This is a genomic window from Mesorhizobium sp. M7D.F.Ca.US.005.01.1.1, assembly GCF_003952545.1.
Taxonomy (GTDB): domain Bacteria; phylum Pseudomonadota; class Alphaproteobacteria; order Rhizobiales; family Rhizobiaceae; genus Mesorhizobium; species Mesorhizobium loti.
Window position 1 is genome coordinate 4,861,073 of the sequence record NZ_CP034453.1, and the last position, 454,142, is coordinate 5,315,214.

At 63.3% G+C, this 454,142-nt stretch carries 426 protein-coding genes, 3 tRNA genes, 2 other RNA genes, 10 pseudogenes and 2 riboswitches (2 of these 443 running past the window's edge); of the genes and pseudogenes, 171 read left to right on the forward strand and 270 right to left on the reverse strand.

Annotation, left to right across the window (positions count from 1 at the left end; translation table 11 throughout):
- A protein-coding gene (locus tag EJ076_RS23585; protein ID WP_126069437.1) for an MFS transporter crosses the window boundary here: on the reverse strand, window positions 1-759 show its 5' portion. It extends 441 nt beyond the left edge of the window; only the first 759 of its 1,200 coding nucleotides appear in the window; it begins with the start codon at window positions 757-759; the stop codon falls past the left edge of the window.
- A gap of 223 nt (window positions 760-982) precedes the next feature.
- On the opposite strand from EJ076_RS23585, the gene EJ076_RS23590 reads away from it, so the two are divergent.
- Window positions 983-1,981 (forward strand): DUF1624 domain-containing protein, encoded by a 999-nt coding sequence (locus tag EJ076_RS23590; RefSeq protein ID WP_126069438.1) that lies wholly within the window; start codon window positions 983-985, stop codon window positions 1,979-1,981.
- Window positions 1,978-2,454, forward strand: coding sequence for an isoprenylcysteine carboxylmethyltransferase family protein (locus EJ076_RS23595; RefSeq protein WP_109667921.1), 477 nt, complete (start codon window positions 1,978-1,980; stop codon window positions 2,452-2,454). Before EJ076_RS23590 ends, EJ076_RS23595 begins: the two co-directional genes overlap by 4 nt.
- Before the next feature lie 193 nt (window positions 2,455-2,647).
- On the opposite strand, the gene EJ076_RS23600 is transcribed toward EJ076_RS23595, so the two are convergent.
- The gene (locus EJ076_RS23600; protein WP_126069439.1) at window positions 2,648-3,034 is read right to left on the reverse strand and encodes a MerR family DNA-binding transcriptional regulator; all 387 of its coding nucleotides are present in this window, start codon (window positions 3,032-3,034) and stop codon (window positions 2,648-2,650) included.
- A gap of 152 nt (window positions 3,035-3,186) precedes the next feature.
- Window positions 3,187-4,605 carry a magnesium transporter gene (gene mgtE, locus EJ076_RS23605; protein ID WP_126069440.1) on the reverse strand — a complete coding sequence of 473 codons (1,419 nt, stop codon included), beginning with the start codon at window positions 4,603-4,605 and terminating at the stop codon, window positions 3,187-3,189.
- A 395-nt stretch (window positions 4,606-5,000) separates the two neighbouring features.
- On the opposite strand from mgtE, the gene EJ076_RS23610 reads away from it, so the two are divergent.
- From EJ076_RS23610 to EJ076_RS23640, 7 genes and pseudogenes are all read left to right on the forward strand, one after another.
- Window positions 5,001-5,675 carry a response regulator transcription factor gene (locus tag EJ076_RS23610; protein ID WP_245462868.1) on the forward strand — a complete coding sequence of 225 codons (675 nt, stop codon included), beginning with the start codon at window positions 5,001-5,003 and terminating at the stop codon, window positions 5,673-5,675.
- Window positions 5,676-5,835: 160 nt separating this feature from the next.
- The gene (locus EJ076_RS23615) at window positions 5,836-7,026 is read left to right on the forward strand and encodes an aminotransferase class V-fold PLP-dependent enzyme (protein ID WP_126069442.1); all 1,191 of its coding nucleotides are present in this window, start codon (window positions 5,836-5,838) and stop codon (window positions 7,024-7,026) included.
- Window positions 7,027-7,040: 14 nt separating this feature from the next.
- Window positions 7,041-7,997: a CoA ester lyase gene (locus EJ076_RS23620; protein WP_126069443.1), complete on the forward strand. Its 957-nt coding sequence runs from the start codon at window positions 7,041-7,043 to the stop codon at window positions 7,995-7,997.
- Between the two features lie 19 nt (window positions 7,998-8,016).
- Window positions 8,017-9,201: a malate--CoA ligase subunit beta gene (locus tag EJ076_RS23625; RefSeq protein WP_126069444.1), complete on the forward strand. Its 1,185-nt coding sequence runs from the start codon at window positions 8,017-8,019 to the stop codon at window positions 9,199-9,201.
- A gap of 14 nt (window positions 9,202-9,215) precedes the next feature.
- Window positions 9,216-10,115, forward strand: a complete 900-nt coding sequence (sucD, locus tag EJ076_RS23630; RefSeq protein ID WP_109667934.1) for a succinate--CoA ligase subunit alpha — start codon at window positions 9,216-9,218, stop codon at window positions 10,113-10,115.
- Between the two features lie 91 nt (window positions 10,116-10,206).
- Window positions 10,207-11,151, forward strand: a pseudogene (locus EJ076_RS23635) (D-glycerate dehydrogenase); the annotation flags it as partial.
- Window positions 11,152-11,242: 91 nt separating this feature from the next.
- On the forward strand, window positions 11,243-13,927 hold the full coding sequence (locus EJ076_RS23640; RefSeq protein ID WP_126069445.1) for a phosphoenolpyruvate carboxylase: 2,685 nt from the start codon (window positions 11,243-11,245) through the stop codon (window positions 13,925-13,927).
- Between the two features lie 151 nt (window positions 13,928-14,078).
- Here EJ076_RS23640 and EJ076_RS23645 read toward each other — a convergent pair.
- Window positions 14,079-14,163 (reverse strand) — tRNA-Leu (locus EJ076_RS23645).
- A 236-nt stretch (window positions 14,164-14,399) separates the two neighbouring features.
- Between EJ076_RS23645 and lipB the strand changes: the two genes are divergently transcribed.
- Window positions 14,400-15,143: a lipoyl(octanoyl) transferase LipB gene (lipB, locus tag EJ076_RS23650; protein ID WP_126069446.1), complete on the forward strand. Its 744-nt coding sequence runs from the start codon at window positions 14,400-14,402 to the stop codon at window positions 15,141-15,143.
- A gap of 190 nt (window positions 15,144-15,333) precedes the next feature.
- Here the strand turns inward: lipB and EJ076_RS23655 are convergent, their stop codons facing one another.
- The 24 genes and pseudogenes from EJ076_RS23655 to EJ076_RS23770 all read right to left on the reverse strand — a co-directional run bounded on the left by EJ076_RS23655 (window position 15,334) and on the right by EJ076_RS23770 (window position 40,330).
- The gene (locus tag EJ076_RS23655; RefSeq protein WP_126069447.1) at window positions 15,334-16,584 is read right to left on the reverse strand and encodes a site-2 protease family protein; all 1,251 of its coding nucleotides are present in this window, start codon (window positions 16,582-16,584) and stop codon (window positions 15,334-15,336) included.
- A 407-nt stretch (window positions 16,585-16,991) separates the two neighbouring features.
- Window positions 16,992-17,681, reverse strand: coding sequence for an ABC transporter ATP-binding protein (locus EJ076_RS23660; RefSeq protein ID WP_126069448.1), 690 nt, complete (start codon window positions 17,679-17,681; stop codon window positions 16,992-16,994).
- Window positions 17,681-18,904: a lipoprotein-releasing ABC transporter permease subunit gene (locus tag EJ076_RS23665; protein ID WP_126071125.1), complete on the reverse strand. Its 1,224-nt coding sequence runs from the start codon at window positions 18,902-18,904 to the stop codon at window positions 17,681-17,683. The genes EJ076_RS23660 and EJ076_RS23665 overlap by 1 nt, the downstream gene beginning before the upstream one ends.
- 55 nt (window positions 18,905-18,959) lie before the next feature.
- Window positions 18,960-19,423, reverse strand: a pseudogene (locus EJ076_RS23670) (His/Gly/Thr/Pro-type tRNA ligase C-terminal domain-containing protein); the annotation flags it as partial.
- Window positions 19,424-19,664: 241 nt separating this feature from the next.
- Window positions 19,665-20,501, reverse strand: a pseudogene (gene proS / locus EJ076_RS23675) (proline--tRNA ligase); the annotation flags it as partial.
- A 568-nt stretch (window positions 20,502-21,069) separates the two neighbouring features.
- Window positions 21,070-21,354: a DUF1467 family protein gene (locus EJ076_RS23680; protein ID WP_056596715.1), complete on the reverse strand. Its 285-nt coding sequence runs from the start codon at window positions 21,352-21,354 to the stop codon at window positions 21,070-21,072.
- Window positions 21,351-21,755, reverse strand: a complete 405-nt coding sequence (mce, locus tag EJ076_RS23685; protein WP_126069449.1) for a methylmalonyl-CoA epimerase — start codon at window positions 21,753-21,755, stop codon at window positions 21,351-21,353. The genes EJ076_RS23680 and mce overlap by 4 nt, the downstream gene beginning before the upstream one ends.
- Window positions 21,756-21,856: 101 nt before the next feature.
- On the reverse strand, window positions 21,857-23,527 hold the full coding sequence (locus EJ076_RS23690; RefSeq protein WP_126069450.1) for a ribonuclease J: 1,671 nt from the start codon (window positions 23,525-23,527) through the stop codon (window positions 21,857-21,859).
- A 118-nt stretch (window positions 23,528-23,645) separates the two neighbouring features.
- Window positions 23,646-24,467 carry a biotin--[acetyl-CoA-carboxylase] ligase gene (locus EJ076_RS23695; RefSeq protein WP_126069451.1) on the reverse strand — a complete coding sequence of 274 codons (822 nt, stop codon included), beginning with the start codon at window positions 24,465-24,467 and terminating at the stop codon, window positions 23,646-23,648.
- 5 nt (window positions 24,468-24,472) lie between these two features.
- Complete coding sequence (nuoN, locus tag EJ076_RS23700) at window positions 24,473-25,909, reverse strand: NADH-quinone oxidoreductase subunit NuoN (protein WP_109667963.1); 1,437 nt, start codon at window positions 25,907-25,909, stop codon at window positions 24,473-24,475.
- 19 nt (window positions 25,910-25,928) lie between these two features.
- Window positions 25,929-27,434: an NADH-quinone oxidoreductase subunit M gene (locus EJ076_RS23705; protein ID WP_126069452.1), complete on the reverse strand. Its 1,506-nt coding sequence runs from the start codon at window positions 27,432-27,434 to the stop codon at window positions 25,929-25,931.
- A complete protein-coding gene (gene nuoL / locus EJ076_RS23710) occupies window positions 27,434-29,407 on the reverse strand; it encodes an NADH-quinone oxidoreductase subunit L (RefSeq protein ID WP_126069453.1) in 1,974 nt (657 codons plus the stop codon). Before nuoL ends, EJ076_RS23705 begins: the two co-directional genes overlap by 1 nt.
- Before the next feature lie 10 nt (window positions 29,408-29,417).
- A complete protein-coding gene (gene nuoK, locus EJ076_RS23715; RefSeq protein ID WP_019858930.1) occupies window positions 29,418-29,726 on the reverse strand; it encodes an NADH-quinone oxidoreductase subunit NuoK in 309 nt (102 codons plus the stop codon).
- 1 nt (window position 29,727) lies between these two features.
- On the reverse strand, window positions 29,728-30,348 hold the full coding sequence (locus EJ076_RS23720; protein ID WP_109667971.1) for an NADH-quinone oxidoreductase subunit J: 621 nt from the start codon (window positions 30,346-30,348) through the stop codon (window positions 29,728-29,730).
- 124 nt (window positions 30,349-30,472) lie between these two features.
- A complete protein-coding gene (nuoI, locus tag EJ076_RS23725) occupies window positions 30,473-30,964 on the reverse strand; it encodes an NADH-quinone oxidoreductase subunit NuoI (protein WP_023812382.1) in 492 nt (163 codons plus the stop codon).
- Window positions 30,964-32,007: an NADH-quinone oxidoreductase subunit NuoH gene (gene nuoH, locus EJ076_RS23730; protein ID WP_126069454.1), complete on the reverse strand. Its 1,044-nt coding sequence runs from the start codon at window positions 32,005-32,007 to the stop codon at window positions 30,964-30,966. The genes nuoI and nuoH overlap by 1 nt, the downstream gene beginning before the upstream one ends.
- 2 nt (window positions 32,008-32,009) lie before the next feature.
- Window positions 32,010-34,091, reverse strand: a complete 2,082-nt coding sequence (gene nuoG / locus EJ076_RS23735) for an NADH-quinone oxidoreductase subunit NuoG (RefSeq protein ID WP_126069455.1) — start codon at window positions 34,089-34,091, stop codon at window positions 32,010-32,012.
- A 73-nt stretch (window positions 34,092-34,164) separates the two neighbouring features.
- Window positions 34,165-34,860, reverse strand: coding sequence for an NADH-ubiquinone dehydrogenase (locus tag EJ076_RS23740; RefSeq protein ID WP_126069456.1), 696 nt, complete (start codon window positions 34,858-34,860; stop codon window positions 34,165-34,167).
- Window positions 34,861-34,986: 126 nt separating this feature from the next.
- Entirely contained in the window at window positions 34,987-36,291 is a 1,305-nt protein-coding gene (nuoF, locus tag EJ076_RS23745) for an NADH-quinone oxidoreductase subunit NuoF (RefSeq protein WP_109667979.1), read from the reverse strand.
- Window positions 36,292-36,301: 10 nt separating this feature from the next.
- Window positions 36,302-37,582, reverse strand: coding sequence for an NADH-quinone oxidoreductase subunit E (locus EJ076_RS23750; protein WP_126069457.1), 1,281 nt, complete (start codon window positions 37,580-37,582; stop codon window positions 36,302-36,304).
- Entirely contained in the window at window positions 37,583-38,773 is a 1,191-nt protein-coding gene (locus EJ076_RS23755; protein WP_126069458.1) for an NADH-quinone oxidoreductase subunit D, read from the reverse strand. It lies immediately after the preceding gene.
- A gap of 9 nt (window positions 38,774-38,782) precedes the next feature.
- Window positions 38,783-39,388: an NADH-quinone oxidoreductase subunit C gene (locus tag EJ076_RS23760; protein WP_126069459.1), complete on the reverse strand. Its 606-nt coding sequence runs from the start codon at window positions 39,386-39,388 to the stop codon at window positions 38,783-38,785.
- A gap of 4 nt (window positions 39,389-39,392) precedes the next feature.
- Window positions 39,393-39,974, reverse strand: coding sequence for an NADH-quinone oxidoreductase subunit B (locus tag EJ076_RS23765; protein ID WP_013531090.1), 582 nt, complete (start codon window positions 39,972-39,974; stop codon window positions 39,393-39,395).
- Window positions 39,965-40,330, reverse strand: coding sequence for an NADH-quinone oxidoreductase subunit A (locus tag EJ076_RS23770; protein WP_010910112.1), 366 nt, complete (start codon window positions 40,328-40,330; stop codon window positions 39,965-39,967). The genes EJ076_RS23765 and EJ076_RS23770 overlap by 10 nt, the downstream gene beginning before the upstream one ends.
- 331 nt (window positions 40,331-40,661) lie before the next feature.
- Between EJ076_RS23770 and EJ076_RS23775 the strand changes: the two genes are divergently transcribed.
- From EJ076_RS23775 to EJ076_RS23810, 8 genes and pseudogenes are all read left to right on the forward strand, one after another.
- On the forward strand, window positions 40,662-41,861 hold the full coding sequence (locus EJ076_RS23775; protein WP_126069460.1) for a winged helix-turn-helix domain-containing protein: 1,200 nt from the start codon (window positions 40,662-40,664) through the stop codon (window positions 41,859-41,861).
- 30 nt (window positions 41,862-41,891) lie between these two features.
- A riboswitch (cobalamin riboswitch) is annotated at window positions 41,892-42,097 on the forward strand.
- Window positions 42,098-42,135: 38 nt separating this feature from the next.
- Window positions 42,136-42,564 carry a DUF1636 family protein gene (locus EJ076_RS23780; RefSeq protein ID WP_126069461.1) on the forward strand — a complete coding sequence of 143 codons (429 nt, stop codon included), beginning with the start codon at window positions 42,136-42,138 and terminating at the stop codon, window positions 42,562-42,564.
- Between the two features lie 2 nt (window positions 42,565-42,566).
- On the forward strand, window positions 42,567-43,619 hold the full coding sequence (gene cobW, locus EJ076_RS23785) for a cobalamin biosynthesis protein CobW (protein ID WP_126069462.1): 1,053 nt from the start codon (window positions 42,567-42,569) through the stop codon (window positions 43,617-43,619).
- An 18-nt stretch (window positions 43,620-43,637) separates the two neighbouring features.
- Window positions 43,638-47,126, forward strand: coding sequence for a cobaltochelatase subunit CobN (cobN, locus tag EJ076_RS23790; RefSeq protein WP_126069463.1), 3,489 nt, complete (start codon window positions 43,638-43,640; stop codon window positions 47,124-47,126).
- A pseudogene (gene cobG / locus EJ076_RS23795) lies at window positions 47,123-48,647 on the forward strand (precorrin-3B synthase). Before cobN ends, cobG begins: the two are co-directional and overlap by 4 nt.
- A complete protein-coding gene (locus tag EJ076_RS23800) occupies window positions 48,622-49,254 on the forward strand; it encodes a precorrin-8X methylmutase (RefSeq protein WP_126069465.1) in 633 nt (210 codons plus the stop codon). Before cobG ends, EJ076_RS23800 begins: the two are co-directional and overlap by 26 nt.
- A complete protein-coding gene (locus tag EJ076_RS23805) occupies window positions 49,251-50,009 on the forward strand; it encodes a precorrin-2 C(20)-methyltransferase (RefSeq protein WP_126069466.1) in 759 nt (252 codons plus the stop codon). The genes EJ076_RS23800 and EJ076_RS23805 overlap by 4 nt, the downstream gene beginning before the upstream one ends.
- Window positions 50,006-50,770: a precorrin-3B C(17)-methyltransferase gene (locus EJ076_RS23810; RefSeq protein ID WP_126069467.1), complete on the forward strand. Its 765-nt coding sequence runs from the start codon at window positions 50,006-50,008 to the stop codon at window positions 50,768-50,770. The genes EJ076_RS23805 and EJ076_RS23810 overlap by 4 nt, the downstream gene beginning before the upstream one ends.
- On the opposite strand, the gene EJ076_RS23815 is transcribed toward EJ076_RS23810, so the two are convergent.
- Window positions 50,734-51,516, reverse strand: coding sequence for a cobalt-precorrin-6A reductase (locus EJ076_RS23815; protein ID WP_126069468.1), 783 nt, complete (start codon window positions 51,514-51,516; stop codon window positions 50,734-50,736). The two genes, EJ076_RS23810 and EJ076_RS23815, sit on opposite strands and share 37 nt — an antisense overlap.
- Window position 51,517: 1 nt before the next feature.
- Here EJ076_RS23815 and cbiE point away from each other — a divergent pair, with 1 nt between their 5' ends.
- The 8 genes and pseudogenes from cbiE to EJ076_RS23860 all read left to right on the forward strand — a co-directional run bounded on the left by cbiE (window position 51,518) and on the right by EJ076_RS23860 (window position 58,436).
- Window positions 51,518-52,759, forward strand: coding sequence for a precorrin-6y C5,15-methyltransferase (decarboxylating) subunit CbiE (gene cbiE / locus EJ076_RS23820; RefSeq protein ID WP_126069469.1), 1,242 nt, complete (start codon window positions 51,518-51,520; stop codon window positions 52,757-52,759).
- A complete protein-coding gene (locus EJ076_RS35860; protein ID WP_245462869.1) occupies window positions 52,738-53,256 on the forward strand; it encodes a cobalamin biosynthesis protein in 519 nt (172 codons plus the stop codon). Before cbiE ends, EJ076_RS35860 begins: the two co-directional genes overlap by 22 nt.
- Entirely contained in the window at window positions 53,253-54,017 is a 765-nt protein-coding gene (cobM, locus tag EJ076_RS23835; protein WP_126069470.1) for a precorrin-4 C(11)-methyltransferase, read from the forward strand. The genes EJ076_RS35860 and cobM overlap by 4 nt, the downstream gene beginning before the upstream one ends.
- A complete protein-coding gene (gene cobA, locus EJ076_RS23840; protein ID WP_126069471.1) occupies window positions 54,014-54,832 on the forward strand; it encodes a uroporphyrinogen-III C-methyltransferase in 819 nt (272 codons plus the stop codon). The genes cobM and cobA overlap by 4 nt, the downstream gene beginning before the upstream one ends.
- A complete protein-coding gene (locus EJ076_RS23845; protein WP_126069472.1) occupies window positions 54,829-56,142 on the forward strand; it encodes a cobyrinate a,c-diamide synthase in 1,314 nt (437 codons plus the stop codon). Before cobA ends, EJ076_RS23845 begins: the two co-directional genes overlap by 4 nt.
- Before the next feature lie 3 nt (window positions 56,143-56,145).
- Window positions 56,146-56,935, forward strand: a pseudogene (locus EJ076_RS23850) (adenosylcobinamide-GDP ribazoletransferase).
- A 39-nt stretch (window positions 56,936-56,974) separates the two neighbouring features.
- Window positions 56,975-57,987, forward strand: a pseudogene (gene cobT, locus EJ076_RS23855) (nicotinate-nucleotide--dimethylbenzimidazole phosphoribosyltransferase).
- 92 nt (window positions 57,988-58,079) lie between these two features.
- Entirely contained in the window at window positions 58,080-58,436 is a 357-nt protein-coding gene (locus EJ076_RS23860) for a hypothetical protein (protein WP_126069473.1), read from the forward strand.
- A gap of 6 nt (window positions 58,437-58,442) precedes the next feature.
- Here the strand turns inward: EJ076_RS23860 and EJ076_RS23865 are convergent.
- Window positions 58,443-58,518 (reverse strand) — tRNA-Lys (locus tag EJ076_RS23865).
- A 107-nt stretch (window positions 58,519-58,625) separates the two neighbouring features.
- Window positions 58,626-59,534: a PhzF family phenazine biosynthesis protein gene (locus EJ076_RS23870; RefSeq protein ID WP_109668023.1), complete on the reverse strand. Its 909-nt coding sequence runs from the start codon at window positions 59,532-59,534 to the stop codon at window positions 58,626-58,628.
- 102 nt (window positions 59,535-59,636) lie between these two features.
- Between EJ076_RS23870 and EJ076_RS23875 the strand changes: the two genes are divergently transcribed.
- The 4 genes from EJ076_RS23875 (at window position 59,637) to EJ076_RS23890 (ending at window position 63,233) form a co-directional block, all read left to right on the forward strand.
- Window positions 59,637-60,929, forward strand: a complete 1,293-nt coding sequence (locus EJ076_RS23875; RefSeq protein WP_126069474.1) for an efflux RND transporter periplasmic adaptor subunit — start codon at window positions 59,637-59,639, stop codon at window positions 60,927-60,929.
- A 4-nt stretch (window positions 60,930-60,933) separates the two neighbouring features.
- A complete protein-coding gene (locus tag EJ076_RS23880; RefSeq protein WP_109668027.1) occupies window positions 60,934-61,644 on the forward strand; it encodes an ABC transporter ATP-binding protein in 711 nt (236 codons plus the stop codon).
- On the forward strand, window positions 61,641-62,858 hold the full coding sequence (locus EJ076_RS23885) for an ABC transporter permease (RefSeq protein ID WP_109668030.1): 1,218 nt from the start codon (window positions 61,641-61,643) through the stop codon (window positions 62,856-62,858). Before EJ076_RS23880 ends, EJ076_RS23885 begins: the two co-directional genes overlap by 4 nt.
- Window positions 62,859-62,990: 132 nt before the next feature.
- On the forward strand, window positions 62,991-63,233 hold the full coding sequence (locus EJ076_RS23890; protein ID WP_126069475.1) for a hypothetical protein: 243 nt from the start codon (window positions 62,991-62,993) through the stop codon (window positions 63,231-63,233).
- On the opposite strand, the gene EJ076_RS23895 is transcribed toward EJ076_RS23890, so the two are convergent.
- Both EJ076_RS23895 and EJ076_RS23900 read right to left on the reverse strand, forming a co-directional pair.
- A complete protein-coding gene (locus EJ076_RS23895) occupies window positions 63,230-63,946 on the reverse strand; it encodes a hypothetical protein (RefSeq protein WP_126069476.1) in 717 nt (238 codons plus the stop codon). The genes EJ076_RS23890 and EJ076_RS23895 overlap by 4 nt on opposite strands.
- Window positions 63,947-63,951: 5 nt before the next feature.
- Complete coding sequence (locus EJ076_RS23900) at window positions 63,952-65,064, reverse strand: endonuclease/exonuclease/phosphatase family protein (RefSeq protein WP_126069477.1); 1,113 nt, start codon at window positions 65,062-65,064, stop codon at window positions 63,952-63,954.
- Between the two features lie 189 nt (window positions 65,065-65,253).
- Here EJ076_RS23900 and EJ076_RS23905 point away from each other — a divergent pair, with 189 nt between their 5' ends.
- The gene (locus tag EJ076_RS23905; RefSeq protein WP_126069478.1) at window positions 65,254-65,820 is read left to right on the forward strand and encodes a BA14K family protein; all 567 of its coding nucleotides are present in this window, start codon (window positions 65,254-65,256) and stop codon (window positions 65,818-65,820) included.
- Between the two features lie 92 nt (window positions 65,821-65,912).
- On the opposite strand, the gene ilvC is transcribed toward EJ076_RS23905, so the two are convergent.
- Window positions 65,913-66,932 (reverse strand): ketol-acid reductoisomerase, encoded by a 1,020-nt coding sequence (ilvC, locus tag EJ076_RS23910; RefSeq protein ID WP_013531065.1) that lies wholly within the window; start codon window positions 66,930-66,932, stop codon window positions 65,913-65,915.
- Between the two features lie 25 nt (window positions 66,933-66,957).
- Entirely contained in the window at window positions 66,958-67,611 is a 654-nt protein-coding gene (locus tag EJ076_RS23915; protein ID WP_164548717.1) for a TetR/AcrR family transcriptional regulator, read from the reverse strand.
- A 156-nt stretch (window positions 67,612-67,767) separates the two neighbouring features.
- Here EJ076_RS23915 and EJ076_RS23920 point away from each other — a divergent pair, with 156 nt between their 5' ends.
- Window positions 67,768-68,199, forward strand: coding sequence for a DUF1772 domain-containing protein (locus EJ076_RS23920; RefSeq protein WP_164548880.1), 432 nt, complete (start codon window positions 67,768-67,770; stop codon window positions 68,197-68,199).
- Window positions 68,200-68,228: 29 nt separating this feature from the next.
- On the opposite strand, the gene EJ076_RS23925 is transcribed toward EJ076_RS23920, so the two are convergent.
- Complete coding sequence (locus tag EJ076_RS23925) at window positions 68,229-68,687, reverse strand: MarR family winged helix-turn-helix transcriptional regulator (protein WP_126069481.1); 459 nt, start codon at window positions 68,685-68,687, stop codon at window positions 68,229-68,231.
- Window positions 68,688-68,782: 95 nt separating this feature from the next.
- Between EJ076_RS23925 and EJ076_RS23930 the strand changes: the two genes are divergently transcribed.
- Complete coding sequence (locus tag EJ076_RS23930) at window positions 68,783-69,508, forward strand: glutathione S-transferase family protein (RefSeq protein ID WP_126069482.1); 726 nt, start codon at window positions 68,783-68,785, stop codon at window positions 69,506-69,508.
- Window positions 69,509-69,545: 37 nt separating this feature from the next.
- Here EJ076_RS23930 and EJ076_RS23935 read toward each other — a convergent pair whose 3' ends face one another.
- The 3 genes from EJ076_RS23935 to EJ076_RS23945 are packed head-to-tail and all read right to left on the reverse strand — an operon-like array spanning window position 69,546 to window position 74,141.
- Window positions 69,546-72,356 carry a CHAT domain-containing tetratricopeptide repeat protein gene (locus EJ076_RS23935; protein WP_164548718.1) on the reverse strand — a complete coding sequence of 937 codons (2,811 nt, stop codon included), beginning with the start codon at window positions 72,354-72,356 and terminating at the stop codon, window positions 69,546-69,548.
- 37 nt (window positions 72,357-72,393) lie between these two features.
- A complete protein-coding gene (locus EJ076_RS23940) occupies window positions 72,394-73,680 on the reverse strand; it encodes an NAD(P)/FAD-dependent oxidoreductase (RefSeq protein ID WP_126069484.1) in 1,287 nt (428 codons plus the stop codon).
- A gap of 50 nt (window positions 73,681-73,730) precedes the next feature.
- Window positions 73,731-74,141: a helix-turn-helix domain-containing protein gene (locus tag EJ076_RS23945; protein ID WP_109668055.1), complete on the reverse strand. Its 411-nt coding sequence runs from the start codon at window positions 74,139-74,141 to the stop codon at window positions 73,731-73,733.
- A 136-nt stretch (window positions 74,142-74,277) separates the two neighbouring features.
- Here EJ076_RS23945 and EJ076_RS23950 point away from each other — a divergent pair, with 136 nt between their 5' ends.
- Complete coding sequence (locus EJ076_RS23950) at window positions 74,278-75,171, forward strand: SDR family oxidoreductase (RefSeq protein WP_126069485.1); 894 nt, start codon at window positions 74,278-74,280, stop codon at window positions 75,169-75,171.
- Between the two features lie 44 nt (window positions 75,172-75,215).
- Here the strand turns inward: EJ076_RS23950 and EJ076_RS23955 are convergent, their stop codons facing one another.
- The 3 genes from EJ076_RS23955 to EJ076_RS23965 form a co-directional block, all read right to left on the reverse strand.
- Window positions 75,216-76,256 carry an aldehyde reductase gene (locus tag EJ076_RS23955; protein ID WP_126069486.1) on the reverse strand — a complete coding sequence of 347 codons (1,041 nt, stop codon included), beginning with the start codon at window positions 76,254-76,256 and terminating at the stop codon, window positions 75,216-75,218.
- A gap of 41 nt (window positions 76,257-76,297) precedes the next feature.
- Complete coding sequence (locus tag EJ076_RS23960; RefSeq protein ID WP_109668062.1) at window positions 76,298-78,217, reverse strand: potassium transporter Kup; 1,920 nt, start codon at window positions 78,215-78,217, stop codon at window positions 76,298-76,300.
- A 103-nt stretch (window positions 78,218-78,320) separates the two neighbouring features.
- Window positions 78,321-79,061: a pyridoxine 5'-phosphate synthase gene (locus tag EJ076_RS23965; RefSeq protein WP_126071127.1), complete on the reverse strand. Its 741-nt coding sequence runs from the start codon at window positions 79,059-79,061 to the stop codon at window positions 78,321-78,323.
- Window positions 79,062-79,195: 134 nt separating this feature from the next.
- Here EJ076_RS23965 and EJ076_RS23970 point away from each other — a divergent pair, with 134 nt between their 5' ends.
- Complete coding sequence (locus EJ076_RS23970; protein ID WP_126069487.1) at window positions 79,196-79,618, forward strand: STAS/SEC14 domain-containing protein; 423 nt, start codon at window positions 79,196-79,198, stop codon at window positions 79,616-79,618.
- Here EJ076_RS23970 and EJ076_RS23975 read toward each other — a convergent pair.
- The 10 genes and pseudogenes from EJ076_RS23975 to EJ076_RS24020 form a co-directional block, all read right to left on the reverse strand.
- Window positions 79,611-80,738 (reverse strand): ATP-dependent RecD-like DNA helicase, encoded by a 1,128-nt coding sequence (locus EJ076_RS23975; protein ID WP_109668468.1) that lies wholly within the window; start codon window positions 80,736-80,738, stop codon window positions 79,611-79,613. The genes EJ076_RS23970 and EJ076_RS23975 overlap by 8 nt on opposite strands.
- Window positions 80,739-80,911: 173 nt before the next feature.
- Window positions 80,912-81,790 (reverse strand): annotated as a pseudogene (gene fusA, locus EJ076_RS23980) (elongation factor G); the annotation flags it as partial.
- A gap of 136 nt (window positions 81,791-81,926) precedes the next feature.
- Window positions 81,927-82,259 carry a nitrile hydratase accessory protein gene (locus EJ076_RS23985; protein ID WP_164548719.1) on the reverse strand — a complete coding sequence of 111 codons (333 nt, stop codon included), beginning with the start codon at window positions 82,257-82,259 and terminating at the stop codon, window positions 81,927-81,929.
- 7 nt (window positions 82,260-82,266) lie between these two features.
- Window positions 82,267-82,926: a nitrile hydratase subunit beta gene (gene nthB, locus EJ076_RS23990; RefSeq protein WP_126069490.1), complete on the reverse strand. Its 660-nt coding sequence runs from the start codon at window positions 82,924-82,926 to the stop codon at window positions 82,267-82,269.
- On the reverse strand, window positions 82,923-83,528 hold the full coding sequence (gene nthA / locus EJ076_RS23995; protein ID WP_109668073.1) for a nitrile hydratase subunit alpha: 606 nt from the start codon (window positions 83,526-83,528) through the stop codon (window positions 82,923-82,925). The genes nthB and nthA overlap by 4 nt, the downstream gene beginning before the upstream one ends.
- 77 nt (window positions 83,529-83,605) lie before the next feature.
- Window positions 83,606-86,767, reverse strand: coding sequence for an efflux RND transporter permease subunit (locus EJ076_RS24000; protein ID WP_126069491.1), 3,162 nt, complete (start codon window positions 86,765-86,767; stop codon window positions 83,606-83,608).
- Window positions 86,764-88,023 carry an efflux RND transporter periplasmic adaptor subunit gene (locus tag EJ076_RS24005; RefSeq protein ID WP_126071128.1) on the reverse strand — a complete coding sequence of 420 codons (1,260 nt, stop codon included), beginning with the start codon at window positions 88,021-88,023 and terminating at the stop codon, window positions 86,764-86,766. The genes EJ076_RS24000 and EJ076_RS24005 overlap by 4 nt, the downstream gene beginning before the upstream one ends.
- 248 nt (window positions 88,024-88,271) lie before the next feature.
- The gene (locus EJ076_RS24010; RefSeq protein ID WP_126069492.1) at window positions 88,272-88,868 is read right to left on the reverse strand and encodes a LysE family translocator; all 597 of its coding nucleotides are present in this window, start codon (window positions 88,866-88,868) and stop codon (window positions 88,272-88,274) included.
- A 141-nt stretch (window positions 88,869-89,009) separates the two neighbouring features.
- Window positions 89,010-89,582, reverse strand: a complete 573-nt coding sequence (gene ilvN, locus EJ076_RS24015; protein WP_023757090.1) for an acetolactate synthase small subunit — start codon at window positions 89,580-89,582, stop codon at window positions 89,010-89,012.
- A gap of 84 nt (window positions 89,583-89,666) precedes the next feature.
- Window positions 89,667-91,448 (reverse strand): acetolactate synthase 3 large subunit, encoded by a 1,782-nt coding sequence (locus EJ076_RS24020; protein WP_126069493.1) that lies wholly within the window; start codon window positions 91,446-91,448, stop codon window positions 89,667-89,669.
- Window positions 91,449-91,948: 500 nt separating this feature from the next.
- Here EJ076_RS24020 and EJ076_RS24025 point away from each other — a divergent pair, with 500 nt between their 5' ends.
- Window positions 91,949-93,751, forward strand: coding sequence for an NAD(P)/FAD-dependent oxidoreductase (locus EJ076_RS24025; RefSeq protein WP_126069494.1), 1,803 nt, complete (start codon window positions 91,949-91,951; stop codon window positions 93,749-93,751).
- 85 nt (window positions 93,752-93,836) lie between these two features.
- Here EJ076_RS24025 and EJ076_RS24030 read toward each other — a convergent pair whose 3' ends face one another.
- Window positions 93,837-94,421, reverse strand: coding sequence for an HD domain-containing protein (locus EJ076_RS24030; RefSeq protein ID WP_126069495.1), 585 nt, complete (start codon window positions 94,419-94,421; stop codon window positions 93,837-93,839).
- The gene (locus EJ076_RS24035) at window positions 94,418-95,569 is read right to left on the reverse strand and encodes a gamma-butyrobetaine dioxygenase (RefSeq protein WP_126069496.1); all 1,152 of its coding nucleotides are present in this window, start codon (window positions 95,567-95,569) and stop codon (window positions 94,418-94,420) included. Before EJ076_RS24035 ends, EJ076_RS24030 begins: the two co-directional genes overlap by 4 nt.
- 121 nt (window positions 95,570-95,690) lie before the next feature.
- Between EJ076_RS24035 and EJ076_RS24040 the strand changes: the two genes are divergently transcribed.
- Complete coding sequence (locus tag EJ076_RS24040) at window positions 95,691-96,569, forward strand: LysR family transcriptional regulator (protein ID WP_126069497.1); 879 nt, start codon at window positions 95,691-95,693, stop codon at window positions 96,567-96,569.
- Window positions 96,570-96,573: 4 nt separating this feature from the next.
- Here the strand turns inward: EJ076_RS24040 and EJ076_RS24045 are convergent, their stop codons facing one another.
- Genes EJ076_RS24045 through EJ076_RS24055 form a run of 3 tightly spaced genes read right to left on the reverse strand, consistent with a single transcriptional unit; the run spans window position 96,574 to window position 98,022 of the window.
- Complete coding sequence (locus tag EJ076_RS24045; RefSeq protein WP_126069498.1) at window positions 96,574-97,101, reverse strand: N-acetyltransferase; 528 nt, start codon at window positions 97,099-97,101, stop codon at window positions 96,574-96,576.
- A 44-nt stretch (window positions 97,102-97,145) separates the two neighbouring features.
- Entirely contained in the window at window positions 97,146-97,454 is a 309-nt protein-coding gene (locus EJ076_RS24050; protein ID WP_057142921.1) for a hypothetical protein, read from the reverse strand.
- Between the two features lie 4 nt (window positions 97,455-97,458).
- Window positions 97,459-98,022, reverse strand: a complete 564-nt coding sequence (locus tag EJ076_RS24055; RefSeq protein WP_126069499.1) for an XRE family transcriptional regulator — start codon at window positions 98,020-98,022, stop codon at window positions 97,459-97,461.
- A 155-nt stretch (window positions 98,023-98,177) separates the two neighbouring features.
- On the opposite strand from EJ076_RS24055, the gene EJ076_RS24060 reads away from it, so the two are divergent.
- Window positions 98,178-100,010 (forward strand): ATP-binding protein, encoded by a 1,833-nt coding sequence (locus EJ076_RS24060; protein WP_126069500.1) that lies wholly within the window; start codon window positions 98,178-98,180, stop codon window positions 100,008-100,010.
- Between the two features lie 224 nt (window positions 100,011-100,234).
- Here the strand turns inward: EJ076_RS24060 and EJ076_RS24065 are convergent, their stop codons facing one another.
- A complete protein-coding gene (locus EJ076_RS24065; protein ID WP_056583040.1) occupies window positions 100,235-101,026 on the reverse strand; it encodes a GGDEF domain-containing protein in 792 nt (263 codons plus the stop codon).
- A 129-nt stretch (window positions 101,027-101,155) separates the two neighbouring features.
- Window positions 101,156-102,091, reverse strand: a complete 936-nt coding sequence (miaA, locus tag EJ076_RS24070) for a tRNA (adenosine(37)-N6)-dimethylallyltransferase MiaA (protein ID WP_126069501.1) — start codon at window positions 102,089-102,091, stop codon at window positions 101,156-101,158.
- Here miaA and serB point away from each other — a divergent pair.
- Both serB and EJ076_RS24080 read left to right on the forward strand, forming a co-directional pair.
- Window positions 102,090-102,977: a phosphoserine phosphatase SerB gene (serB, locus tag EJ076_RS24075; RefSeq protein ID WP_109668102.1), complete on the forward strand. Its 888-nt coding sequence runs from the start codon at window positions 102,090-102,092 to the stop codon at window positions 102,975-102,977. The genes miaA and serB overlap by 2 nt on opposite strands.
- On the forward strand, window positions 102,974-103,546 hold the full coding sequence (locus tag EJ076_RS24080; RefSeq protein ID WP_126069502.1) for a GNAT family N-acetyltransferase: 573 nt from the start codon (window positions 102,974-102,976) through the stop codon (window positions 103,544-103,546). Before serB ends, EJ076_RS24080 begins: the two co-directional genes overlap by 4 nt.
- A 38-nt stretch (window positions 103,547-103,584) precedes the next feature.
- On the opposite strand, the gene EJ076_RS24085 is transcribed toward EJ076_RS24080, so the two are convergent.
- The 6 genes from EJ076_RS24085 to EJ076_RS24110 all read right to left on the reverse strand — a co-directional run bounded on the left by EJ076_RS24085 (window position 103,585) and on the right by EJ076_RS24110 (window position 109,269).
- The gene (locus EJ076_RS24085; protein ID WP_126069503.1) at window positions 103,585-105,099 is read right to left on the reverse strand and encodes a DegQ family serine endoprotease; all 1,515 of its coding nucleotides are present in this window, start codon (window positions 105,097-105,099) and stop codon (window positions 103,585-103,587) included.
- Window positions 105,100-105,290: 191 nt separating this feature from the next.
- Window positions 105,291-105,479 carry a DUF2065 domain-containing protein gene (locus EJ076_RS24090; protein ID WP_126069504.1) on the reverse strand — a complete coding sequence of 63 codons (189 nt, stop codon included), beginning with the start codon at window positions 105,477-105,479 and terminating at the stop codon, window positions 105,291-105,293.
- Between the two features lie 6 nt (window positions 105,480-105,485).
- Complete coding sequence (locus tag EJ076_RS24095) at window positions 105,486-106,454, reverse strand: protease modulator HflC (protein ID WP_109668109.1); 969 nt, start codon at window positions 106,452-106,454, stop codon at window positions 105,486-105,488.
- A complete protein-coding gene (gene hflK / locus EJ076_RS24100) occupies window positions 106,454-107,581 on the reverse strand; it encodes an FtsH protease activity modulator HflK (protein ID WP_109668111.1) in 1,128 nt (375 codons plus the stop codon). The genes EJ076_RS24095 and hflK overlap by 1 nt, the downstream gene beginning before the upstream one ends.
- Window positions 107,582-107,749: 168 nt before the next feature.
- On the reverse strand, window positions 107,750-108,268 hold the full coding sequence (locus EJ076_RS24105) for a dihydrofolate reductase (RefSeq protein WP_109668113.1): 519 nt from the start codon (window positions 108,266-108,268) through the stop codon (window positions 107,750-107,752).
- On the reverse strand, window positions 108,268-109,269 hold the full coding sequence (locus tag EJ076_RS24110; RefSeq protein WP_126069505.1) for a DUF4424 domain-containing protein: 1,002 nt from the start codon (window positions 109,267-109,269) through the stop codon (window positions 108,268-108,270). The genes EJ076_RS24105 and EJ076_RS24110 overlap by 1 nt, the downstream gene beginning before the upstream one ends.
- Window positions 109,270-109,430: 161 nt before the next feature.
- Between EJ076_RS24110 and cobF the strand changes: the two genes are divergently transcribed.
- Window positions 109,431-110,207 carry a precorrin-6A synthase (deacetylating) gene (gene cobF, locus EJ076_RS24115; protein ID WP_126069506.1) on the forward strand — a complete coding sequence of 259 codons (777 nt, stop codon included), beginning with the start codon at window positions 109,431-109,433 and terminating at the stop codon, window positions 110,205-110,207.
- Between the two features lie 146 nt (window positions 110,208-110,353).
- Here cobF and EJ076_RS24120 read toward each other — a convergent pair whose 3' ends face one another.
- From EJ076_RS24120 to modA, 4 genes are all read right to left on the reverse strand, one after another.
- Entirely contained in the window at window positions 110,354-110,695 is a 342-nt protein-coding gene (locus EJ076_RS24120; protein WP_109668119.1) for a winged helix-turn-helix domain-containing protein, read from the reverse strand.
- Window positions 110,696-110,776: 81 nt separating this feature from the next.
- Complete coding sequence (gene modC, locus EJ076_RS24125) at window positions 110,777-111,889, reverse strand: molybdenum ABC transporter ATP-binding protein (protein WP_126069507.1); 1,113 nt, start codon at window positions 111,887-111,889, stop codon at window positions 110,777-110,779.
- Window positions 111,886-112,590 (reverse strand): molybdate ABC transporter permease subunit, encoded by a 705-nt coding sequence (gene modB / locus EJ076_RS24130; RefSeq protein ID WP_126069508.1) that lies wholly within the window; start codon window positions 112,588-112,590, stop codon window positions 111,886-111,888. The genes modC and modB overlap by 4 nt, the downstream gene beginning before the upstream one ends.
- Window positions 112,591-112,615: 25 nt before the next feature.
- Window positions 112,616-113,410, reverse strand: a complete 795-nt coding sequence (gene modA, locus EJ076_RS24135) for a molybdate ABC transporter substrate-binding protein (RefSeq protein WP_126069509.1) — start codon at window positions 113,408-113,410, stop codon at window positions 112,616-112,618.
- Between the two features lie 159 nt (window positions 113,411-113,569).
- Here modA and EJ076_RS24140 point away from each other — a divergent pair, with 159 nt between their 5' ends.
- Entirely contained in the window at window positions 113,570-113,779 is a 210-nt protein-coding gene (locus tag EJ076_RS24140) for a molybdopterin-binding protein (protein WP_095202217.1), read from the forward strand.
- Window positions 113,780-113,991: 212 nt separating this feature from the next.
- On the opposite strand, the gene EJ076_RS24145 is transcribed toward EJ076_RS24140, so the two are convergent.
- Together EJ076_RS24145 and EJ076_RS24150 are read right to left on the reverse strand one after the other, a co-directional pair.
- Window positions 113,992-114,786, reverse strand: a complete 795-nt coding sequence (locus tag EJ076_RS24145; protein WP_109668127.1) for a thymidylate synthase — start codon at window positions 114,784-114,786, stop codon at window positions 113,992-113,994.
- Window positions 114,787-114,960: 174 nt separating this feature from the next.
- Window positions 114,961-115,272, reverse strand: a complete 312-nt coding sequence (locus tag EJ076_RS24150; protein WP_109668129.1) for a DUF2853 family protein — start codon at window positions 115,270-115,272, stop codon at window positions 114,961-114,963.
- A 170-nt stretch (window positions 115,273-115,442) separates the two neighbouring features.
- Between EJ076_RS24150 and ssrA the strand changes: the two genes are divergently transcribed.
- Together ssrA and EJ076_RS24160 are read left to right on the forward strand one after the other, a co-directional pair.
- Window positions 115,443-115,802: a transfer-messenger RNA gene (ssrA, locus tag EJ076_RS24155) on the forward strand.
- A gap of 111 nt (window positions 115,803-115,913) precedes the next feature.
- Window positions 115,914-116,468, forward strand: a complete 555-nt coding sequence (locus EJ076_RS24160; protein ID WP_126069510.1) for an AAA family ATPase — start codon at window positions 115,914-115,916, stop codon at window positions 116,466-116,468.
- 45 nt (window positions 116,469-116,513) lie between these two features.
- On the opposite strand, the gene EJ076_RS24165 is transcribed toward EJ076_RS24160, so the two are convergent.
- Window positions 116,514-117,719 carry a multidrug effflux MFS transporter gene (locus tag EJ076_RS24165; protein ID WP_109668133.1) on the reverse strand — a complete coding sequence of 402 codons (1,206 nt, stop codon included), beginning with the start codon at window positions 117,717-117,719 and terminating at the stop codon, window positions 116,514-116,516.
- Between the two features lie 185 nt (window positions 117,720-117,904).
- On the opposite strand from EJ076_RS24165, the gene EJ076_RS24170 reads away from it, so the two are divergent.
- The 4 genes from EJ076_RS24170 to EJ076_RS24185 all read left to right on the forward strand — a co-directional run bounded on the left by EJ076_RS24170 (window position 117,905) and on the right by EJ076_RS24185 (window position 119,687).
- Complete coding sequence (locus EJ076_RS24170; RefSeq protein ID WP_126069511.1) at window positions 117,905-118,594, forward strand: TetR/AcrR family transcriptional regulator; 690 nt, start codon at window positions 117,905-117,907, stop codon at window positions 118,592-118,594.
- A gap of 118 nt (window positions 118,595-118,712) precedes the next feature.
- Entirely contained in the window at window positions 118,713-119,252 is a 540-nt protein-coding gene (locus tag EJ076_RS24175; RefSeq protein WP_126069512.1) for an SspB family protein, read from the forward strand.
- 16 nt (window positions 119,253-119,268) lie between these two features.
- Entirely contained in the window at window positions 119,269-119,466 is a 198-nt protein-coding gene (locus tag EJ076_RS24180; protein WP_126069513.1) for a DUF4169 family protein, read from the forward strand.
- Complete coding sequence (locus EJ076_RS24185; RefSeq protein WP_109668143.1) at window positions 119,463-119,687, forward strand: ribbon-helix-helix domain-containing protein; 225 nt, start codon at window positions 119,463-119,465, stop codon at window positions 119,685-119,687. Before EJ076_RS24180 ends, EJ076_RS24185 begins: the two co-directional genes overlap by 4 nt.
- 55 nt (window positions 119,688-119,742) lie before the next feature.
- Here EJ076_RS24185 and EJ076_RS24190 read toward each other — a convergent pair whose 3' ends face one another.
- The 4 genes and pseudogenes from EJ076_RS24190 to EJ076_RS24205 form a co-directional block, all read right to left on the reverse strand.
- Complete coding sequence (locus tag EJ076_RS24190) at window positions 119,743-120,624, reverse strand: AraC family transcriptional regulator (protein WP_126069514.1); 882 nt, start codon at window positions 120,622-120,624, stop codon at window positions 119,743-119,745.
- Window positions 120,621-121,457 carry an alpha/beta hydrolase gene (locus tag EJ076_RS24195; RefSeq protein ID WP_126069515.1) on the reverse strand — a complete coding sequence of 279 codons (837 nt, stop codon included), beginning with the start codon at window positions 121,455-121,457 and terminating at the stop codon, window positions 120,621-120,623. Before EJ076_RS24195 ends, EJ076_RS24190 begins: the two co-directional genes overlap by 4 nt.
- A 47-nt stretch (window positions 121,458-121,504) precedes the next feature.
- Window positions 121,505-121,603: pseudogene (locus tag EJ076_RS35870) on the reverse strand (AraC family transcriptional regulator); the annotation flags it as partial.
- A gap of 195 nt (window positions 121,604-121,798) precedes the next feature.
- Entirely contained in the window at window positions 121,799-123,601 is a 1,803-nt protein-coding gene (locus EJ076_RS24205) for a chloride channel protein (RefSeq protein ID WP_126069516.1), read from the reverse strand.
- A gap of 156 nt (window positions 123,602-123,757) precedes the next feature.
- Between EJ076_RS24205 and EJ076_RS24210 the strand changes: the two genes are divergently transcribed.
- On the forward strand, window positions 123,758-124,195 hold the full coding sequence (locus EJ076_RS24210) for a helix-turn-helix domain-containing protein (RefSeq protein WP_126069517.1): 438 nt from the start codon (window positions 123,758-123,760) through the stop codon (window positions 124,193-124,195).
- Between the two features lie 129 nt (window positions 124,196-124,324).
- Here the strand turns inward: EJ076_RS24210 and EJ076_RS24215 are convergent, their stop codons facing one another.
- On the reverse strand, window positions 124,325-128,308 hold the full coding sequence (locus tag EJ076_RS24215) for an AsmA family protein (RefSeq protein WP_126069518.1): 3,984 nt from the start codon (window positions 128,306-128,308) through the stop codon (window positions 124,325-124,327).
- 131 nt (window positions 128,309-128,439) lie between these two features.
- Here EJ076_RS24215 and EJ076_RS24220 point away from each other — a divergent pair, with 131 nt between their 5' ends.
- Window positions 128,440-129,426, forward strand: coding sequence for a Dyp-type peroxidase (locus tag EJ076_RS24220; RefSeq protein ID WP_126069519.1), 987 nt, complete (start codon window positions 128,440-128,442; stop codon window positions 129,424-129,426).
- 31 nt (window positions 129,427-129,457) lie between these two features.
- Here EJ076_RS24220 and EJ076_RS24225 read toward each other — a convergent pair whose 3' ends face one another.
- From EJ076_RS24225 to EJ076_RS24235, 3 genes are all read right to left on the reverse strand, one after another.
- The gene (locus tag EJ076_RS24225; protein ID WP_126069520.1) at window positions 129,458-129,979 is read right to left on the reverse strand and encodes a hypothetical protein; all 522 of its coding nucleotides are present in this window, start codon (window positions 129,977-129,979) and stop codon (window positions 129,458-129,460) included.
- Window positions 129,980-130,085: 106 nt separating this feature from the next.
- Entirely contained in the window at window positions 130,086-130,643 is a 558-nt protein-coding gene (locus EJ076_RS24230) for a hypothetical protein (protein ID WP_126069521.1), read from the reverse strand.
- Window positions 130,644-132,062 carry an FAD-linked oxidase C-terminal domain-containing protein gene (locus EJ076_RS24235; RefSeq protein ID WP_126069522.1) on the reverse strand — a complete coding sequence of 473 codons (1,419 nt, stop codon included), beginning with the start codon at window positions 132,060-132,062 and terminating at the stop codon, window positions 130,644-130,646.
- Between the two features lie 102 nt (window positions 132,063-132,164).
- On the opposite strand from EJ076_RS24235, the gene EJ076_RS24240 reads away from it, so the two are divergent.
- Together EJ076_RS24240 and EJ076_RS24245 are read left to right on the forward strand one after the other, a co-directional pair.
- Window positions 132,165-132,644: a thioesterase family protein gene (locus EJ076_RS24240; RefSeq protein ID WP_126069523.1), complete on the forward strand. Its 480-nt coding sequence runs from the start codon at window positions 132,165-132,167 to the stop codon at window positions 132,642-132,644.
- A 225-nt stretch (window positions 132,645-132,869) separates the two neighbouring features.
- Window positions 132,870-133,067 carry a hypothetical protein gene (locus tag EJ076_RS24245; RefSeq protein ID WP_056582983.1) on the forward strand — a complete coding sequence of 66 codons (198 nt, stop codon included), beginning with the start codon at window positions 132,870-132,872 and terminating at the stop codon, window positions 133,065-133,067.
- A gap of 46 nt (window positions 133,068-133,113) precedes the next feature.
- On the opposite strand, the gene EJ076_RS24250 is transcribed toward EJ076_RS24245, so the two are convergent.
- On the reverse strand, window positions 133,114-133,593 hold the full coding sequence (locus EJ076_RS24250; RefSeq protein ID WP_126069524.1) for an Lrp/AsnC family transcriptional regulator: 480 nt from the start codon (window positions 133,591-133,593) through the stop codon (window positions 133,114-133,116).
- Between the two features lie 113 nt (window positions 133,594-133,706).
- Here EJ076_RS24250 and EJ076_RS24255 point away from each other — a divergent pair, with 113 nt between their 5' ends.
- Entirely contained in the window at window positions 133,707-134,591 is an 885-nt protein-coding gene (locus tag EJ076_RS24255) for a DMT family transporter (RefSeq protein ID WP_164548720.1), read from the forward strand.
- 8 nt (window positions 134,592-134,599) lie between these two features.
- Here the strand turns inward: EJ076_RS24255 and EJ076_RS24260 are convergent, their stop codons facing one another.
- Window positions 134,600-135,490, reverse strand: coding sequence for a dienelactone hydrolase family protein (locus tag EJ076_RS24260; protein WP_126069526.1), 891 nt, complete (start codon window positions 135,488-135,490; stop codon window positions 134,600-134,602).
- Between the two features lie 445 nt (window positions 135,491-135,935).
- Between EJ076_RS24260 and EJ076_RS24270 the strand changes: the two genes are divergently transcribed.
- On the forward strand, window positions 135,936-136,373 hold the full coding sequence (locus EJ076_RS24270; RefSeq protein ID WP_109668176.1) for a hypothetical protein: 438 nt from the start codon (window positions 135,936-135,938) through the stop codon (window positions 136,371-136,373).
- Window positions 136,374-136,394: 21 nt separating this feature from the next.
- On the opposite strand, the gene EJ076_RS24275 is transcribed toward EJ076_RS24270, so the two are convergent.
- Window positions 136,395-138,713 carry a glucose/quinate/shikimate family membrane-bound PQQ-dependent dehydrogenase gene (locus tag EJ076_RS24275; RefSeq protein WP_126069528.1) on the reverse strand — a complete coding sequence of 773 codons (2,319 nt, stop codon included), beginning with the start codon at window positions 138,711-138,713 and terminating at the stop codon, window positions 136,395-136,397.
- Window positions 138,714-138,910: 197 nt separating this feature from the next.
- Between EJ076_RS24275 and EJ076_RS24280 the strand changes: the two genes are divergently transcribed.
- Window positions 138,911-139,738, forward strand: a complete 828-nt coding sequence (locus tag EJ076_RS24280) for a DUF2059 domain-containing protein (RefSeq protein WP_126069529.1) — start codon at window positions 138,911-138,913, stop codon at window positions 139,736-139,738.
- 79 nt (window positions 139,739-139,817) lie between these two features.
- Entirely contained in the window at window positions 139,818-142,487 is a 2,670-nt protein-coding gene (locus EJ076_RS24285) for a UvrD-helicase domain-containing protein (RefSeq protein ID WP_109668180.1), read from the forward strand.
- Between the two features lie 180 nt (window positions 142,488-142,667).
- Here EJ076_RS24285 and EJ076_RS24290 read toward each other — a convergent pair whose 3' ends face one another.
- The 5 genes from EJ076_RS24290 to EJ076_RS24310 all read right to left on the reverse strand — a co-directional run bounded on the left by EJ076_RS24290 (window position 142,668) and on the right by EJ076_RS24310 (window position 147,624).
- Window positions 142,668-143,717 (reverse strand): ABC transporter permease, encoded by a 1,050-nt coding sequence (locus EJ076_RS24290; RefSeq protein WP_126069530.1) that lies wholly within the window; start codon window positions 143,715-143,717, stop codon window positions 142,668-142,670.
- Window positions 143,714-144,511: an ATP-binding cassette domain-containing protein gene (locus EJ076_RS24295; protein WP_109668185.1), complete on the reverse strand. Its 798-nt coding sequence runs from the start codon at window positions 144,509-144,511 to the stop codon at window positions 143,714-143,716. The genes EJ076_RS24290 and EJ076_RS24295 overlap by 4 nt, the downstream gene beginning before the upstream one ends.
- 70 nt (window positions 144,512-144,581) lie before the next feature.
- A complete protein-coding gene (locus EJ076_RS24300) occupies window positions 144,582-145,589 on the reverse strand; it encodes a substrate-binding domain-containing protein (RefSeq protein ID WP_126069531.1) in 1,008 nt (335 codons plus the stop codon).
- 98 nt (window positions 145,590-145,687) lie between these two features.
- Window positions 145,688-146,596, reverse strand: coding sequence for a sugar phosphate isomerase/epimerase (locus EJ076_RS24305; RefSeq protein WP_126069532.1), 909 nt, complete (start codon window positions 146,594-146,596; stop codon window positions 145,688-145,690).
- On the reverse strand, window positions 146,593-147,624 hold the full coding sequence (locus tag EJ076_RS24310) for a Gfo/Idh/MocA family oxidoreductase (protein ID WP_126069533.1): 1,032 nt from the start codon (window positions 147,622-147,624) through the stop codon (window positions 146,593-146,595). The genes EJ076_RS24305 and EJ076_RS24310 overlap by 4 nt, the downstream gene beginning before the upstream one ends.
- A 197-nt stretch (window positions 147,625-147,821) precedes the next feature.
- Between EJ076_RS24310 and EJ076_RS24315 the strand changes: the two genes are divergently transcribed.
- Entirely contained in the window at window positions 147,822-148,847 is a 1,026-nt protein-coding gene (locus EJ076_RS24315; protein ID WP_126069534.1) for a LacI family DNA-binding transcriptional regulator, read from the forward strand.
- A gap of 182 nt (window positions 148,848-149,029) precedes the next feature.
- On the opposite strand, the gene EJ076_RS24320 is transcribed toward EJ076_RS24315, so the two are convergent.
- The 3 genes from EJ076_RS24320 to EJ076_RS24330 all read right to left on the reverse strand — a co-directional run bounded on the left by EJ076_RS24320 (window position 149,030) and on the right by EJ076_RS24330 (window position 153,401).
- Entirely contained in the window at window positions 149,030-149,344 is a 315-nt protein-coding gene (locus EJ076_RS24320) for a hypothetical protein (protein ID WP_126069535.1), read from the reverse strand.
- 79 nt (window positions 149,345-149,423) lie between these two features.
- Entirely contained in the window at window positions 149,424-150,977 is a 1,554-nt protein-coding gene (locus EJ076_RS24325; protein WP_126069536.1) for a trimethylamine methyltransferase family protein, read from the reverse strand.
- A 12-nt stretch (window positions 150,978-150,989) separates the two neighbouring features.
- The gene (locus EJ076_RS24330) at window positions 150,990-153,401 is read right to left on the reverse strand and encodes an FAD-dependent oxidoreductase (protein WP_126069537.1); all 2,412 of its coding nucleotides are present in this window, start codon (window positions 153,399-153,401) and stop codon (window positions 150,990-150,992) included.
- A 310-nt stretch (window positions 153,402-153,711) separates the two neighbouring features.
- On the opposite strand from EJ076_RS24330, the gene EJ076_RS24335 reads away from it, so the two are divergent.
- Window positions 153,712-155,190 carry an esterase-like activity of phytase family protein gene (locus EJ076_RS24335; protein WP_126069538.1) on the forward strand — a complete coding sequence of 493 codons (1,479 nt, stop codon included), beginning with the start codon at window positions 153,712-153,714 and terminating at the stop codon, window positions 155,188-155,190.
- A gap of 60 nt (window positions 155,191-155,250) precedes the next feature.
- Here EJ076_RS24335 and EJ076_RS24340 read toward each other — a convergent pair whose 3' ends face one another.
- Window positions 155,251-156,042 carry a L,D-transpeptidase gene (locus EJ076_RS24340; RefSeq protein WP_126069539.1) on the reverse strand — a complete coding sequence of 264 codons (792 nt, stop codon included), beginning with the start codon at window positions 156,040-156,042 and terminating at the stop codon, window positions 155,251-155,253.
- 194 nt (window positions 156,043-156,236) lie between these two features.
- Here EJ076_RS24340 and EJ076_RS24345 point away from each other — a divergent pair, with 194 nt between their 5' ends.
- Window positions 156,237-157,697, forward strand: a complete 1,461-nt coding sequence (locus EJ076_RS24345) for an MATE family efflux transporter (protein ID WP_245462871.1) — start codon at window positions 156,237-156,239, stop codon at window positions 157,695-157,697.
- Between the two features lie 102 nt (window positions 157,698-157,799).
- On the opposite strand, the gene EJ076_RS24350 is transcribed toward EJ076_RS24345, so the two are convergent.
- Window positions 157,800-158,201 carry an SH3 domain-containing protein gene (locus EJ076_RS24350; protein ID WP_126069541.1) on the reverse strand — a complete coding sequence of 134 codons (402 nt, stop codon included), beginning with the start codon at window positions 158,199-158,201 and terminating at the stop codon, window positions 157,800-157,802.
- 240 nt (window positions 158,202-158,441) lie between these two features.
- Between EJ076_RS24350 and EJ076_RS24355 the strand changes: the two genes are divergently transcribed.
- A complete protein-coding gene (locus EJ076_RS24355; RefSeq protein ID WP_126069542.1) occupies window positions 158,442-159,017 on the forward strand; it encodes a TMEM175 family protein in 576 nt (191 codons plus the stop codon).
- A gap of 3 nt (window positions 159,018-159,020) precedes the next feature.
- Here EJ076_RS24355 and EJ076_RS24360 read toward each other — a convergent pair whose 3' ends face one another.
- Entirely contained in the window at window positions 159,021-159,302 is a 282-nt protein-coding gene (locus tag EJ076_RS24360) for a hypothetical protein (protein ID WP_023668298.1), read from the reverse strand.
- A 157-nt stretch (window positions 159,303-159,459) separates the two neighbouring features.
- Here EJ076_RS24360 and EJ076_RS24365 point away from each other — a divergent pair, with 157 nt between their 5' ends.
- On the forward strand, window positions 159,460-160,326 hold the full coding sequence (locus EJ076_RS24365; RefSeq protein WP_109668214.1) for an SDR family NAD(P)-dependent oxidoreductase: 867 nt from the start codon (window positions 159,460-159,462) through the stop codon (window positions 160,324-160,326).
- A 3-nt stretch (window positions 160,327-160,329) separates the two neighbouring features.
- Here EJ076_RS24365 and EJ076_RS24370 read toward each other — a convergent pair whose 3' ends face one another.
- From EJ076_RS24370 to EJ076_RS24380, 3 genes are all read right to left on the reverse strand, one after another.
- Window positions 160,330-160,755 (reverse strand): low affinity iron permease family protein, encoded by a 426-nt coding sequence (locus EJ076_RS24370; RefSeq protein ID WP_126069543.1) that lies wholly within the window; start codon window positions 160,753-160,755, stop codon window positions 160,330-160,332.
- 313 nt (window positions 160,756-161,068) lie between these two features.
- On the reverse strand, window positions 161,069-161,710 hold the full coding sequence (locus tag EJ076_RS24375; RefSeq protein WP_126069544.1) for a DapH/DapD/GlmU-related protein: 642 nt from the start codon (window positions 161,708-161,710) through the stop codon (window positions 161,069-161,071).
- Between the two features lie 86 nt (window positions 161,711-161,796).
- Window positions 161,797-162,300, reverse strand: a complete 504-nt coding sequence (locus EJ076_RS24380; RefSeq protein WP_126069545.1) for a CreA family protein — start codon at window positions 162,298-162,300, stop codon at window positions 161,797-161,799.
- A 188-nt stretch (window positions 162,301-162,488) separates the two neighbouring features.
- Here EJ076_RS24380 and EJ076_RS24385 point away from each other — a divergent pair, with 188 nt between their 5' ends.
- The 3 genes from EJ076_RS24385 (at window position 162,489) to EJ076_RS24395 (ending at window position 165,941) form a co-directional block, all read left to right on the forward strand.
- On the forward strand, window positions 162,489-163,067 hold the full coding sequence (locus EJ076_RS24385) for an SCO family protein (RefSeq protein WP_126069546.1): 579 nt from the start codon (window positions 162,489-162,491) through the stop codon (window positions 163,065-163,067).
- An 11-nt stretch (window positions 163,068-163,078) separates the two neighbouring features.
- A complete protein-coding gene (locus EJ076_RS24390) occupies window positions 163,079-163,951 on the forward strand; it encodes a 50S ribosomal protein L11 methyltransferase (protein WP_126069547.1) in 873 nt (290 codons plus the stop codon).
- Between the two features lie 145 nt (window positions 163,952-164,096).
- Window positions 164,097-165,941: an aminopeptidase P family protein gene (locus tag EJ076_RS24395; RefSeq protein ID WP_126069548.1), complete on the forward strand. Its 1,845-nt coding sequence runs from the start codon at window positions 164,097-164,099 to the stop codon at window positions 165,939-165,941.
- 92 nt (window positions 165,942-166,033) lie between these two features.
- On the opposite strand, the gene EJ076_RS24400 is transcribed toward EJ076_RS24395, so the two are convergent.
- The 23 genes from EJ076_RS24400 to mraZ all read right to left on the reverse strand — a co-directional run bounded on the left by EJ076_RS24400 (window position 166,034) and on the right by mraZ (window position 193,300).
- Entirely contained in the window at window positions 166,034-166,330 is a 297-nt protein-coding gene (locus EJ076_RS24400) for an AzlD family protein (RefSeq protein WP_013530970.1), read from the reverse strand.
- Complete coding sequence (locus tag EJ076_RS24405) at window positions 166,327-167,055, reverse strand: AzlC family ABC transporter permease (protein ID WP_126069549.1); 729 nt, start codon at window positions 167,053-167,055, stop codon at window positions 166,327-166,329. The genes EJ076_RS24400 and EJ076_RS24405 overlap by 4 nt, the downstream gene beginning before the upstream one ends.
- A gap of 169 nt (window positions 167,056-167,224) precedes the next feature.
- A complete protein-coding gene (locus EJ076_RS24410; RefSeq protein ID WP_126069550.1) occupies window positions 167,225-167,917 on the reverse strand; it encodes a TIGR02453 family protein in 693 nt (230 codons plus the stop codon).
- Complete coding sequence (gene ligA, locus EJ076_RS24415; RefSeq protein ID WP_126069551.1) at window positions 167,917-170,121, reverse strand: NAD-dependent DNA ligase LigA; 2,205 nt, start codon at window positions 170,119-170,121, stop codon at window positions 167,917-167,919. The genes EJ076_RS24410 and ligA overlap by 1 nt, the downstream gene beginning before the upstream one ends.
- 112 nt (window positions 170,122-170,233) lie before the next feature.
- Window positions 170,234-171,907, reverse strand: coding sequence for a DNA repair protein RecN (recN, locus tag EJ076_RS24420; RefSeq protein ID WP_126069552.1), 1,674 nt, complete (start codon window positions 171,905-171,907; stop codon window positions 170,234-170,236).
- 120 nt (window positions 171,908-172,027) lie between these two features.
- Window positions 172,028-172,897, reverse strand: a complete 870-nt coding sequence (locus EJ076_RS24425) for an outer membrane protein assembly factor BamD (RefSeq protein ID WP_126069553.1) — start codon at window positions 172,895-172,897, stop codon at window positions 172,028-172,030.
- A gap of 263 nt (window positions 172,898-173,160) precedes the next feature.
- Window positions 173,161-174,111, reverse strand: a complete 951-nt coding sequence (lpxC, locus tag EJ076_RS24430; protein WP_126069554.1) for a UDP-3-O-acyl-N-acetylglucosamine deacetylase — start codon at window positions 174,109-174,111, stop codon at window positions 173,161-173,163.
- A gap of 281 nt (window positions 174,112-174,392) precedes the next feature.
- Window positions 174,393-176,075, reverse strand: a complete 1,683-nt coding sequence (ftsZ, locus tag EJ076_RS24435; protein ID WP_109668241.1) for a cell division protein FtsZ — start codon at window positions 176,073-176,075, stop codon at window positions 174,393-174,395.
- 67 nt (window positions 176,076-176,142) lie between these two features.
- Window positions 176,143-177,450: a cell division protein FtsA gene (ftsA, locus tag EJ076_RS24440; RefSeq protein ID WP_109668243.1), complete on the reverse strand. Its 1,308-nt coding sequence runs from the start codon at window positions 177,448-177,450 to the stop codon at window positions 176,143-176,145.
- Window positions 177,447-178,388, reverse strand: coding sequence for a cell division protein FtsQ/DivIB (locus EJ076_RS24445; protein ID WP_109668245.1), 942 nt, complete (start codon window positions 178,386-178,388; stop codon window positions 177,447-177,449). Before EJ076_RS24445 ends, ftsA begins: the two co-directional genes overlap by 4 nt.
- The gene (locus EJ076_RS24450) at window positions 178,376-179,302 is read right to left on the reverse strand and encodes a D-alanine--D-alanine ligase (protein ID WP_126069555.1); all 927 of its coding nucleotides are present in this window, start codon (window positions 179,300-179,302) and stop codon (window positions 178,376-178,378) included. The genes EJ076_RS24445 and EJ076_RS24450 overlap by 13 nt, the downstream gene beginning before the upstream one ends.
- Window positions 179,303-179,603: 301 nt before the next feature.
- Entirely contained in the window at window positions 179,604-180,569 is a 966-nt protein-coding gene (gene murB, locus EJ076_RS24455) for a UDP-N-acetylmuramate dehydrogenase (protein WP_126069556.1), read from the reverse strand.
- Window positions 180,566-181,972 carry a UDP-N-acetylmuramate--L-alanine ligase gene (gene murC / locus EJ076_RS24460; protein ID WP_126069557.1) on the reverse strand — a complete coding sequence of 469 codons (1,407 nt, stop codon included), beginning with the start codon at window positions 181,970-181,972 and terminating at the stop codon, window positions 180,566-180,568. Before murC ends, murB begins: the two co-directional genes overlap by 4 nt.
- Complete coding sequence (gene murG / locus EJ076_RS24465; protein ID WP_126069558.1) at window positions 181,969-183,096, reverse strand: undecaprenyldiphospho-muramoylpentapeptide beta-N-acetylglucosaminyltransferase; 1,128 nt, start codon at window positions 183,094-183,096, stop codon at window positions 181,969-181,971. The genes murC and murG overlap by 4 nt, the downstream gene beginning before the upstream one ends.
- Window position 183,097: 1 nt before the next feature.
- A complete protein-coding gene (gene ftsW / locus EJ076_RS24470; protein ID WP_027034940.1) occupies window positions 183,098-184,249 on the reverse strand; it encodes a putative lipid II flippase FtsW in 1,152 nt (383 codons plus the stop codon).
- Complete coding sequence (gene murD / locus EJ076_RS24475) at window positions 184,249-185,649, reverse strand: UDP-N-acetylmuramoyl-L-alanine--D-glutamate ligase (protein ID WP_126069559.1); 1,401 nt, start codon at window positions 185,647-185,649, stop codon at window positions 184,249-184,251. Before murD ends, ftsW begins: the two co-directional genes overlap by 1 nt.
- Window positions 185,650-185,657: 8 nt before the next feature.
- Window positions 185,658-186,740 carry a phospho-N-acetylmuramoyl-pentapeptide-transferase gene (mraY, locus tag EJ076_RS24480; RefSeq protein ID WP_126069560.1) on the reverse strand — a complete coding sequence of 361 codons (1,083 nt, stop codon included), beginning with the start codon at window positions 186,738-186,740 and terminating at the stop codon, window positions 185,658-185,660.
- 19 nt (window positions 186,741-186,759) lie between these two features.
- Window positions 186,760-188,217: a UDP-N-acetylmuramoylalanyl-D-glutamyl-2,6-diaminopimelate--D-alanyl-D-alanine ligase gene (locus EJ076_RS24485; RefSeq protein ID WP_126069561.1), complete on the reverse strand. Its 1,458-nt coding sequence runs from the start codon at window positions 188,215-188,217 to the stop codon at window positions 186,760-186,762.
- Window positions 188,214-189,668 (reverse strand): UDP-N-acetylmuramoyl-L-alanyl-D-glutamate--2,6-diaminopimelate ligase, encoded by a 1,455-nt coding sequence (locus tag EJ076_RS24490; RefSeq protein ID WP_126069562.1) that lies wholly within the window; start codon window positions 189,666-189,668, stop codon window positions 188,214-188,216. The genes EJ076_RS24485 and EJ076_RS24490 overlap by 4 nt, the downstream gene beginning before the upstream one ends.
- Window positions 189,669-189,722: 54 nt before the next feature.
- On the reverse strand, window positions 189,723-191,432 hold the full coding sequence (locus EJ076_RS24495; protein WP_126069563.1) for a penicillin-binding protein 2: 1,710 nt from the start codon (window positions 191,430-191,432) through the stop codon (window positions 189,723-189,725).
- Window positions 191,429-191,824, reverse strand: a complete 396-nt coding sequence (locus tag EJ076_RS24500) for a hypothetical protein (RefSeq protein ID WP_109668266.1) — start codon at window positions 191,822-191,824, stop codon at window positions 191,429-191,431. The genes EJ076_RS24495 and EJ076_RS24500 overlap by 4 nt, the downstream gene beginning before the upstream one ends.
- A gap of 4 nt (window positions 191,825-191,828) precedes the next feature.
- Complete coding sequence (gene rsmH / locus EJ076_RS24505) at window positions 191,829-192,845, reverse strand: 16S rRNA (cytosine(1402)-N(4))-methyltransferase RsmH (RefSeq protein ID WP_126069564.1); 1,017 nt, start codon at window positions 192,843-192,845, stop codon at window positions 191,829-191,831.
- The gene (mraZ, locus tag EJ076_RS24510; RefSeq protein WP_056582893.1) at window positions 192,842-193,300 is read right to left on the reverse strand and encodes a division/cell wall cluster transcriptional repressor MraZ; all 459 of its coding nucleotides are present in this window, start codon (window positions 193,298-193,300) and stop codon (window positions 192,842-192,844) included. Before mraZ ends, rsmH begins: the two co-directional genes overlap by 4 nt.
- Window positions 193,301-193,711: 411 nt before the next feature.
- Between mraZ and EJ076_RS24515 the strand changes: the two genes are divergently transcribed.
- The gene (locus EJ076_RS24515) at window positions 193,712-194,827 is read left to right on the forward strand and encodes a cystathionine gamma-lyase (protein WP_126069565.1); all 1,116 of its coding nucleotides are present in this window, start codon (window positions 193,712-193,714) and stop codon (window positions 194,825-194,827) included.
- Window positions 194,828-194,869: 42 nt separating this feature from the next.
- Window positions 194,870-195,013: a hypothetical protein gene (locus EJ076_RS35300; protein ID WP_164548721.1), complete on the forward strand. Its 144-nt coding sequence runs from the start codon at window positions 194,870-194,872 to the stop codon at window positions 195,011-195,013.
- A gap of 31 nt (window positions 195,014-195,044) precedes the next feature.
- Here the strand turns inward: EJ076_RS35300 and rnpB are convergent.
- The 5 genes from rnpB to EJ076_RS24545 all read right to left on the reverse strand — a co-directional run bounded on the left by rnpB (window position 195,045) and on the right by EJ076_RS24545 (window position 198,294).
- An RNA gene (gene rnpB / locus EJ076_RS24525) (RNase P RNA component class A) lies at window positions 195,045-195,454 on the reverse strand.
- Window positions 195,455-195,504: 50 nt separating this feature from the next.
- Complete coding sequence (locus EJ076_RS24530; RefSeq protein ID WP_109668276.1) at window positions 195,505-196,209, reverse strand: transglycosylase SLT domain-containing protein; 705 nt, start codon at window positions 196,207-196,209, stop codon at window positions 195,505-195,507.
- A gap of 210 nt (window positions 196,210-196,419) precedes the next feature.
- Window positions 196,420-197,175: an N-acetylmuramoyl-L-alanine amidase gene (locus EJ076_RS24535; RefSeq protein ID WP_126069566.1), complete on the reverse strand. Its 756-nt coding sequence runs from the start codon at window positions 197,173-197,175 to the stop codon at window positions 196,420-196,422.
- Window positions 197,172-197,891 carry a DnaJ family molecular chaperone gene (locus EJ076_RS24540; protein ID WP_109668281.1) on the reverse strand — a complete coding sequence of 240 codons (720 nt, stop codon included), beginning with the start codon at window positions 197,889-197,891 and terminating at the stop codon, window positions 197,172-197,174. The genes EJ076_RS24535 and EJ076_RS24540 overlap by 4 nt, the downstream gene beginning before the upstream one ends.
- Before the next feature lie 142 nt (window positions 197,892-198,033).
- A complete protein-coding gene (locus tag EJ076_RS24545; protein WP_109668284.1) occupies window positions 198,034-198,294 on the reverse strand; it encodes a hypothetical protein in 261 nt (86 codons plus the stop codon).
- Between the two features lie 178 nt (window positions 198,295-198,472).
- On the opposite strand from EJ076_RS24545, the gene EJ076_RS24550 reads away from it, so the two are divergent.
- Genes EJ076_RS24550 through EJ076_RS24560 form a run of 3 tightly spaced genes read left to right on the forward strand, consistent with a single transcriptional unit; the run spans window position 198,473 to window position 204,115 of the window.
- Entirely contained in the window at window positions 198,473-202,123 is a 3,651-nt protein-coding gene (locus EJ076_RS24550) for a hydantoinase B/oxoprolinase family protein (RefSeq protein WP_126069567.1), read from the forward strand.
- Between the two features lie 31 nt (window positions 202,124-202,154).
- A complete protein-coding gene (locus EJ076_RS24555; RefSeq protein ID WP_126069568.1) occupies window positions 202,155-203,453 on the forward strand; it encodes a DUF3419 family protein in 1,299 nt (432 codons plus the stop codon).
- Window positions 203,450-204,115: a class I SAM-dependent methyltransferase gene (locus tag EJ076_RS24560; protein WP_126069569.1), complete on the forward strand. Its 666-nt coding sequence runs from the start codon at window positions 203,450-203,452 to the stop codon at window positions 204,113-204,115. Before EJ076_RS24555 ends, EJ076_RS24560 begins: the two co-directional genes overlap by 4 nt.
- A 4-nt stretch (window positions 204,116-204,119) precedes the next feature.
- Here the strand turns inward: EJ076_RS24560 and EJ076_RS24565 are convergent, their stop codons facing one another.
- A complete protein-coding gene (locus EJ076_RS24565; RefSeq protein WP_126069570.1) occupies window positions 204,120-205,064 on the reverse strand; it encodes an NAD(P)-dependent oxidoreductase in 945 nt (314 codons plus the stop codon).
- An 80-nt stretch (window positions 205,065-205,144) separates the two neighbouring features.
- The gene (locus EJ076_RS24570; RefSeq protein WP_126069571.1) at window positions 205,145-206,524 is read right to left on the reverse strand and encodes a serine hydrolase; all 1,380 of its coding nucleotides are present in this window, start codon (window positions 206,522-206,524) and stop codon (window positions 205,145-205,147) included.
- 230 nt (window positions 206,525-206,754) lie between these two features.
- Between EJ076_RS24570 and EJ076_RS24575 the strand changes: the two genes are divergently transcribed.
- Both EJ076_RS24575 and EJ076_RS24580 read left to right on the forward strand, forming a co-directional pair.
- Window positions 206,755-207,555, forward strand: coding sequence for a GH25 family lysozyme (locus EJ076_RS24575; RefSeq protein ID WP_109668294.1), 801 nt, complete (start codon window positions 206,755-206,757; stop codon window positions 207,553-207,555).
- 247 nt (window positions 207,556-207,802) lie between these two features.
- Window positions 207,803-208,981, forward strand: a complete 1,179-nt coding sequence (locus EJ076_RS24580; protein WP_126069572.1) for a lytic murein transglycosylase — start codon at window positions 207,803-207,805, stop codon at window positions 208,979-208,981.
- Between the two features lie 84 nt (window positions 208,982-209,065).
- Here EJ076_RS24580 and EJ076_RS24585 read toward each other — a convergent pair whose 3' ends face one another.
- Window positions 209,066-210,286, reverse strand: a complete 1,221-nt coding sequence (locus tag EJ076_RS24585) for an alanine racemase (RefSeq protein ID WP_109668297.1) — start codon at window positions 210,284-210,286, stop codon at window positions 209,066-209,068.
- A 209-nt stretch (window positions 210,287-210,495) separates the two neighbouring features.
- Between EJ076_RS24585 and EJ076_RS24590 the strand changes: the two genes are divergently transcribed.
- The gene (locus EJ076_RS24590) at window positions 210,496-211,413 is read left to right on the forward strand and encodes a DMT family transporter (protein WP_109668299.1); all 918 of its coding nucleotides are present in this window, start codon (window positions 210,496-210,498) and stop codon (window positions 211,411-211,413) included.
- A gap of 542 nt (window positions 211,414-211,955) precedes the next feature.
- On the opposite strand, the gene metF is transcribed toward EJ076_RS24590, so the two are convergent.
- Both metF and EJ076_RS24600 read right to left on the reverse strand, forming a co-directional pair.
- Window positions 211,956-212,873, reverse strand: coding sequence for a methylenetetrahydrofolate reductase [NAD(P)H] (metF, locus tag EJ076_RS24595; protein WP_126069573.1), 918 nt, complete (start codon window positions 212,871-212,873; stop codon window positions 211,956-211,958).
- Entirely contained in the window at window positions 212,870-213,892 is a 1,023-nt protein-coding gene (locus tag EJ076_RS24600; protein ID WP_126069574.1) for a metalloregulator ArsR/SmtB family transcription factor, read from the reverse strand. Before EJ076_RS24600 ends, metF begins: the two co-directional genes overlap by 4 nt.
- Window positions 213,893-214,078: 186 nt before the next feature.
- Here EJ076_RS24600 and tsaA point away from each other — a divergent pair, with 186 nt between their 5' ends.
- Together tsaA and EJ076_RS24610 are read left to right on the forward strand one after the other, a co-directional pair.
- Window positions 214,079-214,618, forward strand: coding sequence for a tRNA (N6-threonylcarbamoyladenosine(37)-N6)-methyltransferase TrmO (gene tsaA / locus EJ076_RS24605; protein WP_126069575.1), 540 nt, complete (start codon window positions 214,079-214,081; stop codon window positions 214,616-214,618).
- Window positions 214,615-214,929, forward strand: a complete 315-nt coding sequence (locus EJ076_RS24610; RefSeq protein ID WP_126069576.1) for a DUF2293 domain-containing protein — start codon at window positions 214,615-214,617, stop codon at window positions 214,927-214,929. Before tsaA ends, EJ076_RS24610 begins: the two co-directional genes overlap by 4 nt.
- Window positions 214,930-214,935: 6 nt before the next feature.
- On the opposite strand, the gene EJ076_RS24615 is transcribed toward EJ076_RS24610, so the two are convergent.
- Entirely contained in the window at window positions 214,936-215,439 is a 504-nt protein-coding gene (locus tag EJ076_RS24615; RefSeq protein WP_126069577.1) for a hypothetical protein, read from the reverse strand.
- Between the two features lie 154 nt (window positions 215,440-215,593).
- On the opposite strand from EJ076_RS24615, the gene EJ076_RS24620 reads away from it, so the two are divergent.
- Complete coding sequence (locus EJ076_RS24620) at window positions 215,594-216,556, forward strand: D-amino acid aminotransferase (protein WP_126069578.1); 963 nt, start codon at window positions 215,594-215,596, stop codon at window positions 216,554-216,556.
- A 131-nt stretch (window positions 216,557-216,687) separates the two neighbouring features.
- Window positions 216,688-217,527: an SDR family oxidoreductase gene (locus EJ076_RS24625; RefSeq protein WP_126069579.1), complete on the forward strand. Its 840-nt coding sequence runs from the start codon at window positions 216,688-216,690 to the stop codon at window positions 217,525-217,527.
- A gap of 63 nt (window positions 217,528-217,590) precedes the next feature.
- On the opposite strand, the pseudogene EJ076_RS24630 reads toward EJ076_RS24625, so the two are convergent.
- Both EJ076_RS24630 and EJ076_RS24635 read right to left on the reverse strand, forming a co-directional pair.
- Window positions 217,591-218,209, reverse strand: a pseudogene (locus tag EJ076_RS24630) (MOSC domain-containing protein).
- A gap of 4 nt (window positions 218,210-218,213) precedes the next feature.
- Window positions 218,214-218,855 (reverse strand): TetR/AcrR family transcriptional regulator, encoded by a 642-nt coding sequence (locus EJ076_RS24635; RefSeq protein WP_126069580.1) that lies wholly within the window; start codon window positions 218,853-218,855, stop codon window positions 218,214-218,216.
- Window positions 218,856-218,979: 124 nt separating this feature from the next.
- Between EJ076_RS24635 and EJ076_RS24640 the strand changes: the two genes are divergently transcribed.
- From EJ076_RS24640 to EJ076_RS24650, 3 genes are all read left to right on the forward strand, one after another.
- The gene (locus EJ076_RS24640) at window positions 218,980-219,402 is read left to right on the forward strand and encodes a hypothetical protein (protein ID WP_126069581.1); all 423 of its coding nucleotides are present in this window, start codon (window positions 218,980-218,982) and stop codon (window positions 219,400-219,402) included.
- Window positions 219,403-219,433: 31 nt separating this feature from the next.
- Window positions 219,434-219,826: a glyoxalase/bleomycin resistance/extradiol dioxygenase family protein gene (locus tag EJ076_RS24645; protein WP_126071129.1), complete on the forward strand. Its 393-nt coding sequence runs from the start codon at window positions 219,434-219,436 to the stop codon at window positions 219,824-219,826.
- Between the two features lie 121 nt (window positions 219,827-219,947).
- A complete protein-coding gene (locus EJ076_RS24650; protein WP_126069582.1) occupies window positions 219,948-220,514 on the forward strand; it encodes an isoprenylcysteine carboxylmethyltransferase family protein in 567 nt (188 codons plus the stop codon).
- 10 nt (window positions 220,515-220,524) lie between these two features.
- Here EJ076_RS24650 and EJ076_RS24655 read toward each other — a convergent pair whose 3' ends face one another.
- From EJ076_RS24655 to ettA, 4 genes are all read right to left on the reverse strand, one after another.
- On the reverse strand, window positions 220,525-221,646 hold the full coding sequence (locus EJ076_RS24655; RefSeq protein ID WP_109668319.1) for a beta-ketoacyl-ACP synthase III: 1,122 nt from the start codon (window positions 221,644-221,646) through the stop codon (window positions 220,525-220,527).
- 131 nt (window positions 221,647-221,777) lie between these two features.
- Complete coding sequence (locus EJ076_RS24660; RefSeq protein WP_126071130.1) at window positions 221,778-222,113, reverse strand: hypothetical protein; 336 nt, start codon at window positions 222,111-222,113, stop codon at window positions 221,778-221,780.
- A gap of 104 nt (window positions 222,114-222,217) precedes the next feature.
- Window positions 222,218-222,985: a trans-aconitate 2-methyltransferase gene (tam, locus tag EJ076_RS24665; protein WP_126069583.1), complete on the reverse strand. Its 768-nt coding sequence runs from the start codon at window positions 222,983-222,985 to the stop codon at window positions 222,218-222,220.
- A gap of 46 nt (window positions 222,986-223,031) precedes the next feature.
- On the reverse strand, window positions 223,032-224,681 hold the full coding sequence (gene ettA, locus EJ076_RS24670) for an energy-dependent translational throttle protein EttA (RefSeq protein ID WP_013530923.1): 1,650 nt from the start codon (window positions 224,679-224,681) through the stop codon (window positions 223,032-223,034).
- 256 nt (window positions 224,682-224,937) lie between these two features.
- On the opposite strand from ettA, the gene EJ076_RS24675 reads away from it, so the two are divergent.
- Window positions 224,938-226,224, forward strand: a complete 1,287-nt coding sequence (locus tag EJ076_RS24675) for a GGDEF domain-containing protein (protein ID WP_109668494.1) — start codon at window positions 224,938-224,940, stop codon at window positions 226,222-226,224.
- An 8-nt stretch (window positions 226,225-226,232) separates the two neighbouring features.
- On the opposite strand, the gene EJ076_RS24680 is transcribed toward EJ076_RS24675, so the two are convergent.
- Together EJ076_RS24680 and EJ076_RS24685 are read right to left on the reverse strand one after the other, a co-directional pair.
- The gene (locus EJ076_RS24680; RefSeq protein ID WP_126069584.1) at window positions 226,233-226,844 is read right to left on the reverse strand and encodes a hypothetical protein; all 612 of its coding nucleotides are present in this window, start codon (window positions 226,842-226,844) and stop codon (window positions 226,233-226,235) included.
- A gap of 124 nt (window positions 226,845-226,968) precedes the next feature.
- The gene (locus EJ076_RS24685; RefSeq protein WP_109668325.1) at window positions 226,969-227,976 is read right to left on the reverse strand and encodes a ribonuclease; all 1,008 of its coding nucleotides are present in this window, start codon (window positions 227,974-227,976) and stop codon (window positions 226,969-226,971) included.
- A 189-nt stretch (window positions 227,977-228,165) separates the two neighbouring features.
- Here EJ076_RS24685 and EJ076_RS24690 point away from each other — a divergent pair, with 189 nt between their 5' ends.
- From EJ076_RS24690 to EJ076_RS24700, 3 genes are all read left to right on the forward strand, one after another.
- A complete protein-coding gene (locus EJ076_RS24690; RefSeq protein WP_126069585.1) occupies window positions 228,166-229,098 on the forward strand; it encodes an alpha/beta hydrolase in 933 nt (310 codons plus the stop codon).
- A 99-nt stretch (window positions 229,099-229,197) separates the two neighbouring features.
- Complete coding sequence (locus tag EJ076_RS24695; RefSeq protein WP_126069586.1) at window positions 229,198-230,373, forward strand: CaiB/BaiF CoA-transferase family protein; 1,176 nt, start codon at window positions 229,198-229,200, stop codon at window positions 230,371-230,373.
- Window positions 230,370-232,019, forward strand: coding sequence for a thiamine pyrophosphate-binding protein (locus EJ076_RS24700; protein ID WP_126069587.1), 1,650 nt, complete (start codon window positions 230,370-230,372; stop codon window positions 232,017-232,019). Before EJ076_RS24695 ends, EJ076_RS24700 begins: the two co-directional genes overlap by 4 nt.
- Before the next feature lie 96 nt (window positions 232,020-232,115).
- Here EJ076_RS24700 and EJ076_RS24705 read toward each other — a convergent pair whose 3' ends face one another.
- The gene (locus tag EJ076_RS24705) at window positions 232,116-232,556 is read right to left on the reverse strand and encodes a CHRD domain-containing protein (RefSeq protein WP_109668333.1); all 441 of its coding nucleotides are present in this window, start codon (window positions 232,554-232,556) and stop codon (window positions 232,116-232,118) included.
- 165 nt (window positions 232,557-232,721) lie between these two features.
- Complete coding sequence (locus EJ076_RS24710; RefSeq protein ID WP_126069588.1) at window positions 232,722-234,005, reverse strand: cystathionine gamma-synthase family protein; 1,284 nt, start codon at window positions 234,003-234,005, stop codon at window positions 232,722-232,724.
- A 121-nt stretch (window positions 234,006-234,126) separates the two neighbouring features.
- Between EJ076_RS24710 and EJ076_RS24715 the strand changes: the two genes are divergently transcribed.
- A complete protein-coding gene (locus EJ076_RS24715; RefSeq protein ID WP_126069589.1) occupies window positions 234,127-234,585 on the forward strand; it encodes an Lrp/AsnC family transcriptional regulator in 459 nt (152 codons plus the stop codon).
- A 42-nt stretch (window positions 234,586-234,627) separates the two neighbouring features.
- Here EJ076_RS24715 and EJ076_RS24720 read toward each other — a convergent pair whose 3' ends face one another.
- From EJ076_RS24720 to EJ076_RS24740, 5 genes are read right to left on the reverse strand one after another with little or no spacing between them, the layout of a single operon-like run.
- Entirely contained in the window at window positions 234,628-235,599 is a 972-nt protein-coding gene (locus tag EJ076_RS24720) for an ABC transporter substrate-binding protein (RefSeq protein WP_013530916.1), read from the reverse strand.
- Window positions 235,600-235,639: 40 nt separating this feature from the next.
- Entirely contained in the window at window positions 235,640-236,794 is a 1,155-nt protein-coding gene (locus EJ076_RS24725) for an ABC transporter permease (RefSeq protein ID WP_126069590.1), read from the reverse strand.
- Window positions 236,791-237,669: an ABC transporter permease gene (locus tag EJ076_RS24730; protein WP_126069591.1), complete on the reverse strand. Its 879-nt coding sequence runs from the start codon at window positions 237,667-237,669 to the stop codon at window positions 236,791-236,793. The genes EJ076_RS24725 and EJ076_RS24730 overlap by 4 nt, the downstream gene beginning before the upstream one ends.
- Window positions 237,670-238,152 carry a DUF559 domain-containing protein gene (locus EJ076_RS24735; protein WP_245462872.1) on the reverse strand — a complete coding sequence of 161 codons (483 nt, stop codon included), beginning with the start codon at window positions 238,150-238,152 and terminating at the stop codon, window positions 237,670-237,672. It abuts the gene before it with no gap.
- A gap of 43 nt (window positions 238,153-238,195) precedes the next feature.
- On the reverse strand, window positions 238,196-238,987 hold the full coding sequence (locus EJ076_RS24740) for an ABC transporter ATP-binding protein (protein WP_126069593.1): 792 nt from the start codon (window positions 238,985-238,987) through the stop codon (window positions 238,196-238,198).
- Window positions 238,988-239,117: 130 nt separating this feature from the next.
- Here EJ076_RS24740 and EJ076_RS24745 point away from each other — a divergent pair, with 130 nt between their 5' ends.
- Window positions 239,118-239,522, forward strand: coding sequence for a cupin domain-containing protein (locus tag EJ076_RS24745; RefSeq protein ID WP_109668350.1), 405 nt, complete (start codon window positions 239,118-239,120; stop codon window positions 239,520-239,522).
- A 17-nt stretch (window positions 239,523-239,539) separates the two neighbouring features.
- Here the strand turns inward: EJ076_RS24745 and EJ076_RS24750 are convergent, their stop codons facing one another.
- From EJ076_RS24750 to EJ076_RS24770, 5 genes are all read right to left on the reverse strand, one after another.
- Window positions 239,540-239,917: a hypothetical protein gene (locus EJ076_RS24750; RefSeq protein ID WP_126069594.1), complete on the reverse strand. Its 378-nt coding sequence runs from the start codon at window positions 239,915-239,917 to the stop codon at window positions 239,540-239,542.
- Window positions 239,918-239,939: 22 nt separating this feature from the next.
- Complete coding sequence (locus EJ076_RS24755; protein WP_126069595.1) at window positions 239,940-240,311, reverse strand: hypothetical protein; 372 nt, start codon at window positions 240,309-240,311, stop codon at window positions 239,940-239,942.
- Window positions 240,312-240,313: 2 nt separating this feature from the next.
- The gene (gene hydA, locus EJ076_RS24760) at window positions 240,314-241,765 is read right to left on the reverse strand and encodes a dihydropyrimidinase (protein ID WP_126069596.1); all 1,452 of its coding nucleotides are present in this window, start codon (window positions 241,763-241,765) and stop codon (window positions 240,314-240,316) included.
- Window positions 241,766-241,831: 66 nt separating this feature from the next.
- Window positions 241,832-243,082, reverse strand: a complete 1,251-nt coding sequence (locus EJ076_RS24765; RefSeq protein WP_126069597.1) for a Zn-dependent hydrolase — start codon at window positions 243,080-243,082, stop codon at window positions 241,832-241,834.
- A gap of 70 nt (window positions 243,083-243,152) precedes the next feature.
- Window positions 243,153-244,481 carry an aspartate aminotransferase family protein gene (locus tag EJ076_RS24770; protein ID WP_056582806.1) on the reverse strand — a complete coding sequence of 443 codons (1,329 nt, stop codon included), beginning with the start codon at window positions 244,479-244,481 and terminating at the stop codon, window positions 243,153-243,155.
- Between the two features lie 227 nt (window positions 244,482-244,708).
- On the opposite strand from EJ076_RS24770, the gene EJ076_RS24775 reads away from it, so the two are divergent.
- On the forward strand, window positions 244,709-245,344 hold the full coding sequence (locus EJ076_RS24775) for a TetR family transcriptional regulator C-terminal domain-containing protein (RefSeq protein WP_109668368.1): 636 nt from the start codon (window positions 244,709-244,711) through the stop codon (window positions 245,342-245,344).
- 4 nt (window positions 245,345-245,348) lie between these two features.
- On the opposite strand, the gene EJ076_RS24780 is transcribed toward EJ076_RS24775, so the two are convergent.
- Window positions 245,349-246,236, reverse strand: a complete 888-nt coding sequence (locus EJ076_RS24780) for a helix-turn-helix transcriptional regulator (RefSeq protein ID WP_126069598.1) — start codon at window positions 246,234-246,236, stop codon at window positions 245,349-245,351.
- A 103-nt stretch (window positions 246,237-246,339) separates the two neighbouring features.
- Between EJ076_RS24780 and EJ076_RS24785 the strand changes: the two genes are divergently transcribed.
- Window positions 246,340-247,185 carry an SDR family oxidoreductase gene (locus EJ076_RS24785; RefSeq protein ID WP_126069599.1) on the forward strand — a complete coding sequence of 282 codons (846 nt, stop codon included), beginning with the start codon at window positions 246,340-246,342 and terminating at the stop codon, window positions 247,183-247,185.
- Window positions 247,182-247,904: an SDR family oxidoreductase gene (locus EJ076_RS24790; protein WP_126069600.1), complete on the forward strand. Its 723-nt coding sequence runs from the start codon at window positions 247,182-247,184 to the stop codon at window positions 247,902-247,904. The genes EJ076_RS24785 and EJ076_RS24790 overlap by 4 nt, the downstream gene beginning before the upstream one ends.
- 240 nt (window positions 247,905-248,144) lie before the next feature.
- Here EJ076_RS24790 and otsB read toward each other — a convergent pair whose 3' ends face one another.
- The 11 genes from otsB to EJ076_RS24850 form a co-directional block, all read right to left on the reverse strand.
- Window positions 248,145-248,924 (reverse strand): trehalose-phosphatase, encoded by a 780-nt coding sequence (gene otsB / locus EJ076_RS24800; protein ID WP_245462873.1) that lies wholly within the window; start codon window positions 248,922-248,924, stop codon window positions 248,145-248,147.
- Entirely contained in the window at window positions 248,921-250,699 is a 1,779-nt protein-coding gene (locus EJ076_RS24805) for a trehalose-6-phosphate synthase (protein ID WP_126069601.1), read from the reverse strand. The genes otsB and EJ076_RS24805 overlap by 4 nt, the downstream gene beginning before the upstream one ends.
- Before the next feature lie 145 nt (window positions 250,700-250,844).
- Complete coding sequence (locus tag EJ076_RS24810; RefSeq protein WP_109668383.1) at window positions 250,845-253,007, reverse strand: amylo-alpha-1,6-glucosidase; 2,163 nt, start codon at window positions 253,005-253,007, stop codon at window positions 250,845-250,847.
- Between the two features lie 50 nt (window positions 253,008-253,057).
- Entirely contained in the window at window positions 253,058-254,119 is a 1,062-nt protein-coding gene (locus EJ076_RS24815) for a glycosyltransferase family 4 protein (RefSeq protein ID WP_126069602.1), read from the reverse strand.
- 114 nt (window positions 254,120-254,233) lie between these two features.
- The gene (locus EJ076_RS24820; RefSeq protein ID WP_126069603.1) at window positions 254,234-254,611 is read right to left on the reverse strand and encodes a DoxX family protein; all 378 of its coding nucleotides are present in this window, start codon (window positions 254,609-254,611) and stop codon (window positions 254,234-254,236) included.
- Between the two features lie 69 nt (window positions 254,612-254,680).
- Entirely contained in the window at window positions 254,681-255,139 is a 459-nt protein-coding gene (locus EJ076_RS24825; RefSeq protein ID WP_126069604.1) for a carboxymuconolactone decarboxylase family protein, read from the reverse strand.
- Between the two features lie 11 nt (window positions 255,140-255,150).
- Window positions 255,151-255,669 (reverse strand): Rrf2 family transcriptional regulator, encoded by a 519-nt coding sequence (locus EJ076_RS24830; RefSeq protein ID WP_126069605.1) that lies wholly within the window; start codon window positions 255,667-255,669, stop codon window positions 255,151-255,153.
- 108 nt (window positions 255,670-255,777) lie between these two features.
- Window positions 255,778-257,091, reverse strand: a complete 1,314-nt coding sequence (preA, locus tag EJ076_RS24835) for an NAD-dependent dihydropyrimidine dehydrogenase subunit PreA (RefSeq protein ID WP_126069606.1) — start codon at window positions 257,089-257,091, stop codon at window positions 255,778-255,780.
- A gap of 12 nt (window positions 257,092-257,103) precedes the next feature.
- The gene (locus EJ076_RS24840; RefSeq protein ID WP_126069607.1) at window positions 257,104-257,946 is read right to left on the reverse strand and encodes a methyltransferase domain-containing protein; all 843 of its coding nucleotides are present in this window, start codon (window positions 257,944-257,946) and stop codon (window positions 257,104-257,106) included.
- A 5-nt stretch (window positions 257,947-257,951) separates the two neighbouring features.
- Window positions 257,952-259,307, reverse strand: coding sequence for an NAD(P)-dependent oxidoreductase (locus EJ076_RS24845; protein ID WP_126069608.1), 1,356 nt, complete (start codon window positions 259,305-259,307; stop codon window positions 257,952-257,954).
- Window positions 259,308-259,427: 120 nt separating this feature from the next.
- The gene (locus EJ076_RS24850) at window positions 259,428-260,165 is read right to left on the reverse strand and encodes a gamma-glutamylcyclotransferase (protein WP_126069609.1); all 738 of its coding nucleotides are present in this window, start codon (window positions 260,163-260,165) and stop codon (window positions 259,428-259,430) included.
- Between the two features lie 171 nt (window positions 260,166-260,336).
- Between EJ076_RS24850 and EJ076_RS24855 the strand changes: the two genes are divergently transcribed.
- Window positions 260,337-261,113 (forward strand): VOC family protein, encoded by a 777-nt coding sequence (locus EJ076_RS24855; RefSeq protein ID WP_126069610.1) that lies wholly within the window; start codon window positions 260,337-260,339, stop codon window positions 261,111-261,113.
- A gap of 84 nt (window positions 261,114-261,197) precedes the next feature.
- Here EJ076_RS24855 and EJ076_RS24860 read toward each other — a convergent pair whose 3' ends face one another.
- The gene (locus tag EJ076_RS24860; protein ID WP_206438827.1) at window positions 261,198-261,686 is read right to left on the reverse strand and encodes a hypothetical protein; all 489 of its coding nucleotides are present in this window, start codon (window positions 261,684-261,686) and stop codon (window positions 261,198-261,200) included.
- Between the two features lie 202 nt (window positions 261,687-261,888).
- Between EJ076_RS24860 and EJ076_RS24865 the strand changes: the two genes are divergently transcribed.
- Window positions 261,889-262,281, forward strand: coding sequence for a DoxX family protein (locus EJ076_RS24865; protein ID WP_126069611.1), 393 nt, complete (start codon window positions 261,889-261,891; stop codon window positions 262,279-262,281).
- A 34-nt stretch (window positions 262,282-262,315) separates the two neighbouring features.
- Here EJ076_RS24865 and EJ076_RS24870 read toward each other — a convergent pair whose 3' ends face one another.
- Both EJ076_RS24870 and EJ076_RS24875 read right to left on the reverse strand, forming a co-directional pair.
- A complete protein-coding gene (locus EJ076_RS24870; RefSeq protein ID WP_109668409.1) occupies window positions 262,316-264,757 on the reverse strand; it encodes an FAD-dependent oxidoreductase in 2,442 nt (813 codons plus the stop codon).
- Between the two features lie 57 nt (window positions 264,758-264,814).
- Entirely contained in the window at window positions 264,815-266,353 is a 1,539-nt protein-coding gene (locus tag EJ076_RS24875) for a trimethylamine methyltransferase family protein (protein ID WP_164548722.1), read from the reverse strand.
- A 217-nt stretch (window positions 266,354-266,570) separates the two neighbouring features.
- Between EJ076_RS24875 and EJ076_RS24880 the strand changes: the two genes are divergently transcribed.
- Window positions 266,571-267,161 (forward strand): transglycosylase SLT domain-containing protein, encoded by a 591-nt coding sequence (locus tag EJ076_RS24880; RefSeq protein WP_126069613.1) that lies wholly within the window; start codon window positions 266,571-266,573, stop codon window positions 267,159-267,161.
- A gap of 34 nt (window positions 267,162-267,195) precedes the next feature.
- Here the strand turns inward: EJ076_RS24880 and EJ076_RS24885 are convergent, their stop codons facing one another.
- From EJ076_RS24885 to EJ076_RS24910, 6 genes are all read right to left on the reverse strand, one after another.
- Window positions 267,196-269,400: an ABC transporter ATP-binding protein gene (locus EJ076_RS24885; protein WP_109668415.1), complete on the reverse strand. Its 2,205-nt coding sequence runs from the start codon at window positions 269,398-269,400 to the stop codon at window positions 267,196-267,198.
- Window positions 269,401-269,447: 47 nt separating this feature from the next.
- Window positions 269,448-270,605, reverse strand: coding sequence for an ABC transporter permease (locus EJ076_RS24890; RefSeq protein WP_109668417.1), 1,158 nt, complete (start codon window positions 270,603-270,605; stop codon window positions 269,448-269,450).
- Window positions 270,606-270,617: 12 nt separating this feature from the next.
- A complete protein-coding gene (locus EJ076_RS24895; protein ID WP_109668419.1) occupies window positions 270,618-271,652 on the reverse strand; it encodes an ABC transporter permease in 1,035 nt (344 codons plus the stop codon).
- Window positions 271,653-271,879: 227 nt separating this feature from the next.
- Window positions 271,880-273,532, reverse strand: a complete 1,653-nt coding sequence (locus EJ076_RS24900) for an ABC transporter substrate-binding protein (RefSeq protein ID WP_109668422.1) — start codon at window positions 273,530-273,532, stop codon at window positions 271,880-271,882.
- A gap of 266 nt (window positions 273,533-273,798) precedes the next feature.
- Window positions 273,799-279,852, reverse strand: coding sequence for a translocation/assembly module TamB domain-containing protein (locus EJ076_RS24905; RefSeq protein WP_126069614.1), 6,054 nt, complete (start codon window positions 279,850-279,852; stop codon window positions 273,799-273,801).
- A gap of 3 nt (window positions 279,853-279,855) precedes the next feature.
- Window positions 279,856-281,784, reverse strand: coding sequence for an autotransporter assembly complex family protein (locus tag EJ076_RS24910; RefSeq protein ID WP_109668427.1), 1,929 nt, complete (start codon window positions 281,782-281,784; stop codon window positions 279,856-279,858).
- A gap of 271 nt (window positions 281,785-282,055) precedes the next feature.
- Here EJ076_RS24910 and EJ076_RS24915 point away from each other — a divergent pair, with 271 nt between their 5' ends.
- From EJ076_RS24915 to EJ076_RS24945, 7 genes are all read left to right on the forward strand, one after another.
- Window positions 282,056-287,554, forward strand: a complete 5,499-nt coding sequence (locus EJ076_RS24915) for an alpha-2-macroglobulin family protein (RefSeq protein WP_126069615.1) — start codon at window positions 282,056-282,058, stop codon at window positions 287,552-287,554.
- Window positions 287,555-287,662: 108 nt separating this feature from the next.
- Window positions 287,663-289,753: a penicillin-binding protein 1C gene (gene pbpC / locus EJ076_RS24920; RefSeq protein WP_245462874.1), complete on the forward strand. Its 2,091-nt coding sequence runs from the start codon at window positions 287,663-287,665 to the stop codon at window positions 289,751-289,753.
- Window positions 289,754-289,810: 57 nt separating this feature from the next.
- The gene (locus tag EJ076_RS24925; RefSeq protein ID WP_348630450.1) at window positions 289,811-290,494 is read left to right on the forward strand and encodes a M15 family metallopeptidase; all 684 of its coding nucleotides are present in this window, start codon (window positions 289,811-289,813) and stop codon (window positions 290,492-290,494) included.
- Between the two features lie 221 nt (window positions 290,495-290,715).
- Window positions 290,716-291,744 (forward strand): sulfate ABC transporter substrate-binding protein, encoded by a 1,029-nt coding sequence (locus EJ076_RS24930; protein WP_126069616.1) that lies wholly within the window; start codon window positions 290,716-290,718, stop codon window positions 291,742-291,744.
- A gap of 22 nt (window positions 291,745-291,766) precedes the next feature.
- Window positions 291,767-292,618, forward strand: a complete 852-nt coding sequence (gene cysT, locus EJ076_RS24935; protein WP_126069617.1) for a sulfate ABC transporter permease subunit CysT — start codon at window positions 291,767-291,769, stop codon at window positions 292,616-292,618.
- Window positions 292,611-293,495, forward strand: coding sequence for a sulfate ABC transporter permease subunit CysW (gene cysW / locus EJ076_RS24940; protein WP_109672947.1), 885 nt, complete (start codon window positions 292,611-292,613; stop codon window positions 293,493-293,495). Before cysT ends, cysW begins: the two co-directional genes overlap by 8 nt.
- 12 nt (window positions 293,496-293,507) lie before the next feature.
- Window positions 293,508-294,548 carry a sulfate/molybdate ABC transporter ATP-binding protein gene (locus EJ076_RS24945; RefSeq protein ID WP_126069618.1) on the forward strand — a complete coding sequence of 347 codons (1,041 nt, stop codon included), beginning with the start codon at window positions 293,508-293,510 and terminating at the stop codon, window positions 294,546-294,548.
- Window positions 294,549-294,563: 15 nt separating this feature from the next.
- Here the strand turns inward: EJ076_RS24945 and EJ076_RS24950 are convergent, their stop codons facing one another.
- Together EJ076_RS24950 and EJ076_RS24955 are read right to left on the reverse strand one after the other, a co-directional pair.
- Window positions 294,564-294,962, reverse strand: coding sequence for a type II toxin-antitoxin system VapC family toxin (locus EJ076_RS24950; RefSeq protein ID WP_126069619.1), 399 nt, complete (start codon window positions 294,960-294,962; stop codon window positions 294,564-294,566).
- Window positions 294,963-295,235: an antitoxin gene (locus EJ076_RS24955; protein ID WP_126069620.1), complete on the reverse strand. Its 273-nt coding sequence runs from the start codon at window positions 295,233-295,235 to the stop codon at window positions 294,963-294,965.
- Between the two features lie 230 nt (window positions 295,236-295,465).
- On the opposite strand from EJ076_RS24955, the gene EJ076_RS24960 reads away from it, so the two are divergent.
- Both EJ076_RS24960 and EJ076_RS24965 read left to right on the forward strand, forming a co-directional pair.
- The gene (locus EJ076_RS24960; RefSeq protein WP_126069621.1) at window positions 295,466-296,452 is read left to right on the forward strand and encodes a sulfate ABC transporter substrate-binding protein; all 987 of its coding nucleotides are present in this window, start codon (window positions 295,466-295,468) and stop codon (window positions 296,450-296,452) included.
- A 256-nt stretch (window positions 296,453-296,708) separates the two neighbouring features.
- The gene (locus tag EJ076_RS24965) at window positions 296,709-297,158 is read left to right on the forward strand and encodes an Rrf2 family transcriptional regulator (protein WP_006202816.1); all 450 of its coding nucleotides are present in this window, start codon (window positions 296,709-296,711) and stop codon (window positions 297,156-297,158) included.
- 132 nt (window positions 297,159-297,290) lie between these two features.
- Here EJ076_RS24965 and EJ076_RS24970 read toward each other — a convergent pair whose 3' ends face one another.
- Window positions 297,291-298,160 (reverse strand): NmrA family NAD(P)-binding protein, encoded by an 870-nt coding sequence (locus tag EJ076_RS24970; RefSeq protein ID WP_126069622.1) that lies wholly within the window; start codon window positions 298,158-298,160, stop codon window positions 297,291-297,293.
- A gap of 44 nt (window positions 298,161-298,204) precedes the next feature.
- Window positions 298,205-298,627: a DoxX family protein gene (locus tag EJ076_RS24975; RefSeq protein WP_126069623.1), complete on the reverse strand. Its 423-nt coding sequence runs from the start codon at window positions 298,625-298,627 to the stop codon at window positions 298,205-298,207.
- Window positions 298,628-298,746: 119 nt separating this feature from the next.
- On the opposite strand from EJ076_RS24975, the gene EJ076_RS24980 reads away from it, so the two are divergent.
- Both EJ076_RS24980 and EJ076_RS24985 read left to right on the forward strand, forming a co-directional pair.
- The gene (locus EJ076_RS24980; RefSeq protein ID WP_126069624.1) at window positions 298,747-299,652 is read left to right on the forward strand and encodes a LysR family transcriptional regulator; all 906 of its coding nucleotides are present in this window, start codon (window positions 298,747-298,749) and stop codon (window positions 299,650-299,652) included.
- A gap of 259 nt (window positions 299,653-299,911) precedes the next feature.
- Window positions 299,912-301,063, forward strand: a complete 1,152-nt coding sequence (locus EJ076_RS24985) for a hypothetical protein (RefSeq protein ID WP_126069625.1) — start codon at window positions 299,912-299,914, stop codon at window positions 301,061-301,063.
- Here the strand turns inward: EJ076_RS24985 and EJ076_RS24990 are convergent.
- From EJ076_RS24990 to EJ076_RS25020, 7 genes are all read right to left on the reverse strand, one after another.
- Entirely contained in the window at window positions 301,058-301,606 is a 549-nt protein-coding gene (locus tag EJ076_RS24990) for a gluconokinase (protein WP_126069626.1), read from the reverse strand. The two genes, EJ076_RS24985 and EJ076_RS24990, sit on opposite strands and share 6 nt — an antisense overlap.
- A 2-nt stretch (window positions 301,607-301,608) precedes the next feature.
- Complete coding sequence (locus EJ076_RS24995; RefSeq protein ID WP_109661069.1) at window positions 301,609-302,595, reverse strand: ABC transporter permease; 987 nt, start codon at window positions 302,593-302,595, stop codon at window positions 301,609-301,611.
- Entirely contained in the window at window positions 302,592-303,572 is a 981-nt protein-coding gene (locus EJ076_RS25000) for an ABC transporter permease (RefSeq protein WP_109661067.1), read from the reverse strand. The genes EJ076_RS24995 and EJ076_RS25000 overlap by 4 nt, the downstream gene beginning before the upstream one ends.
- 11 nt (window positions 303,573-303,583) lie before the next feature.
- Window positions 303,584-305,131 carry a sugar ABC transporter ATP-binding protein gene (locus EJ076_RS25005; RefSeq protein ID WP_126069627.1) on the reverse strand — a complete coding sequence of 516 codons (1,548 nt, stop codon included), beginning with the start codon at window positions 305,129-305,131 and terminating at the stop codon, window positions 303,584-303,586.
- Between the two features lie 82 nt (window positions 305,132-305,213).
- Window positions 305,214-306,341: a sugar ABC transporter substrate-binding protein gene (locus EJ076_RS25010; RefSeq protein ID WP_109661063.1), complete on the reverse strand. Its 1,128-nt coding sequence runs from the start codon at window positions 306,339-306,341 to the stop codon at window positions 305,214-305,216.
- Window positions 306,342-306,647: 306 nt separating this feature from the next.
- Window positions 306,648-307,700 carry a LacI family DNA-binding transcriptional regulator gene (locus EJ076_RS25015; RefSeq protein WP_206438734.1) on the reverse strand — a complete coding sequence of 351 codons (1,053 nt, stop codon included), beginning with the start codon at window positions 307,698-307,700 and terminating at the stop codon, window positions 306,648-306,650.
- Window positions 307,701-307,852: 152 nt separating this feature from the next.
- A complete protein-coding gene (locus EJ076_RS25020; protein ID WP_109661059.1) occupies window positions 307,853-309,082 on the reverse strand; it encodes an MFS transporter in 1,230 nt (409 codons plus the stop codon).
- A gap of 177 nt (window positions 309,083-309,259) precedes the next feature.
- On the opposite strand from EJ076_RS25020, the gene EJ076_RS25025 reads away from it, so the two are divergent.
- Window positions 309,260-309,550 (forward strand): DUF3175 domain-containing protein, encoded by a 291-nt coding sequence (locus tag EJ076_RS25025; RefSeq protein ID WP_164548724.1) that lies wholly within the window; start codon window positions 309,260-309,262, stop codon window positions 309,548-309,550.
- Window positions 309,551-309,562: 12 nt separating this feature from the next.
- On the opposite strand, the gene EJ076_RS25030 is transcribed toward EJ076_RS25025, so the two are convergent.
- The gene (locus tag EJ076_RS25030; protein WP_109661461.1) at window positions 309,563-310,339 is read right to left on the reverse strand and encodes a FadR/GntR family transcriptional regulator; all 777 of its coding nucleotides are present in this window, start codon (window positions 310,337-310,339) and stop codon (window positions 309,563-309,565) included.
- Between the two features lie 103 nt (window positions 310,340-310,442).
- The gene (locus EJ076_RS25035; RefSeq protein WP_126069630.1) at window positions 310,443-311,339 is read right to left on the reverse strand and encodes an NAD(P)-dependent oxidoreductase; all 897 of its coding nucleotides are present in this window, start codon (window positions 311,337-311,339) and stop codon (window positions 310,443-310,445) included.
- Window positions 311,340-311,458: 119 nt separating this feature from the next.
- Between EJ076_RS25035 and EJ076_RS25040 the strand changes: the two genes are divergently transcribed.
- Window positions 311,459-312,397, forward strand: a complete 939-nt coding sequence (locus EJ076_RS25040) for an NAD(P)-dependent oxidoreductase (RefSeq protein ID WP_126069631.1) — start codon at window positions 311,459-311,461, stop codon at window positions 312,395-312,397.
- A gap of 18 nt (window positions 312,398-312,415) precedes the next feature.
- Here EJ076_RS25040 and EJ076_RS25045 read toward each other — a convergent pair whose 3' ends face one another.
- Together EJ076_RS25045 and EJ076_RS25050 are read right to left on the reverse strand one after the other, a co-directional pair.
- Complete coding sequence (locus tag EJ076_RS25045; protein ID WP_126069632.1) at window positions 312,416-313,198, reverse strand: FadR/GntR family transcriptional regulator; 783 nt, start codon at window positions 313,196-313,198, stop codon at window positions 312,416-312,418.
- A gap of 181 nt (window positions 313,199-313,379) precedes the next feature.
- Window positions 313,380-314,369 carry a sugar-binding protein gene (locus EJ076_RS25050; protein ID WP_109661051.1) on the reverse strand — a complete coding sequence of 330 codons (990 nt, stop codon included), beginning with the start codon at window positions 314,367-314,369 and terminating at the stop codon, window positions 313,380-313,382.
- A 468-nt stretch (window positions 314,370-314,837) separates the two neighbouring features.
- Here EJ076_RS25050 and EJ076_RS25055 point away from each other — a divergent pair, with 468 nt between their 5' ends.
- From EJ076_RS25055 to EJ076_RS25070, 4 genes are all read left to right on the forward strand, one after another.
- The gene (locus EJ076_RS25055) at window positions 314,838-315,578 is read left to right on the forward strand and encodes an ATP-binding cassette domain-containing protein (protein ID WP_109661049.1); all 741 of its coding nucleotides are present in this window, start codon (window positions 314,838-314,840) and stop codon (window positions 315,576-315,578) included.
- A gap of 41 nt (window positions 315,579-315,619) precedes the next feature.
- Window positions 315,620-316,618, forward strand: coding sequence for an ABC transporter permease (locus EJ076_RS25060; RefSeq protein WP_126069633.1), 999 nt, complete (start codon window positions 315,620-315,622; stop codon window positions 316,616-316,618).
- 87 nt (window positions 316,619-316,705) lie between these two features.
- Window positions 316,706-317,473, forward strand: coding sequence for an SDR family oxidoreductase (locus EJ076_RS25065; RefSeq protein ID WP_126069634.1), 768 nt, complete (start codon window positions 316,706-316,708; stop codon window positions 317,471-317,473).
- Window positions 317,474-317,652: 179 nt separating this feature from the next.
- Window positions 317,653-318,480: an AraC family transcriptional regulator gene (locus EJ076_RS25070; RefSeq protein ID WP_126069635.1), complete on the forward strand. Its 828-nt coding sequence runs from the start codon at window positions 317,653-317,655 to the stop codon at window positions 318,478-318,480.
- Window positions 318,481-318,770: 290 nt separating this feature from the next.
- On the opposite strand, the gene EJ076_RS25075 is transcribed toward EJ076_RS25070, so the two are convergent.
- A complete protein-coding gene (locus EJ076_RS25075) occupies window positions 318,771-319,946 on the reverse strand; it encodes a YcaO-like family protein (protein WP_126069636.1) in 1,176 nt (391 codons plus the stop codon).
- A 116-nt stretch (window positions 319,947-320,062) separates the two neighbouring features.
- Here EJ076_RS25075 and EJ076_RS25080 point away from each other — a divergent pair, with 116 nt between their 5' ends.
- On the forward strand, window positions 320,063-320,386 hold the full coding sequence (locus tag EJ076_RS25080) for a hypothetical protein (RefSeq protein WP_126069637.1): 324 nt from the start codon (window positions 320,063-320,065) through the stop codon (window positions 320,384-320,386).
- Here the strand turns inward: EJ076_RS25080 and EJ076_RS25085 are convergent.
- Window positions 320,370-322,040, reverse strand: a complete 1,671-nt coding sequence (locus EJ076_RS25085) for a BTAD domain-containing putative transcriptional regulator (RefSeq protein ID WP_164548725.1) — start codon at window positions 322,038-322,040, stop codon at window positions 320,370-320,372. The genes EJ076_RS25080 and EJ076_RS25085 overlap by 17 nt on opposite strands.
- Window positions 322,041-323,182: 1,142 nt before the next feature.
- Here EJ076_RS25085 and EJ076_RS25090 point away from each other — a divergent pair.
- From EJ076_RS25090 to EJ076_RS25125, 8 genes are read left to right on the forward strand one after another with little or no spacing between them, the layout of a single operon-like run.
- Window positions 323,183-323,626 carry an SRPBCC family protein gene (locus EJ076_RS25090; protein WP_109661032.1) on the forward strand — a complete coding sequence of 148 codons (444 nt, stop codon included), beginning with the start codon at window positions 323,183-323,185 and terminating at the stop codon, window positions 323,624-323,626.
- Window positions 323,627-323,639: 13 nt separating this feature from the next.
- Window positions 323,640-324,434 carry an FAD binding domain-containing protein gene (locus tag EJ076_RS25095; RefSeq protein ID WP_126069638.1) on the forward strand — a complete coding sequence of 265 codons (795 nt, stop codon included), beginning with the start codon at window positions 323,640-323,642 and terminating at the stop codon, window positions 324,432-324,434.
- Between the two features lie 60 nt (window positions 324,435-324,494).
- Window positions 324,495-324,977: a (2Fe-2S)-binding protein gene (locus EJ076_RS25100; protein WP_126069639.1), complete on the forward strand. Its 483-nt coding sequence runs from the start codon at window positions 324,495-324,497 to the stop codon at window positions 324,975-324,977.
- 13 nt (window positions 324,978-324,990) lie between these two features.
- Window positions 324,991-326,358, forward strand: coding sequence for a xanthine dehydrogenase family protein molybdopterin-binding subunit (locus EJ076_RS36065; protein ID WP_126069640.1), 1,368 nt, complete (start codon window positions 324,991-324,993; stop codon window positions 326,356-326,358).
- Between the two features lies 1 nt (window position 326,359).
- On the forward strand, window positions 326,360-327,364 hold the full coding sequence (locus tag EJ076_RS36070) for a molybdopterin cofactor-binding domain-containing protein (protein WP_109661024.1): 1,005 nt from the start codon (window positions 326,360-326,362) through the stop codon (window positions 327,362-327,364).
- An 8-nt stretch (window positions 327,365-327,372) separates the two neighbouring features.
- Window positions 327,373-328,254: a MoxR family ATPase gene (locus tag EJ076_RS25115; protein ID WP_126069641.1), complete on the forward strand. Its 882-nt coding sequence runs from the start codon at window positions 327,373-327,375 to the stop codon at window positions 328,252-328,254.
- A gap of 5 nt (window positions 328,255-328,259) precedes the next feature.
- Window positions 328,260-329,378 (forward strand): VWA domain-containing protein, encoded by a 1,119-nt coding sequence (locus EJ076_RS25120; RefSeq protein WP_348639829.1) that lies wholly within the window; start codon window positions 328,260-328,262, stop codon window positions 329,376-329,378.
- Entirely contained in the window at window positions 329,378-330,265 is an 888-nt protein-coding gene (locus tag EJ076_RS25125) for an amidohydrolase (protein WP_164548726.1), read from the forward strand. Before EJ076_RS25120 ends, EJ076_RS25125 begins: the two co-directional genes overlap by 1 nt.
- A gap of 13 nt (window positions 330,266-330,278) precedes the next feature.
- Here the strand turns inward: EJ076_RS25125 and EJ076_RS25130 are convergent, their stop codons facing one another.
- The 7 genes from EJ076_RS25130 to EJ076_RS25160 form a co-directional block, all read right to left on the reverse strand.
- A complete protein-coding gene (locus tag EJ076_RS25130) occupies window positions 330,279-330,686 on the reverse strand; it encodes a carboxymuconolactone decarboxylase family protein (RefSeq protein WP_126069644.1) in 408 nt (135 codons plus the stop codon).
- Window positions 330,687-330,929: 243 nt separating this feature from the next.
- Window positions 330,930-332,426: a sugar ABC transporter ATP-binding protein gene (locus EJ076_RS25135; protein WP_126069645.1), complete on the reverse strand. Its 1,497-nt coding sequence runs from the start codon at window positions 332,424-332,426 to the stop codon at window positions 330,930-330,932.
- Window positions 332,426-333,481: a hypothetical protein gene (locus EJ076_RS25140; RefSeq protein WP_126069646.1), complete on the reverse strand. Its 1,056-nt coding sequence runs from the start codon at window positions 333,479-333,481 to the stop codon at window positions 332,426-332,428. Before EJ076_RS25140 ends, EJ076_RS25135 begins: the two co-directional genes overlap by 1 nt.
- Window positions 333,478-335,601 carry an SMP-30/gluconolactonase/LRE family protein gene (locus EJ076_RS25145; RefSeq protein WP_126069647.1) on the reverse strand — a complete coding sequence of 708 codons (2,124 nt, stop codon included), beginning with the start codon at window positions 335,599-335,601 and terminating at the stop codon, window positions 333,478-333,480. Before EJ076_RS25145 ends, EJ076_RS25140 begins: the two co-directional genes overlap by 4 nt.
- A gap of 82 nt (window positions 335,602-335,683) precedes the next feature.
- On the reverse strand, window positions 335,684-336,712 hold the full coding sequence (locus EJ076_RS25150; RefSeq protein WP_109661007.1) for a sugar ABC transporter substrate-binding protein: 1,029 nt from the start codon (window positions 336,710-336,712) through the stop codon (window positions 335,684-335,686).
- Window positions 336,713-336,774: 62 nt separating this feature from the next.
- The gene (locus EJ076_RS25155) at window positions 336,775-337,761 is read right to left on the reverse strand and encodes an ABC transporter permease (protein WP_126069648.1); all 987 of its coding nucleotides are present in this window, start codon (window positions 337,759-337,761) and stop codon (window positions 336,775-336,777) included.
- A gap of 271 nt (window positions 337,762-338,032) precedes the next feature.
- Window positions 338,033-339,466: a DHA2 family efflux MFS transporter permease subunit gene (locus EJ076_RS25160; protein WP_126069649.1), complete on the reverse strand. Its 1,434-nt coding sequence runs from the start codon at window positions 339,464-339,466 to the stop codon at window positions 338,033-338,035.
- A gap of 137 nt (window positions 339,467-339,603) precedes the next feature.
- Here EJ076_RS25160 and EJ076_RS25165 point away from each other — a divergent pair, with 137 nt between their 5' ends.
- Together EJ076_RS25165 and hutH are read left to right on the forward strand one after the other, a co-directional pair.
- Complete coding sequence (locus EJ076_RS25165) at window positions 339,604-340,605, forward strand: ornithine cyclodeaminase family protein (RefSeq protein WP_126069650.1); 1,002 nt, start codon at window positions 339,604-339,606, stop codon at window positions 340,603-340,605.
- Window positions 340,602-342,083 carry a histidine ammonia-lyase gene (hutH, locus tag EJ076_RS25170; RefSeq protein WP_126069651.1) on the forward strand — a complete coding sequence of 494 codons (1,482 nt, stop codon included), beginning with the start codon at window positions 340,602-340,604 and terminating at the stop codon, window positions 342,081-342,083. The genes EJ076_RS25165 and hutH overlap by 4 nt, the downstream gene beginning before the upstream one ends.
- A 9-nt stretch (window positions 342,084-342,092) precedes the next feature.
- Here hutH and purU read toward each other — a convergent pair whose 3' ends face one another.
- The 15 genes from purU to EJ076_RS25245 form a co-directional block, all read right to left on the reverse strand.
- Window positions 342,093-342,974 carry a formyltetrahydrofolate deformylase gene (gene purU, locus EJ076_RS25175; RefSeq protein ID WP_126069652.1) on the reverse strand — a complete coding sequence of 294 codons (882 nt, stop codon included), beginning with the start codon at window positions 342,972-342,974 and terminating at the stop codon, window positions 342,093-342,095.
- Complete coding sequence (locus EJ076_RS25180; RefSeq protein ID WP_126069653.1) at window positions 342,971-343,771, reverse strand: 3-methyl-2-oxobutanoate hydroxymethyltransferase; 801 nt, start codon at window positions 343,769-343,771, stop codon at window positions 342,971-342,973. The genes purU and EJ076_RS25180 overlap by 4 nt, the downstream gene beginning before the upstream one ends.
- 36 nt (window positions 343,772-343,807) lie before the next feature.
- Window positions 343,808-344,122 carry a MocE family 2Fe-2S type ferredoxin gene (locus tag EJ076_RS25185; RefSeq protein ID WP_126069654.1) on the reverse strand — a complete coding sequence of 105 codons (315 nt, stop codon included), beginning with the start codon at window positions 344,120-344,122 and terminating at the stop codon, window positions 343,808-343,810.
- 17 nt (window positions 344,123-344,139) lie between these two features.
- Window positions 344,140-345,222, reverse strand: coding sequence for a fatty acid desaturase family protein (locus tag EJ076_RS25190; RefSeq protein WP_245463109.1), 1,083 nt, complete (start codon window positions 345,220-345,222; stop codon window positions 344,140-344,142).
- A 49-nt stretch (window positions 345,223-345,271) separates the two neighbouring features.
- On the reverse strand, window positions 345,272-346,453 hold the full coding sequence (locus EJ076_RS25195) for an aldose 1-epimerase family protein (protein ID WP_126069656.1): 1,182 nt from the start codon (window positions 346,451-346,453) through the stop codon (window positions 345,272-345,274).
- A 16-nt stretch (window positions 346,454-346,469) separates the two neighbouring features.
- Entirely contained in the window at window positions 346,470-347,252 is a 783-nt protein-coding gene (locus tag EJ076_RS25200) for an ATP-binding cassette domain-containing protein (protein WP_164548883.1), read from the reverse strand.
- Window positions 347,249-348,229 carry an ABC transporter permease gene (locus EJ076_RS25205; RefSeq protein WP_245463110.1) on the reverse strand — a complete coding sequence of 327 codons (981 nt, stop codon included), beginning with the start codon at window positions 348,227-348,229 and terminating at the stop codon, window positions 347,249-347,251. The genes EJ076_RS25200 and EJ076_RS25205 overlap by 4 nt, the downstream gene beginning before the upstream one ends.
- Before the next feature lie 82 nt (window positions 348,230-348,311).
- The gene (locus EJ076_RS25210) at window positions 348,312-349,256 is read right to left on the reverse strand and encodes a substrate-binding domain-containing protein (protein WP_109660982.1); all 945 of its coding nucleotides are present in this window, start codon (window positions 349,254-349,256) and stop codon (window positions 348,312-348,314) included.
- Window positions 349,257-349,314: 58 nt separating this feature from the next.
- A complete protein-coding gene (locus tag EJ076_RS25215; RefSeq protein ID WP_109660980.1) occupies window positions 349,315-350,229 on the reverse strand; it encodes a sugar phosphate isomerase/epimerase in 915 nt (304 codons plus the stop codon).
- A 55-nt stretch (window positions 350,230-350,284) separates the two neighbouring features.
- On the reverse strand, window positions 350,285-351,370 hold the full coding sequence (locus EJ076_RS25220; protein WP_126069658.1) for a Gfo/Idh/MocA family oxidoreductase: 1,086 nt from the start codon (window positions 351,368-351,370) through the stop codon (window positions 350,285-350,287).
- A gap of 35 nt (window positions 351,371-351,405) precedes the next feature.
- Window positions 351,406-352,452 carry an ABC transporter ATP-binding protein gene (locus tag EJ076_RS25225; RefSeq protein WP_126069659.1) on the reverse strand — a complete coding sequence of 349 codons (1,047 nt, stop codon included), beginning with the start codon at window positions 352,450-352,452 and terminating at the stop codon, window positions 351,406-351,408.
- Window position 352,453: 1 nt separating this feature from the next.
- A complete protein-coding gene (locus EJ076_RS25230) occupies window positions 352,454-353,545 on the reverse strand; it encodes an ABC transporter ATP-binding protein (RefSeq protein ID WP_126069660.1) in 1,092 nt (363 codons plus the stop codon).
- Window positions 353,542-354,501 carry a sugar ABC transporter permease gene (locus tag EJ076_RS25235; protein WP_109660972.1) on the reverse strand — a complete coding sequence of 320 codons (960 nt, stop codon included), beginning with the start codon at window positions 354,499-354,501 and terminating at the stop codon, window positions 353,542-353,544. The genes EJ076_RS25230 and EJ076_RS25235 overlap by 4 nt, the downstream gene beginning before the upstream one ends.
- Entirely contained in the window at window positions 354,498-355,358 is an 861-nt protein-coding gene (locus EJ076_RS25240) for a carbohydrate ABC transporter permease (protein ID WP_109660970.1), read from the reverse strand. Before EJ076_RS25240 ends, EJ076_RS25235 begins: the two co-directional genes overlap by 4 nt.
- 81 nt (window positions 355,359-355,439) lie before the next feature.
- On the reverse strand, window positions 355,440-357,053 hold the full coding sequence (locus EJ076_RS25245; RefSeq protein WP_109660968.1) for an extracellular solute-binding protein: 1,614 nt from the start codon (window positions 357,051-357,053) through the stop codon (window positions 355,440-355,442).
- A gap of 357 nt (window positions 357,054-357,410) precedes the next feature.
- On the opposite strand from EJ076_RS25245, the gene EJ076_RS25250 reads away from it, so the two are divergent.
- Complete coding sequence (locus EJ076_RS25250; protein ID WP_126069661.1) at window positions 357,411-358,439, forward strand: LacI family DNA-binding transcriptional regulator; 1,029 nt, start codon at window positions 357,411-357,413, stop codon at window positions 358,437-358,439.
- Window positions 358,440-358,572: 133 nt separating this feature from the next.
- On the opposite strand, the gene EJ076_RS25255 is transcribed toward EJ076_RS25250, so the two are convergent.
- From EJ076_RS25255 to EJ076_RS25300, 10 genes are all read right to left on the reverse strand, one after another.
- The gene (locus EJ076_RS25255) at window positions 358,573-359,031 is read right to left on the reverse strand and encodes a DUF126 domain-containing protein (protein ID WP_126069662.1); all 459 of its coding nucleotides are present in this window, start codon (window positions 359,029-359,031) and stop codon (window positions 358,573-358,575) included.
- A complete protein-coding gene (locus EJ076_RS25260; protein ID WP_126069663.1) occupies window positions 359,028-360,278 on the reverse strand; it encodes an aconitase X in 1,251 nt (416 codons plus the stop codon). Before EJ076_RS25260 ends, EJ076_RS25255 begins: the two co-directional genes overlap by 4 nt.
- Window positions 360,279-360,347: 69 nt before the next feature.
- Window positions 360,348-361,412: an ABC transporter ATP-binding protein gene (locus EJ076_RS25265; RefSeq protein ID WP_109660964.1), complete on the reverse strand. Its 1,065-nt coding sequence runs from the start codon at window positions 361,410-361,412 to the stop codon at window positions 360,348-360,350.
- Entirely contained in the window at window positions 361,412-362,200 is a 789-nt protein-coding gene (locus EJ076_RS25270; protein WP_126069664.1) for an ABC transporter permease, read from the reverse strand. Before EJ076_RS25270 ends, EJ076_RS25265 begins: the two co-directional genes overlap by 1 nt.
- Window positions 362,200-363,063 (reverse strand): ABC transporter permease, encoded by an 864-nt coding sequence (locus EJ076_RS25275; protein ID WP_126069665.1) that lies wholly within the window; start codon window positions 363,061-363,063, stop codon window positions 362,200-362,202. Before EJ076_RS25275 ends, EJ076_RS25270 begins: the two co-directional genes overlap by 1 nt.
- A 66-nt stretch (window positions 363,064-363,129) precedes the next feature.
- Entirely contained in the window at window positions 363,130-364,191 is a 1,062-nt protein-coding gene (locus tag EJ076_RS25280; protein WP_013530805.1) for an ABC transporter substrate-binding protein, read from the reverse strand.
- A gap of 57 nt (window positions 364,192-364,248) precedes the next feature.
- Complete coding sequence (locus EJ076_RS25285) at window positions 364,249-365,220, reverse strand: PfkB family carbohydrate kinase (RefSeq protein WP_126069666.1); 972 nt, start codon at window positions 365,218-365,220, stop codon at window positions 364,249-364,251.
- Window positions 365,217-366,257 (reverse strand): ADP-ribosylglycohydrolase family protein, encoded by a 1,041-nt coding sequence (locus tag EJ076_RS25290; RefSeq protein ID WP_126069667.1) that lies wholly within the window; start codon window positions 366,255-366,257, stop codon window positions 365,217-365,219. Before EJ076_RS25290 ends, EJ076_RS25285 begins: the two co-directional genes overlap by 4 nt.
- A 3-nt stretch (window positions 366,258-366,260) precedes the next feature.
- Window positions 366,261-366,986, reverse strand: a complete 726-nt coding sequence (locus EJ076_RS25295; protein ID WP_109660954.1) for a GntR family transcriptional regulator — start codon at window positions 366,984-366,986, stop codon at window positions 366,261-366,263.
- Window positions 366,987-367,217: 231 nt separating this feature from the next.
- The gene (locus tag EJ076_RS25300; RefSeq protein WP_109661454.1) at window positions 367,218-367,487 is read right to left on the reverse strand and encodes a DUF982 domain-containing protein; all 270 of its coding nucleotides are present in this window, start codon (window positions 367,485-367,487) and stop codon (window positions 367,218-367,220) included.
- 73 nt (window positions 367,488-367,560) lie between these two features.
- On the opposite strand from EJ076_RS25300, the gene EJ076_RS25305 reads away from it, so the two are divergent.
- The 3 genes from EJ076_RS25305 (at window position 367,561) to EJ076_RS25315 (ending at window position 369,499) form a co-directional block, all read left to right on the forward strand.
- On the forward strand, window positions 367,561-367,818 hold the full coding sequence (locus EJ076_RS25305; protein ID WP_126069668.1) for a hypothetical protein: 258 nt from the start codon (window positions 367,561-367,563) through the stop codon (window positions 367,816-367,818).
- A 131-nt stretch (window positions 367,819-367,949) separates the two neighbouring features.
- Window positions 367,950-368,243: a hypothetical protein gene (locus EJ076_RS25310; RefSeq protein WP_126069669.1), complete on the forward strand. Its 294-nt coding sequence runs from the start codon at window positions 367,950-367,952 to the stop codon at window positions 368,241-368,243.
- Between the two features lie 185 nt (window positions 368,244-368,428).
- Entirely contained in the window at window positions 368,429-369,499 is a 1,071-nt protein-coding gene (locus tag EJ076_RS25315) for a PAS domain-containing sensor histidine kinase (protein ID WP_126069670.1), read from the forward strand.
- A 486-nt stretch (window positions 369,500-369,985) separates the two neighbouring features.
- On the opposite strand, the gene EJ076_RS25320 is transcribed toward EJ076_RS25315, so the two are convergent.
- The 3 genes from EJ076_RS25320 to EJ076_RS25330 form a co-directional block, all read right to left on the reverse strand.
- The gene (locus EJ076_RS25320) at window positions 369,986-370,150 is read right to left on the reverse strand and encodes a DUF3309 family protein (RefSeq protein WP_082525567.1); all 165 of its coding nucleotides are present in this window, start codon (window positions 370,148-370,150) and stop codon (window positions 369,986-369,988) included.
- A 248-nt stretch (window positions 370,151-370,398) separates the two neighbouring features.
- Window positions 370,399-370,911 (reverse strand): hypothetical protein, encoded by a 513-nt coding sequence (locus EJ076_RS25325; protein WP_126069671.1) that lies wholly within the window; start codon window positions 370,909-370,911, stop codon window positions 370,399-370,401.
- 483 nt (window positions 370,912-371,394) lie between these two features.
- Window positions 371,395-372,030, reverse strand: a complete 636-nt coding sequence (locus EJ076_RS25330) for an isoprenylcysteine carboxylmethyltransferase family protein (protein ID WP_245462875.1) — start codon at window positions 372,028-372,030, stop codon at window positions 371,395-371,397.
- A 538-nt stretch (window positions 372,031-372,568) separates the two neighbouring features.
- On the opposite strand from EJ076_RS25330, the pseudogene EJ076_RS35880 reads away from it, so the two are divergent.
- From EJ076_RS35880 to EJ076_RS25340, 3 genes and pseudogenes are all read left to right on the forward strand, one after another.
- Window positions 372,569-373,447, forward strand: a pseudogene (locus EJ076_RS35880) (tetratricopeptide repeat protein); the annotation flags it as partial.
- Between the two features lie 103 nt (window positions 373,448-373,550).
- Window positions 373,551-376,367 carry a tetratricopeptide repeat protein gene (locus EJ076_RS25335; RefSeq protein WP_245462876.1) on the forward strand — a complete coding sequence of 939 codons (2,817 nt, stop codon included), beginning with the start codon at window positions 373,551-373,553 and terminating at the stop codon, window positions 376,365-376,367.
- Between the two features lie 24 nt (window positions 376,368-376,391).
- Window positions 376,392-377,171, forward strand: a complete 780-nt coding sequence (locus EJ076_RS25340; RefSeq protein WP_126069672.1) for a hypothetical protein — start codon at window positions 376,392-376,394, stop codon at window positions 377,169-377,171.
- 103 nt (window positions 377,172-377,274) lie between these two features.
- On the opposite strand, the gene EJ076_RS25345 is transcribed toward EJ076_RS25340, so the two are convergent.
- From EJ076_RS25345 to EJ076_RS25365, 5 genes are all read right to left on the reverse strand, one after another.
- Complete coding sequence (locus tag EJ076_RS25345; RefSeq protein ID WP_126069673.1) at window positions 377,275-378,297, reverse strand: ABC transporter substrate-binding protein; 1,023 nt, start codon at window positions 378,295-378,297, stop codon at window positions 377,275-377,277.
- A complete protein-coding gene (locus EJ076_RS25350) occupies window positions 378,290-379,054 on the reverse strand; it encodes an ABC transporter ATP-binding protein (RefSeq protein ID WP_126069674.1) in 765 nt (254 codons plus the stop codon). Before EJ076_RS25350 ends, EJ076_RS25345 begins: the two co-directional genes overlap by 8 nt.
- Window positions 379,054-379,821, reverse strand: coding sequence for an ABC transporter permease (locus EJ076_RS25355; RefSeq protein ID WP_164548728.1), 768 nt, complete (start codon window positions 379,819-379,821; stop codon window positions 379,054-379,056). The genes EJ076_RS25350 and EJ076_RS25355 overlap by 1 nt, the downstream gene beginning before the upstream one ends.
- A gap of 86 nt (window positions 379,822-379,907) precedes the next feature.
- On the reverse strand, window positions 379,908-380,516 hold the full coding sequence (locus EJ076_RS25360; protein ID WP_126069675.1) for a YkoF family thiamine/hydroxymethylpyrimidine-binding protein: 609 nt from the start codon (window positions 380,514-380,516) through the stop codon (window positions 379,908-379,910).
- Window positions 380,507-380,620: riboswitch (TPP riboswitch) on the reverse strand. It overlaps the preceding gene by 10 nt.
- Window positions 380,621-380,783: 163 nt before the next feature.
- Window positions 380,784-381,701 carry a LysR family transcriptional regulator gene (locus tag EJ076_RS25365; RefSeq protein WP_126069676.1) on the reverse strand — a complete coding sequence of 306 codons (918 nt, stop codon included), beginning with the start codon at window positions 381,699-381,701 and terminating at the stop codon, window positions 380,784-380,786.
- 145 nt (window positions 381,702-381,846) lie between these two features.
- Between EJ076_RS25365 and EJ076_RS25370 the strand changes: the two genes are divergently transcribed.
- The gene (locus EJ076_RS25370) at window positions 381,847-382,584 is read left to right on the forward strand and encodes an SDR family NAD(P)-dependent oxidoreductase (protein WP_126069677.1); all 738 of its coding nucleotides are present in this window, start codon (window positions 381,847-381,849) and stop codon (window positions 382,582-382,584) included.
- Between the two features lie 253 nt (window positions 382,585-382,837).
- Here EJ076_RS25370 and msrA read toward each other — a convergent pair whose 3' ends face one another.
- Together msrA and EJ076_RS25380 are read right to left on the reverse strand one after the other, a co-directional pair.
- Entirely contained in the window at window positions 382,838-383,356 is a 519-nt protein-coding gene (gene msrA / locus EJ076_RS25375; RefSeq protein WP_126069678.1) for a peptide-methionine (S)-S-oxide reductase MsrA, read from the reverse strand.
- A gap of 82 nt (window positions 383,357-383,438) precedes the next feature.
- Window positions 383,439-385,007 (reverse strand): glycosyltransferase family 39 protein, encoded by a 1,569-nt coding sequence (locus tag EJ076_RS25380; protein ID WP_164548729.1) that lies wholly within the window; start codon window positions 385,005-385,007, stop codon window positions 383,439-383,441.
- 282 nt (window positions 385,008-385,289) lie between these two features.
- Here EJ076_RS25380 and EJ076_RS25385 point away from each other — a divergent pair, with 282 nt between their 5' ends.
- Window positions 385,290-385,997, forward strand: coding sequence for a hypothetical protein (locus EJ076_RS25385; RefSeq protein WP_109660931.1), 708 nt, complete (start codon window positions 385,290-385,292; stop codon window positions 385,995-385,997).
- Between the two features lie 134 nt (window positions 385,998-386,131).
- Here EJ076_RS25385 and EJ076_RS25390 read toward each other — a convergent pair whose 3' ends face one another.
- The 5 genes from EJ076_RS25390 to EJ076_RS25410 all read right to left on the reverse strand — a co-directional run bounded on the left by EJ076_RS25390 (window position 386,132) and on the right by EJ076_RS25410 (window position 387,913).
- Window positions 386,132-386,455, reverse strand: a complete 324-nt coding sequence (locus EJ076_RS25390) for a hypothetical protein (RefSeq protein WP_126069679.1) — start codon at window positions 386,453-386,455, stop codon at window positions 386,132-386,134.
- Window positions 386,455-386,640 (reverse strand): hypothetical protein, encoded by a 186-nt coding sequence (locus EJ076_RS25395; protein ID WP_126069680.1) that lies wholly within the window; start codon window positions 386,638-386,640, stop codon window positions 386,455-386,457. Before EJ076_RS25395 ends, EJ076_RS25390 begins: the two co-directional genes overlap by 1 nt.
- Window positions 386,625-386,864, reverse strand: a complete 240-nt coding sequence (locus EJ076_RS25400; RefSeq protein ID WP_126069681.1) for a hypothetical protein — start codon at window positions 386,862-386,864, stop codon at window positions 386,625-386,627. Before EJ076_RS25400 ends, EJ076_RS25395 begins: the two co-directional genes overlap by 16 nt.
- A gap of 105 nt (window positions 386,865-386,969) precedes the next feature.
- On the reverse strand, window positions 386,970-387,194 hold the full coding sequence (locus tag EJ076_RS25405) for a hypothetical protein (protein WP_109660925.1): 225 nt from the start codon (window positions 387,192-387,194) through the stop codon (window positions 386,970-386,972).
- A complete protein-coding gene (locus EJ076_RS25410; RefSeq protein WP_126069682.1) occupies window positions 387,194-387,913 on the reverse strand; it encodes a glycosyl hydrolase 108 family protein in 720 nt (239 codons plus the stop codon). Before EJ076_RS25410 ends, EJ076_RS25405 begins: the two co-directional genes overlap by 1 nt.
- A 246-nt stretch (window positions 387,914-388,159) precedes the next feature.
- Here EJ076_RS25410 and EJ076_RS25415 point away from each other — a divergent pair, with 246 nt between their 5' ends.
- The 3 genes from EJ076_RS25415 (at window position 388,160) to EJ076_RS25425 (ending at window position 390,533) form a co-directional block, all read left to right on the forward strand.
- Window positions 388,160-388,867, forward strand: coding sequence for an FkbM family methyltransferase (locus EJ076_RS25415; RefSeq protein ID WP_126069683.1), 708 nt, complete (start codon window positions 388,160-388,162; stop codon window positions 388,865-388,867).
- Between the two features lie 75 nt (window positions 388,868-388,942).
- Entirely contained in the window at window positions 388,943-389,332 is a 390-nt protein-coding gene (locus EJ076_RS25420) for a hypothetical protein (RefSeq protein WP_126069684.1), read from the forward strand.
- 4 nt (window positions 389,333-389,336) lie between these two features.
- On the forward strand, window positions 389,337-390,533 hold the full coding sequence (locus EJ076_RS25425; protein WP_126069685.1) for a hypothetical protein: 1,197 nt from the start codon (window positions 389,337-389,339) through the stop codon (window positions 390,531-390,533).
- Here the strand turns inward: EJ076_RS25425 and EJ076_RS25430 are convergent.
- Window positions 390,493-392,697, reverse strand: a complete 2,205-nt coding sequence (locus EJ076_RS25430; protein WP_164548730.1) for a hypothetical protein — start codon at window positions 392,695-392,697, stop codon at window positions 390,493-390,495. The two genes, EJ076_RS25425 and EJ076_RS25430, sit on opposite strands and share 41 nt — an antisense overlap.
- Window positions 392,698-393,055: 358 nt before the next feature.
- Here EJ076_RS25430 and EJ076_RS25435 point away from each other — a divergent pair, with 358 nt between their 5' ends.
- On the forward strand, window positions 393,056-393,361 hold the full coding sequence (locus EJ076_RS25435) for a hypothetical protein (RefSeq protein WP_126069687.1): 306 nt from the start codon (window positions 393,056-393,058) through the stop codon (window positions 393,359-393,361).
- Between the two features lie 143 nt (window positions 393,362-393,504).
- A complete protein-coding gene (locus tag EJ076_RS25440) occupies window positions 393,505-393,774 on the forward strand; it encodes a hypothetical protein (protein ID WP_109660915.1) in 270 nt (89 codons plus the stop codon).
- A gap of 35 nt (window positions 393,775-393,809) precedes the next feature.
- Here the strand turns inward: EJ076_RS25440 and EJ076_RS25445 are convergent, their stop codons facing one another.
- Complete coding sequence (locus EJ076_RS25445; RefSeq protein ID WP_126069688.1) at window positions 393,810-394,238, reverse strand: DoxX family protein; 429 nt, start codon at window positions 394,236-394,238, stop codon at window positions 393,810-393,812.
- Between the two features lie 744 nt (window positions 394,239-394,982).
- On the opposite strand from EJ076_RS25445, the gene EJ076_RS25450 reads away from it, so the two are divergent.
- The 4 genes from EJ076_RS25450 to EJ076_RS25465 all read left to right on the forward strand — a co-directional run bounded on the left by EJ076_RS25450 (window position 394,983) and on the right by EJ076_RS25465 (window position 396,366).
- Complete coding sequence (locus EJ076_RS25450; RefSeq protein ID WP_024501602.1) at window positions 394,983-395,162, forward strand: DUF3606 domain-containing protein; 180 nt, start codon at window positions 394,983-394,985, stop codon at window positions 395,160-395,162.
- 133 nt (window positions 395,163-395,295) lie between these two features.
- Window positions 395,296-395,739 (forward strand): GFA family protein, encoded by a 444-nt coding sequence (locus EJ076_RS25455; protein WP_126069689.1) that lies wholly within the window; start codon window positions 395,296-395,298, stop codon window positions 395,737-395,739.
- A 131-nt stretch (window positions 395,740-395,870) separates the two neighbouring features.
- Window positions 395,871-396,107 carry a DUF982 domain-containing protein gene (locus tag EJ076_RS25460; protein ID WP_126069690.1) on the forward strand — a complete coding sequence of 79 codons (237 nt, stop codon included), beginning with the start codon at window positions 395,871-395,873 and terminating at the stop codon, window positions 396,105-396,107.
- 13 nt (window positions 396,108-396,120) lie between these two features.
- Window positions 396,121-396,366: a DUF982 domain-containing protein gene (locus EJ076_RS25465; RefSeq protein WP_126069691.1), complete on the forward strand. Its 246-nt coding sequence runs from the start codon at window positions 396,121-396,123 to the stop codon at window positions 396,364-396,366.
- Between the two features lie 61 nt (window positions 396,367-396,427).
- Here EJ076_RS25465 and EJ076_RS36075 read toward each other — a convergent pair whose 3' ends face one another.
- Together EJ076_RS36075 and EJ076_RS25470 are read right to left on the reverse strand one after the other, a co-directional pair.
- A complete protein-coding gene (locus tag EJ076_RS36075) occupies window positions 396,428-396,562 on the reverse strand; it encodes a hypothetical protein (RefSeq protein ID WP_274533679.1) in 135 nt (44 codons plus the stop codon).
- Between the two features lie 90 nt (window positions 396,563-396,652).
- Window positions 396,653-396,952 (reverse strand): hypothetical protein, encoded by a 300-nt coding sequence (locus EJ076_RS25470; protein ID WP_126069692.1) that lies wholly within the window; start codon window positions 396,950-396,952, stop codon window positions 396,653-396,655.
- Between the two features lie 149 nt (window positions 396,953-397,101).
- Between EJ076_RS25470 and EJ076_RS25475 the strand changes: the two genes are divergently transcribed.
- Window positions 397,102-398,028: an alpha/beta hydrolase gene (locus EJ076_RS25475; protein WP_126069693.1), complete on the forward strand. Its 927-nt coding sequence runs from the start codon at window positions 397,102-397,104 to the stop codon at window positions 398,026-398,028.
- Between the two features lie 4 nt (window positions 398,029-398,032).
- Here EJ076_RS25475 and EJ076_RS25480 read toward each other — a convergent pair whose 3' ends face one another.
- The gene (locus EJ076_RS25480) at window positions 398,033-399,100 is read right to left on the reverse strand and encodes a PAS domain S-box protein (RefSeq protein ID WP_109660905.1); all 1,068 of its coding nucleotides are present in this window, start codon (window positions 399,098-399,100) and stop codon (window positions 398,033-398,035) included.
- Between the two features lie 456 nt (window positions 399,101-399,556).
- Here EJ076_RS25480 and EJ076_RS25485 point away from each other — a divergent pair, with 456 nt between their 5' ends.
- From EJ076_RS25485 to EJ076_RS25505, 5 genes are all read left to right on the forward strand, one after another.
- On the forward strand, window positions 399,557-399,850 hold the full coding sequence (locus EJ076_RS25485) for a hypothetical protein (RefSeq protein WP_126069694.1): 294 nt from the start codon (window positions 399,557-399,559) through the stop codon (window positions 399,848-399,850).
- Window positions 399,851-399,933: 83 nt separating this feature from the next.
- Window positions 399,934-400,007 (forward strand) — tRNA-Gln (locus tag EJ076_RS25490).
- A gap of 379 nt (window positions 400,008-400,386) precedes the next feature.
- Window positions 400,387-400,542 carry a hypothetical protein gene (locus tag EJ076_RS35305; protein ID WP_164548731.1) on the forward strand — a complete coding sequence of 52 codons (156 nt, stop codon included), beginning with the start codon at window positions 400,387-400,389 and terminating at the stop codon, window positions 400,540-400,542.
- A gap of 47 nt (window positions 400,543-400,589) precedes the next feature.
- Entirely contained in the window at window positions 400,590-400,763 is a 174-nt protein-coding gene (locus EJ076_RS25495; RefSeq protein ID WP_164548732.1) for a hypothetical protein, read from the forward strand.
- Window positions 400,764-401,428: 665 nt separating this feature from the next.
- Complete coding sequence (locus EJ076_RS25505; protein ID WP_126069696.1) at window positions 401,429-401,635, forward strand: hypothetical protein; 207 nt, start codon at window positions 401,429-401,431, stop codon at window positions 401,633-401,635.
- A gap of 76 nt (window positions 401,636-401,711) precedes the next feature.
- Here EJ076_RS25505 and EJ076_RS25510 read toward each other — a convergent pair whose 3' ends face one another.
- Window positions 401,712-401,951, reverse strand: a complete 240-nt coding sequence (locus EJ076_RS25510) for a hypothetical protein (protein WP_126069697.1) — start codon at window positions 401,949-401,951, stop codon at window positions 401,712-401,714.
- 326 nt (window positions 401,952-402,277) lie between these two features.
- Here EJ076_RS25510 and EJ076_RS25515 point away from each other — a divergent pair, with 326 nt between their 5' ends.
- Window positions 402,278-402,523 (forward strand): hypothetical protein, encoded by a 246-nt coding sequence (locus EJ076_RS25515; protein ID WP_245462877.1) that lies wholly within the window; start codon window positions 402,278-402,280, stop codon window positions 402,521-402,523.
- A gap of 123 nt (window positions 402,524-402,646) precedes the next feature.
- Here EJ076_RS25515 and EJ076_RS25520 read toward each other — a convergent pair whose 3' ends face one another.
- Complete coding sequence (locus EJ076_RS25520) at window positions 402,647-403,516, reverse strand: NmrA/HSCARG family protein (protein WP_126071137.1); 870 nt, start codon at window positions 403,514-403,516, stop codon at window positions 402,647-402,649.
- Between the two features lie 104 nt (window positions 403,517-403,620).
- Between EJ076_RS25520 and EJ076_RS25525 the strand changes: the two genes are divergently transcribed.
- From EJ076_RS25525 to EJ076_RS25545, 5 genes are all read left to right on the forward strand, one after another.
- Window positions 403,621-404,511, forward strand: coding sequence for a LysR family transcriptional regulator (locus EJ076_RS25525; protein WP_126069699.1), 891 nt, complete (start codon window positions 403,621-403,623; stop codon window positions 404,509-404,511).
- 112 nt (window positions 404,512-404,623) lie between these two features.
- Entirely contained in the window at window positions 404,624-404,809 is a 186-nt protein-coding gene (locus EJ076_RS35310; protein WP_164548733.1) for a hypothetical protein, read from the forward strand.
- A 139-nt stretch (window positions 404,810-404,948) separates the two neighbouring features.
- Window positions 404,949-405,194, forward strand: a complete 246-nt coding sequence (locus EJ076_RS25535) for a DUF982 domain-containing protein (RefSeq protein ID WP_109660886.1) — start codon at window positions 404,949-404,951, stop codon at window positions 405,192-405,194.
- 60 nt (window positions 405,195-405,254) lie between these two features.
- Entirely contained in the window at window positions 405,255-406,256 is a 1,002-nt protein-coding gene (locus tag EJ076_RS25540; RefSeq protein ID WP_126069700.1) for an aldo/keto reductase, read from the forward strand.
- Between the two features lie 158 nt (window positions 406,257-406,414).
- The gene (locus EJ076_RS25545; protein ID WP_109660882.1) at window positions 406,415-406,849 is read left to right on the forward strand and encodes a peptidylprolyl isomerase; all 435 of its coding nucleotides are present in this window, start codon (window positions 406,415-406,417) and stop codon (window positions 406,847-406,849) included.
- A 154-nt stretch (window positions 406,850-407,003) separates the two neighbouring features.
- Here EJ076_RS25545 and EJ076_RS25550 read toward each other — a convergent pair whose 3' ends face one another.
- Window positions 407,004-409,046 (reverse strand): ABC transporter ATP-binding protein/permease, encoded by a 2,043-nt coding sequence (locus tag EJ076_RS25550; RefSeq protein WP_126069701.1) that lies wholly within the window; start codon window positions 409,044-409,046, stop codon window positions 407,004-407,006.
- Window positions 409,047-409,282: 236 nt separating this feature from the next.
- Between EJ076_RS25550 and EJ076_RS25555 the strand changes: the two genes are divergently transcribed.
- Both EJ076_RS25555 and EJ076_RS25560 read left to right on the forward strand, forming a co-directional pair.
- Window positions 409,283-409,870 carry a DUF308 domain-containing protein gene (locus EJ076_RS25555; protein WP_126069702.1) on the forward strand — a complete coding sequence of 196 codons (588 nt, stop codon included), beginning with the start codon at window positions 409,283-409,285 and terminating at the stop codon, window positions 409,868-409,870.
- 175 nt (window positions 409,871-410,045) lie between these two features.
- Window positions 410,046-410,624, forward strand: coding sequence for a TetR/AcrR family transcriptional regulator (locus tag EJ076_RS25560; protein WP_126069703.1), 579 nt, complete (start codon window positions 410,046-410,048; stop codon window positions 410,622-410,624).
- 99 nt (window positions 410,625-410,723) lie between these two features.
- On the opposite strand, the gene EJ076_RS25565 is transcribed toward EJ076_RS25560, so the two are convergent.
- From EJ076_RS25565 to EJ076_RS25605, 9 genes are all read right to left on the reverse strand, one after another.
- Window positions 410,724-412,658: an AI-2E family transporter gene (locus tag EJ076_RS25565; protein WP_164548885.1), complete on the reverse strand. Its 1,935-nt coding sequence runs from the start codon at window positions 412,656-412,658 to the stop codon at window positions 410,724-410,726.
- A 319-nt stretch (window positions 412,659-412,977) separates the two neighbouring features.
- Window positions 412,978-413,412 carry a hypothetical protein gene (locus EJ076_RS25570; protein WP_109660872.1) on the reverse strand — a complete coding sequence of 145 codons (435 nt, stop codon included), beginning with the start codon at window positions 413,410-413,412 and terminating at the stop codon, window positions 412,978-412,980.
- Window positions 413,413-413,549: 137 nt separating this feature from the next.
- Window positions 413,550-414,314, reverse strand: a complete 765-nt coding sequence (locus tag EJ076_RS25575) for a slipin family protein (protein ID WP_126069705.1) — start codon at window positions 414,312-414,314, stop codon at window positions 413,550-413,552.
- On the reverse strand, window positions 414,311-415,681 hold the full coding sequence (locus EJ076_RS25580; RefSeq protein WP_126069706.1) for a nodulation protein NfeD: 1,371 nt from the start codon (window positions 415,679-415,681) through the stop codon (window positions 414,311-414,313). Before EJ076_RS25580 ends, EJ076_RS25575 begins: the two co-directional genes overlap by 4 nt.
- 188 nt (window positions 415,682-415,869) lie before the next feature.
- Window positions 415,870-416,229: an SPW repeat protein gene (locus EJ076_RS25585; protein WP_109661433.1), complete on the reverse strand. Its 360-nt coding sequence runs from the start codon at window positions 416,227-416,229 to the stop codon at window positions 415,870-415,872.
- 130 nt (window positions 416,230-416,359) lie between these two features.
- The gene (locus tag EJ076_RS25590) at window positions 416,360-417,427 is read right to left on the reverse strand and encodes a D-alanine--D-alanine ligase family protein (protein ID WP_126069707.1); all 1,068 of its coding nucleotides are present in this window, start codon (window positions 417,425-417,427) and stop codon (window positions 416,360-416,362) included.
- Window positions 417,428-417,450: 23 nt separating this feature from the next.
- A complete protein-coding gene (locus EJ076_RS25595) occupies window positions 417,451-418,068 on the reverse strand; it encodes a C39 family peptidase (RefSeq protein ID WP_126069708.1) in 618 nt (205 codons plus the stop codon).
- Window positions 418,069-418,155: 87 nt separating this feature from the next.
- Window positions 418,156-418,671 (reverse strand): hypothetical protein, encoded by a 516-nt coding sequence (locus EJ076_RS25600; protein ID WP_126069709.1) that lies wholly within the window; start codon window positions 418,669-418,671, stop codon window positions 418,156-418,158.
- Between the two features lie 238 nt (window positions 418,672-418,909).
- On the reverse strand, window positions 418,910-419,338 hold the full coding sequence (locus EJ076_RS25605) for a VOC family protein (RefSeq protein WP_126069710.1): 429 nt from the start codon (window positions 419,336-419,338) through the stop codon (window positions 418,910-418,912).
- A gap of 416 nt (window positions 419,339-419,754) precedes the next feature.
- On the opposite strand from EJ076_RS25605, the gene EJ076_RS25610 reads away from it, so the two are divergent.
- A complete protein-coding gene (locus tag EJ076_RS25610) occupies window positions 419,755-420,009 on the forward strand; it encodes a hypothetical protein (protein WP_126069711.1) in 255 nt (84 codons plus the stop codon).
- A 24-nt stretch (window positions 420,010-420,033) separates the two neighbouring features.
- Here EJ076_RS25610 and EJ076_RS25615 read toward each other — a convergent pair whose 3' ends face one another.
- From EJ076_RS25615 to EJ076_RS25625, 3 genes are all read right to left on the reverse strand, one after another.
- Window positions 420,034-421,233, reverse strand: a complete 1,200-nt coding sequence (locus tag EJ076_RS25615; RefSeq protein ID WP_206438829.1) for a PLP-dependent aminotransferase family protein — start codon at window positions 421,231-421,233, stop codon at window positions 420,034-420,036.
- A gap of 171 nt (window positions 421,234-421,404) precedes the next feature.
- Window positions 421,405-421,857, reverse strand: coding sequence for a GNAT family N-acetyltransferase (locus EJ076_RS25620; protein ID WP_126071138.1), 453 nt, complete (start codon window positions 421,855-421,857; stop codon window positions 421,405-421,407).
- Window positions 421,858-421,938: 81 nt separating this feature from the next.
- Window positions 421,939-422,436, reverse strand: coding sequence for a hypothetical protein (locus EJ076_RS25625; protein WP_245462878.1), 498 nt, complete (start codon window positions 422,434-422,436; stop codon window positions 421,939-421,941).
- A 152-nt stretch (window positions 422,437-422,588) separates the two neighbouring features.
- On the opposite strand from EJ076_RS25625, the gene EJ076_RS25630 reads away from it, so the two are divergent.
- Window positions 422,589-423,167, forward strand: a complete 579-nt coding sequence (locus EJ076_RS25630; protein ID WP_164548886.1) for a DUF922 domain-containing protein — start codon at window positions 422,589-422,591, stop codon at window positions 423,165-423,167.
- 48 nt (window positions 423,168-423,215) lie between these two features.
- Here EJ076_RS25630 and EJ076_RS25635 read toward each other — a convergent pair whose 3' ends face one another.
- Window positions 423,216-424,748 (reverse strand): acid phosphatase, encoded by a 1,533-nt coding sequence (locus EJ076_RS25635; RefSeq protein ID WP_126069714.1) that lies wholly within the window; start codon window positions 424,746-424,748, stop codon window positions 423,216-423,218.
- 200 nt (window positions 424,749-424,948) lie between these two features.
- On the opposite strand from EJ076_RS25635, the gene EJ076_RS25640 reads away from it, so the two are divergent.
- Together EJ076_RS25640 and EJ076_RS25645 are read left to right on the forward strand one after the other, a co-directional pair.
- A complete protein-coding gene (locus tag EJ076_RS25640) occupies window positions 424,949-426,226 on the forward strand; it encodes a cytochrome c peroxidase (RefSeq protein ID WP_126069715.1) in 1,278 nt (425 codons plus the stop codon).
- A gap of 161 nt (window positions 426,227-426,387) precedes the next feature.
- Complete coding sequence (locus EJ076_RS25645; RefSeq protein WP_245462879.1) at window positions 426,388-428,823, forward strand: EAL domain-containing protein; 2,436 nt, start codon at window positions 426,388-426,390, stop codon at window positions 428,821-428,823.
- Window positions 428,824-428,876: 53 nt separating this feature from the next.
- Here EJ076_RS25645 and add read toward each other — a convergent pair whose 3' ends face one another.
- From add to EJ076_RS25660, 3 genes are all read right to left on the reverse strand, one after another.
- Complete coding sequence (gene add, locus EJ076_RS25650) at window positions 428,877-429,869, reverse strand: adenosine deaminase (RefSeq protein ID WP_126069716.1); 993 nt, start codon at window positions 429,867-429,869, stop codon at window positions 428,877-428,879.
- Window positions 429,870-429,989: 120 nt separating this feature from the next.
- Complete coding sequence (locus EJ076_RS25655) at window positions 429,990-431,048, reverse strand: Gfo/Idh/MocA family oxidoreductase (RefSeq protein ID WP_126069717.1); 1,059 nt, start codon at window positions 431,046-431,048, stop codon at window positions 429,990-429,992.
- A 50-nt stretch (window positions 431,049-431,098) separates the two neighbouring features.
- Window positions 431,099-431,803 (reverse strand): SDR family oxidoreductase, encoded by a 705-nt coding sequence (locus EJ076_RS25660; RefSeq protein WP_126069718.1) that lies wholly within the window; start codon window positions 431,801-431,803, stop codon window positions 431,099-431,101.
- 127 nt (window positions 431,804-431,930) lie between these two features.
- Between EJ076_RS25660 and EJ076_RS25665 the strand changes: the two genes are divergently transcribed.
- On the forward strand, window positions 431,931-432,830 hold the full coding sequence (locus EJ076_RS25665) for a LysR substrate-binding domain-containing protein (RefSeq protein ID WP_109660841.1): 900 nt from the start codon (window positions 431,931-431,933) through the stop codon (window positions 432,828-432,830).
- Here the strand turns inward: EJ076_RS25665 and EJ076_RS25670 are convergent.
- Window positions 432,827-433,288: an Lrp/AsnC ligand binding domain-containing protein gene (locus EJ076_RS25670; protein WP_126069719.1), complete on the reverse strand. Its 462-nt coding sequence runs from the start codon at window positions 433,286-433,288 to the stop codon at window positions 432,827-432,829. The two genes, EJ076_RS25665 and EJ076_RS25670, sit on opposite strands and share 4 nt — an antisense overlap.
- Before the next feature lie 127 nt (window positions 433,289-433,415).
- On the opposite strand from EJ076_RS25670, the gene EJ076_RS25675 reads away from it, so the two are divergent.
- The gene (locus tag EJ076_RS25675) at window positions 433,416-434,411 is read left to right on the forward strand and encodes an ornithine cyclodeaminase family protein (protein WP_126069720.1); all 996 of its coding nucleotides are present in this window, start codon (window positions 433,416-433,418) and stop codon (window positions 434,409-434,411) included.
- 129 nt (window positions 434,412-434,540) lie between these two features.
- Here the strand turns inward: EJ076_RS25675 and EJ076_RS25680 are convergent, their stop codons facing one another.
- On the reverse strand, window positions 434,541-435,158 hold the full coding sequence (locus tag EJ076_RS25680; protein ID WP_109661424.1) for an XRE family transcriptional regulator: 618 nt from the start codon (window positions 435,156-435,158) through the stop codon (window positions 434,541-434,543).
- Window positions 435,159-435,295: 137 nt separating this feature from the next.
- Here EJ076_RS25680 and EJ076_RS25685 point away from each other — a divergent pair, with 137 nt between their 5' ends.
- From EJ076_RS25685 to EJ076_RS25700, 4 genes are all read left to right on the forward strand, one after another.
- Window positions 435,296-436,429 (forward strand): FAD-binding oxidoreductase, encoded by a 1,134-nt coding sequence (locus EJ076_RS25685; protein WP_126069721.1) that lies wholly within the window; start codon window positions 435,296-435,298, stop codon window positions 436,427-436,429.
- 54 nt (window positions 436,430-436,483) lie between these two features.
- Window positions 436,484-438,088, forward strand: coding sequence for an ABC transporter substrate-binding protein (locus EJ076_RS25690; RefSeq protein ID WP_126069722.1), 1,605 nt, complete (start codon window positions 436,484-436,486; stop codon window positions 438,086-438,088).
- Window positions 438,089-438,172: 84 nt separating this feature from the next.
- A complete protein-coding gene (locus EJ076_RS25695; protein ID WP_126069723.1) occupies window positions 438,173-439,273 on the forward strand; it encodes a serine hydrolase domain-containing protein in 1,101 nt (366 codons plus the stop codon).
- A 130-nt stretch (window positions 439,274-439,403) separates the two neighbouring features.
- Window positions 439,404-440,087, forward strand: coding sequence for a YoaK family protein (locus EJ076_RS25700; protein WP_109660831.1), 684 nt, complete (start codon window positions 439,404-439,406; stop codon window positions 440,085-440,087).
- A gap of 9 nt (window positions 440,088-440,096) precedes the next feature.
- Here the strand turns inward: EJ076_RS25700 and EJ076_RS25705 are convergent, their stop codons facing one another.
- Window positions 440,097-440,549 (reverse strand): MarR family transcriptional regulator, encoded by a 453-nt coding sequence (locus tag EJ076_RS25705; protein ID WP_126069724.1) that lies wholly within the window; start codon window positions 440,547-440,549, stop codon window positions 440,097-440,099.
- A gap of 117 nt (window positions 440,550-440,666) precedes the next feature.
- Between EJ076_RS25705 and EJ076_RS25710 the strand changes: the two genes are divergently transcribed.
- Together EJ076_RS25710 and EJ076_RS25715 are read left to right on the forward strand one after the other, a co-directional pair.
- Window positions 440,667-441,482: a p-hydroxycinnamoyl CoA hydratase/lyase gene (locus tag EJ076_RS25710; protein WP_126069725.1), complete on the forward strand. Its 816-nt coding sequence runs from the start codon at window positions 440,667-440,669 to the stop codon at window positions 441,480-441,482.
- A gap of 32 nt (window positions 441,483-441,514) precedes the next feature.
- Complete coding sequence (locus tag EJ076_RS25715) at window positions 441,515-443,035, forward strand: AMP-binding protein (RefSeq protein ID WP_126071140.1); 1,521 nt, start codon at window positions 441,515-441,517, stop codon at window positions 443,033-443,035.
- Window positions 443,036-443,043: 8 nt separating this feature from the next.
- Here EJ076_RS25715 and EJ076_RS25720 read toward each other — a convergent pair whose 3' ends face one another.
- The gene (locus tag EJ076_RS25720; RefSeq protein WP_126069726.1) at window positions 443,044-443,769 is read right to left on the reverse strand and encodes a 3-keto-5-aminohexanoate cleavage protein; all 726 of its coding nucleotides are present in this window, start codon (window positions 443,767-443,769) and stop codon (window positions 443,044-443,046) included.
- A gap of 197 nt (window positions 443,770-443,966) precedes the next feature.
- On the opposite strand from EJ076_RS25720, the gene EJ076_RS25725 reads away from it, so the two are divergent.
- Complete coding sequence (locus EJ076_RS25725) at window positions 443,967-444,161, forward strand: hypothetical protein (RefSeq protein ID WP_164548734.1); 195 nt, start codon at window positions 443,967-443,969, stop codon at window positions 444,159-444,161.
- A 59-nt stretch (window positions 444,162-444,220) separates the two neighbouring features.
- On the opposite strand, the gene EJ076_RS25730 is transcribed toward EJ076_RS25725, so the two are convergent.
- Both EJ076_RS25730 and EJ076_RS25735 read right to left on the reverse strand, forming a co-directional pair.
- On the reverse strand, window positions 444,221-446,317 hold the full coding sequence (locus EJ076_RS25730) for an EAL domain-containing protein (protein WP_126069727.1): 2,097 nt from the start codon (window positions 446,315-446,317) through the stop codon (window positions 444,221-444,223).
- Window positions 446,318-446,423: 106 nt separating this feature from the next.
- A complete protein-coding gene (locus EJ076_RS25735; protein WP_126069728.1) occupies window positions 446,424-446,660 on the reverse strand; it encodes a hypothetical protein in 237 nt (78 codons plus the stop codon).
- 224 nt (window positions 446,661-446,884) lie between these two features.
- Between EJ076_RS25735 and EJ076_RS25740 the strand changes: the two genes are divergently transcribed.
- Both EJ076_RS25740 and EJ076_RS25745 read left to right on the forward strand, forming a co-directional pair.
- Window positions 446,885-447,334, forward strand: coding sequence for an ester cyclase (locus EJ076_RS25740; protein WP_109660814.1), 450 nt, complete (start codon window positions 446,885-446,887; stop codon window positions 447,332-447,334).
- A 295-nt stretch (window positions 447,335-447,629) separates the two neighbouring features.
- Entirely contained in the window at window positions 447,630-448,700 is a 1,071-nt protein-coding gene (locus EJ076_RS25745; RefSeq protein WP_126069729.1) for a phosphatase PAP2 family protein, read from the forward strand.
- 155 nt (window positions 448,701-448,855) lie between these two features.
- On the opposite strand, the gene EJ076_RS25750 is transcribed toward EJ076_RS25745, so the two are convergent.
- Together EJ076_RS25750 and EJ076_RS25755 are read right to left on the reverse strand one after the other, a co-directional pair.
- The gene (locus EJ076_RS25750; protein WP_206438736.1) at window positions 448,856-449,410 is read right to left on the reverse strand and encodes a hypothetical protein; all 555 of its coding nucleotides are present in this window, start codon (window positions 449,408-449,410) and stop codon (window positions 448,856-448,858) included.
- A 115-nt stretch (window positions 449,411-449,525) separates the two neighbouring features.
- A complete protein-coding gene (locus EJ076_RS25755; RefSeq protein ID WP_109660810.1) occupies window positions 449,526-449,852 on the reverse strand; it encodes a DUF1330 domain-containing protein in 327 nt (108 codons plus the stop codon).
- A 176-nt stretch (window positions 449,853-450,028) separates the two neighbouring features.
- On the opposite strand from EJ076_RS25755, the gene EJ076_RS25760 reads away from it, so the two are divergent.
- Window positions 450,029-450,721: a helix-turn-helix domain-containing protein gene (locus tag EJ076_RS25760; protein ID WP_109660808.1), complete on the forward strand. Its 693-nt coding sequence runs from the start codon at window positions 450,029-450,031 to the stop codon at window positions 450,719-450,721.
- A 32-nt stretch (window positions 450,722-450,753) separates the two neighbouring features.
- Here the strand turns inward: EJ076_RS25760 and EJ076_RS25765 are convergent, their stop codons facing one another.
- Both EJ076_RS25765 and EJ076_RS25770 read right to left on the reverse strand, forming a co-directional pair.
- The gene (locus EJ076_RS25765; RefSeq protein ID WP_109660806.1) at window positions 450,754-451,152 is read right to left on the reverse strand and encodes a type II toxin-antitoxin system HigA family antitoxin; all 399 of its coding nucleotides are present in this window, start codon (window positions 451,150-451,152) and stop codon (window positions 450,754-450,756) included.
- On the reverse strand, window positions 451,152-451,448 hold the full coding sequence (locus tag EJ076_RS25770; RefSeq protein ID WP_109660804.1) for a type II toxin-antitoxin system HigB family toxin: 297 nt from the start codon (window positions 451,446-451,448) through the stop codon (window positions 451,152-451,154). Before EJ076_RS25770 ends, EJ076_RS25765 begins: the two co-directional genes overlap by 1 nt.
- A 130-nt stretch (window positions 451,449-451,578) precedes the next feature.
- On the opposite strand from EJ076_RS25770, the gene ada reads away from it, so the two are divergent.
- From ada to EJ076_RS25790, 4 genes are all read left to right on the forward strand, one after another.
- A complete protein-coding gene (gene ada, locus EJ076_RS25775) occupies window positions 451,579-452,691 on the forward strand; it encodes a bifunctional DNA-binding transcriptional regulator/O6-methylguanine-DNA methyltransferase Ada (RefSeq protein ID WP_126069730.1) in 1,113 nt (370 codons plus the stop codon).
- A 12-nt stretch (window positions 452,692-452,703) separates the two neighbouring features.
- The gene (locus EJ076_RS25780; RefSeq protein ID WP_126069731.1) at window positions 452,704-452,931 is read left to right on the forward strand and encodes a hypothetical protein; all 228 of its coding nucleotides are present in this window, start codon (window positions 452,704-452,706) and stop codon (window positions 452,929-452,931) included.
- Between the two features lie 116 nt (window positions 452,932-453,047).
- Complete coding sequence (locus EJ076_RS25785; protein WP_126069732.1) at window positions 453,048-453,602, forward strand: methylated-DNA--[protein]-cysteine S-methyltransferase; 555 nt, start codon at window positions 453,048-453,050, stop codon at window positions 453,600-453,602.
- On the forward strand, window positions 453,599-454,142 hold the 5' portion of the coding sequence (locus EJ076_RS25790) for a 2OG-Fe(II) oxygenase (protein ID WP_126069733.1). 200 nt of this gene lie beyond the right edge of the window; 544 of the gene's 744 nt are visible here — the first part of the coding sequence; the start codon lies at window positions 453,599-453,601; its stop codon lies beyond the right edge, outside the window. Before EJ076_RS25785 ends, EJ076_RS25790 begins: the two co-directional genes overlap by 4 nt.

The window sequence follows — 454,142 nt, forward strand, 5'->3', positions numbered from 1 at the left end:
CTTGCCCTCGCCGGTGATCACCATGAACAGCGGCCCATAGACGAAGAACGTCGTCCAGAAACAGGAGCGGCCGAAAGCGATCAGCCACGCGAGCCGCAGCCTGGGCTGGGCGATGAAGCGGCCGATATTGGCCAGCGGATTGGCCGGGCGCGTCTTGCCCGGGCGGATCGACGGGTTGTCGCCGAGCCGGTAGGTCCAGAACAGCGCCAGCAACGCCATCGCGAACACCGCAACCGCACCATGCGCGGCATAGATGCCGAAGCGCGTGTAGAGGAAGATGCCGAGCGTCGGCCCGCCGGTCCAAGCCAACATCGACCACGCCATGCGCAGCGATTCGGCCTGCATGAAATCGGTCTTGCGGATGTGGTCCATGATGTAGAGGTTGAGCGTGATCGACAGCGCGCTTGCGCCCATCACGCGGCACAGCATGCCGGCCAGTTGCCCGGCAAGCGTGTCGGTGACGAAGAACAGCGAGCCGATGGCGAGCAGGCAGGCGCCGGCCGTGTAGACCCAGCGGCGGGCAAAGCGGCGGATTAGCATCGGCATGAACAATGTCACCGACAGGCCGAGCATCGCTACCACTGTGTAGAGGATCGAGACGATCTGCTCGTTGTGCAGGATCTCATAGGCCTGGATCGGGATGACGCTCGACACGGTGGCGCGAGCAAAGGATTCGACCGCGTAGAGCGAGGCGAAGGTGCGCGCGTCCGCGGCCTTGAGGGCCGGTAGCCAGATCGGATGGCGCACATGGGTGGACATTGCTTCCCCAAAGCAGAATCACCGGGCCAAATCTGCCGTGGCGATCCCTGCGCCAATAAGAGGAAACCGACGCGTATCCGGCGAAAAGCGAAGTCGGCCAAAGGCTTCCCGGCGCTGGCCTAATGCGGCGCCTGGTCCGGCGTCCTCGGCAAAGCTCCCGGTCTTCTTTTGTCCGGTGCAACCGTGATAGTCGTCTTGCAGGGCTGAATCAGAATGCGAGACCATGAGCATCCAAACGCCGACCGCACCCGTTCAGGATCGACCAAAGCGCATCGTCGCCATCGACATCGTGCGCGGCATCGCGCTGATCGCCATGGCGAGCTACCATTTCACCTGGGATCTGGAATTCTTCGGCTACACCGATCCCGGCCTGACCGCCTTCGGCTGGTGGAAGATCTACGCGCGCTGCATCGCCTCGACCTTCCTGTTCCTGGTTGGCGTCAGCCTGTACCTCGCCCATGGCCGACAAATCCGCTGGAACGGCTTCTGGAAGCGGTTCGCCATGGTCGCCGGAGCCGCGATCGCGATTTCGGTCGTCACCCGCATCGCCACGCCGGACGGCTTCATCTTCTTCGGCATATTGCACGAGATAGCGCTGGCAAGCCTGCTTGGCCTCGCCTTCTTGCGGCTGCCGGCTTTATTGACGCTGGTCGTTGCCGCGCTCGTCATCGCGGCGCCTGTCTATCTGCGCTTGGAGGCCTTTGATCACCCGTGGCTGTGGTGGGTCGGCCTGTCGGCGAACAATCCACGTTCCAACGACTACGTGCCCCTGTTGCCATGGTTCGGCGCTGTGCTTCTCGGCATCGGCGTCGCCAAGCTTGCCACGGGCGCGGGTGTCCTGACGGGGCTGGCGAACCTCAAGCCCGGCCGCTGGGCCAACCCGCTGCTTTTCATCGGCCGCCACAGCCTGGCCTTCTACCTGATCCACCAGCCGCTGCTGATCTGCTGCGTGTGGCTGTTCTCACAGATCATGCCGGCACAGGTCGAAACCCCGCAGGTGAACTTCCTCAAAACCTGCCAGCTGTCTTGCGAACAGTCGCGCGACACCGAGTTCTGTTCGAGCTACTGTGTCTGCATGCTCGATACGCTCGAGGGCGAGGCCACGCTTGATCGGCTCTACAACAACGACCAGACTGCGGAATGGAAGGCACATTTGTCCGATCTTGCCGGCATGTGCACAGCCAAAACCGATAGCAAGTTGATGGAGGAAGGGGTCCAATGACCGAGAACCAGCCGAAGCCGGGGATCATACCGTGGCCGCCGCTGATCTATACCGCCGCCATCGCCATCAGCATCGCGCTTGGCCTGCTCTATCCCCTGCCTTGGATCGGCGACATCCTGGGCGATATCCTTTTCGCCGCCGGTTGGGTGGCGCTGTTTGCCGTCGCCGCACTCTGGTTCACCGCGATCCGCACCATGATCCGGGCCAAAACCACACTCAACCCCAACGCGGTGCCCGATCACCTCGTCACCACAGGTCCCTTCGGCGTCACCCGCAATCCGATGTATCTGGCCAACACGCTGCTTTTGATCGGCGTCGCCTTTGTCTCAGGCATCGTGTGGTTCCTGCCGCTCGCGTTCATCGCCGCCTATGCCACGCAGAAGGCCGCGATCGAAGGCGAGGAAAAGGTGTTGGCCGCAAAGTTCGGCAAGAAATACCGCGATTACGCGAAAAGAGTACGGCGCTGGATCTGAGCTGGCGCCCCCTGGTTTCCATCGCGCAGATGGTTTTGACAGGTCGCTTTTGCTGCCAGGTGCACACTTCGGCGACTAGCCGAAACATCCATTCCGTCGTCATCCACGGGCGGAGCAAGGAGCGTAGCGACGCAGCGCAGGCCCGAGGATCCATGCCGCGACTTCTGCACGACACGCGATAGAATCCATCCGCTCAGGTATTCACACCAAGCTCAACCAGCCGCTCCACACAAGACTCCTCGGCCTGGTCGAGTTCGGCCAGCGTTTCTTCGAGGTCGCGGCGCTTCTGTCTGAGATCCTCGCGCTTTTCCTCGATGCGCTTGATCATCAGCTTGAGTTGACCGACTTCGCCGGGCGGCGTCTTGTACATCTGGATGATTTCGCGGATCTCGTTGATCGAGAAGCCAAGCCTTTTGCCGCGCATGATCTGGCGGATGAGGTGGCGATCGGACGGGCGAAACAGCCGCGTGCGACCGCGCCGCACCGGCTGCACCAGCCCTTCGTCCTCGTAGAAGCGCAGCGTCCGCGTCGACACGTCGAACTCGCGCGTCAACTCGGTGATCGAATAATATTCTCGCATTGCCACTCCCGCACGCCGGAATCCCAAACGATCGCCATGCGGCGCCCTTCCGTCCCGAACCAAAACCCATGCCATGCCGGAATCGATATGGCGCCCCGCGCAAGCCTCGCATGGCATTTACGTAAAAGTCAATTGAGACACGACAGGTGCCTTCACGGCACACCGAACCACCATGTAGCAATGCCGAGAAAGGCAAAGAAGCCGACGACATCGGTGACCGTGGTGACGAAAACCGCCGAAGCGACCGCCGGATCGACCTTGAAACGGTCGAGCAGCAGCGGGATCAGGATGCCGGCCAAGGCTGCCGCGAACATGTTGATGATCATCGCCGCCGCAATGATGCCGCCCAAATTGGGGTCGCGGAACCAGGCAGCGGCAACGATGCCGATCAGGATGGCGAAGACGATGCCGTTGATGAAGCCGACGCCCATCTCGCGGCGGATAATGCGGCCGGCATTGTAGATGTCGAGATCCCTGGTCGCCAGCGCTCGCACCGTCACGGTCATGGTCTGCGAGCCGGCATTGCCGCCCATGCCGGCGACGATCGGCATCAGCACCGCCAGCGCCACGATATGCTCGATCGTGCGGTCGAACAGACTGATCACCGATGCGGCCAGAAATGCCGTCAACAGATTGATCAACAGCCATGGAACGCGCGAGCGCGATGTGGAGAGAACACTGTCGGACAGTTCTTCATCGCCGACGCCGCCCATGCGCATCAGATCTTCCTCGGCCTCCTGCTGGATGACGTCGACCACGTCATCGATGGTCAGCACGCCGACCAGCCGCTCGTTCTCGTCGACGACGGCGGCCGACAATAGGTCATACTGTTCGAATTCCCGCGCCGCCTCTTCCTGATCCATGGTGGCGGGAATGGCGTGCCGTGTCTCATGCATGACCTCCTCGACCTTGACCGCGCGCCTGGTGCGCAGGATCTGGTCGAGGTCGATGGCGCCGAGCAGTTTGAAGGTCGGGTCGATGACGAAGATCTGGCTGAAGCGCTCAGGCAGGTTCTTGTCCTCGCGCATGTAGTCGATGGTCTGGCCGATCGTCCAGAACGGCGGCACCGCGACGAACTCGGTCTGCATGCGCCGGCCGGCCGTCTCTTCGGGATAGTCAAGCGAGCGGCGCAGCCTGATCCGCTCGGTGAACGGCAGCTGCGACAGGATCTCGTCCTGGTCTTCCTTCTCGAGGTCTTCGAGAATGTAGACGGCGTCGTCGGAATCGAGCTCCTGTACCGCCTGGGCGATCTGCGCATTGGGCAGATTGTCGACGATCTCCATACGGATCGCCTCGTCGACCTCGGTCAGCGACGAGAAGTCGAAGTCGGCGCCCAGGAGCTCGACCAGCGCGCGGCGCTGTTCGGGATGCAGCGCCTCGAGCAGGTCGCCGAGTTCCGACTGATGCAGGTCGTCGACTTCATGCTTGAGGGTCAGCGTATCGCGGTCGGCGATCGCCGCACCAATCCGCGCAAGGAAGGACGAAAGGACGGCCCCGTCCTCGCCATAGATGTCGGCGTGATGCTCCTCGGCGGCCCTGGCGCCGGTCGTCCGTTCGTGCTCGCCTTCCACCAGCGCCTCCCGCCATCGCAATCCCGGAAAAGGTGCAAATCAGGTCTAGAGCATCGCACCCAAAAGTGGAAACCGGTTTTGGGAAAATCCGACGCTCATTCCAGAGATAGCGCGGCAACATGAATCGATTTGGGAATTTGTCGCTCTAACGCTCGGAATATCAAACGAAATGCACACTCTCCTACCTGCTTCCCTTCACCGAGAGACGGTATTGCCGATGCCCGACCTGGAATGCCGATCCTGTCACAAACCAACGGGATACCGGTTCAGGGGACGCGACAGCACATGTCGCTGGGGAAAGAGCACCCTTGTGCGGTTGCGGCGATTGTCGTGGCACAGGGTCCGGATATCAGCCGGATCCGCCCATGTCCGCAACCGGTCCAGAACGGAAGCCCTTGAGCGCAAGGTCGGCGACAACGAACGAGGTCACATCAGGACAGCAACGCGTTCGCGTCGTTGTCGCCGAGCGCAATCCGCTTGTCATATCGGCGCTGCGCGAAATGCTGGAATGCGACGGACGTTTCGAATTGCTGAGCGCCGTGCAGAGCGGCAAGCAACTCCTGGAACTGGCGACGAAGACCAAATTCGATGTCGCCGTCATCGGCTGGAGGCTCGCCGACATGGACGGCGCGGATGTTCTGGCCGAGGTCCAGAGCCGCAAGCTCGATATGCGCATCACGGTGTTTTCCAACGACCATGACATCGGCATCCTGAAGCAGTGCGTACGGCTCGGGGCTCAGGGCTACTGCTTCCAGTTCGATGATCCGCATATTATCTTCGAGACGATCCTGGCCGTCGCGCATGGCCGCATCTGCATCCCCTACATCGACATCAACAAGGTCAACGACACGCCTTTGGCGCAGCTCACGGTGCGCGAGCGCGAGCTGCTGGCGGTGCTGTCCGACGGCTGGACCAACCTTCAGATCGCGACGCGCACGGGAATTTCCGAGAATACGGTCAAGTACCACCTCAAGAATCTCTACGACAAGCTTGACGTCCGCAACCGGGCGATGGCAGTCGCCCTCTATTCGAGCGAGAAGCGCCGCACTCCCAGGCTGCCTGTCGGGTAGGACGACCGGGTAAGCCAATGGGTAGGCCCAATGGGTAGGCCAAGTGGGTAGGCTCGCCCCACCCGCGCGCGGCGAGAACTTACCCGCCAAGGTGTTGTTGCTCCTCGCCGCCGAGACGACACTCCCCTCCATAAATCTCTAACATCGGAGGAGTTCGCGCATGGCTGGGTTCACCCACCTTTTTATTCCAGGACCCACCAACATTCCGGAGCAGGTCCGGCAAGCGATGAACCTGCCTATGGAGGACATGCGCGCCGCCTCGTTCCCTGAACTCACCCTGCCGCTGTTCGAGGACATCAAGAAGGTTTTCAAGAACGAAACCGGCCGCGTCTTCATCTACCCGTCGTCGGGCACCGGCGCTTGGGAGGCAGCCATGACCAATGTGCTTAGCCCCGGCGATCGCGTGCTGATGTCGCGCTTCGGCCAGTTCTCGCATCTATGGGTCGACATGGCCGAGCGCCTTGGCTTTGAGGTCGACGTTATCGACTGCGAGTGGGGAACCGGTGTGCCGCTCGACCTCTACGCGGAAAGGCTGAAGGCGGACAAGGCACACCGCATCAAGGCAGTCTTCTGCACGCAGAACGAGACCGCGACCGGCGTCACCAGCGATGTCGCCGGCTGCCGGGCCGTGCTCGACACGGCGAACCACCCTGCCCTTCTCTTTGTCGACGGCGTCTCGTCGATCGGCTCGATCGACTTCCGTCAGGAAGAATGGGGTGTCGACTGCGCCGTCAGCGGCTCGCAGAAAGGTTTCATGCTGCCAGCCGGCCTCGGCTTCCTCTCAGTCAGCAAGAAGGCGCTCGTCGCTTCCAGGGTCGCCTCTCACCGTCGCTGCTTCTTCTCGTTCGAGGACATGATCCGCGCCAACGACGCCGGGTATTTCCCCTATACGCCGGCGACGCAACTGCTGCGCGGCCTGCGCGCTTCGCTCGATCTGATCGCTGAAGAAGGGCTCGACAACATCTTCGCCCGTCACCATCGCCTCGCCGAAAGCGTGCGCAAGGCGGTCGACGCCTGGGGCCTGAAGCTCTGCGCGAAGGCGCCGAAATGGCACTCCGACACCGTCAGCGCCATCCTGGTGCCGGAAGGCATCGACAGCGGCGACGTCGTCAAGCGAGCCTACGGCACCTACCAGACGTCGCTCGGCGGCGGCCTCAACAAGGTGATGGGCAAGGTCTTCCGCATCGGCCATCTCGGCTGGCTGAACGAGGTGATGGTGCTGGCGTCACTGTCCGCCGCCGAACTGGCGCTGCTCGACTGCGGCGTCAAGCTGGCGCCGGGTTCCGGTGTCGGTGCCGCGATCGCGCATCTCCGCCGCTCGCCGCAGTCCGCCATCGCCGAAGCCGCCTGATCCGGGAGCACGCCATGAGCCACACGATCAACCATCTGAAGAAACTCCGGCTGCAGCGCAGCGAACTCGCCGTTCCCGGCTCCAGTCCCGAGATGATCGATAAGGCGGCGAACAGCGCCGCCGACTTCGTCTTCCTCGACATCGAGGACGCGGTGGCGCCGCCGGACAAGGAACGCGCCCGCAAGAACATCATCCAGGCGCTCAACGACATCGACTGGAACGCCAAGGGCAAGACCGTTTCGGTGCGCATCAACGGCCTCGACACGCACTACATGTACCGCGACGTGGTCGACGTGATGGAACAGGCCGGCGACCGGCTGGACACCATACTGGTGCCGAAGGTCGGCGTTCCGGCCGACCTCTACATGGTCGAGGCCATGGTCAATCAGATCGAGATGGCCAAGGGCTACAAGACCCGCGTCGGCCTCGAAGCCCTCATCGAGACGGCGCTCGGCATGGCAAATGTCGAAGCGATCGCCGCTACATCAGGCCGCCTGGAGGCGATGCATTTCGGCGTCGCCGACTATGCCGCGAGTTGCAAGGCGCGCACCGTCAACATCGGCGGCCTCAACCCCGACTATCCCGGCGACCAGTGGCATTTCGCTCTGTCGCGGATGACGGTTGCCTGCAGGGCCTACGGCCTGCGTGCCATCGACGGCCCGTTCGGCGATTTCTCCGACCCTGAGGGCTACATCGCCGGCGCAAGGCGCGCTGCGGCATTGGGCATCGAAGGCAAATGGGCGATCCATCCCTCGCAGATTGCGCTCGCCAATGACGTCTTCTCGCCGCCGGAAAAGGAGGTGACCCGCGCCAGGCGCATCCTCGAAGTGCTGAAGGAGGCCGAGGCGCAGGGCAAGGGCGCGGCAGCGCTCGACGGCAAGATGATCGACGCCGCTTCGGAACGCATGGCGCGCAATGTGCTGGTGGTCAACGAGGCGATCGAGCGCGCCGGCCAGACTGCGACGCACTGACAATTACCGGGAGGACAAAATGGACATTCACGAATACCAGGCCAAGGAACTGCTTGCCCGTCACGGCGTGCATGTGCCGCGCGGTGGACTGGCCTACAGCCCCGAACAGGCGACCTACCGGGCGCGCGAGATCGGCGGCAGCAAATGGGTGCTAAAGGCGCAGGTTCATTCCGGCGCGCGCGGCAAGGCCGGCGGCATCAAGCTCTGCGCCAACGACGAGGAGATCGCCAACGCGGCCGAAGCCATGCTCGGACGCAAGCTGGTGACCAACCAGACCGGTCCGCGCGGCAAGCTGATCTCGCGGCTCTATCTCGAGGAGGCCGTCGACATCGCGCAGGAACTCTATCTCGGCTTTGTGCTCGACCGCAAGGAAGAGCGCGTCATGATCGTGGCCTCCGCCGCCGGCGGCATGGAGATCGAGGAGATCTCTGAAAGAAAACCTGATTCCATCATCCGCGCCGTGGTCGATCCCGGTGTCGGCATGCAGGGCTTCCAGGCGCGCGAGATCGCTTTCGGCCTCGGACTTGAAAGCAACCTCATCGGCAAGGCGACCGAGACCATCCTCGGCTGCTACCAGGTGTTCCGCGACTATGACGCTTCGATGCTGGAGATCAATCCGCTGGTGGTGACCCGCGACGGCAATCTCGTCGCGCTCGACGCCAAGATGTCGTTCGACGAGAACGCGCTGTTCCGTCGCCCGGAAATCTCCGAACTGCGCGACAAGAGCCAGGAAGACCCGCGCGAGACTTTCGCCAGCGACCGCGGCCTCTCCTATGTCGGCCTCGACGGCAATATCGGCTGCATCATCAACGGCGCTGGCCTCGCCATGGCGACGATGGACATGATCAAGATCGCCGGCGGCGAACCGGCCAACTTCCTCGACATCGGCGGCGGCGCCTCGCCCGAGCGGGTGGCGAAATCCTTCCGCGCCGTGCTCGGCGACAAGAATGTCGAGACCATCCTGGTCAACATCTTCGCCGGCATCAACCGCTGCGACTGGGTCGCCGAGGGCGTCATCAAGGCGATCCGCGAAGTCGGCGTCGACGTGCCGCTGGTGGTCCGGCTCTCCGGCACCAAGGTCGAGGAAGGACGCCGCATCCTGGCCGATTCCGGCGAGAAAATTATCGTCGCCGACACATTGGCGGAAGCCGCCGAAAAAGCCGTCGCTGCCTGGCGCGCGGCCACCAAGAAAAAAGCAGCCTGAGGGAGGTCGAAAAAATGGCAATCCTGCTCAACCGCAACACACGCGTCATCGTCCAGGGCTTCACCGGCAAGATCGGCAGCTTCCATGCCGAGGACATGAAGCGATACGGCACCAAGCTGGTTGGCGGCGTCACCCCCGGCAAGGGCGGCCAAAAGCATCTCGGCCTGCCGGTGTTCAACACCGTCAAGGGCGCTGTGCGTGAGACCCGCGCCGAGGCGAGCATCGTCTTCGTGCCGCCGCCCTTCGCCGCCGATTCGATCATGGAAGCGGCGGATGCCGGCATCAAGCTCTGCGTCTGCATCACCGACGGCATCCCATCGCAGGACATGATGCAGGTCAAGCGCTACATGCGCCGCTACCGCTTCGAGGACCGCATGCGGCTGGTCGGCCCGAATTGCGCCGGGGTCATCACGCCCGGACAGGCGCTTATGGGCATCATGCCCGGCAGCATCTACCTCCCCGGGCGCGTCGGCATCGTCGGCCGCTCCGGCACGCTCGGCTACGAGGCCGCCTCGCAGATGAAGGCGCTGGGCATCGGCGTGTCGACCAGCGTCGGCATCGGCGGCGATCCGATCAACGGCTCGTCTTTCAAGGATATCCTGCAACTCTTCGAGCGTGACGAAGACACCGACGCTGTGGTGATGATTGGCGAGATCGGCGGACCGCAGGAAGCGGAAGCCGCGATCTGGGCGCGCGACAACATGCGCAAGCCGCTGATTGCCTATATCGCCGGGCTTTCCGCGCCAAAAGGCAGGCGCATGGGCCATGCCGGCGCCATCATCTCCGCCTTCGGCGAATCGGCGCAGGAAAAAGTCGAAATCCTCAAGGAGGCCGGTGTCGTCATCGTGCCGACGCCGGCCTCATTCGGCGAGGTCGTGGCCGATACGCTGGCGCGGACCAAGAAGGCGGCGTGACGGCCGACCGGGCGAAGCCCACATTGCGCAGTTTGAAGTCTGTTCGGGGTTGGTGGAAGCATCGCGCCCCGTCGATCGGCAGGGAAATTCGATGAAACCGCGATTGATTGTCACACGCAGATGGCCGGCCGCCGTCGAAGCGCTCCTCGCCGAGCGCTTCGACACCACGCTCAACGCAGACGACACGCCGCTGAGCGCTGCCGCGATGACTTCCGCCTTCACGGATTTTGACGCCATCCTGGCAACCGTCAGCGACCGCTTGCCTGGTGCGGTCTTTCCCGAAAGCGCAGCCCGCACCAGGATCATCGCCAATTTCGGCGTCGGCTTCAGCCATATCGATGTCGCGGCGGCCCGCGACCGCGACATCGTGGTGACCAACACCCCGGGCGTGCTGACCGATTGCACCGCCGATCTCGCCCTCAGCCTGATCTTGGCCGTCGCGCGCCGGACCGGTGAGGGCGAGCGGCAGCTGCGGGCCGGAGAGTGGCGTGGCTGGTCGCCGACGCACATGGCCGGCGCGAAGGTGTCGGGCAAGACCCTGGGTATTGTCGGCATGGGGCGCATCGGCAAGGCAACGGCCAGGCGAGCGCATTTCGGCTTCGGAATGAAGATCGTCTTCTTCAATCGGTCGCAGGTCGACGATGACGAGACGCGCGCCATGGGCGCGGTGCAGATGCCAACCTTGGAAGATGCGCTCGCGGCATCCGATTTCGTGTCGCTGCACTGTCCGGGCGGCGCGGAAAACCGCCATCTCATCGATGCTCGCAGCCTGCGGTTGATGAAACGCGGCGCATTCCTGATCAACACGGCACGCGGCGACGTCGTCGACCAGGATGCTCTGATCGGTGCACTGTAAAGACGCGAGATCGCGGGGGCGGGTCTCGACGTCTTTGCCGACGAGCCGGCCGTTCCGGAGGCGCTGAAGCAGTTGGAGAACGTCGTGCTGTTGCCGCATCTCGGCAGTGCGACCGAGGAGACGCGGGTGGCGATGGGCATGAAGGTGGTGGAGAACCTGACCGCCTTCTTCGAAGGTCGCCCGGTCCCCGGATCGGGTCGCCTGACAGCAGGCGCCGGTCTCGCTTCAGGGCGCTGCTGCAATTGCAATCGATGCGGACGAGGAAGCGGCTTTGGAACAAAGCAGACGTATCAAGTTTCGGGAGGACGAGCGCAGCCTTTTGTTGCGCCTGCTGCTTCAGGTCGCAAGCGCGCGTGAGCCCGAGATCGCCGCCGTTCTGAGCGGGCGCAGGTCGCTGGTCTCCCTCGCCGCGGAGCAGCGCATCCCAGCGCTTCAGGCGAGCGGCGTATGGTTCCAATTGCTGGCGATAGCAGACGAATTGCTTGCCATGCGGGTGCGCCGCGAGCTCGAGCAAGGCGCCGGTGTCGACGAAGTGCCCGGGTCCTTCGCCAGTGTGATCGCGCAGATGGCAGCGAACGGCCACTCAGCGGAGGAAGTCCAGGCGACACTCGATGAGCTTTGCGTCGGCCCGACCATGACTGCGCACCCGACGGAGGCCAAACGCGTCACGGTGCTGGAGATCCACCGCCGTATCTATCGCAAGCTGACCGAGCTCGACCAGCCGCGCTGGGCGCCGCGCGAACGCTCCCTGTTGGTCGCCGATCTGGAAAGCGAGATCGAGCTTCTGTGGATGACGGGCGAACTGCGACTGGAACGCCCGACTGTCGAACGCGAAATCGCCTGGGGCCTGCATTTCTTTCGCGAGGTCATCTTCGAGGCAACGCCACAGCTCTATGACAAGCTTCAAGGGGCCTTTGAGCGTCACTATCCGGGAAAGCCGATCAGAATTCCCTCCTTCATGCGCTATGCCTCGTGGATCGGCGGCGACCGCGATGGCAATCCAAATGTGACGGCCGCGGTCACAGCCCATGCCATGGTCGAATACCGCAATACCGCCATAGGCTGGTATCTGAGGCAGGTGCAGCGGCTGGCAACGGTGCTCAGCGCCAGCTCGAATATCATCGACCTGCCGGCCAGCTTCAAGCCGGCGCTGCAAACGGCGCTTGATAGAAGCGGACAGGCGCAAGAGATCGCCGCCCGCAATCCCGACGAACCGCTTCGCCAATTCGCTTCGGCCTTGCTTGCCCGGCTGGTGGCCACGCGAGATGGCGCTACGACGGCGTACCTCACGGCTGAGGCGTTTCGTGCCGATCTGAACGGGCTGACTTGCGTTCTCGAAGCGATTGGCGGACGCGCAGTGGCAAAGCGGTTCGTCCAGCCTCTCCTTTGGCAAGTCGGGAGCTTCGGCTTCCGAACGGTCTCGCTCGACATCCGGCAGAACTCCACGGTCGTCAACCGGGTGCTGGGCGAGTTGTTCGCGCTGACAAATCCCGCCGATCCGGTCGCAGCCGGCACGCCGCAATGGTCGGCGCGCATTCGCTTAAGCCTCAGCCAGGGCGAGCAGCTGGAGATCGACGCAGGCCGGCTCTCGCCTGAAGCAGGTGAACTGCTTTCGACATTCTCCGTCATCGCCAAGCACATCTCCAGCTCGGATGCCGACGCTGTCGGCTCCTTCATTCTCAGCATGACCCGCTCGGCTGACGATCTGCTCGCCGTCTATCTACTGGCGCAATATTGCGGACTTTCAACCGCGCCCGTTGGCGGCGGCACAATCAAGCTGCGGATCGTGCCATTGTTCGAGACCATCACCGACCTGCAGGCCGCCCCCGGCATCCTGAACGAATTGCTCGGCATTTCGCTGGTGAGGCGAACGGTGCGAGACTTCCGCGCGCGCCAGGAAATCATGCTTGGTTATTCGGATTCCAACAAAGACGGTGGTTTCCTGGCTTCCAACTGGGAATTGGCAAAAGTGCAAAAGCGCGTCGCTGCCGTCGGGCGCAGGCACAAGGTCAGGATCAGTTTCTTTCACGGCCGCGGCGGCTCCGTCAGCCGTGGCGGCGCGCCGACCGGCCGGGCGATCGCGGCGCAGCCGGCGGGTACAGTCGCCGGAGCCATGCGGGTGACGGAACAGGGCGAGGTCGTCTCGTCGAAATTCGCCAATCGCGGCACCGGCCTCAACCAGCTCGAGGTTCTCGCCGCCGGCGTGCTGGCCCATAGTGTCGGATCGCCCGGTGATGTCGAGCCCAAGGAAACGCCGGAGTTCGACGAAGCGCTGGAAGCGCTGGCAGGCATGTCGCAGGCGTCCTATGCCAGGTTGATGGCTGAGCCCGGCTTCCTCGATTATTTCAATCAGGCGAGCCCGGTCGCGGAACTGGCGCTGCTGAAAATGGGCTCACGGCCGGATCGCCGTTTCGGCGCCAGCGGCATTGCCGACCTGCGCGCCATCCCATGGGTGTTCGCCTGGAGCCAGAACCGTCACCTGTTGACCGGCTGGTATGGCATCGGCAGCGCGCTCAGCTCGTTCGTCACGGTGCGCGGCGAAGCCGGACGCGAACTTCTGGCCCGCATGTTCGAGCACTCGCGCTTCTTCCGCCTGATCATCGACGAGGCCGAGAAGACGCTCTACCAGTCCGACATGGAGATCGCGCGGCTCTACGCAGGCCTGGTGTCCGACAGCGATGCGGCCGAACGAATCTACGCTCGCATCGCCGCCGAATACGAGCTGACGCGACACCTGATCGGTGACCTCACGGGAGGTGATCTTTCCGCGCGCTTTCCGATGTTCAAACGGCGTTTCGACAATCTGCGACGACAGATGGATGACATTCACCGGCTGCAGGTCGATCTGCTGCGTGATGTCAGGGCAAATACCGGCACGGCGGATCAAAAGCGGGCTACCGACGCTCTGCTTGTATCGATCAATTGCATCTCGGCTGGCCTTGGGTGGACGGGATAGGCCGGGTTTGCCGAGCGGCCTGCGTCATCTCGAGACACCGTCCAAGGCCAGTCGCCCACATCGCCGGGCTTTCGGCGCCAAGGCCGCCGCATGGGCCATGCTGGCGTCGCTTGCCGCCCCGCTCGCCAGAAGCAATCTGTCAAGAGAATTTTGGTGCGGTCGAGAAGACTCGAACTTCCACGGGTTGCCCCACAGCGACCTCAACGCTGCGCGTCTACCAATTCCGCCACGACCGCACGTGGTAGAGCCGGAACCGACCGGCTCGCGGCGTGTAGCAAATCGTTTCCGGCGAAACAAGTGCACGGCAAGCAATAATGTCAGGCGATTGGCATAATGCTCCACAGGGCTCGAATGCAGTGCCGGAACTGGACGTTTCGGCCTGTTATTGCCATATGGATGGCAAATGCATGTCGCCCAAAAGTGCAAGGCGGTTTTGGGGCCACGACAGGCATAAGCAAAAAGCGACACCGTCATGCCAGAACGCAGCCAGATCGCCACGTCGTTCCTGCCGCTCCCCGGTTCGGCACCGGTCGAATGGCTGATCGAGCCTGGCCTCACCGCCTATCCCGATGCGATCGCCTTCATGGAGGCGCGCGCCGAGGCGATCCGAAGCGGCGCTGCCGGTGAAATAGTCTGGCTGGTCGAACATCCGCCGCTCTACACCGCCGGCACCAGCGCCCGCAGCGAGGATCTGATCGACGCCAGCCGCTTCCCGGTCTTCGCAGCCGGCCGCGGCGGCGAATACACCTATCATGGGCCGGGCCAGCGGGTCGCCTATGTGATGCTCGATCTCAAGCGGCGGCGCGAGGATGTCCGCGCCTTCGTTGCGGCGCTCGAACAGTGGATCATCGGCACGCTGGCCGCCTTCAACGTGCAGGGCGAACGCCGCGAGGACCGGGTCGGCGTCTGGGTGGTGCGGCCGGATCGGCCTGCCTTGCCCGACGGCTCGCCGGCCGAAGAGAAGATCGCGGCAATCGGCATCCGGCTGCGGCGCTGGGTCAGCTTTCATGGCATCGCCATCAATGTCGAGCCGGATCTCGACCATTTCAGCGGCATCGTGCCCTGCGGCGTGCAGGACCACGGCGTCACCAGCCTCGTCGACCTCGGCCTTCCCCTGACAATGGCCGACCTTGATCTGGCCCTGAAATCCGCCTTCGAGAATGTGTTCGGTCCCGCCACGGCTCTGCCTGTCGAAGCCCCGCGCAAGGCCGGTTGAGACTTACTGATCCGGCACGGCTCAAGGTGTGTTGAGATTCAGGTCAGGCCGAGTCGAAAATGGCTGATAGCGAGAACCGGAGCGGAGCGTACTTTTCGTACGTGAGCTCAGTTCTACCGCGACGCGGTAGAACGGGGAAGCGCAGGTATCAGCCATTTGCAGGCCGGCATCACCTGAATATCAACACACCTTAGATGAGCTGGGCGGAGGCCCACAGAACGCCGTAGCCATGGACGGCGAACACCGCCAGCAGCGCTGCCGCCATGGCCAAGCGGTCGACGGTGCGAATCGGCTTCAACTCGTGACGCGGCTTTACCCCGCTGCTCATCGTCAGCAGGCTGAGGATCGAAAACACCGCGCCCGTCCCGAGCAGAAAATTGGCGGAAAAACCGGCCTGCCACCCCACAGCCAGGAAAGCCGAGAGCAGGAAGAACGAGGCCAGCGCCAGCGCGATCGGCCCGGGGCAGATCTGACGCAGCACCTGGCCGCCGTCGAATTTCCACACCGGCACCAGATTGGCGATGTTGAACAGGGCGGCAAAACCAGCCAGAGCCGCCAGCAGCATTGCCGCCAGCCGATGCCCTTCCGCGCTGGCAAAGCTACTTGCGGCGATTGCGATCGGCACCAGGAAGGCGGAGAAGCCGGCGCCCATCAAGGCCACGAAGGCGACCTCGAAACGGCTGTCATAGGGCCGGCCGCCAATGGCGATGCCGCCGAGCAGCGGGATGAAGATCATCCGCGCCCTGTTGTGGCCCATCAGCCGAAATGCCGCCATGTGGCCGAGCTCGTGCAGGGCGACCACCGATGTGAGGATCGCGGCCAGCGCCAGCCCGCCGAAATGAAGCCCGAAGAACGGCCACAGGATCAATGCCGACAGCGCGGCGAAGCCGACCTGGCTCAGCGGATGCTCGAACCAGCCGCCCTTGCGATACTGCCCGGTCCGCGCCCAGCGCTGCAGCTTGGAGAGTTCGCGGCGCATGGCGAAATAGCGGAACACCAGGAAGGCAACGCCGCGATAGCGATCGGTCTGACTGAGCGTCACCCGCGTACCATTGCCCTCGGAAACGAGTTCGGTGGCTTCGCGAAAATCCTTCCAGAACGAGGCGTCGAGCGCGGTGTCCTCGATGACTCGCATCGAGAAGTGGCTGCCCTCGACCACGTCTTCAAACCGCGACTTGCGCTCGATCGGCTTGCCGTCGCGGCCCTCCCAGGACAGCATGATTCGAGCCACGCCCTCACCGTCCGGCGCTTCGGCCGAGAGTATCTCACCGGACCAGCCGGCATCGCTGCCGAGCGGCCACAGCGCCTGCCAGAGGCGCTGCCGGTCCGCTGCTATCACGCGGCTGAGCCGGACCGTGCGCAGACCAAGCGGCACGGTCATCAAGAGAAAGATTAGCCCGAGATTGCTGGCCACGAGAATGGCCGTGACGATGGGCGACACGCGACGTTGCTCCCTGTCTTTCAGGGCACCCTAACGTCGCGGCGGCAAGAAAAGCTTAACGGCAGAGCGGGTCATAACCCACTCAGGATCACGGCGGCGAATGCCGTCAAATCACATGGCTCCGATCCAGATCGCCATGGAAACGAGAAAGGTGCTCATGCAAACCAGTGAGATGACATCCTGAACCAGATCGGTCATAACTCTCTCCTGTTGTTGATATGTTCGCAGTTTGTTCTAATTTTGTTTCAAAGTCAACGACCACAATCCGGCTACATCAGGAATTTTCGGGCGATCAAATCGGCAGGGTTAAGAAAAGGTTGAGGACCGAGCGGCAGCTACCGATGGGCCAGATACAGGCATCAGTGGCGGACTGTCGGTGAGCCCGCCAAGGTTTGTCGAGACCGAGGTCAGCCCGAGCCCAGCGGCACCACTTTGCCGTCGGCCAACGTCACCCGCCGGTCCATGCGTGATGCCAGCTCGTGATTGTGGGTGGCGATCAGGGCCGCAAGGCCCGATTGCTTGACCAGCGCCGCCAGCGCCTCGAACACATAGGAGGCGGTGACCGGGTCGAGATTGCCGGTCGGCTCGTCCGCCAGCAGCACCAGCGGCGCATTGGCGACCGCACGCGCAATGGCGACGCGCTGCTGCTCGCCGCCGGAGAGTTCGGACGGCCGGTGCGACGCGCGCTTGCCGATCTGCATGTAGTCGAGCAGTTGTGCCGCGCGCTCGGTCGCGTCCTTGCGGCTCAGCCCTTTGATGAGCTGCGGCATCATGATGTTTTCCAGTGCCGAGAATTCCGGCAGCAAATGATGGAACTGGTAGACGAAGCCGACATCGTTGCGGCGGATCGACGTGCGTTCGTCGTCGGAGAGCCGCCCGCAGGCACGGCCGGCCAGGATGACGTCGCCGGCGTCGGGACGCTCCAGCAGGCCGGCAGTGTGCAGCAGCGTCGACTTGCCGGTGCCGGACGGCGCCACCAGCGCCACCATCTCACCGCGCTTCAGCGAGAAGTCCGCACCGTTGAGAATGGTGAGCTTGCGCGGTCCCTGGACATAGTGCCGCTCGACGCTCTTCAGCTCGATAATGACCTCGGCCATTACTCGTACCTCAAGGCTTCGACCGGATCGAGACGCGCGGCCCGCCATGCCGGAAACACCGTTGCCAGGAAGGACAGACCGAGCGCCATCAGGATGACATAGGTCGTCTCGCGCGGATCCATCTTCGCCGGCAGCTGGCTGAGGAAATAGAGTTCCGGGTTGAACAACACCTTGCCGGTCATCCACGAGAAGAACTGGCGGATGGATTCGATGTTGGTGCAGATCAGCACGCCGAGCAGCACGCCCGCGAGCGTGCCGGTCACGCCGATCGCCGCACCCGTCATCAGGAAGATGCGCAGGATGGCGCCACGCGACGCCCCCATGGTGCGCAGGATGGCGATGTCGTGCCCCTTGTCCTTCACCAGCATGATCAGGCCGGAGATGATGTTGAGCGCCGCCACCAGCACGATCAGCGTCAAGATCATGAACATGACATTGCGCTCGACCTGCAGGGCGGAGAAGAAGGTCTCGTTGCGCTGGCGCCAGTCGACCATGTCGATCGGCCGCTGCGCCGCCGCCTCCACCTTCGGTTTCAGCGCATCGACATCATCGGGATTGTCGACATAGATCTCGATCGTCTGCGCCCGGCCGTCCATGTTGAAATAAAGCTGCGCTTCGGAGAACGGCATGTAGACGATGGAGGTGTCGTATTCGGACATGCCGACTTCGAAGATCGCCGCGATCTTGTAGCCCTTCATGCGCGGCGTCGTGCCAATCGGGGTCACGTCGCCGTCCGGCGAGATCAAGGTGATGGTGTCACCAAGCGTCAGGCCGAGATTCTCGGCCATGCGCTTGCCGATGGCAACGCCCTCGCCGGTGTCGAAATCAGCGATCGAGCCCTGCTTGATGTTGCTGGCCACGATGGCGATCTTGCTGAGATCCTCGCCTCGGATGCCGCGCACCAGCGCTCCGGTTCCACCGCCGACATTGCCTTGCGCCAGCACCTGGCCGTCGATCAGCGGGATGGCGTATTTGACGCCTGATACACCGTTGATGCGGCCGGCGACCTGCGCATAGTCCTCAAGCGGCGAATCGAGCGGCTGCACGATCAGATGGCCATTGACGCCGAGGATGCGCGTCAACAGCTCCGCCCTAAAGCCGTTCATCACCGCCATCACCACGATCAGCGTGGCGACGCCCAGCATGATGCCGAGGAAGGAGATCGAGGCGATCACCGAGATCACCGTCTCCTGCCGCGAGCGCAGATAGCGCCACGCGACCATGCGCTCGAAGATGGAAAAGGGTCCGGCGCCCGCCGATCTTGCGCCACCGCCTCGCTCATGCAGCGACACCGAAGCGCTTCTTCGCGTCCGCGATCGGCAGCGTCTCGCGCTCGCCGGTCTTGCGATTCTTGATCTCGATCTCGCCGGCGGCCACGCCGCGCGGTCCGACGATCACCTGCCATGGCAGGCCGATCAGATCGGCGGTGGCGAACTTGCCGCCGGGCCGCTGGTCGGTGTCGTCATAGAGCACGTCCTTGCCGGCGGCGACGAAAGCGGCATGCAGCTCGTCGCAGACGCGGTCGCACTCGGCGTCGCCCGCCTTCATGTTGATCAGACCGATGTCGAACGGCGCCACAGCTTCGGGCCAGATGATGCCGTTGTCGTCATGGCTGGCTTCGATGATCGCCGCGACCAGGCGCGACGGACCGATGCCGTAGGAGCCGCCGGAGACGAAATGATCCTTGCCATCGGGCCCGGTCACTTGGCGCCCATGGGCTTGGAATACTTATCGCCGAAATGGACAGATGTGGCCGACCGATGCCGGATCGGTCGGGCGAACGGTGCCGCCCGACGAGACCGATGGCCGGCCGCGGCGAGGTGGACTGCGCGCGGCCGTGGCGGTGTCGTCACATCGGGCGGACTGGCCTTCGCTGATCGCGAGGAAGGCCCATCGGCGTCGCCGCCGTGACGCCGAGCGCGGCGCACGTCGGGCCAGATGATCGAGATGGCGCTTCGATGAGCCGCGACGCATGGGCCATCGCGCCGAGACCTTGTCACTCTCGCCGATCTTTTCCCACGCCGCCTCGTCATGCATCTCGTCGGTGGCGGCGTAGGGCGTCGTCCACGTCTTGACGATGTCGGCGATCTCGGCGTCGTTGGCAAAGTCGGTATTGGCGCCGGGCACATCGAGCGAAAGATAGTCGCGATGACAGAAGACCTGGCTCTCGCCGGTGTCGGCGAGGATGATGAATTCATGGCTGAGATCGCCGCCGATCGGCCCGGTGTCGGCCCGCATCGGTATAGCCTGCAGCCCCATGCGCGTGAAGGTCCGGAGATAGGACACGAACATCCTGTTGTAGGCCGCCCTTGCGCCCTCGAAGTCGAGGTCGAAGGAATAGGCGTCCTTCATCAGGAATTCGCGCGACCGCATGACGCCGAAGCGCGGCCGCACTTCGTCGCGGAACTTCCACTGGATGTGGTAGAGATTGAGCGGCAGGTCCTTGTAGGACTTCACGTAGGCGCGGACGATCTCGGTGACCACTTCCTCATTGGTCGGGCCGTAGAGCATGTCGCGGTCTTGCCGGTCCTTGATGCGCAGCATCTCCTTGCCGTAGTCGTCATAGCGGCCGCTTTCGCGCCACAGATCGGCCGACTGGATGGTCGGCATCAGGATTTCCAGCGCGCCGGCGCGATTCTGCTCCTCGCGGATGATGCGGCAGACCTTATCCAGCACCCGCTTGCCGAGCGGCAGCCACGAGAAGCTGCCCTGCCCCTGCTGGCGGATCATGCCGGCGCGCAGCATCAGCCGGTGCGAGACGATTTCAGCCTCGCGCGGATTTTCTTTGAGGATAGGCAGGAAATAGCGCGACAAACGCATGGACTGGTCCGTGAGTGAGGATGGCCGCGTCAGAATCGGCGCGACATTGGCTTGCTTGACCCGGCTTCATAGCCATTTCATGGCCGAATGGGAACCCAAACCCGGCGGCGCAGTGCCGCACGCGTCTTACTGGACGTTTCGAAAGCAAAGCCTGCCATACTATTGTGCAGTGCAGCACGAGAATGCCTGTTTCGAGGCAAAATTCTTCGTGACATTTTCATTCGCGTTAGGCTAATGTGCCCCGATAACCGAGAGGGTAGAAAAAAATCTGCTCTCCTACGCGGTCAAAGTCTTGGGAGGATGCGATCTAGGCGCGGTTACTCGCTGCCGCCGGAAACCGGAAACAGATCGGACGCGTTTAAATTGCAAGGCCTTGTGCCTTGCATTTTTTTTGTGCAATCATCTGCTTAGCGCAACGCGTTGCCAAACCGCCTTACCTTGCGTCAGCACTCCCCAGCCACAAAACGGCACGGCATTGCCGTCCGAAACCGCCCATGGTTCCGATGGATGAAAACGTCTTTTGCCGGACAGTCTATTTGGGCCGGACAGTCTATTTGGGCCGGACAGTCTATTTGGCTGGCGTCTGACCGAAATCCGGCACGATGTGGGGGATGTCGTTGAGGCTGTATCCCAGGCCATGCGTCAGGCCATAGAAAATGCCCATCAGGATCGCGGTGGCGACGGTGGTGCGGATCACGGCGCGCAGCATATGGGGGCCGCGCGGTGCACTCGGAACCGTGCCCAGCGTCACATCATGATCGTCGTCCTGCGTCTTCACGCTGAACGGCAGCACGGCAAACAGCACCACCCACCAGGTCGCGAAAAACAGGGCGGTGAACGAAACCCAGCTCATGATTGCTCCAGTTCGATCAGCGTGCCGAAGAAATCCTTCGGATGCAGGAACAGCACCGGCTTGCCATGGGCGCCGATCTTCGGGTTGCCGTCGCCCAGCACGCGGGCGCCGGCAGCCTTGAGCTGGTCGCGCGCGGCCAGGATGTCGTCGACCTCGTAGCAAAGATGATGCATGCCGCCGGAAGGGTTCTTCGCCAGGAAGGCGCCGATCGGCGATCCCTCGCCCAAAGGCTCGAGAAGTTCGATCTTGGTGTTGCCGACATTGACGAACACCACCGTGACGCCATGCTCCGGCAGCGCCTGCGGCTCCGTCACTTCGGCACCGAGCGTATTGCGGTAGGCGGCGACGGCAACAGCCAGCTCCGGTACGGCAAGCGCGACATGGTTCAAACGTCCAAGCATCGGTTTTTCCTCAGGGCAGTAAGGCAGTAGGGGAAAGCTGACCGTGCGCCTCGTGTCGAAATCCCTACTGCCCTATTCCCTTACTGCCCTATTCCCTTTCGTCACCTTGTGACGAACACCGTCACCAGCGGCTTCTTGCCCCAGGCTTCGTTGGCGGCACCGCGTACGGCGCGCCGTACGGCTTCTTGCACCAGGTCGAGGTCTTTTCGGCGCTGGCGGGGGATCGAGTCCACCGCGCCGATTGCCGCATCGATCATCAAATCTTCCAGCGTCTCGCCACGGCCATCGGCCTCGGCGACGCCGATGGCGACCAGATCGGGGTCTCCGGCAAGTTCATATTTGTCGTCGAGCACGACATTGACCGCGACATGGCCGGCAAAGGACAGTTTGCGCCGGTCGCGAATGCCCATCGCCTGATCGGTGCCGATCAGTCTGCCATCCTTGTAGACGCGGCCGAACGGCACTTGGTCGATGATGGTGGCAGGGCCGGGAGCGAGCCGCAGCATGTCGCCGTCGCGCACCTGCGCCACCTGGCCGATGCCGGACGTCGACATCAGCGACCCCTGCGCCACCAGATGCGCCGCCTCGCCATGCACGGGGACGCCGATCTGCGGGCGCACCCATTCATACATCTTGCGCAATTCGCTGCGCCGCGGATGGCCGGAGACATGCACCAGCGCGTCGCCGTCCTCGATGATCTTGACGCCGAGATCGATGAGGCGGTTCTTGATCTCGAGGATCGCCTTCTCATTGCCCGGAATCGTGCGCGAGGAAAACACCACCGTGTCGCCGGCCGTCAGCGACACCGACTTCATCTCTTCGCGCGACAGCTTGGCCAGTGCGGCAAGCGGTTCGCCCTGGCTGCCGGTGCAGATGATGACCAGGTTTTCGCGCGGGATGAAGCCAAAATCCTCCTCGGCGATGAACTCGGGCAGACCGTCCATGTAACCGAGCTCGCCAGCCACATCGATGACCCGCTTCAGCGAGCGGCCGAGCACCAGGCACTGGCGACCGGCATCGCGTGCCGCCCTGGCGATGGAGACGATGCGTCCGACATTGGAGGAAAACGTGGTGACGGCGACGCGGCCCTTGGCAGCCTGAATGACGCCCTTGAGGCCCTCGCCCACGGCCACTTCCGAAGGCGACTCGCCTTCGCGCAGCGCATTGGTCGAATCGCAGATCAGCGCCAGGACGCCCTTGTCACCATAGGCGCGGAAACGCGCCTCGTCGGTCTTCGGCCCGATCGTCGGCTCCGGGTCGATCTTCCAATCACCGGTGTGGATGACGGTGCCGGCCGGCGAGGTGATCGCCAGCGACATCGGCTCGGGGATCGAGTGCGCCACCGGAATGGCTTCGATCTCAAAGGGGCCGACGGTGAATTTCTCCCCCGCTTTGTAGATCGTGACCGGTATTTTCGGCGCACCTTGCTCGCCTTGTCGCTTGGCTTCGAGCAAGCCGGCGCTGAACGGCGTCATCCAGACCGGCGCCTTCAGCTTCGGCCAGGTGTCGAGCAGCGCGCCGTAGTGGTCTTCATGCGCATGGGTGATGATGATGCCGCGCAGATTGGCGAGGTTCTCCTCGATGAAGCGCGTGTCGGGCAGCACCAGGTCGACGCCGGGCAGGCTGGCATCGGGGAAGGTCACACCGACATCGATGACGATCCATTCGCGCGCACTGGGCGGGCCGTAGCCGTAAAGAGCGAAGTTCATGCCGATCTCGCCGACGCCGCCGAGCGGCACGAAGACGAGTTCGGCGTTTTCCGCTTTCGCCATGATTTTTCCCTTCCTGGCCCTCAGGCCAAGTCCATAAAGCAATTCCAGGAAAAGCGTCTAACGGTCTTCCCACAGGAATTGCGCAAAAACAAACACTTAGAGCCGTTCACGAACGGCTCTAGGCCCTGGCCGAAGCGACCGCGCCGAAATGCACGTCGCCGGCGGCGATCGTCAGAACCGAACCTTCATCGTCGCGGATCACGAAACGGCAGTCCTCGTCAATGGTTTCAAACACCCCACGCACCACATTACCGTCAATCCTGACAGCAACCTCGCCGCCGAGCCCCGCCGCGCGAGCCAACCACCGCCGCCTGACGGCGGCAAGTCCGCGCCCCTCATCCCAAACCCTTGCATTCTCGCTCCAGGCATCCGATAGCGCGAGGAACAGTGTCTCCGCATCGCATGCCGCACCCAGCGCGCGCAAGGATGTTGCGGGATAAGGCAAATCCTCAGGGTATGCCACCACATTGACGCCGATGCCGACCGCCACCGCGAAACGGCCGCCTTCCAGGATCGCCGATTCCAGCAGGATACCGGCCAGCTTGGCGCCCGACGCAAGCACGTCATTCGGCCATTTCAACTCGAAACGGTTTTTGCCTTCACTGGCGCCGTCGAGGCCGATGGCGATCCGGCCCTTTGGCACCACGGCGTCGAGTGCATCGGCCAGCGCCAGCCCGGCGACGAAGCCCAGCGTTGCGGCAAGGCGAAGCTCTGCCTTGGTGATGACGAGCAGCGTCGCCGCGAGGTTGCCCTCGGGCGTCGCCCAGACACGGCCGCGCCGGCCACGCCCGCTTTCCTGCTTCTTGGAAACGACCCACAATTTGCCCGGGTCACCTGCCCTGGCGTGATCCAGCGCCAGCGCATTGGTGGAGCCGACGCTGTCATGCGCCTCGAGCCGGAACCCTTCCGACGCCGAGGTTGGAGCCAGCCGAAATGCCATGCCGTCTAGAAAAACGTCTTGGCGGCGGCTTCGGCATAGGTGCCGATCGGTCCGCCGATCAGCACATAGAACAGCACGAAGGCGCCGGAGACGCCGAGCACGACACGCAATTCCGTCGCCATCGGCACAAAGCCACCGACCGGTTCGTCGAACCACATGATCTTGATGATGCGCAGGTAATAATAGGCGCCCACCACCGAGGCCAGCACGCCGATGATCGCCAGCGCGTAGAGATTGGCGTTGATGGCGGCGAGGAAGACGTACCATTTCCCCCAGAAGCCGGCGAGCGGCGGGATGCCTGCCAGCGAGAACATCAGGATGGTCAGGATCGTCGCCATGATCGGATTGGTCGACGACAGGCCGGCCAGATCGCTGATCTGCTCGACATTGCCGTCCTTGCGCCGCATGGCGAGGATGAAGGCGAAGGTGCCGAGCGTCATCACCAGATAGATCAGCATGTAGATGGCAACGCCGCGCACGCCGGCCTGGCTGTTGGCGGCAAGGCCGACCAGCGCGTAGCCCATATGGCCGATCGAGGAATAGGCCATCAGTCGCTTGATGTTGGTCTGGCCGATGGCCGCGAAGGCGCCCAGCGCCATCGAGGCGATCGAGATGAAGACGATGATCTGCTGCCAGTCGGAGGCGATCGGCTTGAACGCGCCCATGGTGACACGCACCATCAGCGCCATCGCCGCCATCTTGGGTGCCGCCGCCAGGAAGGCCGTCACTGGCGTCGGCGCGCCCTCGTAGACGTCGGGCGTCCACATGTGGAACGGCACCGCCGAGATCTTGAAGGCAAGGCCGGCCAACACGAAGACGAGACCGAAGACGAGGCCAAGCTGGCGCTCGCCGCTGCCGAGCGCCGTAGCGATCTCCTGGAAGCCGGTGTTGCCAGTGTAGCCGTAGACCAGGCTGATGCCATAGAGCAGCATGCCCGACGACAGCGCACCGAGAACGAAATATTTGAGGCCAGCCTCGGTCGAACGCAGATTGTCGCGATTAATCGCGCACAGCACGTAGATCGCCAGCGACTGCAGTTCGAGGCCGAGATAGAGCCCGATCATGCTGTTGGCCGAGATCATCAGCATCATGCCGAGCGTGCTGAGCAGCACCAATACGGGATATTCGAACTTGTCGAAATGCTCCGCCTTGGCGAAGCGCATCGACATCGCCAGCGTCACCGCCGAGCCGACCAGCGCCAGCACCTTCATGAAGCGGGCAAAGGAATCCTGGATGAAGGCGTTGCCATAGGCGCTGCCCTGCCCGGTTTGGAAGATCAGCCAGGCGCCCGCGACGACCAGCACGGCGACGGCAAGGCCGGTCACCGTGTTGGCGGTGTTGGCGCGCGAATAGGCGCCGACCATCAGCAGCGCCAGCGCGCCGACGGCAAGGATCAGCTCTGGCGTCGAGAGCGACAGGCTGGAGAGAAGGTCCGGCGTCATGGTTCGCAAAACCCTTGGGTTAATTCGCCGCCGCGGTCTGCGCGGCGCCGATGGATGCAGTGACATTGGTGACGAGCGACTTGACCGATTCGGCCGTCGCGTCGAAGACGGGTGCGGGATAGACGCCGAAGAAGATGACCAGCACGACCAGCGGGTAGATGATCAGCTTCTCGCGCGGCGACAGGTCGAGCAGGCCCTTCAGGCTGTCCTTGGTCAGCGCGCCGAAGATCACCCGGCGATAGAGCCAGAGCGCGTAGGCAGCCGACAGGATGACGCCGGTGGCGGCGAAGAACGCCACCCAGGTGTTGACCCGGAACACGCCGAGCATGGTCAGGAACTCGCCGACGAAGCCGCTGGTGCCGGGCAGGCCGACATTAGCCATGGTGAAGATCATGAACACGGTGGCGTATTTCGGCATGTTGTTGACCAAGCCGCCATAGGCCGCGATTTCGCGTGTGTGCATGCGGTCGTAGATGACGCCGACGCACAGGAACAGCGCGCCGGAGACGAGGCCGTGGCTGAGCATCTGGAAGATCGCGCCCTGCACGCCTTCCTGGTTCATGGCGAAGATGCCCATGGTGACGAAGCCCATATGGGCCACCGACGAATAGGCGATCAGCTTCTTCATGTCCTCCTGCATCAGCGCCACCAGCGAGGTGTAGATGATGGCGACGACCGAGAGCGCGAAGATCAGCGGCGCGAACATTTCGGACGCCAGCGGGAACATCGGCAAGGAGAAACGCAGGAAGCCGTACCCGCCCATCTTTAGCAGGATGGCGGCCAGGATCACCGAACCTGCCGTCGGCGCTTCAACGTGCGCGTCGGGCAACCAGGTGTGCACCGGCCACATCGGCATCTTCACCGCGAAGGACGCGAAGAAGGCAAGCCATAGCCAGGTCTGCATGTTGGCCGGGAAGTTGTGCGTCAGAAGCGTCGGGATGTCGGTCGTGCCGGACTGGTAGAACATCGCCATGATGGCGAGCAGCATCAGCACCGAGCCGGCCAGCGTGTAGAGGAAGAACTTGAACGAGGCGTAGACGCGCCGCTTGCCGCCCCAGACGCCGATGATGATGAACATCGGGATCAGGCCGGCTTCGAAGAAGACGTAGAACAGCACGATATCGAGTGCGCAGAACACGCCGATCATCAGCGTTTCGAGCAGCAGGAAGGCGATCATGTAGGCCTTGACGCGCTTCTCGATCGATTCCCACGACGCCAGGATGCAGAGCGGCATCAGGAAGGTCGTCAGGATGACGAACAGCATGGAGATGCCGTCGACGCCCATATGGTAGGAGATGCCGGAGTCGAGCCAGGCCACCTTCTCGACGAACTGGAAGCCGGCCTGCGAATTGTCGAAGCCAGTCCAGATGAACAGCGAGATGATGAACGTGAACGTCGTCGTCAACAGCGCAATGGCGCGGATGTTGCGGCGTGCATTTTCGCTGTCATCATTGATGAACAGGATAAGCAGCACACCAACCAGCGGCAGGAAGGTGACCAGCGAGAGGATTGGCCAAGCGGTCATCAGAGCATCATCCAGGTGACGAGTGCGGCAACGCCGATCAGCATGGCGAAGGCATAATGGTAGAGGTAGCCGGTCTGCAGCTTGACGACGCGGTTGGTGACATCGACGACGCGCGCCGAAATGCCATCCGGGCCGAGGCCGTCAATGATTGTGCCGTCGCCGGTCTTCCACAGGAAATGGCCGAGGCGCTTGGCGGGCCGCACGAACAGGAAATCGTAGAGCTCGTCGAAATACCACTTGTTGAGCAGAAAGGCGTAGAGCCCACGATGATGCGCTGCCAGATTGACCGGCATTTCCGGCGAGCGGATGTAGAACTTCCAGGCCAGCGCGAAGCCGATCAGCATGGCGATGAAGGGCGACAGCTCGACCCACAGCGGCAGTTCGTGGATCTCGTGCAGGATGTGGTTGTCCGGCAGCGCGAACAGCGATGCCTTCCAGAACTCGGCATAGCCCTCGCCGATGAAGGCGCCGTGGAAGATAATGCCGGCAAACAGTGCGCCGGCGGCCAGGATGAACAGCGGCACCAGCATCACCGGAGGCGATTCATGGACGTGGTGCATGACCTCGTGGCTCGCCCGCGGCTTGCCGTGGAAGGTCATGAAGATCAGCCGCCATGAGTAGAAGGAGGTGAAGCAGGCCGCGATGACGAGCAATATGAAGGCGAGGCCGGCAACCGAATTGTGGCCGGCAAAGGCGCTTTCGATGATGGCGTCCTTGGAGAAGAAGCCGGCGGTGCCGATGACCGTCACCGGGATGCCGACGCCGGTCAACGCCAGCGTGCCGATGACCATCATCCAGTAGGTGGTCGGGATCAGCTTGCGCAGTCCGCCCATCTTGCGCATGTCCTGCTCGTCGGAGACGGCATGGATGACCGAGCCAGAGCCGAGGAACAGCAGGGCCTTGAAGAAGGCATGCGTGAACAGGTGGAAGATCGCCGCGCCATAGGCGCCGACGCCGAGCGCCACGAACATGTAGCCGAGCTGCGAGCAGGTCGAATAAGCGATGACGCGCTTGATGTCGTTCTGCACGAGACCGACCGTGGCCGCGAAGAAGGCGGTGAAGGCGCCGATGAAGGTCACGACCGTCAGCGCCGAATGCGACAGCTCGAACAGCGGCGACAGCCGCGCCAGCATGAACACACCGGCCGTTACCATGGTGGCGGCATGGATCAGTGCGGAAACCGGCGTCGGGCCTTCCATGGCGTCCGGCAGCCAGGTGTGCAGCGGCACCTGCGCCGACTTGCCCATGGCGCCCATGAACAGCAGCAGGCAGACGATCGTCATGGCCGACTGCTTGTCCAGCGCATGCCCAAGGAAGGTCAGCACGGCGGCGCCCTGTGGCGCACCTTCGGCCGGAATGAACGTTGCCGCATTGGCGAAGATGGTGCCGAGATTGACCGAGCCGAACAGCACGAACAGGCCGAAGATGCCGAGCGCGAAACCGAAGTCGCCAACGCGGTTGACAACGAAGGCCTTTATTGCCGCGGCATTGGCCGACGGCTTCTTGTACCAGAAGCCGATCAGCAGGTAGGAGGCGAGGCCGACCCCTTCCCAGCCGAAGAACATCTGCACAAGATTGTCGGCCGTCACCAGCATCAGCATGGCGAAGGTGAACAGCGACAGATAGGCGAAGAAGCGCGGCCGGTTCGGATCGTGGTGCATGTAGCCGATCGAATAGATGTGAACCAGCGCCGACACGGTGTTGACCACCACCAGCATCACCACCGTCAACGTGTCGATCCGCAGCGCCCAGGATGCTTCCAGTCCGCCTGACTGGATCCAGCGCATCACCGGCACGGTGAACACCTCACCATGGCCGAAGCCGACGGTGAAGAAAGCGACCCACGACAACACCGCCGCGATCACCAGGAAACCGGAGGTGATGTATTCGGACGCCTTGGCGCCGAGCGACGTGCCGAACAGGCCGACGATCAGGAAGCCGAGCAGGGGAAGGAAGACGATGGCCTGATACATGGTGGTTCCGTCAACCCTTCATCATGTTCACGTCTTCGACCGCGATCGAGCCGCGGTTGCGGAAGAAGACGACGAGAATGGCAAGTCCGATGGCGGCTTCAGCCGCCGCGACCGTCAGCACGAACAGCGCGAACACCTGGCCGACCAGATCGCCGAGTGCTGCCGAAAAGGCGACGAAGTTGATGTTGACCGCCAGCAGGATCAGCTCGACCGACATCAGGATGACGATGACGTTCTTGCGGTTGAGGAAGATGCCGAACACGCCGAGCGTGAACAGGATCGCCGATACGGTCAGATAATGCGCGATGCCGACAACCATCTCAGAGCCCCTCGCCTGTCTTGACCTTGCGGATTTCCATTCCGGTCGCCGATGTGCGGCCGACCTGGGCTGCGATCGACTGCCGCTTGACGCCTGGTTTATGGCGCAGCGTCAGCACGATGGCGCCGATCATGGCGACCAGCAGCACGAGGCCCGAAATCTGGAAGTAGTAGAGGTAGTCCGTATAGAGGATGTCGCCGAGTGCGGCCGTATTGGTCCGCGTCGCGAGATCCGGGATGGGTTTCGAAACCGTCGAGGCGAGTTGCGGCGCGAATGTGTAGCCGCCGAGCACGACGATCAGCTCCGCCGCCAGGATCAGACCGACCAGCGCGCCGATCGGTGCATATTGCAGGGCGCCTTCCTTCATCTCGGCGAAATCGACATCGAGCATCATGACGACGAACAGGAAAAGCACCATCACCGCGCCGACATAGACGACGAGCAGGATCATCGCCAGGAACTCGGCCCCGGTCAGCATGAACAGGCCGGCGGCGTTGAAGAAGGTCAGGATCAGGAACAGCACCGAATGCACAGGGTTGCGCGACGAAATGACCATGAACGCCGACGCCACCGCGACAAAGGCGAAGAGGTAGAAAAAGGCCGCCTCTAGTCCACTCAACATGGGGTTCCCCCGGGTTCCTGTCCGAAACAGGACGTTCGTCCTGTTCGATTTTTGCGACCGCCTCCGGTCGGCAAGTTGCGTGTTTCCTTAGACGAGGCCCCTCGCCCCGTCCATGCGTCAAATATCAGCGGTACGGCGAGTCCAGCGAGATGTTGCGCGCCAGTTCGCGCTCCCACCGGTCGCCATTCGCCAACAGCTTGTCCTTGTCGTAGTAGAGTTCCTCGCGCGTCTCCGTCGCGAATTCGAAATTCGGCCCCTCGACGATGGCGTCGACCGGGCAGGCCTCCTGGCAGAAGCCGCAATAGATGCACTTCACCATGTCGATGTCGTAACGCACCGTACGGCGCGTGCCGTCATTGCGGCGCGGGCCGGCCTCGATGGTGATGGCCTGCGCCGGGCAGATCGCCTCGCACAATTTGCAGGCGATGCAGCGTTCCTCGCCATTGGGATAGCGGCGCAAAGCGTGCTCGCCCCGGAAGCGCGGGCTGGTCGGCCCCTTCTCGTGCGGATAGTTGATCGTCTCCTTCGGCGCGAAGAACTGGCGCATCGACAGGAAGAAGGCGCTGACGAAATCCTGCAGCAGCAGCGATTTTGCGGCTTGGGAAAGAGCGGACATCACGCAAACCCCGTGATCTTGAGGAAGGCAGCGGTGGCGACCACCATGAACAGCGAGATCGGCAGGAACACCTTCCAGCCGAGCCGCATCAGCTGGTCGTAACGGTAGCGCGGCACGAAAGCCTTCACCATGGAGATGCCGAAGAACACGAAGCAGACCTTCAGCACGAACCAGATGACGCCCGGCACCCAGGTGAACGGCGCGAAGTCGAAGGGCGGCAGCCAACCACCGAGGAACAGGATGGTGGCCAGCGCGCACATCAGCACGATGGCGACATACTCGCCGAGGAAGAACAGCAGGAACGGCGTCGACGAGTATTCGACCATGTGGCCGGCGACCAGTTCCGATTCGGCTTCCACCAGATCGAAGGGCGGCCGGTTCGTCTCGGCCAAGGCCGAGATGAAGAAGATGATGAACATCGGAAACAGCGCCAGCCAGTTCCAGTCGAGGAACGTATTGGGCAAGCCAAGCCGCGTACCAATTCCGTCATGCTGCGACAGCACGATATCGCTGAGGTTGAGCGAGCCGGCGGTTAGCAGCACGGTGACGATGACGAAGCCGATCGAGACTTCGTAGGACACCATCTGAGCCGCTGAACGCAGCGCACCGAGGAACGGATATTTCGAGTTCGACGCCCAGCCGCCCATGATCACGCCATAGACCTCGAGCGAGGAGATGGCGAAGACATAGAGGATGCCGACATTGACGTTGGCGATCGCCCAGCCCTGGCTCACCGGGATGACCGCCCAGGCGGAGATCGCCAGCACCGCCGACACCAGCGGCGCCAGCAGGAAGACGCCCTTGTTGGCGCCCGACGGAATGATCGGTTCCTTGAAGACGAATTTCAACAGATCGGCGAAAGCCTGCAACGTGCCCCAGGGGCCAACGACGTTCGGACCACGGCGCAGCTGCACCGCCGCCCAGATCTTGCGGTCGGCGTAGAGGATGTAAGCGACGAAGATCAGCAGAACGACGATCAGCACGACTGACTTCAAGAGGATCAGCAGCGCCGGCAGCACGTAGAAGGAGAAGAAAGTGTCCATGCTTATTCCGCCGCCTGCTTGAAGCCGCTCTTGGCCAGTGCCGAGCATTCCGCCATCACGGCCGATGCCCGCGCGATCGGGTTGGTCAGGTAGAAATCCGTGACGGGCGAGGTGAACGTTCCCTTGTTCAGCCGTCCGCCGAGCTTCGCCACCTTGGCGATGTCCTCGGCATTGCCGGCCGCGACCTGATCGATGCGGGCCAGATGCGGGTATTCGCCGTAAAGCTTGGCGCGCAGCTGCGGCAGCGAATCGAACGGCAGTTTCTTGTCCATCACATCCGACAGGGCCCGCAAAATCGCCCAGTCCTCGCGCGCATCGCCCGGCGCGAAGCCGGCGCGGTTGGTCTGCTGCACACGGCCTTCCGTGTTGACATAGGTGGCCGATTTTTCGGTGTAGGCAGCCGCCGGCAGGATGACGTTGGCGCGGTGCGCGCCCTGGTCGCCATGCGTGCCGATATAGACCACGAAGGCGCCGCCGGTCTTGGCCATGTCGATCTCGTCGGCACCGAGCAGGAACAGCAGCTCCATTTCGCCCAGCATGCCGGCAACGCTCTTGCCACCCTCGCCCGGCACGAAGCCGAGATCGAGACCGCCGACACGTCCGGCCGCATTGTGCAGCACGGCAAAGCCGTTCCAGTCCGCGCGAGCAGCGTTGACAGCGGTGGCGAGCTTGGCCGCCTGGCCGAGCACGGCCGCGCCATCGGCGCGCGCCAAAGCGCCCTGGCCGACGATGATCAGCGGATGCGTCGCCTTCTTCAGCACTTGGAAGAACGTGCCATTGCCGTCGGCCAGATCCTTCAGCGAATCCGGTCCGGCGCCCAGCTGTTCGTAGTCGTAGCGCGTGTCACCGACATCGCCGATAACGCCGACCGGCAGATTGCCGATCCGCCAGCGCTTGCGGATGCGGGCGTTGAGCACCGAGGCTTCATAGCGCGGGTTGGCGCCGATGATCAGCACCGCGTCGGCCTGCTCGATGCCTTCGATGGTCGGATTGAAGATGTAGCTCGCCCGGCCGAGCGCCGGATCGAGTGCGGCGCCATCCTGGCGGCAGTCGGTATTCTTCGAGCCGAGCGAGGCCATCAGCAGCTTGAGCGCATAGATTTCTTCAACGGCGGCCAAGTCACCGGCAATGGCGCCGATCTTTTCGGGTGCCGCCTTCGAAACCGCGTCCTTGATCGCGGCAAAGGCTTCGGCCCAGCTGGCGGGAACCAGCTTGCCGTCCTTGCGCACATAGGGGCGGTCGAGGCGCTGCGTGCGCAGGCCGTCCCAGATGAAGCGGGTCTTGTCGGAAATCCACTCCTCGTTCACCGCTTCGTTGACGCGCGGCAGGATGCGCATCACTTCGCGCCCTCGGCTGTCGACGCGGATCGCCGAGCCGACCGCATCCATCACGTCGATGGATTCGGTCTTGGTCAGCTCCCACGGCCGCGCCTGGAAGGCGAAGGGTTTTGAGGTCAGCGCGCCGACCGGGCAAAGGTCGATGACATTGCCCTGCAGCTCCGAGGTCATCGCCTGTTCGAGATAGGTGGTGATCTCGGCATCCTCGCCACGGCCGATCAGGCCAAGCTCGGAAATGCCGGCGACTTCCGTGGTGAAGCGGACGCAGCGCGTGCAATGGATGCAGCGGTTCATCACCGTCTTGACCAGCGGTCCGATATATTTGTCTTCGACCGCGCGCTTGTTCTCATGATAGCGCGAGGAATCGACGCCGAAGGCCATCGCCTGGTCCTGCAGGTCACATTCACCGCCCTGGTCGCAGATAGGGCAATCCAGCGGATGGTTGATCAGCAGGAACTCCATCACGCCTTCCCTGGCCTTCTTGACCATCGGCGTGTTGGTGAAGATTTCCGGCGCCTCGCCATTCGGCCCCGGACGCAGGTCGCGCACGTTCATGGCGCAGGAAGCCTGCGGCTTGGGCGGCCCGCCCTTCACCTCGATCAGGCACATGCGGCAATTGCCGGCGATCGACAGCCGCTCATGGAAGCAGAAGCGCGGCACTTCCGCGCCAGCGTCTTCCGCCGCCTGCAGCAGCGTGTAGTGGTCGGGTACAGTGATCTCTTTCCCGTCGACCTTGAGCTTTGCCATTCGCCTCAAACCCCTGCGGAGTTCCCGCAATCTCTTGTTCCAGGCACGGTCGAAACCGGACCCGGCATTTCATTCACTTCTTGACGGCGAGCGCCGCCGCTTGGGCTGTCCAATCGTCGCGACCGATGCGGCCGGTGAGCGACAGATAATCCTCGACCCAGGCAACCTCTTGCGGCGTCCATGCCGCGATCTGGCCATACGTCCAGATGCCCAGGCCGTTGAGAACTTTTTCAAGCTTGGGCCCGATGCCCGATATCGCCTTGAGATCCGCCGGCTCGGCGGGCTTTTCCATAGCCTCTGGCTGCCTGAAATCCTCGGGCATCAGCACATGGCCGGAGTCGCCGGTTGCCGGAACGGCATTTGCGGCCGGCACGGCAGTAGCGGCTTCCTTGGCGGCAATATCGGTGACTTCCTGGGCGAAGGACTGCGCCTCGGCAATCATGGTTTTCGCCGTCGCCCGCGCCTTGGTGGAGGAAGAATTCGGGTCGTCGAACTGCGCGACGCGCGCCTCGAAATCATCGACGATCGGCTGCAACAGCCGTTGCGAAGCTTCGGCCGCTCCCGAAAGCGCGCCCAGCCAGACGCCGAAAGCGTGGTTGGCGAGCCCAAGGCCAAGCGCCGACATCGCCGCCGCACCCGCCACAGGATGCACGAGAAGGTTGACGGCGCTGGCCATCTCCTTCGGCATCATCCTGGTCAAGTCCTGGTTCATCTTCTCGATCTGGTCCAAATTGGGCATCAGCGGGTTGGGTGTCGAATACGGCGCCATAGAGTTCTCCTGGTCGTTTTTTCGTTCGCCCGCCCCGGTTGTCTCAAATCGGGCCCTTGCCCGTATTTCAAATCGGGCACTTGCCCGTATTTCGCTTCGGGTTTTCGCCCGCATTCAGAAATTCTTCTATTCCGCCGCCACCATCACCGGCTCGGCTCGGTGCGCATTGCGCGAAAACTCGTCGATGCGCCGCTCCACCTCGCCGCGGAAATGCCGCATCAGGCCCTGGATCGGCCAAGCCGCCGCGTCGCCCAGCGCGCAGATCGTGTGGCCTTCGACCTGTTTGGTGACGTCGAGCAGCATGTCGATCTCGCGCTTCTGCGCCTCGCCGCGCACCAGCCGCTCCATCACCCGCCACATCCAGCCGGTGCCTTCGCGGCACGGCGTGCACTGGCCGCAGCTCTCATGCTTGTAGAAATAGGAAAGCCGCGCGATCGCCTTCACGATATCGGTCGACTTGTCCATGACGATGACAGCCGCCGTGCCAAGGCCGGATTTGAGGTCGCGCAGCGCGTCGAAATCCATCGGTGCGTCGATGATCTGCTCGGCCGGCACAAGCGGCACCGAAGCGCCGCCCGGAATGACCGCCAACAGATTGTCCCAGCCGCCGCGAATGCCGCCGCAATGCGTCTCGATCAGCTCGCGGAACGGGATCGACATCGCCTCTTCGACCGTGCACGGATTGTTGACGTGGCCGGAGATGCAAAACAGCTTGGTGCCGACATTGTTGGGCCGGCCGAAGGACGAGAACCAGGCTGCACCGCGGCGCAGGATGGTCGGCGCAACCGCGATCGATTCGACGTTGTTGACGGTGGTCGGGCAGCCATAGAGGCCGACATTGGCCGGGAATGGCGGCTTCAGCCTGGGCTGGCCCTTCTTGCCTTCGAGGCTTTCGAGGAGTGCTGTCTCCTCGCCGCAGATATAGGCGCCGGCGCCGTGGTGCATGTAGATGTCGAAATCATAGCCGGAGGTGTTGTTCTTGCCGATCAGCTTGGCCTCATAGGCCTCGTCGATGGCGCGCTGCAGCGCCTCGCGCTCACGGACGAACTCGCCGCGCACATAGATGTAGGCGGCAATCGCGCCCATAGCGAAACCGGCAAGCAGCGCACCCTCGACCAAAGTGTGCGGGTCATTGCGCAGAATGTCGCGGTCCTTGCAGGTGCCGGGCTCGGATTCGTCGGCATTGATGACGAGATAGCTCGGCCGGCCGTCGCTCTGCTTGGGCATGAACGACCATTTGAGCCCCGTCGGGAAGCCGGCGCCGCCACGGCCGCGCAGGCCCGACGCCTTCATCTCGTTGACGATCCACTCACGCCCCTTGGCGACGATGCCGGGCGTGTTGTCCCAGGCGCCGCGCGCCATCGCACCGGCCAACGACTTATCGAAGAGGCCGTAGATGTTGGTGAAGATGCGGTCTTTGTCCTGAAGCATTTTTCGTCCCTCAGACCGGCTTCTTGCCGAAGACGCGGATGTATTCGGCGACGCCACCCTTGGCGAGCGCCTTGGCCTGCTTGACCCAGTCGTCGCGATCGATGCGGCCATGGAAGGAGAGATAGCCGTCCACCCACTCGCGCTCGGCCTTCTTCCACGACGCAACCTGCGCGAAGGTGTAGATGCCGAGCGTATGCAGGATGCCCTCGATCTTCGGCCCGACGCCGGAGATCAGCTTGAGGTCGTCGACCAGTGCCGGTTTGTCGATGCCGGCCGGACGGTTCTTGTCTTCCAGCGATGGCTTGGCGGCTTTCGCGGCTGGCGCCTTGGTTTCCGGCGCCTTGAAAGCGGCTGCCGGCTCGGCCTTGGTCTTCGGACCATTGCGCTGCTTGGAAACCTGCTCGACCTCAGGCGCTGCCTTGTTGGCATTGGCGGCCGAATGCAGCGGCGCCGAAACGCTCGCCGCCTTTTCCGCAGCCGGCGCAACCTTGGCCTTTGACGGTGTCTTCAGGGCCGGGCTGGTTTCGGGAGCATCGGTCTTCGGCTTGCTGGCATTGGACGGTGCGACAGGGGCAGCGGCCGGTGCCGGAACGGGCGCAGCGATGATCGCGTCGGGCGCCGCTTTGGCGGCCTTGGCCGCCTCCCTGGCTTCCCTGTCGCGGGTCGACTTGAGGATCGCCTTTTCGCTCTTCAGGCTCGTGAGGCCGGAGGCCGGCTCCGAGCCGGTGCGACCGTCCTGCGGTCCGGGCTTGACCTCAGCACCCTTGCCGGCGCCGTAGAGATCGATGATTTCGGCCAGCCGTTCCGGGGTGAGGTCTTCGAAAGTATCTTTAAAGATCATGACCATCGGCGCGTTGACGCAAGCGCCAAGGCATTCGACCTCTTCCCACGACAGCGTGCCCTTGTCGTTGGTGTGGAACTGGTCGTGATGGATCTTTGACCGGCACACATCCATCAGCGCTTCCGAGCCGCGCAGCATGCAGGGCGTGGTGCCGCAGACCTGGATATGCGCACGCGTGCCGACCGGGTTCAACTGGTACTGCGTATAGAAGGTCGCGACCTCTAGGCCGCGGATACGGGGCATGCCGAGCATGTCGGAGATCGTCTCGATCGCCGCCTTCGTCACCCAGCCTTCCTGCTCCTGTGCGATCATTAGAAGCGGGATGATCGCCGACTGCTCCCGACCCTTCGGGTATTTCTTGATCCATTGCTTCGCAGCCGCGGCATTCGCCCGGTTGAAGGCGAAGGATGCTGGCTGGACGCTGGCTTCTGCGAGACGGCGGACTGACATTTAGCGATCGACCTCACCAAACACGATGTCGAGGGAGCCGAGAACGGCGGTGACGTCGGCCAGCATGTGGCCGCGGCAGAGGAAATCCATCGCTTGCAGATGCGCGAAGCCGGGCGCGCGCAGCTTGCAGCGATAGGGCTTGTTAGAGCCGTCGGAGACCAGATAGACGCCGAACTCACCCTTCGGCGCTTCGACCGCCGCATAGACCTCGCCGGCCGGCACGCGATAACCCTCGGTGTAGAGCTTGAAGTGATGGATCAGCGCTTCCATCGAGCGCTTCATCGCCTGGCGCTTCGGCGGCACCACCTTGCCGTCGAGGTTCGACACCGGGCCGGTGAGCTCCTTGCCGAGCAGAAGGTCGACGCACTGGCGCATGATCTTCGCCGACTGGCGCATCTCTTCCATGCGCACCAGATAACGGTCGAAGCAGTCGCCGTTCTTGCCGATCGGAATGTCGAAATCCATTTCCGAATAGCATTCATAGGGTTGCGATTTGCGCAAATCCCAGGCTGCACCCGAGCCGCGCACCATGACGCCTGAAAAACCCCAGGCCCACGCGTCGGCCAGCGAAACGGTGCCGATGTCGACATTGCGTTGCTTGAAGATGCGATTGCCGGTCAGCAGTTGATCGAGGTCGTCGATCGACTTCAGGAACGGGTCGATCCACTTGCCGATATCCTCGACAAGCTTCTGCGGCAGGTCCTGATGGACACCACCGGGGCGGAAATAGGCGGCATGCATGCGCGAACCGGAGGCGCGCTCATAGAACACCATCAGCTTTTCGCGCTCGACGAAGCCCCACAGCGGCGGCGTCAGCGCGCCGACATCCATCGCCTGCGTCGTCACATTGAGGATGTGCGACATGATGCGGCCGATTTCGCAGTAAAGCACGCGGATCAGCTGGCCGCGCTTCGGCACTTCGATGCCCAGCAGGCGCTCGGCGGCGAGCGCGAAAGCGTGCTCCTGATTCATCGGCGCGCAATAGTCGAGCCGGTCGAGGTAAGGGATCGCCTGCAAATAGGTTTTGGCTTCGATCAGCTTTTCGGTGCCGCGATGCAAGAGCCCGATATGCGGATCGACGCGATCGACGACTTCGCCGTCCAGCTCCAGAACGAGGCGCAAAACGCCGTGCGCCGCAGGGTGTTGCGGGCCGAAATTGATGTTGAAGTTGCGGACGGAGGTTTCAGCCATTCTGGCGCCTCAATTCGTCTTGGCTTTTTCGTCGCCGGGCAGGACGTAGTCCGTCCCTTCCCATGGCGAGAGAAAATCGAAATTGCGGAATTCCTGCTTGAGCTCGACCGGCTCATAGATGACGCGCTTGGCTTCGTCGTCGTAACGCACCTCGACAAAGCCGGTCAGCGGGAAATCCTTGCGCAGAGGATGGCCTTCGAAACCGTAGTCGGTCAGCAGGCGGCGAAGATCGGGATGGCCCGAGAACAGCACGCCATAGAGATCGTAGGTCTCACGCTCGAACCAGTCGGCGCCTGGGAACACACCAGTGATCGACGGCACCATGGTTTCCTCGTCGGCCTGCACCTTGACGCGAATGCGCACGTTCTGCTTCGGCGACAGGAGGTGATAGACGACGTCGAAACGCTTGGCCCGCGACGGATAGTCGGCGCCGCAGACGTCGATGATCGAGATGAATTGGCAGCGCGCATCGTCGCGCAGGAAGGTCATCACCTCGACCAGGTCGCGCGGCTCGACATGAACGGTAAGCTCGCCATAGGCGACATCAGCTTCGTTCACGCGGCCGATCAGCTTCTCGCCGAGATAGGTCGACAGTTCGCTCAGGGATGCGGTCATGGATTTACCGTTCGATCGTGCCGGTGCGGCGGATCTTCTTCTGCAGGAGAAGAATGCCGTAAAGCAGCGCTTCGGCGCTCGGCGGACAGCCGGGCACATAGATGTCGACCGGCACGATGCGGTCGCAGCCGCGCACCACCGAATAGGAATAGTGATAGTAGCCGCCGCCATTGGCGCAGGAACCCATCGAGATGACGTAGCGCGGCTCCGGCATCTGGTCGTAGACCTTGCGCAGCGCTGGCGCCATCTTGTTGGTCAGCGTGCCGGCGACGATCATGATGTCGGACTGGCGTGGAGACGCGCGCGGCGCGACGCCAAACCGCTCCGAGTCATAGCGCGGCATCGAGGTGTGGATCATCTCGACCGCGCAGCAGGCGAGACCGAAAGTCATGAACATCAGCGAGCCGCTGCGCGCCCAGGTGATAAGCGCCTCGGTCGAGGTGACGAGAAAGCCCTTGTCGGCCAGCTCATTGTTGATCTCGAGGAAGAACGGATCGTCCTCCCCCACCGGCCTGCCGGTGTTGGGATCGATGATACCTTTGGGCTTCGGCGCGACGAGGGTGCCTGAACTGTCGTTCAATCCCATTCCAGCGCTCCTTTTTTCCATTCATAGGCAAAGCCGATGGTCAGCACCGCCAGAAACACCATCATCGACCAGAAACCGAGCATGCCGATCTTCGAGAACGACACCGCCCACGGAAACAGGAAGGCCACTTCCAGGTCGAAGATGATGAACAGGATCGACACCAGGTAGAAACGGATGTCGAACTTCATGCGGGCGTCGTCGAACGAGTTGAAACCGCACTCGTAGGCGGAAAGCTTTTCAGGATCGGGATTGCGGTAAGCCACCAGGAAGGGCGCGGCCAGCAGCGCCAGGCCGACAACCAGCGCCACGCCTATGAACAGGACGATGGGCAGGTATGAGCTTAGAAGTGCGTTCATGCTCGGCTTTCCGTTGGCGCCAATCCACTTTGATTACAGCACCGGACCCTAATGCGGAAGCGTGACAGTTTAACCGCTGAACCGTTTTAAGGGCCTATGCTGCAACGCGGCGAGGGTTAGCGCAGCACTTCCAGCGAAGCAAGTCAAACCTTGTTCAAAACACTGACCTGGACGGCATATCCGGGGAAACTGGTCCGATCCGCTCCTGTTTGATTTCCTTCGTTTTTTACTCCACTTTTCTCTCCTGACATGGTTCCCGCCAAAACCCTGCTAGCATGGGCTGGAATCACCCATCCGACCCTCGGCCAAAACACTTCAAAGTGATGCCTGCATGAAGGAAAAGATCTCGCTCCCCATGGCCCGGCGCATCGCGCTTGCCGCCCAGGGGTTCCTCGATCCCCGTCCGGCCGGTACGCCCGACCGCCGGCATCTTGCCCGCACGCTCTCCCGCACCGGCCTGTTGCAGATCGATTCCGTCAGCGCGGTGGTGCGCGCTCATTATATGCCGCTCTATTCACGCCTTGGCCCCTACCCGCTCTCGCTGCTCGACAACGCGGCCGTGACGCGCAAGCGCACGGTGTTCGAATACTGGGCGCACGAGGCCTCCTTCCTGCCGGTCGAGACATATCCGCTGATGCGCTGGCGCATGCAGCGCGCCGAGCGCGGCGATGAAATGTATCTGGGGCTTGCCAAATGGGGCCGCGAGCACGCCGCCTATATCGAAGAGATCTACCGCCAGGTCGCCGATCGCGGCCCGATTGCCGCTTCCGCGCTCGAAGGCCAGAAAGGCTCGGGCGGCTGGTGGGGCTGGAGCCATGCCAAGCATGCCTTCGAATGGCTGTTCTGGGCCGGCCGCATCACCACGGCGCACCGCCGCGGTTTCGAGCGGTTCTATGATCTGCCCGAACGCGTGCTGCCGCAGGCGATCCTCGACCTACCGGTGCCGGCGGCCGAGGACGCGCACCGCGAATTGCTGCGCATTTCCGCCCGCGCCCATGGCATAGCGACGTCAGGCGACCTGCGCGACTACTTCCGCCTGTCGCCGGCCGACATGAAGGGCCGGCTGGAGGAACTGGTCGAAACAGGCGAGCTGCTGCCGGTGCGTGTCGAAGGTTGGGACAAGCCAGCCTATCTTCATAAAGACGCCCGTCTGCCCCGAAAGATCGAGGCCCGCGCCCTGCTGGCGCCGTTCGATCCCGTCGTCTTCGAGCGTTCGCGCACGGAGCGGCTGTTCGACTTCCACTACCGCATCGAGATCTACACGCCGGCCGACAAGCGGCAATACGGCTATTATGTCCTGCCGTTCCTGCTCGGCGACAGGATCGTCGCGCGCGTCGACCTCAAGGCCGATCGTCCGGCAAGTGTGCTGCGGGTCCACGCAGCCTATGCCGAGCCCGGCGCGCCGCCTGAAACCGCTGCTCAGCTCTTCGAGGAATTGAAGCAGATGCAGGGTTGGCTGGGCCTCGAGCGCATCGAAGTGACGCCCGCCGGCGATTTGGGCCCGGCGCTGGCCGACATCGCCGTGTCGTAAGCTCGCGTTGACACCGCCGCCCGCAAAAGCCTAAATCCGGTTCCAGATGGTCCCTTGCCCGCAACGGCAAGGGCTAAGAGGGAATGCGGTGCGGGGCAAAATCCCAAATCCGCGGCTGTCCCCGCAACTGTAAGCGAAGAGCCAAGGCCGAAAGCCACTGGGAATGGTCCCGGGAAGGCGGCTACCAAGGCGATGACCCGCGAGCCAGGAGACCTGCCGTCTGCGACTGTAGAATCCGATCGCCCGGCGGGTTTCCGGGCAAGGAGCCCGATTTTTGGACCACGACAGCAGTTTTTCGGCTGGCACAGCGGATGTTTCGTCCGGCCATGACGATGCCTTGGCCGGCGTCACCGTCATCGTCTGCGCCTCCTGCCGCGACGAAACCGGCTCCGACGCTCATCCCCGCGCCGGCGAATCGCTGGCGGACGACACGCGCCGCGCCGCCTCTGGCGACAACATTCGCATCCGCAGCGTCGAATGCCTTGGCAATTGCAAGCGGCGCCTGAGTGCCGCCATCCTGCGCGACGGTTGCTGGAGCTATGTCTTCGGCGACCTGACCGCGACCAGCGGCGCCGACCTCGTCACCGGAGCCAAACTCTTCGCCACCTCGAAGGACGGCCTGATTCCGTGGCGCGGCCGTCCCGATAGCCTGAAGCGTGGCCTCGTTGCCCGCATCCCTCCCCTCGACCTGCTGAAGGACTGACCATGACCGCTCCAGATTCGTCTGCGAACCTCTCCCGTGTTCCCTGCACCGTCGTCACCGGCTTCCTCGGCGCCGGCAAGACGACGCTGGTCCGCCATCTCCTGGAAAACGCCGGCGGCAAGCGTATTGCCATCATCGTCAACGAATTCGGCGACATCGGCATCGATGGCGAGATACTGAAGGGCTGCGGCATCGACACATGCCCGGAGGAAAACATTGTCGAACTGGCCAATGGCTGCATCTGCTGCACCGTGGCCGACGATTTCGTCCCGGCGCTCGACCAGATCCTCGCGCTGACGCCGAGGGTCGACCACATTCTGATCGAGACCTCGGGCCTGGCGCTGCCCAAGCCGCTGGTCCAGGCTTTCCAGTGGCCGAGCGTGAAAAGCCGGGTCACCGTCGATGGCGTCATTGCCGTGGTCGACGGGCCGGCATTGGCCGAAGGCCGCGTCGCCAACGACATGGACGCCCTGCAGGCGCAGCGCGCTGAGGACGAAACGCTCGATCACGACGATCCGGTCGAAGAGGTGTTCGAGGACCAGATCGCCTGCGCCGACCTGATCATCCTGTCGAAAAGCGACCTGATGGACGCCGCCGGCACCGCCCGCGCCAACGCCATCATCAACGAACACTCCGCCCGCGCGGTGAAGATCGTGCCGACGTCGCATGGCAAGGTCGATCCCTCCGTGCTGCTCGGGCTCGGTCTGGCCGTCGAGGACGACATCGAGAACCGCAAGTCCCATCATGACGGCGCCTTCGACCATGAGCATGACGACTTCGACACCTTCATCGTCGACATTGCCTCGATCGCCAATCCGGACGAACTGGCAAAACGCGTCGCCACCGTCGCCGAGGAAGAGAACGTGCTGCGCGTGAAGGGATTCGTCGAGGTCGGCGGCAAGCCGATGCGGCTCTTGCTGCAGGCGGTCGGGCCGCGCGTCAACCACTACTATGACCGCGCCTGGACCGCCACGGACGACCGCCGTTCGCGCCTCGTCGTCATCGGCCTGAAGGGGCTGAACCGCCCGGCGATCGAGCGTATACTCGCCGGCTGATTTCGGACACGGGTTGCGATGCACATCCTAACCACAACATCCGCCTCGCTCGACGACCTCGCCGAGCCGGTCGATCTGCGGCAGACGCCGGCGGATGTCGTGGCCCTGTCCTTCACCGACAGCGATCTTGCCGGACTGGCGGCGGCCTGGAAAGCCGATGCTCACCGCCTGCCCTCGATGCGGCTGGCGGCGCTTCGTGACCTGCGCCACCCCATGTCCGTCGACCTCTGGGTCGACAGCGTCGCCCGTCACGCCAAAATCATCCTCGTGCGCATCCTCGGCGGCTACGACTGGTGGCGCTACGGCTGCGATCAGCTTGCCTCGACCGCCCGCGAGCGCGGCATAAAACTGGCGCTGCTGCCCGGCGAATGCCGCGACGAAGACCTAAGGCTGATTGAAGCCTCGACGCTGCCGCGCGAGGAGTTGGACGGCCTACTCGACTATTTCCGCGAGGGCGGCCCGGCGAATATGAGCGCGCTGGTGCATCGGTTGGCGCGGCTGGCGGGGGCGCAGGCAGAAACTGTCGAGCCGGTCGCGGTCCCAAAAGTTGGCTACTACGAACCCAACCGCGGCGTCGTCCCCCTCCCCCTCGAGGGGAGGGTCCGGCCGCAGGCCGGGGGTGGGGTCCTCTCCGAAGCACGCCGAGCTAAAGAAACACCGCGCCCGGTCCTACCGACCCCACCCGGCCCTGCGTGCCACCCTCCCCTCGAGGGGGAGGGAAAGGTCGTGCCGATCCTGTTCTACCGCTCGATGCTGCTGGCCGCCGATGTCGCGCCCATCGACGCCCTCTTTGAAGCGCTCAGCCAGCGCGGCATCGCCCCGGTCCCCATCTTCGTCTCCAGCCTCAAGGACCCGGCATCGCTGGCGTTCGTGGAAACCGCACTCGCCGCGCTCAAACCCGCCGCCATCATCACCGCGACCGCTTTCGCGTCCGGCGCCGAACCCGGCGTCGAAACCTTGTTCGACCGCGCCGGCGTGCCCGTCTTCCAGGTCATCGTCGCCACAACCCGCCGCGACATCTGGGAGAACAACCAGCGCGGCCTGGCGCCCGCCGACCTCGCCATGCATGTCGTGCTGCCCGAGCTCGATGGCCGCATCCTCGCCGGCGCCATTTCCTTCAAGGGCGAGAGTGAGACCGATCCAGCGCTTGGCCACCGCGCCTTCGCCAACCGGCCGGAGCCGGATCGCGTGGCGCAGGTCGCGGACCGTGTCGCGGCCTTCATCCGTCTGCAGGAGACGCCCCGCGCCGAGCGCAAGCTGGCCATCCTGATTCCGGATTATCCGAGCGCTCCTGGCCGCACCGGCTATGCGGTCGGCCTCGACGTGCCGTCCAGCGTGCTGGCCATGCTGCACGACCTGAGGGAACAGGGCTATGGCGTTGAAGGGATTCCGGAGACGCCGCGTGGGTTGCTGGATTTGATGGAAGCCAGCGATACTGGATTGACCTTGGATAACTACATTGCCTTCTCGACAGAGTTGCCGACTGCAGCAATCGCTGCGGTCGAAGCCGCTTGGGGCAAAGCGGAAGATGAGACGGGTCTGTGCGCCTCGCGCCAACCTTCGCGACCGACCGCCGCCCACTTCCCCTTCCGCGCCACGACCTTCGGCAACGTCACCGTAGCACTCGCCCCAGACCGTGGCCGCTCCGCCGACCGCCGCGCCGACTACCACGACCCAACGCTTCCCCCACGTCATGCGCTGATGGCCTTCGGCCTATGGCTGCGCAAATCGCTCGGCGTCCACGCGCTTGTCCATGTCGGCGCGCATGGCACGCTGGAATGGCTGCCCGGCAAAACCGTCGCGCTCTCGGAAAACTGCTTTCCCGAGATCGTCACCGGTCCCCTGCCCGTCATCTATCCCTTCATCGTCTCCAACCCAGGCGAGGCAGCGCAGGCCAAGCGCCGCATTGCCGCCGTTACCCTCGGTCATTTGCCGCCGCCCCTGACCGGCGCCGGATTGGATGAGGATCAGCACAAGCTCGAGCGGCTGGTCGACGAATATGCCCAGGCCGACGGGCTCGACCGTCGCCGCCGCGACCGCCTGGCCAAGCTGATCGTCGACACCGCGCAAAAGACCGGCCTCGCCTCCGAGGCTGGCGTTGCCAGGACCGACGCGCCCGATGAAGCGCTGCGCCGCATCGACGCCTGGCTCTGTGACCTCAAGGACTTCGCCATCAAGGACGGGCTGCATATCTATGGCCGCGCTCCGGAGGACGAGCCCGACGCCATGCGCCGCCAAAGTGCGGCGTCCGAGAAGGCGGCGCTGCTCGCCGGGCTCGATGGCCGCCACGTCAAGGCCGGTCCGGCCGGCGCGCCCGCGCGCGGCCGTTCCGACGTCTTGCCCACCGGCCGCAATCTGTTCACCTCGGACCCGCGCACCATGCCGACGCCGACCGCCTATGATCTGGGCAAGGCAGCGGCAGAGGAAGTCGTGCGCGGCTACATGCAGTCGCATGGCGACTGGCCGCGCTCGCTGGTCATCGATCTCTGGGGCTCGGCCTCGCTGCGCACCGGCGGCGAGGAGATCGCGCAAGGCCTGGCGCTGATGGGTTGCCGCCCGCAATGGGATTCGGCGACCGGCCGCATCACCGGCATCGAAGTGCTGCCTCCCGCCGCACTCGGCCGGCCGCGCGTCGACGTCACCTGGCGCATTTCAGGCCTGTTCCGCGACATGTTCCCAACCCAGATCGCACTGATCGATGCCGCCGCCAACGCGGTTGCCGCCCGCGACGAGGAGGATTCTGAAAACCCCCTCGCGGCCAAAACCCGCGCTGACGGCAAGATCAGCCCGCGCATCTTCGGCACCTCGCCCGGCACGTACGGCGCCGGCGTCGAGCATCTCATGTCCTCGGGCAACTGGGGCGCGCGCGAAGAGATCGGCCGCGCCTATCTCGACGCCACATCGCATGCCTATGGCGGCGCCGAGGGCGAAGGCATCTCCGCGCCCGGCGCCTTCGAGGGCCGCATCGCCGAGGCCGATCTTCTCGTCCACACCGGCGACGACCCCGGCCGCGACATCCTCGAAGGCTCCGCCGATGTCGCCTTCATCGGTGGCTTTTCCGCAGCACTTGCGGCGCTCGGCAGGAATGCCGACGTCATCGTGCTCGACACCACGGACCCGCAAAAGCCGAAGCCGCGCTCGGTCGGCGAGGCCGTATCGCGCGTCGTGCGTGCTCGAGCCGTCAATCCACGCTTCATATCTGGCCAGATGCGCCACGGCCCACGTGGTGCATCTGAATTCGCCGAAACCGTCGACCGGCTGGTCGGCTTTGCCGAAACCACTCACGCCATATCGGGAAGGCTGATCGAGGCGGTGCATGACGCCTATCTCGGCGATCCCATGGTCCGCGCTTTCATCCTGCGCGAGAACCCTGCCGCTGCCAAAGTCATCGCCGAGCGCTTCCTGTCGGCGCGCCGGCGTGGCCTCTGGCATCCCTTGCGCAATTCCATCGACGACGATCTCGCCGCCCTGATCGCCGAGGCGGAAGCGCTTGGGGTGGCGGCATGAACGTCTTCTCGCGTCGCGGCGCTTGTCCTGCACTCTCCGCCCCGATGCAAACCGGCGACGGTCTGCTGGTGCGGCTCAACCCGGTCGCGGGAGGCCCATCTTCTGGAGGCCCATCTTCTGGAGGATTATCGCCGAAGCTCTTGATCGCGATAGCCGAATCCGCTTTGCGGCACGGCAACGGCATCATGGAAGTCACCGCGCGCGGCAGCCTGCAGATACGCGGCTTGACGGCGCAAAGTGCGCCTCTGTTGGCGGCGGAGGTCGACGCGCTGGGCATCGCGGTGCGCACCGGCGTGCCGGTGGAAACCGGACCGCTGGCCGGTCTAGACCCGCAAGAGATTGCCGATCCCCGACCACTGGCGGAGCGGATCAGAGGGGCGATCGACGAGGCTGGGCTCTCGCAATGGCTGGGGCCGAAGGTTTCGGTCGTTGTCGATGGCGGCGGGCAGTTGGTCATGGACACGGTCACGGCCGATGTCAGGCTGAAGGCGGTGCGCGCAAGCGCTGGCATCCTGTGGGCTGTATCAGTTGCCGGTGACAGCCAAAGTGCGAACCTATTCGCAACGGTCGATGAAGACGCAGCGCGCGATGTCGCCGTTGCCGTGCTGAGGATGGTTGCCGAGAAAGGCCGCGAATCCCATGCAAGGGATTTGTCGGAGAGGCAGTTAAGATCGCTCGCCGGTTGGCACTCTGTGGCGCCCCCCTCTGTCCTGCCGGACATCTCCCCCACTTGGGGGGAGATTGCTCATTCACGCTCGCCTTCGCCAATTTCCGCGGCTGAAGGGGGAAAGCCAACGCCGAAACTGCCAATCTCCCCCCAAGTGGGGGAGATGTCCGGCAGGACAGAGGGGGGCGCCGTAGAGCACTCTCGCCGGCCAATTGGCGTCTTCAACGTAAGCCACGCCACCGCCCTCGGCATCGCTCTCCCCTATGGCAGCATGCCAGCGGACAAGATCATCGCCCTTGCCCAAAGCGCCCTCACGCACGGCACGTCAGAAATCCGCCTCGCCCCAGGCCGGGCCTTCCTTTTCGTTGGTCAACCAGCCGCCGCCAACTCATCGCTTCAGCGCACCGCCGCCACCCTCGGCTTCGTCACCTCCTCCGCCGACCCGCGCACGCGCATTGCCGCCTGCCCTGGCACTCCGGCCTGCGCCTCCGGCCGGATCGCCACGCGCGACATTGCCGAGACGATCGCCGCTGAAAACGCCGACATCCTCGACTTCACGCTGCACGTTTCCGGATGCGCCAAGGGCTGCGCCCACCCCGGCCCGGCTGCGCTAACGATAGTCGGCGGCGAAAACGGAGCCGGACTTGTCGTGAACGCGACGGCAAAGGCCCTTCCTGCCGGCTACAGGCCGGACTATGACGCCGCGCGCGGCATCGGCCGCGTCGCGGCAATGATCCGCAGCACACGATATCAAGGCGAAACCGCCGCCGCTTGCCTGACAAGGCTCGGGCCGGCCGGTATCGCCGAGGCTTACCGACAGGAATGAGCATGGGCGCCTACGACTACATCCATGACGGCACGGCGATCTATGAGCGCTCTTTCGCCATTATCCGCGCCGAGGCCGATCTTTCGCGCTTTTCCGAAGCCGAGGCCGATGTCGCCATCCGCATGATCCATGCCTGCGGCCAGGTCGAAGCATCAAGTCATTTTGTCTTCTCCAGCGATTTCGTTACCGCCGCCCGCGCCGCTTTGGCGGCTGGTGCGCCGATCTTCTGCGACGCGGAAATGGTCTCGCACGGCGTCACCCGCGCCCGGCTGCCCGCCGGCAACGAGGTGATCTGCACCTTGCGCGACCCGCGCACGCACGACATCGCCAGGGAGATCGGCAACACCCGTTCGGCTGCCGCGATCGACCTTTGGGGCGAACGCATGGCCGGTTCGGTGGTTGCCATCGGCAATGCGCCGACCGCGCTCTTCTACCTCCTGGAAAAACTGCGCGATGGCGCGCCCAAGCCGGCGGCCATCATCGGCATGCCGGTCGGCTTCGTCGGTGCTGCCGAATCAAAGGATGCGCTGGCCGAGAATTCCTACGGCGTTCCCTACGCCATCGTGCGTGGCCGGCTTGGTGGCAGCGCCGTGACCGCCGCCGCGCTCAATTCATTGGCGAGGCCGGGCCTGTGAATGCCCTTCTCAAAGGTCGTCTCGTTGGCGTCGGCACCGGTCCCGGCGACCCCGAACTGCTGACGCTGAAGGCCGCGCGAGCCTTGTCGGAAGCCGATGTCGTGGCCTATTTCGCCAAGCGCGGCAACAACAGCAACGCGCGCGCCATCGTCGAAACACGCTTCCGGCCGGATATGCTGGAGCTGCCGCTGCTCTATCCCGTCACCACCGAAATCGACAAGGATCACGACGACTACCGCTCGCAGATCACGGCTTTCTATGAGGAGTCGGCCGAAAAGGTCGCCGAACATCTCCAGGCTGGCAGAATGGTTGCCGTACTCTCCGAGGGCGACCCGCTTTTCTACGGATCTTACATGCATCTGCATGTGCGGCTCGCCCATCGCTTCCCGACAGAGGTCATTCCCGGCGTAACTGCCATGTCCGGCTGCTGGTCGCAGACTGGTGTCCCTATCGTCCAGGGCGACGACGTGTTGACCGTGCTGCCCGGCACGATGAGCGAGTTCGAGCTGATGCGCCGGTTGGCGGATACCGATGCCGCCGTCATCATGAAGGTCGGCCGCAACCTACCCAAGATCCGGCGGGCGCTGGAAGCCACCGGCAAGCTGACACGCGCCGTGTATGTCGAACGCGGCACCATGGCCGGCAGCGTCTCGATGAAGCTTGCCGACAAAAAGGACGACAAGGCGCCCTATTTCGCCATCGTGCTGGTCGCCGGCTGGTCCGGCCGCCCCGGGGCTTTGGGAGCGCAAGCATGAGCGGCCGTCTCACTGTGATCGGCCTCGGCCCCGGCAACGCCGATCAGGTCACCCCGGAAGCCACCCGCGCCGTCACCGAAGCCAAATTCTTTTACGGCTACAAACCCTATCTTGACCGGCTGGAGTTGCGCCCGGACCAGACCCGCGTCGCTTCCGACAACCGCGAGGAACTCGCCCGCTCCAAGGATGCCTTGACCAAGGCTGCCGAGGGCCATGACGTCGCTGTCGTCTCCGGCGGCGATCCCGGTGTCTTCGCCATGGCGGCCGCCGTCTGCGAGGCGATCGAAGCCGGCCCGGCCGAATGGCGTGCCGTCGATGTCGCCGTCGTGCCCGGCATCACCGCCATGCTTGCGGTTGCCGCTCGCATCGGCGCGCCGCTCGGCCATGATTTCTGCGCCATCTCGCTGTCCGACAATCTGAAGCCCTGGGAACTGATCGAGCTGCGCCTGCTGGCGGCGGCCGGCGCCGGCTTCGTCATCGCGCTCTACAATCCGATCAGCAAGGCGCGCCCCTGGCAGCTTGGCCGCGCCTTCGAGTGCCTGGCCGCAATCCTGCCAGGCACCACGCCGGTGATTTTCGGCCGCGCCGCCGGCCGTCCCGACGAGCGCATAGAGGTCTATCTGCTGGCCGATGTCGAGGCTGAGAAGGCCGACATGGCGACCTGCATCATCATCGGCTCGCCGGAAACCCGGATCATCAAGCGCGCCGAAAAGCCGGCGCTGGTCTACACGCCGCGCTCGTCGACGGGACGGACAAAATGATCGACCCCAAGTTGATCAACAATGGCGGCCAGCGCTTCGACGGTTTCAGCCGAGTTAACATCCGGCAACGCCGGCCTGCGCACCATCACCACCTCGATGCCAAGCGCCCGCGCCGCGGCAATCTTGCCGTAGGTTGCCTCGCCTCCGCTGTTCTTGGATACGACGACATCGATGCGATGCTTTTCGAGCAGCGCGCGTTCCTCCGCCTCGCGAAACGGGCCACGGGCCAACAGATATTCAGCATCGGGCACGGCCAGCTTCGGCTCGACGGGATCGACGCTGCGGATGAGATAATGATGCTGCGGTGCTGCCTCGAAGGCAGCGACCTCTTGCCGGCCCAATGCCAGGAAGACATGGCGCGGCGCCGGTCCAAGCGCCTGCGCGGCATAGCCAAACGTATCGACCTGCGTCCAGCGGTCGCCTTCGACAGGCTCCCAGCCGGGGCGTCGCAGGGCAAGGATCGGTACACCGGCGACGCGCGCGCCTTGCGCGGCATTGGCGGAGATTCGCGCCGCATAGGGATGCGTGGCGTCGATCAGCAGATCGGTGCCCGTCTCCCTGAGATAGACGGCCAACCCATCGGCACCGCCAAAGCCTCCGGTTCGCACCGGCACGCCTTGCGCGACCGGACTTTCGGTGCGGCCAGCCAGCGAAAGCATGACCGAGCAATCGGCACGCGCCGCCAGTTTTCCGGCCAGTTGCCGGGCTTCCGTGGTGCCGCCGAGGATCAGAATGCGGTGGGTCATCATGCCTGCTAAGGGTCCGCGCAGCGCCAAGCTCAACCCAAAATGGCTTACGGTGGTCGGCATCGGCGAGGACGGTTTAGCGGGTCTCGGCGACGAGGCCAAGCAGCTGATTGCCCAAGCGGAAGTCATCTTGGGCGGCAAGCGGCACCTCGCCCTTGTCGCTTCCTTCGCCAAGGGCGAGCCGCACCCATGGCCGGTTCCTTTCGATGCCGAGATGCGCGACGTGCTGGCGCTCGCCGGCAGGCGCGTCTGCGTGCTCGCTTCCGGCGATCCGTTCTTCCACGGCGTCGGCGCTACCCTCGCCCGCAAGGTCAAGCCACAGGAGATGCATGTCATTCCCGCGCCGTCAGCCGTCTCGCTGGCGGCCGCCCGGCTCGGCTGGGCACTGCAGGACACCGAAACCGTTTCGCTGCATGGCCGGCCGCTCGACCTGATACGGCCGCTGCTGCAGCCAGGCGCGCGCATTTTGGCACTGACGTCGGATAGCGATGCGCCGGCGGCGATCGCTCGCCTGCTCACCGAACTCGACTTCGGCGCCTCGCGGCTGACGATCCTGGAGGCGTTGGGCGGGCCAAACGAGAACCTGCGCTCGGCGCGCGCGGACGCCTTCGATCTCGAAAACATCAATCCGCTCAACGTTCTGGCGATCGAAGTTGAATCCGGTCCGGATGCGCGCGTCCTGCCGCTCACGGTTGGCCTTGCCGATCATCTGTTCGACCATGACGGCCAGATCACCAAACGCGAAATCCGCGCGATCACCCTGTCGGCGCTGGCGCCGAGACGCGGCGAATTGCTGTGGGATATCGGCGCCGGCTCCGGTTCCATCGGCATAGAATGGATGCTGGCCCACCCTTCCATGCGCACTATTGCCATCGAGGCCGATCCGATCCGCGCCGCCCGCATTGGCCGCAACGCCGCCGCCTGCGGCGTTCCCGGCCTTGTCGTGGTGGAGGGCAGCGCCCCCAAGGGGCTGGCCAGGCTGGACACGCCTGACGCGATCTTCATTGGCGGCGGTGGCAGCGATGCCGGCGTCTTGAACGCTGCCGTCAAGGCCCTGCGCCCGGGCGGCCGTCTGGTCGCCAACGCGGTGACGCTGGAGATGGAAACCTTGCTTCTTGCCCGCCATGTCTCGCTTGGCGGCGATCTCACCCGGATAAACATCTCCCGCGCGTCGCCGGTCGGCGCGATGCAGGCCTGGCGGCCGGCCATGCCGGTCACCCAATGGAGCTGGGTGAAGCCATGATGGTCGCGGGTATCGGCAGCCGAAAAGGCGTGAGTGTCGAGGATGTGCTTGCGGCGATCGAAACCGCGCTCGAAGCCCATGGGCTGGCGATGTCGGCGCTTTCGGCACTGGCGACGACTGAATTTAAACGCAATGAAGGCGCCATTTTCGCCGCTGGTCGTCAACTCAACCTCCCTGTCATAGTGGTGGACGTGGCCGAATCCGAACTGGCGCTCCCCCTCACCCAGCCTCCGCTTCGCTCGGCTGACCTCTCCCCGAGGGGAGAGGAGGTTACCAGCGTCGCCGCCAGTCTCTTCTCCCCAGCGGGGAGAAGGTGGCCCGAAGGGCCGGATGAGGGGGCCGCTTCGCTCAGCCTCTCGCAAGATGTCGCCGGCACACCATCGGTTTCCGAAGCATCCGCCCTTGCCGTCGCCGGCAAAGGCGCCAGATTGCTCGGCCCCCGCACGGTGCTCGGCCCGGTCACTTGCGCCATCGCCATCAGCGGAGACGCGCCATGACCGTCCATTTCATCGGCGCCGGTCCAGGTGCCGCCGACCTCATCACGCTGCGCGGCGCAAGGCTGCTGGCAAGCTGCCCGGTCTGCCTGCACGCCGGTTCGATCGTCGCGCCCGAACTCTTGGAGCACTGCGCGCCGGGGACAAAGCTGATCGACACCGCACCGATGTCGCTCGACGAGATCGAGGCCGAGTATGTCGCGACGCACAAGGCCGGCCATGATGTCGCCCGCCTGCATTCCGGAGACCTGTCGGTGTGGAGCGCTGTTGCCGAGCAGATCCGCCGGCTGGAAAAGCACGGCATTCCCTACACGCTGACGCCGGGCGTCCCCTCCTTCGCCGCTGCCGCCGCCGCACTTCGCCGCGAGCTGACCATTCCCGAAGTCGCGCAAAGCCTGGTGCTGACCCGGATCTCCGGACGTGCGTCAAAGATGCCGCCGGGCGAAACGCTGGCCGGCTTCGGCCGCACCGGCGCCACGCTGGCCATTCATCTGGCCATCCACGCCATCGACCGTGTCGTCGCCGAGCTGACGCCGCATTATGGCGGCGATTGCCCGGTGGCGATCGTCTTCCGCGCCTCCTGGCCGGACGAGCGTGTGCTGACCGGTACGCTGGCGACCATCGAAGCGCTGCTGGCCGCCGATCCGATGGAGCGCACGGCGATCATCTTCGTCGGCCGCTCGCTGGCGGCGGAAGATTTTGGCGAGAGTTCATTGTACGACGCCCACTACCAGCGGCGTTTTCGCGGACGGGACGGATTGTGAGCGGCAGCACCAAAAATACCGGCGAAAACGCCACGCTCGAACAGGCTTTGTCCCGGCTGAACTTCAAGCCGCGCCAACTGGAACCGGGCCATGTCTGGCTGGCCGGCGCCGGCCCCGGCGATCCCGGCTGCCTGACGCTCGAAGTGCTGGCGGCTTTGGCCGAAGCGGATGCTTTGGTCTATGACGCGCTGGTCTCTTCAGATGTCGTCGCCGTTGCCGAAAATGCCGAGCTATTCTTTGCCGGCAAGCGCGGCGGAAAACCATCGATGAAACAGGACGACATCACCGCCCTTTTGGTGCGGCTGGCGCGCGACGGCCGCCGCGTCGTCAGGCTGAAGGGCGGCGATCCCTATATTTTCGGCCGTGGCGGCGAAGAAGCTCTGGCGCTCGCGCGGCAAGGTATCCCCTTCCGCGTCCTGCCCGGCCTGACCTCCGGCCTCAGCGCGCTGGCCGCGACCGGCATCCCGGCCACCATGCGCGGCATCAACAAGGCGGTGATCCTGGCGACAGGCCACGCAGCCGGCACCGATGACGATCTCGACTGGGCAACAATCGCCCGTACCGGCCAGCCTGTCGTCGTCTATATGGGCATGGCGAACCTGCCCTTGATCGCCGCGGCACTGCTCGACGGCGGGTTGGCGCCGTCAACACCGGCGGCAGTGATCGTCGCTGCGACGACGCCGCAGGAACGAACCGTCGTCGCCACGCTCGCCACCATTGCCGAGGAAGCGGCCACCGCCGGTCTTGCCTCGCCGGCGCTGATCGTCGTCGGCGGCATCGTTGCCATGCGCGCGGCGCTGGTGGGGGAAGCATGACGGCCCGGGCCATCATCATCGGCGCGCCGCGCTCCGGCTCCGGCAAGACCAGCGTCACCATCGGCATCCTGCGCGCGCTGACCCGGCGCGGGCTGAAAGTACGCGGCGCCAAATCCGGCCCCGACTATATCGACCCCGGCTTCCACACCGCCGCCACGGGCCTGTCCGGCGTCAACCTCGACAGCTGGGCGATGCCGCCATCCCTCCTCAACGCGCTGGCAGCGCAAGCCGCCGGTGACACCGATTTCGTCATCCTCGAAAGCGCCATGGGCCTGTTCGACGGCATTCCGGCCTCGCCAGGCCGCACCGGTTCGGCGGCCGACCTGGCGCGGCTCTATGGCTTGCCGGTGCTGCTGGTTCTCGACGTCTCCGGCCAGTCGACCACCGCAGCCGCCGTCGCCAAGGGTTTTGCCACCTACGATCCTGATGTGCGCATGGCGGGTGTCGTGCTCAACCGGTTGGGCAGCGAACGCCACCGCAAGCTGTGCAGCGAGGCCATCGAGGCGATCGGACTGCCGGTCGTCGGCGCCATTCTGCGCGACCCGACCCTGAACCTGCCCGAGCGCCATCTCGGCCTCGTCCAGGCCGGCGAATATGATGACCTGATGGCGCATCTCGACCGGCTCGCCGACATGGCGGAAAGGTCGCTCGACCTCGATGCGATCATGGCGCTGGCGACACCCCTCACCCCGGCGTCTGGCGGCTTTGCTGACGCGCTAGCGCCGCCCGGTCAGCGCATCGCGCTGGCCGAGGATGCCGCCTTCACCTTCCTCTACCCGCATGTCGCCGCCTACTGGCGCAAGGCCGGTGCCGAAATCATTCCGTTCTCGCCGCTCGCCGACGAGGCACCCGACGCGGATTGCGATGCCTGCTGGGTGCCCGGCGGTTATCCCGAGCTTCACGCCGGCCGGCTCGCTGCAGCGGAGACTTTCAAAGCCGGAATGGCAAGATTTGCGGCGAAGAAGCCCATCCATGGCGAGTGCGGTGGTTTCATGGTGCTGGGCGAAGCTCTGGAGGATGCGTCAGGCGAAACGCATGCGATGCTCGGCCTGCTCGGCCATTCCACCAGCTTCGCCAAGCGCAAGATGAACCTCGGCTATCGCGAGGCGCGACTGCGTGCCGATTGCCCGCTGGGCTCAGCTGGCGCACTGATCCGTGGCCACGAATTCCACTATGCGCAGATGACCTCTACCGGCAATGACGAGCCGCTGGCCGAACTTGCCGATGGTCAGGGCAATCCGATCGGCGCCTCGGGCTACCGGCGCGGCCATGTCAGCGGCACCTTCTTCCATGCGATTGCGAGGGGCTAGAGCATGAAGTTCAAGAACCTGGCCCTTTCACCACGGCAGGTCGTCGACGACATCGCGCTCTGCCTGGTCTTCTTCACCCGTCTGCCGCTGCCTGGGTTCGACTTTCGCGGCCGCAGCCTTGCCGCCGCGATCTGGGCCGCCCCTGTCGCCGGCCTCGTCGTCGGTCTGATCGGCGCCATCGTCTTTGCCACGGCGGAACGGTTTGGCCTTGCCATGGGGCCGGCGGCCGCCCTTGCGCTTGTGGCAACCCTGCTCACCACCGGCTGTCTGCATGAGGACGGGCTATCCGACGTCGCCGACGGCTTTGGCGGCGGCAAATCGCGCGGCCGCAAACTTGAGATCATGCGCGACAGCCGCATCGGCGCTTATGGCGCCGCGGCGCTGGCTCTGTCGCTGCTGATCCGCTGGAGCGCGCTGTCGGAGTTCGTCGAGCCTACACAGGCGCTGTTCGCCCTCCTGGCCGCACACGCGGCCTCGCGCGGCCTGCTTGGCGCCTTCATGCATCTCTTACCCCCAGCGCGGATCGACGGCCTCTCGGCCGATGCCGGCACTGTCTCGGTCGAAACGGCAACAGCTAGCGCCGTGCTCGGCGCGATTCCACTCCTCTTGCTCGGGCTCGGCGGCGCCGTTTTCGCGCTCATCCTGCTTGGCCTGCTGTTTGCCGTATTCCGCGCCCTTTGCCTCAACCAGATCGGCGGCCAGACCGGCGACACGATCGGCGCACTGCAGCAGGCCGACTGCCGCGGCAAGCGAAATCGCGGTGCTGCTCGTCGCTTCCGTAGCCCTTTCCTGATTCCCTTTGGCCTGATTCCCTTTCGGAGACTTTACCCCCATGCCCTTCAAATCACTCGAAGAAAGAACTGCGCGCGCCTGCCTCGAACTGCCGCCGGCAGCGATACCGCTGCAAACGCGGTCGCACGCCGCCAGGACACGCTGACCAAGCCGCAAGGCAGCCTTGGCCGGCTGGAGACCATCGCCGCCTGGCTGGCGCGCTGGCAGGGCCGCGACTTGCCGAAACTCGACCGCGTCAAGGTTTTCGTCTTCGCCGGCAACCACGGCGTCACCGCGCAAGGCGTCTCGGCCTATCCCTCGGAAGTGACTGTGCAGATGGTGGCAAATTTCGCCGGCGGCGGTGCCGCCATCAACCAGCTTGCCCGCATGGCGGGTGCCGAACTCGACGTTATCCCGCTTGATCTCGACCATCCGACCGGCGATTTCACGCAAGTACCGGCAATGGACGAAGAGGCGTTTCTCGCGGCTGTCTCAGCCGGCTACGACGCGGTGACAAAAGATCTCGACCTGATCTGCTTCGGTGAAATGGGCATCGGCAACACGACGCCGGCGGCTGCCATCTCAGCAGCCCTGTTCGGCGGCGGTGCGGAAAAATGGACCGGGCGCGGCACCGGCGTCGATGACGCCGGCTTGAAGCGTAAGGTCGTCGCCATCGAAGCCGGCCTGAAGCGTCACGCGGCCACGCTCGCCGACCCGCTTGCTATCGCTGCCGCGCTCGGCGGCCGCGAACTCGCCGCCATCTTCGGCGCCACGCTGGCTGCCCGCCATCTCGGCATACCCGTGCTGCTCGACGGCTTTGTCTGCACCGCCGCCGCGGCACCGCTGGCAAAGCTGCACCCGACCGGCCTCGCCCACACAATCGCCGCTCACGTTTCGGCCGAATCAGGCCATCGCGGGCTGCTCGAAGCGCTCGGCCTGCCGCCGCTGCTCGATCTCGGCATGCGGCTCGGCGAAGGCTCCGGCGCCTGCCTCGCCGTCAACATCGTCCGCTCGGCGCTGGAGTGCCATGCCCGCATGGCAAGCTTTGCGGAAGCGGGGGTGTCGGAGAAGTAGTTATCCATTCCCCGTATCGGCCGACAAAGACGCCGTTGTCACGACAAAGGAAGCATCTTCCGGCAGCGGCGATTCTCAGATAGATTTTGCGGATGAAAAAACTTCATCCCGTCGCAGCTGCAGTGTCTATCGCCGTGGCGGTTGCTGTTGTGCTCCGTCACAGCAGCTATTCAAGTCATGCCCAATCGATACGGCATTTCGTTGTCTTCCTGGTCTTCTTGCATCGCGTCCGGAAAAGACGATGCGCTAGCGATGCTCACGGGGAAAAGAGCATTCGCCGGCATCTGGCCGGCATTCTTTCCGATTCGGCCGGCTTCTTAGCCGCATTTTTCAACGTGGCTGAATCGCCAAGAGATCCAGATAGCGCGGTCAATGAATCACGGTCAGACAGCCTGCCCGAGGCGCGTCAAACGCGTCTCGCTTTCAGGGTCTTTCCACCAAGTCTTTGAAGAATTTGGTGGGTGCGCACAGGATTGAACTGTGGACCCGCTGATTAAGAGTCAGCTGCTCTACCAACTGAGCTACGCACCCACTCGGCCGGCAAAAACCGGCGTTGGCGGGCATATAGCCGCCACCATCGGTCCTGTCCAGCCCTGCCGGAATCATTTCCCGACAAATCGCTTAAGTGCCGCAGATGGTCAGACGAACAGCTTGCCCTCCGCCACCTTGATCGCATTGCCGCCAATGCGCGCCGAGGCCAGTTTTCCGCCTTGCACGGTCAGTTCGAGGCGGATGCGCGAAGGCCGGCCCATCTCCAGCCCCTGCTCAATCCACAGCTGCGAAATGCCGTCGGTCGGCGCGTCGAAATGCATGATGGCGCCGGCAAAGGCAGCAGCGGCCGAGCCGGTCGCCGGATCCTCATAGGAAGGCGTGCCAGGCACGATCATGCGGACATGGAAGGCGCTTTCGTGGTTCACCGTCTCGCGGCAATAGACATAGGGACTGGCGAAGGCCCACTCGCTCTTGCGCGGCGCCAGTTCCGACCACGCCTGGTTGTCCAGCCGGACCCGGCCCGCCGCCTCGAGATTGGCAACCGGGATGGTCACATAAGGAACGCCGGCCGACCAGAACGCGACGCGGTGATTCTCGAAGCCGATCTCGTGCGGCGTCAACCCAAGGGCCGCACCGATCGCCTCCGGATCGGCCTCGAGCTTTAGCGGCTCCGGCAGCTTCGCCAGGTCGAACTCGGCAAAGGTGTTGCCGTCGTGCTTGCTGACGGCGCAACGCACCGGGCCGATATTCTCCTCCAGCACGAAGATGCCGGCGCCGCCCTCTTCCGCCAGTTCGGCCAGCGCAATCGCGGCGCCAACCGTCGGATGGCCGGCGAACGGCATTTCATAGTCGGGCGTGAAGATGCGGATGCGGTTTCGATGCTTTGGATTGTCCGGCGGCAACACGAAAACCGATTCGGACAGGTTGAATTCGCGCGCGATGGCCTGCATCGCGGCCGCGTCCAATCCCTTGCTGTCCAGCACGATGGCCAAGGGGTTGCCGGCCAGTCGCTCGGTCGTAAACACATCGTAGAGCAAGTAATTCCGGGTTTTCATTCCCTGCCTCAATCCCAACATGGGCGAAATTTAATTTGATATTTGAACCAGTAAGCCTGATCTGTGCACAGATAGGGACATTGCGCATCATAGGGGTCCAGCGTGGACCAGATTGTCAATCTGCCAAAGACGGAATCGGATTCCGCCATCGAGACGGCGCTTGGGCTCGACAGGCAAGGTCGGCGCAAGTCGCGCCGGCGCGGCTGGCTCTACGCGCTGCTGGCGCTGATCGTGCTCGCCGCCGGGCTTGGCGCCTATCAGTGGTATGCCGGCTCGCCGGCCAGGATTGATTATACCACCGTGCCTGCCGCCAAGGCCGACCTCACCGTCGCGGTCTCGGCAACCGGCACGCTGCAGCCCCTCACCCAGGTCGATATTTCCAGCCAGCTCTCAGGCATCGTCCGTTCGGTTTCGGTCGAGGAGAACCAGCAGGTCAAGAAGGGCGACGTGCTGGCGGCGCTCGACACCACCAAGCTGCAGGTCCAGATCGAACGAGCGGAGGCCTCCGCCAAGGGCGCGGCCGCCAATGTCGAGGACGCCACGGTAACGCTGACCGAAAACGAAAAGGCGCTTGTCCGCGCGGCGGCACTGACCAAGCGCGGCATGGCGACCGACCAGTCGCTCGAGGCCGCGACCGCGACGCGCGACCGTTCCAAGGCGGCGCTCGACAGCGCTCAGGCCAATCTCGCCATCGCCAATGCCGATCTGAAATCGCAGCAGACCGACCTTGCCAACAGCACCATCTATGCGCCGATCGACGGCATCGTGCTGACGCGCTCTGTCGATCCCGGCCAGACGGTCGCCTCTTCCCTGCAGGCACCGGTGCTGTTCATCATCGCCGCCGATCTCAGAAACATGGAACTGGTGGCAGCGGTCGACGAGGCCGACATCGGCGCGGTCAAATCCGGCCAGCATGCCCGCTTCACGGTGGATGCCTTCCCCGAGCGGCCGTTCGATGCCGAGATCCGCGACATCTCCTATGCCTCGGTCACCACCGACGGCGTCGTCACCTACAATGCGCGGCTTGAGGTCGACAACAACGAGCTGTTGCTGCGGCCCGGCATGACCGCCACCGTTTCGGTCGTCACCAAACAGGCCAAGGGCGTGCTCACCGTGCCGGCCACCGCCTTCCGCTATCGCCCGGCGCAGCAGGCCGCACGCGGCTGGAGCCTGAGCGACCTGTTCACCGGCCGCATGGGCCGCCCCGGCGGCAACCGCCAGCGCCAGGCCGCGACGGTGCCCACCGATGGCTCGCGCACCCTCTATGTGCTGGAGAACGGCCGTCCGCACCCGGTCAGCGTCAAGATCGGCTCAACCGACGGCGAACTGACCGAGATCCTTTCGGGCGTGGAAGAAGGCGCACAAATCATCACCGCGTCGCAGCAGCGGAGCTGATACCGTGGCTGCGGGCGCGACCCTCATCACCTTCGACAAGGTCTGGAAGAGCTATGGCCAGGGCGAGGCCAAGGTGCATGCGCTGGCCGGCGTCGACCTTGCCATCCGGCGTGGTGAATTCGTCGCCATCATGGGTCCGTCCGGCTCCGGCAAGTCGACGGCGATGAACATCATCGGCTGCCTCGACACGCCGACGGCCGGAACCTATTCCTTCATGGGCATCGACGCCGGCCGTCTCGACCGCAACCGCCGCGCCATGCTGCGCAACCTCTATGTCGGCTTCGTGTTCCAAGGCTACAATCTGCTGGCCCGCACCACGGCGGCCGAAAACGTCGAACTGCCGCTGATCTATCGCGGCGTGGCCAGCCGCGAGCGCCGCGACCTTGCCATGCAGGCATTGGCGGAGGTCGGCCTTGTCGGCCGCGAGCACCACACGCCGGCCGAACTGTCCGGCGGCCAGCAGCAGCGCGTGGCCATCGCACGCGCCATCGTCACCCGCCCGACGCTGCTCGTTGCCGACGAGCCGACCGGCAATCTCGACACCGCACGCACGCACGAGATCATGGAATTGCTGACCCGGCTGAACACCGAGCTTGGCCTGACCATCGCCATGGTCACGCATGAGGCCGACGTCGCCGACTATGCCGAACGCACCATCCGCTTCCTCGACGGCCACGTCGCCTCGGACACCATGAAGCTGGAGATGGCACAATGATCTGGGAAACCGTTCGCCTCTCACTCCGCTCGATCCGCCGCAACGTGCTGCGCTCGTTCCTGACCTTGCTCGGCATCGTCATCGGTGTTGCCGCCGTCATCGCCATGCTCACCATCGGCTCCGGCACCACTGAAAAGGTCAAGGCCGACATCTCCAAGCTTGGCAGCAATCTGCTGGTCGTCCGCTCCGGCCGTCCGGCCGGCCCCGGCGCTCCGGGCGGGCTCGACCAGGTGGTGCGTCCGCTGGCCGAAAAGGACCTGGCAGCACTCGTTGCGCACCTGACCGGCGCGCGCGCCATTTCGCCGGCCTCGCAAAAGCAGGTCCGCGTCATCTTCGGCACCGAGAGCCTGACCTCGGGCGTCACCGGCACCGACAGCGCCTATCTCGATGCGCGCGACTGGAAGCTGGTGTCGGGCCGCCCGTTCAGCGATTCCGAGACCCGCTCAGGCACCGGCGTGTGCCTGATCGGCGAGACGGTGCGCCAGCAGTTCTTCGGCGCCGGCGACCCTGAGGGCGAGATCATCCGCGTCAACCGAACCTCCTGCAAGATCATCGGCCTGCTCGAGCCCAAGGGCTATACCGGCTTCGGCCAGGACCAGGACAATGTCGTCCTGATGCCTCTGCACGCCTATCAGCGCCGCATCGCCGGCAACCGCGACATCGACAACATCTACATCGCCGCCGACGACCGCACGCCGACCAGCGAACTGCAGCCGCGCGTCGAGGACATTTTGCGTGACGCGCGCCGCATCACGCCCGAGCGCGAGAGCGATTTCGCCATCCGCGACATGACCCAGATCGCCGACGCCATGGCCAGCGCCACCACCACCATGACCGGCATGCTGGGCGCGGTCGCCGGCGTCAGCCTGCTGGTCGGCGGCATCGGCATCATGAACATCATGCTGGTGTCGGTCACCGAGCGCACCCGCGAGATCGGCATCAGGCTCGCCATCGGCGCGCATGAAAAGCACATCCTCATCCAGTTCCTGGTCGAGGCGACGGTGCTGTCGCTGCTCGGCGGCATCATCGGCATCCTGATCGGCCTGGCGCTGGCCGGCCTCGCCTCGGTGACGCTGACCATCCCGTTTGCGCCAAGCCCGGCGGTCATCCTGCTCGCCGTCGGCTTTTCGGCGCTGATCGGCATGGTGTTCGGCTTCTTCCCGGCGCTGCGCGGCGCCAGGCTCGACCCGATCGACGCGCTCAGGCACGAATAGGGCAAGCCGGCCGGAACGCGGCCAGCGCTCCGAACGATTTCGCACAGTCTTCGACGTTTCCACCTTGTCTCGCCACTGTCGGCGCACCGTTGGCGATGCTAGGGGAGTTCACCTTGGGTGGAGGAATAGCCAATGAGCAAGAAGGCGCGACTGATCCTGGCGATGGTCATCATCGAGGCCTTCCTTGCAGGCATCTGGTGGTATCTCGCCCGCTACGGCCTCGCCAATCCCGATCGCGTCACATCGGATTTTCAGGCAGTCGTCGGCCAGACGATGGGAATGGCGATGGGCGGCTTGCTGGGCATCGGCTTTATCCTGTTCCTCGTCGCCGCTCGCAATGATCGCAAGGCAGCACAGGACAACACGCGCAGTTAATCGACGCCCGAAAAATGCCACTCGATCAGCGGCTTCATGTGCGGTGACAGCCCGACCGGCAGGTCGGCGGCATGGCGGATGATCACCGGCCCTTCGATCTCCGGCTCTGTCTCGGTGGCGACGAAGGCTGAGATGCGTCGTGCGACCTCGTCGGCGGGCGCTGTTTCGTGATAGCGGCGGAAGATCACCGTGCCGCTGTTGGTCGACAGGGCGTGCCAGCGCTTGCCGCGTTCAGCACCTGACAGGTCGAGGCCGGTTTCCTCGCGCACCTCACGGATCATGTTGAAATCGACATCGACCTGCCCATCGCGAAAATCAACCGGCTCGAACGAGCCGGCGGCGAAATAGACGCGGCCGGCATTGACTGTCTGCAGGCCCATACGGATCGCCACCAGTGCATTGTCGCCAGCCACCAGCACTGCATGCGCATAGGCGTGCTCGGCGCCCGAATTCTCGCGCCGTTTTCGCCATAGCATGAAAGTCGAATAGGTGACCGCATGACAGCGGCCAACGAGACGGTTGTCGCGGTAGGCGAGTTGCGACAGCAGCACCACTGTGCCGTCGAATAGCGCCGGATTGGCCGCGATCTCGCGCTGCCAGTTCTCGGCGATCGCCTCTGCATTATCCAAGGCGAAGGGGTGCGGGTCGGGATCGAGCCGGACGTCGACGGCGTCGACCGGCAGGATGACATTGCGCGGCAGGTCGAAACTCATGTCGCTCAGGTCATATCCAGGGTGATGGCCACCGGGCAATGGTCCGACGCCTTCGGGCGGTCCCAGCCGGCTCGCGGAAAGCGCTCCACTTCCTGCCCCGGCGGAAAAATGGTGCGCCAGGGCTGGCCGTTGCGGATGATGTCGGGAACGGCCGTCGCGTTGCTGGCGGCAAGCCCCTTCGACAGCAAAATGTAGTCGAGCTGGCACAGATGCCGCTCTTCCGGTCCGCGCGTGTGGTACAAACTCCAGCGGTTCATCTCGGGGCGCCGCTCGACGACATTTTCGCAGAAGCCGCCTTCTGTCAGCACATTGATACAGGACACGGCCTCGTCGACCACCTCGAAGCGATAGCCGTCGATTGCGTCGCCGGCGATCTTCACGCGCTGGCGGTAATCATTCATGTCGCCGCAGATCGCCCACCGCTTGTCGGCGGCATGGTCCTTGCCAAAACGCTCCTCGATGATCCGTCGCACGGCTTGCGCCTCCGCGATGCGCACCGGCATCGTCGCCTCGCGCCCGTCGAGCCCGTTGCGCGGCGAGCCCATCGACTTGAAATGCACGAGGTAAAGCGTCAGCGGCACGCCGCCCACGGTGACGTCGACTTCCAGGCAATCGCGCCGAAAGATGCGTTCATTGGCCTGGTTGCCGAGTGCCGCAAGCTCCGGCGTGTGCAGTCCAAACTGTTCATAGGTGACATAGGCGTGGCTGGTCATGCGCACGAATTCGATCGGCTGGCCCTGCGCGGTTTCGTTGCGCATCATCACGGCAACGTCGATGCCGCGCGAATCATTGCCCGATGTGGTGTATTTCTGCCGGTAGCCCTGCCCCACCATCTTGAACAAATAGCCATATTCGAAGGCCTTCAGCGCCTCGATATTGTCGACCTCCTGCATACAGATGATGTCGGCGCGTGTGGCCGCGATCGCCAGCGCCGTCAGCTGGCGCGTGTCGTCGGACTGGGCAATGGCGCGGGCCTGCTCCAGCATCTTGTATTCGGCTTCGCTCTGGATATCGAACAGCGCCAGCGTGCGATCCTCGTTGAGCTGGTTGCGATAGCCGGAATAATCGAACCTGTTCATCAGGTTCTCGACATTGAAGGTGGCAAGGCGCAGCGACATGCCATGACATTTGCCCGCAAGTGCTGGAGAAAACAAGCTCGCAGGACCACCAGCGGAGATCGATTGGCCCTCGGGGCTTTCGCGCCATGGTTGACGGAACCTTTCCGTTCATCCGCCGTTCAGATGCAAACATCCATTGTTGCCCCATTCCTCGGGTGGGCGTGGGGCCTGTAACTCTTGGAGAGTGCAATGAATTCGCTCTTTTCTTCCACGGTCAAATCTGGGTTGATAGCCTTGGGTATCCTCTCTGGCGTCACGGCACCATCCGCCGCCGGACCGATCCTGCAGCCTAACATGTCGATCCCCACCAGTACGGCGGCGCCGACGGTCACGCCAGTGCGCGATAGCTGGGCGGGCGGCAATGACCGGCAGTTCAACAACGATTGGAGATGGCGCCGGTCGGGCAACTGGAACGGAGGCCGCAGACACTGGAACGGTGGAGGCAACTGGAACGGCGGCGGCAACTGGGATCGCGGAGACAATTGGCGTTGGCGCCGTCATCACTATCGCGGCGGCCGTTACCACGATGATGGAGCGGCCGCACTCCTGGGCCTTGGGCTAGGGCTTGGCATCGGCAGCATGTACAACAACTACAACTACTACGATGCACCGCCGCCGCGCCGCTACTACCGTGCCGGCCGGCTTTCGAGCGCCCATGTCCAATGGTGCTACAGCCGCTACCGGTCCTACCGGGCCTACGACAACACGTTCCAGCCCTACAACGGCCCGCGCCAGCAGTGCTACTCGCCCTATTGATGAGCTAGCCTGTAGCCAGAAATGAAAAACGGCGCCATATGGCGCCGTTTTTTGTTCTTCGAAGCTGCCGTTTTCGACGTATGGACTTTCGCTCAGTTTTTGGCCTTGTCGACCAGCTTGTTCTTGGAAATCCACGGCATCATCGCGCGCAGCTTGGCGCCGACTTCCTCGATCTGGTGGCTGTCATTGTTGCGGCGGATGCCCTTGAAGCGGGACATGCCGGCGCGGTACTCCTGCATCCATTCCGAGGTGAACTTGCCGGTCTGGATGTCCTTCAGCACGCGCTTCATCTCGGCCTTGGTCTCGGCGGTGATGATGCGTGGGCCCGAGACATATTCGCCCCATTCGGCGGTGTTCGAGATCGAGTAGTTCATGTTGGCGATGCCGCCTTCATAGATCAGGTCAACGATCAGCTTGACCTCGTGCAGGCACTCGAAATAGGCCATCTCAGGCGCATAGCCGGCTTCCACCAGCGTCTCGAAGCCGGCACGGATCAGTTCGACCAGACCGCCGCACAGCACGACCTGCTCGCCGAACAGATCGGTCTCGCACTCCTCGCGGAAATTGGTCTCGATGATGCCCGAACGGCCGCCGCCGACGCCGCAGGCGTAGGACAGTGCCAGGTCGAGCGCATTGCCCGAAGCGTCCTGGTTGACGGCGACCAGGCACGGCACGCCGCCGCCCTTCTGGTATTCGCCGCGCACCGTGTGGCCAGGGCCCTTCGGCGCGATCATGACGACATCGACCGTCGACTTCGGCTCGATCAGGCCGAAATGCACGTTGAGGCCGTGCGCGAAGGCGATCGCCGCACCGTCGCGGATGTTCGGGGCGATCTCGTTTTTGTAGATGTCGGCCTGCAATTCGTCGGGCGTTGCCATCATCATCAGGTCGGCCCATTTGGCGGCGTCCGCCACGCTCATCACCTTGAGCCCATCGGCTTCGACCTTCTTGGCGGTCGCGGAACCAGCCTTGAGGCCGATGGCGATCTCCTTGGCACCGGAATCCTTGAGGTTGAGCGCATGCGCCCTGCCCTGGCTGCCGTAGCCGATGATGGCGACCTTCTTGCCCTTGATCAGATTGAGATCAGCATCACGATCGTAGTAGACACGCATTTTTTCTTCCTTCCCGTTTTGAAGATCAGAGGCCTTGCGGCCCGGTTTTTGCTCCATGAAGAGCGAGAAACTGTTGCGTCGCCCGGGCGGCATCGCCGCCGATTGTCGCTTCAGTCAATTCCAGCCGGTCGCCGAGCAGCAGACGGATCTGCACGTCGCGGGCGACCAGCCCGAAAAAGGTGCGGAACGCCGTCTCGGCATCCGCAAAGTCGAGCAGCCCGGCCTGACGGCCTGCCTCAAGCACCGGCTTCAGCCGTTTGGCCAGCGCAAAGCGGCCGTTCTCCAGCACCACGGCGCCGAGATTGTCCTTGCCGGAACCGGCATGGCCGACCGCGACCCGGTTGAGCGCGATCGAGGTGTCACTGGAGATCACCTTCAGCCAATCGGAAGCGAAGCGTTCGAGGCTTGCGGTCAGCGAGGCCAGATCGAGCCCCTTGCCGTCGACCTGTGCCACCCGCACTTTCGAAGCTTGCCACTGCACCGTCGCCGTCAGCAGCCCGTCACGATCGCCGAACCATTTGTAGAGCGTTTCCTTGGAGCAGCTGGCGCGGCGCGCCACGGCGGTCATTGTGAGCTGATCGCCCTCCTCGACCAACAGCCGCAACGCTGCGTCGAGCACGGCCTTCTGCCGCTCCGTCAGCGCTTCGCTGGTGTCGATCTCGGGCACGCTGTGCAACACGCTCTTCTCTCGAAAGGCAGGGCTATCGGTTATTCCGGCGAGCCGTACCGTACGTTACGGTTCGCCTGATCTATGGCGTATTGTTCCGAGCCTTGCAAGCCCTATTTCTGTCTGGACGGCATCAGTGCCGGATGGCTTGCGCGGGGAAAGAAGATGCTGATCGGGTTGCTTGCCTTGACGGTTGCCGCCGCATTCTCCGGCGCTGCGATCTACGTCAGTGTTGCCGAACAGCCGGCGCGGCTTGCTCTCGACGACAGGGCACTGCTGCAGGAATGGCAGCCCTCCTACAAGCGCGGCGCCGCCATGCAGGCGTCGATTGCCATTGTCGCCTGCGTTCTCGGCCTAGCTGCTTGGTGGCAGACCAGCGGTTTTGCCTTCCTGGTTGGCGCGGTGTTGATCATCCTGCCCTGGCCATGGACGCTGATTACCATGATGCCGACCAACAGGGTGCTGGAGGCGATGGACGCGGGCGCCGGCAATCCTCAAGCCAGGTCCCTGATCGTCAAATGGGGCAACCTGCACCTGGTTCGCACGGCACTTGGCGTGCTGGCGACGCTGGCGTTTCTCTGGGGCAGCCATCTGGCCTGACCTAGCCAGGTCGGCTCGGCGCCATGGCATCAGTCCGCGACAGGCGGATGCCGTAACCGTCCAAGCAGAGCCGAGATCATGGTCAACTCATCCGCCGACAGTTTGGCGCCAACCAGTTCCGCGATCGACCGTCCGTAGACAGCCCACATCTGACGACGCGTCTCGCGACCGTTGGTCGTGATGCGGATGGTCTGGCCACGGCCGTCATCGGCCACCGGCAGTTTCTCGACGAGCCCATCGGCCTCGAGCCGGGCCAGCAGCCGCGAAATGTTGTATTGCGCAAACAGGGTGCGCTCGATCAGCTGGAACGGCCGCAGCCCGCCCTCGCCCGCCTCGGCAAGCTCGTGCAGCACGTCGTACCAGGCAAGCGGCGGCAGGCCAGCGGCCTTCAACGCCTCTTCAGCGCTTTCCATCAGCTGGCGCGAAACCCGCATCAGGCGGGCCCAGGCCTTGATGGCTCCGGGCGAAGGCGTGGCTTTCTTGGTCATGGTCCAACATAGGCGATAGATGCAGATGCATCAAGCTTGACGATCGATGCGCATGCATCTACATAGATGCAATTGCATTAACTTTGGAAAACCCGATGAACCACAAGCTCATTCTCGTCAGCCATGATCTGTGCCCCTATGTGCAGCGCGCCGCGATTTCACTGGCCGAAAAGGGCGTGCCGTTCGAGCGCGTCGACATCGACCTCGCCAACAAGCCGGACTGGTTCAAGGCGATCTCGCCGCTCGGCAAGGTGCCGCTGCTGCGCGTGCAGCGAAATGGCGAGGAAACGGTGATCTTCGAATCGGCCGTCATCCTCGAATTCCTCGAAGAGACGCAGGCCAACCCCCTCCACCCTGCCGACCCCTATGCCCGCGCCCGGCATCGTGCCTGGATCGAGTTCGGCTCGGCTACCCTCAACGCCATCGGCCGGTTCTATTCAGCGTCGGCCGAGGCCGGCTTCCTGGCCGAATCCAGCGCTCTGTCTGCCATGTTCGATCGTCTCGAAGCCGAACTGGCTGACGAGACTGGCGGACCCTGGTTCGCCGGCGAGCACTTTTCGCTGGTCGACGCCGTTTACGGTCCGGTCTTCCGCTATCTGGACGCCTTCGACCGGATGGGTGATTTCGGCATCCTGGACGGCAAACCGCTCGTTCGGGCCTGGCGCAAGGCGTTGAGTGAACGCCCGTCGATCAAGCACGCCGTGGCGCCTGACTATCCGCAAGGCCTGCATGCCTTCCTGCGAGCGAAGGGATCATACCTTTCGAGCCTCATTGGCCGAAGCGATCCCGTCAAACCGCTTGTACAAGCCCTATCCGCCTGAACGGATCGACCACGAGCAAGTTGTTTGCTCGCAGCCGTCAGTTCTCGAACATGACGAAGGCGGCCCAGACCCGCGGGTCCTGCGCGCCAGATATCTTGCCGTCGCGGGCATCGCGACGGGCCTGGCGCAGTGCTTCCGGATAGGTCTGCCCGGCGGCGAGATGATCGTAGAAGCTCACCATAAAGGCGGCGGTTCCCGCATCATCCACCGGCCATAGCGTCAGCAGCGAGCGCTTCGCACCGGCAATGTTGATCGCTGTCGGCAGGCCGCGCAAGCCGCCGACGAATGTCTCCTGGCCCCGGGCCGTCTCGCAAGCGGACAGGACAATGAGATCGAGGCCTGACAGATCCCAGGTCATCAATTCCATGCCGTACAGGCGGCCGTCATCATCGTCGCGCTTCATCGATTGCCGGTCTCCGGACCGCGACAGCACCACCTCGCTCTGCCACAGCGCGTTGACGGCGCCAACGCCGCCCTCTTTCTCGTCGCGATAGGCACCGTGCGTGGCCAGATGCGCAACCGTCGCCTGCTCCATGTCCTTGCGCAGCGCCTGCTCGCTGGCCGCCGTTCCGGTAAGCATCTCGACCGAGTATCGATTGCCGCTCAGGATCGAGGCAATCGCGTCGACCTCCTTGCGGGTACCCGGCAGCGGCTCGGCGCCCTTTTCCGATCCGCGCGTATAATCCAGACCACCGGCGAGCAAGGCTTTGCCGGTCTTGGGAAAACTCTGATCGACGCCGGCGTTCAACAAGGATTCCGGCCGCGTCAGCATACGCACGAGAAAGCGGTCATCAAGCGACGCGCCCTTGCTGTGCTGCAGCAAGGGAAACGGCACCGAAAACAATTTGCCGTCCGGCACCACGAAAAGCGTGTCGGCGCCACGAAGCGACGTCTCCAGAGGTGCGATGAGACCGGCATAGAGCCCGGTGAACGTAGCGTTCAGATCGACCAAAGTCACAGCGCCACGCTCCTGCGCGGAACGGGTCGATCTGAGGTTCGCCATGCGCGTTTCATGAGCAGCCGGGATCAGTCGGCGCGGATCGCCAAGATCATACAGGTGCGGCTGCTGATCCTTGCGCGTAACGATCGCATAGAGGCGCTCATCCTCCATCGGATCGGCGCTCTCGCGGTCCGCCCGCCACTTGCGGGTGATGAAGTAATCGACGAGCGCCTCATTGGGCTTCAGCAGCGTGTTGGCGGATGGCAGTGGCTTGTCCACAGCGCTCTGTCCGAAACTGTATCTGGTCGTGACTCTCGTGATCGCCTTTTCGTACGCCGCCTGAGCCTGATCGGGCTGCACGGCACCTGGATCGTCGGCACTGTCGCCACTGGAAGCAGCCTCCTGGTAGGCCAGGGACAGCCGTATCCCGGCCTGGATCAAATGCCGTGTCTCCATGTCGTTCGGATCGATCAAGCGCGACAGCCTGCGCAACTGATCCCGTTTGTCGTTTTCGAGCGTCGGCCAGCGGCGCGCCGCTTCAGCAAATGCCGGCACCGCCGATGCGTTGTTTTTTGCCAGCCGCGCATAGTCGTAGAGCATGTCATCGGCCAAGGCCCGGCTGGCTTCAGCGACGACCGGGTTGGCGGCCGTGCTCACCTGGAACCAATTCCAACGCAACATGTCGTCGTTGAGGGCCGCAAAATCGGCGGCTGCGGCCTCGGGATTCGACTTCGCCTTGAGGTTGGCCATAGCCTGCCGCGCGGCAAAGGTCAGCGGGTGCACCGAGCCGTATGTCGATCCGGCGATGCTATGGGCCCGATCGAGTTGGTTCATGCTGTTTTCGGTATCGCCCATGGCGGCGAAATGCGCGGCGAGCAGGTTGGCGATCTTGATTGCCAATATCTCGGGATAACTCGCGTCGTTGGTCAGCGGCAGCAAGCGTGCGAGCGTCGGCGCGTCGAGCGGCTGTGCACCCGAGAGCGCCCTGGTGTAGAGCAGCCACGCATCGGCCTGCTCGACCAGATTGCCTTCCTGCTTGAGAACGACGGCAATGTCCCGGTCCTGCTGGAAATAGCGCAAGGCCTCGTCGTACTTGGCGAGGTCGAGATAGTCCTGAGCCGTGTTGTTGGCGCTGACCAGAACATTGAAATGATTTGGCCCGTAGTAGCCGATGCGCTTCTCAATCACGTTCAGATCATACTGCAAGGCGCGGGTTGGCGCGCCCATCTGGCGCAGCATATCGGCCAGATTGTTCTGCAGTTTCCAGGTGAAGCGATCATCCTGACCAAGCACCCGCTCCGCAATCTCCAGATTGCGCTGGTCAACATTGATCGCCGCAGCGATTTGACCGAATGCGGCGATCCCTGTCGCCAGCACATCGTTGGCATACATGAGTTCCTGGGATTCCGTGCCATGGTAGTGGGCGTAGAGATTGGTTGCCGTAGCGCACATCGAAACGAAGCCCTGGTAGTCTTTCTCGGCCTGCTTCAGCATCGCGTAGTTGAGATAGAAATCGGCGCGCTTGGCGACATCCTGCTGCATCGCCCTGGTTTTCAGGCCTTCGGCAAAAATCTCCTCGGCGTTGTCGAGAATCTGGTTGTTGAGGAACGTCGCACCGGCGTTCGAGTAGCTCTCGACCGTAAATTCGTAGAGGTCGCTTCTGGCCGCATCGAGCAATGCTGCCCGCAACTGCGCATAACCTTCATCAAAGCGCCCCGCCTCCATCATCAGCTTGTAGGCCGCATCGATCCGGGCCTTCAGCGCCGCTTCGCTATCTGCTGGAGCCTGCTGACCGGCCTGGCCTGGCGTCTGGGCTTGCGCCGACGGCAAGGGCAGCACCACGACCGACGTGGCCAGGACAGACGCAACGACCTGCATCAGGCCTCGCGATTTTCGGACTATGGACATGACAGCGTTCATGCGGATCGGTCTGAGGCGAAAAGCTCTATGATGCGGTCGTATCATGACCCGGATTTTGTCCGAAATCCCACCGCGCCTCCGTCAGCCCGATGCGCTTGAACGGATCGATCACCGTGCCGGCCACCATCGAGGCAAGGAACTGCGGCGCCGGCGGGATTTTTGCCACCGTCGCCACCAGCCTGTCGCGGATGAAGGGCAGCGCCACCGAATCCGACTGGTAGAATGGCGTGAATGCCAGCGACAGTGCCTGGAAGACGCGGACATGCCAGCGCCGCGCCTTCGCATAGGCTTCAAGTGCTGCCTCGACATTGTCAGTCCGCGCCAGCGCATGGCTGAGCGCCGCGGCGTCGAGCAGCGCCATGTTGGCCCCTTGCCCGAGCTGCGGGCTGGTCGAGTGCGCCGCGTCACCGATGATGGCCAGCCGCCGCCCAACCGGTCGCTTCATCGTGTGGTGGCCATAGCGTGCCAGCGAGAGCTGGTCGAAACTGTCGATCTGGCTGGTGTACGCTTCGCTCTCGGGCCACAGCCGGACCACTCTCTCCTTCCAGGCGTCCAGGCCCCGGGCGCGCACCTCATCTGCATCCGACGGCTTCAGGCTCCAGAAGAATGCCGCCATCTTTTCAGCCCCCGGCTCCGGCCGACCGATCGGCAGCACGCCGATCATCACGCTCGCTTTGTCGTAGCGCTGCAGCAGCGCATGCTCGTCAAAACCTTCGCCGCGCCAACCGAGCGAGGCCCAGAACGCACCATAGGTCAATGGCCTCGGCTCGCATGGAGCGCTTACACTGCGTCGCAGTTTCGAGCGCGAACCGCTGGCGTCGACGACTAGGTCGAACGGCCCCGCCCTTCGTCCGTTGCCACAGATCAGCGTCGTCCGTTCGCCGGTCTCCAGCGCCTCGACTTCAACCCCGGTCTCGATGGCGATCGCCTCGCGCTGCGCATCGCGAAAGAGCACGCCGAACAAGGCTGCCCGATGCACCGCGAGCCCGAAGCGGCCACCGCGTTGCGCATCATAGCGGACGTCGAGCACGGTGCGGCCGCTGCGGGCGTCGGCGCCGTGCAGACGGTCGATGCGGCTGCCCAGTGCCAGTATGTCGTCGAGCAGACCAAGATCGGCCAGCACCGTCAGCCCGGTCGGCTGCAGGATCAGCCCGGAGCCGACCGGCTTCGGCTCGTCGAAGCGCTCGAAGACAGTGACCCGATGCCCGGCACGCTTGAGATAGAGCGCCATGGCCAGTCCCGCCGGCCCGGCGCCGGCAATTGCGATGTCGTAGGAAATGCCGATGCCCCCAAAGCCGAATGGCCGGGACAATCCTTCAGCGGCCGGACGAAATCAAGTTGCGGCTCCGGGCTTTTTCCGGCTCACGCCTGAGCGGCGTCAAAATCGGCGCGCGCTGCGCGCACCGCATCATGGTTGAGTTCGGCCCACAGAATCAATTGATGAAAGGCGCCGAACATGGAGCGCCCGAGATCGGTCAGGCTGTATTCGACGCTCGGTGGTTTGGTCGGGAACACTTCGCGATGCACATAGCCGTCGCGCTGAAGATCGTACAGCGTCTGGGTCAGCATGCGCTGCGAAATGTCGGGCACAAGGCGCCTCAACTCGCCGAAGCGATAGGGTTTTTCAGCCAAGGCCATCATCAGCAGCGATCTCCATTTGCCGCTAACGCCCTGGATGACATCACGAACCGGACAATTGGCAATATTGCCGCCGCCTGAGATCGCCTTGTAGATCTCCATCTTCGATTTCAGATTGATGATCTTGCCGTCCATGGCTGGTTCCCTGCCTGTGCCTACCTCCCGAAAAACTGCCTTCTTTACGGCACCGGGTCAATTCCTATTTTAGTGCTGGTCTCTTTTTGAGACCGACACTCGAACCGCCCTAGCGGCGCAATGTCAGGACCCTTCCATGACCGAAACCCTTCTCGTCACCGGCGCCTCCGGCCAGCTCGGCCGCGGCGTCATCCGCTATCTCCTGGACACGCACAAAGTTCCACCTGCAAGCATCATCGCCACAACCCGCAATCCGGAAAGCGTAGCCGATTTGGCCGCACGCGGCGTCGTTGTCAGGGCCGCCGATTTCAACGACGTGGCCTCGCTGGAAACCGCATTCAAGGGCGCCGACAAGGTGCTGATCATTTCGACCGGCGATCTCGATCTAAAAAGCGGCAGGCGCCTGAAGCAGCACGAGAATGCAGTCGCCGCAGCCAAAAACGCCGGCGTTTCGCACCTGTTCTACACCTCGATGCCCAATCCAGAACCGGTATCGCCGGTGCTGTTTGCCAATGATCACTTCAGCACCGAGCAGGCGATCAAGGCGAGCGGCATCCCCTACACGATCTTCCGCAACGGCTGGTACCAGGAGAACCTGTTCATGGCCCTGCCGCACGCGATCGCCTCGGGACACTGGTACACGTCCGCCGGCGACGGCCGCATTGCGCATGGCGCACGCGATGACATGGCAGCAGCGATCGCCGCCGGCCTTGCTTCCGGCTCGACCGAGAGCAGGACCTACACCTTGACCGGTCCGAATGCCTACACCACGGCAGAGATCGCGGCCCTGGTAAGCGAGGTTACCGGCAAGCCGCTGGAAGTTATTCAGGTTCCGGATGAGGCGCTTACCGAAGGTGTAAAGGCGGCAGGCGTGCCAGAGGATTTCGCTGATGTCGTCGTCTCCTTCGACGTCAACACGCGCTCCGGCCGCATCGCCATGGTGACCGACGCGATCGAGACGCTTTCAGGCAGGACGCCAAAGACGTTGAAGCAGTTCCTCGAGGCGAACAAGGCCGCCCTGGTTGGTTGACGGCCCGCGGTGCCGGAAGCCGAAATACCTGGCTTTCGGCACCGTTATTGCGATGTCTTGAGCAGCCCGAGCCGGATCAGGCTTTCGCCGGTCGCAGCCAGAGCGTCTTCGCGCGATCGCGGCGACCAGCCGAGCATGCGCACCGCCTTGGCGTTGGTGGCATTCTTGACTTTACCCAGTTCCGGCGCGAGCTGTGCGGCTTCCCCGTTGAACAGGCCCACGATCCGTACCAGCCAATCGGGAAGCTGCCTGGTCGAGATGCGCGCCGCCGCATCGCCCAATCGCGTTTTCAAAGTCTGGGCGATCTCCCGCACCGTCATGAAATCGCCGGCGATGGCCAGGAACCGCTCGCCCTTGGCGGCGGGATTGGTCATGGCACGCACATGCAGATCCGCCACGTCGCGTGCGTCGACGACGCCGAAGGACAGGCGTGGCAGCCCGGGCATGGCGCCGTTCATCATACGTTGGACAAATTCGGTGGAGGTGGAATGGTCGGACCCGAGAACCGGCCCGAAGATACCGACCGGATTGACGACGGCCAGCTCCAGCTTGCCACCCTCGGTGGCCACGAAATCCCAGGCAGCGCGTTCGGCCAAGGTCTTCGACTTCACATAGGCACTGACCTTGGCCGTAGGATCGGTCCAGCTCTCCTCGGTGAACGGCTGGCCTCCGGGCGGCATCTTGCCGTAACCGATCGCCGCGAAGGATGAGGTCAGCACGACGCGTCTGACATGGGCGTCTCGTGCGGCCCGCAGCACCCGTAACGCGCCCTCACGAGCCGGAATGATCAGCTCGTCTTCATGCTTCGGCACCCCGGGCGGGAATGGCGAGGCCACATGCAGGACGTAGTCGCAGCCAGCAACGGCTTGTGGCCAGCCCGCGTCGCTCATGAGATCGGCGATTGCAAAGGAGAGCCTGTCGCCCGGTTCAGTGCCACCAGCCTTGAGCATGGCCAGAACATCGGCTTCACGCTTGGCGGAGCGCACTGTCGTGCGCACGCGATACCCGGCGTTCAGCAGTTCGGCAATGCAGTGAGCACCGAGGAAGCCCGATCCGCCGGTGACAAGCACCAATTCGCCGCTCATGCCCGCCTCCGCAACTGTTGAAGTCTACGCGTTCGAGCCCGTCAGATCGCCACCTGCGTTCCGATCTCCACCACGCGTCCGGTCGGGATCTGGAAATACTCCGTCGCATCGGCCGCCGTACGCGCCAGGCCGATAAACAACCGATCCTGCCACAGCGGCATGCCGGAATTGGGCGAGGCCTTAAGCGAACGACGCGACAGGAAGAACGAAGTCGTCATGATGTCGAACTTCCAACCCTGCTTGCGGCAGATCGCCAGCGCGCGCGGGATGTTGGGCTGCTCCATGTAGCCGAAGGTCAGCGTCACCCGCATGAACAGCTCGTTGACCGTCTCCATCTTGACCCGGTCGCTGTCGGGCACCACCGGCTGCGGCGCCGTCACCACCGAAAGGATGACGTTCTGCTCATGCAGCACCTTGTAGTGCTTCAGGCTGTGCATCAGCGCGGTTGGCGCGCTGAGCGGATCGCTGGTCAGGAACACGGCGGTGCCGGACACCAGCTGCGGCTTTTTCTTCAACAGATTGCCGGCGAGGAAATCGAGCGGGATCTCGTTGCGGCGGGTCTTGTCGAACAGATAGCGGCTGCCGCGCACCCAGGTCCACATGGCCATGATGACCGCGAAGGCCACCGCCAGCGAGGCCCAACCGCCCTCGAACACCTTGACGATGTTGGAGGCAAAGAAGCCGATATCGATGAAGGCAAACAACGACGTCAGGGCGACTGCCGGCCAGAGGTTCCATTTCCAGATACGCATCATGATGACGAAGAGCAGGGTCGTCGTCACCAGCATGTTGCCGGTCACCGAGATGCCATAGGCGGAGGCCAGCCTGCTGGATTCGCCGAAGCCGACGACCAGCATCATCACCACCAGCGCCAGCAGGAGATTGACGCGCGGCATGTAGATTTGGCCGGACTGTTTCTCCGACGTGTGGAGTATTTCCAGGCGCGGCAGCATGTTGAGCTGCACCGCCTGCCTGGTCAGCGAAAAGGCGCCTGATATCACCGCCTGGCTGGCGATGACCGTCGCGGCGGTCGCCAGCACGACCATCGGGATCAGCGTCCAACCCCCATTCATCTCGAAGAATGGATGGCCGACGACCCCGCCATTGGCCAGCACGAAGGCGCCCTGCCCGGCATAGTTGAGCAGCAGGCAGGGAAACACGATCGCCAGCCAGGCGAGCACGATCGGCTTGCGGCCGAAATGGCCGAGATCGGCATAGAGCGCCTCGGCGCCGGTGACGGCGAGGAAGACGGCGCCGACGGTGACGAAGGCAACGTCGGGCGAATTGATCAGGAAGGCGACGATATAGTGGGGACTGATTGCCCACAGGATTTCCGGATCGGCGATGATGTGATTGAGGCCTGAAAGGCCAATGGCGAGGAACCACACGGCGGTAACCGGGCCGAACACCAAGCCGACACCACCCGTGCCGAACCGCTGCACCGCGAACACCATGGCAAGAATAACCAATGTCAGCGGCACCACATAGGGCTGGAAAGCAGGCGTGACGACATTCATGCCCTCGACCGCCGAAAGGACCGAGATAGCCGGCGTGATGACGGCATCGCCGAAAAACAGCGAGGCACCGACGATGCCGATAGCGAGAATGATCGCCGAGCGCGTCGGGAAGCTGCCGCGCGCCAGGGCCATCAGCGACAGCACGCCGCCCTCGCCGCGATTGTCGGCGCGCAGCACGAACATGATATATTTTACTGTGACCGTAATCGTGAGCGACCAGATAATCAGCGACAGCACGCCAAGGATGTCGCCACGGTCGGCGACATTGCCGCCGGACGAGGCGTGCAATGCCTCACGGAAGGCGTAGATCGGGCTGGTACCGATATCGCCGTAGACCACACCGAGCGCGCCCAGCATCAGAACCTTGGTGCTGTGCTGTTCGACTTCTGGATGGCTCGATTGTTCGACGGGTTCTGCCTCACTACCAGCATTGGTAAGGGCCATGGGCGACACTCCGATAAGCGCGCGGTGCTCTACGCTTGCTGCAATGCAATATCAAGTGCCGTCGCGTAATGGCTGCCATGCCTGCCACGCGAGGCTGCCATCGCTACCATCCGCAGGCCTTGAGGAACCGACCCACCGTGCCGGCCATGCCATACTCCAACGCGTCGGCTGTCAACCCGTGTCCGATCGACACTTCGGCCAATGCCGGAATGCGCCTGGCAAGTGCCGGCAGGTTGCTGACCACCAGATCGTGCCCGGCATTGACCTGAAGCCCGGCAGCAAAGGCGGCGTCGGCGGTTTTTCCCAGTCTTTCCAGCTCCTTGGCCGCCTTGGCGGAATCGGAATGATAGCTGCCGTAGGGACCCGTATAGAGCTCGATGCGGTCGGCGCCGGTGTCGTGTGCGGCCGCCACGCAATCGGGGTCCGGATCGGAAAACAGCGACACGCGAAAGCCCCCCTTCTTCAGACGCTTGACGATCGGAGTGAGGAACGCGGCCTGGGTCGCGAAGTTCCAGCCATGGTCCGATGTCGCCTGGGCCGGATCGTCCGGCACCAGCGTCACCTGTTCGGGCTGATGCTTTTCCACAAGCAGCAGGAAATCCTCGGTCGGATAGCCCTCGATGTTGAATTCCGCGCGCGGAAACTCGTCGTCGATCAGCGACCGTATCGCGGGCAGATCGGAGCGTCTTGTGTGCCGCTCGTCGGGGCGCGGATGCACCGTCAGCCCATGCGCCCCGGCCGCGAGCGCAATGCGGCCTAGGCCGGTGACGCTGGGCCACGGCAAGTCGCGCCGGTTGCGCAGCATGGCGATGGCATTGAGGTTGACGGAGAGCTTTGCGGGCATGCGGGCGGCCTCAAAAATCATTCGATGCGCCACCTATAATGCCTTTAACGGGAACAGTAATGCCTTTGGTGGGAACAGACTGGGGGTTTCGGGTGTTCCAAGGCTGACGAACGAGCCCGGGAAAGGAACCGCCCATGAATTTTCTCGATACCGTACCGGCGATCCGCCGTCTCGAGACCAGCCGTGACGACCTTTTCGCCATCGACGTCGTCGGGCACGTCTCTGCTGCCGATGGCGAAAACCTTTTCGGGCTGATGGAGGCTGCCTACGCCCTTCACCCGCGCATCGATGTGCTGGTGCGCCTCGTCGACCATGATGGCGTCGACTGGACCCATATCGCGGACGAAACCCTGAAGCAGGGCGCCATCCATGCATTGGAACATGTCGGCCGTTGCGCGACGATCGGCAAACCGGACTGGATAGCGGACGCTCAACGCTTTCTGCCGTCCTCACCGCCCATCGAAATCAGGCATTTCAAGGCGGAGGACGAGGCTGCCGCCTGGCAGTGGCTTGCCGCACAGCCTATCGGGGCAACAGCATCCGGCGCCCCTACCTGACGATCGTCAGCCGCTCGGCCGCCCGCGTTATGGCGGTGTAGAGCCAGCGCTGGCGGGTTTCCTTGAAGGCCCAGCTTTCATCGAACAGCACAATCTCGTTCCACTGCGAGCCCTGTGCCTTGTGCACGGTCAGCGCGTAGCCATAGTCGAAATCGTCGAAGCGCTTCTTCTGCTGCCAGGGGATGTCGGCATCCGGGTCCTCGAAGGCCGCCTTGAGCAGCTTGATCTTGGCGACGCCGCGGTCCGGATCGTCCTCTTCGGGAGAAACCAGCAGATTGATGCCGGGCTTCACCGTCTCGCGCGACGAGGTCATCACCTTCCACAGCGAGCCGTTGAGCAGCCCTTTGGCCGGATCGTTGCGCAGGCAGACCAGCTTGTCGCCGGCCTGCGGATAATCGGCATTGAAGCCTTTGAGTTCGCGCAGCCGCTGATTGTAGCGCCGCCGCGTGCGGTTGGTGCCGACCAGCACCTGGTCCGCCCTGAGCACCAGGTCCTGGGTAACATCTTCCTTGCCGATCACCTGCGCCGTGCCGTAGTCGCCACGCATGAACTCGCGGCCCTCGCGCACATCGAGCGCCAGCCGCAGGATCGGGTTGTCGCGCGCCTGCCGGTGGATTTCGGTGAGCAGGAAATCCGGCTCGTGGTCGGTGAAGAAGCCGCCACCCGAGATCGGCGGCAACTGGCCGGGGTCGCCGAGCACCAGGATCGGCGTGCCGAAACTCATCAGGTCGCGGCCAAGCTGTTCGTCGACCATCGAGCATTCGTCGATGACGACCAGTTTGGCCCGCGAGATCGGGCTCTGCCGGTTGAGCGAAAAGGTCGGCGACATCGAGGTCTTGCCGGTGACTTCGTCGGACACCGATTCCTCGCCTTTCGGCCTGTAGATCAGCGAATGGATGGTGCGCGCATTGACCGCGCCTTTCGAGCGCAGCACCTGTGCCGCCTTGCCGGTGAAGGCGGCGAACTGCACCTGGCCGTCGACATGTTCGGCGAAATAACGCGCCAGCGTCGTCTTGCCGGTGCCAGCATAGCCGAACAGCCGAAAAATCTGGGGCCGGCCCTCCTTGAGCCAGCGCGCCACCGCTTTCAGAGCCTCGTCCTGTTGGGGGGAGAATTCCATCGGTTCGACAGACCGGATTCGCGAGAGAAAGACAAGCTTGGCCGCCGGCATATCTGCCGCAGTCGGCGGCGAACGCAGCGCCTACAACGGAATGAAGCTATCAGTCAAAAACAAGAACGTAAAGGGAACAGATCCCTTCTTTCGGTCCGAAATCTGGCCTCGGTGAAAAACTGTCAGCCGTAGGCAGCCACTGCGGGCGGCGGTTCGTCGTCTGGAAACGGCCCCGGAACGGGGGCGTATCCGAAATAGCGGACACTCAAACGCGCCTGCCCTTTCGAAAGCAACCGCAGCGTATCCTCCAGCTTGAACATGTTGGTAAGCGGCACCAACGCGTCGATCTTGATGTCGGTCCCCAGGCCTTCCTGACCCTGAATTCTGCCGCGACGGCCCTTCAAATCGCTGACTATGCCGCGGACAGAATATTCCGGCGTGACCACCTCGACCTCCGTGATCGGCTCGAGCAGTTGCACGCCAAGCCTGGGCGCGGCTTCCCTGAAACAGGCACGACCGGCGATCTCGAAGGCCAAAGCCGAGGAGTCGGTTTGATGAAAGGCGCCATCGACCAACGTCGCCTTCACCCCGATCATCGGAGAACCGGCAAAGGGGCCGGAGACCAGGGCACTGCGCACTCCTTTTTCGACGCCGACGGCATGCTCATCGCGAACCGCGCCATTGGGAATCCGCGACACAAACACGAACTCCGGATCGTGCCCATTCGGCTCGAACAGCAGCTTCACGCGGGCAAACTGACCCATCCCATGTGACTGCTTCTTGTGCGTGTAATCCTGTTCGTGCTTGCGGGTGATCGTCTCGCGATAGGCCACATCCGGAGCACTGATATTCAGGGCGACCTCGAACTCGTTGACCAAGCGATGGATGATAAGATCAAGCTGAAGCTCGGCGTTGCCGGAGACAATTGTTTGCCCAGCTTCCTCGTCCCATGTGAAGCGGAAGCCGAGATCCTCATCCGCAAGGCTCGACAAGGCGATGCGCAGCTTTTCTTCATCGGCCTCCGACTTCGGCTCGATCGCAATTTCCAGTAAAGGCCAGGGCGCTGAAGCGATTTCCATCATGGCAATAATGTCGCCTGAAGCGTCAATATTTACAACCGGACGGGCAGCGAAATCCAGAGCAGCATAAAGGAAGTCTAGATTGGCCGAATGATGCCGTTTAGGCCGTACCTTATTGTCAGGGCCCCGGATCGTTCTCTAGCAAGATCGGCTTGCCGTGCGGGGTCGCATGCGCGGCGCGTTCCCAGGCGGCGGCGATCGTGTCGACATCGCTTTTGCCCGCGACACCCTTGGCGGCCAGCAGGCTTTCCAGCGCCGCCAACCAATGTTCGTAATAGTCGTGGCCGTCGGCAGCAGCACCGGGCTTCTTCACTTCGCTCGACAGCGCCTGCGCCCACTCAGTCCACGAGAACAGACCCTTGTCGTGCAGCGCCACCGTCATGGCGAAGGCTTCGGCCTGCCATGGCTCGGCAAACACCGGGGCATCGATGCCCGGTGGCAGCTCGGCCATATCCGTGTCACGCCGGCTCAAGATAGCTCTCCCAGGCGTCGATCGACACAACAAGCGTCGGATCGGCCCCCTCGCCCCAGATTTCCGATCCTTCGAAAACCACCGTGTAAACCCATTGCGGGTTTTCGCCGTCCCCATGCGCATTGCTGTCCGGGAAGACAAAGCCATCGCGCACAGCTTCGATCGTTCCATGCTTGCCGCGTGCGTAGCGCGGCAGCCGCGTGTGGCCGGTTGGGTTGAAGTTCTTGGTCCGCACGGGATCTCCGGCTTTGAACCGCGCCGGCGTCGCAACCGGCCGGTCGCAAGGCCCGCCCTTGGCCAGCACGGCCGGCACGTTTTCGGCCTTCAGCACCCTTTTCGGCGCCGCTGCCGGATCGACGGGCTTGCCGGCAGCGAGATCCCGCTCGCTGACGAAGCCGTGGCGCTTCAGCAATACCTCCAGCGCCTTGATCCAGATCTCGTAGTAGCTGGAGGTATAATAATCGGCGGGATGCAGCGATTCCCGCGCGTGCCGGCTCTCGTCGATGTTCCACGCGCCCATGGCGCCGGCAGTCAGCGTCACACCGAGCGCCCGCCTTTCCCATGCGGTGTGGAAATAGGGTTCGTCCTTTTCGGGCGCGACCGGGCCGAATCCCATCTGCCCGCCAAGATCCTGCGGCCCATTCATGCCGGCTGTCTCGCCAGGCCGGTGCCGATCATCGCGTCGCGGCTCACCAGCTCCGCCAGCTGTTCCTCGCTCCAGCCCTCGGTACCCTCGGGCCGCATCGGCACGACGAGATAGCGCAGTTCGGCAGTGGAATCCCAGACGCGGATCTTCTTGTCCGCCGGCAGCGTCAGCCCGAACTCTTCCAGCACTCCACGCGGATCGATCACGGCGCGCGAACGATAGGGCGGCGCCTTGTACCAGACCGGCGGCAGGCCGAGCACCGACCACGGATAGCAGGAGCACAGCGTGCAGACGACGAGATTGTGCGTGTCCTCGGTGTTGAAGACAGCCTGCATGTGCTCGCCTTGCCGGCCAGTGTAGCTTAGCGATGCGATCGCCGCCGTCGCGTCGCGCTTCAGCCAGTCGGCATAGGCTGGATCGCTCCAGGCTTTCGCCACCACCCTGGCGCCGTTGCGCGGGCCGATTTTCGTCTCGTAGGTATCGACGATGACGTCGATCGCGGCCGGATCGATCAGCCCCTTCTGGGTGAGGATGGTTTCCAGTGCACGCACGCGGGCGGCAAACGGATCGAGTTCGTTGTCGTGGTCATGATCGTGTGACATGGCCGCAAAATACGGTCCCGATCATGCCGCTGCAAGCACGACGGCTTGGTCCAACGCCCGCCTTCAGGCGGCCTGCATTATTCGGCGGCCGCCCGCTGCGGTTCGGACAGCGCTTCTTCCCTGGCCTTGAACAACGAGAGCTGGTCGACATTTTCGACCGGGTCCGGCTCGCCCTTGCGCTTCGACCAAAGCCCGACCAGCCAGCCCGAGAAATTCTCCATGTAGACGTAGATCACCGGTGTCACGAACAAGGTCAACGCCTGCGAAGCCAGCAGGCCGCCGACAACGGCAACGCCCAACGGCTGGCGCAGCTCGGCGCTAGCGCCGGTGCCGAGCGCAATCGGAAACGTGCCCATCAGTGCCGCCAGCGTCGTCATCATGATCGGCCTGAAACGCATCAGGCACGCCTTGTGGATGGACTCCTTGGCGGACATGCCTTCTCGTCGCAGTTCGAGCGCGACGTCGACCATCATGATGCCGTTCTTCTTGACGATGCCGATCAGCATCAGGATGCCGATCACCGCGATGACAGACAGGTCCATACCGGCGAAGCGCAAGGCAACGACCGCCCCGAGCACGGCCGACGGCAGGCCGGTGAGGATTGTGAGCGGGTGGATGAAGCTCTCATACAGGATGCCGAGCACGATATAGATGGTCAGGATCGCGCCGCCGACCAGAAGACCCTGGTTGGCCAGCGAATCCTGGAAGGTCTTGGCCGTGCCGGCAAAGGTCGTCGAGATCGCCGTCGGCATGCCGATCTGCTCTTTGAGCGCGTTGATGCGCGTTACGCTGTCACCCAGCGCCACGCCCTGCGGCAGGTTGTAGGAGATCGTCACCGCCGGAAGCTGGCCGAGTTGGTTGACGGTCAGGGCGCCGGCCGTGCGATCGACGCGGGCGAAGGCGCCGAGCGGAACCAGGCTGCCGCTCGCCGTCTTCATCTGGATGGCGAGCATCCGCTCGGGCGACCATTCGATCTTGGGATCGAGCTCGGTAATGACTTCGTAGCTGTCGGCCGAGCCGAAGATTGTCGAAACCTGGTCGGTGCCGAACCCGCCATAGAGGGCGGAGCGCAGCGTGTCGGTATCGATGCCGAGCTGGGCGGCCTTGTCGCGATCCACCACCAGCGTCGCCTGCAGCGCATTGTTCTGCAGGTCGCTGGTGACATCGGTGAAGGTCGCATGGTCGGCCGCCATCGCGTCATTCATCTTCTGCGCCCAGATATCGGTCTGGCCGGTATCGAGGCCCTGAACCACGAGCTGGTAGGCGCTGGCCGACGAGCGCGAACCCAGCCTCAGGTTCTGCACCGGCTGCATGTAGGTCTCGATACCCGGCACATTGGCCAGTTGCTTGCGCAGATCCGACTGCACCTTCTCGATATTCGGGCGTTGGCTCTTGTCCTTCAACTGAACGTAGAGCTGGCCCTGGTTCAGCGCATTGTTGCCGCTGCCTGCCGACCATGCCACATGCGAAACATAGGGCGAATGGGAAAAGACGTTGGCCACCTGCCCTTGCAGCTTCACCATGGCGTCAAACGAAATGTCCTGTCGCGCGATGGTGGTCACCGATATCTGGCCGATATCCTCCTGCGGGAAGAAGCCCTTCGGCGAGATCTGGATCAGCCACACCGACGCTGCCGCGGTTCCGACGAAGACGAGGAACACCAGGAAGGTGTGCCGCAGGCAGAAGCTCAAGACCCGGTCGTAGCTGCGTGTGACGAGGTCCTGCTTATGGCCGGCACCATGCTTGTCGCGGTCGGCCTTGGTCACCGACAGCAGCCGCGAGCACAGCATCGGCGTCAGTGTCAGCGACACGAACATCGACGCCAGGATGGCGACCGTCACCACGACGGCGAACTCGTTGAAGATGCGCCCGATGACGCCGCCCATCAGCAGCACCGGGATGAACACCGCCACCAGCGAGATCGAGATCGAGATGATGGTGAAGCCGATTTCGCGCGCCCCCTTCAGCGACGCATCGAAGGCCGACAGCCCATCCTCCTCCATATGACGGAAGATGTTCTCCAGCATCACGATGGCGTCGTCGACGACGAGGCCCACCGCAAGCGTCAGGCCCATCAGCGAGATGTTGTCGATGGAAAAGCCGAACAGGAACATCGCGCCGAGCGTGGCGATCAGCGAGATCGGCACCGCCACGGCCGGGATGATAGTCGCCGTCACCCGGCGCAGGAACACGAAGATCACCATGATCACCAGGGCAATGGTGAGCAGCAGCGTGAACTGCACGTCGCTGACGGCCTGGCGGATCGAACTCGAGCGGTCGTTGAGCAGCTTGATGTCGGCGGCGGCCGGCATCTGGTCCTTGAAGGACGGCAGCATCGCCTTGACCTTGTCGACGACGTCGACGGTGTTGGCATCGGGCTGACGCTGCACCGCCATGATGATCGCGCGGGTACCATCGTACCAACTTGCGGTCGTGGTCGTCTGCACCGAATCGACGACGCGGGTCACCTCGCCCAGCCGTACCGGGTGACCGTTCTTGGTGGCGATGATGATGTTGGAGAAGCCAGCGGCGTCGTTGAGCTGCGTGTTGGCGGTGATGGTGAGCTGCTGCTTGTCGTTCTGGAGCACGCCGAGCGGCGTGTTGCTGTTGGCCGAGGCGACCGCCGTCTGCAGCTGGTCGATCGAGATGCCGCGCGCGGCAAGCGCGGTCGGATCGATCTGGATGCGCACCGCGTATTTCTGTTGGCCGAAGATCGAGACCTGCGCCACCCCGTCGATGGTCGACAGCGACGGCGAGATGACGTTTTCAGCGAAAGCATCGAGATCGGTCAGCGGAATCGTGTCGCTGACCAGCGACATCAAAAGGATCGGCGCGTCGGCCGGATTGACCTTGCGATAGCTCGGTGGCGCCGTCATCTGCGGCGGCAATGATTTCTGCGTGCGCGCGATCGCCGCCTGCACATCGGCGGCGGCTGCGTCGATGTCGCGGTTGAGCACGAACTGGATGGCGATCGAGGTTTGGCCAAGCGAGTTCGTAGTCGAGATCGAATCGATGCCGGCGATGGTGGCGAACTGCTTGATCAGCGGCGTCGCCACCGATGTCGCCATGGTTTCCGGCGAGGCGCCGGGCAGCGAAGCCGAGACGTTGACCACCGGGAATTCGGCGCTGGGCAGTGCCGCCACCGGCAGGAACTTGTACGCAAACAGTCCGCCCAGCACGAGGGCGAACGACATCAGAAGGGTGGCGACGGGCCTGCGAATGCAGAATTCGGAAATCATTGGGCAGCCTCGCCGGCATTGGTCGCCTCGGCCACCTTGGGCGCGGCAGCACTCGCCGTGGCCTTGCCTTCATGCACGGCGGCGCCGTCCTTCAGCCTTGTCTGGCCTTCGGTGACAACCTTCTCACCGCTTTTCAGCCCCTGGCTGATGGCGCTGTTCTCGCCTTCGGTCAGCGCCACTTGCACCGGCCGCATCTCGACGGTGTTGTCCGGCTTGACCACATAGACGAACGGCCCCTTCTGGCTGGGCTGCACCGCGACCGTCGGAACCGATGTCATCTGCGGCATGATGCCTGCGTCGAGCACGACATTCACATACTGGCCCGGCCACAGCGAAAGATCGGTGTTCGGCACACTCGCCCGCGTGGCAATCGTGCCCGACGCGGTGTCGACGCTGGAATCGACGAAATCGAGCGTGCCCTTGCCGATCGGCGTTGGATCACCGTCCTTGGTAAGGGTGACCGCCCCTTGCTGCGGATTGGCAAGCGCCTTGTGCAACAGCGCCAGGTTGCTTTCAGGCAGATTGAAGTTCACCTGCAGCGGATCCATCTGGGTGATGGTGACAAGCGGCGTCGCCGTGCTGCTGTTGCCGTTGCTGACGGTGACGAGGTCACCAACGGCGACGCTGACAGCGCCCAGCCTGCCGGAAATCGGCGCCGTGATGGTGGCAAAGCCAAGCTGGACATTGTCGGCGTCGATTGTCGCCTTGTCGGCATCGACAGTCGCCGCGGCAGCCTTCGCCGCAGCGACGGCCTGGTCGTAGGTCTGTTGTGTGCCAGCCTGCTTGGCGACCAGATCCTTGGCGCGCTGGAGATCGGACTGCGAGCTGGCGAGCATCGCCTGGTCCTTGGCGAGCGTCGCCTGGTCCTTGGCAAGCTGCGCCTTCAGCGCGCGATCATCGAGCGAGAACAGAACAGAACCGGTCTTCACCATCTGCCCGTCCTTGACGTCGATCGATACGATCTGGCTGGACACACGCGCATTGATATTGACGACGGCGGGAGAGGAGACGAAGCCGATCGCGTAACGCCGGATCGGGAAATCGGCGGTCGAGGCGACGGCCGAGAGGATGGAGGCCGAGCGCGCCGCGCTGGCGCCTTTCTTGTCCGAACCCGCAGCCGATTTGTCCGACGCGGCCACCTGCTTTGCGCCGAACAGCTGTTGAACCTTGCCCAGCGCATCAGGCGAAAGATAAAGCCACCCCGCCGCGCCCAGGCAAGCGACGGCAAGCAACGAAAGAACGACTTTTCCACGCATGGTCAAAGGCTCTCTCCACCCGACACGTCGTGGTCCGATGGTTCTATTCTAGCGCAAATCACGGCCCGTTGCCGCGATTTCGCCGAATAGATAGGACACGCCTTTGTCGGAAAAGGGCCAAAAGACGGCATTACGAAGATTTAATGTGCACTGCACAATGGATGTGCAATGCGGCATGGCTCCCGATCCGGACGGTACGCCGAGACTCCGGATCCTGTCTCTCGACGATCAGATGGTGCGCCCCAGGCCTATCTAAGCATCGGCCAAAGCGTCACCGCCAGCAGCACGCCCATTGCGATGTTGAACCATTTCAGCCGCACCGGGTCCGACAGGAAACCGCGCAGCGCAGTGCCGAAACCCGCCCACACCGAGACACTCGGCAAATTGACGATGGTGAAGGCCACGGCGATCAACACCACCGACAGGAACGGATGCTCCGGATTGGTGTAGACGGCCATGGCGGTGATCGCCATCACCCATGCCTTGGGATTGACCCACTGGAACGCCGCCGCATCGATGAAGCGCATCGGCTGCGCCTTCACCTCGCCCTTGCCGCTAAGCGAGCGCGACATGGCGATCTTCCAGGCAAGATAGAGCAGATAGGCGCCGCCGGCGATCTTCAATCCGGTGTGCAGCGCCGGGAACGCCGTCAGCACAGCGCCGAGGCCGAGGCCCACGGCGACCAGCAGCACCAGGAAACCGATGCTGATGCCCAGCATGTGCGGAACCGATCTGACGATGCCAAAATTCACGCCCGATGCCAGAAGCATGAGATTGTTCGGCCCGGGCGTGATCGACGTCACGAAGGCGTAGACAAGCAGGGCAAGGAATGCATCAAGCGACATGATATCCTCCCTGATAGGTCAGCATTATTGTCTCTTCCCGGCGACCGCGCAAAGGCCACGGGCGGGCCCACAGCGAGGCCAGGAGCCTCCCCCTTTTTCGAAGGCGTTAGGCCCCGGTTCGGGACGCTAACCGCCGAAGCCCTACATCGCCTGCGGGCCGCGGTTCAACGCCGCCACGCCGGTGCGGCAGATTTCGACCAGGCCGAGCGGCTTCATGATGGCAATGAACTGGTCGATCTTGGAGCCCTTGCCGGTGATCTCGAAGATGAAATGCTCGGTGTTGGCATCGATGACGCTGGCGCGGAACGCGTCGGCCAGTCGCAGGGCCTCGACGCGGGCCTCGCCTGTGCCGGCCACCTTGACGAGTGCCAGTTCGCGCTCCAGCGGCCGCTCCTGGCCGGATTCATGCGAACGCACGGTCAGGTCGACGACGCGGTGCACCGGCACGATGCGCTCGAGCTGATGCTTGATCTGCTCCAGCACATGCGGCGTGCCGCGCGTCACGATGGTGATGCGCGACAGGTGCTTCTCGTGTTCGGTCTCGGAGACGGTCAGGCTCTCGATGTTGTAGCCGCGCCCGGAAAACAGGCCGATGACCCGGGCAAGCACGCCCGGCTCGTTGTCGACCAGCACGGAAAGCGTGTGGTTTTCCGGCTTTTCCGTTTCCTTGGCGATGAAATAGGCGGAACCGGTCGGCTGTAGCTGTGCGTTCATGACATGAATCTCGATTTCAAGCTCTTGAGCTAATTCTCTGTTTGCGCACGGCTTCTCGCGACAGCCCTGCCTTGTATCTGCTGGCTACACCAGTTCCCTGCCCTTGGCGTCGATTGCGTTGGCCACCGCCTCGTCGGTCGCCTCGTCGGGCAACAGCATCTCGTTGTGCGCCTTGCCGGACGGGATCATCGGGAAGCAGTTGGCGAGCGTCGCCACGCGGCAATCGAACAGCACCGGCTTCTTCACCGATATCATCTCCTTGATCGCGTCGTCCAGTTCGTCCGGCTTCTCGCAGCGAATGCCGTGGCCGCCATAGGCCTCGGCCAGCTTGACGAAGTCCGGCATCGCTTCAGTGTAGGAATGCGACAGCCGGTTGCCGTGCAGCAGCTGCTGCCACTGCCGCACCATGCCCATATACTGGTTGTTCAAGATGAAGATCTTGATCGGCGCATTGTGCTGAACGGCAGCGCTCATCTCCTGCATCGTCATCTGCACTGAAGCGTCGCCGGCAATGTCGATGACCAGCGCGTGGGGATGCGCGATCTGCACGCCGAGCGCCGCCGGCAGGCCATAGCCCATCGTGCCCAGCCCGCCCGACGTCATCCAGCGGTTCGGCTTCTCGAAATGATAGTGCTGCGCCGCCCACATCTGGTGCTGGCCGACCTCGGTGGTGATGTAGGTGTCCATATCCTTGGTCAGCGCGTAGAGCCGCTCGATGGCGTATTGCGGCATGATCACGTCGTTGTTCATCTTGTAGGCGAGCGAGTCGCGCGCGCGCCATTTGGCGATCTGCTCCCACCAGGGGTAGAGCGCCTTCTTGTCGGCCTTGGCGCTCGCCCGCCACAGCCGCACCATATCCTCCAGCACCCGGCCGACATCGCCGATGATCGGCACCTCGGTGTGGACATTCTTGTTGATCGACGACGGATCGATGTCGATGTGGATCTTCTTCGAGTTCGGCGAGAAGGCGGTCAGCCGCCCGGTGATACGATCGTCGAAACGCGCGCCGATGCAGATCATCACGTCGCAGTCATGCATGGCCATGTTGGCTTCATAGGTGCCGTGCATGCCGAGCATGCCCATCCAGTTCTTGCCCGATGCCGGATAGGCACCGAGGCCCATCAGCGTCGAGGTGATCGGGAAACCGGTGAGATCGACCAGTTCGCGCAGCAGATGGCTCGCTTCCGGGCCGGAATTGATGACACCGCCGCCACTATAGATGATCGGCTTCCGGGCGCCCGCCATCAGCTCGACCGCCGCCTTGATCTTGTCCAGGTCACCCTGGACCTTGGGCTGGTAGCTGGTGCGCGGCGCGATCTGCGGCGGGACGTAGAATCCCTTGGCGAACTGCACGTCCTTCGGGATGTCGACGACGACCGGACCGGGGCGGCCGGTGGTCGCGACATGGAAAGCCTCGTGGATGGTCGCGGCGAGTTCGTTGACGTCCTTCACCAGCCAGTTGTGCTTGGTGCAGGGGCGCGTGATACCGACCGTATCGCATTCCTGAAACGCGTCCGAGCCGATCAGCGAGGTCGGCACCTGCCCGGTCAGGCAGACCAGCGGAATCGAATCCATCAGCGCGTCCTGCAGCGGCGTCACCGCATTGGTGGCTCCGGGGCCGGAGGTCACCAGCATCACGCCGGCCTTGCCGGTCGAGCGCGCATAGCCTTCCGCCGCATGGCCCGCGCCCTGCTCGTGGCGCACCAGGATGTGCTCGACCTCGTCCTGCTGAAAGATCTCGTCATAGATCGGAAGGACAGCGCCGCCCGGATAGCCGAAGACATGCTTGACGCCATTGTCCTTCAGCGCCTGCACCACCATTTCGGCACCTGTCATTTCGCGCCGCTCGTTCTGTCCGTTGCTCATCGGTCTGGTCCCGTACTGTCGCCATTTGGGCGTTGCTGGTCGTTTAGTCGTGTTTCAGGCAATAAAAAAGGCCCCGAGGGAGCCTGTGTCTTGCGCATGGGGGGTTTTCGCCCGGCGGTTACACCGCCTTGCCCACGCGCTTTCCTACGAGAATGAGTGCCGTTTTCATGGTGGCGGACACTAAGGGCGGGAAAGGCGGCCTGTCAACGGGAAAAATCGCGCCGGCGATGAAGACACTTCATGGCTCGGCAAATGACCATCACGATCGCGCGACGGACGCATCCTTCCCGACATCACGGCGCCGGAGCATCACTTCCATCGCCACCGCAAGGGCGCCCCCAAACCGGGTCCCGAATCGTGCTCTTCAGATAAGCCGTTGAAACCGCTTGAAACTATGGTGGGGCGTGACGAGGGCCGCTATCTCTGCCGATACTTGGCTTTCCGGCCGGCAAGTCCGGCGGAGCCACCATGACGATCTGGATTTCACGGGAGGAAACCTGATGCTCGACAAGGCCCCTAGCAAGAAACTGTCCGACCTGCTCGACCAATTCGGCGGCGCCGTCGCCGCCAATGATATCGAGAAAGCGGTCGATTGCTTTCAGGAGGATTGCTACTGGCGCGACCTCGTCACCTTCACCTGGAACATCAAGACCATGGAAGGCCGCGACCAGGTCCGCGACATGCTGAAAAGTCAGTTGTCGAAAACGAGGCCGTCACACTTTGCCATCGCCAAGGGCGAGGACGCGACCGAGAGCGGCGGGTTGATCGAGGGCTGGATCAGCTTCGAGACGGAGGTGGCGCGCGGCTTCGGTCATATCAGGCTGAAGGACGGCAAGATCTGGACGCTGCTGACCACCATGACCGAGTTGAAAGGTCACGAAGAGCCGGCGGGCTTCGCGCGGCCGATGGGCGCCAAACATGGTTCTGGTAAGAACCGTCCGACATGGAAGGAAGAACGCGAGAAGGAAGCCGCCGAGCTCGGCTTCAAGACACAGCCCTATACGGTCATCATCGGCGGCGGCCAGGGCGGCATCGCGCTTGGCGCGCGGCTGCGGCAGCTTGGCGTCCCGACCATCATCATCGAGAAGAACGAGCGAGCTGGCGACAGCTGGCGCAAACGCTACAAGTCGCTCTGCCTGCATGACCCGGTCTGGTACGACCATCTGCCCTATATCGATTTCCCGAGGAACTGGCCGGTCTTCTCGCCCAAGGACAAGATCGGCGACTGGCTGGAAATGTACACCAAGGTGATGGAGCTGAATTACTGGTCCTCGACCGAGGCCAAGAGCGCTTCCTATGACGACAAGAAGAAGGAATGGACTGTCGTCGTGCACCGCGACGGCAAGGACATCACGCTGAGGCCCAAGCAGCTGGTGCTGGCAACCGGACAGTCCGGCAAGGCCAATCTGCCGAAGTTCAAGGGCATGGAGAGTTTCAAGGGCGACCAGCATCACTCCTCGAAGCACCCCGGCCCCGACGCCTATGCCGGCAAAAAGGCCGTCGTCATCGGTTCCAACAATTCCGCCCACGACATCGCAGCCGCACTTTGGGAAGCCGGTGCAGACGTCACCATGGTGCAGCGCTCGAGTACCCACATCTCCAGATCCGACACGTTGATGGAAATCGGCCTGGGTTCGCTCTATTCGGAGCAGGCGCTGCAGAATGGCATCACCACGGCCAAGGCCGACCTGATCTTTGCTTCGCTGCCCTACAAGATCCTGCACGAGTTCCAGATTCCGGCCTATGCCGAGATGAAGAAGCGCGACGCGGCATTCTACAAGGGACTGGAAAAGGCCGGTTTCATGCTCGACTGGGGCGACGACGAGTCCGGCCTGTTCATGAAGTACCTCAGGCGCGGCTCTGGCTATTACATCGATGTCGGCGCCTCGCAACTGGTCATCGATGGTTCGATCAAGCTGAAGAGCGGCGTCGACGTCAAAGAGATCAAGGAGCATTCGGTCCTGCTCTCCGATAGATCGGAACTGCCTGCGGACCTCATCGTCTACGCCACCGGCTACGGCTCGATGAATGGCTGGGCCGCCGATCTGATATCGCGCGAAACCGCCGACAAGGTTGGCAAATGCTGGGGCCTCGGCTCGAACACCACCAAGGATCCCGGCCCTTGGGAAGGCGAGTTGCGCAACATGTGGAAGCCGACGCAACAGGAAGCGCTGTGGTTCCACGGCGGCAATTTGCACCAGTCACGCCACTATTCGCAATTCCTGTCGCTGCAATTGAAGGCGCGGCACGAAGGCATCGCGACGCCGGTCTACGGGCTGCAGCAGGTCCACCACAAGGGATAGTCAACCGGACAAGGCACCAAGGGAGGTGCGGCGAATGCCGCGCCTCCAGCATGCATATGAACAGGTGTCGAGCTTATGCCCGCCGTCAGGCGCGATCGCGAAAGTCGCTGACAACCCGCTGCAGCAGCGGCACGTAATCGCGAAACGTCCGCGTCTTCATGTTGGCGATCTTGCCGCTCTCATCCCAGATGCGGACTCGGACCGCTTCCTCGTGGAACGGGTTCTTGCGGAACTCGGCCACCTCCTCGGCGCTCATCGGTCCGCCTTGCAGCGACAGCGTATGCACCGAGGCCTGCGAGAGCTTGCCGAAATAGGTCGGGTCGGTGGCGCAGAGATAGCGCTTGGCCGCGACATGCAGCCTGACGCATTCGACGATGACAGGCGGAAAGAACGGCGCCAGCACCTCGCCACCAGCCTCGTCATGATGCTTGTCTTCGACATCCTCTGGCGAATAGGTGCCGAACTCGCTGGTGTAGTGGCCGATGTCGTGCAGCAGGGCCGCCGCGACCAGTTCGTCGGGCGCGCCGTCCTGTTCGGCGAACCAGGCGCCCTGCAGCATGTGCTCGGACATGGTGACGGGTTCACCGAGATAGGATTCCGCACCCCGGCGCTCGAAGATGTCGGCGATGAACTCGACGATGGTGTCCGCGTTCAGGTCCTGGCCGCTCATTCCGCCGCCTCCTTGAACCCGTGCTCGATCGCCGCGAGCGTCGACAGCAGGCCGTCCTTGTCGGCATAGCAACCCTGCAGCCAGCGTTTGCCGGTGCCGGAAAACGCCTTGCGGGCATGCATGACGCGCGTGTTGTCGACGATGAAAGCCTGCCCCACTTCGAGCTTGAAGGTCACCTCGAAGGATGGATCCTCGATCAGTTCTGCGAACCGGCGATAGGCGGCGTAGTAAGCCTCCATGTCGGCGAACGGCACATCGACCGTCGGCGCCAGCGAACGGTTGTTGAAGCGGATGCAGATCAGCTCGCCATCGGGCCCGAGCTCGATCATCGGCCGCTTTGCCTGCAACCGAACGCCGGAAGAGCCGGCATATTCGAAGCGCGCCGGGCATGAACTCAACAGCCGGAAGCCTTCGGGGTTCTCAGCCTGCAGCGCGGCCGCAACGGCAAACCCGTCAACGACACTGGACTCGCCACCCTCAACCGTATTTTCGATACAGGACAGGATCTGCAGTGTCGGCACCGGGTCGCGATAGGGATTGTCGGTGTGCGCCTGGAGGCCGAGATTCGTGTAGGCGAGATTGCTGGGATTGACCTCGGCGCGCACTTCGAACCAGCGCCCGTAATTGGTCTCCCTGATATAGCCGAACAGATCGGACACTTTGCAAAGCGCTCCGGATTCGGTGGGCAGATCGTCCATCACCGCGAAGCCATAGGCTTTCACCGCCGACAGCCATTGCCGCAAGACGGCTTGGTCGCCGCTGGCGGCAGAATAACCGGCGCGCGGGACCGAATTCTGCATGGTGGCCTTGGTCCATCGCACGGTGTCCTCGCCTGTCCAGCCGGGCTGGCGCGCTGCGTCGCGATCATAGGCGTTGGCGCTCAGCCATGCCGCCGGGAAACTCACCGTTTTTTGCTCGGGCACGAAGCTGATTTCCAGGGCGCCGCCCTTGATCGACGCGGCGCCGATCTTGGTGTCGGCGGGAATGTCGAGGATGGTGATGAGCCGTTGGCCGTTGCCGGCGCTGCGCGTCTTGTCGTCCAGCGCATTGTCGCGCAGCCACATGGCGTGGAAGCGCGTGCGCGACCCGTCCTTCCAGCCAAGGTCGATTGTTCTGCCTTCGTCGCCGATCCGCGCGTGGGTGAGCATGGAGATCCGTTCCTGTCCATTGCGTCCCCGCAGCCCGATCCGCAGGGTTTCGATTGCATGTTGGCCGCGCGACAGGCATAATTCAAATTATCATTTTTTGGCCAATGACCATAGTACACTAATGGCTCGAACAAACTCACCCCTGCCTCCCCTCGACTGGCTGCGCAGTTTCGAGGCCGCGGCGCGGCTGTCGAATTTCACCGCGGCGGCAGCCGAGCTTGGCCTTACTCAGGCGGCCGTCAGCCAGCACATCCGGTTTCTCGAGGAGCGGCTGAAGACGCGCCTGTTTTCGCGGCTGGCGCGCGGCGTCGCGCTGTCACCAGAGGGTGCAGCCTACCTGCCCCATATCCAGTCGGCCTTCGCCACCATCGGCAACAGCACCGCGGAATTGTTCGAGCCGCGCGCCGTCCAGACCGTTTCGATCCGCGCGCCGATCTCCTTTGCCTTGTTGATGCTCGCCCCGGCGCTGCCCGATCTGGCGAAGGCGCTGCCGCGCATCCAGCTCGACCTGGTGACGATCCATCGCCCTGCTGACTACGACTTGCCGGGCTCCGTGCTCGACATCCGCTTCGGCAACGGATCCTTTCCCGGCCGCGAAGCCGACAGGCTGACCGCCGAGCAGCTCGTGCCGGTGGCGGCGCCGGGCTTGGCCAGCGACGCAGACTGGACCTCCCTGCCGCTGCTTCTGGTTGCCGGCGCACGCGAGATGTGGGCGGAATGGTTCGCCGCCGCCGGGATGGCTGGCCACCCCAGGCGATCGCACCGCTTCGACAGTTTCGTCGCCGCCATGGAAGCGGCCAGCGCCGGCGCCGGAGTGTTACTGGGCTCGCGGCCACTGGTTGATGCGGCGCTCGACAGCAAGACGCTGGTCAGGCTTTCCGACTTCGAACTCTCCAGCACATCGGGGCATTTTCTGACCAAGGCGTCGACTGCCCGCCTGACCGGTGCCGAGCAGGATTTTCGCAACTGGCTGCTGTCGCGCCTCTCCGCGCCGGCATGACTGGCTACGAGATTGGCCCGATCCGCTTCCAGTAGATCAGTGTGCCGGTCAACCCGCCATGCGGCTTCAGGGCATAGTCCGGTATTTCGCCGGCCAGCGTGAAGCCCAACCGCTCATAGAGGCCTGAAGCGCCCTCCTCGGTTGCCGTGTCCAGAACCAGCAGCGTGCGCCCCTTCTCGATGGCGAGGCTCTCAGCGGCCCGCATCAGGCGCGTTCCCACACCCCGGCCCCGGCAACCGACTGATGTCATCAGCTTGGCGATCTCGGCCCGGTGCGGCTGGTTGGGCGGGCAGTCGAGCAGCAAGGTCACGGTGCCGACCAGGACCTCGCCGTCCCAAGCGCCAAGCACCGTCCTTTCCCCTCTCGCCGCGGCTGCCAGCGATTTCTCCCAGAACGCCCTTGCTGCCTGCGGCGCCAGCGGATGCATGAAGCTCACCGATCCGCCGGCCGCCACCGTCGCGACCAGCAATTCGGTCAGCATGTCCTGCATCCCAGCAGCCGGGGTCAGGGTTCCGATCTCGATCGAGTTCATGTGCAGGATGTCCTGTGATTGCGATAGATGCGAGCACATTGCCGTCAGTCCAGATGACGCACGCGGCGTCGCTTTCGCGCCGCCTTGATGGCGCTGATGCGTTCGGTGTCTTCTTCCCTGAGATGCCGCCCGCGCTCCAGAATCTCGAGCGTGTACTCCTCATAGGTCAGGCCAAGCCGCTCGGCTCTGTCCATGCGCAGCAGCATGACCTCGCGGCTCGGAGCCTTCCACGCCTTGGCATGGGCGGCCTGCCAGGCAAGGAATATGTAGGGATCGCCCTTGCCCCATGGCGGCCCCTTGTACTCATCGAGAGGCGGCCCCCCATTGTGGGAGCGCTTTGGTCTTCTCGCCATGATGTCAGCCCCTGACCAGCGCGACGAGATAGTCGGCACCGGTCTCCAGGGCATGGAAGGTGCAGTCCGACGGCGCTCCAAGCGCCAGGCAATCGCCTGGTTCGAGCCCGTGCACTACATCGCCCTCGACGAATTCGAGCCGCCCGGAAATGAGCCATATCTGCTGCTTGATGAAGGCGTAGGAGGCGGCCGGGAAGCTGACCTTGGCGCCCGCCGGCAGCTGCACCCTGATCAGCTCAAGCGGCATGTCGGAAGCCGGCGAAAGGTGCCGTCTGACATAGCCGGTATCGGGATCGCGCCACACCGGCTGGTCGGCCTCGCGCAGCAGCCCGCCACCCTGCAACTCCGCGCGCACGATCAAGGTTGACAGCGTCATGCCGAAGGCCGACGCGATGCGCACCAGAAGAGCCGCCGTCGGGCTGGTCTTGCCGCGCTCGATCGTGCTCAGCATCGCCTTCGAGACGCCAGAACGCTCGGCAAGTTCGGCCAGAGACCAGTCCCGCATGATCCTTTCGGCGTGTATCCTTCGGCCGATCGTCGAGGAAATATCGTTCGCTATATCATCCATACGTCTATTATAGCGAAATATGGATGTGGGAAAAGAGCCGCCTCGCGACGATTTTCTCGGGCTCCTTAATCCTCTCTACACCATCCAACCTCATCGGGCCTTAACCCCATTCCTGTAGGGTCGATACTCCAGGGGAAATGGGGATTGGCCTGTCCATGTATGTCGAACGCGAAGCCTCCGTTGGGGAACCGACATCGCAGGAGCGCCGCAACGCCGAGCAGAACGACAGACGCATCCTTGGCAATGTCGTGCAATGCGACGGCGCGCGTGCCACCATCAGCGCCTATGCGGACGATGTCGACGGCGCGGTGACCGGCCTGTGGACGGTCGGCAAGATGATTTCCATCAATCTTGGATCCACGCGAACCGTCGGCCTGGTCTACGAGATCGGCAAGTCGGATCGAGCCTGGAGCAATGAGGGCCAGAACGCGATCGAGGTCAGCATCGAACTGATCGGCGAAGTGCGTGACGGAGCCGAGCCCGGCGCCAGACCGGTCTTCGATCGCGGCATCACAACCTATCCGCATATCGGCGCCGTTGCGCACCGCATCCGCACCCGCGACCTGCAGGCGGTCTATGATCTCGCCGGGCGTCATTCGATCACCATCGGCACGCTCGCGCAGGACGAGACGATCGCCGCCAACATCGCCATCGACGACACGCTGGCGCGTCACTTCGCCATTGTCGGCACCACCGGTGTCGGCAAATCCACCGCCGTCTCGCTGCTGCTGCGCAAGTCGATCGCGGCACGGCCCGACCTGCGCATCCTGATCCTCGATCCGCACAATGAGTTCGCGGCGTCGCTGCCCGAATACTGCGTCAGGGTCGATTCCAAGACCTTGGATCTTCCGTTCTGGATGTTCACGCTGGAGGAATTCGCCGAGGTGCTGTTTCGGGGCCGTGAGACCGAGCCCGAAGAAATCGATGCCTTGCGCGACCTCATTCCGGCCGCCAAGAACCTTTACCGCAATCCGAATTCCGGCGCCTATCTGCGGCGCGGCAGCGATGCGCTGACCGCCGATACACCGGTGCCTTACCGTATCGCCGACCTCCTCAAGCAGATCGATGAGCGCATGGGCATGCTCGAAAGCAAAACCGATCGCCCGACGCTCCGATCGCTGAAGACGCGCATCGAATCGGCAGCTGCCGACCCACGCTACCGCTTCATGTTCAACTCGCGCCTGATCGAGGACACTATCCACGAGACGATCGGCAACATCTTCCGCGTGCCGCATCATGGCCGCCCGGTAACCTGCTTCGAGATGGCCGGCATGCCGTCCGAAGTGGTCAATTCCGTCTGTTCGGTGCTAGCGCGCCTGGCATTCGACCTCGCTCTGTGGAGCGAAGGCAAGCTGCAGCTTCTGTTTTTGTGCGAAGAAGCGCACCGCTATATGCCCGCCGATCCGCGTCTCGGCTTCGCGCCGACCAGGCATGCGCTTTCGCGCATCGCCAAGGAAGGTCGCAAGTATGGCTGTTATCTCGGCGTGGTCACCCAGCGCCCTGGAGAACTCGACCCGACCATCCTGTCGCAATGTTCGACCTTCTTCGCCATGCGGCTCGCCAATGAGCAGGACCAGGCGATCATCCGCTCGGCGATTGCCGACTCTTCCGCCTCGTCGCTTGCCTTCCTGTCCTCCATGGGCCAGCGCGAAGCCATCGCCTTTGGCGAAGGCGTAGCGACGACCATGCGGCTGAAGTTCGAAAAACTGCCGAGCCACCTGCTTCCCGGCACGGCCAAGCGCGAAGAGGCCGCCTCTTCGAAAGCCGGCGACGATGTCGATCTGGTGGCGATCGTCGAACGCCTGCGCAACGTGCCGAAACCAACGCAACAGGCGATGGCCTTCGCGGAAGTCGTCGATTCAGGCCGCCAGGCGGGCGATCCCGACTACCGCAAGCCACCCGCCACGCGCGCACCATCGGACGACGATTTCGACATGCGCTACGGTCTCAAGCCCGCAACCTTCGGCCTGCGCCCGCAAAACGATTAGGTCAGCAGCATCAAGTCCTCTGCCGACTGACCGAGAAGCCGCGCCAGGCTTCCGAGGCTCAGCTTCGTTAGCTTGCTTGGGTAAATCCCGAAAGGGAATTCATCAGGCCGAGTGCATGACGTGGCTTTCGAGAAGCCGGAGCGGAGCGGACATCTAGTCCGTGAGCACCGGAAGTCGAGAAAGCCGCGCCAGGCGACCGGCCTCATGAATTCTTCTTCGGGATTTTAGGCGCAGACGCGGTTGCGGCCTTGCCTCTTCGCCTCGTAGAGTTGGCGATCGGCACGGCGATAGAACTCTTCCGCCGTCTCCTTGCGGTCCCAGACGGCAAGCCCGACGCTGGTGGTGATCTTGAGGCGGACATTGCCTGAGAGCACCGACATGTTGGCGATCGCCTTGCGGATGCGCTCGGCAAACTTGCCCAGAAGCTCGGCATCCATGTTGGGCGTGACCACGGCGAACTCCTCGCCGCCCAATCGCGCCACCACGTCGTGGTAGCGCGTCATGTCCTTGAGACAGTTTGCGACGGCCTTGAGCACCTCGTCGCCAACGTCATGGCCGTGGGTGTCGTTGACCTGCTTGAAATGGTCGAGATCGAGGATCATCAGCCCGACGGGCTTTTCGATACGCCTGAACTCCTCGAGATACTCCTTCAGCGCATCGTCGAAATAGCGCCGGTTCTGCATGCCGGTCAGGCCGTCGGTCAGGGCCGCATGCTCGAGCGTTTCCGAGCGGGCGCTGAGCGAGACCGTCATGGCGCGCAGCTTGCCTTCTTCCGTCGCCTGTTTTCGGATCAGCGGATAGATGAAGAAAATGCCGAAGAACAGCGCAGTGGCCAGGAGCACGCCGGTCGCGAACAAAAGCTTGTTGAGATAGATGACCTTGTCCAGGCCCGAAGCCGTATGCAGCTCGTTGGCGAAGGATTGCAGAAGTCCATAGGCATGCAGCGTCACCAGGCCAGCGGCCAGGATCACGAAAATAAAGACGAAAAATGCTGATTCCGCCTTGTGGAAACGCATCTGCTCCCCAATGGAAAAGTGCCCACTGACCTTATGGCATGGGCGGGCTTACGGAGGGTTAACTTGGACAACCGCAACGAGAACCTTTCCTTGCAGGTAAACTTTTCTGGTTGCAATAGAAACAAGCGATCAGATCGTGGTTTCCAGATCGTCACCAGGGCGCAATCTCAGCCATTCCGGCTCCAGCTGATGCCTGAACCAGGTTGTCTGCCGCTTGGAATATTGCCTGGTCGCAATCTTGGCGCGTTCGATCGCCTCGGGAAAGCCAATCTCTCCGGCCATCGCGGCCTGCAGTTCGCGAACGCCGATCGCTTTCATCGCCGGCAAATCGCGACCGAGGCCAAGCGCCGATAGCCGCCGAACCTCGTCCAGCGCGCCTTTGTCCAGCATCTGGTCGAAGCGTTTTTCGATGCGGCCGACCAGCACCGCCCGGTCCGGCTCGATCACGAAGAAACGCGCGCTGCCCCTGTCGATGAGTGGCTGGCCGCGTTCTGCCTGCCATTCCCGGATCGAACGGCCCGACGCGTCGAGCACCTCCAATGCCCGCACGACACGCTGGCTGTCGGTCGGCTTCAGCGTCATGGCGGTCGCCGAATCCTCGCGCAGCAGCAGGCCGTGCAGCTTGACGGCGCCCTGCTCCTTCAACTCGTAACGCCAGCGGTCGCGGATCCGCTGCGGAATGTCGGGCATTTCCGAAATGCCCTCGGCCAGCGCGCGAAAATAGAGCCCGGTGCCGCCGACAAAGATTACGGGCCGGCCGGAGAGCGTGCCGTCGTCGATCAGCTTCATCACGTCGCGCAGCCAGGCGCCGGTGGAATAGGCTGTGGCCGGATGGACATGGCCGTAGAGGAAATGCGGTGCGCGCGCGAGGTCGGCCGCCTCCGGCCGGGCGGTCAGCACGTCTAGAACCGAATAGCCCTGCATGGAATCGGTGTTGACGATCACGCCACCCTTGCGTTCGGCCAGATCGAGCGCCAGCGCCGACTTGCCGCTGGCGGTCGGCCCGGCTATCAGGATCGCGTTCTTCACGCGGCCCTCGCCCGCCTGTCCGCCGGAATGTTCCATGCCGCTTGTCGCCACGCTTGTTTCCCGTCCCACTGAGCGCGCTTTGTCGCTGTCGCTTGCGAATATGGCGTCACGGTCGGTCGGCGCAAGCGCTGTTGTCTGGCTGGCTGAAGGGATTGCCTGCGATCTCGTCCTGCCCGAGGTGGCTGATGCCGCTGATACGAATGCCGCCTTGCGCACGGCACTCGCCACCGAGGCGGTCGACGTGATCGTCCAGCAGGCCGAAACCCGCCGCAAGAAAATCCTGATCGCCGACATGGATTCGACCATGATCGACCAGGAATGCATCGACGAACTGGCCGATGAGATCGGCGTCAAGGATCGGGTTGCCACGATTACCGCGCGATCGATGAATGGCGAGATCGCTTTCGAACCGGCCCTGCGCGAGCGGGTGGCGTTGCTCAAGGGTCTCGACGCCGCCGTGGTCGATCGCATCGTCGCCAATCGCCTGACGCTGGCCTCGGGCGGCCGCGCGCTGGTCCGGACCATGCGCGCCAATGGCGCCTGGACGGCACTCGTGTCCGGCGGATTCGAGGTCTTCACGACGCGCATCGCGGCCATGCTCGGCTTCCAGGAGAACCGCGCCAATCGCCTGCTCGAACAGGACGGCCGCTTCACCGGGCTGGTCGGCGAGCCGATCCTCGGCCGCGCCGCAAAGGCCGACGCGCTGCTCGAAATTTCAGCGCGGCTCGGCCTGACCCCCGCCGACGCCATCGCGGTCGGCGACGGCGCCAATGATCTCGACATGATCCGCCTGGCCGGTACCGGTGTCGCGCTTCACGCCAAGCCAACGGTCGCGGCACAGGCAAAGGTCCGCATCGACCATGGCGACCTGACTGCGCTGCTCTATGTGCAGGGCTACAAACAGGAAGAGTTTGTGCAATGAAACCAATGCGTACCGAGCGCCTGATCCTGCGCAACTGGGAGGATCGCGACCGCGCACTTTTCCATCGCATCAACTCCGACGAACAGGTGATGGAGTTCTTTCCGTTCCGCCGCGATCGCGCCGCCGCGGATGCCAAGATGGACGAGTTCCGGGCCTGGATCGCGGAGGACGGATACGGTTTTGCCGCCGCCGAGATCACCGCCACCGGTGAATCCATCGGCTTCATCGGTCTCCTCGACACCGATCATGTGCCATCCCTGCCCGCCGGCACCGTCGAGATCGGCTGGCGGCTGGCACCTGAGTTCTGGGGCAAGGGCTATGTCACCGAGGCAGCCGAAGCATGGCTGGCCTACGGCTTCGAGACGCTTGGCCTCGATGAAATCGTGTCATTCGCCGTCGCGGCCAACCGCCGCTCCACCGCCGTCATGCAACGCCTCGGCATGACCGCAGATCCGTCCGGCGATTTCGACCACCCCAGCATTCCCGACAGCCATCCCGCGCTCAAACGACACGTGCTCTACAGGCTGTCGCGCCAGGACTGGCAGGCAAGAAAAAGGGCGGCTCGCTAGCCGCCCTTTTCTTTCAGTGCTGTCGGATCTTCCGGAGCTCAGTCCATCCGTATCGTGACGAACCTGAGCTCGCCGGTCTTCGACGCCAGCATCAAGAGCGCATTCTTACGCCCCTGTTCCTTCAAGGCGCCGATCCGGTCCATGACGTCCTTGGGCGTGGCAACCGATTCCTGTGCGATCTCGGTGATCACCTCGCCCGGCTGGATGCCTCGCTCAGCGGCAGCCGAATCCTTGCTGACATCGGTGATGACGACACCGGAGACGTCGGCGGCAATGCTGAACTTCTTGCGCGTCTCGTCGTTCAGTTCGCCGACCGTCATGCCGAGCACCGAAGCCGTCGAAACGGCTGGAGCCTTGTCGCCCTTGTCCTGGTCGGTGTTGCTGCCGTCCTCGCCGCTGGCGAGCTTTTCGCCATCCTCGAGCCGGCCGAGCGTCACTTTCACGGTCTGCTCGACACCCTTGCGCACGATGAGCACGTCGACAGCCTTGCCGACCGGGCTTTCGGCGACGACGCGCGGCAGGTCGCGCATTTCATGGATGTCCTTGCCGTCGAACTTGATGATGACGTCGCCGGCCTGGATGGTCCCATTGTCGACCGGACCGCCCTTGATGACGCCGGCAACCAGCGCGCCCTTGGCAGTCGCCATGCCGAGGCTCTCGGCGATGTCGTCGGTCACCGGCTGGATGCGCACGCCGAGCCAGCCGCGCCGTGTCTCGCCGAACTGGCGCAACTGGTCGACGACGCCCGAGGCGAGCTGGGAGGGAATGGAGAAGCCGATGCCGATCGAGCCGCCGGAAGGCGAAATGATCGCGGTGTTGATGCCGATGACCTCGCCCGCACTGTTGAACAGCGGTCCGCCGGAATTGCCACGGTTGATCGCGGCATCGGTCTGGATGAAGTCGTCATAGGGGCCGGAATTGATGTCGCGGTTGCGGGCGGAGACGATGCCGACCGTCACCGTGCCGCCGAGGCCGAACGGATTGCCGATCGCCATCACCCAGTCGCCGACGCGCATCTTGGTGGAATCGCCGAACTTCACGGCTGTCAGCTTGTGGCCCTTCGGATCGACCTTCAGCACCGCGACATCCGTCTTGGTATCGGTGCCGACCAGCGTCGCCTTCAAGGTGATGCCGTCGGAGAAATTGACCTCGATGTCGTCGGCGTCGGCGATGACATGGTTGTTGGTGACGACGATGCCTTGCTCGGCATCAATGACGAAGCCGGAGCCCAGAGACTGCACCTTCTGCGCGCCGTTATCCTTGTCGCCGCCACGGTTCTTGAAGAAATCGTCGAAGAAATCCTGGAAGGGTGAGCCCTCGGGCAACTGAGGCATCGGCACCGCACCCGGACCTTCGGTGCCCTTCACCGTCTGCGAGGTCGAGATATTGACCACGGCGCCGAGCAGGCCTTGCGCCAGGTCGGCGACCGAAGCAGGTCCATCCGCGGCAAATGTCGGTGTCACGGACGGGACAGCGACGGCGCTGACAAGAAGTGCCGCCGCGCCGGCGATGAACGTCCGCCGTGCCGCGCGCAAAATAGTATTGGATGTCATCGAGAAGCCTCCCGGTATTCTTGAAAAGAAAAGCGCTTCGACGAAAACGCCGCGTCGCGCCATGTTGGCAAAAAATACGGCACGTTTGCGGCTATGACTATCGGCAGAGGATAAATCATCCGTTATCTCGGATCGAAGCTCGTATCCCCGGGATCGAAGCTCGTATCCGAAAACCGAAGCTCTTGCCGCCGTCATCCGCCTCGCACCAGCCAGACGATGCCGACACCGATGGCGATCGCCGCCAGCCCGGCAGTCCGGAGCGCGTTCTCGGGCAGCGACAGCACTTCGGTGGCAAGCTTCCTGGCAAGGCCGGGAAAGCCGCCATAGACCAGACCTTCTATGACAAGGACGAGGCCCATGGCGGCGAGAAAATCCTGCACCGGCCGCTACTGGCCGGTGCTTGGCTGTGCCGCCGGCGCGGCAGGTGCCGTCGCCGGAGCGGTTGGGGCCGGCGAAACCGGCTTCGCCGGCGCCTCGCTGCCGTCGGGATTGCGGAAGAAGCGGAAGAACTCCGAGTTCGGCGACAGCACCATCGTCGTTCCGGTGTTGTCCAGCGCCGTGCCATAGGCATTCATCGACCGGTAGAAGTCGAAGAAAGCCGGATCGCGCTGATACGCTCCCGCGAAGGTGGCGCTACGCTGGGCTTCGCCCTCGCCTCGCAGGATTTCCGACTCTTTCTGCGCTTCGGCGACGATCTCGACCACTTCGCGATCGGCGCGGGCCGTGATGCGCTGCGCCGCTTCGTTACCGCGTGCCCTCAGCCGCGCGGCTTCCGCCAGGCGTTCCGCCTTCATGCGGTCGAAGGTCTGCTGTGAGACCTCGGCCGTGAGATCCGTGCGGCGGATACGGACATCCTCGATCTGCAGGCCGAGCGACGTTGCGTCGGGCCTGAGCTGATCGCGAACTTCGCGCATCATCACGGCGCGCTGTTCGGAGAGTGCGGCCTCGAAATCGCGCAGACCGTAGACACGGCGCAAGGCGGCGTCGAGACGCGTCCTGAGCCGGGCTTCGGCCAATTCGATCTGACCGGACACGGCGGAGCGGAAGACCCGCGGATCCGAGATGCGATAGGCGATGAAGGCGTCAACCTCATAGAACTTGCCGCCCGACACCTGGACGCGAATGTTGTCGAGGTCGAAGCGCAGCACCCGGTTCTCGATCAGTTGCACCGTGTCGGCGTCGAAGAACGAGAACGGCGCCTTGAAGTAGATGCCGGGCTTGCTCTTGACGTCGACGATCTCGCCGAACCTGAGCACCAGTGCCTGCTGGCGCGCATTGACCACAAAGACCGACGAATAGAGCAGGAACAGGATGACGGCCGCTGCGACGACGATGATGGGAAGACGGTTGGCCATCACTGGTTACCTCCCGTAACGCCACCAGCGGCGGCTGGTGCCGGCGCTTTCGGCTGCAATGCCGGCAGCGGCAGATAGGGCACAACACCCTGCCCGTTGCCTTGCTCGACGATAACCTTGTTGGAATCCTTCAGAACCTTCTCCATGGTTTCGAGGTAGAGCCGCTTGCGTGTCACATCGGGCGCCTTGGCATACTCGTCATAGACCGAGATGAAGCGCTGCGCCTCACCCTCGGCTTCCTGCACGACCCGGTTCTTGTAGGCGGCCGCGTCTTCGCGGATCTGTGCGGCCTCGCCGCGTGCCTGGCCGAGCTTCTGGTTGGAGTACTGGTTGGCCTGCTCGACGAACTTGTCTTCGTCCTGCTCGGCGCGCTGCACCTCATCGAACGCATCGGCCACTTCGCGTGGCGGTGCCGCATCCTCGATCGAGACGGCGTTGACGTTGAGACCGGACTTGTAGCCGTCCAGCGTCGTCTGGATGATTTCACGCACCGAGGCGGCAATGCCCTGGCGGTCGTCGCGGAAGATGTCCTGCGCCGGCCGGCGGCCGACGGCTTCACGCATGGCGCTTTCGGCAACCTGCCGCAGCATGCCGTCGGGATCGGACACGTCGAACAGGTACGCGCTCGGGTCGGAGACCTGATAGGCCACCGAGAACTGGACGTTGACGATGTTCTGGTCGCCGGTAAGCATCAGCCCGGAGGTGTTGCCACTCGTCGCGCCGCCGCCGCCGATATCGACGAGCTGCTCGGAAATCTTGGCGGTTTCGACGGTTTCGAGCGGCCACCAATGGAAATGCAGGCCGGGCTGCGACAGTTCGGCCTTCGGCTTGCCGAAGCGCAGTTCGACCGCGACCTCGTCGGGCTGCACGGTGTAAACCGCCTTGAACGCCCACAGCACCACAAGTGCCGCCGCGATCAGCGCGAAAATAGCCGGGCTTGCGCCACCGCCACCCGGCAGGACGCGCCGCAGCCGGTCCTGGCCGCGGCGGATGATGTCTTCGAGATCGGGGGGCGAGCCCTGTGGGCCGCTCGGTCCCTTTGGTCCCTGCCCCCAGGGTCCCTGATTGTTGCCGCCGCCGCCGCCCCATGGGCCGCCGCCACCGCCGCTTTTATCGTTCCAGGGCATGAATGTCCTTTCGCTTGGAATTCCCTCAAGCGCCGGTATTACGGCGCAAAATCCAGTATTGTTCTTCTATAGGGACGCCACGAGGCGCTTTCAACGCGATGCGTTGCCGACTTGTCCGATTTGGTCCGGTCGCGACCCTTTGTCTTCTCTCAATGCCCTTTTTATCGTTCAATGTCTCTCGCGGCGGCGCTCGTAAACCGAATAGCGCGTCGCGTGGCTGTCCTTTTCCCCGGCTGGAACGTCCTGCGAGCTGACAACACGCCAGGAATCCGGATCGATCGGCGGGAAATGCGCATCGCCATCGACTGCTGCCAGCACATGGGTGACGTGCAGCCGGTCGGCCAACAGCAGCGCCTGGGCATAGATTTCGCCGCCGCCGATGACGCAGACCTCGTCCACACCGACCATGCAGCGCCCGCGCACCGTTGCCAGTTGGATCGCGGCTTCGAGCGAATGCGCCACCTCGACCCCTTCGGCGCGCCAGGCCTTGTCGCGGGTGACGACGATGTTCAGCCTGCCCGGCAGCGGCCGGCCGATGCCCTCATAGGTCTTGCGGCCCATGATGATGGGCTTGCCCATCGTGTCGGCCTTGAAGCGCTTGAGGTCGGTGGAGAGCCGCCAGGGCAACCCGCCGTCTCGCCCGATCACGCCGTTCTCGGCAATAGCGACGTAGATTGCGACGTGCATCAGTTGTCGTCCGTTGGATCGAGGATCAGGATGTCGATGTCGTGCTCGGGATAGAAATCATCCGCCGTCATCTCGAATGTCGTCGGCCCGACCTTTTTGACATTGTCGCCGCAGAACGAGACCAGGGCTTTCGGATTGCCCTTGTCGACCGTCAGCTTGAATTTGCCGATCGTCCCTGCCGCCCAATTGCCGCCTGTGGTCAGGATATAGGCGATGCGGCTTTCGTTATACTGCGGATAGCCGTCTGGACCATCCTTGGCCGCCTTGCGCACCGCGTTCTCGAATGTGTCGTCCATGCAGTAGCGCGTCTTGTAGGTGGCGTACTGCCCCTGGAACTTGCCGTCATAGAAAAAGCTGACCGAAGACGTGCCGCCGACGCTCGGCTTGTAGCGGTGGGAAACGCGGACGTCCTTGTTGGCCGGAAAGGTCGAACGCCACCAATAGGTCGAACGCAATTGCCAGAACGGCGTGTAGACCTTGTTCGTCTCGGTGCCGTCGCTGCCAGTGTCCTCGATGATGATGCCGCGGTTGACCCAGTCATCGGTAACCGCCTGCGGCAGCTTCGCCAGTGCCGCCTTCGCCGCATCGCCGAATGGATAGAACGGCACGTTCTGCGCTTTCAGCTCGGCGCTGACGTCGATGCCGAGCGCCAACACCTTCTGCTCGAGCTGCGGCTTTGCCGGCGCGCCATCGATCGTCACCTCGAAGCCGAGGAAATTATCGCTCTGATTTTCAGGGATCGCCGGGATTTCTTCGGGATTGCCTGAGATGTCGGGCATCGGGAAGGCGACAATGGCGTCGACATCCTTGTCTGTATTGTTGTGGAAGACGTAGTCGACCGTCACCTTTTCCGGTGAGATGAAGAGGTTCTCGCTTTGCATCGCCACGGCGTCGCTGCGCGACAGGATCAGGCCGCCGGTGCCAAGTTCGGCAACCGAATCATTGGCAAGCGCGGGCGCGGCCGACAGGGCCATCACGGCGGTCAGAACATATCGCAACATGGAAGCCCCCTCGGCTAGAATGCCCTGACGACCCTAGCCGTTTCAATGTGGCGTTTCAAAGCCCTTCCGCATCCGCGCGCACCAAAGGATCTGGACCACGCAGTCTGGACACGCAGCAGCGGTCTGGACTAACAGGTTCCGATCGGGCAGGAGTTCGCTCCATGCGCAAGCTTCTCGTCATCGGCATCGGCGCCGGCAATCCCGACCACATGACCGTTCAGGCCATATCAGGCCTGAACCAGGCGGATGTGCTGTTTATCCCCGACAAGGGGCAGAAAAAGAACGACCTTGCCGAACTGCGCCGTCATATCTGCGACCGCTTCGTCACCAACCCGAAGTCCCGCCGCGTTGAATTCGACGTGCCGGTGCGCGACCTGCCAGTAGAAGATGGGCTGGCGCCCTCCTACCGCTCGACCGTCGATGACTGGCATGAGGCCATCGCCGCGATCTACGAGGGTCTGATCCGCGACGAGATTGCGGGGGATGGCTGCGGCGCCTTCCTGATCTGGGGCGATCCTTCGCTCTACGACAGCGCCTTGCGCATCCTCGAGCGCGTGCGCCTGCGAGGCAATGTCGCGTTCGAGCTCGAGGTGATACCCGGCATCACCGCCGTCCAGGCGCTTGCCGCCAGCCACAAGATGGCGCTGAACCGCATCGGCGATTCCGTCCTCATCACCACCGGCCGCCGCCTGACCGAGGAAGGCATGCCGGACAATGCCGGCAGCGCGGTCGTCCTGCTCGACGGCAAATGCGCCTTCAACACGCTGGACGACAAGGATGTCGTCATCCACTGGGGCGCCTATCTCGGCACCCCGGACGAGATTCTCATCTCGGGCCGTCTCGGTGATATCGGCGCCGAGATTGAGAGAACCCGTGAAGAAGCCCGCCGGAAGAAGGGCTGGATCATGGACACCTATCTGCTTCGCAAACCTGAATAGGAAGGCAATAGGGGAGTAAGGCAGTAGGGCAATAGGTGAAGGATGTTTGTGCTGGAAGACAGCACACGAATGCCTGCTTACTTCCCTGCCTACTGCCCTACTGCCCTACTGCCCTACTGCCCTACTGCCCTACTGCCCCACTGCCCTCACCCCGCATCAATCTCCGCCTGCAGGGCCTCCATATGCGTCGCCGCCGCGGCAGCCGCCGCGCGCTCGATGGCGCGGAAGCGGCTGACCACTGCCAGCCCCACGGCCGTCAGTTGCGCGCCGCCGCCCTTGCGGCCACCGGTCTGCGCCGCCACCAGCGGTTTGCCGAACACCCGGTTCATGTCCTCGACCAGGTCCCAGGCATGCTTGTAGGACATCTCCATGCCGCGCGCCGCGGCCGAGATCGAGCCGAAAGTAGCTATGTGCTCCAAAAGCTCGATCTTGCCCGGTCCGATGCGCCCGTCCGGATCGAGATTTATCCGCAAGCTCAGCGACGGCATTTTTGCTCCTCCGCGGTCACGTCCGATCCCATACTAGAATCTCCTCGGCCACACCGCTATTCCAAAAAAACATAGCGCCCCTCATCCATCCGCCTCAACGGGCAGTCCGGCTCCGGTGTTGGCCCGGTCGAAGCTCACTGTCTTGACCACCGCGAAAACCTTGCCGCCGAGATGGAGCTTCAGTGTATGCCGAGACTGTTCGGTGATGCGGGCAAGCACGGTTGCGCCGTTGCAGTCGATACCGACCTCGACCGCCGGGCCCTCGCCGGGGCTTATCGCGGTAATGGTTCCCGGCAGGATGTTGAGTGCGCTGAGGCCTGTCGGTTTCTCGGTGGCGATCATCACATCGCGGGCACGGATGCGAATGCGCACCCTCGCACCTGTCGTCATCGCCAGCCGCGGCACCCGGATCTCGCCTGCGGCCGAGCCGAGCACGGTCATGCCGAACGTCTCGTCATGACGCAGCACCCTGGTGTCCAGCACGGCGCCGCCCTCGCCGCGCTCTTCCGCCGGCAACAGGTCTAGCCTTTGCATCACCGCCTCGGTCGGTCCGCCGGCGATGACATTGCCTTGCGCCAGCATCACCACGTCGCTGGCCAGCCGCGCCACCTCGGCGACGGAATGGCTGACATACACGATCGGGATTTTCGTCTCGTCGCGAAGCCGTTCGATATAGGGCAGGATTTCGGCCTTGCGCGCTTCGTCGAGCGAGGCCAGCGGTTCGTCCATGAGAAGGAGGCTGGGGCTGGCCAGCAGCGCCCGGCCGATCGCCACGCGCTGCTTCTCGCCGCCCGAGAGCTTTGCCGGTCGCCTGTTCATCAGCGGGCCGATGCCGAGCAGATCGACAACGGCATCCAGGTCAGCATAGCGCTCCGCTGGTGGCGTGAACCAACGGCCGTAACGCAGATTGCTGGCCACGCTCATATGCGGGAACAGGCGCGCATCCTGGAACACCATGCCGATGCGGCGCTTGTGCTTCGGCACGAAAATGCCGGCAGCCGTATCGACCAGCACCCGGCCGTCGACCTCGATGCGCCCCTTGTCGGGCCGGATCAGCCCGGCGATCATGTTGATCAGCGTCGTCTTGCCCGACCCCGACGGTCCGAAAAGCGCCGTCAGCCGCCCGGCGCTTTCGAACCGGGCTTCGATGGCGAAACCGCCCAGCCGATGGCTGATGTCGACGAGAACGCTCATTCGATGTCCATCCGCCGGCCGACCCGCCGCGCCAGCACTTCCGAAGCCACCAGTGCGGCCATGGAAATGACGATGGAAATCAGCGTCAGACGGAGTGCTCCTTCATCGCCACCCGGCACCTGTGTGAAGGTGTAGATCGCCGACGGCAATGTCTGCGTCTCATTGGGTATGTTGGAGACGAAGGTGATGGTCGCGCCGAACTCGCCCATCGCCTTGGCGAAGGCCAGGATGGCGCCGGCGATCAGCCCAGGCAGGATCAGCGGCAGCGTGATGGTGGCGAACACCCAGAGCGGATTGGCGCCGAGCGTTCCCGCCGCCGCCTCCATCCTGCGGTCCACCGCCTCGATCGACAGCCGGATCGCCCGCACCATCAGGGGAAAGCCCATGACGCCGCAAGCCAGCGCCGCACCCGTCCAGCGGAAGGAGAAAACAATGCCGAAATGCTCGGCCAGGAAGGCGCCGGCCGGGCCACGCCGGCCGAAGGTGAGCAGCAGCAGATAGCCGGTCACCACGGGCGGCAGGATCAGCGGCAGATGCACCAGCCCATTGAGCAGCGTCTTGCCCCAGAACTGTCCCCGGGCAAGCACCAGCGCGATCAATATGCCCGGCGGCAGGCTGGCGAGCATCGCCACCGTCGCCACCTTGATGGACAGCCGGACCGCATTCCATTCGTCGGGAGTGAGGTCCAGCAGCCAATTCATAATGCGAGATGAAGCTCCTTGGAACTCAGTTGCTCGGCGCGAGCACGGTAAAACCCTGATCCTTGAACAGCGCGGTTGCCTTGGCCGACTGCAGGCACTTCAGGAAAGCCGGCGTATCCTTGTCCTTCGAATCGGCGGTCTGGGCAACCGGATAGATGATCGGCGGATGCGAATCCTCCGGGAAGGTGCCGACCACCTTGACGCCCTTTTCGGCATGCGCGTCGGTGGCGTAGACGATGCCAAGGGCTGCTTCGCCCGTCGAAACCAGCTTCAGCGCCGCGCGCACATTCTCGGCCTGCGCCACCTTGCCCTCGACCGAGGACCAGACGCCGAGCGATTCAAGTGCAGCTTTGCCATATTTGCCGGCCGGCACTGCCTTGAAATCGCCCATGGCGAGCTTGCCGTCGCCGATCAGCTTGGCGAGGTCGAAGCCCTTCTCGATCTTGGTTTCAACCGCCGAGTCCTTCGGCGCCACCAGCACGATCTCGTTGCCGAGCAGCTTCACTTCGGTATCCGGCTTGGTCAGCTTCTTGTCGGACAGATATTTCATCCAATCGAGGTCGGCCGAGATGAAGATGTCGGCCGGTGCCCCGCCCTCGATCTGCTTGGCCAGCGCCGAGCTTGCGGCATAGGAAACGGTCGCGGCTTCGCCGACATCGGCCTCGCAGGCCTTGTTCACCGCATCCAGCGCGTCCTTGAGGCTGGCCGCGGCAAACACCACCACCTTGTCTTCCGCGTGCGCTGCCGGCACTGCCGCCATCAACGTCGCCGCAAAACCGCCAATGGCGATCGCCCTCAACCCGAAACCATTGCGCGTCATGGAAAACTCTCCCTGGTTTGAAATCCGATCGGCTCGAAGCCCGCCAACCGATATATCCGCATGAATATAACAAGGGAAGGCCCAGAGCGCCCTGAAAGCGTCTGTACGACACCGATTGTTCTGGTAAGACCGGCAAAGAAACCTTGGAAAGGAACTCCGATGAAGATCAGCGCCCGCAACATTCTCAAGGGAACGATCACCGAAATCGTCAAGGGAGCCACCACCTCGCATGTCAGGATCGACATTGGTGGCGGCGCCATCGTCACCGCCTCGATCACCAACGAGGCCGTCGCCGATCTCAAACTCGAAAAGGGCAAGCAGGCCTATGCCGTGGTCAAGGCCTCAGACGTGATGGTCGGCATAGACTGAATTGATCGCGCTCAGGGGCGCCGTGCAAACCCGCTATCGGGACCTAAGGTGTGTTGAGATTCAGGTCAGGCCGAGTCGAAAACGGTGGGTTCCGAGAACCGGAGCGGAGCGTACTTTTCGTACGTGAGCTCAGTTCTACGGCGACGCAGTAGAACGGGGAAGCGCAGGAAGCTGCCGTTTGCAGGCCGGCATCACCTGAATATCAACATACCTTAGACGGCGATCGGCGCCTTGATCGACGCGTCGGCGACGTAGTTTTCCAGCCGAAAGTCCTCGAAGCGGAAGGCGAACAGGTCCTTCACCTCCGGATTGATCCACATCGTCGGCAGCGCCCTCGGCGTGCGCCGCAGCTGTTCGCGCGCCTGCTCGAAATGGTTCGAGTAGAGATGCGCGTCACCAAGCGTGTGGACGAAATCGCCGGGCTTCAGCCCGGTCACCTGCGCCACCATCAGCGTCAGCAAGGCGTAGGAAGCGATGTTGAACGGCACGCCGAGGAAGATATCGGCCGAACGCTGGTAGAGCTGGCAGGAAAGCCGCCCTTCCGAGACATAGAACTGGAACAGGCAGTGGCAGGGCGGCAGCGCCATCGCTTCCACCTCGGCCGGATTCCACGCCGAAACGATCAGCCGCCGAGATTGAGGATTTTTGCGTATCTCCTTGAGAAGATTCGCGATCTGGTCGATCGACCCGCCATGGCCGTCCGGCCAGGAGCGCCACTGCTTGCCATAGACCGGGCCGAGATCGCCATTCTCGTCGGCCCATTCGTCCCAGATCGAAACGCCATGGTCGGTGAGATATTTGATGTTGGTGTCGCCGGCCAGGAACCACAGAAGTTCATGGATGATCGACTTGAGATGCAATTTCTTGGTGGTGGTGACTGGAAAGCCGCGCGCCAGGTCGAAACGCATCTGGTAGCCGAAGACGGAGCGCGTTCCGGTGCCGGTGCGGTCGCCGCGATCGGCGCCGTTGTCCAGCACGTGCTGCAGGAGGTCGAGATACTGGCGCATCGGTTCCGGCTCGATTCGGTTGTCCAGCCATCATAACTGACGGACAGGCAATCGAACACCACAAAGCAGCGGCAAGCCCTGCCTGAAGGCAGCCAGTCCCCAATAACGTCACCGGCTGGCGCATTGGCTGCGCCAGCCTCCGCAAATTGACGCGCGATCGTCAGCGCGCGATCGTTAGAGGGAGCCGAGCTTGCCCAGGTCCTTCGCAACCAGATAGTAGAAGGTAACCCGGCTCTTGGTGTTATCGGCCGCCATCGCCTTGCAGGTCTTTTCGATCACCGCATCGGCTTTCGCTGCGTCGCTGATGCCGAGTTTCTTGGCGACCCAGTTGTCCCTGACACGACCGAGTTCCTTTGGGTCGGTGCAGGATACCAGTGAGGAATCACGGTTCCTGAGCGCGATGCCCAGGTGCTTTACGATCTTTTCGACCGCATCCGCACTGGCGCCAGCGTCGTATTTCTTCACGTCTGCAAGATAGTCGGCCATCAAAATTCCCCTCGTCGGCGCCACGGATCCGATCGATGAGGGCTGTGGCGCGCTGCTGCAACTTGTGCGCTAGGTCGATAACTCCTCACCGTGGCAAAGCTTCGGTTGAGACCGCGCCCAAGTCAACCCTTCGGAGATGCGGTTTTGACACGGGGACAAAGTGCCAATGCGGCCTTTCATTTCTCGCGATGGCCCCCTATATTCGGTTTGTCGGCTTGACCGACTATGGCGATAAATGGGCGATGAAATAAGCCGTTCGGACCCGGGGGCGGTACCCGGCGCCTCCACCAAAAGCTGCTGTCGGCGACAGAGCGGTTTTTGATGGGGGCGAAATAGGATCGACGAAGGTGTAAAGATCGTACTTTTGCCCGGCATGGTACCACCGTCATCGGGCTAAACCTGTAGTTGCAAATGACAACTATGCGGAAGCACGTCTCGCCGCGTAAGCGGTGCGATAGCTTCAATTCAAGCCCTAGGGGTTCGCACTTCTAGGCGGGGTTCGGAGGTACCTGGCAACAGAAACCTCCACTTCTCCCCTCCTCAACATGCGCTACGCACAACGGCAGCTCCCGCTGGCCGGTCCTTCCAACGGCTATGGGCCGCGAAGGCGCACCGCCGCGTGCCCCTCTCATGGACAAAACATGCAAAACGATTCCGATCGATTCTTCGTGCTGACCGGCGGTCCCGGCTCCGGCAAGACCACCCTGATCGAAGCCCTGCGCCGGGCAGGCTTAGCCACCTCTGTCGAAGCCGGCCGCGGCATCATCCGCGACCAGTCCGACATAGGCGGACCCGCTTTGCCCTGGCGCGATCGCACGCTGTTCGCCGAACTGATGCTGTCATGGGAGATGCGCTCGTATCAGGTTGCGCGCGAACAGACCGGGCGCCCTGTCTTTTTCGACCGCGGCGTGCCGGACACGCTTGGCTATCTCAGACTGAGCGGCCTGCCGGTGCCCCAGCATGTCAGTTCTGCCGCCGAGCGCTTCCGCTACAATCCGCGCGTCTTCGTCGCCCCGCCCTGGCCGGAGATCTTCGCGCAGGATGAAGAGCGCAAGCAAACGCTTGAGGAGGCCGAGCGCACCTATCATATGCTGGTCGGCGTCTACACGGAACTGGGCTATGAACTGATCCCGCTGCCTTTGGCCCCGGTCGAGGAGCGGCTGCGCTTCGTGTTGGCCGAGACGGGATTGGCATGAAAAAAGGCCGGGTGAACCCGGCCTCTTTCATTTGTTTGTGGTTGCTTATTCCGCCGGCGCCTCGGCAGCTTCGCGCGAGCGGCCGAGCGTGACCTTGGCCAGCGTGAAGGAAATCACCGCGCACAGCGTGATGCCGGCCACCATCGGCAGCGGCGTGCCGTCGAAGAACACGCCGGCGACACCCATTGCGAGCGCGCCGATGGCGAAATGCAGCGTGCCCATCAGCGCCGAAGCCGTACCGGCGATCTCGCCATGCTCTTCCATGGCCAGCACCGAGGTGGTCGGGATGACCAGGCCGAGGAAGCCGTAGCCGACGAACAGCAGTGCCGCCATCACGTCGAGCCGGTCGATGCCGGTCGCCATCACCGCAAACAGCACCACCATCGTCGTGGCATAGCCGGTCACCGCGACGCGCACCACGCGCCGCAGCCCGAACCGCTCGGCCAGCAGTCCCGTCATCTGCGACATGCCGATGAAGGCGACCGCATTGATCGAGAAGAACACGCTGTAGACCGAAGGCGACAGGCCGTAGTGGTCGATCAGGATGAACGACGAGCTCGACAGATAGACGAAGAAGCTCGCAATGCCGAAGCCGGCGATAGCCGTCAGGCCGAGGAAGTTACGGTCGCCCATCAGGAAGCGGTAGGCCGACAGCGCGGTGCCGAAGGAGGAGCCGGCGCGGTCTTCCACCGGCCGCGTCTCCTTGAGCGAGGTCGCCAGAAGGATGGTGGCCAGCAGAGCAGCGCCAGTCACCGTCCAGAACACGGCGCGCCAGCCGAAATTCTCGATGATCACGCTGCCGGTCAGCGGCGCCAGGATCGGCGACACCGAAAACACCAGCATCAGAAGGGACATAAGCTTGGCGGCCTCGTTGCCGGTGTGCAGGTCGCGCACGATGGCGCGTGGAACGGCCATGCCGGCGCTGGCGCCAAGCCCCTGCAGGAAGCGGAAAGCGATCAGCCATTCGATGGTCGGCGCCATTGCCGAACCGATACCGCCGACCATGAACAGCGCAAGGCCGCCATAGAGCGGCAGCTTGCGGCCGACCATGTCGGAGATCGGCCCGACGACGATCTGGCCAAAACCCATCGACAGGAAGAAGATCAACAGGCTCATCTGCACTGCGGCGGTGCCGGCGTGCAGATCGGCGCCGATCGACGGCAGTGCGGGCAGATACATGTCGATGGCGAACGGGCCGATGGCGGACAACAGGCCGAGCACGACCGCAATGCGGAGGAATTTGGGACTCATGATAAAGGCTTCTTTCAAATCTGGTTGCCGCCGCCAGGCGACGTCTAACCTAGGACGTTCCATCCCATGAGATCCCGACACCCCAAAAGCGAATTTCCATTCGTCTCGTCGTGAAATCTCTTTATCTTCTGTCCACAAATTTAGACACCCTTGTCTAATTCGTCAATCACCTCTATATATATTTTATGAAGCTGCACGTTTCTCCTGACACCTTCCCGCCACGCGGCCATGAGGCCAAGCGCCTGTCGATCGTCGATTCCGCCGCCACCGTGTTTTGCCGCGAAGGTTTCGCCGGCGCCAACATCGATCTGATCGCCGCCGAAGCCGGCGTCTCGCGCCAGACCATCTACAACCATCACGGCGACAAGGAGAAATTGTTCGTTGCTGTGGTCCGCGACCTCACCGAACGCTGCAATGCCGGCATCTTCGCCACCATTGCCACCTTCCCCGATCTGCCGGGGGATCTCGAAGCCGATCTGATCGGCTTTGCCGTGCGCTTGAACCGGAATTGCATCTGCAACCGCGATGGAAAATTCCTGCGCAAGCTGATCCAGACCGAAGGCGAGCGCTATCCCGAACTGTTTGCCGAATGGCGCGAACAGGGGCCGGGCAGGACATGGCCGGCAATCGCTGCCCGCTTTGCCCGCCTCGCTTATGGCGGTTACCTCGCGATCGACGACCCCGACGTGGCGGCACGCCAGTTCCTTGGTCTCGTCAATGCCGAACTGCAGACGACCTTCATGCTTGGCGGCTCGCCGCGCGAGGACGAGGTGCTGCAATCAGCTACCAATGGCGTGCGCACCTTCCTGCGCGCCTTCGGCAAGCGCCGCTCCGCGACATCGGTTGAAAAGCAAAGCGCGCTCGCCAGCGCCTGAGCGATCAAATCGTCGGCAATAGTCCTCATCTCGGTGCGGCGGCGGTCTATATCAGGTTTACGCCGCCCTCAAGCTTGATTACAGCTATGCGGACGATTCAACGGAACCCGACCGCCACATGGCCGACGACCACATCCGCTACGACATTCTGGCCCAGGAGGCGTTGCGCGGCGTCATGCGCAAGGTCCTGGCCGAGGTCGCGCGCACCGGCCTCCCCGGCAACCATCACTTCTTCATCACCTTCCTGACCGGTGCGCCGGGCGTGCGCGTGTCGTCGCGGCTGCGCGAGCGCTATCCCGAGCAGATGACCATCGTCATCCAGTTCCAGTATTGGGACCTGAAGGTGACCGACACCGGCTTCGAGGTCGGCCTGTCCTTCTCCGACGTACCGGAGAAACTCGAAATCCCGTTCTCCGCCGTACGCGGCTTCTATGATCCCTCGGTCAATTTCGAGCTCGAATTCGACGTCAAGACGGACGGAGCAGCCGAGGAACCAGCCGCTCAAGCTACGCCCGAGCCGTTGACCCTCGTCTCCGAGAAAAAGCCGAAGGCCGAGAAGAAGGCCGCCGCCGAGGCGGAGAAGAAGCAGCCTGCAGCGGCGGACGCCGCCACCAAGGGCGCCGAAGTGGTCTCGCTCGACGCCTTCCGCAAGAAATAGGCCTGCGGTTCACACCATGGCCGACATCGTCAACCTCCGCCAGGCCCGTAAGCAGAAGGCGCGGGACGAAAAGGTGCGCGACGCCGAACAGAATCGCGCGCTGCACGGCCGCTCCAAGGCAGAGAAGCAACGCGACCGCCTGGTCGCCGACAACAGCGAAAAATTCGTTGCCGGGCATCGTCGTGAAAAGCCCGGCGACCCTGACCGTCAATGAGCGCGGTCGAAAAGCGCTCGGTGACCATTCGCGGTCACCGCACCAGCTACTCGCTCGAAAAACCCTTCTATGACGACCTCGTCGCGATCGCGGCCGCGCGGCAATTGACGCTCGCCGCTCTTGTCGCCGAAGTCGACGAGACACGACCTCGCGACACCAACCTGTCCTCGGCGTTGAGGCTCCATGTCCTCGATTGGGCGAAGCGCGGAACGCATCTTTAGATAGCGACCTGTCCGTTTCTCGCGATCGGATGGGACAGGCCGCCGTCGGAGGGCGCTATTTCAGCGGCAAATACAGTTCCGCGACCGCCTCATGCTCCGGCACTTCCGCGAAGAAGCCCAGCCGCTGGCAATAGATCGGAAAGTCGCGTGCTTCCTCGCCGCTGGCCGGAAGCCAGTCGCGATAAAGGTAGAGCGCGGCGGGCTCCAGATTGTCGGTGTTGCCGACGACGCGCAGCACCGCGCAGCGTCCGCCAGGGATCTCGCCGGCTTTGATCTGCTCGCCGTTCGCCTCGATCGGTTGGTCGGTCCCGACACAAAGGTCCACGCTATAATCGGCAGGCGACGCAGGACGCCGCTCGGAACGCCAGACATTGAAGGTCGGACTTGTCTTGGGCGACAGGCCAGCGGCCTTGCGCCACGCGATGAACCGCTGGATGGTGGCGCCGAGCGTCGCCGGGTCGCCCCGATGCTCCATGATCGCCACCGGCGTCGGGGCCACATCGCGAATCGTCACGTCGTTAGTGGCAAAAGTCTTCTGCATGAGCTTGCTCCTGGCGTTGTCGAGAGGCCCGAAGGCCGCAAGCCACGGCTCCCAGTCGGGAGACTTCCGGAACGACGAAGGCGATTGTCCGAACCGTTGCCGAAAGGCGCGGGCGAAGGCATCCGGCGCCTCGTAACCCACATCCATCGCTATGTCCGTGACGCTTTGGGCATCTCTGTAGGCCAGCCGGTGCGAAGCGCGCTTCATACGGGCAAGCTGGACATAGCGATGCACGGATAACCCGAAGGTCGCCTTAAACTGCCGGTGGAAATGAAACTTCGAGAAGGCCGCAACACCGCTCAGCGTTTCCAGGTCGAGATCACTGCCAGGATGCCGGTCGATGTAGTCCAGCACCCGCTGCATCCGGGCATGGTGGTTTTGAAGCGCAGCCTTCATCGTCCCTCCTCTGTGGCGGCTCCTGCTGATTGTTCGGCCGCTGACTGCAACTTGCTGACCGGCTCATCAAGGAATCGCAGGGCTGTTGAGGTGAAGGGAACGCTGGGATCATAAATGGGAGCGTGCTCGCCACCAGGAATAATCCATAACGCGGCATCGGGAATAGAACGGTAGAGGCTCACAGGAATTTCAACGGGGAAAAAGCGGTCGCGATCACCGTGCACAACAAGCGTTCGAGCTGCAATGGTTGAGAGATCTTGTTCGGTGAAATTCATGTCATCATGGTTTTCGCCCAGCGCGTTGAACTGTGCGATGAGTTGACTGATCTGTTCGTCACCGCGCTTTGCGCACTCCCGATACATTTCCTGAACCTGTTGCGGCATGACGCCGAACGAAGCTCTGCGCATGATAACCCTTGCCTGATCTGGGAAATGGGTCGTCGCACTAATCAATACCATTGAGTCGATGCTGTTGGGTTGGCGCGTTGCCATATGCAGCAGCGTCATCCCGCCAGAACTGATGCCCATAGCTGAGAAGTGGCCAACCCCCAGCTTTTCAAGCAAGAGGAACACGTCACTGGCCGCTTCCCGATGTGTGAACTTGTTCTCGGGATTGGTGGAGTGACCATGGCCTCGCAGATCCACGACGATCAGTCGATGGCGCTCAGAAAGCTTGGCGGTAAAGGGAAGCCAGTTCTGTCCACAACCGCCAAATCCATGCAAAAGCACCAGAGGCTTTCCGACTCCGTACTGCTCGTAGTACATCTCAATGTCGTTGATCTGAACGGTATGCCCGCGAGTGGTTGTCTGTTTGGGAGCGTACGTCGTTGTCATGGGTGTCTCTTAAATACGCGATAAGATGAACAGCGGCCTACAGGCCCATGGAAATGAAACTTCGAAAAGGCCGCAACACCGATCACCGGTTCCAGGTCCAGATTTCTGTCAAGATGCCGGTCGATGTGGCCGAGCATCCGCCGCATCAGGGCATGGTGGTTTGAAGCGCCGCCTTCATCGTCCCTCCTCGGTGGCGGCTCCAACTAGTCGCTCATGGCCACAACGTGCTCGACCGATCTTGCGGTTTTGTCTCGGGCCGCGGAACATCGCCAAGGATCAGGCACGCCCAGTTTATGGATGAGCGGCGAAAAGAGGGCGTTTGCGGCTGGTGAGTCTACAGCCTAAAGGCCCTCGACCATTTCTGCCTTTTTCCTGCGTCTGGTGCCGAAGCCAAGCAAGGTCGAACGCTCGCGCTCCTCGGCCTGCTTCCTCGACCGCACGCGCATCAGATCCTTCCAGCCGACATAGCCGACCAGTTGCGAGCCTTCACGGGTGACGACGGGCAGATGGGAGACGTTGGCCATCAGCAGTTTGTCGGAAAGGCCTTCGAGATACTCATCCGGATAGGCGAGCGTCACCTTGCTCCCGGCCAGCAACGCGCCAAGCGTCGTGGTGCGGTGGGTGCCGGCACGGCGCCAGCGCAGGATCGCCGGCGGATCGATGAGGCCGAGCACGTGCCTGTTTTCATCGACCACCGGAAAGCTCGGATGCCGTGTCTCCGGTGCGGTCAGGAAGGCTGCTGCGCCATGCAGCGTCATCGTCGCTGGCACGCTTTCGACCTTAGAAGTCATCACCTCGCGCACCCTGGTCAGGGCGAAAGGGTCGACACGGTATTCGCGCACGAGGTGGTGCCCTCGCCTGGCGATCTTCTCGGTCAGGATCGAACGCTTCATCATGAGCACAGTGACGGCGTGCGCCGCCGCGCAGGCCGCGATCAGCGGCACCAGCACATGGGTGTTGCCGGTCAACTCGACCGCGAAGAAAGTGGCCGTCAGTGGCGCCCGCATCGTGCCGCCCATGGTGGCGGCCATGGCCAGCAACGCCCAGAAACCCGGATCCGCGGCAGGCAGAACGCCGGCGAGCACCGCCCCCATCGCCCCGCCCATCATCAACAGCGGCGCCAGCACGCCTCCGGATGTCCCCGAACCGAGCGCAACCGACCAGATGATGGCTTTGACCACAAGCAGGATGAGTGCGGCGGTGGCAAGCGTGCGGCCATCCAGCATGTTGGCGATGTTGTCATAGCCGACGCCGAGCGCCTGCGGTTCGATCAGCCCGCCAATGCCGACCACCAGGCCGCCAAGCATCGGCCACCACATCCAGTGGATGGGCAGCTTCTGAAAGCCGTCCTCGCAGGCATAGACCATTTGCGTCAAAAGCCCCGACAGCAGGCCGGCGCAGATACCAACCAGAACCCAGCCGCCAAGCCCAGTGAACGAAACCGCCATGCCGCCCTGGAACGGGAAGATCGGTCCGGGCAGATGGAGCATGGTGCGCTCGACCTCGGCGATAACAGCCGCGACCGCCACCGGAATGAAAGAGCGCGGCGTCCATTCGAAAAGCAGCAGTTCGACCGCCAGCATGATGGCCGCGATCGGTGTTCCGAAGACCGTCGTCATGCCCGCCGCCGCACCCGCCACCAGCAGCGTCTTGCGTTCGGTGTCGCTGACCGGCAGCATCTGCGCGATCAGCGAGCCGATGGCGCCGCCTGTCATGATGATCGGGCCTTCCGCGCCGAAGGGTCCGCCGGAGCCGATCGAGATTGCCGACGACAGCGGCTTCAGGATCGCCACCTTGGCGTCGAGTTTTGAGCGTCCCAGCAGGATCGCCTCGATGGCCTCGGGAATGCCGTGGCCGCGGATCTTCTCGCTGCCGAAGCGCGCCATCAGGCCGATGATCAGCGCACCGATCACCGGCACGATGACGGCGGCAAGCCCTAGCGGCGTGTCCTCGAGTTTCAGATCGGCGAGCGAGAACTGGCCGAAATAGGCGATGTTGGTGGCAAGCCGGATCAGCTTCAACAGCGCGATGCCGGCAAACAGCCCGGCAGTCGCCACCACCACCGCAATGGCGGCAACGAGCAGCACTCTGGCATCCGTGGTGAAATCACGCAGATGCTCCGGGTTCGAGTGATGGGTCTTCATGGCAGTTCGCTTCCTGGCGGCGGGCCGTCTGTCGGATATGCGGCAAGGTCGAAGCGGCCAGCCGGGCTTGTCGATGGCTATGTATCGTAACACGATATAAATATTCAAGCCGGTTTTGCTCGAAATCCGTTTGAGCTTTCGTCGGAAAACGAACAAATGTCCGGTATGTCGCAGCCACAAAAACCACGTCCCGCCATCAGCCAGGCTGACTACCAACGGCTGTCGGAGTTTCGCTACCTGATCCGCCGCTTCCTAGAATTCAGCCAGGTCCAGGCGGAAGACGCCGGCCTGACCCCGCGCCAGCATCAGGCGCTGCTGGCAATCAAGGGATTCCCGGGCGGCGGCCCGGTGACGGTTGGCGACCTCGCGGAACGCCTGCGCATCCGCCACCACAGCGCCGTCGAACTGGTCAACCGCCTCAGCGAGGCAGGACTGGTCGCAAGGGACCAGGACAAGGACGACCATCGCCGCGTGCTGCTGCAGTTGACCGAGCGCGCCGACGATTGTCTGGCCGAGCTGTCGGCGGCGCATCTCGACGAACTGTCACGCATCGAACCGATGCTGCGGCGGCTGCTCGATCGGGATGGCGGATAGCATCAACGCTCCAGGTGTCGTTCCCGACAGCGGGGCGGCATTCTGACTATCGGTATTTTGCGCCCGGCAGCGCGGAACTGTTCATTCTCTGGACCGGCTGTCCTTTCGAATCGCGCAGAAAGCTCCGGCCTACTGCAGCGACTTCAGCAGATTGTCGAGCGTGAACGGATTGGACTTCGGCTTGGCCGGCGGCGGGTTGTCGTTGGCCTCCGGCAGCGGCGCACGCTCCATCTTCGGAGCCTGCTGCGCGGCCTTGCGCTCAGCCTCGAGCTTTGCCTTATCCTGCGAGGCAATGCGCATCGCCTCTTCCGCCTTCTGCCGCTCCTGCTCGTCGGCCTGTGCCTTGGCCGCTTCGTCGGCGGCCTGCTGTTCGGCAGCGGCCTTGGCGTCCGCATCCGCCTTGGCTTTGGCATCCGCGTCAGCCTTGGCTTTCGCCTCCGCTTCGGCCTGAGCTTTGGCGTCGGCTTCAGCTTTCGCCTGGGCGTCCGCTTCGGCCTTGGCCTTGGCGTCAGCCTCGGCTTTCAGCCGGGCTGCTTCCTCCTGTTTGCGCAATTCCTCGGCGGCGTTGTCCCGTTCGGTCTGCAGCGCCGCGTAATAGCGCACCTCGCGCCGCAGCCGCTGCTTCTCGAGCAGAGCTGCCTGCATCGCCTCGACGCGCTGCTGCTCCTTCTCCAGCGCGCGCTGCGTCAGGAACTGTGCCAGCGGCTCGCTGTCGAACTGCCGCTTCACGGCGCCGAACGGCCCCTCGGCGGTGAAGTTCACGACCGGTTCGGAGCCGACCTGGGCCTCGTCGCCTGGCCGATAGGTGATCGCCCCTTTGGCCGACACCATGGCTGTGTTGAGATCAGCTGTAATGTCAGCGGACAAGGTCGCAGCCGGATTGTCGAGGCTGATGGGCGGCGCCCTCAGCATGCCGCCGGCAACCGTGAAGGCGATGTCGGTGTCCTTGGCGGCGAGACTGCCATCGGCGGCGATGTCAGGCGCGAAGCCGGCGGTCTTGGCCGCATCGATGTCACGCCCGATCGCATCCGCCTTGGCAAGGAACGCGGGGAACGCATCGGGATTGACGCCGGCGACCTGCAAGCTCTTCAGCGTCGCCGTACCGGACCCGGACAAGGCGGCCACCATACCTCCAACCGATTTGCCGCTGCTTGACAGCGCGGTCGAGAAATCGCCGATGCCGCTGATGCCTGCATCCGGCAGCACGGTCGCCAGATCGGCGCCAGCCAGTTTCATCTGGCCGGTGAAAAGTCCTGTGCCGTCATTGTTCTTCAGCTCGAACAGGCCTGTCAGCGCCCCGCCCAGCAATTTCGCCTTCAGATCCGAAACGCGGATGCCTTCCTGGTCGAGCTTGAGCGAAAAGGCGGCATCATAGGCGGTGGCGAACCGGCCGGCGGCGAGCGCTGCCGTCGTCAGGTCGAGGTCGGCGGTGAACGGCAGGCTGGATTTCTGGCTGAACGGTGTGGCCGGCCACACCCCGCTCTTATCGGCCACTTGCTTGTCGGCCCCCTCCTGGTCGACAAGAAAGGCGGAATCGCCGAACAGTGCCACTGCCATCGGATCGAGGTCGAGTTCGTCGAGCACCAGAGCACCGGCCAGATGTGGCACGCCGGCCTTGCCGTCGACCCCCTCCTTCACATCGACATTGACGTCGCCGGACACCGCCGCTTCGTTGATGGCGCCGTTGAGTTCGTCCAGCACCAGCAGACCGTTGCCATAGTCGCCCTGTGCGGCGAGCGACGTCGACATGCCGGCTCCCATGCCCGGCAGGCCGATGCCTGATGTCATCAGCCATGGCTCGATGTCGGCGGCGTCGAGGCTGAGCTTGCCCTTGGCGGTGAGGCCCTGCGACGTATCGGCGATCGTGCCTTCGAAAGCGGCCTTGAAGTCGTCGCCGGCAAGGCTGAAACTCGTCGCCATGCCGCCGCCAAGCGTGCCCTTGGCCTGAATGTCCGTGCTTGCCTCGCCCAGCATGCCGAGCGGCAGCGCCGGCAGGCCGTAAAGAGCCAGCAGCGCGGTGGCATCAGGGTTTTTGGCGTTGAAGGTCAGCGCCACCGGCGCTTCGAGAAGCTTGTCCACCGCCCCCTTTCCCGACAGTGATGCGGAAAAGGCCGAGCCGCCGGCCTTGCCTTGCCCGCTCACCGCCAGGCCCGTGGTGCCGTCGCCATTGTCGGCCGCACTCGCCACCAGGTCGACGCGCGCATCCTGGAACAGCTCGGGATAGGCGGCGGCGCGGCTCGCCAGTCCCTTGAGCACGGCACTGTCGGGATAATGCTGGGCGGCGACGTCGATCAGCGGCTTCAGGTCGACGGCAACCACCGATGCATCGAGCTTGCCGGTCGGGCTTGCCGGGAAATCCTTGATCCTGCCGGTGGCGCTGATCGAGGCACCGGCCAACCCGCCCACCGACAGCCGGTCGATTTCGAGCAGTCCGTCGCGCAGCCTCAGTGCGGTATCGACCGTGTCGGCGGTCAGCCCGCCGGCGTTGACCGGCCCTGCCTTGATCTGGAAATCGAGGTCGCGGTCGGCAAAGCGGTTGGCGCCCTTGTCACTGACGAAGATCGAGGCAAAGGCCGCCAGTCCGTCCACATCGAGTTCGCCGCCTTCGAGCCGCATCAGCACCGAAGGCTTGGCGTCGTCGGGCTGGCTGGAATCGATGCGGCCGGAAAACTTCGCCTTGCCCAGGATCAGTTCGAGATCGCTGAAGGCCTGACGCTTCTCCGAGAGCTCGACCTTGGCCTTGAAGCCGGCGGCGGGCAAACGGCGGATCGCCTCGTCGACATCCTTCGACAGCCAGGCGGCAAAGCCTGAGGGTTGCGCCACGGCCAGCAGCAACGAGCCGTTGAAGCCGAAATGGCCCTCCACGTTGAGCAGGAGCATGCCATCGGCTTCCAGCGTGGTGCGGCCGGGCAAGGTCGCGGCAAGCGATTTCACCGACCAGCCGCCATCGACCGGCTCGGCGGAAAGATGAACGTCGCGCACCGTGGTGTCGCCGGCCACCACCGCTGGCAGCTTGACCTCGACGGTGCCGGGGATGGTCGGCTTCGGCAGGTCGAGAAGCGCCTGCTCAAATGCCGCGATGCGCTGATCCAGTGTCAGGCCGGCGCCGGCCTCGGCGCCCACCGCCTCGTCGAACTGCACCTGCGCGCCAGTGGCCTCGATGGCGAAGCTCGGCTTCAGCCCGAGATCGACCGAGGCCTTGCCGTCGGCGGTGTAGGGGTTGTCGAGCGGCCCGGTCTCGAAGCGGAATTCGTCGACGCCCAACTTCTGGTGGTCGAGGGAAAACTTGCCGTTCAGCCGAAAGCCCGGATCGGGCTTGCCGGCCGAGACCTTCACCGTCTCGCCATCGGTGCCGCGCAGCTCGGCGCTGTTCTTGTCGGCACCGGAGATCTTGAACTGGCCGGAGTAGACGGCGGCCCCATTGACGATGCCCGCATTGCCGTCGGTCTCGATGACCAGCGGATAGGCGTCCGGATCGGCTTTCAGCCGCAGCCGCATCTGCCCGGTGCCTTCGGCCTTGCCCGTGGACGCCGCGATCGTGGCGCGCAACCCGTCCAGCCGCAGCGTGCCGTCCATGCGCCACGGGCCGGCCAGGGACTTGGCCGAGATGGTCGAATTGATCTCGGAAAACAGGTGGCTGCGGCCGCCGGCGGCATGGCGCAGTTCGATCTGCCCTTCCGTCACCGTCAGCTTCTCGATCGAGATCTGGTTGAGGTCGAAGGGCGAGGACGGCCGCATCGCCCAGTCGACCGTGCCGTCATTGGCAATATCGATGGTCGCTTTCGGCCGCACCAGTCGCATGTCGAAGATCAGCACTTCGCCACGCAGGAAGGGCGCCAGTTCCGCATCCATCGAAAACGTTTCGACGGTCATGGCTGGCTGGCCATTGGGGCCGCCGGCAACGGCAACATTCGAGAAGGTCACCGAGGGGAACGGCAGCAGCCTTGCCGTGGCGTCACCCCGCACGGTCACCTTGCGGCCGAGAATGGCGCTCGCCTCGCGCTCGAATTCGGCGCGGTAGCCGGTCCAGTCGACAAAATACGGCACCACCAGCGCCGCACACAGCACCAGCACAAAAAGACCACCGAAGATCACGAACAGGCGTGCGAGCATCAGCTCCGAACGGGTTGATTGAAATTCAGCCGCACTCTACCCGCATCCGCGTGTCGATAAAGAGGCAATTCATCCAGTGTTGCGCGATCCCTGATGATCTGAAACAAATCCTCGCAAAGCGGAGAATTCGGATGTCTGGGAAGAACTGGGATCGCGTGCCGATCGATGCGCAAAGTATCGACGCTCCGCTGTCGCTTTCGGCGGTCTTTCTTGTCGTCACCGTCGCCAGCGAGCAGAGTGCGCTCGCAAAGGTCGCGTCGGTGCTCGGCGAACTCGACGACCTGGTCAAAAATGTCGGGTTCCGCGACCTTGGCGGCCGCCTGTCGTGCATCGCCAGCATCGGCCACGATCTCTGGGACCGTCTCAGTCTCGGCCGGCGGCCGCTGGAGCTAAAACCGTTCGCGCCGATCAAAGGCGCGGTCCATTCGGCGCCGTCGACGCCGGGCGACCTTCTCTTCCACATCCGCTCAGAACGCCCCGACATGTGCTTCGAGTTCGAGCGCATCCTGCTCGACAGGCTCGGTTCCGGCGTCACTGTTGTCGACGAAGTGACGGGCTTTCGCTATTTCGATGCCCGTGACCTACTCGGTTTTGTCGACGGCACCGCCAACCCGACCGGCCTCGATTTGCCCGCCTCGGCGCTCATCGGCGATGAAGATGCCGACTTCGCCGGCGGCAGCTATGTCGTCGTCCAGAAATATCTGCACGACATGCAGGCCTGGGCGCGCATTCCGACGCCCGAGCAGGAAGCGATCATCGGCCGCACCAAGATCGACAACATCGAAATCGACGATGACGACGCGCCACGCAAATCGCACAAGTCGCTGGCCACCATCGAGGATGCCGACGGCAACGAGTACGACATATTGCGCGACAACATGCCGTTCGGCAGGCCCGGACAGAACGAGTTCGGCACCTACTTCATCGGCTATTCCAGATATCTTTGGGTCACCGAAAAAATGCTGCAGCGCATGTATATCGGCGACCCGCCGGGCGCCTACGACCGGCTGCTCGATGTGTCGGTGCCGCAGACCGGCACAACATTCTTCGCGCCAACCCGCCCCATGCTGCAGGCCCTTGTCGAGGACGCGCAGAAGCAACTTCCCGCCGCGCGGTAAAGCGACGGCTGACGGCCTCTATCCGCGAGGATCAGCGCGCGTCACGCTTTGCTTGCGCCACCTTGCCCGCCTTGCGCTGCCGACCGAGTTCCGCCGGCCGGACCAGCTTCGGCGCTCGCTCGTTGGCCACGGCCCGCATGCCCTTGTGAGCCGTCCGCGAATTGTGCGCGGGACCATCCGCCGGCGCACTTTGCTTCATGGCCAGCGCCTTGCGTGCATTCCCGACCAGCGAAACCCGAGCCGCCAATTGGCGCCGCCGTTCGGCCTCGCCATTCAGCCGCCGCATCGCCATGGCCAGTGTCGCGAGCTTGACCTGCGAACCGCCATCGGCCTTTGATGGCGCGGCCCCCTTCGGCGCGCCCTTGCCGCGTATCTCGCGCCGGCGCCGGTGCGCTTCGCTCTGCGCCTTGTCGCGCCGCTCGCGCAGCAGCTTGACCAGACCGGCAAGGTCGGCGTCGGAAAGCTCCTGCACCGCGGGATGGTGCGATTTCTCCACCAATTCCGTCTCATCGGCGCTCAGCGCGCGCGCTTCTTCCTTGCGTGAAATGGCCATGACGGTCCTCCTCAGCTGGCGCGCCTGTCGGCTCCAGGCTTGCCGTCGGAGGAGCCTCGACCCTAATGGTGGCGCGGTCAAGACAAGCAGGGAATCCCCTGACGGATCAATTGCGTCGCCAAAGCCTGTCGAGAAAGTGGCCCGGTCTGACGTGCTGCGCTGGGCGACTGTGTCCAACAGTTTCCATGAGCACGGTCAAAACCGCTCCGTTGTGAAGGCTGGTCGAGAAACTCTCGGCAATGAACTCCAGCGTTGAATCATGGAACGCCACTATGAAATGCCGGTAGTCTAAAAACAGTTCAGGCGTATGGGATGAATGAACCCGATTGGCCTTTTCCAGGGAAGCGATCCACGACGAATTGCGGACTTCAAATGCCTCGTAGGCCCGCAAGCCCAACGGATAGAGACGATGGCCGCTGATGGCTTCATCGTTCGGCGGGCCGAACTGAAATGCCAGATAAGGATCTGCGGTCAAGACGGCGACGGATTGGTTGCCTGTTACCGATGAAACCGAGCGCGGATTCGTGCCATCGAAGGACGGATCCGGAGCATTGGCGATGTAGGCAACGACCAGCCTGCCTTCATCCGCAAACACATGGGGTAATGGCGCCCCGGCCGACGAGGGCGGCACCTCGATCGGCAGCAGGGTTTCGGCAGCCGACATCTAATGGCCCTCGCCCGGCAAGATCTTGCCCGGGTTCATGATGTTTTGCGGATCGAGCGCCTGCTTGATCGTGCGCATGATGTCGACGCCGTGGCCGAGTTCGTGGCGCAGGAAGCCGATCTTGCCTTGCCCGATGCCGTGCTCGCCGGTGCAGGTGCCGTCCATGGCGATCGCCCGCATGTTGAGCCGTGCGACGAACTTTTCCGACAGCGCGATTTCCTTGGGATCGTTGACATCCATCAGCACCAGCACGTGGAAATTGCCATCGCCGGCATGACCGACGATCGGCGCGATCAAGCCCATTTCGGCGATATCGGCCTCGGTTTCGGTGACGCATTCGGCAAAGCGCGAGATCGGCACGCAGACATCGGTCGACAGGCCCTTGGCGCCGGGCCGCAGCGTGAGCGACGACCAGTAGGCATCATGCCTGGCCTTCCATAGTTTCGTCCGTTCCTCGGCAACGCTGGTCCACAGGAACGGCCCGCCGCCATTTTCCTCGGCGATCATGCCGAAGGTCTCGGCCTGCTCTGCCACGCCGGCATCACTGCCGTGGAACTCGACGAACAGGCACGGGCTCTCGGGATAGTCGAGCTTCGAATAATTCTTCATCGCCCGCATCTGCAAAGCGTTGACCAGTTCGATGCGCGCCACCGGAATGCCCATCTGGATCGTCGCGATAACAGCGTTGCACGCCGCCTCGACGCTCGGAAACGGGCAGACGCCGCCGGAGATCGCCTGCGGGATGCCTTGCAGCTTCAAGGTCAGCGAGGTGATGATGCCGAGCGTGCCTTCCGAGCCGACCAGCAGCCGCGTCAAATCATAACCGGCCGAGCTTTTTTTCGCGCGCTTGCCGGTCGTCACCGTCTCGCCGTCGGCCATGACGGCCGTCAGCGACAGCACATTCTCGCGCATCGTGCCGTAACGCACCGCGTTGGTGCCGGACGCCCGTGTCGCCGCCATGCCGCCGAGCGACGCATTGGCGCCCGGATCGATCGGAAAGAACAGGCCGGTGTCGCGCAGATGCCGGTTCAAATCCTCGCGCGTCACACCGGGTTCGACCGTGCAGTCGAGATCCTGCGGATTGACCGCCAGAATGCGGTTCATGCGCGAGGTGTCGACCGATATGCCGCCGCCCGGTGCGTTGGTGTGGCCCTCCAGCGAGGAACCGACGCCGAAGGCGATCACCGGCACGTGATGCGCGGCGCAGGCCCGCACGATCTCCTGCACCTCGGCGGTCGTCTCGGGAAAGGCGACGCCGTCGGGCGCCTGCGTCGGAATATAGGTGGTGGTGTGCGCGTGCTGGGATCGGATAGCCTGGCCGGTCTGGAAGCGCTCGCCAAGCTGTTGCTTGAGGATGCCGAGCACCGCCGCGATGCCTTCCTCGTTACGTTCGACCGGGTTGAGGTCGCTCAGAGCCATGAATTCCTCCGCGAATGGACCAGCGTCCACGCTTGTTATGCGATTATGGATGCGTAGTCTCCGCAGCCACGCTCTGTCCAGCGCCACAACAAGGAAGTTTCGATGTCCATCCCCGCCCCCTTCGTCTCCCAACCCATGGACATCGAGAAAGACTGGATCGACTACAATGGCCATCTCAACATGGCCTACTACAACGTGCTGTTCGACCGCTGCTCGGACGAAGCCTTCGAGGCGATGGGCATGGGGCTGGATTACGTGAAGGAGCGGCGGCTCACGGTTTACACCGCCGAAGTCCATGTCTGCTACGTTCAGGAACTGCATCTGGATCACAAGGTCCGCATCTCCCTCCAGCTCATCGACCATGACGACAAGCGGCTGCGGACCTACCAGGAAATCCGCCATGTCGACGGCTGGCTCGCCGCCACCTCCGAGATCCTGTCCCTGCATGTCGACATGTCCGGACCGAAGGTCGCGCCCTTCCCCGCCGACGTGCTTGCCAAAGTCGAGGCCATGCGTGCCGCCCATTCGGCACTGCCGATGCCGGAGCGCGCCGGCCGTTCGATCGGGATCAAGCGCAAATAGGGCGACGATCGGACCTCAAAGCCACACCGGCAATCCAAAATCGCAAAACCCCTGAAATCGGCTGGCAGCAGTGCTTGAAGCGACTCGGCGCCCGCGTTAACCTTACCGAGGTTTTAACGGGAACAAGCCAATTGAGCCGTTGCGCGACTCAGCGGGTCGGTCGAAAACGATCCGCATCGAGGTAGCGACACGGGCGGCGGGGCGAAGCCGGTTCGAGGAACGTGCATGAAAACCGACATCAAGGTCGAGGTGGACAGGCTGGCCGCCGATCCGCGTATAACCGACTATGATTTCTGGCGTTCCCTCAAGAACGTCAACAACGAGATCTTCCACATCGCCAACAGCAACGAGCCGATCCCGTTCGACATGATCCGCTGGCGCGCCATCCTGAAGCAGGCGCGCATGAAGCGCGGCCACGCTTAAAACCCTGGAACCGACAATTCCCTTACATTAAGCTTGGCCCCTTACATCAAGCTTGGCGCTTGATGGCCCCCAGGGCCGAGCGCGCCACCACCGGCGACGATTGGATAATGGCCGTGTTGGTCATCGCGTAGGGAATGATCCGGTCGATCACCCGCTCGAGTTCGGCCACCGAGCCGACATGCGCCAGCGCGATGAAACAGTCCTCGCCAGTCACCCGGTCGCATTGCGCAATCTCTGGCAGCTCGCGGATGATTTCGGCCACGACCGCCAATTGCCCCGGTACCGGACGGATGCGCAGCCATGCCGACAGCGGCAGACCAAGTGCCGCCGGGCTGATCCTGACCGAATAGGCCTCGATGACGCCGCTTTCCTGCAGCCGCTTGATGCGTTCGGCCACGCTCGGCGCCGACAGGCCGACCGAGCGCGCAAGCTCCGCCGTGCTGATGCGCGCCTCCTTTTCCAGCAGGCGCAGGATCTTCATGTCCGCGGCATCGAGGTCGGCACTTTCAGTTCGAAGGCGTTTCATGGAAAATTCCTCGCTTCCGGGAGAAAGTCAGCCGAAAGAGCCAATCATCACCCATATAAACAGGCAGATCTGCCTGCGATACTGATCCGGTGGATGATCAAACGCAAGCTCTCGTGGCGACCCCTGCCCTCGGCAACTCCACCCTCGGCAGGCTGACGGAAAAACTGCCGCCACATGTCTGGTTCGGCGTCAGCGCCGTCTTCCACTATCTCGGGCCGGCCTTCGCCGTGCTGCTTTTCCCGCATGTCGGCGTGCTCGGCATGGCATGGCTGCGCATCGCCACCGCCGCGCTGATCTTCGCACCGCTGACCCGTCCATGGCGAGCCTTCGCCCGCGCCGATCGCTCGATGCGGCTGCTGTTGCTGGCCTTCGGCGCCTGCCTGGCGGTGATGAACTGTTCGTTCTACCTGGCGCTCGACCGGCTCCCGATCTCACTGGTGGCGGCGATCGAATTCGTCGGCACCATCGGCGTCGCGGTGATCGGTCTCAGGAGCCCGCGCAATCTCGCCGCCCTTGCCGTTGCCGTCACCGGCACCTTGCTGCTCATCGACGTCAGATGGTCCGATGATCCCATCGGGCTGTTCTGGGCCTTCCTCAACGGCGCACTGTTTGTCGGTTACATCGTGCTCGGCCACCGCGTCGCCGCTTCAGGCGCAGGCAGCGGCATCGCCAGCCTGGGTGCTGCCATGGCGATCGCCTTCATCGTCGTACTGCCGATCGGCTTCAGCGATGCGCTGCCCGCCTTTTTCTCGCCGCCGCTGCTGCTCGCCGCCATCGGCGTCGGCATCTGCTCCTCTGTCATTCCTTACATCTGCGACCAACTCGCCATGTCGCGGCTGCCGCGCGCGAGCTTCGCGCTGATGCTGTCGCTGCTGCCCGTCACCGCGACGCTGATCGGCGTCGTCGTGCTGCACCAGATTCCAAGTTTTACCGATTGCCTCGGCATTGCGCTGGTGGTCGCCGGCGTCGCCTTCCACAAGCCGGCGAACACGGACTAAACGAACGCCTATGCCAATTTCTGCTTGAGGAAGGCGATCGTGCGTCTCCAGGCGAGATCCGCCGCCTTCTTGTCGTAGCGCGCTGCCGAGGTGTCATTGTTGAAGGCGTGGTTGGCGCCTTCATAGACATAGACCGTGTATTCGACATGCGCCGCGTCGAGCTCCTTCTTGAAGGCGTCGATGCCGGCATTGGTGCGCTCATCCAGCCCGGCATAGTGCAGCAGCAATGCGGCCTTGATCTTCGACACATCGGCGGCCTTCGGCTGCATGCCGTAGTAGGCGACGGAGGCGCTGAGATCGGGCGCGTTGACGGCCAACATGTTTGCCGTACCACCGCCCCAGCAGAAGCCGATGGCTCCGACCTTGCCGTTGCCGTCCTTGTCGGCCTTGAGGTACGCGACGGTCGCTATACCGTCGGCGATGGTCTGCGCCGTATCGAGCTTGGCGAACATGTCGCGCGCCTTGTCTTCATCGGCTGGCGTACCGCCGAGCGGCGACAGGAAATCGGGGGCCAGCGCCACGAACCCTTCCAGCGCAACGCGACGCGTCACATCGCGGATATGCGGGTTGAGCCCCCTGTTCTCGTGGATGACGATGACCGTGCCGAGCTTGCCCGCCTGGTCCGCCGGCTTGACCAGATAGCCCTTCATCTCGCCGCCGCTGCCGGGATAGCTGATATCCTCGCCCTTCACCCGCGGATCGTTGTCGGCGACAACAGCCGCTTGCGCGGAATTCGCCGCCAGCAGCGGCGCGATCGCGGCTGCCGCCGCACCCGACCCGGCAAGCCGGGTCAGTTGCTCCATGAAGCGGCGGCGATCGAGCGTCAGATGCGTATATTCGTCATAGGCATCGATCATCGCCTGGGTAATGGCAGGCGTCTGGCCAGCTGATTTCGTCATTGCGCACTCCTCGGCTTCGAGCTTCGATACCTGAGCTACATAGAGACCCAGCCGCCATGATCCAGTCGAGCATTGTCACGGCCGTGGATCGCCTCGTGGCGTTTCCACAGGCGGCCACGCCGGCCCGGCAAAGCCGGCGCCACAGGCGCCCGTGTCATCACTTTTTAGTCATCCGCGACAAATCCTGCTGGCGCTGCCACAATAGTGAGGGAAGCTGCCGGCTATCGATGGCGCCTTGGACCAGGTGCCTTCACGTCTCGACCCAGAAGGAGCGATGCCGATGACCATGCCTTCCCCGATCCTCGCCAGCGCGGTCGTCCTTGCCGTGGCCGCCGCTTTGGCCCTACGCTCGATGGTTGTGAATGCAGGCAGACGATCGTTGATCAGTGTCCGCAGTGAGCAGAACCGCCGTGCAAACACGAAGACCCAGGGTTGAGGTGAGACCATGAACGTCCAGGACATCGTCAACACCGTCTCGCAGAAAGCGGGCCTCGACCAGGCGACGACGGAGAAAGTCGTCGGCACCATTTTCTCGGTGCTTGAGCATGAAGCTGAAGGCACCAGCGCCTCGGCTTTCTTCGCCAAGATCCCCGGCGCCGACGATCTCGCCCACCAATATGATGTCATGGCCGCCGCTCCGGCCGGCGGCGGTGGCGGCTTCCTGTCATCGCTGCAGGGCGCGCTCGGCGGCGTTCTCGGCGAGAAGGCCGGCGCACTGATCAACGGCCTCGCCGCACTCAAGGCATCCGGCCTCGACATGGCTCAGATCCAGAAGGCCGGCGAAACGCTGGTCCAGCAGGCCGAAGCCGCCGCCGGCCCCGAGCTGACCAACGAAGTGCTCGGCTCGGTGCCCAGCCTGAAGAGCCATCTGGGGCTTGGCTAGGACGGCACGGCCAGTCCGCCCCTACTTCGGCAGCGCGTAGGCCATCACATAATCCCCCGGCTTGGTGCCGACCGAACCATGGCCACCGGCGACGATGACCACGAACTGGCGTCCGTCGGCGACCGTATAGGTCATCGGCGTCGATTGCCCGCCGGCCGGCAGCCGCGCCTGCCACAGCTGCTTGCCTGATGTCAGCTCATAGGCGCGCAGATAGTCGTCGACCGCCGCACCCAGGAAGGCGACACCGCCGGCGGTGATCATCGGCCCACCGATGCCCGGCACCCCGACCTTCAGCGGCAGCGGCAATGGCGTCATGTCGTAGACGGTGCCGTTGCGGTGCTTGTAGGCGATCTTGCCGGTTCTGAGATCAGCACCGGCGACATAGCCCCAGGGCGGCGCCTGGCAAGGCACACCGAGCGGCGACAGGAACGGTCCCATCACCACGGCATAGGGAGCGCCTTCGTTGCGGTTGAGCCCCTGCTCGCTGCCCTTGGTGTCGTCGCCGGGCGGCGGCACGTCCGCGCGCGGCACAAGTCTCGACGTGAAGGCCAGATAGGTCGGCATGCCGAACAGCGCCTGCCGTACCGGATCGACCGCCACGCCACCCCAGTTGAAGACACCGAAATTGCCGGGATAGATCAGCGACCCCTGCACCGAGGGCGGCGTGTAGCGGCCTTCATAGCGCAGCTTGTGGAAAGCGATCCGGCACGCCAGCTGATCGAACATGGTGATGCCCCACATGTCGGCATCGGTCAGCGGCTTCGGATTGAAGGAGAGGTCGGACGAAGGCTGCGTCGGCGATGTATGGTCGCCCTCGATGGCGCCACCAGGCGCCGGCACTTCGTTGACCGCAATGACCGGCTCGCCGGTGCGCCGGTCGAGCACATAGAGGTCGCCCTGCTTGGTCGGCCCGACCAGCGCCGGCACCACGGTGCCGTCGGGTTTGGTGATGTCGATCAGGCTCGGCTGCGCCGGCACGTCCATGTCCCAGAGGTCATGGTGCACGGTCTGCCGCACCCAGCGCAATTGCCCGGTGTTGAGGTCGAGCGCGGTGATCGACGACGAGAACTTCTCGACATTGGCGCTGCGCCCCGCGCCGAGTTGATCCGGCGTCTGGTTGCCGAGCGGCACATAGAGCAGGCCGAGCTTCTCGTCGGCGCTCGGCGTCGACCACATGTTGGGTGAGTTGGCGGTATAGGTCTGGCCGGCCGCCAACGGCGTCGTCTGGTCCGGATTGCCGGAATCCCAGTTCCATAGCAGCTTGCCGGTGCCGACATCGTAGGCGCGGATGACGCCCGACGGCTCCTGCGTCGAATAATTGTCGTTGACCGCGCCGCCGACGATGATCTTGCCGCCTGATATCAGCGGCGCAGAAGTCGAGTAATAATAGCCAGACTTCGGATAGGGCATGTTGGTCAGAAGGTTCAGCGTGCCGCCTTCTGCGAAAGCCGGACAGACCTGCCCGTTGGCGGCGTCGAGCGCGATCAGCCGCGCATCCGAGGTCGGCAGGTAGACGCGGGCAGCACAGGGCTGGCCGGCGGCGATGGCCGCATCGGCATAATAGGACACGCCGCGACAGGTCTGGTGCTGGCGGTCCTTGTCGAGCTTGATCTTGGGATCGTAGCGCCATTTCTCCTTGCCGCTCGCCGCGTCGATGGCGATGGCGAAATTGTGCGGCGTGCAGATGTAGAGCGTGTCGCCGATCTTCAGCGGCGTCACCTGATAGGTGGTCTCGCCGATGTCGTCCGGTCCCTTCACGTCGCCGGTGCGGTAGGTCCACGCCGGCTGCAGCTTGGCGACATTGTCCGGCGTGATCTGGTCGAGCGGCGAATAGCGCTGGCCGAACTGCGTGCGGCCATAATAGTGCCACTCGCCGGCCGGCACGTCGTTACCGAGGTTGGCGTTGGGGATCACCTTGTCGGTGTCGAGTTCTCCAGCGATGTCCTTCGGATCTGCTGTCATCGAATAACCGGCAACGGCAAGCGATGCCAGCACGGCAAGGATGAGCGGCGCGCGCGCATCAGGGCCGGCAAGGCCCCGCCTCGCCCACGGTGTCAGCAGCCACAGCGCCACCAGCACGATGATGCCGCCGCGCGGCCCGAGTTCCCACCAGTCGAAGCCGGTTTCCCAGACCGCCCAGGCCAGCGTGCCAAGCACGATCGCCGCGTAGAGCCACAGGGCGGTCGATCTGCGCCGGTAGAGCAGCCAGGCGGCAATCAGGAAGGCGAAACCGACGATGATGTAATACCAGCTGCCGCCCAGCATCGCGAGACGGATACCACCGCCGCCGAGCGCCAGACCGATGAGCAAGAGAATGAGGGAGGTGATGGTGACAGCCAAGATGATACTCCTTCGACTGTTGCGCGCTCGCACGCGCGGCCATGGGCAACCGGCGTTACCTTCCTGCCCTGGACACAACTTTCTCCTGCCCGCCGCGCCTGTCAAGTTGGCCGCACGCCAAGGTGGCAATCGATCTTGCCTGCATCAGGGTTTTCCAGCAGTCTGCGTCGGATCATCTCGCCTCTGGAGCAAGCAAAATGACGTCATTCGTTCCGCCGCTGACGCGATTGGTGCTTGCGCTCTGCTGCCTTGTCTCTCTCTCCGTGGCCGCGCCGGCACAGACGCTTCATGAGATCAACAAGGCGAACGGCTTTCACCAGATGCTGATGGCTATCGGCCCGGGTTTCAGCGCAGCCGTGAAATCGGCGCCGGAAACGCCGCCGCAAAAGGTCCAGGACGCGTTGGCAGCGGCCATGGAAGGTGCGTTTGACGCAACCAAGATGGAGGCGGCCATCGAATCGCGAATGGCCGACAAGCTGACCGCCAAGGATCTGTCCGAGCTGAGCTCTTTCTACGCTTCGCCGCTGGGCAAACAGGTGACGACGCTGGAAATCCAGGCTTCCACCCCGGAAGAAAGGCAACGCAAGATGATCGAAGGCCCCAGAATCCTCGGTGAACTTCCGGCCAGGGATCCGGCCCGGCTCGACCTCTACAAGAAGATCGTGGACGATCTCAGCGCCGTCGACACTGGCGAAGCCGTCGCCTTGAACATGGGCTATGCGATGCTGTCCGAAATGCTGGGAGCGGCCGGAAAAGCCCTGCCCGACGACCAGATCATGGCCTTGCTGCGTCAGCGGTCCGAAGGGCTTCGCCGAGACATCGAAAAGGATGTCATGGACTCCGTAGCCTACATTTACCGGGATCTGCCGCTTGACGATCTCAGACGTTACGAGGCTTTCCTGGCGTCACCCGCCGGCAGCCGCTATTACGACCACATGCAGGTCGCCCTCGGCGCGGTGATGACCGACGAGGCGCGCTCGTTTGGACATCGGTTTTTCGTCGCCCTCGGCTACCGCAAGGCCTGAACGGCGATATCAGGCACTTTACCGGAACAAAACGTAGACACTTCTGGTCTTTCGCTCCCGAATCACTACATTCGGGGCAATGTCCGGCTTTTCCGAAGACATGCCCTTTTTCGACGAACCCAATGCGCGGCCCACGGCCCCGTCGGGCATTGCCGCGCGCGCCATGGCTGCCCGCAGCGGCCACAACAGCGCGCCCGACTATCTCAAGGGGCTGAACCCGGAGCAGCGGCTAGCTGTTGAAACAACGGAAGGTCCGGTCCTGGTGCTGGCCGGCGCCGGCACCGGCAAGACCCGCGTCTTGACCACCCGCATCGCCCACATCCTCGCCACCGGCAAGGCGTTCCCGTCGCAGATCCTTGCGGTGACCTTCACCAACAAGGCCGCGCGCGAGATGAAGATCCGCATCGGCGTCCTGATCGGCGAAGGCAATGTCGAGGGCATGCCCTGGCTCGGCACCTTCCACTCGATTGGCGTCAAGCTGCTGCGCCGCCACGCAGAACTTGCCGGCTTGAGATCCGACTTCACCATCCTCGACACCGACGACGTCGTGCGGCTGATCAAGCAGTTGATCCAGGCCGAAGGTCTCGACGACAAGCGCTGGCCGGCCAAGCAGTTCGCCCAGATGATCGACGGCTGGAAGAACAAGGGGCAAGGTCCCGCCGACATCGCCGAGGGCGACGCGCGCGCCTTCGCCAACGGCAAGGGCCGCGAACTCTACAAGGCCTATCAGGAGCGGCTGAAGACGCTGAACGCCTGCGACTTCGGCGACCTTCTGTGCCACCCGATCCGCATCTTCCGCGCCAATCCGGACGTGCTGAAGGAATACCACAAGCGCTTCAAATACATCCTCGTCGACGAGTACCAGGACACCAACACCGCCCAGTACATGTGGCTGCGGTTGCTGGCGCAGCGGCCGGATGCAGGGCGCGCGTCAACGTCGACGGATCTGCGATCGGCCGAAGGCCGCAAGCCCGACCGGGCGTCGGCCGGCCAAGCCGCCCCCGCGGAGGCCAGCGAGCGAAGCGAGCGCGCGGCCGTGAGCGACAACAAAGTAAACATATGCTGCGTCGGCGACGACGATCAGTCCATCTATGGCTGGCGCGGTGCCGAGATCGACAACATCCTGCGCTTCGACAAGGATTTTCCGGGCGCCACCATCATAAGGCTGGAGCGCAACTACCGCTCGACCGCGCACATCCTTGGCGCTGCCTCCCACCTCATCGCCCACAATGAGGGCCGTTTCGGCAAAACGCTGTTCACCGACCGCGACGAGCCGGAGGACGGCAAGGTGCATGTCCATGCCGCCTGGGATTCCGAGGAAGAAGCCCGCGCCGTCGGCGAAACCATCGAGACCTACCAGCGGCAAAAGCACAATCTCAACGACATGGCGATCCTTGTCCGCGCCTCCTTCCAGATGCGCGAATTCGAAGACCGCTTCGTCACGCTCGGCCTCAATTACCGCGTCATCGGCGGCCCGCGCTTCTACGAGCGCATGGAGATCCGCGATGCGCTCGCTTTCTTCCGCGTCGTCGCGCAAGGCGCCGACGACCTCGCTTTTGAGCGCATCGTCAACGTGCCCAAGCGCGGCCTGGGTGAAGCCACCATCCGCCAGATCCACGACACGGCCCGTGCGCTCCGCATCCCGATGCTGGAAGCCGCCGCCAAGCTGGCCGAAAGCGACGAGTTGAAGCCGAAGCCGCGCGCGGCATTGCGCGAGGTGGCGGCCAATTTCGAGCGTTGGCAAAAGGCCCTGGAAACCACCCCGCACACCGAACTCGCCGAGACCATTCTCGAGGAGAGCGGCTACACCGACATGTGGAAGAACGACCGCTCGGTCGAAGCCCCAGGCCGGCTTGAGAACCTGAAAGAGCTGATCCGCTCGATGGAGGAGTACGAATCGCTGCGCTCCTTCCTCGAGCATGTAGCACTCGTCATGGACGCCGAGCAGAATGCCGGGCTCGACGCCGTCAGCATCATGACGTTGCATTCGGCAAAAGGCCTCGAATTCGAGACCGTCTTCCTGCCCGGCTGGGAGGAAGGTCTGTTTCCGCATCAGCGCGCGCTCGATGAAGGCGGCCGCTCAGGGCTGGAGGAAGAGCGGCGGCTCGCCTATGTCGGCCTGACCCGCGCCAAGAAGAACCTGCATCTGTGGTTCGTCTCCAACCGCCGCATCCACGGCCTGTGGCAGTCGACCATCCCATCGCGCTTTCTCGACGAACTGCCGGAAGCCCATGTCGAGGTCGCCGAAAGCGGCAACTCCTATGGCGGCTACGGCAATTCCTATGGCGGCGGTTCTTTTGCCTCCGGCCGCGGCGGCCAGGGCGCAGGACGGCAGAATCCCTACGGCGCCTCGCGCTTCGACAATGTCGGCGCCGACACCGAAAAATCCGGCGCCTTCTCCAACACCTACGCGACACCAGGCTGGCAGCGCGCGCAGGCCAACCGCACCGAGGCCACCGACCGCAACTGGGGCTCGCGCTCCGGCCATCAGGTCGAGCGCATCGGCTATGGCGAGACGGATAGCGGCTACGGCGCCGGCCGCACCTCGGTCAAGGGCCGCACCATCGACGGCGAACTGGTTGCCAAATCCGTCGCCGACAAGCCGTCAGCCTTCAACGTCGGCGACCGCGTCTTCCACCAGAAATTCGGCAACGGCAACATATCAGCCATCGAAGGCAACAAGCTGACCATCGACTTCGACAAGGCCGGCCAGAAACGCGTGCTGGACGGGTTCGTCGCGGCGGTGTGAAGCCCACTTGCCTCGTAGTCCCACAAGCGAACCGCCTTGTGTATGCGTCTCTGGCGGAAGCCTCCCCGCCTTCGTCATCCACGGGCGGAGCAGGAGCGAAGCGACGTCGCGGAGACCCGTGGATGGCGAAGCGATGGACGTTTGCGTCAAGGCATGCGGTCCGCCAACGAAACAGCCCCCTCACCGATACCTTGCCTGGTTCCACTTATGGCCGAGCAGCGACAGGATGATGATCAGCCCGTTGAAGAACTGGACGTAGAAGCCGCTCAGGCCGGCCGCGACGACGCCGGTCTGGATGAAGGACACGGTGACCGCGCCGATGGCGCCGCCGACCACGGTGCCGATGCCGCCCCAGGTGGGCGTGCCGCCGACGAACACCGAGGCCAGCACCGGCAGGAGATAGCCGTCGCCGGCGGTCGGCCACCAGGTGAAGTTGATCATCACCGAGAAGGTGCCGGCGATCGCCGCCCCGATGCCGACGAAGACGAACACTTTCACCCGCACGCGCTTGACGTCGATGCCCATCTGCTGGGCGCTGTCGGGGTTGTCGCCTACCACCCTGACCTGCGCACCGAAGCGGTGGCGGTTGTAGAGCATCGCCGACAGCACGACGAAGCCGATGGCCCAGAAGATCTGCACCGGGATGCCCCACACCTGGCTGGAGAAGATCTTGTAGGCCCAGCTGTCGGCAAGGCCGGTCAGCGCCATCGACTTGCCTTCATTGATGATCTGGATCAGACCGCGCAGCAGGAAATTCATGCCGAGCGTCGCGATCAGCGACGACAGCCCGCCATAGACGACCAGCGAGCCAACGAGGAAGCCGAGCAGCATGCCGGTGATCAGCGCCGCGACGATGCCGAGGAATGGATCGTAGCCGGCCTGCACGACCAGCGCGAAGACCCATGAGGCAAAACCCATCGTTGCCGGAAACGACAGGTCGATCTCGCCGCAGGTGACGACGAAGACCAGCGGCACCACCACGAACAGCGCCACCGGCAACGTCGTCAGCACCGAGCGGTAGAGATACCAGGTGGTGAAGACGGTCGGGTTGGCGACCATGAACACCGCCATCATGACGATGAACACGCCGAGCGTGCCGAGTGAAGCGCGGTTGTCGAGAATGAAGCCGCGCATCCAGTGATCGGATGGGTGCTTCCACTCCTTCGGGGAACTGGGGCGGGGGATGCCGGCGGACGGCTCGCGCAGATCGGGCTCCATGGTCTTGCTCATCGTGCTCTCTGCTCCGCGTCGCCTGCATCGTGCAGTCCGGCCAACCCGCCCGGATGCGCGACCTCTTCCATGAAATTGATGAGTTCTTCCGCCGTTTTGACCTGGCTGCGGTCGGTCGTCAGCGCCACCTTGCCACGGTCCAGCACCACGAAGCGGTCGGCGATATCGAAGACATGATGGATGTTGTGGCCGATGAACAGGATCGAGCGGCCGCTCGCCCGCACCTGGCGCACGAAGTGGAAGACCTTGGCGGTTTCGGTCAGCGACAGCGCCGTCGTCGGCTCGTCGAGGACGATCAGCTCCGCCTGCTTGTAGATGGCGCGGGCGATCGCCACACCCTGGCGTTCGCCGCCCGACAGCTGGCCGACGATCGACTGCGGCGTGAACACTTTCGAGGTGAAGCCGATCTCGCGCATCAGCCGGCTCGCCTCCTCGATCTCCTTGTTGACCTTGATCCAGCCCAGAAAGCCGGTGAGCTCGCGGCCCATGAAGATGTTGCGCACGATCGTCTGCTGCACGGCCAACGCCCGGTCCTGGAACACCGTCTCGATGCCGGCCTCGCGCGAGCGCGCCGCGCTCCACCCGGTCACCGCCTTGCCGCGCACGAGGATCTCGCCGCTGGTCGGCTTGACCACGCCAGACAGGATCTTGATCAGGGTCGACTTGCCGGCGCCATTGTCGCCGATCAGGCCGACCACCTCGCCGCGGTCGACGCTGAGATTGACCCCGCCCAGTGCATAAACCTGGCCATAGGATTTGCTGATGTCGCGCAGTTCGATAAGGCGTTCGGCCATCGGGTCCTCGCTTGATTGTCGCCAGCGGTCCCGCCGGCCGGGGCCTGATCCCGGCCGACGGCTTGGGAGGTCAGCGCAGCGCCTGCTTGGCAAGCTCGGCGACGATCTCGTAATTCTCAGGCGTGACGAAACCGGCACCGGTGTCGACATTCATCGGCGCCAGCCCGAGCACCACCTGCTGGCAGAGGCTGAGGATCGGCAGATAGCCCTGCAGGAACGGCTGCTGGTCGGCCGTCAGCTGCACCCAGCCACCCTTGAAACCCTCGACGATCTGCGGGCTGGTGTCGAAGCCGAAATTGAAGATGTCACCGGGTTTCCGCCCTGCCGCCTGCATGTAGGTCGGGACGTTGCCGAGCATCTGCCCACCGGGATAGCCGACCGCCTTGACGTCGGGGTTGTTGAGCAGTGCCGCGGTGATCACCGGAATCGCGAGGTTCGGATCGGCTGCCCACTCGGTTGCGGAGTTGATTTGAACGACATCAATGCCGGCTTCTTTCAGTGCGGCCACTGTCCCGCGCTCGCGCGCACCCCTGCTCTCATTGTCGAACGGGCCGATCATGATCGCCTTGTCGCCGGACTTCAGCTTGGCCAGCTTGAACGCCTCGGCGCCGAGTGCGCGGCCCTGCGGCTCCTGCTGGGCGCCGACATAGCCGCCGCCGAACGCTGCCGTTACTGTTGGCACCGGCACGTTCTGGTACATCATCTTGATGCCGTCCTTATGCGCCTGTTCGGCCAGCGGCATGATCGACGCGTCGCCCGGATGACCCATCATGGCGATGCCGTTAGGCTTGACCGCGACCGCCTCACGCAATTGCTGCACCATCTTTTCGATGTCCCAGCCCGAGAAGATGTAGTCGACCTTCGGCCCGAGATCGGCCGCCGCCTGCTTGGCGCCATTATAGACGATGGTGCCGAAGGCGTCGCCCTCGGCGCCGCCGACGAAGAAGCGGATGTGGACGTCCTTGCACCATTGGGCGTCGAGCGCCTGTGCGGGCAAGGTGGAGATTGCAGCGGCAAGCGCCGTGGCAGCGGCCACGACGGTCGAGCGCAGAAGTGTCGTTCTGATCGCGATGCTCATGCACGTTCCTCCCATTGTTTCCCTCGTCAGCCGAGGGGCTTTCTGACGATTACTTCGGCAGTACCACTTGACGGCCGGCTCCTCCCGCCGGCCGATCCTCACACCGGGTTGGGCAGGTAGCTGGCGCCTCCCCGGCATTGCTTCAGATACTCCAGCGCTCGCACCTGTCCGGTGATTTCGAGATCGCCGCGATAGACCGGGTCGTGCCAGCCTTCGATGTCGATGGCGCCCTTGTATCCGGCCAGCCGCAATTCGCTGATCACGCGCGTCCAGTCGCTGTCGCCGAAGCCGGGCGTGCGCATCTGCACGAAGGGCAAACTGCCGAACACGCCATGTTCGCGGATGACGTCCCAGCGCACCGTCGCGTCCTTGCCGTGGACGTGGAAGATGCGCGGCGCCCATTTGCGGATCTGCGGCATCGGATCGATCAGATAGACGAGTTGGTGGCAGGGCTCCCATTCCAGCCCCAGATTGTCGTCGGGCACTTCGTTGAACATCAGCTCCCAGGCGTGGGGATTGTGGGCGATGTTCCAGTCGCCGCTGGCCCAGTTGCCGTCCATCGCGCAGTTCTCGAAGGCGATCCGCACGCCCTTGTCGGCGGCGCGTCTAGCCAGCGGTCCCCACACCTCGCGAAAACGCGGCAGGCTGTCGGTCAACTTCTTGCCGCGCAGGCGGCCGGTGAAGCCGCTGACCATCGAAGCGCCGAACAGATGCGCATTGTCGATCACCGTTTCCCAGGCCTTGAGCACGCCGCGATCAACCTCGCCGTCTTCCAGCGGATTGCCGAACACGCCGATCGAGGACACGGTGACGTCGGTATCACCGATCGCGTCGCGGATCTGGCCGGCGAGCCGCGGCAGGTCCTTGCCGCCCAGCGTCTGCCAGAAGAACGGCTGGATGCTCTCGAAGCCGAGTGGCAGGATCTGTTTGATGTAGGCGGCTGGATCATCGAGGTTTGCCCGCACCATGGTGCCGATCCGAATGTCGAGAAGCGGGTTTGGCGTCATTGTGCTTCCTTTGCGATTGCAACGCGGCGTCCGGTTTCGGCGCTTTCGATCGCGCCGAAAACCATGGCCAGGCTCTTGATGTTGTCGGCGCCACGCGTCTCCGGATCGGTGCCGGTCTCGATGGCGTGGATGAAATCCTGCATGATGCCGAGATGGCCACCGATGCGGTCTGCGGGATCGAGCGGCGGCACGTCGATCGGCTGGGTCTTGTCGATCAGGCCATCGCGGCCCGACGCCACCACCTCTGCCTTCAGCGCATCGTTGCCGTCCCAGATGAGGCTGCCGCGCTCGGCGACTATACGCCAGCTGCTTTCCCAACTGGTGCGGAAGCCGGCGGCGCACCAGGAACCGGCATAGGTAAAAACCTTGCCGCCGCCGAGGTCGAAGACGGCGCTGGCCGACGATCCCTGCCGGTACCAGGAATTGGCCGGCTCCCACTCCTGGCAATAGACGCCGGACGGCTCGCCGGCGACCATGTAGCGGGCGGCGTCGAAGGTGTGGATCGCCATGTCGAGCAGCAGGACATGGGCCATCTCCTCGCGAAAGCCACCGAAATGCGGCGCGACGAAGAAGTCGGCATGGATACTGGTCGGCGCACCAATGGCGCCGGAAGAGAGGAAGCGCCTGATGCGCCTGACATTGGCGACGTAGCGCCGGTTTTGCACGACGGCATGGACGCGGTTTGCCCGGCGCGCGGCCTCGACGATGGCGCGCGCATTCTCCGGACTGTCGGCGAGCGGTTTTTCCGTCAAGAGATGGCAATCGTGCGCAAAGGCGGAAAGCGCGACCGCCCGCCGGGCCGCGGGAACCACCACATCGAACACCGCTTGCGGTTTGGTCTGGTCGAGCACGGCGTCGAGGCTGCTGCCGATGACGGCATTGGTGAGGCCGTATTCTTGCGCCCTCGCCCGCGCCCTGTCGGCATCGAGGTCGACAAGGCCGACAATGGCGAGCCCGTCGATTTGCCTTGCGGCATCGAGCCAGGCTTTGCTCATCGCTCCGCAGCCGACCAGGACGGCATTGATCATCCGGCGCTCCTCCTCCGCTCGGTCCCTCCAGACCGATCGTCACGGCATCCACGGCAGGACCGTAAACGTTTTTCCGTAAACGTTTACGAGAACACACCCGAAGGCGTAGAATGTCAATTGGCCGCTTGCGAAAATCGTCTTGTCACCTTGGCCTGAGCGGCCGCCGGTGCTAGCCAAGCAAGGGGGAGAACAGTCACTTGGCATCCAGCATTCACGATCTTGCCCGTCACCTGAACATTTCGATCGGCACCGTGTCGCGGGCGCTGAACGGTCGCGCCGACGTCAACGCCGACACACGAAAGCGCGTGCTCGAGGCAGCCAGGACGCTCAACTATTCGCCGAACCAGTCCGGCCGCAGCCTGCGGCAAGGCGCCACCCATTCGATCGCCTTCATGCTGCAGCCGCATCCGGGCGACCAGCAATACGGCGAGCCGTTCTTCATTCCGTTCCTGATCGGGCTGCAGGCCAGGCTCGCCGAAAGCGGGCTCGACCTGATCGTGGTGATGGGCGCGCCGGGCGACTATCAGCAGGAGCGCCTGCGCCGTGTCGTCGAAACGCGCCGCGCCGATGCGGTGCTGCTGGCCTGGACGCGGCGCGAGGACGAGCGCATCGACTATCTCACCCAGACCGGCTTTCCGTTCGCCACGCTTGGACGCAGCCGTTCCGGGGCCAAATCCTACCCTTCCCTCGACCTTGATTTCGAGAAGGCCGGGGCCGACGCGGTCGACCGCCTCGTGGCGCGCGGCCACCGCCGCATCGCCGCCATCCGCCCGTCGCTCGACCTCAACTTCGGCTATCTGTTCCTGGCCGGCTACCGCAAGGCCTTGCGGCGGCACGGCATCGAGGTCGACCCCGAGCTGATCGCCTCCGGCTTCATCAACGAGGCCGGCGGCTATGAGGTAATCCCCCAGGTCATGCGCGCCAAGGACCCGCCGACCGCCATCATCTTCAACAATGACGCGATGGCGCTTGGCGGCTGCAAGGCGCTGGCCGAGATGGGCATCAAGCCGGGTCACGACATGGCGGTGACCGTCATCGTCGACACGCCGCTCTGCCGCTATTTCTCACCGGCGCTGACCGCCTTCCGCCCGGCGCTGGAGCCGATGGGACAGCGGCTCGCCGAAATGCTGCTGGCCTCGATCCCGGCCTTCGCCGGCCCGGAAGGTCCGCGGATCATACGCGAAGTCTGGCCGCTGGAGTTGGTCGCACGCGACAGCGATTGATGGTGGCGGATCGGCCGTGAAATTTGCCTGGCCAGGCCTCAAGGTGTGTTGAGATTCAGGTCAGGCCGAGTCGAAAACGATGGTTTTCGAGAACCGGAGCGGAGCGTACTTTTCGTACTTGAGCACCGGAAGCGCAGAAAACCTTCGTTTGCAGGCCGGCATCACCTGAATACCGACACACCTTAGTCCACCTTCTTCTCGCCCCGTTCGCCGGCCTTGACGATATCACCCGTGGTGAACAGGATTTCCTTCAGTTCCGCCCGCCAGTCCTTCTTCTGGCGCAGCAGGAATTCGAGGTCCATGCCGAAATGCTTGAACTCCTCGCTCTGCGCATTTTTCATGATGGCGCGGGCCTGCGGGTCCTTCTCCACCGACATGCGCTGTTCATACCAGCTGATCGCTTCCGCCTCCTCGATCAGCGAGGTGATCATGCGGGCAAAGGTCCGTACCTTCTGCGTCAGCTCTTCAGGCGGTTCGTGATACTGGTCGAATCCCATGTCGTCCTCCGTTGGCCATTCCCATGAATGCCCGGGAGTGACACGGGTTCCGCGTTATCACTGCAATTCCGCCAGTGCCTCACGACACCGGTGCGGCTCCGCCCTCTGCGGTGCGCCGGGCGATGAATTCGTCGAGAACGCCTGATGTGGCGACGGCGGAAGCCGGCGGCACGAAATCGGCCAGCGCGCGCCTCCAGACGCCGGTGGCGCGCTCGCTCGCCGTCTTCGACCCGCTTTGCGTCCAGTTGCCGAAATTCGACCAGTCGGCCACCAGCGGCTCGTAGAAAGCGGTGCGGTAGCGCGCCATGGTGTGGCCGGCCGAGAAGAAGTGGCCGCCCGGCTGCACCTCGGCGATCGCTTCGAAACCGATCGTATCGGTGTCGCCGGGCGTCGTGGCGCAGAGCTCGGCCACCGTCTGCAGCGCCTCGATGTCGGTGATGAGTTTCTCGAAGGAGACGCTGAGGCCACCCTCCAGCCAGCCGGCGGCATGGATGCACATCGTCGCCCCGGCCAGCACCGAGCCCCACAGCGCGAACTGCGTTTCGTGCGCGGCCTGCGCATCCGAGATGTTGGCCGCACTGCCGCCGCCGGATCGCCACGGCAGCCCGGTGAAGCGCGCCAGCTGGCCGGCGCCCAGCGTCGCCTTGACGTGCTCGGGCGTGCCGAAGGCTGGCGCCCCGGATTTCATGTCGACATTGGAGGAGAAGGAACCGTAGACGACCGGCGCACCCGGCCGCACGATCTGCGCCAGCGTCAGTCCGGCCAGCGCTTCGGCATGCTGCAGCGTCAGCGCGCCGGCGACAGTGATCGGCGCCATGGCGCCTGCCAGGCAGAACGGCGTGATGACGGAGACCTGGCCGGCGCGGGCGAAATCGATGATGCCTTGCGCCATCGGAATGTCGAGTTGGCGCGGCGAGTTGGTGTTGATGACGGTGTAGCAATGCGCTCTTGCCAGAAACTCCTCTTCCGACAGGCCGCGCGCCAGCCGCAGCATTTCGAAGCCGTCCTCGACCTGCGGCATGCCGCGCGCGAAGATGAACGGAAACTTGTCCGACAGCGTCAGCTGCGCACGGTTGACGGCATAGTGGCGAAAGCGGTTGTCGACATCCTGCGGCTCGATGCAGGGTCCCAGCATATGCAGCACGTCGAAATGCTGCACCAGCCGCATCAGATCCTCGAAATCGGCCAGCGTTCCCGGCCGCCTGCCGCGCTCGAGATCGGTGACGTTCGGCGCCCCGCATCCAGCCAGGAAGGTCATCGAGCCGAGTTCGAGCGTCAGATCGCGGGCGCGGGAACCGGCATGGGCGTGGATCGACTTCGGCGCCGAGGCGAGTGCAGCCGTCACCATGTCACGGCCGATGCGCACCATGTCGGTGTCAGGGTCGACCAAGGCGCCTGCATTGGCGAAATGCTCACGCGCCTGCGGCAGCAGCACCTTGATGCCAAGCTCTTCCAGCACCCGCAGCGCCGTGTCGTGGATCGAAGCCACCTGATCATCCGAAAAGATCGGCTGCGGCAGGAACGGGTTCTTCAGCGAATGGTAATTGGGCCGGCGGCTGCTTTCGCTGCCGGCCTCGCCCGTGCGTCCGCGCCGCCGTTCGCGCCTGCTGTCCCGTGCCGCGTCATCGACCATCAGAAATCCTCCTCATTGCCGCATCGCCTTGCCCAAGGGATCGTAGGGTGAAGCCGCGATGACACGCGCTGGCCGCTCCTCACCCACAACATGCACCGAGAGCGCGGTGCCCTCGCCTGCGAAATCGCGGTCGACAAGCGCCAGTGCCAGGCTCTTGCCGACCGTATAGCCATAGCCACCCGACGTGACGAAGCCGACGCGCCGGCCCTGGTGCCAGACCGGTTCGAAGCCGCTGGCGTCGGCGTCGAGCGCATCGACTTCAAGCGTCACCAGGCATTGCCCGCTGCCCGCCTCCCGCTCCTTCAGCGCCGCTTCGCGGCCGATGAAATCCCCCTTGCCGAAAGCGATGAAGCGGTCGAGGCCGGTCAGGCCGGGCGTATAGCCTTGAGTGAATTCGCGCGACCAGATGCCGAAGCTTTTTTCCAGCCGCAGCGCATTGAGCGCATAATAGCCAATCTCGGCAAGGCCGAGGTCCTCGCCTGCGGCCAGCAGCGTTTCGCGCAAAGTGGCATGCGTGGTCGCGGGGCAACTGATTTCGAAGCCGAGTTCGCCTGATATCGACAGCCGCGCCACACGTGCCTGCACCATGCCGATGTCGAATGCGCCGCAGGCCATGAACGGCAATGCCGCGCCGGACACATCCTGATGCGTCGTGCGCTCCAGGATCTTGCGCGCATTCGGGCCCGTCAGGAGGAAACCGCACATCGTGTCGGAGAGGTCGGTGACAGTGACGCCCACAGCCGCACGGCTCTCGAACCAGCGCATGTGGAATTCCCGGAGATAGTAGGAGCCCATCAGCCAATAGCCGTCGCCGCCCCAGTTGAAGACGGTGAGGTCGCCCTTCAGCCGTCCGTCATGGCCGAGCATCGGCGCCAACCTCGCCTGCCCCGCTTTCGGCAGCTTGCAGGCGAGCAGCCGGTCGAGCCAGGCCTCCGCACCGGGCCCCGACACCGCATAGCGCGAATAGGCCGAGATATCGACGAGACCGGCGGCGCGCCGCACCTGCAGCGCCTCGTCACCAACGATATCGAAGGCGTTGGAGCGGCGCAGCGTCGTGTTCTCGGCAAACCCCATCGGCGCGAAATAGGCCGGGATCTCCAATCCCCATGACGCCGTCCATTCGCATCCTGCCGCGCTCATGCCGTCATAGGCGCCGGGGCGTTTCAGCGGCCGGCCGGCCGGCAGCCGCTCATTGGGAAAGGTCATGACGAAGCGGCGCGAATAGAACTGGCGCGTCGTCTGCTTGAGATATTCGCGGTTGGCGGCGAAGGCGCCGTAACGAGCAATGTCCATGCCGAAGATGTCGGCCTGCGGTTCGCCATAGATCATCCATTCGGCCAGCGATTTACCGACACCGCCGCCCTGGCTGAAGCCGGCCATGACGCCGCAGGCGACCCAATAGTTCTTCAACCCGCGCACCGGCCCGACGATCGGATTGCCGTCCGGCGTGAAGGTGAAGGCGCCGTTGACCCATTTGCGGATGCCGGCCGTCGCCAGGCAAGGGAAGCGCTCATGCGCCTTGGCGAGTTCCGGGCTGATGCGGTCGATGTCTTCCGGGATCAGCTCGATGCCGTAGTCCCACGGCGCGCCATCCATGTTCCAGTGCTTTGGGTTCTGCTCATAGACGCCAAGCAGCACGCCCTTGCGCTCTTGCCTGAGATACGAAAACCCGTCGAGATCGACGGCGATGCCGATCTCCCGGTCAAGTGCTGCGATCTCCGGAATGTCCTCGGTGATGAAATAATGGTGCTCCATCGGCGTCACCGGCAGGTCGACGCCGGCCATGCGGCCGAGCTGCTTTGCCCACAGCCCGCCAGCATTGACGACATGTTCGGCGATGATGGTGCCCTGCTCCGTGACGACGTCCCAGCGCCCGTCGGCGCGCGCCTTCAGCTCGACGACCCGGTTGCGCAGGATGATGTCGGCGCCGCGCTTCTTCGCGGCACCGGCATAGGCGTGCGTCGTGCCGTACGGGTCGAGATGGCCTTCGTTGGAATCATGCAGGCCGCCAAGGACGCCGGTGACGTCCACGATCGGGCAGATCGCCTTGATCTCGTCGGGCGTCACCAGCCGCGCGGTCTCGATGCCGACCGACTGGAACACCGCCCAGGCCGATTTCAGCCACTCCCAGCGCGCGGGATCGCTGGCGATGTTGACGCCGCCGGTCATGTGCAGGCCGATGTTTTGACCGGATTCGGCTTCGATCTCCCGGTAGAGATTGATGGTGTAGTCCTGCAGCGCCGCTACGTTCGGGTCGGCGTTGAGCGCGTGGAAACCGGCTGCCGCGTGCCAGGTCGAACCGGCCGTCAATTCGGCACGCTCGATCAGCGCCACATCGCTCCAGCCGAACCGCGTCAGATGGTAGAGCACCGAGGCTCCAACCACGCCACCTCCGATGACGACTGCGCGGTAGTGCGACTTCAAGGCTTCCCCTCCACGGCTGGTCCGAAGGCTGGATCATATACGCACTAGACATAAGTGTCTAGTGCCGGCGCACGCGCGCGCCTTTTCGTCGACCGGAGTCCGACGGAGTGATCAATTCTTTCCGCCAGGCGCACGTTTTGTCGGCGCGTGAAGAAGACGGCGGGCATGCACCGCGCGCTGTCACGCAAGCATCATGTTCGCGCCGTAGACCGCGTTTCGGGGAGGCGCGCGCGGCATCATCGATGTCGCACCTCTTTCAGCTTTTCGTCCCGCGGCCGCTCCGGCACATCTGTCACAAAGAGGATTGTCCATGAAACACCTGTACCGAACCGCGTCGCTCGGCGTCGCGCTGGCCTTGTTCACCGCCTTGACGCCGGCGCTCGCCGACAGCACCGCGACCGTCGGCGGCCTCGTCAACAAGGGGCTGGTCGGCGTCGGCCGCATCCCGGCCGCTCAGCGCGACAAGTTCGGCGAGACGTTCGGCTCCGGTTCCGGCATGGCGATCGACACATCAGGCTGGACGCATGACGCCGCCGGCTACAAGGGTTCGCTCTGGCTGCTGCCGGACCGTGGCTACAATGTCGTCGGCACCACCGACTACCGGCCGCGCCTCAACACGATCGGCATCGAATTTGCCCCGGTCGCACCGGGCGCGGCACCCGCTGCCGGCCAGGAGCAGACGGGCGTCAAGGCGACGCTTGCCGACACCATGCTGCTCACCGATGACAAGGGCGCTGACGCCACCGGCCTCGATCCGCTCAACGGCGTGCGCGCGGCAAGCGGCGATATGCCGATCCTGCCGCAGGCCGACAACGGCAAGCTGGCGCTCGACAACGAGGCGATCGTGCGGCTGCCCGACGGCTCGATGTTCATCTCCGACGAATACGGCCCGAACATCTACCGGTTCTCCGCCGACGGCCATCTGTTGTCGGCGACCCAGCCACCGGCCGCGCTGGTGCCGATGCGCCACGGCGCGCCGAACTTCGCCTCGGACAATCCGGGCCCTGGTGCTGCCGAACCCGATCCGAAGGATCCCGATACCGGCCGCCAGAACAACCAGGGTCTCGAAGGCATGGCGATGACGCCGGACGGCAAGTTCCTGATCGCCGTGCTGCAGTCGGCGACCAGGCAGGATGGCGGCGATTCCGGCTCGACCCGCCAGAACACCAGGGCGCTGGTCTATGACGCATCCGACCTCGGCCATCTCAAGCTGGCGCATGAGTATGTCGTGCCGCTGCCGGTGTTCAAGGATGCCAAGGGCAAGACCAAGATCGCCGCGCAAAGCGAGATCGTAGCGCTCTCCGATAAAACCTTCCTGATGCTGACGCGCGACAGCGGCAACGGCCAGGGGCTGAAGGGCGACACCTCGCTGGTGCGCCAGATCTTCGTCGTCGACGTCTCGGCCGCAACCGACATCGCCGGCGGCGCCTTCGATGCCGCCGACAAGCCGCTGGCGCCCAAGGGCGTGCTCGACCCGTCGGTGACGCCGGCCAAGCTGACGCCGTTCATCGACATCAACGACAAGGGCGAGCTCGGCCGCTTCGGCCTGCACAATGGCGCGCCGAACGACAAGAACAACCTTTCGGAGAAGTGGGAGGCGATGTCGGTGGTAAGCGTTCTCGATCCGAAGCTGCCCGACGACTACTTCCTGTTCGTCGCCAACGACAACGACTTCCTCGCACAGGACGGCTTCCAGGTCGGCGCACCCTACAAGGCCGAGGACGGCGCCGATGTCGACACCATGTTCCTGGTCTACCAGGTCACGCTGCCGGGTCTGACCAAGAAGTAACAACACCTGTTCAGGCGGGTGCACCGAGCGCGTCCGCCTGAGCAGATCGTGAAAAGGCTCTTACTTCAACATCTCCGCGTCCCTTGGCACGCCGGCATCGATCGGCTCGGCCGTCCTGTTCGACACCGCGCTGATCTTGCCGGCGGCCGACAAATTGGGGCGCACGAAGACCTGTGCTGGGCCGTTGATCCGGCTGTAGAGGTCGATGATGTCCTGGTTCATGAAGCGCACGCAGCCCGACGATGCATTCTTGCCGATGGAATCCCACTCCGGCGTGCCGTGCAGCCGGTACATCGTGTCCTTGCCGTCGCGGAACAGATACAGCGCGCGGGCGCCGAGCGGGCTCTGCGGGCCGGGCGGCATGCCGTCCTTGTATTTCGCCAGTTCCGGCCGGCGCTGGATCATTTCCGGCGGCGGCGTCCAGACTGGCCACTTCTTCCTCGCCTGGACCACGGCGCTGCCGGTCCATCCGAAACCGGCCTTGCCGAGGCTGACGCCATAGCGGATAGCTTTTCCGCCGTCGCGCACCAGATAGAGGAAGTGCTCGGAGACATCGACGACGATCGTGCCGGGCTTTTCTCCGGTCGGGTCGTCCACGATCTGGCGCACGAACTTCGGAGCGAGCTTGGCGACCGGGATTGCAGGCAGCTGATAGCCCTCGTCGGTGCGCGCCGCATACATGCTTGCGGTATCGCCGAAAGCCGGATCGCTTGGCGGTGCAGCCACCGGCGGCGGCGGCGCCACATCCGTCGTGGTGCACGCCGAAAGAGCCAAGGAAGCCGCGCCCAAGGCGGATGCACCGAGGAACGCGCGCCGGCTCAGGCGTTCAGAAAACAGCGGAATATCGGACATGAACCCCCCGGTCTATCCAGATCTGTAGGGCAGATCTGTAGGAATGCGGCCCCACGCATCGAGGATCAATATCCCATTCCGGAAGCTTTGAGAACATGATTAGATCCAGGCATGACCTGTTCCGTTGAATCGGCAATCATCGCGGACCGGACTTGAGTTAAACCTTCGCCGAGTTGCCAGCCATGGACGAGAAAATGCTCACGCGCCGGCGTACCGGCGACCTGACCAGCGGCCCGATCCCGCGCACGCTTCTGCTATTCGCCCTGCCGGTGCTCGGCTCCAACGTGCTGCAGTCGCTCAACGGTTCGATCAACGCCGTCTGGGTCGGCCGCTTCCTCGGCGAATCGGCGCTGACCGCCACCTCCAACGCCAACCTCGTCCTGTTCCTGATCCTCGGCACGGTGTTCGGCATCGGCATGGCGGCGACCATCCTGGTGGCGCAGTCGGTCGGCGCCCGCGATCTGCCCGAGGCGCGCCGCATCGTCGGCACCAGCGCCACCTTCTTCTTCCTCGTCTCGGTGGTGTTCGCGGTCTGCGGCTGGATCTGGGTCGACGCCATCCTGGGCGCGCTCGGCACACCGGCCGACGCCTTGCCGCTGGCGCGCTCCTATCTGCGCATCATCTTCGTCGCCGTGCCGATGATGAACCTTCTCTCCTTCATCATGACCGTGCTGCGCGGTGCCGGCGATTCACGCACGCCCTTCTTCTTCATGGCGCTGGCCGTCGTTCTCGACATCGTGCTCAACCCGCTGCTCATCCGCGGCATCGGGCCGTTTCCCGAGCTCGGTATCGCGGGCTCCGCCACGTCCACGCTGATCGGCCAGACGGTGAGCGTGATCGCCATCCTCATCGTGCTCTATGTGCGCAAGCATCCGCTGCGTCTGGCCGGCGCCAACCTCGCTCTGCTGCGGCCGGACCCCACCTTGCTGCGCATCGTCGTCTTCAAGGGCGTGCCGATGGGTCTGCAGATGATCGTCATCTCGGCGGCAGCGCTGACGGTGATGGGCATGGTCAACTCCTACGGTTCGCAGGTTGCCGCCGCCTACGGCATCGCCGCCCAGCTATGGACCTACATCCAGATGCCGGCGCTCGCCATCGGTGCCGCCGTTTCCTCGATGGCGGCGCAGAATGTCGGCGCCGGGCGCTGGGACCGGATCGGCCGCATCGCCGCCTCAGGCGTCGGCTTCAACCTGGTCCTGACCGGCGCACTGGTTGCCGTGCTGTCGGTTTTCGACCGCTCGGTGCTGAGCCTATTCCTGAGCAGCGACAGTGCAGCGATCGACATCGCCGTCCACATCAACAATGTCGCGTCGTGGTCGTTCATCCTGTTCGGCATCACCATCGTGCTGTTCGCCACGGTGCGCGCCACCGGTGCGGTGATGCCGCCGCTGATCATCCTGGTGATCTCGGTGCTGGTCGTGCGAACCGGCTTTGCCTATTTCATGCGCGGCGTGATCGGCGAAGAAGCGCTGTGGTGGAGCTTTCCCACCGGTTCGATCACGTCGCTGGTGTTGGCCGCCGCCTACTACCGCTTCGGTCATTGGCGCACCCTGCACATGATCGAGGACAGGCCGGCCGCCGGCGAGCCGCCGGACACCGGACTTGGCGTGCCGCGTGGACGCGCGCATCTTTCGCCTGAGACGCCGAACGGCTGAAGGTCCGGATCCTTCTGGCCACGGACATGGCGACAGGGCCACAAGCTGATTGCGGCCCTGCCCGTCATGCGATCCGGAACGCCCGGACCGGCGCAATCAACCCTATTTGCAGGGGAAGCCGGGCGCGATCTTGCACTTGCCGGGACGCGGCTTGTGCGGCGGGCGATGGTGCGGAGGACGGTGCGGCCTGTGCTGCCAGTGCGGCCGATGCGGCGGGCGCACGATGATGATTGGCGGGCGGACGATCTGGGAGCGCTCGAGATAGCCGGCGCTGGCCCAGCCACTCACGCCGCCGCCATGGATTCTGCACCAGCCCGGCTCGCAGCCGGTAACACTCACCCTGAAACCGGCGGGCAGCGTTCCAACCTTGGCGTATCCCGCTCCCGGCCCGCTACGGACATTGAGGTTGGTCGTGGTGCGGGCGCTGTAGGCGAAGGCCGCGGCGGACGTCCCGAAGACCGCGGCCAGGATGGTCGCGACCACAAGCAGAAAACGAAATCTCATCAGTCCCTCCGTTCGAACCCCGGCCGTTCGTCTGCTTCGGCCGAGACTGCCCTGCGAGGGGAGAGGCCAAGCCAGGAAAAGTCAACATGCGGCCGCCGCAACCATCCTGATCAGCGGGACTGATGCCGGAGTTTCCCTGGATATGGTTGAGGAATTTCCCGAGCACCGTTTATCGGCCCTTCAACATCCGCTAACAGTTTACTGTCTTTCGACAATCCGTTGCGGGCAAAGGTGGGATCCATGGGCAAAGGCAGGGTCGAGGCATTCACCGACGGCGTCGTGGCCATCATCATCACCATCATGGTGCTTGAACTGAAAGTGCCGCATGGCGAGGATCTTTCGGCCCTGGTACCGCTGTGGCCTGTCTTCCTCTGCTACGTATTGTCCTTCATCAATGTCGGCATCTACTGGAACAATCTGCACAACATGTTCCACACCGTGCAACGCGTCGATGGTGGCGTGCTGTGGGCAAACCTCAATCTGCTGTTCTGGTTGTCGCTGATGCCGGTAACGACGGCCTTCATGGGCGAGAACCATTTCGCGCCGGTGCCGGTCGCGGTCTACGGCGCCGACCTCGCGCTAAGTGCTGTTGCCTTCAACATCCTGACCATCACTCTGCACCGGCTTCACGGCAGCGACAGCGCCTTTGCCAGGGCCCTGGGCGGCGACCGCAAAGGCAAGATCTCGCTCGCCTTCTACCTCGCGGCTATACCGCTCACCTTTGTCAGCCAATGGATTGGCGTCGCGATCTATGTGCTGGTCGCGACCGTATGGCTCGTGCCGGATACGCGTTTCGCGCGGGTAATCGAAAAGTAGCAGCTACTTGCGCATCGCTTTCAGTTTTTCCGCCACCGATGCGGCAAGGTCGGCATAGCGTTCCTCCAGCCGTTCCGCGGCTTTGATGATCGAGAAATCATGGCCGAACTTTTCCAGCGCCATGCGCAGTTTCTCGACGAACTCGGCTTGTTTCTCCAGGGCAGAAAAGAGTGTCTTCACCTGCGCTTCGCTGATGTCGGGATTGGCCAGCATCTGCGGCACCTCACGGCCCATCTGGTCGCCGGTGGCGGTCTGTTCCTTCAGGATTGCAACCCAGTCCGTCAATCAGGAAATCTCCATTTGCCTCGGCAAAAGTCTTCTTTTGTCTCGGCAACATGCGCAGCCTCGACCGGACTGGTCAACCCGACTAGGCGAGCAGAGGCTTGCGCAAGCCCGTTCCAGCGCTAAGTTCGGCGCCATCGAGAGAAGGAACCCATCGCGCATGATCACCGACACCGAAATCCAGACCGCCCTGCCCGCGCTTGGCCGAGGCAACGCCGCCGTCATCACCGGCGCCGCCAGCGGCATCGGTCTTGCGGCCGCCAAGCGGTTTGCGATGATGGGCATGAAGATCGTGCTGGCCGACATTGGCGGCGCGCGCCTTGACGACGCCGCGCGCGCCGTCTCTGCGATTGCTGGCGACGATGCCGTGCTTGCCGTCGCCGCCGACGTTTCGAAGGCGGATGAGGTGGACCGTCTCGCCGAACGGGCGTTCGGCGCCTTCGGCGACGTGTCGCTGCTGATGAACAATGCCGGCGTCGGCGACAATCCCGGAAAGCCCTGGGAAAACCGCGATGCCTGGAAACGGCTGCTGGACATCAATTTCTGGGGCGTCGTGCATGGCGTCGAGGCCTTCGCGCCGCACATGCTGGCCTCGGCCAGGCCTGGCCTGATCATCAACACCGGCTCCAAGCAAGGCATCACCACGCCGCCCGGCAACCTTGCCTACAATGTCTCCAAGGCCGGGGTGAAGACCTTCACCGAAGGTCTGGCGCATGCGCTGCGCAACGAGGCCGGCGGCCATGTCTCGGCCCATCTGCTGATCCCTGGCTTCACCTTCACCGGGCTGACCGAGGGCGCGACGGAAAAGCCGGCCGGCGCCTGGACCGGCGAACAGGTCGTTGATTTCATGTTGGAAGCCCTGACCAGGGGCGATTTCTACATCCTGTGCCCGGACAATGAGGCGGCGCGGCCGCTGGATGAAAAGCGCATGGCCTGGGCAATCGGCGACATTATCGAGAACCGCCCCGCTTTGTCGCGCTGGCATCCCGACTACAAGGAGCCTTTCGCCGCGTTCATGAAAGGCTGACCTTCAGGCCGCGTGCTTCTTCGGGGTGCGCTTCTGCGCCACGGCCTTCTTCGCCGCCGTGGCGGCGATATGCTCGTCGTGCCGCTTGGCGGCACGCTCGCATTTGTCGCGGATCTCCTCGACTTCTGATTCAGTCAGGTGCTCGATGCCGATGAAGTGGTTGTGGCCGGCGCTGACCCGGATCAGTTCGTCGAGCTTGGCCTGGATCGCCGCACCGTCGCGATTCTGGGTGTTCTGGATCAGGAACACCATCAGGAAGGTGATGACGGTCGTGCCCGTGTTGATGACGAGCTGCCATGTGTCCGAAAAGCCGAAGAACGGGCCGCTTACCGCCCAGACGACGACGATCAGGCAGCAGACGGCAAATGTCGGCGGCAGGCCGGCTATATGGGCGACCCAGTTGGCGATCTTGGTGAAAAGCTTTTCCATCTGTCGAAATCCCTCAACGCAGCGGCGCGATGAGAAACAACCGGCGACCGTTTCAGGTTCCCGACGCGGACAAATACCTCAGGCACAATTGAATACACGCATAAAGAGAATGCGGACGAAAATACACTTTACGGGTTCAATGTCACAGTAACCGTGCAGGCAAGAGAGCCTGTTCCTTCCGCTTCACAGCGGTTTACCTCCAGCCCCTTCCGCCGCGCCACCCCCGCATGGCGGAAGGGGTTTCAGTCCGCAGAGCGCGGAGCATGGTCTCCCGAAAGCGCCGCCCGGCTAGCGTCGACCTGTTTTTGGCAACTCAAACGGCGTCGTTTTCCCAGCGATCGAGGAAGGCTTCGATCGGCATCGCCTGCATATCGGGAACCGCTCTGGCGAGCTTTTCGACCGGCCAGTCCCACCAGGCGAGAGCTTCGATCCGCGCCGCAATATCCGGAGCGAAGCGTGGCCGGAGTGCCTTCGCCGGCACACCTGCGACGATTGCATAGGGCGGCACGTCCTGCGTCACCACTGCGTTAGCGCCGACCACCGCGCCATTGCCGATGGTGATCCCGGGCATGATCACCGCGCCGTGGCCGATCCAGACATCATGGCCGATGGTCACGGCTTTCGCTTGCCGCCGCGCGCGGAATGCGGCGTCGACGCCCAGCCAGCGAAAATACTCGTTCGGCCGGTAGCTGAGCTTGTGCTGGGTCAGCCGCTCGATGGGATGTTCTAGCGCATTGATACGGCTGTTGGCGGCGATCGAACAGAATTTGCCGATCGTCGTGTAGATCGCTTCCGAGTGGCGTTCGAAATAGGAGAAGTCGCCGACCGTTACCTCGCGCAGCACCACCCGCTCACCGATCGAGGCATAGCGGCCGAGCTTGCACGCTTTCAGCTCCGCGGTCGGATGGATGCGCGGCTCGGGGTCTTTCGGGACAAGGTTTTCGGAACGGTCCATGCTGGCGGCTTTACGTCAGAGCAATTGCTCCCGCAAGTCGCGAGCAATTGTCCGTCAGACCAATTGCGCGAAGGAGTTCGCTCCGCTCATTGCGGCTTGCCTTTGCTCCACACCACGTTCTGGCCGTAGAGCGGTACGGTGGTAACCGACATCTTGGCCGAGCCGTTCTGCACCTGGCGCGAATGCGAGAGATAGATCAGCGTCTCATTGGCCTTGTCGTAGATGCGGTTCACCACCTGCTTCTTCCAGATCAGGCTGATGCCTTGCTTGAACACTTCCTCGCCGCTCTCGCCCATGTCGATGTCGCCGATGGTAATCGGACCAGTCTGGCGGCAGGAGATCGAGGAATCGGACGGATCCTCGAACCAGTTTCCCTTGTGCAGGCGATCGATGATGCCGCGATCGAAATAGGAGACGTGGCAGGTCACGCCCTCCACCTTCGGATCCTTGATCGCCTCGACGATGATGTCGTTGCCGAGCCAATCGACGCCGACCTTGCCGACTTCCTCGGCGACGGCGGCGCCGGCGCCAAGGACAACGCACGCGGCCAACGCGCCGCCGATCAGTTTTCGCCCAATCAGTCCGTGCAAGGGTGCCTCCTGCGGTTCGAGTTGCCGGTCACAGGTGGGGCGAACAGCCCGGCTTTGCAAGCAGATACATCAACACCACCGCGGTTGCGGCAACGCGGCACTTTGCCTGCGCGGGGCCGAGCCGCTAAGACTGTCACACAGGCGTGGCATTGAGCCGGCGCGACGATTTCTGCAGACGGACTTTTCTGATGATGCGTTCTATCCTGGTCGGCATTCTCGTCCTGATGGCGGCCGGCATCGGCTGGCTGACCTTCGACTGGTACCGCGGTCACTATGGCGGCGAGCCCTTCGGCGCCGCCTTTACGCTGGTCGACCAGAAAGGCGCGCCGATCACCGAGGCCGCCTTCAGGGGCCAGCCCAGCGTCGTCTTCTTCGGCTTCACCCATTGTCCCGAGGTCTGCCCGACCACGCTGTTCGAACTGGCCGGCTGGCTGAAGACGCTCGGCGACGACGGCAAGAACCTGCACGCCTATTTCGTCTCGGTCGATCCGGAGCGCGACACGCCCGATGTCATGAACGCCTATGTCAGCAATTTCTCCGACCGCATCACCGGCATTACAGGCGATCCGGACAAGGTCCATGCGATGGCCAAGTCGTTCGGCATCTACTGGAAGAAGGTCGACACCGGCGACGGCGACTACACGATGGATCACACCGCCTCGGTGCTGCTGCTCAACGCCAAGGGCGACTTTGCGGGCACCATCGCGTATGGCGAAAGTTCGGACACGGCCGTCGCCAAACTGAAGCGGCTGGCGGCGAAGGGCTGACACAGAAACCCATGACCCAGACGCGGCTGCATTTCATCGCCGGAAAGATCGAGTCCATCAGTATTTTCGCGGCGCTCGAGGCGGCCTTCGAGGAAGAGGGCCTGCCGATCGCCGTCCTGGAGGTCGACGAGGACAAAGACATCCACGAGGTGTCGCTCTATGCCGATGGCGACATCGAAATGGTCGAAACTCGCTTGAAGGACATCCTTGCCGGGCTTTCCCTGTCGAAGCCGGTCGAGCGCGAGGTCCTGCCCGACATCGACTGGGTGGCGCATTCGCTGGAAGAGCTGAAGCCGGTGCGCGCCGGCCGTTTCTTCGTCCACGGCGCGCATGACCGCAGAAAGCGCCACAGCGGCGAGCTCGCCATCGAAATCGAGGCCGGCCTCGCCTTCGGCACCGGTCACCACGGCACTACAGCCGGCTGCCTGGAAATGCTGGAAAAGGTGGTGCGGCGCGAGCGTCCGCGCAATGCGCTCGACCTCGGCACCGGCAGCGCTGTGCTGGCGATTGCCGTCGCCAAGCTGGCGCATATTCCGGTGCTGGCGACCGACATCGATCCGGTGGCGGTGAGAGTCGCTGCCGCCAATGCACGACTCAACCACGTCAAGGCGCTGGTGGAGACCGTGACCGCGCCGGGCTTCCACCATCCGATCTTCGGCAAACGTGCGCCTTTCGATCTCATCGTCGCCAACATATTGGCGCGGCCGCTGATGCGGCTGGCGCCGCAAATGGCAGGTCACATCGCGCTTGGCGGCTCGATCGTGCTGTCAGGCATTCTCGACCGCCAGCGCGACGCCGTCGTCTCGGCCTATGTCGGCCAGAATTTTCGCCACGTGCGCACCTTGCACCGCGAGGGCTGGGTGACGATTCACCTCAAGCATTGAGGCAGATAGGCCGGCAACGACCGAGCTGGACCAAGTTCCGCCGGTTGTCAGTCAAGCGATGCTGTAGCAGGTTGCGCCCAGCCGGAAATCGATTCCGATTTCCGCGACCGTACGCTACGGTTGTGCTGACTGCAGGAGGCCCACCATGTTCCAGACCTTCGATTCCGCGGGCGACCCGGCCGTCGGCAAGCCGCGCGTGGCGTTGCTGCGCCAATGGCTTGAAGCCAACGGGCTGGATGGCTTTATCGTGCCTCGCGCCGACGAGCACCAGGGTGAATATGTCGCCGACCGTTCGGCGCGGCTGAAATGGCTGACCGGCTTCAGCGGCTCGGCCGGTGTCGCCATCGTCCTGCGCGACCGCGCCTTCGTCTTTGTCGACGGGCGCTACACGCTGCAGGTACGCAGCGAGGTCGATCTCGATGTCTTTTCAATCGAAAGCTTGGTCGACAACCCGCCGGCCGTCTGGCTCAAGGATAACATCGGCAAGGGCGCGCGGCTTGGCTTCGATCCATGGCTGCACACGATCAGCGAGATCAAGGCGCTGCAGGCCTCGGCCGACAAATCAGGTGCGGTGCTGGTGCCGCTCGACAAGAACCCGATCGACATCATCTGGAAGGATCAGCCCGAGGCGCCGGTGACGCCCGTCGAGCTTCATCCGATCGGCTTCGCCGGCGAACTCGCCAAGGACAAGCTGGGGCGGCTGGCAATTGCGATCGCCAAGGACGGTGCCACCCATGCCGCGCTGACCGACCCCTCCTCCATCGCCTGGGCCTTCAACATCCGTGGCGGTGACGTTCCCCACACACCGCTGGCGCTCGGCTTCGCCATCCTCGCCGCCGACGGATCGCACCAGCTGTTTATGGATAAGCGCAAATTCTCGCGTCAGGTTGCGGCCTACCTGACCCAACTCGCCGAGCCACATGAGCCCGGCGAATTCGAAGCGGCGATCGTGGCGCTTGCCAAGAGTGGCGCGAAAATCGCGCTCGACCCGGTGCTGGCCGCCGACAGGCTGCGCATGCTTGTCGAGGCCAATGGCGGCACCGTGATTGCAGCAGTCGACCCTGCCCGCATCCCACGCGCCACCAAGAACCAGGCCGAGATCAACGGTTCGCGCGCCGCGCATCGGCGTGATGGCGCGGCTGTGGCAAAGCTGCTGTGCTGGCTGGAGCGGCAAAAACCCGGCTCGCTCGACGAGATATCAGTCGTCACCAAGCTGGAGGAGTCGCGGCGGCAGACCGGCGAGGAAACCCAGATGCCGCTGCGCGACGTCTCCTTCGACACCATTTCCGGCGCCGGCCCGAACGGCGCCATCATGCACTACCGCGTATCGCGCGCCACCAGCCGCAAGCTGCAGGTCGGCGAACTGTTCCTGCTTGATTCCGGCGCGCAGTACCAGGATGGCACCACCGACATCACCCGCACCGTGCCCATCGGCCAGCCGACCGAGGAAATGCGCGAACGCTTCACGCTGGTGCTGAAAGGCATGATCGGTATTTCCACGCTGCGCTTCCCCGCCGGCACGCGCGGCTCGGAAATCGATGCCGTCGCCCGCATGGCGCTGTGGAAGCACGGCTGCGATTTCGCCCACGGCACCGGCCATGGCGTCGGCTCGTATCTGGCCGTGCATGAAGGCCCGCAGCGCATTGCCCGCACCGGCACCGAAAAGCTGCTCGAAGGCATGATGCTGTCCAACGAACCCGGCTACTACAAGGAAGGCTCCTACGGCATCCGCATCGAGAACCTCATCCTGGTGACGCCGGCTGAAGAGGTCGAGGGCGGCGACATCGCCATGCACGGCTTCGAGACGCTAACGCTGGCGCCGATCGACACCAGACTGGTGCGGTCGGATCTGTTGACGCGCGAGGAGCTCCACTGGCTCGACACATACCACGCGCGCGTGCTGGCCGAGATCGGGCCGATGCTCGACGGCGAGACACTGGCCTGGTTGGAAAAGGCGACAGCGCCGCTGCCGCATGACGCGAAGATTTGAGGTGAGCTTCTTTCTCCCCGTTTACGGGGAGAAATGCCCGGCAGGGCAATGAGGGGCGGCACCAGCGTTCGAAAACAATCGCGCTCGCAGGATCAGCCGACGAACTGCCGCGCCACGATCAGTACCGCCGCACCCGCCAAGAACATCGCCATCAACCCACCGCGCAGTGACACGACGGCGGTGACGACCAGCGCCGCCCATTCCGCCGGCCCGGCGTTCAACAGCTCCGGCGCCACCAGCGTCGTCAGCACCGCAGCCGGCACGGCGTTGAGACCGGCTTCCACACGCGGATGGATGGTGTCGAAGCGAGAGATGACCAGATGTCCGCCGATGCGTGTCAGATAAGTGGCGATCGCGCCGGCGATGATGATCCAGAATGTCGTGCTCATGGCCGTGCCTTCACGCCGCTATGGTGGGGTGGCAGGATGACCGCCAGCAACACGCCGGCAATCGCGCCGATCGAGACATGCCAGGGCGAGCCCACCGTCTTGTAGGCGACGATGGAGGCGGCCGCACTGGCAATCACCACCGGCAGCCACAGCGGCCGCTTGCGAAAGCCCATCACCAGGCCGAGGAAATAGATCGGCAGCAGGAAATCGATACCCAGCGCATGCGTGTCGGGGATCAGTTTGCCGAACACCGCGCCGAGCGCGCTTTCGATCACCCAGAACACATAGACCGGCAGGCCAAGTCCCAGATACCAGGCAAAGCCGACCGTCTGGCCGGATTGCGCCCGCGCCTCGGCCACAGCGAACTGCGGGTCGGTGAGGATGAAATAGCCGAGCGCTTGGCTGATGACGGGCCAATGCGCGATGCGCCGGCCGATGCCGGCGGAATAGAGCACATGGCGGAAGTTGACGGCAAAGATCGACAGCACGATCAGCCACGGCGCCACGTGCTGGCCGAACAGCTGGATGCCGACCATCTGGCTGGCGCCGCCATAGACCAGCGCGCTCATCAGGAAGGCTTCCAGAACCGAGAAGCCATTGTCGACGGCAAGCGCGCCGAACAGCACCGCAAACGGCGCCGACGCCACGACGACAGGCATGGAGAGCCGCACGCCTTGCCAGAAATCGCTTTTCGCGCCGCTCTCGGAAATTACGTCCGTCGCCATCGACCACTCCTGATGCATGTCGCCCAAAAATGCGTAGCGGTTTTGGGACAACGACAGGCACAACAACAAGGGAATGGCGGTATGTAGGTGGCGCAGCCTGCGCTGTCACACGAATTCGCTTGAGCCAAATGATCAGCGAAAATGATCGCCATGGCGCCTTGTCGAAGGGCTAGCCTGCGAGAACCTTGCCCTCGATCGCCCTGCCCCAGTCGAGCAGCGGCTTGGCGCGCAAGGTGAAATCGACGAGTTCGTCGACCAGATCAGCCGTATGGATTCCCGCCGGATCGATAACATGCTGGACGACAAAATGCCGGTGGCGGATGGCGGCGACCAGGTCAGCATCGCTGATATGCTCGAAGCCACGTGGCGTACGCTTCATGCGGCCTTCCGTCTCGAGTTCAAGACGGTTCTTCTTCAACGCCGCCACCAGGGCGCGAAACCTATCCGGCTTTGCCGCGATGGCTTTGCGCATCGCCAGCAGCAGCGCCGGCTCCGGCTGCCACCAGGCGATGTCGGCGAAGCAGCGCTCGAGCCCGATATGCACGTAGAACACGCCCTGCTCCATCTTGGTGCCGTCGGGCGACAGGATAGCCGACAGATGCCGGTTGTAGGGCCGCTTGTCCTTGGCGAAGCGCACGTCGCGGTTGATCCGGAACAGCGACTTCTTGCGGTCGCCGCGCAGGCCGAGGCCCGCCTTTGCGAAGCGCTCGGTCAGCGTGTCGACCAGATCGCCAAAGGGATCGCGCAACTCCTGTTCGAACAGGTCGCGGTTTTCCAGGAACCATTCGCGGCTCTGGTGGAAATCCAGCGCCTTCAGGAACGGAATGGCTTTTGGGCCGAACCCTTTGAATGCGCCTTCCATCACGCCTTGCCGATCCGCACCAGCCAGGCATCCTCGTCGATCACCTCGATACCGAGTTCGCTGGCAAGCTTGAGCTTGGAGCCGGCACCAGGCCCGGCGACCACCAGATCCGTCTTGGCCGAGACCGAGCCCGCGACCTTGGCGCCGAGGCGCTCGGCCATCGCCTTGGCTTCGGAGCGTGTCATCTTCTCCAGCGAGCCTGTGAACACGACCGTCTTGCCGGCGACCTCGCTGTCGGCTGAGACGTTGACGACATACGGCTTCGGCTTGACCTGCATGAGCAGCGCATCAAGCACGTCGTCATTGCGCTCATTGCCGAAGAAATCGCGCAGCGCGTCGATCACCGTGTCGCCAATGCCGTTGACCGATGGGAAGACGCTGTGTGGATCGGCTGCGGCCGCTGTCTCCTTGCCGACGCGGATCAGCTCCTCGATGGTCGAGAACGTCCGGGCAAGCACCGCCGCCGTCGTTTCGCCGATATGGCGGATGCCGAGCGCGAAGATGAAGCGGTCGAGTTCCGGCTCGCGGCGCGAATCGATGGCCGTGAACAGCTTGTCGAGACCCTCATAGTTGCGGTCCTCGACGCTGCGCACATTCTTGCGCGTCTTGCCCGATGCAGCCTCGCGCTGCCTGGCCTGCTCCTCACGCCGCTCCGCCAGCGCCCTGGTGACGGCCGGGCGGCGGTCCCTGAGCGTGAAGATATCGGCGGCGGTCTTGATCAATCCCGCATTGAAGAAGGTATCTATGTTTTCGGCACCAAGGCCTTCGATGTCCAGGGCACCGCGTGACACGAAGTGGCGCAATCCTTCCACCGCCTGCGCCGGACAGATCAGTTCGCCGGTGCAGCGGCGGCGCGAATCTTCCTTGCCGGTCTTCTCATTGATCTCGCGCGTCGCCGGCGAGCCGCAGATCGGACAAGTGTGGGGGAACTCGTATGGCACGGCATCGGGCGGCCGCTTGTCGATGACGACGCTGACGATCTGGGGAATGACGTCGCCTGCCCGCTGGATCACGACCGTATCGCCGATGCGAACGTCGATGCCGTCGCGGATCGGCTGACCCGTGCTGTCCAGGCCTTTGATGTAGTCCTCATTGTGCAGCGTGACATTCTCGACCACGACGCCGCCGACCGTGACCGGCGCCAGCCGCGCAACCGGCGCCAGCGTGCCGGTGCGGCCGACCTGGATGTCGATCTTCTGCACGGTCGTCATCGCCTGTTCGGCCGGAAATTTGTGCGCAACGGCCCAGCGCGGTTCGCCGGTGACGAACCCCCATCTGCGCTGCAGCTCCAGCTGGTCGACCTTGTAGACGACGCCGTCGATATCGTAGCCAAGCGATGAACGCTGCTCCTCGATGAGGCGATACTGCGCAACCAGTTCGTCGACCGATTTGGCCCGCACCATCAGCGGACTGATCTTGAACCCCCACTCGGCGAATTTCTGCACCGAATCATATTGGGTCGGAGCCGGGTCCGCTGTCGTGTAGCCCCAGGCATAGGCGAAGAATTTGAGGTTGCGGCTGGCGGTGACGGACGGATCCTTCTGGCGCAGCGACCCGGCCGCCGTGTTGCGCGGATTGACGTAGTCCTGGCCGCCGACCGCCGCGGAGCGCTGCTTCAGCGCCTCGAATTCCGCATAGGTCATGTAGACCTCGCCGCGGATCTCGATGATTTCGGGCCAGCCCGATCCCTTCAGTTTCGCGGGAATGTCGGCGATTGTCCGCAGATTGGCGGTGATGTCTTCGCCAACGGTCCCGTCGCCGCGCGTTGCGCCCTGTACGAACACGCCGTTCTCGTAGCGCAGCGAAGCCGATAGCCCGTCGATCTTCGGTTCGGCCGTGAAGGCGATGTCGAGATCCTTGTCGCGATCGAAGAATCGCCGGCCGCGTTCGAGGAAATCGGTGACGTCCTCGTCGGTATAGGCCTTGGCGAGGCTGAGCATCGGCACCGCATGGCGCACCTTGGCGAAGCCTTCCGCTGGCGCCGAGCCAACCCTGCGCGACGGCGAATCCTCGCGCACCAACGCCGGAAAGCGCTCCTCGATGGCAAGGTTGCGCCGTGCCAGCGCATCATACTCGGCATCGCTTATTACAGGCGCATCTTCGGTATGATAGCGCCGGTCGTGCTCGGCGATCTCTTCCGCAAGGCGCTTCAGCTCGGCTTCGGCCTCGCTCTCACTGAGCGAATCGACAGGTTTTTCAGCCATGCTTTCCTTCCCCGAACTTTGGCCAGCCACAATAGATCAGGATTTTGGGAAAAGCATTCCTGAACAGCGGGATGGAGCCATATCCTGACTCGATCCCCGACACCCGTCGTTCTTATGCCGCCGTGGTATTTTCACGCAGCAGCCGCTCGGCGGCCGCGCGCGCCTCGTCGGTGATGGTGGCGCCGGCCAGCATGCGCGCGATCTCTTCCTGCCGCGCCGGCCGGTCCATCTCGGCAATGCCGGTGGCGACACGGTCGGTGGTACCGGATTTGGAGATCAGGAAATGCGTCGCCGCGCGCGCCGCCACCTGTGGCGCGTGCGTAACCGAGAGCACCTGGACGCGCTTCGACAGCCGCGCCAGCCGCTGGCCGATGGCGTCGGCGACAGCGCCGCCTACACCGGTGTCGATTTCATCGAACACCAGCGTCGGCGCCGAGCCACGATCGGCCAGCGCCACCTTCAGCGCCAGAAGGAAGCGCGAAAGCTCGCCGCCGGAGGCGACCTTCATCATCGGCCCGGGCCGCGTACCGGGATTGGTGCGCACCCAGAATTCGATCTGGTCGATGCCCTCTTCCATGCGGCTTTCGGCCTCGCTCTTCATTTCCACAATGAAGGCAGCGCGTTCGAGCTTCAGCGCCGGCAATTCCGCCATGACCGCCTTGGTCAGGCCGACCGAAGCCGCATGACGAAGCGAGGACAGCTGCGCGGCGGCGACATCGTAGGTCTCTCGCGCTGCCGCAGCCTGCTTTTCCAGCCCGTGCAGGCGTTCCTCGCCGGCATCGAGATCGGCGAGATCGGCCGACATCGTGTCGCGCAGTTGCGCTAGGTCATCGACGGCGACGCTGTGCTTGCGCGAGGCCGCGCGCAGCGAAAACAGCCGCTCCTCCGCTTTCTCCAGCCGCTGCGGATCATATTCGGTGGCGCGCAATGCGGCCTCGACGCCCGATTGCGCCGCGTCGAGCGACAGCATCGCCTCGTCGAGTGACTTGACCACGTCGTCGAGCAGGCCCGGCGCCTCCGTCACCTTGCGCTGCAGCCGTCTCAGCAGGCTGGCCAGTTGCGGCAGGGGCGAAGATGGGCCGGACAGCACATCCTGCGCATCATGGATTTCGGAGGCGATCTTCTCCACGCGCATCATCGACGCGCGCAGTTCGGCAAGGTCGGTCTCTTCGCCGGGCTGAGGATCGAGCTTCGTCAGCTCCGCCACCGCCGCACGCAGATAGTCGGCTTCGCGCGCTGCCGCCGCCACCTTGGCACGGTGGCGCGACAGCTCCTGCTCGCAGGCGCGCCAGTGCCGCCAGGCCTCACCCGTCGAGCGGACGGCGCCGAGATGACCACCGAAAGCGTCGAGCACCTCGCGGTGCGCGCCGGGATCGACCAGAGCGCGTTCGTCATGCTGGCCATGGATTTCGACCAGCGCGCGACCGACATCGCGCATCAGGGTGACGCTCGAAGGCTGATCATTGACGAAGACGCGGGTGCGGCCATCCGCCGTCTGCAGGCGGCGCAGGATGATGTCGCCGTCATCCTCGATGGCGTTTTCGGCAAGCAGCGCGCGCACCGGATGGTTGCGCGGCACGTCGAAGACCGCGATGACCTGGCCCTGCGCCGCGCCATGGCGCACCAGCGACGCGTCGCCGCGCGCACCGAGCGCCAGCGACAGGGCATCGAGCAAGATAGATTTGCCGGCGCCAGTTTCGCCGGTCAGCACCGAAAGACCCGGCTGGAAGTCGATATCCAGCTTCTCGATCAGGACGATATCGCGGATCGACAGTCTGGAAAGCATCAGAACCCGAATCTAGAACGGCACGCGACCATTTGCAGTCGCAGCGCCGCACTATCTTTTTGTTTGAGCATCGGATCAATCCGAAAAAGCGCTGCGCACGCTTCGGTCGATGCTCAGACGTCAGGCGCCGGTGATCAGCTTTCCGGCCTTGGATATCCACGACCCGGCATTTTCGCGCGGTGCAAGCCCATTGCTCTGCAGCAGCTTGTAGGAATCCTTGTACCACGAGCTGTCGGGGTAGTTGGTGCCGAGCACGGCGGCGGCGGTCTGTGCCTCCGAGGTCAGGCCCATCGCGTAATAGCTTTCGGTCAGGCGAGCGAGCGCCTCCTCGACATGGCGCGTGTTGGAATAGTTCTCGACCACGGTGCGGAAGCGCTTGACGGCAGCGATGTATTCGCGGCGCTCGAGATAATAGCGGCCGATCTGCATTTCCTTGCCGGCCAGCTGATCGTTGGCGAAGCGCATCTTTTCCTTGGCGTCGTCGACATATTCCGATGTCGGCCAGCGCGTCACCAGGTCCTGCATCGTCTGAAGGGTCTGGCGCGCTTCCTTCTGGTCCTGCGTCACGTCCTTGATCTGGCGGTAGTAGCTCAAGCCGATGATATACTGCGCGTAAGCGGCGTCATCGGTCGACGGATAGAGCGTGAGATAGCGCTTGGCCGAGCCGATCGCCTCGTCATAATTGCCCTGGCGGTAGTCGGCGAAAGCGCCCATCACCATGGATTTGCGGGCCCACTCCGAATAGGGGTGCTGGCGGTCGACGGCGTCGAACTTGCGGCTTGCCTCCTGCAGGCGGCCGGCATTGAGGTTGGCGAGGCCCTGATTGTAGAGAACATCGGCCGGTTCGGTCTGGTCGACATAGGTCGACAGGTCGATATCTTTCTCCGACGACATGCAGGCCGACAGAAAGAGCGATGGAACAACCACCGAAAGCGCCAGGAAAACAGCCCTCTGCGGCGCTTTCAATTGACCAACTCGCTTGAAAAACATGATTGGATTCCGCCCTTTCGGCGTTATTTTAATGCCCGTCGCATGCCGTTGTCCCAAAACTGGTCCCCACTTCTAGGCGACATGCACTAATCGACGGCAGCAGCCATAAACCATAACCGCCTTGCCGGGCAACGCTATCGCCGGCCAATCGCGCATTTTTGTGGCGACAAGCGGGCGGCCCGACACCCATGTGATTTCGCCAGCAGGTGGTGCATTCATGCAACACCTCTGCCTGCCATGAAATCCGAAAAAAGTTAAGAGAATCAGATCATCCAGGGCGCGTAGAGCGGCGCGTTGACGGCGTTCATCTCGGCGCTGCGACCGCGCTCGCGGCGCGTCGTCTCGACGATCTCGAACGCAGTCCGATCCGACAGCAGGCGGCGCAGGGCCGCAGCGTTCATCCTGTGGCCCCCGCGATAGGAGCGGAAGCAGCCGATGAAGCGGGCGCCGGCCAGCGCCAGGTCGCCCATGGCGTCCAGCGTCTTATGGCGCACGAATTCGTTGGGATAGCGCAGGCCGCCCATATTGATGACGCGGTTGTCGTCACCGATGACCAGCGAGTTCTCCAGCGAAGAGCCGAGCGCGTAGCCGGCGGCCCACAGCCGCTCGACATCCTTCATGAAGCCGAAGGTGCGGGCGCGCGCGATGTCGCGGCGGAAGATATCGGCATTGAGGTCGGATGCGAACAGCTGACGGCCGATTGCCGGGCTTTCGAAGTCGATCTCGATCTCGAAACGGGTGCCGTCATAGGGCCTGAACTCCGCCCAGGAGGCGCCGTTCTCGATGCGGACCGGCTTGATGACCCTGATATAGCGGCGCTTGACCGAGAGCGTCTCGATGCCCGCCTGATCGATGGCTTCGACGAACGCCATGGCGCTGCCGTCGAAGATCGGAACCTCGGAACCATCGATCTCGATGGCGACATTGTCGATGCCGAGCCCGAACAGCGCCGCCATGATGTGCTCGACCGTGGCGATGTGTTCGCCCGCGGGATCACCAAGCATAGTGCACAGGTCGGTAGCGCCGACTTCCGAGACCAGGGCGCGGAACTCGCGGCCCTGCTCTGCACCGTTGAAAAGCTGGAAAACGATACCGGTGTCGGCATCCGCCGGCAAAAAGCTGATGGAAACTTCCTTGCCGCTGTGGACGCCGGTGCCAGTAAGCGACGCGCGCGTCTTCAATGTCGTCTGATAGTCGTGCAAGACAATCCCCATAAGCCCGTAATGCCTAGGTCCGCTTCTCCAGCCCGAGGGCGCGGCTCTTGTGTGAATCGGCAAGCAGGGCGACTTCCCCCGAAATCCCGGCAAACCGACGATGGTAGGCAGCGAAGATAATGTCCCGTCAGGGAGACTCCAAATCACGGTTTCTTACTCTGTGTAACCGCAAACTGGAATGGGCACGATTTGGTAAGTGATTGAAATCACATCATTTAAAACGTTAACAGGCAAGCGATTCCTCGCTTGCCTGTTAACAAATGTTACAGTCCGTTTACCAATCAGTTGGCCTGGCGGCGCAAGAACGCCGGAATCTCCAGCTGATCGTCTTCCTGAGTCGACCTGACCTGTGGTGTCAGGCGGCCCTGGTCGTCGAGCTGACCACGGCGCGGCGCGTAGAGCTGCGCGTCCTGGCTGGCGAGACGGCGCACTTCGGGCGCTGCCTGGCGCAGCTTGGGCTCGCGCGGCTGCGCCGGCTGCAGCCGTGCAGGCTCTTCTTCGCGGCGGGTCAGGCCGTTGGTCAGGCGCTTCAGCAGGCCCATCGGTCCGCTGTTGTTCTCGTGGTCGACCGGGCGGCTCTTGGCATCCACCTCGGCCTTGACGACGGGCGGAAAGTCCTCGACGCGCGGCATACGCTGCGGCGCCATAGCAACCGGCTGCGGGGCTTCGCGCAGCATCTCGCGCGGCTGCGGAGCAGGCTGCATCATCTGCTGGACCACGGGCTGCGGCATCGGCTGTGCTGGCGGCGCCTGGAAGATCTTGCTCTGCGGGCGGAAATCTTCAGCGTGAGCGACAGGAGCCGGGCGCGCCTGTGCCATGGCCGCGGCATTGGCTTCGGCCAATTGGATGGCTTCGGCGACCGGGTCGGCCGCGCGTGGCTCGTATGCCGCCTGCTGGACCGGCGCCGGGCGGCTTTCCACCGCGGCAACGGCTGGGCGGCTGACCGGCTTCGGCGGCGCCGTGCGGATCGAGATCGGCGCAGCGGCGATTTCAGCCGCCGACTTGTCGATGCCGGTGGCAACCACCGAGACGCGGATGACGCCTTCGAGTTCCTCGTCGAAGGTGGCGCCCAGGATGATGTTGGCGTCCTGGTCGACTTCCTCGCGGATACGCGTTGCCGCTTCGTCGACTTCGAACAGCGTCAGGTCGCGGCCGCCGGTGATCGAGATCAGCAGGCCCTTGGCGCCCTTCATCGAGGTCTCGTCGAGCAACGGGTTGGCGATTGCCGCTTCGGCGGCGGCCATCGCGCGACCCTCGCCCGAAGCCTCGCCGGTGCCCATCATTGCCTTGCCCATCTCGCGCATGACGGAACGGACGTCGGCGAAGTCGAGATTGATCAGGCCTTCCTTGACCATCAGGTCGGTGATGCAGGCAACACCGGAATAGAGCACCTGGTCGGCCATGGCGAAGGCGTCGGCGAAGGTGGTCTTGTCATTGGCCAGCCGGAACAGGTTCTGGTTGGGGATGACGATCAGCGTATCGACGCATTTCTGCAATTCCTCGATGCCGAAGTCCGCCGTCTTCATGCGGCGCTGGCCTTCGAAATGGAACGGCTTGGTGACGACGCCGACGGTGAGGATGCCCTTTTCGCGGGCAGCGCGGGCAACGACGGGAGCAGCACCCGTACCGGTGCCGCCGCCCATGCCGGCGGTGACGAAGCACATATGGGTGTTGGTCAGGTGATCGAGAATTTCGTCGATGCACTCTTCCGCCGCCGCACGGCCGACTTCCGGTTGCGATCCGGCGCCAAGGCCTTCGGTGACATGCGCGCCAAGCTGGATCAGCCGTGAGGCCTTCGACATGGTCAGCGCCTGCGCGTCGGTGTTGGCCACCACGAACTCGACACCGCGCAAACCGGCGGTGATCATGTTGTTGACGGCATTGCCGCCGCCGCCGCCGACACCGAACACGGTGATGCGCGGCTTAAGCTCGGTGATGTCCGGCTTTTGCAGATTGATGGTCATTGTCTCCGTCCTTTGCCTTTCACGCCGCTTCGCCGCCGCGGCCGCCTATGGGGCTGTCCCCGTCAATTTAGAAACTGTCTCTCAACCACTGACTCATGCGATGCAGTTTTCCGCCCGTTCCGGTCATTCTGAGACCGGAAATTCCTTTCGCCGGATGGCTCTCGAAGCTCGCCATCTGCGGATAGATCAGAAGCCCTACCGCGGCCGAGAAAGCCGGCCCCTTCGCCGCTTCCGGCAGGCCGGCCACGCCGAGCGGACGGCCGATGCGCACATTGCGTCCCAGGATGCGGCGCGCCGCCTCCGGTAGGCCGGCAAGCTGGCTGGCGCCGCCGGTGAGCACGACACGCTTGCCCACCGCATTGCCGTAGCCGGACTTGTTGAGCCGGTCGCGCAGCAGTTCGAGCGTCTCGTCGATGCGAGCGCGCACGATGCGCGTCATCACCGAGCGCGGGATCTGCAAAGGCACATCGCCATCGTCGCCGATCGGCTGGATCGAAACCAGGTCGCGATCGTCAGCGCTGCCGGGCAGCGCCGAGCCATGCATCACCTTCAGCCGTTCGGCGGCATCGAGCGAGGTCGACAGTCCCTTGGCCATGTCCAGCGTGACATGATTGCCGCCGATGGCGATGGCGTCGCCATGGACGAACTTGCCTTCCGAAAACACCGAGATCGTCGTCGTGCCGCCGCCCATGTCGATGCAGGCCGCGCCCATTTCCAGTTCGTCGTCGACCAGGGCCGCCAACCCGCTGGCATAGGGCGTCGCCACCATGCGCTCGACCGACAGATGCGAACGGTTGATGGAAAGCTCCAGATTGCGCATCGGCGCGGCGTCGCCGGTCAGCACATGCATGTCGACGCCGAGTGCGTCGCCGACCATGCCGCGCGGATCACGCACGCCGCGTTCCGCATCCAGCGAGAAGCCGACTGGAAGCGAATGGATCACCTCGCGCTCGACCTTCAGCGCCTGCTTGGCGCCGGCGCCGAGAACGCGCTTGATGTCGGTCTCGTCGGCCTCATGGCCGCCAAGATTGATGGTGGCGGAGAAGGCTTCGCTCTTCAGCCGACCGGCCGTCATGTTGACGATCAGCGAATCGACCGTCAGCCCGGCCATGCGCTCCGCCGCATCAACGGCGAGACGGATGGCATGCTCGGCGCGGTCGAGATCGACGACAACCCCCGACTTCACGCCTTGCGACTTCTGATGGCCGATGCCGATAACCTGGATCCGGTGCGAGCGGCCACGCAACAGCTTGCCGTCATCGCACGGCTTCAGCTTGGCCACCATGCAGCAGACCTTGCTCGAACCGACATCCAGCACCGTCAGGGTGCCGGACCGGCGCGACGAGGCATCGCCATGACCGCCAAGCCAGCTCATATCTTCGTCTCCGGCTTGCGCTTCAGGCTCTTGGGTTTTTCGTTGAGTGCGGCTTCGCGCTGCGTTGCCGCCTCGGGCGTCAACTGCACGACCAGCCGGTCGGTCAGGCGCATGTCGACGGCGGCGATGTCGCGTGACAACAGCCCCTTGTCCTGGTCCATCTTGACGAGTTCGGCCAGCGCCTGATCCTCGTCATCCTCGGGAAGCTTGACGGTGATGCCATTGTCCAGCTTCAGGTCCCAGCGCCGTTCGCCGACGCGGATATAGCCTTTGATCCGGGTCGCAAGATCAGGATATTTTTCGATCTTGGCGATGAAGTCGGGCGCGCTCGCCGGCGCGCCGGTGCCGATCAGCAGCGGCAGCAACACCTGCTTGCCGCCCGAGAACGGCGCGATCACAGCGCCATCCTTCTCGATGACGGACAGCTCATCGCCCTGCTGCCAGAGCGCGAAGGCCTGGCGCTCTTCGACGCGCACTTCCAGCGTGTGCGGGTAGACCTTGCGAACCGCCGCAACCTCGATCCACGGCAGGCCGGAGATGCGCTCGCGCGCCGCCTCGGCGTCAAAGCCGATCAGCGACGTCCAGCCATCGAGTTCGAGCCTGTCGAGAATATCGATCTCCGAGGTCTGGCGATTGCCGACCACCTTGACCTGATCGACGGCAAAGCCGGTGCGGGCAGTGATGCTCTGCACGATGCCGTCGACATGGCCGCCGAGATAGGCGCCATAGGCACTGCTCGAGGCAATCAACACGGCCGACATCATGGCCGCGGAAAAGCGCGGCGCCTGGAATTCCCCGACACCGAGGCGCGCCAGAATGCGCACCGGGCGGCGCAGCATCCGCGGCAGCACGAAATGGTCCAACGACAACGGCAAGCCGAACAGCGCCGGCCCGGCCGCGCCCCTCTCCTTACCCTGTCCCCATTTCAACGCAGACACGAAGCGTCCTCCACCATCCAACTCAACAAATCGCCAAACGAGTGCCCGGCCTGGGCGGCGATTTCAGGCACCAAGGACGTCGGCGTCATACCCGGCTGGGTGTTGACCTCGAGCCACACAATCTCGCCGTTTTCGGAATGCCGATCGTCATAACGGAAGTCCGACCGGGAAACGCCCCGACAGCCGATCGCTTGGTGAGCCTTGAGCGCCAGTGTTTGTATTTTTTGGTAAATATTCGGTGAAACTTTTGCGGGGCATTCGTGCTTTGATCCCCCAGCGACATATTTTGAATCATAGTCGTAGAAGGAATGGCCGGTCGGGATGATCTCGCAGACCCCCAGCGCCACATCGCCCATCACCGCGCAGGTCAGCTCGCGGCCATGGATGTAACGCTCAACCATGACGGTATCGCCATATTTCCACTCGGACGAGCCGATCACCTGCGGCGGATGTGACTGGCCTTCATGCACGATGACGACGCCGAAGCTCGAGCCCTCATTGACCGGCTTGACCACATAGGGCGGTTTCATCGGATGTTTGTTCTGGATGGCGAAGCGGCTGGCGACCTTCGATTCGGCGACCGGCACGCCGACCGCCTTGGCAACCCGCTTGGCCTGCTCCTTGTTCATGGCCAGAGCCGAGGCGAGCACGCCGGAATGGGTGTAGGGAATGCCGAGATATTCGAGGATGCCCTGGACAGTGCCGTCCTCGCCAAAAGGGCCATGCAGCGCGTTGAAGACAACATCGGGCTTGAGCTCAGCAAGCACGGAGCCGACATCGCGCCCGACATCGACGCGCGTGACCTGGTAGCCTTCCTTCTCGAGCTCATCGGCACAAGCCTTTCCCGAAGACAGGGACACGGGCCGCTCGGACGAAAAACCACCCAGCAGGACGGCCACATGCTTGCTTTTCATTCCCCGGCATCCCCTCTCACGGCGGACCAAAAACCAAGATTTTCCGCAACATTGAGTCCGAGTCTCCCAGCAGGTTGCCCCCCAGACGGAAAACGCGGGTAACGCGTCGAACGACTCAAATCAGGAAACGCTTTTGAGCAGAGAATCAGAGAGTTGATTCACTGGCAAGTGCTTACGATTCCGAGAGATTCACTTTCTGAGAAAATGGATGCGAAAAGCGTGTCGTTGAGTCTTTACAGCAACGGTCGCGGGTCGTTTTGGTCCCGTCGAAGTTCATGTATCACATGAAGTTCGACGCGGGCTAAAGCAGCTGTCCGAGAAACTCCTGGACGGCATGCCCCGGCCGGAAATTGCCGATGCGCTTGATTTCCCATTGCAACCGGATGCCGGAATTCTCCAGCACCCGCGTGCGCACCGTCTCGCCGAGATATTCAAGATCGTAGCCGGTCGCGGTTCCCGTGTTGATCATGAAGTTGCAATGCATCGGCGACATCTGCGCGCCGCCGATCATCAGGCCGCGGCAACCCGCCTTGTCGATCTCCTTCCAGGCCGACGTGCCTTCGGGATTCTTGAAGGTCGAGCCGCCGGTCTTCTCGCGGATCGGCTGCACGGTCTCGCGATGGTTCTGCACGGCCTCCATCGCCGCCTTGATGACAGTCTTGTCCTCTGGATACCCCTCGAAAACCGCTGATGTGAAGATCACGCCAGCCGGCACCGCCGAATGGCGATAAGAATAGTCCATGTCCTCGACCAGGAATGTCGTGATTTCTCCCTTGCGAGTAAGCCCTCGCAACTCGACAACCCGTTCGCGGGTCTCCACGCCGTTGGCGCCGGCATTCATGACAAGCGCGCCGCCTACGGCGCCGGGAATGCCGTGGTAGAAATGGAACCCGCCAATGCCTTCCTCCAAGGCAAATGCGGCGAGGCGCTTGTCAGGGGCGGCAGCACCGGCGTTGATCCCGCCAGTTGCTGTTCTCTCGATCTGACCGAAACCTTTCGCCGAAAGCCTGATGACGAAGCCTGGAATGCCGCCGTCGCGAACCAGAAGGTTCGAGCCAACGCCAACCACGGTCAGCGGTATCTCTTCGGGAACCGCGCGCAGGAACGCCGCAAGATCTTCCTCGTCGGCCGGCTGGAACAGCACCTCGGCCAGCCCACCGGCGCGGAACCAGGTAATCTTGTCCATCTCGGCATTCGGCGTGAGGCGGCCGCGCAGGCCGGCAAGCCGTTCGCCAAGTCTGTCGATCAGGGCCTGGCCGTGCATCATGAGACGGTCCCGCCAAGCTCCTTGGGCAACGCATAGGCCCATTGGGTGATGTTGCCGGCGCCGAGGAAGACGACGAAATCGCCCGGCTTGGCCAGATCGCGGATGATGGGCGCAATCGCCGCCGGACCCTCGATGTAGCGAGCGTCGCGATGGCCGCCGGCGCGGATGCGCGACACCAGCGCGTCCGAGCTGACACCGTCGATCGGCTCCTCGCCGGCTGCGTAGACCGGCGCCACCATCACCGTGTCGGCGTCGTTGAAGCAGGTCGAAAACTCGTTGAATAGGTCATGCAGCCGGGTGAAGCGATGCGGCTGGGCAATGGCGATGACGCGGCCCTGGGTGGCGCTGCGTGCCGCCTTCAGCACCGCCGAGATTTCGACCGGATGGTGGCCGTAATCGTCGAATATTTCGACGCCGTCCCACGAACCGGTGTGGGTGAAGCGGCGCTTGACGCCGGCGAAGGACGACAGGCCCTTCTTGATCGCCTCGGCCGACAGGCCGAGCTCATGCGCGACGGCGATCGCAGCCGTCGCGTTGGAGACGTTGTGACGGCCGGGCATCGGCAGGCGCAGGCCTGCAATCGTCGTTTGGCCGCCGGTCTTGCGGTCGCGGATCACCACGTCGAATTCCGAAATGGCACCGGCCATGCGGTGGTTGGTGAAGCGCACATCGGCCTGCGCGTTCTCGCCATAGGTGATGACGCGGCGATCTTCGATGCGGCTGACCAGCGCCTGCACCTCAGGATGATCGGTGCACATCACGCCAAAACCGTAGAACGGCACGTTCTCGACGAACTGGCGGAAGGCCTCGCGCACCTTGTCGAAACTGCCATAGTGATCGAGATGCTCGGGATCGATGTTGGTGACGACGGCGATCTCGGCCGGCAGCTTGAGGAAGGTGCCGTCGCTCTCGTCGGCCTCGACCACCATCCATTCGCCGTCGCCCATGCGCGCGTTGGTGCCATAGGCATTGATGATGCCCCCATTGATGACAGTCGGATCGAGCCCGCCGGCGTCGAGCAAGGTCGCCACCATCGAGGTCGTCGTCGTCTTGCCATGCGTGCCGCCGATCGCCACCGCCTGGCGAAAGCGCATCAGCTCGGCCAGCATCTCGGCCCGGCGCACGATCGGCAACAGCTTTTCGCGCGCGGCCTTGAGCTCCGGGTTGGATTTCTTGATCGCCGTCGAGACGACGACCACCTCGGCATCGCCGAGGTTCTCGGCCTTGTGGCCGACGAAGCATTCGATGCCCTTGTCGCGCAGCCGCTGCACATTGGCGCTTTCGGCCTGGTCGGACCCTTGCACCTTGTAGCCGAGATTGTGCAGCACTTCGGCAATGCCGCTCATGCCGATGCCGCCAATACCGATGAAATGCACAAGGCCGATGGTCTGCGGCATCTTCATGCGTGCGTCCCCTTCCTGAAATCCGAAACGGTTTTTTTCGACGCAATAGCCTCTGTGAGATCAGCGAGCAACCGTGCCGCGTCCGGCCTGCCTGCCGATTTCGCGCCCGCCGCCATCGCCGCCAGCCGCTCGGGAGCATCCATCAGCCCGCCGACGAGCGCTGCGATGCGTTCGGGCGAAAGCGAGGATTGTGGGTGCACTTCGCCGCCGCCGGCAGCGGCAAGGGCCGCCGCGTTCGCCGCCTGGTCGTGATCGAGCGCATAGGGGTAAGGCACCAGCAGCGCCGGCCGGCCAATGACGGCGATCTCCGAGACAGTCGAGGCACCGGAGCGCGAGATCACCAGGTGAGCGGTCGCTATGCGCTGCGCCATGTCGGTGAAGAAGGGTGAGACCTCGACGGCGACGCCAAGGGCGGCATAGGCCGCCTTGACCCGCGCCACGTCGTCCGCGCGCGCCTGCTGCGTGATCACCAGCCGCTTGCGCTGGGCATCGGAAAGCAGCGCGATGGCTGCCGGCACGGCATCGGAAAAGAACTGGGCGCCCTGGCTGCCGCCGAACACCAGCAGGCGGAACGGCTGTTCCCCGGTCGACGCCGCATAAGCCGTCCTGGCCGCTTCCAGCACGGCAGGCCTGACCGGATTGCCCGTCGTCACCGTCTTGACGCCGGCAGAACTGGTGTCCTGCGGCAGGAAGCCGCCGGCGATGGCATCGACGCGGCCGGCCAGCGCACGGTTGGCGCGTCCCATCACCGCGTTCTGCTCATGGATCAGCGTCGGCACCTTGCGCCGTGTCGCCGCGTAGAGCGGCGGCAAGGTCGGATAGCCGCCGAAGCCGACGACGGCATCCGGCTTGATCCTGCCAATGATGGCGGAAGCCTGACGCACGCCGCGCCAGATTTTCCAGAAGGCGCCAAGCAGGGCAAAAGGATTTTTCGAGCCCATCGTCGCCGACTGGATCGGATGGATGGCGGCGGCCGGGAAATGGCTGGCGAAACGCTCGGCACGGTCGTCGGTCGCCAGATGTACCGACCAGCCGCGCTCGTTCAGCTCATGCGCCAGCGCCTCGGCCGGGAAAAGGTGCCCACCGGTTCCGCCCGCCGCGAGAAGGATGACGCCTCTGGCCATATCACTCCGCCGGCACGGCGCGTTGCGACAGGCCAAAGCCCATCTGCTTGCGCTTTTCCGGCCGCTTGCGTGTCAGCGCCAGCACCATGCCCATCGAGATGGCGATGGCGATCTGCGAGGAGCCTCCATAGGAGATGAACGGCAGCGTCATGCCCTTGGCCGGCACCAGCTGCAGGTTGACGCACATGTTGATGACAGCCTGCAGGCCGAAGACGGTGACGAGACCGCCGACCGCATAGCGGGTGAAATCGTCATGTTCCTTCAGCGCCGTGTTGAGGCCGCGCAGCACAATGAAGGCGAAGATCGACATGATGAAGAAGCACATGATCAGCCCGAACTCTTCGCCGGCGACCGAGAAGACGAAGTCGGCATGGCTGTCGGGGATGACCCGCTTGACCGTGCCCTCGCCCGGCCCGACGCCAAACCAGCCGCCATTGATCAGCGCCTCGCGCCCCATGTCGACCTGGAACGTGTCGCCTTCGCCGGTGAGGAACTTGTCGATGCGCAAGGCAACGTGCGGAAACACCGTATAGGCGGCAAAGACGCCGCCGACGCCGGCAGCCCCCAGTGCGACGATCCACAGCCAGGGCAGCCCCGCCATGAAGAACATGATGCCCCAGGTGCCGGTCGTCAGCATGGTCTGGCCGAGGTCCGGTTGCGCCACCAGCAGCGACACGACCAGCACCAGCAGCAGCATGGCGAACAGATTGCCCGGAATGTCGGGCTGGCGCTTGTGTTCGGCAAACAGCCAGGCGCACATGATGACGAAGGCGGGCTTGAGGAATTCAGAGGGCTGGATCGACAGGCCGGCAAGCGACACCCAGCGGCGCGCACCCTTCACCTCGACGCCGATGTAGAGCACCGCCACCATCAGCACCAGCATCAGGCACAGCATGATCAGCGCCATGCGCCGGATCTGCCGGGAATCGAGGAACGACACGGCCAGCATCACGCCAAGCGCCGGCACGGTGAAGATGATCTGTCTTGTGGCGAAGTGGAAACTGTCGAGACCGATGCGTTCGGCCACCGCCGGGCTGGCCGCGAAGGACAAGACGATGCCAAGCCCCATCAGCGACAGGAACGCCGCCAGGAACCAGCGATCGATCGTCCACCACCAGGTCGCAACCGGGCTTTTGTCGAGACGGCTCTGCATTATCGTGCCCCTCCGATGGGTTTCACACCCTCGATAGCATTCGCAGCTTGCCTGAAGGCTTCGCCACGGACTTCGAAATTCTTGAACTGGTCGAAACTGGCGCAGGCCGGCGACAACAGCACCACCGCCTCGCCGCTGTCATCCTTAGCCGCATCATGCGCGGCGTGCTCGACCGCCGCGGCCAGCGTGCCTGAAATCTCGTAAGGCACGGCCTCGCCCAGCGTGGCCGAAAAAGCGGGGGCTGCCTCGCCAATCAGATAGGCCTTGGCGATGCGCGGGAAGAAGCCGCGCAACGGCTCTATGCCGCCTTCCTTGGGCAAGCCGCCGGCGATCCAGTAGATGCGCGGAAAGCTCGACAGTGCCGGCGCCGCCGCATCGGCATTGGTCGCCTTGGAATCGTTGATGAACAGCACATGGTCCTTGCGGCCGACCTGCTCCATGCGGTGCGCGAGGCCGGGAAAGCTTTCCAGCCCTGACTGGATCTCACCAAGTTCCAGCCCGACCTTGAGGCAAGCGGCGACCGCTGCCAGCGCGTTCTGGGCATTGTGCTGGCCGCGCAGCGAGCCGATGCCCTCGAGGAACGCGACACGGCTGTATCGGCCGTGCACCGCCTCCATCAGATCGCCACCGTCGGCGAAATAGCCGTCGGTCAACGGCAGCCGCTTGGAAATGCGGATGACATGACGCCCCGCCCGCTCCAGCCGCTCGGCAATCTGCGCGCACCAGGAATCGTCGATGCCGATGATCGCCGTCTCGCTGCCGGCCACCAGCCGTTCCTTGATCGCGGCGTAGTGCTGCATGGTGCCGTGACGGTCGAGATGGTCGGGCGTCAGATTGAGCAGGATGCCGGCCGTCGGGTTGATCGAGGGCGCGAGGTCGATCTGGTAGGACGAGCATTCGACGACATAATGCCGGTCGGGCTCGGGCGGATCGAGCGTCATCACCGCGCGGCCGATATTGCCGCCCATCTGGGTGTCGCGGCCGGACGCCTTCAGGATATGCGCGGTCAGCGCGGTCGTCGTCGACTTGCCGTTGGTGCCGGTGATGGCGATGAAGGGCGCCGTTGGCGCACTAAGCATTCGCTCGCGGCAGAAAAGCTCGATGTCGCCGATGATCTCGACGCCTGAACCGCGCGCCAGCTCCACCGTCCAATGCGGCTTGGGATGCGTCAGCGGCACGCCTGGCGACAGCACGAAAGCCGAGAACTTCGCCCAGTCGGCACCGCGCAGATCGGCGGTTGCGATTCCGGTAGCCGAGGCCTTGGCGACGCTGTCGGGATTGTCGTCCCAGGCCAGCACGTCCGCCCCACCCTCGATCAGCGCGCGCGCCGTCGCGATCCCCGAGCCACCGAGCCCGAAGAGCGAAACGTGCTTGCCTGAAAAGGATGCGGCGGGGATCAAAGGGCTTCCTATCTCAGCTTGAGGGTCGACAGGCCAACCAGCGCCAGGATGACGGCGATGATCCAGAAGCGGATCACCACCTGGCTTTCGGTCCAGCCGAGCTTTTCGAAATGATGGTGGATCGGCGCCATCAGGAACACCCGCTTGCCGGTCATCTTGAAGTAGCCGACCTGGATGATGACGGACAGGATTTCCACGACAAACAACCCGCCGACGATGACGAGCACGATCTCGTGCTTGGTGGCGACCGCGACCGTGCCGATCAGGCCGCCCATGGCCAGCGAGCCGGTGTCGCCCATGAAGATCGCCGCCGGCGGCGCGTTGAACCAGAGGAAGCCGAGGCCGGCGCCGATGACCGAGCCAAGCACGACCGCCAGTTCGCCGGTGCCGGGCACGAAATGGATCTGCAGATATTCGGCGAAGACGGCGTTGCCGGAGAGATAGGCGATGACGCCGAAGGAGGCCGCCGCGATCATGATCGGCACGATCGCCAGCCCGTCGAGGCCGTCGGTCAGGTTCACCGCATTGCCGGCGCCGACGATGACGAAGCAGGAGAACGGAATGAAGAACCAGCCGAGATTGATGATGAACTCCTTGGCGAAGGGGAATGTCAGCGACGACGAGAACGGCGCCTGGCCATTGTGCATGATCGCCCAGGCGGCGATGCCGGCAATGACGAATTCGAGCGCCAGCCGCGCCTTGCCGGAAAAGCCGAGATGCGACTGCTTGGTCACCTTCAGATAGTCGTCGTAGAAGCCGATCGAGCCGAAGCCCAGCGTCACCAGCAGCACCACCCAGACATAGATGCTCGACAGGTTCGCCCACAAAAGCGACGACCCGATGATGCCCGACAGGATCATCAGACCGCCCATGGTCGGCGTACCGGCCTTCTTGAAATGCGTCTGCGGTCCATCGGCGCGGATCGGCTGACCCTTGCCTTGCCTCAGCCGCAGCGAATTGATGATGGTCGGCCCGAAAATGAAGACGATCAGCGCCGACGTGATCAGCGCCCCGCCGGTGCGGAAGGTGATGTAGCGGAAGACATTGAAGACCGAGACCTTGTCCGCAAAATCGACGAGCAGTGTAAACATGCGCTTTTCGTCCCCCGACCTAGGTCTGTTTTCTGGCTGTCGATTCAGCCGGGTATTTGCCCAGCAGCGCATCGACCAGTTTTGCAAAACCGATGCCCTTCGACGATTTGATCATCACCACATCGCCCGGCTTCAGCGCGGCAAGCAGCACCGGCTTCAGCTCCTCGACACCGGCGCGGTATTCCGTCTTGATCTCGGCCGGCAGTATCTCGGCCAGCGCCCGCATCTCCGGGCCGCCGAGAAAGACGGTCTGTGTCCCGGTGCCGACGATGAGCTCGGCAAGGGCAGCATGCAGCTTGGCCGAGTGGTCGCCGAGCTCGAGCATGTCGCCGAGCACCGCGATGCGACGGCCCTCGCCTGTCACCGGCGTCGCGTTGAGCAATGCCATCGCAGCGGCCATCGATGCCGGATTGGCGTTGTAGCTCTCGTCGATCAGCGTGATCGGCCCGCCGGGGTGGCTCGAAGTCGGGCCACCGGGGTGGCGCAGGACATGGCGCTTGCCGCGCCCGCGTTCGGCCGAAAGATCGGCCAGCGCGAGTGCCACCTTGTCGAGATCTGCGCCGACCAGATGCGCCGCACCCAGCACCGCCAGCACGTTCTGCACCATATGGCGGCCGGGTGCGCCGATCCGCGCCGTCACCTCGTGGCCGCTGATCCTGGCGGTGATGTCGGAATGATCCGCATGCAATTCGCATTTGACGAGCTTGAAGGTCGAGCGCGCATTCTCGCCGAAGCCGTAGACGTGCTCGACACCGGCGGCCTGCGCCATCTTGTCGAGAATCTTGAAGCGCGCGTCGTCGCGGTTGAGGACGACAGCGCCCTCAGGCTCCAATCCTTCGAAAATCTCGGCTTTGGCCTTGGCGATCTCGTCCAGATTGCGGAAGAAGCCAAGGTGGGCGGCCGCGATCATAGTGACGATGGCGACATGCGGCCTCACCATCTTGACCAGCGGACGGATCTCGTCGGGATGGTTCATGCCAATCTCGAACACGGCATAGTCGCAATCATCGGGCATGCGCGCCAAAGTCAGCGGCACGCCCCAGTGATTGTTGAAGGACTGCGCGGAGGCATGCACCTTGCCGACGGCTTGCAGCACATGGCGCAGCGCTTCCTTGGTGGTGGTCTTGCCGGCCGAACCGGTCACCGCGATGATTTTCGCGCTAGAGCGGGCGCGCGACGCAACCCCAAGCTTTTCCAGCGCGGCCAGCACATCCTCGACGACGATGATCGGCGCCGTCAGCCGGCCGAGCGACGGCAGCTTGCCTTCGGCCACCACCAGCACGCCGGCACCGGCCTTGATGGCGGCGGTTGCGAAGTCATGGCCGTCCATCGCCTCGCCCTTGATGGCGAAGAAGGCGTCGCCCGGCTGCAGGCTGCGGCTGTCGATCGAAATACCTGAAATGCCTTCCGGCATCGGCCCGAGAGGCCGCCCGTCCATGGCGGCAACCAGCGCCTCGGAGGTCCACAGCAAGCTCATGCGGCACGCTCCACGAGTGCTGCGCGGGCTTCCTCATGATCGGAGAAATGCAAGGTTTCGGAGCCGATCGTCTGGCCTTCCTCGTGCCCCTTGCCGGCCACGATCAGCGTATCACCGGCATGCAGCATGGCGACCGCCTCGTGGATCGCCTGGCGCCGGTCGCCGATCTCGATGGCACCGGGGGCAGCCGCGAGGATGGCGGCGCGGATCGTTTCCGGCACTTCGGAGCGCGGATTGTCGTCGGTGACGATGACGACATCGGCAAGCCGCGTCGCAATCTCGCCCATGATCGGCCTTTTTCCCCGGTCGCGGTCGCCGCCGCAGCCGAACACGACGATGACGCGGCCGGTGGTGAACGGCCGCACCGAGGCCAGCACGTTTTCCAGCGCGTCGGGCTTGTGGGCATAATCGACATAGACCGGCGCGCCATTGACGGTGGTGCCGACGAGATCGAGCCGGCCCGGCGCGCCCTTCAGTTTCTCCAACGCCATCAAAGCCTTGGCGACGGGTGTTCCCGTGGAAATGGCAAGCCCCGCCGAAACCAGGGCGTTCGAAATCTGGAAATCACCGGCCAGCGGCAGGTCGATCTCGTAGAGCACGCCGTCGGCCTCGACCTCGGCGCGCTGGCGGTGGCGCTCGTGCTCGACCCGCTTCAGCCGGAGGAAATCGCCATGGCGGCCGACAGTCAGCACATTGAGTCCAGCAGCCTGTGCGGCCTTGATCGTCGGCGCCGACCACGGATCGTCGGCGAAGATCACGGCCGGCGCGCCCTTCGGCAGCAGCGTGTCGAACAGGCGCAATTTGGCGCGGTGATAGTCCTCGATGGTCGGATGATAGTCCATATGGTCGCGGCCGAGATTGGTGAAGCCGCCGGCCGCCAGCTTCACGCCGTCGAGGCGGCGCTGATCGAGCCCATGACTGGAAGCTTCCATCGAGGCGTGGGTGACGCCGGCATCGGCCAATTCCCGTAGCAATTGATGCAGAGCGACCGGATCTGGCGTCGTCAGCGAGCCATAATCGTTGCGGCCCGGCGCCACCACGCCGGTGGTGCCGATCGAAGCGGAGGCATAGCCGGCCTGCTCCCAGATCTGTCTGGTGAAGGCGGCGACCGACGTCTTACCGCTGGTGCCGGTCACCGCGACCATGGTCTGCGGCTGCTTGCCGAAATAGCGGGCCGCACTCAGCGCCAGCGCCAGGCGCGGATCATCGACCGCCAATACCGGAGCCGACAGCCCTGCAATGGTGCTGCCCTTGCCCGCCACGATCGCGGTCGCACCGCGCGCGGCGGCGTCGGCGGCATAAACGGCACCATCGGCCTTGGTTCCGGCGAGCGCAAAAAAGACAACGCCCGGTTTTACCTGGCGGGAATCCGAAGAAATCCCCGTAACCTCCAGATCGACGGAAGCTATTCCCTCGACGGGCAGGATACCGGCTAGATCTCTGAGCTTCATCGAGTCCCGTTCACCGCAACAAAATAGCGCGCAGTTGCCGGCGCGCCCTAAGAATCACTGATAGGAAACCAGCGTTGCACCATTTTCATGGCTGAAATCTGGCTTCACGCCAAGCATGGCAGCCGCACGTCTGATGATGTTTCCCGCCATAACGCCCGCATTCGAGGCCGCGACGTCTGTCATGCCAGGCTTTTCCGGGTGCGGGGCATCGGCAATCGTAAACACAAGGTACTGCGGATCGTCCATCGGGAAGGCGGCGACGAAGGTGTTGAAATTCAACTCCTTCGAGTAGCGGCCGTTGATGACCTTCTCGGCTGTTCCGGTCTTGCCGCCAACCCGGTAGCCGGGGACTCTGGCGTTTCTGGCCGAGCCCTTCTCGGCGTTGAGCGTATAGAGGTAGCGCATGCCTTCGACGGTCTTTTCGCTGACCACTTTCTTGGCTGTGGCCATCGCTTCCGCCTGCGTACGTATCAGGAAGGTAGGGTTCATCAGGAAGCCACCATTCATCAGCGCCGCGCAGCCTACAGCCGCTTGCAGCGGTGTCGTCGATACGCCGTGGCCGAAGGCGATCGTGAACGAATTGACCTGTTTCCAGACCTTCGGTTCAGTCGGGCGGGCGACTTCCGGCAGTTCAGTCTGCATCTTGTCCAGAATGCCAAGGCGATGCAGGAATTCGCGGTGCCCCTCGATGCCGACCATCTCGGCCTCCCTGGCCGACCCGATGTTGGACGAATAGAGGAACACCTCCGGCAACGACAGCACACGGTTCTTGCCGTGGAAATCGTGAATGGCCTGATGGCCGACCCGGATTGGATGCGAAGCATCGAAGCGGCTCGCCATCGTCGCCTTGCCGGAATCGAGCGCCATGGCTGAGGTGAAGCTCTTGAAGGTCGAGCCCATCTCATAGAGACCCGCCGACATGCGGTTCAGCCGGTCCTTGTCCTGTGCATTGTAAGGATTGTTCGGATCAAAATCCGGCACCGAGGCCATCGCCACCACTTCGCCGGTCTTTACGTTAAGCACAACGGCGCCAGCGCCCATGGCGCGATAGCGCTCCAGGCCGGCGGCGATCTCGTCGCGCACCACATGCTGGACGCGCAGATCGATCGAAAGCTTCACCGGCTTGAGATCCTTGGCCACCGCGAGGCCCGATGCCTGCAGGTCGCTCAGGCCCTGCTCGTCGACATACTTCTCCATTCCGGAGATGCCCTGGTTGTCGATGTTGGTAAGCCCGACAATGTAGGACGAGGTCTCGCCGCTCGGATAGAAACGGCGCTTCTCGGTGCGGAAGCCGAAGCCGGGAATGCCGAGCTGCATGATGTCGGACTGTTGCTTGGGCGTCAGCTGCCGCTGCAGCCAGACAAAGCCGGCGCCGCTCTTCAGCTTGTGGTAGGTCTGCTCATAGTCGATGTCCGGAAGCACCGTCGACAGCTTCTCGATTGCCTCGTCGGCGTCGACAATCCGGCGCGGTTCTGCAAACAGCGACGCCGTTTTGATGTCCGTCGCCAGCACTTCGCCGTTGCGGTCGACAATGTCGGGCCGCGATGCCGTCACCCGGCTCTGCGGACCGCCCGACATGTCGGGGGTCTGGAAGCCGAGATACACCAGCCGTCCGGAAATGGTCGAGAAGATGCCGAAGAACACCGCCATCGTCATCACGATACGCGTCCTGCCCTTGCCGCCGGTCGCCTTGCGGGCGCCATCGACCACGATCGATCCGTCTTCATTCGCCCTGGCGCGACGCTTCAGCAGTTTGCCGATCATTGGGCGATGCCTCCGGTCACCACGGGGTCCCTGCCGCCCGGAGGCGCTTGGTCGGAATTGTCGGCCATACCGCCCTGGCGTCCGTTCAGGATGTCCTGAATGTCCAGGGCTTTGGCCGGCAGATCACCGATGCCGACGATCTGACGAGCGCTGACCGGTTCCAATGCGAGCTGTGATTTGTAGAGTTCGGTCAGCTTCTGCAGCCGCGACGGCTGGGTGAGCAGGCTCCAGTCCGCCTTGAGCAGGTCGATCGTGTCCTCTTCATAGCGTATCTGCGCATGGATCTTCTGCACCGACGCCAATTGTTCCTCGGCCTCGCGCTTGGCCTTGTAGGTAAGGGCCGCCGCCGCAACCATGACGGCGATCAGGACGATGTCGCTGGTACGAAACACTTAGCTACCTCTCCCCCGGCCGGTCGATACCGGGAAGCTTTGGAAGGCCGAAAATCGAAAAGTCGCCACTGCGGGCCGGCGCCTCGGTGCGGATCGCCGCGCGCAGCCTGGCCGAACGGGCGCGCGGATTGGCCGCCACCTCGGCGTCGCCGGCCGTCACGCCGCCACCCGCCTTGCGGAAGGTCGCGGTGCGCGCATGAGCCTCGGGCAGGTGACGCGAGCCGGTCGCGACGTCGGCTCGGTCGGCGATGAAACGCTTGACGATGCGGTCTTCCAGCGAATGGAACGTCACCACGGCGAGCCGTCCGCCCGGCTTCAGCGCGCGTTCGGCGGCAAACAAGGCCTTGGCCAGTTCGCCAAGCTCATCATTGACGAAGATGCGCAGCGCCTGGAAGACGCGCGTGGCCGGATGAATCTTGTCCTTCGGCGCGCGGCCGACATGCGTCTCGATGGCGTCGGCGAGTTCCAGCGTGCGTTCGAACGGGCGCTTTTCGCGACGAGCCTCGATCATGCGGGCGATGCGCCCGGCATGGCGCTCCTCGCCGAGGAAGCCGAAGATGCGGGCAAGGTCGCCCGGTTTGAAGCTGTTGACGACGTCGGCGGCGCTCAAACCAGCCTGCGCCATGCGCATGTCGAGCGGCCCGTCGGCGCGGAACGAAAACCCGCGCTCGGGCTGGTCGAGCTGCATCGAGGATACGCCAATGTCGAGCACGACGCCGTCGGCGCGCTCGACATGTTCGTCCAGCGTCGAGAACGGCGCCTGCACCAGCCGCAGCCGGCCACCCGACTGCGCCTCGAGATCCCGCCCGGCAGCGATTGCATCCGGATCGCGGTCGATCGCCACCACGGAGGCGCCCGTCGCCAGAATGGCCCTGGTGTAGCCGCCGGCGCCGAACGTGCCGTCGATGATGATGTCGCCCTGCGCCGGCGCCAGCGCTTCGAGCACTTCGCCAAGGAGGACCGGAATGTGGCGGGCCGATCCGCCAACGGCGTGAAGGTCATCGCCGTGGCTCGCCGTCATTCCGGTCGCTCCCCAGGCTTCGTCCCCTGCCGAAGCTGCAAAAGCCGGGCCCGCGCTTGCGCCCCATAGGCGGCAAGCCGTCCCGGCTCCCAGATCTGAAAGAAATTGCCGCGCCCGACAAAGGCCACTTCCGCCGAAATGCCGGTGTGTTCGCGAATGAAATCGCTCATCGTGATGCGGCCGTCCTGGTCGAGTTTCAAGAAGGTTCCGTCGCCATGGCAGAAGAACGACATATCGTCCGCCGTCTGCAGGAAGGGATCTTCGAGCGCGATGCGCTGCTCGTAGCGGTCGAGCAGGTCGAGCCCGCCGACATCCATCGCCGGCAGATCCAGGCAGCGCAGCGCATAGAGTTCCGAATAGCCGCGCTTCTGCACGACAGCACGGAAATGCGCCGGAACAGACACCCGTCCTTTCGCATCGATCCTGCTTACCGTGTTTGACAGAAACCGGTCCATTAAACGCTACAGCCGCTTGCGCCGCCGCCCCCCTCTCCATCTTGTCGCACGCGCCGCCGCAGCGCGTTCCCTGCCCCGTATCAACCTCGTCCGCACGGGCAAAAACCGGCAAACGCGCAGCCGCCGCGGCTGCCCGATTGGCGTACGCTTTACCCTGACGCGGAACGAAGGCTTTGATGTTGAAATGGGATATCATGGGGCACTATGGGCGTCAACGGGAATAGGCTTCACAAACACGCGCGCCGCGATCAATGAGAGCAGCCGTGACGGCACGTCTCGTCTTTATGGATCATTAAGCCTAACGAAGCGTTTAGAGCCGCCTGGCCCAACCGGACGCGCCTTGCCGCGAGCCGCTGCCGGGCATAGCGTCTGGCCACATCTCGTCGATCACCAACAGGGTTAGAAATATCGATGTCTGAAACAGTGAGCAGTCGCGCCGCAGCACTTCCCCATCTGCGCAATAGCGGGCTTGCCATGGGCGATTCCATCCCCCTGCCCCTGACCATGGCCGCTATTTTTCACGCGCCCGGCGACGCCACCGGCTTCAACCAGTACGGCCGCTTCAGCAACCCGACCTGGGATGCGGTTGAACATATGCTGGCTCATCTGGAAGATGCGCCCTGCGTCGCCTTCCCTTCCGGAATGGCGGCAATCTCGGCGGCGTTTTTTGCCGTGCTCAAAGCCGGCGACCGTATCCTGCTGCCTTCGGACGGATACCACACGACAAGGGCGCTGGCCGATCGCTTCCTCAAGCCGCTCGGCATCACCTACGATGTCAGGCCGACTTCGACCTTCCTCGATGGCGGCTTCGATGGCTATCGCGTGGCGTTTGTCGAAACCCCTGCCAATCCGGGGCTGGATATCTGCGACATCGCGGCCGTCGCCGACGCTGTTCACAAAGCCGGCGCGATCCTTGTGGTCGACAACACGACCATGACGCCCTTCGGCCAGCGGCCGCTCGACCATGGCGCCGATATCGTCGTTGCCGCCGACACCAAGGCACCCAATGGCCATTCCGATGTGCTGTTCGGCCATGTCGCCAGCCGCAATGCCGATATCATCGCCGCCGTGACCGGCTGGCGCGAGGTTTCCGGCAGCATTCCCGGGCCGTTCGAAGCCTGGCTAGTGCATCGTGGCCTTGAAACGCTGGATGTGCGCTTCGACCGCATGTGTTCCTCGGCGGAGGTGATCGCGCGGCGGCTGCAGGGTCACCGGGCAATCAGCGGCCTGCGTTATCCCGGGCTGGAAGGCGACCCGTCGCACAACCTAGCCCGCGCCCAGATGGAGCGCTTCGGCTTTCTCATCTCTTTCGAGCTTGCCTCGGAGGACAAGGCCGAGGATTTCATCAACAACTGCGAACTGATGCAGGCCGCGACATCCTTCGGCGGCGTCCACACCTCCGCCGAGCGGCGCTTGAAGCGAGGTGATGCGGTTCCCGCCGGTTTCGTTCGCCTCTCGGTCGGCTGCGAGCCGGTGGAAGAGCTTTGGAAGGCGATCGAGGCGTCGTTGGACAAGATCAGCGGCTGACTGGGCCGATCACGGGCCGAGATCATCGGCTTCGATGTTGCGATGGCCGTGCAGCACGCGGATGGTTTCGATCGTGTCGTCACCGACACGATACGAGGTGAGATAGTCGCCGACGACGAGCTGATGACGGATGCCGGGCTGAACAAGCTTGAATCAACAGGCGCACCCGAGGGCGCAACCTGCTGATCTCAAAGACTTCTCTTCGATCATGGAGAGAATTGCCAGCTGGCCTGTAAGCCGGGTTCTGTATGGCCCTCGCCCCTTGCGAAGCGAGAACGTGGCGGCCATTCATCTTGGGCGCATGTTGCCATGCGCCTCACGCAACCTACCCGGACGGTGAGCCGGAAACAGCCCTCGAGGGTTTCCCCTCGCACCGCCCCTATTCGGTCTTGCTCCCGGTGGGGTTTACCGTGCCGCTCCTGTTGCCAGTCGCGCGGTGGGCTCTTACCCCACCCTTTCACCCTTGCCCCGAATCCGGCAAGCCGGATCGTGGCGGTTTGCTTTCTGTGGCACTTTCCCTGGGGTCGCCCCCGCCGGCCATTAACCGGCACCGTGTTTCCATGGAGCCCGGACTTTCCTCACCCGCGACCTTTCGGCGTTTGCGGGTGCGGCCGCCCAGCCAGCTGGCAAGGCGTATAAAGGGGTTCACGCCCAAAAACGCAAACGAAAAAGCAGACTTATGCGGGCGATCCAAGCGCAGCCATCTGCACCTTGACCTTGCCGCAATAGGCGGCTGACACCGGGTTCATCCGCGTTGCAGCGTGTCCGGCATTGTATTTCAGAATCGTGCCGCAGGTGGTGCCGCCGCCGAGACTCCGCGCCATGGCAAGGTATTTCATGCCGTATTTGATGTTGGTGTCGGGATCGAACAGGCCCTTGGCGGAACCGTTATAGCCCATCATCCGCGCCGTTGCCGGCTTGATCTGCATCAGGCCGATCTCGCCGGCGCTGCCGACGATGTTGGGCCGGTAGTTGCTCTCGATCTTGATGACCGCCGTGGCGAGCGACACCGGCACGCCTTCGATCGCCGCATAGCGGGCAACGATTGCGGAATACTGACCGCTGCTGGCAACTGCGGCCGTCGACGCCGCAGCGTTCCTGAGGCCAATCGACGCCGTTGCCGTCATGTCGACGGTCTTGCGGCCGCGCTTCGTCTGCCTTTTGGCGGTGGACTTCTTCGCTTTGGACCAGCTTGCCTTTTCCGCTTTGGCGGAAGCCCGCTTCGTCGCCTTGGCGTCGTGGCCTGCCTTGCCGCTTTTGGCGGATACTGCGACAAACCCCTGATCGGCCCGCGGATTGAATGACGCGGCGTTCGCGGAATTGAAGGCAAAAGTCATTACGCCGGCAGCAAGAGCTGCCGTTAAAACGGTCAATTTCTGCATGTGATCCTGTTCTGTCTGGGCTGCGCGAAGATGTTCACGCAGCAACGCCTAATCAATATCGGAACAACCCGGGGGCTGGGGGGTTCGACATCTGCACGTCAGCCGTTTGACGTTCGAATTGGTGCCAAACAAGGCCAGGCAAGTCACTTTGAGTGACAGCTTGTAATTTAAGGACTGGCAGGGGTTGCTTGGGAGAGGCCTCCCCGTGGGTCAGGACCTTATGGAGGCAAGCAGCCTTTGCAGCGTCCGCAGCGTCGAGCCATCGGCAACTCCATCCACCTTGCGCGGCCGGAAATGTCGCTGGAAGGCCTCGACGACGATCTCCGTCTGCCGGTCGAAAATGCCCGATATCTCGACGCCATAGCCGTAGAGCGCCAGCATCGACTGCAACGCCTCGACATCGCCACCGGTGTCGCCGGTTGTCAGCGTGGCTCCTCGCCTGACAGGTGCAGTCGCCACGAGATGGCCGACACCGGCATCGAACAGCGTCCGCCACGGGAACTTCTCGCCCGGATCGACCTTGCGCCCCGGCGCCACGTCGGAATGCGCCAGCACCCGCTCGGCGGCAATCGAATGCCGACCAGCGATCCCCCTGCACAGCCCGATCACCGCATCGATCTGCCGCCTGGGGAATCCGGGATAGCCCAGCGAATGTCCCGGATTGACGATCTCGATGCCGACCGAACAGGAATTGATGTCGGCGCGTCCGAACCACGAACTCTTGCCGGCGTGCCAGGCGCGGTCGCTTTCCCTGACCATCTGCACGATGTGGCCGTTCTCATGGACGAGATAATGCGACGAGACCTCGCTCGCCGGATCGCACAGCCACGCTTCGGCTCCGGCGCCGGTCGCCATGCCGGTGTAGTGCAGCACGATCATATCAGGCTTGAGTGTGTCGCGCCGCGGACCAAAATTCGGCGATACCCTGACCTCGGCACGTGGCTCGTCGGGCAGGAAGCCGCTCATGCGTGGCGCAGGCCCCGCTCGATCATCTCATAGGCGGCATTGATCGCCGCCACCCTGGTCGTCGCGATCTTGATGAATTCCTGCGGCAGGCCGCGCGCGATCAGCCGATCCGGATGATTGTCGGAAACCAGCTTGCGATAGCGCTTCTTGACCTCTTCGAACGGCTTGCCGCGCTCGATGCCCAGCACGACATAGGGATCCCCGGCGCCGAGATTGACGTGCCGTGCCATGATGCTCTCGTAATGGGCCTCGTCGATGCGGAAAATCTCGGCGATGCGGTGCAGGAAGAGCCCTTCGTGCTCATGCACCAACCCGTCGGCCTTGGCGATGTGGAACAGGCCGTCGAGTATGTCTTCCAGCATCACGCAGTTGGAATGCCCGGAACCGCACATCTGCGCCATCCGCTCGGCATAGGTCTCGAAACCGGCCACGTCGCGCTGGGCGAGATCGAACAGCCGCGCCACATTGCGTGTCTCCTTGGGCGGCACGTCGAAGATTTCCTGGAAGGCGCGCACCTCATCCTGGGTGACGATGCCATCGGCCTTGGCCATCTTGGCCGACAGCGCGATCATCGCCACCGAGAAGGCGACACGCCGGCGCAAATCCGCATCGCCGGAGAAAACCGTGCGCACGGCCTCGACGACATCGGCGACACCCGATGAGGCTGAAGATGAAACGCGGGTGATGAATTCGCCGAGGCGATCCCAAATCGACATGGCCTGCTTCTTAGAGCCACCGCCCCTTGCTATCAAGCCGGGACAGTGCCGCAGGCCTGCTGCGGCCAATGCGCGGACAGCATGAAAAAGGCCGACGTGAGCCGGCCTTTCTCATTCATCACACGAAGTACTGCGTTACTGACTACTGCGCGGGCGCAGGAGCTGGTGTTGCCGGAGCCGGCTCGGCAGGCTTCTCGGGTGTGATGCTCTTCGTGGTCGAGTTATCCGTTGCCGGAGGCGTCGCGGCCGGCGGCGTGGCCTCCGGGGTAGCCGGCTTCATCGGCTGTTCGGCGGCCGGCGGGTTGGTACTCTGGGTGGTGGTGTTGTCCGTGCCGCTGTCACTGCAGGCGGCAACGCCAAGCAAGGCCAGCGCGGAAACGGACGCAAGAATGAGCTTTTTCATATCATCTCTCCTTCAACAGACGCTCACGTTCCAGTGAACGCTCGAAGAGGAAATGCATTAGATAGCCATGAGTTTCGTAACGTTGCGTGTCCGCATGTAACATCATGCGCATGGCCGTTGCCGGCCAAGCCATTGCGAACTAACAGATTGCATCGACAAAATGCCGGGAGCATGCCGCATGACCACGAAGTGGGATTTCTGGATCGACCGCGGCGGCACGTTCACCGATGTCATCGGCCGCGACCCGCAGGGCGGGCTGCATCCCCGCAAGCTTCTCTCCGAAAATCCCGAAGCCTATACCGATGCCGCCATCCAGGGCATTCGCGACCTGCTCGGCCTGTCCGCTGGCGACGCGATCCCACCCGGCCTGATCGGCGACATCAAGATGGGCACCACGGTCGCCACCAATGCGCTGCTGGAGCGCAAGGGTGACCGCGTGCTTTTGCTCATCACCAAGGGCTTTCGCGATGCGCTGAAGATCGCCTACCAGGCGCGCCCGGACATCTTCGCCAAGGAGATCATCCTTCCCGAGCAGCTCTACGAGCGCGTCATCGAAATCAACGAGCGCGTGCGCGCAGACGGCTGCGTCGAACAATTGCTCGACATCGCCGCCTGCCGGCCGGCGATCGAACAGGCCAGGGCCGATGGCATCGACGCCGTGGCCATCGTCTTCATGCATGCCTGGAAATACCCCGACCACGAGAAGGCGGTGGCAAAGGTCTGCCGCAAACTTGGTTTCGGCCAGGTCTCGGTCAGCCATGAGGTCTCGCCGCTGATCAAACTGGTCGGCCGCGGTGACACCACGGTGGTCGACGCCTATCTGTCGCCGATCCTGTCGCGATATGTGCAAAGGGTGGCGGGAGAGTTGGGGATTGTTGGAAGCGGCGCCAGCACTGCCGCCGAGGGACCGCACCAACCTCATCTCATGTTCATGATGTCGTCGGGCGGCCTCACCGCCGCCGACATGTTCCAGGGCAAGGACGCGCTGCTGTCCGGGCCGGCCGGCGGTGTTGTCGGCATGGTCGAGACGGCGAAGCTCGCCGGCTTCGACAAGGTCATCGGCTTCGACATGGGCGGCACCTCCACCGACGTCGCCCACTATGACGGCGAATACGAACGTGCCTTCGACACCGAAGTCGCCGGCGTGCGTATCCGCGCGCCGATGATGCGAATTCATACTGTCGCAGCCGGCGGTGGCTCGATCCTGCACTACGAGGCCGGCCGCTTCCGTGCCGGGCCGGATTCCGCAGGCGCCAATCCCGGCCCTGCCGCCTACCGGCGCGGCGGCCCGCTCGCCGTCACCGATGCCAATGTCATGCTGGGCAAGCTGCAGCCCGATTTCTTCCCGGCCATTTTCGGACCCGGCCAGGACCAGCCGCTCGATGTCGAGACGGTGCGGTCAAAATTCGCCGTGCTGGCCGCCGAAATCGGCGACAGCCGTACGCCCGAGGCTGTCGCCGAAGGGTTCGTCACCATTGCCGTTGAGAATATGGCCAACGCCATCAAGAAGATTTCCGTCCAGCGCGGCTATGATGTCACCGAATATCTCCTGAACTGTTTCGGTGGCGCTGGCGGCCAGCACGCCTGCCTGGTCGCCGACGCGCTCGGCATGGAGGCGGTGCTGATCCATCCCTTCTCCGGCCTGCTGTCGGCCTATGGCATCGGCCTGTCCTCGGTCTTTGCCTCGCGCCAGCAGGCGCTGCTCAAGCCGCTTGCCGAAGAGTCCAGAACGGAGATCGGCAACCTCATTGCCATCTTGAGAAAAGCCGTTGTCGCAGAACTCGCGGCGCAAGGCATCGCCGAGAATACGGTCGCCGCGAAGCCGGTGCTGCATATTCGCTATGATGGCACCGACACGACGCTGCCGGTGAATTTCGAGGCAGACTCGATTTTCCAGGCCAAGCGCGATTTCGAAATCGCCCACAAGGCGCAGTTCGGCTTCGTCTACGACGACAAGCCGATGATCGTCGAGACCGTCGGCGTGGAAGGCACCGACACCGGCGGCGCAGGCCGCGACGAAACCGAATCGCAAACCGAAGACCTTGCCGTAAGTCCTTCGCAGACCCGCGAAATCTTCACTGAGGGAGAGTGGCGCGCTTCAGGCATCTTCCGCCGCGAGGCGCTAAAGCAGGGAAACAGGGTTGCGGGGCCTGCCTTGATTATCGAGCCGAACCAGACAATTGCCATCGAGCCGGGCTGGCTGGCCGAAATCACCGCCAGGAACCATGTGCTCCTGCGCCGCGTCGAGAAAAAGCGCCGGCAGGCAGCGCTCGGCACCGAGGCCGACCCGGTCATGCTGGAGGTTTTCAACAATTTGTTCATGTCGATCGCCGAACAGATGGGCGTGACGCTGCAGAACACCGCCTATTCGGTCAACATCAAGGAAAGGCTGGATTTTTCCTGTGCCGTCTTCGACCGCACCGGCGCACTGGTCGCCAATGCGCCGCACATGCCGGTGCATCTGGGCTCAATGGATCGTTCGGTCGAGACCATCATCCGGCTGAATTCCGGCGACATCCATCCCGGCGACGTCTTTGCTCTCAACGCGCCCTACAATGGCGGCACGCATCTGCCCGACATCACAGTGGTGACGCCGGTTTTCGACGATATCAAGCAGCACATCCTCTTCTGGGCCGCCTCGCGCGGCCATCATGCCGATATCGGTGGGACGGCACCCGGCTCGATGACGCCGCTTGCCACCACGGTCGACGAGGAAGGTGTTCTGTTCGACAATTTCCGCATCGTCGATCGTGGAAAATTCCGCGAGAAGGAGCTGGAAACGCTGCTCACTGACCACCGCTACCCGGCCCGCAATCCGCACCAGAACATCGCCGACCTCAAGGCGCAGATCGCCGCCAACGAGAAGGGCGTCGCGGAATTGCGTAAGATGGTCACGCATTTCGGCCTTGATGTCGTCGAGGCCTATATGGGCCATGTCCAGGACAATGCCGCCGAAAGCGTGCGCCGCGTGCTGGAGCGGCTGCCCGATAGTTCGCAGTACGAATACCCGACCGACACCGGCCAGGTCATCAAGGTGAAGATCACGGTCGACCGGCAAAAGCGCGAGGCGACCGTCGACTTCACCGGCACATCACCGGTCATGAAGAACAATTTCAACGCGCCCGAGCCGGTCGCCCGCGCCGCCGTGCTCTATGCCTTCCGCGTCATGGTCGAGGATATGATCCCGATGAATGCCGGGTGCCTCAGGCCCATCAACATCATCATTCCCGACGGCTGCATGCTGAAACCCGCCTACCCCGCCGCCGTCGTTGCCGGCAATGTCGAGACCTCGCAGCATGTCACCAACGCGCTGTTCGGCGCCATGGGCGCCATGGCCAACGCGCAAGGCACGATGAACAACCTGACCTTCGGCAACAAGACATACCAATATTACGAGACGATCTGCTCCGGCTCGCCGGCCGGCCAGATGAACTCCGGCCGCGGCTTTGCCGGCACCTCAGGCGTCCACACCCACATGACCAATTCGCGCCTCACCGATCCCGAAGTGCTGGAGCTGCGCTTTCCCGTAATGCTCGAGGATTTCCACATTCGGGAAGGTTCCGGCGGCAAGGGCAAATGGAGCGCCGGCGACGGCACCAAACGCACCATCCGCTTCCTCGAAAAGATGGAATGCGCGATCCTGTCCTCGCACCGCAACCGGCCGCCGCAAGGGCTGGACGGCGGCAGCGATGGCGAGGTCGGCTCGACCAAGGTCCGCCGCAAGGACGGCACGATCGACATGCTGAAAGCCTGCGACCAGACCGTGTTGCAGGCCGGAGACGCCGTCATCCTGACGACACCGACGCCGGGCGGATTTGGCAAGCTGTAAGGAGGCGTCAACAGGCTGTCACCGGCCTGTCATGACCCTGCGCTACCCGCTTGCGGCAAAGCAAATGGGGAATCATCTTGCCATGACGGACGTCTCCGCAGATCTGGTTTTTCGCCGCGGCAAGGAAGTTGGAAAGGCCGTCTACCAGAACCGCCCGCTGTCGAAGGCCGGCATTTCCGAGCGGCTGTTCGCCTTCCTGTTTTCCGGCCTCGTCTATCCACAGATCTGGGAAGACCCCGACGTCGACATGGAGGCGATGCAGCTTGGCCAGGGCCACCGCGTCGTCACCATCGCCTCGGGCGGCTGCAACATCCTGGCTTACCTCACCCGTTCGCCGGCACGGGTCGACGCCGTCGACCTCAACGCCGCGCACATCGCGCTGAACCGCATGAAGCTGGAGGCCGTGCGCCACCTGCCTTCGCAGGGCGATCTGTTCCGCTTCTTCGGCGCCGCCGACACCAGCCACAATTCGGCAGCCTACGACCGTTTCATCGCGCCGCATCTCGATCCGGTCAGCCGCCACTATTGGGAGCGGCGCAACTGGCGGGGTCGCCGGCGCATCGCCGTCTTCGACAGCAATTTCTACCAAACCGGCCTGCTTGGCCTGTTCATCGCCATGGGCCATCGCACGGCAAAGTTCTTCGGCGTCGACCCTGCCGGCATCATGCAGGCTCGCAACGTCGGCGAGCAGCGCCGCTTCTTCTATGAGGAGCTGGCGCCGGTCTTCGACAAGAAGCTGCTGAAATGGGCGACATCGCGCAAGGCTTCGCTGTTCGGTCTCGGCATTCCGCCGGCGCAATACGATTCGCTGATCACCTCCGGTGACGGCACCATGGCCAGTGTGCTGAAAGCCCGGCTGGAAAAGCTTGCTTGCGATTTTCCGTTGGAGAACAACTATTTCGCCTGGCAGGCCTTCGCCCGGCGCTATCCGAACCCCGGCGAGGCCGCCCTGCCCGCCTATCTCGAAAAACAGCATTACGAGACCATCCGCGGCAATGTCGACCGCGTCGCCATCCACCACGCCAATCTGATCGAATTCCTCGCCAGCAAGGACGCCGGCGCGGTCGACCGTTTCGTCCTGCTCGATGCGCAGGACTGGATGACCGACGACCAGCTCAACGCGCTGTGGGCGGAAATCACCCGCACCGCTTCCGCCGGCGCCCGCGTCATCTTCCGCACCGCAGCCGAGCCTAGCCTCTTGCCGGGCCGCGTCTCCAGCTCGCTGCTCGACCAGTGGGACTATCAGGACGAGGCATCGCGCGAATTTTCGGCCCGCGACCGCTCGGCCATCTATGGCGGCTTCCATCTCTATGTGAAGCGCGCGGCATGAGCACCAGCGAGCTGCCGGCCAGCCATGCCGAACTGATGGACGGCGTCTACCGCTGGCAGCGTCATATCTACGACCTGACCCGCAAATACTACCTGCTCGGCCGCGACCGGCTGATATCAGGGCTCGACGTCCCGGCCGGCGGCACCGTGCTGGAACTCGGCTGCGGCACCGGCCGCAACGTGATCCTGGCCGCGCGTCGCTATCCTGACGCGCGTTATTTCGGCCTCGACATCTCGGCTGAAATGCTGGAGACGGCCGGCGCCGCGATTGCACGCGAAGGCCTGTCCGGCCGCGTCCTGTTGGCTAGGGGTGACGCCACCGACTTTGATGCTAAGGCACTCTTTGGTGTCGAACGCTTCGATCGTGTCTTCGTGTCCTACTCGCTGTCTATGATCCCCGGCTGGGAAAAGACCGTGGCGGCGGCCCTTGCCGCCCTGTCGCCGAGCGGTTCGCTGCACATCGTCGATTTCGGCCAGCAGGAAGGCTTGCCAGGCTGGTTCCGGACCTTGCTGCGCGGCTGGCTGAAAAAGTTCCACGTCGCGCCGCGTGAATCGCTGCGCGAGGTCCTGGAATCGGAATCTCGGCGAACCGGCGCAAGCTTCCGTTTCCGCACGCTTTATCGCGGTTATGCCTGGCTGGCAGTGATCGGCAGGCAAAGGTAAACGGTCATCGAACACCGGTTTTGCTGTCCGCCGCGTGCACGACATCCCACGGCGCCAGCCAGTCTCCCGCCACACGTAACGCGACGTTGGCGTCATCCTCAATGACTTTGCAGACGGTCATTTCCCCGGCGCTGAGACCGTAGCGCTCGCCGGCCAGTTTGAACCGGTCATGGGTCGCACGGGTGAGTTCATTGCGCGTGCCGGTCTCGGTCATCAACTCCTCGATCAGGCCAAGGTCTTTGAGGCAGAGCGCGATCGGAAACGATGGATCGTAGTGGCCGGCGAAGATCGACGGCACATCATGCTGGAGCACAAAACTGTCGGCCGCACCGCCTTTCATGACCCGCCACCAGACCTCCGGTTCCAGTCCTGCCAGCTTGGCGGTCACCATTGCCTCCCCGATGGCAGCGGCATGGATTTTCCAAAGCTGGTTGTTGACCAGCTTTGCCACGTAGCCGTTACCATACGGCCCGACACGCCGCAGTTCGCCCATGGCTTCGATAACCGGCCGCACCGCCTCGACATCGGCATCGGTACCGCCGACGAACATCGGCATGTCGCCGCGGATTGCGGCATCCACCGATCCGGTAACCGGTGCGTCGACCGGACCGCCTCCCTTGGCCTGAAATTCGGCGGCCAAGGCACGCATCAGCTTCGGGCTGCTGGTGGTCATGTCCACCCAGTATTTGCCTGCACACGAAATGGTCAGGAACCCATTTTCGCCACGCACCACCTGCTCGATCTCTCGAGGCCCAAACACCATCGTTACCACGACGTCGCTGCGCTCCAGCACGTCGGCGGGGCTAGTGGCGGGTAGTGCGCCAACCGCCGTCAGCGCATCCATCGACTGCGGACGGATATCGTAAACGACCATCTCAAAACCGGCGCGCCTGATATTGAGCGCAGCATTGCGCCCCATTGTCCCAAGCCCGATAAAACCCACGATCATGATGCATTGCCTCCTGTACCGACACCGAGACTGCACCCTTCGAATGGGCGAGAGATAGCCTGTATGCGAATTGAAAGGTTCTATTTCAGCGCCGTCACCAGCGCTCCCACCATCGTCTGCGGCCGGTAGCCGAGCTTGGCCGGCGTTAGCCCCAGCCGCACCACCACCAGTTGCTCCGAGGGAATGATGGCGACCGTCTGCCCGTCATGTCCCTCCATCCAGTAGGTGTCCTTGGGCAGGCCCGCGGCGACGCCGGCGCCGGGGGTTTCCTCATCGCCCGGGGCCTCGATCCACAACTGGCCCTTGCCGTAGACTTTTGAGGCCGGTGCCGGCTCCCGCATCCAGTCGACGAAGCCGGCCGGTAGGATCTGGTTGCCGTTCCACACCCCGCCTTGCAACAGGAACTGACCGAAGCGCGCCCAGTCATGCGCGGTTGCGTAAAGATAGGACGAGCCGACGAAGGTGCCCTGCTCGTCGGTCTCAAGCACCGCGCTGTGCATGCCCAGCGGCTCGAACAGGGCGGCGCGCGGCCACGTCAGTGCCTTGGCCTTGTCGCCGATCGCGTCCTGCCAGAGGCGCGACAGCATCACCGCCGTGCCGCTCGAATAGGAAAACACCTTGCCCACCTCGGCCGCTAGCGGCTTGGATTCGGCAAAGCCCGCCATGTCGGGTTTGAGGTAGAGCATGCGCGTGACGTCGGCGACGTCGCCATAATCCTCGTTGAACTCCAACCCGCTCGACATCGCCATCATGTCGGCAAGGCTGATCGCGGCGCGGCCATCCGCCTTCCACGGCGCGAACAGCCCCTTGTTGGTGATGGCCATCTTGCCGTCCTTGACCAGCGTACCGACGATGGCGGCGTTCACCGTCTTGGTCATCGACCAGCCGAGCAGCGGCGTCTTGGCGGAAAAGCCGTCGCCATAGCGCTCGGCGACGACGCGGCCATTCTTGACCACCACCACCGCGCGCATGCCGGTGCCGTTCAGCGCCGCATCGTCCAGCAACTTGGCAATCACCGGATCCTGTGATGCCTCGACCCGTTCGCCCTCAGGCCACAGCGCATCCGGGCCGACCGCCGATGGCTCGGCATGGATCGCCGTCCGCCGTACCTTGCCGACATCGCCGTCCGGAACCGATGCACAGCCGAGCCCGTCGCGGGCAACGGCGACGCTCTTGCCGAGGAAGCCAAGCAGGCCCGCCGAGACCGTTCCCCTGTTCTTGTCAACCGAGATCCGCATCAACCGCAGTAGCGGGTGCCCGGGCGCCTGCACGTCGACGGCGAGCACCTCATTGGCGTCGCGACCGGCGATGAAGACGTTCGAACAGACGATCTTGGCCGAATAGCCGGAGCCGACCCGGATCAATTCCGGCGGCGCGATGTAAAGCCAGGCAAAAAGCGCGGCGATCGCCAACACGATCAGGCCAAGCAGCCATTTGACGATCTTGACCACAAACCGCATCTGTTTCCTCCCAGGCTCTCGCCTGAGCCTTATGTCATCGATTTGCCGCCATTGCTTCCGCAAATCATGGTGCTTGTCGAGCGCCGTCAACTGATTATCAACCATGATCGGCGATCACAGGATATGCTGAGCGATGCTGTGGGGCGATCGCTTGGAGGGGGCTCGACCAGGCGGCGGCCATCAGTGCACGGACCCATCAGTGACCGGCTGAATCCGGCTCGGGATTTGCGATGCGTCGTTTTGCGGGCCTTATCATGCTGACGCTGCTTGGCGCCTGCTCGACCGTGGACGATCTCTCGCCGCTGTCGCCATCCGCGTCAAGCAGCCCGACGGTTGCCGTGCGCGCGCCGCGCTTCGCTGATTCCAAACCGCATGAGTGGGAAAGCGGAGCGCCCTGGAACTATGCCGTTCACGGCACCGATGTCTCCAAATACCAGACCTCGGTCGATTGGCCGGCGGCCAGGGCCAGCGGCATCTCCTTCGCCTTCATCAAGGCGACCGAGGGCGGCGATCGTTTCGACGAGTATTTCAACGAGCATTGGGCGCGCACGAAGGCGAACGGGATTCCGCGAGCCGCCTATCATTTCTACTATTTCTGCACCCCGGCTGCGGTGCAGGCGCGCTGGTTCATCCGCAACGTTCCTGTCGATCGCTCGGCAATGCCGCCGGTTCTCGACATGGAATGGAACCCGCAATCGCCGACCTGCAGGCTGCGTCCCGACGCCGCCACGGTGCGCGCGGAGATGACAACCTTCCTTGAAATCGTCGAACGGCACTACGGCAAGAAGCCGATCATCTACACCTCGGTCGACTTCTTCGACGACAACGAACTGTCGAGTTTCCGCGGCTACCCCTACTGGCTGCGCTCCGTCGCCGGCCATCCGCGCGAGAAATATGGCAGCCACCCTTTCACCTTCTGGCAGTACACCGGAACCGGCATCGTTCCGGGCATGACCGGCAAGTCCGACATCAACGTCTTCAATGGTAGCGAAGCCGCCTGGAACAAATGGCTGCGGCAGAACACCCGCTGACACCGGGTTCAACGGCACCGAAGTCGGCTGCAACAAGAGGCTAGGACAGAAGAACCGTTGACACCGGGTCAACGGCAGCGAACCGCCTTCAACAAGAGGCTGCGGCAGAACACCCGTTGACACCAGGCTTGCCGCCTGCTTTTCGACACAGCCAGCGGTAAAGTCTGCAACCGCCGGTACTCCAGAGCTCTGCGCCCCGATGGACGCGCAAGGACGCCCTGGAATTCTGAATGTCGAAAGGAAGCTGATGCGACTGCGTTCTCAAGCCCTCGCGGCGCTGTTCCTGTGCGCCACGGCCTTGCCGGCGATGGCGCAGGAATGTGGCGGCGACTTCGAAGCCTGGAAGCAAAGCGTGGCAGTGGAAGCCAAGGCGGCTGGCGTCGGTCCCGTCGGTCTCGACGCGCTGGAGGATGCCACCATAGACGACAAGGTTCTGGCACGTGACCGCGCCCAGGGCGTCTTCACCCAGACCTTCATCGAATTCTCCAACCGCATGATCTCGGCCTACCGGCTGAAGCAAGGTGCGGCAAACCTGAAGAAATACGCCGACGTCTTCGCCCGTGCCGACCAGCAGTTCGGCGTCCAGGCGCCGATCATCGCCGCCTTCTGGGCGCTGGAGACCGATTTCGGCGCCGTGCAGGGCGATTTCCACACGCTGAGCGCCCTGGTGACGCTATCGCATGATTGCCGCCGCCCGCAGCTGTTCCGGCCTCAGTTGATACCGCTTCTGCAACTGATCGATCGCGGCGTGGTGCCGGCCGATGTCAGGGGTGCCTGGGCCGGCGAGATCGGCCAGACGCAGATCCTGCCGTCCGACTACCTGGCGCGCGGCGTCGACGGCGACGGCGACGGCAAGGTCGATCTGCGCGGCAGCGTGCCGGATGTGATCATGACCACTGCCAACAAGGTGCTGTCGCGTGGCTGGAAACGTGACGAACCCTGGATCCAGGAAGTTCGCGTGCCCGAAGACATACCGTGGGACCAGACCGGCCGCACCAACAAGCTGCCGCTGTCGCAATGGGCGCAATGGGGTGTCACCAACCCCGACGGCACGCCGCTGATCGACAACGGTCTCAAGGCCGGCCTTGCGTTGCCGATGGGCCGCAAGGGCCCCGCCTTCCTCGCCTATGACAATTTCGACGTCTATCTCGAGTGGAACCAGTCGTTCACTTATGCGCTGACCGCGGCCAACCTCGCCGCCCGGTTGGCGGGCGCAAAACAGTTCGACCCGCGCACTCCCGAGACCGGTCTCAACAACGAACAGATGAAGGCGCTGCAGACCAAGCTGGAAGCCAGGGGCTACGATGTCGGCACCGTCGATGGCATCCTCGGCACCAACACCCGCGAGGCTATCCGCAAGGAACAGATGCGGCTAGGTTTGGCGGTGGACGGCTGGCCGACACCGGAGCTGTTGGGGAAATTGTAGGGCAGTAGGGCAGTAGGGCAGTAGGAAAAACTAGCCCGAAGCAGTGACTGCCGCCACTCCTATTGCCTTACTGCCCTATTCCCCTCAATCCGCCATCGTCTCCAAGCTCGCAAAGCCCTGCGGCGCGTCGCCCTCGTCGAAGGGTGTCGTCACCTCGACGAAGGTGTCGGGGTAGAAGCCGTTGAAGCGGGTCCTCAGCGACAGCGAGTAGGCGCCGATATGGCCGATCTCGATCCAGTCGCCGGTGTCGACGGTTTCCGGCAGCCAGAACGGCCGCGACAGGATGTCGACGGAATCGCAGGTCGCACCGCAGACCTTGAACGGCACGATGTTCTTCTCCTCGCCATTGCGCGAGCGGATCGCCGGATCGGGAATGAAACGCGCCGGCAACGTGATCTTGCCGGTCCATGAATCCGACAGCGACGCCCAGATGCCGTCATTGATGTAGAGCCGCTTGCCCTTGCGCAGCAGCACCCGCACGATCAGCGACAGGCAGCGCGCCACGATCACCCGGCCGGGCTCGGCCACCAGCGGCATCTGGTCGAACTGATATTCTTTCAGATCGCCCGACAGCCGCGACATGATCTGGCCGAGCGACGGCATCTCGATCTGCTTGCGATTGGGGTCGTGGCCGTATTCGGCGGGGAAACCGCCGCCGACATCGAGCCCGGCAATATCGAAGGTCAGCCGGTTGCGCACCCAGTCGGCGGAGGCCAGCGCCCGCTCATAGGTGTCGGGATCCTCGATCTGGCTGCCGACATGGAAACACAGGCCAACCTTGTAGCCGGTGCGGTTCAGCCGCTCGGCCAGTTCGACGGCATAGGCCGGCCCTGCGCCGAACTTCTTCGACAGTTCGTAGGCGGCCGATCCTTTCGTCTGGATGCGCACGAACACGCTGATCGAGCCCGGATCGATGTCGAGCGCCCGCACCACCCGTGTCAGCTTGGTGATCTCGTCCTCATGGTCGAGCGAAATGACGCGGATGGCGTATTTCTCCAGCGCCAGCTTGATGTCCGACTGCGCCTTGACCGGGTGCATGTAGAGCATCTCGGCATCGGTAGAGACCGCGCGTACGGCGGCGAACTCGCCCGGCGAAGCGACGTCGAAAGCGTTGACGCCGGCCTCGACCAGGGTCTTCAGCACGATCTGCTCGCCATTGGTCTTGACCGCATAAGCGGTCTTGCCGGGGAACATGCCCATGAACTGTCTGGCATCCGCCATCAGCACCTGCGGGCGGAAGCAATAGACCGGATCGTCCGGGCGAAGCGCCAGTGCCGCCTCGCGGGCATTCTCGAATCGCTGCATGGACGAATCCTTGACCTGAGCTGCGCACAATTAATCCATGCTAGCGGCTAATGAAAACAATTCTGTGTCTCGTGGCACTGACGCAGCGGCGCTAGGTCTTTGCCAGCAACGTTTGCCAGCGATCAGGTTTCGGGTGGCCCTTGTCGCCGAACCCGATATGGCTTCTGCCTGACTGACTGGCATTCAGGCCGTCTGGGAGGGCGACTCACATGGCAATAGCCGCGACATCAGCACCACGCGGGCCGATGGTGCTCAAGGACTGGGGACAACTCCTGCTACTCGGTGCGATCTGGGGCGGCTCGTTCTTCTTTGCCCGCATCGCGGTGGCGGAACTTCACCCGCTGGTTCTGGTGCTGTTTCGCGTCGCCATCGCGGCGATTGCACTGCAGATCTATCTCGGCCTGCGTGGCCCGTCCTTCCGCCTCGCTCTTCCGCATGCCGGCCTTTTCTTCCTGCTGGCGCTCACCAACAACGTCGTGCCCTTCTCGCTGATCTTCGCCGGCCAGACAGAGCTTGGCGCCGGCGTCGCCTCGGTGCTCAACGCAACGACGCCGTTCTGGACGCTGATTCTCGCCAACGCGCTGACATCGGACGAAAAACTCTCCTGGAACAAGCTGGCCGGCATTGCGCTCGGCATCGCCGGCACGGCTGTCATGATCGGCCCCGGCCTGCTCGCCGGGCTCGGCGGCCCGGTCTGGGCCAAATTCGCGCTGATCGGCGCCTCGCTGTCCTACGGCATTGCGCTGATGGTCGCCCGCCGTTTCAAGGGTGTGCCCTCGCCGGTCATCGCCACCGGACAGTTGACGGCGTCGACCATCATCATGATCCCGATCGTGCTCTTCACCTACGGTCCATCGGGCCTGTTCTCGGCCTCGCCACCGGTCTGGGCGGCGGTGCTGGCGCTGGCGCTTCTGTCCACCGCCTTCGCCTACATCCTCTATTTCAACCTCGTCGCCTCGGCCGGCGCCACCAACGCCTCGCTGGTCACGCTCATCGTGCCGGCCAGCGCCATGCTGCTCGGTTTTCTCTTCCTTGGCGAACGTCTAGAGTTGTTCGAAATCGGCGGCGTGTTGCTGATCGCGCTCGGTCTCATCACGATCGACGGACGGCTGCTTGGTCGACGTTAGAGCGCCGCGCGTCCACTGGACGCGCAAAGGACGCTCTAACCACTTAATTGCCCCCGCATCGCGAAAGTCGAATTCGACTTTCGCAGCGGTAGCGCTGCCATGACATGGTAACGACACACCGCCGCCATAATTTATTCACAGGTCTGAAGCCGGATTTTGCCTAGGAGTTTCAACGCTTAACGGCAAAAGGCAGGTCGCAAATCTAGCAATTACGTCGCAATGCAGCACATTTTCCGCTTGCCTGTGGCACAAATGAACCTAGACTCTCAGGCATAGCTCTTTAAGAGGAGGCTATGTCATGGGACTTACGAGGCCTATCAACGCATTGATGATCTGTGCTGCGTTCGCTTTCATCGGAGCCCTTATTATGGGCTTTCTTCCCTGACCCGCCAAGACGGGGAAGACCAGCACCACATAGTCTAAACCATTGAAAAGGCCGGGTTTTTACCCGGCCTTTTTGCATTTCGGGCGCTTCTTCGAGGCTCTCATGGTTCGAGCATGATCTTTTCCGAGAATCGGATTCCACTTTTCGGGATCATGCTCTAAGCCGCAGCCGATCCCGCCGCCTCTGCTTCATGCGAGCGAATGCCTATCATGTGGCAAATGGCGAAGACCAGATCTGCCCGGTTCATGGTGTAGAAGTGGAAATCGCCGACACCACGCTCGACCAGATCCATGACCTGTTCGGCCGCCACCGCCGAGGCCACCAGCGCATGCGTCTGCGGGTCCCGGTCAAGGCCCTCGAACCGCTCCACCAGCCAGCCGGGCACATGCGCGCCCGCCCTCGCGGAAAAGTTCGCGACCTGCCTGAAACTGTGAACCGGCTGGATACCCGGCACGATGGGGATGTAGATGCCGGCGCGGCGGACGCGCTCGACATAGCGCTCGTAGAGATCATTGTCGAAGAAGAACTGGGTGATGGCGCGCGTCGCACCATTGTCGACCTTGCGTTTCAGCATCTCGATGTCGGTGGCGAAATCGGGGCTTTGCGGATGCTTTTCCGGATAAGCCGCGACGGAGATGTCGAAATCCGCGATTGCCTTAAGCCCGGCGACCAGTTCCGCGCCATTCTCGTAGCCACCGGGATGCGGTCGATAGGGTTCGCCGACGCCGGAAGCCGGGTCGCCGCGCAGCGCCACGAACCGGTTGATGCCGATCGACTTGTAATCCTGGATGACCGCATCGACCTCGTCGCGCGTTGCACCGACACAGGTCAGATGCGCCGCGGCGGGAATAGCGGTTTCCGTCAGGATGCGCTTTACAGTACGGGCGGTGCGCTCGCGCGTCGAGCCGCCGGCGCCGTAGGTCACCGAGACGAATTTCGGCTTCAGCGGCTCCAGCCTTGTGACCGTCTCCCACAGCCTTCCTTCCATCTCGTCCGTCTTCGGTGGGAAGAATTCGAAGGAAACCCGGACCTTGTCGCCAATGTCGGGGCGGCGGGAAAAGCGGAACTGGTTCATGCGATTTCCCCTATCGAGTTCGCTTTGGCCTGCCTTGTGTCGTTGGAAGGATCGGCGATCAGGAGGCGCCGGTCGCGGCCAAGCCAGAGTTTCACGGTGAGCCTCGCCTCGTTGCCGCCGCGCGGCTCGAACTCTTGGGCATCCTCGAGATCGAGTCCGGCTTCCGCAAACCAGTCGGCGATCTGCCGGTCGGAAAAACCGAGCCGCATATGCGCGTGCTCCTCGCGCAGGAATTCCAGCGCATGCGGCGCGAAATCGACGATGACCAGCCGCCCGGCTGGACGCAAAAGCCGCGCCGCCTCGTGGATGGCGCGGGCGGGATCGTCGAGATAGTGCAGCACCTGATGGATGGTGACGAGATCGAAGGCATCGCGCTCGACCGGCGGCGCGAAGATGTCGCCCTGCCGCACCTGCGCATTCGAAACGCCGGCCTTGTCGAGATTGGCGCGCGCCACGGTCAGCATCTCGCGCGACATGTCGATGCCGACACCGCGCCGATAGAGCGGCGAGAAGATTTCGAGCAACCGCCCGGTGCCGGTGCCGAGATCGAGCATCGACTGGAACGGCCGCTTGCCCACCAGCTTCAACATTGCGGCTTCGACGGCGCGGTCCGGCACATGCAACGAGCGGATATGATCCCAGCCCGCAGCATTCACGGAAAAATACTCGACCGCCCGGTCCTGCCGCTTGCGCTTGACCGAAGCTAGGCGCTCAAGATCGCGCTCGACCTGCGGATCGGCACCGCGAATGCCGGAAACCAGCCCCATGACGAAGTCCCGCGCGGAATCCGCGTCCGACAGGCGGAAGAAGGCCCACGACCCTTCCTGGTAGCGGCCGATCAAACCGGCCTCCAGCAAGAGCTTCAGGTGCCGCGAAACGCGCGGCTGCGACTGGCCGAGAATTTCGGTAAGGTCGGAAACGGTGAGGTCGCCGCGCGACAACAGTGCCAATATGCGCAGCCGGCTGGATTCGGCCGCCGCCTTCAATGTATCCACCATGGTGTCGAGCGAGACATGCATCAGCGTATTCTCTTTGAAAAGATATAAACATATGTTTATGTCGATTTTCAAAACCTTGCAAGCGCTATGTCGCTTCCGGACAAGAAAATGGCGCATGCGTCGACTCGCGATGCATGTGGCCCAAAAGTGGGTCGCGGTTTTGGGGCAACGACATGCACGAACAAAAAGATGCGAGATGAGAGCAGGATGACCGAAACGCGTGAGATGTTCGAGACGCGCGAAGGCGAGCAGAGGCTGGAAAACGATCCGGCATTGATGCCGCCGGATGGCGGGATCGTCTTCATCGGCCGCATCGCCTCGCCATGGACGACGCGCGAAACCTGCCCGAAGAACATGCGCACAGCGCGCGAGACCGGGCAGAAGGCGGTGCTGACCATCGACGCGCCCTATCGCGATGGCCTGCAGGGGCTGGAGCGCGCCAGCCACGTCATCATCCTGTCCTGGCTGCATCACGCGCCGCGGACTCTGATTGTGCGGAAACCGCGCCATGCGGCTGAAGCGAAAGGCGTATTTTCGCTGCGCTCTCCTGCTCGCCCGAACCCTATCGGGCTGCATATCGCCAGGCTGATTGCCGTCGACATCGGTACCGGCCGCATCGATCTCGACGCCATCGATGTGCTCGACGGCACGCCGGTCATCGACATCAAGCCTTATTTCGCCTCGACCGACGCCATACCGGAGGCGACCATCGAAGGACGCGACGAGCCCAATGGGGTTCGGCGATGACAGCGCCGACCGGCCGCCGTCGCGCCATCGCCAAGGCGCTGACCGTACTTCTGCCGCTGGCGCCCTATGCCGATATGGAGAAGATCCGAACCGACGCCGGCGCGGTTCACATGAAGACCTTGCCGCCGGGCATCGCCGTATGGCTGGCGACCATTGCCCATATCCGCCACATGCACACGGATTACGAAAAACTGCTCGCCGAAGGCTACGATCGCGACTCGGCGCGTTTCTTCGTCATCGAGCAGACCAACATCGTGCTCACCCGCTGGCGCGCGACACGCCTGCTCGACGCCGACGACGAGGAGGAATGAACCTCGTCATTTGCGCCTCAGAACGGCGACCGCATTGTAGGGCTGGCCGTCGGCCTGGCCGACCCAGGTCCAGGACAGGTTTCCCTTGAAAAACCTGACGGTGATGTTGCCGCCGTCGATGCACTTGTCCTGACCGTAAGTGATGCTCTCGTGGTATTCCGCCGAAATATCGTCCCTGGACGTCTGCGACAGGGATCCGCCGCAGCCGAGCGACGGATAGTCGATCGACGCATTGCCATCGTTGATCGTCATGGCGATCGGCCAGTCGGCCCCAGCATCGCCGGCCGGGCTCTGGTGCCCGCTGCCGACCCAGGTGCCGCTCAGCGACGGCAGATTCACCGCACAAGGCACGTTCTGGAAGATCGGTGTCAATTCGCTGCCGGTTTTCTCGCAGCGATAGGTCTGGCCGCTCTGGCACAATTCCTCGCCTTCGCGCGCGCACTGGGCGCTGGCTTCGCCCGCAGCGCCGAACATCGTCATGGCTGCTATGACGGCCCCAAGTCTGCCCATCTTCCCCCTCCGTTCAGAGCGCGCAATGTAAGGCAATTCCGATCCAATGTATCGGCGAGATCGTCATCGAGGCCGAACAGCGCCGGGCGGGTGGCTCTATGCCTTCTGCGCACCGCCGGTAGCCTACTGATCCGCCCTGGTTGGAGGAGGCCCGATGAGCCAGACGATAGCAACGCCCGATGCGAAGCCACTGCCTGCACTTGGCGCTCTCCATATCGACCCGCATTCCTATCCCGAGGGCGTCGCTTTCCTCGACGGCCAGTACCTGCCGATGTCGCAAGCCAAGATCTCGGTGCTGGACTGGGGTTTTCTGCATTCCGACGCCACTTACGACACCGTGCATGTCTGGAATGGCCGTTTCTTCCGCCTCGATTTGCATCTCGACCGCTTCTTCGGCGGGCTGGAAAAGCTGCGCATGACCATTCCCTTCGATCGCGAAGGCGTGACCGAAATCCTGCACAATTGCGTGGCGCTGTCGGGTCATCGCGCCGCCTATGTCGAGATGCTGTGCACGCGCGGCGCCTCGCCGACCTTCAGCCGCGACCCGCGCCAGGCAGTCAACCGCTTCATGGCGTTCGCCGTGCCGTTCGGCTCGGTCGCCAATGCCGAGCAGTTGCAGCGCGGCCTGCGTGTCGCCATCAGCGACAAGGTGCGTATTCCGCCGGCCTCGATCGACCCGGCGATCAAGAACTACCACTGGCTCGATCTGGTGCGCGGCCTCTACGATGCCTATGACCGCGGCGCCGAGACAGCAGTGATTCTCGACTTCAATGGCAACGTCGCCGAAGGCCCGGGCTTCAACGTCTTCTGCGTCAGGGATGGAAAACTGTCGACGCCTTCCATTGGCGTGCTGCCCGGCATCACCCGCCGCACGGTCTTCGACCTGTGCGCCGAAGAAGGTCTTGCCGCCACCGCCACCGATGTTAGCGTCGCCGCATTGCGCGAGGCAGACGAGGTTTTCATCACCTCGACCGCGGGCGGCATCATGCCGGTGACGGAGATCGACGGCGTCCGGATTGCGCACGGCAAGGTCGGCGCGATCACTAGCCGGCTGATGGCACTCTACTGGCAAAAGCACGACGACCCGGCATGGTCGTCTCAGGTGAATTACCCCTGATCAAGGGGCCTCTTGTTCAAAAAGAATCCCCCCGCCTCTGGAAAATCACGGGATAGGCCGTATATGCCGAAAGCGGAGAAGCCTCCGCTTTCACCAGAAAATTGCGCCCGCAGGGGCAAGGATTCCACATCATGACAAACAAGGTTTGGTTCATCACCGGATCGTCAAAGGGCTTTGGCCGCGTCTGGGCCGAGGCGGCGCTCGCGCGTGGCGACAGCGTTGCGGCGACCGCCCGCGATGCCGGCACGCTCGCCGATCTCGTCGAGACGTACGGCGACAAGATTGCCGCGATAAAGCTCGACGTCACCGACAAGAAAGCCGTCGATGCCGCTGTCGCCGAGGCGCACAAGCGCTTTGGCCGGCTCGACGTCGTCATCAACAATGCCGGCTACGGCCATTTCGGCGCCATCGAGGAGGTCAGCGAACAGGAAGCCCGCGACCAGATCGAAACCAATGTCTTCGGCGCGCTGTGGGTGACCCAGGCCGCGCTTCCGATCATGCGGGCGCAGCGGTCCGGCCACATCATCCAGATCTCGTCGATCGGCGGCGTCAATGCCTTTGCCTCGCTCGGCCTCTACCACGCCTCGAAATGGGCGCTGGAGGCTTTCAGCCAGTCGCTCAGCATCGAAGTCGCGGAATTCGGCATCCATGTGACGCTGGTCGAACCCGGCGGCTTCTCCACCGACTGGGCCGGCCCGTCTGCAAAGGTGTCCCAACCGATCGAGGCCTATGCGCCCGCCCGTGCCAAGATGGCCGAGCGCCGCGCCAATTCGGTCGCCGGGGATCCCGAGGCCACCGGGCCGGCCATGCTGGCCATTGTCGATGCGGTCGAGCCACCGCTCCGGGTGTTCTTCGGCGACGGCGGCCTGCCGATGATACGCCAGGAATACGCCAACCGGCTTGCCACCTGGGACAAGTGGGACCACGTGTCCGTCATGGCGCAAGGCGCGAAGAAAAACCGCAAGGGCTAACGCCCAGTGAATTTGGCTACGCCGCCACGGCGGCGTAGCCCCTGCCCTCTGCTTGCCGCACAGCTATGCCGAATAGATCCATTGCTCCGGCACCCGCACCGATATTTCCTCGCCGGCCTTGATGGTTCCCGGCTTCTCGACCCAGGCGACGACACCACGCAACCGCTTCGCCATTTTTGGGAACAACAGCGCGCCGGCTTCGACGTCGGCCATTCCGGCATTCTCGGCGATCGATCGGCCGGCAATGCGGCAAGGTCCGTTCTGCGCGTCGACCTTGATGGTCACGCCGTCCTTGAAGAACAGCAACGTGCCGGCCGGCAGCATGGAGAGGTTCGGCACTCCCTCGATCACCAGATTGGCGCCGATCCACTCCGGCTTGATCTCGGCCAGGCCCATCCGTTCGGCGACAACCGCCAGCTCGTCCGCTGCCACTATGGACAATTGCCGTTCGTTACGCATTTCGGTGCCGCGCGGATACCAGGGCTCGCGCCCGCCCGAACGGCGCGTCGGACCAGCATGGAAATCGCCTGATATGCCGTCGAAGCCCAGCCGCAATTCGTCCACCGGGCGCGTCTGAAAATGATCCGCTGGCGCCACGTAAAGCGCTGCCGCTTTGGCGGCAAGCTTTCGCGCGGGGGGTGATTTCAACAGGCTTTTCAGCCTCGGGGAAGAGATCCAGCATGGCTTCATTCCTTGGATGATGCCGCCTGGTTTTGCCCTTCGGCCGGCAAGGCCGCAAGAGCGGTTTGGGCCAAAACGCGCAACTCTTCGACCGAAGCACCGTCCCGCGCCTGGATCGACATGCCGTTCATGACGCCAGCCAGGTATTTGGCGAACCCCTCGGCCGACGGGTCCGCCGGCAGGTCACCCACCGCCCTGCCCCTGGCCAGCCGCTCTGCGATCGACGCCTCGCTCGCCTTGCGGTAGTGCTTGAGTTCATCGGCAATGGCTTGCGCCTGTGGCGAGGCTGCCAGCGCGCCGCTGACGAACAGACAGCCACCAGGCTTGCCGGGCCTAGAATATGCTTCGGCCGCACCGAGCAGCAACCGCCGGATCGCCTCCCGCGTCGAAACCGGCGCGCTCAGCGCGTCCAGCGCAAAGCCAATCTCGGTCTCGTGGTAGCGCTTCAGCGCCTTGCGGAACAAAGTCTCCTTGTCGGTGAAGGCGTTGTAGATCTGCGGCGGCGTCAGCCCCATCGCTTCGCGCAGCATGGCCAGCGACGTCGCCTCATAACCATGCTCCCAGAACAGATGCATCGCCGCATCCAGCGCCCGGTCGGGGTCGAACGCGCGCGGCCGGCCGCCGCGGGGCTTTTCCGAATTATCCATATCGATCGATACGAAACCTGTTGACTCGTCTTCTCCATATATCGTACCAATCGATACGAAACATGGCAAGCCGGAAGACATGTCCGCCGGAAAGTCCGTGGAAACCAGCAAAATGGGGAGCCAAATGCCAATAACCGTGACCGCGCCGGAAGGAATACTGACCCCAACGGGAGAGCGAGACATCCTGCCGCGTCTCAGCGCCGCCCTCATCGAAGCCTCCGGCGCCACCGGCAATTCGTTCTTCACCGCCATCGTCGGCGGCACGGTCCACATCTTGCCGCCTCACCACATCTATGCGGGCGGCGCCAATCGGCCTGTCGTCATGGTGGAATTGAAATTGCCCAACATCGGACTTGGCTCGGTCGAAGCCCGCAAGGCCTTCATCACCGCAGCCGCAGGGATTGTCGCCGAACTCTGCGTGCCGGGGCACCGGCCTGAAAACACCTGGATCAACATCGTCAATGCGCCCGACGGCGGCTGGGGCATCGGTGACAGACAATATACGGGCGACGTGCTCATCGCTGCCGCCACCGCAGCCGCGCACTGACTTGGCCAGCTCAATGACCGGAAGCGAACCGATGCGGCTCTCCCCTTCGCTGTTCTTCACCACCAATTGCGAGCCGGCATTGGCCTTCTACGAGCGGTGTGGCCTCGGCCGAGCAACGGTCCTGCTGCGCTGGGGAGACAACGACATGCCGGTGCGGACCGAAGCTATGCGCGGAAAGATATTGCATGCCCGGTTCGAAGGCCCCGGCGTCCTGTTTCATGCCTCCGACAATGACGACGCAGAACCGATGAAGGGCTCCGCCCTTTGCCTGGAGTTCAACGACCTAGCCGCCATGCAGGAGCTTTTCGGTTGCATGAGCGCAGGCGGCCGGATCACCGTGCCCCTGGCGCGGCAAGTTTGGGGAACCAGCTTCGGCATGCTGGTCGACGCCTTCGGCGTGCAGTGGATGTTTTCAGGCGAATGAGATCGCGGCGCGGATCACGATCTTCTTACCTGAAATGGAAACCAGTCCCGTATTGGGGCCGCATTGCCGCCGCGCTGTACCGTCTACATGGTGACGCGGACAAGTCTGCGGAGGTTTCATTATGCATCCCGCTCCTGCAATCGCGGCGCTTTGGCTGATCTGGCTTGTGTCCTGGCTCGTGGCTGCCTTCTGGGCTGACCCGGCACAAAAGCGCGCCGGCTTGCAGGCCGAGTTACGCTACCGAGTCGTGACGGTGCTCGGGGCGATGCTGCTGTTCATCCCTGCACACGGCTATGCCGGCAGGCTTCGGCTTTGGATTCCGAACCTCCTTGAGGCGTGGACCTGCGTTGCGCTGATCGCGGTCGGCCTGGCATTCGCCTGGTGGGCCCGCCTGCATCTCGGCCGCCTCTGGTCGGGCACGGTGACAGCCAAGGCCGAGCATCATGTCGTCGACACCGGCCCCTACAGGCTGGTCCGTCACCCGATCTACACCGGACTGCTTTTGGCAATCCTGGCCACCGTGGCGGCCAAAGGCACCGTCTGGGGCATCGCCGGCGCCGCGCTGGTGATCATCGGCACCGTCATCAAGGCAAAGCTCGAGGAACGCTTTCTGCGCGGCGAACTCGGCAGCGCCTATGACGATTACGCCAGGCGCGTGCCGATGCTGGTGCCGTTCGCGCCAACCTGACACGGCAAGCTCAAAGCATCCGCAGTAGCGCGCCGCCTATCGAATACCCCGCGCCAAAGGCGCAGATCAGGCCGAAATCGCCGGGCTTCATGTCGGCGTGGTTTTCCGACAGCGCGACGATGGCGCCGGCGCCCGCCGTGTTGCCCAGCCGCTCCAGCACCATCGGCGCACGGTCGTGGTCGACCTCGTGGCCGAACGACAGTTTCAGGATCATCGCATTCATGCGCGCATTGGCCTGATGCAGCCAGAAGCGCCTGATCGCCTGCGGCGTCAGCCCGTGCTCGGCGAGGAATTCGACGATGAATTTTTGCCCGGCGACGGTGACTTCCTTGAACACCTTGTTGCCGACCTGCTTGATCAGGTTGCCTTCAAGATTGATCATGTAGGGATCATCCTGGGCGGTGCGGGTGTGATAGCCCAGATTGGTGCGGATGTTGTTCGACATCTGTGTCCAGACGCGCGTGTCGAGCACCTCGAAACGCCCCGGCCGCTTGTCGCCCTTGGCCAGACCTTCGACCACCATCGACACCGAAGCGTCGCCGAAGATGAAATGCGTCTGCCGGTCGCGGAAATTGAGATGACCGGTGATGATCTCGGGCGTCGTCACCAGAATGCGCTTGTGTGCGCCCGACCGCACGAGGTTGACGGCGATGTGCAAGGCGGCAGCCGCCGACGAACAGCCGAGCCCCATGTCGAAGCCGGCGCCCTTTGTCCCCAACGCCTCCTGCATTTCGATGGCGATCGCCGGATAGGGTCGCTGGTGATGCGAGGCCGAGCAGATCACCAGGTCGATATCGGACGGCTTCAGCCCGGCATGGTCGAGAGCCTTTTGGGCCGAGGCGATGCCGAACTCGGCTTCGAGCGACAGCGCATCGTCAGGCCGTGCCGGAATGCGCGGCGCCATGCGGGTCGGATCGAGGATGCCCTCGCGCTCGATGACATGGCGGGTGCGCACGCCCGAGGCGTGGACGATGAAGTCGCTGTCCGATTTCGACAGCGGCGGCTCGTCGGTGCCCAGGCGGCGCGCATTCTCCGTGTCGACCCAGGCATTGAAGCTGGCGACCAGTTCTTCGTTGGTGATCTTGGCTTCAGGGATTTCAACGCCGATGCCACTGATGATGACGCGATGCATATATCCAGTCCGTCCATCCGCAGGCGTTGCGGGCTTCATGTGGGCGCCGGAACGCTCCGGCGCAACACTTTTCTCACCGCGACGGTTTACGCCGGCTTAAACCAAAGGTTTGGGCCGACTTAAGCCTGACTTCACCAGGCGCAGAGCTTGGTGTTGGTCTGCGGGTTGTTCCAGCAGGCGCCGTCGTCGCGGCTGCGCACAAACTGCCCCGGCAGCGGCACATTGCGGCGGCCGAGATTGACATAGCCATAGGCAAAACCCGGCCCGTCGATTTCCAGGACATAGGTCGGATAGCCCGGCGCCGAGATGCGGAAGCTGCCCGCATCATCGATCGCCCTGTAGCTGCATGAGAAATAACCGTCATCGCTGGTGAAGCAGCGTGCTCGCTTGGCTTCCGCCGAGATCGAGAACGCCAGAAGTGCCGCCGCGCACACGCTGCCGCCGAAAAGCATCTTTTTCAATGTCATCATCCACCCCCCTACCATGGGCCATCGTGACCCAACGCGGTGAAATGCGCATGGCGGCGAAACCCGGTCAAGCGGCCGCAACGGGCGCCGCGCAACGTGGATAATCAAGCCCGCTTGGCGACGATGAAGATGCGCGGAAAGCGCAAAAGCACCTTGCCATCAGCCGTCTTCGGATAGGCCTTGGCGATCTTGGCCGTGTAGCTGTCGAGGAACAGTGTCTTCTCGTTCGCATCGAGCGGGTCGACAAAAGGCTTCAGGCCCGTCGACTTCACCCATTCAACGATCGCCTGCGCGTCGGCAAGCGGGTGGTTGTAGATGGTGTGCCAGATATCCAGCCGATCGCTGAGCGGCGACAACAGGTCATAGTAGAACGACACCGGCTGCAGCGGCCCGCGCGCCGCGCCCTTGAGCTTTTCGGCAAACGGCATTTCGGCTGCGGCCTCCCGCATCAGGCGATGGGAGTCCTCGTCCATATTATCGGGCATCTGGATGGCCAGCGCGCCACCTGGCGCGAGAAAACCCATCAGCCGCTGGAAGACCGCGGGATGCTCGGGCAGCCACTGGAACACCGCATTGGCAAAAATCACGTCGACCGGCTCCGCCGGCTGCCATTTGGAAGCATCGGCGAGATCAAAGGTGACCTCGGGCAGGCGCGCCCTCGCCTTCTCGATCATGTCGGGCGAAGTGTCGAAGCCGCTCACCCGCGCATCCGGCCAGCGCTCCACCAGCAGTCCGGTCGAGTTGCCCGGCCCGCAGCCGATGTCGACGACCCGGCTCGGAAAGTCGACGGGGACCTGCGCCACCAGATCCCGCGCGGGCCGCGTGCGCTCGTCTTCGAATTTCAGATATTGGGCGGCGGACCAATCAGCCATGTGAACTCCTCATGTCTTCTTGAGAATTCGCCGCCCGGAAAACCCCTTACCGCGTCAGCCTCTTGTAGGTCATGCGGTGCGGGTTGACGGCATCGGGGCCGAGGCGGCGGATCTTGTCCTGCTCGTAATCCTCGAAATTGCCCTCGAACCATTCGACATGGCTGTCGCCCTCGAAGGCGAGGATATGCGTCGCCAGCCGATCGAGGAACATGCGATCGTGCGAGATGATGACCGCGCAGCCGCCGAAGTTTTCCAGAGCGTCTTCAAGTGCGGCCAGCGTTTCCGTGTCGAGATCGTTGGTCGGTTCGTCGAGCAGCAGCACATTGCCGCCGGTCTTCAGCATCTTGGCCAGATGCACGCGGTTGCGCTGGCCGCCGGAGAGATTGCCGACCTTCTGCTGCTGGTCGCCGCCACGGAAGTTGAACGAGGCGCAATAGGCACGCGTGTTGGCCTCGAACTTGCCGAGCTTGACCACTTCGGCGCCGCCGGAAATCTCTTCCCACACCGTCTTTGACGGATCGAGCGCGTCGCGGCTCTGGTCGACATAGCCGAGCTTGACCGTTTCGCCGACACGGACCGAGCCCGCATCCGGCTTTTCCTGACCGGTGATCATGCGGAACAGCGTCGTCTTGCCGGCGCCGTTCGGGCCGATGACGCCGACGATGCCGCCGGGCGGCAGCTTGAATTCCAGCCCGTCGATCAAAAGCGTGTCGCCAAAGCCCTTCGACAGGCCTTCCGCCTCGATCACCACATTGCCGAGCCGCTCGCCATGCGGAATGACGATCTGCGTGTCGCTCGGACGCCGCTTGTCGGCTGCATCCAAAAGGTCCTGGAACGCCTGGATACGCGCCTTGGACTTGGTCTGGCGGGCCTTGGGGCTCGACTGGATCCACTCGCGCTCGCGGCCGATGGCGCGCTGGCGGGCGTCGTCCTCGCGGCCTTCCTGCTTGAGCCGCTTGGCCTTGGCTTCGAGGTATTTGGTGTAGTTGCCCTCATAGGGAATGCCGCGGCCGCGGTCGAGTTCAAGGATCCAGCCGGTGACGTTGTCGAGGAAGTAGCGATCGTGGGTGATGATCATCACAGCGCCCGGATAGGCACGCAGATGCTTTTCCAGCCACGCCGTGGTCTCGGCGTCGAGATGGTTGGTCGGTTCGTCGAGCAGCAAAAGGTCGGGCTGGCGCAGCAAGAGCTGGCAGAGCGCGACGCGGCGGCGCTCGCCGCCCGAAAGCTTGGTGACTTCCGAATCCTTGGGCGGGCAGCCCAGCGCTTCCATCGCCATCTCGACCTGCTGCTCGAGATCCCACAGGTTGAGCCGGTCCATCTCGTCCTGGAGCTTGGCCGACTCGTCGGCCGTCTCGTCGGAATAATTCATCATCAATTCGTTGTAGCGCTCGATGATGGCGGTCTTGGCGGCGACGCCTTCCATGATGTTTTCGAACACGGTCTTGTCCGGATCAAGCGCCGGCTCCTGCGCCAGGTAGCCGACGGTGGCGCCTTCGGCGAGCCAGGCTTCGCCGTTCCACTCCTTGTCGAGCCCGGCCATGATCTTGAGGATCGTCGACTTGCCCGAACCGTTGGGGCCGAGAATGCCGATCTTGGCGTCGGGATAGAAGGAGAGATGGACATTCTCGAGCACCTTCTTGGTGCCATAGGCCTTGTTGAGGCCGGCCATGTGATAGATGAACTGGCGTGCCACGCGCGCTTTCCCTAAAAAAACTGACTGGATTGTCGAATTGAGTGGAGGTTGGCCGCTATGTAGGCGATGCGACGGCGAACGGCAATCGCTTTTGCCGCATCTGGCCGGTCACACGCGGAAGTGTCCGCCAACCGCTGAAGTTTTCCACGCTCATCGGACGCGATGAAAGCTCCGGTTAACCCTTCCGGGTCAAAACAGGATCGGGGTGGAATCGCTGATTTGCAGCGATTTCGGGAGAAAGATCGGATCGACGGCATTGCTGAACAGTTTCCTGCTCCTTGCCGAAGCGGTCGTCTACTTCAGCGTCATGGTGACGCTTTTCCGCTTCAGACAGCGTATCGGCCTCGGCGTCTTCGTCTGCGCGCTCGGCGTCATGCACTTCCTCGAGACCTATCTCGCCAGCGTTTTTTACGTCGCCTTGCCGTTCGGCATGGTCTCGCCGGGCTCGGCTGTGCTGTTTTCCGGCAAGCTGGTCATGCTGTTGCTGCTCTATATGAAAGAGGATGCCGCCACCGTGCGTCAGCCGATCTACGGCCTGCTGTTCGGCAATGCGCTGATGATCGGGCTGGTGCTGCTGCTGCGCCTGCACGTCATCGCGGCACTTCCCGACGGCAGGCTCCCCGACATCGGCTTCATCGACGAGATGGGCTGGCTGATGGTCTGGGGCACGACGCTGCTGTTCGTCGACGCCATCCTGATCATCCTGCTCTATGAAAAGCTCGGGCGTTACCTGCGCAAGGCACAGTTCGCGCGCATCCTGATTTCGGTCGCTTGCGTGCTCACCTTCGACCAGGCCGGGTTCTTCACCGCGCTGCATTTCGTCGCCGGCGCGCCGATCGCGGTCTTTTTCGGCGGCTGGTTTGCCAAGATGGCGGCGGCGCTGATCTTCAGCACCATGCTCGTGGCCTATCTCAAATGGTTCGAGGAGCGTCAGGTCGCGGCGCCGCGCGGGCTGACCGACATTTTCGAAACACTCACCTATCGCGAACGCTATGAAGCGCTGGTCGAACATGTCGGCCGTGACGGCCTGACCGGCCTGCTGCATCGCGGGCGCTTCGACGCCGACGGTGAAGCCGCCGTCCAGGACAGCCTGCGCACCGCCAGGCCGCTCAGCCTGCTGATCATCGATGTCGACCATTTCAAGTCGATCAACGACCGTTTCGGCCATGCCGAAGGCGACAAGGTGCTGAAAGCGGTTGCGATCCTGCTTACCGAGGCGGCAAGCGCCGAAGACCAGGTGTTCCGCATCGGCGGCGAGGAATTCGCCATCCTCAGTTCTCGCCCGCACTCGGTCGCCAGGCTGTTCGGCGAAAGCATCCGCTACGCGGTCAAGGCCTCGGCCGCCACCAGCCGGTTCGAGCTGACCGTCAGCGCCGGCGTTTCCAGCGTCAGCGAAACGACGCGCTGCCTTGCCGACCTGTTCGCGCTTGCCGACCAGCGCCTCTACAAGGCGAAGTCGACCGGGCGCGATCGCGTCGTCGGCGAGCCGGGCGGCCACGAAGCCGACGCAGCCGTTGCGTGGACCAAGTCCGCGCAGATCTAGGTCTGTCGTTACGACTTCTTCTGCCGCCGAAAGCCTGTCACGGTGGAAACCGCCATCAGCGCGATCGCCAGCCATTTCAGCGCGGTGATGATCGGCCCGGCTTCGATGTCATAGGCAATGAACAGCAGGATGCCCGGCACCAGCAGGCCGCATAGAATCAGCATGATGCGGTTGATCTGCCACGACACTTTTGACGCCAACGCCTCGTCGCCGGGCGCGGAAACAAGTGCCGCCCGCACCGCCCTGCCGCCCACCAGCATGGCCGAAAGGCGCATCGAGATCGGCAGGCCGAGCCCGATGATCAGGAAAGCACAAGCCGCCAGCAGCAGCGAAAACTTCAGCGCGCTGGTTTCCGCCGGTATGGGAAACAGCAGCGTCGCCAGCGGCAGGAAGACACCGAAAATGCCGATCGCCGCGATAGTGATGAAAATCACCGCATTGACGATCGTGAACAGCTGGTAGGTGCCGACGCCGATCGGTTCGGATAGCGTTCGCATGCGCGCCCATTCGGCGTCGGTGTAGGAAAAGCCCGGCCATTCCATGCGGGCATCGTTTATCGAGACCATGCCCCTGGCCCAGAAAGCCAGCCGCGCCAGCGCGCTGCTCGTCATGCCATCCATTGCGAGCCCCGCCGAAATGATGCGCGGGCAGCATAGCATCGGGACGCGGCAAGGCGACAGTCCGGTGTCTGCGTCCTGCCAGCGCCTGCTGGAACCGCCCGTACTTACTGGAAGCCGCCCGTACTTACTGGAACCCAATCGCGTCGACAGTGCCTGTCGGGCAACCGGCTTTGTTGGTCGGCACCGAAGCCAGCAGCAGGTCCTTGAGCGAGCTGTTGGAGCCGATCGGACCGGCGAGGCCGAGCGTCAGTTCGCCGATCAGCCGCCTGCCGCTCGACGGATCGATGACGCAGGAAACACGCACGCGGTCCCCTGCTCCCGCCCCGAAGGCAGTGTCGAAGGCGCCGCGAATCTGGTCCGCCGTCAGCTTGCCGCCGATGTTCTTGGCAAAGAGATCGCGCACCGGCGAGCTGTTCACCGCGCGCATCAAGTTGAGCGCGTCGGAGAAATAGTCCTGCTGGCTCTTGCCGTAGCAGGTGCCGTGCTTGATCCATTCATGCCGTTCGAGCTTGGAAGCTGTCCCCGGCATCACCTGATCGAGCTCTGTGCGGGTGTTGGCGTCCAGATTGACCGGCGGCAGGTCCTTCCAGTGGGCCGGATTGTCGTTGGCCTTGTCGCTCGCCGTCGCCTGGCAATAGAAATTGCCGTTCGGCTGCGGCCACAGGCCGTGCAAGGTGAAATGCGTAGCGTCGAAATCACCTGCACTCTGCACCTTGCATTCCGTCTTGCTCGACTTGGTCTCGCAGAAGGCCGGCTGCCAGCTCAGCGCGAAGACATATTCGGGTTTTCCCGATGCCGCCGGCTTGCCTTGCCCGCCCGGTGCGGCCGGCACGGTCGCGGCGCTGCTACCCGAAACATGGCCGCAGGTGACTTTCACCCAGCGGCGCTCCGGATCGGCGCCCGGCACCAGGATGAGGTAATGCGTCGGCGTATCCTTGTTGCCGGCAAGCAGCTGGTAGCTCTGCCCGGCATCGGTCGAGACGTTGCCGGGGTTCTTGCCGTTCTTGATGGCCTGCGTCGCCGGACAGGCAGCGTCGGCAACGAAAGAGCCGCTCATCTTGACGTCGGCACGCGCCGCCCCGGCCAGTGACGCCGCCAGCATGGCCAATCCGAAAACGACACCAATGCGCATGGAAGATCCCCGGCTGAAGAAGTGGGCGACAGACTGAAGCTGTCTCCGTGTCAGAATTGCGATATTTTGCTGTCCAAACGCAAGAAACATCGTCGCGAAAAAGCAGGCTTTGCCAATTGACGCAAAACCGGCGCCGGCGCAAACAAAGCCGGCGCCACGGTGGCGGCCAGAGCCTGGAGACCGAGCGGCATGTCATTCAGCCAGCAGCGTGTGATTGCCTCGCCGACCGGTGCCGATCTCAATCTTTTCGTCAGGCAAGCCGATGGCCGGGCACGTGCCGTCGTCCAGATCAATCATGGTCTGGCCGAGCACGCCGCGCGCTATGCCCGCTTTGCCGATTTTCTTGGCTCCCGCGGCTTCCACGTCTATGTCCACGATCATCGCGGCCATGGCGCGACCAAGGCCCCCGACGCACCGCTCGGCAGGTTCGCCGACAGCAACGGCCCCGCCAAGGTGATCGCCGACGTCGACGCCATCCATGATCTGATCGCCAGCGAACAGCCGAACCTGCCCGTCATCCTTTTCGGCCACTCGATGGGTGCGTCGGTGGCGCTGAACTACCTGTTGCGCCACTCGCCGCGCGTTCATGCCGCCGCGATCTGGAACGGCAATTTCTCCCAAGGCCTGCTTGGCCAGGTGGCGCTCGGCATCCTTGCCTGGGAACGGATGCGGCTCGGCTCTGATGTCCCGTCGCGCCTGTTGCCAAAGCTCACCTTTCAGGCTTGGGGCAAGGCGGTGCCCAATCACCGTACATTGTTCGACTGGCTGTCGCGCGACGAGGCGGAAGTGGCGAAATACATTGCCGATCCGTTGTGCGGCTGGGATGCTTCGGTATCAATGTGGCGCGACGTCGTCGGCATGGCATTGAACGGCGGCAAGGATGCCGGCTTTGCCGGCGTCCGGCGCGACCTCCCCGTCAGCATCGTCGGCGGCGAAAAGGATCCCGCCTCGGATTACGGCAAGGGGATCACCCATCTTGCCAATCGCATGCGCAAGATGGGCTTTTCGAATCTGGTTTCAAAGGTTTACGCTGACACCCGCCACGAAAGCCTGAACGAGGTGAATCGCGACATCATCATGGGCGATTTCGCGGCCTGGGCGGACGACATCCTGAAAGCGTGACGGATTGGCCCATCGCAAGAGCCGTGACAGCCGTTGCAGGGCTTGATAGAGGCTCTGCCTTCGCAGCAATCAAGGTGATTGCAGCAACCACGGTGATTTATGGCTGAGCCCCCGCTGAAAGGCGTCCGCGTCGTCGAACTCGCCCGCATCCTTGCCGGGCCATGGGCCGGGCAGTTGCTTGCCGATCTCGGCGCCGATGTCATCAAGGTCGAGAGCCCCGATGGCGGCGACGACACCCGCAAATGGGGCCCGCCCTTCGTCATGGGCAAGGACGGCGAGAACCTGTCGGCCGCCTATTACCACTCCTGCAACCGCGGCAAGCGCTCCATCGCCATCGATTTCTCGACACCGGAAGGCGCCGAAACCGTGCGCCGGCTTGTCGCGACTTCGGAGGTGCTGATCGAGAACTTCAAGCTCGGCGGCCTGAAGAAATACGGCCTCGACTACGACAGCCTGCGCAAGATCAACCCCCGCCTCGTCTATTGCTCGATCACCGGCTTCGGCCAGGATGGTCCCTATGCGCCACGCGCCGGCTATGACTTCATCATCCAGGCCATGGCCGGCATGATGTCGATCACCGGCGAGGTTGGCCGTGAGCCGCAAAAGGCCGGCGTCGCCATTTCTGACATCTTCACCGGCCTCTATTCGGTCATCGCCATCCAGGCGGCCCTGCGCCACGCCGAACAAACCGGCGAAGGCCAGCACGTCGACATGGCGCTCTTCGACACCCAGATCTCCGCGCTTGGCAACCAGAACCTCAACTATCTCGTCTCCGGCAAATCGCCGGTGCAGATGGGCAATGCGCATATGAACATTGCGCCCTACGAAGTGGTGCCAGTCAGGGACGGCCACATCATCCTGGCGGTCGGCAATGACGGCCAGTTCGCCAAATTCTGCGCCGCTGTCGGACTGGACGATTTGCCTGCAAATCCCGACTTCGCCACCAATCCTGCCCGGGTCGCCAACCGGGTCAGGCTGCGTGAGCGCATGATCGAGGCGCTGAAGATTTTTGACCGCGATCCGCTGCTGGCGAAGCTGGAAGCGGCAAGCGTTCCGGCGAGCCCGATCAACACGATCGGCCAGATGTTTGCCGACCCGCAGACAATCGCGCGCGGCATGCGGCTCGACCTCGACGACGGCCATGGCAATCTTCTGCCTTCGGTGCGTGCGCCGATGGTCATGTCCGGCACGCCGCTGGTCTATGAGCGCCCCTCGCCGCGCCTGGGCGAACACACGCAAGAAATCCTTGCCGAACTGGAGAAGTCTGGACAATGAAGACCGGCGGACAACTGATCGTCGACGCGCTCGAAGCCAATGGCACCGACCGCATCTATTGCGTGCCCGGTGAATCCTATCTGGCGGTGCTCGACGCGCTGCATGATTCAGCGATCCGCACCATCGTCTGCCGCCAGGAAGGGGGTGCCGCCATGATGGCCGATTGCCATGGCCGCCTGACCGGCAAGCCCGGCATCTGCTTCGTCACCCGCGGCCCCGGCGCCACCAACGCGTCGGCTGGCATCCACATCGCCATGCAGGATTCGATACCCGTCATCCTGTTCATCGGCCAGGTCGCCAGCCACGCCAAGGAGCGCGAGGCCTTCCAGGAAGTCGACTACAAGAGGTTCTTCGGCGACATCGCCAAATGGGTGGTCGAGATCGACGACGCCTCGCGCATCCCGGAATTCGTCACCCACGCCTTCGCGGTAGCGACATCGGGTCGCCCCGGCCCGGTGGTCATCTCGCTGCCGGAAGACATGCTGACCAGTGTCGTCGAGGCACCCATCCCCTTGCCGCACACACCGGTCGAAACCCGGCCGGGCGAAGCCGAGCTCGATGCGCTGGAAAGGCTGCTGGCCGAGTCCATCAGGCCGTTCGTCATCCTCGGCGGTACGCGCTGGGACGCCGAGGCCGTGGCACAGATACGCACGATCGCCGAGACGTGGTCGCTGCCGGTCGGCTGTTCCTTCCGCCGCCAGATGCTGTTCGATCATCTGCATCCGAACTATGCCGGCGATGTCGGCATCGGCATCAACCCGAAGCTGGCGACAGCGATCAAGCAGGCCGATCTCGTGCTGCTGATCGGCGGCCGTATGGGCGAGATGCCGTCCTCCGACTACACTCTGCTGAAAAGCCCCTACCCCGACCAGACGCTGGTCCATATCCATGCCGACGCCGGCGAACTCGGCCGCGTCTACCGGCCGACATTGGCAATCAATGCCTCGCCTTCCGCCTTCGTCGACGCCTTCGCCAAGCGCAAGCCGGCCGCCGCACCCGCTTGGGCAGCCGAGACGCCAAAGCTGCATGCCGCCTATCTCGACTGGTCGACACCGCCGGAAAGCGGCCCCGGCTCGGTCCAGATGGGGCCGATCATGAATTACCTCGAAAAGATGCTGCCCAACGACGCCATCCTCACCAACGGCGCCGGCAATTACGCCACCTGGGTGCATCGTTTCCACCGCTTCCGCCGCTTCGCCACGCAGGCAGCGCCGACCTCAGGCTCGATGGGCTATGGCACGCCTGCGGCGGTCGCCGCCAAAGAACTGTTTCCAGAGCGCACCGTGGTCGCTTTTGCCGGCGACGGCTGCTTCCTGATGAACGGGCAGGAATTCGCCACCGCCGTGCAATACGACCTGCCGATCGTCGTCGTCGTCGTCAACAACGGCATCTACGGCACCATCCGCATGCATCAGGAGCGCGAATATCCCGGCCGCGTCGTCGCCACTGATTTGAAGAATCCTGATTTCGCGGCGTTGGCTCGCGCCTATGGCGGCCACGGTGAAACGGTCGAGAAGACCGCCGATTTCGCCCCGGCCTTCGAACGAGCCCGCGCCAGCGGCAAGCCGGCGATCGTCGAAATCAGGCTTGACCCCGAGGCGATCACGCCGACCCGGACGATGACCCAGATCCGCGATAAGGCATAAAGCGCCAACGGCAGAGGCCGAGTTCCTTCGCGCCCCTCTCCGTCCTGCCGGACATCTCCCCCTCAAAAGGGGGAGAGTCGCGGCACCGGCTACGTCCTATTTTGCTTTTTCGATCTGGCCGCGGATCTCGCCATCCTTGTTGGCTGCCGTATGGATGTTGACGTAATATTTGCCGGCCTCAAGGTCAGCCGCCTGAGCATCGGTCAACGTCTCCGATCCCTTGATCGGGCTCTTGAGTTTCTTGAATGGGATAACGGGTCCAGCGTTTTCACCCATCGCCGCCGGGCCGTGAATGTGCCCCGCCGTCGCCGGCCCGCTGAGACCGGAATACTTGACGTTCCAGCTGAGTTTCTTCTTGGCCGTGTCGAACGTTAAAGTAGCCGTGCCCTTGCCCTTCGTGGTGACGGGCGGGCTCTGCTGGCCGCCGTCGAGCGTCGCCTTGAACTTTTCCATGTCGGCCAGGGCGGGCGAGACAAGAAAGATAGAAACAGAGACGGCGAGTGCCGAAACGATCGGCGAAAAGGAATGCATGCGCATTTTTAAAAACCTCCGTTGGATGTGACACCCTTGCGGCTCTCCGACGCATGGATGCATCTGTACAACGGTCGGACGGCCAAAAGTATCCTTCGGCGCACGCATATGTGATGGCAGGCAAAAAGCCCGATTGCCTACCCGCCCCCGACTTCAGGGGAAAAGCGGCGGTCAGACCGCCGCCAGCGCCTGCGTCAGGTCGGCGATCAGATCATCTGGGTGCTCGACGCCGATGGACAGCCTGACCGTGGTCTCCAACACACCGATGCGCTGGCGAACCTCGAAGGGAATGCCCGAATGGGTCATGGCCGCGGGGTGGCTGGCCAGCGATTCCGTTCCGCCGAGGCTTACCGCCAGCTTGAAGATCTGCAGGTTGTTGAGAAAGGCGAAAGCCGCCTTCTCCCCGCCCTTGATATCAAAGGAGAAGGTCGAGCCGGCACCGGTGCATTGCGCCCTGTAGGCGCGGCCCGCCGGCGTGTCCTCGCCCAGGAACGGCAGGTAATGCACCTTCCCGACCTTGGCATGATCACGCAGGAATTCGGCGACCAGACGCGCATTGTCGTTGGCCCGCTCCATGCGGATCGACAACGTCTCCAGCGAGCGGCCGAGCATCCAGCAGGAATGCGGGTCGAGTTGCGTGCCGATCGCGCCGCGCAGCGCCTTGATCGGCTTGGTGACCGCCTTGCTGCCCATAGCGGCGCCCGCGATCAGGTCGGAGTGGCCACCGACATATTTGGTCAGCGAATAGACGGAGACATCGGCGCCGTGTTCGATCGGCCGCTGGAACACCGGGCCGAGCAGCGTGTTGTCGCAGACGATGATCGGCGTCGACCCTTGCATCCCACCGATCTCGTCGGCGATCTTCCGCATCAGCGCGATATCGACCAGGCTGTTGGTCGGGTTTGACGGGGTCTCGATCAGGATGACCGACACGCGGCCCTTCGCGACAGCCGCGTCGGCGGCGGTACGCACCGCTGTCTCATCGACGCCGTCCGCGAAGCCGACAGCACCGATGCCGAAACCGGAAAGCGTGCGCGTCAAGAGCGTCTCCGTGCCGCCGTAAAGCGGCTGCGAATGCAGGATGACGTCGCCCGGACGGGCGTAGGCGAGCAGTGTCGTGGCGATTGCCGACATGCCTGATGAAAACAGGATGCAGGCATCCGTCCCCTCATAGACCGCCAGCCGGTCCTCGACGATCTCGCTGTTGGGATGGTTGAAGCGCGAATAGACCAGGCCCGACGCCGTGCCGCTCGGCGGCTCCTTGCGGCCGGAGGTGTAATCGAAGAAGTCGCGTCCCTCTTCCGCCGACTTGAACACGAAGGTCGAGGTCAGGAACACCGGTGGCTTGACCGCACCCTCCGAAAGCTGCGGATCGAAGCCATAGCTCAGCATCAGCGTCTCCGGGTGGAGCTTGTGGTTGCCGATATGGGTTTTCGACGGGCGTGGCGCGGTCATGGCTTTTCCTGCTTTTGAAAGAGTGTCGCACGGCAATTTATGCGATCCCGACCCGCCAGTCCTTGCTATTCTTGGGCTCGCATGGCTGCATTCCCGCAACAAATTCCCGGAGAGACCAAAAATGCAGCAGAAGATAGCCGACGATTTCGACCGCAAGATTCTGCGCGAACTGCAGGCTGACGCCCGCATCACCAACAACGAGCTTGCCGAGCGGATCGGCCTGTCGCCGTCGCCCTGCCTGCGGCGGGTGCGGCGGCTGGAGGAGACCGGTGTCATCAGAGGCTACACCACGCTGGTCGATCCGGCCGCCTTCGGCTGGAGCATGGTCGCCATCGCCACCATCCGGCTCAGCCGCCAGAACGAGGACGAGATCGTGATGTTCGAGGACGCGATCCGCGGCTGGGAAGAGGTGCTGGAATGCCACCTCGTCACCGGTTCGCGCGACTATGTGCTGAAGGTGGTGACGGGAAACCTCGAGCAGTACGAGCGCTTCATCAAGGAAAAGATCGCGCGGCTGAAATGCGTGGCCTCGATCGAAACCAGCTTCGTCATGAACACCATAAAGGAACGGCGCCTCTAGCAAGAGGCGCCGTTCTCTAGATCGATATGTTGCCGACTAGGCTTACTTCACAGCCTTGTCGGTGATGGCGGTGGTGTAGGCGCCGGTCGGCTCCTTGGTGATGATCTTCTGGTCGAGCAGCGCCTTGGCGGTGCGCTCGTAGGTCGCCGGGTCGAGCTTGCCGTCGGCATTGTCGATCAGTTTGGCGACTTCGCTCATCATGCGCTTCTGGTGGTTCTCGTCCTGGCCGCCGCCGTCCATGACGATGCCTGCGGCTTCGTCATTGTTGTCGATGGCGTATTTCCAGCCCTTCATCGAGGCACGCACGAAACGCACCATCTTGTCTTCGAAGGCCGGATCCTTGAGCTTGTCTTCGGACGCATAGAGCCCGTCCTCGAGCAGGTCGTTGCCCATTGCCGAGTAGTTGAACACGGTCAGCTGTTCCGGCTTGTAACCAGCGTCGATGAGCTGCCAGTACTCGTTGTAGGTCATCACCGAAATGCAATCCGCCTGCTTCTGGATCAGCGGCTGCACGTCGAAGCTCTGCTTGAGCACAGTAACGCCATCCGGGCCGCCTTCGGTCTTCAGGCCGAGCTTGTTCATCCAGGCGTAGAACGGATACTCGTTGCCGAAGAACCAGACGCCGAGCGTGTGGCCCTTGAAGTCAGCTTCGGTCTTGATCGGGCCGTCCTTCGGGCATACCAGCTCCATGCCGGCCTTCTTGAACGGCTGGGCGATGTTGACCAGTGGCACGCCCTTTTCGCGGGCGGCCAGCGCACCGCCCATCCAGTCGACGATGACGTCGGCGCCGCCGCCGGCGATCACCTGCTCGGGCGCGATATCGGGACCGCCCGGCTTGATGTCGACGTCGAGACCCTCGGCCTCATAGAAACCCTTGGCCTTGGCGACATAATAGCCGGCAAACTGGGCCTGCGTGACCCATTTCAGCTGCAACGTCACCTTGTCAGCGGCCATTGCCTGGAAAGCGGCAAGCGACATCGCGCCGGCCAGAACGGGAATAATCAGTCTTTTCATTTTATTACCCTCTGAAGTTAGTGCCCTAAACCCACCGCCCCTATCCACCACGGACAGAGGGATGCCAAAACGTGACGGCTCTTTCGACAAGAGCGACCACGCCATAAAAGACCGAACCCGCAAGTGCTGCAACTGCGATTTCGGCCCAGACCATGTCGATGTTCATCCGCCCGACCTCGGTCGAGATACGGAAGCCCATGCCGACGACAGGCGTGCCGAAGAACTCGGCGACGATGGCGCCGATCAGCGCCAGCGTCGAGTTGATCTTCAGCGCGTTGAAGATGAAGGGGGCGGCTGCCGGCAACCTGAGCTTCAGCAGAGTCTGCCAGTAACCGGACGCATAGGTGCGCATCAGGTCGCGCTCCATGTGACCGGAGGCGGCAAGGCCCGCAACCGTGTTCACCAGCATCGGGAAGAAGGTCATGATGATGACCACCGCTGCCTTGGACTGCCAGTCGAAACCGAACCACATCACCATGATCGGCGCGACGCCGATGATCGGCAGCGCCGAGACCATGTTGCCGATCGGCAGCAGCCCGCGCCGCAGGAACGGCACGCGATCGGCGAGGATCGCTGTGATGAAGCCGGCGCCGCTGCCCACGACATAGCCGAAGATCACCGCCTTGAAGATGGTCTGCCGGACATCCGCGCCGAGCACCGGCAGCGAGCTGGCGATGCGCGCGCCGATAGCGCTTGGCGGCGGCAACAGGATGAAGGGGATGCCGGCGCCGCGCGTCACTGCTTCCCAGATGATCAGGATCCAGGCGCCGAAGATGGCGGGAATGATCAGGCGCAGCGCGGTCCGCGCCCAGCTTGCCATCGGGCGAAGGCCCGACAGCACAGCCACGCAGCGCCAGCTAAGCAGCCAGGCACCCGTGAGCAGCAGGAAATACGGTGCTCGTGCCTGACCTTCGAAGCCGGCGATACCACCGATCAGCAGCCAGGCGACGAGATGCGCGCCGATGAAAAGCACGACAGCTTCGACGATGGACGGTATTTTGGCCATCGAGATCAAAGCAGTGAGAAGCAGCGCGCCGAAGATCAGCCAGCTTGTCGCCACATAGGGATATATCAACGTCCCTGCAGGCTGCGCCAGCGGATCCACTTTCGGCGCGGCGATCGCGCCGAGCGCCACTGCGATCAGGCACAGCACGATCGCCAGTACTGCTTGCCAGGAGGGTTTCAGCCAGTTCATGCCGGCCTCCCGCCCATCGCGCGGTCAACGATACGCCCGGCAATGCCGACCACCATGACCAGAAGTGCGGCCACCACCGAACCGGCGACCAGCGCCGACCAGATGTCGATGGACTGGCTGTAATAGGCACCGGCCAACAGCTTGGCGCCGATGCCGGCGACAGCGCCGGTCGGCAGTTCGCCGACGATTGCACCGACCAGGCTTGCCGCCACCGCAACCTTCATCGAGGTGAACAGGAACGGCACCGAGGCTGGCACGCGCAATTTCCAGAAGGTCTGCGCACGACTGGCATTGTAGGTGTGCATCAGGTCGAGATGCATGATCTCGGGCGAACGCAGGCCCTTCACCATGCCCACCGTCACCGGGAAGAACGACAGATAGGTCGAGATCATCGCCTTCGGGACCAGGCCAGTGACGCCGACCGCCGCCAGCACAACGATGATCATCGGCGCCACCGCCAGGATGGGAATGGTCTGCGAGGCGATGATCCACGGCATCAGGCTGCGGTCGAGCGTCGCCACATGCACGATGCCGACAGCAATGATGATGCCGAGCGCCGTGCCGAAAGCAAAGCCGAGCAGCGTCGACGACAGCGTCACCCAGGCATTGTAGACGAGGCTGCGGTTCGAGGTGACGGGCCGCAGGAAGGTGTTTTCGAAGAAGTTCACCGCCACCTGATGCGGCGCCGGCAGCGTCGGCTTCGGCTGCGCCAGCGTCTTGCCGATGAATTCGCTCAAAGTATGTGTTTCGCCGGCGCGGCGATCGAGATCGCGCTGGAACGGCGTGTTGAGGATGACAGCGAAGACATACCAGAGCACGACCACCCCAGCGAGGATCGAGGTCACGGGAACGAGCTTGTCGCGAAAGGTGTCCATCTAGCAGGCCTCGCCGGACGAGCGCCCTCCTCTCCCCAACGGGGAGAGGGTGGCCGGAGCGAAGCGGAGGTCGGGTGAGGGGGTAGAAATCTTTCCGTCCAGGCACGCCAAGATCGTATCCAGGACCGTTCGGCGTTCGGCCAAAACTTCATGGTTCCAGAACCGCAGAACCGAATAACCTTGTCCGTTCAGCCAAGCTGTCCTGGCAGGGTCAGTAGGAGAATCTGCGTGCTGACTACCGTCAAGTTCGACAATCAGGCCTACCTCGCGACAAATAAAATCCGCGATGAAAGGTCCGAGCGGCACCTGCCGCACAAATTTGTAACCGTTGAGATGACGTCCTCTCAGTTCGCCCAAAAGCCTGTATTCAGCCTCGGTCTCGTCAACCCGCAGCCTTCGGGCGCGAGCGGTTGCCCCGACCTTTCTTTTGGTCGAATCCGTCGGCGCCGCCCCCTCACCCGACCTCCGCTTCGCTCCGGCCACCCTCTCCCCGTTGGGGAGAGGAGGAGCCTCATCCTGCCCTCGCTCAATCATCATAGCTGTGCCCTGCCCGCAGCCCATCGCGCACGCGCGCCGCGATCGCCAGAAACTCCGGCGTCTCGCGGATGTCGAGCGGTCGCTGCTTCGGCAGCGTCGATTCGATGATGTCGCTGACACGGCCCGGACGTGGCGACATGACGACGATGCGCGTCGACAGATACACCGCTTCGGGGATGGAGTGGGTGACGAAGCAGATGGTCTTGTTGGTGCGCCCCCACAGCTCCAGCAATTGCTCATTGAGGTGGTCGCGCACGATCTCGTCCAGCGCGCCGAACGGCTCGTCCATCAGCAGGAGATCGGCGTCGAAGGCCAGCGCGCGGGCGATCGAGGCGCGCTGCTGCATGCCGCCCGAGAGCTGCCAGGGATATTTCTTCTCGAATCCCGAGAGGTTGACGAGGTCGAGCGTACGCTTGATCCGCTCGCCTTGCTCCGCCTTGGAGAGGCCCATGATCTCCAGCGGCAGCCCGACATTGCGCTCGATGGTGCGCCACGGAAACAGCGCCGCCGCCTGGAAGACATAGCCGTAGGCGCGTTTCTCGCGCGCCTGTTCTGCTGTCATGCCGTTGACCGAAATCGTCCCCGAGGTCGGCTTCTCCAGATCGGCGATGACGCGCAGCAGGGTGGTCTTGCCGCAGCCCGAAGGCCCGATGAAGGAGACGAACTCACCCTTGCCGATGGTGAGATCGACATTGGACAGCGCCTGCACCGGCCCGTCATTGGTCTGGAAGGTCAGTCCGAGTTTGCTTGCCGCGACGACGGCTGGCGAAGTCCCTGTCATCGGCTGCCGCCTGCCTGTTCCCGCCCCTGCGGCGCCGGCTGGAATCCGATTGCTTTTATCGCGATGTTGTTTTCCACTCGCCCTGTCCCATTGGTCTTGTCCCACGCAATCGACGCCCGGAGTTTCCCCGATGTCGCCCAAACCCACTTGTCATCTTATCCGCCCTGAAAGCACTTATGAAGGCAAGCAGGGATTGACCTATTTCGCCGGCATTGCCACGGAAACCGTCGGCTCCTCCGGCATCTGCATGCACTTGCTCACCTTGCCGCCCGGCGCCCGCGCCAAGGCGCATATGCACGAAAGCCATGAGACGGCGATCTATGTCCTCTCCGGCGAAGTCCACACCTGGTATGGCGACCGGCTCGAGCATCATATCGTCGTCAAGGCCGGTGACCTCTTCTACATTCCCGCCGGCGTCCCGCATCTGCCGGCCAATCTGAGTGGCGCCCCGTCCTCGGCCGTCATTGCCCGCACCGATCCCAACGAACAGGAAAGCGTCGTCCTGCTGCCGGAACTGGATGCGCTGGTTGCCTGACGCCGACGGGATCGCTGTCATTTGCACCGCGAAACTTCCCCCATGACGTTGCCGTCCTCATCGGCGATCGTCAGCTTCTTGGCGTTCTTGGCGCTGTGCTTGATGGTAAACTTGGTCGGCTCCTGTCCCTCTTCGCCTTCCGCCTCACATGTCGCCGTCACCACGAGCGATCCGTCAGCCTGCGCTTGCGTCTTCGTGAACGTGCAGGCGCTGGCGGCGGTGATCAATTCCTTGTCGGTCAAAAGCAGCATCTGATCGGCGGCGACTTCCTGGCCGTTGCGGTTGATGCAGCCATATTTGTCGCCATAGGGTTTCGACAGATCGATACCGGCCGCCGAAGCCTGGCCGGCCGCCAACACAAAAACCATCGCAACAGAAAAACAAAAACCACGCATGCTCACCCCCCAATGCCCAACGTTACAAACATGATTGCAGCGGCCCCATTTCCTCAAGGCCTGGAATGGTGACGAAGAAACCATCCTCTCCCTTGTTGGTGACCACGACGGTTTCGATTGTCGTTCCCGCCTCGCCCTCGGCGGAACAGGTCGAAGTCAGCGATTGTGCGCCCAGCACCAGCGTCAATTGCTGCGCGAACCGGCAGCCGCTGCCATAGGTCTCGATGCCTTCAGCCGTCAGCACGATATAGGCATCGCTGTCCTGATAACCGGCCTTGACGCCGGCACAGCCGACATCATTGCCCCAGGAGCCGGCCAGCACGCCGCCTGCTGCTACCGGGCTGGCGACACTTGCCGCCAAGACCAACGAAATGAGCGCGGCCGAACGCGCCAAGCTCAAACCCCGGTCGCCGGGATACCGGTGCGTTCCACCTTGCGCGGCGCGGAAATCTCTTTCCAGGTCGACAGCGCCCGGTTGACCGCCGCATTCGGCTCGCGGCCAACGAACTCGCCATGGCCGGGCTTGGCCTTGACCTCGGCCTCCTGGATCGACAGTTCGCCGCGTGAGAAGACGAAGCGCGGCAGGCCGGTCACCTCGAACCCTTCGAAGACGTTGTAGTCGATCACTGACTGCTGCTTCTTCGAAGAGATCTTCTTCTTGCGCTTAGGATCCCAGACAACGATATCGGCGTCGGCACCCTCAACGATGGCGCCCTTCTTCGGATACATGTTGAGGATCTTGGCGATGTTGGTCGAGGTCACCGCGACGAACTCGTTCATCGTCAGGCGGCCGGTGTTGACGCCCGTCGTCCACAGCACCGGCATGCGGTCTTCAAGCCCGCCGGTGCCGTTCGGGATCTTGGTGAAATCGCCGACGCCGTTGCGCTTCTGCTTGGTGGTGAAAGCGCAATGGTCGGTCGCCACCACCTGCAGCGAGCCCGCCTGCAGGCCGGCCCACAGCGAATCCTGGTGCCATTTGTTGCGGAAGGGCGGGCTCATCACGCGGCGCGCCGCATGATCCCAGTCCTTGTCGAAATACTCGCTCTCGTCCAGCGTCAGGTGCTGGATCAGCGGTTCGCCGAACACCCGCATGCCCTTCTGGCGCGCCCGGCGGATCGCCTCATGGCTCTGCTCGCAGGAGACATGCACGACATAGAGCGGCACGCCTGCCATGTCGGCGATCATGATGGCGCGGTTGGTCGCCTCGCCTTCCACCTCAGGCGGTCGCGAATAGGCGTGGCCCTCGGGACCGTTGTTGCCGGCGGCCAGCAGCTTCTGCGACAGGGCAGCAACGACGTCGCCATTCTCGGCATGCACCAGCGGCAGCGCGCCAAGGTCGGCGCAGCGCTGGAACGACGCGTACATCTCGTCGTCATCGACCATCAGCGCGCCCTTGTAGGCCATGAAATGCTTGAACGAGGTGATGCCCTTGTCGACGACAGTGGCCATCTCGTCGAACACCTGCTTGCCCCACCAGGTGATCGCCATGTGGAAGGAATAGTCGCACGACGCCTTCGAGGTCTTGTTGTCCCACATCTGCAAGGCTTCGAGCAGCGACTGCTGCGGCGCCGGCAGGCAGAAATCGACCACCATGGTGGTGCCGCCGGCAAGCGCTGCACGCGTGCCGGATTCGAAATCATCGGCCGAATAGGTGCCCATGAATGGCATTTCGAGATGCGTGTGCGGGTCGATGCCGCCCGGCATGATGTAGCAGCCAGTGGCATCGAACTCATGGTCGCCATGCAGGTCCGAACCGATGGCGACGATCTTGCCGTGGCTGAACAGCACATCGGCCTTCCACGTGCGGTCGGCGGTGACGATGGTGCCGTTCTTGATGACTTTGGTCATTTTTCTTGTTCCCTTGTTCTCTTCGCGCTTCTTTGCGAGCAGCGTTTGGAATCTAGATTTCTAGGCTCACTCCACGATGACAGCCGTCTCCACCACAGCGTGGAACAGCACGTCGGCGCCAGCCGAGGCCCATTCCTTGGTGATTTCCTCGGCCTCGTTGTGGCTGAGTCCGTCGACGCAGGGGCACATCACCATCGCGGTGGGCGCGACGCGGTTGATCCAGCAGGCGTCGTGGCCGGCGCCGGAGACGATGTTGCGATGGGAATAGCCGAGGCGTTCGGCAGCGTCGCGGATGGCCTTGACGCAGCCGGCATCGAAGGTGACCGGATCGAAGGCGCCGACCTGATCGATCTTGTACTGGATGTCGAGCGCTTCGCAGATCGTGTCGATGCCTTCACGGATGCGGCCGTCCATGGCGTCCAGCACTTCCTTTTCCGGCGAGCGGATGTCGATGGTGAAGACGGTGCGGCCGGCGATGATGTTGCGCGAATTGGGATAGACCTCCATGTGGCCAACCGCGCCGACGGCGTCGGGCTGGTAGTCCATGGCGATCTCGTGCACCAGTTCGATCACCCGCGCCATGCCGAGCCCGGCATTGCGGCGCTTCGGCATCGGCGTCGAGCCGGTATGGGCCTCCTTGCCGGTCAGCGTCACCTGCAGCCACTTCAAACCCTGGCCGTGGGTGACGACACCGATGTCGATGCCCTCGTCCTCGAGGATCGGACCCTGTTCGATATGCAGTTCGAAGAAGGCGTGGATCTTGCGATCGCCGACCTTCTCGCTGCCTTTCCAGCCGATGCGCTCGAGCTCTTCGCCGAATTTCTTGCCTTGCTTGTCGACATGCCCGTAGACATCGGCCTGCTCGAGCACGCCGGCGAACACACCGGACGCCATCATCGCCGGCGCGAAGCGCGCGCCTTCCTCGTTCGTCCAGTTGGTGACGACGATCGGATGTTTGGTCTTGATGCCGAGATCATTGAGCGAGCGCACCACTTCAAGCCCGCCCAGCACGCCAAGCACGCCGTCATATTTGCCGCCGGTCGGCTGCGTATCGAGATGGCTGCCGACATAGACCGGCGGCAGGCTGGGGTCAGTGCCTTCGCGGCGGGCAAACATCGTGCCCATTTCGTCGACGCCCATTTCGAGCCCGGCCGCATCGCACCAGCGCTTGAACAGGTGCCGGCCCTCGCCGTCCTCGTCGGTCACGGTCTGGCGATTGTTGCCGCCGGCAATGCCGGGGCCGATCTTCGCCATTTCCATGATGGAATCCCACAAACGGTCTGAATTGATTCGCAGATTCTCGCCGGGTGCGGCCATTCAAAGTCCTCTCATTTCATATACTGGTCGGGCGGCGGTTCCCACCGCCACCCGTCCAGGCAAAGCAGATTTAGTCTATCGACCTCAGCACATCGCGCACATGGTCGATCAATTCATTGATCTGGCCCTTGGTGATGATCAGCGGCGGCGACAGCGCGATGATGTCACCGGTGGTGCGGATAAGCGCGCCGCGCTCGAACGCCTTGACGAAAGCCGAGAAGGCCCGCTTGGTCGGCTGGCCGGCAATCGGCGCCAGCTCGATCGCACCGATCAGGCCGATGTTCCTGATGTCGATGACGTTCGGCTCGCCTTTCAGCGAATGCAGTGCGTCTTCCCAGTAGGGCGCCAACTCCTCGCCACGGGTCAGCAGGCCCTCTTCCTTGTAGGTGTCGAGCGTGCCGAGTGCGGCTGCGCAGGCGATCGGATTGCCCGAATAGGTATAGCCGTGGAAGAACTCTATCATGTGCTCGGGGCCGGTCATGAAGGCGTCGTGGATTTCCTTCTTCACGAACACCGCGCCCATCGGGATGACGCCGTTGGAGACGCCCTTGGCGGTGGTCATGATGTCGGGCGTGACGCCGAAATAATCGGCTGCGAACGGCGTGCCGAGGCGGCCGAAACCGGTGATGACCTCGTCGAAGATCAACAGGATGCCGTGCTTGGTGCAGATCTCACGCAGCTTCTGCAGATAGCCCTTCGGCGGCAGGATGACCCCGGTGGAGCCGGCGACCGGCTCGACGATGACGGCGGCGATGGTCGAGGCGTCATGCAGGGCGACGATGCGCTCCAGTTCGTTGGCGAGTTCCGCGCCATGTTCCGGCACGCCCTTGGTGAAGGCGTTCTTTTCCGGCAGATGCGTGTGCGGCATATGGTCGACGCCGCCGAGCAGCGTGCCGAACATCTTGCGGTTGGTGACGATGCCGCCGACCGAGATGCCGCCGAAATTGACGCCGTGATAGCCGCGCTCGCGGCCGATCAGGCGAGTGCGGGAGCCCTCGCCCTTCACGCGGTGATAGGCGATCGCCATCTTGAGCGCGGTTTCGACCGATTCCGAGCCGGAATTGGTGAAGAAGACATGGTCCATGCCCTTGGGCGCGAGGTCGACCAGGCGGTTGGCCAGTTCGAACACGATCGGATGGCCCATCTGGAAGGCCGGCGCATAGTCGAGCTCGGCGGCCTGGTGCTGGATCGCCTCGGTGATCTTCGGACGGCAGTGGCCGGCATTGACGCACCAGAGTCCGGCGGTGCCGTCGAGAACCTTGCGGCCGTCGCTGGTCGTGTAATGCATGTCCTTGGCGGACACCATCATGCGCGGCGCCTGCTTGAACTGCCGGTTTGCCGTGAACGGCATCCAGAATGCACTGAGATCGTTCGGCGTGACTTTCAGCCGGTTGGACATGACCAAGACTTCCCCTTGTAAACTGTTTCGGTGCGCCCAACGCTTGGTCTTTGCTGCGTTTTCATGCTACGCAAATTTTTGACCGATTGGACAAACGTTAGCACCGCCCTGTCGGCGGTCAAGGGATTACTAGCGGAAATGCGGCACCTGAAGTGCGTTCCACAGGCTAGGGAAAAACTGGTCCAGAGAATTGGTCCAGATGCCCCTCAACGCGAGGGCTGGTAACGGTGACCACCGGCACGGACCACCCTCGCCGCACCCGCATCCAACAGGAAAAGCGCGAACTGATCCTGGAGGCGGCGCTCGAGGTCTTCTCCACCAACGGCTTTCGCGGTTCGACCATCGACCAGATCGCCGAAGCCGCCGGCATGTCGAAGCCCAACCTGCTCTATTATTTCCGCCGCAAGGAAGACATCCACGAGACGCTGATGCAGCGCCTGCTCGACACCTGGCTGGCGCCGCTGCGTGAACTCGACGACATCGGCGATCCCCTCACCGAACTGCGCAGCTACATCAGGCGCAAGCTGGAGATGGCGCGCGATTTCCCGCGCGAGAGCCGGCTGTTCGCCAACGAGATCCTGCAAGGCGCGCCGCGTATCATGCCGCTGCTGGCCGGTGAGCTGAAGACGCTGGTCGACGAGAAGGCCGCCGTCATCAAGGGCTGGATGCGCGCCGGCAAGATCGCCCGCACCGACCCCTGGCACCTGATCTTCTCGATCTGGGCAACGACACAGCATTATGCCGATTTCGACGTCCAGGTCCGCGCCGTGCTCGGGCCCAACCGCGGCGGCGACGGTCGCTTCGAGGATGCCGCCCGCTTCCTGGAACAACTGTTCCTCGACGGGCTGAAGCCAAAGACCTGACGCTTCAGGCGCTGCGCCGCTCGGCCGGCAGCGCGTCCAGCAATGTCTGAAGCTTGGCGACCGAGTTCTGCTCGGCAAGCGGCGTGTAGACGATCAGCTTCATGTCGGAGCCGTCGCCGATCGACAGGCTCATATGCTCGAAGGTCATGGCGCCCGCGCTCGGGTGCCGGACATGCTTCACCCCCGACAATCGGTGCGCGACGTCGCGCTGCGGCCACCAGTTGCGAAACTCCGGGCTCGAGCGCGTCATCAACTCGATCAGCCGCTCGAAATCCGGATCGCCGACATAGCGGGCGCTCGCGGCCCGGAACGAAGCCAGCACTGTGCACGCCAATTCCTCCCAGTCGACCAGCAGGCGCCGATGGTGCGGGTTGGTGAACACCATGTGGACGATGTTGCGGGCATCACCCTCCAGCAGGCCGTAGTCGCCGAACACCGCGACGGCCGCCGGGTTCCAGGCCAGCACGTCCCAGCGCCGCCCGACGACATAGGCCGGCTGCAGCACCAGGCTCTGCAGCATGTGCAGCAAGGGGCCATCGACCTTTTCCGGCGCCACGGCACGGCGCTCCGGCTGCTGGCGGTCGGCGAGGATGAACAGATGCTGTTTTTCGGCCGCGTCGAGGCGCAATGCTTCGGCAAGCGCCGTCAGCACCTCCACCGAGGGCCTGACCTCCCGCCCTTGCTCCAGCCATGTGTACCAGGTCGTGCCGACACCGGCGATCATCGCCACCTCCTCGCGCCGCAAGCCGGGCGTGCGCCGCCTGAGACCGGTGGCGATGCCTGTGGCCGAGGGCGTCAGCCTTTCACGGCGCGAGCGCAGGAAGGCGCCGAGTTCGCGCCGGCGGCTGTCTTCAGCGGAGTGCGTGGGGGCCGAGTGGGGTTGGGACTCCATGCGCTTATTATAGCAGTATTGATACCAGGATAAAGTTTGAACTGTTTGGCTCGCGCTAACTGCCCCATCTTCCGTTCAGAGCAACAGAACGGAGGCTCTGGACATGGAACTCAAAGACAAGACAATCCTCATCACCGGCTCAACCGACGGCGTTGGCCGCGTCGTCGCGCAACGGCTCGGCGCCGCTGGCGCCCGTGTGCTGGTGCATGGCCGCGACGCGACGCGCGGCAAGGCTGTTGTCACCGAGATCGAAGCAGCCGGCGGCAAGGCCGAGCTTCTGGTCGCCGACCTCTCTTCGCTGGCCGAAGTGCGCCGGCTTGCCGAGGCGGTGCGCGCCCGGACGAAGCGGCTTGACATCCTTATCAACAATGCCGGCATCGGCACGGCAGGCCAAGGTGCCAAAAGGCAGGTCAGCGCCGACGGCTACGAACTGCGCTTCGCTGTCAATTATCTCGCCGGTTTCCTGCTGACATCGGAGCTTCTCCCACTGCTGAAGGCGAGCGCTCCAGCGCGCATCGTCAACGTCGCCTCGGCGGGACAGCAGGCGATCGACTTCAGCGATGTCATGCTGGCCCGCTCCTATGACGGTATGCGCGCCTACTGCCAGAGCAAACTGGCGCAGATCCTGTTCACCATCGACCTTGCGGAGCAGCTGAAAGGCACCGGCGTCACCGTCAACGCGCTGCATCCGGCGAGCTACATGAACACCACCATGGTCCGGCAGGCAGGCGTGACGCCATGGAGCTCGGTCGAGACCGGCGCCGACGCTATCCTCAATCTCGCCACGTCACCCGCGCTCGACGGGAAAAGCGGCCTGTATTTCGACGGCCTGCGGGAATCCCGTGCCGACGCCCAGGCCTATGACGCAAGGGCAAGGCAACAGTTGCGAGCCTTGAGCCTCGATCTTATCGGCCCGGCCTCCCCCACATCGAAGGAACAGCATTCATGACCAAGACAATCGAACATGCCGTCATCATCGGCGGCTCGTCCGGCATCGGCCTGGCGACGGCGCGCAAGCTGCTCGGCCCGGGCATGAAGGTGACCATTACCGGGCGCAACGAAGAGAAACTGAAGAGCGCTTGGAAAAGCCTTGGCGGCGCTGCCGAGAAGGCTGCTTTCGACGCCTCGAAGCCGGATGAGGTCCGCCAGTTCTTCGAGCGCCTCGGTCCTTTCGACCATCTGGTGCTTGCGGCCAGCGGCGGCAAGGGCCTTGGCCCCTTCCCGACACTTGACCTGAGCGACATCGGCAGTGGCGTCGACGAGAAAGTCCGCCCGCAGCTGTCCTGCCTGCAGGCGGCCTTGCCGACGCTGAACAAGGCCGGATCGGTTACCTTCATCTCGGCGGTCTCGGCGCAGCTCGCAACGCCCGGCGTCGCCGGCATCGCCGCCATCAACGGCATGCTTTTGACCGTGGTGCCGATCCTGGCACTGGAGCTGAAGCCGCTGCGCGTCAATGTCGTGGCGCCAGGCGTCATCGACACGCCCTGGTGGAATTTTCTGGCCGAGGAGCAGAGGCAGGCTATCTTTGCCGACTATGCCGGCAAGACGCCGGTTGGCCGCATCGGCCGTGCCGAAGACGTCGCCTCGGCAATCGCCTTTCTCGTCTCCAACGGTTTCATGACCGGTCAGGTCCTGACCTGTGACGGCGGCCTGCGGTTTGCGGCGTAACAGGCTGCTCCGGAACATAGGAATAGTCAGGCGTATCAGCCCCATACATCTTGTTGTCGATCGCTTCCTGCCAGCTGGAGTCGGCATCGGACGGTGAAATGTCGGCGGCCCCGTGGCGGGAGGAGCGGGAATGAAGCCAACTCGGCGTGATCTCTCGAACCAATTGTGCAAAGCGTCCCATCGAACCGTTCCTTTCCTTGCCGTTTCCAGATGCGCGATCGGGGTGCGCTTCGGCCGGACCTAGAGCTGACTTTTCAGCCAGGCGAGCGTTTCGGCAACACCGGCCAGCCCGTACTGCGCGGTGGTATGCGCAGGTGGCTTGACCCGTATCGACAGGCCGCCGGCATCATTGACGGCCTCGAAGCCGTTTTCGTCCGAGGTGTCGTCGCCCAAGAAGACCGGGCGGCGGCCCACAAATGGCGCGATGTCCATGAAACGCCGGATCGCGGCGCCCTTGGCGGCCTCGAGCGGCAGCAGTTCCACACCGGCATTGCCGGGAACCACGCGGTAGCCCTTTGGCAGCGTGGCCAGCGCCTGCTCGACAAGCTGCGTCGCGCGGGGAAGCAGGTGCGGGGCAGCGCGCGTGTGGATGGCCAGCACCCGTCCTTTGCGCTCGATATAGGCCCCACGACCGAGCTCAGCCTGGATCTCGTCGGCAAGCGCCGCGATATCCGCCGGCTCGCCGGCGACTTCGACGTCGTCGTCCGGCAACAGCCTGTGTTCCAGGCCATAAAGCCCGGCTGCGCGCAGCTTCAAAGGCTGAAACAGCTGATCCGCTGCCGCAACGGAGCGGCCTGTGATGAAGGCCAATGCCCCGTTCAGCTTGCGATCCAGCCCCTGCAGCAAGGAGCGAAGCTCGTCGCTGACCAAGACGGCGTCGGGGTGTTCCGCATGTTCCAGCAGCGTGCCGTCAATGTCGAGGAACAACGCCCATTCGCCAGTCAGCAAGGCCGGCGGCTTTTGCAGGCTCTCGCTGGCAATTTTTTTCAGGCTCTCGCTCATAACCAGGGTCTCGCTCATAACATTGCCACCCGTTTGCGTTCGAACATGGATACGACATTGTCGATGCCGGGCGGCCGGTCGCCAGCACCGGTTACCCGATCGAGGTCACCGCGCTTGCGCAAGCGCGCCGCGTCCAGAAGCATGCTGCCGGCCCAGCGATAGACATTGTTGTCGCGGACCATCTGCCGCATCGGCCGCATGCGCTCGCGCTGTTCGTCCGGCGTCATGGTCAGTGCCTGCAGCAGCGCTTCGCTCATCATGGCCGCGTCGTAGGGGTTGACGATCAGCGCCTCCAGCAATTCGCGCGAGGCGCCGGCGAAGGTGCTGAGCATCAAGACGCCCTGTTCGTCGTCGCGCGCCGCGACGAATTCCTTGGCGACCAGGTTCATACCGTCATGCAGGCTGGTGACCATGCATATATCGGCGGCGCGATAGATCTCGTAGACCTGTTCTTGCGAATGATGTTCGGCCACCATGATGACCGGTCTGTAGCCCTCGCCGCCATAGCGTTGGTTGAGTTCCTCGGCATAGCGGTGGCATTCGTCGTGGAGCAGCTTGTAGGCCGGGAGCGTGCCGCGGCTGGGAGCCGCGATCTGCAGGAAAACCAGCTTTCCAATCCATTCAGGGTATCGCTTGAACAATTCGTCCAGCGCCTGAAACCGATCCAGAATGCCCTTGGTGTAATCGAGGCGCTCGACGCCCACGGCCAGCTTCACATCCGCTTTCAGTCCGAACCTGTTCCGCAAGCGGGCGCGGCAGTCATCGACATCAGGCAATTTTGCCAGCAGGTCCGCCGGCCATTCGATCGAAATGGGATAGGCGTGCACCAGCGTCGTCTGCCCGCCATAGGAGATCGCCGCATCCGCCCGCTCGATGCGGCTTTCCAGGAAGCGATCGACGCTTTCAGTGAAATTGTTGGCGTGGAACTGGGTGTGGAAACCGATGATCGAGCTGCCGAGCAGCCCCTCAAGGATGCGCTCACGCCACGGACAGATGCTGTACACTTCCGAATTCGGCCATGGGATGTGCCAGAAGGTGATGACGATCGCCTCCGGCAGGCGCTCGCGGATCATGCGCGGCAGCAGCGCGAAGTGGTAGTCCTGGACCAGCACGATCGGCCGCTCGTTGCGCGCTTCGGCCACCACCGTGTCGGCGAACTTCCGGTTGACGGCCTCATAGGCCTCCCAGTCCGAGGCGCGAAAAATCGGTCGGGTGAAGGCGATATGGCAAAGCGGCCAGAGGCCCTCATTGGCGAAGCCGAGATAGTAACCCTGATGCTCTTCCTCCGTCAGCCAGACCCGGCGCAGCGTGTAGGACGGATGGCCGGGCGGAACCTGTACCCGGTCGTCCTGGTCGACCGTCAGACGGTCCGCGGTTCCACCACCATAGGCGATCCAGGTGCCGCCACAGGCGCGGGTGATCGGCTCGAGCGCCGACACCAGCCCGCTGGCCGGCACCAGCAATTCGACGCCATCATCCCTGATGTTGTGGATATAGGGTTCGCGGTTGGACACCACGATGACCTGCGCCTCCGGCAGGTCGTCGGCCAGTATCTTGCGTAGTGTTTCGGGCGACCACGTCACCAGCGCAGCATCGGCCGATTGACCATTCTTTTCGAATTCCCGGATCACCTTGCGCGCCGCTTCCGCGGCCACGTCTTCGCCCGCTGTATGCGCAACCGCCGGAGGGTGACTGCGGCGCTGCCGCGATAGAGAGAAGAAAACGGCAAAAGCGGAAAAACCGAGGCTCGCGAGGATTAGAACCCAGAGCAGGTTCGCACCGTAATTTGTCATGGGAATGCCAACTCACCTCCGGCCGTTCGGCGGCCGTTTTGTTCGTGTTTCCGATTTGAAACTGTCCGCGGCGACAGGGGTCGCCGTCCGGACCTGTATTTTGCAACGCACAAAGCCCGGATCGGTTCCGCCAATTTTGTTCGAATCATGTTCTGACGATGAGCGGCACCAGCCCTTCATGGCGGTCGGCGAGGAAAGCGACGACCCGGTCGCCGACGCGCTGGAAGGTGAGATCGACCACTTGTTCGCCAACGCCCAGGTGGCGAAGCGTGAGCGTGTCGATGCCGATCGGCAGCCTCGGGCGGGTAACCCGGATTTCGCCATCCCAGCCGTCGATCTCCAGGCCAAGGCACGCCTGCATCAGCATGAAGGCGGAGCCTGCCGACCACGCTTGCGGCAGGCAGGCGACGGGATAGGCGATGGGTGCTTCGCCCGGCGCGCGGGTAAAACCGCAGAACAGTTCGGGCAGCCGCATGTTGAAATGGACCGCGGATTCGAACGTGCCGCTCATCAGGCGGACCACGCTTTCACGCTCGCCATAACGCGCCAGGCCGGCACCGCACATGGCGGTGTCATGCGGCCAGATCGAGCCATTGTGGTACGACATCGGGTTGAAGAACACGGCATCGTCGGCAAGCGTCCTCAGCCCCCAGCCGGAATGGAAGGAGGCGGAAAGAAGCTGGTCTGCGACCATCTGCGCCCGCGCCGGCTCAGGCAATCCGACAAGGAGGAGATGGCCCGCATTCGAAGTCCGCACCTTGCAGGGTTCGCCTTCGCCATCGATCGCCAGGGCGTAGAAGCCGAGATCGTCGAGCCAGAAGTCGCGTTCCACGGCCACCCGCATGGCCTCGGCGCGGTCCTCCCAGTGATCGGCCTTGTCGTCCTCGCCACGGCGGCGGGCAAGCTTGGCCAGCCCCCGAAAGGCGGCAAAGACATAGCCCTGCACTTCGACCAGCGCGATCGGGCCCTTGGGAATGCGGCCATCGGCATGAAAGACGGAATCGAAACTGTCCTTCCATCCCTGGTTGGCGAGACCGGACTCGGCGGCCCGCTGATAGGTCACGAAGCCGGTCTCTCGGCCCGCCTCCTCCGTCCATTCGGCCGCGGCGCACAGCGACGGCCACAGGCTGTCGATGAACGCCATGTCACCGGTACGATCGGCATAGGCACAGGCGAGATGGATGTAGAGCGGCGTCGTATCGACGCCGCCATAATAGCGGCCGAAGGGAAGCTCCCGCAGCGCCGCCATCTCGCCCTTGCGCGTCTCGTGCATGATCTTGCCCGGCTGCGAATCGCTGAACGGCGACGTCTCCGTCGCCTGGTGCTGGGCAAGGAAGGCCAGCACGCCCCGTGCCAGGCCCGGATTGAGCCACAGCATCTGCAGCGCCGAGATGACGCCGTCACGGCCGAACGCCGTCGAGAACCAGGGAATTCCGGCATAGGGATAGGGTCCGGTCGCAAGCTCGGTGGTCAGCAGCGCGACATCGGCACGGGCACGCTCGACCCAATCGTTGAAGACGCGACCAGAACTGTGCACCGTCGCGCCATGGCGACGCTTGGCCCGCATGCCAAAGCGCGCCCGGGCGGCAGCGGCGCGGAAACGGTCGCGATCGGGCGGCTCGGCCAACTCGGGACCAACCTCGACATACAGCACCATGCTGCTGCGCTTGGTCACGGCGAGCAGGAAATCGGCGCGGTCGGCCGTCAGCTGGTCCGGTGCTTGCGAGAACGATATCGCCGATGCGCGCGCCAGCCCGTCCAACCCGTCATAGCGCAGCAGAACGGATGTCGCGTCCATTTCGGCCACATGCGCCATCCCACGGCGCAGCCGTGTCGAGCCGCGCACTTCGAACATGTCGCGGAAATCGGCGGCAAAGTGCAGGGAAACGCCGATTGTCGAGGTTTCCCGGCTGTAGTTGGAAAGTGTGATGCGTTCGAACAGCCTGTCTTGCCACAGCAGCCTGACGCGTTCGACATGAATGGCGCCCTGCGGAATGTCGCGACCGGCGGCACTTTGCATCGGCAGATTGGTCAGGTTGGTGGTGAACAGCACATTGTCCTGGCTGAGCGAAGCGCCTAGCAGCGATGTCTGCCGGCCACCGACGGTCAGCCGAAATTCAGAGAGTACCCGTGTGTCGTCGCGGAAGAAACCGTCGCCGGCGCCGCGTATGTCGCCATAGGCATCGGCAACCGCAAAGCAGTCGCCCTGCTTGAGCGCAAACAGTCGGTGCGGCTCGCGAGGTGCGGTTGCGTCGAGCGAGGCAAGGGCTACGGCGGGATCGAGCTGGCGCTCATCGAGTAGGGCCATTGGTCACAAATCCCTGTTGTTCCGGTCTTGTCGCTGGCGCACGTCGCTACTCACGACGCTTTCGCTTCGCTCGGGACGCCGATCAGGCGCGCATAGGCCGCCAGATAGTCGCCGGCCATTCTTCTGGCGGAAAACCGCTTTTCGAAAACGGCTCTCACCTTTCGCCTGTCGAGTTGCAGCAAGTCAGGCACCGCGGCAACCGCGCCGTCCATTGTGTCAGCGATAAAACCGGTCACGCCCTGGTCGATGATCTCGGGCAGTGCACCGCAATTCCAGGCGATCACCGGCGTGCCGCAGGCCATCGCCTCGATGGCCGCAAGGCCGAACGGTTCCGGCCAGTCGATCGGAAACAGCAGGCCGGCCGCCTTGCCGAGAAATTCCGCTTTCTGGTGCTCCTCTATCTCGCCGACATACTCGACACGATCGCCGTCAATCAACGGCTCGACCATCTCATGGAAATAGGCGCGATCGTCGTCGCCGATCTTTGCCGCAAGCTTCAGCTTGAGCCCCGAGCGCATGGCGATCTCGATGGCACGGTCGGGGCGCTTGTCGCGTGAAAACCGCCCGAGGAAGGCAAGATAGGGTTCTTCCGCCTTCGTCTCGAAAGTCGGCTTGTAGATATCGGTCGGCAGTCCGTGGTGGATCGTCGCCAGCCAGTTGGCCCTGGCAAGACCCGCCTTCTGGCTGTTCGAAATGGAAATCAGGGGAAAACGCGGGAAACGCTCATAGGCGGGCGCCAGGTCGACATAATCCAGCCTGCCATGCGGCGTCGTCACCGTCCGCTCCGCCATGTCCTCGAAGAAGGAAAAATGCAGGAAATGGCTGAGGTGGAAGTGGATGACGTCAAACTCCGACGCCCGTTCCCGCACCTGCGCAAGCATCGAAAGATGCGCCGCGATCTCGGATTTGAGCGGGCGCGGATCGAGGCGAAGGGCGCACTCCCGGCCAGCCACCAGCTTCGCGGAGGTCTGGCTGTCGCCACTGGCAAACAGTGTCACCTCATGGCCCAAATCGACCAGCGCTTCGGTCAGATACGAGACGATGCGCTCGGTGCCGCCATAGAGTCTGGGCGGCACCGATTCATAAAGCGGCGCGACATGGGCTATTTTCATATTTCATCCTGGATGCTCGGCATACAGGTGCGAAATGCGTCAACGGCTGGATTGGTTCCGATTTAATGATGGATGCCGTCGGCACCACACTGCCGAACTCGGCATGGAGCCGCATCAAGCAGACTGCGCGATCAGCGTCAGAAAACTACCACTCAGCGCGACATTGCCGACGAAGCCGTTGATGCGCGACGCACGGTCCGCGCCCTGATGGTCCCAGAAATTGTGGAACATCGGCGTAGCGACGATCAGGAACAGCAGCAGCACCGATGCAGCAATTGCCGTCCACAGGCCGGCGATCACCAGCCCACCGGCAGCGACCTGAAGCACGATGCCGAGCCACAGCGCCAACCGCGCCTGCGGCACGCCGCGCGCGGCCATCAGTTGGGTCAGGAAGGCCGCGTTCTGGATGTTGCGCAAGCCGGCGAAGACGAAGGCGCCGCCGAGCAAAAGGCGGCCGAGAAACAACAGTGTCGAAGGCAAATCGGCAGGCATCAAACTCTCCCTTTGAAAACGATTGGAGCGCCGCCTTCTCGACGGCGCTCCAAAACACAATCCGGACAATCAGGCGGCCTTGGCCGCCGGCATCGGATGAATGGCCTGGAACGGGATGCACAGCCGGTTCCAGGTGTTGATCATGCCGAGCGCAACGGACAGCTTGACCAGCTCCTCTTCCGAGAAATGCTCGAGCGTCCTTGCATAGAGTTCGTCCGGCACGCCATTGTCAGCGATCAGGGTGACGGCTTCGGTCCAGGCCAAGGCGGCGCGTTCGCGCTCGGAAAACAGCGGCGATTCCTTCCAGGCCGAAACCAGATAGAGCCGCTGCTCGGTCTCGCCGTCACGCCTCGCCTCACGGCTATGCATCTCGACGCAGTACGAGCAGCCATTGATCTGCGACGCCCTGAGCTTGATCAGGTGCAGCAGGCTTTCCTCGAGCCCGCATTCGTCGACTGCCTTGTTGAGCGCCGACACCGCCTTCATGATCTCCGGCGCCTTGGCGAAAAATTGCAGCCTCTGTTTCATCTTGATGTCCTTTACGCTTGCTTGGTTGAACTGGATTTCTGCGGCCGCTGATGGCGCTCGACGAAGGCGCAGCTCGCGACAAGCGATCTGGGGTCGCCTTCTGCCGCGTAAGTGGCCACGATATCCGACAGCTTTGCCTCGGCGAGTGCGGCGCGGTAGGCGCGCTCGGCCTTTAGCATCGCGGCATTGATGCCGCAGGGTTTGACATAGGCGGAAGCGTCGAGCTTGACTGGACCGTTGCGGCGGATTTCGCCACAGCGGAAAGCCGGCTCACGCCCTTCCACCGCCAGCACGATATCGAGCAGCGAAATCCGCTCGGCCGGCCGCGCCAGCCGGTAACCGCCGGCCGGTCCCGAGATCGATTCCAGGATGCGCGCCGCGCTCAGCATGTTGAGATGCTTCAGCAGATAGCTCGGCGACAGGCCAAAGGCCTCCGCCATGGCAGCGCCCGCCATGGTGCTGTTGCCCTCGACGCCGGCCAGCATGGCGGCGCAGTGGATGGCTGCTTCAACGCCCTCGCCCAGCTTCATTGTGTCGATCTCCAATTCATGGATATCTCTTATCGTGGATAATTTTTATCTGCAATATGAAAATGAAAACCGGCGCCCGAAGGCGCCGCTTTTTTCGTCGAGGTTCCCCTACTCCGCCGCTACCTTGGCCATCGGATTGTTCGGGTGCGTCGTCCAGTTGGCGTAGATCGACGACACCGGCTTGCCGGTGCGCTGGTCCATCACGCCGGCCGCCAGCGGTTCCATGGTGATGCAGTTCTCGACCGGGCAGACATTGACGCACAGATTGCAGCCGACGCATTCAGCCTCGATCACTTCGAAGTGCCTGACGCCGTCGACCATGCTGGTGATCGCCTGGTGCGAGGTGTCCTCGCAGGCGATGTGGCAGCGGCCGCATTTGATGCAGGCGTCCTGGTCGATACGCGCCTTTGCGACGTAGTTGAGGTTGAGATACTGCCAGTCGGTGACATTGGGCGTGGCGCGGCCGACGATGTCGTCCAGCGAGGCATGGCCCTTCTCGTCCATCCAGTTTTCCAGGCCGGCGATCATCTCCTGCACGATCTTGAAGCCATAGGTCATCGCCGCCGTGCAGACCTGCACATTGCCGGCGCCGAGCGCCATGAACTCGGCCGCGTCGCGCCAGGTGGTGATGCCGCCGATGCCGGAGATCGGCAGGCCGTGCGTTTCAGGATCGCGTGCGATCTCTGCCACCATGTTCATGGCGATCGGCTTCACAGCCGGGCCGCAATAGCCGCCATGCGAACCCTTGCCGTCGATGGTCGGTTGCGGTGCGAAACTATCGAGATCGACGCCGGTGATCGAGTTGATGGTGTTGATCAGCGACACGGCGTCGGTGCCGCCAGCGTGTGCCGCACGCGCGGGCTTGCGCACATCGGTGATGTTGGGCGTCAGCTTGGTGATGACCGGCATGCGGGTGTTCTGCTTGCACCAGCGCACCACCATTTCGATGTATTCCGGCACCTGGCCGACGGCGGCACCCATGCCGCGTTCCGACATGCCGTGCGGGCAGCCGAAATTGAGCTCGATGCCGTCGGCCTCCGTCTCCTCGACCACCGGCAGGATCGCCTTCCAGGCCTCCTCGACGCAGGGTACCATCAGCGAAACGACGATGGCGCGGTCGGGCCAGTCCTTCTTGACCTGCTTGATCTCGCGCAGATTGACCTGCAGGTCGCGGTCGGTGATCAGCTCGATGTTGTTGAGGCCGAGCAGGCGCCGGTCCGCGCCCCAGATCGCGCCATAGCGCGGGCCGTTGACGTTGACCACCGGCGGACCCTCCTCGCCCAGCGTCTTCCACACCACGCCGCCCCAGCCGGCCTTGAAGGCGCGGATGACGTTGTAGGCCTTGTCGGTCGGCGGCGCCGAGGCCAGCCAGAACGGATTTGGCGATTTGATGCCGACGAAATTGTTGCGGATGTCTGCCATGACAGGTCCCTTTCAGCCGAGACGAAGGAGCAGTTCGACGGGTGCGAGAATGCCGCCTTCAAGCGCGGCGGTGATATTGGCGACCTTGGTGCGGGCGTCCTCGCCCATGATCAGGCCGACGCCGGGCGGCGGCTTCCTGCCTTCCGCTTGCGCGGCGGCCATTCGAGCACGTATTGTCGCGAAGAACTCGACGGCAAAAGCGCCGCGTGGCCGTTCAGCGGTCACCGAGAACCCCGCGGCGACTGCCGCCGAGCGATAGTCGTCCGGCGTAGCGACGAAGGACATGGTTTCATCGGACGCCCATGGCAACGGATAGGTCAGCGCTCCGTCCTTCAGCCGCATGACATCGTAGACGGCGAAGACACCGCCCGACCGCAACACGCGGGCAGCCTCGCTCATCAGCTTCGGCTTGTCGGGAAGGTTCATGCCGACATGCAGGATCATTGCCGCATCGAAGCTGGCATCGGCGAATGGCATGTCCAGCGCGCTGCCTTGCACGAAGCGCGTCTTGTCGGCCAATCCGGTTCGCTTCGACAGGCTGGTGGCGATATCGACATAGCTTTGCGTCAGGTCGATGCCGGTAACATCGGCGCCGATGCTGTTCGCGACAAAGCGGGCCGGACCGCCGACACCGGATCCGATATCGAGAAGCTCGGCCCCTGGCTTCAACCCCATCTGATCGATGAGTTCCCTGGTGGCGGCGACACCGCCAATATGGAATTCGTCGACCGCTTCGAGATCGCCGGCACGCAGATGGGCAATTTCCACGCCGGTATCGGCGAGCGCGGCAAGGATCCGCTGCTCCAGACCCGATATGTCGTAGTGACGGGCGATGCCCGGTTCCACCGTGGCCATGATCCTTATCCCTGCGTCAGACTCCTGTTGATGCTCTCCGCCGCGTCGCGGCCTTGCGCCACGGCCGAGACGGTCAGGTCGTCGCCGCCGAAGATGCAGTCGCCGCCGGCCCAGACCTTCGCCAGCGAGGTGCGTCCTTCCGCATCGACCTTGATGCGGCCGGCTTCGAGGTCGATGGAGGCGCCGCTGCCGTTGAGTGCGGCCGGCACAAAACTCTGGCCAATCGCCTTGAACACCTGGTCGGCAACGAGCGTAAGCCGCTCACCGGTGCCGGCAAGCTTGTCGCCGTTCAGGGCGGTGTATTCGAGCTCGATGGCCGACACCTTGCCGCCCTCGGCGATCACCCGCTTCGGCTGCAGCCAGTGGCGGATGGTGACGCCATTGGCGGCGGCCAGATCCTGTTCGAACCCGGAAGCGTTCATGTGCTCCTGGCCGCGCCGATAGCAGATCGTCACCTCCTCGGCGCCAAGCAGTTTCGACTGCACGGCGGCGTCGATGGCGGTCATGCCGCCGCCGATGACGACGACGCGGCGGCCAACCGGCAGGCCGGAAAGGTCACTGGCCTGGCGCAGTTCGGCAATGAACTCGACCGCATTGATGACGCCGTCGGCGTCCTCGCCATCGGCGCGCAGCGCATTGACGCCGCCAAGCCCCATGCCGAGAAACACCGCGTCGTAATTGCGGATCAGGTCGGACAGCTGGTAGTCGCTGCCGAGCGCCTTGCCGTTCTGGATGTCGATGCCGCCGATCGCGGTCACGTAATCGACTTCGGCCTGGGCGAAATTGTCGACGCTCTTGTAGGCGGCGATGCCGTATTCGTTGAGGCCGCCGGCCTTCGGCCGCGCTTCGAGGATGGTCACGTCATGGCCATGGCGGGCGAGCCGATGCGCGGCGGCAAGCCCGGCCGGGCCGGCGCCGACCACGGCGACCGTCTTCCCGGTCGGCTCGGCGCGCGGATAAAACTGCTTGTTCTCGCCCATGGCGACATCGGTGGCATAGCGCTGCAAGCGGCCGATCTGCACCGGCTTGCCTTCCGCCACCTCGCGCACGCAGACTTCTTCGCACAGCGTCTCGGTCGGGCAGACGCGCGCGCACATGCCGCCCAGGATGTTCTGGTCGAAGATGGTCTTGGCCGAACCGATCGGATTGCCGGTCGAGATCTGGCGGATGAACAGCGGAATGTCGATCGAGGTCGGGCATGCATTCATGCACGGCGCGTCGTAGCAGAAATAGCAGCGGTCGGATTCGACCAGCGCCTCGTGATGATCGAGCGGCGGGTGCAGGTCGGAAAAATTGTCCGCATACTGGTCGGCCGAGAGCCTGCCGCCTGCAATGCCTTCCCTGAATTGGCCTTCTGGCATCGTCAGTTCCCCATGTTTTGTTTTGGGGAAGGCTAGCACGTTTTATTTTTTTATCAATTGGTCAATTTTCGACGCAAGCCCCTGAAAAGGCTGGACAATAACATGATTTTTTCACTCATGTTATTGCGACTGCGGTTGCGTTTGCAGCGGGAGCGAATGGGCGGGCTCAAGTCCGTGGCCATGGATAGCCCGGACCTCCTCCGCGACCAGTTGCTGCAATCGCCACAGGTTGCGGTCGTGGATGCCGAACGCTTCGAGGTGGCTGACTGTGTTGTAGAGATATTCGGCGCCGGAGCCGATATGCCCGCAGGCTCTGGCCAGCACGCTCGCCACCTTGTCCAGCGGCTGGTTCAGCGACGTTCCCCTGCCCTTCACGCCGACCCAGAAGCCAAGCGCGCGCAGTGCTCCTTGCGGCGTATGCACCGGCAGCCACCTGACCGTATCGACACTTTCATGGTCGCTGATCTCGCGCCGCAGCAGCCTTTCGATCTGGGCCGGCTTTTCGCCCTCCGGCAAGCGATAGATCACCCCCTTGCAGCGTCCGCCGCGTTCGAGCGCCATCATCAAACCCGGCTGTTCGGCGCTGCCGCGCCAACGCACCATGTCGAGGCAGAAAGAACGGTGCCAGCCAAAGGCGGTGGCGAGCTGTTGCTCGACCGATTCGAATTCCGGCTTCCAGATCAGCGATCCGTAAGCGAACACCCATAGCGGGCCCTCGTCGGCTTCATCGGACAGCCGCAAGGCAAGGGCCCGGAAATCCTCGTCGTTCAACTCCGTCCAGCTCGGGTCCGGACCGGGATCGGCCTCTTCCCGATGGCACAGTGCGACAAGCTCGGGCGTGAGCGACATCAAGCGCATGAACGACAACCCCTCATCACCGCAGAGAAATCGAAAACCGCGGGGCGCGCAACCGGGGAACGCTTGTTGCGTTCGACCATTATTGTCCGGGCGGCTGTCGGATTTCTGTCGTGAAGATCGTCCTAGGATGGATTGGACGACGATCGATGCATGAAAGGTGAGGAGACCGAAATGCCAAAATCCCCCATGCCCTTCTTCTGGTACGAGTTGATGACATCAGATCTCGACGCCGCCGAGGCGTTCTACCCCAAGGTGGTTGGCTGGACGGCGCAGCCTTTCGACGTGGCGCCCGGCATGCCGCGCTATGTCGTCATGAATGTCGGCGAACGTGGCGTCGGCGGCCTGATGACGATGCCCGAGGATGCCGCCAAGATGGGCATGCCGCCCGCCTGGCTCGGCTATATCCACACCAAGGATGTCGATGCCGCAACGGCATCACTGGAGGAAGCCGGCGGCACCGTTCATCGCCAGCCCGACGACATTCCCGGCGTCGGCCGCTTTGCCGTCGTCGCCGATCCGCAGGGCGCGACCTTCATGTTCCTGCAGCCGAACGGTCCGGACCAGCCTGTCGTGCCGGCCAGCACGCCGGGCCATATCGGCTGGCACGAGCTTTACACAAGTGACTGGAAGGCCGCGTTCGATTTCTATTCCAAGCAGTTCGGCTGGGTCGATGCCGGCGATTTCGACATGGGCCCGATGGGCACCTACCAGACCTTCACGGCCGGCCCCGAATCCGGCGGCGGCATCATGAACAAGCCGCAGCAGATCCCCGTGCCGGTCTGGCAGTTCTACTTCAATGTTCCGGCCATCGATGCGGCGGCCAAACGGGTGACCGACAATGGCGGCAAGATCCTGATGGGGCCGATGGAGGTCCCCGGCGGCAGTTGGGTCGTGCAGTGCCAGGACCCGCAAGGCGCACACTTCGCCTTGATGGCGCCGGTCCGCTGACGGCGATAAACACCGCTGGTACAAAGCGCCGGCCCTTCATCGCACCACCGATGAAGGGCTGTATTCCTCTGCTTGGCGACCGATTTATTCCGGCGCCAGCACCGCGACCTTCAGGTCCGCCTTTTTCGCACCGCTGAACTGGACGGTGGCCGGGCCGGGCGCAAGCTTGAAGCGCACGCTCTTGCGGATGCCGGGGCAGGTTTTCACGCCGCTATAGCCCGCCGACTTGATGGCGTGGCCATCCTGAATAACATCGACCCAGGCCTCGCCTGACAGACTTATCTGGATGGCTCCCTCAGGCGGCACTTCCACGCTGGCGACGGCGCCAAACGTGTCCGAGGCCGGGGCACGTTCGGGTGCCAGTGCGAAGCCGGCCTTCTCCACCGGCACAAGTGCCAGATCCGCGGCAGCGCCCACCGCCAGCGTTGCTCCCGACGGTGTTGCCGGGGCGGCGGCAAACAGCGCCTGTTCCCGCGTCACCGGCCATTTGAAGGCCTCACAGCCGGCCTCCTCGGCTATGGCGAAGCTGGTACTTGCAAGGATAGCGAACAGGCTGATGAAGAGTTTTTTCATGGCAAAGGGAACCCACATGTTCGGAATAGCCATCCATCGATACAACCATTGCGATACAAATGCAACCTTGACGAGAAAAATATGAAGGGTCAGGGCGGGAACATTTCCGGTCACCGATTGTTGATGGCGGACCATGGGAAGTGAATGGTCCATTTCCGGGCGATAATCTATGGCCGGTCCGCGAGGCTAAACGGAGTTTTAGATGAAGCTTTTCGAAAGCCTCGCCAAATACCAGCCGCAAGCCCTGGGCGTGCTGCGCATCGTGACCGCGCTGCAATTCATCGAACACGGCACCCAGAAATTGTTCAATTTTCCTGTCAGCGACCAACCCCATGCGCTCACTGGGTTGACGATCGCCGCTGGAATTCTCGAATTCGCCGGCGGCATTCTGCTGGCGCTGGGCCTGTTCACCCGGCCTGTCGCGTTCCTTCTGGCCGGCGAAATGGCGATCGCGTATTTCATGGCGCACATGCCGCGCGACTTCTTCCCGGTCAACAACGGCGGCGATTTGGCAATCTCGTTCTGCTTCATCTTCCTTTATCTGTTCTTTGCCGGCGCCGGCGCCTTCGCGCTGGACAACCGCCGCAGCACGTAGCACCTTGATAATTTGAATAATGCGCGCCTAGGCTTCAGGCGCGCATCCTTTCGAAATTGGCGTCGAACAGCGGCGCCGGCTGCATGCGCGCCGCATGGCGTTTGCCCAGCAACTCGATCTCGAAGCCGTCGCTCTCATCGGCGATCTCCTTCGGCACGTAGCCGACGGCGACGGATTTCTTCGAGTGATGCGCATAGCCGCCCGAGGTCACCCAGCCGCGCACCGCACCATCGAACCAGATCGGCTCGTCGCCGATGACATCGGCGTCGTCGGCCTCGACGATGAAGGCACGCAGGCGCAATTTGCCGCCCTGCTTGCGCTCGGCGAGAGCCGCGGCCTTGCCGATGAAGTCGGCGTCCTTGCCATAGGCGACGAAGCGGTCGAGCCCGGCTTCCAGCGGCCCGTAGATCGGCCGGTATTCGCGCGCCCATGAGCCGTAGTTCTTCTCCAGCCGCAGCGCGTTGAGCGCACGCGAGCCGAACAGGCCGATGCCGAATTCCTCGCCCGCAGCCATCAGGGCCTGGAAGGCGGCGCGCTGATACTCCGGCGCTACCCACATCTCGTAGCCGAGATCGCCGGTGTAGCTGACGCGGCCGACCAGGCACGGCGCCATGCCGATATCCATCCTGCCAATGGCCATGAATGGAAATGCCGTATTGGAGACATCCGAGCGTGTGGCCTTTGCCAGCACATCGCGCGCCTTCGGCCCGGCGATCGACAGGCCGGTGAGCTTCGCGCCCAGTGCCTCGATGCGCACCGAACCATCATCAGGCAGGTGCTTTTCGAACCAGCGCATATGGTATTGCTCAGCGATGCCCGAACCGGCGAGGAACCAGCCTTCCCCATCTCGATCAAGAGGGGCAAGATTGGCCAGCGTGAAGTCGCCGATCAGCCTGCCATCTTCCTTCAGCATAGGCGCCAGCGTCATGCGGCCGGGCTTCGGCAGCTTGCAGGCAAGCATCCGGTCGAGCCAGGCGGCCGCCCCCTCGCCCGTCACCTTGTATTTGGCGAAGCTCGAAATCTCGGACAGGCCGACGCCGTCACGAACGGTCGCAACCTCCTTGGCGACCTGGGTGAAGTCGCTCGAGCGACGCCAGGAGAACTCGTCCTTGACGCCCTCCGGCGCGTACCAGAGCGGCACCTCCAGCCCGTAAGCAACGCCCCATTGCGCACCCTTGGCCGACAGCAGGTCGTAGATCGGCGTCGTCTTCAGCGGCCGCCCGGCGGGCAGCTCCTCATTGGGGAAGCGGATCGAAAAGCGTCTGGAATAATTCTCGCGCACCTTGGCGTTGGTGTAGGCCATCGTCGCCCAGTCGCCGTAGCGCGCGACATCCATCGCCCAGATGTCGGCGCCGGGATCGCCCTCGATCATCCAGTTGGACAGCGCCAGGCCGACGCCGCCGCCCTGCGAAAAACCGGCCATGACGCCGCAGGCGACCCAGAATCCAGGCAGCCCGCGCACCGGCCCGACCAGCGGGTTGCCGTCCGGCGCGAAGGTGAAAGGGCCGTTGATGATCTGCTTGATGCCGGTGTTCTGGAAGGCCGGGAAATGCCGGAACCCAACCTCCAGCGACGGCGCGATGCGGTCGATGTCGGGCGCCAGCAATTCATGGCCGAAATTCCACGGCGTCTGGTATTCGGACCACGGCTTGTTGGCCTTCTCATAGGTGCCCATCAGCATGCCGCCGCGCTCCTGGCGCAGATAGAGCTCGCCGTCGAAATCGACCGCGTGGATGATCTCCGTGCCGGTCTTGGCGTTCCAGGCGGCTACCTCCGGCATATCCTCGGTGATCAGGTACATGTGCTCCATCGCCAGCACTGGCAGTTCGAGGCCAACCATGCGGCCGACCTCGCGTGCCCACAGGCCGCCGGCATTGACGACATGCTCGGCCACCACCTCGCCCTTGTTGGTGATGACCCGCCACAGCCCGTCGGCGCGCCGCACGATGTCCTCGACCTTGGTGAAGCGCTCGACCTCGGCGCCCAACTTCCGTGCGGCCTTGGCATAGGCATGGGTGACGCCCGACGGATCGAGATGGCCGTCCTCCTTGTTCCTGACGGCGCCAACGAACTGCTTGGGATCGAGCAGCGGCATGAGTTCGGCCGCTTCGTTGGGTGAGATCTCCTCGAGCTCGATGCCGAGATAGCGGCCCTTGGCAACAACACCGCGCAGCCAGTCGAGCCGCGCCTCGGTCGCCGCCAGCAGCACACCTCCGGTCAGATGCACGCCGGTCGCCTGGCCGGAAAGCTCCTCGATCTCCTTGTAGAGGCTAATCGTGTATTTCTGCAGCTTGGCGACGTTGGGGTCACCGTTGATGGTGTGCATGCCGCCGGCCGCGTGCCAGGTCGAGCCGGATGTCAGTTCGTCGCGCTCCAGCAGGACAACATCGGTCCAACCATGGCGGGCAAGATGGAACAGCACGGAGCACCCGACGACGCCACCGCCAATGACCACGACCTTCGCATGCGATTTCATGGATTCTTCTCTGATATCAGTGAGTTGGATGGGTGAATGGATTCAAGCTGCGAGGCATCACGGCTCGCCCTGCCCGATCGCTTCCTTGCGCTTGGCCATGTAAGCCTCCAGCGCCTCGCGCACGGCGATATCCATCACCGGCTCGACATAGTCCTCCAGCGCCTTCTTCCACAGTCGCGTCGCGCGCGCCGTGGCGTCGAGCCCGCCGGCCTCCTGCCAGGCCTCGTAATTCTGCCAGTTGGACAGCATCGGCTGGTAGAAGGCGGTGGCGTAGCGCTCCAGCGTGTGCGGTTCGCCGAAGAAATGCCCGCCGGTCGGCACGGCGCCCAGCGCCTCGACGGCAAGTTCCGCCTCGTTGACCTCGATCGGGCGCAGAAACTCCATCATGTGCTGGATCATCTCGACGTCGATGATGAGTTTTTCGAACGACGCCGTCAGCCCGCCCTCCTGCCAGCCGGCGGCGTGGTAGACGAGATTGCCATGGCCGAGCACCGCGCCCCACAGCGCCATCAGCGTCTCATAGGCGCCTTGCGCATCGGCGGCGTTGGAAGCCGAGCCCGGCGTCGTGCGGTACGGAAGCCCGTAGCGCCGCGCCAGTTGCCCCGACGCTATGTTGGCCTTGGTATTCTCGGGCGTGCCGAAGGCCGGCGCGCCCGACTTCATGTCGACATTGGAGGTGAAGGCGCCATACATCACCGGCGCGCCGGGCCGCACCAGCTGCGTCAGCACGACGCCGAACAGCGCCTCGGCATTCTGCTGCGCCAGCGCCCCGGCCAGCGTCACCGGGCTCATCGCTCCCATCAGCGTGAACGGCGTCACCGCCACCGACTGGCCGAACTCGGCCATCGTCATCAGCCCTTCGGCCATCATCTCGTCGAAGCGGCGCGGTGAGTTGACCGAGATGATGGTGGTGATGCCGGGATCGTCGCGCATCTGGTCGAGCGTCAGCCCACGTGCGATGGCCATCATCTCGATGCCGTCCAGTGCCCTGCCCCGGCCGATCGCCGAGACATGGAAACTCTTGTCGGTGAGCGTCAGGTTGGTGAAATAGGTGTCGAGATGGCGGGAGTTGGCCGGCAGTTCCACCGGCGCGCAGACCTGGTTGCCGAGCATGTGGATGCAGTTGAAATGCTGCGCCAGCCGGGTGAGATCCGAATAATCGCGCAAATTGCCGGCGCGGCGGCCGCGCTCCATGTCGTGCACATTGGGCGGCCCGGCAACGAGCGTGAAATTGATGGTGTTGCCGCCGAGATGAACCGCGTTGGCCGGGTTGCGCGGCGTCAATACATAGCTGGACTGGGTGGTCTTCAGCGCGTCTTCGACCAGGCCGCGATCAATACGGACATTCGCCGAGGCATGATCGACGCTGGCGCCTGCCTTCTCGAACAGCCACAGCGCCCGCGGGCTCATCACCTCGATGCCGAAATTCTCCAAGATGTGCATCGAAGCCTGGTGGATCTGCTCGATCTGGTCGGGCGAGAGCATGGCCATCGGCGGATAGGGATTTGTCACCCGCCTGAGCGGCAGTTGCGGGATGGCCGACGGGCCCCTGTTGCTGGTGCGCTCGGCGCCGCGTTTGCGTCTTGGTTCGTTCATGCCTGGCATCAAAGCCCCGGCAAACCAGGCAAGCTGTCAGAAATACGCCGTTTGCGGGCGTGATTTTAGCCACGGCGGCATTTCTGCAATATCTGTTTAGAAAAAGCGACAAAATATGTCGGATTGCGGGCGCGGGATTTCCTGAAGGGACTGCTCCGGCCAAGCGTTAACGGACGCTGCAAGATTCCCTTTATGATTTCGGCCTATTGCTCTGCCAATGCGTAGTTCGAGTTTTAGTAAAATTGGTGCGGTTTGCGTGCTCCTGGCGCTTTCAGCCTGCGCCACGCCGCCCAATCACATCAACAATGTCTGCGCCGTCTTCGACCAGAATGACGGCTGGTTCGACAACTGGCAGTCGGCCGCCGAGCGCACCCAGCAGAAATACAGCATCCCCGTTCCCGTGCTGATGGCAACGGTGCGCAAGGAATCCGGCTTCAAGAGCAATGCCCGGCCGCCACGCACCAAGCTGCTCGGCTTCATTCCGTGGAAGCATGTCTCGACGGCCACCGGCTTCTCGCAGGCACTGGACGGCACCTGGTCGCAATATCAGCGCGAGACCGGCAACTGGGCAGCGCGGCGGACGAAATTCGCCGATGCGGTCGATTTCGTCGGCTGGTATCATTCCAAGACCGCTGACACGTACGGCGTCGCCCGCAACGACACCTACAATCTCTACCTTGCCTACTATCTCGGCTGGACCGCCTATGGCCGCGGCAACCGCGGCGACGCCGGAGTGCAGGGCTATGCCCGCGCCACCGAAAAGATGTCGCGGGACTATGCGCAGCAACTGAGTGAGTGCGGCAACTGAACGCTCCGCATCACTGATCTCGACCTTCCGACCGTCAGCTCGGCTTTTTGCCGCGCGGACGCTTCGGTGGGGTGGCAGTCGGGCCTGTATCCGTCACATGCGGCGCGTCTTCCGGCACACCCTCATTTGCCGCGTGTTCCTTGTCGAACTTGATCACCGGCTCCATCTTGGCCAACACGTCGTCGGAGAGCCAGCACAGGCTCATATGGCCGTCGCCGAGATGCTTGACCGGCGGCACCTTGGTCTCGCACAGATTGTCCGGCACCAGCTTCTTGTAGCCGCAGCGGGTCTGGAACGGACAGCCCGAGGGCGGGTTCATCGCCGACGGGATGTCGCCTTCCAGCACGATGTGGCGCTTCACCACGCTGGTGTCGGCGATCGGGATCGCCGACAGCAGTGCCTCGGTATAGGGGTGATAGGGCGGCGCGAAGATCTGGTCGGTCGTGCCTTGCTCGACGATATAGCCGAGATACATGACGACGACGCGGTCGGCGATGTAGCGCACGACGGACAGATCGTGGCTGATGAACAGCATCGTCGTCTTGTTCTTGCGCTGGATGTCCATCAGCAGTTCGGTCACCGCCGCCTGCACCGACACGTCGAGCGCCGACACCGGCTCATCGGCCACCACCACCTTGGCGTCGCCGGCAAAGGCCCGCGCCACGCCGATGCGCTGCTTCTGGCCGCCCGAAAGCTGGCGCGGCTTGCGGGTCTCGAACGCCCTTGGCAGCTTCACCAGGTCGAGCAGTTCCAGCATGCGCTTGCGGCGATCGGCAACCGTCTTGCCGACATTGAACTTCTCCAGCGTACGGATGATCTGCGAACCGACCGAATGGCTGGGATTGAGCGTGTCGAACGGGTTCTGGAACACCATCTGTATCGACGATACGGTTTCAACGCTGCGTTTCTCGATACCGGTCGACTGGATTTCCTTATTGCCCAGCGTCACCGTGCCGGCACTTGCCGTCTCCAGCCCGAGCAGCACCTTGGCCAGCGTCGACTTTCCGCAGCCGGATTCGCCGACGATGGCGACTGTCTCGGATTCGCGCGCCATGAACGAGATCGTCTCGTTGGCCTTGACGACGCGGCCCTCGCTCGAGCCGAACACCTCGCTGCCGCCGACCTTGTAGTATTTTCTGAGGTCTTCGATCTTGAGCACCGGTGCGCCGGGCACGACGCGCTCATTGACTTTCTTGGCGCCGGGCGGCAGCGCTTCCCAGTCGATCTCGTTGAAGCGCACGCAGCGCGAGAAATGGCCTTCGTGCCCAGCGACCTCGATCATCGGGATTTCGGCGGCGTTGCAGACGCCCTCGACGAAATGGTGGCAGCGCGGGCCGAAATTGCAGCCCTTGGGCCGCTCATGCGGCAGCGGCAATTGTCCGGGGATGGAGATCAGCGGCCGTGAATTCTTATCGGCGCCCGGCAGCGGGATCGAGCGGAACAGCCCTTGCGTATAGGGATGGCGCATCCGGTCGAACACGTCCTTGATCTTGCCGGTCTCGACCGCTTCGCCCGAATACATCACCGTGATGCGGTCGCAGGTTTCCAGGATCAGGCCGAGATTGTGCGAGACAAAGATCATCGATGTGCCGAACTTTTCGCCGAGCCCCTTGACCAGGTCGACAATGCCCGCCTCGACCGTCACGTCGAGCGCCGTCGTCGGCTCGTCGAGCAAAAGCAGCGCCGGCTTCGACAGCAGCGCCATGGCAATGACGATGCGCTGCTGCTGGCCACCCGAAAGCTGGTGCGGATAGGAGCGCATCATGCGCTCGGGATCGGGCAGCTTGACCGAGCGCACCATGTCGAGTGCGCGCTTGTAGGCCTCTTCCTTCGACACCTTGTCGTGGATCAGCGGCACTTCCATCAATTGCTGGCCGACCTTCATCGCCGGGTTGAGGCTCGCCATCGGCTCCTGGTAGATCATCGCGATCTTGTTGCCGCGAATGGAGCGCAACTCCTCGTCGGAGAGCTCGCCCATGTCCTTGCCCTGGAACTTGATCTTGCCGCCGACGATCTTCCCGATGTTGGACAGGTCGCGCATGATGCCGAGCGACACGGTCGACTTGCCGCAGCCGGATTCGCCGACGATACCCATCGCCTCGCCCGGCATCACAGTGCAGGAAAAATCCATGACGGCCGGGATCTCGCCCTTGCGGGTGAAGAAGGAGATCGACAGGTTCTCGATCTCGATGATAGGCCCATTGGCCGGCTTGGCGGGATTTCGAACTGCCTCGTTCATGGGTCGCTCCAATCCAATTTTACCAGATGCGGGCCGAAGCCCGTCAATCAATCTTTCATCGATTGTTCGCGCAGCGAGTCGGCGAGCAGGTTCAAGCCCAGCACGAACGACATCAGCGCGATCGTCGGCGGCAGCGCCGGATGGATGAAGGAACGCAGCAGGCGGCTCGCGTCCTTGATCGCGGTGCCCCAGTCTGGACTTTCCGGCGCCAGGCCAAGGCCGAAATAACCGAGCGTGCCGAGCAGGATCGTGGTGTAGCCGATACGCAGGCAGGCATCGACGATCAGCGGACCGCGCGCATTGGGCAGGATCTCCCACAGCATGATGTACCAGGGCGATTCACCGCGCGTCTGCGCCGCCGCCACATAGTCGCGCGTCTTGATGTCCATCACCAGGCCACGCACGATGCGGAACACGCCGGGGCTGGAGGCGAACACCACCGCCACGAAGATGTTGAGCTGGTTGGGATCGATATGGACGATGTGCAGCGGGTCCCTGTCGAACACAAGGCCGAGGTAGATCCAGCCGCCGAGGATCAGGGTGATGCCGAGCAGGATGTAGAGTCGGTCGGGCCGGTTCTTGTAGCGCGTCCAGAACAGCACGCTGAAGAAGATGATCGGGAACAGGAAGAAGACGCCGGCCATGCCATAGGGGATCGGCGTGTCCATGATGCCCGGCGTCACCAGCAGGTAGAACAGCAGGATCACCGGGAAGGCGAGCACAAGGTTGGCCAGGAACGACAGCACGGTGTCGATCTTGCCGCCGTAATAGCCCGCGGGCAGGCCGAGCGTGATGCCGACCATCAGCGCGAAGCCGGTTGCGGCAGGCGCGATGATCAGCACGATCTGGCTGCCATAGACCATGCGCGAAAACACGTCGCGCGCCAGCTTGTCGCCGCCGAACAGATAGGTCAGCCCCGATTGCGGTTCGACGGCGCCCGGCAGCACATCCTTCATGATGGGAATCTGGGCCAGCGGATCGAAGGGCGAGATGGTCGCGGCGAAGATCGCCGTGAACAGCCAGAACAGACAGATGCCGACGCCGACGATACCGACGCCGCTGTCGAAGAGCTGGCCGTAGAGCGCCAGCTTCTTCTTGTAGGCGAAGCTCGTCCCCATGACGATGACGAGCGCGATCCAGACCGGCCAGAAGCGCGACAGCACTTCGAGAACGACGGTGAAGCCACTGATATATTGAACCGGCATCCGCTTCGCCCCCTACTGAACTCTGATACGCGGATTGAGAAACGCGTAGCCGACATCCGAAATGAGCTGCGTGATCAAGACGATGAACACCGAGACCAGCGAGCAGCCGAGCAAAAGGTCGATGTCGTTGTTACCGGCCGCCTCGACCAGCGTGTAGCCGAACCCCTGGTAGCGGAACATCACCTCGACGATGACGACGCCGGTGAGCAGCCAGGGAAACTGCAGCATGATGACGGTGAACGGCGCGATCAGCGCGTTGCGCAACGCATGTTTGACCACCACGCTGCCGAAGGAGAGACCCTTCAATCGAGCGGTGCGGATATATTGCTGCGTCATCACTTCGACCATCGAAGCGCGCGTCATGCGGGCGATGTAGCCGATGCCGTAGATCGCCAGCGTCATCACCGGAAGCGTGAAATTGTAGAAAGTGATGCCCTGGCTGGCCGAGGCCGCCGAGCCGTTCAGCCAGCCGAGCCATGAGGCGAAGATGACGGTGAAGATGACGCCCGACACATATTCAGGCGTCGCCGTCGAGGCGATCGAGGCCACCGACAGCACGCGGTCGGTTCGCGACCCCTCGCGCATGCCGGCGAGAATGCCGATCAGCAGCGAGATCGGCACCATCACCGCCAGCACCCAGAACATCAGGATGCCGGTGGCGCCGAGCGCGGGAAACAGTTTCGAGGCGACGGTTGCCTTGAACTTGGTCGAGCAGCCGAAGTCGCCTTCGAGAACACCGGAGAAGGTCGACACGAGCGGGTCGTTGCAGAAGGAGAAACGCTGCGCCGGCTTGCCGGTCGCCGGGTCGGTCACCGGCTGCTTGGGCACGAGGCCCAGCCACTGCCCATAGCGGACAAAGAAGTTCTGCCGGTAGCCATGGTTGACCAGCCAGCTCTCGAGCTGCTCGGCCGACGTGTGCATTTCGGTCTGGCTGATCGCCAGCTTCTTCAGATTGGGTTCGAGGTTGATCAGGAAGAAGACGACCATGGTCAGGCACAGCATCGTCAATGCCATGGTGCCAAGACGCCTGATAACGAAGGAAAGCATGGCGGCCCCCTGCCGATGGGTTGGGGTTTGAGCCGGCTATGAAAACCAACCCTGCCGTGACCGGCGGGGCTGGCTGTCAAACAGGCCTTCGGATGCGATCAACCCTGTTTTTGTTGCATGACCTTGCCCGCGAGTCCGCAACTTTTTTGAGAAAGCGCGGACCAACAGGGACGGACGATGCAACGGGCGAGGGAAAGGGGCGACGCCCCTTCCCCATGTCGATGCGATCAAGCCTGGTCGAGCCAGACCTTGCCGTAGTCGCGCTCGAAGGTCGGGTGCATCTTGTAGTTCTGCACCGCCTTGACCGAGTGGCTGTAGAGCTTGCGCCAGTACGGCTGGATCAGGATGCCGGAATCCTGCAGGATCTGCTCGATGTCCTTCATCATTTCCTTGCGCTTGGCGGCGTCTGCAACGGCGAGCGCCGCATTGAGCTTGGCATCCCAGTCCGGATTCGACCAGCCGGCCTCATTCCAGGCCTCGCCGGTGCGGTAGGCGATGGCCAGGACCTGAACGCCGAGGGGGCGCATGTTCCAGTTGGTCATCGACAGCGGATACTTCGTCCAGTCGTTCCAGAACGTCGAACCCGGCAGAACGGTGCGCTTAACCTTGATACCGGCGTCGCGCAGCTGGGCGGCGATCGCATCGCCGGTGTTCTTGTGCCAATCCTCGTCGACGGTGATCAGCTCGTGTTCGAAGTCGGCCTGGCCGGCTTCCGCCATCAGCGCCTTCGCCTTGGCCGGATCACGGGCAATCTTGGGCAGCTCGTAATATTCCGGATGGATCGAGCAGACATGGTGGTTTTCGGCGACCGAGCCGGCATTGCCGTAGCCAAGCTGGAGGACGACATTGTTGTCGACGCCAAGCTGCAGCGCGTTGCGCACCTTTTGGTCGCCATAGGGCTTGTTGTTGACGTTGGTGCGGCAGACGATGGTCGACGCCGTGACGATCTCCGACTTGACCAGGTCCATGCCGTCGAGGATCGACACGTAGTCGGCCGAGGTCTCGAAATTGGTGTGCACTTCGCCGGCTTCGAAAGCACTGACCATGGCCGCCGGATCGGTGCCGTAGTCGATGAATTCCAGGCCATCGAGGAACACTTCGCCGTCCCACCACTTGTCGTCGGTGCGGCGCTTATAGACCACTTTCTGGCCGACATCGTAGGAGACGAGTTCGAACGGGCCGGTGCCGATCGGGCAGGATTTGAAATCGCCGCCCTTCTCGTCGAAGCTCTTGTGGACGATCAGGCCGGGGTAGTCGCACATGTTCGGGATCAGCGCGATGTCAGGCTTGGTGAGCTTCAGCACCACCGTGTGATCGTCAGGCATGGTCACGGCGCTTTCGTCGAGCTTGTCGTCCTTGACCAGCGAGCCGAGACGGCCAGGCATCGAATTGCCTTCGGCTTTCTTGTCGGCCCAACGCTTGAGGTTGAAGACGACGTCGGCGGCGGTGAAGGCATCGCCATTCGACCAGGTGACGCCCTTGCGCACGTGCAGCGTGTACTGCGTGGCGTCGTCGTTGACGTCCCAGCTCTCCAGCAGATAGGGGCGGAACGTGTATTCGGATGTGTACTTGACCAACGGCTCGAGCGCCTGGCGCTCGGCATTGGCGATTTCAGACCAGTCGGCCTTGCGCGGGTCCTTGGGATCCTTGATCCACTGGGCGATCTTCAGCGTGCCGCCCTTCTTGCCCTTCACCTCTTCGGCCTTCGCCGGCGTCGGATCGGCGAGGCCGAGCAAGCCGTAAGCCATTGCCGTCGACGCACCGAAGACGCTGGCCATGGCCAGGAATTCGCGGCGATCGACCTTGCCTGCCTTGGCTTCTTCGGCCATGGCCAGGATGTGGTCCGGAACGCGATCGCCGTTACTCTTGTAAATTGTCATGACTTAACTCCCATTGTTGGCTTTCCGCCTTTTAACATTCCGCATCCAGGCCATGATGTCAAAGACGACATGGATTGGGAACATGTTAGGGAATGTGCAACTTTGAAGAGGGAGCGGTTCGCGTGATAACGACAGTCTTGGCGCAAAATTGCTACTGCCCGCCGGATTCCTCTGGAATCTCGATAGTCGATTAAACTGAGACATTTACTGGGGCTCGGACAGCGCCAGCATCGAGCCACCATGGGGCCAAAAATTCCGCTTAAGTATCAGTATTCCTTCTCGTAGAAGATGCCGCCCTTGGCTTCGCCGGCATCGTTGGCCTCGCCGCGCAGCTTGACGCCGCGCCCGACATTGAGGTCGATCGTCGCCTTGCCCGAGCCCGGCTTGTCGCCCTTCTGGATCGTCACATAGGTGCGGTCGTTGAGATACTTTCCGGCCGAAACCGCCGTGCCGCCCTTGTCGTCGGTGGTGACGTCGAGATCGTCGACGCCGATGGCGCTGCGCAGATTCTCGAGCAGCGAGGTCGAACCGCCGACGCCGGCCAGTTGCCCGGCCGCTTCGGCGAGCTGGGCGATCTGCAACGGCGACAGGTTCGACATCGAGCGGCCAAAGATCAATTGCGCCAGCACCTCGTCCTCGGGCAATGCCGGCACCGAGGAGAAGGTGAATTTCGGATTGGTCGCCTCGCCCGACACCACGATGGTGACGGTGGCGCTGGTGGTCGTCGTGGTTGCCGTCAGGTTGAGATAGGGCACCAGCGAGCCGGAGAAGCCGACCGTGCCTTCGGTGAAGGTCAGCCGCTTGCCGAGGATCGACAGCCGTCCGCGCTGCAGGGTGAAGGTGCCGACCGCTTGCGGCGACGAGGCCGGGCCGGTCAGCTTGAGCGAGCCGCCGAGTTCGGCATCGACGCCCCTGCCCTGGATGAAGATCTGGTTCGGCGCGTTGACCGTGACATCAAGCGCGAGGCCGGTGCCGCCGCCCTTGCCGCTGGTCGTCGGCGGCCGCAGTGCCTTGTCCTGCGCCTTGACCGCGCCTGGCGCGTTCTTGTGCTTGACGTCGAGCGCCGCCAGCGAGCCAGGCAATTTATCTGGAACGGTGATCACGGTCTTGGCAAGGTTGACGGTGCCGGCAATGACAGGTGCGGATGTCAGCGGTCCCTTGATCGTCAGGTCGCCGCCGAGATTGGCGGTCACCACCCTTCCGTCCGTATAGCGGCCGTCGACCAGCTTGATCGACAGGTCGGCCGGGAAACCCTGCGCCGGGTTGATCCCGACCGTGCCGCTGGCCGACAGGCTGCCGCGCGTCGACAGCGTTCCCGTCAGCCGGTTGATCCTGGCGACGCCGCCGGCGATCGAGACATCGGCGGCAAGATCGTTGACCGCGAGACCCGAGCGCGCATCGACCAGGCGCGCACCGGAGGTGCTCACGCTGCCGCCGATGACAGGCGATGTCGCGGGACCGCGCACCTGCACGTTGACATTGGCCGTGCCCGATAGCGACAAGCCTTGCGCGGCAAGCTTCTGGCTGAGCAGGCCGAAGGGCACGGCGCCATTGAAGTCGAGCGCCAGCGCCGGCGTGCCTGCCGTCGTTACGGTACCACCGCCCTTGAGACCGAGGCCGGCTCCATCGCTGACATTGGCATTGAATGTCAGCTTGTTGCCGGCAAAGGTGCCCGACGAGGAAACACTGACCGCACCGACACCAGCACCTCGGGTCTGCGATGTCTGCACCCCGGCCGCATCGATGTTGAAGGCGACGGCGGGATTCGCCGGCGCACCCGTCACCTTGACCGTGCCCGAAATCGAGCCGGCGGCGTCGAGCCCCGGCGAGAAACTGTTGGCGAGCGACATCGGCACCCGCGCCAGCGTCGCGTTGATGTCGAGCGCCGTGCCGACCTTGCCGGTCACCGTCGCCGTGCCGCCGCCAAGGTTGAGCACCAGCCGGTCCAGCGTCGTCGTGCCATTGGCGATGCTGACGGTCGAGGCCTGGGCAATGGCTGCCTTGATGCCCTGAACGGTCGCCTGGCCGGATGCAAGCTCGATGGTTGTCGTGCCGTTGGCCACTTTCACCCGGCCCGCGGCCTGCGCCGGAATGCCCTTGACGGTTGCGCCGCCGGAGAAGCCGGTCCAGTCACCGTCACGCGTCAAATCGACATCGATGCCGCTGATCACGGTGCCGCCCGACGTGACGGTGTTGGCGCGGATCTTTCCGGAGATCACGGGTACTGCCAGATAGTTGGCGACCAGTGCATCGATAGAGACGGCTTTCGCCTGCAGGTCGCCGCGCGTAATCGATGCTGTCGCCGCCTTGATGGCGACCTGCGGTGCGGTGCCGTTCTTCGAGAAAGCAATCGTGCCGCGCACGTCGCCTTCGGCCTTTTCCAGCGCCAGTGCCGCCAACGGGCCAATATCGGGCAGGTCCAGCGCGATCGTGCCGACTGGAACGAACTTCTCATCCAGCGCCAGATCGCCGGAAATCCTGTTCTTGCCCAGTGACAGCAGCAGGCCGTTGATGGCGCTCTTGCCGTCCGCCGTCGCCAGCACCGCGCTACCTTGCAGCGCCTGGCCGGCGACATTGCCGGTCAGCTGCACATTCGCCGCCGGGTTGGCGGCATCAGCCTTGCCGGTGGCGGTCAGCTTCAGCCCGGTGATCTCGCGCGATGCCACCAGCAGCCTGTCGCTGTCCACCGTCAGTGACAGATCGGGCGCCGCAGCTGGCCCCTGTGCGTTCAGCGCAAAGGCGATGGCGCCCTTGGCATCCTTCGACAGCAGCGAGATGTCGCTCAGCACACCCTTGATGTCGGCGGCGACCTTGTTGTCAGCAAGGCTCGCCTGCCCGTCGGCAGTCAGCGCGCCCGAGGTCAGCTTCAATCCGCCTATATCGATACTGCCGTTGGGGTCGCGCTTCAGCGTGGCACTGATCTGCGCGCGTTCGCCAAGCATGCCGCGCGCCGCCGCCGGCAAGGCCGATGATGGGGCATCCGCCTTCAGGTTGAGGTCTATAGCGCCGTCACGCAGCGACACCTGGCCCGCGACCTGGCTGTTCAGCGCATCACTCTTGAGAGAGCCGCTATCGATGGCGACCGCGTCGGCTGTCAGCCGGGCACTAAGTGCGGCCGTGACCTTGCCAGCGATCAGCGGTGCGATCGCGGGATTGTCGAGACCGACCTTGTCCACCGACACCGTGCCGGAAACCGGCCCTGCACGGTTCTTGAGATCGAACGCATCCGAATGCAATGCCAAGGCAAGCCCGTCTACCTTCGCCGGGCTGGTGGTGATCGAGGGTAGGATCGCAGACACATCCAGGCGGGCCCGCGTGCTCTCGCCCGCCACCTTTGCCGACAAGGACTGGATCTCGATCTTGACCGGGCTCTCGGCGCTGCCGACAGTCAGGGGCAGGCTGGGGCCGGATGAGATGAGATCGAGCGCAAAATCGCTGGCGCCGTTCGGATTGAGGGTGCCGGTCGCCTTGCCGGAAATCTTGTCGCCGGTCAGCGTCGCTTGATCGAGCACAACGCCGCCGGCCATGGTGTAGCTGCCTGCCGCGTCGACGGCCAGCGCCCCGAGCCCCGCCTGGCGGGTCTGACTGGTTTCGACGCCAGCCAGCTGCGCGTTGAAACGGACGTCGGGGGCGGCCGCCGACCCGGTCACCTGCGCCGTGCCGCCAAGCGTGCCCACGGCATCGAGGCCGGGCGAGAAATCATTGGCCAGCGCCGCCGGCAGTGCCGAAAATTGCGCCGCGAGGTCGAGCGTCTGGCCGGCAGTGCCCGACAGCGTCACCGAACCGCCGCCGATATCGAGCGCCAGTCTTTCGATGCTGGCCGTGCCTTTGGCGATGCTTAGCGTCGAGACTTGAGCGATTGCTGCCTTGATGCCGCGAACAGTGGCTGCGCCCGAGGCTATCTCGACGCTCGTCGTGCCGTCGGCGATCTTCACCCGGCCGGCAGCGGTTGCCGGAATGCCAGCTATGGTGGCGCCGCCCGTGAAATTGGTCCAGTCGCCGTCGCGCTTCAGGTCGACGCCGATGCCACCGATTTCGGTGGTCCCCGAGGTGACGCTGTCGGCCTTGATCGAACCAGCGATCGCCGGCGCCTTGATATAATTGGCAATGAGCGCATTGACGGTGATGGCCTTGGCCGTCACCTCGCCGCGCGCGATCGACGTGCTCTTCGCGTCGATGGCGACGGAGGGCGCGTCGCCCTCCTTGGCAAAGCGGATGGTGCCGTCGATGTCGCCCGTCACCGCCTGGCCGGCCAGTGCGGCCAGCTGATCGATGGCGGGCGCGTCGAGCGTCAGCGTGCCGAGCGGCATGTACTTGTCGTCCAGCGCGAGATCGCCCGAGACCTTGTTGTCGCCCAGCGAGACCAGGAAGCCATTGATCGAACGCTTGCCTTCGCTCGTCACCAGCGCCGCCTTGATGTCGAGCGGCTGGTCGTGGACGGTACCGGTCAGCGAGACATTGGCTGCGGGGCTGGCAATGTCGGCCTTGCCGCTCGCCGTCAGCTTGATGGTCTTCACCGTGCGGCCCGAGGCGGTCAGGCTGTCGCTGTCGGCGGAGACCGTGAAATCCGGCGCCGTCATCGCGCCGCTTGCCGACAGCGCGAAGTCGATACCGCCGGCAACCGGCACGCCGACCATCGGCGACAGAACCGAAACATCGCCCAGTTTGCCCTTGATGTCGGCCTGGATGTCGGTGCCTTGCATGCTGGCCGTGCCGGCGGCGCTGAGCGTGCCGGACGTGAACTCGATCGAATTGGCGGCGAAGGATCCCTGCGGATCGCGGGCCGCGCTGGCCGAGAATTTCACCCGGGCGCCGAGCACCGAGGCGATCTGCGGCGGAAAGGCCGTCGCCACGGCATCCGCGTTCATCTTCAGCTGCATCGACAGGTCGGCAAGCGCCACGGTGGCTGTCAGCGAGGCGTTGACCGCATCGGAGCGCAATGTGCCCTGGTCGATGGCAATGGCATCCTTGCTGACCGATCCGGCCAGAGCGACATCGACCTTGCCGGTGATCAAGGGCGCCAGCGTCGCCACGTCGGTCTTGAGACCACCCGCCTCCAGCTTGACGGTGACCGGCCCGGCGCGGTTCTGGATGTCGAAACCGTCGGAATGGATCTGCGCCGCCAGATCGTCCAGCCGCGTGCCGCCGGCGACGATCGAAACGAAGGACGCGCCGATGTCGATGATCGGCGCCTTGCCGTCGCCGAAGGCGCGGGCGGTGGCTTTGTTGATCGCCAGCGTGATCGGCTGCGCCTTGCTGCCGACGCTGATCACCACAGGTGGGCCCTTGGCGGCGAGTTCGACCGAGAGATCGCTGGCGCCGGCAGGATCGACGATGCCGGTAGCGGTGCCGTGCACCGCATCGCTGTCGACGTTGGCCCGGTCGACACTGACACCACCGGCGGTCGTTGCTGTACCCGCGACATCGAAGCTGGTCTTGCCGGCAAACAGCGGCTTCAAATTCTCCGGCAGGAAGCGGGCGAAATCGCCGTCGCCCTTGGCCTCGATGTGATTTCCCTTGTCGGTCAACTGATGGCGGCCCGTCAGCTGGGTGACGATCTTGCCGTCGACTGTGAACGTGCCGATGCCGTTCCAGTTGGCGAGCGGTCCCGTGCCCGAGACAATTATGTCGACCGGTGGCGCATCGGGCAGCTTGAGCAGATTGGCGATGATGCCGCCTGCCGGCTCCGAGGCCTTCAGGTCGAGGTCGAGCCTGTTGTCTGCCGGCGCAAAATGGATTTTGGCGTCGACATTGCCTTGCTTGCCGTCATGGCGGGTGACGTTGAGCGTCGTCTCGACCGCCAGCGGCGCGGCATCGGCCTTCAGCATCCCCTTGGCGGCAAGTTCGGCGATGCCGCTGCCGGCAAGGTCTCGCCCCAGTGCGATCTCGGGCAGGTCGATCTGCTTGATATCGAATGAAACCGGCAGCGTCGTCGTGCCGCTGCTCTGCGCTGGTTGCGTGCTGGCCACCGGCAACCGGGCGAGTTCTATGCGCTCGGCCGCGATGCGGTCGGCACTGAAGTTCTTCGACAGCAGCGCCAGCGGCGACCAGTCGATGGCCACCTTGCGGGCCACCAGCCAGGCACCATCGCGGTCCTCCAGCACGACATGGTCGACACTGAGGGCCCCGGACCAGATGCCGTCTATGCCGCTGATCGTGATCTTGCGGTCGTCGCTCGAGGCCAGCCGCGAAATGATACCGGCGAGATTGTCGCGGCCGCGCTCGGTCTTGGTCAGCACAACCAGCGCGCCGATCGCTCCCGCGACCACAATGAGCAGCGTGTAGAGGACAATACGAAGGATGCGCCAGACCGTCTTCATCGCTCAGAACGCCTGCCCGATGCCGGCATAGATGCCAAAATGCGGGTCGCCCGGATCGCGGTTGAGCGGCACGGCCGCGTCGATGCGCAGCGGCCCGAACGGCGTGACATAGCGCAGGCCGACGCCGGCGCCGACCTTGACGTCGGAGAAATCGGGGATCGATTTGGTCGACACGGTGCCGGCATCGACGAACGGCACGATGCCGATCGTGTCGGTGATGGCGATACGCATCTCGACCGAGGTTTCGAAGAAGGACAGACCGCCGATCGGCTGGCCGGTGAAATCCTTGGGGCCGATGCCCTGATAGGCGTAGCCACGCACCGAACCGCCGCCGCCGGAATAGAAGCGCCGGTCGGCCGGCACGTGTTCGAGGCTGGTGCCGACGATCGAACCGATGGCGACACGTTCGGCCAGTACGAACTTCGAAGCCGAATCCATCGACTGATAGGCCGATCCCTCGCCCTTCAGCTTGAGGAAGGCAGCACCGCTCAAAATGTCGTAGCTGGGCTCGGCATAGGCCAGCACCCGGAAGCCGCTGGTCGGGTTCAGCCGGTTGTCTCTGTTGTCGTAGACATATTGCAGCGGAATGCTGGCGATCAGATATTTGTGCTTGCCGAAGGCGTCGTGGATCCGGGAATAGTCGAGCGCCACTTCCGCCGAAACAGTCTGCTTCTTGGTCAGTTCGTAGGACAGGCCGGTGCTGCCTTTGATCGAGAAATGGTCATAGGCATCAGGATGTTCGAGCACGGTCTTGACGCTGGCGAAGAACTTCGATGCCGGCCCGATCACACCGGGCTTTTCGAACATGATGCCGGCATTGTAGTTGAGCTCGCTGAGATCATTGCTGCCGATGCCGCTGATCTTGCCGTCGATGCGCAGCTTCTCGGCTCGCCCGAACAGGTTACGGTGGCCCCAATAGCCTTCCAGGCCCAGCCCCTCGGTGTTGGAGAAGGTGCCGCCGACGCCGAAATAGCGCGGTTTGCGCTCGCTGACCTGGACGCCGATCGGAATGTTGCCATCGGCATCGAGCTTGTCGGCTTCCTTGAACGTCACGCTGTTGAAGACCTCGAGCGCCAGCAGCCGGTCGCGCGCGTCGCTGATCTCTTGCGGCGAGTACTGCCGGCCACGCTTGAGGCCGGTCATGTATTCGGTGAAGTCGCGATCGACCTTCTCGGTGCCTTCCACAGTGGTGTCGCCATAGCCGGCGACCGGCCCGGCGGCGACCGTCAGCGTCACGTCAAGCGTCGAAGTGGCGTGGTCGGCGACGATCTGCCTGTCCGTCACCTTGGCCAGCGGCCTGCCCTCCTCCTTCAGCGCCCGCACGATCAGCGCCTCGGCCTTGAGCACGGCGCCCGAACCGGCGTCGCCGCCGGCGATCAGGCCATAATCGGCGCTCATCAGCCCAGCTGCGTCGCCCTCAAGGTGGATATTGCCCAAAGTGAATTTCGGCCCGCTGACAATGTCGATGGCCACCGGAACCGGCTGCGGCCCCTTGAATTCGGCATCCGGCGGCAAATCGTCAAGCGGCTTGCCGTCGATGGTGACGGTGACCACGCCTTCGTAGCGGGCGTCGGCATAGAGCGCGGCGACCAGTTGTTCGCGGTCGCTGCGTGCCTTGGCCATCAGTCCGAGTGAGCCGGAAACCGGACGCTCCTCGTCACTTTTCAGGGCCGAGGCGTTTTCGAGCTTCTTGACCAGATCCTTGTCGGCGTCGGGGGCATTGATGGTGACGGCATAGCGCAGCGGATCGACGATGTCGGCATCCTCGTCGCTGGACGATCCCCACAGCTTGATGCCAAAAAGCTCGAAAGCCGCCGCCGGCCGCGATTCGGCGAGCAGCGCGGTCGAGCACATCATGGCCAAAAGCAGGGCGCGCGGAAGCGCACGCCCTGGCGCGCGACCTCCTGACATCTGCTCTTCATGCGCCGGCATTAAGACAACCTAGGTTATAAAACTAAAATTGGAATGAAGTTCTGAAGCGCTCGTAAAGGGGCCACAATCCAATTGTCTGAAATAGGGCGGGCTTGGAATTCACACCTTTTGCGTCGCCGCAAGAAAGCGTGATCACCTGTCCTATGGAGGTACTACCGGCCATCGGCCGGAAAGGAAACCGTTGGCAGGCGGAACCCTGCCGCGTCCCTGCGTTGACAAGCTTGACTGAAGCTTGATCATGCCTGGACGTTAGCAGTGTCTGGAGGGTGTTATGGCAATGCGCGCGGCTCGTGGTCTGTCGATCCTGATTCTTCTGTTTTTTGCCTGGGCCAATGTCTTAGCCTGGGGTGGTGTCGCGCAAGCGGCTGAGGCTCGACGAATCGCGACGACAGACAATTCCGATTATTTCGGCTTCGATCTCAGGTCCGACCAGAATGTCACGCTCGACCAGTGCAAGACGACATGTCTGGGCGACCCGGCCTGCCGCGCCTTCACCTACAACAACAAAGCCAAATGGTGCTTCCTCAAATCCGACTACAACCAGCTGAAGCCGTTCAACGGCGCGGTCGCCGGCAAGGTCGTCAACCTCGATGGCGATCCCGACATCGGCGCGCCGCCGGAACTCGCCTTCTTCCCCAACTGGATGGCCGATCAGGCCCAGCAGTACCGCAACAAGCTGCTCGGCCCGGCCTATGACAAGCCGACCGAAGGCATGGCCGCCTTGATGAACGCTGCCGAGCAGGCTGTGCTGACCGGCGACCATCGCTCCGCCATGCTGAAATACGAAGCCGCGGTCTCGGTGCTGCCCGACGATGGCCAGCTCTGGCTCAACCTGGCGCGTGAAACGCTGGCCGTGCAGCCCGCCGCCAACACCTCCGACGCCTCCACTTTGCCGGCAAACGGCACTTCGGCTGCTTTCAACGCCTACAAGCTGTTGCGCACCACCAAGACGCGCGCCGACGTGCTGGCGCTGCTCGGCAACGGCCTCGACAAGCGCGATCTCTACCGGCCGGCGCTGCAGGCCTATGAAGCCAGCCTTGCCCTGAACCCTTCACCGGCGGTCCAGGCCGACTATGCCGATCTGAAGGCGCGCAAGGGTTTCCGCGTCATCGACCACACCGTCGATGCCGACACCAGCGCGCCGCGCATCTGCGCGCAATTCTCCGAGGATCTGGTCAAGACCGGCGTCGACTACGCGCAGTTCGTCACCGTCGACAACGCGCCGCCCAAGGGCGTCGAGGCCAAGGACAAGCAGATCTGCGTCGAAGGGCTGGAGCACGGCCAGCATTATGACGTCACCTTCCGCGCCGGCTTGCCGGCGGCCATCGGCGAGGTGACCGCGGCTCCCGTGGTGCTGTCGATCTATGTCCAGGACCGCGCACCGTCCGCCCGCTTCACCGGCGACAGCTTCGTGCTGCCGGCCGGCGCGCGCCGCGGTATCCCGGTCGTCACCGTCAACATGAACGCCGCCGAGATGAAGCTCTACCGCATCGGCGACCGCTCGCTGGCCCAGCTTCTGTCGGGCTACCAGTTCCTGCACCAGCTCGACAGCTATGACATCTCCAACATTTCCGAGCAGATGGGCGCGCCGGTCTGGCAAGGCCAGCTCGACATCGCCAATGATCTCAACAAGGAGGTCACCACCTCCTTCCCGGTCGACGAGGCGGTGCCGCAGCGCAAGCCCGGCGTCTATGTGCTGACCGCCCAGGCCGTCAACGACAAGAGCGACGACTACAATTCGATGGCCACGCAATGGTTCGTCGTCTCCGACATCGGCCTGTCGACCTATACCGGCCAGGACGGGTTGAATGTCTTTGCCCGTTCGCTGGGCAGTGCCAAGCCGATAGCAGGCGCCGAACTGACCCTGGTTGCCAGGAACAATGAGGTTCTCGGCACGGCGACATCGGATGCCGACGGCCACGCCGTCTTCAACCCCGGCCTGACGCGCGGCGACGGCGGCATGGTGCCGGCCGTGCTGATGGCCAAGCAGGGCGACAATGACTTCGTCTTCCTCGACATGGGCCGGGCCGGCTTCGACCTGTCCGACCGCGGCGTCACCGGGCGCGCAGCGCCCGGTGCGCTTGACGTCTATGCCTGGACCGAACGCGGCATCTATCGCGCCGGCGAGGATGTTCATGCCGCGGCGCTTGCCCGCGACGGCGCCGCCAAGGCGGTCGAAAACCTGCCGCTGACCTTCATCTTCTCGCGCCCCGACGGCGTCGAGGACCGCCGCATCGTCAGCGACGGCGCCTCGGCCGGCGGCCATGCCGTCGACCTGCCGCTCGCACCCAACGCCATGCGCGGCACATGGTCGGTGTCGATCTACACCGATCCCAAGCAGCCGGCGGTGGCGAGCCAGATGTTCCTGGTCGAGGATTTCGTGCCGGATCGCATTGAATTCGACATGAAGGCCGACAAGCAGGAGATCGCCCAGGGCGAAACCGCCGACATCAACATTGACGGCCGCTTCCTCTATGGCGCGCCGGCGGCAGGCCTGGCGCTGGAAGGCGAGTTGACGCTGTCGACGTCGCGCGACTGGGACCGTTTCCAAGGGTTCTCCTTCGGTCTCGCCGACGAACAGTCGGCCGAACCCACGGTCACCCCCCTCGCCGATCTGCCGGTGGTTGGCGATGACGGCAAGGTGACCTTCCCGGTCTCCGTCGACCAACTGCCCTCGACCACCAAGCTGGTCGACGCCAAGGTGACGGTCAGGATGCGCGAAACCGGTGGCCGCGCCATCGAGCGTTCGCTCAACATCGGCATCCGCCCGCAAGGCCATATGATCGGCATCCGCCCGGATTTCGCCGACAATGAAGTGCCGCAGGGCGGCACAGCCAAGTTCAGCCTGATCGCCGTCGATCCCGACGGCAAGCGCGAGGCGCTGAAAGGCGCGCAGTGGACGCTGGTCAAGGTCGAACGCAATTACCAGTGGTACCGCTCCAACAATTCCTGGAACTACGAGCCGGTCACCTTCACCAAGTCGATCGCCAACGGCCAGGTCGACCTCAGCGCCGACGGCGACGCAACGGTCTCCGTGCCGGTCGACTGGGGCCAGTACCGCCTCGAAGTCGAAACATCGGATCCCGAGGGACCGGCGACCAGCTACGAGTTCGATGCCGGCTGGTATGTTTCGTCGACCACCACAGAAACGCCTGACGGCCTCGAGATCGCCCTCGACAAGGACACCTATGCCGCCGGCGAAGTGGCCAAGCTGAAAGTCTCGCCGCACTTTGCCGGCGAACTTCTCATCAACATCGGTTCCGACAAGCTGTTGAAGACGGTCACGGCGTCGGTGCCGGCCGGCGGCAGCACCGTCGACATTCCGGTCGGCGACGACTGGGGCGCCGGCGCCTATGTCACCGCAACCCTGTTCCGGCCCGGCGATGCGCAGGAGACGCGCATGCCGGCGCGCGCCATCGGTGTGAAATGGCTGAAGGTCGATCCGGGCTCCAAGAAGCTCGCCATCACCTTGACGCCGCCCGACAAGACCATGCCGCGCCAGCAGCTGTCGATCCCGGTTTCCGTGACCGGCGTGCAGCCGGGCAGCAATGCCTATGTCATGGTTGCCGCCGTCGATGTCGGCATTCTCAACCTGACCAACTACAAGGCACCGGATCCGGAGGACTGGTTCTTCGGCCAGCGCATGCTGGGCATGGAAATCCGCGACATCTACGGTCGCCTGATCGACGGCTCGCTGGGCAACACCGGCAAGCTCAGGACCGGCGGCGACGGCGCCAACATGCAGGCGCAAGGCAGCCCGCCGACCGAAAAGCTGGTCGCTTTCTTCTCCGGTCCCGTCGAGCTCGATGCCGACGGCAAGGCGCGGATCGACTTCGACATCCCGCAGTTCAACGGCACCGTGCGCGTCATGGCCGTCGCCTGGACCAAGGACGCGGTCGGCCATGCGCAGTCCGACGTGATCGTGCGCGACCCCGTCGTGATCACCGCCGGCCTGCCGCGCTTCCTGGCGCCTGGTGACGCCGCCGTCATGCGCCTTGACGTCGCCGATACCGACGGGCCCGCCGGCGACTATGCGCTGTCGATCGAAACGACAGGCGACCTGTCGACGGGCGACAAGCCGCTGCCCCAGAAGCTGACGCTCGCCCAGGGCAAGCGCCAGACGCTGACCGTGCCACTGATCGCGCAGACGGCCGGCAATGCCTCGCTTACCATCAAGCTCGCCCATGCCGACGGCACCAAGGTCGAGCAGACACTCTATGTGCCGGTGCGTCCGGCGCAATTGCCGGTCACCACCCGCCTGGTGGTCGACCTCAAGGGCAATGGCGGCGCGCTGCGCGTCGACAAGGAGCTGCTGGCGGCCAGCCTGCTCGATGGCGCTTCCGTCAGCGTCGGCGTTTCGCAGGCCGCCGCCTTCGACGTGCCGTCGCTGTTGATGACGCTCGACCGCTACCCCTATGGTTGCGCCGAGCAGACCACCAGCCGCGCCATGCCGCTTCTCTACGTCAATGAGTTGGCATCCGGCGTCGGCATGGCCAGCGACCCCGACATCCATGGCCGCATCCAGGACGCCATCTACAAGGTTCTGAGCTACCAGGCCTCGGCCGGCAGCTTCGGCCTGTGGGGTCCGGGCTCCGGCGATCTGTGGCTCGATGCCTATGTCACCGACTTCCTGACCAGGGCGCGCGAGCAGAAATACGACGTGCCGAGCCTGGCCATGAACCAGGCGCTGAGCAATCTGCAGAACTCGCTCGGCTACGACCAGAGCGTCCAGGACCGTGGCAGCGAGATCGCCTACGCCCTCTACGTTCTGGCCCGCAACAAGAAGGCCTCGATCGGCGATCTGCGCTACTACGCGGATACCCAGCTCGAAGCTTTCTCGAGCCCGATGGCCGTTGCCCAGCTGGCGGCGAGCCTGGCGCTTTACGGCGATACGCCGCGTGCGGAATCGACGTTCAAGACTGCCCTGCAGCTGGCCAAGTCGACCACCGACTACGACTACTACCGCTCCGACTACGGTTCGCGGCTGCGTGACGGCGCGGCGATGCTGGCGCTGGCGGCGGAATCCAAGCCGGTGCCGACGATCGTGCCGGAACTGATCAAGCTGGTGACCAGGGAACGCGCCGAAGCCCGCTGGACCAGCACCCAGGACGAATCCTGGATGCTGCTGGCGGCCCGCGCGCTGAAGGAAGGCAATGATACGATCACGCTGACCGTCAATGGCGCTGCGCATTCCGGCGGCTATTCCAATCAGGTCGAAGGTTCTGACCTGGTTGACAGCCCTCTGACCATCGCCAACACCGGCAAGACCCCGCTGCAGGCCGTCGTCACCACGGTGGCGTCGCCGGTCCAGCCCCTGCCGGCCGGTGGCGACGGCTTCACCATCAGCCGCACCTACTACAAGCTTGATGGCACCGAAGCCAATGTCACCGAGGCGACGCAGAACGAACGCTATGTCGTCGTGCTCAAGATCAACGAGCAGAACACATGGCCGTCGCGCCTGCTGGTCACCGACCTCTTGCCGGCCGGCTTCGAGATCGACAATCCCGGCCTGGTGTCCAGCGCCCAGTTGACGAACTTCTCGTGGCTGGCGCAGACCGATGCGGCCCATCTCGAATTCCGCGACGACCGTTTCGTCGCGGCGTTCAACCCGGCCGACGGCGACCACGACCACAATTTGACCCTCGCCTATGTCGTGCGCGCGGTGACACCTGGCACCTACGCCCATCCGGCGGCAACGGTGGAGGACATGTACCGGCCGCAATACTCGGCCCGCACCGCCACCGGCATGATGGAGATCAAGGCGCCGTAAGGCGCCGATGGTAACGATCATGAAAATGGCGATTGCGCTAACGACAGCTCCCTTCCCCCCGTTACTATACGGGGGGAAGGTGCCGGCAGGCGGATGAGGGGCGGCGCTATGCTCTCCAAAAAATTCCTGCGCCGGGCAGCCATTACGGGCGTCTCCCTCGCCGGCCTTGCGGTGATCTCGGCAGCCAGTCTCTGGGAACTTGACCGCGCCTTCCCGCCCCCGCTTCCGGCCGAACTCACGGTCTCGACCGAAGTCCAGGACCGCGATGGCCAGCTGTTGCGCGCCTTCGCCACGCCGGACGGCTACTGGCGGTTAGAGACCCGTCTCGACCAGGTCGACAAGCAATTCGTCGACATGCTGGTCACCTATGAGGACAAGCGTTTCTGGGACCATGAGGGTGTCGACGTGCTGGCGCTGGCGCGGGCCGCCGGCCAGTTCGCCACCAGCGGCCACATCGTCTCCGGCGGCTCGACCCTGTCGATGCAGCTCGCCCGGCTGATCGAACCGCGCGAGAGCCGCAGCCTCGGCTCCAAGATCAAGCAGATGCTGCGCGCCATCCAGATCGAACGGCGGCTGTCCAAACGCGAGATCCTCGAACGCTACCTGACGCTGGCGCCCTATGGCGGCAATCTGGAAGGCGTGCGCGCCGCCTCGCTCGCCTATTTCGGCAAGGAACCGAAGCGGCTCACCGTTTCCGAATCCGCCCTTCTCGTCGCCTTGCCGCAACTGCCGGAAAAGCGCCGACCCGACCGCAATTTGAAGATCGCCCACGCCGCCCGCGACCGGGTGCTGACCCGCATGGTCTCCTCCGGCCTGCTCGGCGAGCGCGAGGCAGCACGTGCCGCCCTCGACGATGTAGCGGGCCTGCGCCGCACGCTGCCTGCGCTCGCTGCGCACGCCGCCTATGCGATGCTGCCCAAGGCTGTTCCCGGCCAGCCCTTGCAGCTGACGATCCGTAAGAGCGTCCAGGAAGGGCTGGAGCAGGTGGCGAGGGACGCCGCCACTAAGCTTGGGCCTCGCCTGTCGGTCGCCATGGTGCTGGCCGACTCCCGCACCGGCGACATCCTCGGTGAAGTCGGCTCGGCCAATTTCTTCGACGCCAGCCGCTCCGGCTGGATCGACATGACCAAGATCGTCCGCTCGCCCGGTTCGACGCTCAAGCCGTTCATCTACGGTCTTGCCTTCGAACAGGGCCTGGTGGCGCAGGAGACGCTGATCGACGACAGCCCCGTCGATTTCTCCGGCTATCGCCCGAAGAATTTCGACATGGGCTATCAGGGCGATGTCAGCATCCGGCAAGCGCTACAACTGTCGCTCAACGTGCCGGCAATCCGTGTGCTCGACGCTGTCGGGCCAACGCGGCTGATGGCGCGCTTCCGCCAGGCAGGGGTAAACCCCATACTGCCGGTCAACGAGGCGCCGGGCCTGGCCATCGGCCTTGGCGGCGTAGGCGTCACGCTGCGCGACCTCGTCCAGCTCTACACAGGGCTCGCCAATGGCGGCAAGACGCACACGCTGCATGACGGCACCGAGCCGGCCAATGTCGAGCGCACCAGCGCCACCATCCTTGACGGTCAGGCCAACTGGCAGATCATCGACATATTGTCGGGCGTCAAGCCGCCCGAGGGTGCCTTGCAGCGCGGCATTGCCTACAAGACCGGCACCTCCTACGGCTACCGCGACGCGTGGTCGGTCGGCTTCGACGGCCGCTATGTGCTGGGTGTCTGGGTCGGCCGCCCCGACGCTGGTGCGGTGCCGGGCCTGTCCGGCTATGTCTCGGCCGCCCCCATCCTCTTCGAGGGTTTTGTCCGCTCGGGCTTGGCCACCGTTCCATTGCCGGGCAAGCCGCCCGGCGTGTTCAGCCCGAGGCGTGAGGACCTGCCGGTGACGCTCGCCCGCTTCGGGGCCGGGTCGGACGGACTGGTGCAGGCGACAGTAACCGAACCCGCACCGACCATCATCTTCCCGCCCGACGGGGCCCGCGTCGATCTCGGCACCAATTCAGTCGACGCCTCGCCGCTGGTGCTGAAGCTGCAAGGCGGCCGCGCGCCGTTCCGCTGGCTGGCCAACGGCAAGCCGCTCACCGGCATCGACCGTCGCCGCACCGCGACCTGGCAACCTGACGGCGCCGGCTATTCGACGCTGACCGTCATCGACGCCGCGGGGCGTGCGGCCAGCGTCAAGGTGTTCGTCGAGTGAAAGTGTCCGTTGAATAGAATGCGCCAGGCGATTCAGCGCATTGGCTTTTGCGCGCTGATGCTTGCAGCTTCCGTTCCGCCGGCCCATGCCGACGCCCTGCCCGCCGGCTTTGTCCGGCTCGCCGATGTCGACCCCTCGATCCGCCAGGACATCCGCTACGCCGGATCGGACAATTTTCTGCATCGCAGGGTGAACGGCTATGACGCGCCGGCCTGCATCCTCACCGACCAGGCGGCAAAGGCACTGTCCGCCGTCCAGAAGACGCTCGCCGCCAGAAGCCTGACCCTGGTCGTATTCGATTGCTATCGCCCTGCCCGCGCCGTCACCGACATGGGCGAGTGGACGAAACAGGATGGGCCGCCCGATCCGCAATGGTATTCGAGGGTCAGGCGCGGCGACCTGATCGCCAAGGGCTATGTCGGAGAACTATCGACCCATTCACGTGGCTCGACCGTCGACGTCGCCATCGCCCGGACAGACCGCAGGTCCAGTCCGAACCCAGCTTGCGGTGCGGTCGATGCCGACACGCTCGATTTCGGCACCGGCTTCGACTGCTTTGATCCGATGAGCGAAACCGCCCACCGCGGCCTCGCCAGTGAGGTGGCGGCCAACCGCAAGATACTTGTCGATGCCATGCGCGCCGGTGGCTTCAAGAACTATGCGCGGGAATGGTGGCACTTCACGCTGACAAAGGAACCGTTCGCCAAGGAGCGTTTCGACTTTCCCATCACCGCCGATTGAGGCGCCGGACTAAATTCCACACGGCCTTGCCGCGGCACCACCCATTTCTAAATAGGCTGAGTGGCCAGCATGGATTCTTCCCGGGGACGCAGGAGGAAAATATTTCTCCACACAATGAAATATCGTCGAACATTTTCTCAAGAGGGGCAAAAAAGGCAACATTGAATGCATCTAATTTCTATCGATTCGGTAGATTTGGCGCGGGTTCAACGGAGGCAGAAATGACCAAACCTCATTTCAGGAAACTGCTCGGCGCACTGGTCGCCACATCTGTTCTATCAGGCACGCTCGGTTTCGCGTTTGCCGATACCACCATCCTCAACGTGTCCTACGATCCGACACGCGAGCTCTACAAGGCCTATGACGAAGCTTTCGTCGCTCATTGGAAGGCCGAGACCGGCGAGACGGTCACCGTCCAGCAGTCGCATGGCGGATCGGGCGCCCAGGCCCGCGCCGTGATCGATGGCCTCGATGCCGATGTGGTGACGCTGGCACTGGAAGGCGACATCAATGCCATCGTCTCGAAGTCGAACAAGATCAATCCCGACTGGCGCAAGAAATTCGAAAACAATTCAGCGCCCTACACATCGACCATCATCTTCCTCGTGCGCAAGGGCAATCCCAAGGGCATCCACGACTGGAGCGACCTCGTCAAGGACGGCATCCAGGTGATCACGCCCAATCCCAAGACCTCCGGCGGCGCGCGCTGGAATTATCTCGCCGCCTGGGCCTACGCCAACGCCCATGACGGCGGCGACGAGGCCAAGAACAAGGAATTCGTCGGCAAGCTCTACGCCAATGCCCCGGTGCTCGACACCGGCGCGCGCGGCTCGACCGTGACCTTCGCGCAAAAGGGCATCGGCGATGTGCTGATCGGCTGGGAAAATGATGCCTATCTGGCGCTCGACGAATTCGGCGCCGACAATTTCGAAATCGTCTACCCGCCGACATCGATCCTGGCCGAGCCGCCGGTGGCGATCGTCGACGCCAATGTCGACGCCAAGGGCACGCGCAAGGTCGCCGAAGCCTATCTCGGCTGGCTCTATTCCAAGGAAGCGCAGACGATCATCGCCAAGAACCACTATCGTCCGGCCAAGCCCGAACTCGTGGCTCCGGCAGATCTGCCCAAGACACCTGATATCAAGCTGATCTCCATCGACGATCCGCTTTTCGGCGGCTGGAAGAAGGCACAGCCTTATCATTTCGGCGATGGTGGTATATTCGACCAGATCTACAAGCCGGCCCAGTGAGCTAAATCTAGATCAGGACGATATGACCACAGCACCCGCGCAGGCTGGGTGGCGGTTCAGACAGCCGAGTGTCATTCCGGGTTTCGGATTGACGCTCGGCTTCTCGCTTGCCTACCTCACCCTCATCATCCTCATCCCGCTGTCGGGGCTGATCTGGCGCTCGGCCGCCTTGGGCTGGCCCGAGTTCTGGGCGATAGCAACCGACCGTCGCACCATCAACGCGCTTGAAATCAGCTTCGGCACCGCCTTCATCGCGGCTGGCGTCAACGTCGTCTTCGGCACGCTCGTCGCCTGGGTGCTGGTGCGCTACCGCTTTCCCGGCCGCCGCATCGTCGATGCCATGGTCGACCTGCCCTTCGCGCTGCCGACGGCGGTGGCCGGCATTGCGCTGACCACGCTCTATGCGCCGAACGGCTGGATCGGCAAATTGCTGATGCCGCTTGGCATCAAGGTCGCCTATACGCCGCTCGGCATCGTCATCGCGCTGATCTTCATCGGCCTGCCCTTTGTCGTGCGCACCGTGCAGCCGATCATGGAGGAGATCGACAAGGAGGTGGAGGAAGCCGCCGCCACGCTTGGCGCCAGCCGCTTCCAGATCATCACCCGCATCCTGTTTCCGGGCCTGGCGCCGGCCATCACTACCGGCTTTTCGCTGGCCTTCGCGCGCGGCGTCGGCGAATACGGCTCAGTCATCTTCATCGCCGGCAATTTGCCCTACAAATCCGAGATCGCGCCGCTTCTGATCGTCATCCGGCTGGAGGAGTACAATTATCCGGCAGCGACCGCGATCGCGGCGATCATGCTGTTTTTGTCGTTCCTGATGCTTTTGATCGTCAATCTCGCACAGTCATGGAGCCGCAAGCGCTATGGCTGATCCCGAGATCAAATCCTACGCACCGCATCACGAGAGCCGCTCGGCGGCGGTGACCGAGAGCCGGCCGGCACAAGCCGTCCTGATGGCCATCGTCTTCGCCTTCCTTGGCGTCTTCCTGCTCTTGCCGCTGATCATCGTCTTCCACGAAGCGCTGGCCAAAGGCGTTGGTGCCTATACGCAATCGCTCAGTGACGCCGACACGCGCTCGGCAATCCGGCTGACGCTGCTGGTGGCGGCGATCTCGGTGCCGCTCAACATTGTCTTCGGCATCTCCGCCGCCTGGGCGATCGCCAAGTTCGAGTTCAAGGGCAAGGCCTTCCTGACCACGCTGATCGACCTGCCTTTCTCGGTCTCGCCGGTCATATCGGGCCTGGTCTATGTGCTTTTGTTCGGCGCCCAGGGGCTGCTCGGCGGCTGGCTGAAAGCGCATGGCATCGTCATCCTGTTTGCCGTGCCGGGCATCGTCCTGGCCACCGTCTTCGTCACCTTCCCCTTCGTTGCCCGCGAGTTGATCCCGCTGATGCAGGAACAGGGCAATGGCGACGAGGAGGCAGCACTCTCGCTTGGCGCCAATGGCTGGCAGACCTTCTGGTTCGTGACCTTGCCCAACGTCAAATGGGGGCTGCTCTACGGCGTGCTGCTGTGCAATGCGCGCGCCATGGGCGAGTTCGGCGCGGTCTCGGTGGTGTCGGGCCACATACGCGGCCTGACCAACACCATGCCGCTGCATGTCGAGATCCTCTACAACGAGTACAACGCCGTCGGCGCCTTCGCCGTCGCCTCATTGCTTGCCGGCCTGGCGCTCGTCACGCTGGTCTTGAAAACACTTCTCGAGATGCGCTACGGCGCCGAGATCGCCGCATCGCGCGGGCATTAGAAGGTTCTGTCGATGGAAGTTCGCGTTGCCAACGTGCGCAAGGAATTTGACCGGTTTCCGGCCCTCCACGACGTGTCGCTCGACATCAAGTCGGGCGAGCTGATCGCGTTGCTGGGGCCGTCCGGCTCCGGCAAGACGACGCTGCTCAGGCTGATCGCCGGACTGGAGCGGCCGACGCGGGGAAACATCTTCTTCGGCGACGAGGACGCCTCGCACAAGTCGATCCAGGATCGCAATGTCGGCTTTGTCTTCCAGCACTATGCGCTGTTCCGGCACATGACGGTGGCCGACAATATCGGCTTCGGCCTGAAGGTTAGGCACGGGCCGTCGCGCCCGCCGGCGCAAGAGATCCGCCGCCGCGCCTCCGAGCTTCTCGACCTTGTCCAGCTTTCGGGGCTGGAGAAGCGCTATCCGGCGCAGCTTTCCGGCGGCCAGCGGCAGCGCGTGGCGCTGGCGCGCGCCATGGCGATCGAACCCAAGGTGCTGCTGCTCGACGAGCCGTTCGGCGCGCTTGACGCGCAGGTGCGCCGGGAATTGCGCCGCTGGCTGCGCGAAATCCATGACACCACCGGCCACACCACCGTCTTCGTCACCCACGACCAGGAAGAGGCGCTGGAGCTTGCCGACCGCGTCGTGGTGATGAGCCAGGGCCGCATCGAGCAGGTCGGCACTGCCGACGATATCTACGACACGCCGAACTCGCCCTTCGTCTACGGCTTCATCGGTGAATCGAGCTCGCTTCCCGTCAAGGTCGAGAATGGTGAGATCTGGCTCGCCGACCGTCCGATCGGGCTTGCCGCGCCCCACGAACCCTCGGGCGATGCGACGCTCTACTTCCGTCCGCACGATGTCGAATTGCTGGATGGCTGCAGCGGCTGCATCGCCGGCACTGTCGCTGCCAGCCGCCGCGTCGCCGGCACGCGCCGGGTCGAGCTTGAGATCGGCGGCGAGCGCCAGCGGGTCGAAATAGAACTGCCGGTCGATCATCCCGCGGCGCAGAAAAGCCGGGTGGCGTTCCGCCCTGGGCGCTGGAAGCTTTTTCCGGCTGCTTGATCCTCGGGTCGAGCGCTACGCCAGCCAGTTCTCGATCTTCAAGCCCCTGATCCGGTTGAACTCTCCGGTGTTCGCGGTCACCAGCGTGATGCCTAATGCATAGGCATGAGCGGCAATAAAAAGATCGTTGTGGCCAATGGTCTGGCCTGCGGCTTCAAGCTCGGCGCGAAGTCCGCCATACTCGGTATCCACCGGCACATCGAGCGGCAAGACAGGTATCTCGGCCAACAAGTCTTCAACCTTCTTGAGCAGCTTGGCCGATCCCTTCTTTGCGCAGCCATATCGCAATTCAGAGGCGACCACGATGCTGGTACAAACGGCGTCATCTCCCTCGCGCACAATTGCACTCGCGGCCTTGCCAGCGGGGTTTCGGATCATGTCGCTGATGATGTTCGTGTCCAGCATGAACCGCATCTAGAAAATGTCCTCGGATTTGACCGGCGCATCGTCGATCTCGGGGAAGTCGTCTTCAGGGCCGAGCGGCGGCTCTTTCGACCATTGAGCGAGCAACGCGGTGAGGCCCGCTTTGCGGACCGGCTCGATGACCAGGCGGTCGCCTTCCCGGCTGATCAAGACCTTTTCGCCGGGAAGCTCGAACTCGACAGGAATACGCACCGCTTGGCTGCGGTTGTTGCGGAACAGCTTCGCCTCTTTCGGTGGCGTTGCTGAATGACGGTTCTGGGGCATGGTCGCGGCTCCATTGTATATGCCATTTGTATATGCCAAACGACGCCGCGATACAAGGCACAGAAAACTCCGACGAAGGCAGCCAACCGCTGGAACAGAATTCCAACAACTGCTCATCTCAGCGATATCTTTTCTCGCGGCGAGGCCATGAAGCTACGGTGCGTGCCTCGTCGCACATGATGCGCCACGGCTATGGTCCCAGCACAAACATTGCATCGGAGCCTGTTTTCATGAAGCGATTTTTCCTCGGGCTTGCCACCGTCGCCGGCCTGGTCCTCGCATCCTCCCAAGCCTGGTCGGCCGACAAATTGCTCAACGCATCCTATGATGTCGGCCGCGAACTGTTCGTGCAGGTCAACAAGGCCTTCGTCGCGCAGCATCCGGGCGTCACCGTGGATCAGTCGCATGCCGGCACTTCGGCGCAGGCGCGCGCCATCGCCGAGGGCCTTGGCGCCGATGTCGTCACCTTCAACCAGGTCACCGACATCGACTTCCTGGTCAAGAAGGGGCTCGTCTCGGCCGACTGGCAGAAGGATTTCGCCAACAACGCCTCGCCCTTCTACTCGCTGCCTTCGTTCCTTGTCCGCGCGGGCAACCCCAAGCATATCAAGGACTGGAACGATCTCGTGCGCGACGACGTGCAGGTGATCTTCCCCAACCCGAAAACCTCCGGCAATGCGCGCTACACCTATCTGGCGGCAACCGCCTACGCCAAGGAAGCCTTCAAGGGCGACGACGCCAAGGTGAAGGAGTTCATCACCAAGCTGTTCAACAACGTGCCTATCTTCGACACTGGCGGGCGCGCCGCGACCACCACCTTCGTGCAGCGCGAGATCGGTGACGTGCTGATCACCTTCGAGTCTGAAACACGCGGCATCCGCAAGGAGTATGGCGACGACAAGTTCGAGCAGGTCACGCCCTCGGTCAGTCTGCTGGCCGAATTCCCGGTCGCGATCGTCGACAAGGTCGCCGACGAGCATGGCACGCGCGACCTGGCCAAGACCTATCTCGACTTCCTCTACACGCCGGAAGGCCAGGACATCTTGGCCCAGAACGGCAACCGGGTTCGCGACGCGGCGGTCGCGGCCAAATACAAGGCCCAGTTTCCCGATGTCCGCCTGCTGACGGTCGAAGATGTCTTTGGCGGCTGGGACAAGGTGCAGAAGGAGCATTTCGCCGCCGGCGGCCTGCTCGACCAGACTTACGGCAGCCGCTGACGGCAGCAATGTCCAGGATAGACGAGAGAGCCGGCACCTTGCCGGCTTTTTTCGTTTTGTGCGCCGGCGACCTGGTCTTCAGCGGAATATCGGCGCCGTCCGTGCAAAACGTTACAAAGAATCAACGCGTTTGTGCCTAACATGCCATTCGGCGGCTTGTTTTCGCAAAACATCATCGCGTGGCGAAAACGTCATTATTTGCACACAAACAGTCGCCAGATGCGGGTGGTTGGGGCTTCAATGGGTTGATCTGGGCATGCTGACAAAAAAAGGCAAATACGGCCTCAAGGCCCTCGTGCATCTGTCCGGCCTGCCGGTCGGCCAATTGGCCTTCGTCAACGATATCGCGGTGGCCAACAACATCCCGAAGAAATTCCTCGATGCCATCCTGGGCGAGTTGCGCAATGCCGGCTTCGTCCAGAGCCGCAAGGGCAAGGAAGGCGGCTATCGCCTCGCCCGGCCGGCCTCCGAAATCAAGATCGGCCATGTCGTGCGCGTGCTTGACGGGCCGCTGGCGCCGATCCCTTGCGCCAGCCGCACGCAATATCAGCGCTGTGAGGATTGCGACGAGGCGACCTGCCAGGTCCGGCACATGATGCTGGAGGTGCGGCAGGCGATCGCCGAAGTGCTTGACAATCGCAGCCTTGCCGCCATGCGCGATGCCGACAATGATGATTTTCCGGTCGAGCTGACCTCGCAGATATAAACCACCAACTGCTGCTCGCGACCGCAAGCTGACCGCGCTCAGACAGGTATGAGATTCCTGCATTGAGGGAGGGTCTCCGAGTTTCGGGTTGCGAAGCTCGAAATCACAGGAGAACCCCATGCAGGTTTTGGCCTACCCGGTCACATCATACGCAGCCTCGAATACATCGCGTGCGGACGTCGTACCCACTACGTGATCCGTATCCTCGGCTCCGAGGTCCATCCATCCTGCGTTCACGGCCTCAAACATTTCTTCGGCAGGTCCGGTGTGGCCCTTCGGGATACCGAATTGCTCGAACGCTTCCGCCCACCCTGCACGCGGGACTGCAAAGGCTTTCACGTCGAGATTCAGGACTTCACCCAATTGCTCCGCGACTTCATCCGCGCTGACCATCGAACCAAGCTCGACGACGCGCTGCCCTGACCACGCTGGCCCGGTCAAAAGGGTTGCGACCTCCGCGCCGATGTCGTTGGTCGCTACCATGGTCGATTTCCGGTTTGTCGGATTGTAGTAGACCGGCAGGCTTCCGCCCTGGGCGACCTGCAAGCCGTAGAGGAAGTTTTCGAAGAATCCACCTGCGCGCACAAATGCGATTGGCGATATCAGGTCGCGAAAACCTTGCTCCAGAAGCGACAAGGCCATGATCATCCCGAGCCCACTGGTTCTATTCGCACCCATCGACGAAAGCGCAACCACCCGTGGCGGCGCTGCCTTGGTGAGCGCCTCGACATAGTTTGCAATCACGCCCTTTGCTTCTTTGTAATCGGCCGAGGGCGCCCAGACAGCCGGCAACATGACGAACGCCCCTTCGACGCCTTTGAGCGCTTGCTCGATGGCTGCCGGATCATTCCAATCGCCGTCTACCAGTTCCACGCCCTGGTTCGCCCAGTTAGCCGCCTTCCCGCGATTGCGGACGAGCGCGCGTACCTCCTTGCCGTGCGCCAACAGATGTTTCGCCGTCGCGCCGCCAACTTTTCCCGTGATTCCCATTACTAAAAACATGTATTTTCTCCTGATCTTGAAGGACAGAACAATGCCCTGTTGGTTCAATGGATGAGCGGTAGAATGGCCCGGATACGGGGATCGCGCGCGTAGAGGCCGCCCCATGTCATCGCGCCCAGAAGCAGGGAAATGATTTCAGGCGGCGACCCCAACTCACCAATGCGGACATGGGCGCAGATGGCACCTCCCAGAAACCCCGTCACCAGGATCGCGCCGAGGACGGCGGTGGTTGGGATGGCGTAAAGGATGGCGCAGGCGAGTATGATCGGACCCACGACACGGGTCAGGTCCATCGCGAACCCGGTTTCCTGCAACATGCTCGCGACCTGTGCCGGCGCGAAAAGCTGAATAGTCCCGTCGGCCACCAGAGCGATAACGACAAGCGCGCTCATTATCCGGCCGGCCCACAGGGCGCGATGCAAGGTCATAGTTTCCGGTGTCTGATGCAGGTTCACAGTTTCGGACACTTGTCATTCTCCGATGGGGAGATCCCATATTCGAAGCTTACTGTGCCTCCTAAGTGTGATAAATGCCGATGAAATGAACCAACTGTTCTCTTTTCGAGAAACAATGCCGAGGCACGAAAATGCAGAATCTCGAACCCATCCTCATTTTCACAACGGTAGCGGAAATGGGGAGCTTCACCCGCGCGGCCGATAGCCTGGGCATCCAAAAGGGGAGAGCCTCAACGGCGGTCCGGAAGCTGGAAGAAGATGTCGGTGTCAGGCTTCTGCACCGGACGACGCGCAGCGTGCGGTTGACGGAGGACGGACGCGCGTTTCATGCCCGTGCCCGCGATCTGCTTGCTGAAGTCGATGATCTGCACTCGATGTTCGCAGGCGATCGCGTAGCACTTCGCGGTCGTTTGCGGGTCGACCTTCCGACCGAAGTGGCGCGCACAACCATCGTGCCGGCCCTGCCGGATTTCATGGCGGCGCACCCCGAGTTGGAGCTGGAGGTGTCGAGTACGGATCGGCAAGTCGATCTGGTTCAAGAGGGGTTCGACTGTGTATTGCGGCTTGGACCCATAAGGGACGAGACGCTGATTGCCCGCCCACTGGGCCTGTTGCGCATGGCCAACGCTGCCAGTCCCGCCTATCTGGCGCGCCATGGCGTCCCTCGGTCGCTAGAAGATCTCCAGCGTCAGGAACATAGGACAATTCACTTTTCGACGATGCTCGGCGCGAGACCCTATGGATGGGAATATCCGGACGGCGACAGCTACGCGACGCTTCAGTTGCCAGGTGCGCTACACGTCAACAGCGCGCAGACCTACGAAGCCGCCGCCCTCGCCGGCCTTGGTCTGATTCAGGCGCCACTCTTGGGCATTGGCCGATATCTAGAGAGTGGAGCGCTTGTGGAGATTATACCCGATTTTCGTCGCCGGGCGCTCGCCGTGTCCCTCGTCGTTGCACATCGGAGCAATCTATCGCGCCGAGTCCGCGCATTCATGAAATGGATCGAAGATGTGCTGACGCCGTATATGGAATAGCGAGACAAATATCTTCGTCCGGCCCTCGAAATCAACATTCTGAAGTTATGTCTGCCGGTCGGCGATCGGCGCCCGGCGTTGCCGGCGCCAGCTCGCGCGGCACGAAGAGCTGATAATCCTCCTTGCGTCGGGTGCCGATGCCGTAAGCGGCGCGCCTGTCCCAGTCATAGCGAAATTTGCAGAAGTCTTGAGCGCGGACACAACCTTGCACGGTCCATGCCGACGCAGTAAAGCGGGGTTCGAAGAACAGGCTGGACCGATGAGGCTGTCGTGGTTCGCAAAATCCCGCACGGCCGCCCGCAAGCCGCCATCGGCAGCCAGTTTCCGCACTGAAATCATCGCCGACGTCTTTGTCCCGGAACGGGCGGAGGATGTGCGCTTTTTCAGCCGCAAACTGGATCGCCCCGGCCGGCTTCGCCGCTTTTCCAACAGAGACCTCCGCGAAAGCCTGCTGTGCGTCTTCTATCTCATGGTCGCAGCGGCCCTGCCGGTGCGCTTGTGGGCGCTGATCTGCGGCCGCGTGTCCAGGTTTCGCCTGAAGCGCCATATGCGCAAGGAGTTTCCCGCCTACGCTGCCGCCACACGCGCGGTGCTTGGCGACGGGATCGATGCGCGCAAGCTGTTCGAGGGGTTGCTGGCGGCGCGCCATCGCCGCCGCCTGCAGCTCGCCGCGCATCTGGTGGCAGGCCGCTGGTCGCCGACGATCCGGCTGGAGGGGCTGGACGGGCTGCAGTCGGCCTTGCAGCGGGGCCACGGCGCGATCCTCTGGTGCGACCAGTTCACCGCTCAGACCATCATCGGCAAGCGCGCTTTGCACGAGGCCGGTGTCGAGGCGCATCAGGTGAGCGTCAACACACACGGTATTTCCGAAACGGCGTTCGGCCTGCGTTTCCTCAACCCGCCGCTGATCAATGTCGAGAACCGGTTCCTGAAAAGCCGGGTCACCTTTGATCGCGACGACGCCTATCAGGTCACCATCCGCATCCAGAAGATCCTGAAGCAGAATGGCGTGGTGATGATGACCAACACCATCCATGCCGGCACGACCTTCACCGAAGCAGCCATGGGCGAAAGCGGCTGGACCCACCTCGCCTCGGCGCCGGCGAATTTCGCCGCCAGGGGCAGGACCGGGCTATTTGCCATGTCGACCTTCGAAGTGGTTCCGTTCATCGAATACCGTGCCGTGCTCAGCCCCGCGTTGACGCCTGAGGCGTCTGTCACCCAGGCAACGGACATGGCCAGGGATGGCACCAAGAACATGGCCGTGCAGGCGCACTACATCCTTCTCAAGCGCGACCGCCTGCTGGAGGCGCTGAAGCTCTACCCCGAGCAGATGATGACGTGGTCCCGTCGGCAGCGGCTGACCGAGGCTCAGGACAGCACCGGCATCGGCACGGACGAAGGCTCATGACCGGCGCATCTGGCGGACCGCGGCAGCGACGACTTCACCGACCGGGCGTGTCGCATCGAGCGTCAGTGCCCGCTCATCCGCTGCCGGCGGCTCGAGGATGGCGAACTGGCTGTCGACCAGGCTCGCCGGCATGAAGTGGCCCTTGCGGTTGCCGACACGCCGCCTGGCCGTGGCAGGGTCGATCTCCAGGTAGAGGAAGACGATCTGCGGGCAGAAGCCGCTCAGCCGGTCGCGGTAGCTGCGCTTCAGTGCCGAGCAGGCGGCAACCACGCCTTCGCCCTTCCCCACCGACGCCGCGATGCGCTCGCCGATCGCGTCGAGCCAGCCTTCGCGCAATTCGTCGGTCAGCGGCTCGCCGCTTGCCATGCGTGCGACGTTTTCCGGCGGGTGCAGCCTGTCGCCCTCGATAAAGGTAACGCCCAGCGCGGCCGCCAGCGCAACACCGACGGCCGACTTGCCGCAGCCGGCGACGCCCATCACCACGATGGCCGGAGGCACCGAGCCGGGAGCGCCCGTTGGCGCCTGTGCTGTCTTTTCGTCCACTGTCAGCGGCTTGCCGGCGCGCGGCCGTAGAGCAGCAGCATGGCGACGATGACGACGCCGTAGATGATCTGTCGCCCCGCCTCCGGCATCTGCATGACCGATAGGATGGATTGCAGCAGCGTAATCAGGATGACACCGGCAACGGTGCCGAGATACGAGCCGCGCCCGCCCAGGATCGAGGTGCCGCCCAGCACAACCGCGGCGATCGATGGCAGCAGATAGGCATCACCCATCGACTGCGCCGCCTTGGAAGCATAGCCGGCGAGCAGCACCCCGCCGAAGGCTGAGAGCCCGCCGGAAACCGCGAAGGCGATCATCACCACGCGGCGCGTGTCTATGCCGGAGAGATAGGCGGCGCGCTCGCGATTGCCGATGCCGTAGACGCTGCGGCCGAAGCTGGTGCGGGTCAGCACGAAGACCATCGCGGCCCCGATCAGCGCCCAGATGACGACGGCATTGGGCACGCCAGGAATGGTAAAACCGGTCGCCACATAGCGCATCGCCACGGTTGCCGAATCCTGCGGCGAGAACCCGCCAGTGTAGACCACCATCAGCCCTTGCGCGACGGCGTTGGTGGCAAGCGTGATGATCATAGACGGAATTCTGAGATAGGCGACACCGATACCGTTGACGATACCGATCAGCACCCCGCAGAAAATGCCGAACGGAATGGCCAGCGCCACGCCGAGCGGACCATAGGCGGCCGCCGCGCAGGCCATCATGGCGCCTACCGCCACCGACCACGGCACCGACAGGTCGATCTGGCCTAGCAGGATGACCAGCATCATGCCTGTGGCGATGACGCCGAGGAACGAGGCCACCTTGAGCTGCTGCAAGAGATATTCCGGCGACAGGAAACTGCGCGAATAGAGACTGCCCAGGAACAGCAGCAGCACGATGCAGGCGAAGGCCGTCAGCACCGCCGGGTCGGCGCGGCGGATGAATTTTGGCATCCGGTTGGCAATGCCGCCGATGGTCGTTTCGCTCACAGGAACCACTCCAGCCGGTTGCGGACCCGAAACAGGGCGAAGGCGCCGAGGCTGACCGCGATCAGCAGGATAACGCCCTGGAATAGCGGCTGCCAGAGCGGATCGAAATCGAAGACGAAGAGCAGGTCGCCGATGGTGCGGAAAGCCAGCGCGCCGAAGATCGCGCCGATGGCGCTGCCCTTGCCGCCGAACAGCGAGACGCCGCCGAGCACGACGGCGGCAATCGAGAACAGCGTGTAGGCGTTGCCGCTGGCATAGGCCGCGTCACCCGTATAGGTGAAGAATGTCAGGAACAGCCCGCCGATCGCGGCGAGCAGCCCGGCAAGCGCGTAGGCGGCGAACTTGCCACGCCGGATCGGCACGCCGGACATGTAGGCCGCCATCTCCGAGGAACCGGCCGCGTAAGCCGCGCGGCCGAGCACCGAGCGGCTGAACGGCACCCAGACGACGAGCACCACGGCCAGCAGCACCACCAGGCTCGCCGGCACCACGCCGAACAGCCGCCCGGTCAGCGCGTCGGCAAGGTCCTCGTTGACCGAACCGCCTGGAAAGGGTCGTAGCAGCAGCGCGATGCCGAAATAGACAGCACCCGTGGCGATGGTGGTGACAATCGGCTGCAGGCGTCCATAGATGACGATGGCACCGTTGATCGCCCCGCACAGCAGCCCGGTGCCAAGCACCGCAATGACCCCGAACGCGGTTTCGATGCCGGTGCCGATGACCAGCCACGAAGCCAGGCAATTGGTCAGCGTGAAGATCATGCCGACGGAAAGGTCGATGCCGGCGGTGATCACCACCAGCGTCTGGGCCATGGCCACAAAGGCGAGCAGCACGCCTTTGTTCGAGGCTGTCTGCACGACGTTGGCGGTGAAGCCGGCGGGATGGTTCGAGGTGTAGATGACGAACATGACGATGAAAATGCCGAACGCCAGCAGCGTTCCGCGCTGTTCGGCCAGCCAGTAGCGCCAGTCTTTCACGCGCCAATCTTTCACACACTTGCTCCCAGGCCCACCGGGCTCTCCTCGCCATGGATGTTGAGCGCGCTTGATATCAGCGCCCGCTCGGTGATCCCGGCGCCGACCAGTTCGCGCTTGACCGCCCCGTCATAGAGCACCAGCACGCGGTCGCAGCAGCCGATCAGTTCGTCATAGTCGGTCGAATAGAACAGGATCGCCGCGCCCGCATCGGCGAGCTTGCGCATTAGCTGATAGAGCTCCTGCTTGGTGCCGACATCGATGCCGCGCGTCGGATCGTTGAGCAGGATGATGCGCGGCTGGCGCATCAGCCATTTGGCGATGACCACCTTCTGCTGGTTGCCGCCGGACAGCGCGCCGACCGGGATGTCGAGGCCCGCCGTCTTGATTGCCAGAAGGCCGACCATGTCGTCGATCAGCCGCTGTTCGGTGGCGCGATCGATGATGCCGGCTTTCGACAGCCGGTCTAGCGCGGCAAACGACAGGTTCTCGCGCACCGTCATCGGCAGCATCAGGCCTTCGGTCTTGCGGTCCTCGGGAATGAGCGCCATGCCGATGCGGTCGTCGCGCGCAACGGATGGACTGGTGATCGACACAGGCTTGCCGTCGATCAATATCTGGCCGGACAGGCCGCGCAGCACACCGAAGAAGGCGAGCAGCAATTCGCGCTGGCCTTGGCCGTCAAGGCCACCGAGGCCGACGACCTCGCCTGCCCCGACAGTCAGCGAGACATTGTCCAGCCGGTCGGTCCAGGACAGCTTGCGTGCCTCCAGCACGGGAACGGCGGCAACTGCATTGCGCGCGGGTTTCGGCGGGAAAATATGGCTGTATTCGCGCCCGATCATCAGTTCGACGACTTCGTTGTCGCTCTTTGTGCCTGCCTTGTAGCTGGCGACATTGCGGCCGTTGCGAAACACCGTGCAGTGGTCGGCAAGCTCGGCGATCTCGTTCATGCGGTGCGAGATGTAGAGCAGCGCCAGCCCTTCCGAGCGCAATCGCTTGAGCACGCTGAAGATCTTGGCGACGTCGGTCGCGGTCAGTGCCGAGGTCGCCTCGTCGAGGATCAGGATGCGCGGCTTCCTGGCCAGCGCCTTGGCGATCTCGACCATTTGGCGGCGCGACAGCGGCAGGTCCTTGACCAGTGCCAGCGGGTGGATATCGGCAGCACCGGCGCGTGCCAACGCCTCCTCGGCGATGCGGCGCTGCGCCTTGCGGTCGATCATGCCAAAACGCTTCGGCGGATCGGAAATGACAATGTTGTCGGCGACGCTGAGTTCGGGAACCAGCGACAGTTCCTGGAAGATGCAGACGATACCGGCCTTGTTCGCCGCGCCTGGCGAGGCGAACGTCACCTCGCGTCCATCCAGCGTCATGCGACCTTCGTCGGGCGCGACGACGCCCGCCATGACCTTGATCAGCGTCGATTTCCCGGCGCCGTTTTCGCCGAGAATGGCGTGAATGCTGCCGGATGAGACCGAAAGCTCGGCCTTTTCCAACGCCCGCACACCACCATAGCGCTTGGATATGCCCTCCATCCGGAAGAGCGGAACCATACCGTCCATCGGCCCTCCCGAGGCACTTTTGACGACCAGGGATATCGAGTGGCCGGCGCCGCGGGAGATCCCGCGGCGCCTTGTATGCTGCCTATTGGTCCGCCTTGGTCTGGCCCATGATTTCCTGCGCGGTGAAATTTATGCCGCAGGTCGGGAAGGAGTTGCCGACGAAGAAATTGTCGGACTGGTCGGGGAAGAAATCCTGACCGGCCTTGAAGTTCGGATCCTCGACAATCGCCAGCGGCAGCTTGACCGACTGTGGGACGACGTTGCCCTCAAGTGCCGAGATCGCCGTCTTGATGGCAACCGCCACCTGGGCCGGCCCGGTGCCGGCCGATGAGCATTTCAGCCCGTCCGCGGCATGAGCGGCGCAGAACTTGCGGAAGCCATTCTCGGTCTCGCCGCCGAACGGCACGAACGGATGCTTGGCGTCGATCATCGCCTGCACGATGCCAGTGTCGCCACCCTGTCCGGTCACGCCGTCAAAGGGACCGTTGGTGGCGATTGCGTCGGCCGAAGCCTTTTGCGCAACGCCGTCATCCCATTTGCCGACAACCTCGGTGACGGCCCATTTCTTGCCGGAGGCGTCGAGAGCCTCATGGATGCCATTGTGGCGGTCGGTGTCGACTGAGGTCCCAGCAACGCCACGCACCTCGAGCACCTTGCCGCCGTTCGGCACATGCGTGACCAACCATTTGCCCCAAAGCTCGCCCAGGCCTTTCTGGTCGACGTTGACGTTGATGGCGTCCTTGGTGTCGAGAATGTTATCGAAAGCAACCAGCACGACGCCGGCTTCCTTGGCGCGCTTGATCACCGGCCCGAAGGCCGTCGGGTTCTGCGCATTGACCACGATGGCGTCATAGCCGGAATCAATGAAGTTGTTGATCGCCGAGATCTGCGCCGGCACGTCCTCTCCGGTCGAGACGACCTTGAATTCCTTCAGCTTTGCAGCAACGTCCTTCTGGGCTGCATAGGCCTTCGCAGTCTGCACCATCTGGATGCGCCATGTGTTGGCGATATAGCCATTGGCGAGCGCAATGCGGTAGGGGCCGTCCTTCTTGGGGAACTTGAAGAACTGCGTATCCGCAGCCCAGGGTGCGAAGCAATCCGGCTCGGCCGCTGGACCCTTGACGATTTCGGGGCCTGCAGCAATCGCCGATGAGCTCAACATGACAAATGCAGTGGCGGCAACGATGCCACCAACGAGTGACTTGATCATCGATATTCCTCCCAGTTGCAGTTCTGATTGTTGTTGGCTGCTGTGACGTCTCGTGCGTCAGATCTGGCACCTCCCGCTTGGCTCTGCCGCGCCTTTCGGTGGCTGAATGCCACCCCGATCCCCTCCCCTTGCTCTCCGGTCAAGGCCGGAAAAAACTATCATATTATCCATAATAAACAAGTATGAGTTGTCGCTTATATATAATAAACAGATTTTTCTGTTTATTATGAGCACCTTTCCGGCGAAAATGGTAGCGCTACCATTACGCAGTGTAAACCGGCATTCGCACAGTCGCCTCTGTGCGTTTCAACGCGCCGTGCTCTCGCGGCGCTTGAGCTCGAAACCGAGATCGACGATCCGTTGCTCCGGCCTGTTGCCGGCGATCGCCGCCAGCGCCATGGCCACCGCACGCCGGCCGATCTCATAGCGATGGGTGCGGATGCTGGTGATCGATGGAAACGCCACCTGCATCATGTCGAGGTCGTTGAAGCCGACGATGCCGATCGTGTTCGGCACCGCGATCGAGGCGCGATGGCACTCGAACAACACGCCGAGCGCGATGTCGTCATTGTTGCAGAAAACACCGTCGAGCGTCGGCACCTTGGCCAGCGCGTCGCGGAGCATTTCGCGGCCGAGCGATACGCTGGACAACACCGGCGTGGTGGTGACAAGGCGCGGGTCGAATAGGCCGGCGGCCTCCATCGCCGCGCGATAGCCGGCAAGGCGCCGCTGCGAGCGCGGGTCCATGCGGGCGCCGATGAAGCCGATGCGGCGGTAGCCGGCCTCGATCAGATGTTCAGTTGCCGCCCTGCCGCCGTCGAGATGCGAGAAGCCGACCATCATGTCGACCGGATCGGGACCGGTCTCCATGACCTGCACCACCGGGCAGCCGGCGCTTTCCAGCAGCTTTCGCGAGGTCGGTGTCTGGTCGATGCCGGCGACGATCAGCGCTGCCGGCCGCTGCGAGCCGAACAGCTGCAGCAGCCGCTCTTCCTCGAGGCCGGAATAATGGGTGTTGCCGAGCTGGATGCGGAACGGGCTGGCCGACAGGCTGTCGTAGATGCCGCGCACCACCTCGGCGAAGACATTGTTGGTGAGCGACGGCACCAGAACGCCGAACACTTCGGCGCGCGCCGAGGCCAGCGCCCGCGCATTCGGGTCCGGGACGTAACCGAGTTCGTCGACGGCGGCCTGGATCTGGCGGCGCAACTCTTCCGAGACACGCTCCGGCTCGCGCAAGGCGCGCGACACAGTGATGGCGCCGACACCAGCCTTGCGAGCGACATCGGCGATAGTCGGGCGGCCGCCGCCCCGACGCGAGCGCGGCTTGATCACAGACGCGCTCGCTCGGAAATACATCCGGCAGGGCGCGGTCGCGATACGATCGTCTTTGCTGTCGCCATCTCACCGGCCTTTTGCCGCCCCAACTTGCCTTCTGGCGTCGCGCGGCGTCCGTCGGTTGTCAAGCCAAGGCGCGTGCCGGGCGTGCGTGCGAAGATCGCTGCCTTCTTTCAGGCCATCACCGCGGCGCTGCGCCTTGCTCTCCAGAACAACAGTCCGATCGCCAGTATGTTCAGCAAATTCCAGGCAATTCCGTTGAGGAACGCAGCCGCGTAGGAGCCGGTCAGGTCGTAAATCCAGCCCGACATCCAGCCGCCGATCGCCATGCCGAAGATGGTCGCCATCATGACGATACCGATACGCTGGCCGGCCTCTTTGGCCGGCATGTAGTCGCGCACGATGATCGCGTAGCAAGGCACGATACCGCCCTGCGACAGGCCGAACACCAGCGACACCACATAGAGCGAGGCAAGCCCGTCGAACGGGATGTAGAACAGCAGCGACAGGCACTGCAGCACCGAGCCGATCATCAGTGTCCACACAGCGCCGATACGGTCGGCGAGAAAGCCCGATGCCAGCCGGCTGACGACGCCGCCTGCCATCATGATCGACAGCATGTCGGCGCCATGCGCCACGCCGTAGCCGAGATCCATGCAATAGGCGACGATATGCACCTGCGGCATCGACATCGCCACGCAGCAGCCGAGCCCGGCGACGACCAGCAGCACCTGCAACGCCGCCGGTGACAGCGAGATCGGCTGCACCGTCCGGCTTCCGGGCGAACCGGCGGCGGCTGCCGCCGGGGCACCGCGCCGCAGCATCAGCACCAGCGGCACCATGGTGACCAGGCAGAAGATGCCGATTGCCGCATAGGTGAAGCGCCAGCCTTCCGCCTTCATCAGCGTCGGCATGATGGTTGGCCAGAACGCACCGGCGAGGTAGTTGCCGGCGGCCGCCGCAGTCACGGCGACGCCACGCCGCCGGTTGAACCAGTGCGAGATATCGGCGATCAGCGGCCCGAAGATCACCGACGTGCCAACGCCGATCAGCAACCCTTGAGCAAGGGTGAATTGCAGGATCGAGGTCGACAGCGCCGCGAGCAGAAGGCCGGCGGAAAGCGCAATCGTGGAGAGCAGCGCCGGGATCCAGTAGCCCATCCGGTCGATGGCGCGGCCGACCAGCACGTTGCCGGCGGCAAAGCCGACCATGGTCGCGGTGTAGGGCATGGACGCCGCAGCGCGGTCGACGCCGAACTCGGCCTGCACGGCGGGCAGCACGACGACGACAGCCCACATGCCGACGGCGCCGATCGTCGCCAGCAGCATCGAGATGGCAAGCCGCATCCAGGCATAGGAGCTGTCGATGCCGGGGCTCGGCGGGATGTTGTCGGTTCGGGTCAAGGCGTTTCCTGTCGGCGGTCTCAGAGATCGGCTGCCGTTTGCGCCACTATCGGCGCATTCTCAGGTCGCAGCAGCGCCACAGCGGGCAAATCCGTGGCTCCAGGCCTGAGGCGAATGCAGGAACCGATGCCAGTATGCGGAGTTTCCCAACAGGCAAACCCGCAAAGGAGTCGAGCCATGACCGCCACCAAGAAAAAATGGTCGGCCGAGGTGACCGAGCACAGCGACGCGATGAATCTCGAGGATCATGTCTTTGAATCCGACGACGCCAGGAAAATCGCCGCCTCGCTCAAGCGATCCGCCGAACACAGCCACCGGCGCAAGGCCGAGCCGTTTCAATCCGCTATGTCGATGCTGAATTTTTACATCAACCGCGCCGGCAAGAACCTGCCCGCCGCGCGCAGGCAAGTGCTGGAGAACGCCAAGGACGAACTGCGCACCGCCTTCGGGCGCGAGAAGGACGACTAGAAGCGATCCGCCTTATCGGGCGCGGATGACGCCGTCGGTGTTGGCGAGCAGTTTGCGCACCGCGTTGCGCGCCGCGTCCGGCCGCTGCAGGCGGATGTTCTTCTCGATCGCCTCGTGCAGCTTCTGAGCGTGGTTGAGGTCGTCGATTTCCCGCGTCGTATAGGCAAAGAGATGATCGAAGGCGGATTCGATCAGCACGCCGAGCGGCACCAGAAGGTCGTTGCCCGAAGCGCGCAGGATGGCGAGGTGAAAGCGCGTGTCGGCGCGGGTGCGCTCCTGCAGGCTGGTCGCCGCGCCCATCTCGCGACAGGCCTGGCTGATCTCGGCCATCTGCTCGTCGGTGCGCCGCATGGCGGCAAAGGCGGTCGCTTCCGGCTCGATGATGTGGCGGAACTCCTGCACGGTCTTCAGGAACACCTCGCGGTCCGGCGACGTCGCGTACCAGGCCAGCACATCGCGATCGAGCAGGTTCCAGCGTTCCTTCGGCTCGACCCAGCTGCCGATCTTGGGACGTGACGCCAAAAGGCTCTTGGCCATCAGCATCTTGATCGCTTCGCGCACCGCCGAGCGGCTGACGCTGAAGGTCTCCGACCATTTCGCTTCATTGGGCAGGATGGTGCCGGGCGGATAGTCGCCGCGCACGATCCTGAGGCCAATCTCGCTGGCCAGAGAGGCATGGACGCTCGAGCCTGGAATGCGCGCCGCGTCGGGTCGGCGAACACCGGCCGGGCGGTCGGCGGAGGCCGCTTTCGCTGGCGATTTTTCCTTGTTCGGCTTCGCGTCCCGCATAGGTTCCAGAAAGTCCGGATTGACGAGACTGTCAAGCGCGGCAAGCGGCTTGCGCCGCAAAGCCGGCCGCTGTGCACAGATCAGCCCCTATTGCTCCCGCGGATCAGGCCTGCTTGACGTATTTGCGCCAGCTATGCTCCGGGCGGAAACCCAGCACGTCGCGCGCCTTGCGGTTGGAGAGCAGCGTCTCGTATTCGCCAAGCTCGGCCTTGACCGGCACGCCGGGGTAGAACCGCTTCAGCAACTCAGCAGTCGGCAGGTCGGAGGATGTGTCGTCATTGGCGGCATTGAACACCTGATAGCCGAGCCCGTCCTTCTCGATGGCGCGCAGCGTGATCTGGCCGAGGTCGCGCGCGTCGACATAGCTCCAGGCGATGCGCTTGCGGAACCCCGGATCGGCGAACCATTTCGGAAACAGCGAATATTCATGCGGCTCGATGACGTTGCCGATGCGCAGGGCATAGATGTCGGTGCCGTTGCGCTGCGCAAAGGCGCGTGCCGTCTTCTCGTTGACGATCTTGGACAGCGCATAGCTGTCCATCGGATCGACATCATACTCCTCGTCGAGCGGGAAATATTTGGGATCACGCGGCTCGTTGGCAAACACAAGCCCATAGGTCGTCTCGCTGGAGGCGATGATAACCTTGCGGATGCCGAGCTTCACCGCCGCCTCGATGACATTGTAGGTACCGAGCGCGTTGATGCGGAACACCTCGTTGTCGGTGGTGATCATGATGCGCGGGATGGCGGCGAAATGGACCACGGCATCGACCGGCTGCGGGCGCAGCGACGGGTCGAATTCATGCAGGCCCATATAACTCGACAGCGCGTTGAACACCTGCCCGCTGTCGGTGATGTCGGTGATCAGCGTCCGCACCTTGGGATTGTCGAGCGGCCTGGTGTCGATGTTGAGCACCTGGCAGCCTTGCTCCACCAGATACTGCACGACATGGCGTCCGGCCTTGCCGCTGCCGCCGGTGAACATGATCCGCTTCGTCATTTTGCTCTCCACATCCTCTGGGATTTATGTGTATTGTCAGACAATATCGCCATCCGCAACCACCCTCGCCTGCAAAACGGCAGCGCTTGACATCAATCATTGCAACAGGACTTGAAGACATGAACACGACTGTCGCGAGCGAAAAGATCGGCTTCATCGGCCTTGGTCTGATGGGGCACGGGATCGCCAAGAACATCGTCGACAAGGGCTACAGCCTGACCTTCCTCGGCCGCAAGAACCGCAAGCCCGCGGAGGACCTGCTCGGTCGAGGTGCGAAGGAAGCATCGACCTCGCGCGATGTCGCGGCGGCATCGACAATCGTCTTCATCTGCGTCACCGGTTCGCGCGAGGTCGAAGCCATCATTCGCGGCCCCGGCGGCCTCAAGGAGGGCTTGAAAAAGGGCTCGGTCGTCGTCGACTGCTCGACCTCCGATCCGGTCTCGACGGTGGCTCTGGCAGCGGAACTCAAGGCGCTCGGCATCGATTTTGTCGACGCGCCGCTGAGCCGCACGCCGAAGGAAGCCTGGGAAGGCACGCTTGACGCCATGGTCGGCGCGCCGGACGCCCTCTTTGCCAGGGTGAAACCAGTGATCGAAACCTGGGCCGGCCGCATCGTCCATATCGGCGACACCGGCGACGGCCACCGCATGAAACTACTCAACAACTTCATCTCGCTCGGCTACGCTGCGATCTATTCCGAGGCACTGGCATTGGCTGAGAAGGTCGGCATCTCGCCGCCGCGCTTCGACAGCGTCATCCGCAACGGCCGCATGGATTGCGGCTTCTACCAGACTTTCATGCGCTGGACGCTGGAAGGCGACCGCGACGCCCACAAATTCACCATTGCCAACGCTTTCAAGGACCTGACCTATCTGGAATCGATGGCGGGTGCCGCCGGCATCGCCAACCCGCTCGGCAACGCCACCAAGAACTCCTTTGCCGGCGCCCATGCCACCGGCCCGGCCGAGCAGTTCGTGCCGATGCTGGCGACGCATATCGCTGAGGTGAACGGCGTCGACCTGATGCCGATGAAAGATGGCAAGAAGCAGACGATTTGAGTAAAGCGCAGGCGCCGATCAACGCCGCCCTCGCCCGATCCCCTCATCGGTGTCGGCCAAAAGCTTGTGCACGGCGTTGCGCGCGGCGGCTGGACGCTGCAGGCGGATGTTCTTCTCGATCGCTTCATGCAGCTTCTGCGCCTGACGCTGATCGCCGACCTGCTGCGTCGTGAACGCGAAGAGATGGTCGAGCGCCGATTCGATCAGCACGCCGAGCGGCACTAGCAGGTCGTTGCCCGAAGCACGCAGGATGGCGAGGTGAAAACGCGTGTCGGCGCGGATACGCTCCTGCAGGCTCAGGGCCTCGCCCATTTCGCGGCAGGCCTGGCTGATCTCCGCCATCTGCTCGTCACTGCGCCGCATGGCGGCAAAGGCCGACGCTTCCGGCTCGATGATGTGGCGAAACTCCTGCACGGTGCGCAGGAACGCCTCGCGGTCGGGTGCGGTCGCATACCAGGCCAGCACGTCGCGATCGAGCAGGTTCCAGCGCTCCTTCGGCTCGACCCAGCTGCCGATCTTGGGCCGCGATGCCAACAGGCTTTTCGCCATCAGCATCTTGATGGCTTCACGCACGGCTGAACGGCTGACATTGAAGATCTCGGCCCATTTGGCTTCGTTGGGCAGGATGGTGCCGGGTGGATAGTTGCCACGCACGATCCGCAGACCAATCTCGCCGGCCAGCGAGACATGGACGCTGGCTCCCGCAAAGTGCGCGGCACCAGCCTTGCGCATGATGGCCGGACGGGAGCTGGCTTGTGCCTTGGCCCGGGCGGCACGCTTCTTTGACTTCTCGTCCGGCATCCACGTTCCAATGCGTCGGCCGTCTGTTGTCCGGACTGGTCCGGACCTGCGCGGCGCGCCGATCTCGTTGCCGAAAATCCAGATCATGGGCGCACCAAAGCCGGAGCCTGTTGCCCCAACCTATTGCGTCCGTTGAGGAATTGACGGGGCGCCCGTCACCGGGCGCCCCGAAATCGAGACCCTACTTCTGGATGCAGGTGTCGACCGTGTCCTTGGTGCATTCGTCGAGGCCGGTGAACACCGGATCGGCGACGGCCTTGCCTTCGACCAGGTCGATCATCACCGACGGTGCCTTGTAGCCCATTTCGAACGGCCGCTGACCGACCAGAGCAGTCACAAGGCCGTCACGGGCGATCGCCACTTCGTCGCCGATCGTGTCGGCGGCGCCGATGACGAAGTCGTTGCTGGCGATCCGGTCCTTGAGCGGCCCGAACAGGTCGCGATAGGGCTGCGGAGCGCCGAACAGTGGCCAGCCGCCCATGATGCCGAAGGCGTCGAGCTTGGGATTGGCGGCGAGGATGTCGGTCATCGCCTGCACGCCCTTGGCGCCGTCGTCATTGGTGAACACCGGGCAGCCGGCAACTTCGGTCCAGCCACCTTCACCGGCAAGTGCGGCGAGGCCGTCCTTGCCCGACAATGCGTCACGCATGCCTTGGGCGCGGCGCAGGATGTTGTCAGCGGCCGGGTTGCCCTCGATCGTGCAGATCGTGCCGCCATTCGGCTTGCCCTTCTTGATGTACTCGCCGATCTTCTTGCCCATCAGATAGTTGTCGGTGCCGAGATAGGTCTTGCGAAGTGCGGCATCTTCCTTGCTGAGGTCGGCATCGACGGTCATGATCGGGATCGTCGGATTGGCGGTCTTGATCGTCTGCGCGATCAGCGGCGCGTTGGACGGCGAAATCGCCATCGCCACGGTGTCGGCCTTGCTCAGCATGTCCTGGACGATCTGCGCCTCGCCGGCCTCGTCCGAGGTCGACGCCGGACCGGTGTAGAAGCATTCATATTCCGAGCTGGCGTTTTCCTTGTTCCATTTCTCGCAGCCCTGGTGGATGGCTTCGAAGAACGGATTGTCGAGACCTTTCACGACGATGACGAGCTGTTTCTTGGCCAAAGCCGGCCCGGCACCCAACGCCATGGCGGCGACGGCGGCGAGCAAAAGTGTTTTCCTCATGTCAGTCCTCCCTTGAAACAGACGGACACGGCGTGCCCGCCACACAGATCGACCGGATGCGTGATGACAGACGTTCGTTTCGCGAGCGCTCGTGTCGCCAGGCCAGATCGATAAGCATTTCCAGATGCGGCTTCAGACCGGCTCGAACACATGGGTACAGCCGGAACCTCGACCGATAAACCTCCGCTGATTCCGTCAGGCGAACCGCCAGCAGGGATCGGCATAATCTCCTCCGACGCTTAGCTAATATCGGCTCGCCGCCAACGTCAATGCTATTTGTCCTACAAAACGGATTTTTAAAATAACCCGGACTTCAATTCGTCCGACAATTGATTGACGCGCGCCGGCTTTTGCGTAAAACAACGCTAACGCTGTTTCCGGGAGGAGCTGGGGAGAGCGGGCCAAAGCAGCGCCGGCATTCACGCCGGGAACAGCAGCAGGCCGCAAGGCACGGGGAGGCAAAGGCTGGTGGCGGTTCTCGAACTCACCAACATCTCGAGGCATTTCGGCGCCATCCAGGCGGTCAACGACGTTTCGCTGTCGATCGAGCCCGGACAGGTGGTCGGCCTGATGGGCGACAACGGCGCCGGCAAGTCGACACTGGTCAAGATGATCGCCGGCAATTTCCGCCCGAGCCATGGCACCATGCACATGGACGGCAAGGAGCTGATCCTGCACAAGCCGGCGGAAGCCCGCCAGCACGGCATCGAGATCGTCCACCAGGACCTTGCGCTCTGCAACAATCTGACCGCCGCCGCCAATGTCTATCTTGGCCGCGAATTGCGGCGCGGCGTCGGCCCGTTCCGCATCCTCGATTATGCGGCGATGTACAAGCGTGCCGGCCAGCTCTTCGCCGAATTGAAGTCCGAGACGCGTCCGCGCGACCTCGTCAAGCAGATGTCGGGCGGCCAGCGCCAGGCGGTGGCAATTGCCCGCACCATGCTGTCGCAGGCCAAGATCGTGCTGATGGACGAACCGACGGCGGCAATCTCGGTGCGCCAAGTCGCCGAGGTGCTGAACCTGATCCGCCATTTGCGCGACCAGGGCATATCAGTGGTGCTGATCAGCCACCGCATGCCAGACGTCTTCACCGTCGCCGACCGCGTCATCGTCATGCGGCGCGGCCGCAAGGTTGCCGACAAGACAATTGCGTCGAGTTCGCCCGAGGAAGTCACCGGGCTGATCACCGGCGCCATCGAACAGGTTTGATTTCAGCGAATTCCACCACGCACAGCAGATGAAGGTCGACGATGGCACTGACAATTGACCAGCCGATCGAACACAAGCAGCAATCCTTGGCCGCGCGGCTGTTTGCCAGCCAGACTTTCTGGGTGGTGATCGCCGTCATCCTCGCCTGCGTGTTCCTGTCGTTTGCCACCGACGCCTTCGCCACCTCGAAGAACCTCTACAACATCACCCGCAACATCACTTTCGTCGCCATCATTGCGCTCGGCATGACCTTCGTCATCATCACCGGCGGCATCGACCTGTCGGTCGGCTCGGTGCTGTGCCTGTCGTCGATGATCCTGGCCGTCACCATGCATGCCGGCTATTCGATCGAGGTCGGCATCCTGGCCTCGATCGCCACGGCGCTTGCCATCGGCGCGTTCAACGGCATCCTGATCGCCTATCTCGGCTTTCCACCCTTCGTGGTGACACTCGGCATGCTGTCGATCGCCCGCAGCCTGGCCATGGTGGCATCCAACAACACCGTCGTCTTCCAGTTCGGGCCGGACCACGCCAAGCTTCTGGCATTGGGCGGCGGCGCCTGGGTGTTCGGCATCGCCAATCCGGTGCTTTACATGATCCTTCTGGCGCTGATCACCGGCTTCATCCTGCGCTGGACCAAGTTCGGCCGGCACATCTTCGCCATCGGCGGCAACGAGCATGCGGCGACGCTGACCGGCGTTCCGGTGCGTCAGATCAAGGTTGCCGTCTACATGATCTCGGCGCTGTCGGCAGGCATCGCCGGCATCGTCCAGACCGGCTGGCTGGGCGCCGTCACCACCAATCTCGGCACCGGCATGGAGCTGCAGGTGATCGCCGCCACCGTCATTGGCGGTGCCAATCTGGCCGGCGGCGTCGGCACCGCCTTCGGCGCCATCGTCGGCGCGGCGCTGATCGAGGTGATCCGCAACAGCCTCGGCCTGCTCGGCATCAATGCCTTCTGGCAAGGCGTGTTCATCGGCGGCGCCATCCTGCTGGCGGTGCTGTTCGACCGCATCCGCAATTTCCGCCGCAGCGAGTAGGACCATGATCCCGAAAAGTGGGAACCGGTTTTCTCGGACAAACGGAACCGTTTGTCCAGAGATCATGGTCAAACGACAAACAGTGTGATGACAAACTCCCTGTTCAGCCTTGATGGGCGGCTTGCGCTGATCACCGGTTCTGGCCAAGGCATAGGTTTCGCCCTGGCTCGCGGTCTCGCCGAACACGGCGCCAGCGTGGTGCTCAACGGCCGCGATGCCGCCAGAATCGACAGTGCGGTCGACAAGCTACGCGATGCCGGCTTCAAGGCGCATGCTTCGACCTTCGACGTCACCGATTTTCAGGCAGTCAACGCGGATATTGCCCGCATCGAAGCCGAGATCGGGCCTATCGATATCCTCATCAACAATGCCGGCGTACAGTTCCGCGCCCCGCTCGAGGATTTTCCCGAGGAGCAATGGGAGCGGCTGTTCAAGACCAATGTGTCCGGCGCCTTCCACGCCGGCAAGGCGGTCGCCCGCAACATGATCCCGCGCGGCAAGGGCAAGATCATCAACATCGGTTCGGTGCAGAGCGAACTGGCCCGGCCGAACATCGCGCCCTACACCGCAACCAAGGGCGCGATCCGCAACCTGACAAGGGGCATGTGCGCCGACTGGGCGAGATACGGCCTGCAGATCAACGCGATCGCGCCCGGCTACTTCCGCACCGAGATGAACCAGGCGCTGGTCGACAATCCGGAATTTTCCGCCTGGCTGGAAAAGCGCACACCGGCCGGGCGCTGGGGCAATGTCGACGAGCTGATCGGCGCCGCGGTGTTTCTGGCGTCAAATGCATGCTCCTTCGTCAACGGCCATACGCTGTATGTCGATGGCGGCATGACGGCTTCGGTTTGAGGGGCTGGCGTCCTCCCCAACCGTTATTCGTTCCAGTGCCTATCGCTCAGTCTGAAAATCCACAGGCATCGGCCGTCATCCGCCCCCGCCGCACCCCCGAGTCTTGACGCGACCCCAAACTCAGCCGCACAATCCCGCTGCAGGCGAAGGGAGGCCAGTCGTCTGCGGGAGGAATACCCATGACGGAAGCGATCAGGCTCTACTGGGGCCGGTTCGGACATGTTTCTGTCCTGAATGTCGCAAGCGACTTCGTCACCCATGCCCATGTCGAGGCACATCTGATCATCTGGCTGGAAGGCACGGCCGGAGAGATGACCATCGGCCGCGAAACGGTACCGCTTGGACCGCGCACCGCCGCCGGCATCAACTCCTTCCAGCCGCACAGCCATATTCTGTCGCGAGACGGCACACCCGGCCTCTTCCTCGCCTTCTACATCGATCCGGACTGGGCGCGGCGCCGCCGCGACCTGCCTTCGTCCGCACCGCTGTTCTCACAAGCCGCGATCACGCTCGAGCCCTGGCTGCACCAGGCCGCCGCCAATCTGCTCGACCATCTCAGCGACAATGAGAGCATCGACGATATCGCCAATTACGAGATCGAGCGTTTCATCGATAGCGTGCTCGATGCCGCCGACGCCTCGGCGCCGCAGGAGGCGCGTGTCCGCATCAACACCATGCAGGATTTCCGCGTCCGCAAGGCGATCCAGCTGATGAAGGCCAATGTCTGCGAGCGCATCTGCTTCGACGACGTGGCGCGCAGCGTCGGCCTGTCGCGGCCGCATTTCTTCGCGCTGTTCAAGGAACAGACCAATCTGACGCCCAACGTCTACTGGAACACGCTGCGCATGGAGGAAGCGGTGCGGCAGCTGCAATGGTCGCAGGAGCCGTTGATCGCGGTCGCCTGCAATCTCGGCTTCACCACGCAGGGCAATTTCTCGCGCTTCTTCCGCGACCATGTCGGCGTGCCGCCGACGCTCTACCGCGAGGCCGCGCGGGCGATCGCCTGAACCAACCGCCCGCCGCCCCTTTCTTCAGACTCCCACCGTATTGCGACATCGAATGCAGTCGGGAAGCGATGTCTCATTTGCGCCCTCTCCGAACGTGCGGGATAGCCATCTGGACCGTCACGTATCGACCCGGAAGCGGACGCTCGTTTGCGCTCGGCCGAATTGCCGACCACCCAAGCGGGCATTGAATTACCGCAGCGCGCAAATGTTGCGATGACAGCGCTGTCTCTCGCTTGTTAGCTGGCGGAGCCGACAGGCTTCAGCATCAGCCGATATTGCAATCCCTGGATCTAGATTAGAATGACGTTACCATCAAAAGAGGTCTCGTCGAATGCCTCACGCGCCCAACCAAGAGTCCGAGGTACAGACTGAAGTCGACCTCTTCGAAATCTGGGCCGCCATGACCGAAGGCAAGGTGATAATGCACGAACAACCTTGAATGTATCGTCCGGCAGATCAAGGTCCACAAATACTACTGGTACCCCGGTCTTTTTCGCAACCACATCGCTCAGATCCGCAGCTGGCGAGTTGGTAGAAGGAATGGCAGTTGCGTCGAGATCGGGCAAGAGGTGGGCCATGCGTGTAACCGACGCGGAGCGCGACCAAGACAGGAACCGTCCGGCTGGGCCTTCCGGCCTACCGGACTGCAACGCCCTCTTCTCGGCGAGGATAAGCGATAGCTCGCTCTGCAACATCTCCAAGACGGCCGCCTGACTGGCTTGCCGGACCGACAAATGCGCTGCGAAACCATAGGCGATATTAGAGCCGTTCTGATCGGCCGAAATGGCGGCGATGACTGGCACGCCGAGGTCGTTCGTAAGATCCAGGAGCCAGGTGCGTCGTTGCCGCCGCTCTAGCCAATGCCGCAGATCCGAATGGGCCGGTTCATCAAGCGTTCCGAGCGACACCGGAGGACGTCTTATGCGCCCGTACCACCAGATAGCGACGGCATCTCGTTCCACAAGTTCCAGCAGCGCGGTGACCTGGGCAGCGGAGCGGTCAATGCCGGCGGCAAGACCATTGCTATCTGTCGGTCCCTCACCGAGCACGACGTTGACGATCGGCACGAATACGTCTGGGCCAGCGCGATTTGGCTTCGCCAAGCACCAGCTGGTGCAGTTGGAGATATGTTCCTTGACGACCGACCATGCGCGCGGTGAAATCAATTCACCTGGATTGGGACCATCTCGGAGCTGAATGTCCGAAAACTGCCAAAATTGGTTGGGCGCGATAGAACGTCCTGGCAGATCGATTGCACGCGCCTCAATAATCTGGAGAGCGTCGATTTTAGACGCCGCCGCTCGCTCCGCCATTTCGCCGAGACAAGATGCCAGCGCATTCTCGCGCGTCAGACCCCGTCCGGAGCCGAGTATCTCGGCTTTGCCAGCGGACTCCCGTGCAGCGACGATGAACTCCGCAGGAGCATCGGTATGGGTCAGATGAAGTAAATCGAAATTTCCGTTCACCGGTTCAGTACGCCTCTTTGTGCTGACAGTCTTATGTGTTAGAGTTCTCTAAAATTTCTCTGAGCCATACATTCTGGACTTACGGAAGCTTGAAAAGCTTACCAAGGAGGTATGAGATGCGACTCCGGACCATTCCTGCCGCTAAGGGCAGCAAGTCGCTAACTTTTAAAGCCAACTCAACGGCCTGCCTGAAAGTAGGGGAACTTATTTATCGAGCCGCTACTGACAAAGCTGAATTCGACAAGTTCGCCGAGAACCCAAACCTCTTCTTGGAGCAAGCCGATATAAAACCGTCGCAGTTGGCTGATTTGACGATAAAGGTTGTCCGAGACAAAAAGTCTGTCGTGCATATCGTGATACCGGTGGTGAATGAGAGAAAAGGAGGCTTAAAAAAATACCTGCGAGAGCTGGGTTTCGTGACAATTATGGGGTGTAAGTAGTAATCGGCATCGGAGAGCCTGTGACCTCTGTGAGAAGTGTGGCAATGCAGGCGAGAAACTCCTCGCGTCTGTGCCGGTCAGCCACAAGGATGATCTGATCCAACCACTTTAGCGCAGCAGCAGGGCTAAAATTGCACGCGCCTCCCCAATGATTTTCAACTACCTGCAGGAATGCAACCGTGGATGCGCGAGCTTCGTCGTGGCGTGCGCTTTTGGCCAACGCGAATGCATTCCAAGCAAGGGGCTCGGCCAATCCGAATGACCGCAGTGCCGAGCCGTGAAAAAGGGCTCGTTCGTAGGCCCCGAGTATGGCAAATGCCTGAAGTCCGAAGCAGTGGAAAAAGTCGGGCGCGGCAGGATGAAGCAGAAACGCCCTTTCGGCATACTTGACGGCCGCATTTGCGTCACCGCTGTAAGCAAGGCCCTCAGACGCGGCAATCAATACCAAAGGATCACAGGGATCAAGCTCGACCGCGCGTCTGAACTCCCTTTCACCTTGAGTGTAAAGGCCCGTGCGATAATAAGCCCATCCTAGAACTCCGTGGTTCCTGGCGTCCCATGGATCGATCGCCACTGCATTCTTCGCCAATGCGAGCGCCTCGCTGAACGATTGTGGCGTGGCCTCGTTGCCGGGATTTGCCATAGGGTAAGAAAGTTGAATGGAAGCGAGTCCTGCGATTGGGCGAGAAAATCCCGAGTCCAGCGCGGCGGCTCGATGCAACATTGAGACAGCGCTAGCGAGATCTGCGGGACGAAAACTTTCGGTTAGTTGGTCGGCATTCAGCCATAGACTGTAAGCGTCCTCTAGTTCTTTGGCTGCCTGACGATGGTCGGTGGCGATTGCGTATTCAACGTGACTGACAATCCGATCCAAATCGGCCAGCGACTCTGCAACAATGCCCAGGTTTTCATTGTCCATTCGCTCCGAAAGGAGATGCGTCCGATCGATGTTCCTGCTCAATCTGAAAGAAGCCTGCAGCCGCCTTTCGTCGACCCACATATTCATTGTGAGCGTGTAAGTCGCATCGAGGCGTTCGTCGGGGTGCGTTGGGAGCAACAACGCAAGACTGTGCGATCGTCCCAATGCACCCACCAGCTCCTCAAACAGGAAACCAGCGAGCCCGTTGGTAAACTCCGGCGGCCCTACTGGTGGCCTGGCAATCAACGCTACGGAAGGCAGCCGCCGGCAAGTCAATGACCGGCCTGACGCCTGTCGGCTCAAAGCTTCGCGCTGGGGATTCTGCGCGGCTTCGGCGAGCCGCCGTAAAGCCAATGGGGGCTCGGAATCAAGATCACGTCTAAATGCCTCGCGGCATGCCTCATAGCGTCGAAGTGCTGCGGATGCATTGCCTTTGTCTAGCGCCCATCCAATCAAAGCCGAGTGGGCAGCCTCGTTTGTTGGCTCAATTCGAATGAGATACTCCGCCAGTTTGTGAAGGTCCGGCTCGCATCCCGTTCGAACGGCGACCGCAAGAGCCACGTCAGCCGAACGCACGAAAATTTCTGTTATGTACGTCCGCTCGATGCTCAGCCAGGCGTCGAATTCGGGGTCCGGAGAAAGCAGGCCCTCCAAGAGTCCACCATCCCAATGGTCCGCCGCAAAGAGGATTGCTTCGGGGTTCCCTTGGGCCAACATCTGTTCGACTATCCGCACATCGACGCGGAGTTCTCCCAGCTCGATTCCAATCGTGTCTCTTGTGGCTCGAAGGAGCTGTTTGGCTCTTGCTCCTAATGTGCGTCTGAGGTCGGCCAAGGTTTGGCGAAGCGAGTCGCGCGCTTGTTCGTCACCTCTGCCACTCCATAGCAATCCGCAGATTTTCTCTCGCGTGGCTTGCCCATCGCGCTGCAGCGCCAGAAAAGCGAGTAAGCAGACAGACCTTCGGGATTTCGGAGTCAGGTCGCGCCCGTCACAATCGTGCAAGGCAACTCTGCCCAGCAACTTTAGGTACGGCCGCGTGTCTGGTTCAGTTGCTCCGACCATAGGTCACGACGCCTCACATCGTGTAATTTAGCTCAATATCATGTATCACGTCTTGGGTCTCCAGTCCTTTTCCGACAGCCACCGCCCGTCAAATCAGAATTTCCGGTTTCGAGTTTTCACGATCGGGGCTTCTTTTTTTCACGGAAGGCTCCGGACCCGTTCGTAACCTCCATGCAGTCTCTCAATCACGAGAGACCAATAACTAATAAAAGGAGGTTGACATGTTGTACTTTGCTTCTAACCAGAATACTCGCACCACTCGTACGGTTTCACTTGTAGTGTTCGGCCTTTTGGCGAACTCGATCGTGAGCGAAGCCGCCTACTCGAATACCGCCCCCTTTGTCGGCGTTCACAGTCTACGTGCCGACAATGGCGACTTCGATACCTGGGGTGACCCGGCGACTTCATTCGTCGCTAAAGCCATGGTGGACCCTGTCCAGGCAGGGACCATCGGGAACGCCGGCGCCGAGTCGACGTCCAAGTGTCTCGGGGTGAGCCCACGACTGTATGACCCTGTCAGTCCCAACTGCCGGAACTGAGGTCTAGAAAGGGGCGGTCTATAGCACCGCCCCTTTCTAGCCAGGTGGATGCGCCGCGAGAGGTAGCTTGGCGCAAAACAGAGCCAGCAGCCTACAATCGCTGCTGGCAAACGGCGCAATCAAAGGCTTGATGCATCTTGAAGGGTGGCAAGGAAAGAAATCCGGAGGTCGACCCTTTTTCAGACTCCTTGATACGCGCTCAAGACGCATTGATAAGCGCCGTTGAAGTGGCCGGCCTACCCTTGCACCGGATCGTTTTTGCAAGGGAAGATTTGAATGGCCAAAGTCACCATCTCCAGCGTCATCGACGCGCCGGTCGAAAAGGTCTGGGCGCGCATACGCGACTTCAACGGACTGCCAGGCTGGCATCCGCGCATGGTCGAAAGCCATATCGAGGACGGCAAGGACGCCTCGACGATCGGCAGCGTGCGCAACTTCCAGCTCGCCAGCGGCGCTCGCATCCGTGAAAAACTGCTCGACTTCTCCGATCAGAATTTCCTCGTCAGCTATTCCATCCTGGAGACGCCGCAGCCGCTTACCAATCACAAGGCAACGCTGCAGTTGCGGCGTGTCACCGATGGCGACCGCACCTATGCCGAATGGACCGCCAGTTTCGATGCCGCGCCCGAGGAAGCCGACAAGCTGGCCGAGGGCATGGGCACCAATGTCTTCCAGGGCGGCTTCAACGCGCTGAAAAGCCATTTCGCCGGCCAGAGCTGACAGGAGCCAAGCCATGGCGCTAGCACTGCAGACTTTCGCAACGGTGAAGGACGCCAACGCGGCGCTAAAAGCCGCTGGCACACGCTATCTCGGTGGCGGCACGCTCGTGGTCCGCGCGGCCAATGAAGGCGATGTTTCGGTTTCCGGCCTTATCAGGTCGACCGAGCCGTCTCTGTCCACCATCGCTGTTGCCGGCGACAAAGTCCGCATCGGCGCTTCGGTGACCATGGCGGCGATCGCCCGCCATCCGGACCTCGATGCACTTGCCAAGGCCGCCCGCGCCGTCGGTGGCCCGGCGATCCGCAACATGGCGACCGTCGGCGGCAATCTTTTTGCCCCGGCTCCCTATGGCGATTTCGCTGTCGCCCTGCTGGCGCTCGACGCCACGATCAGCACCGATGACGGCGACACACCGATCGAGACCTTCCTGGCCAATCGGGACGGCAGCCGCGCCATCGTCACTTCCGTGAGCTTCACGCTTCCGAAGGCCGACAGTTTCCGCTTCCTGAAAGTGTCGAGGGTCAAGCCCAAGGGCGTCTCGGTGCTCAGCATCGCCAGCGTTCTGGAACGGTCGCCGGACGGCACCGTGTCTTCGGCACGGATTGCACTTGGCTGCATGGCCGATCGGCCAATGCGCGCCATAGCAGCCGAAAAAGCGCTGACCGGTCGTAGCTTGACCAAGGACAGCATCGCGCCGGCTTTAGCCGCAGCCAGGGATGGCACCTCGCCGATCACCGATCCGATTGCCAGCGCCTGGTATCGCAATGAAGTCCTGCCGGTCCATCTCGGCCGGCTGCTGCTCGCATAATATTTCGTTCGGGGGCGCGCGTCTGTCCGATGGTTCGGGCAGGCGCGCTGGGAGGAAAACATGGCAAAGGTCCCGGTCCAATTCACGCTCAACGGTTCTGACAAGGCCGAATTCGTCGACAGCGGCACGACGTTGCTGCACGCCTTGCGCGACAAGATCGGCGACACTTCACCGAAAGGCGGCTGCCATCAGGGCACCTGCGGTGCCTGTTCGGTCATCATCGACGGCGAACTCCGGCTCTCCTGCCTGACCTTGGCCGAGACCTGCGATGGCGCCGTCATCAGCACCACGTCAGGGCTTTCCGAGGCTGGCGTGCTGCATCCCTTGCAGCGCGCCTTCCTCGACACGTTCGCCACGCAATGCGGCTTCTGCACGCCCGGCATGATCATGGCGGCCAAGGTGCTGCTCGACCACACGCCCAATCCGAGCCGCGATGAGGTGGTCGAGGCGCTGTCAGGCAACATCTGCCGCTGCACTGGCTACGAGCCGATCATCCAGGCGGTGCTGACCGCCGCGCGGTCCAACTCGCAGAACGCGGCTTGAGGGGACAAAAAGAATGCAACTGCGCAAGAGCTACTTCGCCGATGTCCGCAAGGATGACCTGCACGAGATCGGCCAGCCAAGGCCGCGCTCGGATTCGCCCGGCCATGTCACCGGCAAGACCACCTTTTTCGCCGACCGCAATTTCCCCGGCATGCTGCACCTGAAGATGGTGCGCAGCCCGCATCACCATGCCCGCATCCGCTCGATCGACACGTCGGAAGCGGAAAAGCATCCGGGTGTGGTGAAAATTCTGACCGCCAAGGACGTGCCGCACAACGTCTACACCATCCTGATCCTGATTCAGATCGGGCCGGAAGACGAGACCGTGCTGGCCGACGGCAAGGTGCGCTGGAAGGGCGAGGCCGTGGTGGCGGTGCTGGCCGAGACCGAGCGCGCGGCACAAGAGGCCGCCGCCAAGGTCAAGGTCGACTACGAAGTGTTGCCTGCCGTCTTCGATATGGAAGAGGCGCTGAAACCAGGCGCGCCGCTGGTCAACGAATATCACGGCCAGAATTACTACCTCTATGACAGCGGCGAGTGCCGCAAGGTGCGCTTCGGCGATGTCGAGGCGGGCTTCGCCGGCGCGGACCATGTGCTGGAGCAGAGCTACCAGTCCTCGCCGATCGAACACGCGCCGACCGAGACCACCGGTTGCGTCGTGGCGCCCGAGGGCAATGACCGCTTCACCTGCTACACCAACACGCAGGCGATGTTCTTCACCCTCGACAACACCTCGATCATTCTGCAGATGCCCGGCAGCAAATTGCATTTCGTCGGCGGCACCGTCGGCGGCGGCTTTGGCGGCAAGGTCGACGTGATCGTCGAGCCCATCGCCATCCTCGGCGCAAAATTAACCGGGCGACCGGTCTGTTTCATCTACAGCCGCGAGGAGGAGATGCAGATATCGTCACCCCGCGCGGCCGAAAAGGTCGTCATCAAGGACGGCGTCATGAGCGACGGCCGCATCGTCGCGCGCAAGGTCACTGGCTATACCGATGCCGGCGCCTATTCGCGCCACTCGCCCTATGGCGCGCAGAAGGGTGCGGGGCACTATCCCGGCCCCTACACCATCCCCAACGTCTGGATCGACACCTACTGCGTCTACACCAACCGCACGCCCTCCTCCGCCATGCGCGGCTTCGGCGTCACCATCGGCGACTTCGCGCTGGAGGTGCAGATGGACAAGCTGGCGCGGCTGATCGGCATGGACCCGCTCGAATTCCGCTTCATCAACGCCTATCGCGACGGCGACATGAAGGCGCATCGCCAGCCGACCGAGGGTGCGGCGCTGATCGAATGCATGCAGGAAGCCTCGCGCGCCGCCAACTGGCCGGTGGCGGAAAAATTCATGGCGATGTCCTCCTACGTGAAGGGAGCTTGAGATGGCGATCCGGCGTGGACGCGGCGTCGCCGCGATCAACTACCCCACAGGCATGAACCTCGGCGGCGACCCGACGCAGGCGCTGGTGCATTCGACGCCGACCGGCAATTTCATGGTGACGCTGTCATCGGTCGATCTCGGCCAGGGCATGAAGCAGATCATGGCGCAAATCTGCGCCGAGACGATCGGCGTGCCGACCGACCGCGTCGTCGTCGACACTGCCGACACCGACACCGGCCCGCACTGCATGGGCACCTTCGCCTCGCGCGGCACGCACCGCGCCGGCAACGCCGTCATCCAGGCGGCCAGGGAAGCCCGCCAGGTGATGCTGGAAGTGGCCGCCGAGGAGCTGGAGGTGAATGCCTCCGACCTCGAAACCGACGGCCAGGGCAACATCCTGGTCAAGGGCGCGCCGCAGAAATCGATCTCGATCTTCGATGTCGCGCTGTCGGCACATTTCAAGCGCGGCCGCTCGATTTCCGGCCGCGGCATGTTCCTGATCCCGCGCTCCTATCCGGAGAAGGAAACCGGTGCGATGAAGCCATCGACCTGCTACGCGCATGCCTGCACCGTGGCTGAGGTCGAGGTCGACGACGAAACCGGCGAAGTGACGGTGCTGACGGTCAAGAACGTCTTCGAGATCGGCCGCGCGCTGAACCCGAAAATGGTCGAACAGCAGCTTGTCGGCGGCTCCTGGATGGGCATCAGCCACGCACTCTACGAGACGACCGAGCCCTACTATCCCAACCGGGACCATGGCGGCACCGACTTCAACCAGTATCTCATGCCCGGCCCCGGCGACCTCGCCGAGACCGAAATCATCGTGCTGGAGCGTCCCTCCGCCGACGGCCCTTATGGCGCCAAAGGACCGGGCGAAATGTGCGCCAACCCGCAAATCCCCGCCGTCGCCAATGCCGTCTTCGACGCCATCGGCGTGCGCATCGACACGCTGCCGATCACGCCCGAACGGATCTTGCGCGCGCTGAAGGCGCAAGCGGCGAACTGAGGGCTGCAATGACTTTGCCAAGCGCCGAGACTGTCGCGACCTCGCCGGAGGCGGTGGCGCAGCACCTTGCCGCCTCACGCTATCTGGCGGATGAAAGCCTTTCGACCGCCATCTTCCTGGCAATCCGGCTGGGCAAGCCGCTGCTGCTCGAAGGCGCACCGGGCGTCGGCAAGACGGAAGCGGCCAAGGCGATCGCCGAGCTGCTCGGCCGCGATCTGGTGCGGTTGCAATGCTATGAAGGCATCGACGCCGCGCACGCGCTCTACGAGTGGAACTATCAGCGCCAGCTGCTCGCCATCCGCCATGCCGGCGAGCATGAGATCGACATCTATGACGACCGTTTCCTGATCGCCCGGCCGCTGTTGCAGGTGCTGAAGGCACCCGAGCAGCGCGTGCTGCTGGTCGACGAGATCGATCGCTCGGACCACGAATTCGAAGCGCTGCTCTTGGAATTCCTCTCCGACTTCCAGATCAGCATTCCCGAGCGCGGCACCATCCGCGCCACGGCACAGCCGATCGTCATCCTGACCTCGAACCGCACCCGCGAGTTGGCCGAGGCGCTGCGCCGCCGCTGCGTCTATCACTGGATCGGCTATCCCGACGCCGAGCGCGAGGCCGCCATCATCATGCTGCGCGCCGGCAATGTGGCAGAGGCGACGGCGCGTGCCGTGGCGGCAGCCGTGCAGTCCATCCGCGCTCGCCCGCTCGCCAAGCCGCCCGGTATCGCCGAGGCAGTCGAATGGGCCAATGCCGCGACCATCCTCGAAAAAGGCGGCAGCCCATGGCCGGAAGCCTTCCGCCGCGCCATCGGCGTGCTGATCAAGGACGAGGAAGACCTCTCCTACATCGCGCCGGAGCTTGGCCGGATCGTCGAGGAGGCGCTGGCGTGAGCGCGTTGCCTCGCGCGGCCACGCCCTTGCTCGGCTTCGGCCGGCTGCTGCGCCGCTACGGCTTTGCCATAGCATCCGAGCAGGTCTCCGGCTTCATGCAGGCGGTGACATTGCTCGGGCCGCGCTCGATGGCCGACATCCGCCAGGCGGCGCTTGCGACGCTGGCGCCGCCGCCCGACCGCCGCGACGAATTCGAGGCGCATTTCCAGAACCATTTTTATGGCAACACATCCGCCGTGGTCGAAGGCGACGCCGACGAGGAAACCCGCATCAAGGATGATGGCGGCGCGAGCCAGGAACAGATCGAGGTGATAAGCCAGCAAGAAGGCGGCGAACTCTCTTCCGGCGCCGAACAGTTGAGCACCCGCGACTTCCAGCGCGACGATGACGGCCTTGCCGCCTTCCGCCGCAAGCTGGCATCCGCCCTGCCCGCCCGCCGCTCCTTCCGCACCGTGCGCACGCATTCGCGCGGCAGGCTCGACCTGCGCCGCTCACTGCGCGAAATCGTCAGCGCCGATGGCGATGTGCCCTCGCCGCTGCTGCGCCGCCGCCAGACCGTGCCACGCAAGCTGCTGATCCTGATCGACGTCTCCGGCTCGATGAAGCTGCACACCGCGGACTATCTCAAGCTGGCGCATGCCGCCGTGCAAGGCGCGGACCGCGCCGAGATCTTCACCTTCGGTACGCGGCTGACCCGCATCACATCGGCGCTGCGCATCCGCGATCGCGACCAGGCGTTGGCGCGTGCCGCGGCCCAGGTCGACGACTGGGACGGCGGCACCCGTATGGGGCCGACGCTGCTCGCCTTCCTGTCGGTGCCGCGCTTCTCCGCCTTCGCGCGCGGTGCCGCGATCGTCATCCTGTCCGACGCGCTGGAGCGCGGCGACCATGCCGAGTTGGAAACAGCCATGCGTCGGCTGAGCGCCCGCGCCTTCCGGCTGTCGCTGGCGACGCCGCTGGCCGGCGATCCGCGCTTCCGGCCGGCAACGGCGGCACTTCGTGCCATCCTGCCTGACCTCGACGATCTCGTCGACGGCTCATCGCTTGCCGGCCTCACCGATTTCATCCTGTCGCTCGCCCGCCCAGCCCCAGTGGCGGCGACAATCTGGAAAGGGGTCTCGTGATGCAAAAAACAATCGACGCGCATTTCCACATCTGGCGCCAAAAGGATCAGCCCTGGCTGGTCGGCCCGATGGTGCCGCGCATTTTCGGCCCCTACGAGCCGATCCGCCGCGACTACCCGATCGAGGAGTTTCTGGCCGATCAAAAAGGCGCAGGCGTCGAGAAGGCCGTCTATGTCCAGACCAACTGGGCCAAGGAGGATTTCGAGAAGGAAGTCGCCTTCCTGCAGAAGACCGCTGACGATACCGGCTGGCCGCATGCCATCGTCGGCTATACCGACATGACCGTCGACGATATCAGGCCCCAGGTCGATCGCTTGAAAAAATATCCGCTGCTGCGCGGCGTGCGCATGCAGCTGCACTGGCACGAGACGCCGGCCTTCCGCTTCGCCGCCTCGGCCGATCAGGTGATCGATCCCAAGGTACGTGCCAATGTGGCGCGGCTCAAGGACTATGGCCTGGCCTTCGATCTGCAGCTCTTCCCTGCCCAGATGAAGGACGGCCTGACGCTGGTCGGTGAAAACCCGGAGACCAACTTCATCCTCACCCATGCCGGCATGCTGACCGGCATGGAGCCGGAGACCACCGAAGCCTGGAAGGAGGGCCTGCGCACGCTGTCGGCAGCGCCCAATTTCTACGCCAAGCTGTCCGGCCTCGGCACCTTCGTCCATCGCAACGACCCGGCGCTGATCGCCTATATCGTCGACAACGCGATCGATATCCTGGGCGCTGGCCATCTGATGTTCGGCTCGAACTTTCCGATCGAGAAATTGTGGACCAGCCACGCCGAACTGATCAGGGCGCACCGCGATGCAGTGGCCAAGCACGGCACGGCGGCGGAGGCGGATATCTTCTGGAACACGGCGGAGAAGGTTTACCGGCCGGTGTGAGGGCTAAAACCTGTCACTTGACCTCGAACTGCGGATCGACCGGAATCTGCATCGCCGTCACCAGATGGTTGGTCTGGCCGGCGAGCCCGATGATCGACACCAGTTCGCCATGCTGCGCGTCGGTCATGCCCTTGGCGCGGGCTGCGGCCGTGTGCGAGTGGACGCAGTAGGAGCAGCCATTGGCGACCGACACCGCGATGTAGATCATCTCCTTGGTCAGCGGATCGATGGCGCTGTCAGCGACCATCACCACCTTCAGCTGTTCCCAGATCCGTTTCAGCGCCGGCGGATCATTGGCCAGCCCGCGCCAGAAATTGTTGACGAAATCGGATTTGCGCGTCGCACGGATGTCGTCGAAGACGGCCTTCACGGCCGGGATCTTTTCCACCTCGGCATCGCAGAGAAGTCTTGTGGTGGCCATAACGTTTTCCTTCGTTGGATCGTTGCGTGAATTGAATCAGGTCTTGAGCAATTGCGGCCAATCCACTCGTCCGATTCACTTTTCCAGCGCCGGCGTCGAGATTCGGGTCAGGCCGAGTCGAAAATGGTGGGTTCCGAGAACCGGAGCGGAGCGTACTTTTCGTACGTGAGCTCAGTTCTACCGCGACGCGGTAGAACGGGGAAGCGCAGGAAACCGCCATTTGCAGGCCGACCTCACCCGAATCTAGTGCACCGCCGCGTACATGATCTTCTCCTCTGTGGCCTCCGCCGGCGAAAACTCCTCCACAATACGCCCTTGCCTACAGACAAGAATCCGGTCGGACAGGTTCATGATCTCCGGCAGGTAGGACGAGATGACGACGACGGCGAGGCCCTCATCGGCCAGCCGGTTGATGATTTGATGGATTTCGGCGATCGCGCCGACATCGACGCCACGTGTCGGCTCGTCGAAGATGACGATGCGCGGCTTCTGCACCAGTCCCTTGCCGATCACCACCTTTTGCTGGTTGCCGCCGGAGAGTTCGACGACGCGCGCATTGTCGTTGATCGCCTTGATGTTCAGCGTCTTCGTCCATTCAGCTGACAGCACACGCATCTCCCGCGCATTGATCACCCGGGCCTTTTCGCGGCCCGCCGCCAGCAGTCCGCCGAACAGGTTCTCGGCAATGCCCATCGTCTCGAAAATGCCCTCGCTCTTGCGGTCCTCGGTGACGTAGACGATGCCGTCGGCCACCGCTTCGCTCGGCACGAGATAGCGCACTGGTCTGTCATCCAGTTCGATGGCGCCACCGCGCAGAAAATCGCGTTTGTAGATGCCGGAAACGATCTTGAAGGTCTCGGTGCGGCCGGAGCCGATCAGCCCGAACACGCCGGTGATCTGGCCCTCGAAGATCGAGAAGGACGTGTTGCGCACGACATTGCTCATCGAGATGTCCTGCACCGACAGCACTTTCTTGCCGGCCTTGCGCAGCTTTGCTTCGTCACGCTGCCGGTAGATTTGCCCCGACAAAGTGCGCCCGACCATGGCGGCGACGATCCTGTCGCGATCGAAAGCCGATGTGTCGTCGGTGATGACCAGTTCGCCGTCGCGCAGGATGGTGATGCGGTCGGCAATATCGAGCGCCTCTTCCAGCGCGTGGCTGATGAAAACGATCGACACGCCGCTCGCCTTCAGCCGGCGGATCAGCGCGAAGAAATGGCGCTTCTCCTCCGGCGTCAGCGTCGCCGTCGGCTCGTCGAAGATGATGATATCGGCATTGTGATGGACGGCGCGCGCGATCTCGACCATCTGCCGCTTGGCCGCGCCCAGCGTCGCCACCATGGCGTTGGGGTCGACGGGAAAATTCAGCGACTGCAGGAATTGTTGGGCCGAGATGTAGGTGCCGCGCAGCCGGTTGAGGAACTTTTCGGTGCCAAGATAGAGGTTCTGCGCCACCGTCATCGACGGCACCAGGCTGGTCTCCTGGAACACCATGGCGATGCCGGCTTCAAGTGCTGCGTGCGGCGAGGCGTAGGCGATCTCCCGGCCCTTGTAGAACATCTTGCCTGAGGTGGCGTCGACCACGCCGGCGATGATCTTGGTCAGCGTCGATTTGCCAGCACCATTTTCGCCGAGCAGCGCGTGAATCTCGCCCTTGCGCAGTTCAAAACTGACGTTCTTCACCGCGGGCACGCCGCGATAGTTCTTGGTGACGTTCTCCAGACGGACGATCGGTTCCATCAGAAACCTCCCGATGCGAGGTCGATGGCCAGCACGCAGTCGCCGCCCCTGGAGGCGATGAACAGAAGGCCATCCTTCTCGGCGACACTGCAGATGCCGTGACGCGTGCCGTTGGCGCGGCTGTGCAGGCTGAATTGCGGCTGCATCTTCTGGTCGAGCCTGACCACCAGCCCGTAGGAGCGGCTCGGCGACCATGGCTTGTGGATGCCCATGGTGCGGATGCCGCCGCATTGCAGCGGCTCGAGGAAGCTGCGACTGGATGCCAGCGCCGGCGCGATCCAGTAGGCAGGCGGCACTTGGCTCAGCATATCCTGCCGGTAATGCGTTTCCTGCAGCACGAATTCGATCAGCCGGTTGCGCGGCGCAAACAGGGTCAGCCACGCGCCGCCATCGGCGGACGGCGACAGCCGCGCGGGATAACCAGGCAGATGCGCAAGAATCGTCGAACGGTTGCCCGTCGCGCCATCGAAGCGGACGAGCTGGTGACGCCAGCTTTCGCTGACCAGCACATCCCTGCCGACTGAGTGCAGCCCATAAGGAAAGGCAATGTCGCTGGCGACCTTGTGGAAATCACCGCCCGCCGCATCCCGCTTCCAAAGCGAACCAGTAGCACCCTTCTTCATCAGATCGGCCGCCCATTGCGAAGGCGCGTGCTCGGCCGAACCATTGGCCAGCCACAGCGTGCCATCGTCGGCATAGGCAAGCGCGGTGATGCAGCGAATCTCGGCCGGCAGCGAAACCTCCTTGCCTGAGATCAACAGCTTGCCGCTCTCCAACCCGACCGTCAGTTCGCTCAATGGCGACAGCGCCAGCGCCGTGACGGGCGACGAAAAGGTCTCAACCACGGTTGGGGTCGCGCCGGCAGCAACTGAGTAGATGGCGTTGCCGCTGGAGGCCAGCAGCCTGTCACCGGTAACCAGCAGATTGTCGGGCTCGGTCAGCTCGGCAAACGCCGGCGCATCATCCAGCCGCGTATTGGGGCGAAAAGCGCCGTCGAGCGGCGGGATGGTCACCGCCTTGCCGCGAAACAGGTCGAGCACAGGATCGAGGATCATGGCTTTGCCCCCCAGTAGGAAGCGGGACTTGTCCAGTTCGGGTCGGCGCCTGAAATCTTGTAGCGGCCGATGCGGTTGTTGAGGATGCCGCCGACGAAGAGATATCCCTTGTGCTCGCGCATCGACGTGACCATCGGGTGCGCGCCGCCAGTGAGATCGCCCATCGCCTCGACGATGCCGCCCTTCTCGTTGAATTTCACCACACCGCCGGTGTTGATGTTGGGAAACAGCCATTCATCCTGCGGCAGGCGGCGCGTCATGCGCTTGCGCATGTCGGGGTGGCGCAGCGACAGGTCGAAGCTCGGCGTGCGCATACCGAGCCACGCCATCCAGTAATTGCCGTCGGAAGCGCGGTTGATGTTGTCGGGATAGCCCGGCATGTCACGGATGACGCATTCAGCGGTGCCGGCCTTCAGCCCTTCCAGCCAGTAGCGATGCACCCGGCAGGCCCAGCTTTCGGCGAAGAACAGCGACTTGCCGTCATGCGCCATGCACACACCGTTGGTGTAGCGATAGCCGTCGAGCAACGTCCTGGTCGACCCGTCCTTCGGGTCGTAGACCAGCAGCCTGCCGGTGGCGCGGTTCTCGATCGAGTCCAGTGCCCAGTCATGGGCGTCATAGCGCTTGGTCGAGTCGGTGAAATAGATGCGGCCGTCCGGTGCGATGTCGCAGTCGTTCGGGTCACGCAAACGCGCATCGTCGACGATCGAGGTCCACGAACGCGATGTCTCCGCTGACAGGCGTTTGACCTCTCGATCCGGCGAGACCGAATAGAGCCCCATGGCGCCGACGCAGCTGATCAGATTGCCGGACTTGTCGAAGGCGAGACCGAGCGGAAAGCCGCCGATATGGGCAAAGACTTCCGATTTGACGTAGTCGGGCGCGAAGAAACGGACGATCTCGCCATGGCGCGTGCCGCAATAGAGATTGTCGTCGCGGTCGAGGATGACGTCTTCCGGTCCTTCCAGCTCGCCAAGCCCGATATGGTCGGCGACCGACAGCCGGTTGTCGAGCTCGTATGATGTGCCCGAGCCCGGTGCGGCCGACTGCGTTTCGCCCATCCTGAGATAGACCGGCGCGACATAGACCTCGTTCAGCACCTTGTGGCGGTTCTTCAGCCAGCGGATGTCGATGGTCACCGCCACCGCCAGCATGATGCCCAGCACCATCTGGTTGGTGCCGGTGCCATAGCCCAGCCGGATCAGCCCGTTGGTCATGGTCAGGACGATGATGGCGCCCATCAGCCCCTTGATCACCGAGCCACGGCCGCCGCCGAGGCTGACGCCGCCGACCACCGCCGCCGTCAACGCCATGATCTCGAGGTTGAGGCCGGTGCCCGGCCCTGCCCCGCTCAGCCGGCAAGCAATGAGAAAGCCGCCGATCGAGGCGCAGAAGCCGGAGAAGACATAGGTCATGAACACGGTGCGGCGCACGCGGATGCCGGCATTGTGGGCCGAGCGCCTCGAGCCGCCAACCGCCAGCACGTGCCACCCCGGCCGCGAGCGCGTCAGCGCGATATGGGTGACGATGGCCAGGATGATCGCCAGCCACACCGAGACCGATAGCCCCCAGAAGGTGCTGTCGCCGATGAAATCCAGCACATCGGAAGTCGCGTCGGAGAGCTGCACATCGGCGGCATAGGTGGTGACCAGGATGTCGAACAGCGCTCGCCCGAAGATGAAGGTGACCAGCGTGGTGAGAAAGGCGCGCAACCTGAGATAGCCGACGAGATAGCCGTTGATGGCGCCGAAGATGAGGCCTGTGGCAAGCGAAGCGGCCAGCGCCAGCCATATCGATTGTTCGAGGATGAAGAAGACATAGACGGCGGAGAAGCAGGATAGTGCGAAGATCGAGCCGACCGACAGGTCGATGCCGCCGCCCAGCATCACCACCGTCATGCCGGTGACCACCATCGAGAATTCGCCGAGCTGGCGGGTCGATTCCTGCAGCGCCGTCAGCTTGAAGAAGCCGGGAATGACCGAGCCGAAGGTCGCCAATGTCACCACCAGCGCCAGGAACGGAATGGCGTTGTCGGTCCAGCGTTTGGTCAGTATCTCGCCGACGACATGGTCGGGCACGAGATTGTAGCGCCAGGATTGGAGGCGTTCGCGAAAGGACATCGGCTGCTGCTATTCCATGAGGGAACGAGGTGACCGGATCCTTCCGGCCACCTCGCTTATACTTCAGTCGAAAAAGTGCGGCTTACTTTGCCGCCGCCGCTTCGGCCTGCAGCGCCTTCAGGTCCCAGCAGCTATCGGGCTTGAGGTCGGCCTTGGTCGTCGCCTTCTCCAGCGTGTAGATGTAGGTGTGCGAGGTGCCGGCCGGCTGGCCGCTCTGCAGCAGGAACTTGATGATGGCGTTCATGTCACCCGACTGGCGGGCAAGATCGGTCATCACCACGGCGCCATAGGTGCCGTCCTGCAGCTTGTCGCAATCGGCCGCCTTCTCGCCGCCGCCGGTGGTGACCAGGAACACCTTGCCGTCGAGCTTGGCGTCGCGGATCGCGGCGGACGCGCCGGTGGCGTCACCATCCCAGAAGTCGATGATCGAGCAGATATCCGGATTCTGCTGCAGCATCGTCGTCGTCACGTTGCGCGAGGTCGTCGCGTCCCAGTTGGAGTCGGGCTTGGCCACGACCTTGAAGTCGGGATGCTTGTCCAGCACCTTCATGATGCCGGCATACTGGTAGAGGCTGGAAGAGTTGGCCTGGTCGCCCTGCACGAGGCCGATCTTCTTCGACGAGTTTTCGCCGCAGCCCTTGATAGCCGCTTCGGCCTCGAGCTGGCCAAGCCGGTCCCAGTCGCTGCCGACAAAGGCGTCGGCAGGGAAATTGGCGGGATTGTCGACCAGGATGACGTAGGTGCCGGCGGCTTGCGCCTTCTTCATCAGCTTGGAATAGGAGTTGAGGTCGGGTGCATGGATGATCAGCACGTCCGGCCTGGTGTCCGACGAGATGGCGTCGGTGATCGCCTGCGCGCCGGCATCGACCACCCAGTTCGGGTCGCGCGTCTCGAACGTGCCGCCCCAGGCCTCGACTTCCTTCTTCAGGTAATGCGCCCAGCCCTGCGCCAGGTCGAAGCCCATCGCCAGCGGCACCAGCATCACGCGCTTGCCCTTGAGCGCCTGCGCGTAAGCCGCCGGACCCGGATCGTCGGCGGCGAAGGTTGGCACCACGAAGGCGGTGACGGCGAGCGCCGTGGCGGCAGCCATCAATGTCCTGATGAATTTCATGTCAGATCCTCTCGTTTCGATTTTCATTGCCGGCCGATCGGGATGGATCGGACCGGGTACCCCTAAATATCGCCTTGCTGGGCGGTCTGCTCATCACGTGGATTGATGATGCCGTCGACGATGATGGCCCCCAGCAGTATCGCTGCCTTGATCAGGTTCTGGTAGAGCAGCGGAATGTCGATGATGGTCATGGCGTTGAGCAGGATGCCGATCAGCGCCGCACCGACCAGCACGTTGCGCACCCCACCGCGCCCGCCGGACAGGCCGATGCCGCCGATCACCGCCACCAGCACGATGTCGTAGAGCAGCGTCGAATTGACGACGCGGGTGTTGATCGAATGCAGGCTCGCCGCCGTCAGCAGGCCGGCGATCAGTGCGACGAAGGCGGAAAGCACGTAGCGCAGCACCAGCATCGGCCGCACAGGGATGCCGATGTTGCGGGCGGCCACCGGATTGTCGCCGGCGAAATAGATGTAGCGGCCCCATTTGGTGTAGCGCAGGAACAGGAAGAACAGGAACGCCAGGCCGGCGAACACGAACACCTCGATGGGAATATCGAGGAAGCGCAGGCCGCCGAGCAGCTCGACCCAGTGGCCCTGCGGCACCGGCACGGCATCCTGCGTGATCAGTTGCGAGCGCACATAGCCGAAAACGAAGGAGCCGGTGGCCAGCGTCACGAAGATCGCCGGCACATCGGCATAGGCAACGAGAAAGCCGTTCAGCAGCCCGATCGCCAGCACGCCGGCCAGCACATAGGCGAAGGCCAGCCCATCCGGCGTGCCCGAGTTCAGCAGTTGCAGATACCAGGCGACCGACATCGCCATGATCGCTACGGCGGAGAGGTCGATGCCGCGGCCGATGATGACGACGGCCATGCCAAGCGCCAGGATGCCGAGCACCGACACGGAGCGGACGATGGCGACAAGGTTGTTGGCATCGATGAAGCCAGGCAGGCCGATGGCAGCGGCAACGAACAGCACCACCGCGATGGCAAAGACAATGCCTTCCTGATTCAGGCTCCTGAAATTCGGCCAGCCGATCGTGTTCATGTCTGCGTTTGCCCCGATGGCAGCGCTGCCATCCCTGGGAAAGAAAGCTAATCGGCTCAGCGCCGGTTCGTCAAATGAATCCGCGTTCAGAACCCGGGCTGGCAACGATATTCACCGAGTGGACGCATCGATTGCCGAAGCTGGTGCAATGCCCGGAAAAGCCTGCACTTTTGGCAATTGATTGCGCCATTGCGACCACTCGCGAAAGTGCTGCACCAAGGCGAAAGGACAAGACGGAATTTATCTCCGCATCAGGCGGAAGAATTCGATCTCAATTCCCCGGCGCGTGGCCGGAAACCTCGGCGCCCGCACCCGGCGGCAGCGCGAGAAAACGCAACGCCGCCACCAGCCCGATGGCGCCGATCGCCAGGAAAGCGATTCGAAAATCCACGAGGTCGAGGGCCGGCCGGCCCCTGGCGATCTGCGACAAATTGAGGATCGCCGCCGCCACCGCGACGCCGAACAGCATCGCCACCTGCTGCAGCATCGAGGACAGCGTCGCCGCCGAGCTGCGTTGCGCCGCATCGATATCGGCGAAGGCCAGTGTGTTGAGTGCGGTGAACTGCATCGAGCGCGACAGGCCGGCGATCAGCATCAGCGCCACCACCAGCGCTTGCGGCGTTTGCGGCGAGATTGCAGCGCAGGCCATGATCGCCGCCGAGGCGATCAGGCCGTTGACGACCAGCACCGAGCGGAAGCCGAAGCGGCGCAGCATCGGCGTCGTCACCGTCTTCATGCCGAGGTTGCCGAGGAAATAGGCGAGGATCATCATGCCGGCGTCGACAGGGCTCAGGCCAAAACCGACCTGGAACAGCAGCGGCAACAGGAATGGCGTGGCGTTGATCGCCACCCGGAAAATGGTACCGGCGGCCAGCGTCGAGATGGCGAAGGTCAGCACCTTGAACGAGGAGAGATCGAGCAGCGGATGCGGCGCGCGCCGGAGATGCCGCACCGCCAGCCAGCCGATGACGATGCCGGCTGCGATCAGCAACACCGTCGGCAGGATACCGTCTTCGGGATGCGCGATGCGTTCGAGGCCATAGAGCAGCAAAGCAAGTCCCGCCGATGTCAGGAAAAAACCCGGCCAGTCGAGCGGTTTGGGGTCGGCCTCGCGATCGCCCGGAATGAAGCGGGCGACCAGCGCCAGTCCGATCACACCGAGGGGGATGTTGATGAAGAAATTCCAATGCCAGGACAGATAGGTGGTGATGAAGCCGCCAAGCACCGGCCCGACCACTGGCGCAAACAGCGCCGGCCAGGTGATCAGTGCCGTGGCGTTCAGCAGCTCCGACTTCGACGCGTTACGCAGGACGAGAATGCGCCCGACCGGCGTCATCAGCGCGCTGCCGAGCCCTTGCACGACACGTGCGGCGACGAACTGGGTCAGGTTTTGCGAGAAGCCGCAGGCAAGCGAGGCCAGCGTGAACAGGACGATCGCCAGCAGGAAGATGTTGCGCGCGCCGAACCGGTCGGCAAGCCAGCCCGACAGCGGCACGAACACCGCCATGGTCAGCATGTAGACGGTGATGCCGATGCTCATCGCCACCGCCGACACGCCGAAGGACTCCCCCATCTGCGGTAGCGAGGTCGAGATGATCGTCGAATCCAGCAACTGCATGAAGAAGGCGATGGCGACGATCAGCGCCACGCGCCGCGCATTGGTGGCCGTTTCGGGTAAGGCTTCGGTATCGGGAATGGCAGTCATGACGGAACCGGTTTGAACAGCATCTGGCCGGCCGCGTCCAGAGATAGCGCAACAAACTTTCGTGTCGCGAAACTTTCGTGTCGCGCCATGGCCTGCTATGGGGTGAACGGGGTGGCCGAGGAGAGTGTGCGCGTAAAATGAAGCCCATCTATATCGACTACCTCAATGCCCTCGACATCGATGCCCTTGCCATGACCGATGGTGAAATCATTGCCGCCGTCGAGGCTGGCCTGGTGGCGCAAGGCAACGGCCAGACGGTGATCGAGCCGCGTGTCCATCTCGAGCCGGACCCTTCCTTCCACGGCCATTTCAACGTCCTGCGCGGCTACGTCGCGCCGCTCGACACGGCGGGCGTGAAAATCGTCGGCGACTATGTCGACAACTATCTGCATGGGCTTCCTTCCGAATTCGGCATCCTCAATCTGTTCGACCCGCGCACCGGCACACCGCGCGCCATCCTCGACGCCACCGTCATCACCGACATGCGCACCGGCGCCGTCACCGCCATCGGCGCCAAACATCTGGCACTCAAGAATTCCAAGGTGCTGGCCCATATCGGCGCGCGCGGCACCGCCTACTGGAATGTGCGCCTGCTCGACCATCTCTTCGACTTCGACGAGATCCGCGTCCATTCGCGCCGCCCGGAAAGCCGCGACGGTTTCGCCGCCAAACTCTCCGCCGATCTCGGCAAGACGGTGACGGCGGTGGCCGACTGGAAGAGCTGCATCGAGGGTGCCGACATCGTCGTCGAGGCCTCTCGGCTGCCGGAACCGCAGCCATTGCTGAAGACCGAATGGATCAAGCCGGGCGCGCTGGTCGTGCCCTATGGGACGATGAGCGCGGTCGAACTGTCGCTGACCGACATCATGCAGAAAATGGTCGTCGACGATTGGGGCCAGTGCAAGGGCGGCAAGTTCGGCTCGCTGCGCGCCCATGTCGAGACCGGCCGGCTGAGCGAGAAGACGCTGCATGCCGAACTCGGCCAGATTGCCGCGGGTCTGAAAGTGGGGCGCGAAAGCGACGACGAAACGATCCTGTTCTGGCATCGTGGCCTGTCGCTGTCCGACATTGCGCTCGGCAAGGCGATGTTGGCGAAGGCGCAGGCGCAAGGCATCGGCCAGAGGCTGCGCTTCGCATGAGCGCGCTCGTCCTCGCCGGAACCGGTGTCGGCGTTAGCGATGTCGCTGCGGTCGCCCGCGATGGGCGCAAGGTGGAGATCGGACCCGATGTCATCGGCAGGCTGCAGAAGGCACGAAAAGTGCTCGACCAGGCCGCCGCGGCCGGCCAGCAGATCTATGGCCTGAACACCGGGCTCGGCGCCAATCTCGGCACGTCAGTGGAAGGCGATGCCAGCACCTTCCAGCGCCAGTTGCTGGAGGGCCGCAGCGGCGCGGTCGGCGAAGCGCTGCCGGTCGAGGCCGTGCGGGCAACCATGGTCGCGCGTGCAGCGATGCTGTCAGCCGGAGGCTCCGGCCTTTCGCCTTCCGTCTTCGTCGCTTTGGTCGACGCGCTCAATGCCGGCGTCCATCCCGTCATGCCGTCGCTCGGCTCGATCGGCGCCGGTGATCTGGTGTTGATGACAGCACTCGCCCGCATGCTCACCGGCGAAGGCGAAGCAGACTATCAGGGCCGTCGCATGCCGGCGGCCAAGGCGTTGATGATGGCGCGCCTCGCCCCCATCAGCCTGGCGCCCAAGGACGGCCTGTCGTTGATCAACGCCTCGGCGGTGTCCGCCGGCAGCGGCGCACTTGCGGTGACGGATGCGCTGTCCGCCCTTGCCCAGCAACAGCAGGCCGGCGCGCTGACCATGGAAGGTTTTGGTGCCAACCGCACCATCCTCGACCCGCGCCTGCATATGGCGCGTCCTGCGGCCGGTCAGCAGGAAGCAGCCAAGGCACTGCACGAGCTGCTCGTCCGAGACGAGGCGCCGGCGCCGACCACCTTGCAGGATCCGCTGTCGATCCGTTGCATGCCGTCAATCCACGGCGCGCTGATCGAGGCGATCGGCCAGGCGAGACATGCTGTCGCGATCGAGCTGAACGCCGCCGCCGACAACCCGCTGGTGCTGAGCGACGACGAGCTGGTACTGTCGACCGGCAATTTCCACACGGCGTCACTGGCGCTCGCCTTCGAGACGCTCGGCCTGGCGATCGCCCAATGTGCCGCCGCAAGCGCTGCCCGCTTCATCCAGCTTACCGGTTCAGGCCGCAACCGCCTGCCGAAATATCTGTCGCCGGTCGGCGGCGCCTCCGCCGGCTTCGTGCCGTTGCAGAAGACGGCGACGTCGATCCTTGCCGCCATCCGCCACAAGGCCAATCCTGTCATGCTCGACTTCCTGGCCGTGTCGGAAGGCGTCGAGGATCACGCCACGCAGACACCTCTCGCGGTCGCGAAATGCGCCGGGATGATCGCGCTGTGGCGCCGCGTGATCGCTTTCGAGCTGATGGCCGCCGCCCAGGCGGTCGACCTGCGCGACGGTTTCACGCCGGCGCCACGCACCGCCGCGATTCACACGGCAATCCGTGCACTCGTCCCGACGCTGAAGGAGGACCGGCCGCTCGGCATCGACGCCGAGGCACTCTACGCCGCGCTCGCCGGCGGGAGCTGGCCGACCTGACGCGGCTTCTCAGAAGACGACGGTCTTGTGGCCGTTGAGCATGACGCGGGCTTCAAGATGCAACTTGACGGCGCGCGCCAGAACCCGGCTTTCGATGTCGCGCCCGACAGCGACGAAGTCCTCGGCGCTCATCGCATGGGTGACGCGTTCGGTCTCCTGATCGATGATCGGGCCCTCGTCGAGGTCGGAGGTGACATAATGCGCGGTCGCACCGATCAGCTTGACGCCGCGGTCGAAAGCCTGGTGGTAGGGCTTGGCGCCCTTGAAGCTTGGCAGGAAGGAATGGTGGATGTTGATCGCCCGTCCGAACAGCCGGTCCGACAGGCCCTTCGAAAAGACCTGCATGTAGCGCGCCAGGATGACCAGTTCGGCCCCCGTCCGCTGCACCAGGTCCAGCAGCTTCTGTTCCTGTTCGGCCTTGTTTTCCCTGGTGGTCGGCCAATGGTGGTAGGCAATGCCCTCCAGCTCGGCGAAGCGTCGGGCATCCTCGTGATTGGAGACGACGGCGGCAACCTCCGCGTTCAGCCAGCCGACCCTGATCTGGTACAGCAGGTGGAGAAGCGCGTGGTCGAACTTGGAGACCATGACGATGATCTTCGGGCGGCGTCCCTGATCGACCAGCGCGGTCTTCATGCCGAAGCGATCGACGCTTGATTTCAAGGCCCGTTCAAGACTGTCCTTGGTCGCCCCTGGCGGGCTGATGAAGGCGATCCGCATGAAGAAGCGATTGGTCTGCCGGTCCCAGAACTGGCTGCTTTCGGCAATGTTAGCGCCGTTCGCGGCAAGCTCCGCCGTGACGGCGGCGACGATCCCCGGCCGGTCCTCGCAGGAAAGGGTAAGAATATGAACCGGCGCGGCCTCGCCCGTCGCATCATTGTCTTGAGATTTCACGCCCCGTCGACCCTCTTCATGAACAGGCTGAGCTCAGCCGGGTCCATATGCACCACATGCTTGTCTTCGGGATAGGCCAGGCTGTTGACATCGGCAACATATTCCGAGAACGCGGCGATGCGCTCGGCCTGCAAACGATCATATTCGGCGGCGAAGTCGCGGTAGACCTTGGAGTGGCGCGGCATGTGGCCACGATTCTGGCCGAGGATGTCGTCGGCGAACAAATACTGCGCGTCGCAGCCGGTGCCCGCCCCCATCGACAGCATGATCAACGATGTCCGCTCCGAGATCGCCTTGGCCACCTCGACCGGCACCACTTCGATCTCGGCGCCGATGGCACCGGCGGCCTCCAGCTGCTTCACCGCCGCGAAGATCTCCATGGCAGTGTCGGCGGTCTTGCCGACAGCCTTGAAGCCACCGGTCCAGGTCGCGCGGGAAGGAATAAGGCCGACATGGCCGATGACCGGAATGGCATCGTCCGCCATCCGCTTGATCGTGGCGTAGCCGGCGCTGCAATAGACCGCGTCGGCGCCGGCCTTATAGAGCCGGAAGGCCCAGCGCAGGAAATCGTCCGATGTGCCTATCTCGTAGAAATTGTCTCCCGGCATGGTGAACAGGCTGGGGGCTGCGTCGCGGTATTGCGGGTTGAGCACCAGTTCGGGCGGCACTGAGACGATGTCGACCCCTGCCCGCTCGGCGGCCTCGGCCTCGTCCATCGTCAGCACGCGCAGCATGGTCAGCTGGCGCTTGCCCTTCATGGCGCGCAAATCCGCCACCGTCGGTCTTTTTCGGCTCATCGAAAAGGGTTCCCCTCTGTTACGTGCTGCGGCTGGTCAGCCGATCTGCATCATCACTTTGCCAGCCTCGACCTTCACCGGATAGGTCGCGAGATTGACGCAGACCGGTGCGCCCTTGGCGGCGCCTGTCTTGTAGTTGAAGCGGCCATTGTGCTTGGGACATTCGATGATGTCGTCCATCACCAGCCCATCGGCCAGATGCGCCTTCTCGTGCGTGCAGTACCCGTCGGTGGCGAAGTACTCGTCATCCGGACTGCGATAAATGGCGAAGGTTCGGCCGCCATGATCGAAGCGGATGACGTCCTCTTCCTCGACATCATCGACGCCACACACTTCAACCCAGTCGGCCATCTGTTTCTCCCGCAACTCTATTCCACCGCCGCCGGGACGGTCAGCGCGTGGAACTCCTCCCGGTACGGCCGCGCCGTCGGCGGCAGCACGCGCTTGAGGAAATAGTCCTCGTACTGTAGCTGTTTGATCAGCACCGGCCAGACCTCGCGATAGGCATGCCAGATCGACGGATTGGGCTCCGGCAGATCGTGCTTGATCAATTCGTGCAGCCTTGGCAGCGCGTGATATGGCACCATCGGGAACATGTGATGTTCGACATGGTAGTTCATGTTCCAATAGATGAAGCGGCTGATCGGGTTCATGTAGACGGTGCGCGTGTTCAGCCGGTGGTCGGTGACGTTGTCGGCGAGGCCGATATGCTGCAGCAGCCCGGTCAGCACCATGTGCCAGCTGCCATAAAGGCGCGGCAGGCCGATCAGCACCAGCGGCAGGAACGACCAGAGGTACAGCGCCAGCGCGATCGCCGCGACATAGATGCCGAGATGCCAGCGCGCGGCGGTGACCACCTTGCGCAGCTCCATCTCGGGGATGAAACTCCTTTCATCGGGCGAGATGCTGCCAAAGGCATTGCGCACCAGCGTCGGCAGCGAATAGCGGAAATCGAGAACGCCCGTGAAGGCGAGTGCCGCGCGCAGCAGGTCCGGCGGGCGCATCACGGCGATCTCGGCGTCGCGGCCGACGATGATCGTGTCCGTGTGGTGGCGGGCATGGCTCCAGCGCCACGTCACCGGATTGCGCATCAGCATGAAGCTGGCGATCTGGTAGACGACATCGTTCATCCAGCGGGTGCGGAAGGCGGTGCCATGGCCGCATTCATGCCAGCGCGAGTCGCTGGACGAGCCGTAGAGCACGCCATAGACGAGCAGGAACGGCACCACCCACCACGTACCCCAGAACCAGATGATGCCGGCGGCAGAACCCACAATGGCAACGATCCAGATGATCGTGTCGCGGATCGCCGGCCCGTCGGAGCGCTGCATCAGCTCCTTCATCGCCTTGCGCGCGACATCGGTGTGATACCATTCGGCGGAGGCCAACCCGGTCTCGATCGCAAGCCGAGTGCTTTCGCCGACCAGGCTGTAGTCGCGCTTTTTCTCCATCACATCGACCTCCGATTTCCGGCCCGCCAGCCGGAGCATTCGTTTCGCATCATGCCCTGCCCGCCAATCCCGGAAAGTTGCCCGACGGCGCAGGATAATCCTGTTGCGGTTGCCTGGCGATCGAAGCGATCCTCTGTTCCGCTGCGGCGATCGCGCCGGCGCCGTCGAGCACCCGGAACACCGCGTCGTAAGAACGGCCTCCGCCATGCTCCAGCCAGATCATCTCGCCGCGCTCGCGCGCCGCGAGATTGCCGAGCACATGGTGCGTCGAGGGTTCGATGCCCAACGCATACTGCCCCGCCTGGAAATTCTGCCATTGATAGGCGCAAGGCAGCTGGTCCTTGCGCGTCACCACCTCGAAGCCAAGGCCAAGACGGTCGTTGACCACCGCCACAGGCACCTCGCCCGCATCGTCGGCCGCCATTTCGTGCTGCCAGACCTGCTCGCTGAAACCCAGTCGTGGCGCCGGCACCGTGCGGTAGCCGACCTTTTGTGCCTGGTAGCGCTCGCCATCGTGGCCGGCCCAGACCACATCCCGGATCGGCGCCAGATAGCGCGAACCCTCTTCGAGCAAGGGATGGCTGACATTGATGTGATAGAAATACATATGCGGCGTGCGGTTGAAGCCGTGATTGACGACGCGGTCCGACAGCCGGATCTCGTTGCCGCCGACATCGGCTTCGATGCGCCGCAGCAGATGCAGATCCTCGCCGAACACCGCCGATTGCTGCACGATGCCTTCGGCCCACAGCACGCAACGGTCGCCGTCCCAGGTCTCGCCATAACCGGTCAGCCGAGCCGGAATGGTGCCGACGCGGCCATGCAGCGAATGGATCACGGTCTTCCTGCCCGGATAGTTGTAGGTATCGGCGGGCACCTCTTCCCGGCCCAATATGTGGTCGAGGCCGCAAGTGACAAGCAGTCCGGAAAACGAGCGCGCCCAGGCGAGCCCTCCTTCCCCCTCATAATCATGCAGGCCGGGATGGCGAAAGCCGCTCGGCGAATGCCAGCCGATCGCCTGGCCCTTGAAGTCGCAATCGGCAATGTCGAGCGCCCGGTCGACCAGCGCGGTGAAGCGCAGGCCCGAGCCGGTGCGGAACTCCAGCATGCGGATGCCGCGTTCCACCCCGTCGCCAAGCGTCATCAGCCGTACACCGGCGAATTGCGACAGCATGCCCGAACGTTCCGATACCTGCCGGCGCGAAAGCGTCTTGCCGTAAAGCTCTACCATGTGACGGCCAACTTCTTCACTTCGCTCTCGTCTCTTTCAGCAGGGCCGACATGTCGGCGCCGGTGATGATGCTTTCCACGGTCAGAAGATCGGTATCGGCGACCGTTTGCTCGGCGACGATCTCGCCACGGCGCATGACGATGATGCGGTCGGCGACCTGGAACACGTGGTGGATGTTGTGGGTGATCAAAAGCACGGAATGACCGGCGTCGCGCACCTCCTTGACGAAGCGCAGCACGCCATGGGTTTCCTCGACGCCGAGATTGTTGGTCGGTTCGTCGAGGATGATGACCTTGGCGGCGAACTGCATGGCGCGCGAAATCGCGATCGACTGGCGCTCGCCGCCCGACAGCGTCGAGACCAGCGCATCGGCGTCGAGTTTCTTCGAGATGCCGACGCGCTTCAGCAGCGCCGATGCTGCACCGCGCAGTTTGGCGAGATCGAGCGGCGCGAACACTCCCAGCCATTTCAGCTTGACTGGCTCGCGGCCGAGAAACAGATTGCGCGCGATGCTGAGATCCGGCGCCAGCGACGTGTCCTGGTGGATGGTCTCGATGCCGAGGTCCATCGCATCGCGCGTCGAGCGGATCGAGACCTTTTCGCCGCGCACATAGATGTCGCCACGGTCGACGGGAAACACGCCCGAGATCGCCTTGATCAGCGTCGATTTGCCGGCGCCGTTGTCGCCGAGCAAGGCCACCACCTCGCCCTCGTTGAGGGCAAAGGACGCGTTCTTCAGCGCGCGCACGCTGCCGAAGGATTTTTGCAGATTCTGCAGCCGGAGAACTTCCATGATCAGCCCCTTGCGGCGTTCTTCTGCAGCAGAGCGTGCAGGATGAGCATGGCCAGGATGATGACGCCGACGAAGATGTTGTAGGCCAGGCCCGGCACGCCGATCAGCACGATGCCGTTGCGGATGGCGCGCAGCATCAGCGCACCGACGATGGTGCCGAGGATCGTGCCGCGCCCACCGGTCAGCGCCGTGCCGCCGACCACCACCATGGCGATCACCTCGAGTTCGTAGCCGGTACCGGCCACCGGTGAAGCGGCCGAGATGCGGAAGGCGCTGATCATGCCGGCAAGGCCCGCCAGAACCGAGGTCAGGATGAACAGCCACACCTTGACGGCGTCCGCCGGCACGCCACGCGCCACCGCCGCGTTGCGGTTGGAACCGATGGCGCTGAGCCAGTTGCCGAGCTTGGCATAGCGCAGGACATAGATCGCCAGCAGCGACAGGCCGATAAACCACCACAGCGAGGTGTAGAGCCGGAACGAGCCTATGTTGAAGCTGCCGGCCAGTAGTGTGACGAAGAAGCCGGGCTGGTCCCAGGATTTCAGCGGAAAGCCCTGTGTGATGTAGAGTGCTGCCCCGCGCACCACGAGCAGCATCGACAGTGTGACCAGGAAGGACGAAATGCCGATCTTGGTGACGATCAGCCCGTTGATGGCGCCGATCGCCACGCACAGCAGAAGCCCGGCCAGCAGCGCCACGCCGATGCTTGCCTCGCCGTTCTGCACCAGGAGCATGACGACGACCGGCGCCAGCCCGAACACGGCGCCAACCGACAGGTCGAACTCACCCGCTGTCAACAGCAACGTCATGCCGAGCGCGATGATGCCGAGCTCGGGCAGGAACGCCATCATGTTGGAGATGTTGAGTGGCGACAGGAAATTGGCGTCGGCGATAGCGAACACCGCAAGCAAAACAATGAGGATGACGAGCGAGGAGAATTGCGGCGAGCGCAGGAGGCTCGATCTGCGTTTCCCGACAGGCATTTCGTCTTCTGCGGCGATCGTCATGACTGCTTGAACCATGCTTTGAAGAGGTGCCCGCGGCCTGCGCCGCGGGCACCGGTTTTCACTTCGTGTTGTAGAGCTTCAGGATCGGTTCGACGCTCGAGGCGTCGTAGAGGCTGAATGTGTGGATGTCGTAGCCGATCGGCTCACCCGAAGCGGCTAAACCGAGCAGCGCCACCGGCATGAAGCCTTGCGCCGACGGGAACTGCCAGGCGGCCGCGTTGACGAAGCCGGATTTGACGGCTTCCGCGGTCTCCTTGGAATTGCCCCAGCCGACGACCGGGATCTTGCCGGCCGGCACGCCGGCGCCATCAAACACCCGCTTGACGCTGGCCGCCACGGAATCGCCGAGCGCGATGATCGCCGGCGGATTGTTGGCGACCATATAGTCGGTCATCTTGGCGATGATGCCGGCCGGGTCGGTACCGCAATCGACCACATCATATTTGATCCCCAACGGATCGAAGACGCTGGCGATGCCTTCGGTCTCGAGCTGCTGGTAGCTGGCGCCCGGCACTTCCACTGGCAGGAACACCTTGTCGCCCTGTTTCACCATCTTGTGGTCGACGAGGTATTTGGCCCAGATGACGCCGGCCTCCTTGAGATCGGCGCCGACATAGGCTTGCCGTCCGGTCGCCGGATCGTCTGTGTTGAAGAACACGATCGGGATGCCGGCTGCCTTGGCCGCCTTGACTTCCTCGGTCCACAGGCCGGGCTGCGCCGAGGTGGTGGCGATGCCGTCGGGCTTGGCCGCAAGCGCGGAATTGAAGGCTTCCTTCTGCGCCGCCATGTCGCCGCCGCTGAAGGAGATCTTGCAGGTCACCTTGAGCTGGTCGCAGGCCTTGGTGGCGCCGGCATTCCAGTCGAGCCAGAATGCATCCGAGGGACCGCCATGCGACAGCAGGTAGAAGGTCTTCTGGCCATCCTGCGCCAGCGCCGGCGCGCTCAGCGAAACGCCGGCGAGCAGCGTTGCGGCAGCCGCCAGTTTCAATGCGAATTTCAACATTTTCTTCCTCCCTTGCTTTTGGGCCGCGCCGCCGCAAACCGACGGCGCGCAGTGACCGTCACAAACCGTTGGCGCGGAACTTCCCATCGAGGAATTTCTTGGCCCTCGGCACGTCGTCTTCCGAGAGATGCTCGATGATCACCGGGATGTTCGGATGCTTCTGCGCCAGCCGCTGGAGATAGAGGTCGTAGTTCAGCGAACCGAGGCCCGGTGCCGGCAGCTCGATCTCGCCGACGCCACGGAACGTATGGCTCTCCAGCGCGTCCTCGTCGCCAATATCGGCGTGCTTCTCCGACTTGTCGCCTCCCGAACGCTTGACGTCCTTGGCGTGGGCGATCCTGATCTTGTCGGTCAGCGTGTCGAACACCTGGTTCAGGATCTGGTCCATCCTGTCGATGTTGTGCGTCTCGAAATAATTGGTCGGATCCATCAACAGGCCGAGGCCGGGATGGTCGACTTGAGCGAACATCTTCACCGTCTCCTCAACCGAGCCGACGACGTTATTGACATAGGTTTCGAGCAGGAAGACCGCGCCATGATCATAGGCCGTCTGGGCGAGGTCGGCGACCACCTTGCGGCATTCCTCGAACCCTTCCTCGGTCTTGTTCTTGGGGTGATGCACCCAGTCGGATTCGGTGTTGTAGGTGCCGGTTTCCGAGATCACGTAAGGCGAGCCGAAATGGCGGGCGTTGCGGATGATCTCCTTGAGGTAGCCGACACGCTTGTCGCGCTCGGCCTTGTCGGGATGGATGATGTTGGTGTAGCCCGACACGCAACAGACCGGCAGATTGTGGTCGCGGAAGACATCGCGCACCTTCTTGGCCTTGTCCTTGGTGATCTGCCCGGCCGACAGGTCGACATCCTTGAAATGCAGGTCGAGCTGCACCGTGTTGAAACCGAGCCCGCGGATCTTCTTCGCCGTCTCTTCGAGGCCATACGGGAAATAGCCCGTGAAAATACCTGCCTGCATCATGGTGTGAATTCCTCCCTGTAAGCGATTCAGTTGTCTGGTGTTTCAGCTGCGGTGATCAGATAGCGATTTCGGAAAGCTTGACCGTGCGGCCCTCGTCGATCGAGCGGTAGCCGGCCTCGACCAGCGCCATCGTCTTGACGTTGTCGGCGACCGACAGCGCCGGAGGCGTGCCGGTCTTCACCGCGTGCTGGAGCTGTTCCATCACGCCGATAAAGGCATGCGGGAACCACATCGTGTCCCAGCTTGGGCTGACCCACTCGCCGCCGGTCGTCTTGGCCGAGGCATAGGTCAGCGTCGAGGCAGCGCCCGTCGGCCAGCCGATGCTGCCCTTGGCGACGCCCTTGGTGCCGTCGACACGCCAGTTGATGTGCTGGTCGTCCTTGTAGCCGTCCTGGCGCGGACCGGACCAGACATCCTCCAGCGACACGGCGAGCACGCCGGACGGGAACCGCAGCGTCGACACCGTGATGCCGTCCGAGTGGTCGAATTTCGTGCGCGGGTCCTTGCGCGTCAGCGTGGTGATCTCGTCGGGATCGCCGAACAGGAAGCGCAGCACGTCGAGGTGATGCACGCTCATATTGGCGAGCGTCAGCCGGTCGTAATCCTCGAGGAAGCTCTGCCAGTGCGGGATGGCGTGCATGTCGATCTGCGCGAAGACGATGTCACCCAGCGCGCCGCTGTCCATGATCTGCTTCAAGACGCGCATCGACTGGTCGTAGCGCATGTTCTGGTTGACCGAGAGGATCTTGCCGGCCTTCGCCGCCTCGTCGCGCAGCTTGACCGCTTCCTCGACCGACAGCGCCAATGGCTTCTGCGCCAGGATTGCCTTGATATGCTTCTGCTTCAGCGCATGGCGGATCAGCGCCGGTTGCTGGTCCGGCGGAAAGGCAAGGTCGATGATCTCGACATTCGTATCCTCGATCAGCTTTTCGGGCGTATCGTGGACGGTCGGGATGCCCCAGCGCGTCGCCACCTTCTCGGCACTGGCTCTGGTGCGCGAAGCAATCGCCACCACTGGGAAGCCAGCTTCCTTGTAGGCAGCGAGATGGCACTCGGCCATGATCATGCCGGCGCCGACGCAGCCGATCTTGTATTCTTTCGTGCGGACCTTCACGTCCGGCTCGAAGCCCTTGTGTGCCATCTGATCCTCCCGAAGCTCGTTTCTTGCGGCCGCCGTCATCGTGCCAGCGCTCCCCCGCTCTGTCCGAAATAATGCACGCGGGCCGGCTCGCAGGATATCGCCACCAAGGCGTCCGGCCGGATGTCGGGCTGGCCGCGCAGCAATGCCTTCAGCCGCGCCTGCCCGGCAGCGAGCGTCACCACGGTATAGCCGCCAAGCGGTTCGACCTCGAACACCCGTGCCGGGCGGCCCGAGCCCCCGTCCGCCCAGGGTCTGACCTTGACATCCTCCGGCCTGAGCCCGATCTCGACGGCATCTGTGGGAGCAGTCTTGTCGGCAATGCGGATCGTGCCATCGGCCGCCTCGACACCGCCCTCGCCGCGCGCCGATTCCAGGATGTTCATCATCGGCGAGCCGAGCAGCCGCGCCACATAGGTACTTGCCGGGCGGTCATAGATTTCGGCCGGCGCGCCGATCTGCCTGATCCTGCCGTCCTCCAGAATGGCGATACGGTCGGCGACCGACATCGCCTCTTCCTGGTCATGCGTGACATAGATCAGCGTCTTGCCGAGCTCGCGCTGGATGCGCTTCAGCTCGACGCGCGTTTCCTCGCGCAGCCTGGCGTCAAGCGCCGAGATCGGATCGTCCATCAGATAAGCGTTGGGATCGCGCACAAGCGCACGCGCAATCGCCACACGCTGCCGCTCGCCGCCCGAAAGCTGTCCCGGCGGGCCGATATGCAGCTTCGCCGCGACCTCGGCAACGCGCCTCTTGATCTCGACCTCGGCGACCCGCCGTTCGACCAGGGGGAAGCGGACATTGTCGAGCGCGCTCATATGCGGAAACAGCGCAAGGTTCTGGAACACCATGGCCACGTTGCGCTCGGCCGGCGACACGGCGTTGACCGGCCTGCCACCTATCAGGATCTCCCCGGCATCCGGTGTCTCCAGCCCTAGCACCAGGCGCAGGATCGTCGACTTGCCCGACAGCGGCGGCCCGAAGAAGCAGAAGAACTCGTTGTCGTTAACCGTGAACGAGGCGTCGTCAACGGCGAGTGTGCCGCCGTAGCCCTTGGTCACATTGCGGAAGACGATATCGGCCATCTCAACCTGCCTTCATCGCCAGGCCGGTAGCAGCGTCGAAGACCCGCACCGACGACGCAGCGGGAGCGACGATCGCGGTGTCGCCGATCGCCAGCCCGACATCATTGTCAAACACGGCCTTCACTGCACCCTCACCCAGCCCGAGATGCACAATGGTGCGCGCGCCGATCCGCTCGACGAAGGTGACCTGCATGGCGAGGCCTTGCCCATTTTGCACCAGCGTCGCTTGCTCTGGCCGAAATCCGTAAAGCACCTCGCCGCGCGCGCCGCGCAAGGCGGCCGCGAGTGCGTCCGGCAGCGGCGGCGTGATACCCAAGGGCCCGAGATCGACGACCAGCCCACGATCGCTCTCCGCCGGCCTGCCCTTGAGCAGGTTCATGCCCGGCGCGCCGATGAAGCGGGCGACGAAGACATTGGCCGGGTCGTTGTAGACCTCGAGCGGCGTGCCGACCTGCTGCAAGACGCCATGATCCATGACCGCGATGCGGTCGGCCATGGTCATCGCCTCGAGCTGGTCGTGGGTGACATAGACCATGGTCTGGCGAAACTGGCGCTGCAACTGCTTCAGTTCGGTGCGCATGACGGCCCGGAAGGCGGCGTCGACATTGGACAGCGGCTCGTCGAGCAGGAAGATCGCCGGCTCCATGATCGCCGAACGGCCGATCGCTACCCGCTGCAAGATGTTGACCGAGAGCCGGTCGGCCTTGCGGTCGAGCAGCGGTGTCAGCTGCAGCATCTCGGCGATGGCGCCGACGCGACGGTCGATCTCGGCTTTGGCAGCCCCTCGCATTTTGGGGCCGTAGGCGAGATTCTGGCGCACCGTCATATGGGTAAAGATGGCGTAGTTCTGGAACACGAAGCCGACGCCGCGCCGCCCCATCGGTACCCCGGCCATGTCGCGCTCGCCAAACAGGATCTTGCCGCCGGTCGGTTCCTCCATGCCGGCGATCATGTTCATCGTCGTCGACTTGCCGCAGCCAGACGGCCCGAGCAGCGCCATGAACTCGCCATCGGCAATTGCCAGATCCATTGTCTTCAGCGCGGTGAAGTCACCGAACTTCTTGACCAGGTTCTGCAGGTGAATGGCACTCATGCCGGGACCTCGCGTGCCCGCGCCATGCGCTTCATGGCGAACACCGCGACGATCGACAGCACGATCAATATGGCCAGCGCGATCGCCGCCACATAGCCCCAGATCAGGTCCTGCGTGGTGAGCTTGTAGATGTAGACGGAGATGGTCTCGGTGGCGACGCCGGGACCGCCGCCGGTCATGATGTAGAGCGTGTCGAAGATCTTGAAGTTCTCGATCACCCTGATCGCCAGCGCGATGATGATGATCGTCTTCATCTTCGGCAGCACGATGGTGACGAAGCGCTGCCACGGATTGGCGCCGAGCAGCGTCGCCGCCTTGATCTGGTCCTCGGGCACGCCGACCAAGCCGGCAAGCAGGATGAGGAACATCAGCGGCGTCCACTGCCAGATGTCGGCGACCATCACCGCAATCAGCGCCAGCGTCGGGTCCGACAGCCATGCGATGGTGACGGGAGAGCCGGTGAGCGCCGACAATATGTCGTTCACCGGGCCGCCCGACTGGAACAGCATGAAGAACATGTAGCCGGCCACTGCCGGCACCACCATCATCGGCATCAGCAGGACCGAATAGAATATCCGCTTGCCCGGAAAATCGTCGGCAAACAGCGTCGCCAGCGCCAGGCCGAGCAGGAATTCAACCGGCACGCAGATGATCATGACGATGGCTGTGCGCTTCAGCGCGCTCCAGAAGCGCGGATCGGCGGCGAGATCGGTGTAGTTGGCTAGGTTGTTCCACAGTGACCAGGCATTCCACCAGCCGAGGCCCGACAACGGCGACCAGTCGGTGACGCTGATGTAGAGCTGCATCAACAGCGGGAAGGCGGAGATGAACAGCACCAGGATCTGCGCCGGCAGCGTCAGCCGGAAACCCAGCCTTGCGCCCTCGTCGCGGGGAACCGGCCTTGCTCCGACGGCTTTCATCTCGTCCTCTGAAATCATGGCAGTCACCGCGCTCATTGCTTGAGCGCCCCGAAAGTCAGTCCGCGCACCAGATGGCGCTGGATGGCGATGCCCATGATGACCGGCGGCACCGCCGCGATGAGGCCAAGCGCCGCCTTGGCGCCATAGAGCTGCCCGGTCATCGAGGACGACAGCGAAGCCATGTAGACCGGGATCGTCACCCATTCGCGCGTCGTCAGAAGCAGCGCGATCAGATAGTCCGACCAGTTGAGGATGAAGACGAAGAGTGCGGCACTGGCCAGCGGCGCGCGCATCATCGGCAGCGTGATGCGGGTGAAGACGCGCAGCCGCGAACAGCCCTCGACCAGTGCCGCCTCCTCGATCTCGCGCGGCATGTCGTCGAAGAAGGTCTTCATCAGCCAGAAGGCGAAGGGCAAGGTGACGATGCCGTAGATCAGCGCCAGTCCCCACCAGCTGTCGGTGAAATTGAGGAAGGCCCACATGATCATCACCGGGATCATCACCGCCATCGGCGGAAACAGCCTGAGCTGGATCAGCGCCAGCGGCAGATTCTGTCCGGAGCCGAAACGCGACAGTCCGTAAGCCGCGGCAGTACCCGCTGACATAGCGATCACCGTGCCGAAAACCGCCGACAGCAGCGATGAGAGGATCGGCTTCAGCGCGGTGCGGTCAAGCGCAACGATCAGATTGTTGGTCGACTCGCCGAAGACGAAACGGAAATTGCTGAGCGTCGGGTTCTTCGGCCACCATGTCAGGTCGGCGCCGGTCGCCGACCATTCGGCGATCGGCTTGAAGGCCATCGACACCATCCACAGGATCGGCACCAGCGTCACCGCCATGGCCACGAAGATCGCGGCGTAGCGGAAGATCTCGAAAGGAATGGAACGCTTCATCTGGCGGCTTTGCTGGTGGCGTTGTGGGCGGAGGGGAGAAGCAGGCTCCTCCCCTCCTTCGATGTGATCCAGGGAGATGGATCAGACGATTGGATCGAGAACTGTCGGCCAGGCCTCCTTGTTGGTCTTGATGGCTTCGAGCAGCTTGTCCTCGCCGGTGCGCCGGGCGATCTTCTTCCACTCGGCCTCGGTGTCGGCCATCGCCTGCTCGGATGTCTTGGCCTTGGTCAGCGCCGCCATGAGGTTCTCGTCGAGCGCATTGTGGAAGGCTGTTGCGCCGGGATAGTTGATGGTCGGCACGGTGCGCGCCACCGTCTCGCGCACCACGTCCATGTGGTAGGCATGATAGGTCTGGCGCACCAGCGGATCGGAGAAATCCGACAGTCGGAACGGGTCGAGATAACCGCCGGGGTTGGCGCTCATCCAGGCGTAGATGCGGGCAGAGCCCAGCCATTGCAGCAGGAGATAGGCGACCTCCTGGTTTTTCGACTGCGCCGAGACCATGCCGGTCAGCGAGAACCACAGCACGGAACGGCTGATCAGCTTGCCGTCGATCTCGCGGCCGGGCGGCAGCATCGAGCCGATCTTGCCGGTGACAGCCGAGTCCTTGTTACCGGCATTGTCGAGGAATTTCGGCAGGTTGGAGAAGGCGCAGGTCATCGCCGCGCCGCCCTTGGCGAAATTGCCGTACTGTTCCGGCCAGCCCCAGGAGATCGCATCCGGCGAATGATGCGCGAGCGACGCGACATATTCGTTGGTGGCAGCGATGCCTTGCTCGGAATTGATCATCGGCTTGCCGTCATCGCCAAACAGGAACTGGTTGGGCGAGGCCATCGAAACATAGCGCTGATACCAGTTGGTATAGCCCCAGCCCTGGTTGCGCAAATCGGTCGACCCGAACAGACCCTTGTCGGGACGCTGGAAGAAGGCGGCGATGTCGCCATGCTGCTTCCAGGTCTTCGGCGGCGCCAGATCGTAGCCGTACTTGTCCTTGAAGGCTTTCTTCTCGGCTTCGTCGCCGAACAGATCGGTGCGGTAGACCCAGGTCTGGAAGTCGCCGTCCAGCGACACGCCATAGTTCGAGCCGCGATATTTGTTGAGCAGCGACACGCCCTTGGCGCCATTGACATAGCCGGTCACCGGATCATCCCACTCGGGCTTGTACTGCGCGACAAAATCATCGAGCTTGGCGATGCCGCCGGTTTCGGCGAGGTCGCCGAGGCGGTTCCATTCGGTCGAATAGATGTCGTAGGCCCCACCCTTGGTGGAGATGTCCTGCATCGTCTTGGTGAATTCCTGGCCATTCGGCAGACCGACGATTTCGATCGGGATGCCGGTCTCCTTTTCCCACAGGTCCTTGATCGACGGCGCGCCGGCCGGAAACGGCTGTGTGAGCTGGCCGATCGAGCCATCGGACAGGCCGAGCACGATCTTGGCCGGCGCCTTGCCGGCACCCTTCAGCGCCTTGGCCGCCTCGATGGCGCGGCCTTCCGGCGTGTCGGCGCCATACTGGTAGCGCTCGGCCCCATCGAAGCCCGTCGGGCCGCCAATCATGCCTGGCGCCAGCGCGTCGGCCGCATAGGCGCGGCCGGGACGAATGAATTGCGGTGCGATACCTGTGGCGGCCACGAACACCGCCGCCTTTCCTCCGGACGTCAGCAATCGGCGTCGCGATATGCGGATCAGATCAGACATTGGAATTCCTCCCTCAGGGCCCACGTTTCCTCCACGAGCCCATGAGGGATATTGACGGCAGTATCGGAAGGCTGTCAACATCATAAATAATCAAAATACCTCACAACATCGCAATGAGGCGAGGAAATGCGTCATGCCTGGGTCCACATACCGCTCCAGATGCCTCGATTTGATGGGAAATGTATCTTCCTATCCTGGAATAGCCGTGCCGGACGACTTGATTTAGCCCAACGGCTTGCGCTTCGGCCAAGGCCGGATACATCATTTCCCATCAGAATCGCCGAGGACAGGCAGCCATCGCCGTCAGACGGGCTGCCGGCATTGCGTGATCCTGATGCGTTGAGGAGATGAAAGACGGTGCGTTCCACCCTGACTGACATAGCCCGGGAAGCCGGCGTTTCCGCCGCCACCGTCGACCGCGTGCTCAACAACCGCCCCGGCGTGCGAGCGCGCACGCGCGAAATCGTGCTCGAAATGGCGCAGCGCCTCGGCTACATCGCCGAAAGCCCGAACGGCGTGCCGCCACGGTCCTTGCCCGGCGAGGTCATCCGGCTCGACTTCGCGCTGCCGGCCGGCACCAATTCCTTCATCAAGATGCTGCACCGCCACATCGAGGCGCAGGCCCTGGCGCGACCGGATCTCGATGTCCACATCGCCACCATAGAAGGCTTCAATCCCGACCGGCTTGCCCGCCTGCTGCAGGACCTGCGCGGACAGACGCAAGGCGTCGGCGTCATCGCGCTCGACCATCCGACGGTGCGCGAAGCGATCCGCTCGCTGTCGGCCAACGACATCAAGGTGGTGACCATCGCCTCAGACATCCTGCATGTGCCCAGGGTCGCCTATATCGGCATCGACAATCGGGCCGCCGGGCGGCTGGCCGGCTATCTGCTCAACCGCTTCATGGGATCAGGCCGTCCGGGCAAGGTGGCGCTGTTCGCCGGCTCGCTGTCCTATCGCGGCCACGAGGAACGCGAGATGGGATTCCGCCATATCCTGACGGAGGAGTCGCCCAATCTGCAGATCGTCGAGATGCGTGAAATGCTCGACGACCGCGAGAAGGCCTATTCGGAAGCGTCCGCCCTGCTGGAGCGGCATCCCGATCTTGCCGCGATCTATAATGTCGGCGCCGGCAACACCGGCATCGCCCGCGCGCTCAAGGAGCGCGGCCGCGCGCAGTCCATGGTCTTCCTCGGCCATGAGGTGACGGACGGCACCAAGGACCTTCTGCTCGACGGCACGCTCGACGCGGTGATCGACCAGAACCCGCGCGTCGAGGCCCGCGAAGCGCTCAACACTCTGACCCATGCGGTCAGAGGATTGCCCTATGAATTGCACCAGCCAAGGCTGCAGGTGATCTTCAAGGAGAACATCCCGGAGATCTGAGCAACAGCTTTTCGTTTCTGAATAGAGACAGAGCGCGCTTGCAACGTCGCGCATCTCGTTGGTGGTGCCACCCACCGTGCGACGGTCTAATCTCAACGAACATCGGCGCGACCAGCGGGGGCGCGATCGCCGCCTACGAGTGGCGCGGTACTGCTGGATTGATGGCGGGTTGAATCGTAACGATCGCCCGACCATCCACGCCCGTGCCGATTGCTATCCCGTCGCCGGAGGCTATGCCGGCAATGTCGCACACCACCAGCGGCATGCGGATCTCGTAGAGAAATTCGGCAACTATGGCACCGACCGCCAGGATCGGGTCCGGCCGCTCCAGAAGAATACCGGCCGGCGCCGTGCCTCTGCGGATCGCCTCGGCCAGCACCGAAGATGAAGACGACGAGCCGCGCCCGCTCGGCATGACCAGGATTGCGCCGGCGATATTCTGGCCGAGGCCTGGATGCGAATGATCGATGATATTGCCGGTCTCGGCATCGATGCCGCCCCAGAAACTGAGCGGCTGCGAAAATACCAGCGCCTGGCCCTTGGCCTCGCCGGCCAACTGGAATGTGCCGGTTCGTTCCACCGCTCGCGTCATGAGGCGCTCCGCACGACATGCCCGACCGCAGCGGAGCGGATGCAATCCCGCATCTCGGCGAAGGCGACGGACACACCGATATTGCCGGGCGCGTAGTGCGCCCATTTGCCGGAATTGGTCATCACCACACCGTCGAGCCGCTCGAGGATCGCGGTCACATAGGTGCAGGTGTCGGTGACCGGGATCAGACCGAACGCTTCCATGCCGGCCAGCGCGCCCTCCTCCTGCAGTCGCGTCAGGGTCGCGCGCCCGGTGTTGACATAGATAGGGATGCGCCTGCCCGGCGCGACCTCGCGCAGCAACGGCAACAACCGCATCCACTCCTCATGCGAAAAATGCGGCGTGCCGAGCGACACGGCCGCCACCGGCGCACCGTCCGGTACGCCAGACAGCCTGGCCAGCGCGTGGTCGATATCGGCGCGGGTGATGCGGATCGTCTCGTCAGGCGCATGCCCCTGGAACGCCTCATCGAGGGTCCTGGCTTCCGGCGTGATGCCGACGGCATGGAACAGCGCCACCGCACCGGTCGTTGCCGCCGCTGCCCCCAGCGCCTTCAACTGGTCCTCGTCGCGTGGCCGCGGCAGGCCTGCAATCACCGGAATGCGGTCACCACTCGCGTGCCCGATGATCAGCCCGACGCCGACGAACAGGCTGTCGCTCGGTTCGCGGTCCGCAACATCCAATTCGAACAGGATCCGGCCGCGCCGGTTCTCGCTCAGATGCAGACCCCAGGCCGGCGCGCGGCCGGTCATGGCGCAGCACAGATCGATGAAATCGCCATAGCGGTTGGTGCGCGCGCCGATGACCGAATTGGCAAAGACGATGGCGTTGGATTCGCCCCAGGCGATCTGCTGGCCAAAAACTGGCCGGAACCGCGTCTGGTACGGCGCACAAGTGAAGGTCGCCTGGCAACCGAGCTCCAGATGCGCCTTCATCAGCCGCCGCGCCGGCACCTCTTCCGCCGCCGGCATCTTCACCATGCCGGGATGGATGAGGTCGAACGAGCCGACATTCAATGTCGTCGGCACCTGGACGCAGCCACCGCCTTCGACCAGCCGCTCGACGAAATCGAGCCCTGCCCTGCCGTGGTAGAGACAGCCATCGATATGGGCGCCGGCAATGTCGAGCAGACTGCCTGCCCCAACCGCATTGGAAAACGCGACCAGGATTTTCATGGCAGCGGCTGCGGACGAGCCTTGCTCGCCGTCGAGCATGGATCGGTCCCGCGCACTCAGCTCCAAGGTCATCGGCATGCTCCGGGCTCTTGCCCGTCTATGCTGTCCCCGATTGCGAACAGTATGGCAAGACCTGGGGGATCAGTTCGCCGCGATCAACACCGTGCTCTCAGGCGACCAGCGCAGCACGACATCCTGGCCCTCCGCCAGCCGTTCCATGCCGGTGTTCTGCACGATCACCTTCAGCGTCTGCCCCGCACGCTCGACGAAATAAGTGCTGTTGTTGCCGGCGAAGATGCGCTTGGAGACCTGCCCCTTGAGAATGTTGGCGTTACCATCCGGCGCTCCGGCATCCGTGGCGATGCGGATGCGTTCGGGCCGCACGGCGCAGCTCGCCTTGGCGCCGGCTGCAAGCGTCGCACCCGCGCCGGCGGCAATCGCTGTGCCGTCCGCCAGCCGGATGCCATTGCCCGTCGTATCGCCGCGAAAGATATTGGCGTCGCCCAGGAAGGTGGCGGCGAACTCGCTCTTCGGCCTGTTATAGATCTCCTCCGGCGGCCCTTCCTGCACCAGCCTGCCGTCGCGCAATATGCCGATGCGGTCGCTCATCGTCAGCGCTTCTTCCTGGTCGTGGGTGACGAAGATGGTGGTGATGCCGATCTCGCGCTGGATGCGCTTGAGCTCGATCTGCATGTCGACGCGCAGCGCCTTGTCGAGCGCGCCGAGCGGCTCGTCGAGCAGCAGCACGCGCGGCTTGGTGACGATCGCGCGGGCGAGAGCCACACGCTGGCGCTGGCCGCCGGAGAGTTGGTGTGGGCGGCGGCCGCCGAGCTTGCCGAGCTGCACCAGGGCGAGCGCGCGCTGCACCTCCGTCGCAATCACTGCCTTGGCCTCACCGCGCACGGACAGGCCGAAGGCGACATTGTCGGCGACGCTCATGTTGGGAAACAGCGCATAGTTCTGGAACACCATGCCGATGCGCCGCTTTTCGACCGGCACCCGCTCGACGCTCTCGCCACCGATGGCGATGCGGCCTGAGTCAGGAAAATCGAAGCCGGCGATCTGCCTGAGAAGCGTGGTCTTGCCGCTGCCCGATGGCCCCAGCAGCGCATAGAAACCACCATCGGCGAAGTCGATGGAAACATCGTCCAGCGCCTTGTGCGCGCCAAAGCTGCGCGAGACATTCGATACCTGAACGCCGGCCATTATTTTTCTCCGCCGAATTTGAAGAAGCGCGCCGTGAGCAGCATCAGCGCCATCGACACGACAATGATGATTGTCGACACCGCATTGATCTCGGGCGTGAACCCCTTGCGGATCGCGGCGTAGATTTCGACCGGCAGCGTCGTCTGCCCCGGCGTCGCCAGGAAATAGGACACCACGAACTGGTCGAACGAGACGGCGAAGGCAAACAGCCCGCCGGCAATGACGCCGGGCATGATCCACGGCAGCGTGACGCGTCTTGTCACTTGCCACTGGTTGGCGCCGAGCGAGCGCGCCGCCTCTTCCAGCTCCGGCGCGAAGGTCTGCAGCCGCGCCGAGACGACGACGATGACATAGGGCAGCGCCAGCGCGACATGGCCGAGCAGGATCGCATGCAGGCCGCGGCCGATGCCGACGCCGAAGAAGAAGATCAGCATTGCCGTGCCGGTGATCAGCCACGGTATGGCGATCGGCGGAAACAGCAGCGCCTGCAGGAACTTCTTGCCGCGGAACTCATAGCGATAGAGCGCCAACGAAGCCGCCGAGCCGAGCACGACGCAGATGACGGTCGTAATGACGGCTATCTCGACGCTGTTCCAGGTCGCCGCGATCAGCTGGTCGTTCTGCCACAGCGAGGCGTACCACTCGGTCGTCCATTCGAACGGCAATTGGTAGAAGGGCGAGACGTTGAACGACATCAGCGCCATGATGATGATCGGCAGATAAAGAAAGGCGAGCAGCAGGCAGATGTAGAGGCGGCCGAGCCATTCGAGGATGCGGGTCGTCGCCATCACGCAGCCCTCCGCAGCACCGGCGAGGCAATTGCCAGGATGACCAGCACCACGGCCAGCAGGATGAAGGAGAGCGCCGCACCCAGTGGCCAGTTGAACACCGCGACGAACTGGTCCTCGATGACCGTGCCGTAGAAGGTGCCGGTACGGCCGCCAAGGATGCGCGGTTCCATGAACGAGCCGACGACCGGCACGAAGATCAGTGCCGCACCCGCGACCAATCCGGGCATCGACAGCGGGATGATCACTCGCTTCAAAACCTGCAGCCGCGATGCGCCAAGCGAGCGCCCGGCCTCGATCAGCGAGTCATCGATCGCCTGCAGCGTGAGATAGCAGGTCAGCACCATGTAGGGCACGTAGGAATGCACCAGCCCGATGATGACGGCGGGATAGGAATACATCAGGTCGATGTTGATCTTGAACGGCAGCATGGCGTTGAGCGCGGTGTCGAGGATGCCGCCTTCGCGCAGCACCATCGCCCAGGAAAAGATGCGCACCAGCCCATTCGACCAGAACGGCAGGATGACGAGCAGGAAGATCGCCTCGCGGCTGCGGCCTTTCAGCACCTTGGCGAGCACGTAAGCGGCGGGATAGCCGATGACGACGCACCACAACGTCACTTCGAGGCCAAGGCGCAGCGAGGCCAGCAGCAGCGTCAGATAGAGGCTTTGCGAAAAGAAGGCGGCGTAATTGCCAAGGGTGAATGCCCACGGCTTTTCCGACAGCGGCAGTTCGGTCATGAACGAGAAAAAGACCATGGCCGACAGCGGCAGGAAGATCGCCACCGTTAGCCAGAGATAGGCCGGCGCCAGCAGCGGCAATGCCGATCTCAGCCCGTTTCGCGATGCTGTCGCAGCCGCCATGATATCCTCCTCCCAGGATTGGAAAGACCAGCCGGCGCGAACCGCCGGCTGATCCGGATGTCGGCTTTATTTCACGTCGACCTTCAGCTGCTGCCACAGCGCCAGATAGGCTTCGCGCTGCGCGTCGGTGATCGGCGCCTGGAACTGGATGCGCTTGGCCACTTCGGGGTCACCCATGACCTTGCGGTTGAACGCATCCTCGGGCAGCGCTTCCACCGCCTTGGTGTTGGCCGACACTGGAGCGCCGACCTTGGTGACCCATTCGACGTAGAATTTCGGGTCGATCATGTAGTTGATGAAGGCCTCGGCACCGGCGACGTTCTTGGCGCCGACCGGAATGGAAAACGCGTCGAGCCAGGCGACGGCGCCCTCCTGCGGCACGACCAGCGAGACCGGCAGCTTGAAATGCGTCTTGGCGCGATCGGCCGAGCCGCTCCAATAGGTGCCGATGTCGATCTGGTTGGAGGCGACCATCTGGTTCCAGTCGTTCTCCGAGCTCCAGAAGGTCTTGATCTGCGGCATCAGCGAGGTGAGCTTCGCCTTGACCGCATCCATATCCTTGATGTCGTTGATGTTCTGGCCGGTGGCGATGGCGCCGAACTGCACCGCCTCGACGGCGTCGTCGCGAATGACGACACGGCCCTTGTGGGCGGCATCCCACATCTCGGCGATGCTCGTCGGCGGCTTGTCGAAGGATTTGTCGTTGATGGCGAGTGCCGTCAGGCCCCACACCCACGGCACGCCATAGACCTTACCATCATGGACGAGCATCGGCGATCCCGCCTTGTCCTTGCTGATGTCGGCGTAGTTCGGCAATTTGGAGACGTCGATCGGCTGGATCAGCTTGCCGTCCATCGCCTGGTCGTTGAAGGCGGCATTGATCATGACCACGTCGTAGAGGCCGGGATTGGTCCGGATCTTGGTCAGCATTTCCTGTTCGGAATTGAAGAAATCGTTGACGACCTTGTTGCCGGTTGCCTTTTCGAACGCCTCGACGGCCCACGGCTCGTCGGCGCCGTAGCCCTTCCAGTTGAGCACATGCACTTCGTCGGCCTTGGCGGCGAACGCGAGTGCGGAGGTAAAGACGGCGGTCGCCGTCAGCAGAGCAGTCAAGTCAGGCATGCGCATGGTTGGTTCCTCTCTGTGGGTTTGCCCGGTTCCCGGGCTTGTCAGGCTTTCCAGCTGTTATGCATTGGCCTTCTGTGTCCGGCCTGCATCCGACGGGTCGGCGGCATGGCTCAGGAATGTCTGGATTTCGCGGTTCGTCGGCGCCGACGAGCCACCGTGGCGGGTGACCGATATGGCCGCCGCCGCATTGGCATAGCGCGCTGCCTCGAAGGACGGGAGGCCCCGCGCCAGCGCGCTGACGAAAGCGCCGATATGGGTGTCGCCGGCGCCATTGGTGTCGATGGCGCTGACCTTGAAGCCGGCAATGGTCTGTGCTGACCCGTCGGCCAACCGGACATGGCAACCCTTCGCGCCAGCGCGGATGACCACGCCCGCTGCTTTCGGGCAGTGATCGCCCAGCAGCCTTGCCGCGAGGCCCTCGACATCGCCAGGACCGGCAATTTCGGCCGCCTCCGTCGTGTTGCAGCTCAGCCATGTGGTTCGCGCGAGCACGCGCGACAGGATGGGGCGTGGAATGTCCGTGATGACCGGCGTCGGGTCGAAGACGAAAGGTGTTTCGTCAGACAATGCCTCGATCCAGTCGGTGAGCGCATCGCGGCTCTTGGGATAGCTCAGCGTATAGCCGGAGGTGAACACCCAGTCGCCCGGCGCAACCGCAATAGGCTTCATCATGTCGGGGCTGAGTATGCTTTCCGCACCCGGCCACGACACGAAGGTGCGTTCAGCGTCGCTCGAGATCATGGCGACGCAATTGCCGCTGTCCATCAAGGACGATGGCGGCGTCAGCGTCGCGATGCCCTCGGCTATGAAAGCAGCACGCAGGAAGTCGCCATTGGGTCCGCTGCCAAGCTGGCCGCCGAACACCACTTGCATGCCGGTGCGGCTGGCCGCGACCATCATGTTGAAGCCGCCGCCGGCGACCTGGGCGAAGCTCGACGCCGTCTTTTCCATGCCGGGCGCCGGCAAGGCGTCGATGCGGTAGACATAGTCGACCACAGCGCTACCGATATGGACGAGGCGGCCGCTCATGCCGCCGCATCCTTGCCGGAACCGGTTTTCGCCACCCTTGCCGCGACGAGGTCCGCGGCGAGCGCGCGAACCTCTGACATGTCGATGCCGACAAGCCGCGCGATATGCTGTTGCGGCAATCGGGAAAAACCGCTGCAGGCGCCGGCCATGCCGGCGGCGATGGCGCCGATCGTATCGGTGTCGCCGCCGAGGTTGGCGCTGATGATGGCTGCTTGCCAAGGGTCGCCACGAGCGACTTCCAGCACGGCGAAGGCCGCCGGAACGGATTCCTGACTGGCGACGCCGGTGCCGACCAGATCGGTGATCAGCCGGATGGCATCCCTGATCGCTTTGCCGCGCACGATGTCCTGTGCCCAGACGATACGCGCGGCTATGTCGCCGCCGGTGACCCAATGGCCGAGCGTCGCCCCTCGCCTCGCCGCCGCGACGGCGCTGGCGGAAGCATCGCGCCAACCGCCACCGGCGACGCCGCGGCTGACCGCGGCAGCGACGGCTGCAGCCGAAGCGATGGCGATCGAGGTGTTGTGCGTGGCCCGGCAGGTCTCCGCCACCTTGGCGACGAACGCCTCCAAGGGTTCGAGCGGCATCATGATGCCGACAGGCGCGATGCGCATGGCCGCACCGTTGGTGTCGCCGCTGCGTCCTGCTTCCTCGGCCGGCACACCATTGTTGATGGCGTCGATGGCTCGTTTGGTCGACGGCCCCAGCAGATCATAGCTGCCGCGCGCCTTCACCCCGCGCTCCCAGTCGAGCAGTGCATTGACCCAGCGCGCGTGGTCGAAGCGGTCGCCGGATTCGACCAGAATGCGGCCGAGCAGCAGCGCCTGCTCGGTGTCGTCGGTGATGGTGCCGGCAGCCAGTCCCTTCGACACCGGATGATCGGCGAAAGGCGCGATGAAATCCTCGACATGGCCGTAGAGTTCGGCAATGCGGGCCGGTGACAAAAGCTGCGTCGGCATGCCGAGCGCGTCTCCCAGCGCCCCGCCGACAAGTGCGCCCATGGCGCGATCAATGGCCTTGCTGGTTGCATCCGACATCGCTCAGAACCTCATATGCAGCGCGAAATGCGCCGGGTTGAGCAGGCTGGTGACATACTCGATCGGCCGGTCATCGGCCGCACGCGTCAGCCGGCGGCCGCGCAGGAACGGCGTGCCTTGCGGGCAGCCGAGGATGGCCGCATCCTCGGCATTGAGCATCTCGATCTCGACCCATTCCTCGCCATGGTCGGGAATGAGGCCGGCGGCGCGCAGCGTCTGGTGCAGCGAGCCCTCGCGCAATCCGCGCAACGGTACGTCCTCAAGCTCGGGTGACAATGGCAGCCGGCTGCGCTCGATAGAGATCGCATGGCCGTCGCTGGCGTTGGTGCGCACCCGGTCGACGGCAATGAAGAACGGGCTTTCGATACCAAGCAGCGCAGCCAGATCGGTGTCCTCGATGACCTCCAGCCGCAGCGTCCGCGTCTCGGCATTGGCGCCAGCATCGGCCAACGCCCGCGACCAGCCGATGGCGTCATCGACCGGCTTACCGTCGAAGGTGACGAACGAACCGATGCCGACCTTGGTGGTGATCAGCCCGCGGCTGGACAGTTCCTCGAGACCCTTGCGGACCGTGTTGCGGCTGACGGAGAAGCGCTGGACGAGTTCGTTTTCGCTTTGAAGGCGGTCGCCGAAGCCGAGAACGCCGGAGCGGATCTCATGTTCGAGAACGGTGGCGATCTGCTCGGGCTTGCCCGTGCCGGGAGACAGTTGAACCGCGCGCCGCTTCATATGGGTACCTGTTCAGTGAACCTGTATAATCCTGTTCAATATATAGCCACGGACGCCGTGTCAACGGGATCCAAAAGCAGGCCAACGGGCGCGAACGTTGCGGAATGCCTGCAAAACTGCCGACGACAGGCCGGCATACGAATTCCGAGAAACCGACCACCGATCACCCGAAAGGACCGCAATCAATCAGGAGGATAGCGCCAGTTCTTGACTCAAGCTTGACCGGACACGCTACGGTATCGACACCTCACGGGGCTCGACGAGGATGTCCGCCTCGATCGCGGCGTTGATGAATGCCGCCCGTGCCGCCGAGGCTTCTTTCTTGCCCTCAAGCACGGCCAGGCAGACCTTGCGGGCAACCATATGCCTTTGCCCGGTCACAACCGGCCAGCGGTTCATCAGGATGTCGGCAGCCTGAGCCACCCTCTCCACATTGAAGATCGAGTTTCGCGACCGGCCGAGCGCAATCCTGACCGGCTCATCGAAACGCTGGTCTTGCACCACCCCACCTCCGAAATCGAACGTGCCGACCCAATTCCCTGTATTGTGATAGGTTCCGCGCCAAAGGTGCAAGATGTCCGATTCCAGTGGCCAGAAAAATCCCAGGCTGATCGTCGTGGTCGCGTTCGATCGCGGCGAGGATGGCGAATTGTTTCCAGCCTTTGGACCCGCCGACCAGCAGAGCGAGGACCGCGCCATGCGCACCGCCAGGGCTCTGGCGGCAAAGCATGCCGGCGTTATCGCCTGGAGCCGCGAGGCCGATCCGACGCTGGGCGAATACGGCCCGCCGAACACGCTCTTCGTCAGCGGCGACGTACCTGATATGGAATGATCGATTGGCGGCAAAGCCGGTGAAATAGAACATCGTTTTAATATATATTCATCTGAAGGAACTGTTTTCTCTCGATCTCGTTTGTCTGCAGGTCGTTTATTCCAATGACCTCGACAGAGAGGAATTCCCAAATGAACCTCAAGATGCTCACGATGGGCGCGATGGCGCTTGCGATGATGACTGGCGCCGCACTTGCCGGCGGTGCCACCGGAACGTCGGCACTCGATGATCCGGCGAAGATGTCGCCGTTCTTCACCGATGCCGGGATGAAGACCATGAAGTCCGAGGCGGAATTCAAGGTCGCATGGATGGCTATGAAGGAAGAAGACCGCGCAGGCATGATGAAGGAATGCGGCGACGAGGCCATTGCCAAGTCGCATGACAATTTCTGCAAGATGACCAAGCAGCTCGGCGGCGCGAACTGACGCAGCAGGATTTGGGCGAATGCCCGAACAGAACGGCCGGAGGCGGGCCAAGTGCCCGCCTTTTTTAGGGACGATGTACGACATCACATCATCGTGCCGGCGGATTCAATTCGCGACAGCGGTCCGGCAAATGTGTAGTGTCCGTGCTTGGAGTGGCAGAACGCCGCTCATTTGGCTTTGTGCCCATGTTTCAACCCATTGCGAATATCGAAGACGCGCAGACGCTGGCGCAGGCGATCGTCAACACGATCACCGAGCCGTTTCTCGTCCTCGACGAGCAGTTTCGCGTGCTGGCGGCCAGCCGCTCCTTCTACAACACATTTGAAGTCGACCCGCAGCAGACCCAGGGCTCGCTGCTTTACGCGCTCGGCGACGGTCAGTGGGATATTCCGGCACTTCGCCTGCTGCTGGAGACGATCATTCCCGAGAAGACCGCCATGGACGATTTCGAGGTCGAGCATGATTTCCCGCAGATTGGCCGCCGCACCATGCTGCTCAATGCCCGCAAGGTGCTTTACGACCATAGTCCGGCCATCACCATCCTTCTCGCCTTCAATGATATAACGGCCCGTCGTATCATCGAGCGGGAGAAGGAAGAGCTGCTCAGCCGCACCGAAGATCTGCTTCGGCAGAAAGACGTCCTGCTGCGCGAGATGGAGCACCGGGTCGCCAACAGCCTGCAGATCATTGCCTCGATCCTGTTGCTGAAGGCACGCTCGGTCACGTCGGAAGAGACACGCCAGCATCTCAAGGATGCCCATCAGCGCGTTCTGTCCGTGGCCGAGGTGCAACGCCATCTCCACACCTCGGCCGGCATCGACGAGATCGATGTCGGCTCTTACCTTCCAAAACTGTGTAGCAGCCTCGCCTCGTCGATGGTCGGCGAAACCCAGCCGATCACGGTTACCGTGACGGCCGAAGGCGGCAGGATGGATTCGCAAAGGGCCGTCAGTCTCGGCCTGATCGTCACCGAACTCGTGCTGAACGCCATCAAATATGCCTTTCCCAAGGAGAAGGCAGGCGCTCACATCCAGGTGAGCTACGAGACCGCTGGCAGCGACTGGAAACTGACGGTTTCGGACAATGGCGTTGGCAAGATCGCCAACGACCTACCGACCGTCGGGCTTGGCACAGCCATCGTGGAGGCGCTAGTCAAACAGCTGGAAGCCAAGGTGGAAATTATCAGCGACACTAACGGCACCAGCGTGTCGGTCACCCGGGCGACGTTCACCTCACGGGTGCCGCGAGCGGCGTAAAGCCGCTACCACGATGCCCCGACCTTCATCGCGATCCTTTTTCTGTTCAGGCATGGCGGTCGATGCGGCGGATGACCTTGATGGCCTCTGCTCCCGCCGCGCCAATCAATGCATCGATTCCCTGGATGGACCGCGATCCGCCACCATCAGCCACGGGACGTGAAGATCATCGCGAATTTCGCAGAGTGTTGTCCGCAGCGTCATGGGCATTGGCAGCCTTCCGTAATTCAACGGCATCGACGCAAGCCGGTTCCCTCGCCCCATCAAGCAAAAGCCCGCCACGGTGAACCGGTGCGGGCCTTGGAGGAGGACAAGGGGTGGGACCCCTCCTCTTGTTTCGACGGGGGTGTGGACCGCAATCACCTTACAAAAATTTCGAAACGAGCCGGATCACAAGCAGCCTCCGCACACATCACAATCCGGTGCGCTACAGGCGCTGACGCGGTCACGAGATTGCGATCGCCCGGTGTCAATCGAGCAGCGCGGCTAGATCCGCCCAAGCACAACAAGCACGATGAGGATGAGCAGAACGAGCCCGAGACCGCCGCCGCCATAATAGCCGGTTCCGTAGAAAGGACCGCCGCCGAGGCCGCTGAAGCCGCCAAGCAGCGCAATGATGAGGATAATGATGAGAATGGTTCCTAGGCTCATGGCTTCCCGCTCCCTGTAGGCGCTGATGCGCCGGTTTGAACATCGCGTTATTCGGATGTTGCTGGGGATGTTAACGCTTTCAAAGCATTAGCGTTCCGCCCGGCGAGCGATGCCGGAAGCACGGGAACAACCAAGGTAACACGCAGAAAGCCCGCCAAGGATGGCGGGCTTTCTGACCGGCCGGAGGCCAGGAGAGTGCGGTCAAGCCTCACGGCTGGTTCGGCACTTCCGATCCGGCAGTCTTGATGTCAGCGGCGTGCGATGAGCAGGCAGAGCTGGCGCAGGTCGCGGTCATAGACCCCGGAACTGCCGAGCACATCGACGCAGCGCTTCTTCATTCGCGCCACCTGGCTGTCCGACATGTCGGCGACGACGTCCGGCAGGTTCGGATGTCCCGGAGTACCAGGGTTACCTGGATTTCCGGAATTGCTCGGGTTGGTTCCGCCGCCGATGCCGACACCAACGCCGTTCGTTCCACCAACATTGGCGCCGAGGCCGGCGGTGATGCCGCTAGCCCCTCCGACATTGGCGCCCACACCGGCATTGATGCCGTTGCTGCCGCCAAGCGAAGCACCGAGACCGGCGCTGACGCCGCTCGAGCCGCCGACATTGGCACCGACGCCGGCGTTGACGCCGCCGCTACCACCCACCGAGGCACCAACGCCAAGACCGAGCCCCGCAGCATTCGCCGGCAGGGAAAGAGCCAAGATTACAGCACTACCTGCCAACACACCGGTGACTGTTTTGATGGTAAAAGCCATAACACTCTCCTGTTTTCGTTGCGCTAAGGCAGTCGGCATGGCCGATTGCAAACCCAACTACGTGACAGGTTAAATTCAGTTTCAGAAACGCGATACCCAGAAGGAATGATGGTATTCATTGTTGAAATCGTAAAACCGAAATAATAAAAGTATTAAAATTTAATCGTAAGAAATTTTGTACGCAAATAGCTTCCAAAATCGATATCTATTTTACGCTGAGAGAAGAATCGATTTTTATGCCGCTGTCAGTTTCTGAATTATATGTGTGAGTGATTGTGTCGATCGCGTCAAAGCTGGAGCGACAACGGTGGCCAGTTGCCGACAGGCCCGGACAGGGGTTCGGCAAAACAAGCACTGTTGTGACAGGACGGGTAGGATGGCCGCCTCATTCCTCGGGAATCCGGGAATAGCGCGGAAAGCTTGCCATCCGCTCGCAAATGCGGCCGGCGGCCCAGCCCGGTATTGCGGGTGGGCGCCCTGTTGTCAGACGATCCCGTAGAACAGCCTGTAGTGGACGCGTTTTATATAGTCCCGGTACTCCGGCGTGGCGGCCAGCAGCGCCTCTTCGCGCAGGATGCGATGCACCTGGAAGAAGGTGATCACGGCGTAGACGGCAAGATTGTAGAAGGAAAAGGCCGACAGCAGGAACAGGATATGGCCGGCAAGGTAGCCGGCATAGATCGGATGCCGCACAAGGCGGTAGGCGCCGCCGGTCATCACGCCGCGATTGCCCGGCAGAATGGCGAACGAACGGCCCAGCGATATCTTTCCCCAGATCACAAACCCCAACGCCAGGGCCTGCAGAGGCGCCGCGAAATAGACCGGAACGATAGCCACGCCCGGCTCCAGATCGATGAAGCCGACACCGAAACTGGCGATCACCGAGACAACCACCGTGAGCGGATTCCAGTCGCGAACCTGCGGCCGCCGCGACAGAAGCAGCCAGGTAAAGGTCAGGATCTCGGAAATCGCCAACAGCGCCACATTGATACGCGTCGGGTCGAGCATAAGGTGATACACGCCGCGGTAGACGAACAGTCCCGCAAAGGCTAGCGCGCAGATCCGAAAGAAGCCTTCCCGCAAATCAACCAGGATTTCGCGCTTTCGGACTGCGGACAAAATCCCGTCGTCTTTGATACGCGAAAGGGTTTCGCTTTTTGATATGAGCAAGGCAGGCACCCCAATGATCCCTCAGGGCGACCTTTGCATGCAACCATTGCCGGGCAGTTAATCAACAACCTCAGATCGGCATTAAAACGGGATCAATGCTACCGAAGGCATCCGAGCCGCCACCGCATCGCGCGACAGATTGTTTCGGCATCATTGCAATTTATGCTTGCATTTTGGAACAAATAAAGAACAATAAATCAATTACCGCTGAGGCGGACCAAGGTTTTTCGGGGGGAGGACCAGCGATATGGCGAGCTGGAAAGGTGCGGGGTTGCCCGTCGCCGTGATTGGATTGCGTGTGCCGATGAAGGTTTCGCCCGGCCGGCTGTTGGCTGGGCTTGCTGTCATTCTTGCCCTGAACGCACCGGCGCTCGCCACAGAGAGGGGATACGCAACCTGCATAGGCAAGGACATCGAGCCGGACAAGCGCATCGCCGCCTGCACGCCGATCGCCGAAGACATCACGCAGCCGCCGCGCATCCGCGTCATGGCCTACTTCCATCGGGGCGTCGCCCGGGACGACAAGCAGGACTACGATCGGTCGATCGCGGACTACAGTGAAGCGATTGCGCTCGATCCGAAGCAGGCATCGGCATACTTCAACCGCGGTGCCGATTGGTACGACAAGGGAGACAACGACCGCGCTATCGCGGACTTCAACCTCGCCATCAGCCTGGAGCCGTCGTCCAGCGATGCTTATTCCAGCCGCGGAGCCGCATTCCTGCGCAAAGGCCGTACCGATGCGGCTATTCTCGATTTTCAACAGGCGATCGAGGCCGATCCACAGAACGGCAAGGCACATGCCGGCCTCGGCACCGCCTGGGACAGGAAGGGCGACCTGGTGCGCGCCGTCGCCGAATATGACGAAGCGATCCGCATCGATCCGAAGGACGTGATCGTCTATATCAGCCGAGCAATTGCTCGCGCCGCCACGGGTGAATTCGACCACGCCATAGCCGATTTCGACAAGGCGATCGCCCTTGATGTGAAATACGCGGGGGCCTATTTCGGCCGCTCCCTGATGCGGGCACGCCACGGCGACGCGGTCGGCGCAGCCGCCGATTGCCGAAAGGCCATCGAGCTCGATCCGAAGAAGGCAGGTGGCTGCGACGCTGGACCGGTGGGCGCGAAGGCGCCTGCTGTGCTACAGACACCCAAACCTGCCGCATCCCCTGCATACGAACCGCTACAACTATACCCCAAAGAGGATCACTCCGAGCTTGTTGCCTGGAACCTCAAACGGGGGCTGGAGCAGCAGGTGCAAGGCGACGTCAGAGGTGCGATAGACTCATTCAGCTTTGCGATCCAGCTAGATCCTTACAACGCCGAAGCCTTTCACGACCGGGCGCTTGCCGAGGCATCCCAGGGAAATTACGCCATTGCCGCCACCGACTGTCGGCGCGCCATCGAACTCGACCCGAAGCGCGCCGGCTCTTGCAGCGAACGCGCCCCCGGGCGAAACAGCTCCGTTGGTTGCCACTGGGACAAGGGACCCGGCAGCCGCAAAAGTCCTGCTCGAGCGCGCCGAGGCGCGGCTTGCGAAATATGGCGTCGAAGGCGCACTCCTCGATTTCGACAAGGCGATCAGATTCGATCCCGAGAGCGCCGAAGCCTATTTCAGTCGGGCCGGCGCCAGGACACTGAAGGGCGATGTGGTCGGTGCGGCGGCGGATTGCCGTCGCGCCGCCGAACTCGATCCAAAATGGGCGGGAAGCTGCCGTGAACAGGTTGCGGGCAACGACAGCAAGTCGGCACCGTTGCCGGACACACAACAGCCGAAGCCGCGAGCCACCGTTTCGAATATGGCGGCCACAAAAGATACGCTGGCCGCCAAGGCCCTGGAGACGACCGACCCGCGCGCCCTGGAAGCGATCCTGGGCGGTGACGCCTTCCTGGACATGGGCAAATACGATCAGGCGATCGGCGCGTATAACAAGGCGATCTCGCTCGATCCGAACAACCGGTTCGCCTATTTCGGCCGCGGCAAGGCCTGGGCTGCCAGACGCGCCTACGAGCAGGCGATCGCCGACTACGACAAGGTCATCCACCTCGCCCCCAATTTCGCAGCGGCCCATTTTCGCCGGGGGCTCGCCAAGATCACCCTTGGCGACATCGATGGTGCTCTCGCCGATTGCGACCGAGCGGCCACGCTCGATCCGAAGGCGCGCGACGCATTTTACTGCAAAGGCATGGCTCGGCATGCCAAGGGCGACGCAGGAAGCGCAATCGCTGCCTATTCGGTGGCGATCAGGATCGATCCGAAGGATGATGCCAGCTATTACGGGCGTGGCATGGCGCGGGCCGATAGAAAAGACTATGACGGCGCCATTGCCGACTTCGACGAGGCGATCAAGCTCGATCCGGGCAATGCCGATTATGTCCTCAGCCGCAAGGCGGCGGTTGCAACGAAAGGTGCAGGCGATACAACGGGCACCGCTCCCCGCGCTCAACCCTTGGCCACGCAGGACAACGGACAGGAAGCCCAGTCCGACGGCAAGCTATCCGCGGCCAAGATGGCGGAGCTCATTCAGGCGACCGATCCGCGCGTTCTCGTCGCGGTGCAGAACGGCGACAGCCTGTCGGATGCCGGCAAGTATGACCAGGCAATCGGCGCGTATGGCAAGGCGATCGCGCTCGACCCCGACAGCCCCCTCGCCTATTTCGGCCGCGGCAAAGCCTGGGACGCCAAGCGCGCCTATGACCGGGCGATTGCCGACTATGACCGGGTGATCAAGCTCCTCCCGAATATGGTCTCTGCCTATGTTCGCCGGGGCATGGCCAAGGCCACGACCGAGGATGCCGAAGGTGCTCTCGCCGATTGCGGCCGGGCCGCCGAACTCGATCCGAAGGTGCTGGATGCCTATTTCTGCATGGGCATGGCCTGGCATGTGAAGGGCAACGCCCAGCGCGCGATCACAGCCTATTCGGCGGCGATCGAGATCGATGCCAAAGATGCCCCCAGCTATTACGGGCGCGGCATAGAACGGGCCGACAGCAAGGATTATAGCGGCGCCATTGCCGACTTCGACCAGGCGATAAGGCTCTATCCGGGCAATCCGGACTACGCGGTCGCCCGCAAGGCGGCCGTGGCCGCCTTGAAGAAAGGTGGTGCCACGCAGGACGCCGTCGGCTCGGACCCGAAGAACCTCAAGGCCTTCATGGATCGTGGCGATGCGTTCTACAGGAAGCGCAAATACGATCGCGCCATTGCCGAGTACAGCCGCGCGATCACGCTCGATCCAAGGAAGGCCGCCGCCTATGTCGGGCGAGGACTGTCACGCGTCGAGAAGGGCGATTATGATGGTGCCATCGACGACTACGGCAAGGTGATCGAGCTCTATCCGACCTATTTCGACGCCTATTTCGGCCGCGCCGTTGCCTGGGGCAAGAAGGATCAATTCGATCGCGCCATCGCCGATTACAATCGCGCGATCGAACTTGATGGCAGCTATGCGCCCGTTTATTTCGGGCGTGGCAGCACCTGGTTCGCCAAGGGCAACTACGATCGAGCCATTGCCGACTACGACCAGGCGCTCGAGCTTGATCCAAAGCTGGCCATCGCCCGCAAAGGCCGCACGGTGGCGGTGGCGGCGAAAGCGAACGCCTCCAAGACGTCAGACGAAGCCGCAGGTCAGGCCGGCGAGGAGGCAATCAAGCCAAGTAGCGCTTCGCCAGCCGCGCAGACGTTCAGCAAGGGCTGGACGCTGCATGAGAGGGACGACTATGACGGCGCCATTGCCCTGTACGACAAGGCGATTGCGCTCTTCCCGGCATTCCACGACGCCTATCTGGCCCGAGCAATGGCCTGGGAGGCAAAGAGCGATTACGCTCATGCCGTCGCCGATTACAGTCAGGCAATCACGCTCAATCCGAATTTTGCCGATACCTACTACGACCGTGGCCAGAACCGCGGTTTCCAAAGAGATTACGATGGGGCGCTTGCTGACTACGGAAAGGCCATCAGTCTCGATACCAAGGACGCAAGGGTTTATGCCGACCGGGGCCTCATCTTGATGGGCAGGCATGAGGACGCCGCAGCGTTGCGTGATTTCGAAAGGGCGCTCAGCCTCGATCGCAAGAACCCCTTTGCCTATTTGGGCCGAGGCGTCATTCGGATCAGTAAGGCGGATTATGACGGGGCCATCGCCGATTTGAGCCAAACGATAAAGCTCAAACCGGATTTCGCCACCGCCTACAAAGTGCGGAGCAGAGCGTGGGACGCCAAGGGCAACCACAAGCGCGCCGAGACCGATCGCAAGAAAGCGCTGAGCCTCGGGGCGAAATAGAGACAAGGTTGGGAGGGCTGCCAGATGTCGCGTTGGAAAGCTTTGGGTGTGGCGGGGGTCGCCGCTTTGTGCTTCGTTGCGGTGAAGGTGTTGCCCTGGGCGTTCGGCTTTGCCGGCGGTAAATATCTCTACCAGACAGTGGCTGGTTCCCCCGATCCGCAGACGCTGACCGCGGCTCAGGTGAGCGTACAGATTGAGAGCCAGGGAAGCCAGATCTTCAAGGCAATCAAGCAGGAGTTCCCAGAAGACTACGACGTCGTCGTGGAAAAGATCACGGCCGTGGCCAGGCTTGGAAATGTCAACCAGGTGCGAAACACGAGCGGGATGGCGGTCGCCGATCTCAGGCGAAGATACGCATCCCTGCTGTCCTCGGCTCCGGACAGCAAAGCCGCCGAGGCGCTACGTGCACAATTGGATATGCTCAACCATGTCATGGCGCGGGAAACCGCTACCATCTGCAACAACTACCTCCGTGAAGGGCCGGGCGCGCTCAGCACGCCGGACCAGGATTTCCTGATCGACATGGACAAGGTCGGCGCCACCCTGTTTCGCGCCTTCGGCGCAGCGAAGAATGGCAGTCTGCCTGCCGCTGTTGCCAGCGACGGAGACTGGTCGCTGCTGGCCGACGCTTTCACCAATGCTGGCGGCACTCCCGCCGAGATAACTGCCATTGCCAATGTCAGCCGGGAATTCGAAGGTCTCTGTCCAGCCGTAGCAAAACTCTACGCAGCCGCCCTGTCGCTGCAGGGTGAACCCGGGCGACACATCAAAACTACTCTGCTCTATGAGATCGCCCGGAATTAGCTGGGACCTGCTGATCCGTGCGTCTGACATGGATCTGTCGCGCCCCGTAAACCTCTTTGACTGGCTGGCCATCTCCTCGAAGCTCGAGAATCCGATTGGCGCCTTACCCCAGAGCTGAATTGCTGAAATACTTTGCAAAATCCGGGCGTTGCGCCAGAACTTTGCCGTCGGCATCACGCAATATGCCGGAGGCGAAGAGATAGTCGCCGATCGCTTCCATCTTGGCCGGATCCATCGTCCCGATGGCGCCGCTTTGGCTGCGTAGATAATGACCGTCGATCAGCGCCTTCAGCGAAGCCTCGATCAGCGCGGGATTGGTCAATGCATCCTTGTTGGCAGCGATCAGCAGGGCTGCCGCATCTTCGGGGTGGTCGACAGCGAACTGGTAGCCGCGCCGCGTCGCCTGGACGAAAGCGGACGCAGGCTTGGGGTTTGCCTGGAGATAGGCTTCGCTCGAAGAGATCAGCGTCGTGTGCTCATCAGGCACGCCGTAATCGGCATAGACGAAGCTGCGCTGCTTGACGCCCTTGAGTTCGGCTTCGACACCCTCCCAGGTCGAAACTTCAAGCGTGAAATCGACCGAACCATTGGCCAGCGCCTCATAGGCCGAGGTGCCGAGCGTCACCGTCTCGAAATTGCCCTTGCCGCCATCATGGCGGATGATGGTCGATATCAATGCGTTTTCCCAGGCACTGCCGAAGCCGCCATAGGTCAGGCCGTCGAGGTTCCTCGGGCTTTTGATTTCGCTGCGTGCCTCATTGAACACCACGCGACCGGTTTCGGATTGCACCACCGCATAGACGCCCTTCAGGTCCGCCCCGGCGGTCTTCTGGGTGAACAGGCTGATGGTGCCGTTGATACCGAAATCGGCGACGCGGTTTGCGACCAGCGTGCCCGCACCGGTATCGCTGTAGGGCAAGATCTCGACCTCGAGTCCGGCCTCGCGATAAAAGCCCTTGTCGCGGGCGACGAACAGTCCGATGTGGTTGGTGTTGACCGTCCAGTCGAGGGCGACGGTGACCTTTTGTGCAGCCGATTGTGCTTGGGCTCGCCCCGATCCGGCAACGAGCGGAAGGCCGGTGGCAAGGGTCAGCAACAAGGCCTGCCGGCGCGTCAAGTCAGTCATGGTCGTGTCCTTTGGATGGGTTGGGGTTGAGGATGATGTCGAGGATTTCGGCCTCGAGCGCACTTGCCTTCGCGGCATCGCCGCCAAGGCTGCGCGGGCGCGGCAGCGGCACCTTGATTTCACGCACGATACGGGCCGGGCGCGCCGACAGCACATAGATGCGATCGGACAGAAACACGGCTTCGCGTACGTCGTGAGTGATCAGCAGCGCCGTCCAGCGGTGGTGCCGCCACATCTGTTCGAGCCAGCGCTGCATGGCGGTGCGGGTCAGTGCATCGAGCGCACCGAACGGCTCGTCGAGCAGCAGCATGTCACGCTCCTGCACCACCGTGCGCAAAAGCGCCGCGCGCTGGCGCATGCCGCCCGAGAGCTGCGCGGGAAAATGCCGCTCGAAGCCGGCAAGCCCGAACTCGGCAAACAGCGGCGCGACGCGCGCCCGCGCCGCCTTGCGCCTGATGCCCTGCACTTCGAGCCCGAGCGTCGCGTTGTCGAGGATGCGTCGCCAAGGCATCAGCGCGTCGCGTTGCGGCATGAAGGCGAAGTGCCTGCCGTGGTCATCGAGCGGCGCGCCGTCGAAGAACATCTCGCCCTCGCCATGCTCGGCGCCGGTCAGAAGCTGGAACAGCGTCGACTTGCCGGCGCCCGAGGGCCCGAGGATCGAGACGAATTCACCAGCGTCGACACTCAGCGAAATATCGGCCAGCACGTCGAGCCCGCCGAACGCTTTGCGCACATGCCGCAGCTCGAGCCGGCTCATCACCACGGCCTCTTCCCTGCGGTTTCCTTGCCGGCGCGCTCCCAGGGCATGGCCAGGCGCTGCAGCAGCACAGTCAACCCGAACAGGACAAGTGTCAGCGCGGCGCTGGCACCGACGGCGGCCAGCACCAGGTCGGGGCGAAAATTGTTCTTGGCGTTGAGCATGTAGATGCCCAACCCCTTCGCGGCGCCGGCATATTCGGCGAAGATGGCGCCGACCACCGCATAGGTGATGGAGATCCTCAGGCCAGCGAAGAAATAAGGCAGCGCCGAAGGCAGCCGCGCCAGCACGAAGATGCGCCAGCGCCCTGCCCCCATCGCGCGCAGCATTTGCCCGACCTCGGCCTCGGTCGCCTCATAGCCCTCGACCAATGCCACCAGCATCGGAAAGAAGGTGACCAGCGCCACCAGCATGATCTTGGGCGCCAGTCCGAAGCCGAACCACAGCACCACCAGCGGCGCAATCGCCACCAGCGGCAAGGTCTGGCTGACAATGAAGACGGGAAACAGCGCACGCCGCAGCGGCTGGAAGAAGTCGACCAGCATCGACAGCGCAAAGGCGGCGCTGAGCGAGCAGGCAAAGCCAAGCAGCGTGGCGCGGATGGTCGGAATGGCGTTGTCGACCAGCGCCTCGCGATTGAGCATCGCTTGCTCGAAGACACGCGACGGCGCCGGTAGTATCGTCGGCTTGATGCCGGAATAGCTGGCATAAAGCTCCCATGCCAGCAGGAGCAGCCCGACCGAGATAATGGCCGGTCCCGCCTTCATAAGAAGGCTCGCGATCGGGCGCGAAGCGACGGATGATGAGGCCACTGGAGATAACCTTTGACGGCCGCGCGGAGGCGGCGGCAGCTTCAGACAGCCGACGGGCTGTTGGCCGAGACCGTGACGTCGAGGGTTACGTGGCCGGCGCCTAGTCCGAAGCGGCAGAAAGCCTCGTCCAGCGCCGAAAAGATCGCGCCGGCATCACCGCGCAATTTCGTGCAGAAATGCTTGGAACGTTCATAGACGCCGGACTGCTTGAGAAAGTCGATGCAGCCGTAGATCTCGTCCATGTGGTCGTCGGTGCCCATCACATAGAGCGAGAACTGCGCTGCCGCCGGCTGGCCGGTGGCAGCTGCATTGTGCACCGCCGCGATGGCCGCATCCTTGCGCGGACCGAGTGGCCCGACAGGCCCGCCAAGTGCATCGGAGCGGCAGATCGGATCATCCGGCTCGCCAGGGCAGCCGCGCGAGATGGTGGCCGACAACACGCAATGTTTGCCGCTGCGCGCCGCCGCCACGAAGAGGTCGCGCATGGCTGGAAACAGCACTTCGGGCGGCCCGACCAGCAAGGTCGAGATGTCGTCGGTCTCGATCCTGAGCTTGTCACGCCAGGGATCGAGCGCGCCAAGCGCGCCAAGGATGACGCCGACGAAATCGTCGGCCATGGGATATAGGGAAATCTGTGCGCCTGAAAACATCGCCCGCCTCGCTCCGCTGGTATTACCCAGATCAGCTTCTAGGGTCTGTGGGCTTGCCGCCCCCGTCTCAGCCCCGACCGTACGGAGCACCCCTGTGGATGCGCGGGTTAAAGCACCATTCTAGCTGAAGTGAAAGCCGTTTTTTCAGCGCACTGCGCCAAAAGCATTGCGCCAGACATGGTGCTGCCTGAGCGGGATTATCGGGCACCCTCGCTGCCGCGAGCGGTTCTCTCCACAGTCGCGATGCAATCACCTTCGTGCACGCCGTCAACCACCTGACCGTGTTTGGCCGGCATGCGCATGCCGCAGGAAATCGACGAAGGCGCGCACGGCCGGCGGCGTATGACGCTGCTTCTGGTAGCAGAGGAACCAGCCGGGAAAAGTCGCGCACCACTCATCCAGCAGCGGGACCAGATTGCCAGCGTCGATCAGCGGACGCACCAGCTCTTCCGCCCAGAAGGCGATGCCGACGCCCTGCACCGCGGCGGCAACGGCCATGTCGCGGCTGGAGACGACCAGCGGACCATCGACCGCTACCGAGAACCATTGGCCACCCCTGGCGAATTCCCATGTGTAAAGGCCGGCGCTGCCCGGCCGGCGCCAGTTGATGCAGCGGTGCTGGAGCAGATCCGCGGGTGCTGACGGTGATCCGTGACGGGCGATGTAGTCCGGCGAGGCCACGGCGAGTTGGCGCTGCGCGCCGCCAAGCGGCACCGCAACCATATCGGCTTCGAGAAATTCGCCAAGCCTGGCGCTGACATCATAGCCGGCCTCGACACTATCGATGGCGGCATCGTCGATCGTAACATCGAGCACGATGTCCGGCCATGTTTCGTAAAAACGACCGAGCACCGGCTCCAGATAGGTGGCGGCAGCGACGCTGGGCATATGGACGCGCAAGATGCCGGCCGGCGTGTCACGCAAGGCGGCGGCATCGCCGACCGCCGCCTCCATCTCGGCCATGGCCGGCGCGAAGCGCGCGTGCAGGCGCGCGCCGGCTTCGGTCAGCGAGAGACTGCGGGTCGTGCGGTTGAGCAGGCGCAAGCCAAGCCGCGCTTCGAGCTGGCGGATCGTCTGGCTGAGCGTCGATGCCGAAATCCGGAGATCGTCCGCGGCACGAGCAAAATTGCCATGCGCGACGACAGTGGCAAAGGCCTTCAGCTCCGCATAGTCACGTCCGCGCATTATGCCATATTCTCCAATGAGTATGATGGAATTCTATCGCATTTTTCGTAGGGGGTCTGCTGCCTAGCTTGAGGACATGTCTCGAACGTCGCCGATCATCGGCATCGAGCTCATCTGAATCTCCCTCTGAGCAGGAGCGACGAACATGTGGAAACTCAACGGAAAAATCGCCTTGGTGACCGGCGCCTCCTCCGGCATCGGGATGGCAACAGCACTTGCGCTTGCAGCGCAAGGCGCGGTCGTTGCCATTGCGGCGCGGCGCCGGCAGCGGCTTGACGATCTGGCCAAGCGCATCCGCGACGTCGGCGGCGAGGCGCTCGCGATCGGGGCCGACATCGCCGACGAGGAGCAGGCAACCGCGATGGTCAGTCGCGTGCTGGAAAGCTATGGCCGACTGGACATGCTGTTCAATGTCGCCGGCGTGGGCGTCGCCGCCCCCTTCCAGAACACCACGACCGGCGAATATCGGGCGATGGTCGATATCAACATTCTGGGTCTGCTCTATGCGATCAACGCAGCGCTGCCGGCGATGAAACGACAGGGTTCAGGCCACATCGTCATCGTCTCGTCGGGCACCGGCCGCTACATCCATCCTTCGGTCGTCTATTCTGGCACCAAGCATGCGGCCAGCGCCATGGCGGAATCGCTGCGCCGCGAAATCGGCAAGAACGGCATCCGCGTCACCGTGATCGAGCCAGGCGCGGTCAAAACCGAGTTCACGGCCAACATGCGCGATGACGTGCGCCTGGCGGTAGAGCAAAGACTGGGCGACATGGAACAGCTGGAGAGCGAGGATATCGCCGCTGCGATGCTCTACGCGGTTTCACAGCCACCAAGGGTCAACGTCAACATCCTGACGCTCTACCCGACGCAGCAGGCATGAAACCCCGCACCCCGTCCCCAGTCGCAATCGATTGCCCGTGGCGTATGAAAGTGGCGCCGGTGGACCTTATGGGGGAAAGCCTAACAGGGCGGCTAGTAGAAATGTTCAGTTTGGGCAGTTATAAGGTTTCGCAATTTTCTTATAACGCTTGAACTTGGGGGACGCGACAAGGCGCGCTGACTGAAGGTGTTTGGGATGTACGATGCGCCGCTCGACGACCTCGTCGAGCGGCAATGCATGGCGGCTCCGAACCCTACGAAACAGCCTTCTCACGAACCGGCAGCTTCCAGCCTGGCCTGACGAAGTGGCAGGTGTAGCCGTTGGGGTATTTCTCCAGATAGTCCTGATGCTCAGGCTCGGCTTCCCAGAAGGGACCGGCCGGCGCGACTTCGGTGACGACCTTGCCCGGCCACAGACCCGAGGCATCGACGTCGGCGATGGTGTCCTCGGCGACGCGCCTCTGTTGGTCGCTGGTGTAGTAGATCGCGGAGCGATAGCTCATCCCGACGTCGTTGCCCTGCCGGTTGCGGGTCGTCGGATCGTGGATCTGGAAAAAGCGCTCCAGCAGCGTGCGATAGCTTATGATGGCCGGATCGAAATTGATCTCGATGGCTTCGGCATGGCTGCCATGGTTGCGATAGGTGGCGTTGGCCACGTCGCCGCCGCTGTAGCCGACACGGGTGGAGATGACGCCGGGATAGCGCCGTATCAAATCCTGCATACCCCAGAAGCAGCCGCCCGCAAGGACTGCGCGTTCGGTCGAAGTCGCCATATCACGTCTCCTCAAAAGCAAGTTGATCTCCCCATAAATGGGTATTCTCACCTGCTTCGTCCAGCGGACCGGCTGATCTGCTTCAGTTGCTCGGCCGGGCGAGGCTGTCGATCACACCCGGCAACTGCCTCACGCCGGGCGGAACGGCGGCAAAACTGATCGCCACCGGCGGCGCCTTGAGCGACCAGCTGAAAAGAACGGTCTTGACCGGGATGTTGTCCAGCCACGGCTGCAGCCGAGGTGGCACGCCGCGCCCAGGCCAGACCAGGAGTATGCCGTGGTCGCGCAGCCGCTGGCTGGTGATCCAGGGGGCGAGCCGCATATCGAGCTCGGTGAAGATCGACGGCTTGTCATAGGCATTCAGGCCCGCCAGCAACGCGATACGGGTATCGCCGCCGACGATGTCGAGCCGACCGGGCACCGCCGTGTGCCAGACGGCCTCGGCCTCATCCGAGATCTGCTGGGCCGGCCAGCACACGGCATCCATCCGGCCGCGCAAATTGCAGCTCGTCCAGCGGATACCCGCATATGCACCAGACATGCCGATAATGCAGACAAACGCGCAGATCGCCAGCCGTCGCATCTCGACGGCGCCGAGGCGATGCCCCAGCAAGGCGAGCGCCACAACGCCAGCAAGATTGTACATCGGCGCGCCCCAGGCCTCGCCGGCGCCGGTGAACAGGGATGCCACCATGACGAGGATCGCCGGGCCAACCCCCATCCACAAGAGATAGACCAGCGTGCCGCGCCCGACGGGCTTTTGCGGCGCGGGCGAACGCTGCAGCAGCCCTGATATCGCCAGCACCAGAAGAAAGCCGCAGAGCCCGGCTATCTGGACGCTGATATAATAAAAGCGGGAGCGATGGGCCAGCACCCACTGATCGCGCCAAGCGGCATAGGTCAGCGGCAGGAAATCCATGCGGTAGAGCTCGACGGCCAGCGGCGCTGCGACAGCGATGAAAACCGCCAGCCCAAGCCATGGCCAGGGCGTGGCCAGCCGACTGCGTGCCCGTGTGTCCGACAACAGCCAGATCGCGCCGAAGAGCAACAGCAGCCCGGTGGAAAATTTGGCATAGAGGCCGACGCCGGACACCAAGCCGAGCGCCAGCCACCAGCCCGGCCCGCCGCCACGGCTTGCACGCCACAGCAGCCAGCAGATGGCGGCCCAGAAGGGCATCTGCGCGTAGTCATGATTGAACTGCGGAGTGGGCCAGCCGAAGAAATACAACGACGGCATCAAAAGCACGGCGGCCAGCGCGCGGGTTCTCCCGAGCATGTCACGGGCCAGCAGGTAGACGAAGATGAAGGTCGCTGAGACGACGAGTTGGGCGAGCAGATATTGCGGCCAGCGGAACGATCCGCTCAGAAGATGGCTGGTCTCGAGCAGCCAGCCGGGAAGCTGCGGATGCTTGTAGGTCAACAGCACCCATTCGCGGCCCCACATGAAGCCCTCGACGACATCGCCGGGCGGTGCGGCGTCGACAAGCGCCGGCGCCACGGTCCAGCACAGGATCTGCGTCAGGCATAAAAGGGCCAGAACAGCTTCCGGATAACGGGTCAGATCCGACCAGATCGACGACTGGCGCCAGTCGTCTGGAACAGAGCTGCCGACCGGCAGCCAGCCGTTCACGGGTTCATCGATTCGCGTCATGCGGTGGATAAATCACATCGGACGGTTTTTCGAATAGCCCAGAACTCAAAGCTTACGAAAATGTATACTTGAGCGACCATTGCAAAACCAAGATTGAGGCAGAGTTTCACCTCACTATGCTGCTTCTCCCCTCACATGCAAGCAAAACAACAATGGAAAACGCCCTCCTGCGGCACCTCGAACATGCCAGGCAGAGCGCATTAGCCGTGATCGCGACAGGCGTCGTCTACACCTGACCAGATCCCCGGCCACTCCCCCACCAACAAGCATCCAGGATTCAAAATGCGCCACCACCATGCCGTCATCCACTACCGTGCGCTCGACTTCTGGATGGCGCGCGCGGCCGTTCTGGTCATTATCTGCCTGCAGCTTCTGGTCATCAACAACCTCTCATTCGGGCCACGCTGGCTGGCCCCGGCGCTGGAGGCCGCCCTGCTGCTGCCCTTGTCGGTGGCCACGGCCTGGACCCAGGCCGCCACCCGAAAGGCGGTCGAGGATCACGAGTGGCATGCGATCGGCCAGTTTCGCGTGATGATCCGCAGGACCGCCCTAACCATGACCGCCATCATCAGCGTCATGAATTGCGGTTCGTTGGTCTTGCTGGTGCGTGCCTTGCTGGAGGGCCATGCCGGCAACAGCGGCACGACGCTGCTGATCGACGCCCTCAACATCTGGGTCACAAACGTCATCGTCTTTGCCTTGTGGTTCTGGAGCACCGACCGCGGCGGGCCGCCGACCTGCGGCCTCGTCAAGCTTGCGCAGGCCGATTTCCTGTTTGCGCAGATGACGCTGAACGACCGTGAGCTTCGCGATTGGCTGCCCGGCTTCGTCGACTATTTCTTCCTCGCCTTCACCAATGCGACAGCCTTCTCGCCGACCGATACCTTGCCACTCTCCCAACGCGCCAAGCTGCTGATGATGGCCGAGGCCATGATCTCGCTGCTGACCATCGCCCTAGTCGCGGCGCGCGCCGTCAATATCCTGGCTTGATCAGGCCAAAACGCAGAAAATAGCCCGCGCGGCGAACCGGAACGGGCTATTTTGGGTTATCTTCGACGGTTCGAGTATCGCGCGAGAACGTGCCTCGGTAGTTCTACCAAGCAGTCGCCAACCGGAGACAGCAGCTACTCTTCCGGCGCGGGCTTGAACCTGCGCACCACAAACTCGAACAGGACGTCCGAAATCCACATGGCGCAGACACCGATCAGGAAGGCGGCAGCCAGCGTCGTTGTGTCGTCGGCGGGATCGGGCATCGGCAGGCCGGTGATCCTGGCGTAGGATACCGCCGGTAGCGTCAGGTACGCCGCTGCCAGCGCGCCGCAGATCGGCGAGGCCACCATTTCGCGCAGCTTGTAGCGATGCCGCGACAGCGCCCGCAGAACACCGCCAGCAAGGCCAGCCGCCACGACCGGCCCCTTGATGCCAAGCAGGTCGAAAAGATCGTGCATCACGGCCTCCATCCACAGAGCGTCAGGCCCTTTTCGTTGTGAGCCAGGATCGCCGCCACCGACGTCCCGGAAAGGGTCGCCACCTCTGCCCGTGTCGGCCGGATGGGATGCCCGGCCGCGCAGAACGACCCGCCTGATGTTGTGCAGCCGGCCAGCGTGAGCGAGAGCACTATGATCTTGACCATCTGCCCAGCCTCCCCCGGTTGTCGTCCGGCGTCCGCCCGGCGACGGCGTCGTCGATCTTCTGGGCTTCGGTTGCAGCAGCAGCATCTTTCAGAGCCTGCTTGTCCCGCTCTCGCTTCGCGCCTCGCAGATTGCCCCACCCTGCCGCAACAACGGTGGCCATGGCACCAAGAGCCGCGATGGCTATCCCTGCATGCTCGAGCAGAAAGGCGATGAGCGCGGTCATAGATGCCTCACTATGATGCAAACGGACACACCAATCGAAAAGCCGATGCAATATGGCTTGAACACTTCAAGCCAAGCGATGACGAGTTGTTGGAGACCTTCCATCTTACTGCTCCTCTGCCGGTGGCGGTGGCGCGACCATGCCCGCCGGCCCGTCGCGAACGGCGTTGATGATGATCTTGGCCAGCGCAATGGCGCCGCTGATCTGAAGCGCAGTGCGGTCGCTGACCCCGAACATCGTCCAGTCGAAGCCGGCCAGGGCGCCGCCGCAGATGATCGCGATCAGCGTGTTGAGAAGATTGTGCAGCGCGTTGGTGTTGAACCATGTCATCAAAAGAGGCTCCCGAAAAATCCGGTGACGTGATGGCAGAAGGCCGCGAGCGCTCCGGCGATGAGGACGAGGATGCCGGCCGCGGCAGCCGTCTTGCCGCCGGATGGCGGTGCCGGCGGCATGGGCTGGACCGTCGGCGCCCCACCAGTTGATGTTTCGACCCTGGCCGGCTGAGGCGCCGGCGCGGCCCCCGGTGCCGCCGGTCGTTGCGCCGACATCAGCAAGGCCTGAACCCGCACCGATCTGACGCGATCGGACCAACCTCGGCCGAAGGTTTTCCATGTCGGCAGCCGTTGGAGAAACGTCAGCCGCGCATCGCAAAGCGCATCGATGATGACACCGGCCGGCTTTGCCTTGGCTGCTGCGAGGGTCGCCGGTCCGATCCGGCCGTCCTGGGCAACGTCCACGGCCGCCTGCAAATATTTCGCCGCCCGGCCAGGCCCGCTGTTCACCGCGAAATCGAACATGGCATAGTCGACACCATCGGGTAGCTCGGCGCCGAGCACTGCGTCCCAGTAGAAACGGCGGTAGATCGCGGCGACCTGTGCGCCACTGATCCCGCGCAGGTCCGCCTTTGTCGCGTCGGCCTTCACGTAGCGACGGAAATTGGCGAGCGTCACCCCCTTCATGGTGGCGCCGCCGGGATCGGCCGGATTGTCCGACCAGCCGCCTTCCGATTTGAGAACAAGCGCAAGCGCCCGCGCGAAGTTGCGGTCCATGGTGATGGTTCCTTTGAAGATTGGTCGGCAGGGGCCGACGAGGAATTTCACGATCGAGGAGACGAGAAGACCGCACGCGGCACGTCAGTCGATGCGCAGAGCGATGCTCAAATGATGATCAAGGCAAGAACTCCGAGCCGATGAAGGGCGCAAACCGGGCAAGCCGTGGGGGTGTCACGCACCTTGCCAGCGACTGGACAGGCGCGTTTATATTCGGCTGCTGATTCCAGCTTGTAGGGAACCGAGATGATCTTGGAAGCCATCCGGAGCGTTCGCGATCTTGGCTTTGAAATTCTTACCATCGGCAAAAGAACGGTAACAGTCCGGAACATCACTTTGTCTTTGGACGGCGTCTCCCGCCGCATGCGATACGTGATGGCCAGAGGCTACGAGGACCAAGATGCGGCTCTCGCTTCGCGCTTTCTGAACTGCAACGATAAGGTTCTGGAAGCCGGCAGCGCGATCGGGTTCATGGCGCTGAACTGTATGATGGAGATCGACATCGAAGACTACTGCATGGTCGAGGCGAACCCGCGCCTGGAGGCATCCATCCGGGAGAATTTTCGTCTTAACGGGATCAGCTTGCCCGTTCTCAAGACTGTCGCTGTAGGTCCGTCCGACGGCTCTATCAGCTTCGGTATCAGCCAGAATTTCTGGTCGTCCAGCGCATTACATCGAGACAACGAAGCTGAACGCCTCACAGTACCTATGCTCTCAATCCCGACAATCGTTTCAGACCTTCCGTTCAGGCCAAATGTCTTAATCATGGATATCGAAGGCGCCGAAACGAGCATTCCGCCGAACCATTTTGAGTCATTTGAAAAGCTCATCATCGAGTTCCACCCCAAATTGACCGGCCCTGGCGAAGCGCTGGAGTTGGAGCGAAACATAACCAAGCGTGGATTTACAGAGTTTGGCCGAGCCGGAGGAACAATCGCGTTTATAAAAGCGTGATGATGGCCGATTCGGGGTGAGACAGCCGTGAGACCAATTGCTTTCATTGCCATTGCCGTCGGACTTGGAGCGGTCATGACCATCGGCGTCCTAACATTCGGTACTCCCAAGGTTCCCAAAGCCGTGCCGAAGCCGGCAGAAATAAAGGACATCAAAGGTCGACTTACGGTGCTCACCGCCAATTCGTTCAAGGTGGATGGCACTTCCATTGTTCTCTGTGGAGTTAGGCCATCAGATGCGACATCGGCGGAAAAAGCGGCCCAGAGCGTCAAGCTTTCTTATGAAAATGCCTATGTGAAGTGTAAGCCTGTCGGCGGCGGCACCCCATGCGATGGGAAGACGGTGGCGACCTTAGGTGCATCTACCGTAGCGCAATGCAAGATTGACGGGGCGCTTGACTTGGCAACGGCTTTGACAGGCTCCGGCATTCTTTGCGGGACGATCCCTAGCTACAAGTCTTGCTAGCGCAATGTCGCACTATTGCGCCCAAACCCCACATATTCCAATCGCGAGGCAGTCGACCTTTGCCGACAAACTGAAGACGATTTACGCCGCTACTGCCGTCATCGCCATGAGTCTGCAAAGCGTCTACCTGCCCCAATTCGGGATGGCCGCCTTTTGCTACCTCGGGCTTCTCATGCTGATCCCGCTGTTAAATGCGCCGGTCAAGGCGAATGTTTTTTGGATCGTCGCTTTCCTACTCGTCGGGATGTGCGGGACTTTGGCCACCGCGGAAGATGGCGGAACCAAAGCAGTCCTAGGCACTATTGGTAGCAGCTTGGCTCTCATTCTCGTTCCAGCTTGCTTTGCCAAAGATAGTCGCCCTTTATTGGTTGGTTTGCGATGGGCGATCGCTGCGCACGCACTTATGGTCCTGTTCCAGATCTTCTATTTCGCGGCGTTCCGAACTTATTTTGACCCGCTTGCAAGTCTTGGCCTTGGTGACCAGGCGGTCATAAGTAAGAAAGGACTCGAGCTTGCCGTCGGCAAAGTGCCGCGCTTTGCAGGCTTGTCGAATGAACCGGGCACGCATTCGACCATGATCGCGAGCCTGCTTGCCGGCGAGTATGCACTTTCGCGCAAGCTCTCCAAGGTCTCAATTTTAGGAATTCTTTCCGCGATCGCGACGATGTCGCTGGGCGGCATGATGTTCGTCGCAATGTTCTATGGAGTTGTTGGGCTCCACCAATTTTTCGCTGTTCGAAAATGGAGGCTGCTTGTCGCGGCGGTCGGCATAGCGCTGCTTTCGATCATGATCTATTGGGCGTTGCTGAATCTTGAGACAAGATCGCAACTCTATGTCGAGGGAACGCAGCACGATCAGATGATGGAGTGGGCATTTTCCTATCAGCGGATAACGCTGTTTGGCCTAAGCGAAAGTCAGATACCGATATTCTTCACATTTGGCTATCTCGGCGTTGGCCTCGACTTCCTGCTCCGATACGGCTTATGGGCAGTTATAGGGGTTGCTACGTATTTGTTGAGCTTGCCGCTCTTGGGCATTGGCCTGTCGATTGTGCTGTTGGCCACAAAATTGAAACTGACATATCCTCTAGTTTTCGTCATCCTCGCAACGATCAACTTAGGCACGACGCAGAACCCTTACGCAAAGCTGCGAATTCATCCTAAGCTTCGAAATCCCCTGACCAGCCGATCGCCGAACTGACAACCCACAATCCTGCCGCATAGGCCTCCAGGATCACGCGCTCGCCGGGATCGAGGATGAGATATTTTCCCGCGCCGCCGCCCTTGATCGTGTCCGTCCCGTTGGGATCGAGGTTCATCACATGGGTCGAGTGTACTCCGGCGAAGCCGATCCGCAAGCCAGGCACGGCCGGGGGCAGCGTATGCGTCCGCGCCGCACCGGCGCCGTTGTTGTGGCAGAAGGCGCGATTATGCAGGCCGAACAGCGTTGTGTTGGCGCCCAGGTTGATCGGCACACTCGATGTCCCTTGCAGGCCGGGATTGTCGCCGCCAATGAACCGGGTCACGATGCCGGCCGTTATGGAGCTGCCAGTACCATCGCCAACCCATTCCGACATGTCGAAACCATCAACCAGCATTTCGTCGATCACGCCACCGGTGGTCACCCGAAAGGCAATGCCAACGGAAGTCGAGTTCCTCAGGGCGATGTCCCTGAGACTGACTTTGCGCAGCCGTTGTCCCGCAGAAAGGTTGAACCGGATGCCATGCGACTGTGTGTTGCCCCTGATGCCCGTAAGGCTGAGGCTCGCTGGCGTGACGCAATTCGCGACCACGATGGCGTCGGTCGAGCAGTTCATCAGCGTGCCGGGACCGATCGCAAGCGGTGTCTGGTATGGCGCTGCGATTACGGCTGTGGCGCCGGACGTACCGCCCGCAATTGTCTCGCCACTCGAGAAGATGCCGGCCGAACCGCGCACATAGATACGCCGGGTCACGCTGCTTGCCGTTTTGGCAATCGCCGAGGTGCCGCCAGTGATTGTTTCAGCAGCCTGGAACATTCCGATTACCGGCAAGACCCGCAGCACGTTCGCGAAGAAGTCGACCAAGGTGCCCATCGCGCCGGATGAACCGCCTGTCACCGTCTCGCCGAGTTCATAGTCGACGGTTGAACCGGTGATGACGATTTCAAAATGTTGGAACCGCAGGGTTCCGGTCGAGCCAGAGGTACCACCGCTGACAATCTCGCCAGTCGCAAACGATCCAACTTGCGAGCTGAGGGCGAACTGATATTCGCCGTTTGGCTCCAATTGCAGGGCGGTGTTGTAGCGATCGATGTACCAGTTATCGAGCCGGCCCGACTGAATCTGAACACCGAAGACGTTACCGGCAGAACTGCCGGAGAGCCGGTTGCCGATCGCCTTGACGTTCGAAATAACGATCTCGCTGTTGGCGTCGGTCGCGGCTACGCCAACCAGACAGTCATTCGCCACCACGTTGGTTATGATACCTCGTGGATCTCGCGCGCCGGTCATTTCCACCCAGACACCGGCGGAGGGGCTGTCGAGATGCGCATCCGCGAAAACCCCGTCGACCAACACGTCGGTGGTGTTGAGGTTTCCCGTATAGGTCAACACGACGCCGTCGCGTTTACACTTTGCCGACCGGATGTTGCGCACGATCGGCTTGCGGACGCCGGCCACGTAAACCGTGTCGCCAAACTCGCCGCCGGTTGGCGTGACGATGTTGTAGCCGTCAATGTCCTCGATCGTTGGACTGTCGACACAGAGTGCCATCACCCCGGCAAGGCCAAGATTGCGGACTTTCACACCGCGGATTGTCGGCCGCTTCCGGCGTGCACCAGTGGAAAGGCCGGCGCGAATACCAATGGAAGCCTCATAGCCGGCATGTGATCCACCATCGATCGTCAGGTCTCCGTCGACCTGAACGTCGTCGGCAGCGATATCGATCACAGGATAGTGGCCGGTGACGGTGCCGACTGGCGCGCGCAGGGTCAGAGCCGAGCCACCCAGGCATTCGACGCGCTTCTTCGCTGTCGAGATAATGTGGTTGCCGTCGGTCTGGTAGGAACCGTCAATCAGCACATGCGGATAGCTGCCAGCGAGCAGCGCATCGATAGCAACCGTGGCGTTCGCGCCGCCGCGCGCTCCAAGCATGGATGCCGCCACGGGGATTGAGGCCAACGTATACCCCGCGAGCGTCAAGCCATCGCTCAAGGTGATCACCAGATCCCCGGCCGAGGTGCCGTTCTTGCGGTAAACCGCGCCACTGCCCGCCACCTGGTGGCTGTCGTAGAACGCGGTGCGGATGTAGGTCGGGGCGATGACCGGCGAAAATGCCTCGGCGGCAGCGAGCGTGGCGAATTGCGGATCGATCACCGTTGTCATCGCCTCAGCCGCGACATTGGCCGCGGCCTGGGCCTGGTCGATGATGTCCTGCGTGGCGTCCCGGATGTCCCCGACGATGTCGTCGGACTGATAGAAGCTGAGGACGATGTCGCTGGTTCCAATGACAGGGTTCAGCGTCTGGAAGGCAAAGCTGCCCTCACCCCGTCAACGATTTTCTAAGAAAAAATTCCTATGCCGCTTTTTCGGGCGATCCTGAAGATCTGCAAAGGCATAGCCTCGCCGCGCCCTCCGGAGCGAAAACGCCGCTCGCGCGTTTCGATCTGGATCTGGCGCAATTCCGGACGGAAAACCGTTTCACACTTTTCCTGGAATTGCTCTAGCCACGGGAGCAATCGCCATGAATGTCGCCAATCTTCAACTCGAAGGCCTGCTGATGGCCGTCGCGTCGATCAACCACCTCCTGGTTCAAAAGGGGGTGCTGACGGCGGAGGAAATCGATTTGGCGCTGCGCAAGACCGAGGCCGGCGAAACCAGTCAGGAGCGATCCGACGGCATGTCCGCTTCAAGCCGTGACGCCGTCAACTTCCCGATCCGGCTGCTGGGCCTCGCCAATCAGTGCCAGCCGGAGGCGGACATGCCCTCCTTCTCGAAGCTGGCCCGCATGGTCGGCAAGATCAAGGACCCCTACAACGACCAGCTATGAGGGCTCCAGAACGACGGACCGACACTGGCAACCCCGCGGAAATCCCGCTTTTGCCGGCTGGCTGGTTTTTGGCCGACGGCTGTGAAATCATTAGCCAACACGCATGGAATGATTCCCGTCACACGCCCTTGTGGGAGAAGACGATGGACAGACCAGCCATGGCATCCGTGTTCAGGGTGCGGCATGCACCGGCCACGGTTTCCGGGGTGCGCAGCACCGGCCAGGGCCAGGCCGACCCGGTCATCCGCGTGCGTTCGCTCGGCGAAGCGATCCGCTTCGTCGCCCACGCTTATCCCCAATACGATATCAGCGCCGTCGCCATCACCTCGAGCGATCCTTCGGCCCCTCGCCTCGGCAGCCTGGAGGTGAAGGCGCTTTGGCGTGAGTATGGCGAGCGCCTGACGCAGGAATAGCCAGGCCATTCTTTCGCGACCGCGCCGCATGGTGCTCACGCCCTGCCCGGCCATCCCAGGTTTAGCGAAAGCACCCGGCCCGGCCCGTGCACCGCCGCAAACAGCAGTCCGGCCAGGAACGAAAAATGGTCGATGAAGAAGCCGAATTCGGCCTGGTTGCCGGCCCAGTGGCTGGGTCCGTGGAAAGAAAAACCGAGGAACAGCACATAGGCGGCGGCGATCAGGGCCGCCTGGGTGAAGAAGGCGCCGGTCAGGAAGCACAGCACCAGGGCGACTTCCAGGATCGCCGCGCACCAGGCCAGGAACAGCGGAAACGGAAAGCCGGCGGCGGCGATATAGCCGGCGGTCGCCTCCATGCCCATGAACTTGAAGGTCACGGCCATCAGGAAGACGCCCGCGAAGATCAGCCGGGCGATGAGAAGGGCCGCGGTCTGCCACGGCGATTGAGTAATTTGCGACGACATGCTCGTTCTCCAGCTTTGCAGGTTGGTCGCTCCTAGGACGCGCGACGATCGCCAGGTCCGACACATCAGGCCAATTTTTTTGTCGACAAGCGCGATGCAGGCGCTCCGCCAGGGATCCGGGATGCCTCTTGAAACCATGCACCGTGCCGGCAGGACCGATTTTCGGTTTGCCGGCTGACGGTATATTATTGCCCGTTCGAAGGGGAAATGGACATGGCCAAGGCATTGATCATCAGTGCATCCCTTGATCATGAAACTTGTTGGTAACCGCGATTGTGCTATTGTTAGCCGGGGCTAATGCACAGGCGTGTACCGGTGCAGTTAATTCGGGCGGGTTTGAAATTGGGCACGAACGTCAGGTTCAGGATAAAATCCCTTGCCGTCCGGTCGACGGCACTGGAATGCAGCGGCTGCGGCGGCGCCGGCCAAGTCTTCCAATGCCCGCGCTGGACGAGTTCCAATGGCAATTGCTGCCCCGCCGGCACGCACCAGCGCGGCTGCCCCGGGGTCAGCACCGCCTGTTCCGAATGTGACGGCGACCACCTTTCCGACGCCGACCCGATGCGGCCATCGGCCTGATACAGGCTTGCGAAGCCGTAGCCGCACCTGGCGGCGTTTGACGGGGCATGGCGTTATTGTCGTGCCGGTGGAACCAGCGACGCCGATCTGTGTTATGTCCTGTTGATCGCGGGATCGGGCGTCGATGGCTGCGCGTTTCCCCGACAACAGAAAGTGAGGCCTGGGATGGCTGACGACAAGTCGAAGACGAAACAGGACCGCAAGCTGGTCTCGAGCGAAGAGCCTTACGAGGTCGCTGCTTTTGCCCGCAAATACGGCATTCCGCCAAGCGAGGCGCAGACCATCATCAAGCGCTACGGGCCATCGCGCAAGAAGCTCGATGCCCATATGGCGGCGCGCGGCTAGAGCCTTTCCCGGGATCTGGACGGGGCTCAATCCGGATGAGCCGATCCGGCTCTGTCCCGGACGAGCCGATCCGGCTCTGTTTCGGACACCTGTCCCGCCCGGCCCGCAGCGCCACGCAATGACGGAGGTTGCCATGTCCGACACCATACGCAGGACCGGCAGTTGCCTGTGCGGCGGCGTGCAGTTCTCGGTCAGCGGTGCGCCGCTGCGCATTGGTCTTTGCCATTGCAAGGATTGCCGCAAGGCCGGCGGCTCGGCCTATTCGGCCTTTGCCATCTGGCCGCGCGAGGCCTTCGAGACGACAGGCCTTGTCAGTTCCTATGGCACACGCAGCTTCTGCCCGACCTGCGGCGGCCGCGTCGCCTGGGTTGACGACAACGAGGCCGAGGTGACGATCGGCAGCCTCGACATCGCGCCGACCGATCTCGTACCCGAATATGAATTGTGGACCTCAAGGCGCGAGACCTGGCTGCATGCCTTGCCCGACACCGAACAGTTCGAGCATGACCGGCCGGCGGCGCACGACGCCGAAGTGCCGACGCCGAGGTCGCTGTCGGATGCCGACGCGGCCGAGTGAGATTTGATCTCGCCGGCAGGGAACCCACCCCTGCCGGCGACGTTATCCGGCGCCTCGTTCTTTGTGCATATCGTTTTCCCCAAAACCGCTGTGCACTTTTGGGCGACATGCATCAGTCACGGAGGCGACCGTTGAACGACAAGATGTTTCCCCGACCCATCAGGTTGAAGTTTGCCCCCGAGCGTGAGCGCGTCGTGCGCAGTGCCTGGGAAGGCCTGGAATGCCTCGGCGACTGGCCGGCCGGCCAGGGCCGGCAATACCGGGCGGCGCTGCGCAGCTGTCGCGACGCGCTGGACGGCTGGACGCCGCCGGAAAAGGCGATGCGGGCAATGATCGACGCCGCGCGCGAAGCAAAATTCCTCCAGTAGCCGGAAACGGGACATGGCCCAATTGATGTTGTCCACGCCGATGCGGATCAAGCCGCATGGTTCGGACACGATCCGCGACATCACCACGCTCGGGGATGCCAGCGAGATACTCATCGACTGGCCGCAGGCCAAGCGCGGCCCGTTCTATCAGGCCGCGCGCGAACAGGTCGAAGCAGCGTTGGAAGGCAAGGCGGGTGCCGCCGAGGCGCAGGAAGCGTTCGCCGCGCTCTGCAACCATGCCGGCGTGCTGGTTCGGTAAGGCACCAAGAAGCAGGCGAGGCACGGTGCCTCGCCTGCTTTTTGGTGCAAAATCGGTCTGATCACTCGGCGGGAAGCTCGCCTTGTACGATCGGGTTAGAGCTTTCGAAGCCAAAACTCTTTGGCGCCAGCAGAACCAAAGCAATCACAACGGCAATCGAGGCAAGCAATGTGGCCGTGGTCGCAATATCTCTCACAATAATCTCTCCAAATTCCAGTCGTGAGAGAAACGTTCCTGGGAAACCGAGGTTCCATTAGCTTGAGCGATGATACCGGCGAGCCTGCATTTATTGTTTCGGCGGCTGAGCCGGCACCTGACCCGGCTTGATCACCGGCATCTTGCCTTCATCGGGCGCCGGCGCTGCCATTCCCTGGTCGCCGGTGGCGGGCGGTTTCAGCACACCGCCGCAATCGTTGAGCTTCTCCGTCAGATTGTCGCTGCCAGGCTGCTGTTCCTGTTTTGCGCCTTGCTCCGTCCGGACCCGGCATTTATCGGCCTGCGGCGCCTGGCTGTCGTCCTGCTGGGCCGCAGCCGGCATTGCCAGCGCCAGCATCAGGCTGAATGGGACGATGGCGAGAATTCTCATCTCGGCCTCCTTCTTCCTGTCACGGCCGCCCGCGGCGACCTTTCCCTTCACAGGGACAACGCCTGTCGATGAAAAAGGTTGGCCGCTTGCGTGCCAGCCGTGTTGCAACCAATTCCGATCGCCGCCCGTTGCGCATGCCGGAGGCGACCATGTTCGATGAGTTTCAAAGCGCGGAAATCGACACCGGTGATGCCGGCATATTTTGCCTGCGTGCCGGCAGCGGGCCGCCGTTGCTATTGCTGCACGGCTTTCCGCAAACGCATCTGATGTGGCACGACATTGCGCCCGTCCTGGCCGACCGGTTCAGCGTCGTCTGCGCCGATTTGCGCGGCTATGGCGGCAGTTCCTGTCCGGCCTCCACTCCCGATCACGCGCCCTATGCCAAGCGCGCCATGTCTGACGACATGGTGGCGCTGATGGCGAATCTCGGTTTCAGCAGCTTCATGGTCGCCGGCCATGATCGCGGCGCGCGTGTCGCCTACCGCATGGCGCTTGATCATCCCGACAGCATCGAAAAGCTCGCCGTGCTCGACATCATAGCCACTGCCGATGTCTGGGATCGAGCCGACGCCAGGCTGGCGCTGGGCTATTGGCCATGGTCGTTGCTGGCGCAGCCCGAGCCGTTGCCGGAAACGATCCTGGCTGGCGCTGCCGAGGCGATCATCGAAAATGCGCTGAGCGGCTGGGGCTCATCACCGTCGGCGTTTCCAGCCGAAGTGCGTCAGGCCTATGTCGATGCCTTGCGTGACCCTTCGCACATCCATGCAATCTGCGAGGAATACCGGGCAGCGGCGACGCTTGACCGCGAGCACGACCGTTCGGACAAGGCCGCCGGCCGGCGCATCCGTTGCCCGCTGCTGGCGCTGTGGAGCGGTCAAGGCGCATTGGCCGAATGGTATGCCGGCGAAGGCGGGCCGCTGGCGCTGTGGCGCGGCTGGGCCGATGACGTGCGCGGCCAGGCGATGCCAGGTGGACATTTCTTTCCCGAGGAGAACCCGGCGCAGACCGTCGACGCGCTGGCCGGCTTCTTCGGCGAACCGGGCCAGGCCGCCCAGAAGATCCTTTCGCGCCGGTGAGCCCTCAAGGGCCGAAGGACGGCTCGGGCTCGGCAGCGGGGATTTCGGCGCCGAGCTGCGGGACGATGATCGAGTCCAGCGGCGCCGTCAGCGACCAGCTGAGATGGCCGGGGCTGCGCTCCAGCACCGCCGAGCCGTTCAGTGATTGCGGCGCGACCCGCTGCAGGACGACGGTGCCAAAACCCTTGCGTGTGCTTTCGTCCCGTCGGTCCCCTTCATACACCGGCATCGTCTCGTCCCAGACGAGATGGATTTCCCGCTTTCCCGAAACACCGGCGGCGATCTGCCAGGTGATCTCGAGCCGCCCTACATCACCAGCCAGAGCGCCGTATTTGGACGAGTTGGTGCCGAGCTCATGAAATGCCATGCCGAGATTTTGCACGGCGTTCGGCTGCAAGGTCAAAAGCGGTCCGGAGAGCGATACCTGCTCCTCGTGCCCGAACGGCTTGAGCTGCTCCTGGATGAGGTCGAAAAGGCTGGCACCGGCCCATTCCGAGTTCACCAGCAGATCGTGCGACCGCGACAGCGCCATGATGCGGGAGCGGATCAGCGCCTCGAACTCGCGTGGATCGGTCGAGCGTTTGCTCGTCTCCCTGACCATCGAGAGGATCACCGCGAACTGGTTCTTGACGCGATGATTCACTTCGCGCAGCAACAGCCGGATCCGGCGCTCGCTCTCCTTGCTCGCGGTGATGTCGCGGGCGATCTTGGAGGCGCCGATGATCTCGCCCGATTCATTCCTGATCGGCGAGACGGTCAGCGAAACGGCAATGATCCCGCCATCCTTGCGTCGCCGGATCGTCTCATAGCTGGCCACGACTTCGCCATTGCGAACCCGGCCGATGATATCGGCCTCTTCATCCTTGAGATGGTCGGGAATGAGCATCAGCACGGATCGGCCGACAGCCTCCTCGGCAGCATAGCCGAACATGCGCTGCGCCGCCCCGTTCCAACTGGTGATGACGCTGTTCAGGTCCTTGCTGATGATGGCGTCGAAAGACGACTCGACGATCGCCGCCAGCCGAGAATCGGCGGTGATATGGATCAGGCCGCTGCTTGCCAATTCCGTCATTGCCCCCACCTTCCCCATATCACGTCGACCGCCTTGCGTCTCGCGGTCTCGCAACCGCCCTTGGGGCCCACGCCCAGCAATGCGTGGCGGAGCATTTTGGTTGCAATCGGCACGCGACATTGCGCGGGCGCGAAGTAGCGCCCGGGAGCCAACTCACAATCAGTTCGGTTTGGAGATGACACGGTCGGGAGCATCCAAGGGAGGATTGGCGGCGGGGTCCCGCTGCGGGCAATCCTCATAGCGGTGGTCGCGGCCGCCGCAGAAGGAACAGCACATGGCTTCGCGATCTCCGTTTCCGGGCCGCCATTGCGGGGTCTCGTAGGGCTTCCTGCCATCCATCCCCAGCAATGCGCGACGGACCATTTGGTTGCGCCGCCGAAGACGGCCAGCCGGCTGTTGCGGAACCACCGGCCGGGATGCAAGTTTCGCGTGACACATCAGCTTGAGGAAACCGCCATGCCGATGCGCCGAATTGCCTCGATGACGGCAGCGATCCTGCTTGCCGCGACCGGCCTGGCCGACGCTCGGCCCGATACCCGCACGATGAGCTGCGACCAACTCCAGCAGCTGATCCAGGGCCATCGCGCCGTGGTGCTGACCACCGGCCCCAACACTTATGACCGCTATGTCAGGCAGTTCGGCAACGAATGCGACTGGCCGGAGGTACCGATGTCGGCCTACGTGCCGACCCGTGACGGAAGCTGTCCGGTCTACCGCTGCGAGGAACCGGTCAACAACTTCCCGAACTGATGTCGCTTGCCAGCAGCCTTTGCCGCTGCACCGCGTTGATCCCGGCGCGCGAACCGGCTAGGGGTGTGGGCGCAGTTGCTTTCTCCCGCTTCGTCTAATGGTAGGACAGCGCCCTTTGAAGGCGTGAATCGTGGTTCGAGCCCATGAGCGGGAACCAAAATCAAGCGCTTGCAGGCCTCGACCACAGAGAGCCGAAGCGGCGCGCATGGCCTAGCCCGCCGATATCAAATACATCAACACGCTCACTATGGCAGTGACTGCCGCCCCACCCAAGATCAGCGCCAGGTGTCTCCGCTTGCGGGTCTTAACCGGCTGCTTTCGATCTGTGCTGGCGTAGGCACTATAGAGCCGCCGACCGTCCTCTCCGAACCGATCGCTGTTCGGGTAGGCCTTTTTCAGTTTTTGCCGGGGGCGAAGAAAGCTCACCTGATCCTCCAGAGAAACCGCTCCAACCCATGCTTATTAGCACATGCTTGTATTTCCCTTGAAGCAGGATCATCATGTAAGCTGTTAGCGGCTTGAAGGGGTGCAGCGCCATGGAACTGAGTTGTTTTGACCAGAGCGGGGGCATCTTTGCCTCGACAATGCTCCTGAACATCACGGCGGTTTTCATGATTTTGGCAGCATTTGCCGCCGTACGGCTGACTGCAATGTCAGGCGAACGTTCTATCGACCAGCTCCAGACGGTGTAGCCCGCGAGGTGCCTCCCGTCCGGGAGATGGATATGTCCGGGAGAAAAATGATTGCGGTCAAGGACTGGTCTTGCGGCATGAGCGACGAGCTTGGCCGTGTGGTCCTGACCATCAACCCGACTGAAGGTGAGCCAATCCTGGTTTTGCTGACAATTTTCCAGGCGGCAAAAATGGCCGGGGAATTGCGGGCGCCGAAACTCGTCCCCCTCTCACCTCGGTGACGCTCGAGGGAAGAAGCCGTGGTTCGAGCCCATGACCCCGCCAGGCAATATGAATCCGTTTTCTAGCAACAGCGAAACCAAGGTCGCATTTCCACGTTGAGCCTCGTTCGACGTGGAGTTCAAAGAATGGATTCGGCAACCCAGGCAGTGATGCTTTTGCTCTCCTGCAGCCAAGGAGAGGCGTCAATATGCAAGCCCGTCGATATGGCGCCGACACTGTACGCATCCCTCGATCGATGCCAAGCGTCTTTGGCCGACAGGTTGGCAAGCTCGCCCAACGGCGAAATCGTCGGAAGGTGCCGGTCAATTGATCCCACCGTCACTGCTTCACTTCCGGCAGACTACACCACGGTCGTGGTCACGCGAGGCATTGGGAACGGCGCTGCGACGAGCTATCTCGTGCCGCGGGCGGCAAAATGATTGAAGCTTGGCCATCATCAACGCTGACGCTGGTCTTGGTGGCGCAACGCCTATGGCAATGAGGTCAAGCTCGCCGGGGCAGCCCCAACGCCTCCCCGGCGAGCCTGCTGCTCCGCTACGATGAACAATGGAGCAATTACTGCTCTACGAATTCGGGCGCCATTAAGTTGCATCTGGCGCTCCTGAAACCATTTCGCGGACCCTGCGTTGATGGGCGGGGCACCCGCCAGACCAGGAGACATCTCATGACCGTCAACTGCCGCATATCCATCGACAACCGGCCGGAAGCCACCGATGCCGTTTTCCAGGCGGTTCCCCGGATCGGCGAAAGCGTTTCCCTGTCGATCAACGGAAATGCGCAGGATCTGCGGGTATCGCGTGTCGTGCATGTGACCAACGGCACGCTGGAAGGTGCCGCGATCGTCGTCGAAGTGACGACCAACATTCTGTAGAGCCTGGAGCAGGCAGGCTCCGGCACACCAGCCGGCGCCTGCCCGCCGGTCGCGTCCAGCAGACCGGCGGCCGCGCCTATTCCTTGCCGGTGTCGGCAATCCCGTTGCCGTCCGTAGGCAAGATGCCAAAATCCTGCGACTTCACCCCCTGCTCCGCCGTCAGGAACCCATCCGAGGCCAAACCGCGCCGCAGCAGTTCCCTGACTGCCGCCGAGCGGCTCGGCATGCGCTTGTCATAGCGCCAGTTTTCCAGCGCGGCCAGTTCGTCTGATGTCAGCATGATTTGCAGTCGTTCGGGGCGTTCCAGTTCAGCCATGGCGCTTTTCTCGCTCAAGACCAAGAATACGTTGAGTTAGTATCTACCTCACTCCACTTATAGTTAGGATAGGCCGCATAACGCGTCAAGAGCGTGCGATGGGTGAATGACGCATCACGCGCATGATGAGGATTCGGCGCTGGACATGCATTTGTGTAACTATTCTAACTAATTGATTTATTTAGATAATATTTATATTGTTACTTGCCATCGCTGAGCAGCCGGCGCATGGTCGACTATGGAGAGAAAACCGTTCCCTTTGGGAGGTTTCTATGCGGTACAATTACTCGACGCAACTGCGCGGTGACGTCAGTTCAGCGGTCCTGATGGCATTCAACAAGACCGGCATCGTCAACATCACGGCGGTGGCCGAACACGTCAGGGTCAAGAATCTGGCCGAGAACGTCGCCCTCGAAGACATCGAATATCTGGTCCTGCAGGCGGCCCAACTCATCGGCGTGGCAATTGAATTCGACGGCATGGCCGGTATGTTCGTGGACGGCCTTGCTGGCGAGGATGGCGAACGTCTAAACGCCTCGGTTGATCTGCCACACCCGGCCTCCCTGCAGTAGGGAGCGGGCGCAGAAGCCCTGTTTTGTCGTAGCCGCGTTCGACTACAAGGCAGGGTGCCCCCTCAAGAGGCGCCCTGTTGTTGTTTCTGGAGATGATGATAGTCCTAGTAGTCAGATAGCTGCTCAGGCGGAGGCCGCGATTTGCGAGGCGAAGTCGCGATATGGGCGCAGTGGGCGGCCCAAAAGCGCCGTCAGTCGCTCGACGTCGCCGGCCTCAGGCAGCATCCCGTCGGTCAAGAACCGCTCGCCCATCAGGCGCATGTCGTACGCCATCCAGGCAGGCAGGAACTGCTTCAGATTTTGCTCAAAGCCCTCCGTATTGTCGCCGCCGTAGTTGATCGGGCGAGCGAGCACGTCTGACCAGATGGCGGCGATGTCCGTCCCGGTCAGTGTCTGCGGACCGACGAGGTTGATCCGGTCGAGCGCAAGCGGCTCTGCGGACTGTTCGCGGCGCAGCAGCTCAAGGGCGGCGATCTCGGCGATATCACGGGCGTCGATCATCGCAAGACCCTTGGCGCCGATCGGCATTGGGTAGGTGCCGTAGCCGGTGATGATGTCTTCGACCATCAGATCGTTCTGGATGAAGTAGGCCGGGCGCAAGATCGTAGCCTTGAAGCCCATCTGCTCGATCATTCGCTCGACGCCGAACTTGCCCGCGAAATGCGGCACGTTCACATAGACGTCGGCGTGGATCACCGAGAGATAGACGATCCGCTCGATGCCGGCCGATCGGGCAACGTTCAGCGCGACCAAAGCCTGGGTGAATTCGTCTGGAACCACGGCGTTCAAGAGGAACAGCGTGGAAACCCCAGACATGGCTTTGCGCAGCGAATCGACATCGAGAAAGTCGCCTTTCACGACGGACACGCCTGCCGGGAAGCCGGCTTTCGACGGATCGCGGACGAGAGCACGGACATCGGCGTCGCGCTTGACGAGGTGTTCGACGACCTGGCGGCCAATATTGCCGGTGGCGCCGGTAACGAGAATGGTCATGGGAATTTCTCCTGTTGGGTTGCTTGACACGCCCAATATGTGCGGCTCACAAACAGTCCAACAGACAGAGATTTTGGACGCACCGTCCCACTGGTGGAACACTCATGGATCTTCTTGCGCTGGCCGATTTTAATCTCGTTGCCCGCCATGGTGGCTTCGGCAAAGCGGCAAGGGCCACCGGCCGGCCCAAGGCAACGCTGTCCCGGCGCGTTGGAGACTTGGAAAGCAGTCTCGATCTGCGCCTGTTTGAACGGGGTGCGCGTAACCTGAAGCTGACCGAAGAAGGACGGGCGCTCTTCGAGCGGACGGGGGCATTGCTTGCCGAACTGGACGAGACGGCTTCGGCGATTGCCTCGGGCGGTCAGAGACCCAAGGGCAGACTGCGGATCAGCGCACCTCTCCATTTCTCGCAGACCGCTATGGGGAGGATCGCCGCGGGGTTTGCCCTCAAATATCCGGAGGTGAGGCTTGAAGTGACGACTGAGGACCGGGCTGTCGACATGATCGAGGAAGGCTACGATCTGGTAATCCGGGTCAATCCAGATCCCGACGAAAGCCTGGTCGGACGGGCGTTTCTCCGCGACCGTCTGATTGTCGTGGCGAGCCCCGACCTTCCTCGCACGACCGGTCAGCGCGCCGCCCCTGGCGTTGCGCGAGGGGCAGGCGAACCGCAAACATGGCACGTGAAGACACCGGGTGGCCGGTCAACAATTACAATCGAGCCCGTCCTCGTTTTGTCAACGCTCATCATGGTCCGGGATGCGGTGCGAGCCGGCGTCGGCGCTGGACGGCTTCCCATTTCGTTGGTGGCCCACGACCTGGCTGACGGTACACTGGTGAATTGGGGCGATATCGACGGCCCCGAGATCGCTCTATGGACGCTCTACCCATCCCGGCGGCTGCTCAGCGCGCGCGTGTCGGCCTTCCTGGACTTCCTGAAACAGGCCTTCCCAAATGGGACGCCGGACGAACTGGCCGCCTATATTGGCAGGTGATGCTGGGCCGCTTTCGACGGCAAGAATCTTCTGTTTGGTCGGGACGATTTTTTCCGGCGGAACAAGTTGGACTGACGGAAATTATCCTGTCGCCTTACAAGAGGAGGACGTCGTGAAAGACCTGCGCAGTCTCCTTGCCGAATTGTCATCCAGCTGGCTCAAGCGCCGCAAGGCGCAATCGCCCAATACCGTGAACACGGTCAAGGCCGCACCCCGCCTCGCCGAACAAACGACAAGGCAGCGTGCTGCCCACAAGCCCAAACCACCGCCCACCCGCGACGTCGCCTCGAACATGTGAGTGACGCCGAAAGGCGAACAGACCGGGCGTCTCTCGATGTGGATGGTTCGTTGAAACGCCTGCTTCGGAACTTTCACGCCAGAGTGACGAAACCTTGGACTGCCCAAAGCGTTTATCGCTTCAGCCAGTCGAGGTTCCAATGCAAACTGCATGGTTTTCCAAACCCGTGGCGGTGTCTGTCGGTGTCACCGGTTCCATCCGCCATCTGTCCAACACGCAGCAAGCCATTGAATTGCTCACGACACACTGGCGTGACGCCGGCAGTCCAAAACATCAATCGGCATTGCGCGCCTGCCGCCGGGCGACGAGCGGCGATGTTGCCGCCGAGATCGCCAGGGAGGCGCTTGTCGAAGCCGCGCGTGAAGCCCACATCCTTGTCGAGTAAGGCGTGTCGACAAAATCAGCCAACGCCATAGTTTCTGCAACCTCGCCGGAGAGCGCCCCGATGACTCTGAAAACACGCAAGCTCGGCAGCCAGGGGCTGCGGGTCTCGGCCATCGGCCTCGGCTGCATGGGCATGAGCCAGTCCTACGGCCCGGCCGACGAGGCCGAATCCATCGCCACGCTGCACCGCGCCATCGAGCTTGGCTGCACTTTCCTCGACACCGCCGAGGTCTATGGCCCCTACATCAACGAAGCCCTGCTCGGCCGGGCGTTGAAGGGCAAGCGCGACCAGGTGACCATCGCCACCAAATTCGGCTTCCGCATCGAAAACGGCAAGCAGGTCGGAACCGATAGCCGGCCCGAGCACATTCGCGAGGCCGTGGAAGCCTCGCTCGTCCGGCTCGCCACCGACCATATCGATCTGCTCTACCAGCACCGCGTCGATCCGGCGGTGCCGATGGAGGATGTCGCGGGCGCCGTCGGCCAACTGATCGAGCAAGGCAAGGTGCGCTTCTTCGGCCTGTCGGAGGCGGGTGCGGCCAACATCCGCCGGGCGCATGCGGTGTATCCGGTGTCGGCGGTGCAGAGCGAGTATTCCCTGTGGGAGCGCAATCTGGAGCCGGAGATCATCCCGCTGCTTAGACAACTCGGCATCGGCCTGGTGCCGTTCTCACCGCTCGGCCGTGGTTTTCTCACCGGCGAGGTCAAACGTGCGGAGGACTATTCCGAAGGCGATTACCGCCGCAACGACCCGCGCTACCAGGGCGAGAACTACGACGCCAATGTCGAGGCGGCGGCCAAGGTGCGCGACATTGCGACGGCCCGCCGCGTCAAGCCCGGACAGATAGCACTGGCCTGGCTGCTGGCGAAGGGCAACGGCTTCGGCCTCGACATCGTGCCGATCCCAGGCACCAAGCGGATCAGATATCTGGAGGAGAACGTAGCCGCCGCATCGCTGATGCTCGACGCCACTGAGATGGCCGCGCTCGACGAGGCGCTCGCGCCGGGAAAGATCTCCGGCCCGCGCTACACCGAGCGCGCCATGGCCATGGTCGATCGGTAAGAGGCGCTCTGGATAATCAATCGGCATTTTGGGTTTACATCGGCGGCCAGGCACCTAGTTTTAGGGTTTCGCGCCGTGCACCTGAGTGCGTGGATGATCGAGAACGGGACCGTGAACCTCAGCCGGCCCCCTCAAAAACTTCCGAAAGGATGACTGCTATGACACAGGCCAAGAATGGCGACACCGTGCGCATCAACTACAATGGACGCCTAGTCGACGGCACTCAATTCGATGCCTCCGGCAGCGAACCGCTGCAATTCACGCTGGGTGAAGGACAGGTGATCTCCGGTCTTGAAACCCATGTCGAGGGCATGGAGGTGGGTGCGAGAAGCACCGTCACCGTTCCCGCCGACGCCGCCTATGGCCCCCACCGCCCCGAAGCGGTCGTGACCATCGACCGCGCCAAGGTGCCAGACAACATCAACGTCGATATCGGCACTCGATTGCAGGTCAGAACCCGCGACGGGCAACCCATGCCGGTAACAGTCGTCGAAGTGGACGACGCCAGAGTCAAGCTCGACGGTAACCATCCACTGGCCGGGCAGGATCTGGTGTTCGACGTTGAACTGGTCGAGATCGTAAAGGCGGCGTAGCTGTCCATGCGGCCAAGGCCGCGGTGGCTATGATTTCGGGTGACGCGCTCCGCCGAAGGTTTCGGCGGCGCGCCCTGCTTCCCCGCTTGGGGCGGCTCGGTGGCGTAGATTTATCGGCCGGCGTGACTACGTCCGAGGTCCGCTCTGTTGAAGCTCACGCTTGCCTTTTGTTGCGCGTGCCGGAGCCCCACAGCGCGCGCCGGAGCAGGTTGCGCCTGCCCTTGCGCTGTCCCAGGTCGACATCGCTGACGAGCTTTGCCCCGCCCGCGCGACGCTCCAATGTGATCTTGCGACTGTGGAAGGCCTCCAGCTCGGCGCGATGCGCCACGCTTATGATGGTGACGTCAGGCAATTCGCGGATCATAGTCTCCATCATCTTGTCCTGGCTCTTCTCGTCGAGCGCCGAGGTCGCTTCATCCAGCACGACGATGTCGGGGCGGTGCAGCAGCAGGCGCGCGAAGGCGAGGCGTTGCTTTTCGCCGCCCGACAGCGTCTGGTCCCATGGCGCTTCTTCCTTGATCCTGTCGGCAAGATACGCAAGGCCCACCTTGTCGAGGGCGGCCTTGATCTGTTTGATCGTCCACTTATCCGCCGCCGCAGGATAGGCGACCGCGCGGCGCAGGGTCCCCGAGGGGATGTAGGGACGTTGCGGCAGCATGAACAGACGCCTGCCGGCGTGGAAATTGACGCCGCCGCCGCCCCACGGCCACAGGCCCGCAATGGCCCGCACCAGCGTCGACTTGCCTGAGCCGGATTCGCCCGCCACGAGCACCCGCTCACCCGGTTCGATCGCAACCTCGGTCTCCTTGACCACGGAGGTGCCGTCGTCCAGCGTCACCGCGAGATTGTCGAGGACGAGCATCGCACCGTCATCGGTTTCACCGTGCTGGATGCGCCCAAGCGCGTCGCTCTGCTCGGCACGCTCGAGCCCGTCGAGCGACATCATCAGCGAGGCTATGCGCCGCGCGGAGGCGTTCCAGTCAGCAAGACGCGGGTAATTGTCGACCAGCCATCCGAAAGCGCCTTGCACGATGCCAAAGGCAGACGCTGCCTGCATCACCTCGCCAAGCGTCATTGAGCCTTCGAGGAATTTTGGCGCACACAGCAGGATCGGCACGACCGGCGCAAACAGGCTCGATCCCTGCGACACCGCCGCCGTGCGCATATGCTGGCCGGTCAGCAGCGCCCATTGCCTCAGCACATGGCCGAAATTCCTGTCGATGCCGCTGCGCTCCTCCTCCTCGCCGCCCAGCAGGGCGATGCTCTCGCCGTTTTCGCGCACGCGCGTCAGCGTGTAGCGCAGTTCGGCCTCCGCCTGGTTCTTCCGCTCGGAGAGCTGGACGAAATTGCGACCGATGACCACCATCGAGGTCGAGGTGATGGCGGCATAGATTACCGCGGTGATGACCAGGAAGCCGGGAATGGTGATGCTCTCGCCGCCGATCGGCAGGGTGAGCGCGCCACCGATGGTCCACAGCACGACGATGAAGGTCGAGGCCGACAGAAACGCGTTGAGAACACCGGAGATGAAATCGACCGGCGACTCTGTGGCGATGCGCAAATCCTCGGTCATGCGGGCCTCGGGATTCTGGTGGTCGCCACCGACGAGGTTCAGCTGGTAGTAGCGGCCGCTTGCCAGCCAGCGCGCGATGACCGCGGTGGTCAGCCAGGAACGCCAGCGGCGCTGGATCGTCATGCGCAGGTAGACCTGCGCGACGACAAGGCTGCCGCTGCAGATCACCAGCGGCACGAATACGGCGCTGAGGAAATAGACGCTGCCGGCGTTGCGCTGCTCGAGGGCATCGAACATCGAGCGGTTCCAGACATTGATGCCATACTGGAAGCCGATATTGATGCAGATCAGCAGCAGCACCCCGATCGTCAATGGCCAGGCCAGCCGGTCGCCGCGCCGGCTCCAGTAACCGCGGGCGCTGATCCAGAAACGCCGCAGCAAATATCGCTTGCGCGCCTGCTCCGCCTCCTCAGGCGTCAGTTCTGGATCGGGTTCGACGGCATCGGGTGGCGGCGCGGCCTGTCCGTCGACCTCGGGCGCGGGCTGGCTGTCGACTTCGGGCGCGGCATGCCCGTCGGCCTCGGGCGCGGCTTGGGCGGCCGATGCCTTTTTTGGGCGCGATTTTCCAGCCCCGCGTGGCTTGGCGCCGTCGACCGATTTCGGCTTGAGTTTGGCCCCGGACATAAGGCCGATAACGGCTTAAAAATCAAAAGGTTTCATGACGTCCGATCGAGATCCGGCAGCCACGCTCTTCTGGCGCTGCGGTGCAGCACAGTTTCGCCCAGGGCCCCCCGCGGCCTCTGGCAACGGCCCGCCCTCGCACGCAGCCAAACTTACTCGATGAGCGGTGAAATCGGTTGACCAAAGCTTGTCTACCTTCTAGTAGGTAGATTGCTATCAACCAACATTGGAAAATCGGTATGCCTGTTCGAAACACCGCCACCCTCGCCCAAGCTTCCAACACATGGCTCAAAAGCTATTATTTTGTCCGGTTCGGCGTTTCCGCGGCATGGGTCGCACTGGCCTTTACCCTCGCTAAGACCATGCCGCCGTTGGCCGCGATCATGCTGGTGGCGTATCCTGCCTGGGACGCCCTTGCGAATGTCGTCGATGCCCAGCGCACCGGCGGATTGAACCGCAATAAGTCGCAGCTGCTGAATTTTGTCGTCAGCGTGCTTGCCACCTTGGCGGTCGCTGTCGCGCTAACCAACAGCATGAACGCAGTGCTCGCGGTCTACGGTGTCTGGGCTGCTCTATCTGGCCTGTTTCAACTGATTACCGCACTGCGGCGCTGGAAGACCACCGGCGCGCAGTGGGCGATGATCTTGAGCGGCGCTCAATCGGCACTGGCCGGCATCTTTTTTGTGAAGATGGCCGGCGGCGTTGAAGATATCGGCATCACGAATGTCGCGCCCTACGCTGCGTTCGGTGCTTTCTACTTCCTGGTGTCGGCAGCGTGGCTGACGGTCACCGATATCCTTCGGAAGTCACCGCGGATCGCCAGCTAGATGCGTCTTGAAGAACTGTTGATCTGCTAACGAGTGGTGCGCTGCCCTTCCTGGAGGACGGCGCATCTCCCTTCAAAAGAGATTGGCGGTCAAGCCGCGCTCCTGTTCCGCTGGCTCGGACAAACCTTGCGAGGACCGGCAAAATTTCCTACCTCAACTTACCGGAAGGGTGACAATGAACACTGCATTGAGTGACACCGCGAGCAAACTGGTTGGCGGAGCCGCCCAGCTGATCATGCGTGTCGGCTACAACGGCTTCAGCTATGCCGACCTGTCGGAGCGCTTTGGCATCCGTAAGGCCAGCATTCACCATCACTTCCCCTCCAAAGTCGATTTGGTCGTAGCAGTTGTCGAACAAGCGCGCGCCGGTATCCGGGCCCAGAGTGCGGCACTGGAGGAAGGTTCGCCGGCACTGGATCAGCTGCGGTTTTATACAGGGTATTGGGAACGCTGTATCATGGATCAGTCCGCTCCCTTCTGCCTGGCTGCCGTGCTGGCGGCCGAATTCCCGGGTCTGCCCGAAGAGGTGGCAGTTTCCGTCCGCGGTCATTTCGTCGACCTCGGCAAATGGCTGGAACGGCTTTTGGAGCTTGGTGTAAAGCAAGGGGCAGTGCATCTCGAGGCATCCCCCGAGGTCGAGGCGCAAGCTTTCATGGCGACCGTATACGGAGCCATGCTTGCCGCCCGGGCCTTCGATGACCCGGAGCGGTTCAACGTGATCGTAGAAACCCTTTTTCGTCGCATCCGCACCTGACGATGCCAAATAGCGGCGCCGAGGCGCAAAGCGGCCATGTGCGCCTTCCACCTCTGAGGATGTGTTTCGGGGCCGAACTCGATCATTCCGAGTTTCGACCTAACTCGCCGCCGCCGCCGCAATCTTCTTGGGGGCCGCCCGCTGTCGCCGCATGCGGCGTTTGGCGATGAGCTTGAGGGCAACCGGCGGCTCGTTTGACAGCGCGCCCACTACCGCGTCGACCATACCATGCGCCACGAAATCGGCGTTCATGTCCTGGGCCAGCTTGGCCGCCGTTTCCTTGTCCTCAGCAGCGGTCTCCGACCAGAACACGATTCCCACCCGAAGTGCAGCCTTCGCGCGCTTCAGCCGGCGCACCAGAAAGCGGGCGTGCTTGACCGAATCCCGGTTCAGGAAGCCGACCACGACGGTGTCGACGGTTTCGAGGTCGAGGCGGCGGATGTTCGCGGGTTCCATATCGGCAAAGCCGGCCTTCGACACTGTCGCGCCCTGGACTTCCAGCACCTGCGCCAACATCGCGGCGGCGGCATCGTCGAGCTCGCCACGCCCGCCGGCGCAAAGCACTGACATGCCGGTGCCGTCGGGCAATTCGGTCTCTTCCTCGCCGCTGGAATCGCCATCGTCGTCCCCCTCTGCGACCACGTGCGGCTCCTCCTCCTCGCTCGCTTCCTCCTGCGCGCTGTCGTCGAGGTTGGCCACCAGCGTCAGGGCACTGGCCGCCAGCTGCCGTCTTTGCAGGTCGCCCATGACGCCGCGCACCCGGTCGCGCTCGCCCAGTAGCAGTGCCGGTATGGCGACCTTGTCGTAGAATTCGACGAGATATTTCTCCTCCAGCATCTCCTCGGCGTGGTCGGTAGCTTCTTCGGGATCGCCGGCCAGCAGCCGCTGGTAGAGGCGCGCATGGGGTTCGAGCACGGGCTCGTTGCCGAACAGCACGTCGAGGAATTCAAACTGCGGCACGTGCCTGCCCAACACCACAAGGCAGACGGTTAGCGGCGTCGACAGGATCAGCCCGAGCGGCCCCCAGAGCCATGTCCAGAAAATCGCAGCGACGATGATCGCCAGCGGCGACAGTCCGGTTCGCGAACCGTAAAGCCAGGGTTCGATGACGTTGCCGGTGATCAGCTCCATCACCACGAACAGGGCGGCCGTCCACAGGACGAGCGACCAGCCCGGCGCCACGGCCAGCGCCAGGAACAGCGGCAAAAGCATGCCTATGATCGGGCCGATATAGGGAACGAAACGCAGCGCCAGCGCGAGCAGCCCCCACAGCAACGCATTCGGGATGCCGAGGACCCAGAGCCCGATCGCGATCGGTATGGCGTAGACGATGTTGACGACCAACTGCATCAGCAGATAGCGGCCCACCCGCTTGCCGGCATCTTGAAGCGCCTCGGTGGTGCGGTGGAGGTCGCCGTAGCCGACAAGCCGGATGAAGCGGTCGCGCAGATCCTCCCGCTCGAGCAACATGAAGATGACGACGACGATGATCAGCCCGGCCGACGCGAGCGGGCTGATCAGCGGCCCGACTATGTTCTGCAGGACCTGGAGCGGCCTTTCGCGCGCGACGATCTCGACGGGCACCGGCTCGCGCGGCGGCTTTTCCGGGGTGGCGGCCGGCAGCGAGGCGTCCTGCCTGTCGATCTCCTGGCCGACCCGCTCGACCACCTGGCTCAATCGGGCAATGATCCCTCCCCCGACCCCGGTTTCCTTGAGCGAACGGATCTTGGTCAGGATGTTGGTCTGGTAGACCGGGATGTTCTGCGCCAGTTCGCTGACCTGCGTGGCGACAATGAAGGAGAACAGGCCAAGCGCCGCGAAAGCGCCGAGCACGCTGGCGATGACGGCGGCAATCCGGGGAATGCCGACCTTTTTGAGCACCGAGACAAGCGGCGCGAGCGCGAAGGTCAGCAGCAGCGCAATCGCGATCGGCAGGAAAACCTCGCGCCCGAAATACAGCGCCGCCACTGTGGTGACGGTGGTTGCCACGTTGGGCAATGCGGTTCGCGGGCGGGGCGCGACGGCCGAAAGCATGTCCTCCGACCCATCAGCCGGAGACGCCATGCCGTTTCGACGATTGGCCACGCGATGTCTCCCCCTGCCACGCCGCCATGATCCGGCATATTGAGCCGGCGTGCAACTTTCTCAGTCCATCAGCGAGCGTTCCCATGTTCGACGCGATGAGATCGGCTCGCTCGACATCGTGTTCGGCGAGATCACCGCTGGTAGCCGATAAGCGGCACCGTCCAGAACAATCGACAGGAGGCGGACAGATCCACTGCCGCCTCATCGTTCTTCAAGCAGTCGTTCAGCCGACACCGTGCGCGATGTTTACCAGCCGGAGCATCGGCCTTCAGTGCAGAAACGTTCCTCGCAGCCACGCGAAGAAACCGGATCTTCCCGACATTGCCGCGCGGACACGGGATGCGGCCCATCGTGCCGGCATCGTGGCGCCGACATGGCAATGGCAGACGATTTCGTGGAGCTGCCAATCGCTCAGCTCGAAGAAGCGCTTGGCCTCCCCGTAGGTATCCTCCTTCAAGCCCAGCGCTCGAAAGATCGGATCTTCGAAAGCAACTGTGATCGGTGATCCCGCGGAACGCATTCTTTCGCGCATCTCCACAGATTGGTATTCGGTCCCCGCCAGCGCCCCTAGGCACCTGTTGGGATTTTGCTCCAGAAGCTGCGCCCAACGTTCGAGGCGTTCTCCTCGAGTCGCGACAAGATAGGTTGCCTCGGCGTGGACGTCGGCAACGGCATGCAGTTGGTCAACGGTTTGATGCTTCACGGACGCCTCCTATTCAGCAGCTGAATTCGCTCAGCCTTGAATGGAATTATGGCGCTCCGTGAGGTCGACAAGAGCCGGAAATGCACGCTACGACGATTCATTTTGGGCGGCGTGGCTGCTTGCCGCACGAGGCCAGTTCACATGGCCCCGTTCGGCTTTTTATTGAAGATCGTCAGCAGGTCCATCGGCAGCGGAAACACCACCGTCGACGAGCGCTCGCCGGCGATGTCGTGCAGCGCCTCGAAATAGCGCAACTGCATGGCCTGCGGCTCCGCCGCCAGCATCTTGCCGGCCTCGACCAGCTTTGCCGCCGCCTGCTGCTCGCCATCGGCATTGATCACCTTGGCGCGCCGCAGCCTCTCGGCTTCGGCCTGCTTGGCGATGGCGCGGATCATGCTCTCGTTCAGGTCGACATGCTTGATCTCGACATTGGAGACCTTGATGCCCCAGGCATCGGTCCGCTGGTCGAGGATCTCCTGGATGTCGCTGTTCAACTTGTCGCGCTCGGCCAGCATCTCGTCGAGTTCGTGCTTGCCGAGCACCGAGCGCAATGTGGTCTGCGCCAGCTGGTTGGTCGCGGCCATGAAGTCCTCGACCTGGATGATCGCCCGTTCGGCGTCGACGATGCGGAAATAAAGCACCGCGTTGACCTTCACCGAGACGTTGTCGCGTGAAATCACGTCCTGCGGCGGCACGTCCTGCACCAGCACCCGCAGATCGACCTTCACCATCTGCTGGATGAAGGGGACAAGGATGATGAGACCGGGACCCTTGACCCCGGTGAAGCGGCCGAGCGTGAAGACCACACCGCGCTGATATTCCCTGAGGATGCGAATGGCCGCGGACAGGAACATGATCACGACCAGCGCAACGATCAGATAGGCGACATAACCAATCATCATTGTCTTGCTCCATTCCTTCCCGCATCGCGCCGCCGCACCGTCAGCACGAGGTCCCTGATGTCGGTCACCTCGACGCTGTCGCCCGGTGCGACGGGTTCGTCGGCCTTCGCCCGCCAGCGCTCTCCCTGGGCCAGCACATGGCCCTCGCCGCCCTGCCAGTCGAGGATCTCGGCCGGCAAGCCGCGCAGCGCCTCGCTGCCGACGCGCGGCAAGCTCCTGCGCGCCGCCCAGAGATAGGTGCCGGTGAGCAATGCCAGGCCAAGCGTGACGGTAGCGGCGGCGCCGGTCACGGCCCACGACACCTCGAAGCCCGGACCTTGGGTCTTGAGCAGCATGGCGGAGCCGAGCAGAAAGGCGGCCACACCGCTGAGCCCAAGCACGACGGTGGGATTGAAGGCCTCGATGACGAGGAAGGCGATGCCGAGCAGCATCAGGGCAAGGCCGGCATAGTTGATCGGCAAGAAATTGAGCGCATAGAGGCCGAGCACGAGGCAGATGGTGCCGATGACGCCGGGGGCCACCGCGCCGGGGCTGGTGAACTCGAAGATGATGCCATAGACGCCGATCAGCATCAGGACGATGGCGACATTCGGATCGGTGATGACGGAGAGCAGACGGATGAACCAGCCAGGCTCCAGCGTCTCGACCCGCAGCCCTTTCGTCGCCAGCACTTGCTTTTTGCCGCCCACGTCGACGGTGCGCCCATCGGCCAGTCGCAGCAGCTCGGTGGTATCGCCGGCGACGAAGTCGATAACATGTTCCTGCAACGCCGCATTGGCCGACAGGCTCGCCGCTTCGCGCACGGCTTTCTCGCCCCAGTCGCCATTGCGACCGCGCAGTTCCGCGAGCGAGCGGATCAGGGCGACCGCGTCATTGGTCACCTTGGCCATCATAGCGTCGCCCGCCGGCCGCCCGGTGGCGTCCTTCTCGTCCTTGTCCTTGTCGCCGCCGGGAAGCGACGGCAGCCCACCCATCTCAACCGGCGTCGCCGCACCCAGATTGGTGCCGGGCGCCATCGCCGCGACATGGGTGGCGTAGAGGATATAGGTTCCAGCACTGGCGGCATGGCCACCGGCCGGCGCGACATAGCCAATGACGGGAACGGGCGAGGCAAGGATAGCGGCGATCATCTCGCGCATCGAGGTGACCAGTCCGCCTGGCGTATCGAGTTGAAGGATGAGGACTTCGGCGCCCCGCGTGGAGGCTGCATCAAGCGCGTCCTCGAGCTGCCTGGTGCTTGCCGGTCCGATGACGCCGTCAATGGCGACGCTCAGCGCGACCCTCTCGCTCCCGGCCGAAGAGAAGGGAGAAAAGACAGCTGCGGCGACAAAGGCCGCGGCAAGAAGGGCCACCCGCGCGAAGGTCACGCTCAAAGCTCCCTGGGCAGGATATGGGCTCCCTGTGATATGGGACCCAATCTTACCGAAATTCATGGCGCGGTCGCAGGATTGCAAGCCGGCAACTCGGCTCCGCACGGCCCGGACGACAAACGCATGGGCGTATTCAAATCCGGAGGAGCCCGCCGCTCGCGCGCCAGGCCCCCACCCTTTACCGGTCACGCATGTGCGTGCGGATGACGGAAGTCCCAGACGGCCCAACCTGATGCGGCAACCACCAGCACGCCGAGAATGACGTGGGTGGCCATCGCGTACCCATTCGCCACGAAGCCGAGCAGCCAGGGAGAAGCGATCAGCCAGAGCCCGAGAACGATACTAACCCATTCCTCCCATTCGGCGAATGCGGCAAGCGTCGCCAGAGCCATGACGCCCAGCACGACGCCAACAACCCAGGCGTTCCATGCGGGAGCGGTTTCAGCAGCGAAGCCGATTATCCAAGGTGAGATGAACAGGCAGATGGCAAGGACCAGATTAAGCCAGTCCTGGCCCTTCTTTCCTTCCATGAGTGTATTAGCCATGACAACCTCCATAGATGAAGCTTGACCAAAGCGTTAAGTACGCGTGCAACGCACGCTCAATCATTGATGTAACTACGCTTCACATGGCCTTCAAGACCTGGCTAATATGGGCCCCGCTCCCCGAACGGGATCAGCGCGCCGCATGCCTGGTCAGCGCGTGCTCGATCAGCACGTCGATGGTCTGGCTGTAGCCGATGCCTGACGCCGCCAGTGCCTTGGCATACATCGAGATGTCGGTGAAACCGGGAATGGTGTTGACCTCGTTGACCAGCAGGCTGCCGTCGGCGCGCAGGAAGAAATCGACGCGCGCCATGGCCTCGCAGCCGAGTGCCTGGAAAGCCTGCCGCGCCATCTCCCTGGCCCTGTCGGCGACGGCGGCCGGGACATCGGCGGGCACCTTGACCACCGCACCGTCGGCATCGAGATATTTCGCCTCATAGGTGTAGAAGCCGTGCTTGCCGGCCGGAATGATCTCGCCGGGCAATGAGACCGTCAGGGTGCCGTCGGCGCGCTCCAGCACCGAGAATTCGATCTCGCGGCCTTCGACGAACTCCTCCACCAAAACCTTGCTGTCATGCTGGAAAGCCGTCTCGACGGCCGCGGTGAAGCCGGCGCTGTCGGTCGCCTTGCTAACCCCGAAGGACGAGCCCTGGCGTGCCGGCTTGACGAACACCGGCAGGCCGAGCTTCGCCGCGACATCCTCGAAGGACACGGGCTCCCCGCGCCGCAAGGTCAGCGAGCGGGCAACAGCCAGACCAGCCTCGCGCATCAGCCGCTTGGCGGCATCCTTGTCCATGGCCGCGGCCGAGGCGAGGATGCCGCAGCCGACATAGGCGACATCGGCGACTTCCGCATAACCTTGCACCGAGCCGTCCTCGCCGAACGGCCCGTGCAGCACGGGAAAGACGACGTCGACCGGGTCAGGCTGCGTTCCATCCCGCGACACGGCGACCAGCCTGCCCTTGCCCCCGGGCAGCAGGGCGACCTCGATCTCGTCCTCGGATGCCGGCGCCCCTGCCCCGTCAGCCACGGAGGGTTGTTGCAGCAGCCATCTGCCGTTGCGGGAAATGGCGATCGGCACGATGTCGTAGCGCGTCCGGTCGATCGCCTTCAGCACGTTGGCGGCGGAGAGGCGCGACACGTCATGCTCGGCCGAACGCCCGCCATAGAGGATGGCCACTCTTGTCTTACCGGTCATCGAAATCCCTCAACTGTCAAAGATCAAATGGCGACGGCAATGCCGCGATTGGCAAAGAAGCGGTCGAAATCGGCTGGCGCCAACACTGCGTTTGCCTGTGTGGCGCTGGTATGGCCGGACGGATTGTGGAAGCGGAAACCCTCGTCCGACGTCGCTGTGACCAGCACCAGATGGCCGCCCTTCGAGTGTGGCTCGCGCTCGGGCCAGCGGATCGAACTGCTGACCGAAGCGATGAAGAAGCGCTGCCGCTCCAGGATCGCCGGAATGTCCGCTGTCGCGACATTGGTCATCACCTCGGCACGGAGCCCAAAAACCTCTTTCACGAAGCTGACGAAGGGCGCGTAGATCAGCCCCCTGATCGATCCCTCGTTGACGACATAGCCGCCATATCCAGTGCAGCGCCTGGCCAGTTCGATCGTCGGCACGATCTCGCCGCGGCTCGCCAGGATCATCTTCAGGCATGCCATGCCGCAGATGTTGGCGGCCCAGACCGCGTATTCCTCGAGAGTTTCTGCGCCCGACCCCCGCCACAGCGGATCGCGCCGCAGCGCCACCTCGGCGCCGTCGGTAAGCACGGCCATGGTCATGTCTGGCGTTTCCCACTGGCTGAAAAACGGCACGGTTTCAGGCAGCGGGCTCATGCGACTCCTCGGGCAGCGAACGCCATTTCGTATACGGGGATACGAGATGGATGAAAAGTGGCTTCAGGCCTGTTTCAAGGGCGCCGCTTACTCGGCCTTCGTCCAGCCGAAAACCAGCCAGGCGTATTTGGATTTTTCGGTGGGTTCGGCAGTGTAGGTCATCTGCATATCGCCGTCCTTGGCGTAGATATCCAGCCTGGGCGCCGTATCCAGCTTGAGCCACGCCGAACTGTTGCTGAAGGACCAGGTCCCGCACCAGACGCAGGCCCCCGAATTCGGGTCACCCGGCTGATGAAAATTGTAGCGGCCGTCCGCCGTGATCTCCAGATAGTCGAACGCGCCGTAAAACGCGGTCACCGTTTGCTGGAACTCATTGGCGGCCGCTTCCTGTTCCGGCGTCGGCGCCTCCTTCATGTCGCGCGGCGGCCGGATGGCTCCGCCGTTGAGTTTCCATTTGCCGACAAAATCCTTCTGGGTCGGAAGATATTCCTCCTGGGCCCGTGCCGATGAAATATAAGCAACAGATAATACACCGCTCAAGCCAACGGCCTCGGCCGCAAATAGAAGCGCGGCGGCACAGATCGCCCTTGTTGGGTTTTGCATAAAAAATAGTCTCCACGATGGGGTAATAGGAGTTTTATTGAGAAGATTTCAGCACGCGTTGCTTCGATGCCGATTCCCGCCTGCCATTTGCACGGTTAGCACTGGGGCCACCAAATTGGCAACGCTAAGCAGCATCTCTCCAGCATCACCGATCGCGCCGCAGTCCAAGGGCGCCAACGCGAGTGGGCGCCAAAGCGTACAGAGCCGTGTTTGCAGACCGGCTGACTATCGGCACAGCTTAAAAGGTGATCTTCACCGAAGCGGCGCTGCGTGTGTGCGGACCGTGATAGACGGCCTCGATGTTGTTGCCGTCTGGATCGAGCAGAAAGGCGGCGTAATAGCCGGGGTGATAGGGCCGTTCGCCCGGCGCGCCATTGTCCGTCCCGCCGCCGGCGAGCCCGGCCTTGTAGAAGGCCTCGACCATGGCATGGTCCTTTGCCTGGAAGGCCAGATGATGGCGGCCGGTGAGTTTTCCCAACGCCGCCGGGCTGTCGGCACTGGAGATGAACAATTCGTCGGCCCAGAAATACCCCTCGCCAACACCACCGATCGGAACATCGAGCACCCGGAAGATCGCCTCGTAGAAGCGTTTGCTGGCGGCGAGATCCCTGACCACCAGCTGGAGATGGTCGATGAGCCGGCCGCGGTGCAATTCCTGGGTTTCCATGAAACGCCTCCTCGTGAGGCTTTCGAATTTAGGTTCGGAGAGCGCGCCGTCAATGTGGGCGCGCCTTCCAACTGCCAACCCCTGCCGCAAGCCCGGCCCCAGTCTGTCTTGCAAACCCCAGTCTGTCTTGCAAGCAAAGAGCCCATTGTCTTGCAAACAAAAAGCCCGCCGGGAGGGGGACTCCAGCGGGCCTTTGGAAAGCGGATACTCGAGCTTTCAGATGTCTGACGGGGGATCAGACATGGTGAGAACCTTTATTGGCCGCAGAGGTTCCACCCGAACAGAAATATAACCGGCGGGCTGTCGAATCCGCGTAATTCAAGCGGTGGGAGGCGATTTTCTTTTCGCGGGACCTCTCCCAACTGGAACCTTCCGCTCCCAACTGGGTTTTGGGGCGCGGCTGGGAGGAATTTTGCTTGGACTGTTTTCAAAGGCTCGAAGCGCTTGTCGATAGCGCCGGCATCAACGGCATCGAAGAAGCGAACGCTCTGCTGCGTCGGTTCAAGGGCAGGTCGCAGGCGGTTACGACGGCGATCGACGAGTTCATGCTGGACTTCAAGACATTGATCTTCGTCGTTGAGAACGGCGAGGAAGGGTTCCGGAAATCGCTGGGCAAGCTGGCTCGCGCCAGGCTGTCGAAGCTCGAGCACCTGGTGAGCGTAACGGCGTAGGAGGCCGGCCTCCGGCGCCTGGCTTTATCCCTTCAGGATGGCGGCCAGTCTTGGAATGCCTTCGCTCACCGCGCGCCGGTCGGCAAGCGTGAAGGACAGCCGCAGCGTGTTGCTCCCGGTGCCGTCGGCAAAAAAGGCACTGCCGGGCACGAAGGCGACCCGCGCCTCCTTCACCGACCGCGCCAGAAGCGCTGTCGCATCGGAACCCTCGGGCAGCGTCACCCAGACGAACATGCCGCCTTCCGGACGGCTCCAGGTCACGCCCTCCGGCATGTTGGCTTCCAGTGCTGCCAGCAGGCCATCGCGGCGCTCGCGATAGGCGCCGATGAGCTTTTCTACCTGGCCGTCGAACACGGCTTCGGCGACGCGATGCATCACCACCTGGTTGATCGACGGGCTGTGCAGGTCGGAGGCCTGCTTCATCAGCACCAGCTTCTCGACCACATGGCGCGGCGCGCAGACCCAGCCGACGCGCATACCCGGCGACAGGATTTTCGAGAACGAGCCGCAATAGAGCGTGCGTGCCTTGTCGATGCCGCCGGACCTGATGCAGTCGAGCGCCAGGATCGGCGGCACGCCTTCGCCGTCATAGCGCAGCGCGCGATAAGCGGCATCCTCGATGACGGCGATGTCGAGTTCGCCGGCAAGGTCGAGCACCGCCTCGCGCTGCTGGCGGTTCAAGGTCTCGCCGGTCGGGTTGGCGAAATCCGGCACCAGATAGGCGAACTTGGCCTTGCCGCCATTAGCGGCAGCCGCCGCGCGATAGGCATCCGGCGTCATGTTGCCGCCGTCCACCGTCAGCCGCTCGTAGCGCGGCTCGTAGGCGTTGAAGGCCTGCAAGGCGCCGAGATAGGTCGGCCATGTCACCAGCGCGGTATCACCCGGCGACAGGAACAGTTTGCCGAGATAATCCAGCGCCTGCTGCGAACCGGAGGTGATGAAGATGTTGGCCTCGTCGCAGGCGACGCCGAGCTTGCCCATTTGCCCGGCCAGCCAGCGCCGCAACGGCAGATAGCCTTCCGAGACCTGGTATTGCAGAGCGGCACCCGCCTCTGCGCCGCCCAGCACATCGGCATAGGCGTCGCGGATGGCCTCGGCCGGGAACAGCGCCGGATCGGGAATGCCGCCGGCAAACGAGATGATGTCGGGCTGGTCGAGCAGCTTCAGGAGTTCGCGAATTTCGGACGCTTTCATGCGCGACGAGCGCGAAGCCAACAGGTTCATCAAAGTCACGACACGCCTCCCCAGACGCAGCAATATAGGTCAACTTGCCTGACCTATATCCCCTCTTGCCTGCGAATTGAAGTGTGCCTGAACGATTTCCCGAATGCGCCAGCGCAATGCACGAACGCCGCGAGCAATTCCACAAAAAGTGTGCAGCGGTTTTCCGTCCGGCTAAAGGCTCTTCTTGTAGCCGAGATGGCTGCCGGTGAAGCCGAGGCTTTCATAGAACCGGTGCGCGTCCGCGCGCGACCTGTCGGTGGTCAGCTGGACGAGGCTGCAATTGCGCGCGCGGCATTGCGCGATCGCCCATTCGACCATCAGTCTGCCGATGCCGCCCGAGCGCCTGTGGCCGGCGACCCGAACCGCCTCGATCTGCCCGCGCCAGGCGCCCTTGCGCGAGAGGCCGGCAAGGAAGGTGATCTGCAAGGTGCCGACCACCTCGGCGCCCTCGACGGCCACCGCCAGCAGCTGGTTGGGATCGGCGTCGATGGCGTTGAACGCATCGATATAGCCCCGCGCCAGCGGCACCGAGGCGTCCTCGCGGCCGGCGCCAAGCGGATCATCGGCCAGCATGGCGACGATGTCAGGCAGGTCGGAGGCTTGCGCACGGCGGAAGGTGATCATGGTGTCGGGCATATCGTGAGGCGCTGGCAGCGGCAAGATTTGGATACGCTCCCACCGGGCGCTGGCGCAACCCTCTGAGGTTCAATCCGCATCACCCGCCGGCTTGGCCTTGCCGCACTGCGCCAGCACCTTGCCGATGGCAGCGCTCGAGCCCTTCAGCGGAAAACTGGTCTGGCCGTATTTGGCCGCGCTGACGCTGACCTCGCCTTTTCCGCGCAGCAGGTCCAGCAGCGGATCGGCTTTCGCCAGATTGACCACGAAGTAATTGTACATGGCCTCGAGCTGCAGCGTCTTGGTCACTGTCTTGCCGTCGGCCTTGAACTCGAACGAACCGCTGATGCCAGGCTCCAGTTGCTGGCCTGTGGCGCCGAGATCGAAGCTCAGCACCGGCGTGTCGAAACAGGTCAGCATCAGATACGCATCGCCTTTCGGGCCGCCGCAGACCGAGGCGGTCAGCACGCTGCCGCCCTCGTCTTCCTCCATCTTCGCAGCCCAGCCGCCGCACGACGCGGCAAAAGTCGGCTGCGCGGCCTGCAGGACCGCGACCGCACCGGCGACGACGAGATATCCAGCTCTCATGACTTCCCCCAATTGACCCCCTCTAGGGCATTTGCAGCACCAGCAGGCATTCTATAGGAAAAGCTGTCCTGTGGCATTGCCCGTCGCGCAGATGTCGCCCGGTCCTGATTTTGCGGAGAGCGGTGTTGAGAGCCTGTGTTCGTCTGTGTCTTCTGTTGGCCACCTTGCTGGCCTTGCCGCTCACCGCCCATGCGCAGTGGAAGCCGGTCGAGAAAGTCGAGACCTACGCCATCTCGGGCCAGTCCGGCGCCGAACTCTACCGCTCGATCGGCGAGAAAGGGCCGCTGATCCGCGGCGCCAAGACGCGCACCATGGCCTACACCAACTTCAAACTGACCTGGAGCGGCAGGGACTACAAGCCAAGGGGCAAGGACTGCGTGCTGACAATGGGGCGGCCGAAACTGATCATCACCTACGCCTTGCCGAAGCCTGCGGGTTCGTTGCCGCCGGCCGTCCAGAAGAGCTGGGACGTCTTCATCGCCAGCGTCAGCGCCCATGAACAAGTGCATGGCGCCAGCATGGTGCAGATGGTCCACGACATTGAAGCGGCGACGGACGGCCTGACCATTGCCGACGATCCCAAATGCAGCAAGACCAGGGCCGAGGTGGTCAAGCGGCTCGACGCGATCTCGAAGGCGCGTGTACAGGCAAGCCGCGATTTCGACCGCGTCGAATTCGGCGATGGTGGCAATCTGCAGAAACTGGTTTTCGCTTTGGTGACCGGCCCTTGAAACAGGCCACCGCGCCTTTGCGACGCGGCGGCAAGATTTGAAGTCCACCTACCGGCTGAGATCGAGCGCTGCGCTCAGGTCGCCCATCGGCGGCTGGTCGTTGTTGCGCAGCGCCTTGTCGCGGGCAACGATACCGGTCAGCACCGGCAGATCGTAGCGCGCGGTGATGAAGCGCAGGATCGACGTCGTGTCGTATTGCGTGTGGTCGACCGTGCCCATCTTCGCATAGGGCGAGATGATGAAGGCCGGGATGCGGTTGCCCGGCCCCCAGCGGTCGGCCTTGGGCGGCGCGACATGGTCCCAGAAGCCGCCATTCTCGTCATAGGTGACGACCACCAGCATGTGGCTCCATTGCGGGCTCTTTTCCAGATGCGAAACGAGGTCGGCGAGATGCTGGTCGCCGCTCGCCACATCGGCATAGCCGCCATGCTCGTTGAGATTACCTTGCGGCTTGTAGAAGCTCACCGAAGGCAGCTTGCCGTCGTCGATCGCCTTGATGAACTCGGCGCCATCCAGGCCACCGTCTCGCAGGTGCTCTGTCCGCGCGGTCGTGCCCGGCGCGTAGGCGGCGAAATAGTTGAACGGCTGGTGGTGGAACTGGAAGTTCGGCACCGGCGTCGCGTTCTTGCCGTCGAGCGTTGCCTGCCAGGCGCCGGCATACCAGGCCCAGTCGACGCCCTTCAGCGTCAGCAGGTCGCCGATGGTGATGTCGTGCTGCGGCGGCAGCGTCGTCGGCTGCGCCGGATCGGCCAGTGCCTTGTCGCCGCTCTCGACCGGCTTGTTGGCGCTCGGCTGATAGGGCGGCTGCATGGTGTTGACCGCATAGAAGTCGGGCGTGATGGCGCCGTCATTGACGAATTTGGGTGCGCCGCCAAGTGCCGACGGCGGCGAATTGTCGGCGACCTTCAGCGTCTTGCCGTCGGCTTCGACCACGGCGATCTGCCCCTTCACCGGGCTGGTGTCGGCGTGCGGATAGACCGGCGCGCAGGCGCAGGCGAGCTGGAAATGGTTGAGGAAGGAGCCGCCAAAGGCGCCCTGGAAGAAATTGTCGGCCAGAACGTATTTCTTCGCCACCGCCCACATCGGCAGCACCGATCCGTCATAATGGCCCATCACCAGGCCGCCGGAATCGGCCCAGGCGACGAACTTGTCGTTCTTGCCCGCGTCGATCTGCATTTGCTCCTGATAGAAACGGTGCCAGAGGTCGCGCGTGATGACCGAGGTCTTCTCGTTGAAGCCGCTGGCATCGTCGATGGCGAAGCTGGCATTGGTGAGATGCGCCGACTGCGCCTCGGTGACCGGCGGCGTCACGCCCTTGGCGGTCAGCCCGCCCCAGGCCGGCGGCAATTCCGTAAGCGGCTTGCCGTCGCGGTCGAGCTGGCGCGCCTGGTCGGCCGAGACATTGGCCAGGCCGTTGGCGCCGGGGAAGCCGCCATAGAGATTATCGAAGCTGCGGTTCTCGGCGTAGATGACGACGACGGTGTCGATCTTGTCGTAGCCGGGCGGTGCGGCCATGGCCGCGCTGGCGAAGGATGCCAGGGCCGTACTGGCGAGGCAAAGGGAGATAAAAGGCCGCGTCATGGGAAGTCCTCATGGCTGGGGTGATGGCTAGAGGGGCAATGCATGGCTGGGGGCAACGGCCATGGCTGCAAAGGCTAAGTCGATGCCTTGTCACCTTTGTGACATCTGCGCTGCCGGCGAACACGGTTGCGTGAGCGGATGGACCAGTCATCAATCCGTTGCAGTGCGCACCTAATTCCCAGGCAAACCGGATTGAGCCCATGACGACAGGACGATGGAAAAGCCTGATGATCGCGGCCGCTGCAGCATCGATATTTAGCTTTGCCGTGACCCTGCCGGCAACCCTTGTTCGCGCCGGAACCGGCAGTGTCCATCCCGGGCCGATGTCGCGGGCGGATGCCTTCGCACGCGCCGCCGCCCTGACCACGCTTGGTCGAAAAATGTTCTTCGACCCGGCGCTGTCTGCGTCCGGCAAGCAGGCCTGCGCGTCCTGCCACGACCCGCACCATGCCTTCGGCCCGGCCTCGGCGGCACCCGTCGAAATGGGCGGGCCGCATCTCGACCAGCCCGGACTGCGTGCCGTGCCCTCGCTTCGCTATTTGCAGGCCGCGCCGGCCTTCACCGAGCATTTCTACGATTCGGAGGATGAGGGCGACGAGAGCGTCGACAATGGTCCAACCGGCGGCCTGACCTGGGACGGCCGTGCCGACCGCGGCAGCGATCAGGCGAAGATCCCGCTGCTGTCGCCGTTCGAGATGGCCAACAAGGATGCCGCCGCCGTCACCGCCGCCTTGCGCAAGGCCGCCTATGCCGACGACTTCAAGGCCGCGTTCGGCGATCAGGTGTTCGACCGTCCGGACGACGCCCTCGACGCCGCCGCCGAGGCGCTTGGGACCTTCGAGCAGAGTGCGCCCGACTTCTATCCCTATTCCAGCCGCTACGACGCTTTCCTCGCCGGCAAGGCGACGCTGTCGCCGCAGGAATTGCGCGGCCGCGCGCTGTTCGAGGACGCGGCCAAGGGCAATTGCGCCAGCTGCCATCTGAGCGAACCGGCCAATGATGGCGAACCGCCGCAATTCACCGATTTCGGCCTGATCGCCATTGCCGTGCCACGCAACAGGGCGATTCCCGCCAATGCCGACCCCGCCTATGTCGATCTCGGCCTATGCGGCCCGCTCAGGACGGACTTCAAAAGCCGGGCTGACTACTGCGGCCTGTTCCGCACGCCGACGCTGCGCAACGTGGCGGTGCGCAAAAGTTTCTTCCATAATGGCACTTTCCACACCTTGCGCGACGCGGTCGCCTTCTACGCGACGCGCGACACCGATCCCGGCCGCTGGTACCCGAGAAACACCGACGGCACGGTCCGGCAAAACGCCGATTTGCCAAAGGCTTACTGGGTCAACCTCAATCAGGACCCGCCCTTCGGCAAGAAGCCCGGCAACAAGCCAGCTCTCACCGATCCCGAGATCGACGACATCGTCGCCTTCCTGCAAACGCTGACCGACGCCGACCAGCAGGCAGCGCCAGCGAACTGAACCGCCTTGCTCGTTTGGCCTGTCCGCCGGCGAAAGAAAGGGTTCTGGATTTGCCGGATTTGATGCGCCGCAACGCTTGGGACCGGTAAAGAGAGACATATCCCATTAGCGCTTCCTAAACCGCTTTCCGGTAATCCTCGTCACTCGATGGTGGGGCGCTGATGAACGCATTCAGGCGAGCGGCCGGATTTGTTGTTATCATGTTGACCGGCGCGGCGACGCTGGCGGCGTTGCATATCGATGCCCAGCGAAACTTCGCGCTGGCCAAGGAGCGCTATCTCGAGAATTCCCAGGCCGCTTCCAGAGCGACAGCCAAGACCGTCGAAGACGCCTTGCGGGCCGTCTATGAAAATGTGCGGACCTTGACCTATCTGCCCAGCGTCCAAAACCTCGACCGGCATGGCACCAATCTGGGCGACGAAGGCCGCGCGACAATCCAGCAGATCTACAACAACCTCGCCAACAACGTCTCCATTTCCGAGGTTTACTTCCTGCCGCTGGATTTCAACCCGGACCGCTTCGATGCGGTGACCGGCAAGCTCGAGGAGCCGATCCTCCAATTCGACCAGCTGATCGTGAATGCCAAGGCGAGATCCGAGGTCGCCGCGGACGCGAAGCCCGGAAAGTTGGACCAGAATGCCCTGGTCCGCCCCCCCGAGGAGATCGAGACCTATGAATACCACGAACTGGCAAAGCAGCTCGCCTGGCTGAAGACGAACTATCCGAATTCAAACGCCATCGACGGGCTCAACGTGCCGATTATCGGCACGAAGGAGCTCATCACCTGCGACAACACCGATTTCATCCACACCGGCAATGACGCGGACCGCTCCGGTTTCATCCTTTCGGTCCCGGTCTTCGGCGGGGATGGCAGCTTGCGCGGCTCCGTCTCGGCGATCATGCTTACCTCGGCGCTGCGCAAACTGTTGCCGAGCAGCGACTATGTCATCGTCAATTCAGGCTACGGCTTTGAATCCGACCAGCACAAGATGTCGACGGCGCTCGCGGCGGATTCCCGTGCCTTCACGGCGGCCGACCCCAATCTGATCTATTCCGAAGTCATCCCGCTCTCGCTCAACGATCCCAGGAGTGCATGGCGTCTCTGGGCCGGTTTCCCCAACAGCCGGTTCGACAGTAACCTGGACGTCCAGTCCGTGCGTGAATTCGAACTGGCCGGTTATGCGGCGGTCGCGGTGGTCACGCTGCTGGCGCTGGCCTGCTGGTATGCGATCGGGCGGACGATGACGATGCAGGTCGAGGCAGCCGAGACCCTGGAGCGGCGGGTCGAGGAACGCACCGCCGAGATCCAGCACCTGGCCACGCATGACATTCTCACCGGCCTGCCCAACCGAGGCCTGCTGGCTGAAACGATGGACGAGGCATTGAGAAGCCTCAGGGACGGCGAGAAGCTGGCCGTCCACTGCGTCGACCTCGACCGTTTCAAGCCGGTCAATGACACGCTCGGCCATCCGGTCGGCGACGAGCTGCTCGGTGCGGTGGCGAAGCGGTTGAAACACCATGCCGGCGAAACCGCCATGGTGGCGAGAATTGGTGGGGACGAGTTCGTCATCCTTCAGCTCCTGCTCGACGGTAACGACGAGGCCGGCGTGCTGGCAAGCCGCGTCATTCATGCCCTGTCCGACGAATTCTCCATCCATGGCCACAAGATCAACATCGGCGGCAGCATCGGCATCGCCGTCTTCCCCGACGACGGGCAAAATTCTGAAACCCTTATTCGCAATGCCGACCTTGCCTTGTACAAGGCCAAGATGGAAGGCCGCGGGACCTGCAGGTCGTTCGAGCCAGGAATGGACGCGAGACTGCAGGAGCGGCGCCAACTCGAATCCGAGCTGGCACTCGGCGTGAAAAAAGAACAGTTCGTCCTGCACTATCAACCGCTGCACGACGCAAAGACCTCGCAACTCACCGGCTTCGAAGCGCTGGTGCGATGGAACCATCCGCGCCTCGGCCTGCTGCCGCCGTCGGAGTTCATCCAACTGGCCGAGGAGACGGGCGTCATCGACGCGCTTGGCGAGTGGATCCTGCGGCGTGCCTGTACCGACGCCGCGAAATGGCCCCTGCCAGTCAAGGTCGCGGTCAATCTCTCGCCGGCCCAGTTCAAACAGCAGGGGCTGTCGCTTCAGGTTGCCGCGGCGCTCGCGGCGTCGGAGCTGCTGCCGTCGCGGCTCGAGCTGGAGATCACCGAGTCGGTGCTGCTGGCGAACAACGAAAACACGCTAAACACGCTGCACGGCCTGCGCGACCTCGGCATCTCCATAGCAATGGACGATTTCGGCACCGGCTATTCCTCGCTGAGCTATCTCAGGTCGTTCCCGTTCAACCGCATCAAGATCGACCGCAGCTTCGTCAGCCTGATGTGCGAGAGCAGCGAAAGCCGGGCGATCGTCAAGGCCGTCGCCGAACTCGGCACCACGCTCGGCATGACGACGACAGCCGAAGGCGTCGAGACCGAGGACCAGTACAGGCTGGTCAGAGAGAATGGCTGCACGGATGTCCAGGGCTGGTTCTTTGGCCGCCCAATGCCAGCCTCCGAGCTTCATGCGCTTTTCGAACAGCCAGAAGCCCTGACCGCGTAACAAGACTACAGACACGCGTCCTGCCGGAATGACGCGTATCTGGCTGGATCGCTCTAGCTCCGCCAGGCTGCCAGATCGGCCAATATCTGTGCCTTCAGCGCAGGGTCGGCGTAGCTCGCGTGCACTGACGTGGCGGCAAGTTGGCGGATGGTTTCGCCGTCCCAGCCGAAGGCCTCGGCGCAGGCGGCATAGGATGCTTCGAGGGTGGTGTCGAGCAGCGTCGGATCGTCGGTGTTGATCGAGACGGGGACACCGGCCTTGCGCAGAGCGTCGAGCGGATGTTCGGCAAGCGACGGATACACGCCGAGCGCCACGTTGGAGATCGGACAGACGCCTAGGGGAATCTGCTTCTGCGCCAGCAGGTCGACAAGGTCCGGGTCTTCGATCGCCCGCACGCCGTGGTCGATGCGGTCGGCGCCAAGCAGTTCGATCGCGTCGCGAACACCTTCCGGGCCGCTCGACTCGCCCGCATGAACGGTGCGCCGCAAGCCTGCCGCGCCGGCACGGCGAAACGCTTCGGCGAAGCGCGGGCCGGTGCGGCCGGCGGCCGCTTCGTTCCCGTCGATCGACAGGGCAACGACGCGCTTGTGTCTGATTTCGCTCAGCAACTCGACCAGCTCGATCGCATCCGACGCCGACTGGGTGCGAAGCAGGCTGACGCAAAGCCCGACCGGCGGGTGTCCGTCCTGCTCGGCGGCCGCGAAACCAGCATCGAATGCGTCGATCATCCCTGGGATATTCCCATGCCAATGCGGCCAATGCGTCGGGTTGACGATGACGTCGGCGTAACGCACACCGCTTCGACCCATGCGCTGTGCAAACTTGTAGGCCGTGGTGGCGAGTTGCTCGCGCGTCCGGAACGTCCCGCACAGCCAGTCGAGCATCTCGAGGAAGCTCTTGAGGTCATGAGCTTCGAAGAGCCTGTCGCGCGGTGCACGCAGCGGAATGCCGGCTTCCTCGCAGTTCCTGATCACATCATCGGCCTCGAAGCAGCCCTCTACGTGGATGTGCACTTCGGCTTTCGGCAGTCCGATGAAATCGGTCAATGGCGTCTCCCCTGTTCTCCGACGCCATCAAATCACGAAACGGCCAATCCTCATTTCAAGAAATGATTGAAAGAATTGCGCGTTGGCCGCGAGATTGGCAGCGCCTCGCGGAACCCAAGCCTACTGCGTATCCGCACTTGCCCGCAGCTCGGCACGCTTCTCGTCCGAGACGACGGCCAGATCGAGCACCTTCTGCAACTCAGCGGCGTGTCGGAACGACGGTTCAGCCTGCACGCCAGTTCGCACCGCATCGACGAAACGCTGGTAGTTGGTCGCCACCGTGCCGGCGTCGAGCTCTTCCCATTTGGCGTTCTCGACATTCTCGCCGACGCAGGCCTTGAGCACCGAGCCGTCGAGATTGTGCACCACCTCGATGCCGCCTTTATCGCCATAGATGCGCAGGCGCAGCTCGTTGAGATGGCCTGATGCCCAGCGGCTGGCATGCACCACGCCGAAGGCACCGTTGGAAAAATCCAGCGTCATGGCGAAGCTGTCATTGGCGTCGAGCCCGTATTCGCCGATGCGGTTATCAGGCGCCTTGTCGAAGGCGCGCAGACGACAGAAGACATGGTCGATGTCGAGCGCGGCGCCGTAACTGGCGAAATCGAGGATGTGGATGCCGACATCGCCGAGCACGCCATTCGAGCCGTGGCCGCGCGACAGCCGCCACAGCCATTTCGGATCGGTGCGCCAGTCGCCCCAGAATTTCGACACCAGCCAGCTTTGCAGATAGGACGCTTCGACATGCCTGACCGTGCCGATTTCGCCCGCCTGCACCATCTGGCGGGCCTTTTGCAGTGCGGCGACATTGCGATAGGTCAGGTTCACCATGTTGACGATGCCGGCGGCCTCAGCGGCGTCAGCCATCTCGGTGGCCTTGCCAAAATTTTCGGCCAGCGGCTTCTCGCACAGCACCGGCTTGCCGGCGGCAATCAGCGCCATGGTGGTCGGGTGGTGGATGCGGTCCGGCGTGACATTGGCCACCGCATCGAAAGCGCCCCATTCCAGCGCCGCCTCCAGCGAGGTGAAGCGATTGGCGATCTTGAAGCTGTCGGCATATTCGCCGACGCGCGCCGGGTCGACATCGACGGCACCGACAATGTCGACGCCCTCGATGGCGCTGAAGCGCCGCGCATGTTCCTGCGCCATCCAGCCGGTGCCGAGTATCAAAAGCCGCATTTCTTGCTCCTTGAGCCGAGAGGTCAGAATCGACCTCTCGGCCGACGCCCTCAAATAGCGCGGATGATGCCCCCGTCGACACGAATGTTCTGGCCGGTGATGTAGCCGGCGCCTTCCGACGCCAGGAAGGCGATGGTCGCGGCGATCTCTTCCGAGGTGCCGTAGCGCTGCATCGGCACGCTGTCGCGGCGTTCTTCGGTGGCCGGCAGGCTGTCGATCCAGCCGGGCAGCACATTGTTCATGCGCACATTGTCGGCGGCATAGGTGTTGGCGAAGATCTTGGTGTAGGCGGCAAGGCCGGCGCGGAACACGGCGGACGTCGGGAACATCGGGCTCGGCTCGACCACCCAGGCCGTCGAGATGTTGATGATGGCGCCGCCCTTCTGCTTGACCATCTGCGGTGCCACGATGCGCACCGGCCGGATGACGTTGAGCAGGTAGACGTCCATGCCGGTGTGCCACTGCTCGTCGGTGATTTCCAGGATCGGGGCGCGCGGCCCATGGCCGCCGCTGTTGACCAGCACGTCGATGCGGCCATAGCGATCGAGCGTCAAATCGACTAGGCGCTGCAGATCGTCGTTCGACTGGTTCGAGCCGGTGACGCCGAGCCCGCCCAATTCCCCAGCCAGCGCCTCGCCCTTGCCCGAGGACGACAGGATGGCAACCTTGAAGCCGTCCGCCGCCAGCCGCTTCGCCGCCGCCGCACCCATGCCGCTGCCGCCGGCCACGACCACAGCTACTTTTTCTACACTCATTGGATTTTCCTCTCAGGGTTGGCAGGCACCGCAAGCGGTGTTTTCGGGAGTTGAGCGTTGATATAGCTGGTTTTCCCTGCCGGTTCGAACCAGAATGCCTGAAATCAACCTGTAGAAAAACTCCTGCATGCCCGAAGCCTTCCTCAGCCTGCCGCCGTTGAATGCGCTGCGCGCCTTCGAGGCCTCGGCGCGCCATCTCAACTTCCGCATCGCGGCCGAAGAGCTGAACGTCACGCAAGGGGCGGTCGCCCAGCACATTCGCGGGCTGGAGGCCGATCTCGGCACAAAGCTGTTCGAGCGGCTGCCGCGCGGGCTGGCGCTGACCGATGAGGGCCGCGCCTATGTCCCCAACATCCGCCGCGCCTTCGACCTGATCTCGGAGGCGACGCTGCTGCTTCGTCCCGAACCGGCGCGGCTGACGATCAGCGTGACGCCGACCTTCGCCACCAAATGGCTGATCCCCAGGCTGCAGGATTTTGTGACTTACAATCCGCTGGTCGACCTGCGCGTGCTGGCCAGCGAGAGCCTGTCGAGCTTCCAGGTCGACGGTGTCGACATCGCGGTGCGGCAAGGCCGGCCGCCCTTCGGCGCCGGCCTGATGGTCGACCTGTTGTTTCCCCAACAGATCATCGCCGTCTGCAGCTCGGCCCTGCTGCCACACGGCACGGCCGAGATCGCGGCCACCGAAATCCAGCATCACGTCCTGCTGCACGATGCGCACAATCTGTGGCCGGAATTCATGGAAAAGGCAGTCGGCCTGAAGATGACGACCGAGCTGAAACGCATGCGCTTCAACCAGACGGGCCTCGCCATCGACGCGGCCATCGCCGGCCAGGGCATAGCGCTGGCCAGCCGCTTTCTCGTCGCCGCCGACCTCGCCGCCGGCCGGCTGGTTCAGCCGGTCAGCGGTGAAATGCGCGGCACGCAGGATTTTTATGTCGTGATGCCGAGAAAGCAGCGCCATCCCGAGCCGACGCAGGCCGTGCGGCAGTGGCTGCTCGATGCCGGAGAAAGGCCGCCGGTCTAGATCGGCAGCAAGGCGTCGGGCTTCACATTGGCGATCGAGGCGTAGGTGTGCGTTTCCCGCACCCCGGGCAGCGGCAGGATGACGCGCTGCAGAAAATCCTGGAACATCGCCATGTCGGCGATGCGCGCCTTGACCAGATAGTCGAAGCCGCCGATCACCATGTGGCACTCGATGATCTCCGGAGCCCGCAGAACCGCCTCGGCGAAGCGGTCGAAGACATGCGGCGCGGTGTGGTCGAGCCGCACTTCGATGAAGACGAGTTGCGCCTGTCCGATTTTGGCCGGATCGAGCACAGCGCGCACCGCGCGGATGAACCCTTCGGCGAACAGCCGCTTGACCCGCTGCGCCGCTCCGGTCGGCGACAGGCCGACCCGCCGTGCCAGATCGAGCGTCGTGCGGCGGCCGTCCTCCTGCAACAAACGCAGCAGCGAGCGGTCGATGCGGTCGAGATCGTTCATTTCAGGATTCACACTTCTGAACCGGAATAAGCGTGATAGTCACGCTAAAATAACGAAAACAATATATTTCATCACGCAGATGGATCGCAATACCGTTGTCGTGCAACAGACAACGAAAGCGGATCCCATGACATCGGTTCTATCGACCTCCCGCAGCGCCCAGGCCAAGGGCGACACGCCCGTGCTCATCCTGAGCGAGGCCGAGGTGAAAACCTGCATCGACCTGCGCCAGCTTCTCGACGCGCTCGCCGGCGGCTTCAAGGCGCTGTCCGGCGGCAAGGTCGTCAATCCGGCACGGCCGCAGCTCGACATTCCGCAGGCCGGCTATTCGCTGGCGATGCCTGCCTGGACGGCGGGCATGCATCTTACGGTGAAGATCGTCAACGTCTTCGAGGGCAACATCGCCAAAGGCATCCCCAGCCACCTCGCCACCATCCATCTGTTCGACCCTGGGACGGGCATGCCGGTCTGCGTCATGGATGGCACCTATATCACCGCCGTGCGCACCTCCGGCTCCGCCGTGCTCTCGGTGCGTGAACTCGCCCGCCGCGACGCCAAGGTCGCGACGGTGGTCGGGGCCGGCGTGCAGGCCGGCCAGCATCTGCATCTTCTGCCGCTGGTGCGCGACTTCGCCGAAATCCGCGTCGTCTCGAAGGAGTTTTCAGATGCGCAAACACTTGCCGCTGAGCATCCGGGTGTCGTTGCAGTCGCCGATATCGAGGCCGCGGTGCGCTCGTCTGACGTCGTCTGCCTTGCCACACATTCCTACCAGCCCGTGATCTCGGCCGACTGGGTGCGGCCCGGCACCCACGTCTCATCGGTCGGCGTCGCCCCGCCCGGCGGCGAGTTGCCGGTCGAGCTTGTCAGCCGGGCCAGCCTGTTCGTCGAGACCAGAGACGCCTTTGCCCCAACGCCGGTCGGTTCCTGCGAACTGGCGGGCATTGACCCGAAAACCGGAACCGAGCTCGGCGACATGCTGCTTGGGCTGCGGCCGGGACGGGTCAGCGCCGATCAGGTCACCGTCTACAAGGCCATGGGCGTCGCCATGGAGGACATGGTTGCGGCCGACCTCGCCTATTGCGAGGCGGTTCGGCGAGGAATGGGGCGGGCTGTTGTGCTGTAGTGGAGCCGCTCAATTGTTGAAGCCAGCGCCGCCCGTCGATAGGAGCGCCCTTCTCCCCGTTCACGGGGATAAGATGGCGGCAGCCAGATGAGGGGCGGCGCAAACGTCGGGAATGTCAGGGCCCGCCCCCTACCCTTCCACCGTCTCCAGCACACTCAGCAGAGTGCCTTCCATATCCGGCTCGTCGCCCGAGCAGACGCACAGCATCTCGGCGTCGCCTTCGCCCACCGACAAATAGGCATGGCCCATGGTGGAATCGATGTAGACGCTTTCGCCCTGTTTCAGCCGCACCGGCGCATACTGGTCGGTGTGCAGCTCGATCTCGCCCTTGAGCACGATCAGGAATTCCTCGCCGGCATGCCTGGTCAGCGCGCCGAACTCCTGCGGCGTGCGGGCGCGCGCAAAGGCGTGGATCGGCACCATGCGCTTGCGCACAAGGTCGGTCGCCAGATAGCGGTAATCATAGTTGCGGGTCAGCTGGCGCAGCGTGTTGGACTGCGAGGTCACCGAACGCCGCGTGCGCGCCGATGGCTGCTTGCGGTCGCCGCTGAGCAGTTCGGTGACATGGATGCCCAGCCCCTCGCAGATCTGCAGCAGCTTGTCGTAGCTCAGCGACATCTGGTCGTTCTCGACCTTGGACAGCGTCGACACCGCGACGCCGGTCAGCGTGCTGACCTCCTGCAAGGTCCAGCCATGCGTCTTCCTCAAGCCGCGCAGGCAATCACCGAGGTTCGGTTGCTCCGACATCGTCAGCTCCGTTGCGCGGCCCATCGAGCCGCCTGTCATTCCTAGGTAGTCCAACTCCCTGCTGCCATCAACAACATCAACAATTTTCTTATACGCTAAATATTGACTGGATACGAAATTATTTCTACCCCTAGGGGATGCAGTCAAAGTCCCCCCAGAAAGTCGTCGTCATCGGCGGCGGCATTGCCGGCCTCTCGCTGGCGGCGGCCGTGCAGCCCTGGGCCGAGGTCATCGTGATCGAGCGCGAGCCGCATCTCGGCTACCACGCCAGCGGCCGCTCGGCGGCGCTGTTTTCCGAAACCTACGGCAATGCGTTGGTGCGGGCGCTGTCGCTGGCCAGCCGGCCGCAAATCGTCGACGGCGGCTTTGCCGCGCACCGGCGCGGCGCGCTGCATGTCGGCGGCGTCGAGGACAATGCTGCCGTCGACCGCATGGCGGCGGAGATGCAGGCGCTGGTGCCCAGCGTGCGGCGCCTGTCGGCTACGGAAGTCACCGCACTGGTGCCGGTCATCGCCACGGCAACCACCTGCGGCGGCGTGCATGAACCCGGCGCGCTGGATGTCGACACGGCAAAAATGCTGGCGGCTTCAGCCTCGGCAGCGAAGGCCGGCGGCGGCATCATCCGCACCGGCGAGGAAGTGCTGGAGATTTCCCGCGTCGCAAACGGCTTCTACATCACCACCAATACCGGCGCCTATCAGGCCGACATCGTCGTCAACGCCGCCGGCGCCTGGGTCGATGTCGTCGCCGGACTGGCCGGTCTCTCCGCCCTCGGCTTCCGGCCCAAGCGCCGCACCGCCTTCCTGTTCGATCCGCCCGCCGGCACGGACATCAGCGCCTGGCCGCTGGTGGTCGACCTGCACGAACAATTCTACTTCAAGCCGGATGCCGGCAGGCTGATCGGCTCGCTCGCCGACGAAACCGATTCCGAACCCTGCGACGCCTATCCGGAAGACATCGACGTCGCCATCGCAGTCGACCGCATCGAACAGGCGACATCGCTGCGCATCGACCGTCCGTCGACGCCCTGGGCGGGCCTGCGCACCTTTTCGCCCGACCGCACGCCGGTCGTCGGTTTCGACCCGCGGCTGCCCGGCTTCTTCTGGCTCGGCGGTCAGGGCGGCTACGGTTTCCAGGTGTCGCTGACGCTCGCGCGGCTGGGTTCGGCGCTGTTGCGCGGCCAGCCCCTGCCCGACGATCTCGCGGCACGCGGCGTCACTTCTGCGGCGCTAGCTCCCGATCGCTTCATCACCGCGGCGGCGACGCCATGAAATTCACCGGCCTGCCCTTCCCTCAACCATAAAGTGTCATCAGGAGCGTTTGCGATGAAATCCACCGTTCTGCGCGCAGTCCTTACCTCGTCCCTGCTGGCCTCGTCCGTCCTTCTCGGCGGACAGGCCTACGCCAAAACCCTGGTCTATTGCTCGGAAGCCAATCCCGAGACCTTCAACCCGGCGATCGGCATCGCCGATTCCACCATGGACGCCGCCGCCAAGACGATTTTCAACCGGCTGGTCGAGTTCAAGCCTGGCACGACAGAAGTCGGTCCGGCGCTGGCCGAAAGCTGGGATGTCTCAGCCGATGGCAAGACCTACACCTTCCATCTCAGGCACGGCGTGAAATTCCAGTCGAACGACCATTTCACGCCCTCGCGCGATTTCAACGCCGACGACGTGCTCTACACCTTCAACCGTCAGCGAGACGCCAACAATCCCTACCACAAGCTCGGCGGCGGCGCTTACGAGTACTTCAATGCGCTGGGCATGGGCACGCTGATCGAAAAGGTCGACAAGGTCGACGATTACACGGTGCGCTTCACCCTGACAGCGGCCAACGTCACCTTCCTGCCCGGCATTGCGCTCGACTATCTCTCCATCCTGTCGCTGGAGCAGACCGAGAAGATGGTGGCCGCCGGCACGCCGGAACTGATCGACTCTGAACCGGTCGGCACCGGCCCGTTCGTGCTGCAGGCTTATGTCCCTGACAGCCAAGTCCGCTACGCCGCCAACAAGGACTACTGGCGCGGCGCACCGAAGATCGACACGCTGGTCTTCGCCATCACGCCCGAGCCGACCACGCGCGTCGAGCGCCTCAAGGCCAATGAGTGCCAGGTCGCCGCCCCGCCGCCGCCAAGCGCCGTCGCCGATTTGCGCACCGACCCCAATATCACCGTGCTCGACCTCAAGGGCCAGAACATCGGCATTCTCGGCTTCAATGTCGAGCACCAGCCGCTTGGCGATGTCCGTGTGCGCATGGCGCTGGCCAAGGCCATCGACCGCAAGGCGATCGTCGACGCCGTCTATGCCGGCGCCGGCACGGTGGCCGGCAGCGTCGTGCCGCCGGCGCAGATCGGCGCCGTCACCGACGCCGGCATCGACTATGATCCGGACGGCGCCAAGAAACTGCTGAAGGAAGCCGGCCACGAGAGCGACCTGAAAATCAGCCTGTGGGCGATGCCGGTGTCGCGACCCTACAACCCCAACGCCAAGCGTATGGCCGAGATGATCCAGGCCGACTGGGCAAAAGTCGGCGTCAAGGCCGAGATCGTCAGCTTCGAATGGGGCGAATACCTCAAGCGCACCGCGGCGGGAGAGCAGGACGCCTACCTGCTTGGTGGTAGCAGCGACAATGGCGACCCCGACAACATGCTGAGCTATCTGCTCTCCTGCGACGGCGTGAAGGGCGGTTCCAACCGCTCGCGCTGGTGCGATCCGGCCTTCGAGAAGCTGCTGCAGGACGGCCGCGTCGCCGCCGATCCGAAAAAGCGCGCCGACATCTACGCCAGGGCGCAGGCGATCCTGAAGGTCGAGGTGCCGGTGGCGCCGATCGCCCATTCGGTGGTGGCGATCCCGATCCGCAAGAGCGTGCTCAACTACGTGCTCGACCCGTTCGGCCGGCAGAACTTTGCTGCGGTCGATATGGCGGAGTGAAGCTTGGCGACCCTGCCCTCGGGCTCGACCCGAGGGTGCACCGACATGTATAGAACCAGCGATTTAGAGGCGAAAGCAGAATCCATGCGTGAAGACCTGAACGCCCTCCTCAAGACCTATCTCACCGACGGCGCGGTGGGCGCCTCGCTTGCCTACGAGCTGAACGGCGCGACGCCAACCGCCGTCACCGCCGGCCTCGCCGATCGGGAACATGACGTTGCCGTCTCGCCCGACCGGCTGTTCAAGATGGGCAGTTGCACCAAGACCTTCGTTGCCGCCGCCCTGGTCAAGCTTGCCCAGGACGGCAAGCTCGATCTCGGCGCGCCGATCGCCTCCTGGTTTCCCGACCTGCCGGGCGCCAAGGAGATTTCGGTGCGCCAGCTGATCAACCACCGCAGCGGCCTGCCGGAGTTCGAATATTACATTCCGATGGACCCAAGCCGGCAATGGACGCCGCAGCAGCTGGTCGACATCGCCTTCGCCTCCGACAAGCAGAAAGCGCCAGGCGGACCCGCCGTCTACAACAACACCGGCTTTGTGCTGGCCGGCATGGTGATCGAGGCCGTCTCCGGCCAGTCGCTGGGCGGCTATGTCAGAAGCGCGGTGCTGCAGCCGCTCGGCCTGGAGAATACCTGGTCGCCGGCCACCGAAGCCTTCCCGGAAAAATCGATGGTGCGCGGCTACTACCACCGGCCGCCGCCGGCGGCGAACGCGCCCACCGACATCGCCTCGGGCGGCGAGATGTGGCGCATGGACGGCGTGCTGCCCTACTCCGATGCGTTGCAGGATTCTTCGGATTCCTTCCCGTTCGGCGCCGCCTATGGCTGCGGCGACATGGTGTCGACGCCGTCCGACATGGTGAGCTTCATACGCGGCCTGTTCTCCGGCAAACTGCTGTCGCCGCCATTCTTCTCCGAGATGTTCGAACACCGCGTGCCGGCAAGTTTCCCCGGCACACGCATGCGCGAAACGGGCGCCGGCATGTTCCAGAGCGCCTACGCCGACCGCGCCTTCTACGGCCACCAGGGCAGCATCCCCGGCTACGTCGCCGTCATGCTGCACGATCCGGAGTCGAGCCTGACCATCGCCATGACCAGCAATGTCGGCTCCGGCAACCGGCTGTCCTTCCAGGCGAGTGGGCTGCATCCGGTAGTCGACAAGGCGATCCAGATCATTCTGGGGTGAAGGGTGTTCTGCGCCGCGGGCCGTCGCATGATGCGCTACCCCGCGACAGACGATCAACTCGCGGCGAGATGATGGAACGGCTCGCCGAGATATGAGACGGTATCCCAGGCCCGTCACTGGAGATGCCGCCATGAAACCCACGCTGCCACTGCTGCTGAGCCTCAATGGCGGCTATGTCGATACGGCGGGGTTCCTGGCGCTACAAGGCCTGTTCACCGCGCATGTGACGGGAAATTTCGTCACGCTGGGCGCCTCGCTGGTGCTCGGCATTTCGGGCGTTCTGGCGAAGCTGCTGGCATTGCCGGTCTTCTGCGTCGTCGTCATCCTGACCCGGCTCGCCGGTGAGCGCTTGCGCAGGCGGGGGCTGCCGGCGCTCGGGGTCCTGCTGGCGGCCAAACTGGCGCTGCTCGTCATTGGTGCTGCGCTGGCGATCCGCTTTGGTCCCTTCGCAAGTGGCGACGGCGCGGCCGCGATTGTCACCGGCATGGCGCTGGTCGCCGCGATGGCGATCCAGAATGCGGTGCACCGTGTCCATCTCGCGGCCGCACCGCCATCGACACTGATGACCGGCACCACCACCCAGATCATGCTCGACATTGGTGATCTCATCGGCGGCGTGGCTCCGGAGACCCGCCCTGCCCTGATCGCCCGCCTGCGGCGCATGGCACTGGCGGTCGCCGTGTTCGCTGTCGGCTGCGCCGCCGCTGCACTTGGCTTTGCCTTCGCCAATGTATGGTGCTTCGTCATTCCACCGGTGATTGCGCTCTTCGCCCTGCTGCTGCGACTTTCGGCGCCCGACGAGGAAACCAAGTAGGCCGCCCCCTCAGTCTTCGTCCATCCAGATCAGCCGCAGCAACCGAAGCAGCGTCGCCCGCTCCTTTTTTGTCAGCCTGTGGAGGAACCGGTCCTCGTGCCGGCGAACCTGTTGCCGCCATCCCGGCATGGCCTCCCTGGCCGCCTGCGTCAGGGCGAGCACCTGCACGCGTCCGTCTTCGGCATGATCGTCGCGCTCAACCAGTCCGCGTTCTTCCAGTTCGGCGAGCAGCGGCGCCATGTTGGCGCTCTTCATGCCGAGCAGGCGGCACAGCTCCGCGGCGCGGATGCCGGGCTTCTCGTCGATCAGCGCCAGCATGGCGTAGGTGACCGGGCGCAGCGCCGCGTCAGTCATCTCGACGGCGAAATCATTCAAGGCCAAGGCTGAGGCGCGCCTCAGATTATAACCGATCTGCGCGTCGAGCGCGTCTTCGGGACTGGTGCGGAGCCGGGTCTTTTCCATGCTTCAACCGATCGCCACGAACATCCCCTCTTGTCAAGCAAAAAAGACTATGCGACATAGCAAATACGATAGCTATGCTACATAGCAATTTGTCAGACGGAACGAGAGGACCTGACCATGACCGAAGAGACCGTTGCCTTCGATGTCGAGAACGGCATTGCCTGGGTGCGCTTCAACCGGCCGGACAAGCGCAATTGCATGAACCCGGCGCTCAACCGGCGCATGATGGAGGTTCTCGACGAGCTTGAGTTCCGCGACGATGTCGGCGTGCTGGTGCTATCAGGCGAAGGCAGCGCCTGGTCGGCGGGCATGGACCTCAAGGAGTACTTTCGCGAGACCGAAGCCAGGGGGCTTGGCGCCATCCGCAAGGCGCAGTCCGAAGCGTATGGCTGGTGGCGCCGCCTGCGCTGGTACGGCAAGCCGACCATCGCCATGGTCAATGGCTGGTGCTTTGGCGGCGGCTACGGCCCGCTTTTCGCTTGCGACCTCGCCTTCGCCGCCGACGAGGCGCAATTCGCTTTGTCCGAGATCAACTGGGGCATCCTGCCCGGCGGCGGCGCCACCAAGGTTGTGGTCGACCTCCTGTCGATGCGCGACGCCATGTACCATGCGCTGACCGGCGAACTCATCGACGGCAGGAAGGCCGCCGCCTGGAAGCTGGTCAATGAAAGCCTGCCGCTGGCGGACCTGAAGGCGCGCGTCACCGAGGTCGCGACCATCTTGCTGAAGAAGAATCCCATTGCCCTCAAGGCGACCAAGGACGCCATCCGCCGCGTCGCCGAAATGACCTATGACAATGCCGAGGATTATCTGGTGCGGGCACAGGAGGCGGCCAATTCCTACGACAATGACGGCCGCAAGGAAGGTATCCGCCAGTTCATCGACGAGAAGAGCTACAAGCCCGGTCTCGGCGCTTACGACAAGGCAAGGTGACGCGACAAATCGCTGACGCAATCTGGGAGGAGATGCGAATGCCGGCCTGGACGACATCGGATCCCGTGGCCCTGCACGCCAGGACGCAGCCGGATCGCATTGCCTGTGTCGACCTGGCATCCGGCCAGCGCTGGACCTACGCGGCGCTCGACGAGGCTATCCAGCGTGCCGTCGGCGTCCTCCAAGCAGGCTACGGCATCGAGCCGGGACAACGCATCGCCACGCTTGCCCGCAACAGCGCAGACCTGGTTGTCCTGCAGCAGGCAGCGATGCGGCTCGGCGCCATCTTCGTGCCGCTCAACTGGCGGCTCGCCAATGCCGAACAGCAGGCGATCCTTGCCGATTGCGATCCGGTGCTGCTGCTGCACGACACCGCCCTTGAGATGACGCTGCCCCAGGGCTGCGTGCCGACCGAAGTCGCGGCCTTCGCGGCGGCAGTCGAGGCACAGGCGCCAGCACCGCGCCGTCCCTTGCCGGCCAGCAATGCCCCGTCGATCATCCTCTACACATCGGGCACATCAGGCCGGCCGAAAGGCGTCATTGTTACCGAGGCCAACGCTTTCGCCACCGCGGTCAATTTCGGCGTGCTGGGACGCGTCGGCAATGCCAGCGTCTTCCTCTGCGACGCGCCGATGTTCCATGTCATTGGCCTCATCACCAGCCTGCGTCCGCCGCTGCTGCAGGGTGGCACGGTGCTGATCTCGCCCGGCTTCGACGCCGGCGTCACCAATCGTCGCCTGGCTGATCCCGCGCTCGGCGTCACCCATTATTTCTGCGTACCGCAGATGGCCAGGATGCTGCGCGACCATCCAGATTTTGCGCCTTCGAATTGGACCGCGCTGACCGCCATCTTCACCGGCGGCGCGCCGAATCCGGCCGCAGACATCAACTGGTGGCTGGCACAAGGTGTGCGCATGGTAGACGGCTTCGGCATGACCGAAGCCGGCACCGTGCTCGGCATGCCTATCGAAGCCGACCGCATCGCAGGCAAGGCGGGCTCGTCCGGCCTGCCGGCGCCGACGATCGGGCTGCGCATCGTCGACGACCAAGGCCGCGATGTCGCTGCCGGAGAACCAGGCGAGATATGGCTGTCCGGCCCCTCCATCACATCAGGCTACTGGAGCCGGCCAGAAGAGACCGCGCGGGCCTTCACCGCCGATGGCTGGTTCCGCACCGGCGACATCGCCAGGCAGGATGAGGAAGGCTTCGTCACCCTTGTCGACCGCCGCAAGGACATGTTCATCTCGGGCGGCGAGAACGTCTATCCCTCAGAAATCGAGATGGCGCTGCTCGATCATCCCGACATCGCCGAAGCAGCCGTGATCGGCGTCGCCGACGCGCGCTGGGGTGAAGTCGGGCGCGCCTTTGTCGTGGTCAGAACCGGCTGTGTTGTCGATCCAGCTGATCTCGCAAGCCACTGCGGCGCCCGCATCGCCCGTTACAAGGTGCCGAAGGAATTCCTGCTCACCGATGCGCTGCCGCGCACCGCATCCGGCAAGATCCAGAAACACATCTTGCGCAGCTGGACAGCACCGGTCGGCGGGCAGGACTGAGGCGCCGTTCAGACCGCAGGCGCACCGCGAAAAATCGCCACGGCAGCAGCGACGATTTCCGCATTGTCCTTCGCCGTCGTTCCATCGGCGAGCGTCTTGCCGTCTTCCAGCCCAACCCGCGTCGACCACCGCTTTTGATGGGCAAGCGCGACGAAGGGCCAGATGGTGGCGTCGACGCCATGCAGCAGGATCGGCCGCCGTACCCCGGCGCGTTCGAGCACGGCGGCGATGCCGTGCGCCTCGTCAAGTGCTGCCGACAGGTCTGGGATGTCGATCTCGATCAGGATGCGCAGCACCCGGTCGTGGTCGGCAAGGCCGACGAAGCGTTCGGCGTCGGCGACCGTGGCAAGCCCGGCCTCGATGCCGACACCACGCTGGCGCAGCAGCACCATCACGGCGGGCGCATCCGCTTCCGACAGATTGACCGAGGCGTAGTCGGGTAGCTCCCGCCAGTCGGCGATCGCAGCGCGGGTCCGCTCGACATCGTTCTCGATCCAGGCGCCCGTCGACACGCCAACCAGCGTCCCCGGACAGGCCTGGCGTACCGCCCGCACGGTAGCACTGACGGCGGCCAGGCTTTCGCGCCCATCCGCGCCGCGCGGGTGGATGTGCAGTTCGGCGGCACCCGCGGTGACGCAGGCGGCGGCATCGCTGGCCATCGTCTCGGCGGCCAGCGGCAACTGGGGATGAAAATCGCGCGAACGTGCGCCGTTGATGCAGGCCTGGACGATCATCGGTCTCACCTCCGACAGGGAGGCACAGTCTAGCCGCGCGGCACGGCATGGCAAAGAGTTGGGCCGCGTCTCTCCTGACAGCGCATCACTGCCGTACCTTCCTTCTGTGGCATTTGAATAAAAGCCGCCTGTGGATATTTACCCGGCGTTCCCTCGCCTCCGGCAAGGTATTTTAGGGTGGGATAATGGAGAGACCATTGACCAGCGATTTTTCAGCCGCCCGCATCCACCTCGAACGCGCCTATCACTATCTGCAAGGCAATGACGAGACGAGCCGCACGGCCTGTGACGCCCTCGATCTGTTGATCGAAACAGTGGCGGAAGCGCAGCACAGGCCATCCGATTCTGGAGTGCTGGAGTTTCCGCAATCAACGGCGCGGCGAACCGGATAGAACATGTTGAGATTCAGGTCAGGCCAACCGGCCCGGCCTGAATCTCGATACATCCGGAATCACGATGCCTTACGGGCCGTCTCTGCCCCTGCCGCGCGCACGACAATTTGCTCCAGCGGCTCCGGCCGGTGCAGCAAAAACCCCTGGCCGAAGGCGACGCCCATGTCGCTCAACATCGCCAGCGTGTCCTGCCGTTCGATCTTCTCGCCGACCACGTCGCAGCCGAGGCTGCGGGCGATGCTGGTGATGGCCAGCACGATCTCGCGGTCGAAGCGGCTTTGCGTGATGTGCTCGATGAAGGAACCGTCGATCTTGATCGTGTCGACGGGAAAGCGCCTGAGATACTCGAACGAGCTCATGCCGGCGCCGAAATCGTCGAGGCTGACCCGGCAGTGCCGCTCGCGCGCCTTGCGCACGAATTGTTCGGCGGCGTCGAAATTGGTGACCGCGGCGGTTTCGGTGATCTCGAAGCCGATGCCCGAATGCGGCGCCCCGGTCTCTTCGATGACACTGTCGACGAAGTCCCACAGCTGCGGATCGCTCAGCGTCTGCGCCGACAGGTTGAAGCCGAGCGTCAATGCACCCGAGCGCAAGGCAGCACCATGCCGCGACAGCGCGGTGCGGATGATCCAGCGGTCGAGCCGCGACGCGATACCAAAGCGCTCGGCCACCGGAATGAACTCGCCAGGCGGCACCAGCCGGCCGTTGCGTGCGACGAGCCTAGCCAGCACTTCGACATGGCGGCTTTCCTGCCAGGGCCGGCCCAGCAGATGGATTTCCTGGCCGAACAGTTTCAGCCGCCCGTCTTCCATGGCATCGACGGTGTCGGCGGCGACACGCGCCGCGTTCAGCCCGCCGGAACCCGATGCCGTCTCGGTGGAGAAGATGGCAAAGCGGTTGCGCCCGGCGGCCTTGGCTGCGTAGCAGGCGTCGTCGGCGCAGGCCAGCGCGTCGGCCACCGTCGTGTTGGCGTCATCAACGAAGGCGATGCCGATCGAAGCCGCCAGCTTGCGCGTCGACGCGGCCGCGCCGAGATCGGCCTCGCGCACCGCGCCAAGCACCGCAGCGGCGATCCTCTCGGCCTGTGCGGCATCGCAATGCGGCACCAGCAGCGCGAATTCGTCGCCACCCAGCCGCGCCGCGTGTGCTGCCGGCGGCAGGCAGGCGCGGATGCCGGCGGCAACGCTCTTCAGCGCCAGGTCGCCGGCAGCGTGGCCGGCAAAATCGTTGAGCGCCTTGAAGTAATCAAGATCGACATAGAACACAGCCAGCGGCGCACCCGCCGCGATATGGTCAGCGAGCAGCCGATCGAAGGCGGAGCGATTGTACAGGCCGGTCAGCGCATCGTGACGGGCGGCATAGGCTAGCTCCTGCTCACGCAGTTTTTCCTCGGTGATGTCGCGCACCGTGCCAAGAACCTGGCCAGCCGCACCGGCAATGGCGATAAAGCGCACCAGAGATTCGACATGGCGTATCTCGCCGTCGCGCTTGATGATGCGGTATTGCGAAGCGGTAACTCGGTCCGAGCCGGGTGTCGGCAAATGCGCCTGCTCGGTGACTTCCCTGTCGTCGGGGTGCAGGAAAGTATGCCATAGGTCGGCGGTTACCTCGTCGGTATCGGCGACGAGGCCGAATATGTCTCTGGTGCGGGAGTCCCAATAGCTCTTGTTGGTGGCGATGTCGTAGTGCCAGATGCCGGTGCCGCTGGCGGCGAGTGCCAGCCGGAAGCGCACATTGACCTGCTCGAGCTCGGCTTCGGCGGCCTTCTGCTTGGTGATGTCGGTCTGCACGCCCATCAGCCTGAGCGGCTTTCCGGAAGCGTCACGCTCGACGATGCCGCCGCGATCGAGCACCCAGACCCAGTGGCCCTGCTTGTGCTTCAGCCTGAGCTCGGTCTCGATGGCATCCGTCTGTCCGGCAATGTGGCGGTCGCCGCTGGCCAGCGCCCGCTCGCGATCATCGGGATGGGTCAGCTGCAGCCACAGGTCGCTGGCGTTGGCAAGTTCGCCTTCATCATAGCCCAGCATCCGCGCCCAGGTCGCGGAATAGAAGCAGTCGCCGGTCGCAAGATCCCAATCCCAGACGCCAAGATGGGCGCGTTCCAGGGCCTTCGCCCAGAACGTTCCATTGCGATTTTTCTTGTCCTGACGCGCCATCGTCTGTTTCGCTCATTCCCCGCCACGCGGCAATCTGCAGTAAAACCAGAGAAGAAACAGTTACCGTTGGAAGGCCGGCCGAGAGTGGCGACCCGGCATTGCCAGATTATGGGCAGCCCGGCCTGTAGAGTTCACCATCAAGTACCATGGACTCTCCGACAAAACCGATGCTGAATCTTTCGTCGTCGGTACTGCCGATGACGAAACGCGGCGCCTCGCCCGGAGGGGCGCTCTCGTAGCGAAGCCGTTGGTTGAAGCCATCGCTTCGCGACCAGCTCATTTCATGCGGCAAGCCCGGCCCGTCATCGACTATGACCTTCCAGCCCGGATGATTTTCACTCATGTAGCACTGCCCGGCAACGGCCGGGGCAGGCACGGCACTTGAACCGATGCTTGGTCACGGTGTTCACCGCTCGCTTCCGGCGCGAGTCGGATAGCCTAGGTCCTGTCGCCTTTCGATTGGCCGGCAAGAACCGGAGTTTTGCACCCGCCTGATCGTCCTACTGCTTGCTCCAGGTCATCGGCCAATCCGGTGATCTCTCCGTGCAAACACAAGAGGACCTCCCAATGACCAAGCAAGAAGACAACAAGGCCGTCGTCGTTAGATGGTTCACCGACTTCTGGGGTGAAACCTGCGATCTGTCCGTCGTCGACGACATCGCAGCACCCGACATGCTGCTGAAATACTCGCTGCACGAGCCGCGCCGCGGCCGCGACGACATCAAGGCCTTCATGACCGACTTCCGCAACGCCTTCCCGGACCTCAACTTCTGGGCCACGGCCGACCTGATTGCCGAGGGCGACTATGTCGTCGGCCAGTGGGAGGGCGGCGGCACGCATACCGGCCCCGCCTTCGGCGATTTCCTCGCCGGCTCGCTGCCGGCTGCCACCGGCCGCGCCATGCGCTTTACCGGCACCACTGTGCTGAAGGTGGTCAACGGCAGGATCGTCGAGGAGATCGGGCTCGATGACGGCGTCGCCGCCCTCACCCAGCTCGGCCTGATCAAAGCCGCCTGATCGAGCCGCATGATGGAAAGGGGCCATGGCCACCAGGCGATGGCCCTCCCTCTCTCAATCGTAGCCGAAACCCGACGACAGGCAGCCTGTAACCGTTGAAAGCCTCGAAAGGCGACGAATGATGCCTGCGCGTAACCGCGTAGCATTTTCGTAAACAGATCATTGCCAACAAATAATGAATTATACCTATCTAATATTTAATACTCTACTTTGGAACAGGTGTAACTGAATGGTAATACATCATCTGCGAAATACCCCATAACAATCTTCTGGGCAGCTGGCGGGATGTCCTTCCATGAGTGAGCACACCGGTCAGCGCGGCGGCAATCGCCGCCCAGCTGCAATCCTTGACCTGGACATCGCGACAACCAGGAGCGGCTGGTTGCTGGTTGCCTTGTGTCTGACCTATGCCTTGACCGCTCTTTGCCTGCAGCCGGATCGCTACCTGCATCTGGCGCAATCCTATGCCGAGCCGTTCGCCTTCTTCCTGCCCACGCTTCTGGCGGCTGGCCTTGGTGTGGCGGGGCTGGCATTTGCCCGACATACCCCGACGAGGTTCATCCTCGACATACTCGGGCAGCGTTGGCTGACAGCCGCGCCCGTTATCCTTCTGTTCTTTCTCGGCGTCACCGCCTTCACCACCTTGAAGGTCGCCATCCCGGACACGGTGCCGTTCTACGCCGACCGTGCCCTGGCGGAGCTTGATCTTCGGCTGCATGGCGTCGATCCCTGGACATGGACGCACAGCGTGGTTCCCGAACCGGTCTCGGCCGTCATTTTCGCCGGCTATGGATATGGCTGGCTCGTGCAATGGTTCGGCACGGTGCTCTTCGTCGCCTTCTGGAACAATCCGGTCAGCCGCTTGCGCTATCTGTGGGCGTTCGCGCTGACCACGATCCTGTGCGGCACCGTACTTGCGACCCTGCTGTCGTCCACCGGCCCGATGTTCCACGACCAGTTCTATGGCGGTGACCGCTTCGTCGGGCTGCGAACCGCCCTGGCGCAGAATAGCTACGCCGCGTCGGTCCATGTCTATGCCGACTATCTGCTTGCAGCCTACCAGAGTGGCCGCCCGGAACTGGGCGGCGGCATCTCCGCCATGCCAAGCATGCATGTCGCCATCGCCACGCTCAACGCACTCTTCCTGGCCGGATTCGGCCGCCGGTGGGCAATCGCCGGCTGGTCCTTCGCAACCTTCATCCTGTTCAGCTCGGTTTACACCGGCTGGCACTATGCCGTGGATGGCTATCTCTCGATCCTTGTCGTGTCCCTGCTCTGGTATGTGACGGGACGCTTCGTCTTGCCGCAAGCGAGCCGGGATACCATCAGCGAGGTGGGATTGGCGATTCCAGATCAAGCGGCATGATGACCGTATCCTTCTGACGCCGCGAGGAGCGGCAGCGGCACACACACCGGCCTGGCCTTCAACGATTGTCTCGCCCAAAGCGGGGCGCTGGGCGGGAGCGTTCCGACTGACTCGGGAGAATGCCAGGCGGCATTGGCGCCGCCTGGCTTCATTGCTTACTGGCTCGGCGCCATCGCGTGCTCACATGACACTTTCGGGTTCATGTCGGCGAAAGTGCCGGTCGGGTTGCCCTTCCAGGCCCAGACATGCAGTTCGTAAAACTCACCCAGGCCGTAGCGGTTGGGCGCGCTGTTGAAATTGAACAGCTGTCCGTCCAGCGACGCCGGCCCCTTCGAGGTAATGTATTCGACCGCCACCAGTTGCAGCGTGCCGTCAGCCATCGGCTCGTACATCACCGCTTCAGGCCGGGCGATATCGATCTTGTCGTCCTTCAGATACTGGCCGTTGACATAGTGGATGCCCATGGCGCCGCCGGTGATGCCGCTGGCGCACGGAATCGGCGCATAGCCCTCTGATATAGCGGCCTTGACGTTGAGAAACCGGCTGTTGGCGGCCCGCACCTTGTCGGCCAGCGGATTGGGGACGGACGCCGGCGCAGCCGCTTCCTGATGCGCCTGTGCGAAGGTGGTGCAGACAGCCAGCATGGCCCCGGCCATGACAAACCTGTAGTGAAAATTTGGCCGGTTGTGAAAGTTCGATAGCATCTTCATTCCATTCTTCTTGAAAAAGCCCAGCTGGCCGGCCGCCGAAAATACGGAGGCCCGGCAGGCAAGCGCTGTGGCTGTTGTTGCTTGGAGATCCCGAAAACGATGCCAGGGATGCCGGTCATCCCTTCGGCAGATACGGGATCGTTCCGGCCAGATCGGTGTTGTCGATCATCTGGAAACGGCTGTCGCTGCCGCCCTGACGGGCCGAAACGAAGGGCGCATAGGCCGGATCGCTGGTGAAGGCGCGGGCCGCCGCTTCTGACGGGAACGCCATCAGGGCGATCAGCGTGGTGTCGAGCGGCTTGCCTTCGAGCGTCTTCACATTGCCGCTGCGCGACAGATACCTGCCGCCATGCTTGTGGACGAGGTCGTGCACCGAGGCGGCATAGGCCGGCACCCACTGCGGGTCGTTTATCTTGATGTCTGCGATAACGTAAGCGGTCATGGTAGTCTCCTGGTTGCGGTGCACAAGGTATCCCGTGCAACCGGCCAAAGGGCTCGCATGGCAGGGCCCTAGCCAACCAGTCCGCGATCTGTACTGGGGCAGTACAGTTTCCGTACTGGCCGCTTCATTCATGAAGGCCTAATGTTCGGCCCAGTTTCGAGGGAGGGACACAGATCATGACCCAGCACGGATACAAACAGTTCTGCCCGCTATCGATGGCCGCCGAGGTGCTGTGCACCCGCTGGACGATGGTGCTGATGCGTGAATTGGTGGCGGGTTCGACCCGCTTCAACGACCTGCGCCGCGGCGTCCCCAAAATGTCGCCGACCCTTCTGTCGCAACGGCTGAAGGAACTTGAACTGGCCGGCATCGTCGAGCGCAAGGAAGTGCCGGGCGAAAAAGGGATATTCGAATATCGGCTGACGGAAGCCGGCCGGGATTTGCGCCCGGTCGTCGAGGCAATGGGCTTCTGGGGGCAGAAATGGGTCGAGTCCCGACTGTCGCTGAAGAACCTCGATCCGTCGCTGCTGATGTGGGACATGCGGCGCAATTTGAACCCCTCGCCGCTGCCCGAGGGGCGCACGGTGATACAATTCCTGTATCAGGAGCTACCGGCGTCCAAACGGTCGTGGTGGCTCATCGTCGAGAAGCACGGCGAGGTCGATCTGTGCTGGTACGATCCGGGCTTCGATGTCGACCTTTACGTCTCGACCGACCTGCACACGATGACGGCGATCTGGATGGGATTGCTGACCGTCGAGAAGGCCGGCGCGAAGGTTGCCCTGACCGGCGACCAGGCCATCGGCAGGAAGATGCAGACATGGCTCGGGCTCAGCCCGTTCGCGGTGGAACCCAAGCGCGCGGCTTAGGAACGAGGGTATCAGGCACCACGGGCGACGGCTTAGGCGCGCTTGCGGCCCCTGTCATTTGCAAGGTGATAGGGTTGCACGAGGACTTCGGCAGGAATGTTCCATTCCTTGTTCAGTTTGAAGACCATATCCAGGGTAAGCGCCCGCTTTCTGTTCAGCACCTCGGTCGCCCGGGGCGATGATCCGATCACCTCGGCCAGCGCCTTTCGCGACAGGTTGAACAGTTCCATGTGCGAATGAATGGCTTCAACGGGATCCGGTGCTTCGATCGGATAGTGCTTGTCCTCATAAGCCTCGATCAGAGTTGCGAGAACGTCGAAACGGTCACCTTCGAGAGAGCCGACCTCCGGCTCATTCTCGAAATATTTAGTGATTTCGGCGATCGCCCAATCGTAATCGGCTTCGGTCTTAATGGGTCGAATGTTCTCCATCACACCTTCTCCGGATCAATCTTGTCATACTCTTTGTGCGTCCCGACGAATTTGATCAGAACACGGTGAAACTTGTAGGCGACGTGGACAATCAGGCGGTACTTGTTGCCGCCGATGTCGAAAATGATGCGATTGTCGCCGACGAAATCAACGGTCGCTCCAAACGCATCTTTAACGTCAGCCGGGGTCTTCCAATCAGCATTGCCTACAGCCACATACCAAGCCGTCAAAGGAGCTTCGGCCTGATTGTGTTTGGCCCAAAAGTCCTTCAGCGCCTTCTTGGCAATTATCTGCATGACCTGATATAGCAAATTCCCAAATCGGGAACAAGAGTGTTTTCCCAAATTGGGAAAGGCAGATTTGCACTTTCCTGACGCTTGTCAGGAAACGGGTGGCGAGGCCGGCTTTTGGCGGCTTCAATGCGGCATGTTCATCACTCTGGCCAAGGATCTTCACCCCGCGCCGCTGCAAGTCGCCGACGATCCGCGCTGGGCGCGTATCGTTGCGCGCGACAAATCGGCCGACGGCGAATTCTGGTATTCGGTGGCAACGACCGGCGTCTATTGCCGGCCCTCCTGCCCGTCGCGGCGCGCCAACCCCAGGAATGTGCAGTTGCACGGCACGCTCGATCAGGCCAGGGCAACCGGCTTTCGCCCGTGCCGGCGCTGCAACCCGGATGGCCCGTCGCTCGAGGCCGGCAACGCCGCAATGGTCGCCGCTGCCTGCCGCAGGATCGAGCAGAGCGAAGAAGAACCGTCGCTCGGAGAGCTGGCGGACGCCGCCGGCCGTAGCGCCGGTTATTTCCATCGTATCTTCAAGGCCGTCACTGGCCTGACGCCGAAGGACTATGCCGCCGCCCACCGCGCCGCCCGGGTCCGCCAGGGCCTGGAAGACGGCGCCAGCGTGACGACGGCGATCTACGATGCCGGCTTCAATTCAAGCGGGCGTTTTTACGAGAAATCCACCTTCATGCTCGGCATGACGCCGACGCGCTATCGCGCCGGCGGCGCCCATGAAGAAATCCGCTTCGCCGTCGGCGAATCCTCGCTCGGCGCCATCCTGGTCGCCTCCAGCCAAAAGGGCGTCGCCTCGATCCTGCTCGGCGACGATCCCGACGCGCTGGTGCGCGACCTCCAGGACCGTTTCCCCAAGGCACGGCTCATCGGCGGCGACCGCGACTATGAGGCGCTGGTCGCCCGCGTCGTCGGTTTCGTGGAAGTGCCGGCGCTCGGCCTCGACCTGCCGCTCGACGTGCGCGGCACCGCCTTCCAGCAGCGCGTCTGGCAAGCCCTGCAGGACATCCCCGTCGGCCGCACGGTTTCCTATGCCGAGATCGCGCAGCGCATCGGCGCGCCGAAAGCGACCCGCGCCATCGCCGCCGCCTGCGCCGCCAACAGCCTTGCCGTCGCCATTCCCTGCCATCGCGTGATCCGCAAGGACGGCGCCCTATCCGGCTACGCCTGGGGCGCGGAGCGCAAACGCGCGCTGCTCGACCGTGAGGTGGCGCCCGACAATGCCAACCGGTCGGTGCGGGCCTGACGAGGACCGGCAATGCGCGCGATGGCAAGGTCTCCCACCACAGATGCGACCAGCCAGACCCAAGCTGCCGGCAGCCGCCGCGTTCCTGACGAGAAATCACGGGTGATGACGGCCATCGGCCAGATGGTCGATGACGGCAGGGCCGAATGGAGCCGCACCGCGACCGGCGACATCGAGCTGCGGTTTTTGACCGGTGAGGTGTTTCTGCTCGGAGAGATGTTCGTCACACGTGTCGAATGAGCACCATCAGCGCCGTCGAGCACCTGCCTTGGAGATTCGAATTTGAAAGCAAGCACCGGAGTGAGCGTGAAAAGCCGTGTCTGTAGGGTTCAGGCACAGACAAAGGAGTGAAGGCAATGAACCTCATGCAAACCACTATGCCGGTAGCCGCCCGCAACGCTGTGGCCCTCGACACCATAACCTACGCCATCGGCGAATCCCCGATCGGCAAGATCCTGGCGGCGCGCAGCGATATCGGCGTCTGCGCCATCCTGATCGGCTCGGACGCCGAGGCGCTGGAGCAGGACCTTGGCGGCCGCTTCCCCGGCAAGGCGCTGGTCGAGGACGAGGCCACCTTGCGCGATGATCTCGCGGCAATCGCGCGCTTCATCGAGACGCCCAGCGTCGGCCTCGACCTGCCGCTCGACATGCGCCACGGCACGCCATTCCAGCAACAGGTTTGGGTCGTTCTGCGCGCCATCCCATGTGGCGCCACCATCACCTACACCGCACTGGCCCGTCGTCTCGGTCAGCCGACCGGCGCCCGTGCCGTGGCGACCGCCTGTGCGGCCAATGCGATTGCGCTCGGCATTCCCTGCCACCGCGTTGTTCGCGCCGACGGCACGCTGGCCGGCTATCGCTGGGGCGTCGAACGCAAGCGCGCCCTGCTTAACAAGGAGGCTGCGATATGAATGCCCATGCCAAGGTTGCCACATCGGTGGTCGAAGCCGCTCAGACACGCGTCGCCGCCTACGACTGGCCAACCCTTGCCACCGAACTCGACGGCTTCGGCTGCGCGGTGATCGAAAAGCTGCTCTCGCCCGAAGAGTGCCGGCGGATCGCCGGCCTCTATGCCAGGGAAGAACATTTCCGCAGCCACATCCATATGGCCAGGCACGGCTTCGGCAAGGGCGAGTACCGCTATTTCCGCTATCCCTTGCCCGACCTTTTGGGCGGCCTGCGCAGCGCGCTCTATCCCAGGCTGGCCGAGGTCGCCAATCGGTGGAACGAGCGCATGGGGCAGGCCATGCGCTATCCCCCGACACATGCGGCGTTTCTCGAGCAATGCCATGCCGCCGGCCAGACGCGACCGACCCCGCTGCTGCTGCAATATGTGCCTGGCGACTTCAACTGCCTGCACCAGGATCTCTATGGCGACCTCGCCTTCCCGCTGCAGGTGGCGATCCTGCTCTCGGAACCCGGCCAGGATTTCACCGGCGGCGAGTTCGCGC

Coding starts and splice junctions, on each gene's coding strand:
- EJ076_RS23660 (WP_126069448.1), bottom strand. CDS start 17,681: ATGGCCGAGGTCATTATCGAGCTGAAGAGCGTCGAGCGGCACTATGTC.
- EJ076_RS24910 (WP_109668427.1), bottom strand. CDS start 281,784: ATGCCGGCGCATGAAGAGCAGATGTCAGGAGGTCGCGCGCCAGGGCGT.
- EJ076_RS25180 (WP_126069653.1), bottom strand. CDS start 343,771: ATGAGCCGAAAAAGACCGACGGTGGCGGATTTGCGCGCCATGAAGGGC.
- EJ076_RS25235 (WP_109660972.1), bottom strand. CDS start 354,501: ATGAGCGCGGTGACTGCCATGATTTCAGAGGACGAGATGAAAGCCGTC.
- EJ076_RS23765 (WP_013531090.1), bottom strand. CDS start 39,974: ATGGGATTGAACGACAGTTCAGGCACCCTCGTCGCGCCGAAGCCCAAA.
- EJ076_RS23620 (WP_126069443.1), top strand. CDS start 7,041: ATGAGCCACACGATCAACCATCTGAAGAAACTCCGGCTGCAGCGCAGC.
- EJ076_RS24120 (WP_109668119.1), bottom strand. CDS start 110,695: ATGCCGTCGCTGAGCTTGCGGATAAATCTCGATCCGGACGGGCGCATC.
- EJ076_RS25675 (WP_126069720.1), top strand. CDS start 433,416: ATGACATCGGTTCTATCGACCTCCCGCAGCGCCCAGGCCAAGGGCGAC.
- EJ076_RS24020 (WP_126069493.1), bottom strand. CDS start 91,448: ATGAGCAACGGACAGAACGAGCGGCGCGAAATGACAGGTGCCGAAATG.
- EJ076_RS25535 (WP_109660886.1), top strand. CDS start 404,949: ATGCAAACTGCATGGTTTTCCAAACCCGTGGCGGTGTCTGTCGGTGTC.
- cobF (WP_126069506.1), top strand. CDS start 109,431: ATGCGCAAGCTTCTCGTCATCGGCATCGGCGCCGGCAATCCCGACCAC.
- EJ076_RS24530 (WP_109668276.1), bottom strand. CDS start 196,209: ATGCAGAAATTGACCGTTTTAACGGCAGCTCTTGCTGCCGGCGTAATG.
- EJ076_RS24105 (WP_109668113.1), bottom strand. CDS start 108,268: ATGCACGTCGCAATCTACGTCGCTATTGCCGAGAACGGCGTGATCGGG.
- EJ076_RS25370 (WP_126069677.1), top strand. CDS start 381,847: ATGTGGAAACTCAACGGAAAAATCGCCTTGGTGACCGGCGCCTCCTCC.
- hflK (WP_109668111.1), bottom strand. CDS start 107,581: ATGCCCTGGAACGATAAAAGCGGCGGTGGCGGCGGCCCATGGGGCGGC.
- tsaA (WP_126069575.1), top strand. CDS start 214,079: ATGACCGAAACGCGTGAGATGTTCGAGACGCGCGAAGGCGAGCAGAGG.
- EJ076_RS24350 (WP_126069541.1), bottom strand. CDS start 158,201: ATGAGATTTCGTTTTCTGCTTGTGGTCGCGACCATCCTGGCCGCGGTC.
- EJ076_RS24045 (WP_126069498.1), bottom strand. CDS start 97,101: ATGAACTCGATCGAGATCGGAACCCTGACCCCGGCTGCTGGGATGCAG.
- EJ076_RS25575 (WP_126069705.1), bottom strand. CDS start 414,314: ATGATGATTGGTTATGTCGCCTATCTGATCGTTGCGCTGGTCGTGATC.
- EJ076_RS25635 (WP_126069714.1), bottom strand. CDS start 424,748: ATGACGCGGCCTTTTATCTCCCTTTGCCTCGCCAGTACGGCCCTGGCA.
- EJ076_RS35860 (WP_245462869.1), top strand. CDS start 52,738: ATGGAGCTGGGTGAAGCCATGATGGTCGCGGGTATCGGCAGCCGAAAA.
- EJ076_RS24820 (WP_126069603.1), bottom strand. CDS start 254,611: ATGCCTGCCGATTTGCCTTCGACACTGTTGTTTCTCGGCCGCCTTTTG.
- EJ076_RS25710 (WP_126069725.1), top strand. CDS start 440,667: ATGACCGAAGAGACCGTTGCCTTCGATGTCGAGAACGGCATTGCCTGG.
- EJ076_RS24885 (WP_109668415.1), bottom strand. CDS start 269,400: ATGAACGAGGCAGTTCGAAATCCCGCCAAGCCGGCCAATGGGCCTATC.
- EJ076_RS24610 (WP_126069576.1), top strand. CDS start 214,615: ATGACAGCGCCGACCGGCCGCCGTCGCGCCATCGCCAAGGCGCTGACC.
- EJ076_RS24875 (WP_164548722.1), bottom strand. CDS start 266,353: ATGAACGAACCAAGACGCAAACGCGGCGCCGAGCGCACCAGCAACAGG.
- EJ076_RS24295 (WP_109668185.1), bottom strand. CDS start 144,511: ATGGCCGAACGCCTTATCGAACTGCGCGACATCAGCAAATCCTATGGC.
- EJ076_RS24425 (WP_126069553.1), bottom strand. CDS start 172,897: ATGTTTTTCAAGCGAGTTGGTCAATTGAAAGCGCCGCAGAGGGCTGTT.
- EJ076_RS24710 (WP_126069588.1), bottom strand. CDS start 234,005: ATGACCGCGCCACGCCCGTCGAAAACCCATATCGGCAACCACAAGCTC.
- EJ076_RS25425 (WP_126069685.1), top strand. CDS start 389,337: ATGTCGCACTATTGCGCCCAAACCCCACATATTCCAATCGCGAGGCAG.
- EJ076_RS23900 (WP_126069477.1), bottom strand. CDS start 65,064: ATGTCGCTGCGCCTTGCCACCTTCAATGTCGAGAACCTGATGAACAGG.
- EJ076_RS25415 (WP_126069683.1), top strand. CDS start 388,160: ATGATCTTGGAAGCCATCCGGAGCGTTCGCGATCTTGGCTTTGAAATT.
- EJ076_RS23885 (WP_109668030.1), top strand. CDS start 61,641: ATGATCTGGGAAACCGTTCGCCTCTCACTCCGCTCGATCCGCCGCAAC.
- EJ076_RS25310 (WP_126069669.1), top strand. CDS start 367,950: ATGAACCTCAAGATGCTCACGATGGGCGCGATGGCGCTTGCGATGATG.
- EJ076_RS23600 (WP_126069439.1), bottom strand. CDS start 3,034: ATGCGAGAATATTATTCGATCACCGAGTTGACGCGCGAGTTCGACGTG.
- EJ076_RS24160 (WP_126069510.1), top strand. CDS start 115,914: ATGCAAAACGATTCCGATCGATTCTTCGTGCTGACCGGCGGTCCCGGC.
- pbpC (WP_245462874.1), top strand. CDS start 287,663: ATGCTCTCCAAAAAATTCCTGCGCCGGGCAGCCATTACGGGCGTCTCC.
- EJ076_RS24805 (WP_126069601.1), bottom strand. CDS start 250,699: ATGACAAATTACGGTGCGAACCTGCTCTGGGTTCTAATCCTCGCGAGC.
- EJ076_RS25665 (WP_109660841.1), top strand. CDS start 431,931: ATGCCCGAAGCCTTCCTCAGCCTGCCGCCGTTGAATGCGCTGCGCGCC.
- EJ076_RS24210 (WP_126069517.1), top strand. CDS start 123,758: ATGTCCGGTATGTCGCAGCCACAAAAACCACGTCCCGCCATCAGCCAG.
- EJ076_RS25155 (WP_126069648.1), bottom strand. CDS start 337,761: ATGAACACGATCGGCTGGCCGAATTTCAGGAGCCTGAATCAGGAAGGC.
- EJ076_RS24540 (WP_109668281.1), bottom strand. CDS start 197,891: ATGTCGATTTGGGATCGCCTCGGCGAATTCATCACCCGCGTTTCATCT.
- EJ076_RS23925 (WP_126069481.1), bottom strand. CDS start 68,687: ATGACCAAGAAAGCCACGCCTTCGCCCGGAGCCATCAAGGCCTGGGCC.
- EJ076_RS25065 (WP_126069634.1), top strand. CDS start 316,706: ATGACAAACTCCCTGTTCAGCCTTGATGGGCGGCTTGCGCTGATCACC.
- EJ076_RS25585 (WP_109661433.1), bottom strand. CDS start 416,229: ATGGCTAATACACTCATGGAAGGAAAGAAGGGCCAGGACTGGCTTAAT.
- EJ076_RS25760 (WP_109660808.1), top strand. CDS start 450,029: ATGACCCAGCACGGATACAAACAGTTCTGCCCGCTATCGATGGCCGCC.
- EJ076_RS23965 (WP_126071127.1), bottom strand. CDS start 79,061: ATGCCCGCAAAGCTCTCCGTCAACCTCAATGCCATCGCCATGCTGCGC.
- EJ076_RS24355 (WP_126069542.1), top strand. CDS start 158,442: ATGGGCAAAGGCAGGGTCGAGGCATTCACCGACGGCGTCGTGGCCATC.
- metF (WP_126069573.1), bottom strand. CDS start 212,873: ATGAACCAGTTCCGCTTTTCCCGCCGCCCCGACATTGGCGACAAGGTC.
- EJ076_RS23770 (WP_010910112.1), bottom strand. CDS start 40,330: ATGAACGCACTTCTAAGCTCATACCTGCCCATCGTCCTGTTCATAGGC.
- EJ076_RS24575 (WP_109668294.1), top strand. CDS start 206,755: ATGCGTCGTTTTGCGGGCCTTATCATGCTGACGCTGCTTGGCGCCTGC.
- EJ076_RS25185 (WP_126069654.1), bottom strand. CDS start 344,122: ATGGCCGACTGGGTTGAAGTGTGTGGCGTCGATGATGTCGAGGAAGAG.
- EJ076_RS24625 (WP_126069579.1), top strand. CDS start 216,688: ATGACAAACAAGGTTTGGTTCATCACCGGATCGTCAAAGGGCTTTGGC.
- EJ076_RS24545 (WP_109668284.1), bottom strand. CDS start 198,294: ATGAAAAAGCTCATTCTTGCGTCCGTTTCCGCGCTGGCCTTGCTTGGC.
- EJ076_RS24405 (WP_126069549.1), bottom strand. CDS start 167,055: ATGGCGACGGACGTAATTTCCGAGAGCGGCGCGAAAAGCGATTTCTGG.
- EJ076_RS24695 (WP_126069586.1), top strand. CDS start 229,198: ATGGCTGAGCCCCCGCTGAAAGGCGTCCGCGTCGTCGAACTCGCCCGC.
- EJ076_RS25090 (WP_109661032.1), top strand. CDS start 323,183: ATGGCCAAAGTCACCATCTCCAGCGTCATCGACGCGCCGGTCGAAAAG.
- EJ076_RS24880 (WP_126069613.1), top strand. CDS start 266,571: ATGCGTAGTTCGAGTTTTAGTAAAATTGGTGCGGTTTGCGTGCTCCTG.
- EJ076_RS24915 (WP_126069615.1), top strand. CDS start 282,056: ATGGCAATGCGCGCGGCTCGTGGTCTGTCGATCCTGATTCTTCTGTTT.
- EJ076_RS23810 (WP_126069467.1), top strand. CDS start 50,006: ATGAGCGGCCGTCTCACTGTGATCGGCCTCGGCCCCGGCAACGCCGAT.
- tam (WP_126069583.1), bottom strand. CDS start 222,985: ATGGCTGATTGGTCCGCCGCCCAATATCTGAAATTCGAAGACGAGCGC.
- EJ076_RS24580 (WP_126069572.1), top strand. CDS start 207,803: ATGCGACTGCGTTCTCAAGCCCTCGCGGCGCTGTTCCTGTGCGCCACG.
- EJ076_RS24040 (WP_126069497.1), top strand. CDS start 95,691: ATGGCTCGAACAAACTCACCCCTGCCTCCCCTCGACTGGCTGCGCAGT.
- EJ076_RS24680 (WP_126069584.1), bottom strand. CDS start 226,844: ATGGATGGCATGACGAGCAGCGCGCTGGCGCGGCTGGCTTTCTGGGCC.
- EJ076_RS23615 (WP_126069442.1), top strand. CDS start 5,836: ATGGCTGGGTTCACCCACCTTTTTATTCCAGGACCCACCAACATTCCG.
- EJ076_RS24095 (WP_109668109.1), bottom strand. CDS start 106,454: ATGGCCAACCGTCTTCCCATCATCGTCGTCGCAGCGGCCGTCATCCTG.
- EJ076_RS25485 (WP_126069694.1), top strand. CDS start 399,557: ATGCCGATGCGCCGAATTGCCTCGATGACGGCAGCGATCCTGCTTGCC.
- EJ076_RS25755 (WP_109660810.1), bottom strand. CDS start 449,852: ATGACCGCTTACGTTATCGCAGACATCAAGATAAACGACCCGCAGTGG.
- EJ076_RS24345 (WP_245462871.1), top strand. CDS start 156,237: ATGCTCACGCGCCGGCGTACCGGCGACCTGACCAGCGGCCCGATCCCG.
- EJ076_RS24615 (WP_126069577.1), bottom strand. CDS start 215,439: ATGGGCAGACTTGGGGCCGTCATAGCAGCCATGACGATGTTCGGCGCT.
- EJ076_RS24185 (WP_109668143.1), top strand. CDS start 119,463: ATGAGCGCGGTCGAAAAGCGCTCGGTGACCATTCGCGGTCACCGCACC.
- EJ076_RS25320 (WP_082525567.1), bottom strand. CDS start 370,150: ATGAGCCTAGGAACCATTCTCATCATTATCCTCATCATTGCGCTGCTT.
- EJ076_RS25495 (WP_164548732.1), top strand. CDS start 400,590: ATGATTGCGGTCAAGGACTGGTCTTGCGGCATGAGCGACGAGCTTGGC.
- EJ076_RS25565 (WP_164548885.1), bottom strand. CDS start 412,658: ATGCTTTCGGCCGTCGCGCCCCGCCCGCGAACCGCATTGCCCAACGTG.
- EJ076_RS24950 (WP_126069619.1), bottom strand. CDS start 294,962: ATGCGGTTCATGCTGGACACGAACATCATCAGCGACATGATCCGAAAC.
- EJ076_RS24220 (WP_126069519.1), top strand. CDS start 128,440: ATGTCTGGGAAGAACTGGGATCGCGTGCCGATCGATGCGCAAAGTATC.
- EJ076_RS24555 (WP_126069568.1), top strand. CDS start 202,155: ATGACCCTGCGCTACCCGCTTGCGGCAAAGCAAATGGGGAATCATCTT.
- EJ076_RS24245 (WP_056582983.1), top strand. CDS start 132,870: ATGAAAACCGACATCAAGGTCGAGGTGGACAGGCTGGCCGCCGATCCG.
- nthA (WP_109668073.1), bottom strand. CDS start 83,528: ATGTCACACGATCATGACCACGACAACGAACTCGATCCGTTTGCCGCC.
- hydA (WP_126069596.1), bottom strand. CDS start 241,765: ATGACCAAAGTCATCAAGAACGGCACCATCGTCACCGCCGACCGCACG.
- mraY (WP_126069560.1), bottom strand. CDS start 186,740: ATGTTTACACTGCTCGTCGATTTTGCGGACAAGGTCTCGGTCTTCAAT.
- EJ076_RS24370 (WP_126069543.1), bottom strand. CDS start 160,755: ATGGAAAAGCTTTTCACCAAGATCGCCAACTGGGTCGCCCATATAGCC.
- EJ076_RS25095 (WP_126069638.1), top strand. CDS start 323,640: ATGGCGCTAGCACTGCAGACTTTCGCAACGGTGAAGGACGCCAACGCG.
- EJ076_RS23590 (WP_126069438.1), top strand. CDS start 983: ATGAGCATCCAAACGCCGACCGCACCCGTTCAGGATCGACCAAAGCGC.
- EJ076_RS25290 (WP_126069667.1), bottom strand. CDS start 366,257: ATGTCGGATGCAACCAGCAAGGCCATTGATCGCGCCATGGGCGCACTT.
- EJ076_RS25640 (WP_126069715.1), top strand. CDS start 424,949: ATGACGACAGGACGATGGAAAAGCCTGATGATCGCGGCCGCTGCAGCA.
- EJ076_RS25670 (WP_126069719.1), bottom strand. CDS start 433,288: ATGAACGATCTCGACCGCATCGACCGCTCGCTGCTGCGTTTGTTGCAG.
- EJ076_RS25070 (WP_126069635.1), top strand. CDS start 317,653: ATGACGGAAGCGATCAGGCTCTACTGGGGCCGGTTCGGACATGTTTCT.
- EJ076_RS24585 (WP_109668297.1), bottom strand. CDS start 210,286: ATGCAGCGATTCGAGAATGCCCGCGAGGCGGCACTGGCGCTTCGCCCG.
- EJ076_RS24410 (WP_126069550.1), bottom strand. CDS start 167,917: ATGGAAGGCGCATTCAAAGGGTTCGGCCCAAAAGCCATTCCGTTCCTG.
- EJ076_RS25405 (WP_109660925.1), bottom strand. CDS start 387,194: ATGACATGGTTCAACACCAACGCGCTGCACAATCTTCTCAACACGCTG.
- preA (WP_126069606.1), bottom strand. CDS start 257,091: ATGGCAGACATCCGCAACAATTTCGTCGGCATCAAATCGCCAAATCCG.
- EJ076_RS23680 (WP_056596715.1), bottom strand. CDS start 21,354: ATGAGCTGGGTTTCGTTCACCGCCCTGTTTTTCGCGACCTGGTGGGTG.
- EJ076_RS25785 (WP_126069732.1), top strand. CDS start 453,048: ATGAACCTCATGCAAACCACTATGCCGGTAGCCGCCCGCAACGCTGTG.
- EJ076_RS24770 (WP_056582806.1), bottom strand. CDS start 244,481: ATGTCCAACCGGCTGAAAGTCACGCCGAACGATCTCAGTGCATTCTGG.
- EJ076_RS24600 (WP_126069574.1), bottom strand. CDS start 213,892: ATGCATGTCTCGCTCGACACCATGGTGGATACATTGAAGGCGGCGGCC.
- EJ076_RS25050 (WP_109661051.1), bottom strand. CDS start 314,369: ATGAGGAAAACACTTTTGCTCGCCGCCGTCGCCGCCATGGCGTTGGGT.
- EJ076_RS36065 (WP_126069640.1), top strand. CDS start 324,991: ATGCAACTGCGCAAGAGCTACTTCGCCGATGTCCGCAAGGATGACCTG.
- EJ076_RS24010 (WP_126069492.1), bottom strand. CDS start 88,868: ATGTCGCTTGATGCATTCCTTGCCCTGCTTGTCTACGCCTTCGTGACG.
- cysW (WP_109672947.1), top strand. CDS start 292,611: ATGGCTGATCCCGAGATCAAATCCTACGCACCGCATCACGAGAGCCGC.
- EJ076_RS25700 (WP_109660831.1), top strand. CDS start 439,404: ATGAAACCCACGCTGCCACTGCTGCTGAGCCTCAATGGCGGCTATGTC.
- EJ076_RS23935 (WP_164548718.1), bottom strand. CDS start 72,356: ATGTCCATAGTCCGAAAATCGCGAGGCCTGATGCAGGTCGTTGCGTCT.
- EJ076_RS25195 (WP_126069656.1), bottom strand. CDS start 346,453: ATGGTAGAGCTTTACGGCAAGACGCTTTCGCGCCGGCAGGTATCGGAA.
- EJ076_RS24050 (WP_057142921.1), bottom strand. CDS start 97,454: ATGGCGAGAAGACCAAAGCGCTCCCACAATGGGGGGCCGCCTCTCGAT.
- EJ076_RS24395 (WP_126069548.1), top strand. CDS start 164,097: ATGTTCCAGACCTTCGATTCCGCGGGCGACCCGGCCGTCGGCAAGCCG.
- EJ076_RS25115 (WP_126069641.1), top strand. CDS start 327,373: ATGACTTTGCCAAGCGCCGAGACTGTCGCGACCTCGCCGGAGGCGGTG.
- EJ076_RS25705 (WP_126069724.1), bottom strand. CDS start 440,549: ATGGAAAAGACCCGGCTCCGCACCAGTCCCGAAGACGCGCTCGACGCG.
- EJ076_RS24325 (WP_126069536.1), bottom strand. CDS start 150,977: ATGGTCGATGACGCGGCACGGGACAGCAGGCGCGAACGGCGGCGCGGA.
- EJ076_RS24025 (WP_126069494.1), top strand. CDS start 91,949: ATGCTCGACAAGGCCCCTAGCAAGAAACTGTCCGACCTGCTCGACCAA.
- EJ076_RS25380 (WP_164548729.1), bottom strand. CDS start 385,007: ATGACGCGAATCGATGAACCCGTGAACGGCTGGCTGCCGGTCGGCAGC.
- EJ076_RS25450 (WP_024501602.1), top strand. CDS start 394,983: ATGGCTGACGACAAGTCGAAGACGAAACAGGACCGCAAGCTGGTCTCG.
- EJ076_RS24215 (WP_126069518.1), bottom strand. CDS start 128,308: ATGCTCGCACGCCTGTTCGTGATCTTCGGTGGTCTTTTTGTGCTGGTG.
- EJ076_RS25260 (WP_126069663.1), bottom strand. CDS start 360,278: ATGACCTTGGAGCTGAGTGCGCGGGACCGATCCATGCTCGACGGCGAG.
- EJ076_RS25215 (WP_109660980.1), bottom strand. CDS start 350,229: ATGATGCAGGCAGGTATTTTCACGGGCTATTTCCCGTATGGCCTCGAA.
- EJ076_RS25735 (WP_126069728.1), bottom strand. CDS start 446,660: ATGAGTGAAAATCATCCGGGCTGGAAGGTCATAGTCGATGACGGGCCG.
- EJ076_RS24640 (WP_126069581.1), top strand. CDS start 218,980: ATGCCAATAACCGTGACCGCGCCGGAAGGAATACTGACCCCAACGGGA.
- EJ076_RS24300 (WP_126069531.1), bottom strand. CDS start 145,589: ATGAGCATCGCGATCAGAACGACACTTCTGCGCTCGACCGTCGTGGCC.
- modB (WP_126069508.1), bottom strand. CDS start 112,590: ATGAATTGGCTGCTGGACCTCACTCCCGACGAATGGAATGCGGTCCGG.
- EJ076_RS23705 (WP_126069452.1), bottom strand. CDS start 27,434: ATGACCGCTTGGCCAATCCTCTCGCTGGTCACCTTCCTGCCGCTGGTT.
- EJ076_RS24400 (WP_013530970.1), bottom strand. CDS start 166,330: ATGAGCACGACATTCTGGATCATCATCGCCGGCGCGATCGCCACTTAT.
- EJ076_RS25465 (WP_126069691.1), top strand. CDS start 396,121: ATGGCCCAATTGATGTTGTCCACGCCGATGCGGATCAAGCCGCATGGT.
- EJ076_RS23775 (WP_126069460.1), top strand. CDS start 40,662: ATGAAGGAAAAGATCTCGCTCCCCATGGCCCGGCGCATCGCGCTTGCC.
- EJ076_RS25685 (WP_126069721.1), top strand. CDS start 435,296: ATGCAGTCAAAGTCCCCCCAGAAAGTCGTCGTCATCGGCGGCGGCATT.
- lipB (WP_126069446.1), top strand. CDS start 14,400: ATGCCAGAACGCAGCCAGATCGCCACGTCGTTCCTGCCGCTCCCCGGT.
- nuoL (WP_126069453.1), bottom strand. CDS start 29,407: ATGTATCAGGCCATCGTCTTCCTTCCCCTGCTCGGCTTCCTGATCGTC.
- EJ076_RS24280 (WP_126069529.1), top strand. CDS start 138,911: ATGACGTCATTCGTTCCGCCGCTGACGCGATTGGTGCTTGCGCTCTGC.
- EJ076_RS24685 (WP_109668325.1), bottom strand. CDS start 227,976: ATGCGCATTGGTGTCGTTTTCGGATTGGCCATGCTGGCGGCGTCACTG.
- EJ076_RS25400 (WP_126069681.1), bottom strand. CDS start 386,864: ATGACCGCGCTCATCGCCTTTCTGCTCGAGCATGCAGGGATAGCCATC.
- EJ076_RS25480 (WP_109660905.1), bottom strand. CDS start 399,100: ATGACGGAATTGGCAAGCAGCGGCCTGATCCATATCACCGCCGATTCT.
- EJ076_RS25745 (WP_126069729.1), top strand. CDS start 447,630: ATGAGTGAGCACACCGGTCAGCGCGGCGGCAATCGCCGCCCAGCTGCA.
- EJ076_RS23800 (WP_126069465.1), top strand. CDS start 48,622: ATGGGCGCCTACGACTACATCCATGACGGCACGGCGATCTATGAGCGC.
- EJ076_RS35300 (WP_164548721.1), top strand. CDS start 194,870: ATGGCCGTGCAGCACGCGGATGGTTTCGATCGTGTCGTCACCGACACG.
- EJ076_RS25600 (WP_126069709.1), bottom strand. CDS start 418,671: ATGCAAAACCCAACAAGGGCGATCTGTGCCGCCGCGCTTCTATTTGCG.
- EJ076_RS24035 (WP_126069496.1), bottom strand. CDS start 95,569: ATGCTCACCCACGCGCGGATCGGCGACGAAGGCAGAACAATCGACCTT.
- EJ076_RS24560 (WP_126069569.1), top strand. CDS start 203,450: ATGAGCACCAGCGAGCTGCCGGCCAGCCATGCCGAACTGATGGACGGC.
- EJ076_RS25515 (WP_245462877.1), top strand. CDS start 402,278: ATGGCATTCAACAAGACCGGCATCGTCAACATCACGGCGGTGGCCGAA.
- EJ076_RS25270 (WP_126069664.1), bottom strand. CDS start 362,200: ATGGCGACGACCCGCATCCTCGAATGGCTCGGCCGCCTCTACATCTGC.
- EJ076_RS25695 (WP_126069723.1), top strand. CDS start 438,173: ATGCGTGAAGACCTGAACGCCCTCCTCAAGACCTATCTCACCGACGGC.
- EJ076_RS24900 (WP_109668422.1), bottom strand. CDS start 273,532: ATGACAATTTACAAGAGTAACGGCGATCGCGTTCCGGACCACATCCTG.
- EJ076_RS25750 (WP_206438736.1), bottom strand. CDS start 449,410: ATGAAGATGCTATCGAACTTTCACAACCGGCCAAATTTTCACTACAGG.
- EJ076_RS25540 (WP_126069700.1), top strand. CDS start 405,255: ATGACTCTGAAAACACGCAAGCTCGGCAGCCAGGGGCTGCGGGTCTCG.
- EJ076_RS24285 (WP_109668180.1), top strand. CDS start 139,818: ATGTCCGGCTTTTCCGAAGACATGCCCTTTTTCGACGAACCCAATGCG.
- EJ076_RS24840 (WP_126069607.1), bottom strand. CDS start 257,946: ATGGCCACGGTGGAACCGGGCATCGCCCGTCACTACGACATATCGGGT.
- modA (WP_126069509.1), bottom strand. CDS start 113,410: ATGACGCGCAATGGTTTCGGGTTGAGGGCGATCGCCATTGGCGGTTTT.
- EJ076_RS23860 (WP_126069473.1), top strand. CDS start 58,080: ATGAAAAAACTTCATCCCGTCGCAGCTGCAGTGTCTATCGCCGTGGCG.
- EJ076_RS24170 (WP_126069511.1), top strand. CDS start 117,905: ATGAAGCTGCACGTTTCTCCTGACACCTTCCCGCCACGCGGCCATGAG.
- EJ076_RS24590 (WP_109668299.1), top strand. CDS start 210,496: ATGGCAATAGCCGCGACATCAGCACCACGCGGGCCGATGGTGCTCAAG.
- EJ076_RS25340 (WP_126069672.1), top strand. CDS start 376,392: ATGTCGCGTTGGAAAGCTTTGGGTGTGGCGGGGGTCGCCGCTTTGTGC.
- EJ076_RS23895 (WP_126069476.1), bottom strand. CDS start 63,946: ATGAGTTTCGACCTGCCGCGCAATGTCATCCTGCCGGTCGACGCCGTC.
- EJ076_RS24085 (WP_126069503.1), bottom strand. CDS start 105,099: ATGACATCCAATACTATTTTGCGCGCGGCACGGCGGACGTTCATCGCC.
- EJ076_RS23960 (WP_109668062.1), bottom strand. CDS start 78,217: ATGGCCCTTACCAATGCTGGTAGTGAGGCAGAACCCGTCGAACAATCG.
- nuoG (WP_126069455.1), bottom strand. CDS start 34,091: ATGGCAAAGCTCAAGGTCGACGGGAAAGAGATCACTGTACCCGACCAC.
- EJ076_RS23665 (WP_126071125.1), bottom strand. CDS start 18,904: ATGGTCGCGTGGCGCTATCTGCGCTCGCGGCAGGAGACGGTGATCTCG.
- EJ076_RS25345 (WP_126069673.1), bottom strand. CDS start 378,297: ATGACTGACTTGACGCGCCGGCAGGCCTTGTTGCTGACCCTTGCCACC.
- nuoF (WP_109667979.1), bottom strand. CDS start 36,291: ATGCTTCAGGACAAAGACCGCATCTTCACCAACATCTACGGCCTCTTC.
- EJ076_RS24865 (WP_126069611.1), top strand. CDS start 261,889: ATGAAGCTTTTCGAAAGCCTCGCCAAATACCAGCCGCAAGCCCTGGGC.
- EJ076_RS23955 (WP_126069486.1), bottom strand. CDS start 76,256: ATGAGCGGCGAATTGGTGCTTGTCACCGGCGGATCGGGCTTCCTCGGT.
- nuoN (WP_109667963.1), bottom strand. CDS start 25,909: ATGACGCCGGACCTTCTCTCCAGCCTGTCGCTCTCGACGCCAGAGCTG.
- rsmH (WP_126069564.1), bottom strand. CDS start 192,845: ATGACGGCGAGCCACGGCGATGACCTTCACGCCGTTGGCGGATCGGCC.
- EJ076_RS24980 (WP_126069624.1), top strand. CDS start 298,747: ATGCAGAATCTCGAACCCATCCTCATTTTCACAACGGTAGCGGAAATG.
- EJ076_RS23750 (WP_126069457.1), bottom strand. CDS start 37,582: ATGTCAGTCCGCCGTCTCGCAGAAGCCAGCGTCCAGCCAGCATCCTTC.
- EJ076_RS25730 (WP_126069727.1), bottom strand. CDS start 446,317: ATGGCGCGTCAGGACAAGAAAAATCGCAATGGAACGTTCTGGGCGAAG.
- cobM (WP_126069470.1), top strand. CDS start 53,253: ATGACCGTCCATTTCATCGGCGCCGGTCCAGGTGCCGCCGACCTCATC.
- EJ076_RS24705 (WP_109668333.1), bottom strand. CDS start 232,556: ATGCGCATGCATTCCTTTTCGCCGATCGTTTCGGCACTCGCCGTCTCT.
- EJ076_RS25445 (WP_126069688.1), bottom strand. CDS start 394,238: ATGTCGTCGCAAATTACTCAATCGCCGTGGCAGACCGCGGCCCTTCTC.
- EJ076_RS25040 (WP_126069631.1), top strand. CDS start 311,459: ATGAACACGACTGTCGCGAGCGAAAAGATCGGCTTCATCGGCCTTGGT.
- EJ076_RS24250 (WP_126069524.1), bottom strand. CDS start 133,593: ATGAAACGCCTTCGAACTGAAAGTGCCGACCTCGATGCCGCGGACATG.
- EJ076_RS25240 (WP_109660970.1), bottom strand. CDS start 355,358: ATGAAGCGTTCCATTCCTTTCGAGATCTTCCGCTACGCCGCGATCTTC.
- EJ076_RS36070 (WP_109661024.1), top strand. CDS start 326,360: ATGGCGATCCGGCGTGGACGCGGCGTCGCCGCGATCAACTACCCCACA.
- EJ076_RS24720 (WP_013530916.1), bottom strand. CDS start 235,599: ATGAAAAGACTGATTATTCCCGTTCTGGCCGGCGCGATGTCGCTTGCC.
- EJ076_RS24495 (WP_126069563.1), bottom strand. CDS start 191,432: ATGATCGGCAAACTGCTGAAGCGTCGCGCCAGGGCGAATGAAGACGGA.
- EJ076_RS23945 (WP_109668055.1), bottom strand. CDS start 74,141: ATGGACGGCAAGATCATCAATCTGAAATCGAAGATGGAGATCTACAAG.
- EJ076_RS24175 (WP_126069512.1), top strand. CDS start 118,713: ATGGCCGACGACCACATCCGCTACGACATTCTGGCCCAGGAGGCGTTG.
- ftsA (WP_109668243.1), bottom strand. CDS start 177,450: ATGAGCTGGCTTGGCGGTCATGGCGATGCCTCGTCGCGCCGGTCCGGC.
- EJ076_RS25015 (WP_206438734.1), bottom strand. CDS start 307,700: ATGTATTTCCGAGCGAGCGCGTCTGTGATCAAGCCGCGCTCGCGTCGG.
- EJ076_RS24060 (WP_126069500.1), top strand. CDS start 98,178: ATGTATGTCGAACGCGAAGCCTCCGTTGGGGAACCGACATCGCAGGAG.
- EJ076_RS25190 (WP_245463109.1), bottom strand. CDS start 345,222: ATGGAGAAAAAGCGCGACTACAGCCTGGTCGGCGAAAGCACTCGGCTT.
- EJ076_RS25520 (WP_126071137.1), bottom strand. CDS start 403,516: ATGACCATTCTCGTTACCGGCGCCACCGGCAATATTGGCCGCCAGGTC.
- EJ076_RS24970 (WP_126069622.1), bottom strand. CDS start 298,160: ATGTTTTTAGTAATGGGAATCACGGGAAAAGTTGGCGGCGCGACGGCG.
- EJ076_RS24320 (WP_126069535.1), bottom strand. CDS start 149,344: ATGGGATTCGACCAGTATCACGAACCGCCTGAAGAGCTGACGCAGAAG.
- EJ076_RS23970 (WP_126069487.1), top strand. CDS start 79,196: ATGAATTTTCTCGATACCGTACCGGCGATCCGCCGTCTCGAGACCAGC.
- cobN (WP_126069463.1), top strand. CDS start 43,638: ATGCACATCCTAACCACAACATCCGCCTCGCTCGACGACCTCGCCGAG.
- mce (WP_126069449.1), bottom strand. CDS start 21,755: ATGCTTGGACGTTTGAACCATGTCGCGCTTGCCGTACCGGAGCTGGCT.
- EJ076_RS24150 (WP_109668129.1), bottom strand. CDS start 115,272: ATGGCCGACTATCTTGCAGACGTGAAGAAATACGACGCTGGCGCCAGT.
- EJ076_RS25780 (WP_126069731.1), top strand. CDS start 452,704: ATGCGCGCGATGGCAAGGTCTCCCACCACAGATGCGACCAGCCAGACC.
- EJ076_RS24785 (WP_126069599.1), top strand. CDS start 246,340: ATGGAACTCAAAGACAAGACAATCCTCATCACCGGCTCAACCGACGGC.
- otsB (WP_245462873.1), bottom strand. CDS start 248,924: ATGAGCGAGACCCTGGTTATGAGCGAGAGCCTGAAAAAAATTGCCAGC.
- ilvN (WP_023757090.1), bottom strand. CDS start 89,582: ATGAACGCACAGCTACAGCCGACCGGTTCCGCCTATTTCATCGCCAAG.
- EJ076_RS24365 (WP_109668214.1), top strand. CDS start 159,460: ATGATCACCGACACCGAAATCCAGACCGCCCTGCCCGCGCTTGGCCGA.
- EJ076_RS25420 (WP_126069684.1), top strand. CDS start 388,943: ATGACCATCGGCGTCCTAACATTCGGTACTCCCAAGGTTCCCAAAGCC.
- EJ076_RS25100 (WP_126069639.1), top strand. CDS start 324,495: ATGGCAAAGGTCCCGGTCCAATTCACGCTCAACGGTTCTGACAAGGCC.
- cysT (WP_126069617.1), top strand. CDS start 291,767: ATGACCACAGCACCCGCGCAGGCTGGGTGGCGGTTCAGACAGCCGAGT.
- EJ076_RS24825 (WP_126069604.1), bottom strand. CDS start 255,139: ATGAAACAGAGGCTGCAATTTTTCGCCAAGGCGCCGGAGATCATGAAG.
- EJ076_RS25285 (WP_126069666.1), bottom strand. CDS start 365,220: ATGAGCGGCCGCCTCGTCCATATCGGTAGCGCTGTGGTCGACTATGTC.
- murC (WP_126069557.1), bottom strand. CDS start 181,972: ATGAAGATGCCGCAGACCATCGGCCTTGTGCATTTCATCGGTATTGGC.
- EJ076_RS25605 (WP_126069710.1), bottom strand. CDS start 419,338: ATGGAAACCCAGGAATTGCACCGCGGCCGGCTCATCGACCATCTCCAG.
- EJ076_RS24635 (WP_126069580.1), bottom strand. CDS start 218,855: ATGGATAATTCGGAAAAGCCCCGCGGCGGCCGGCCGCGCGCGTTCGAC.
- EJ076_RS24780 (WP_126069598.1), bottom strand. CDS start 246,236: ATGGAGTCCCAACCCCACTCGGCCCCCACGCACTCCGCTGAAGACAGC.
- EJ076_RS24870 (WP_109668409.1), bottom strand. CDS start 264,757: ATGAAATCGCATGCGAAGGTCGTGGTCATTGGCGGTGGCGTCGTCGGG.
- EJ076_RS24065 (WP_056583040.1), bottom strand. CDS start 101,026: ATGCGTTTCCACAAGGCGGAATCAGCATTTTTCGTCTTTATTTTCGTG.
- EJ076_RS25160 (WP_126069649.1), bottom strand. CDS start 339,466: ATGACTGCCATTCCCGATACCGAAGCCTTACCCGAAACGGCCACCAAT.
- EJ076_RS24655 (WP_109668319.1), bottom strand. CDS start 221,646: ATGCATCGCGTCATCATCAGTGGCATCGGCGTTGAAATCCCTGAAGCC.
- EJ076_RS24620 (WP_126069578.1), top strand. CDS start 215,594: ATGAGCCAGACGATAGCAACGCCCGATGCGAAGCCACTGCCTGCACTT.
- EJ076_RS25620 (WP_126071138.1), bottom strand. CDS start 421,857: ATGATCACCTTCCGCCGTGCGCAAGCCTCCGACCTGCCTGACATCGTC.
- EJ076_RS23985 (WP_164548719.1), bottom strand. CDS start 82,259: ATGGCCGAGCTGCCACCGGGCATCGATGCCCCGGTGTTTGCCGAGCCA.
- EJ076_RS25440 (WP_109660915.1), top strand. CDS start 393,505: ATGGACAGACCAGCCATGGCATCCGTGTTCAGGGTGCGGCATGCACCG.
- EJ076_RS25210 (WP_109660982.1), bottom strand. CDS start 349,256: ATGTTGAAATTCGCATTGAAACTGGCGGCTGCCGCAACGCTGCTCGCC.
- EJ076_RS24190 (WP_126069514.1), bottom strand. CDS start 120,624: ATGAAGGCTGCGCTTCAAAACCACCATGCCCGGATGCAGCGGGTGCTG.
- EJ076_RS24855 (WP_126069610.1), top strand. CDS start 260,337: ATGCCAAAATCCCCCATGCCCTTCTTCTGGTACGAGTTGATGACATCA.
- EJ076_RS24790 (WP_126069600.1), top strand. CDS start 247,182: ATGACCAAGACAATCGAACATGCCGTCATCATCGGCGGCTCGTCCGGC.
- EJ076_RS24485 (WP_126069561.1), bottom strand. CDS start 188,217: ATGAGCTTGCTGTGGACCTCCGAGGCGCTGGTTGCCGCCATGGACGGG.
- EJ076_RS23930 (WP_126069482.1), top strand. CDS start 68,783: ATGAACCACAAGCTCATTCTCGTCAGCCATGATCTGTGCCCCTATGTG.
- EJ076_RS24140 (WP_095202217.1), top strand. CDS start 113,570: ATGAAGATCAGCGCCCGCAACATTCTCAAGGGAACGATCACCGAAATC.
- EJ076_RS24570 (WP_126069571.1), bottom strand. CDS start 206,524: ATGCGGTTTGTGGTCAAGATCGTCAAATGGCTGCTTGGCCTGATCGTG.
- EJ076_RS25740 (WP_109660814.1), top strand. CDS start 446,885: ATGACCAAGCAAGAAGACAACAAGGCCGTCGTCGTTAGATGGTTCACC.
- EJ076_RS25220 (WP_126069658.1), bottom strand. CDS start 351,370: ATGGCACACAAGGGCTTCGAGCCGGACGTGAAGGTCCGCACGAAAGAA.
- nuoI (WP_023812382.1), bottom strand. CDS start 30,964: ATGTCCGCTCTTTCCCAAGCCGCAAAATCGCTGCTGCTGCAGGATTTC.
- EJ076_RS23595 (WP_109667921.1), top strand. CDS start 1,978: ATGACCGAGAACCAGCCGAAGCCGGGGATCATACCGTGGCCGCCGCTG.
- EJ076_RS25595 (WP_126069708.1), bottom strand. CDS start 418,068: ATGAGCCCGCTGCCTGAAACCGTGCCGTTTTTCAGCCAGTGGGAAACG.
- EJ076_RS25690 (WP_126069722.1), top strand. CDS start 436,484: ATGAAATCCACCGTTCTGCGCGCAGTCCTTACCTCGTCCCTGCTGGCC.
- EJ076_RS24165 (WP_109668133.1), bottom strand. CDS start 117,719: ATGAGTCCCAAATTCCTCCGCATTGCGGTCGTGCTCGGCCTGTTGTCC.
- ilvC (WP_013531065.1), bottom strand. CDS start 66,932: ATGCGTGTCTACTACGATCGTGATGCTGATCTCAATCTGATCAAGGGC.
- EJ076_RS23845 (WP_126069472.1), top strand. CDS start 54,829: ATGACGGCCCGGGCCATCATCATCGGCGCGCCGCGCTCCGGCTCCGGC.
- EJ076_RS25245 (WP_109660968.1), bottom strand. CDS start 357,053: ATGTCTGATCTGATCCGCATATCGCGACGCCGATTGCTGACGTCCGGA.
- EJ076_RS25470 (WP_126069692.1), bottom strand. CDS start 396,952: ATGAGAATTCTCGCCATCGTCCCATTCAGCCTGATGCTGGCGCTGGCA.
- EJ076_RS25390 (WP_126069679.1), bottom strand. CDS start 386,455: ATGCACGATCTTTTCGACCTGCTTGGCATCAAGGGGCCGGTCGTGGCG.
- EJ076_RS25080 (WP_126069637.1), top strand. CDS start 320,063: ATGCGACTCCGGACCATTCCTGCCGCTAAGGGCAGCAAGTCGCTAACT.
- EJ076_RS24830 (WP_126069605.1), bottom strand. CDS start 255,669: ATGAAGCTGGGCGAGGGCGTTGAAGCAGCCATCCACTGCGCCGCCATG.
- EJ076_RS25720 (WP_126069726.1), bottom strand. CDS start 443,769: ATGATCGTCCAGGCCTGCATCAACGGCGCACGTTCGCGCGATTTTCAT.
- EJ076_RS25125 (WP_164548726.1), top strand. CDS start 329,378: ATGCAAAAAACAATCGACGCGCATTTCCACATCTGGCGCCAAAAGGAT.
- lpxC (WP_126069554.1), bottom strand. CDS start 174,111: ATGGGGATTGTCTTGCACGACTATCAGACGACATTGAAGACGCGCGCG.
- EJ076_RS24960 (WP_126069621.1), top strand. CDS start 295,466: ATGAAGCGATTTTTCCTCGGGCTTGCCACCGTCGCCGGCCTGGTCCTC.
- EJ076_RS24305 (WP_126069532.1), bottom strand. CDS start 146,596: ATGACGCCAAACCCGCTTCTCGACATTCGGATCGGCACCATGGTGCGG.
- EJ076_RS25255 (WP_126069662.1), bottom strand. CDS start 359,031: ATGACGCGAGCGGTGGAACGAACCGGCACATTCCAGTTGGCCGGCGAG.
- EJ076_RS25560 (WP_126069703.1), top strand. CDS start 410,046: ATGAACACTGCATTGAGTGACACCGCGAGCAAACTGGTTGGCGGAGCC.
- EJ076_RS24230 (WP_126069521.1), bottom strand. CDS start 130,643: ATGTCGGCTGCCGAAACCCTGCTGCCGATCGAGGTGCCGCCCTCGTCG.
- EJ076_RS24650 (WP_126069582.1), top strand. CDS start 219,948: ATGCATCCCGCTCCTGCAATCGCGGCGCTTTGGCTGATCTGGCTTGTG.
- EJ076_RS25135 (WP_126069645.1), bottom strand. CDS start 332,426: ATGGAACCGATCGTCCGTCTGGAGAACGTCACCAAGAACTATCGCGGC.
- EJ076_RS24385 (WP_126069546.1), top strand. CDS start 162,489: ATGATGCGTTCTATCCTGGTCGGCATTCTCGTCCTGATGGCGGCCGGC.
- EJ076_RS24890 (WP_109668417.1), bottom strand. CDS start 270,605: ATGCCGGTTCAATATATCAGTGGCTTCACCGTCGTTCTCGAAGTGCTG.
- EJ076_RS24450 (WP_126069555.1), bottom strand. CDS start 179,302: ATGAAAAGCAAGCATGTGGCCGTCCTGCTGGGTGGTTTTTCGTCCGAG.
- miaA (WP_126069501.1), bottom strand. CDS start 102,091: ATGGAACATTCCGGCGGACAGGCGGGCGAGGGCCGCGTGAAGAACGCG.
- murB (WP_126069556.1), bottom strand. CDS start 180,569: ATGATGCACGGCCAGGCCCTGATCGACAGACTTGGCGAACGGCTTGCC.
- EJ076_RS24235 (WP_126069522.1), bottom strand. CDS start 132,062: ATGGCTCTGAGCGACCTCAACCCGGTCGAACGTAACGAGGAAGGCATC.
- EJ076_RS24645 (WP_126071129.1), top strand. CDS start 219,434: ATGCGGCTCTCCCCTTCGCTGTTCTTCACCACCAATTGCGAGCCGGCA.
- EJ076_RS24240 (WP_126069523.1), top strand. CDS start 132,165: ATGTCCATCCCCGCCCCCTTCGTCTCCCAACCCATGGACATCGAGAAA.
- EJ076_RS24955 (WP_126069620.1), bottom strand. CDS start 295,235: ATGCCCCAGAACCGTCATTCAGCAACGCCACCGAAAGAGGCGAAGCTG.
- EJ076_RS24490 (WP_126069562.1), bottom strand. CDS start 189,668: ATGAAGCTCAGAGATCTAGCCGGTATCCTGCCCGTCGAGGGAATAGCT.
- EJ076_RS23755 (WP_126069458.1), bottom strand. CDS start 38,773: ATGGCTGAAACCTCCGTCCGCAACTTCAACATCAATTTCGGCCCGCAA.
- EJ076_RS25355 (WP_164548728.1), bottom strand. CDS start 379,821: ATGAAGGCGGGACCGGCCATTATCTCGGTCGGGCTGCTCCTGCTGGCA.
- EJ076_RS25225 (WP_126069659.1), bottom strand. CDS start 352,452: ATGGCCGATATCGTCTTCCGCAATGTGACCAAGGGCTACGGCGGCACA.
- EJ076_RS25385 (WP_109660931.1), top strand. CDS start 385,290: ATGCGCCACCACCATGCCGTCATCCACTACCGTGCGCTCGACTTCTGG.
- EJ076_RS24985 (WP_126069625.1), top strand. CDS start 299,912: ATGAGGCTGTCGTGGTTCGCAAAATCCCGCACGGCCGCCCGCAAGCCG.
- EJ076_RS24000 (WP_126069491.1), bottom strand. CDS start 86,767: ATGATTTCCGAATTCTGCATTCGCAGGCCCGTCGCCACCCTTCTGATG.
- EJ076_RS25045 (WP_126069632.1), bottom strand. CDS start 313,198: ATGCCGGACGAGAAGTCAAAGAAGCGTGCCGCCCGGGCCAAGGCACAA.
- EJ076_RS25010 (WP_109661063.1), bottom strand. CDS start 306,341: ATGATCAAGTCACTCGTTGGTGGCATCGTTGCCGCCACTGCATTTGTC.
- EJ076_RS23760 (WP_126069459.1), bottom strand. CDS start 39,388: ATGACCGCATCCCTGAGCGAACTGTCGACCTATCTCGGCGAGAAGCTG.
- EJ076_RS24860 (WP_206438827.1), bottom strand. CDS start 261,686: ATGAAAAAACTCTTCATCAGCCTGTTCGCTATCCTTGCAAGTACCAGC.
- EJ076_RS24390 (WP_126069547.1), top strand. CDS start 163,079: ATGACCCAGACGCGGCTGCATTTCATCGCCGGAAAGATCGAGTCCATC.
- ligA (WP_126069551.1), bottom strand. CDS start 170,121: ATGGCTGAAAAACCTGTCGATTCGCTCAGTGAGAGCGAGGCCGAAGCC.
- EJ076_RS24030 (WP_126069495.1), bottom strand. CDS start 94,421: ATGAGCGGCCAGGACCTGAACGCGGACACCATCGTCGAGTTCATCGCC.
- EJ076_RS24225 (WP_126069520.1), bottom strand. CDS start 129,979: ATGGCCATTTCACGCAAGGAAGAAGCGCGCGCGCTGAGCGCCGATGAG.
- EJ076_RS24260 (WP_126069526.1), bottom strand. CDS start 135,490: ATGACGAAATCAGCTGGCCAGACGCCTGCCATTACCCAGGCGATGATC.
- EJ076_RS25130 (WP_126069644.1), bottom strand. CDS start 330,686: ATGGCCACCACAAGACTTCTCTGCGATGCCGAGGTGGAAAAGATCCCG.
- EJ076_RS24205 (WP_126069516.1), bottom strand. CDS start 123,601: ATGAAGACCCATCACTCGAACCCGGAGCATCTGCGTGATTTCACCACG.
- EJ076_RS24740 (WP_126069593.1), bottom strand. CDS start 238,987: ATGACAGGGACTTCGCCAGCCGTCGTCGCGGCAAGCAAACTCGGACTG.
- EJ076_RS24310 (WP_126069533.1), bottom strand. CDS start 147,624: ATGATCAATGCCGTCCTGGTCGGCTGCGGAGCGATGAGCAAAGCCTGG.
- EJ076_RS23720 (WP_109667971.1), bottom strand. CDS start 30,348: ATGTTGAGTGGACTAGAGGCGGCCTTTTTCTACCTCTTCGCCTTTGTC.
- EJ076_RS35305 (WP_164548731.1), top strand. CDS start 400,387: ATGGAACTGAGTTGTTTTGACCAGAGCGGGGGCATCTTTGCCTCGACA.
- EJ076_RS23950 (WP_126069485.1), top strand. CDS start 74,278: ATGACCGAAACCCTTCTCGTCACCGGCGCCTCCGGCCAGCTCGGCCGC.
- EJ076_RS24815 (WP_126069602.1), bottom strand. CDS start 254,119: ATGAAAATAGCCCATGTCGCGCCGCTTTATGAATCGGTGCCGCCCAGA.
- EJ076_RS24925 (WP_348630450.1), top strand. CDS start 289,811: ATGCTTGCAGCTTCCGTTCCGCCGGCCCATGCCGACGCCCTGCCCGCC.
- EJ076_RS24660 (WP_126071130.1), bottom strand. CDS start 222,113: ATGACATTGAAAAAGATGCTTTTCGGCGGCAGCGTGTGCGCGGCGGCA.
- EJ076_RS23905 (WP_126069478.1), top strand. CDS start 65,254: ATGAATTCGCTCTTTTCTTCCACGGTCAAATCTGGGTTGATAGCCTTG.
- EJ076_RS23975 (WP_109668468.1), bottom strand. CDS start 80,738: ATGGAATTCTCCCCCCAACAGGACGAGGCTCTGAAAGCGGTGGCGCGC.
- EJ076_RS25395 (WP_126069680.1), bottom strand. CDS start 386,640: ATGGTCAAGATCATAGTGCTCTCGCTCACGCTGGCCGGCTGCACAACA.
- EJ076_RS24195 (WP_126069515.1), bottom strand. CDS start 121,457: ATGACAACGACGTACGCTCCCAAACAGACAACCACTCGCGGGCATACC.
- EJ076_RS25625 (WP_245462878.1), bottom strand. CDS start 422,436: ATGAGAGCTGGATATCTCGTCGTCGCCGGTGCGGTCGCGGTCCTGCAG.
- sucD (WP_109667934.1), top strand. CDS start 9,216: ATGGCAATCCTGCTCAACCGCAACACACGCGTCATCGTCCAGGGCTTC.
- EJ076_RS23815 (WP_126069468.1), bottom strand. CDS start 51,516: ATGACCCACCGCATTCTGATCCTCGGCGGCACCACGGAAGCCCGGCAA.
- EJ076_RS25645 (WP_245462879.1), top strand. CDS start 426,388: ATGAACGCATTCAGGCGAGCGGCCGGATTTGTTGTTATCATGTTGACC.
- EJ076_RS23890 (WP_126069475.1), top strand. CDS start 62,991: ATGAGCAAGAAGGCGCGACTGATCCTGGCGATGGTCATCATCGAGGCC.
- EJ076_RS25435 (WP_126069687.1), top strand. CDS start 393,056: ATGAATGTCGCCAATCTTCAACTCGAAGGCCTGCTGATGGCCGTCGCG.
- EJ076_RS24690 (WP_126069585.1), top strand. CDS start 228,166: ATGTCATTCAGCCAGCAGCGTGTGATTGCCTCGCCGACCGGTGCCGAT.
- EJ076_RS25590 (WP_126069707.1), bottom strand. CDS start 417,427: ATGACCGGTAAGACAAGAGTGGCCATCCTCTATGGCGGGCGTTCGGCC.
- EJ076_RS25545 (WP_109660882.1), top strand. CDS start 406,415: ATGACACAGGCCAAGAATGGCGACACCGTGCGCATCAACTACAATGGA.
- murG (WP_126069558.1), bottom strand. CDS start 183,096: ATGGCCAGAGGCGTCATCCTTCTCGCGGCGGGCGGAACCGGTGGGCAC.
- EJ076_RS25060 (WP_126069633.1), top strand. CDS start 315,620: ATGGCACTGACAATTGACCAGCCGATCGAACACAAGCAGCAATCCTTG.
- EJ076_RS24725 (WP_126069590.1), bottom strand. CDS start 236,794: ATGAACTGGCTGAAACCCTCCTGGCAAGCAGTACTGGCGATCGTGCTG.
- EJ076_RS24850 (WP_126069609.1), bottom strand. CDS start 260,165: ATGCGCTTGATGTCGCTCACGCCCGAGCTTGTCGCACTGTGCCATCGG.
- EJ076_RS25325 (WP_126069671.1), bottom strand. CDS start 370,911: ATGGCTTTTACCATCAAAACAGTCACCGGTGTGTTGGCAGGTAGTGCT.
- EJ076_RS24110 (WP_126069505.1), bottom strand. CDS start 109,269: ATGTTGCGATATGTTCTGACCGCCGTGATGGCCCTGTCGGCCGCGCCC.
- cbiE (WP_126069469.1), top strand. CDS start 51,518: ATGCCTGCTAAGGGTCCGCGCAGCGCCAAGCTCAACCCAAAATGGCTT.
- EJ076_RS25510 (WP_126069697.1), bottom strand. CDS start 401,951: ATGGCTGAACTGGAACGCCCCGAACGACTGCAAATCATGCTGACATCA.
- EJ076_RS25455 (WP_126069689.1), top strand. CDS start 395,296: ATGTCCGACACCATACGCAGGACCGGCAGTTGCCTGTGCGGCGGCGTG.
- EJ076_RS25475 (WP_126069693.1), top strand. CDS start 397,102: ATGTTCGATGAGTTTCAAAGCGCGGAAATCGACACCGGTGATGCCGGC.
- EJ076_RS25770 (WP_109660804.1), bottom strand. CDS start 451,448: ATGCAGATAATTGCCAAGAAGGCGCTGAAGGACTTTTGGGCCAAACAC.
- EJ076_RS24745 (WP_109668350.1), top strand. CDS start 239,118: ATGTCGCCCAAACCCACTTGTCATCTTATCCGCCCTGAAAGCACTTAT.
- EJ076_RS25275 (WP_126069665.1), bottom strand. CDS start 363,063: ATGGCGGCTGCGACAGCATCGCGAAACGGGCTGAGATCGGCATTGCCG.
- nthB (WP_126069490.1), bottom strand. CDS start 82,926: ATGAATGGGCCGCAGGATCTTGGCGGGCAGATGGGATTCGGCCCGGTC.
- EJ076_RS24945 (WP_126069618.1), top strand. CDS start 293,508: ATGGAAGTTCGCGTTGCCAACGTGCGCAAGGAATTTGACCGGTTTCCG.
- hutH (WP_126069651.1), top strand. CDS start 340,602: ATGAGCGCGCTCGTCCTCGCCGGAACCGGTGTCGGCGTTAGCGATGTC.
- EJ076_RS24145 (WP_109668127.1), bottom strand. CDS start 114,786: ATGCGCCAGTATCTCGACCTCCTGCAGCACGTGCTGGACAACGGCGCC.
- EJ076_RS25035 (WP_126069630.1), bottom strand. CDS start 311,339: ATGACGAAGCGGATCATGTTCACCGGCGGCAGCGGCAAGGCCGGACGC.
- EJ076_RS25655 (WP_126069717.1), bottom strand. CDS start 431,048: ATGCGGCTTTTGATACTCGGCACCGGCTGGATGGCGCAGGAACATGCG.
- EJ076_RS24180 (WP_126069513.1), top strand. CDS start 119,269: ATGGCCGACATCGTCAACCTCCGCCAGGCCCGTAAGCAGAAGGCGCGG.
- EJ076_RS25265 (WP_109660964.1), bottom strand. CDS start 361,412: ATGGCCGGCGTTCAGGTATCGAATGTCTCGCGCAGCTTTGGCGCGCAC.
- EJ076_RS25005 (WP_126069627.1), bottom strand. CDS start 305,131: ATGGACGGTATGGTTCCGCTCTTCCGGATGGAGGGCATATCCAAGCGC.
- EJ076_RS25525 (WP_126069699.1), top strand. CDS start 403,621: ATGGATCTTCTTGCGCTGGCCGATTTTAATCTCGTTGCCCGCCATGGT.
- mraZ (WP_056582893.1), bottom strand. CDS start 193,300: ATGGACCGGTTTCTGTCAAACACGGTAAGCAGGATCGATGCGAAAGGA.
- EJ076_RS25505 (WP_126069696.1), top strand. CDS start 401,429: ATGACCGTCAACTGCCGCATATCCATCGACAACCGGCCGGAAGCCACC.
- EJ076_RS25765 (WP_109660806.1), bottom strand. CDS start 451,152: ATGGAGAACATTCGACCCATTAAGACCGAAGCCGATTACGATTGGGCG.
- EJ076_RS25660 (WP_126069718.1), bottom strand. CDS start 431,803: ATGAGTGTAGAAAAAGTAGCTGTGGTCGTGGCCGGCGGCAGCGGCATG.
- modC (WP_126069507.1), bottom strand. CDS start 111,889: ATGAGCGTTCTCGTCGACATCAGCCATCGGCTGGGCGGTTTCGCCATC.
- EJ076_RS24965 (WP_006202816.1), top strand. CDS start 296,709: ATGCTGACAAAAAAAGGCAAATACGGCCTCAAGGCCCTCGTGCATCTG.
- msrA (WP_126069678.1), bottom strand. CDS start 383,356: ATGGCGACTTCGACCGAACGCGCAGTCCTTGCGGGCGGCTGCTTCTGG.
- EJ076_RS25150 (WP_109661007.1), bottom strand. CDS start 336,712: ATGAAATTCATCAGGACATTGATGGCTGCCGCCACGGCGCTCGCCGTC.
- EJ076_RS25410 (WP_126069682.1), bottom strand. CDS start 387,913: ATGGACCGCAACTTCGCGCGGGCGCTTGCGCTTGTTCTCAAATCGGAA.
- ada (WP_126069730.1), top strand. CDS start 451,579: ATGTTCATCACTCTGGCCAAGGATCTTCACCCCGCGCCGCTGCAAGTC.
- EJ076_RS25350 (WP_126069674.1), bottom strand. CDS start 379,054: ATGAGCCGGCTCGAGCTGCGGCATGTGCGCAAAGCGTTCGGCGGGCTC.
- EJ076_RS24340 (WP_126069539.1), bottom strand. CDS start 156,042: ATGTCCGATATTCCGCTGTTTTCTGAACGCCTGAGCCGGCGCGCGTTC.
- EJ076_RS25715 (WP_126071140.1), top strand. CDS start 441,515: ATGCGAATGCCGGCCTGGACGACATCGGATCCCGTGGCCCTGCACGCC.
- EJ076_RS25550 (WP_126069701.1), bottom strand. CDS start 409,046: ATGTCCGGGGCCAAACTCAAGCCGAAATCGGTCGACGGCGCCAAGCCA.
- EJ076_RS25205 (WP_245463110.1), bottom strand. CDS start 348,229: ATGCCTGTCGGGAAACGCAGATCGAGCCTCCTGCGCTCGCCGCAATTC.
- nuoH (WP_126069454.1), bottom strand. CDS start 32,007: ATGGACACTTTCTTCTCCTTCTACGTGCTGCCGGCGCTGCTGATCCTC.
- EJ076_RS23625 (WP_126069444.1), top strand. CDS start 8,017: ATGGACATTCACGAATACCAGGCCAAGGAACTGCTTGCCCGTCACGGC.
- EJ076_RS25315 (WP_126069670.1), top strand. CDS start 368,429: ATGTTTCAACCCATTGCGAATATCGAAGACGCGCAGACGCTGGCGCAG.
- EJ076_RS24845 (WP_126069608.1), bottom strand. CDS start 259,307: ATGCCAGAAGGCCAATTCAGGGAAGGCATTGCAGGCGGCAGGCTCTCG.
- EJ076_RS24930 (WP_126069616.1), top strand. CDS start 290,716: ATGACCAAACCTCATTTCAGGAAACTGCTCGGCGCACTGGTCGCCACA.
- EJ076_RS24270 (WP_109668176.1), top strand. CDS start 135,936: ATGAACGTCCAGGACATCGTCAACACCGTCTCGCAGAAAGCGGGCCTC.
- EJ076_RS23870 (WP_109668023.1), bottom strand. CDS start 59,534: ATGAAAACCCGGAATTACTTGCTCTACGATGTGTTTACGACCGAGCGA.
- EJ076_RS25145 (WP_126069647.1), bottom strand. CDS start 335,601: ATGTCCTTTCGCGAACGCCTCCAATCCTGGCGCTACAATCTCGTGCCC.
- EJ076_RS24750 (WP_126069594.1), bottom strand. CDS start 239,917: ATGCGTGGTTTTTGTTTTTCTGTTGCGATGGTTTTTGTGTTGGCGGCC.
- EJ076_RS23695 (WP_126069451.1), bottom strand. CDS start 24,467: ATGGCATTTCGGCTGGCTCCAACCTCGGCGTCGGAAGGGTTCCGGCTC.
- EJ076_RS24550 (WP_126069567.1), top strand. CDS start 198,473: ATGACCACGAAGTGGGATTTCTGGATCGACCGCGGCGGCACGTTCACC.
- EJ076_RS25430 (WP_164548730.1), bottom strand. CDS start 392,697: ATGACAACGGTGATCGATCCGCAATTCGCCACGCTCGCTGCCGCCGAG.
- EJ076_RS24895 (WP_109668419.1), bottom strand. CDS start 271,652: ATGCTTTCCTTCGTTATCAGGCGTCTTGGCACCATGGCATTGACGATG.
- ftsZ (WP_109668241.1), bottom strand. CDS start 176,075: ATGACCATCAATCTGCAAAAGCCGGACATCACCGAGCTTAAGCCGCGC.
- EJ076_RS25360 (WP_126069675.1), bottom strand. CDS start 380,516: ATGTTTTCAGGCGCACAGATTTCCCTATATCCCATGGCCGACGATTTC.
- EJ076_RS24535 (WP_126069566.1), bottom strand. CDS start 197,175: ATGAGCGGCTTCCTGCCCGACGAGCCACGTGCCGAGGTCAGGGTATCG.
- EJ076_RS25140 (WP_126069646.1), bottom strand. CDS start 333,481: ATGATCCTCGATCCTGTGCTCGACCTGTTTCGCGGCAAGGCGGTGACC.
- EJ076_RS25680 (WP_109661424.1), bottom strand. CDS start 435,158: ATGTCGGAGCAACCGAACCTCGGTGATTGCCTGCGCGGCTTGAGGAAG.
- serB (WP_109668102.1), top strand. CDS start 102,090: ATGCCGCTTGTCGCCACGCTTGTTTCCCGTCCCACTGAGCGCGCTTTG.
- EJ076_RS24715 (WP_126069589.1), top strand. CDS start 234,127: ATGCAGCAGAAGATAGCCGACGATTTCGACCGCAAGATTCTGCGCGAA.
- EJ076_RS24730 (WP_126069591.1), bottom strand. CDS start 237,669: ATGGACACCTTTCGCGACAAGCTCGTTCCCGTGACCTCGATCCTCGCT.
- EJ076_RS24810 (WP_109668383.1), bottom strand. CDS start 253,007: ATGGCCCTACTCGATGAGCGCCAGCTCGATCCCGCCGTAGCCCTTGCC.
- EJ076_RS24055 (WP_126069499.1), bottom strand. CDS start 98,022: ATGGATGATATAGCGAACGATATTTCCTCGACGATCGGCCGAAGGATA.
- EJ076_RS24005 (WP_126071128.1), bottom strand. CDS start 88,023: ATGCGTGGAAAAGTCGTTCTTTCGTTGCTTGCCGTCGCTTGCCTGGGC.
- EJ076_RS25295 (WP_109660954.1), bottom strand. CDS start 366,986: ATGAAGCGGCGCGCGGTTCAACTGTCTCCCGGCACGGGCAAGCCCGAG.
- EJ076_RS25030 (WP_109661461.1), bottom strand. CDS start 310,339: ATGCGGGACGCGAAGCCGAACAAGGAAAAATCGCCAGCGAAAGCGGCC.
- EJ076_RS24515 (WP_126069565.1), top strand. CDS start 193,712: ATGTCTGAAACAGTGAGCAGTCGCGCCGCAGCACTTCCCCATCTGCGC.
- EJ076_RS25555 (WP_126069702.1), top strand. CDS start 409,283: ATGCCTGTTCGAAACACCGCCACCCTCGCCCAAGCTTCCAACACATGG.
- EJ076_RS25305 (WP_126069668.1), top strand. CDS start 367,561: ATGTCCGATTCCAGTGGCCAGAAAAATCCCAGGCTGATCGTCGTGGTC.
- EJ076_RS24335 (WP_126069538.1), top strand. CDS start 153,712: ATGAAACACCTGTACCGAACCGCGTCGCTCGGCGTCGCGCTGGCCTTG.
- EJ076_RS23740 (WP_126069456.1), bottom strand. CDS start 34,860: ATGGCGCCGTATTCGACACCCAACCCGCTGATGCCCAATTTGGACCAG.
- EJ076_RS25230 (WP_126069660.1), bottom strand. CDS start 353,545: ATGAGTGCCATTCACCTGCAGAACCTGGTCAAGAAGTTCGGTGACTTC.
- EJ076_RS24565 (WP_126069570.1), bottom strand. CDS start 205,064: ATGATCGTGGGTTTTATCGGGCTTGGGACAATGGGGCGCAATGCTGCG.
- EJ076_RS24905 (WP_126069614.1), bottom strand. CDS start 279,852: ATGAAGACGGTCTGGCGCATCCTTCGTATTGTCCTCTACACGCTGCTC.
- nuoK (WP_019858930.1), bottom strand. CDS start 29,726: ATGGTTGTCGGCATCGCGCATTATCTGACCGTATCGGCGATCCTGTTC.
- cobW (WP_126069462.1), top strand. CDS start 42,567: ATGACCGCTCCAGATTCGTCTGCGAACCTCTCCCGTGTTCCCTGCACC.
- EJ076_RS25165 (WP_126069650.1), top strand. CDS start 339,604: ATGAAGCCCATCTATATCGACTACCTCAATGCCCTCGACATCGATGCC.
- EJ076_RS24765 (WP_126069597.1), bottom strand. CDS start 243,082: ATGGCCGCACCCGGCGAGAATCTGCGAATCAATTCAGACCGTTTGTGG.
- recN (WP_126069552.1), bottom strand. CDS start 171,907: ATGCTTTCCAGACTGTCGATCCGCGATATCGTCCTGATCGAGAAGCTG.
- EJ076_RS25280 (WP_013530805.1), bottom strand. CDS start 364,191: ATGCGCATGCCTGACTTGACTGCTCTGCTGACGGCGACCGCCGTCTTT.
- EJ076_RS24290 (WP_126069530.1), bottom strand. CDS start 143,717: ATGAGCAAGACCATGGAGCCCGATCTGCGCGAGCCGTCCGCCGGCATC.
- ftsW (WP_027034940.1), bottom strand. CDS start 184,249: ATGCAGAGCCGTCTCGACAAAAGCCCGGTTGCGACCTGGTGGTGGACG.
- EJ076_RS25365 (WP_126069676.1), bottom strand. CDS start 381,701: ATGCGCGGACGTGACTATGCGGAGCTGAAGGCCTTTGCCACTGTCGTC.
- EJ076_RS23690 (WP_126069450.1), bottom strand. CDS start 23,527: ATGGCGAAAGCGGAAAACGCCGAACTCGTCTTCGTGCCGCTCGGCGGC.
- EJ076_RS24080 (WP_126069502.1), top strand. CDS start 102,974: ATGAAACCAATGCGTACCGAGCGCCTGATCCTGCGCAACTGGGAGGAT.
- EJ076_RS25615 (WP_206438829.1), bottom strand. CDS start 421,233: ATGAACCTGTTGGCTTCGCGCTCGTCGCGCATGAAAGCGTCCGAAATT.
- EJ076_RS24375 (WP_126069544.1), bottom strand. CDS start 161,710: ATGGACCGTTCCGAAAACCTTGTCCCGAAAGACCCCGAGCCGCGCATC.
- EJ076_RS25025 (WP_164548724.1), top strand. CDS start 309,260: ATGACCGCCACCAAGAAAAAATGGTCGGCCGAGGTGACCGAGCACAGC.
- EJ076_RS24700 (WP_126069587.1), top strand. CDS start 230,370: ATGAAGACCGGCGGACAACTGATCGTCGACGCGCTCGAAGCCAATGGC.